At 70.3% G+C, this 452272-nt stretch carries 421 protein-coding genes, 11 tRNA genes, 1 other RNA gene and 9 pseudogenes (2 of these 442 cut by a window edge); 222 read left to right on the forward strand and 220 right to left on the reverse strand.

Annotated elements, in window-relative coordinates; all coding sequences use genetic code 11:
* Positions 1 to 701, reverse strand: partial view of an alpha-ketoacid dehydrogenase subunit beta gene (locus tag ACMTAK_RS25645; RefSeq protein ID WP_413808383.1) — the 5' portion only. Its footprint begins 349 nt before the window's first position; 701 of the gene's 1050 nt are visible here — the first part of the coding sequence; its start codon is at positions 699 to 701; its stop codon lies beyond the left edge, outside the window.
* On the reverse strand, positions 701 to 1843 hold the full coding sequence (pdhA, locus tag ACMTAK_RS25650; protein ID WP_413808384.1) for a pyruvate dehydrogenase (acetyl-transferring) E1 component subunit alpha: 1143 nt from the start codon (positions 1841 to 1843) through the stop codon (positions 701 to 703). Before pdhA ends, ACMTAK_RS25645 begins: the two co-directional genes overlap by 1 nt.
* 182 nt (positions 1844 to 2025) lie before the next feature.
* Between pdhA and ACMTAK_RS25655 the strand changes: the two genes are divergently transcribed.
* Entirely contained in the window at positions 2026 to 2514 is a 489-nt protein-coding gene (locus ACMTAK_RS25655; RefSeq protein ID WP_413808385.1) for an Lrp/AsnC family transcriptional regulator, read from the forward strand.
* Between the two features lie 90 nt (positions 2515 to 2604).
* Here the strand turns inward: ACMTAK_RS25655 and ACMTAK_RS25660 are convergent, their stop codons facing one another.
* Positions 2605 to 3198, reverse strand: coding sequence for a TetR/AcrR family transcriptional regulator (locus ACMTAK_RS25660; RefSeq protein ID WP_020869920.1), 594 nt, complete (start codon positions 3196 to 3198; stop codon positions 2605 to 2607).
* Between the two features lie 2 nt (positions 3199 to 3200).
* On the reverse strand, positions 3201 to 4718 hold the full coding sequence (locus tag ACMTAK_RS25665) for a 3-hydroxyacyl-CoA dehydrogenase (protein WP_413808386.1): 1518 nt from the start codon (positions 4716 to 4718) through the stop codon (positions 3201 to 3203).
* A gap of 129 nt (positions 4719 to 4847) precedes the next feature.
* Between ACMTAK_RS25665 and paaN the strand changes: the two genes are divergently transcribed.
* A complete protein-coding gene (gene paaN, locus ACMTAK_RS25670) occupies positions 4848 to 6572 on the forward strand; it encodes a phenylacetic acid degradation protein PaaN (protein WP_413808387.1) in 1725 nt (574 codons plus the stop codon).
* 5 nt (positions 6573 to 6577) lie between these two features.
* On the opposite strand, the gene ACMTAK_RS25675 is transcribed toward paaN, so the two are convergent.
* Genes ACMTAK_RS25675 through ACMTAK_RS25685 form a run of 3 tightly spaced genes read right to left on the reverse strand, consistent with a single transcriptional unit; the run spans position 6578 to position 9340 of the window.
* Positions 6578 to 7339: a TrmH family RNA methyltransferase gene (locus ACMTAK_RS25675; RefSeq protein WP_413808388.1), complete on the reverse strand. Its 762-nt coding sequence runs from the start codon at positions 7337 to 7339 to the stop codon at positions 6578 to 6580.
* A gap of 4 nt (positions 7340 to 7343) precedes the next feature.
* Positions 7344 to 8576: an HTTM domain-containing protein gene (locus tag ACMTAK_RS25680; protein ID WP_413808389.1), complete on the reverse strand. Its 1233-nt coding sequence runs from the start codon at positions 8574 to 8576 to the stop codon at positions 7344 to 7346.
* Positions 8573 to 9340 carry a DUF5819 family protein gene (locus ACMTAK_RS25685; protein WP_413808390.1) on the reverse strand — a complete coding sequence of 256 codons (768 nt, stop codon included), beginning with the start codon at positions 9338 to 9340 and terminating at the stop codon, positions 8573 to 8575. The genes ACMTAK_RS25680 and ACMTAK_RS25685 overlap by 4 nt, the downstream gene beginning before the upstream one ends.
* 224 nt (positions 9341 to 9564) lie before the next feature.
* On the opposite strand from ACMTAK_RS25685, the gene paaA reads away from it, so the two are divergent.
* The 6 genes from paaA (at position 9565) to ACMTAK_RS25715 (ending at position 14394) form a co-directional block, all read left to right on the forward strand.
* A complete protein-coding gene (gene paaA / locus ACMTAK_RS25690) occupies positions 9565 to 10515 on the forward strand; it encodes a 1,2-phenylacetyl-CoA epoxidase subunit PaaA (RefSeq protein ID WP_138914775.1) in 951 nt (316 codons plus the stop codon).
* Complete coding sequence (gene paaB, locus ACMTAK_RS25695) at positions 10512 to 10808, forward strand: 1,2-phenylacetyl-CoA epoxidase subunit PaaB (protein ID WP_413808391.1); 297 nt, start codon at positions 10512 to 10514, stop codon at positions 10806 to 10808. The genes paaA and paaB overlap by 4 nt, the downstream gene beginning before the upstream one ends.
* Positions 10805 to 11506, forward strand: coding sequence for a 1,2-phenylacetyl-CoA epoxidase subunit PaaC (gene paaC, locus ACMTAK_RS25700; protein WP_413808392.1), 702 nt, complete (start codon positions 10805 to 10807; stop codon positions 11504 to 11506). Before paaB ends, paaC begins: the two co-directional genes overlap by 4 nt.
* Positions 11500 to 12045, forward strand: coding sequence for a 1,2-phenylacetyl-CoA epoxidase subunit PaaD (gene paaD / locus ACMTAK_RS25705; RefSeq protein WP_413808393.1), 546 nt, complete (start codon positions 11500 to 11502; stop codon positions 12043 to 12045). Before paaC ends, paaD begins: the two co-directional genes overlap by 7 nt.
* Entirely contained in the window at positions 12045 to 13151 is a 1107-nt protein-coding gene (locus ACMTAK_RS25710) for a 2Fe-2S iron-sulfur cluster-binding protein (RefSeq protein WP_413808394.1), read from the forward strand. Before paaD ends, ACMTAK_RS25710 begins: the two co-directional genes overlap by 1 nt.
* Before the next feature lie 94 nt (positions 13152 to 13245).
* The gene (locus tag ACMTAK_RS25715; protein ID WP_413808395.1) at positions 13246 to 14394 is read left to right on the forward strand and encodes an acyl-CoA dehydrogenase family protein; all 1149 of its coding nucleotides are present in this window, start codon (positions 13246 to 13248) and stop codon (positions 14392 to 14394) included.
* 94 nt (positions 14395 to 14488) lie between these two features.
* On the opposite strand, the gene ACMTAK_RS25720 is transcribed toward ACMTAK_RS25715, so the two are convergent.
* The 4 genes from ACMTAK_RS25720 to ACMTAK_RS25735 all read right to left on the reverse strand — a co-directional run bounded on the left by ACMTAK_RS25720 (position 14489) and on the right by ACMTAK_RS25735 (position 17886).
* Entirely contained in the window at positions 14489 to 14842 is a 354-nt protein-coding gene (locus ACMTAK_RS25720) for a rhodanese-like domain-containing protein (protein WP_413808396.1), read from the reverse strand.
* Between the two features lie 43 nt (positions 14843 to 14885).
* Entirely contained in the window at positions 14886 to 15710 is an 825-nt protein-coding gene (locus tag ACMTAK_RS25725; protein ID WP_413812991.1) for a hypothetical protein, read from the reverse strand.
* A 96-nt stretch (positions 15711 to 15806) separates the two neighbouring features.
* Positions 15807 to 17297: a DUF2252 domain-containing protein gene (locus ACMTAK_RS25730; RefSeq protein WP_413808397.1), complete on the reverse strand. Its 1491-nt coding sequence runs from the start codon at positions 17295 to 17297 to the stop codon at positions 15807 to 15809.
* Positions 17298 to 17508: 211 nt separating this feature from the next.
* Positions 17509 to 17886 (reverse strand): winged helix-turn-helix transcriptional regulator, encoded by a 378-nt coding sequence (locus ACMTAK_RS25735; protein WP_413808398.1) that lies wholly within the window; start codon positions 17884 to 17886, stop codon positions 17509 to 17511.
* Between the two features lie 114 nt (positions 17887 to 18000).
* On the opposite strand from ACMTAK_RS25735, the gene ACMTAK_RS25740 reads away from it, so the two are divergent.
* Entirely contained in the window at positions 18001 to 18657 is a 657-nt protein-coding gene (locus ACMTAK_RS25740) for an FMN-dependent NADH-azoreductase (RefSeq protein ID WP_413808399.1), read from the forward strand.
* Positions 18658 to 18866: 209 nt separating this feature from the next.
* On the opposite strand, the gene ACMTAK_RS25745 is transcribed toward ACMTAK_RS25740, so the two are convergent.
* A tRNA-Leu gene (locus tag ACMTAK_RS25745) sits at positions 18867 to 18953 on the reverse strand.
* 326 nt (positions 18954 to 19279) lie between these two features.
* On the opposite strand from ACMTAK_RS25745, the gene ACMTAK_RS25750 reads away from it, so the two are divergent.
* The 6 genes from ACMTAK_RS25750 to pknB all read left to right on the forward strand — a co-directional run bounded on the left by ACMTAK_RS25750 (position 19280) and on the right by pknB (position 27419).
* Positions 19280 to 20125 (forward strand): FhaA domain-containing protein, encoded by an 846-nt coding sequence (locus tag ACMTAK_RS25750; protein WP_413808400.1) that lies wholly within the window; start codon positions 19280 to 19282, stop codon positions 20123 to 20125.
* Positions 20126 to 20135: 10 nt separating this feature from the next.
* Positions 20136 to 20660, forward strand: a complete 525-nt coding sequence (locus ACMTAK_RS25755; RefSeq protein ID WP_198278847.1) for an FHA domain-containing protein FhaB/FipA — start codon at positions 20136 to 20138, stop codon at positions 20658 to 20660.
* A gap of 75 nt (positions 20661 to 20735) precedes the next feature.
* A complete protein-coding gene (locus tag ACMTAK_RS25760) occupies positions 20736 to 22331 on the forward strand; it encodes a PP2C family protein-serine/threonine phosphatase (RefSeq protein WP_413812992.1) in 1596 nt (531 codons plus the stop codon).
* Positions 22332 to 22353: 22 nt separating this feature from the next.
* Positions 22354 to 23766 (forward strand): FtsW/RodA/SpoVE family cell cycle protein, encoded by a 1413-nt coding sequence (locus ACMTAK_RS25765; RefSeq protein WP_413808401.1) that lies wholly within the window; start codon positions 22354 to 22356, stop codon positions 23764 to 23766.
* Positions 23763 to 25235: a peptidoglycan D,D-transpeptidase FtsI family protein gene (locus tag ACMTAK_RS25770; protein ID WP_413808402.1), complete on the forward strand. Its 1473-nt coding sequence runs from the start codon at positions 23763 to 23765 to the stop codon at positions 25233 to 25235. Before ACMTAK_RS25765 ends, ACMTAK_RS25770 begins: the two co-directional genes overlap by 4 nt.
* Positions 25236 to 25400: 165 nt before the next feature.
* Positions 25401 to 27419: a Stk1 family PASTA domain-containing Ser/Thr kinase gene (gene pknB / locus ACMTAK_RS25775; protein ID WP_413808403.1), complete on the forward strand. Its 2019-nt coding sequence runs from the start codon at positions 25401 to 25403 to the stop codon at positions 27417 to 27419.
* Positions 27420 to 27506: 87 nt separating this feature from the next.
* Here pknB and ACMTAK_RS25780 read toward each other — a convergent pair whose 3' ends face one another.
* The 6 genes from ACMTAK_RS25780 to ACMTAK_RS25805 all read right to left on the reverse strand — a co-directional run bounded on the left by ACMTAK_RS25780 (position 27507) and on the right by ACMTAK_RS25805 (position 32345).
* Positions 27507 to 28247 (reverse strand): class E sortase, encoded by a 741-nt coding sequence (locus ACMTAK_RS25780; protein WP_413808404.1) that lies wholly within the window; start codon positions 28245 to 28247, stop codon positions 27507 to 27509.
* 41 nt (positions 28248 to 28288) lie between these two features.
* Positions 28289 to 29938, reverse strand: a complete 1650-nt coding sequence (locus ACMTAK_RS25785; RefSeq protein ID WP_413808405.1) for a class E sortase — start codon at positions 29936 to 29938, stop codon at positions 28289 to 28291.
* Entirely contained in the window at positions 29935 to 30585 is a 651-nt protein-coding gene (locus tag ACMTAK_RS25790; protein ID WP_413808406.1) for an aminodeoxychorismate/anthranilate synthase component II, read from the reverse strand. The genes ACMTAK_RS25785 and ACMTAK_RS25790 overlap by 4 nt, the downstream gene beginning before the upstream one ends.
* Positions 30582 to 30773 (reverse strand): hypothetical protein, encoded by a 192-nt coding sequence (locus ACMTAK_RS25795; protein WP_143678402.1) that lies wholly within the window; start codon positions 30771 to 30773, stop codon positions 30582 to 30584. Before ACMTAK_RS25795 ends, ACMTAK_RS25790 begins: the two co-directional genes overlap by 4 nt.
* Before the next feature lie 69 nt (positions 30774 to 30842).
* On the reverse strand, positions 30843 to 31520 hold the full coding sequence (locus tag ACMTAK_RS25800) for a class E sortase (protein WP_413808407.1): 678 nt from the start codon (positions 31518 to 31520) through the stop codon (positions 30843 to 30845).
* 54 nt (positions 31521 to 31574) lie between these two features.
* Positions 31575 to 32345, reverse strand: a complete 771-nt coding sequence (locus ACMTAK_RS25805) for a DUF881 domain-containing protein (RefSeq protein ID WP_413808408.1) — start codon at positions 32343 to 32345, stop codon at positions 31575 to 31577.
* A 145-nt stretch (positions 32346 to 32490) separates the two neighbouring features.
* On the opposite strand from ACMTAK_RS25805, the gene crgA reads away from it, so the two are divergent.
* Positions 32491 to 32748, forward strand: a complete 258-nt coding sequence (gene crgA, locus ACMTAK_RS25810; protein WP_020869949.1) for a cell division protein CrgA — start codon at positions 32491 to 32493, stop codon at positions 32746 to 32748.
* A gap of 317 nt (positions 32749 to 33065) precedes the next feature.
* On the opposite strand, the gene ACMTAK_RS25815 is transcribed toward crgA, so the two are convergent.
* Together ACMTAK_RS25815 and ACMTAK_RS25820 are read right to left on the reverse strand one after the other, a co-directional pair.
* Positions 33066 to 33950: a rhomboid family intramembrane serine protease gene (locus ACMTAK_RS25815; protein WP_413808409.1), complete on the reverse strand. Its 885-nt coding sequence runs from the start codon at positions 33948 to 33950 to the stop codon at positions 33066 to 33068.
* A gap of 129 nt (positions 33951 to 34079) precedes the next feature.
* A complete protein-coding gene (locus tag ACMTAK_RS25820; RefSeq protein WP_121825279.1) occupies positions 34080 to 34613 on the reverse strand; it encodes a peptidylprolyl isomerase in 534 nt (177 codons plus the stop codon).
* 296 nt (positions 34614 to 34909) lie between these two features.
* On the opposite strand from ACMTAK_RS25820, the gene ACMTAK_RS25825 reads away from it, so the two are divergent.
* Complete coding sequence (locus tag ACMTAK_RS25825) at positions 34910 to 35632, forward strand: DUF5324 family protein (protein ID WP_413808410.1); 723 nt, start codon at positions 34910 to 34912, stop codon at positions 35630 to 35632.
* A 113-nt stretch (positions 35633 to 35745) separates the two neighbouring features.
* Here the strand turns inward: ACMTAK_RS25825 and ACMTAK_RS25830 are convergent, their stop codons facing one another.
* Complete coding sequence (locus tag ACMTAK_RS25830) at positions 35746 to 36894, reverse strand: response regulator (RefSeq protein WP_413808411.1); 1149 nt, start codon at positions 36892 to 36894, stop codon at positions 35746 to 35748.
* A gap of 193 nt (positions 36895 to 37087) precedes the next feature.
* Positions 37088 to 37160, reverse strand: a tRNA-Ala gene (locus ACMTAK_RS25835).
* Between the two features lie 118 nt (positions 37161 to 37278).
* Here ACMTAK_RS25835 and ACMTAK_RS25840 point away from each other — a divergent pair.
* Both ACMTAK_RS25840 and ACMTAK_RS25845 read left to right on the forward strand, forming a co-directional pair.
* Positions 37279 to 37824, forward strand: a complete 546-nt coding sequence (locus ACMTAK_RS25840) for a helix-turn-helix domain-containing protein (protein ID WP_020869955.1) — start codon at positions 37279 to 37281, stop codon at positions 37822 to 37824.
* Positions 37825 to 37869: 45 nt separating this feature from the next.
* Complete coding sequence (locus ACMTAK_RS25845) at positions 37870 to 39498, forward strand: serine/threonine-protein kinase (protein ID WP_413808412.1); 1629 nt, start codon at positions 37870 to 37872, stop codon at positions 39496 to 39498.
* Between the two features lie 70 nt (positions 39499 to 39568).
* On the opposite strand, the gene ACMTAK_RS25850 is transcribed toward ACMTAK_RS25845, so the two are convergent.
* The 11 genes from ACMTAK_RS25850 to dnaA all read right to left on the reverse strand — a co-directional run bounded on the left by ACMTAK_RS25850 (position 39569) and on the right by dnaA (position 54033).
* The gene (locus ACMTAK_RS25850; RefSeq protein WP_413808413.1) at positions 39569 to 40924 is read right to left on the reverse strand and encodes a hypothetical protein; all 1356 of its coding nucleotides are present in this window, start codon (positions 40922 to 40924) and stop codon (positions 39569 to 39571) included.
* Between the two features lie 276 nt (positions 40925 to 41200).
* Positions 41201 to 41335, reverse strand: a complete 135-nt coding sequence (locus tag ACMTAK_RS25855; protein ID WP_003958712.1) for a DLW-39 family protein — start codon at positions 41333 to 41335, stop codon at positions 41201 to 41203.
* A 191-nt stretch (positions 41336 to 41526) separates the two neighbouring features.
* Positions 41527 to 41600: transfer RNA gene (locus ACMTAK_RS25860), tRNA-Ile, on the reverse strand.
* A 62-nt stretch (positions 41601 to 41662) separates the two neighbouring features.
* On the reverse strand, positions 41663 to 42433 hold the full coding sequence (locus ACMTAK_RS25865; RefSeq protein WP_413808414.1) for a DUF3566 domain-containing protein: 771 nt from the start codon (positions 42431 to 42433) through the stop codon (positions 41663 to 41665).
* A 3-nt stretch (positions 42434 to 42436) separates the two neighbouring features.
* Positions 42437 to 45061, reverse strand: a complete 2625-nt coding sequence (gene gyrA / locus ACMTAK_RS25870) for a DNA gyrase subunit A (RefSeq protein ID WP_413808415.1) — start codon at positions 45059 to 45061, stop codon at positions 42437 to 42439.
* Positions 45062 to 45103: 42 nt separating this feature from the next.
* Complete coding sequence (gene gyrB, locus ACMTAK_RS25875; RefSeq protein ID WP_413808416.1) at positions 45104 to 47134, reverse strand: DNA topoisomerase (ATP-hydrolyzing) subunit B; 2031 nt, start codon at positions 47132 to 47134, stop codon at positions 45104 to 45106.
* A gap of 307 nt (positions 47135 to 47441) precedes the next feature.
* Positions 47442 to 48002 carry a DciA family protein gene (locus ACMTAK_RS25880; RefSeq protein ID WP_413808417.1) on the reverse strand — a complete coding sequence of 187 codons (561 nt, stop codon included), beginning with the start codon at positions 48000 to 48002 and terminating at the stop codon, positions 47442 to 47444.
* The gene (gene recF, locus ACMTAK_RS25885) at positions 47999 to 49141 is read right to left on the reverse strand and encodes a DNA replication/repair protein RecF (RefSeq protein ID WP_413808418.1); all 1143 of its coding nucleotides are present in this window, start codon (positions 49139 to 49141) and stop codon (positions 47999 to 48001) included. Before recF ends, ACMTAK_RS25880 begins: the two co-directional genes overlap by 4 nt.
* A 57-nt stretch (positions 49142 to 49198) precedes the next feature.
* Positions 49199 to 50080, reverse strand: a complete 882-nt coding sequence (gene gnd / locus ACMTAK_RS25890; RefSeq protein ID WP_413808419.1) for a phosphogluconate dehydrogenase (NAD(+)-dependent, decarboxylating) — start codon at positions 50078 to 50080, stop codon at positions 49199 to 49201.
* 105 nt (positions 50081 to 50185) lie between these two features.
* Positions 50186 to 51316, reverse strand: a complete 1131-nt coding sequence (dnaN, locus tag ACMTAK_RS25895) for a DNA polymerase III subunit beta (protein WP_262702078.1) — start codon at positions 51314 to 51316, stop codon at positions 50186 to 50188.
* Positions 51317 to 52176: 860 nt separating this feature from the next.
* The gene (gene dnaA, locus ACMTAK_RS25900; protein ID WP_413808420.1) at positions 52177 to 54033 is read right to left on the reverse strand and encodes a chromosomal replication initiator protein DnaA; all 1857 of its coding nucleotides are present in this window, start codon (positions 54031 to 54033) and stop codon (positions 52177 to 52179) included.
* Between the two features lie 437 nt (positions 54034 to 54470).
* On the opposite strand from dnaA, the gene rpmH reads away from it, so the two are divergent.
* The 9 genes from rpmH to ACMTAK_RS25945 all read left to right on the forward strand — a co-directional run bounded on the left by rpmH (position 54471) and on the right by ACMTAK_RS25945 (position 61227).
* Complete coding sequence (rpmH, locus tag ACMTAK_RS25905) at positions 54471 to 54608, forward strand: 50S ribosomal protein L34 (protein WP_003956500.1); 138 nt, start codon at positions 54471 to 54473, stop codon at positions 54606 to 54608.
* Between the two features lie 24 nt (positions 54609 to 54632).
* Complete coding sequence (gene rnpA, locus ACMTAK_RS25910) at positions 54633 to 55016, forward strand: ribonuclease P protein component (RefSeq protein ID WP_037954594.1); 384 nt, start codon at positions 54633 to 54635, stop codon at positions 55014 to 55016.
* Complete coding sequence (gene yidD, locus ACMTAK_RS25915; RefSeq protein WP_020869966.1) at positions 55013 to 55330, forward strand: membrane protein insertion efficiency factor YidD; 318 nt, start codon at positions 55013 to 55015, stop codon at positions 55328 to 55330. Before rnpA ends, yidD begins: the two co-directional genes overlap by 4 nt.
* A gap of 3 nt (positions 55331 to 55333) precedes the next feature.
* On the forward strand, positions 55334 to 56476 hold the full coding sequence (gene yidC, locus ACMTAK_RS25920; protein ID WP_413808421.1) for a membrane protein insertase YidC: 1143 nt from the start codon (positions 55334 to 55336) through the stop codon (positions 56474 to 56476).
* Positions 56477 to 56491: 15 nt separating this feature from the next.
* Positions 56492 to 57001 (forward strand): Jag family protein, encoded by a 510-nt coding sequence (locus ACMTAK_RS25925; protein WP_020869968.1) that lies wholly within the window; start codon positions 56492 to 56494, stop codon positions 56999 to 57001.
* Positions 57002 to 57112: 111 nt separating this feature from the next.
* On the forward strand, positions 57113 to 57826 hold the full coding sequence (rsmG, locus tag ACMTAK_RS25930) for a 16S rRNA (guanine(527)-N(7))-methyltransferase RsmG (protein ID WP_413808422.1): 714 nt from the start codon (positions 57113 to 57115) through the stop codon (positions 57824 to 57826).
* 226 nt (positions 57827 to 58052) lie between these two features.
* The gene (locus ACMTAK_RS25935) at positions 58053 to 59141 is read left to right on the forward strand and encodes a ParA family protein (RefSeq protein WP_413812993.1); all 1089 of its coding nucleotides are present in this window, start codon (positions 58053 to 58055) and stop codon (positions 59139 to 59141) included.
* The gene (locus ACMTAK_RS25940; RefSeq protein WP_413808423.1) at positions 59138 to 60283 is read left to right on the forward strand and encodes a ParB/RepB/Spo0J family partition protein; all 1146 of its coding nucleotides are present in this window, start codon (positions 59138 to 59140) and stop codon (positions 60281 to 60283) included. The genes ACMTAK_RS25935 and ACMTAK_RS25940 overlap by 4 nt, the downstream gene beginning before the upstream one ends.
* Before the next feature lie 326 nt (positions 60284 to 60609).
* Entirely contained in the window at positions 60610 to 61227 is a 618-nt protein-coding gene (locus ACMTAK_RS25945; RefSeq protein ID WP_413808424.1) for a GNAT family N-acetyltransferase, read from the forward strand.
* 75 nt (positions 61228 to 61302) lie between these two features.
* Here ACMTAK_RS25945 and trxA (ACMTAK_RS25950) read toward each other — a convergent pair whose 3' ends face one another.
* The 7 genes from trxA (ACMTAK_RS25950) to ACMTAK_RS25980 form a co-directional block, all read right to left on the reverse strand.
* The gene (gene trxA / locus ACMTAK_RS25950) at positions 61303 to 61632 is read right to left on the reverse strand and encodes a thioredoxin (RefSeq protein WP_014061966.1); all 330 of its coding nucleotides are present in this window, start codon (positions 61630 to 61632) and stop codon (positions 61303 to 61305) included.
* 42 nt (positions 61633 to 61674) lie between these two features.
* Positions 61675 to 62625 (reverse strand): thioredoxin-disulfide reductase, encoded by a 951-nt coding sequence (trxB, locus tag ACMTAK_RS25955; protein WP_413808425.1) that lies wholly within the window; start codon positions 62623 to 62625, stop codon positions 61675 to 61677.
* A 151-nt stretch (positions 62626 to 62776) separates the two neighbouring features.
* Positions 62777 to 63757 carry an anti-sigma factor gene (locus ACMTAK_RS25960; RefSeq protein ID WP_413808426.1) on the reverse strand — a complete coding sequence of 327 codons (981 nt, stop codon included), beginning with the start codon at positions 63755 to 63757 and terminating at the stop codon, positions 62777 to 62779.
* Positions 63754 to 64443, reverse strand: a complete 690-nt coding sequence (sigM, locus tag ACMTAK_RS25965; protein ID WP_413808427.1) for an RNA polymerase sigma factor SigM — start codon at positions 64441 to 64443, stop codon at positions 63754 to 63756. The genes ACMTAK_RS25960 and sigM overlap by 4 nt, the downstream gene beginning before the upstream one ends.
* Before the next feature lie 36 nt (positions 64444 to 64479).
* Positions 64480 to 66195: a protein kinase family protein gene (locus ACMTAK_RS25970; RefSeq protein WP_413808428.1), complete on the reverse strand. Its 1716-nt coding sequence runs from the start codon at positions 66193 to 66195 to the stop codon at positions 64480 to 64482.
* A gap of 110 nt (positions 66196 to 66305) precedes the next feature.
* The gene (gene murJ / locus ACMTAK_RS25975; protein ID WP_413808429.1) at positions 66306 to 68690 is read right to left on the reverse strand and encodes a murein biosynthesis integral membrane protein MurJ; all 2385 of its coding nucleotides are present in this window, start codon (positions 68688 to 68690) and stop codon (positions 66306 to 66308) included.
* A gap of 48 nt (positions 68691 to 68738) precedes the next feature.
* Positions 68739 to 71096: a DUF6049 family protein gene (locus ACMTAK_RS25980; protein WP_413808430.1), complete on the reverse strand. Its 2358-nt coding sequence runs from the start codon at positions 71094 to 71096 to the stop codon at positions 68739 to 68741.
* Positions 71097 to 71275: 179 nt separating this feature from the next.
* On the opposite strand from ACMTAK_RS25980, the gene ACMTAK_RS25985 reads away from it, so the two are divergent.
* Complete coding sequence (locus tag ACMTAK_RS25985) at positions 71276 to 72766, forward strand: CCA tRNA nucleotidyltransferase (RefSeq protein WP_413808431.1); 1491 nt, start codon at positions 71276 to 71278, stop codon at positions 72764 to 72766.
* Between the two features lie 5 nt (positions 72767 to 72771).
* Here ACMTAK_RS25985 and ACMTAK_RS25990 read toward each other — a convergent pair whose 3' ends face one another.
* The 3 genes from ACMTAK_RS25990 to ACMTAK_RS26000 all read right to left on the reverse strand — a co-directional run bounded on the left by ACMTAK_RS25990 (position 72772) and on the right by ACMTAK_RS26000 (position 76040).
* On the reverse strand, positions 72772 to 74112 hold the full coding sequence (locus ACMTAK_RS25990) for an MFS transporter (RefSeq protein ID WP_413808432.1): 1341 nt from the start codon (positions 74110 to 74112) through the stop codon (positions 72772 to 72774).
* Positions 74113 to 74197: 85 nt separating this feature from the next.
* Positions 74198 to 75280 (reverse strand): inositol-3-phosphate synthase, encoded by a 1083-nt coding sequence (locus ACMTAK_RS25995; protein WP_413808433.1) that lies wholly within the window; start codon positions 75278 to 75280, stop codon positions 74198 to 74200.
* A 49-nt stretch (positions 75281 to 75329) separates the two neighbouring features.
* Positions 75330 to 76040, reverse strand: coding sequence for a PadR family transcriptional regulator (locus ACMTAK_RS26000; protein WP_413808434.1), 711 nt, complete (start codon positions 76038 to 76040; stop codon positions 75330 to 75332).
* Between the two features lie 357 nt (positions 76041 to 76397).
* Here ACMTAK_RS26000 and ACMTAK_RS26005 point away from each other — a divergent pair, with 357 nt between their 5' ends.
* Positions 76398 to 79070, forward strand: coding sequence for a transglycosylase domain-containing protein (locus ACMTAK_RS26005; RefSeq protein WP_413808435.1), 2673 nt, complete (start codon positions 76398 to 76400; stop codon positions 79068 to 79070).
* 214 nt (positions 79071 to 79284) lie between these two features.
* Positions 79285 to 80769 (forward strand): glycosyltransferase family 87 protein, encoded by a 1485-nt coding sequence (locus ACMTAK_RS26010; protein ID WP_413808436.1) that lies wholly within the window; start codon positions 79285 to 79287, stop codon positions 80767 to 80769.
* Positions 80770 to 80803: 34 nt separating this feature from the next.
* On the opposite strand, the gene ACMTAK_RS26015 is transcribed toward ACMTAK_RS26010, so the two are convergent.
* The 3 genes from ACMTAK_RS26015 to ACMTAK_RS26025 form a co-directional block, all read right to left on the reverse strand.
* Positions 80804 to 81835, reverse strand: a complete 1032-nt coding sequence (locus ACMTAK_RS26015) for an alanine racemase (protein WP_262702096.1) — start codon at positions 81833 to 81835, stop codon at positions 80804 to 80806.
* A 66-nt stretch (positions 81836 to 81901) separates the two neighbouring features.
* On the reverse strand, positions 81902 to 83020 hold the full coding sequence (locus ACMTAK_RS26020) for a lipid II:glycine glycyltransferase FemX (RefSeq protein WP_037954643.1): 1119 nt from the start codon (positions 83018 to 83020) through the stop codon (positions 81902 to 81904).
* A gap of 118 nt (positions 83021 to 83138) precedes the next feature.
* On the reverse strand, positions 83139 to 83456 hold the full coding sequence (locus ACMTAK_RS26025) for a hypothetical protein (RefSeq protein ID WP_044572649.1): 318 nt from the start codon (positions 83454 to 83456) through the stop codon (positions 83139 to 83141).
* A gap of 229 nt (positions 83457 to 83685) precedes the next feature.
* On the opposite strand from ACMTAK_RS26025, the gene rpsF reads away from it, so the two are divergent.
* From rpsF to rplI, 4 genes are all read left to right on the forward strand, one after another.
* Positions 83686 to 83976 carry a 30S ribosomal protein S6 gene (gene rpsF / locus ACMTAK_RS26030; protein WP_020869989.1) on the forward strand — a complete coding sequence of 97 codons (291 nt, stop codon included), beginning with the start codon at positions 83686 to 83688 and terminating at the stop codon, positions 83974 to 83976.
* A gap of 83 nt (positions 83977 to 84059) precedes the next feature.
* The gene (locus tag ACMTAK_RS26035; protein ID WP_037954647.1) at positions 84060 to 84647 is read left to right on the forward strand and encodes a single-stranded DNA-binding protein; all 588 of its coding nucleotides are present in this window, start codon (positions 84060 to 84062) and stop codon (positions 84645 to 84647) included.
* Positions 84648 to 84732: 85 nt separating this feature from the next.
* Complete coding sequence (gene rpsR, locus ACMTAK_RS26040; RefSeq protein WP_003978893.1) at positions 84733 to 84969, forward strand: 30S ribosomal protein S18; 237 nt, start codon at positions 84733 to 84735, stop codon at positions 84967 to 84969.
* Positions 84970 to 84987: 18 nt separating this feature from the next.
* Positions 84988 to 85434 (forward strand): 50S ribosomal protein L9, encoded by a 447-nt coding sequence (rplI, locus tag ACMTAK_RS26045; protein WP_198267438.1) that lies wholly within the window; start codon positions 84988 to 84990, stop codon positions 85432 to 85434.
* 181 nt (positions 85435 to 85615) lie between these two features.
* On the opposite strand, the gene ACMTAK_RS26050 is transcribed toward rplI, so the two are convergent.
* A complete protein-coding gene (locus ACMTAK_RS26050) occupies positions 85616 to 86956 on the reverse strand; it encodes an MATE family efflux transporter (RefSeq protein ID WP_413808437.1) in 1341 nt (446 codons plus the stop codon).
* A 460-nt stretch (positions 86957 to 87416) separates the two neighbouring features.
* Here ACMTAK_RS26050 and dnaB point away from each other — a divergent pair, with 460 nt between their 5' ends.
* The gene (gene dnaB / locus ACMTAK_RS26055; RefSeq protein ID WP_413808438.1) at positions 87417 to 88895 is read left to right on the forward strand and encodes a replicative DNA helicase; all 1479 of its coding nucleotides are present in this window, start codon (positions 87417 to 87419) and stop codon (positions 88893 to 88895) included.
* Positions 88896 to 88978: 83 nt separating this feature from the next.
* A complete protein-coding gene (locus ACMTAK_RS26060) occupies positions 88979 to 89581 on the forward strand; it encodes a class I SAM-dependent methyltransferase (protein WP_413808439.1) in 603 nt (200 codons plus the stop codon).
* A gap of 17 nt (positions 89582 to 89598) precedes the next feature.
* Here ACMTAK_RS26060 and def read toward each other — a convergent pair whose 3' ends face one another.
* From def to ACMTAK_RS26075, 3 genes are all read right to left on the reverse strand, one after another.
* Positions 89599 to 90237, reverse strand: coding sequence for a peptide deformylase (def, locus tag ACMTAK_RS26065; protein WP_020869998.1), 639 nt, complete (start codon positions 90235 to 90237; stop codon positions 89599 to 89601).
* Between the two features lie 152 nt (positions 90238 to 90389).
* Positions 90390 to 90728, reverse strand: coding sequence for a thioredoxin (gene trxA, locus ACMTAK_RS26070; protein WP_413808440.1), 339 nt, complete (start codon positions 90726 to 90728; stop codon positions 90390 to 90392).
* Positions 90729 to 90786: 58 nt separating this feature from the next.
* Positions 90787 to 91218, reverse strand: a complete 432-nt coding sequence (locus ACMTAK_RS26075; RefSeq protein ID WP_413808441.1) for a MerR family transcriptional regulator — start codon at positions 91216 to 91218, stop codon at positions 90787 to 90789.
* A 116-nt stretch (positions 91219 to 91334) separates the two neighbouring features.
* On the opposite strand from ACMTAK_RS26075, the gene ACMTAK_RS26080 reads away from it, so the two are divergent.
* Entirely contained in the window at positions 91335 to 92723 is a 1389-nt protein-coding gene (locus tag ACMTAK_RS26080) for a serine hydrolase domain-containing protein (RefSeq protein ID WP_413808442.1), read from the forward strand.
* A gap of 185 nt (positions 92724 to 92908) precedes the next feature.
* Entirely contained in the window at positions 92909 to 94204 is a 1296-nt protein-coding gene (locus ACMTAK_RS26085) for an SGNH/GDSL hydrolase family protein (RefSeq protein ID WP_413808443.1), read from the forward strand.
* 32 nt (positions 94205 to 94236) lie between these two features.
* On the opposite strand, the gene ACMTAK_RS26090 is transcribed toward ACMTAK_RS26085, so the two are convergent.
* The 3 genes from ACMTAK_RS26090 to ACMTAK_RS26100 form a co-directional block, all read right to left on the reverse strand.
* Entirely contained in the window at positions 94237 to 94692 is a 456-nt protein-coding gene (locus ACMTAK_RS26090) for a GNAT family N-acetyltransferase (protein ID WP_413808444.1), read from the reverse strand.
* A 98-nt stretch (positions 94693 to 94790) separates the two neighbouring features.
* Positions 94791 to 95270, reverse strand: coding sequence for a MarR family winged helix-turn-helix transcriptional regulator (locus tag ACMTAK_RS26095; RefSeq protein WP_020870004.1), 480 nt, complete (start codon positions 95268 to 95270; stop codon positions 94791 to 94793).
* Positions 95271 to 95337: 67 nt separating this feature from the next.
* Complete coding sequence (locus ACMTAK_RS26100) at positions 95338 to 95844, reverse strand: DUF2269 domain-containing protein (protein ID WP_413808445.1); 507 nt, start codon at positions 95842 to 95844, stop codon at positions 95338 to 95340.
* A gap of 203 nt (positions 95845 to 96047) precedes the next feature.
* Between ACMTAK_RS26100 and ACMTAK_RS26105 the strand changes: the two genes are divergently transcribed.
* The 3 genes and pseudogenes from ACMTAK_RS26105 to ACMTAK_RS26115 form a co-directional block, all read left to right on the forward strand.
* Positions 96048 to 96680 carry an HAD family hydrolase gene (locus ACMTAK_RS26105; protein WP_413808446.1) on the forward strand — a complete coding sequence of 211 codons (633 nt, stop codon included), beginning with the start codon at positions 96048 to 96050 and terminating at the stop codon, positions 96678 to 96680.
* A 351-nt stretch (positions 96681 to 97031) separates the two neighbouring features.
* On the forward strand, positions 97032 to 98597 hold the full coding sequence (locus ACMTAK_RS26110; protein WP_413808447.1) for a globin domain-containing protein: 1566 nt from the start codon (positions 97032 to 97034) through the stop codon (positions 98595 to 98597).
* A gap of 154 nt (positions 98598 to 98751) precedes the next feature.
* A pseudogene (locus ACMTAK_RS26115) lies at positions 98752 to 99387 on the forward strand (pyridoxamine 5'-phosphate oxidase family protein); the annotation flags it as partial.
* Between the two features lie 769 nt (positions 99388 to 100156).
* Here the strand turns inward: ACMTAK_RS26115 and ACMTAK_RS26120 are convergent.
* The 5 genes from ACMTAK_RS26120 to ACMTAK_RS26140 all read right to left on the reverse strand — a co-directional run bounded on the left by ACMTAK_RS26120 (position 100157) and on the right by ACMTAK_RS26140 (position 104007).
* Entirely contained in the window at positions 100157 to 100675 is a 519-nt protein-coding gene (locus ACMTAK_RS26120; RefSeq protein ID WP_413808448.1) for an NUDIX domain-containing protein, read from the reverse strand.
* A 42-nt stretch (positions 100676 to 100717) separates the two neighbouring features.
* Positions 100718 to 101614, reverse strand: a complete 897-nt coding sequence (locus ACMTAK_RS26125) for a LysR family transcriptional regulator (protein ID WP_413808449.1) — start codon at positions 101612 to 101614, stop codon at positions 100718 to 100720.
* Between the two features lie 192 nt (positions 101615 to 101806).
* Positions 101807 to 103021: a cystathionine gamma-lyase gene (locus tag ACMTAK_RS26130; RefSeq protein ID WP_413808450.1), complete on the reverse strand. Its 1215-nt coding sequence runs from the start codon at positions 103019 to 103021 to the stop codon at positions 101807 to 101809.
* On the reverse strand, positions 103018 to 103539 hold the full coding sequence (locus ACMTAK_RS26135) for a low molecular weight protein-tyrosine-phosphatase (RefSeq protein ID WP_413808451.1): 522 nt from the start codon (positions 103537 to 103539) through the stop codon (positions 103018 to 103020). Before ACMTAK_RS26135 ends, ACMTAK_RS26130 begins: the two co-directional genes overlap by 4 nt.
* 87 nt (positions 103540 to 103626) lie before the next feature.
* Positions 103627 to 104007 carry a phage holin family protein gene (locus tag ACMTAK_RS26140; RefSeq protein WP_020870012.1) on the reverse strand — a complete coding sequence of 127 codons (381 nt, stop codon included), beginning with the start codon at positions 104005 to 104007 and terminating at the stop codon, positions 103627 to 103629.
* A 77-nt stretch (positions 104008 to 104084) separates the two neighbouring features.
* Here ACMTAK_RS26140 and ACMTAK_RS26145 point away from each other — a divergent pair, with 77 nt between their 5' ends.
* The 3 genes from ACMTAK_RS26145 (at position 104085) to ACMTAK_RS26155 (ending at position 105607) form a co-directional block, all read left to right on the forward strand.
* Positions 104085 to 104402 (forward strand): cupin domain-containing protein, encoded by a 318-nt coding sequence (locus tag ACMTAK_RS26145; protein ID WP_044572695.1) that lies wholly within the window; start codon positions 104085 to 104087, stop codon positions 104400 to 104402.
* 150 nt (positions 104403 to 104552) lie between these two features.
* Positions 104553 to 104747: a DUF5326 family protein gene (locus ACMTAK_RS26150; protein ID WP_044572698.1), complete on the forward strand. Its 195-nt coding sequence runs from the start codon at positions 104553 to 104555 to the stop codon at positions 104745 to 104747.
* 422 nt (positions 104748 to 105169) lie between these two features.
* Entirely contained in the window at positions 105170 to 105607 is a 438-nt protein-coding gene (locus ACMTAK_RS26155) for an SsgA family sporulation/cell division regulator (protein ID WP_413808452.1), read from the forward strand.
* Between the two features lie 87 nt (positions 105608 to 105694).
* Here ACMTAK_RS26155 and ACMTAK_RS26160 read toward each other — a convergent pair whose 3' ends face one another.
* Complete coding sequence (locus ACMTAK_RS26160; protein WP_413808453.1) at positions 105695 to 107164, reverse strand: YibE/F family protein; 1470 nt, start codon at positions 107162 to 107164, stop codon at positions 105695 to 105697.
* Positions 107165 to 107345: 181 nt separating this feature from the next.
* On the opposite strand from ACMTAK_RS26160, the gene thiC reads away from it, so the two are divergent.
* Positions 107346 to 109109: a phosphomethylpyrimidine synthase ThiC gene (gene thiC / locus ACMTAK_RS26165; protein WP_413808454.1), complete on the forward strand. Its 1764-nt coding sequence runs from the start codon at positions 107346 to 107348 to the stop codon at positions 109107 to 109109.
* A 134-nt stretch (positions 109110 to 109243) separates the two neighbouring features.
* Here the strand turns inward: thiC and ACMTAK_RS26170 are convergent, their stop codons facing one another.
* The 5 genes from ACMTAK_RS26170 to ACMTAK_RS26190 form a co-directional block, all read right to left on the reverse strand.
* Positions 109244 to 109435 carry a hypothetical protein gene (locus ACMTAK_RS26170; protein WP_413808455.1) on the reverse strand — a complete coding sequence of 64 codons (192 nt, stop codon included), beginning with the start codon at positions 109433 to 109435 and terminating at the stop codon, positions 109244 to 109246.
* Positions 109436 to 109584: 149 nt separating this feature from the next.
* The gene (locus tag ACMTAK_RS26175; protein WP_413808456.1) at positions 109585 to 110739 is read right to left on the reverse strand and encodes a serine hydrolase domain-containing protein; all 1155 of its coding nucleotides are present in this window, start codon (positions 110737 to 110739) and stop codon (positions 109585 to 109587) included.
* A 133-nt stretch (positions 110740 to 110872) separates the two neighbouring features.
* Positions 110873 to 111721, reverse strand: a complete 849-nt coding sequence (locus tag ACMTAK_RS26180; protein WP_413808457.1) for a hypothetical protein — start codon at positions 111719 to 111721, stop codon at positions 110873 to 110875.
* A gap of 191 nt (positions 111722 to 111912) precedes the next feature.
* The gene (locus tag ACMTAK_RS26185) at positions 111913 to 113178 is read right to left on the reverse strand and encodes a metallophosphoesterase (protein WP_413808458.1); all 1266 of its coding nucleotides are present in this window, start codon (positions 113176 to 113178) and stop codon (positions 111913 to 111915) included.
* A 231-nt stretch (positions 113179 to 113409) separates the two neighbouring features.
* Entirely contained in the window at positions 113410 to 114510 is a 1101-nt protein-coding gene (locus tag ACMTAK_RS26190; protein ID WP_413808459.1) for a LacI family DNA-binding transcriptional regulator, read from the reverse strand.
* A 406-nt stretch (positions 114511 to 114916) separates the two neighbouring features.
* On the opposite strand from ACMTAK_RS26190, the gene hisC reads away from it, so the two are divergent.
* The 6 genes from hisC to ACMTAK_RS26220 all read left to right on the forward strand — a co-directional run bounded on the left by hisC (position 114917) and on the right by ACMTAK_RS26220 (position 126544).
* The gene (hisC, locus tag ACMTAK_RS26195) at positions 114917 to 115996 is read left to right on the forward strand and encodes a histidinol-phosphate transaminase (RefSeq protein ID WP_413808460.1); all 1080 of its coding nucleotides are present in this window, start codon (positions 114917 to 114919) and stop codon (positions 115994 to 115996) included.
* A 221-nt stretch (positions 115997 to 116217) separates the two neighbouring features.
* The gene (locus tag ACMTAK_RS26200; RefSeq protein WP_413808461.1) at positions 116218 to 117843 is read left to right on the forward strand and encodes a cytochrome ubiquinol oxidase subunit I; all 1626 of its coding nucleotides are present in this window, start codon (positions 116218 to 116220) and stop codon (positions 117841 to 117843) included.
* A gap of 28 nt (positions 117844 to 117871) precedes the next feature.
* Complete coding sequence (cydB, locus tag ACMTAK_RS26205; RefSeq protein ID WP_413808462.1) at positions 117872 to 118873, forward strand: cytochrome d ubiquinol oxidase subunit II; 1002 nt, start codon at positions 117872 to 117874, stop codon at positions 118871 to 118873.
* A 19-nt stretch (positions 118874 to 118892) separates the two neighbouring features.
* Entirely contained in the window at positions 118893 to 122876 is a 3984-nt protein-coding gene (gene cydD / locus ACMTAK_RS26210; protein ID WP_413808463.1) for a thiol reductant ABC exporter subunit CydD, read from the forward strand.
* Positions 122877 to 123321: 445 nt separating this feature from the next.
* Positions 123322 to 125046 (forward strand): sensor histidine kinase, encoded by a 1725-nt coding sequence (locus ACMTAK_RS26215; RefSeq protein WP_413808464.1) that lies wholly within the window; start codon positions 123322 to 123324, stop codon positions 125044 to 125046.
* A 664-nt stretch (positions 125047 to 125710) separates the two neighbouring features.
* Positions 125711 to 126544 carry a hypothetical protein gene (locus ACMTAK_RS26220; RefSeq protein WP_413808465.1) on the forward strand — a complete coding sequence of 278 codons (834 nt, stop codon included), beginning with the start codon at positions 125711 to 125713 and terminating at the stop codon, positions 126542 to 126544.
* 116 nt (positions 126545 to 126660) lie between these two features.
* Here ACMTAK_RS26220 and ACMTAK_RS26225 read toward each other — a convergent pair whose 3' ends face one another.
* Entirely contained in the window at positions 126661 to 127542 is an 882-nt protein-coding gene (locus ACMTAK_RS26225; protein ID WP_413808466.1) for a Cof-type HAD-IIB family hydrolase, read from the reverse strand.
* 220 nt (positions 127543 to 127762) lie between these two features.
* Between ACMTAK_RS26225 and ACMTAK_RS26230 the strand changes: the two genes are divergently transcribed.
* From ACMTAK_RS26230 to ACMTAK_RS26265, 8 genes are all read left to right on the forward strand, one after another.
* On the forward strand, positions 127763 to 128671 hold the full coding sequence (locus ACMTAK_RS26230; RefSeq protein WP_413808467.1) for an LLM class flavin-dependent oxidoreductase: 909 nt from the start codon (positions 127763 to 127765) through the stop codon (positions 128669 to 128671).
* A 200-nt stretch (positions 128672 to 128871) separates the two neighbouring features.
* Positions 128872 to 129780, forward strand: coding sequence for a zinc metalloprotease HtpX (htpX, locus tag ACMTAK_RS26235; protein WP_413808468.1), 909 nt, complete (start codon positions 128872 to 128874; stop codon positions 129778 to 129780).
* A 3-nt stretch (positions 129781 to 129783) separates the two neighbouring features.
* Positions 129784 to 130368, forward strand: a complete 585-nt coding sequence (gene pspAB, locus ACMTAK_RS26240; RefSeq protein WP_413808469.1) for a PspA-associated protein PspAB — start codon at positions 129784 to 129786, stop codon at positions 130366 to 130368.
* A 176-nt stretch (positions 130369 to 130544) separates the two neighbouring features.
* Positions 130545 to 131108 (forward strand): hypothetical protein, encoded by a 564-nt coding sequence (locus ACMTAK_RS26245; RefSeq protein ID WP_413808470.1) that lies wholly within the window; start codon positions 130545 to 130547, stop codon positions 131106 to 131108.
* Between the two features lie 115 nt (positions 131109 to 131223).
* On the forward strand, positions 131224 to 132327 hold the full coding sequence (locus ACMTAK_RS26250; protein WP_413808471.1) for an ABC transporter ATP-binding protein: 1104 nt from the start codon (positions 131224 to 131226) through the stop codon (positions 132325 to 132327).
* A complete protein-coding gene (locus tag ACMTAK_RS26255; protein ID WP_413808472.1) occupies positions 132317 to 133216 on the forward strand; it encodes an ABC transporter permease in 900 nt (299 codons plus the stop codon). Before ACMTAK_RS26250 ends, ACMTAK_RS26255 begins: the two co-directional genes overlap by 11 nt.
* Positions 133213 to 134139: an ABC transporter ATP-binding protein gene (locus tag ACMTAK_RS26260; RefSeq protein WP_138914843.1), complete on the forward strand. Its 927-nt coding sequence runs from the start codon at positions 133213 to 133215 to the stop codon at positions 134137 to 134139. Before ACMTAK_RS26255 ends, ACMTAK_RS26260 begins: the two co-directional genes overlap by 4 nt.
* 15 nt (positions 134140 to 134154) lie before the next feature.
* Complete coding sequence (locus tag ACMTAK_RS26265) at positions 134155 to 134883, forward strand: ABC transporter permease subunit (RefSeq protein ID WP_037957473.1); 729 nt, start codon at positions 134155 to 134157, stop codon at positions 134881 to 134883.
* 179 nt (positions 134884 to 135062) lie between these two features.
* Here ACMTAK_RS26265 and ACMTAK_RS26270 read toward each other — a convergent pair whose 3' ends face one another.
* From ACMTAK_RS26270 to ACMTAK_RS26280, 3 genes are all read right to left on the reverse strand, one after another.
* Positions 135063 to 135836 (reverse strand): MFS transporter, encoded by a 774-nt coding sequence (locus ACMTAK_RS26270; RefSeq protein WP_413808473.1) that lies wholly within the window; start codon positions 135834 to 135836, stop codon positions 135063 to 135065.
* A gap of 164 nt (positions 135837 to 136000) precedes the next feature.
* Positions 136001 to 136750, reverse strand: a complete 750-nt coding sequence (locus ACMTAK_RS26275; protein ID WP_413808474.1) for a hypothetical protein — start codon at positions 136748 to 136750, stop codon at positions 136001 to 136003.
* A 327-nt stretch (positions 136751 to 137077) separates the two neighbouring features.
* Positions 137078 to 138622, reverse strand: coding sequence for an MFS transporter (locus ACMTAK_RS26280; protein ID WP_413808475.1), 1545 nt, complete (start codon positions 138620 to 138622; stop codon positions 137078 to 137080).
* A gap of 153 nt (positions 138623 to 138775) precedes the next feature.
* On the opposite strand from ACMTAK_RS26280, the gene ACMTAK_RS26285 reads away from it, so the two are divergent.
* Together ACMTAK_RS26285 and ACMTAK_RS26290 are read left to right on the forward strand one after the other, a co-directional pair.
* On the forward strand, positions 138776 to 139780 hold the full coding sequence (locus ACMTAK_RS26285; RefSeq protein WP_413808476.1) for an Lrp/AsnC family transcriptional regulator: 1005 nt from the start codon (positions 138776 to 138778) through the stop codon (positions 139778 to 139780).
* A gap of 202 nt (positions 139781 to 139982) precedes the next feature.
* On the forward strand, positions 139983 to 140432 hold the full coding sequence (locus ACMTAK_RS26290) for a phospholipase (RefSeq protein ID WP_020870043.1): 450 nt from the start codon (positions 139983 to 139985) through the stop codon (positions 140430 to 140432).
* A gap of 88 nt (positions 140433 to 140520) precedes the next feature.
* Here ACMTAK_RS26290 and ACMTAK_RS26295 read toward each other — a convergent pair whose 3' ends face one another.
* The 9 genes from ACMTAK_RS26295 to ACMTAK_RS26335 all read right to left on the reverse strand — a co-directional run bounded on the left by ACMTAK_RS26295 (position 140521) and on the right by ACMTAK_RS26335 (position 150666).
* Entirely contained in the window at positions 140521 to 141348 is an 828-nt protein-coding gene (locus tag ACMTAK_RS26295) for an HAD family hydrolase (RefSeq protein ID WP_413808477.1), read from the reverse strand.
* The gene (serS, locus tag ACMTAK_RS26300) at positions 141345 to 142622 is read right to left on the reverse strand and encodes a serine--tRNA ligase (protein ID WP_413808478.1); all 1278 of its coding nucleotides are present in this window, start codon (positions 142620 to 142622) and stop codon (positions 141345 to 141347) included. Before serS ends, ACMTAK_RS26295 begins: the two co-directional genes overlap by 4 nt.
* Before the next feature lie 595 nt (positions 142623 to 143217).
* Positions 143218 to 144153: a prephenate dehydratase gene (gene pheA, locus ACMTAK_RS26305; RefSeq protein WP_413808479.1), complete on the reverse strand. Its 936-nt coding sequence runs from the start codon at positions 144151 to 144153 to the stop codon at positions 143218 to 143220.
* A 131-nt stretch (positions 144154 to 144284) separates the two neighbouring features.
* The gene (efeB, locus tag ACMTAK_RS26310) at positions 144285 to 145526 is read right to left on the reverse strand and encodes an iron uptake transporter deferrochelatase/peroxidase subunit (protein WP_413808480.1); all 1242 of its coding nucleotides are present in this window, start codon (positions 145524 to 145526) and stop codon (positions 144285 to 144287) included.
* The gene (locus ACMTAK_RS26315) at positions 145523 to 147694 is read right to left on the reverse strand and encodes a copper resistance CopC/CopD family protein (RefSeq protein ID WP_413808481.1); all 2172 of its coding nucleotides are present in this window, start codon (positions 147692 to 147694) and stop codon (positions 145523 to 145525) included. Before ACMTAK_RS26315 ends, efeB begins: the two co-directional genes overlap by 4 nt.
* 6 nt (positions 147695 to 147700) lie before the next feature.
* Positions 147701 to 148201, reverse strand: coding sequence for a copper chaperone PCu(A)C (locus ACMTAK_RS26320; protein WP_413808482.1), 501 nt, complete (start codon positions 148199 to 148201; stop codon positions 147701 to 147703).
* On the reverse strand, positions 148201 to 148860 hold the full coding sequence (locus tag ACMTAK_RS26325; protein WP_413808483.1) for an SCO family protein: 660 nt from the start codon (positions 148858 to 148860) through the stop codon (positions 148201 to 148203). The genes ACMTAK_RS26320 and ACMTAK_RS26325 overlap by 1 nt, the downstream gene beginning before the upstream one ends.
* Before the next feature lie 141 nt (positions 148861 to 149001).
* On the reverse strand, positions 149002 to 149751 hold the full coding sequence (locus ACMTAK_RS26330) for a YcnI family copper-binding membrane protein (protein WP_413808484.1): 750 nt from the start codon (positions 149749 to 149751) through the stop codon (positions 149002 to 149004).
* Positions 149752 to 149847: 96 nt separating this feature from the next.
* The gene (locus ACMTAK_RS26335) at positions 149848 to 150666 is read right to left on the reverse strand and encodes a hypothetical protein (protein ID WP_413808485.1); all 819 of its coding nucleotides are present in this window, start codon (positions 150664 to 150666) and stop codon (positions 149848 to 149850) included.
* Between the two features lie 201 nt (positions 150667 to 150867).
* On the opposite strand from ACMTAK_RS26335, the gene ACMTAK_RS26340 reads away from it, so the two are divergent.
* Positions 150868 to 151371, forward strand: a complete 504-nt coding sequence (locus tag ACMTAK_RS26340) for an ATP-binding protein (protein ID WP_121824507.1) — start codon at positions 150868 to 150870, stop codon at positions 151369 to 151371.
* 106 nt (positions 151372 to 151477) lie between these two features.
* Here ACMTAK_RS26340 and pdxR read toward each other — a convergent pair whose 3' ends face one another.
* Complete coding sequence (gene pdxR, locus ACMTAK_RS26345) at positions 151478 to 152953, reverse strand: MocR-like pyridoxine biosynthesis transcription factor PdxR (RefSeq protein ID WP_413808486.1); 1476 nt, start codon at positions 152951 to 152953, stop codon at positions 151478 to 151480.
* A 47-nt stretch (positions 152954 to 153000) separates the two neighbouring features.
* Between pdxR and ACMTAK_RS26350 the strand changes: the two genes are divergently transcribed.
* The gene (locus tag ACMTAK_RS26350) at positions 153001 to 153516 is read left to right on the forward strand and encodes a carboxymuconolactone decarboxylase family protein (RefSeq protein ID WP_413808487.1); all 516 of its coding nucleotides are present in this window, start codon (positions 153001 to 153003) and stop codon (positions 153514 to 153516) included.
* Between the two features lie 77 nt (positions 153517 to 153593).
* Here ACMTAK_RS26350 and ACMTAK_RS26355 read toward each other — a convergent pair whose 3' ends face one another.
* Together ACMTAK_RS26355 and ACMTAK_RS26360 are read right to left on the reverse strand one after the other, a co-directional pair.
* On the reverse strand, positions 153594 to 155090 hold the full coding sequence (locus ACMTAK_RS26355) for an aminopeptidase P family protein (RefSeq protein WP_413808488.1): 1497 nt from the start codon (positions 155088 to 155090) through the stop codon (positions 153594 to 153596).
* Between the two features lie 149 nt (positions 155091 to 155239).
* On the reverse strand, positions 155240 to 156880 hold the full coding sequence (locus ACMTAK_RS26360; protein ID WP_413808489.1) for a GAF domain-containing SpoIIE family protein phosphatase: 1641 nt from the start codon (positions 156878 to 156880) through the stop codon (positions 155240 to 155242).
* Positions 156881 to 157460: 580 nt separating this feature from the next.
* Between ACMTAK_RS26360 and ACMTAK_RS26365 the strand changes: the two genes are divergently transcribed.
* Positions 157461 to 158135: a bifunctional DNA primase/polymerase gene (locus ACMTAK_RS26365; protein WP_413808490.1), complete on the forward strand. Its 675-nt coding sequence runs from the start codon at positions 157461 to 157463 to the stop codon at positions 158133 to 158135.
* A 545-nt stretch (positions 158136 to 158680) separates the two neighbouring features.
* On the opposite strand, the gene ACMTAK_RS26370 is transcribed toward ACMTAK_RS26365, so the two are convergent.
* The 3 genes from ACMTAK_RS26370 to ACMTAK_RS26380 form a co-directional block, all read right to left on the reverse strand.
* Positions 158681 to 159649, reverse strand: a complete 969-nt coding sequence (locus ACMTAK_RS26370) for a DUF5926 family protein (protein ID WP_413808491.1) — start codon at positions 159647 to 159649, stop codon at positions 158681 to 158683.
* Positions 159650 to 159833: 184 nt separating this feature from the next.
* On the reverse strand, positions 159834 to 160550 hold the full coding sequence (locus tag ACMTAK_RS26375; RefSeq protein ID WP_413808492.1) for an ATP-binding protein: 717 nt from the start codon (positions 160548 to 160550) through the stop codon (positions 159834 to 159836).
* Between the two features lie 140 nt (positions 160551 to 160690).
* Entirely contained in the window at positions 160691 to 161524 is an 834-nt protein-coding gene (locus ACMTAK_RS26380; protein WP_413808493.1) for a glycerophosphodiester phosphodiesterase, read from the reverse strand.
* Between the two features lie 231 nt (positions 161525 to 161755).
* Between ACMTAK_RS26380 and ACMTAK_RS26385 the strand changes: the two genes are divergently transcribed.
* The 5 genes from ACMTAK_RS26385 to ACMTAK_RS26405 all read left to right on the forward strand — a co-directional run bounded on the left by ACMTAK_RS26385 (position 161756) and on the right by ACMTAK_RS26405 (position 166566).
* Positions 161756 to 163354: a S1C family serine protease gene (locus ACMTAK_RS26385; RefSeq protein WP_413808494.1), complete on the forward strand. Its 1599-nt coding sequence runs from the start codon at positions 161756 to 161758 to the stop codon at positions 163352 to 163354.
* 39 nt (positions 163355 to 163393) lie between these two features.
* A tRNA-Ser gene (locus tag ACMTAK_RS26390) sits at positions 163394 to 163480 on the forward strand.
* 1366 nt (positions 163481 to 164846) lie between these two features.
* Complete coding sequence (locus tag ACMTAK_RS26395; RefSeq protein ID WP_413812994.1) at positions 164847 to 165521, forward strand: dual OB domain-containing protein; 675 nt, start codon at positions 164847 to 164849, stop codon at positions 165519 to 165521.
* Positions 165518 to 166132 (forward strand): DUF488 domain-containing protein, encoded by a 615-nt coding sequence (locus tag ACMTAK_RS26400; protein ID WP_413808495.1) that lies wholly within the window; start codon positions 165518 to 165520, stop codon positions 166130 to 166132. The genes ACMTAK_RS26395 and ACMTAK_RS26400 overlap by 4 nt, the downstream gene beginning before the upstream one ends.
* Positions 166129 to 166566 carry a DUF488 domain-containing protein gene (locus tag ACMTAK_RS26405; protein WP_413808496.1) on the forward strand — a complete coding sequence of 146 codons (438 nt, stop codon included), beginning with the start codon at positions 166129 to 166131 and terminating at the stop codon, positions 166564 to 166566. The genes ACMTAK_RS26400 and ACMTAK_RS26405 overlap by 4 nt, the downstream gene beginning before the upstream one ends.
* 213 nt (positions 166567 to 166779) lie before the next feature.
* Here ACMTAK_RS26405 and ACMTAK_RS26410 read toward each other — a convergent pair whose 3' ends face one another.
* The 20 genes from ACMTAK_RS26410 to ACMTAK_RS26505 form a co-directional block, all read right to left on the reverse strand.
* Entirely contained in the window at positions 166780 to 168183 is a 1404-nt protein-coding gene (locus ACMTAK_RS26410) for a tyrosine-type recombinase/integrase (protein WP_413808497.1), read from the reverse strand.
* Between the two features lie 65 nt (positions 168184 to 168248).
* The gene (locus ACMTAK_RS26415; RefSeq protein ID WP_413808498.1) at positions 168249 to 168482 is read right to left on the reverse strand and encodes a helix-turn-helix transcriptional regulator; all 234 of its coding nucleotides are present in this window, start codon (positions 168480 to 168482) and stop codon (positions 168249 to 168251) included.
* Positions 168483 to 168989: 507 nt separating this feature from the next.
* Positions 168990 to 170465 (reverse strand): ATP-binding protein, encoded by a 1476-nt coding sequence (locus ACMTAK_RS26420; RefSeq protein ID WP_413808499.1) that lies wholly within the window; start codon positions 170463 to 170465, stop codon positions 168990 to 168992.
* Positions 170466 to 170467: 2 nt separating this feature from the next.
* Positions 170468 to 171343: a bifunctional DNA primase/polymerase gene (locus ACMTAK_RS26425; protein WP_413808500.1), complete on the reverse strand. Its 876-nt coding sequence runs from the start codon at positions 171341 to 171343 to the stop codon at positions 170468 to 170470.
* 86 nt (positions 171344 to 171429) lie between these two features.
* Complete coding sequence (locus ACMTAK_RS26430) at positions 171430 to 171912, reverse strand: AAA family ATPase (protein ID WP_413808501.1); 483 nt, start codon at positions 171910 to 171912, stop codon at positions 171430 to 171432.
* Between the two features lie 14 nt (positions 171913 to 171926).
* A complete protein-coding gene (locus ACMTAK_RS26435; RefSeq protein WP_413808502.1) occupies positions 171927 to 172250 on the reverse strand; it encodes a hypothetical protein in 324 nt (107 codons plus the stop codon).
* Positions 172251 to 172288: 38 nt separating this feature from the next.
* The gene (locus tag ACMTAK_RS26440; RefSeq protein ID WP_413808503.1) at positions 172289 to 172480 is read right to left on the reverse strand and encodes a hypothetical protein; all 192 of its coding nucleotides are present in this window, start codon (positions 172478 to 172480) and stop codon (positions 172289 to 172291) included.
* A gap of 238 nt (positions 172481 to 172718) precedes the next feature.
* A complete protein-coding gene (locus tag ACMTAK_RS26445) occupies positions 172719 to 175073 on the reverse strand; it encodes a P-loop NTPase family protein (RefSeq protein WP_413808504.1) in 2355 nt (784 codons plus the stop codon).
* Between the two features lie 78 nt (positions 175074 to 175151).
* Complete coding sequence (locus ACMTAK_RS26450; RefSeq protein WP_413808505.1) at positions 175152 to 176876, reverse strand: hypothetical protein; 1725 nt, start codon at positions 176874 to 176876, stop codon at positions 175152 to 175154.
* Between the two features lie 74 nt (positions 176877 to 176950).
* Positions 176951 to 177154 (reverse strand): hypothetical protein, encoded by a 204-nt coding sequence (locus ACMTAK_RS26455; RefSeq protein ID WP_191064343.1) that lies wholly within the window; start codon positions 177152 to 177154, stop codon positions 176951 to 176953.
* Positions 177155 to 177197: 43 nt separating this feature from the next.
* Positions 177198 to 177491 (reverse strand): hypothetical protein, encoded by a 294-nt coding sequence (locus ACMTAK_RS26460; protein ID WP_413808506.1) that lies wholly within the window; start codon positions 177489 to 177491, stop codon positions 177198 to 177200.
* Between the two features lie 50 nt (positions 177492 to 177541).
* Positions 177542 to 177877, reverse strand: coding sequence for an RRQRL motif-containing zinc-binding protein (locus ACMTAK_RS26465; protein ID WP_413808507.1), 336 nt, complete (start codon positions 177875 to 177877; stop codon positions 177542 to 177544).
* Positions 177874 to 179478 (reverse strand): DUF2637 domain-containing protein, encoded by a 1605-nt coding sequence (locus tag ACMTAK_RS26470; RefSeq protein ID WP_413808508.1) that lies wholly within the window; start codon positions 179476 to 179478, stop codon positions 177874 to 177876. Before ACMTAK_RS26470 ends, ACMTAK_RS26465 begins: the two co-directional genes overlap by 4 nt.
* On the reverse strand, positions 179475 to 179966 hold the full coding sequence (locus ACMTAK_RS26475) for a Pycsar system effector family protein (RefSeq protein ID WP_413808509.1): 492 nt from the start codon (positions 179964 to 179966) through the stop codon (positions 179475 to 179477). The genes ACMTAK_RS26470 and ACMTAK_RS26475 overlap by 4 nt, the downstream gene beginning before the upstream one ends.
* Positions 179963 to 180622: a GGDEF domain-containing protein gene (locus ACMTAK_RS26480; protein ID WP_413808510.1), complete on the reverse strand. Its 660-nt coding sequence runs from the start codon at positions 180620 to 180622 to the stop codon at positions 179963 to 179965. The genes ACMTAK_RS26475 and ACMTAK_RS26480 overlap by 4 nt, the downstream gene beginning before the upstream one ends.
* Positions 180619 to 180990, reverse strand: a complete 372-nt coding sequence (locus ACMTAK_RS26485; RefSeq protein ID WP_413808511.1) for a hypothetical protein — start codon at positions 180988 to 180990, stop codon at positions 180619 to 180621. Before ACMTAK_RS26485 ends, ACMTAK_RS26480 begins: the two co-directional genes overlap by 4 nt.
* Positions 180987 to 181307 (reverse strand): hypothetical protein, encoded by a 321-nt coding sequence (locus ACMTAK_RS26490; protein ID WP_413808512.1) that lies wholly within the window; start codon positions 181305 to 181307, stop codon positions 180987 to 180989. Before ACMTAK_RS26490 ends, ACMTAK_RS26485 begins: the two co-directional genes overlap by 4 nt.
* Positions 181308 to 181394: 87 nt before the next feature.
* Positions 181395 to 181757 (reverse strand): hypothetical protein, encoded by a 363-nt coding sequence (locus ACMTAK_RS26495; RefSeq protein WP_413808513.1) that lies wholly within the window; start codon positions 181755 to 181757, stop codon positions 181395 to 181397.
* 154 nt (positions 181758 to 181911) lie between these two features.
* Positions 181912 to 182034 carry a hypothetical protein gene (locus ACMTAK_RS26500; protein WP_360066177.1) on the reverse strand — a complete coding sequence of 41 codons (123 nt, stop codon included), beginning with the start codon at positions 182032 to 182034 and terminating at the stop codon, positions 181912 to 181914.
* Positions 182024 to 182161, reverse strand: coding sequence for a hypothetical protein (locus ACMTAK_RS26505; RefSeq protein WP_156107420.1), 138 nt, complete (start codon positions 182159 to 182161; stop codon positions 182024 to 182026). The genes ACMTAK_RS26500 and ACMTAK_RS26505 overlap by 11 nt, the downstream gene beginning before the upstream one ends.
* 661 nt (positions 182162 to 182822) lie before the next feature.
* On the opposite strand from ACMTAK_RS26505, the gene ACMTAK_RS26510 reads away from it, so the two are divergent.
* Positions 182823 to 183593, forward strand: coding sequence for a helix-turn-helix domain-containing protein (locus ACMTAK_RS26510; RefSeq protein ID WP_413808514.1), 771 nt, complete (start codon positions 182823 to 182825; stop codon positions 183591 to 183593).
* Positions 183590 to 184063 carry an NUDIX hydrolase gene (locus tag ACMTAK_RS26515; RefSeq protein ID WP_413808515.1) on the forward strand — a complete coding sequence of 158 codons (474 nt, stop codon included), beginning with the start codon at positions 183590 to 183592 and terminating at the stop codon, positions 184061 to 184063. Before ACMTAK_RS26510 ends, ACMTAK_RS26515 begins: the two co-directional genes overlap by 4 nt.
* Here ACMTAK_RS26515 and ACMTAK_RS26520 read toward each other — a convergent pair.
* The 5 genes from ACMTAK_RS26520 to ACMTAK_RS26540 form a co-directional block, all read right to left on the reverse strand.
* Positions 184051 to 184617 (reverse strand): HD domain-containing protein, encoded by a 567-nt coding sequence (locus ACMTAK_RS26520; RefSeq protein ID WP_413808516.1) that lies wholly within the window; start codon positions 184615 to 184617, stop codon positions 184051 to 184053. The two genes, ACMTAK_RS26515 and ACMTAK_RS26520, sit on opposite strands and share 13 nt — an antisense overlap.
* Positions 184618 to 184627: 10 nt before the next feature.
* A complete protein-coding gene (locus ACMTAK_RS26525) occupies positions 184628 to 185074 on the reverse strand; it encodes a GntR family transcriptional regulator (protein WP_413808517.1) in 447 nt (148 codons plus the stop codon).
* 130 nt (positions 185075 to 185204) lie between these two features.
* Positions 185205 to 186395 (reverse strand): helix-turn-helix domain-containing protein, encoded by a 1191-nt coding sequence (locus tag ACMTAK_RS26530; protein ID WP_413808518.1) that lies wholly within the window; start codon positions 186393 to 186395, stop codon positions 185205 to 185207.
* Complete coding sequence (locus ACMTAK_RS26535) at positions 186392 to 186994, reverse strand: hypothetical protein (RefSeq protein ID WP_413808519.1); 603 nt, start codon at positions 186992 to 186994, stop codon at positions 186392 to 186394. Before ACMTAK_RS26535 ends, ACMTAK_RS26530 begins: the two co-directional genes overlap by 4 nt.
* A 431-nt stretch (positions 186995 to 187425) precedes the next feature.
* On the reverse strand, positions 187426 to 188181 hold the full coding sequence (locus tag ACMTAK_RS26540; RefSeq protein ID WP_413808520.1) for a GntR family transcriptional regulator: 756 nt from the start codon (positions 188179 to 188181) through the stop codon (positions 187426 to 187428).
* A 79-nt stretch (positions 188182 to 188260) separates the two neighbouring features.
* Here ACMTAK_RS26540 and ACMTAK_RS26545 point away from each other — a divergent pair, with 79 nt between their 5' ends.
* The 5 genes from ACMTAK_RS26545 (at position 188261) to ACMTAK_RS26565 (ending at position 194362) form a co-directional block, all read left to right on the forward strand.
* A complete protein-coding gene (locus ACMTAK_RS26545) occupies positions 188261 to 188536 on the forward strand; it encodes a hypothetical protein (protein ID WP_413808521.1) in 276 nt (91 codons plus the stop codon).
* Positions 188537 to 189132: 596 nt separating this feature from the next.
* The gene (locus ACMTAK_RS26550) at positions 189133 to 189423 is read left to right on the forward strand and encodes a hypothetical protein (RefSeq protein WP_413808522.1); all 291 of its coding nucleotides are present in this window, start codon (positions 189133 to 189135) and stop codon (positions 189421 to 189423) included.
* A 431-nt stretch (positions 189424 to 189854) separates the two neighbouring features.
* The gene (locus ACMTAK_RS26555; RefSeq protein WP_413808523.1) at positions 189855 to 190673 is read left to right on the forward strand and encodes a serine/threonine-protein kinase; all 819 of its coding nucleotides are present in this window, start codon (positions 189855 to 189857) and stop codon (positions 190671 to 190673) included.
* Positions 190674 to 190675: 2 nt separating this feature from the next.
* Positions 190676 to 192058, forward strand: coding sequence for a hypothetical protein (locus ACMTAK_RS26560; protein ID WP_413808524.1), 1383 nt, complete (start codon positions 190676 to 190678; stop codon positions 192056 to 192058).
* Positions 192059 to 193567: 1509 nt separating this feature from the next.
* Entirely contained in the window at positions 193568 to 194362 is a 795-nt protein-coding gene (locus ACMTAK_RS26565) for an NUDIX domain-containing protein (RefSeq protein ID WP_413808525.1), read from the forward strand.
* Here ACMTAK_RS26565 and ACMTAK_RS26570 read toward each other — a convergent pair.
* Positions 194346 to 195389, reverse strand: coding sequence for a tetratricopeptide repeat protein (locus ACMTAK_RS26570; protein ID WP_413812995.1), 1044 nt, complete (start codon positions 195387 to 195389; stop codon positions 194346 to 194348). The two genes, ACMTAK_RS26565 and ACMTAK_RS26570, sit on opposite strands and share 17 nt — an antisense overlap.
* A 425-nt stretch (positions 195390 to 195814) precedes the next feature.
* On the opposite strand from ACMTAK_RS26570, the gene ACMTAK_RS26575 reads away from it, so the two are divergent.
* The 12 genes from ACMTAK_RS26575 (at position 195815) to ACMTAK_RS26630 (ending at position 203217) form a co-directional block, all read left to right on the forward strand.
* Positions 195815 to 196162, forward strand: coding sequence for an SCO3933 family regulatory protein (locus ACMTAK_RS26575; RefSeq protein ID WP_413808526.1), 348 nt, complete (start codon positions 195815 to 195817; stop codon positions 196160 to 196162).
* A 2-nt stretch (positions 196163 to 196164) separates the two neighbouring features.
* On the forward strand, positions 196165 to 197520 hold the full coding sequence (locus ACMTAK_RS26580) for an FtsK/SpoIIIE domain-containing protein (protein ID WP_413808527.1): 1356 nt from the start codon (positions 196165 to 196167) through the stop codon (positions 197518 to 197520).
* A gap of 85 nt (positions 197521 to 197605) precedes the next feature.
* A complete protein-coding gene (locus tag ACMTAK_RS26585) occupies positions 197606 to 198286 on the forward strand; it encodes a DUF2637 domain-containing protein (protein WP_413808528.1) in 681 nt (226 codons plus the stop codon).
* A 23-nt stretch (positions 198287 to 198309) separates the two neighbouring features.
* The gene (locus ACMTAK_RS26590; RefSeq protein ID WP_413808529.1) at positions 198310 to 198504 is read left to right on the forward strand and encodes a hypothetical protein; all 195 of its coding nucleotides are present in this window, start codon (positions 198310 to 198312) and stop codon (positions 198502 to 198504) included.
* Between the two features lies 1 nt (position 198505).
* Positions 198506 to 198697: a mobile element transfer protein gene (locus ACMTAK_RS26595; RefSeq protein WP_060953032.1), complete on the forward strand. Its 192-nt coding sequence runs from the start codon at positions 198506 to 198508 to the stop codon at positions 198695 to 198697.
* Between the two features lie 14 nt (positions 198698 to 198711).
* Positions 198712 to 198867, forward strand: coding sequence for a hypothetical protein (locus ACMTAK_RS26600; RefSeq protein ID WP_119989908.1), 156 nt, complete (start codon positions 198712 to 198714; stop codon positions 198865 to 198867).
* 20 nt (positions 198868 to 198887) lie between these two features.
* Positions 198888 to 199217, forward strand: coding sequence for a SpdD-like protein (locus ACMTAK_RS26605; protein ID WP_413808530.1), 330 nt, complete (start codon positions 198888 to 198890; stop codon positions 199215 to 199217).
* A 90-nt stretch (positions 199218 to 199307) separates the two neighbouring features.
* The gene (locus tag ACMTAK_RS26610; protein ID WP_413808531.1) at positions 199308 to 199493 is read left to right on the forward strand and encodes a hypothetical protein; all 186 of its coding nucleotides are present in this window, start codon (positions 199308 to 199310) and stop codon (positions 199491 to 199493) included.
* Positions 199486 to 200847: a replication initiator protein RepSA gene (gene repSA / locus ACMTAK_RS26615; RefSeq protein WP_413808532.1), complete on the forward strand. Its 1362-nt coding sequence runs from the start codon at positions 199486 to 199488 to the stop codon at positions 200845 to 200847. Before ACMTAK_RS26610 ends, repSA begins: the two co-directional genes overlap by 8 nt.
* 2 nt (positions 200848 to 200849) lie before the next feature.
* The gene (locus ACMTAK_RS26620) at positions 200850 to 201059 is read left to right on the forward strand and encodes a helix-turn-helix domain-containing protein (protein ID WP_046085260.1); all 210 of its coding nucleotides are present in this window, start codon (positions 200850 to 200852) and stop codon (positions 201057 to 201059) included.
* On the forward strand, positions 201059 to 202237 hold the full coding sequence (locus ACMTAK_RS26625) for a tyrosine-type recombinase/integrase (protein ID WP_413808533.1): 1179 nt from the start codon (positions 201059 to 201061) through the stop codon (positions 202235 to 202237). Before ACMTAK_RS26620 ends, ACMTAK_RS26625 begins: the two co-directional genes overlap by 1 nt.
* A gap of 380 nt (positions 202238 to 202617) precedes the next feature.
* On the forward strand, positions 202618 to 203217 hold the full coding sequence (locus tag ACMTAK_RS26630) for an ALF repeat-containing protein (protein ID WP_413808534.1): 600 nt from the start codon (positions 202618 to 202620) through the stop codon (positions 203215 to 203217).
* A 77-nt stretch (positions 203218 to 203294) separates the two neighbouring features.
* On the opposite strand, the gene ACMTAK_RS26635 is transcribed toward ACMTAK_RS26630, so the two are convergent.
* Entirely contained in the window at positions 203295 to 203570 is a 276-nt protein-coding gene (locus tag ACMTAK_RS26635; protein WP_413812996.1) for a VOC family protein, read from the reverse strand.
* A gap of 6 nt (positions 203571 to 203576) precedes the next feature.
* On the opposite strand from ACMTAK_RS26635, the gene ACMTAK_RS26640 reads away from it, so the two are divergent.
* A complete protein-coding gene (locus tag ACMTAK_RS26640) occupies positions 203577 to 204086 on the forward strand; it encodes an SRPBCC family protein (protein ID WP_413808535.1) in 510 nt (169 codons plus the stop codon).
* 90 nt (positions 204087 to 204176) lie between these two features.
* On the opposite strand, the gene ACMTAK_RS26645 is transcribed toward ACMTAK_RS26640, so the two are convergent.
* The 3 genes and pseudogenes from ACMTAK_RS26645 to ACMTAK_RS26655 form a co-directional block, all read right to left on the reverse strand.
* Entirely contained in the window at positions 204177 to 204467 is a 291-nt protein-coding gene (locus ACMTAK_RS26645) for a hypothetical protein (RefSeq protein ID WP_413808536.1), read from the reverse strand.
* A gap of 85 nt (positions 204468 to 204552) precedes the next feature.
* Entirely contained in the window at positions 204553 to 206055 is a 1503-nt protein-coding gene (locus tag ACMTAK_RS26650; protein ID WP_413808537.1) for an MFS transporter, read from the reverse strand.
* Positions 206056 to 206238: 183 nt separating this feature from the next.
* Positions 206239 to 206547: pseudogene (locus ACMTAK_RS26655) on the reverse strand (hypothetical protein); the annotation flags it as partial.
* Between the two features lie 344 nt (positions 206548 to 206891).
* On the opposite strand from ACMTAK_RS26655, the gene ACMTAK_RS26660 reads away from it, so the two are divergent.
* Positions 206892 to 207143 (forward strand): helix-turn-helix domain-containing protein, encoded by a 252-nt coding sequence (locus ACMTAK_RS26660; RefSeq protein ID WP_413812997.1) that lies wholly within the window; start codon positions 206892 to 206894, stop codon positions 207141 to 207143.
* Between the two features lie 145 nt (positions 207144 to 207288).
* Here ACMTAK_RS26660 and ACMTAK_RS26665 read toward each other — a convergent pair whose 3' ends face one another.
* Both ACMTAK_RS26665 and ACMTAK_RS26670 read right to left on the reverse strand, forming a co-directional pair.
* Positions 207289 to 208086: a hypothetical protein gene (locus tag ACMTAK_RS26665; protein ID WP_413808538.1), complete on the reverse strand. Its 798-nt coding sequence runs from the start codon at positions 208084 to 208086 to the stop codon at positions 207289 to 207291.
* A gap of 375 nt (positions 208087 to 208461) precedes the next feature.
* The gene (locus ACMTAK_RS26670; protein WP_413808539.1) at positions 208462 to 209628 is read right to left on the reverse strand and encodes a bifunctional DNA primase/polymerase; all 1167 of its coding nucleotides are present in this window, start codon (positions 209626 to 209628) and stop codon (positions 208462 to 208464) included.
* 733 nt (positions 209629 to 210361) lie between these two features.
* On the opposite strand from ACMTAK_RS26670, the gene ACMTAK_RS26675 reads away from it, so the two are divergent.
* The 6 genes from ACMTAK_RS26675 to ACMTAK_RS26700 all read left to right on the forward strand — a co-directional run bounded on the left by ACMTAK_RS26675 (position 210362) and on the right by ACMTAK_RS26700 (position 216405).
* The gene (locus tag ACMTAK_RS26675) at positions 210362 to 211342 is read left to right on the forward strand and encodes a bifunctional MaoC family dehydratase N-terminal/OB-fold nucleic acid binding domain-containing protein (RefSeq protein WP_413808540.1); all 981 of its coding nucleotides are present in this window, start codon (positions 210362 to 210364) and stop codon (positions 211340 to 211342) included.
* Between the two features lie 65 nt (positions 211343 to 211407).
* On the forward strand, positions 211408 to 211851 hold the full coding sequence (locus tag ACMTAK_RS26680; protein WP_413808541.1) for a MaoC family dehydratase: 444 nt from the start codon (positions 211408 to 211410) through the stop codon (positions 211849 to 211851).
* Complete coding sequence (locus ACMTAK_RS26685) at positions 211848 to 213014, forward strand: lipid-transfer protein (RefSeq protein ID WP_413808542.1); 1167 nt, start codon at positions 211848 to 211850, stop codon at positions 213012 to 213014. The genes ACMTAK_RS26680 and ACMTAK_RS26685 overlap by 4 nt, the downstream gene beginning before the upstream one ends.
* Positions 213015 to 213067: 53 nt before the next feature.
* Positions 213068 to 213919, forward strand: a complete 852-nt coding sequence (locus ACMTAK_RS26690; RefSeq protein WP_413808543.1) for a DUF1906 domain-containing protein — start codon at positions 213068 to 213070, stop codon at positions 213917 to 213919.
* Positions 213920 to 214098: 179 nt separating this feature from the next.
* Positions 214099 to 214629, forward strand: a complete 531-nt coding sequence (locus ACMTAK_RS26695) for a SigE family RNA polymerase sigma factor (RefSeq protein WP_413808544.1) — start codon at positions 214099 to 214101, stop codon at positions 214627 to 214629.
* A 120-nt stretch (positions 214630 to 214749) separates the two neighbouring features.
* A complete protein-coding gene (locus ACMTAK_RS26700; RefSeq protein ID WP_413808545.1) occupies positions 214750 to 216405 on the forward strand; it encodes a long-chain fatty acid--CoA ligase in 1656 nt (551 codons plus the stop codon).
* 109 nt (positions 216406 to 216514) lie between these two features.
* Here the strand turns inward: ACMTAK_RS26700 and ACMTAK_RS26705 are convergent, their stop codons facing one another.
* Entirely contained in the window at positions 216515 to 217522 is a 1008-nt protein-coding gene (locus ACMTAK_RS26705) for a winged helix-turn-helix domain-containing protein (protein ID WP_413808546.1), read from the reverse strand.
* A gap of 160 nt (positions 217523 to 217682) precedes the next feature.
* Here ACMTAK_RS26705 and ACMTAK_RS26710 point away from each other — a divergent pair, with 160 nt between their 5' ends.
* Positions 217683 to 218078 (forward strand): hypothetical protein, encoded by a 396-nt coding sequence (locus ACMTAK_RS26710; protein WP_413808547.1) that lies wholly within the window; start codon positions 217683 to 217685, stop codon positions 218076 to 218078.
* Positions 218079 to 218195: 117 nt separating this feature from the next.
* On the opposite strand, the gene ACMTAK_RS26715 is transcribed toward ACMTAK_RS26710, so the two are convergent.
* Both ACMTAK_RS26715 and ACMTAK_RS26720 read right to left on the reverse strand, forming a co-directional pair.
* The gene (locus tag ACMTAK_RS26715; RefSeq protein WP_413808548.1) at positions 218196 to 222746 is read right to left on the reverse strand and encodes a PAS domain-containing protein; all 4551 of its coding nucleotides are present in this window, start codon (positions 222744 to 222746) and stop codon (positions 218196 to 218198) included.
* Positions 222747 to 222959: 213 nt separating this feature from the next.
* Positions 222960 to 223409, reverse strand: a complete 450-nt coding sequence (locus tag ACMTAK_RS26720) for an SSI family serine proteinase inhibitor (RefSeq protein WP_413808549.1) — start codon at positions 223407 to 223409, stop codon at positions 222960 to 222962.
* Between the two features lie 280 nt (positions 223410 to 223689).
* On the opposite strand from ACMTAK_RS26720, the gene ACMTAK_RS26725 reads away from it, so the two are divergent.
* Both ACMTAK_RS26725 and ACMTAK_RS26730 read left to right on the forward strand, forming a co-directional pair.
* A tRNA-Ser gene (locus ACMTAK_RS26725) sits at positions 223690 to 223780 on the forward strand.
* Positions 223781 to 224107: 327 nt separating this feature from the next.
* Positions 224108 to 224180 (forward strand) — tRNA-Arg (locus ACMTAK_RS26730).
* A gap of 91 nt (positions 224181 to 224271) precedes the next feature.
* Here the strand turns inward: ACMTAK_RS26730 and ACMTAK_RS26735 are convergent.
* The 3 genes and pseudogenes from ACMTAK_RS26735 to ACMTAK_RS26745 form a co-directional block, all read right to left on the reverse strand.
* Complete coding sequence (locus ACMTAK_RS26735; protein WP_413813282.1) at positions 224272 to 224442, reverse strand: hypothetical protein; 171 nt, start codon at positions 224440 to 224442, stop codon at positions 224272 to 224274.
* A 3-nt stretch (positions 224443 to 224445) separates the two neighbouring features.
* Positions 224446 to 224640, reverse strand: a pseudogene (locus tag ACMTAK_RS26740) (tyrosine-type recombinase/integrase); the annotation flags it as partial.
* Between the two features lie 26 nt (positions 224641 to 224666).
* A pseudogene (locus tag ACMTAK_RS26745) lies at positions 224667 to 224948 on the reverse strand (DUF2637 domain-containing protein); the annotation flags it as partial.
* Positions 224949 to 224977: 29 nt separating this feature from the next.
* Here ACMTAK_RS26745 and ACMTAK_RS26750 point away from each other — a divergent pair.
* Positions 224978 to 225328, forward strand: a complete 351-nt coding sequence (locus ACMTAK_RS26750; protein WP_413812998.1) for a GntR family transcriptional regulator — start codon at positions 224978 to 224980, stop codon at positions 225326 to 225328.
* Positions 225329 to 225386: 58 nt separating this feature from the next.
* Entirely contained in the window at positions 225387 to 225857 is a 471-nt protein-coding gene (locus ACMTAK_RS26755; protein WP_413808550.1) for a MarR family winged helix-turn-helix transcriptional regulator, read from the forward strand.
* A 1242-nt stretch (positions 225858 to 227099) separates the two neighbouring features.
* Here the strand turns inward: ACMTAK_RS26755 and ACMTAK_RS26760 are convergent.
* Both ACMTAK_RS26760 and ACMTAK_RS26765 read right to left on the reverse strand, forming a co-directional pair.
* Entirely contained in the window at positions 227100 to 227234 is a 135-nt protein-coding gene (locus tag ACMTAK_RS26760) for a hypothetical protein (RefSeq protein WP_257631798.1), read from the reverse strand.
* A gap of 31 nt (positions 227235 to 227265) precedes the next feature.
* Positions 227266 to 227745: an ATP-binding protein gene (locus ACMTAK_RS26765; RefSeq protein ID WP_413808551.1), complete on the reverse strand. Its 480-nt coding sequence runs from the start codon at positions 227743 to 227745 to the stop codon at positions 227266 to 227268.
* A gap of 129 nt (positions 227746 to 227874) precedes the next feature.
* Here ACMTAK_RS26765 and ACMTAK_RS26770 point away from each other — a divergent pair, with 129 nt between their 5' ends.
* Positions 227875 to 229203: a hypothetical protein gene (locus ACMTAK_RS26770; RefSeq protein ID WP_413808552.1), complete on the forward strand. Its 1329-nt coding sequence runs from the start codon at positions 227875 to 227877 to the stop codon at positions 229201 to 229203.
* 3 nt (positions 229204 to 229206) lie between these two features.
* Here the strand turns inward: ACMTAK_RS26770 and ACMTAK_RS26775 are convergent, their stop codons facing one another.
* Positions 229207 to 229740, reverse strand: a complete 534-nt coding sequence (locus tag ACMTAK_RS26775; protein WP_413808553.1) for an NUDIX domain-containing protein — start codon at positions 229738 to 229740, stop codon at positions 229207 to 229209.
* An 819-nt stretch (positions 229741 to 230559) separates the two neighbouring features.
* Between ACMTAK_RS26775 and ACMTAK_RS26780 the strand changes: the two genes are divergently transcribed.
* Positions 230560 to 231111: a hypothetical protein gene (locus tag ACMTAK_RS26780; protein WP_413808554.1), complete on the forward strand. Its 552-nt coding sequence runs from the start codon at positions 230560 to 230562 to the stop codon at positions 231109 to 231111.
* 622 nt (positions 231112 to 231733) lie between these two features.
* Here the strand turns inward: ACMTAK_RS26780 and ACMTAK_RS26785 are convergent.
* Positions 231734 to 232849: a site-specific integrase gene (locus tag ACMTAK_RS26785; RefSeq protein WP_413808555.1), complete on the reverse strand. Its 1116-nt coding sequence runs from the start codon at positions 232847 to 232849 to the stop codon at positions 231734 to 231736.
* Here ACMTAK_RS26785 and ACMTAK_RS26790 point away from each other — a divergent pair.
* Both ACMTAK_RS26790 and ACMTAK_RS26795 read left to right on the forward strand, forming a co-directional pair.
* The gene (locus ACMTAK_RS26790) at positions 232815 to 233153 is read left to right on the forward strand and encodes a transposase (protein WP_413808556.1); all 339 of its coding nucleotides are present in this window, start codon (positions 232815 to 232817) and stop codon (positions 233151 to 233153) included. The genes ACMTAK_RS26785 and ACMTAK_RS26790 overlap by 35 nt on opposite strands.
* A 131-nt stretch (positions 233154 to 233284) precedes the next feature.
* Positions 233285 to 234115 (forward strand): hypothetical protein, encoded by an 831-nt coding sequence (locus ACMTAK_RS26795; RefSeq protein WP_413808557.1) that lies wholly within the window; start codon positions 233285 to 233287, stop codon positions 234113 to 234115.
* Here the strand turns inward: ACMTAK_RS26795 and ACMTAK_RS26800 are convergent.
* The 3 genes from ACMTAK_RS26800 to ACMTAK_RS26810 all read right to left on the reverse strand — a co-directional run bounded on the left by ACMTAK_RS26800 (position 234059) and on the right by ACMTAK_RS26810 (position 236785).
* Positions 234059 to 234565 carry a helix-turn-helix domain-containing protein gene (locus ACMTAK_RS26800; RefSeq protein ID WP_413808558.1) on the reverse strand — a complete coding sequence of 169 codons (507 nt, stop codon included), beginning with the start codon at positions 234563 to 234565 and terminating at the stop codon, positions 234059 to 234061. The genes ACMTAK_RS26795 and ACMTAK_RS26800 overlap by 57 nt on opposite strands.
* A gap of 156 nt (positions 234566 to 234721) precedes the next feature.
* Positions 234722 to 235120: a hypothetical protein gene (locus tag ACMTAK_RS26805; protein ID WP_413808559.1), complete on the reverse strand. Its 399-nt coding sequence runs from the start codon at positions 235118 to 235120 to the stop codon at positions 234722 to 234724.
* 213 nt (positions 235121 to 235333) lie between these two features.
* Positions 235334 to 236785: an amidase gene (locus tag ACMTAK_RS26810; RefSeq protein WP_413808560.1), complete on the reverse strand. Its 1452-nt coding sequence runs from the start codon at positions 236783 to 236785 to the stop codon at positions 235334 to 235336.
* A 385-nt stretch (positions 236786 to 237170) separates the two neighbouring features.
* Here ACMTAK_RS26810 and ACMTAK_RS26815 point away from each other — a divergent pair, with 385 nt between their 5' ends.
* From ACMTAK_RS26815 to ACMTAK_RS26830, 4 genes are all read left to right on the forward strand, one after another.
* Complete coding sequence (locus ACMTAK_RS26815) at positions 237171 to 237752, forward strand: hypothetical protein (protein WP_413808561.1); 582 nt, start codon at positions 237171 to 237173, stop codon at positions 237750 to 237752.
* A 267-nt stretch (positions 237753 to 238019) separates the two neighbouring features.
* On the forward strand, positions 238020 to 240326 hold the full coding sequence (locus tag ACMTAK_RS26820; RefSeq protein ID WP_413808562.1) for an MMPL family transporter: 2307 nt from the start codon (positions 238020 to 238022) through the stop codon (positions 240324 to 240326).
* A 237-nt stretch (positions 240327 to 240563) separates the two neighbouring features.
* Positions 240564 to 241907: a sensor histidine kinase gene (locus ACMTAK_RS26825; protein ID WP_413808563.1), complete on the forward strand. Its 1344-nt coding sequence runs from the start codon at positions 240564 to 240566 to the stop codon at positions 241905 to 241907.
* Positions 241904 to 242584: a response regulator transcription factor gene (locus ACMTAK_RS26830; protein ID WP_413808564.1), complete on the forward strand. Its 681-nt coding sequence runs from the start codon at positions 241904 to 241906 to the stop codon at positions 242582 to 242584. The genes ACMTAK_RS26825 and ACMTAK_RS26830 overlap by 4 nt, the downstream gene beginning before the upstream one ends.
* A 38-nt stretch (positions 242585 to 242622) precedes the next feature.
* Here ACMTAK_RS26830 and ACMTAK_RS26835 read toward each other — a convergent pair whose 3' ends face one another.
* The gene (locus tag ACMTAK_RS26835) at positions 242623 to 243102 is read right to left on the reverse strand and encodes a hypothetical protein (RefSeq protein ID WP_413808565.1); all 480 of its coding nucleotides are present in this window, start codon (positions 243100 to 243102) and stop codon (positions 242623 to 242625) included.
* A gap of 209 nt (positions 243103 to 243311) precedes the next feature.
* Between ACMTAK_RS26835 and ACMTAK_RS26840 the strand changes: the two genes are divergently transcribed.
* Entirely contained in the window at positions 243312 to 243845 is a 534-nt protein-coding gene (locus tag ACMTAK_RS26840; protein ID WP_413808566.1) for a hypothetical protein, read from the forward strand.
* 70 nt (positions 243846 to 243915) lie between these two features.
* A tRNA-Met gene (locus ACMTAK_RS26845) sits at positions 243916 to 243989 on the forward strand.
* A gap of 100 nt (positions 243990 to 244089) precedes the next feature.
* Here ACMTAK_RS26845 and ACMTAK_RS26850 read toward each other — a convergent pair.
* Entirely contained in the window at positions 244090 to 244797 is a 708-nt protein-coding gene (locus ACMTAK_RS26850) for a hypothetical protein (RefSeq protein WP_413808567.1), read from the reverse strand.
* Between the two features lie 158 nt (positions 244798 to 244955).
* Between ACMTAK_RS26850 and ACMTAK_RS26855 the strand changes: the two genes are divergently transcribed.
* Positions 244956 to 245822 carry an amidohydrolase family protein gene (locus tag ACMTAK_RS26855; protein ID WP_413808568.1) on the forward strand — a complete coding sequence of 289 codons (867 nt, stop codon included), beginning with the start codon at positions 244956 to 244958 and terminating at the stop codon, positions 245820 to 245822.
* 146 nt (positions 245823 to 245968) lie between these two features.
* Here ACMTAK_RS26855 and ACMTAK_RS26860 read toward each other — a convergent pair whose 3' ends face one another.
* Positions 245969 to 246841, reverse strand: coding sequence for an LLM class F420-dependent oxidoreductase (locus ACMTAK_RS26860; protein WP_413808569.1), 873 nt, complete (start codon positions 246839 to 246841; stop codon positions 245969 to 245971).
* Positions 246842 to 247016: 175 nt separating this feature from the next.
* On the opposite strand from ACMTAK_RS26860, the gene ACMTAK_RS26865 reads away from it, so the two are divergent.
* From ACMTAK_RS26865 to ACMTAK_RS26890, 6 genes are all read left to right on the forward strand, one after another.
* Entirely contained in the window at positions 247017 to 247754 is a 738-nt protein-coding gene (locus ACMTAK_RS26865) for a response regulator transcription factor (RefSeq protein ID WP_020870109.1), read from the forward strand.
* 5 nt (positions 247755 to 247759) lie between these two features.
* Positions 247760 to 249733, forward strand: coding sequence for a sensor histidine kinase (locus ACMTAK_RS26870; RefSeq protein ID WP_413808570.1), 1974 nt, complete (start codon positions 247760 to 247762; stop codon positions 249731 to 249733).
* Between the two features lie 26 nt (positions 249734 to 249759).
* A complete protein-coding gene (locus tag ACMTAK_RS26875; protein ID WP_413808571.1) occupies positions 249760 to 251058 on the forward strand; it encodes a bifunctional glycosyltransferase family 2/GtrA family protein in 1299 nt (432 codons plus the stop codon).
* Positions 251055 to 253379, forward strand: coding sequence for an ArnT family glycosyltransferase (locus ACMTAK_RS26880; RefSeq protein WP_413808572.1), 2325 nt, complete (start codon positions 251055 to 251057; stop codon positions 253377 to 253379). Before ACMTAK_RS26875 ends, ACMTAK_RS26880 begins: the two co-directional genes overlap by 4 nt.
* A gap of 169 nt (positions 253380 to 253548) precedes the next feature.
* The gene (locus tag ACMTAK_RS26885; protein ID WP_413808573.1) at positions 253549 to 255072 is read left to right on the forward strand and encodes an MFS transporter; all 1524 of its coding nucleotides are present in this window, start codon (positions 253549 to 253551) and stop codon (positions 255070 to 255072) included.
* Between the two features lie 81 nt (positions 255073 to 255153).
* Positions 255154 to 255954, forward strand: a complete 801-nt coding sequence (locus tag ACMTAK_RS26890) for a TetR/AcrR family transcriptional regulator (protein ID WP_413808574.1) — start codon at positions 255154 to 255156, stop codon at positions 255952 to 255954.
* A gap of 18 nt (positions 255955 to 255972) precedes the next feature.
* On the opposite strand, the gene ACMTAK_RS26895 is transcribed toward ACMTAK_RS26890, so the two are convergent.
* The 3 genes from ACMTAK_RS26895 to ACMTAK_RS26905 form a co-directional block, all read right to left on the reverse strand.
* Positions 255973 to 256824 (reverse strand): YceI family protein, encoded by an 852-nt coding sequence (locus ACMTAK_RS26895; RefSeq protein WP_413812999.1) that lies wholly within the window; start codon positions 256822 to 256824, stop codon positions 255973 to 255975.
* A 310-nt stretch (positions 256825 to 257134) separates the two neighbouring features.
* Entirely contained in the window at positions 257135 to 259654 is a 2520-nt protein-coding gene (locus ACMTAK_RS26900; protein WP_461773842.1) for an MFS transporter, read from the reverse strand.
* Positions 259655 to 259782: 128 nt separating this feature from the next.
* A complete protein-coding gene (locus ACMTAK_RS26905; protein ID WP_413808576.1) occupies positions 259783 to 260271 on the reverse strand; it encodes a MarR family winged helix-turn-helix transcriptional regulator in 489 nt (162 codons plus the stop codon).
* 211 nt (positions 260272 to 260482) lie between these two features.
* Between ACMTAK_RS26905 and ACMTAK_RS26910 the strand changes: the two genes are divergently transcribed.
* On the forward strand, positions 260483 to 260683 hold the full coding sequence (locus ACMTAK_RS26910; RefSeq protein WP_210948808.1) for a hypothetical protein: 201 nt from the start codon (positions 260483 to 260485) through the stop codon (positions 260681 to 260683).
* 86 nt (positions 260684 to 260769) lie between these two features.
* On the opposite strand, the gene ACMTAK_RS26915 is transcribed toward ACMTAK_RS26910, so the two are convergent.
* The 4 genes from ACMTAK_RS26915 to ACMTAK_RS26930 all read right to left on the reverse strand — a co-directional run bounded on the left by ACMTAK_RS26915 (position 260770) and on the right by ACMTAK_RS26930 (position 263841).
* Positions 260770 to 261597, reverse strand: coding sequence for a collagen-like domain-containing protein (locus tag ACMTAK_RS26915; RefSeq protein ID WP_413808577.1), 828 nt, complete (start codon positions 261595 to 261597; stop codon positions 260770 to 260772).
* A 66-nt stretch (positions 261598 to 261663) separates the two neighbouring features.
* Entirely contained in the window at positions 261664 to 262494 is an 831-nt protein-coding gene (locus ACMTAK_RS26920; RefSeq protein ID WP_020870119.1) for an RNA polymerase sigma factor SigF, read from the reverse strand.
* A 186-nt stretch (positions 262495 to 262680) separates the two neighbouring features.
* Positions 262681 to 263514: an RNA polymerase sigma factor SigF gene (locus ACMTAK_RS26925; RefSeq protein WP_268973105.1), complete on the reverse strand. Its 834-nt coding sequence runs from the start codon at positions 263512 to 263514 to the stop codon at positions 262681 to 262683.
* Positions 263515 to 263676: 162 nt separating this feature from the next.
* Positions 263677 to 263841, reverse strand: coding sequence for a hypothetical protein (locus ACMTAK_RS26930; RefSeq protein ID WP_165556256.1), 165 nt, complete (start codon positions 263839 to 263841; stop codon positions 263677 to 263679).
* A gap of 243 nt (positions 263842 to 264084) precedes the next feature.
* On the opposite strand from ACMTAK_RS26930, the gene ACMTAK_RS26935 reads away from it, so the two are divergent.
* On the forward strand, positions 264085 to 265110 hold the full coding sequence (locus tag ACMTAK_RS26935) for a 6-phosphofructokinase (protein WP_413808578.1): 1026 nt from the start codon (positions 264085 to 264087) through the stop codon (positions 265108 to 265110).
* 98 nt (positions 265111 to 265208) lie between these two features.
* On the opposite strand, the gene ACMTAK_RS26940 is transcribed toward ACMTAK_RS26935, so the two are convergent.
* Entirely contained in the window at positions 265209 to 266093 is an 885-nt protein-coding gene (locus tag ACMTAK_RS26940) for a universal stress protein (RefSeq protein ID WP_413808579.1), read from the reverse strand.
* A 330-nt stretch (positions 266094 to 266423) separates the two neighbouring features.
* On the opposite strand from ACMTAK_RS26940, the gene ACMTAK_RS26945 reads away from it, so the two are divergent.
* Positions 266424 to 267794, forward strand: a complete 1371-nt coding sequence (locus tag ACMTAK_RS26945) for a DUF6777 domain-containing protein (RefSeq protein ID WP_413808580.1) — start codon at positions 266424 to 266426, stop codon at positions 267792 to 267794.
* 128 nt (positions 267795 to 267922) lie between these two features.
* Here the strand turns inward: ACMTAK_RS26945 and ACMTAK_RS26950 are convergent, their stop codons facing one another.
* Together ACMTAK_RS26950 and ACMTAK_RS26955 are read right to left on the reverse strand one after the other, a co-directional pair.
* Positions 267923 to 269542 (reverse strand): alpha/beta hydrolase, encoded by a 1620-nt coding sequence (locus ACMTAK_RS26950; protein WP_413808581.1) that lies wholly within the window; start codon positions 269540 to 269542, stop codon positions 267923 to 267925.
* Between the two features lie 141 nt (positions 269543 to 269683).
* Positions 269684 to 269920, reverse strand: a complete 237-nt coding sequence (locus tag ACMTAK_RS26955) for a hypothetical protein (protein ID WP_413808582.1) — start codon at positions 269918 to 269920, stop codon at positions 269684 to 269686.
* Positions 269921 to 270158: 238 nt separating this feature from the next.
* Between ACMTAK_RS26955 and ACMTAK_RS26960 the strand changes: the two genes are divergently transcribed.
* Positions 270159 to 271340 carry a sensor histidine kinase gene (locus ACMTAK_RS26960; RefSeq protein ID WP_413808583.1) on the forward strand — a complete coding sequence of 394 codons (1182 nt, stop codon included), beginning with the start codon at positions 270159 to 270161 and terminating at the stop codon, positions 271338 to 271340.
* Positions 271341 to 272018 (forward strand): response regulator transcription factor, encoded by a 678-nt coding sequence (locus ACMTAK_RS26965; RefSeq protein ID WP_413808584.1) that lies wholly within the window; start codon positions 271341 to 271343, stop codon positions 272016 to 272018.
* Positions 272019 to 272166: 148 nt separating this feature from the next.
* Here ACMTAK_RS26965 and ACMTAK_RS26970 read toward each other — a convergent pair.
* The 4 genes from ACMTAK_RS26970 to ACMTAK_RS26985 all read right to left on the reverse strand — a co-directional run bounded on the left by ACMTAK_RS26970 (position 272167) and on the right by ACMTAK_RS26985 (position 273735).
* Positions 272167 to 272253: transfer RNA gene (locus tag ACMTAK_RS26970), tRNA-Ser, on the reverse strand.
* A 69-nt stretch (positions 272254 to 272322) separates the two neighbouring features.
* Positions 272323 to 272823 carry a tRNA adenosine(34) deaminase TadA gene (gene tadA / locus ACMTAK_RS26975; protein ID WP_210947810.1) on the reverse strand — a complete coding sequence of 167 codons (501 nt, stop codon included), beginning with the start codon at positions 272821 to 272823 and terminating at the stop codon, positions 272323 to 272325.
* Positions 272824 to 272841: 18 nt separating this feature from the next.
* Positions 272842 to 273357 (reverse strand): tRNA adenosine deaminase-associated protein, encoded by a 516-nt coding sequence (locus ACMTAK_RS26980; protein WP_020870136.1) that lies wholly within the window; start codon positions 273355 to 273357, stop codon positions 272842 to 272844.
* 210 nt (positions 273358 to 273567) lie between these two features.
* Positions 273568 to 273735, reverse strand: a complete 168-nt coding sequence (locus tag ACMTAK_RS26985; protein ID WP_413808585.1) for a hypothetical protein — start codon at positions 273733 to 273735, stop codon at positions 273568 to 273570.
* Positions 273736 to 273913: 178 nt separating this feature from the next.
* On the opposite strand from ACMTAK_RS26985, the gene upp reads away from it, so the two are divergent.
* Positions 273914 to 274549, forward strand: a complete 636-nt coding sequence (gene upp / locus ACMTAK_RS26990) for a uracil phosphoribosyltransferase (RefSeq protein WP_413808586.1) — start codon at positions 273914 to 273916, stop codon at positions 274547 to 274549.
* Between the two features lie 15 nt (positions 274550 to 274564).
* Here upp and ACMTAK_RS26995 read toward each other — a convergent pair whose 3' ends face one another.
* Together ACMTAK_RS26995 and ACMTAK_RS27000 are read right to left on the reverse strand one after the other, a co-directional pair.
* Complete coding sequence (locus tag ACMTAK_RS26995) at positions 274565 to 275257, reverse strand: LytR C-terminal domain-containing protein (protein ID WP_413808587.1); 693 nt, start codon at positions 275255 to 275257, stop codon at positions 274565 to 274567.
* A gap of 132 nt (positions 275258 to 275389) precedes the next feature.
* Positions 275390 to 275689: a type II toxin-antitoxin system VapB family antitoxin gene (locus ACMTAK_RS27000; protein WP_014061825.1), complete on the reverse strand. Its 300-nt coding sequence runs from the start codon at positions 275687 to 275689 to the stop codon at positions 275390 to 275392.
* A gap of 352 nt (positions 275690 to 276041) precedes the next feature.
* Between ACMTAK_RS27000 and ACMTAK_RS27005 the strand changes: the two genes are divergently transcribed.
* Positions 276042 to 277622, forward strand: coding sequence for an SDR family oxidoreductase (locus ACMTAK_RS27005; RefSeq protein ID WP_413808588.1), 1581 nt, complete (start codon positions 276042 to 276044; stop codon positions 277620 to 277622).
* Between the two features lie 81 nt (positions 277623 to 277703).
* Here the strand turns inward: ACMTAK_RS27005 and ACMTAK_RS27010 are convergent, their stop codons facing one another.
* Positions 277704 to 278987 (reverse strand): cytochrome P450, encoded by a 1284-nt coding sequence (locus ACMTAK_RS27010; protein ID WP_413808589.1) that lies wholly within the window; start codon positions 278985 to 278987, stop codon positions 277704 to 277706.
* Between the two features lie 166 nt (positions 278988 to 279153).
* On the opposite strand from ACMTAK_RS27010, the gene ACMTAK_RS27015 reads away from it, so the two are divergent.
* Together ACMTAK_RS27015 and ACMTAK_RS27020 are read left to right on the forward strand one after the other, a co-directional pair.
* Positions 279154 to 279564, forward strand: coding sequence for a BlaI/MecI/CopY family transcriptional regulator (locus ACMTAK_RS27015; RefSeq protein WP_413102056.1), 411 nt, complete (start codon positions 279154 to 279156; stop codon positions 279562 to 279564).
* Positions 279565 to 279567: 3 nt separating this feature from the next.
* The gene (locus ACMTAK_RS27020; RefSeq protein WP_413808590.1) at positions 279568 to 280515 is read left to right on the forward strand and encodes a M56 family metallopeptidase; all 948 of its coding nucleotides are present in this window, start codon (positions 279568 to 279570) and stop codon (positions 280513 to 280515) included.
* Between the two features lie 92 nt (positions 280516 to 280607).
* On the opposite strand, the gene ACMTAK_RS27025 is transcribed toward ACMTAK_RS27020, so the two are convergent.
* Positions 280608 to 281063, reverse strand: coding sequence for a tellurite resistance TerB family protein (locus ACMTAK_RS27025; RefSeq protein WP_413813000.1), 456 nt, complete (start codon positions 281061 to 281063; stop codon positions 280608 to 280610).
* Between the two features lie 315 nt (positions 281064 to 281378).
* On the opposite strand from ACMTAK_RS27025, the gene ACMTAK_RS27030 reads away from it, so the two are divergent.
* The 10 genes from ACMTAK_RS27030 (at position 281379) to ACMTAK_RS27075 (ending at position 294744) form a co-directional block, all read left to right on the forward strand.
* On the forward strand, positions 281379 to 282473 hold the full coding sequence (locus ACMTAK_RS27030; protein WP_413808591.1) for an acyltransferase family protein: 1095 nt from the start codon (positions 281379 to 281381) through the stop codon (positions 282471 to 282473).
* A gap of 219 nt (positions 282474 to 282692) precedes the next feature.
* Complete coding sequence (locus ACMTAK_RS27035; RefSeq protein WP_413808592.1) at positions 282693 to 285086, forward strand: terpene synthase family protein; 2394 nt, start codon at positions 282693 to 282695, stop codon at positions 285084 to 285086.
* A gap of 192 nt (positions 285087 to 285278) precedes the next feature.
* A complete protein-coding gene (locus ACMTAK_RS27040) occupies positions 285279 to 285575 on the forward strand; it encodes a hypothetical protein (protein ID WP_413808593.1) in 297 nt (98 codons plus the stop codon).
* Complete coding sequence (locus ACMTAK_RS27045; RefSeq protein WP_413808594.1) at positions 285572 to 287209, forward strand: sodium:solute symporter family protein; 1638 nt, start codon at positions 285572 to 285574, stop codon at positions 287207 to 287209. Before ACMTAK_RS27040 ends, ACMTAK_RS27045 begins: the two co-directional genes overlap by 4 nt.
* Entirely contained in the window at positions 287206 to 288630 is a 1425-nt protein-coding gene (locus tag ACMTAK_RS27050) for an amidase (RefSeq protein WP_413808595.1), read from the forward strand. The genes ACMTAK_RS27045 and ACMTAK_RS27050 overlap by 4 nt, the downstream gene beginning before the upstream one ends.
* Positions 288631 to 288709: 79 nt before the next feature.
* Positions 288710 to 290017, forward strand: a complete 1308-nt coding sequence (locus tag ACMTAK_RS27055) for a PucR family transcriptional regulator (protein WP_413808596.1) — start codon at positions 288710 to 288712, stop codon at positions 290015 to 290017.
* Between the two features lie 601 nt (positions 290018 to 290618).
* Entirely contained in the window at positions 290619 to 291887 is a 1269-nt protein-coding gene (locus tag ACMTAK_RS27060; protein ID WP_413808597.1) for an NAD(P)/FAD-dependent oxidoreductase, read from the forward strand.
* 148 nt (positions 291888 to 292035) lie between these two features.
* The gene (locus tag ACMTAK_RS27065) at positions 292036 to 292494 is read left to right on the forward strand and encodes an SRPBCC family protein (protein ID WP_037956816.1); all 459 of its coding nucleotides are present in this window, start codon (positions 292036 to 292038) and stop codon (positions 292492 to 292494) included.
* 205 nt (positions 292495 to 292699) lie between these two features.
* Positions 292700 to 293479, forward strand: a complete 780-nt coding sequence (locus ACMTAK_RS27070; RefSeq protein WP_413808598.1) for an IclR family transcriptional regulator — start codon at positions 292700 to 292702, stop codon at positions 293477 to 293479.
* 149 nt (positions 293480 to 293628) lie between these two features.
* On the forward strand, positions 293629 to 294744 hold the full coding sequence (locus tag ACMTAK_RS27075; protein WP_413808599.1) for a PP2C family protein-serine/threonine phosphatase: 1116 nt from the start codon (positions 293629 to 293631) through the stop codon (positions 294742 to 294744).
* Between the two features lie 65 nt (positions 294745 to 294809).
* On the opposite strand, the gene gdhA is transcribed toward ACMTAK_RS27075, so the two are convergent.
* Complete coding sequence (gene gdhA / locus ACMTAK_RS27080) at positions 294810 to 296156, reverse strand: NADP-specific glutamate dehydrogenase (RefSeq protein ID WP_413808600.1); 1347 nt, start codon at positions 296154 to 296156, stop codon at positions 294810 to 294812.
* Between the two features lie 281 nt (positions 296157 to 296437).
* Here gdhA and ACMTAK_RS27085 point away from each other — a divergent pair, with 281 nt between their 5' ends.
* The gene (locus tag ACMTAK_RS27085) at positions 296438 to 297214 is read left to right on the forward strand and encodes an ABC transporter ATP-binding protein (RefSeq protein ID WP_413808601.1); all 777 of its coding nucleotides are present in this window, start codon (positions 296438 to 296440) and stop codon (positions 297212 to 297214) included.
* Positions 297211 to 299757, forward strand: a complete 2547-nt coding sequence (locus tag ACMTAK_RS27090; protein ID WP_413808602.1) for an FtsX-like permease family protein — start codon at positions 297211 to 297213, stop codon at positions 299755 to 299757. Before ACMTAK_RS27085 ends, ACMTAK_RS27090 begins: the two co-directional genes overlap by 4 nt.
* Positions 299758 to 299975: 218 nt before the next feature.
* On the opposite strand, the gene ACMTAK_RS27095 is transcribed toward ACMTAK_RS27090, so the two are convergent.
* Positions 299976 to 300653, reverse strand: coding sequence for a response regulator transcription factor (locus tag ACMTAK_RS27095; RefSeq protein WP_191064323.1), 678 nt, complete (start codon positions 300651 to 300653; stop codon positions 299976 to 299978).
* Complete coding sequence (locus ACMTAK_RS27100) at positions 300641 to 301807, reverse strand: sensor histidine kinase (RefSeq protein ID WP_413808603.1); 1167 nt, start codon at positions 301805 to 301807, stop codon at positions 300641 to 300643. Before ACMTAK_RS27100 ends, ACMTAK_RS27095 begins: the two co-directional genes overlap by 13 nt.
* 228 nt (positions 301808 to 302035) lie before the next feature.
* Here ACMTAK_RS27100 and ACMTAK_RS27105 point away from each other — a divergent pair, with 228 nt between their 5' ends.
* Both ACMTAK_RS27105 and ACMTAK_RS27110 read left to right on the forward strand, forming a co-directional pair.
* Positions 302036 to 302203 (forward strand): hypothetical protein, encoded by a 168-nt coding sequence (locus tag ACMTAK_RS27105; RefSeq protein ID WP_413808604.1) that lies wholly within the window; start codon positions 302036 to 302038, stop codon positions 302201 to 302203.
* 672 nt (positions 302204 to 302875) lie between these two features.
* Positions 302876 to 303184 carry a hypothetical protein gene (locus ACMTAK_RS27110; protein ID WP_413808605.1) on the forward strand — a complete coding sequence of 103 codons (309 nt, stop codon included), beginning with the start codon at positions 302876 to 302878 and terminating at the stop codon, positions 303182 to 303184.
* On the opposite strand, the gene ACMTAK_RS27115 is transcribed toward ACMTAK_RS27110, so the two are convergent.
* Positions 303150 to 304622, reverse strand: coding sequence for an AAA family ATPase (locus ACMTAK_RS27115; RefSeq protein WP_413808606.1), 1473 nt, complete (start codon positions 304620 to 304622; stop codon positions 303150 to 303152). The genes ACMTAK_RS27110 and ACMTAK_RS27115 overlap by 35 nt on opposite strands.
* A gap of 78 nt (positions 304623 to 304700) precedes the next feature.
* Between ACMTAK_RS27115 and ACMTAK_RS27120 the strand changes: the two are divergent.
* A pseudogene (locus ACMTAK_RS27120) lies at positions 304701 to 305182 on the forward strand (hypothetical protein); the annotation flags it as partial.
* A 228-nt stretch (positions 305183 to 305410) separates the two neighbouring features.
* Here the strand turns inward: ACMTAK_RS27120 and ACMTAK_RS27125 are convergent.
* Positions 305411 to 306271 (reverse strand): DUF7019 family protein, encoded by an 861-nt coding sequence (locus tag ACMTAK_RS27125; protein WP_413808607.1) that lies wholly within the window; start codon positions 306269 to 306271, stop codon positions 305411 to 305413.
* A gap of 3 nt (positions 306272 to 306274) precedes the next feature.
* Positions 306275 to 306649: a hypothetical protein gene (locus ACMTAK_RS27130; protein ID WP_413808608.1), complete on the reverse strand. Its 375-nt coding sequence runs from the start codon at positions 306647 to 306649 to the stop codon at positions 306275 to 306277.
* A 642-nt stretch (positions 306650 to 307291) separates the two neighbouring features.
* Between ACMTAK_RS27130 and ACMTAK_RS27135 the strand changes: the two genes are divergently transcribed.
* From ACMTAK_RS27135 to ACMTAK_RS27145, 3 genes are read left to right on the forward strand one after another with little or no spacing between them, the layout of a single operon-like run.
* Entirely contained in the window at positions 307292 to 308245 is a 954-nt protein-coding gene (locus tag ACMTAK_RS27135) for an ABC-three component system protein (RefSeq protein ID WP_413808609.1), read from the forward strand.
* Complete coding sequence (locus ACMTAK_RS27140) at positions 308229 to 308498, forward strand: ABC-three component system middle component 6 (protein WP_413808610.1); 270 nt, start codon at positions 308229 to 308231, stop codon at positions 308496 to 308498. Before ACMTAK_RS27135 ends, ACMTAK_RS27140 begins: the two co-directional genes overlap by 17 nt.
* Positions 308473 to 310215, forward strand: coding sequence for an ABC-three component system protein (locus ACMTAK_RS27145; protein ID WP_413808611.1), 1743 nt, complete (start codon positions 308473 to 308475; stop codon positions 310213 to 310215). The genes ACMTAK_RS27140 and ACMTAK_RS27145 overlap by 26 nt, the downstream gene beginning before the upstream one ends.
* Positions 310216 to 310494: 279 nt before the next feature.
* On the opposite strand, the gene ACMTAK_RS27150 is transcribed toward ACMTAK_RS27145, so the two are convergent.
* From ACMTAK_RS27150 to ACMTAK_RS27165, 4 genes are all read right to left on the reverse strand, one after another.
* Positions 310495 to 310872, reverse strand: a complete 378-nt coding sequence (locus tag ACMTAK_RS27150; protein ID WP_413808612.1) for a hypothetical protein — start codon at positions 310870 to 310872, stop codon at positions 310495 to 310497.
* Between the two features lie 583 nt (positions 310873 to 311455).
* Positions 311456 to 311869, reverse strand: a complete 414-nt coding sequence (locus tag ACMTAK_RS27155; RefSeq protein ID WP_413808613.1) for a hypothetical protein — start codon at positions 311867 to 311869, stop codon at positions 311456 to 311458.
* Positions 311863 to 312291: an ATP-binding protein gene (locus ACMTAK_RS27160; RefSeq protein ID WP_413808614.1), complete on the reverse strand. Its 429-nt coding sequence runs from the start codon at positions 312289 to 312291 to the stop codon at positions 311863 to 311865. The genes ACMTAK_RS27155 and ACMTAK_RS27160 overlap by 7 nt, the downstream gene beginning before the upstream one ends.
* A gap of 45 nt (positions 312292 to 312336) precedes the next feature.
* On the reverse strand, positions 312337 to 312744 hold the full coding sequence (locus tag ACMTAK_RS27165) for an NUDIX hydrolase (protein WP_413813001.1): 408 nt from the start codon (positions 312742 to 312744) through the stop codon (positions 312337 to 312339).
* 111 nt (positions 312745 to 312855) lie between these two features.
* Between ACMTAK_RS27165 and ACMTAK_RS27170 the strand changes: the two genes are divergently transcribed.
* From ACMTAK_RS27170 to ACMTAK_RS27220, 11 genes are all read left to right on the forward strand, one after another.
* Entirely contained in the window at positions 312856 to 313641 is a 786-nt protein-coding gene (locus tag ACMTAK_RS27170) for a GntR family transcriptional regulator (RefSeq protein ID WP_413808615.1), read from the forward strand.
* A 184-nt stretch (positions 313642 to 313825) separates the two neighbouring features.
* Positions 313826 to 314176, forward strand: a complete 351-nt coding sequence (locus ACMTAK_RS27175; RefSeq protein ID WP_030836282.1) for an SCO3933 family regulatory protein — start codon at positions 313826 to 313828, stop codon at positions 314174 to 314176.
* Positions 314177 to 314181: 5 nt separating this feature from the next.
* Entirely contained in the window at positions 314182 to 315558 is a 1377-nt protein-coding gene (locus ACMTAK_RS27180; RefSeq protein ID WP_413808616.1) for an FtsK/SpoIIIE domain-containing protein, read from the forward strand.
* Positions 315559 to 315638: 80 nt separating this feature from the next.
* Positions 315639 to 315848, forward strand: coding sequence for a hypothetical protein (locus ACMTAK_RS27185; RefSeq protein ID WP_413808617.1), 210 nt, complete (start codon positions 315639 to 315641; stop codon positions 315846 to 315848).
* Between the two features lie 24 nt (positions 315849 to 315872).
* Positions 315873 to 316499 carry a DUF2637 domain-containing protein gene (locus ACMTAK_RS27190; RefSeq protein WP_413808618.1) on the forward strand — a complete coding sequence of 209 codons (627 nt, stop codon included), beginning with the start codon at positions 315873 to 315875 and terminating at the stop codon, positions 316497 to 316499.
* An 11-nt stretch (positions 316500 to 316510) separates the two neighbouring features.
* A complete protein-coding gene (locus ACMTAK_RS27195) occupies positions 316511 to 316696 on the forward strand; it encodes a mobile element transfer protein (protein WP_344316434.1) in 186 nt (61 codons plus the stop codon).
* 13 nt (positions 316697 to 316709) lie between these two features.
* Entirely contained in the window at positions 316710 to 316895 is a 186-nt protein-coding gene (locus tag ACMTAK_RS27200; RefSeq protein ID WP_413808619.1) for a hypothetical protein, read from the forward strand.
* A gap of 33 nt (positions 316896 to 316928) precedes the next feature.
* Positions 316929 to 317225, forward strand: a complete 297-nt coding sequence (locus ACMTAK_RS27205) for a hypothetical protein (protein WP_413808620.1) — start codon at positions 316929 to 316931, stop codon at positions 317223 to 317225.
* Between the two features lie 162 nt (positions 317226 to 317387).
* Complete coding sequence (locus tag ACMTAK_RS27210) at positions 317388 to 318683, forward strand: replication initiator (protein ID WP_413808621.1); 1296 nt, start codon at positions 317388 to 317390, stop codon at positions 318681 to 318683.
* Complete coding sequence (locus tag ACMTAK_RS27215; RefSeq protein ID WP_086710467.1) at positions 318676 to 318912, forward strand: excisionase family DNA-binding protein; 237 nt, start codon at positions 318676 to 318678, stop codon at positions 318910 to 318912. Before ACMTAK_RS27210 ends, ACMTAK_RS27215 begins: the two co-directional genes overlap by 8 nt.
* A 10-nt stretch (positions 318913 to 318922) precedes the next feature.
* Positions 318923 to 320161, forward strand: a complete 1239-nt coding sequence (locus ACMTAK_RS27220) for a tyrosine-type recombinase/integrase (RefSeq protein ID WP_413808622.1) — start codon at positions 318923 to 318925, stop codon at positions 320159 to 320161.
* 79 nt (positions 320162 to 320240) lie between these two features.
* Here ACMTAK_RS27220 and ACMTAK_RS27225 read toward each other — a convergent pair.
* Positions 320241 to 320328: transfer RNA gene (locus ACMTAK_RS27225), tRNA-Ser, on the reverse strand.
* Positions 320329 to 320401: 73 nt separating this feature from the next.
* Here ACMTAK_RS27225 and ffs point away from each other — a divergent pair.
* The 10 genes from ffs (at position 320402) to ACMTAK_RS27275 (ending at position 331311) form a co-directional block, all read left to right on the forward strand.
* An RNA gene (ffs, locus tag ACMTAK_RS27230) (signal recognition particle sRNA small type) lies at positions 320402 to 320498 on the forward strand.
* A 71-nt stretch (positions 320499 to 320569) separates the two neighbouring features.
* A complete protein-coding gene (locus ACMTAK_RS27235) occupies positions 320570 to 323260 on the forward strand; it encodes a DNA polymerase III subunit gamma and tau (RefSeq protein ID WP_413808623.1) in 2691 nt (896 codons plus the stop codon).
* Between the two features lie 129 nt (positions 323261 to 323389).
* Positions 323390 to 323725: a YbaB/EbfC family nucleoid-associated protein gene (locus ACMTAK_RS27240; protein ID WP_020870188.1), complete on the forward strand. Its 336-nt coding sequence runs from the start codon at positions 323390 to 323392 to the stop codon at positions 323723 to 323725.
* A 235-nt stretch (positions 323726 to 323960) separates the two neighbouring features.
* Positions 323961 to 324560 carry a recombination mediator RecR gene (gene recR / locus ACMTAK_RS27245; RefSeq protein ID WP_020870189.1) on the forward strand — a complete coding sequence of 200 codons (600 nt, stop codon included), beginning with the start codon at positions 323961 to 323963 and terminating at the stop codon, positions 324558 to 324560.
* Positions 324553 to 325218, forward strand: a complete 666-nt coding sequence (locus tag ACMTAK_RS27250) for a DUF5063 domain-containing protein (protein WP_413808624.1) — start codon at positions 324553 to 324555, stop codon at positions 325216 to 325218. The genes recR and ACMTAK_RS27250 overlap by 8 nt, the downstream gene beginning before the upstream one ends.
* A gap of 364 nt (positions 325219 to 325582) precedes the next feature.
* Complete coding sequence (locus ACMTAK_RS27255; protein ID WP_137978606.1) at positions 325583 to 326863, forward strand: aspartate kinase; 1281 nt, start codon at positions 325583 to 325585, stop codon at positions 326861 to 326863.
* On the forward strand, positions 326860 to 327951 hold the full coding sequence (locus tag ACMTAK_RS27260; protein WP_413808625.1) for an aspartate-semialdehyde dehydrogenase: 1092 nt from the start codon (positions 326860 to 326862) through the stop codon (positions 327949 to 327951). The genes ACMTAK_RS27255 and ACMTAK_RS27260 overlap by 4 nt, the downstream gene beginning before the upstream one ends.
* 423 nt (positions 327952 to 328374) lie before the next feature.
* A complete protein-coding gene (locus ACMTAK_RS27265) occupies positions 328375 to 328950 on the forward strand; it encodes a SigE family RNA polymerase sigma factor (RefSeq protein WP_030829843.1) in 576 nt (191 codons plus the stop codon).
* A gap of 101 nt (positions 328951 to 329051) precedes the next feature.
* On the forward strand, positions 329052 to 330206 hold the full coding sequence (locus ACMTAK_RS27270) for a DUF4232 domain-containing protein (protein WP_413808626.1): 1155 nt from the start codon (positions 329052 to 329054) through the stop codon (positions 330204 to 330206).
* Positions 330207 to 330402: 196 nt separating this feature from the next.
* A complete protein-coding gene (locus tag ACMTAK_RS27275) occupies positions 330403 to 331311 on the forward strand; it encodes an SURF1 family protein (RefSeq protein ID WP_413808627.1) in 909 nt (302 codons plus the stop codon).
* Here ACMTAK_RS27275 and ACMTAK_RS27280 read toward each other — a convergent pair.
* Complete coding sequence (locus tag ACMTAK_RS27280; protein WP_413808628.1) at positions 331217 to 333097, reverse strand: S9 family peptidase; 1881 nt, start codon at positions 333095 to 333097, stop codon at positions 331217 to 331219. The genes ACMTAK_RS27275 and ACMTAK_RS27280 overlap by 95 nt on opposite strands.
* A gap of 98 nt (positions 333098 to 333195) precedes the next feature.
* On the opposite strand from ACMTAK_RS27280, the gene ACMTAK_RS27285 reads away from it, so the two are divergent.
* A complete protein-coding gene (locus tag ACMTAK_RS27285) occupies positions 333196 to 333570 on the forward strand; it encodes a nuclear transport factor 2 family protein (RefSeq protein ID WP_256651988.1) in 375 nt (124 codons plus the stop codon).
* 145 nt (positions 333571 to 333715) lie between these two features.
* Here ACMTAK_RS27285 and ACMTAK_RS27290 read toward each other — a convergent pair whose 3' ends face one another.
* Complete coding sequence (locus tag ACMTAK_RS27290; protein WP_413808629.1) at positions 333716 to 334993, reverse strand: cytochrome P450; 1278 nt, start codon at positions 334991 to 334993, stop codon at positions 333716 to 333718.
* A gap of 373 nt (positions 334994 to 335366) precedes the next feature.
* Between ACMTAK_RS27290 and ACMTAK_RS27295 the strand changes: the two genes are divergently transcribed.
* Together ACMTAK_RS27295 and ACMTAK_RS27300 are read left to right on the forward strand one after the other, a co-directional pair.
* A complete protein-coding gene (locus ACMTAK_RS27295) occupies positions 335367 to 336143 on the forward strand; it encodes a VOC family protein (RefSeq protein ID WP_413808630.1) in 777 nt (258 codons plus the stop codon).
* A 188-nt stretch (positions 336144 to 336331) separates the two neighbouring features.
* Positions 336332 to 336718 (forward strand): VOC family protein, encoded by a 387-nt coding sequence (locus ACMTAK_RS27300; RefSeq protein ID WP_044573040.1) that lies wholly within the window; start codon positions 336332 to 336334, stop codon positions 336716 to 336718.
* A gap of 75 nt (positions 336719 to 336793) precedes the next feature.
* Here the strand turns inward: ACMTAK_RS27300 and ACMTAK_RS27305 are convergent, their stop codons facing one another.
* From ACMTAK_RS27305 to ACMTAK_RS27325, 5 genes are all read right to left on the reverse strand, one after another.
* Positions 336794 to 337213, reverse strand: a complete 420-nt coding sequence (locus tag ACMTAK_RS27305) for a DnaJ family domain-containing protein (protein WP_413808631.1) — start codon at positions 337211 to 337213, stop codon at positions 336794 to 336796.
* A 58-nt stretch (positions 337214 to 337271) separates the two neighbouring features.
* Positions 337272 to 337868 (reverse strand): TerD family protein, encoded by a 597-nt coding sequence (locus ACMTAK_RS27310; protein ID WP_413808632.1) that lies wholly within the window; start codon positions 337866 to 337868, stop codon positions 337272 to 337274.
* Positions 337865 to 338644 (reverse strand): hypothetical protein, encoded by a 780-nt coding sequence (locus ACMTAK_RS27315; protein ID WP_413808633.1) that lies wholly within the window; start codon positions 338642 to 338644, stop codon positions 337865 to 337867. Before ACMTAK_RS27315 ends, ACMTAK_RS27310 begins: the two co-directional genes overlap by 4 nt.
* A gap of 117 nt (positions 338645 to 338761) precedes the next feature.
* Positions 338762 to 339337, reverse strand: coding sequence for a TerD family protein (locus ACMTAK_RS27320; protein WP_413808634.1), 576 nt, complete (start codon positions 339335 to 339337; stop codon positions 338762 to 338764).
* A 280-nt stretch (positions 339338 to 339617) separates the two neighbouring features.
* Positions 339618 to 340040 carry a TOBE domain-containing protein gene (locus ACMTAK_RS27325; RefSeq protein ID WP_413808635.1) on the reverse strand — a complete coding sequence of 141 codons (423 nt, stop codon included), beginning with the start codon at positions 340038 to 340040 and terminating at the stop codon, positions 339618 to 339620.
* A 172-nt stretch (positions 340041 to 340212) separates the two neighbouring features.
* On the opposite strand from ACMTAK_RS27325, the gene ACMTAK_RS27330 reads away from it, so the two are divergent.
* Together ACMTAK_RS27330 and ACMTAK_RS27335 are read left to right on the forward strand one after the other, a co-directional pair.
* The gene (locus ACMTAK_RS27330) at positions 340213 to 340617 is read left to right on the forward strand and encodes a pyrophosphohydrolase domain-containing protein (RefSeq protein ID WP_413808636.1); all 405 of its coding nucleotides are present in this window, start codon (positions 340213 to 340215) and stop codon (positions 340615 to 340617) included.
* A gap of 109 nt (positions 340618 to 340726) precedes the next feature.
* Positions 340727 to 342217, forward strand: coding sequence for a membrane-associated oxidoreductase (locus ACMTAK_RS27335; RefSeq protein ID WP_413808637.1), 1491 nt, complete (start codon positions 340727 to 340729; stop codon positions 342215 to 342217).
* 121 nt (positions 342218 to 342338) lie between these two features.
* On the opposite strand, the gene ACMTAK_RS27340 is transcribed toward ACMTAK_RS27335, so the two are convergent.
* Both ACMTAK_RS27340 and ACMTAK_RS27345 read right to left on the reverse strand, forming a co-directional pair.
* Positions 342339 to 342412: transfer RNA gene (locus ACMTAK_RS27340), tRNA-Pro, on the reverse strand.
* 95 nt (positions 342413 to 342507) lie between these two features.
* On the reverse strand, positions 342508 to 343437 hold the full coding sequence (locus ACMTAK_RS27345; RefSeq protein ID WP_413808638.1) for a metallophosphoesterase: 930 nt from the start codon (positions 343435 to 343437) through the stop codon (positions 342508 to 342510).
* 77 nt (positions 343438 to 343514) lie between these two features.
* On the opposite strand from ACMTAK_RS27345, the gene ACMTAK_RS27350 reads away from it, so the two are divergent.
* Positions 343515 to 343985, forward strand: a complete 471-nt coding sequence (locus ACMTAK_RS27350) for a GatB/YqeY domain-containing protein (RefSeq protein ID WP_413808639.1) — start codon at positions 343515 to 343517, stop codon at positions 343983 to 343985.
* Positions 343986 to 344209: 224 nt separating this feature from the next.
* Here the strand turns inward: ACMTAK_RS27350 and ACMTAK_RS27355 are convergent, their stop codons facing one another.
* Complete coding sequence (locus ACMTAK_RS27355; RefSeq protein WP_413808640.1) at positions 344210 to 346465, reverse strand: transglycosylase domain-containing protein; 2256 nt, start codon at positions 346463 to 346465, stop codon at positions 344210 to 344212.
* 385 nt (positions 346466 to 346850) lie between these two features.
* On the opposite strand from ACMTAK_RS27355, the gene ACMTAK_RS27360 reads away from it, so the two are divergent.
* Positions 346851 to 347186: a WhiB family transcriptional regulator gene (locus ACMTAK_RS27360; RefSeq protein WP_020870211.1), complete on the forward strand. Its 336-nt coding sequence runs from the start codon at positions 346851 to 346853 to the stop codon at positions 347184 to 347186.
* Between the two features lie 624 nt (positions 347187 to 347810).
* Here the strand turns inward: ACMTAK_RS27360 and ACMTAK_RS27365 are convergent.
* Both ACMTAK_RS27365 and ACMTAK_RS27370 read right to left on the reverse strand, forming a co-directional pair.
* Positions 347811 to 349160, reverse strand: coding sequence for an ArsA family ATPase (locus ACMTAK_RS27365; protein WP_413813002.1), 1350 nt, complete (start codon positions 349158 to 349160; stop codon positions 347811 to 347813).
* 65 nt (positions 349161 to 349225) lie between these two features.
* On the reverse strand, positions 349226 to 350203 hold the full coding sequence (locus ACMTAK_RS27370) for an ArsA-related P-loop ATPase (protein ID WP_413808641.1): 978 nt from the start codon (positions 350201 to 350203) through the stop codon (positions 349226 to 349228).
* Positions 350204 to 350275: 72 nt separating this feature from the next.
* Here ACMTAK_RS27370 and ACMTAK_RS27375 point away from each other — a divergent pair, with 72 nt between their 5' ends.
* The 4 genes from ACMTAK_RS27375 to ACMTAK_RS27390 all read left to right on the forward strand — a co-directional run bounded on the left by ACMTAK_RS27375 (position 350276) and on the right by ACMTAK_RS27390 (position 352982).
* Positions 350276 to 350431 carry a DUF4177 domain-containing protein gene (locus ACMTAK_RS27375; RefSeq protein ID WP_020870215.1) on the forward strand — a complete coding sequence of 52 codons (156 nt, stop codon included), beginning with the start codon at positions 350276 to 350278 and terminating at the stop codon, positions 350429 to 350431.
* A complete protein-coding gene (locus ACMTAK_RS27380) occupies positions 350431 to 350901 on the forward strand; it encodes a RidA family protein (protein WP_413808642.1) in 471 nt (156 codons plus the stop codon). The genes ACMTAK_RS27375 and ACMTAK_RS27380 overlap by 1 nt, the downstream gene beginning before the upstream one ends.
* A gap of 168 nt (positions 350902 to 351069) precedes the next feature.
* A complete protein-coding gene (locus tag ACMTAK_RS27385) occupies positions 351070 to 352155 on the forward strand; it encodes an NUDIX hydrolase (RefSeq protein WP_413808643.1) in 1086 nt (361 codons plus the stop codon).
* A complete protein-coding gene (locus ACMTAK_RS27390) occupies positions 352152 to 352982 on the forward strand; it encodes an MBL fold metallo-hydrolase (RefSeq protein ID WP_413808644.1) in 831 nt (276 codons plus the stop codon). Before ACMTAK_RS27385 ends, ACMTAK_RS27390 begins: the two co-directional genes overlap by 4 nt.
* A gap of 110 nt (positions 352983 to 353092) precedes the next feature.
* Here the strand turns inward: ACMTAK_RS27390 and ACMTAK_RS27395 are convergent, their stop codons facing one another.
* On the reverse strand, positions 353093 to 353767 hold the full coding sequence (locus ACMTAK_RS27395) for a Crp/Fnr family transcriptional regulator (RefSeq protein ID WP_014061749.1): 675 nt from the start codon (positions 353765 to 353767) through the stop codon (positions 353093 to 353095).
* A gap of 248 nt (positions 353768 to 354015) precedes the next feature.
* On the opposite strand from ACMTAK_RS27395, the gene nth reads away from it, so the two are divergent.
* The 3 genes from nth to ACMTAK_RS27410 are packed head-to-tail and all read left to right on the forward strand — an operon-like array spanning position 354016 to position 356756.
* Positions 354016 to 354861, forward strand: a complete 846-nt coding sequence (gene nth, locus ACMTAK_RS27400; protein WP_413808645.1) for an endonuclease III — start codon at positions 354016 to 354018, stop codon at positions 354859 to 354861.
* The gene (locus tag ACMTAK_RS27405; protein ID WP_413808646.1) at positions 354858 to 355541 is read left to right on the forward strand and encodes an NUDIX hydrolase; all 684 of its coding nucleotides are present in this window, start codon (positions 354858 to 354860) and stop codon (positions 355539 to 355541) included. The genes nth and ACMTAK_RS27405 overlap by 4 nt, the downstream gene beginning before the upstream one ends.
* Before the next feature lie 12 nt (positions 355542 to 355553).
* Positions 355554 to 356756, forward strand: coding sequence for a MarP family serine protease (locus ACMTAK_RS27410; RefSeq protein WP_413808647.1), 1203 nt, complete (start codon positions 355554 to 355556; stop codon positions 356754 to 356756).
* A gap of 42 nt (positions 356757 to 356798) precedes the next feature.
* Here ACMTAK_RS27410 and ACMTAK_RS27415 read toward each other — a convergent pair whose 3' ends face one another.
* The 6 genes and pseudogenes from ACMTAK_RS27415 to ACMTAK_RS27440 all read right to left on the reverse strand — a co-directional run.
* Positions 356799 to 357002: a hypothetical protein gene (locus tag ACMTAK_RS27415; protein WP_078956796.1), complete on the reverse strand. Its 204-nt coding sequence runs from the start codon at positions 357000 to 357002 to the stop codon at positions 356799 to 356801.
* Positions 357003 to 357145: 143 nt separating this feature from the next.
* On the reverse strand, positions 357146 to 358072 hold the full coding sequence (locus tag ACMTAK_RS27420; protein ID WP_413808648.1) for an alpha/beta fold hydrolase: 927 nt from the start codon (positions 358070 to 358072) through the stop codon (positions 357146 to 357148).
* On the reverse strand, positions 358069 to 358530 hold the full coding sequence (locus ACMTAK_RS27425) for a phage holin family protein (protein WP_413808649.1): 462 nt from the start codon (positions 358528 to 358530) through the stop codon (positions 358069 to 358071). Before ACMTAK_RS27425 ends, ACMTAK_RS27420 begins: the two co-directional genes overlap by 4 nt.
* Positions 358531 to 358704: 174 nt before the next feature.
* Positions 358705 to 360096: a Na+/H+ antiporter NhaA gene (gene nhaA / locus ACMTAK_RS27430; RefSeq protein WP_413808650.1), complete on the reverse strand. Its 1392-nt coding sequence runs from the start codon at positions 360094 to 360096 to the stop codon at positions 358705 to 358707.
* Positions 360097 to 360421: 325 nt separating this feature from the next.
* Positions 360422 to 362383: an acetate--CoA ligase gene (gene acs / locus ACMTAK_RS27435; RefSeq protein WP_413808651.1), complete on the reverse strand. Its 1962-nt coding sequence runs from the start codon at positions 362381 to 362383 to the stop codon at positions 360422 to 360424.
* Positions 362384 to 362497: 114 nt separating this feature from the next.
* Positions 362498 to 363568: pseudogene (locus ACMTAK_RS27440) on the reverse strand (carbonic anhydrase); the annotation flags it as partial.
* Between the two features lie 624 nt (positions 363569 to 364192).
* On the opposite strand from ACMTAK_RS27440, the gene ACMTAK_RS27445 reads away from it, so the two are divergent.
* Positions 364193 to 364642 (forward strand): polysaccharide deacetylase family protein, encoded by a 450-nt coding sequence (locus tag ACMTAK_RS27445; protein WP_413808652.1) that lies wholly within the window; start codon positions 364193 to 364195, stop codon positions 364640 to 364642.
* A 130-nt stretch (positions 364643 to 364772) separates the two neighbouring features.
* Here the strand turns inward: ACMTAK_RS27445 and ACMTAK_RS27450 are convergent, their stop codons facing one another.
* Positions 364773 to 365777 carry an ATP-binding protein gene (locus tag ACMTAK_RS27450; protein ID WP_413808653.1) on the reverse strand — a complete coding sequence of 335 codons (1005 nt, stop codon included), beginning with the start codon at positions 365775 to 365777 and terminating at the stop codon, positions 364773 to 364775.
* A gap of 102 nt (positions 365778 to 365879) precedes the next feature.
* Between ACMTAK_RS27450 and ACMTAK_RS27455 the strand changes: the two genes are divergently transcribed.
* Positions 365880 to 366707 (forward strand): Fic family protein, encoded by an 828-nt coding sequence (locus ACMTAK_RS27455; protein ID WP_413808654.1) that lies wholly within the window; start codon positions 365880 to 365882, stop codon positions 366705 to 366707.
* 380 nt (positions 366708 to 367087) lie between these two features.
* On the opposite strand, the gene ACMTAK_RS27460 is transcribed toward ACMTAK_RS27455, so the two are convergent.
* A complete protein-coding gene (locus ACMTAK_RS27460; RefSeq protein ID WP_413808655.1) occupies positions 367088 to 367924 on the reverse strand; it encodes an HAD family hydrolase in 837 nt (278 codons plus the stop codon).
* 453 nt (positions 367925 to 368377) lie between these two features.
* Here ACMTAK_RS27460 and ssd point away from each other — a divergent pair, with 453 nt between their 5' ends.
* The 7 genes and pseudogenes from ssd to ACMTAK_RS27495 all read left to right on the forward strand — a co-directional run.
* Positions 368378 to 369487 carry a septum site-determining protein Ssd gene (gene ssd, locus ACMTAK_RS27465; protein ID WP_413808656.1) on the forward strand — a complete coding sequence of 370 codons (1110 nt, stop codon included), beginning with the start codon at positions 368378 to 368380 and terminating at the stop codon, positions 369485 to 369487.
* Positions 369484 to 370650, forward strand: coding sequence for a TadA family conjugal transfer-associated ATPase (locus tag ACMTAK_RS27470; RefSeq protein ID WP_413808657.1), 1167 nt, complete (start codon positions 369484 to 369486; stop codon positions 370648 to 370650). Before ssd ends, ACMTAK_RS27470 begins: the two co-directional genes overlap by 4 nt.
* Positions 370647 to 371609 carry a type II secretion system F family protein gene (locus ACMTAK_RS27475; protein WP_413808658.1) on the forward strand — a complete coding sequence of 321 codons (963 nt, stop codon included), beginning with the start codon at positions 370647 to 370649 and terminating at the stop codon, positions 371607 to 371609. Before ACMTAK_RS27470 ends, ACMTAK_RS27475 begins: the two co-directional genes overlap by 4 nt.
* Positions 371606 to 372424, forward strand: coding sequence for a type II secretion system F family protein (locus ACMTAK_RS27480; RefSeq protein WP_413808659.1), 819 nt, complete (start codon positions 371606 to 371608; stop codon positions 372422 to 372424). The genes ACMTAK_RS27475 and ACMTAK_RS27480 overlap by 4 nt, the downstream gene beginning before the upstream one ends.
* Positions 372425 to 372616: 192 nt before the next feature.
* Complete coding sequence (locus ACMTAK_RS27485) at positions 372617 to 372814, forward strand: DUF4244 domain-containing protein (RefSeq protein WP_210945418.1); 198 nt, start codon at positions 372617 to 372619, stop codon at positions 372812 to 372814.
* Positions 372815 to 372944: 130 nt separating this feature from the next.
* On the forward strand, positions 372945 to 373412 hold the full coding sequence (locus tag ACMTAK_RS27490; RefSeq protein WP_413808660.1) for a TadE family type IV pilus minor pilin: 468 nt from the start codon (positions 372945 to 372947) through the stop codon (positions 373410 to 373412).
* Between the two features lie 86 nt (positions 373413 to 373498).
* A pseudogene (locus ACMTAK_RS27495) lies at positions 373499 to 373696 on the forward strand (Rv3654c family TadE-like protein); the annotation flags it as partial.
* A 120-nt stretch (positions 373697 to 373816) separates the two neighbouring features.
* Here ACMTAK_RS27495 and ACMTAK_RS27500 read toward each other — a convergent pair.
* Positions 373817 to 376273 (reverse strand): DEAD/DEAH box helicase, encoded by a 2457-nt coding sequence (locus ACMTAK_RS27500; protein ID WP_413808661.1) that lies wholly within the window; start codon positions 376271 to 376273, stop codon positions 373817 to 373819.
* Positions 376274 to 376327: 54 nt separating this feature from the next.
* On the opposite strand from ACMTAK_RS27500, the gene bldG reads away from it, so the two are divergent.
* The 11 genes from bldG to ACMTAK_RS27555 all read left to right on the forward strand — a co-directional run bounded on the left by bldG (position 376328) and on the right by ACMTAK_RS27555 (position 393474).
* Positions 376328 to 376669, forward strand: a complete 342-nt coding sequence (gene bldG, locus ACMTAK_RS27505) for an anti-sigma factor antagonist BldG (protein WP_014061729.1) — start codon at positions 376328 to 376330, stop codon at positions 376667 to 376669.
* A gap of 92 nt (positions 376670 to 376761) precedes the next feature.
* Positions 376762 to 377190 carry an ATP-binding protein gene (locus ACMTAK_RS27510; protein ID WP_413808662.1) on the forward strand — a complete coding sequence of 143 codons (429 nt, stop codon included), beginning with the start codon at positions 376762 to 376764 and terminating at the stop codon, positions 377188 to 377190.
* Positions 377191 to 377879: 689 nt separating this feature from the next.
* Complete coding sequence (locus ACMTAK_RS27515; protein WP_413808663.1) at positions 377880 to 380318, forward strand: sodium-translocating pyrophosphatase; 2439 nt, start codon at positions 377880 to 377882, stop codon at positions 380316 to 380318.
* A 238-nt stretch (positions 380319 to 380556) separates the two neighbouring features.
* A complete protein-coding gene (locus tag ACMTAK_RS27520) occupies positions 380557 to 381129 on the forward strand; it encodes a small secreted protein (RefSeq protein WP_413808664.1) in 573 nt (190 codons plus the stop codon).
* Positions 381130 to 381336: 207 nt separating this feature from the next.
* The gene (locus ACMTAK_RS27525; protein WP_413808665.1) at positions 381337 to 382911 is read left to right on the forward strand and encodes a DUF7059 domain-containing protein; all 1575 of its coding nucleotides are present in this window, start codon (positions 381337 to 381339) and stop codon (positions 382909 to 382911) included.
* A 285-nt stretch (positions 382912 to 383196) separates the two neighbouring features.
* Entirely contained in the window at positions 383197 to 383394 is a 198-nt protein-coding gene (locus ACMTAK_RS27530; protein WP_210948624.1) for a hypothetical protein, read from the forward strand.
* A 209-nt stretch (positions 383395 to 383603) separates the two neighbouring features.
* On the forward strand, positions 383604 to 386483 hold the full coding sequence (topA, locus tag ACMTAK_RS27535) for a type I DNA topoisomerase (RefSeq protein ID WP_413808666.1): 2880 nt from the start codon (positions 383604 to 383606) through the stop codon (positions 386481 to 386483).
* 132 nt (positions 386484 to 386615) lie between these two features.
* On the forward strand, positions 386616 to 389939 hold the full coding sequence (gene tmk, locus ACMTAK_RS27540; RefSeq protein ID WP_413808667.1) for a dTMP kinase: 3324 nt from the start codon (positions 386616 to 386618) through the stop codon (positions 389937 to 389939).
* Between the two features lie 424 nt (positions 389940 to 390363).
* Entirely contained in the window at positions 390364 to 391590 is a 1227-nt protein-coding gene (locus ACMTAK_RS27545) for a DNA polymerase III subunit delta' (RefSeq protein ID WP_413808668.1), read from the forward strand.
* A 162-nt stretch (positions 391591 to 391752) separates the two neighbouring features.
* Positions 391753 to 393297, forward strand: coding sequence for an alpha/beta hydrolase (locus tag ACMTAK_RS27550; RefSeq protein WP_413808669.1), 1545 nt, complete (start codon positions 391753 to 391755; stop codon positions 393295 to 393297).
* A gap of 103 nt (positions 393298 to 393400) precedes the next feature.
* Positions 393401 to 393474 (forward strand) — tRNA-Thr (locus ACMTAK_RS27555).
* A gap of 502 nt (positions 393475 to 393976) precedes the next feature.
* Here ACMTAK_RS27555 and ACMTAK_RS27560 read toward each other — a convergent pair.
* The gene (locus ACMTAK_RS27560) at positions 393977 to 394456 is read right to left on the reverse strand and encodes a MarR family winged helix-turn-helix transcriptional regulator (RefSeq protein WP_413808670.1); all 480 of its coding nucleotides are present in this window, start codon (positions 394454 to 394456) and stop codon (positions 393977 to 393979) included.
* Positions 394457 to 394738: 282 nt separating this feature from the next.
* Between ACMTAK_RS27560 and ACMTAK_RS27565 the strand changes: the two genes are divergently transcribed.
* A complete protein-coding gene (locus ACMTAK_RS27565) occupies positions 394739 to 396622 on the forward strand; it encodes an AfsR/SARP family transcriptional regulator (protein ID WP_413813003.1) in 1884 nt (627 codons plus the stop codon).
* Here ACMTAK_RS27565 and ACMTAK_RS27570 read toward each other — a convergent pair.
* The gene (locus ACMTAK_RS27570) at positions 396523 to 398001 is read right to left on the reverse strand and encodes a cation:proton antiporter (RefSeq protein ID WP_413808671.1); all 1479 of its coding nucleotides are present in this window, start codon (positions 397999 to 398001) and stop codon (positions 396523 to 396525) included. The two genes, ACMTAK_RS27565 and ACMTAK_RS27570, sit on opposite strands and share 100 nt — an antisense overlap.
* Positions 398002 to 398013: 12 nt before the next feature.
* Positions 398014 to 399435: an NAD(P)/FAD-dependent oxidoreductase gene (locus tag ACMTAK_RS27575; protein ID WP_413808672.1), complete on the reverse strand. Its 1422-nt coding sequence runs from the start codon at positions 399433 to 399435 to the stop codon at positions 398014 to 398016.
* Between the two features lie 218 nt (positions 399436 to 399653).
* On the opposite strand from ACMTAK_RS27575, the gene ACMTAK_RS27580 reads away from it, so the two are divergent.
* Positions 399654 to 400700 (forward strand): methyltransferase, encoded by a 1047-nt coding sequence (locus tag ACMTAK_RS27580; protein WP_413808673.1) that lies wholly within the window; start codon positions 399654 to 399656, stop codon positions 400698 to 400700.
* A 110-nt stretch (positions 400701 to 400810) separates the two neighbouring features.
* Here the strand turns inward: ACMTAK_RS27580 and ACMTAK_RS27585 are convergent, their stop codons facing one another.
* The 10 genes and pseudogenes from ACMTAK_RS27585 to ACMTAK_RS27630 all read right to left on the reverse strand — a co-directional run bounded on the left by ACMTAK_RS27585 (position 400811) and on the right by ACMTAK_RS27630 (position 407020).
* On the reverse strand, positions 400811 to 401560 hold the full coding sequence (locus ACMTAK_RS27585) for an SDR family NAD(P)-dependent oxidoreductase (protein WP_413808674.1): 750 nt from the start codon (positions 401558 to 401560) through the stop codon (positions 400811 to 400813).
* Entirely contained in the window at positions 401557 to 401877 is a 321-nt protein-coding gene (locus ACMTAK_RS27590) for an antibiotic biosynthesis monooxygenase family protein (RefSeq protein WP_413808675.1), read from the reverse strand. Before ACMTAK_RS27590 ends, ACMTAK_RS27585 begins: the two co-directional genes overlap by 4 nt.
* An 8-nt stretch (positions 401878 to 401885) precedes the next feature.
* Positions 401886 to 402221, reverse strand: a complete 336-nt coding sequence (locus ACMTAK_RS27595) for an antibiotic biosynthesis monooxygenase family protein (protein WP_413808676.1) — start codon at positions 402219 to 402221, stop codon at positions 401886 to 401888.
* Between the two features lies 1 nt (position 402222).
* Entirely contained in the window at positions 402223 to 402981 is a 759-nt protein-coding gene (locus tag ACMTAK_RS27600) for an SDR family NAD(P)-dependent oxidoreductase (RefSeq protein ID WP_413813004.1), read from the reverse strand.
* Positions 402955 to 403407, reverse strand: a pseudogene (locus tag ACMTAK_RS27605) (SRPBCC family protein); the annotation flags it as partial. The pseudogene ACMTAK_RS27605 and the gene ACMTAK_RS27600, both read right to left, overlap by 27 nt.
* A 29-nt stretch (positions 403408 to 403436) precedes the next feature.
* Positions 403437 to 403688 carry an acyl carrier protein gene (locus ACMTAK_RS27610; protein WP_164427081.1) on the reverse strand — a complete coding sequence of 84 codons (252 nt, stop codon included), beginning with the start codon at positions 403686 to 403688 and terminating at the stop codon, positions 403437 to 403439.
* Positions 403689 to 403757: 69 nt separating this feature from the next.
* Positions 403758 to 404987, reverse strand: a complete 1230-nt coding sequence (locus ACMTAK_RS27615; protein WP_413808677.1) for a ketosynthase chain-length factor — start codon at positions 404985 to 404987, stop codon at positions 403758 to 403760.
* On the reverse strand, positions 404984 to 406261 hold the full coding sequence (locus ACMTAK_RS27620) for a beta-ketoacyl-[acyl-carrier-protein] synthase family protein (RefSeq protein WP_413808678.1): 1278 nt from the start codon (positions 406259 to 406261) through the stop codon (positions 404984 to 404986). Before ACMTAK_RS27620 ends, ACMTAK_RS27615 begins: the two co-directional genes overlap by 4 nt.
* On the reverse strand, positions 406258 to 406689 hold the full coding sequence (locus tag ACMTAK_RS27625; RefSeq protein WP_413808679.1) for a cupin domain-containing protein: 432 nt from the start codon (positions 406687 to 406689) through the stop codon (positions 406258 to 406260). The genes ACMTAK_RS27620 and ACMTAK_RS27625 overlap by 4 nt, the downstream gene beginning before the upstream one ends.
* Positions 406682 to 407020 carry a TcmI family type II polyketide cyclase gene (locus ACMTAK_RS27630; RefSeq protein WP_413808680.1) on the reverse strand — a complete coding sequence of 113 codons (339 nt, stop codon included), beginning with the start codon at positions 407018 to 407020 and terminating at the stop codon, positions 406682 to 406684. The genes ACMTAK_RS27625 and ACMTAK_RS27630 overlap by 8 nt, the downstream gene beginning before the upstream one ends.
* Positions 407021 to 407238: 218 nt before the next feature.
* Between ACMTAK_RS27630 and ACMTAK_RS27635 the strand changes: the two genes are divergently transcribed.
* Genes ACMTAK_RS27635 through ACMTAK_RS27645 form a run of 3 tightly spaced genes read left to right on the forward strand, consistent with a single transcriptional unit; the run spans position 407239 to position 410724 of the window.
* Positions 407239 to 408315, forward strand: coding sequence for a methyltransferase (locus ACMTAK_RS27635; protein ID WP_413808681.1), 1077 nt, complete (start codon positions 407239 to 407241; stop codon positions 408313 to 408315).
* 27 nt (positions 408316 to 408342) lie between these two features.
* Complete coding sequence (asnB, locus tag ACMTAK_RS27640) at positions 408343 to 410211, forward strand: asparagine synthase (glutamine-hydrolyzing) (protein WP_413808682.1); 1869 nt, start codon at positions 408343 to 408345, stop codon at positions 410209 to 410211.
* Between the two features lie 60 nt (positions 410212 to 410271).
* On the forward strand, positions 410272 to 410724 hold the full coding sequence (locus ACMTAK_RS27645; RefSeq protein ID WP_413808683.1) for an anthrone oxygenase family protein: 453 nt from the start codon (positions 410272 to 410274) through the stop codon (positions 410722 to 410724).
* Positions 410725 to 410795: 71 nt separating this feature from the next.
* Here ACMTAK_RS27645 and ACMTAK_RS27650 read toward each other — a convergent pair whose 3' ends face one another.
* The 3 genes from ACMTAK_RS27650 to ACMTAK_RS27660 form a co-directional block, all read right to left on the reverse strand.
* Positions 410796 to 412400 (reverse strand): FAD-dependent monooxygenase, encoded by a 1605-nt coding sequence (locus ACMTAK_RS27650; protein WP_413808684.1) that lies wholly within the window; start codon positions 412398 to 412400, stop codon positions 410796 to 410798.
* Between the two features lie 187 nt (positions 412401 to 412587).
* Complete coding sequence (locus tag ACMTAK_RS27655) at positions 412588 to 413247, reverse strand: PEP/pyruvate-binding domain-containing protein (protein ID WP_413808685.1); 660 nt, start codon at positions 413245 to 413247, stop codon at positions 412588 to 412590.
* A 182-nt stretch (positions 413248 to 413429) separates the two neighbouring features.
* Positions 413430 to 413654: a helix-turn-helix domain-containing protein gene (locus ACMTAK_RS27660; protein ID WP_262702116.1), complete on the reverse strand. Its 225-nt coding sequence runs from the start codon at positions 413652 to 413654 to the stop codon at positions 413430 to 413432.
* Positions 413655 to 413815: 161 nt separating this feature from the next.
* Here ACMTAK_RS27660 and ACMTAK_RS27665 point away from each other — a divergent pair, with 161 nt between their 5' ends.
* Complete coding sequence (locus ACMTAK_RS27665; protein WP_413808686.1) at positions 413816 to 415429, forward strand: MDR family MFS transporter; 1614 nt, start codon at positions 413816 to 413818, stop codon at positions 415427 to 415429.
* Between the two features lie 57 nt (positions 415430 to 415486).
* Here ACMTAK_RS27665 and ACMTAK_RS27670 read toward each other — a convergent pair whose 3' ends face one another.
* Complete coding sequence (locus ACMTAK_RS27670) at positions 415487 to 416527, reverse strand: methyltransferase (protein WP_413808687.1); 1041 nt, start codon at positions 416525 to 416527, stop codon at positions 415487 to 415489.
* A 144-nt stretch (positions 416528 to 416671) separates the two neighbouring features.
* Between ACMTAK_RS27670 and ACMTAK_RS27675 the strand changes: the two genes are divergently transcribed.
* Positions 416672 to 416956 carry a DUF6059 family protein gene (locus tag ACMTAK_RS27675; RefSeq protein WP_413808688.1) on the forward strand — a complete coding sequence of 95 codons (285 nt, stop codon included), beginning with the start codon at positions 416672 to 416674 and terminating at the stop codon, positions 416954 to 416956.
* Here the strand turns inward: ACMTAK_RS27675 and ACMTAK_RS27680 are convergent.
* Positions 416946 to 417626, reverse strand: coding sequence for a DUF4232 domain-containing protein (locus ACMTAK_RS27680; protein WP_413808689.1), 681 nt, complete (start codon positions 417624 to 417626; stop codon positions 416946 to 416948). The genes ACMTAK_RS27675 and ACMTAK_RS27680 overlap by 11 nt on opposite strands.
* Before the next feature lie 123 nt (positions 417627 to 417749).
* Positions 417750 to 418130 carry an ArsR/SmtB family transcription factor gene (locus ACMTAK_RS27685; protein WP_413808690.1) on the reverse strand — a complete coding sequence of 127 codons (381 nt, stop codon included), beginning with the start codon at positions 418128 to 418130 and terminating at the stop codon, positions 417750 to 417752.
* A 128-nt stretch (positions 418131 to 418258) separates the two neighbouring features.
* Here ACMTAK_RS27685 and ACMTAK_RS27690 point away from each other — a divergent pair, with 128 nt between their 5' ends.
* Together ACMTAK_RS27690 and ACMTAK_RS27695 are read left to right on the forward strand one after the other, a co-directional pair.
* Positions 418259 to 419545, forward strand: coding sequence for an MFS transporter (locus ACMTAK_RS27690; RefSeq protein ID WP_413813005.1), 1287 nt, complete (start codon positions 418259 to 418261; stop codon positions 419543 to 419545).
* Between the two features lie 92 nt (positions 419546 to 419637).
* Positions 419638 to 420537 (forward strand): RNA polymerase sigma factor SigF, encoded by a 900-nt coding sequence (locus ACMTAK_RS27695; protein ID WP_413813006.1) that lies wholly within the window; start codon positions 419638 to 419640, stop codon positions 420535 to 420537.
* A 193-nt stretch (positions 420538 to 420730) separates the two neighbouring features.
* On the opposite strand, the gene ACMTAK_RS27700 is transcribed toward ACMTAK_RS27695, so the two are convergent.
* Positions 420731 to 420898: a hypothetical protein gene (locus tag ACMTAK_RS27700; protein WP_020870302.1), complete on the reverse strand. Its 168-nt coding sequence runs from the start codon at positions 420896 to 420898 to the stop codon at positions 420731 to 420733.
* 165 nt (positions 420899 to 421063) lie between these two features.
* On the opposite strand from ACMTAK_RS27700, the gene ACMTAK_RS27705 reads away from it, so the two are divergent.
* Genes ACMTAK_RS27705 through ACMTAK_RS27715 form a run of 3 tightly spaced genes read left to right on the forward strand, consistent with a single transcriptional unit; the run spans position 421064 to position 422856 of the window.
* Positions 421064 to 421420, forward strand: coding sequence for a PRC-barrel domain-containing protein (locus ACMTAK_RS27705; RefSeq protein ID WP_413808691.1), 357 nt, complete (start codon positions 421064 to 421066; stop codon positions 421418 to 421420).
* Positions 421421 to 421459: 39 nt separating this feature from the next.
* Positions 421460 to 421630: a hypothetical protein gene (locus ACMTAK_RS27710; protein ID WP_413808692.1), complete on the forward strand. Its 171-nt coding sequence runs from the start codon at positions 421460 to 421462 to the stop codon at positions 421628 to 421630.
* Complete coding sequence (locus tag ACMTAK_RS27715; protein WP_413808693.1) at positions 421627 to 422856, forward strand: glycosyl hydrolase family 8; 1230 nt, start codon at positions 421627 to 421629, stop codon at positions 422854 to 422856. The genes ACMTAK_RS27710 and ACMTAK_RS27715 overlap by 4 nt, the downstream gene beginning before the upstream one ends.
* Here ACMTAK_RS27715 and ACMTAK_RS27720 read toward each other — a convergent pair.
* The 11 genes from ACMTAK_RS27720 to ACMTAK_RS27770 all read right to left on the reverse strand — a co-directional run bounded on the left by ACMTAK_RS27720 (position 422831) and on the right by ACMTAK_RS27770 (position 435997).
* The gene (locus tag ACMTAK_RS27720) at positions 422831 to 423823 is read right to left on the reverse strand and encodes a polyprenyl synthetase family protein (protein ID WP_413808694.1); all 993 of its coding nucleotides are present in this window, start codon (positions 423821 to 423823) and stop codon (positions 422831 to 422833) included. The genes ACMTAK_RS27715 and ACMTAK_RS27720 overlap by 26 nt on opposite strands.
* A 94-nt stretch (positions 423824 to 423917) precedes the next feature.
* Complete coding sequence (locus tag ACMTAK_RS27725; protein WP_413808695.1) at positions 423918 to 425675, reverse strand: sensor histidine kinase; 1758 nt, start codon at positions 425673 to 425675, stop codon at positions 423918 to 423920.
* Positions 425672 to 426361, reverse strand: coding sequence for a response regulator (locus tag ACMTAK_RS27730; protein WP_413808696.1), 690 nt, complete (start codon positions 426359 to 426361; stop codon positions 425672 to 425674). Before ACMTAK_RS27730 ends, ACMTAK_RS27725 begins: the two co-directional genes overlap by 4 nt.
* Before the next feature lie 5 nt (positions 426362 to 426366).
* Entirely contained in the window at positions 426367 to 427059 is a 693-nt protein-coding gene (locus ACMTAK_RS27735; protein WP_413808697.1) for a phosphatase PAP2 family protein, read from the reverse strand.
* Positions 427060 to 427341: 282 nt separating this feature from the next.
* Entirely contained in the window at positions 427342 to 428031 is a 690-nt protein-coding gene (locus tag ACMTAK_RS27740) for a response regulator (RefSeq protein ID WP_182467728.1), read from the reverse strand.
* Positions 428028 to 429935, reverse strand: coding sequence for a PAS domain S-box protein (locus ACMTAK_RS27745; protein ID WP_413808698.1), 1908 nt, complete (start codon positions 429933 to 429935; stop codon positions 428028 to 428030). Before ACMTAK_RS27745 ends, ACMTAK_RS27740 begins: the two co-directional genes overlap by 4 nt.
* Positions 429936 to 429937: 2 nt before the next feature.
* Positions 429938 to 430369 carry a hypothetical protein gene (locus tag ACMTAK_RS27750; protein ID WP_044573182.1) on the reverse strand — a complete coding sequence of 144 codons (432 nt, stop codon included), beginning with the start codon at positions 430367 to 430369 and terminating at the stop codon, positions 429938 to 429940.
* A 210-nt stretch (positions 430370 to 430579) separates the two neighbouring features.
* A complete protein-coding gene (locus tag ACMTAK_RS27755; RefSeq protein ID WP_413808699.1) occupies positions 430580 to 432205 on the reverse strand; it encodes a hypothetical protein in 1626 nt (541 codons plus the stop codon).
* A 24-nt stretch (positions 432206 to 432229) separates the two neighbouring features.
* A complete protein-coding gene (locus ACMTAK_RS27760; RefSeq protein ID WP_413808700.1) occupies positions 432230 to 434206 on the reverse strand; it encodes a glycosyltransferase family 39 protein in 1977 nt (658 codons plus the stop codon).
* Positions 434196 to 435491 carry a glycosyltransferase gene (locus tag ACMTAK_RS27765; RefSeq protein ID WP_413808701.1) on the reverse strand — a complete coding sequence of 432 codons (1296 nt, stop codon included), beginning with the start codon at positions 435489 to 435491 and terminating at the stop codon, positions 434196 to 434198. Before ACMTAK_RS27765 ends, ACMTAK_RS27760 begins: the two co-directional genes overlap by 11 nt.
* Positions 435488 to 435997 (reverse strand): GtrA family protein, encoded by a 510-nt coding sequence (locus ACMTAK_RS27770; RefSeq protein WP_413808702.1) that lies wholly within the window; start codon positions 435995 to 435997, stop codon positions 435488 to 435490. Before ACMTAK_RS27770 ends, ACMTAK_RS27765 begins: the two co-directional genes overlap by 4 nt.
* A gap of 294 nt (positions 435998 to 436291) precedes the next feature.
* Between ACMTAK_RS27770 and ACMTAK_RS27775 the strand changes: the two genes are divergently transcribed.
* From ACMTAK_RS27775 to ACMTAK_RS27795, 5 genes and pseudogenes are all read left to right on the forward strand, one after another.
* Entirely contained in the window at positions 436292 to 437506 is a 1215-nt protein-coding gene (locus ACMTAK_RS27775; RefSeq protein ID WP_413808703.1) for a S8 family serine peptidase, read from the forward strand.
* Between the two features lie 18 nt (positions 437507 to 437524).
* Positions 437525 to 438598 (forward strand): glycoside hydrolase family 6 protein, encoded by a 1074-nt coding sequence (locus ACMTAK_RS27780; RefSeq protein WP_413808704.1) that lies wholly within the window; start codon positions 437525 to 437527, stop codon positions 438596 to 438598.
* A gap of 982 nt (positions 438599 to 439580) precedes the next feature.
* Positions 439581 to 439928, forward strand: coding sequence for a response regulator (locus tag ACMTAK_RS27785; RefSeq protein WP_413808705.1), 348 nt, complete (start codon positions 439581 to 439583; stop codon positions 439926 to 439928).
* Between the two features lie 8 nt (positions 439929 to 439936).
* A complete protein-coding gene (locus ACMTAK_RS27790; RefSeq protein WP_413808706.1) occupies positions 439937 to 441202 on the forward strand; it encodes a glycoside hydrolase family 5 protein in 1266 nt (421 codons plus the stop codon).
* A 291-nt stretch (positions 441203 to 441493) separates the two neighbouring features.
* Positions 441494 to 441817: pseudogene (locus tag ACMTAK_RS27795) on the forward strand (signal peptidase II); the annotation flags it as partial.
* 151 nt (positions 441818 to 441968) lie between these two features.
* Here the strand turns inward: ACMTAK_RS27795 and ACMTAK_RS27800 are convergent.
* The 6 genes from ACMTAK_RS27800 to ACMTAK_RS27825 form a co-directional block, all read right to left on the reverse strand.
* The gene (locus ACMTAK_RS27800; RefSeq protein WP_413808707.1) at positions 441969 to 442481 is read right to left on the reverse strand and encodes an anti-sigma factor family protein; all 513 of its coding nucleotides are present in this window, start codon (positions 442479 to 442481) and stop codon (positions 441969 to 441971) included.
* Positions 442478 to 443023 (reverse strand): RNA polymerase sigma factor, encoded by a 546-nt coding sequence (locus ACMTAK_RS27805; protein ID WP_413808708.1) that lies wholly within the window; start codon positions 443021 to 443023, stop codon positions 442478 to 442480. The genes ACMTAK_RS27800 and ACMTAK_RS27805 overlap by 4 nt, the downstream gene beginning before the upstream one ends.
* Positions 443024 to 443156: 133 nt before the next feature.
* A complete protein-coding gene (locus ACMTAK_RS27810; protein ID WP_413808709.1) occupies positions 443157 to 443969 on the reverse strand; it encodes a zf-HC2 domain-containing protein in 813 nt (270 codons plus the stop codon).
* Positions 443966 to 444562 carry a sigma-70 family RNA polymerase sigma factor gene (locus ACMTAK_RS27815; protein ID WP_413808710.1) on the reverse strand — a complete coding sequence of 199 codons (597 nt, stop codon included), beginning with the start codon at positions 444560 to 444562 and terminating at the stop codon, positions 443966 to 443968. Before ACMTAK_RS27815 ends, ACMTAK_RS27810 begins: the two co-directional genes overlap by 4 nt.
* 201 nt (positions 444563 to 444763) lie before the next feature.
* Positions 444764 to 445807: a rod shape-determining protein gene (locus ACMTAK_RS27820; RefSeq protein WP_413808711.1), complete on the reverse strand. Its 1044-nt coding sequence runs from the start codon at positions 445805 to 445807 to the stop codon at positions 444764 to 444766.
* Between the two features lie 133 nt (positions 445808 to 445940).
* A complete protein-coding gene (locus ACMTAK_RS27825; RefSeq protein ID WP_413808712.1) occupies positions 445941 to 447629 on the reverse strand; it encodes a bifunctional 3'-5' exonuclease/DNA polymerase in 1689 nt (562 codons plus the stop codon).
* A gap of 304 nt (positions 447630 to 447933) precedes the next feature.
* On the opposite strand from ACMTAK_RS27825, the gene ACMTAK_RS27830 reads away from it, so the two are divergent.
* Together ACMTAK_RS27830 and ACMTAK_RS27835 are read left to right on the forward strand one after the other, a co-directional pair.
* Entirely contained in the window at positions 447934 to 448167 is a 234-nt protein-coding gene (locus ACMTAK_RS27830) for a DUF397 domain-containing protein (protein ID WP_262704809.1), read from the forward strand.
* A gap of 65 nt (positions 448168 to 448232) precedes the next feature.
* Positions 448233 to 449384: a site-2 protease family protein gene (locus tag ACMTAK_RS27835; RefSeq protein ID WP_413813007.1), complete on the forward strand. Its 1152-nt coding sequence runs from the start codon at positions 448233 to 448235 to the stop codon at positions 449382 to 449384.
* A 49-nt stretch (positions 449385 to 449433) separates the two neighbouring features.
* Here ACMTAK_RS27835 and ACMTAK_RS27840 read toward each other — a convergent pair whose 3' ends face one another.
* Positions 449434 to 449919, reverse strand: a complete 486-nt coding sequence (locus tag ACMTAK_RS27840; RefSeq protein ID WP_413808713.1) for an ATP-binding protein — start codon at positions 449917 to 449919, stop codon at positions 449434 to 449436.
* A gap of 305 nt (positions 449920 to 450224) precedes the next feature.
* Between ACMTAK_RS27840 and ACMTAK_RS27845 the strand changes: the two genes are divergently transcribed.
* Complete coding sequence (locus ACMTAK_RS27845) at positions 450225 to 451088, forward strand: helix-turn-helix domain-containing protein (protein WP_413808714.1); 864 nt, start codon at positions 450225 to 450227, stop codon at positions 451086 to 451088.
* A 90-nt stretch (positions 451089 to 451178) separates the two neighbouring features.
* Positions 451179 to 452272, forward strand: the 5' portion of a protein-coding gene (locus ACMTAK_RS27850; protein WP_413808715.1) for an aldehyde dehydrogenase family protein. Its footprint extends 364 nt past the window's final position; only the first 1094 of its 1458 coding nucleotides appear in the window; its start codon is at positions 451179 to 451181; its stop codon lies beyond the right edge, outside the window.

The raw sequence follows: 452272 nt of genomic DNA on the forward strand, positions 1-452272 counted from the left end.
TCGAGGCACACCGGCACGGAGGGGCCGTAGGAGATCAAGGTGGCGCTGCACCGGCCTCCGCTGCCGGACCCGCGCACCACCGCGCGCCCGATGGGCGGCACCTGCTCGGGGGCGTCGGCCGACCAGTCGGCCTTGGACCAGTACAGCCGCTTGGGCTCCAGGAAGATCACGGGGTCGTCGGAGGCGATGGCGGCGCGCAGCAGCCCGTAGGCGTCGGCGACGGTCGCGGGGGCGACGACCTGGAGGCCGGGGGTGGCCATGTAGTAGATCTCGGAGGAGTCGCTGTGGTGCTCGACGCCACCGATGCCGCCCCCGTAGGGCACCCGGACGGTGATGGGCATCGGCATCGCGCCCCGGGTGCGGTTCCGCATCCGCGAGACATGGCTGATGAGCTGCTCGAAGGACGGGTAGGCGAAGGCGTCGAACTGCATCTCGACCACCGGCCGCAGCCCGTACATCGCCATGCCCACGGCGGTGCCGAGGATGCCCGCCTCGGCGAGCGGCGTATCCGTGCAGCGGTCCTCGCCGAACTCCTCGGTGAGCCCGTCGGTGATCCGGAAGACGCCGCCGAGGGTGCCCACGTCCTCGCCGAGGACATGGACGGACGGGTCGGCGGCCATGGCGTCGCGCAGCGCGCGGCCGAGGGCCTGGGCCATGGTGGCGGGCTTACGGGCGGTGTCGGCCCTGATGGCGGTGGTCATCACTCCCCCTTCCCGGTGTCCGCGGCCTCGGCGTCGAGCTCGGCGCGCAGCTGGGCCGCCTGCTCGCGCAGCTGGCTGGTCCGGTCGGCGTAGACGTGCTCGAAGAGCGCCATGGGGTCCAGGACCGGGTCCTGGTGCATCCGCGTCCGCAGATCGGCGGCGAGCCGCTCCGCGGACTCCCGCGCCGCCCGGACCCCCTCGTCGTCCAGCAGATGGCGGTCCCGCATGGCCTCCTCCAGGAGCGCTATCGGGTCGTGGGCGCGCCATGCCTCGACCTCGGAGTCGGGGCGGTAGCGGGTGGCGTCGTCGGCGTTGGTGTGCGCCTCGATGCGGTAGGTGACCGCCTCCACCAGGGTGGGGCCGCCTCCGCCGCGGGCCCGGCGCACCGCCTCCGCCAGGACCTCGTGGACGGCGACCGCGTCATTGCCGTCGACGAGACGGCCGGGCATCCCGTATCCCACCGCCTTGTGGGCGAGGGAGGGCGCCGCGGTCTGCTTGGCGAGCGGGACGGAGATCGCGAAGCCGTTGTTCTGGACGAGGAAGACGACCGGGGCGTGCCAGACGGCCGCGAAGTTGAGGGCCTCGTGGAAGTCGCCCTCGCTGGTGCCGCCGTCGCCGACCAGGGCGAGGGCCACCACATCGTCGCCCTTGAGGCGGGCGGCGTGAGCGAGGCCGACGGCGTGCGGCAGCTGGGTGGCCAGCGGGGTGCACAGCGGGGCGACGCGGTGGGTGTGGGGGTCGTACCCGGAGTGCCAGTCGCCGCGCAGCAGGGTCAGGGCGTCGACGGGATCCAGCCCGCGGACGACGGCGGCCAGGGTGTCGCGGTAGCTGGGGAAGAGCCAGTCGCGGTCCTCCAGCACCAGCCCGGCCGCGACCTGGCAGGCTTCCTGCCCGGTGGAGGAGGGGTAGACGGCCAGCCGGCCCTGCCGGGTGAGGGCGGTGGCCTGTGTGTTGTACCGGCGGCCGCGCACCAGCTCGCGGTGGAGCCGGGTCAGCAGATCGGGGGAGACGTCGGCGGCAGCGGCGGTGCCCAGCAGGCGGTACGGCTCCGCGTCGGGCAGCAGCGGCGCGGCGTCGACGCGGGGCTGCCAGCCGGGCGGGGGAGTGGGCCGGTAGGCACCGGGCTGCTCAAGGACCGTCATGGTGCGACCTCCTGGGCGTGGCGTACGGCGGGAGGGCGGGGCGTGCCGGGCGGCATCGCCCTCCCCTACCGATTGTTCGGTCGTTGACGCATTTTGGCTACAGGCGACCCAAGCCTGTGGACAAACGGTTCTGCTGCGCCTGAGATGAAGACAGGACGTCCATGAAGGGGAGGCAGGGCGATATGCCGGGCGAACAGATGGCCAATCCGGACGGCAAACCCCGGGCGCGCCCGCTGGACGACATCGACCGCGACATCCTGCGTCTGCTCCAAATGGACGGCCGCGCCTCCATACGCTCCGTGGCCGAGCAGGTGCACGTCTCCCGCGCCAATGCCTACGCCCGGATCAACCGCCTGATCGACGATGGAGTGATCCGCGGCTTCAGCGCCCGGGTGGACCAGGAGCGGGCCGGGCAGGGCGCGTCCGCGTACATCACACTGAAGATCGTCCAGAACTCCTGGCGCACCGTGCGCGAAGAGCTCCGGCAGCTCCCCGGGGCCACCCACATCGCCCTGGTCAGCGGGGACTTCGATGTGCTGCTGCTGGTGCACACCGAGGACAACCGCTCACTGCGCGAGCTGGTCCTCACCCGGATCCAGGCCATACCGGAGGTGCTGAGCACCCGGACACTGCTGGTCTTCGAGGAGACGGACCTGGACTCCGAGCCGTAGCGGGGCCGGAGCCATAGCGGGGCCGGGGCCGGGCGCGGGTGTGGCGTGCCAGAACCGGGCGCGGGGGTACCGTCCCGCGGGTGTCGCGCGTCAGGTCTGGGTGCGCAGGCCCGCGAAGGCCGTACGGATCACGGCCTCGGCCACCTCATGGGAGGTAGCGGCCCCGCCGCGGCCCGGCCGGTACCACTCCACAATGGAGTTGATCATGCCGAAGAGCAGCCGGGTCGCCAGCCGGGCGTCCACGTCGGACCGCAGGTCTCCGTCGGCCGCCGCCCGCTTGAGCAGCTCGGCGACCTGGTGGTCGAACTCCCGGCGCCGCTCCATGGCCCACCGCTCGGTGTCCGTGTTGCCCCTGACGCGCAGCAGCAGCGTGACGTAGGGCAGCTCCTCCATCAGCACCTCGGCGGTGCGCCGGGCCACGTGCTCCAGCCGCCCGATCGCCCGTCCCTCGCGTGCGGCGGGCTCCTGGAGGATGCCGAACAGCCCGTCCAGGGCACGGCTTATGGCCAGCCTGAGCAGTTCCTCCTTGCCCTTCACATGGTGGTAGATGGAGGACTTGGAGATCCCGGCGGCCCGGGACAGGTGCTCCATGGAGGTGCCGTCGTAGCCGCGCTCGTTGAACACCTCCACGGCGACCGCGAGCAGCGATTCGGGCGTGTAGGTGTCGCGCTTGGCCATGGTCATGATTAGAGCAGCCTCTCATCGGCGGCCGCACGCCGGATCAGCGCCTGGGAAGGGGCGTAGCGGCCGGTCGGACAGGCGTGGTGGAGGTTGCGCAGGGTGTCGCGCACCCAGCGGGCGCCGAGCGCGCGCCCCCAGGCCAGCGGTCCGCGCGGGTAGTTGACGCCCGTCAGCATGGCGGTGTCGATGTCCTCGGGGCTCGCCACCCCGCGGGCGACGGCGTCCTCGGCGAAGTCCACGACCATCGCGACCGTGCGGGCCACGACCATGCCGGGGACGTCCTGGACCACGCTGACCTCCTTACCGAGCGCCTGGAACAGGCCGATCGCGGACCGCAGGGACTCCTCGGGCGCGGCTGTGGACGCCGCCAGGGCGACGCGGGTGGCGGTCCGGTAGTCCAGCGCCAGGTCGAAGCGGACCGACGCGGCGAAGGGGTCGTCGGTGGCCGTCGTGCCGTCGGCCAGGGACAGGCGGGTGCCGTCGGGCAGTGCGAGATGGGCCCCGACCGGCTCGCGGGTCACCGGGATGCCCGCCTCCTCGAGGAGGCCGACCAGCCCTTGCGCGGGCCCCAGGTCGCCGTGGAAGACGACCTTGCCGGGCGGCTCGCACGGCTCGGCGGTGTGCGGGGCGGGCCGTCCGACGCCCTCGGCGTGGTCGTACCAGCCGTGACCCGTCTTGCACCCGTGCCGCCCGGAGGCGACGAGCTGCCGCTGGGCGAGGGACGGGGTGAATTTCGGATCGTGGAACAGCGCTTCCCACACGGATCGGGTGACGGCCTCGTTCACGTCCTGGCCGATCAGGTCGGTGAGCTCGAAGGGGCCCATCCTGAAGCCGCCGGACTCGCGCAGCACGGCATCCAGGGTGGCGGGGTCGGCTACGCGCTCCTCGTACGCCCGGAACGCCTCGGCGTAGAAGGGGCGGGCGATCCGGTTGACGATGAACCCGGGGGTGTCGGCGCAGCGCACCGGGGTCTTCCCCCAGGCAGCGACGGTGGCGTGGGCACGGTCGGCGGCGGCCTCGTCCGTGGCGGCGCCGCGCACCACCTCCACCAGCGGCATCAGCGGGGCCGGATTGAAGAAGTGCAGACCGAGGAGACGGCCGGGGCGGCGCAGGACGCCCGCGACGGCGGTGACGGAGAGGGAGGAGGTGTTGGTGGCGAGCAGACAGCCGTCGGAGACCACCGACTCCAGCGCGGTGAACAGCTGCTGTTTGGCGTCGAGTTCCTCCAGGATCGCCTCGGCCACCAGCTCCGCCTCGGCCAGGTCCGCGAGGTCGGCGACGGGGGTGAGCCGGCCGAGGGCGGTGTCACGGTCGGCGGCGGTGAGGCGCTCCTTGACGACCAGTCGGCCGAGCCGGTCCGCGATGGCGTCGGCGGCCCGGGAGGCCCGGCCGGGCGCGGCGTCGTAGAGCCGCACGGGGTGGCCCGCGACCAGCGCCACCTGGGCGATCCCCTGGCCCATCGTGCCGGTGCCGACGACGGCGACGAGGCCGGCGCGGTCGATCCCACGGTCGATCCCAGTCATGCCGCAGATCCTTTTCGACGAAGTTGTCCACAGGTTCGCCAGGCCCTCTTGTCCCGACCGATCGTTCGGTTACTCTAACCCTGTCGCCCATTCCAGCCCAGCCCCAGCTCGACGAGGAGTTGGTCAGTCGTGACCGCCGCACTCACCACCGCGCAGTTGACGCAAGAGCACCGCCCCACCCTCGACCAGGCCCTGGAGGCGATCCGTACCCGCGCCTATTGGTCCCCGCACCCCGAGCACCCGAAGGCCTACGGCGGCGAGGGCCAGGGCGGGCGCCCGAGCCTGAGCGTCGCCGAGGGCCAAGCGGCGTTCGAGGCGCTGCGCGGCAAGCGCTTCGAGCTGGAGCAGCCGGGCACCGACGGCTGGACGGGCTCGGAGGTCTCTCCGTTCGGAGCGGAGATGGGCATGGAGTATCCGCATCCGGACATCGAGGTGCTCCTCCCGGCGATGCGGGCGGGGATGCCCGCCTGGCGGGATGCCGGTCCCGAGACGCGGGCCATGGTGTGCCTGGAGATCCTGGCCCGGATCGGCGCCCGGTCGCATGAGTTCGCCCAGGCCGTCATGCACACCAGCGGACAGGCGTACATGATGGCGTTCCAGGCCGGTGGCCCCCACGCCCAGGACCGCGGCCTGGAGGCGGTGGCGTACGCGTTCGCCGAGCAGACCCGCACTCCGGGCGCCGCGGACTGGTCCAAGCCGCAGGGCAAGCGCGACCCGCTGCGCCTGCGCAAGACGTTCACGGCCGTGCCGCGCGGTGTCGCGCTGCTGATCGGCTGCAACACCTTCCCGACGTGGAACGGCTATCCGGGGCTCTTCGCCTCGCTCGCCACCGGCAATCCGGTGCTGGTCAAGCCGCACCCCCAGGCCGTGCTGCCGCTGGCGCTGACCGTCCAGGTGGCGCGCGAGGTGCTGAAGGAGGCGGGGTTCAGCCCCGATCTGGTGGCGCTGGCCGCCGAGCGGCCGGACGAGGGAATCGCCAAGGTCCTCGCCGTCCGCCCCGAGATCCGCGTCATCGACTACACGGGGTCCACCGCCTTCGGCGACTGGCTGGAGACCCACGCCCGCCAGGCCCAGGTCTTCACGGAGAAGGCGGGGGTCAACACGGTGGTGATCGACTCCACCGACGACTACCAGGGCATGCTCGCCAATCTGGCGTTCTCCCTGTCCCTCTACAGCGGCCAGATGTGCACCACCCCGCAGAATCTGCTGATCCCCCGCGACGGCATCACCACCGACGCCGGTCCCAAGACCTATGACGAGGTGGTGACCGACCTGGCGGCGGCGGTGGACGGGCTGCTGGGCGACGACGCACGGGCGAGCGCGCTGCTCGGCGCGATCGTGGGCCCGCGGGTCCAGGAGCGGCTGGAGGCCGCCCCCGGCCTGGGCGCGGTCGCCCTCGCCTCCCGTACGGTGACCCACCCCGACTTCCCGGGCGCCACGGTCCGCACACCGCTGATGGTCAAGGCGGACGGCGCGCGGAAGTTCTGGGAGGGGGCGGACGCGGACGCGCCCTATCTGGCCGAGTGCTTCGGCCCGGTCTCCTTCGCCGTCGCCGTCGCCTCCACGGAGGACGCGGTCGCGCTGCTGCGCCGGACCACCCGGGACAAGGGCGCGATGACGGTCGGGGCGTACACCACCTCGCCGGAGGCGGAGCGGCTGATCGAGGAGGCGTGTCTGGAGGAGTGCGCCCAGCTGTCGCTCAATCTGACCTGCGGGGTGTATGTGAACCAGACCGCGGCCTTCTCGGACTTCCACGGCACGGGCGGCAACCCGTCGGCCAACGCCGCGCTGTGCGACGGGGCGTTCGTGGCCGGCCGCTTCCGGATGGTCGAGGTCCGCCGCCCGGCGGAGTAGCGGGCCTAGGCCGGGCGGTCGGGGCCGCCCCAGTGGAAGAGGGCCATGGCCACGCTGGTGGCCAGGTTGTAGCTGGACACCTGTGGCCGCATGGGAAGGGCCACCAGCCTCGTGGCCCGCTTCCGCAGCTCCGGCGAGATCCCGTGCCGCTCGGAGCCGAAGGCGAGCAGCGCGTCATCGGGGATCGTCAGGGACCGGATGTCCGCCCCCTCCGGATCCAGGGCGTACAGCGGCCCCTCCGGAAGCGCGTCGCCCGGCAGCCGCTCGACCGCGGTGGCGAAGTGAAGCCCGGCGCCCGAGCGCACGGCGTTCGGATGCCAGGGGTCGATATCGCCGGTGGTGACCACGCCCGTGGCCCCGAACCCGGCGGCGAGCCGGACCACGGCCCCGACGTTCCCCAGGTTGCGGGGGTTGTCCAGGACGACCACCGGGGCCTGCCGGGGCCGCCGGGACAGCTCGTCCAGATTCGCCTGGCGGCCGCGCCGCACCGCCAGGGCGGCGACCCGCGTGGGATGCACCCTGGGCACCAGATCGCGCAGGGTCCCGGCATCGACCTCCACCAGAAGGTCCGCGATCGCCTCGGTGAGGTCGTCGGCCAAGTCCTCGGCGAGTTCCACGGCGGCCGCCTTGTCGCTGGTGACCGCGGCACGCACCGCCGCGCCGAACCGCAGCGCGTGCTTCAGCGCGTGGAAGCCGTCCAGCAGCACGGTGTCGGGGGCCGTCGCGCGCCAGTGCCGTACGGCCCGCGCGGACTCGTCATCGATCATCCCCTCAGCGTACGAGGGTGCCGGCCGGGGTCTCCTCGTCGCTCTCCCGCGCTCGCTGCCCCGGCAGCCACGCGGCGCGCGCCGCCAGCCGGTCCCGGGCCCGGCCCAGCCGCGCCTCGGCCCAGCGCAGGACGTTCGTCGGCAGGAAGACCGAGTCCGCGGCGATCACGGCGAGCGAGAAGAAGGGCAGCCCCAGCATCACGGCGATGCCGAGGTGCTCCATCATCAGCAGGACGAGCATCGCGTTCTTGGCCCGCCGGTTGAGCAGGGTGAACGGGAAAGCCACCTGGACGATGACCGTGCCGTAGGTCAGCACCATCACCAGCGTGCCGCTGGACGCCATGATGTCGGCCAGCCAGGGCCAGGGCGAGAAGTAGTCCAGATGCAGCGGGTAGTAGAGGGCGGTGCCGTCCTGCCAGCGCGAACCCTGGATCTTGTACCAGCCGGCCGATGCGTACAGCAGACACACCTCGGCCATGATCACCAGCAGGGCGCCGTTGTGCGCCACATTGGCGAGCGCGTCCAGAACGGTGCGCGGCTCCCCCGGCGCGTAACGCCTGACGAACCACCATCCGGCCTGGACGAGCCACAGCCCCCACAGGACGGTGCCCCAGCCCAGCCCGGGCAGCGGGCCGTCGGCGGTCAGGGAGAGCCGGGCCTCGGTGAACAGCTGCGCCCAGAGCAGGGCGGTACCGGTGACGGCCCACAGCACGATTCCGGTGGTGTCGCGCGGCGGCCATTCGCGGTCCGCGCGCCCGGACGCCCGGCGCGCGTCCAGGGACCACACCTGACCGCACCGGGTCAGCACCAGATACATCGACATCAGATGGATGAGGTTGTCGCCGCCGTCCCCCACGAAGATGCTGCGGTTCTGCAGCGACAGCACCCCGATCATGAACAGCACGGACATGGTGCGGGTGCGCCAGCCCACCAGCAGCAGAGCGCTGGAGACGATGGCGAGGGCGTAGACGGTCTCGAACCACACCGTGCTGTCGGACCACATGAGCGCGGTGAAGGCGCGGTTGCCGTCGATCAGCCGCGCGGCCATCTCCCAGTTCCACGGGCCGTCCGGCCCGTACAGCTCCCGGCGGTGGGGCCATTCGCGCACCAGGAAGAGCAGCCAGGTGAAGGAGAAGCCGATGCGCACGACGGCGCTCTGCCGGGAGCCGAGCGCGGACGCGGTGACGCGCGTGTAGCCACGCGCCACGGCGGTCTGGAGGCGGGCGGAGGGGGTCACCGGCGCTTCGCCTCCGGGAGGTCATCGGAGGTCACGGTCCACCACGGCAGCGTGCGGTAGACGGTCTTGGTGTCGATCTTCTCGTCGCTCCAGGACGGCGGGGGCACCGGAGTGGTCGCGGAGCGCACCTGTATTCGCTCCACGCTGCCGCCGTCCTCCTCGCGGCCGAGGCGGAGCATCACGATCCGGCGGATGTACTGCTCGGAGAGGCTGCCGCGCGTCCCCTGCGGCCGCTCCCGCACATCATGCGAGCCCACGTAGAACTCCCAGCCGCGGCGCAGTTCGTTCTGCTGGGTGTGGCTGGGCAGCGGGTTGTGGTGGATGGCCGCGCCGTCCTGGGCGGAGAGGTCGCGCCAGCCGGTGGTCGCGGTGCCGCCGTCGGCGGTGCGGATCTCGGCGCGGGCCTGGACGGCGATGTTCTGCTGGAGCGGGTTGGGGGCGAAGAGCTTCCAGACCCGTTCGAACTCCGGATAGACGTAGTCGTCTATCGCCGCGCCGTGCCGCTTGGTGAGGGTGTTGGGCGGTGAGACGTTCAGGAAGGCCGCCGAGAGATGGATCGCGGCGGCGACGGCGGCGACCGCGATGGCCACCGCGATGATCAGCTGTGCGGGCAGGGAGAGCGCGGTGAGCGGTTCCGCCGCGTCGCCGTCCGGCGCCGATGCCGCCGGCTCCGGGTCCGCCGGCTCTGATTCCCCCCGCTCCGGGTCCGCCGGTTCCGGGTCCGTCGGCTCCCGTTCCGCCGGTTCCGGCTCCGTGTCCGCCATACCCCGCCCCGCTCCCGATGGTCCAGGTCTTCGCGCACGCCGGTCGACCGCGCGCCCCCGTGGCCCCCACGCCCCCGGCACCGTACCGATGCGGAACCACTCGGCACAGCGTCCTCAGCGTTATCCACAGGGTTGACACCCTACGTTCCTCAGCACACCATTGAACCGAACGATCGGTCGGTCGGCTGGCCGGTCGGCGGAGACGAACGGCGGAGGGGCTTCGCATGACGACGATGGCGGCGGACGCGGGAGCGTACGAGGCGGTGTTCGACGCCGCCCTGGCCGCGGACGAGCGCATCGAGCCGCGTGACTGGATGCCCGATGAGTACCGGGCCACGCTGGTGCGGCAGATGGCCCAGCACGCCCACTCCGAGATCATCGGCATGCAGCCGGAGGCGAACTGGATCACCCGCGCCCCCTCGCTGCGGCGCAAGGCGATCCTGATGGCCAAGGTCCAGGACGAGGCGGGCCACGGCCTGTATCTCTACAGCGCGGCGGAGACCCTGGGCACCAGCCGGGACGAGCTGCTGGACAAGCTCCACAGCGGCCGCCAGAAGTACTCCTCGATCTTCAACTACCCCACGCTGACCTGGGCCGACGTCGGCGCCATCGGCTGGCTGGTGGACGGCGCCGCGATCACCAACCAGGTCCCGCTGTGCCGCTGCTCCTACGGGCCCTACGCGCGGGCGATGGTCCGCATCTGCAAGGAGGAGTCCTTCCACCAGCGCCAGGGGTACGAGCTGCTGCTGGCCCTGAGCCGGGGCACCGAGGCCCAGCACGCCATGGCACAGGACGCGGTGGACCGCTGGTGGTGGCCGTCGCTGATGATGTTCGGTCCGCCGGATGACGCCTCGGCCCACTCCGCGCAGTCCATGGCCTGGAAGATCAAGCGCCACTCCAATGACGAGCTGCGCCAGCGCTTCGTCGACATCTGCGTCCCCCAGGCCGAATCCCTCGGCCTCACCCTCCCCGACCCCGAGCTGCGGTGGAGCGAGGAGCGGGGGCATTACGACTTCGGCCCGATCGACTGGGACGAGTTCCGCGAGGTGCTGCGGGGAAACGGGCCGTGCAACGCCCAGCGGATCACCCAGCGGCGCCGGGCCCATGAGGAAGGCGCCTGGGTGCGCGAGGCAGCCGCGGCGTACGCGGCAAAGCACGGGGAGGCACAGGCATGAGCGGCAGCCCGAGCGCCGAGTGGCCGCTGTGGGAGGTGTTCGTCCGCAGCAGGCGCGGACTGTCGCACACCCACGCCGGATCCCTCCACGCCCCGGACGCGGAAATGGCTCTGAGGAACGCACGGGATCTGTACACCCGCCGCTCCGAGGGCGTCTCGATCTGGGTGGTGCCGTCCGCCGAGATCACCGCCTCCTCCCCGGACGAGCGGGATCCGTTCTTCGAGCCGGCCGCCGACAAGCCCTACCGCCACCCCACCTTCTACGCGATCCCGGAAGGGGTGCGGCACCTATGACCGCGGCCCTCGCCCTGGGCGACGACGCGCTGGTGCTCTCCCACCGGCTGGGGGAGTGGGCCGGGCAGGCGCCCGTGCTGGAGGAGGAGGTCGCGCTCGCCAATATCGCCCTCGACCTGCTCGGCCAGGCCCGGGTGCTGCTCTCCCTCGCCGGCGACGAGGACGAGCTGGCGTATCTGCGCGAGGAGCGGGCGTTCCGCAACGTCCAGCTGGTCGAGCAGCCCAACGGGGACTTCGCCCGGACCATCGCCCGCCAGCTCTACTTCTCCACCTACCAGGAGCTGCTGTACGAGCGGCTGGCGCGTGGCTCCGGCCCCTTCGCCCCGCTCGCCGCCAAGGCGGTCAAGGAGGTGGCCTACCACCGCGACCACGCCGAGCGCTGGACCCTGCGGCTCGGCGACGGCACGGAGGAGAGCCATGAGCGGATGCGGCGCGGGCTGGACGTGCTCTGGCGCTTCACCGGTGAGCTCTTCGAGCCGGTCGAGGGGTGCGAGGTGGAGTGGCACACCCTGCACGACGCCTGGCTGACCCGGATCACCTCGGTCCTGGAGCGCGCCACCCTGACGGTGCCCGAGGGGCCGCGGCGCGACGGCTGGGCGGCCGGCGCGGGGCGCCAGGGCATCCACAGCGAGCCGTTCGGCCGGATGCTCGCCGAGATGCAGCATCTGCACCGCAGCCACCCGGGGGCGACATGGTGACGCCCACGCCCCCCGCTGCGCCCACTCCCCCCGCGTCCGGCCCCGGCCTCACCCCGCTGGAGGAGGAGCTGTTGCGGCTGGCCGGATCCGTGCCGGACCCGGAGCTGCCGATGGTGTCCCTGGCCGAGCTGGGGGTGATGCGCGGGCTGCGGCTGCTGGGGCCGGGCCGGGTCGAGGTCGAGTTGACCCCCACCTACACCGGCTGCCCGGCGCTGGAGTCGATGGCCACCGATATCGAGCGGGTGCTCCATGACCATGGCGTCCCCGAGGTCGCCGTGCGTACGGTCCTCTCCCCGCCCTGGACGACGGACGCGATCAGCGCCGAGGGCCGCCGCAAGCTGGCGGAGTCCGGCATAGCGCCGCCCGCGCCGCTCGACGCGACGGCGGGCGGCCCGGTTCCGGTGGCCCTGGCCGTGCGCTGTCCGCGCTGCGGCTCGACCGAGACCGAGCTGCTCAGCCGCTTCTCCTCCACCGCCTGCAAAGCGCTGCGCCGCTGCGCGGCCTGTGGCGAACCGTTCGACCACTTCAAGGAGTTGTGATGGCCGCGGAGGCGGTGAAGCGGGTCACGCCCCGCCACGGCGCGTTCCACCCGCTTCGGGTGGCGGCGGTCGACCGGCTCACCGATGACGCGGTGGCGGTCACCCTCCTGGTGCCGCCCGCGCTGCGGGAGACATTCCGGTTCGCGGCGGGGCAGCACATCGCGGTGCGCCGGTTCGCCGATGGCGCGGAGATCCGCCGGACGTACTCGATCTGCACCCCGGCCCCGGGCGCGGAGGGCCCGGAGTTCCTGCGGATCGGGGTGCGGCTGGTCGAGGGCGGTGAGTTCTCGACCTATGCACTCAAGGAGCTGGCGGTGGGCGAGGTCATGGAGGTGATGGCCCCGGCGGGCCGTTTCGTCCTGGAGCCCCGTCCCGGTCACTTCGCGGCGGTCGTCGGCGGCAGCGGTATCACCCCCGTGCTGTCCATCGCCGCCACACTGCTCAGCCGACAGCCCGAGGCGCGTTTCTGTCTGATCCGCAGCGACCGCACCGCGGCCTCGACGATGTTCCTGGAGGAGGTCGCCGACCTCAAGGACCGCTGGCCCGACCGGTTCCAGCTGGTATGCGCGCTCTCCCGGGAGGAGCAGCAGGCCGGGCTGGTGTCCGGGCGGCTCGGCGAGGAGCGGCTGACCGGGCTGCTGCCGGTGCTGCTGCCGGTCGCCTCGGTGGACGGCTGGTTCCTGTGCGGGCCCTACGGTCTGGTGCGCGCCGCCGAGCGGGCGCTGCGCGGCCTCGGGGTCTCCCGTGGCCGGGTCCACCAGGAGATCTTCCATGTGGACGCCGCCCCCGCCGAGGGCGTCCCCATACCGGGCGCGGCCCCGGCCGCCTCGCACAGCTCGGTCACGGCGACCCTGGACGGCCGCTCGGGCACCTGGCCGGTCCAGGAGGGTGAGCCGCTGCTGGAGACCGTGCTGCGCAATCGGTCCGACGCGCCATACGCGTGCAAGGGCGGGGTCTGCGGCACCTGCCGGGCCTTCCTGGTCTCCGGCGAGGTGCGGATGGACCGGAACTTCGCGTTGGAGCCGGACGAGGTGGAGGCGGGCTATGTGCTGGCCTGTCAGTCCCACCCGGTGGGCGAGCGGGTGGAGCTGGACTTCGACCGCTGACATGCCCCGGCGCGGCACCGGCGTTCCCTTCTTGTAGAACCTGTTCTATCTTGACGGGCCGTCAGATATAGCCGCGGCGCGGGAGGTACGGACAGTGGACTTCACCTTCACCGAGGAGCAGCAGGCGGCCGTCGAGGCGGCGAAGGCCGTCTTCTCCTCCGTCACGCCGGACAGTGTGCCCAGCCCCGCGCTGACCGCGGGCGCCGTCGCCGACGACCTCGACCGCGCGCTGTGGCGGAAGCTCGCCGAGGGCGATCTGCTGGGCCTGACCCTCGACCCCCGGCACGGCGGCTCGGGCCTGGACCCGCTTGCCCTCTGCCTGGTGCTGCGGGAATGCGGCCGGGTGCTGGCCCGGGTGCCGCTGCTGGAGTCCAGCGCCGCCGCGCTGGCCGTGCAGCGCTACGGCGGGGACGAGCTGTGTGCCGATGTGCTGCCCCGGGCCGCCCGCGGTGAGCTGGTCCTCACCGCGGCCTCCAGCGGCCGCACCGGCCACGGCCCGGCCGAACTCGCCGTCCAGGCACGGCGGAACGGCGAGGGCTGGGTGCTGGACGGCGTCCAGACCGCGGTCCCCTGGGCCCATGGCGCCGATCGCGTGCTGATCCCGGCCCACACCGGGGAGGGCGGTACGGTCCTCGCCCTGGTCCCCCGCGACCATGAGGGCGTCACGCTCGAGGAGCAGATCTCCACCAGCGGTGAGCGGCAGGCCGAGGTCCGGCTGGACGGGGTGCGGCTCGCCGACCGCGAGATGCTGACCGCGGACGGCGCCTGGGAATGGCTGCGCGATCTCCTCACCACCGGCACCTGCGCCCTCGCCCTGGGCCTCGGGTCGGCGGTGCTGGACCTCACCAGCTCGTATGTGAGCAATCGCGAGCAGTTCGGCTTCCCGCTCGCCACCTTCCAGGCGGTCGCCGTGCAGACCGCCGACCGCTATATCGATCTGCGGGCCATGGAGGCCACACTGTGGCAGGCGGCCTGGCGGCTGTCCCTGGACGAGGAGCGGCCCACGGTGAGCGGGGCGCTGCCCATCGGGGGAGACGTCGCCGTGGCCAAGATCTGGGCCGCCGAGGGCGTGCGCCGCGTCGTTCAGACCGCCCAGCATCTGCACGGCGGCTTCGGCGCGGTCACCGACTACCCCCTGCACCGCTATCACGCCTGGGGCAAGCAGCTTGAGCTTTCGCTGGGATCCGCCGCCGCCCATGAGGAGGCACTGGGCGAACTCCTCGCCGCCCACCCCCTCGGCTGATCGCCCGCCACTCGGCCGACGCCCACCCCTCGCCTGATCGGCGCGCCCCGCCGATCAGCGGGGAAGGTCAGGGGGAAGATCAGTAGGGGAACTTCTAGAGCACAAAGGCCCCTTCGGCGGTGCCGTCGGGGCCGCTCACCATCGGCCGGCCCGCCGCGTCCCAGGCGAGCATCCCGCCGTCCACGTTCACCGCGTCCAGCCCCTGCGCGACCAGATACTGCGTCACCTGCGCGGAGCGGCCGCCGACCCGGCACATCACATGCACCCGGTGTCCCTCGCCAACCGCCGCGGTCAGTTCGTCGAACCGCGCCACGACCTGGCCCATCGGGATGTGCAGCGCGCCCTCGACATGCCCGGCCGCCCACTCGTCGTCCTCCCGGACGTCCAGCAGAAGGCCATCGGCCGGTACCGCCGCCGCCTCCACCTGGGGAAGCTGGGCAAAATGCATCGAACACACCTCTCACACGACATCGGCAACTGCGGCAAACCTACTACCGCACCAGCTCCGCGAGCCGGGCCTCCTTCTCCGAGGCCTGGGCCAACAGCTGCTCGGCGATCTCGTCCAGCAGCCCATCGGGGTCCTCGGGCGCCATCTTGATCATCGCGCCGATCGCGCTCGACTCCAGCTCCGTGGCGACCGCGGCCAGCATCTCCTTGCGCTCGGCCAGCCACTCCAGCCGGGCGTACAGCTCCTCGCTGCGGCTCGCCCGCCGCTCCGGCGGCGGCGGACCGGCTTCCCACTCCTCGGCCAGCGCCCGCAGCGCCTCCTCGTCCCCGGCCGCGTATGCCGCGTTGACCCGCACGATGAAGGCACCGCGCCGCTCCCGCTCGGTCTCCTCCTCGGCCAGATCGGGATGGGCCTTACGGGCCAGATCCCGGTAGATCCGGCGGGCCTCCTCGCTCGGCCGCACCCGCGGCGGCGGCTGCACGGGCCGCTCGGTGAGCATCGCCGCCGCCTCCGGCGAGAGCCCCTCCGAATCGATCCAGCCGTGGAACAGCTCCTCCACACCCGGCATCGGCTGCACCAGCCCCCGCGCCTCACGGGCCTTGCGGAGGTCTTCCGGATCGCCGGTACGGGCCGCGAGCGCCTCGGCGATCAGCGCGTCCAGCTCGTCGAGGCGCGAGTACATCGGCCCGAGCCGCTGGTGGTGCAGCCGGGAGAAGTTCTCCACCTCCACCCGGAAGGTCTCCACCGCGATCTCGAACTCGATCAGCGCCTGCTCGGCCGCGCGCACCGCCCGCTCCAGCCGCTCGGTGGCCTGAGTCTCCTCCTGCGACCGGTCGTGCGACTCCGCCTGGGGCTCCGCGTCCGACATCGACTGCCGTGCCTGCTGCTGCGCTTCCGGATTCGTCACCCGCTCAGACTACGTCCGGCGGTGATCGGCGACGGAGGTCACACCCCCGCCCGCGCCTCACACCCCCATCTCGGCCGCTATCCGTCCATTGCGCACCGCCCTGACCAGCGCGGAGTGATCCGCTTCCGTGCGATCGGTGTACGCCACCGCGAAGGCGGCCACCGCCTCGTCCAGCTCCTCCCCCTTACCGCAGTAACCGGCCAGCATCCGGGGGTCCGCGCTGTGGGAGTGCGCCCGGGCCAGCAGGGCCCCGGTCATCCGCCCGTAGTCGTCCATCTGGTCCGCGGCCAGGGCCGCCGGGTCCACGCTTCCCTTGCGGTTGCGGAACTGCCGCACCTGGTAATGCCGCCCCCGCACCGTGGTCCACCCCAGCAGGATGTCGCTGACCACCTGCATCCGCTTCTGGCCGAGCACCACCCGCCGTCCCTCGTGTGTGACATCCGGCACCTCGAAGCCGGCCTTCGCCAGATGCGGCAGCAGCGCGGAGGGGCGCGCCTCCTTCACCTGGAGCACCAGCGGCTCGCCCCGGTGGTCGAGCAGCAGCACCACATAGGAGCGGGTGCCCACACTGCCCGTGCCGACGACCCGGAACGCCACATCGTGCACCTCGTACCGCGAGAGCAGCGGCAGCCGGTCCTCCGGCAGCGTGCCCAGATACCCGGCGAGCGACGAGGCCACCGCCGCCGCCTCCTCGTCCGGCACCCTTCGCAGCACCGGCGGCGCGTCCACGAAGCGCCTGGCCTCCGGCCGGCCGGATGAGCCCTCCTCGCCCGGCACGGGCTCGGTGGACCGGGCGGCGTACCGCGCGCTGGTGTTCCGCCGGGCCTTCTCGGAGATCCGCTCCAGCGTGCCCACCAGATCCTTGGCGTCCGTGTGGGAGACCAGCTCCTCGTCCGCGATCGCGTTCCACGCCTCCGTCGCCGGGAGCTTGGCCAGCAGCCGCACCGTGCGCCGATAGGCGCCCACCGCGTCCTGGGCGGCCGCCCGGCAGGTGTCCTCGTCGGCGCCCGCCTCCCGTCCCGCCAGCACCAGCGAGACCGCGAGCCGCTTCACATCCCACTCCCACGGACCGTGGACGGTCTCGTCGAAGTCGTTGAGATCGATGACCAGGCCACCGCGCGCATCCCCGTAGATCCCGAAGTTGGCGGCATGGGCATCGCCACACAGCTGGGCCCCGATACCGGTCACCGGCGTGGTCGTGAGGTCGTGCGCCATCAGCCCGGCGGCCCCGCGCAGAAAGGAGAAGGGGTTGGCTGCCATCCGCCCGACCCGGATCGGGGTGAGCTCCGGCAGCCGACCGGCGTTGGACCGCTCGACCGCCGCCACCGGGTCCGGCCGCCCGGTGTCCCTCGGCGGCTCGGCATGCGCCGAGCGCGGCACGCTCTTGCGCAGCGTCTTGCCCTGCTGCCGGGGAGAGGGGCCCTCACCGTGCCACACGGCGAAGCCCGGAACCGGCGGCAGCCGCCGGGCCGCCCCGCCCGCTCCATCCCCGCCGCTCGGCGCCCGCTCGCCGCCTCCGTCGCCCTCAACGCTCCGGTCGTCCGTCATCGCGCCCCCGCCCTTCTCGCACACGACATCGACTGAATCGACTGAGCCGACCGTACCCCCTGTCGCCCCACCCCGTCAGAGCCTGTGGAAAACCTTGACGATCATGACGAAACCCCAGATCAGAGGCGGCTCCCGGACCGGAAGCCGGGCCCGAAGCCGGAAGGCGAACCCCGATCAGAAGCCGGGCCCCCGAATCAGAACGTGATCCGGCTCAGCCCCGGAACTGCTTCGGGCAGTCCTCGCCGCCCGAGGGCAGGTGGTTCTCCGCCCACCGCGACAGTTCCTTCAGCGCGGGCTCCAGCGCGTTCCCCGCGTCCGTCAGCCGGTAGGCCACCCGCAGCGGCGGTCCGGCGTCGACCTCCCGCACCACCAGGCCCGCCGTGGCGAGCTCGGTGAGCCGGTCCGACAGCATCCGCTCGCTGATCCCCGGAATGGCCCGCCGCAGGTCGGCGAAGTACGCCGCCCGCTCCGTCAGCACGGCCACGATCAGCCCCGTCCATCGCTTGCCGAACAGCTCGAAGAACCGCGTCATCTCGCCGTCGACCTGCTTGCAGGCCTGCTCGCTGTGGTCCCCACGATCCTTCGCCATGGAATACAGAGTACTGCGTTCTGGTTCGGGACTACGAAAAAGTAAGCTACTGTGCCTTCTGTAGGTACGTAGGTATTACTGGCTCCTTCCCGAGCCTTGTCATTGGAGGCATCCATGCCGACTCTTCTGCACATCGACACCTCCGTCTTCCCCGGCGAAGCCTCCGCTTCCCGCTCGGTCACGGCCACCTTCCGCAAGGAATGGGAAGCCCAGCACCCGAACGGCACGGTGATCTATCGCGACCTGGCCGCCGAGCCGCTGCCGCACCTGGACGGCCTCGCGGCCGCCGCCGGTTTCGCCGCCCCCGACCAGCGCTCCCCCGAGCAGCACGCCGCCTTCGCCCTGCGCGAGACCCTTGCCGGCGAGCTCGAGCAGGCCGACGTGGTCCTGATCGGCGCTCCGATGTACAACTTCACGATTCCCTCCACCCTCAAGGCGTGGCTGGACCACGTGATCATCATGGGCCGCACCGCGGGCGCCGAGGAGACCACCACCTCGGGCACCCCGACGATCGTCGTCGCCAGCCGCGGCGGCGGTTACGGTCCGGGCACCCCGCGGGAGAGCTTCGAGTTCGTGACGAACTACCTCGGGAAGGCGCTGGGCGACGGCCTCGGCCTCGATGTCACCTTCGTTGTGCCGGAACTCACGTTGGCCCGCAGCAATCCGGCCATGGCCGACCTGGTCGAGCTCTCGGACGCCTCCAAGGCGAAGGCCCATGAGGACGTCGCGGCCAAGGCCAAGGAGCTCGCCACGCGCTTCGCTGCCGCCTGATCCGACCGATCGGCCCGACCCGACTGATCCGGTCCCACCGGAGATCAGGTCACGCCGGACATCAGGCCGCAGGGGCCTCCTCTTCCCCGGGAGGCCCCTGCCGCTTTCTCAGGAAGCCTGTTTCCCAGGAAGCCTGGAAGACTCCTGCCACAAACGCGAAGCGGGCCCCTCCGAGCGACTTTCGTCACTCCGGAGAGACCCGCTCCGACTGGTGCGCGAGGGGGGAGTTGAACCCCCACGCCCTTTCGGGCACTGGAACCTGAATCCAGCGCGTCTGCCTATTCCGCCACCCGCGCATGGGTGCTGCCGTCCGGCCACTCTCCCCGCTCCCCGGCTCGATGTTCTTGATCCGTCCGGTTCGTGTGGAGCGCCTTCCGACATCCAGAACATTAGCACGCCCCTCGGGGTGCAATCACACCCGTTACCGAGGCCCCCGCCCCCACCCGTCCGTAGAGCGTCACGGTTGCGGGACACTGTCGTCAGGGCACCTCTACGATCCCTGTGAGAGGTGACACTGCTCCACAGGGCCAGGAAGGGGAACCACCCGATTTCCCGACGCGTGGATACGATCAGTAAGCAGTACCAGGACGACCCAGAGCACGACTGAGGAAGGAGGTGCCCGGTGGGAGTACTGAAACGCTTCGAGCAGCGTCTCGAGGGCCTCGTGAACGGCACCTTCGCCAAGGTGTTCAAGTCCGAGGTCCAGCCGGTCGAGATCGCCGGGGCGCTCCAGCGCGAGTGCGACAACAACGCCACGATCTGGAACCGCGACCGGACGGTCGTCCCCAACGACTTCATCGTCGAGCTGAGCGCGCCCGACTACGAGCGGCTCAGCCCGTATTCCGGACAGCTCGGCGACGAGCTGGCCGGTATGGTCCGCGACTACGCCAAGCAGCAGCGATACACCTTCATGGGCGCCATCAAGGTGCATCTGCAGAAGGCCGAGGACCTCGACACCGGCCTGTACCGGGTGCGCAGCCGGACCCTGGCCTCCAGCGAGTCCCAGAGCCCGGAGCAGGCGCCGGGCCGCGCCGGCGCCGGAGCGGCCCCGCAGCAGCGCCCCGGCGGTTACGGCTACCCCGCCCAGCCCGCCGGTGCCCCGCCGATGCCGTCCGCGCCCCCCGGCGCCCGTCCGGCGCCTCGCGGCGGCGGAGCGGCGGCCGGCGTCGGAGCCCAGCCGCAGGGTCAGACCCGCCGCTGGATCGAGATCAACGGCACCCGCCACCAGATCTCCCGGCCCACGCTCGTCCTGGGCCGCTCCACCGACGCTGACGTGCGGATCGACGACCCCGGTGTCTCCCGCAGACACTGCGAGATCCGGGTCGGAACCCCACCGACCATCCAGGATCTCGGGTCGACGAACGGCATCGTGGTGGACGGACAGCACACCACGCGCGCTACGCTCCGCGACGGCTCGCGGATCGTCGTGGGCAGCACCACCATCGTTTACCGGCAAGCCGAAGGGTGAAGCGGGGGCAATGTCAGAGCTGACCCTCACGGTCATGCGGTTGGGTTTCCTCGCCGTACTGTGGCTGTTCGTCATCGTGGCCGTCCAGGTCATCCGCAGCGACCTGTTCGGGACCCGCGTGACCCAGCGCGGTTCGGCGCGGCGCGGCGCCCCCGACCGGCCGCAGGCCCAGCAACAGCAGCGGCAGCAGAGCGCGCCACCGCCGCAGCGCCAGCAGTCCGGGGGCCGCCGCGGCCGCGGTGCCCCCACCAAGCTGGTGGTCTCCGAGGGCACGCTCACCGGCACCACGGTCGCCCTGCAGGGGCAGACCATCACCCTCGGCCGTGCGCACGATTCAACAATCGTGCTGGACGACGACTACGCCTCCAGCCGGCATGCCAGGATCTACCCGGACCGTGACGGCCAGTGGATCGTCGAGGATCTCGGGTCCACCAACGGCACCTATCTCGACCGGACCCGACTCACCACACCGACACCGATTCCGCTGGGTGCGCCGATCCGTATCGGCAAGACCGTCATCGAGCTGCGGAAGTAGTAGGACCATGACGACCGGAGGGTGGGCAGCGTGGTTGGCAAGGGGCTGTACCCGGAGCCGACGGGCGAGGTGCGCATGAGTCTGTCACTGCGTTTCGCGGCCGGATCGCACAAGGGCATGATCCGGGAGGGCAACGAGGACTCCGGCTACGCCGGTCCCCGGCTGCTCGCGATCGCCGACGGCATGGGTGGCCAGGCCGCCGGCGAGGTCGCCAGCTCCGAGGTGATCTCCACCCTCGTCCAGCTCGACGACGACGTCCCGGGCTCGGACATTCTGACCTCCCTCGGCACCGCCGTGCAGCGGGCCAATGATCAGCTGCGCGTCATGGTCGAGGAGGACCCGCAGCTGGAGGGCATGGGCACCACGCTGACCGCCCTGCTGTGGACCGGCCAGCGGCTCGGTCTGGTGCATGTCGGCGACTCGCGCGCGTATCTGCTGCGCGACGGGGTGCTCACCCAGATCACCCAGGACCACACATGGGTGCAGCGCCTGGTCGACGAGGGCCGGATCACCGAGGAGGAGGCGGGCACCCACCCGCAGCGCTCCCTGCTGATGCGCGCGCTGGGCAGCGGCGACCACGTCGAGCCCGATCTGTCCATCCGCGAGGTCCGGGCCGGTGACCGCTATCTGATCTGCTCCGACGGCCTGTCCGGCGTCGTGAGCCACCAGACCCTCGAGGACACCCTCGCCAACTACCAGGGCCCGCACGAGACCGTGCAGGACCTGATCCAGCTCGCGCTGCGCGGCGGCGGCCCCGACAACATCACCTGCATCGTCGCCGACGTCCTGGACGTCGACGGCGCCGACACCCTCGCCGCCCAGCTCAACGACACTCCCGTGATCGTGGGCGCGGTCGCCGAGAACCAGATCCCGCTCGGGGACGGCGGTGCCGCGCACACCCCCGCGGGCCGGGCCGCCGAGCTCGGCCGGTCCGTACCGCCGCAGCAGGGCGACGCGCACGGCGGCTTCGGACCGCCCGGCAGCGGCGATCCGGCCATCGGCGGTGTGCCGCAGGGCAGTTACGGCGACTACGCCGACGGCGACTTCACCAAGAAGAGCGGCCGCAAGACATGGGCCAAGCGGTCGCTCTTCATCGTGCTCGGCCTCGCCGTGATCGGTGGCGGCCTCTACGGCGGCTATCGCTGGACCCAGACGCAGTACTACGTGGGCTCCAACGGCGACCATGTCGCGATCTACCAGGGCATCAGCCAGGATCTGGCCTGGATCAAGCTCAACAAGGTCCATGAGGACCACCGCGAGATCGAACTCAAGTACCTCCCGCCCGACCAGCGCGGCCGTGTGGAGGACACCATCACGGTCAGCGGACTGGGCCAGGCCCAGGACAAGACCAAGGACCTCGCCACCCTCGCCAGCGCCTGCAAGAAGGCCGATGCCCAGGAGAAAGCCGAGGAGAGCCAGAAGGACCTCACCGGCGGTGACAAGGGCAAGGGCGACAAGTCACCCAGTGGCGGCGCCTCCAACAGCGCCGACCCGTCCGGGAGCAGCAGTGGCAAGCCCGGGGACCAGAAGACCGAGAACCAGCTCGGGACGCGCGCCGCCAAGGCCACCACCAAGCCCACGCCGACGACGTCTCCCACTCCGAAGCCCGGCCCCACCCTCTCGGAGGAGGAGAAGAAGTTGGTCCCGCAGTGCAGCAGCGCCCAGCAGTGAAGCCGTAAGGGGCCGTCCACCCATGAGCAGTAGTACGACCAATACGACGACGATCAGTACGGCCGGGCCGCCGAGCAGGCGGAACACCGAGCTGGCCATGCTCGTCTTCGCGGTGATCATTCCGGTCTTCGCCTACGCCAACGCGGGCCTGGCGCTCAGCGACGAGATGCCCTCCGGCATGCTCAGCTACGGCCTCGGGCTCGGTCTGCTGGCCGGCGTCGGCCATCTGGTGGTCCGGAAGTTCGCGCCGTACGCGGACCCGCTGCTGCTGCCGATCGCCACGCTCCTCAACGGGCTGGGGCTGGTGCTCATCTGGCGGCTGGACCAGTCCAGGCGGCTGGCCCAGCGGGCGAAGGACGCCGGGCTGGCCTTCGCGCCCTCGGCCCCCAACCAGCTGATCTACTCGGCGCTGGGCGTCGCCCTCTTCGTCGGCGTGCTGATCCTGCTCAAGGACCACCGCCTCCTCCAGCGCTACACCTACATCTCCATGGTGGCGGCGCTGATCCTGCTGATCCTTCCGATGTTCTTCCCGGCGCGTTTCGGCGCCCGCATCTGGATCACCGTCGGCAGCTTCTCCATCCAGCCCGGTGAGTTCGCCAAGATCATCATCGCCGTGTTCTTCTCCGGCTATCTGATGGTCAAGCGGGACGCGCTCGCCCTGGCCAGCCGCCGCTTCATGGGGCTGTACCTGCCGCGCGGCCGCGACCTCGGCCCGATCCTGGTGGTCTGGGGGATGAGCATCCTCATCCTGGTCTTCGAGACCGACCTGGGCACCTCGCTGCTGTTCTTCGGCCTCTTCGTCGTGATGCTGTACGTCGCCACCGAGCGCACCAGCTGGATCGTCTTCGGTCTGCTGATGTCCGCGGCCGGAGCGGTCGGCGTCGCCACCTTCGAACCGCACGTCCAGTCGCGTGTGGACGCCTGGCTCCAGCCCTTCGAGGTGGCCAAGAACGGAGGCAGTGACCAGATCGCCCAGGCGCTGATGGCCTTCGGCTCCGGCGGCGTCTTCGGCACCGGCCTCGGCCAGGGCAACTCCGACCTCATCGGCTTCGCCGCCAACTCCGACTTCATCCTGGCCACGGTCGGCGAGGAGCTCGGGCTCGCGGGCACCATGGGGCTCCTGCTGCTCTACGGCCTGATCGTGGAGCGCGGTGTGCGCACCGCCCTCGCCGCCCGTGACCCGTTCGGCAAGCTGCTCGCCATCGGCCTGTCCGCGGCCTTCGCCATCCAGGTCTTCGTCGTCGCGGGCGGTGTGATGGGCCTCATCCCGCTGACCGGTATGACCATGCCGTTCATCGCGCAGGGTGGTTCGTCCGTCATCGCCAACTGGGCGCTCGTCGCCATTCTGATCAAGGTCAGCGACACCGCGCGCCGCCCGGCGCCGGCGCCCGCCCCCACCACTGACGCCGAGATGACCCAGGTGGTCCGACCGTGAACAAGCCCCTGCGCCGAATCGCGATCTTCTGCGGACTCCTCGTCCTCGCCCTGCTGGTGCGGGACAACTGGATCCAGTACGTCCAGGCCGACGAGCTGAAGAACCGCGACGGAAACCACCGGGTTCTGATCGCCCGTTACAGCCAGCCGCGCGGCAACATCATCGTCGACGGCCAGCCGATCACCGGATCCGCCGAGACCAACGGCATCGACTTCAAGTACAAGCGCACCTACAAGGACGGCCCCATGTGGGCGCCGGTCACGGGCTACGCCTCGCAGGCGTACGACGCCAACCAGATCGAGAAGATCGAGGACGGCATCCTTACGGGCAACGACGACCGCCTCTTCTTCAACCGGACGATCGACATGATCACCGGCAAGAAGCAGAAGGGCGGCGACGTCATCACCACCCTGAACCGCAAGGCCCAGGAGGCCGCGTTCAAGGGCCTCGGTGAGAAGAAGGGCGCCGTCGCCGCGCTCGACCCGCGCACCGGCAAGATCCTGGCCCTCGCCTCCACCCCGAGCTACGACCCGTCGAAGATCGCGGGCGCCACCTCCAAGGACAAGGAGGCGTGGATCGGGCTCCAGCCGAAGAAGTCCAAGGACGACCCGATGCTCAACCGGGCGCTCCGTCAGACCTACCCGCCCGGCTCGACCTTCAAGGTCGTCACCGCCGCGGCCGCGCTGGAGAACGGCAAGTACACCGACATCGACGCGCCGACCAACTCGCCGGACCCCTGGAAGCTCCCGCTGTCCACCCAGCCCCTGCCCAACGAGGGGAACATCCCCTGCAAGAACGCCTCGCTGCGGCAGGCACTCCGCTACTCCTGCAACACGGTCTTCGGCAAGCTCGGTGACGACCTCGGCAAGGAGGAGATGCGGAAGGAGGCGGAGAAGTTCGGCTTCAACGAGACGGTCGACACCCCCGTCCGCGCCTACTCCAGCGTCTACCCCGAGGACATGGACCGTCCTGGCAACGCGATGTCGGCCATCGGCCAGTTCGACAACCGGGCCACCCCGCTGCAGATGGCGATGGTCGCCGCCGCTGTCGCCAACGACGGCAAGCTGATGAAGCCGTACATGGTCGACTCGCTGCGCGCCCCCAACCTCAACACCATCGAGCAGACCGACCCGGAGCAGATGAGCCAGCCGCTCAGCTCGGAGAACGCCCAGAAGCTGCAGAGCATGATGGAGACCGTGGTCAAGGAGGGCACCGGCACCAGCGCCCAGATCCCGGGCGTCACGGTCGGTGGCAAGACCGGCACCGCCCAGCACGGCGTCGCCAACAGCAAGAACCCCTATGCGTGGTTCATCTCCTACGCCAAGGGGGACGACGGCTCGCCGGTCGCGGTCGCGGTCGTCATCGAAGGGTCCGACACCCTCCGCGGCGACATCGCCGGTGGCAAGCTGGCCGCGCCGATCGCCAAGAGCGTGATGCAGGCCGTACTGGAAACCGAGCGCGACAAGTGACCCCCGTCACGTCCGGATACCAATCCCGCACGTCGCCGTACCGGTCCGGTATCAGATAGCCACTGAGGCCGGGTCCCGTAAGACGTGCCGGGTACGGTATGCGCGAGCAGCACTTCGCCGGCCCGCAGGTGCGGCCGGGAACCACGGAAGAGGGCTGGAGTAGCTATGGAAGAGCCGCGTCGCCTCGGCGGCCGGTATGAGCTGGGCTCAGTGCTCGGCCGCGGTGGCATGGCGGAGGTCTACCTCGCGCACGACACCCGCCTCGGCCGTACTGTCGCTGTGAAGACGCTCCGGGCGGACCTCGCTCGCGATCCGTCCTTCCAGGCCCGGTTCCGCCGAGAGGCCCAGTCGGCCGCCTCGCTCAACCATCCCGCGATCGTCGCGGTCTACGACACCGGCGAGGACTACGTCGACGGCGTCTCGATCCCGTACATCGTGATGGAGTACGTCGACGGTTCCACGCTGCGTGAGCTCCTCCACTCGGGCAGAAAGCTGCTCCCCGAGCGCTCGCTGGAGATGACCACCGGCATCCTCCAGGCCCTCGAGTACTCGCATCGCAACAACATCGTCCACCGGGACATCAAGCCTGCCAACGTCATGCTCACGCGGGACGGCCAGGTCAAGGTGATGGACTTCGGCATCGCCCGGGCCATGGGCGATGCCGGTATGACCATGACGCAGACGGCCGCCGTCATCGGCACCGCCCAGTACCTCTCCCCCGAGCAGGCCAAGGGCGAGACCGTCGACGCGCGCAGCGACCTGTACTCCACCGGCTGTCTGCTCTACGAGCTGCTGACCGTAAGGCCGCCGTTCGTGGGCGACTCCCCGGTGGCCGTCGCCTATCAGCACGTGCGGGAGGAACCGCAGCCGCCGAGCACGTACGACCCCGAGATCACCCCGGAGATGGACGCCATCGTCCTGCGGGCGCTGGTCAAGGACCCCGACTACCGCTACCAGTCGGCCGACGAGATGCGCGCCGACATCGAGGCTGCCCTGGAGGGCCAGCCGGTGGCCGCCACCGCCGCCCTGGGCGCGGTCGGCTACGGCTCCGACGACCAGCCCACCGCGATGCTGCGGCCGCAGAACTCCGGCGCCGGGGCGCAGACCTCGATGCTTCCGCCGATGCGCGAGGACGACGGCGGCTTCGGCTACGACGAGCGGCCGGACCGCGGCCGGGGGCGCGGGGGCCCCGGCAAGAAGAGCAACCTCTCCACGATCCTGCTGATCATCGCCGGGATACTGGTGCTGGTCGGTGCGATCTTCATCGGGAAGTCACTGTTCGCCGGCGGTAAGAACGACGACATGGTCCCGGTCCCCAATCTCGTCGGCAAGACGCTCGAGGACGCCAAGAGCCAAGGGGAGAACGGCGACTTCAAGGTCAAGAACGTCGGCTCCAAGTTCTGCGAGAACGCGGACAAGAACACCGTCTGTGAGCAGACCCCCAAGGGCGGCAGCGAGGTCAAGCGGTACGGCACGGTCGAGCTGACCATGTCCAAGGGCCCCAAGCCCGCGGCCAGGGTCGAGGTTCCCGACGTCCTGAACGTGCAGTACGAATCGGCCAAGCAACAGCTCGAGGCCAAGGGCTTCAACGTCGAGCAGAAGACCGAGCAGTCGGACCAGACCGCCGGCAAGGTGATCGACCAGGACCCGAAGGGCGGCAAGAAGGTCGCGAAGGGCGCCACGATCACCCTGACCGTCGCCGAGGCCCAGCAGAAGGTCGTCGTCCCGGACGTGACCACGCAGAAGGTCGAGGACGCCACGAAGTCGCTCCAGGGCAAGGGTCTCAAGGTCCAAACCCAGGAGGTCGAAAACGGCGACGTCGAGGCCGGCACGGTCACCGACCAGACGCCCAAGGGCGGCCAGGAGGTCCTGCCCGGTTCGACGGTCACGCTGACCGTCGCCAAGGAGCCCGCGCAGGGCGAGAACGTGCCGGTGCCCAACCTGGGCGGCCAGAAGCTCAAGGACGCCAAGAAGGCACTCCAGGACCTGGGCCTCAACGTGGGCAACATCGCCGGTCCGCAGGACGACAACGCCTCCGTGGTGGCCAGCCAGCCCGGCGCGGGCACCCAGGTGCCCAAGGGCCAGTCCGTGAACCTCATTACCGTCGCCGGCCAGGGTGGCAACGGCGGGAACGGCGGTGGTGACAACGGCGGAGGCATCTTCGGCGGCCAGAACGGCTTCTAGCCGGCCTCCGGGCACCGTGACACGGGGAAGCCCCCGGCACCTTCTCAGGGTGCCGGGGGCTTCTCCGTGTGCGGGGCCTGCCGGGGGCTAGCGCAGTTCCTCGGGCGGCGTGCGGTCCGCGTCGACCTTCTCGGTGCGCTCCAGCTCGCCCCACACGATGTAGCGGTGGCGGGAGGTGTAGACGGGGGTGCAGGTCGAGAGCGTGATGTAGCGGCCCGGCCGCTTCCGGCCCGACTCCTTCGGGACCGCGTCCAGCACGTCCACGTTGTACTTCGAGGTCTCCGGAAGCGTCGCGTAGACCTTGTAGACGTACCAGGTGTCGCGGGTCTCGAAGACCACCGGGTCGCCCTCATGGACCTTGTCGATGTTGTGGAACTTCGCGCCGTGCCCGTCCCGGTGCGCGGCCAGGCTGAAGTTGCCCTTCTTGGCCCACGGCATCGCGGACTTGACCGGCTTGGTGTAGTAGCCGGCCACACCGTCGTTGAGGGTCTCGGTGGCGGTGCCCTTCTTGACCAGCACCTCGCCGTTGTGCATGGACGGCACGTGCAGGAAGCCGATGCCGCTCTTGGTGTCCAGCTTGCCCGGCCCCTGCTGCGCCCAGTGCTTGCGCACCTGGTCGCCCTGCTTCTTCGCCTCGCGGTCGGCCAGGACGTTGGTCCACCACAGGGAGTAGACGACGAACAGGGCGAGGATGATCCCCGCGGTGATCAGCAGCTCGCCGAAGACGGCGATGGCCGCGGCCACCCGTCCACGGCCGGGACGGCGGCTGGGCGTTGCGGGCGGGCCGGGGTGCCGGTCCCGCCGCTCGTCGTGGTCGGTCCGTGCCACCGCGTCGTACCCCTTTTTTCTGGTTACCCGGCTGTTCCCGCTCATTCGACCAGCGCGTCCGGCTTTCCCTTGCTACGCGGCCGTTCGTCGACCATCTTGCCCCAGACGATCATCCGGTAGGTGCTGGTGAACTCCGGGGTGCAGGTGGTCAGCGTGATGTACCGCCCCGGTTCGGTGAAGCCGGAGCCGGGCGGCACCGGCTTGATGACGCCCGTGTTGGACGGCGACGTCTGCGGCAGGATGCTGCTCATCGCATAGGTGTAGTACCGGCTCTGCGTCTCGACGACGATCTCGTCGCCGGGCTTGAGGCGGTTGATGTAGCGGAACGGCTCGCCGTGGGTGTTGCGGTGCCCGGCGAGCGCGAAGTTGCCCTTCTTGTCCCACGGCATGGCGGTCTTCAGCGGCCTCTTCCCGTAGTGGCCGACCATGCCGCGGTCGAGGACCTTGTGCTTGTCGATGCCCTCCGCGATCGGGGCCTTCACATCCAGCTTGGGGATGTAGATGATCGCGAACCCCTGTCCGGGGGAGAAGGTGCCCGGGTCCCGCTCGTCGCCGCTCTCGTCCCACTTCTTCTGGAGGTTGTTCGCGGCGCCGTTGGCCTGCTGATGGGCAAGGATGTTCGTCCACCACAGCTGATAGGTGACGAAGAGCAGCATCACCACGCCGAGCGTGATGAACAGCTCGCCGACCACCCGGCTCGCCACCACCCCGGGGCTGTCCTTGCGCGCCCGCGCGGCGCGCCTGGCCTCCATACGGGTGCGGGGCCGGGCGTCCCCGGCGCTCCCCGCGCCCTCCGCGGCCCGTGTGGCGTCCGCTTCCGCCGTGCCGCCCCGGGCGCGGGAGCCATGCCTTCCGGCGCGCTTCCCGGCCCCCTGGGCGGCCCTACGGCGGGCGGCCCGGCCGCCGGGCGCGGGCTCGGAATCGCCGTGCCGGTCCGCGTCGACCTTGCGCAGCAACATGGTCTGGTCGGCGGGCGGTGCCTCCACCGCGCGCAGGGCGACCGTCTCGTCGTCGCCCCGGGGCGGCACCTGGGGCAGGACGGCCGTCTCGGCGGCCTCCGGGGCGCGTGCGGATGCCTCACCGGACCGTGGAGACGTCTCGCCGGAGCGTGGAGACGTCTCGCCGGAGCGTGGGGAGGGCCCTGGGGCGCGGGTGGGCGGCTGAGCGGTGTGTGCGGCCCCTGAGGGCCCCGAGGGGGCCGTACGGGCGCGGCGGCGCCCGGTGGGCGGCCCGGCCGCCTCAGCGGCCTCCTCCGGCCCCGAAGGGGCCGTACGGGCGCGTCTGCGCCCCGTGGGCGGCCCGGCCGCCTCCTCGCCCGAGGGGACGGTGCGAGCACGGCGACGCCCCGTGGGTGACCCAGCCGCCTCAGCGGCCTCCTCCGACCCCGCGGCGGCCGGGCGGGCACGTCGCCTGCGGCCGGTGGGCGGCGGCACGGCGAGCGACGCGGTGCCCACGGCGTGCCCCGTGGGCCCGGCCGGGGCGGAGTCCGGCAGCGGGTCGGTCAGCGGGTCCCGCGGGCCCTCCGCAGCCGCCGTCTGGAACGCGTCCGGGTCCCCATGGGCGCCATGCGCGCCAGGGGCGGCGTGCGCGCCAGGGGCGGCGTGATGCTCATGAGCCCCGTACGGCGCGTACGGGGCGGGCTCCCGGGCGCCCTGGGCGGCGCCCTCGCGCTCGGGGCGCGGTCCGGTCACTCGCCGGCCTTACCGCCGACCGCCCCGACCACCGGGGCGAGCCCCGCGGACCGCCCCACGGCATCCGTGTCCCCGCACTCCACCAGCCAGTTGGCGAGCATCCGGTGGCCCCATTCGGTGAGGACCGACTCGGGGTGGAACTGGACGCCCTCGACCCGCAGTTCACGGTGGCGCAGACCCATGGCGATGCCGGTCTCCGTCCAGGCCGTGATCTCCAGCTCGGGGGGCACCGTCCCCCGTTCCACGGCCAGCGAGTGGTAGCGGGTGGCGGTGAAGGGGGTGGGCAGCCCGCTGAAGACGCCGGTTCCCTCATGGGTCACCAGCGAGGTCTTGCCGTGCAGCAGCTCCGGGGCCCGTCCGACGACTCCGCCGTACGCGACGGCCATGGACTGCATCCCCAGGCAGACGCCGAACACCGGTACGCCGGTGCCCGCGCAGTGCCGCACCATGTCCACGCAGACTCCGGCCTCTTCCGGGGTGCCGGGCCCGGGCGACAGCAGGACCCCGTCGAAGCCGTCCTGGGCGTGGCCGAGGGAGACCTCGTCGTTCCGCACCACCTCGCACTCGGCGCCGAGCTGGTAGAGGTACTGGACGAGGTTGAAGACGAAGCTGTCGTAGTTGTCGACGACCAGGATGCGCGCGCTCATCGCGGACCCGCCATTCCCTGGTCGACCGTCACGTCGTTGAACGGCAGCAGGGGCTCCGCCCAGGGGAAGACGTACTGGAAGAGCACGAAGACGATCGCCAGCACCAGCACGAGCGAAATCAGCGCCCGCACCCATGCGTTACCCGGCAGATGCCGCCAGATCCAGCCGTACATGCCATCCCTACTCACCGATGACGAAGTCGATTGCAGCACCGGAGTGCAGCACCAGAGTAAGGGGCGAGGGGTGGGGCCGGAGGGTCAGCTGTACAAAGCCTTGGGCTTGCCTTGGGCTACGGATTGTGTCGCGTCGAGGTGTGCCCAGGCGATCAGCCGGTGACTGTGGCCCCACTCCGGCTCGCAGGTCGTCAGCGTGAGATAGCGGCCGGGGCGCCGGAAGCCGGACGCGCGCGGCACCGGATCGATCACCCCGGTGTCGGTCGGCAGGGTGCGGTAGGGCCGCCGGTCGACGCGGTAGGTGAACCAGGTGGTGCCGTCGGTCAGCACCACCGCGTCACCGGGGCGGAGCTCGGGGAAGTCCTTGAAGGGGTCGCCGTAGGTGCGCCGGTGCCCGGCGACGGCGAAGTTGCCGAGGGCGCCGAGGCGGGCGGTGCGGGAGTAGTGGCCGAGCCCCTTCTTGAGGGTGCCGGTGGCGGTGCCCTCCAGGACGGGCTTGGCCCAGTCGGCGCCGAACCGCGGGATGTACATGATCGAGAAGGAGGCGCCTGGCTCGTAGCGGCGGGGCTTCGACGAGGGCTCGGCGCCCGCGCTGACCGTGCCGCTGGCCCAGCGGTCCTGGAGGTGGTCGATCTCGCCGTCCATGGCGCGGTCGGCCCGTACGGAGGTCCAGTACAGGACGTAGACCACCAAAAGGATGATCAGAGCTCCGACGGTGACGCAGATCTCACTGAGCGTCCTGACGATCAGCCGCGTTCTCATCGGCTCCCCACTGTCCGCCCGGCTGACCCGGCGCCGCACGCCGGTCCGCCGGTGCTATCCGATGGGCTGTGCCTGGTGCAGATCCACTGTGCCGGAGTAGCCGGGAAGAGTCACCGTGTCGTGCTGGTCGACTTTCCAGCCGAGGCCGTACGCGTCGACATAGCTGCGGTAGTTCTGGATCGCGGGTGAGGCGGCGAGGGCGGCGCCCAGCTTGTCCCTGTCACCCACGGCGGTGACCTTGTAGGGCGGCGAGTAGACCTGGCCCTGGAGGATCAGGGTGTTGCCGACGCAGCGCACCGCGCTGGTGGAGATCAGCCGCTGGTCCATGACCTTGATCCCCTCGGCGCCGCCCTGCCACAGCGCGTTGACCACGGCCTGGAGGTCCTGCTGGTGGATGACGAGATCGTTGGGCTGGGGATCCGGGACGCCGGGGATCTGCGGGGTGGCGTTCGGCGGGGCGTCGGTGAGGGTGACGGTGAGCCCGGGGCCGGTGAGTTTCTTGGTGCCGGCGGCCTCCTCCAGCTCGGCCAGCTTGCGGCGCTCGGCCTGGGTGCTGCCGTTGTCCCGCCGGGCGAGGGCGTCGACCTCGGAGCGTATTTTGGCGGTGCTGTCGTCCAGGGTGCCGTTCTTACGGCTGCGCTCCTGGATGAGGTCGGAGAGCCGCAGCATCGATTCATCACTGCGGAGATTGGTGCCCTGAGCCGTGTTGAAACTGGTCCAGAAGATCAACCCGGCCAGTGCGAAGACCGCTCCGGTCAGCAGCCGTACGGGGCGGAACCGGGGGCGGCGGGACGCCGGGGCGGGGGAGTCAGCGGAATTGCTCAACGTACCCTTACTCCTTACGACGCCGCGGAAGGACTACGCTAACGGACGTGTGGGGGAGGGACGTGGTCCCCGTCGCTGTCCCGCCCCGGCGCCGTCCGTACACATCCCCGCGCGGTCACGCAGCGCATCGACAGGAGAGTTCCTCGTGCCGAAGTCACGGATCCGCAAGAAGGACGACTTCACGCCGCCGCCGGCGAAGCAGGCAGCCAGCATCAGTCTGAACAGCGGCCGCCGGTGGGTGGCGCCGCTGATGCTGGCCATGTTCCTGATCGGCCTCGCGTGGATCGTCATCTTCTACGTGACCACGGGGGACATGCCGGTCGAATCGCTGGGCAACTGGAACATCGTGGTCGGCTTCGGCTTCATCGCCGCGGGGTTCGTCGTCTCCACCCAGTGGAAGTAATCCGGCGGTCCCCACGCCCGTCCCCAGGTTGTCCACAGAGTTATCCACAGCCGGGGAAAACTCAGAAGATCTGTGGATAACCCCTGCCGTGTTGACGCCGGTGTGACCGGTGACGGGCATCTGTTCGATCGTTCATACCCCCGCCTTCCTGCGAAAACGCAGGTCAGTCGGGGGGTGTACGCAAGTTCTCCACAGGTTGCGTAAGATCCGCCACGCGCTGTGGACAACTGACCAGGTCCAGCTCGTCCCAGGTGGCCTATGGCCGACCGCTCATCGGTCGGCCGCTCCGCTCGGTCGATGAGCTTCAGCCGACGGTTTCAGCCGGTGAGCTGCACCGTCCGGATCCACACCACCGCGACGATCGCGAGCAGCACCAGGACGCAGGTCCCCCGCTGCACCAGTGCCCGCTTCTCCCGGGGCGCGTGCACCATCCCGTACGCCACCACCGTGCCCGCGACCAGACCGCCGACATGGGCCTGCCAGGCGATGCCGGACCAGGTGAAGGTGAAGAGCAGATTCAGCGCCAGCAGCGCGATGACCGGCCGCATGTCGTAGTTCAGCCGACGCATCAGCACGGCGGTGGCGCCGAGCAGGCCGAAGATCGCGCCGGAGGCACCCAGCGACGGCTGGTTCTGGGCGGCCAGGAGATACGACAGCGCGCTGCCGCCCAGCCCCGACAGCATGTAGAGCACGATGAAGCGGACACGGCCGAGCGCGGCCTCCAGCGGGCCGCCGATCCACCACAGCGAGAGCATGTTGAAGGCGATGTGCATCAGCTGCTGGTGGAGGAAGACCGAGGTCACCAGCCGCCACCACTGGCCCTCGGCGACGCCGACGATCTGCACCGTGCCGGGATCGTAGGCCCGGCCGACCAGGTCGAGATCGTTCACCAGCCGGTCGCCCGCGGACAGCGCGGCGAGCCATACCGCGATGTTGATGGCCACCAGGATCTTGGTGATCAGCCGGGGGTCCGAGGCCATCGTGCCGCCGGCCAGGGTGCGCGGCTGGGCGGCGCGCGGCGAGGGGCCGGCGGCCGGGGCCCCGGATCCGGCGGACGCCCGTCCGCTCACGCACTCGGGGCACTGGAACCCCACAGACGCGCTGATCATGCACTCGGGGCAGATCGGGCGCTCACAGCGGGTGCAGCTGATGCCGGTCTCCCGCTGAGGGTGCCGGTAGCAACAGACCGCCTGGTCCTCCATGGTGTCCCCTCGCCCCTTGTCCACTTCTGATCGGGCGTTCCCCCGCCCCGCTTGTTCACACGGACACTTGTTCACACGGACAAGCGGGGCATGAAAGTTCCCCGTACGGGTTCAGCCCCCCGTTCGGGTTCAGCCCTCGCGCGTCTCCACCACGACCGACTCGATGACGACGTCCTGGAGCGGACGGTCGGTGCGCGGGTTGGTCGCGGTGCCCGCGATCGCGTCGACGACCTTCTTGCTGCCCTCGTCGACGACCTCGCCGAAGATGGTGTGCTTACCGGTCAGCCACGCGGTCGGGGAGACCGTGATGAAGAACTGCGAGCCGTTGGTGCCCGGGCCCGCGTTGGCCATCGCCAGCAGGTACGGCTTGTTGAAGGCCAGGTCCGGGTGGAACTCGTCACCGAACTCATAGCCGGGACCACCGGTCCCGTTGCCCAGCGGGTCACCGCCCTGGATCATGAAGCCACTGATCACCCTGTGGAAGACGGTGCCGTCGTAGAGCTTCTCCTTGGCCTTCTTGCCAGTGGCTGGGTGAGTCCACTCACGACTGCCTTCGGCCAGTTCGACAAAGTTCTTGACCGTCTTGGGCGCGTGATTCGGCAGCAGCCGGACCACGATGTCGCCGTTGTTCGTCTTCAGGGTGGCGTATAGCTGCTCGGCCACGATCAACCTTCCATCGTTTTCACTTACGTCTCCTGATCCTCGCACGGACGCAAGGTGGACGAGTAGCCGCTGAGGCGGCGCCGGGCGCGCCGATCCGCGTGGTTTCCACGAGAATCTTTCCTATGACCCAGATGCCCGATCACACATGCTGGTCATGGATCGAACGGGCATGATCTTCACAAACAGGCATGATCTTTCTTGGGATGGAAACACGAAACTCGGCAGATGGAGCGCGCAACAAGAACGCACGACTCTGAACCCCGGAGCTTGACCACGCCACCGAGGAGGAGGATCCCGTGACCCGCATTGACAGCGTGCGAGCCGCGACCGGCACAGCCAAGGGCAGCGTCCTGCACGCCGCGGAGGCGGTGGCGCCCTATGCCGGCACGGCCAAGGACACCGCGACGCGCTACGCGCACGAGGCCCGCGTCCGGCTGGCGCCGAAGGTCTCGACCGCGGCGCACCAGGCCCGGTGCACGGCCGGTGCTCAGTACCACGCCCATATCGCGCCACGGCTCGACCAGGCCCGCGGCACCCTGCCGCCGAAGGTGGACCAGGCCGCCACACGGGCCGCCAAGCGGACCCGTAAGGCGGCACGCCATGCCGCCGACTACACCGGACCGCGGGTGGAGCAGGCGATGGCCGGGGTGCGCGCCGCCGCGGGACCGGCGCGCGAGGAGGCGACCGTCCGCACGGCGGCGGCCATCGCGGCGCTGCGCACCCATGTGACAGCCGCGGAGATCGAGAAGCTCGCCCGGAAGCACCGCCGCCGGGCCCGGGCCGCCCGCTTCGCCAAGCGGGCGACCTTCATCGGGCTGGTCGGCGCGGGCGTCTACGCCGCGTGGAAGTGGTGGGACAAGCAGGCCAACCCCGACTGGCTGGTCGAGCCCCCGGCGGCGACCGAGGCGGGCGACCGCGAGCGGCTCTCGGCGGTGGACGGCAGCGACCAGGACGCCCTCGACCCCGAGGTGCGGGCCAAGCAGGCCGAGGCCGAGGCCCGCAGGGACGACGAACGCTGACGGCGCCGCTCACGGCGCCCGGCGCAAGCCCTCCGCGAGGGGCGGGAGATCGCCTGATCTCCCGCCCCTCGTCCTTTTCTCCGGGGCGGCTCCTTCTCCGGGGCCGCTCCGGCTCAGTCCGCCGGGTCCTCTCCCTGGGAGCGGCGCTGCCGCCGCTCCAGGAAGATCTCGGTGAAGACCGAGACCTTGGCCCGCAGCGCCCAGGGGTCGAACGGCTTGGCCATGTAGTCCACCGCACCGGCCGCATAGCCCCGCGAGGAGTGCTCGGGATCGGAGCCCATCGCGGTGAGGAAAATGATCGGGATGTCGCGGTTACGGGGGCGCCGCTTGATATGGGCCGCCGTCTCATAGCCGTCCATCTCGGGCATCTGCACATCCAGCAGGATCACCGCGAAGTCGTCGTGGTCGAGCAGCGCCTTGAGGGCCTCCTGCCCGGAGGTCGCGGTCACCAGCTCCTGGTCGAGCGTGGCCAGCACGGCCTCCATGGCCAGCAGATTGTTCTGCTGGTCGTCCACCACGAGGATCTTCGGCCGCGGCCCCATGGCCCGCTGGGGCGCGGGCCCCTCCCGTCCCATCGGCTCCTCCTCCTGCTGTGGCACCGCGGCCGGGCGCTGGGACTCCACCATGGCCAGCTGCCGCTCCAGGACCAGACAGCGCTCCTCCGCCAGCCGCCCCCGCAGCCGCACCTCGTCCAGCTCCTCGGTGAGCCGCCGCACCTCCTGCTGGAGCAGATCCCGCTCCTTGATCAGCTCGTCCCGGTCCGGGATGTCCCGCTCCAGCGCGTCCGCCCGGGCGCGCTCCGTCGCCCATGCCGCCTCGGCCTGGTTCAGCCGCACCTCGAGATCGGCGATGCGGTGCTTGAGGTCCAGCAGCGCCTCACCCAGCACATCCTGGTGCGCCATGGAGACCCGGGCGTCCCGGTCGGCGTCGGCCAGCTGGATCTGCAGGATCTCCATGGCATGCCCGGGGGAGCGGCTGGTGCGGACCGCGGCCCGGTGCAGCTCCCGCACCAGCTCGATGGCGGCCGGGGTGGGGGCGACGCCCCGCCGCTCGGCGAGATCGGTGAAGAGATCGAAGACAAACTCCCACGGCGGGATGCGGGTGCCGTTCAGGAATCGCGAGATGGTGCTCGGATCCCGGTGCCGCCGCACCGCGTATCTGCGCACCGAGACCCCGAGCCCCAGGAACAGCTTCCTCAGCTCCACAGCGAACGCCCGGCACTCCTCGGGCAGGTTCTCGCCCAGTGGATGCAGCACACTCATCGTGTCCCCCTGTACGGCGCACCGCGCCGATCAGACGACTCCCGGGCGATCTGCCCGAGTTATGGAAAACACCCTGGAGCATCCCGCGGGTGTTGCGCCGGGCAATGACAAGAGTGGCAACACCGATATCAGGGGCGAAAACGGATCAGCCAGGACACCGGTCCGGCGTCCTGGCTGGTGATGGAGATGGAGGTGGAGCCTAGGAGAGTCGAACTCCTGACATCCGCCATGCAAAGACGGCGCTCTACCAACTGAGCTAAGGCCCCTTCGCCGATCAGGATACCTGGTACCGACCACCATTCCCGACCGGGTATCGCTCGCGCGTAGCGCTCTCCGTAGGATGCCACGCAAGATTCGCGGCAGCGAAGCGAAGGGGAGAGCGAGATGGACGCAACACAGCAGGATGCCACCGCGCGCGCACGGGAGCTTCAGCGCAGCTGGTACGGGGAGCCGCTGGGGGCGCTCTTTCGCCGTCTGATCGACGATCTCGGTCTGAACCAAGCCCGTCTCGCCGCCGTCCTCGGTCTGTCCGCTCCCATGCTCTCGCAGCTCATGAGCGGCCAGCGCGCGAAAATCGGCAACCCCGCCGTGGTCCAGCGGGTGCAGGCGCTGCAGGAGCTGTCCAGCCAGGCGGCCGACGGCAGGGTCAGCGCCGCCGAGGCCGCCGAGCGCATGGAGGAGATCAAGAAGTCCGCGGGCGGCTCGGTCCTCAACTCCACCCAGACCACGGCGAGCACGGGCGCCCCGACCGTACGGCGAGTGGTGCGCGAGATCCAGTCGCTGCTGCGGTCCGTGGCGGCCGCGGGGGACATCATCGATGCCGCCGACTCCCTCGCCCCCGCCCACCCCGAGCTGGCAGAGTTTCTCCGTGTGTACGGCGCCGGGCGGACCGCCGAGGCGGTCGCCCACTACGAGGCGCACCAGAGCTGACGGGCTGAACTGCTGACGAGTCGATGACGGGGCGGGCACGGCGCGATGGGTGAGATCTTCGCGGGCCGGTACGAGCTGGTGGACCCGATCGGGCGCGGGGGCGTGGGCGCGGTATGGCGCGTCTGGGACCACCGCCGCCGACGGTACGTGGCAGCGAAGGTGCTCCAGCAACGTGACGCCCATACGCTGCTGCGCTTCGTCCGGGAACAGGCCCTGCGGATCGATCACCCCCATGTGCTGGCACCGGCCAGCTGGGCGGCCGACGACGACAAGGTGCTGTTCACCATGGACCTGGTGGGCGGCGGCTCGTTCGCCCATCTGATCGGGGACTACGGCCCACTGCCGCCCCGCTATGTGTGCACCCTGATCGACCAGTTGCTCTCCGGACTGGCCGCGGTGCACGCCGAGGGCGTGGTGCACCGGGACATCAAACCCGCGAACATCCTGCTGGAATCCACCGGGACCGGGCGGCCGCACGTCCGGCTGTCCGACTTCGGCATCGCGCTGACCAAGGGCGAGCCGCGCCTCACCGAGGCCAACTACGTGATGGGCACGCCCGGCTACTTCGCGCCCGAGCAGATGATGGGCGACGACCCCGACTTCCCGGCCGACCTCTTCGCCGTCGGGCTGGTGGCGCTCTATCTGATCACCGGGCACAAACCGGACGGGGAGGCGCTCGTCAAGCTCTTCGAGCAGGGGGTGCCGAACGCGCCCACCGGGGTGCCCGAACCGCTGTGGCAGGTGATCGCCGGGCTGCTGCAGCCGGACCCCGAGAACCGCTTCCGCACCGCCACGGGCGCACGGAAGGCGCTGGCGACCGCGGTCGACCTGCTGCCCGAGGCCGACCTGGACGACGATGCCATCGAGGTCTTCGACCAACTCGGGCCGCTGCCCACCGGATTCGGCCCCGATGGCCCCACCCGGCCGCGCCGCCGCCACGCGAAGGCCGACCCGGCCGCTCCCCAGCAGCCAGCCGCGCCGCGGCCGTCCATGTCCGACACCGGCAGCTTCACCCTCCCGCCGCCGCTCCCCCGGAACGAACAGCCGCGCGCCCCGCACACCGAGACCCCCGGAACTGCTGGGGCTCCGTCCTCCGGTGCCCCGCCCGCCGAAGTCCGGCACCCCGAAGTCCAGCACCCCGAACCCCCGCCCGCCCAGTCGCCCCTGAACCGGACCCCACCGCACCAGACCCCACCGACGCCGACGCCCCCGCCGCCGACCGCCCAGCCCGCGACTCCGCCCCCGCCGGTCCAGCGGCCGTCGATACCCCACCCGCTGACCCCGCCGACCCCTTCGACGGCGGCCCCGATCCCACCGGCCCCACAGCCGCCCGTGCGCCACCCGCACCACGCACAACAGCAGCCACCACACCCCGTACAGCCGGTGCAGCATCCGCACCCGCATACGCCCACCCCCGCTCCCGCTCCGAACGCGGCTCACACGCCGACACCGACGCCAACGCCAACGCCCACACCGGCGCCGACGCCGACGCCGACACCAACGCCGCCCCCGCGTGACTTTCCTTCTACTCGTCCATACACCGCGGAGCGGCCGCGGGTTCCCTCAGCGGCTGGGCGGCGCCCCGGACCGTCCCGGAAGGCGACGCTCTCGATCCTGATCGTGGCGGCGCTGTGCTTCGCCATCGGCGCATGGGCCCTGGTGGCAGCGGGCTGACCCGCCCCCCCCAGGCCGACAACCACGAAGCAGGCCCCGGACCCGCCCCCAAGCGGGCCCCAGGCGCCAACTACCAAGCAGGCGGCGGCCCGTACCGCTGCCGCGCCGAGGCCCGCCGCCGGGCGGTGAGCGTCCACGCCCCGAGCCCGAGCACCAGCGCCGTCCCGGTGCCGATCCCCGCGTACCCCACCACCCGCAGCGCGTCCTTCGAGTCGGCGGCGCCGGAGCCGGAATTCGCCATCGGGTCGCCGTCCGCCGCGAGCGGATGGCGCTTGGCCGCCCGCCGGTCGGCCGCCGTGAGGCCGAACCCCGCCTCGACCGGGTCCTTGTCGTAGGTGGGCCCGCCGCGCGCGTCGCCCGCCACCCGTACCCGCAGCACGACCGGCACCGAGCTGTTCAGATGCGGTGCCACCTGCGGCGGGTTGAGGGTGACCGCCAGGAAGTACCCACCGCTGAAGCTCATCGCGCGGACCGTGGAGCCGGTGTTCGCATACCGGTTTCCGTAGTCCACCGGCGCGGTGGCCACCTGGGTGCGGGGCGGCTCGCCGTCCTGCGCGGCGGGGGTGCCGCGCTTCGCGAGCCCGCGCGCCGGGTTGTAGGCGTGCAGCGCCAGGGCGCGGTCGAGCAGACGGGTGCTCTGGTCCTTGCCGTCGGCGGACAGTTCGGCGACGGCGGAGAGGCGCTGCCCCCAGTCCACGGGCACCCGGTAGAAGTGCGTCTCCCCCGGCGTGATCTCGTCCCTCCACACCCCGGTCCCCAGGGTCGGCGCGTCGGTGAAGCCGCGCCCGCCGCGCCTCGGCAACGGAGTGCCGTCCAGCGGCTCGGGCGACGGCGAGCTCGAACTCCCCTCCGGCGCCGCCCCCGTGGCCCCGCCCTTCACCGGTGGCTCCACCATCAACCGGAGCTCCACGGGCCAGCGCTCCGGGTCCGGCGATCCGTCCTGGCGCTCCACGGTCACCACATAGCGCCCCGCCTGGTGGCAGGAGGCCGGGCCGGAGTCGATCTGGCGGGAGGCGTAGTCGGCCAGGGGATAGGCCACGCCGCTCGTCTCGATCTTCGGGGAGGCGGTGCCGCAGATGCCCCCGCCCGGGCTCTCCAGGGTCACCTTCACGCCATCGCGGTACGAGGTCACCTCCGCGCCCGGCCGGGGTGCCGCGACCGCCGAGACATAGGCGGCTGACTTCGAGTCGAGCGTCACGCCGTAGTACCGCTTCTCGCCCGGTCCGACGCTGTCGACATAGGTGCGGCCGGCCGCCAGGGAAGGGGCCCCCGCCTCACCGTCGGAGCCGGATATCCGGGTGCCGCGGGTCTCGTACGCCCGGGCCCCGGCGGCGCCGTCGGCGAGGGACGTGCCCGGTGCCGCGGCCACCGCGCACAGCGCCGCCGCCGCGGCGAGACCGGCCCTGACCTTGCGGCGGTCCTTCATCGCGCGTCACTCCTCGTCGTACCGGCCGGTCGGCCCGCTCAACCCCGGTCTGGTCGGCTCGTTCGCCCCGGCCCGGCCGGCCCGCTCAACTTTGCCTGTGCAAGCTATTCGTTTGCGAGAGTGAAACACGAAGGCCCCCGTCATCCCATCCCCCCGACACCCCCGTCATGCCATCCCCCGAAGGCCCCGCCGCTTCCCCGCCACGGCGCCAGTAAAGCCGACGGGGCCCCGACCGCTCCAGCGGTCGGGGCCCCGTAACGGGACTGTTGTAGGAGCTCACACACCCGAACCTGCGGGTACGGAGTCGGTCGCCTCCGTCCACAGATCCTGCTCGGCGCGATCCGCCTGGATCTGGCGGTACACGAGGAGCCCGCCGATGGCGGCCAGTGCGACCAGGAGCAGCTTCTTCACCGCGCTACCTCGTCTCTTTCTTGACGTAGGGGACCTCTGGCGCCTGATGATACACACCGACCGATACCGATCGGTGACCTATGACCGGCATTGGCCGACGAGAAACCGGGAAGGAAGCGGGGATCAACTCCCTGCCCCCATACGACATCAGCCTGGACGAAGAAGATCTCCATCCAGGCTGATCGCGACGGTGGGGCTAACAGGACTTGAACCTGTGGCCTCTTCCTTATCAGGGAAGCGCTCTAACCGTCTGAGCTATAGCCCCGCGCTGCACCGAAAGATTAGCGCACCACCTGCCCTGTCCCAAAATCGGTAACGGGCGGCCCGCTACTCGTCCTCGGCCAGGGTCAGCTCGACGCCGCCCACGAAGCCGGCCGACAGGTTGTAGATGAAGGCCCCGAGCGTGGCCAGCGCGGTCGCCAGCACGACATTGATCACGGCGATGATCCCGGTGAACCCCAGGACACGCGGAAGCGACAGGAAGGACTGCAGGTCGAACCCGCTGCCCTCCTGCGATTCCGTGGCATCGCTTATGGTGCCGCCCACCGCGCTGAAGACGCCCATGGCGTCCATGACCATCCACAGCACCGCCACCGCGATCACGGTGCAGATCCCCAGCGCGATCGCCAGCAGGAAGCTGACCTTCATGACCGACCACGGATCGACCCTGGCGACCCGCAGCCGCGCCTTGCGGGTCCGCGGCGCCGGACGGGCCCCCGCGGACGTACGGGGGCGGCGGACGGCCGTGGCGGCCTGCTGGTGCCCCGTCTGGGCGGCCTGGGCCGACTGCCCGGGCACCGCGGAGCCGCCCCGTCCGGCCCCGTCGCCGGGCGGCGGGGCGTATGCCTGCGGCGGGTGGTACGGCTGCGCGGGCTGGGCGGGGGCGGGACGCTCGTTGGGGAGCGGGCTGGAGTACTGGGGCTTGGGGTGCGGATCGCGCTGCGGCCGCAGCTTCCGGGTCTCCGTCACCGCCGCGGCGGAATCCCCGGCCGGGCCACGGGCGCCGTCCCCAGCGGTGTGACCACCCGTCGGGGCTCCTGATCCCGGACGCCCTCCGGCGTCCGCACCGCCGCCCGCGGCACCCGTGGCTCCACTCACGACTTACTCCTCGGTCTCGTCGGCCGGGGGCGCTGTGCCCTCGGCCGCCTCGGACTCGGCCTCCTCGGCTGGCGCGTTCACGGTCGCGGTTTCTTCCTCGACCTCTTCAGCCTCACGACCGGCCTCGGCGTTCCGGGCGATGCCGACGACGGCATCGCGCTTGCCCAGGTTGATCAGTTGGACGCCCATGGTGTCACGGCCCGTCTCCCTGACCTCATTGACCCGGGTGCGGATCACGCCACCGCTGAGCGTGATGGCGAGGATCTCATCGGTCTCCTCGACCACCAGCGCCCCGACCAGGGAACCGCGGTCCTCGACGATCTTCGCCGCCTTGATCCCGAGACCACCGCGCCCCTGGACGCGGTACTCATCGACATTGGTCCGCTTCGCGTACCCGCCGTCGGTGGCGGTGAACACGAACGTACCGGGCCGGACGACATTCATCGAGAGGAGTTCGTCACCCTCGCGGAAGCTCATGCCCTTCACGCCGGAGGTCGCGCGCCCCATCGGCCGCAGCGAGTCGTCGGTCGCCGTGAACCGGATCGACTGGGCCTTCCTGCTGATCAGCAGCAGATCGTCCGCGGAGGAGACCAGCTCGGCGCCGATCAGCTCGTCCTCGCGGCCGTCCTCCATCTCCCGGAGGTTGATCGCGATCACACCGCCCGAGCGGGGCGAGTCGTAGTCCTTCAGCGGGGTCTTCTTCACCAGGCCGGACTTGGTGGCCAGCACCAGATACGGCACCGCCTCGTAATCCCGGATGGCGAGAATTCGCGCGATCTTCTCATCGGGCTGGAAGGCCAGCAGATTCGCCACATGCTGGCCGCGCGCGTCACGTCCCGCGTCCGGCAGCTCGTACGCCTTCGCCCGGTAGACCCGGCCCTTGTTGGTGAAGAACAGCAGCCAGTGGTGGGTGGTCGAGACGAAGAAGTGGGAAACGATGTCGTCCTGCTTCAGCTTCGTCCCGCGCACGCCCTTGCCGCCGCGCTTCTGCGAGCGGTAGTCCTCGGTCTTGGTGCGCTTCACATAGCCGCCACGCGTGATCGTGACGACGATGTCCTCCTCGGCGATCAGGTCCTCGATGGACATGTCGCCGTCGAAGGGCACCAGCTTGGTGCGCCGGTCGTCGCCGAACTTCTCGACGATCGCGGTCAGCTCCTCGCTGATGATCTGCCGCTGCCGCTCGGGCGAGGCCAGGATCGCGTTGTACTCGTTGATCTTGGCCTGCAGCTCGTCATGCTCCTGGACGATCTTCTGACGCTCCAGGGCGGCCAGCCGCCGCAGCTGCATCTCGAGGATCGCGTTCGCCTGGATCTCGTCGATCTCCAGCAGGCCCATCAGGCCCTCGCGCGCGATCTCCACCGTGTCGCTGCGCCGGATCAGCGCGATGACCTCGTCGATCGCGTCCAGGGCCTTGAGCAGACCGCGCAGGATGTGCGCCCGCTCCTCGGCCTTGCGCAGCCGGAAGCGGGTCCGGCGGACGATGACCTCGACCTGGTGGGTGACCCAGTTGCGGATGAACGCGTCCAGCGAGAGGGTGCGCGGCACACCGTCGACCAGGGCCAGCATGTTGGCGCCGAAGTTGGTCTGCAGATCGGTGTGCTTGTAGAGGTTGTTGATGACGACCTTGGCGACCGCGTCCCGCTTGAGCACGATGACCAGGCGCTGGCCGGTGCGCGAGGAGGTCTCGTCCCGGACGTCGGCGATGCCGCCGACCCTGCCGTCCTTCACCAGGTCGGCGATCTTCTGCGCGAGGTTGTCCGGGTTCACCTGGTACGGCAGCTCGGTGACCACCAGGCACTGCCGGCCCTGGATCTCCTCGACCTCCACCACCGCGCGCATGGTGATCGAACCGCGCCCGGTGCGGTACGCCTCCTCGATGCCCTTACGGCCGACGACCAGCGCCCCGGTCGGGAAGTCCGGGCCCTTGATCCGGTCGATCAGGGCGTCGAGCAGCTCTTCCTGAGTGGCCTCGGGGTTGGCCAGGGCCCACTGGGCGCCCTCGGCCACCTCGCGCAGATTGTGCGGCGGGATGTTGGTGGCCATGCCGACCGCGATCCCCGCCGAGCCATTGATCAGCAGGTTGGGGAAGCGGGCCGGCAGGACCGTCGGCTCCTGGTTACGGCCGTCGTAGTTGTCCTGGAAGTCGACGGTCTCCTCGTCGATGTCCCGGAGCATCTCCATCGACAGCGGCGCCATCTTGCACTCGGTGTACCGCATGGCCGCCGCGGGGTCGTTGCCCGGGGAGCCGAAGTTGCCGTTGGAGTCGACCAGCGGCATCCGCATGGACCACGACTGGGCCAGCCGCACCAGCGCGTCGTAGATCGACGAGTCGCCGTGCGGGTGGTAGGTGCCCATGACGTCGCCGACGACGCGGGCGCACTTGTAGAAGCCCTTCTCGGGGCGGTACCCGCCGTCGTACATCGCGTACAGCACCCGGCGGTGCACCGGCTTGAGGCCGTCCCGGACGTCGGGCAGCGCACGGCTGACGATCACGCTCATCGCGTAATCGAGGTACGAGCGCTGCATCTCCGTCTCGAGGCCCACCGGCTCGACGCGGAGGGCGGCGCCTTCGGCGAGTTCGTCGGGGGTCAGGTCGTCGGGCGTGTTCGGGGTGTTCTCGTCGGCCATTGCTGGTCAAAGTCCTTCTGTCGTCTGCGGCTGGGGGCCGACTCAGATGTCGAGGAAGCGGACATCCTTGGCGTTGCGCTGGATGAACGAGCGCCGTGCCTCGACGTCCTCACCCATGAGGACCGAGAACAGGTCGTCGGCCTGGGCCGCGTCGTCCAGCGTGACCTGGCCAAGAACGCGGTGGTCCTGGTCCATCGTGGTCACCCGCAGCTCTTCGGCGTTCATCTCGCCCAGACCCTTGAAGCGCTGGACGGAGTCGTCCCTGATGCGCTTGCCCTGCTCCCGGCCGGCCTGGATCAGCGCGTCCCGCTCCCGGTCCGAGTACGCGTACTCGACCTCGTCCCGGCCCCACTTGATCTTGTAGAGGGGCGGCCGGGACAGGAAGACATGCCCCGCCTCGACCAGCGGGCGCATAAAACGGAAGAGGAAGGTCAGCAGCAGGGTGTTGATGTGCTGACCGTCGACATCGGCGTCCGCCATCAGGATGATCTTGTGATAGCGGAGCTTGGCGATGTCGAAGTCCTCGTGCACCCCGGTGCCGAAGGCGGAGATCAGCGCCTGGACCTCGTTGTTCTGCAGGATCTTGTCGACCCGGGCCTTCTCGACATTGAGGATCTTGCCTCGGATCGGGAGGATCGCCTGGTACTGCGGATTACGGCCGGACTTGGCCGAGCCGCCGGCGGAGTCACCCTCGACGATGAAGATCTCGCACTTCGACGGGTCGTTGGACTGGCAGTCGCTCAGCTTGCCCGGCAGCGAAGCCGTCTCCAGCAGCCCCTTGCGGCGGGTCAGATCGCGCGCCTTACGGGCCGCGACCCGGGCCGTGGCCGCCTGGATCCCCTTGCGGACGATGTCCGCCGCCTCGTTGGGGTTGCGGTCCAGCCAGTCGGCGAGATGCTCGTTGACGATCTTCTGGACGAAGGTCTTGGCCTCCGTGTTGCCCAGCTTGGTCTTGGTCTGGCCCTCGAACTGGGGCTCGCCGAGCTTGACCGAGATGATCGCGGTCAGGCCCTCGCGGATGTCCTCACCGGTGAGGTTGTCATCGCGCTCCCGGAGCAGCTTCTTGTCGCGCGCGTACTTGTTGATCAGGTACGTCAGCGCGGCGCGGAAGCCCTCCTCGTGCGTGCCGCCCTCATGGGTGTGGATGGTGTTCGCGAAGCTGTAGACACCCTCGGTGTACTGCGCGTTCCACTGCATCGCGATCTCGAGGGAGAGCATCCGCTCCTTGTCCTCGGCCTCGAAGCCGATCACCGTGGGGTGGACCAGCTCGCCCTTGCGGGAGTTGAGGTAGGTGACGAAGTCGACGATGCCGCCCTCGTAGTGGTACTTCACGGAGAGCGGCTTGCCCTCCTCGTCCACATGGGCCGCACGCTCGTCCGTCAGCGAGATCGACAGGCCCTTGTTGAGGAACGCCATCTCCTGGAAGCGCCGGGCCAGCGTCTCGAAGGAGTACTCGGTGGTCTCGAAGACGTCCGGGTCCGCCCAGAAGGTGACCGTGGTGCCGGTCTCCTCCGTGGCCTCGTTCCGGGCCAGGGGCGCGGTCGGCACTCCCGTCTTGTAGTCCTGGGTCCAGCGGTAACCGTCCGTCCTGACCTCGACTGACACCTTCGACGAGAGGGCGTTGACGACGGAGACGCCGACGCCGTGCAGACCGCCGGAGACGGCGTAGCCGCCGCCGCCGAACTTGCCGCCCGCGTGCAGCACGGTCAGCACGACCTCCACGGCCGGCTTCCCCTCCGAGGGGACGATGCCCACCGGGATACCGCGGCCGTTGTCCACGACGCGGACGCCGCCGTCGGCGAGGATCGTGACCTCGATGGTGTCCGCGTGACCGGCCATGGCCTCGTCGACGGAGTTGTCGACGACCTCCTGGACGAGGTGGTGCAGGCCGCGCTCACCGGTGGAACCGATGTACATACCGGGTCGCTTGCGGACCGCCTCCAGCCCCTCCAGAACGGTGATCGCACTGGCGTCGTACGACGGCGGAGCCAGGGCCTCGCCGTCGGGCGTGGACGGGATGTTTTCGATGGGGTTGCCGGAATCGGCCACGAAGCGCCCTTTCTGGCACAGCACAAGCCGTCTCCGGGCAGGCGGGAGCGGCTGCGTCGTTCAACATGTGTCCGCAAGCGCTCGGTGCGCCAGCGGCGACGGTGTACGGCCCCAGTCTACCGGTAGCGCCGACAAGAATGGGGGCTTGCTGGCGCCTGAGTCCGCATGTGCCGCCCTGAACCGGCCGCCGCCGACTCCCCATATGCGGGGACGGGCTCCAAGAGGCTCACGCCGCCACTCAGCGCTTCGGGCTGTCAACCACCGGCTACCGTGACCGGGGTCTCAGCAGTCACCCTGTTACCCCCGGTCAGCACAGGGCTCGAACCCCCGGTCAACCGTAGGTGTCCCCCGTGCCCGTGGAGCCCGGGGAGCGCAGCGGGCCGTAGCGCCGGGGCGGGCCGCCGGGGCCCAGAACCTTGATCAGCTTCACCGTGCCCTGGCCCAGATCCGCGTTGAGCCGGGCCACGAGCTGGGGCGCGAGCAGCCGCAGCTGGGTCGCCCACGCCGTGGAGTCACAGCGCACCGTGAGCACCCGGGCGTCCTCGTCGTAGCGCTGAGGCTCGCAGTGCTGGGCCACCTCGGGGCCCACCATCTGGGGCCAGCGGCCCATCACCCCGCCGACCGCGGCCGGGGTCTCCCAGCCACGCTCGGTGATCAGCCGGTTGATCGCCGCACCGAGCGGAAGCGGATCGCGGCCATCGGCGCGCGCGCCGGAGCGCAAGCCCCCTCTGCGCGCCTGCTTCTTCTGCTGGGCCGCGGCCCCCCGGGCGCGCGCCTGCTCCTTGGCGGCGCGCAGCGCCACCCGCGCGAGATCGACGCCTGAGGGCTCCGGCACGGGCGAGGGCCCGGACGCCGACGAGGGCCGCGCGGGCTGGTCCATCCCGTCCGTCATACGCGCCGCACCTCGCCCTCGGACACCGCATAGCGGGTACCGGTCAGCACCTGCGGGACGTCGTCCTCCACCGCCGCGGTCACCAGCACCTGCTCTCCGGGGGCGACCAGCTCGGCCAGCCGCTCCCGGCGCCGCTCGTCCAGCTCCGCGAAGACGTCGTCGAGCACCAGCACCGGCTCGCCCGCCTCGGTGCGCAGCAGATCGTAGGAGGCCAGCCGCAGGGCGAGGGCGTACGACCAGGACTCGCCATGACTGGCGTAGCCCTTCGCCGGGAGCCTGCCCAGCTTGAGCACCAGGTCGTCGCGGTGCGGGCCGACCAGCGTGACCCCGCGCTCGATCTCCTGCTTACGGGCCTCGGTCAGGGCCGCCATCAGCAGCTCGTACAGCTCCTCGCGGCTGCCCGCGCCGGCCAGCCCCTCACCGGCCGAGCCGCGGTACTCCAGCAGCACCGGGCCCCCGCCCGGGGCGAGTTGCTCGTACGCCTTGTCGGCGAGCGGCTGGAGTACGGAGATCAGATCGAGCCGCTGGGCGAGCAGCTCGGCACCGGCCCGGGCCAGATGCTGGTCCCAGACGTCGAGAGTGGACAGGGTCGTGTCGCCGCCTCCGCCGCGGGACCCATGCCGCCGGGCCAGAGCGGCCGTCTTCAGCAGCGTGTTGCGCTGCTTCAGCACCCGGTCGTAGTCGGAGCGGACCCCCGCCATCCGGGGCGCCCGCGCGGTGATCAGCTCGTCCAGGAACCGGCGGCGCTCGCCCGGATCGCCCTTGACCAGGGCCAGATCCTCGGGCGCGAACAGCACCGACCGCAGTATCCCCAGCACATCGCGCGGTCTGACCTGCGACGATCGATTGATACGGGCGCGATTGGCCTTGCCCGGGTTGAGCTCGAGCTCAATCAGCTGCTGCCGGTCCCCCTGGACGACCGCGGCCCGGACCACGGCCCGCTCCGCGCCCATGCGCACCAGCGGGGTGTCGGAGGAGACCCGGTGGCTGCCGAGGGTGGCGAGATAGCCGACCGCCTCGACGAGATTGGTCTTGCCCTGGCCGTTGGGCCCGACGAAGGCCGTGACGCCCGGGTCGAGCGCCACCTCGGCCCGGGCGTACGAGCGGAAGTCGGCGAGCGAGAGATGCGTGACGTGCATAGTGGGCTGCGCCGACCTCCCCCGGCAGTACCGCTTGCTTCCGACCCCGAGGGGTGGTTACTTCTCGTTGCTCTCGACCGCGTGGCCACCGAACTGATTGCGCAGCGCGGCGACCATCTTCATCTGCGGTGAGTCCTCCTGGCGGGAGGCGAACCGGGCGAAGAGCGACGCGGTGATCGCGGGCAGCGGCACGGCGTTGTCGATCGCGGCCTCCACCGTCCAGCGGCCCTCACCGGAGTCCTCCGCATAGCCCCGCAGCCTGCCCAGGTGCTCGTCCTCGTCCAGGGCGCGGACGGCCAGGTCCAGCAGCCAGGAGCGAATGACGGTGCCCTCCTGCCAGGAGCGGAAGACCTCGCGGACGTCGGTGACCGAGTCCACCTTCTCCAGCAGCTCCCAGCCCTCGGCGTACGCCTGCATCATCGCGTACTCGATGCCGTTGTGGACCATCTTGGCGAAGTGGCCCGCGCCGACCTTGCCGGCGTGGACGGCGCCGACCTCGCCCTCGGGCTTGAGCGCGTCGAAGATCGGCTGGACCTGGGCCACATGGTCGGCGGCGCCGCCGTACATCAGCGCGTAGCCGTTCTCCAGACCCCAGACACCGCCGGAGACACCGCAGTCGACGAAGCCTATGCCCTTGGCGTTGAGCTGCTCGGCGTGCTTCTCGTCGTCGGTCCAGCGGGAGTTCCCGCCGTCCACGACGACATCGCCGGGCGACAGCAGCTCGGCCAGCTCGTCGATGGTGATCTGGGTGGGGACGCCCGCCGGGACCATGACCCACACCACTCGCGGGCCCTTGAGCTTGTTGACGAGCTCATCGATGCTGTGAACATCGGCGACGTCCGGGTTGCGGTCGTATCCGATGACGGTGTGGCCTGCGCGGCGGATGCGCTCGCGCATGTTGCCGCCCATCTTGCCGAGGCCGATGAGACCGAGCTCCATCAGTGATCCTTTGTGCCGTAGTCCGTTGCGTTTCGCGGTGAATCCGAGCCTACGCCCGCGGGTAGCCGCACAGATGTGGGCTACACCCGCTCATTCGCTCGGCTTTCAGCCACTCAGTCGGACCGGCATGATCAGGTACTTGTACGCCTCGTCCGCCTCGGCGTCCATGGCGGGCTTGCCACTCAGCAGGGCGGGCTTGGTCGAGGTGGTGAAGGACAGCTGGGCGACCGGCGAGTCGATCGCGCTGAGGCCGTCCAGCAGGAACGTCGGGTTGAAGGCGATCGAGATGTCGTCGCCGTCGAGCTGGGCGTCCACCCTTTCCACAGCCTGTGCGTCGTCGCTGGAACCGGCCTCCAGGATCAGCACGCCCTGCTCGAAGGTGAGCCGCACCGGGGTGTTGCGCTCGGCGACCAGGGCCACACGCTTGACGGCCTCGACGAACGGGGCGGTCTCGATCACCGCGACCGAGTTGAACTCGGTGGGGAAGAGCGTGCGGTACTTCGGCAGGTCGCCCTCGAGCAGCCGGGTGGTCGTACGGCGCCCGGCGCCCTCGAAACCGATCAGGCCCTCGCCCGCACCCGAGCCGGAGAGCGCGAGCGCGACGGTGTCACCGCTGGTCAGCGACTTGGCGGTGTCGAGGAGCGTCTTGGCGGGCACCAGCGCGACGGCGGAGATGTCGGGGGTCTCGGGCTTCCACAGGAACTCGCGGACCGCGAACCGGTAGCGGTCGGTGGAGGCCAGCGTGACGCTGTCGCCCTCGATCTCGATCCGCACGCCCGTGAGCACCGGCAGGGTGTCATCACGGCCGGCGGCGATGGCGACCTGGGCCGCGGCGGCGGCGAAGACCTCGCCGGGGACGGTGCCGGTCGCGGTCGGCATCTGCGGCAGCGCCGGGTACTCCTCCACAGGCAGGGTGTGGAGGGTGAATCGCGAGGAGCCGCAGACCACGGTCACCCGCACACCGTCGCTGGAGATCTCCACAGGGCGGTTGGGAAGGGCTCGGCAGATGTCGGCGAGAAGGCGGCCGGAGACGAGGACCGTGCCGTCGTCCTCGATGTCGGCCTCCACCGAGACACGGGCCGAGACCTCGTAGTCGAAGCCGGAAAGGCTCAGCGCGCCTTCCTCCGCCTTCATCAGGATCCCCGCGAGGACGGGCACCGGCGGTCGGGCCGGGAGGCTGCGGGCCGTCCAGGCCACCGCCTCCGCGAGTACATCGCGCTCCACCCGGATCTTCACCGTAAGCCGCCTCCTGCTGTTGCTGGCTCGCCCTGCTGGCCTTCGTCGTCGGCTGTGTCGCCGGAGACCAGTCTGACGCACGCCGCCGACAGTCGGTGCGGCTCGGGGTCAAGTCGGTGCGCGGGGTGTCGGGCTGCTCGGCCCGAGGTTGTGCACAGGCCCCACTTCGAAGCGATTTCCTCGCTATCTCTAAGTGGTCGTAGTAGTAGGCCCTGTGGAAACCGTGGAAAACTCGATCTGCCCTGGTCAGAGGCGATTTTTTGTCCACCGGGCCTGTGGGCGGAGGCGGTGGACAACCAGGGCTTTCTGTGGACGCCGAAGAGTTCTGCACATGCGATGCACAGACATCGCCCGGTTCTCCCCAACGTCGTCCCCAGTTTTACCCACCTTCCCCACAGCCCAACCCGCCTCTTCGGTGTGACGCCTTTCACTCGGTCCGGTGACCGTGGCTGTTTCGTTGCCGAACAGTGGACAGCGGTGTGGAGAAGCTGTGGGCAACGGGCCTTCGGCTGTGGGTTGCCGGTGGACAAGCTGATGCGAGGCCTGTGGGCACCTCGATCGTCCACAGTCTGTGGACTTCCGTTAGCCACAATTCCACAACCGGCTGACCTCGGGAGATCCCCTTTCCACCGGACAGCCTGTGGACGCGATCGGGACAACTCCCATGTCCCCAGGGTGTGGACGGTGGATGAGCTGTGGATCTGTGGAGAACCGGGCCGGCCGGGCAGGGAATCGAACAGCCTCGTAGCGATGAACGACGAGGGACGGCGACGTAACGACGGAGGACGACGAAGGGCGCCCCGGGAGATGTCCGTCCCGGAGCGCCCTTCAGCGGTTCGCGGTGGCCCCGCGAGCCTCTCTCAGCCGTTCTTGATGCGGTTGGTCAGTTCGGTCACCTGGTTGTAGATGGAGCGCCGCTCGGCCATCAGCGCCCTGATCTTGCGGTCGGCGTGCATCACCGTCGTATGGTCGCGGCCGCCGAACTGCGCGCCGATCTTGGGCAGCGAGAGATCGGTCAGCTCCCGGCAGAGGTACATCGCGATCTGCCGCGCGGTGACCAGCACCCTGCTGCGGGAGGCGCCGCACAGATCGTCGACCGTGTGCCCGAAGTAGTCGGCGGTCGCGGCCATGATCGCGGTGGCGGTGATCTCCGGGGCCGCGTCCTCGCCGCCGGGGATCAGATCCTTCAGCACGATCTCGGTGAGCCCGAGGTCCACCGGCTGCCGGTTCAGGCTCGCGAAGGCCGTCACTCTGATCAGCGCGCCCTCCAGCTCACGGATGTTGCGGGAGATCCGCGAGGCGATGAACTCCAGCACCTCCGGCGGCGCGTTCAGCTGCTCCTGTACCGCCTTCTTACGGAGGATCGCGATGCGCGTCTCCAGCTCCGGCGGCTGCACATCGGTGATCAGGCCCCACTCGAAGCGGTTGCGGAGCCGGTCCTCCAGGGTGACCAGTTGCTTGGGCGGCCGGTCGGAGGAGAGCACGATCTGTTTGTTGGCGTTGTGGAGCGTATTGAAGGTGTGGAAGAACTCCTCCTGCGTCGACTCCTTGCTCGCCAGGAACTGGATGTCGTCGACCAGCAGGATGTCCATGTCGCGGTAGCGCTTGCGGAACGCGTCCGCCTTGCCGTCGCGGATGGAGTTGATGAACTCGTTGGTGAACTCCTCCGAGCTCACATAGCGCACCCGGGTTCCGGGGTAGAGGCTGCGCGCGTAGTGCCCGATGGCATGCAGCAGATGGGTCTTGCCGAGCCCGGACTCGCCGTAGATGAACAGCGGGTTGTAGGCCTTGGCCGGCGCCTCGGCGACGGCGACCGCCGCGGCGTGCGCGAAGCGGTTGGACGCGCCGATGACGAAGGTGTCGAAGAGGTACTTGGGGTTCAGCCGCGCGGTCGGCTCACCGGGGCCGGACGCGGGCGCGGGCTGAGCGGCGAGCGGACCGGGGGCACCGGTCTGCGAGGGCAGCACGGGCGGTCCGCCGCGGGCGCGCTCGAGCGGGTCGGGCAGATCGTGGCGCTGCTCGTACGGCGGGCGCTCGGGGCTCGCCCCGGGGCGGGGGATGCCACCGGGACCGCCGCCGGGGCCGTGGCCCGGCCCGGGGCGCTCGGCGCCCGGACCGCGGTAGTCGCCGCGCGGCTGCTCGTAAGGCTGCTGGTCATAGCCGGACTGCTGGTCATAGCCGGACGACGCGCGCTGGGAGGCGTACGGATCACTCTCCGGGAAGCCGCCGAGCCGGGGCTGCTGCCAGCCGTAGTCGTCACGGCCCCGCGGCCAGGCGCCCGGTTCGGGGCGTGACTGCTGATACCCGGGGTACGCGGGGCGGGCCGACGGAAGATCGTCCGGCGCCTGGCGGCCATAGCCGTCCCGGCCGTCGTAGCTCTCGTAGGACTCGCGCTGCTCGCGCTGGGGCTGCGGGGGGACGATCGGTTCGCCGGCGGACTCGTCCACGGTGATCGCGATGCGGATCGGGCGGCCGCACTCCCGGCTCAGCGTTTCGCTGACGACGGGGGCCAGCCGGCCCTCCAGCACGCCCTTGGCGAATTCATTGGGGACAGCGAGCAGCGCGGTGTCGGCGACCAGCGCGAGGGGCTGGCACCGCTTGATCCAGTGTTCGTCCTTGGCCTCGACGCCTTGTCCGCCCTGCCCGGAGCCCTCTCCCAGCAGCCGCTCCAGCACACGTGGCCACACTGCGGCAAGATCGGCGGGTACGTCAGCCACAGGGCACGCTCTCTCACTCGCTGGGTGGGGGACGCCGACAGGTCCCACGAATGCGTGGTTCTCGGGACGGGCGTGAAGGAATCGGAGCCCAGCCACGGTAGTCAGGCCGGGGTACAGGGTTCAAGTCGTTGTCCACAGGGTGTGTACAAATGTGCCATGCGATGTCGCCGGGCGTTCCCTTGCCCCTAGGCTGTGGGGGGATAGCGCGCTGTCAGGGTGTCGGCCACCGGTTTGACCGGATGGCGTAACCGCGCGTACCGTAACCAGGTCGAGTTGTCGATGGCTGCTGCCGCCTGCCTCCGATGGGCAAGGATTCACGGGTTGATGATCCGTGGTCGTGAAGCGGTGCACTCGGGCGTATTGCGAGCTACTCGTGGGCGCACGGTGACAGCCAAGCGATAGACCGCCACCATCCGATTCATTTCTGGAGCCCCCGAGTGAGCAAGCGCACCTTCCAGCCGAACAACCGTCGTCGCGCGAAGACCCACGGCTTCCGGCTGCGGATGCGCACCCGTGCCGGCCGCGCGATCCTCGCGTCCCGCCGTAGCAAGGGTCGCGCCCGCCTGTCGGCCTGAGCAGCCTGACTCAAGGTCCATGACGTGCTGCCTACCGAACATCGGCTGAGGCGGCGCGAGGACTTCGCGGCCGCGGTACGCCGAGGACGCAGGGCCGGGCGCCCGCTCCTTGTCGTGCATCTTCGTACCGGCCTCACCAGCGGTGATACGGACCCGCACGCATCCGGGGAGAGTGCTCCTCCGGCGCGTGCGGGTTTCGTCGTAAGCAAGGCGATCGGCGGTGCCGTCGTCCGCAATCTGGTGAAGCGGAGACTGCGCCATCTGATGCGGGACCGCATCGACCGATTTCCCGCAGGTAGCCTTGTCGTCGTACGGGCGCTGCCCGGCGCGGGAGAGGCGGGTCACGACCAGCTGGCCCGCGATCTTGACACGGCAGTGCAGCGGCTACTGGGAGGGGTGCCGCGATGAAGTACCCGCTGCTGTGGTTGATCAAGCTGTACCAGTGGACCATCAGCCCGATGCTGGGACCGGTCTGCAAGTACTACCCGTCGTGCTCGCACTATGGCTATACGGCCATCAACCGGCACGGCGCGGTAAAAGGAACGGCGCTGACGGCCTGGCGCATCCTGCGCTGCAACCCATGGTCACTCGGTGGCGTCGACCATGTCCCGCCCCGGAAGCGTCCGGTGTGGCACCAGCGGCTGCGGAACCGCCTCGGCGGGCATCCGGCTGTGGAGCCTGCCGCACAGCCCGAGACCCAGCCCAAAGCCCAAGGAGCCTGATTCGTGGACACGATCCTCGGTCCTCTTTATGACGTAGTTTCCTGGATCATCGTCCAGTTCCACTCGTTCTACAGCTTGATCTTCGATCGGGACAGTGGCTGGGCGTGGGGTCTGTCCATCGTTTCGCTGGTGGTGCTGATCCGGATCTGCCTGATCCCGCTCTTCGTGAAGCAGATCAAGTCGACGCGGAACATGCAGGCGCTCCAGCCCAAGATGAAGGCGATCCAGGAGCGCTACAAGAGCGACAAGCAGCGCCAGTCCGAAGAGATGATGAAGCTCTACAAGGAGACGGGTACCAACCCGCTCTCGAGCTGTCTGCCGATCCTCGCGCAGTCGCCGTTCTTCATCTCGCTGTACCAGGTGCTCAACCACATCGCGAACAACAGGACGGTCGGTGTCATCGACCAGTCGCTGCTGGACAGCGCCCGTAACGCCCACATCTTCGGCGCTCCGCTATCGGTGAAGTTCATGGACTCGGCCTCGAAGGTCGAATCCCTCGGCGCCTCGCTGACCGACGTCCGCATCGTGACGATCACCATGATCGTCCTGATGTCGGCCTCACAGTTCTTCACCCAGCGCCAGCTGATGACCAAGAACGTCGACCTCACGGTGAAGACGCCGTTCATGCAGCAGCAGAAGATGCTGATGTACGTCTTCCCGATCATGTTCGCCGTCTTCGGCATCAACTTCCCCGTCGGTGTCCTCGTCTACTGGCTGACCACCAACGTCTGGACCATGGGCCAGCAGATGTTCGTCATCCGCCGGAACCCGACCCCGGGCAGCGTGGCCTTCAAGGCCCGCCAGGAGCGGCTGCGGGCCAGCGGCAAGCTGAAGGAGGAGCCGGCCGAGGTCGCCGCGAAGGAGGCGGCCGAGACGGCGCGCGCCAACCGTCAGCAGCCCAAGCGCCAGACCAAGGCAAAGCGCTCCACGACCGGTCACAGCAAGGCCAGCTCGCAGCCGGCTTCCTCGGCCTCCCCGGAGAAGTCCACCGAGGACAAGCCCGCCGCGAAGCCGGGACCGGGGCAGAAGAAGGGCGCGCAGGGCGGCAAGCCGGCCGGCGGCGGCTCGGCCTCCGGCTCCTCCCGTGGCTCGAAGTCCGGTCAGCGCAAGGGCCAGCAGCGCCCCAAGCACCCGTCCAAGAAGTAACGAAGGAGTCCATCCGTGACGGAAGGCACCACCCCGGCAGCCGAGGGTGTCGACACCCTGACCCGCCTTGAGCAGGAAGGGGAGATCGCGGCCGACTACCTCGAGGGGCTGCTGGACATCGCGGACCTCGACGGCGACATCGACATGGACGTCGAGGCCGATCGCGCAGCGGTGTCGATCATCAGCGATTCGACCAGCCGTGATCTGCAGAAGCTGGTCGGCCGCGATGGCGAGGTGCTGGAGGCCCTTCAGGAGCTGACCCGCCTCGCGGTGCACCGGGAGACCGGCGACCGCAGCCGGCTGATGCTTGACATCGCCGGTTACCGGGCCCGTAAGCGTGCCGAGCTGACCGAGCTGGGTACCAAGGCGGCCGAGGAGGCGAAGGGCACCGGGCAGCCGGTGAAGCTCAAGGCGATGACGCCCTTCGAGCGGAAGGTGGTGCACGACGCCGTGGCCGCCGCCGGGCTGCGCAGCGAGTCCGAGGGCGAGGAGCCTCAGCGCTGCGTGGTCGTGCTTCCGGTCTGAAGCGGTTCCGCCTCGTGATCCATACGGCCCCGTCTGCACGCAGACGGGGCCGAATCTTGTCAGCCTTACATCATCGTTCAGCAGAGTGTTCGGTACGGAAGGACGGTCCCCGTGACGGAAGCAGCGGAGCTCCCCCCGGCGCCCCCCGAGGCAAGGGACGTATTCGGTGACCGTTTTCCGGAGGCCGTCCGCTACGGCGAGCTGCTGGCTGATGTGGGAGTGACCCGCGGGCTGATCGGCCCACGTGAGGTGCCGCGGCTGTGGGAGCGGCATCTGCTGAACTGCGCCGTGCTCTCCGAAGTGGTGCCCGAGGGGGTCACCGTCTGCGATGTGGGCTCGGGGGCCGGGCTCCCCGGTATTCCGCTCGCACTGACCCGTCCCGATCTCCGGATCACGCTCCTGGAGCCCCTGCTGCGCCGGACGAACTTTCTGCGGGAAGTGGTGGAGCTGCTGGGGCTGGAGCATGTGACGGTGGTGCGCGGTCGCGCCGAGGAGGTCCTTGGGAAGCTGACCCCGATGCATGTGGTGACGGCTCGGGCGGTGGCCCCGCTGGACCGGCTGGCCGGCTGGGGGGTACCGCTGCTGCGCCCGTACGGCCAGATGCTGCTGCTGAAGGGCGACACCGCCGAGGAGGAGCTGAAGCAGGCCCGGGCCGCGCTGGGCAAGCTGGGCGTGGTGGGGACCTCGGTGCTGCATGTCGGTGAGGGAGTGGTGGACCCGCCGTCCACGGTGGTGCGGGTCGAGGTCGGGGAGAGTCCCGGGGGTGTGCGCTTTGCGGCGAAGCGGGCCAAGGCGGCTCGGCGGTCGCCGCGCCGTCGGCCCTGAATCAGGGGCATTGCTCCATACAAGCTGGCAAAACTACGCATACCGGAGTGTCGCGACCCATCGACGAGTCCTCCCGTGCATCGTGTTTCACGTGAAACGTCGCTCCCTGCTGCATGGAATCATCAGTCGCGGTCGCGCGGCGGCTTTGCCCCGCGACCGCCGACCCCGTAGGAACGTGGATTCATCCACAGGAGAACAGGCCTCGCTGGTTCACAACCCCAAAAGCATGGCAGGCTCTGCTTATTGCGAGCCTGATGTCGAGGAGAGTGAATCCTTGCGGTCCGACGCCAACATCGCGGGGCCGATGACCGATCCGGTCCCCGGCCCCCGTACCGAATCGCCGGGGGAGGATGTTTCACGTGAAACGCCGCCTCCGATGGACGACACCCCTATTGGCCGTGCCGCTCAGCTGGCCGTCGAAGCCCTGGGCCGCGCCGGTGAAGGGTTGCCCAGGCCGGAGCAGACCCGGGTGATGGTGGTCGCCAATCAGAAGGGCGGGGTCGGGAAGACCACGACCACGGTCAATCTGGCCGCCTCGCTCGCCCTGCACGGTGGTCGTGTGCTGGTGATCGATCTCGACCCACAGGGCAATGCCTCGACGGCGCTGGGGATCGACCACCATGCCGAGGTTCCATCGATCTATGACGTGCTGGTCGACAGCAAGCCGTTGTCCGATGTGGTGCAGCCGGTCCCGGACGTGGAGGGCCTCTTCTGCGCTCCGGCCACGATTGATCTCGCCGGTGCCGAGATCGAGCTGGTCTCCCTGGTGGCCAGGGAGAGCCGGCTTGAGCGGGCCATCGAGGCATACGAGCAGCCGCTGGACTACATCCTGATCGACTGTCCGCCCTCGCTGGGCCTGCTGACGGTCAATGCGCTGGTGGCCGGCGCGGAAGTGCTGATCCCGATCCAGTGCGAGTACTACGCACTGGAGGGGCTGGGGCAGCTGCTGCGGAATGTGGATCTGGTGCGGGGCCATCTCAACCCCAAGCTCCATGTCTCGACGATCCTTCTCACCATGTACGACGGTCGCACCCGGCTGGCCTCCCAGGTCGCCGACGAGGTGCGGAGCCACTTCGGCGGTGAGGTGCTCCGGACGAGCATTCCCCGATCGGTGCGCATCTCCGAGGCCCCCAGTTATGGGCAGACCGTCCTCACCTATGACCCGGGGTCGAGCGGGGCGCTCTCCTATCTGGAGGCGGCCCGCGAGATCGCCCTCAGAGGTGTTGGCGTGCACTACGAAGCCCCGCACGCCCATGCCTTGCCCGAGCTCAGCCAGCACGACCAGCACAGCAGCATGCAGGAGGGGATTCAGTGAGTGAGCGACGCAGAGGACTGGGCCGTGGGCTCGGTGCCCTGATCCCTCCCGCGCCGAAGGGGGCGGACAATGCCGCGTCCTCGGCGGGGGCGGGAACGGTCACGACGACCGGGGCCACCACCTCACCTACCGCGGTCCCGGTGCTCACCCAGGAGCGCGGAGTGGCGGCGGCCAAGGTGGCCGGACTGGCCACGCACACCGTTCCACAGGAAACCGAGCCCGCGCCACGGGAGCAGGAGCCCGAGGCCGTCGCCCCGGAGGCGATGCCGGAGGAGGTGGCCGGGGCTCACTTCGCCGAGCTGCCGCTGGACTTCATCACCCCCAACCCGCGGCAGCCCCGTGAGGTTTTCGACGAGGACGCGCTGGCCGAACTGGTCACCTCGATCCAGGAGGTCGGTCTCCTCCAGCCCGTCGTCGTACGACAGTTGGCGCCGGAGCGCTATGAGCTCATCATGGGCGAGCGCCGCTGGCGGGCCTGTCGTGAGGCCGGGCTGGAGAAGATCCCCGCGATCGTCCGGGCCACCGATGATGAGAAGCTCCTCCTGGACGCGCTGCTGGAGAACCTCCACCGGGCCCAGCTGAATCCGCTGGAAGAGGCGGCGGCGTACGACCAGCTGCTGAAGGACTTCAACTGCACGCATGACGAGCTGGCCGACCGTATCGGACGCTCGCGTCCGCAGGTCTCCAATACGCTGCGGCTGCTGAAGCTCTCCCCGTCCGTCCAGCGCAGGGTGGCCGCCGGGGTTCTCTCCGCGGGCCATGCCCGGGCACTGCTCTCCGTGGACGACCCGGAGGAGCAGGACCGGCTGGCCCATCGCATCGTCGCCGAGGGGCTCTCGGTGCGTGCGGTGGAGGAGATCGTCACCCTGATGGGGTCGCGCTCGGGGGGTACGACCAAGCCCAAGAGCCCGAGGGCGGGTGCGCGGGTGTCCCCCGCGCTCACGGATCTGGCCTCACGTCTCTCCGATCGGTTCGAGACGCGGGTGAAGGTCGACCTCGGTCAGAAGAAGGGAAAGATCGTCGTCGAGTTCGCCTCAATAGAGGATCTCGAGCGGATCCTCGGCACGCTGGCCCCTGGCGAGGGGCCGGTGCTGGAGCAGCCGCTCTCCTCCGAGGACGGAGCGGCGGACGAGGACGAGTGAGGCGCCGCCCGTGCGGTTCATGCCGTACGGAAGGGCAGCGCGGGGCGGGTCGCGTTCCGACATGGTCGGCACGCGACCCGCTGTTTGCCCAAGGGCGGTATCGGTGCAATCTCGGCACGGATACGATGCGGTCAGGTAGGACGGATCCATGTGGAGGCGCCGCATGTGGAGGGCAGGGCCATGCGATCGGTGAGCCGCACCGGACTGTTGGCCACAGGATTGGGCCTGGGAGCTGTCGGCGGTTTCGTCGGCAGTCTGCTCAGGGAGCGTAGTGCGCTGTCAGCCGCGCGTGGCGCGGCTGGCCACGGAAGTGAAGGACTGGCTTCATGGGGCGTCGGCTCGTACCGCTCACGCTGGACAACCTCCCGGACCTCCCCAAGCGCTGCCGCGCCTGTGTCTTCTGGGAGCTCGATCCGGTCAGCGGCGAAGCAGCCGTAAGGGCCGGCCGGCCGGAGCTGGAGAAAGAGGCATGGATCTCCGCCGTGCTGCTGGAGTGGGGATCCTGTGGCCGGGTGGTCTATGTCGATGAGGTCCCGGTGGGCTTTGTGCTGTACGCGCCTCCGGCGTATGTACCGCGCTCCACGGCCTTCCCGACGAGTCCGGTCGCGGCGGATGCCGTCCAGCTGATGACGGCATGGCTGATGCCCGGATACCAGGGGCAGGGGCTGGGCCGGGTGATGGTGCAGACCGTCGCCAAGGATCTGATCCGCCGGGGCTTCAAGGCGGTGGAGGCGTTCGGGGACGCCACGTGGAAGGAACCGGCGTGTGTGCTGCCCGCCGATCATCTGCTGGCCGTGGGCTTCAAGACCGTACGGCCGCATCCGCGCTACCCCCGGCTGAGGCTGGAGCTGAGGACGACGATCTCCTGGAAGGAGGATGTCGAGCTGGCGCTCGACCGGCTGCTCGGCGCCGTCCAGAAGGAGCCGGCGCTTCGGCCGCTGTAGCGGGTTCCACGTGAAACACGAAGGGGCTGCCCCGATGGGCAGCCCCTTCGTGTATGAGGGCGACGCGTGGTGCGCTCAGCCGATGAAGTCGGCTAGGTCGCGCTCGATGGCGGCCTTGGGCTTGGCGCCGACGATGGTCTTGGCGACCTCGCCGCCCTGGTAGACATTGAGCGTCGGGATGGACATCACGCCGTACTTGGCGGCGGTCGCCGGGTTCTCGTCGATGTTGAGCTTGGCGATAACGATCTTGTCGGGGTGCTCGGCCGCGATGGCCTCCAGGGAGGGGGCGATCTGGCGGCACGGACCGCACCAGGCGGCCCAGAAATCGACGAGTACCGGCTTGTCGCTCTTGAGGACCTTCTCCTCGAAGTCGGCGTCCGTCACGGTGACCGTGGCACCGGCCATGGCAATCTCCTTAGTGAGTTGGTGCAGAGGTGGGAAGCGGAGTCAGACGGTGGCGTCGCCCTCGCCCAGCGAGGCGAGGTACCGCTCGGCGTCCAGTGCCGCCGAGCAACCGGTGCCGGCCGCGGTGATCGCCTGACGGTAGGTGTGGTCCACGACATCGCCGGCGGCGAAGACGCCGGGCAGGTTGGTCCGGGTGGTGGGCGCGTCCACCTTCAGGTACCCGTCGTCGTCCAGGCCCAGCTGGCCCTTGAACAGCTCGGTGCGCGGGTCGTGGCCGATCGCGATGAACAGTCCGGTGACCGGCAGCTCGGAGGTCTCGTCCTTCTTGACGTCGCGGATCGTGAGACCGGAGAGCTTGCCGTCTCCGTGGATCTCCTCGACCACGCTGTCCCAGATGAACGAGATCTTCGGGTCGGCGAAGGCCCGCTCCTGCATCGCCTTGCTGGCGCGCAGGGTGTCCCGGCGGTGGACCACCGTGACCGACTTGGCGAACCGCGACAGGAAGGTCGCCTCCTCCAGGGCCGTGTCACCGCCGCCGATGACGGCGATGTCCTGGTCCTTGAAGAAGAACCCGTCACAGGTGGCACACCAGGAGACACCGCGGCCGGAGAGCTCGTCCTCGCGCGGCAGACCCAGCTTGCGGTGCTGAGAGCCGGTGGCCACGATGACGGTCTTGGCGCGGTGGACGGTACCGGCGGAGTCGGTGACGGTCTTGATCTGCTCACTGAGGTCGACCGCGGCCACGTCGTCCGGAACGAGCTCGGCGCCGAAGCGCTCGGCCTGGGCCCGCATGTTGTCCATCAGGTCGGGGCCCATGATCCCATCCCGGAAGCCCGGGAAGTTCTCCACATCGGTGGTGTTCATCAGGGCGCCACCCGCGGTCACGGAGCCTTCGAAGACCAGTGGCTTCAAGGAAGCGCGGGCGGTGTAGAGCGCGGCCGTATAGCCCGCGGGCCCGGAACCGATGATGATCACGTTGCGGACGTCGCTCACGGATGTCTTCCTTGTCTCTGCCGACTGCCGGACTGCTGACTGGGCGGGCGGCTCCGGGTCTCCCGGAATTCCGCTGCCATCCCACCCAACGGATCCTACGGGTCAGGCATTCCCGAGCGCTGTCAGGCAGGGCCCCGGTGTGCGGTGTGCCTCAGCGCCGCGGGTAGGTCCGGGTCACCAGGAGCTCCCCGGGAGTCGTCGGGGACGCCGAGACGCAGGACGCGTCGATCACAAAGGCATCGACGCGCGAGCTGTCGGAGGGGTGCGGGAGGACGACGATATAGGCGCTCTGGCCGTCGTAGGTGTCCTGCTGTGCCGCGAGAGCCGGCTCCTTGCGGCCGGTGCCGCTCTGTACGCAGGAGGGCACCTCAGGGTCGTCATCGGCGCGCAGCGGGACATCGGGTGAGTTGCCCTGCCCGGTGACGCCGTTCGACGCGGTGGACTTCCGGTCGGCGAGCAGCTCGTGCACGCGGTCCTTGAGTGTGCCCGAGGAGAGGGTGGACTGCCCTGTGGAGCTCTGGCTGGCGTGCGTCTGGGCGTCGCTGTCGCCGTGATCGCCGGAGGAGCCGCTCTGGAGGAAGAAGGATCCGATGCCGATCACCGCGGCGGCGCATGCGCCGCCGAGGACGGCCTTGCGCCAGCGGCGGGCGCGGCCGGGGCGGGTGCCGGGTCCGGCGGTTCCCCGCCCAGGACCGGTGGCCCCACGCGGGCGTCCGGCAGGCCGGTCCGCCGCGATGGACGGCTTGGCCGTGGGCTCCACGGTGTCGGAGTCGGAGTCGCTGGAGGCGCCATCGGCCGTTTCACGTGAAACAGGCGGGTGCGCGGCGTCCGGATCCGGGGTTTCACGTGAAACATCGGCCACGCGCTCGGGGGTGGTCGCGTCGAGAAGCGCTTCGGCGGCCAGCGCCGCGTCGATGCGGCCCGCGATATCGGCGGGCATCCGCACCGGCCCGGGGAGAGTCCCGAGCAGGGAGCGGATCTCGTCCAGAGACTCCCATACGTCCGCACACAGCACGCAGCTCGTGAGGTGAGTGCGCACATCGACGGCGCGGGACGGAGAGAGCAGACCCTCGGTGAGTGCGGAGATCTCCGCGACTTCAGGGTGCTCTTCCGTGTCCGTCGAGGATGTCACGCTCGCCCACCTCCGCCCTTCACGGCATCTGTGTCGTTCGGTCCTGCCGTCGGTGGGACGGACGTCCCCTGCGTCCGGTTCCTTCCCATGCTCGAGGGTGAGCTATCCCTCCCACTGGGGTGGAGATGTGAGAGGAGGGGCAGCAGTCGTGCGCGGCCCCGGGCGCAGCGGCTCTTCACGGTGCCGGTGGGAACGTCCAGTACCTTCGCTGCCTCCGCGACGGGGTAGCCCTGCATATCGACCAGCACCAGGGCCGCGCGCTGCTCGGGAGGGAGGGTGCGCAGCGCCTGGAGCAGTTCGCGGTGGAGGTCACCGCGCTCGGCGGGCGCGGCGGCCGACTCATGGGGTTCCAGAAGTTGCTCGAGCCGCTCGGTGTCGTCGACGGGGGAGGTGCGACGGGAGGCGGCCTTGCGGGCCCGGTCCAGACAGGCATTGACCGTGATGCGATGCAGCCAGGTGGTCACGGCGGACTGGCCCCGGAACGTGTGGGCGGCGCGATAGGCGGAGACGAGCGCGTCCTGGACCGCGTCGGCCGCTTCCTCGCGGTCGCCGAGGGTGCGCAGCGCCACCGCCCAGAGTCTGTCGCGGTGGCGCCGCACTATTTCGCTGAAGGCGTCCGGGTCGCCGTCGACGTGCCGGGTGAGGAGCTCCCCGTCGCTCGCTCCGCCGATGGTGGCGTCGTCCAACGTTGAGCCCCTCCCCTCTCGGCCGACCGTAGAGGGTCAGCCCTTGACCTTGATCTCCGAGATGCCGCCACGGTAGCGATCGGGGGTGCTGGCCGGAAGCTCCGTGATGTGGACCAGGACGTATCGCGTCCGTACCGGCTTGTCGAGAACGGTGGACAGCTTCTTCCCGACGCTCTTCAGATCGGTGAGGTGCTTGGAGAAGGCGCTGAGTGAGGTGGGGTCGGAGGCGGAGGGATCGGCGGCGAGGACTTCCACCTTCTGGCCGGCGCGGTAGAAGTCGATGTCGAGGCTCGAGACGCTTTTGGCGCTGCCGAGGTCGACGATAATGCCGCTGCCCTGCTTGCGCCCGGGCAGATTACCGAAGTTCGGGTAGTTGTAGAACAACTTGGTCACCCAGGCGGTGTCCGTATCGCCGTCGACGGCGCCATCGACCTTGTCCGGGGCGAAGGGCGCGTCCAGCGGCGAGAACTCCGTGGCGCTCTCGATGCTGAGCGGCTTGCCCACGGGCTTCAGGCCCTTGCCGTCGTCCTTCTCACCGGTGGACTTGCCCGGGCTGGACTTGTTCTCCTCCTTGAGGAGGGTGTCCGCGAGCTGCCAGCTGCCGAGGCCGAGAGCGGCGATCAGAAGGGCGGAGACGGTCCACTTGAGGGCCTTGCCCGTGCGGCTCTGCAACGGCGGCGGAGGCGGCACGGGAGCGGCCGGACGGGCCGGGTGCGCGGTGCCGCCGCGGTTCGGCTGCTGGCCGTACACACCCTGTTGGTACGTGGTGCGCTGGTACGCCTGGGAGGGGGTGAAGGCGGGCTCCGGCGGCCGGATGCGCGGCGTCGCCGCGACGGCCTTGGCCAGCTCCTCGGGGGTGGTGCAGGGCTGGTCCTGACGGGAGGCGGTGGCCCCGTCGTTGACCAGCGCGCGCATCGCGAGCTCGGACAGACCGCGGTGCACTCCGGCACGGACCTGGTCGGGGGCGATCAGGCCCACGCCCTTGGGCAGCCCGGAGAGGCCGTAGGCGTCGGCCTCGTACGGCCAGCGCTGAGTGAGCGCCGCGTACAACAGCGCGCCGATCGCCTCGGTGTCGGTGCGCTGGGGGTGGTCGACGCTGATACCACGCAGGGCGGCCATGACGGCCAGTCCGCGGATACGGTACTGACCGGACTCGGTGCGCAGTACGGAGCCGGGGTTCAGTCGCAGATGGGCCAGGCTCTCGCGGTGGGCGGCGGCCATGGCCTGGGAGACCTGGCTGACCAGTTGGTACGCGTCGTGTGGCTCGAGCGGCCCGGCGGCCAGCACGGCGGTGAGCTCGGTGGCGTCGGGAAGCCACTCATGGACGACATAGACGAGATCGTTCTCCTCGACGGCGTCGAGGACCTGGACGAAGCGGGGATCGCCCAGCAGGGCCGCCGAACGGGCGGCGGCGAGCACCGACCTGGCGCGCGGATGGTCCGCGGGCACGACATGCACCCCGACGGCACGCCGCAGTTTCTCGTCCACGGCACGCCAACTGCTGAATCCGTCCAGACGGGTGACGCACTCCTCCAGACGGTAGCGTCTGGCCAGCTTGTGACCGCTGTGCAGTTCGAGCGGGTTCGCTTCGGCCGCGGCGCCCGTATCGTCGGCGACCGCGGCCTCTGTCCCCTTGCCGACCTTCTGTTTCGTCCCCGCCCCGTCGGCCGTGGCCTTACCCGCCTCGGCGGTCAGCGGCTCCTCTCCACCGCTGTCGGCCACGTCGACGGCAGCCGTGCTCCGTTCCGCCACCGTCGTTCCTGCCTCCCCATCCGTTGCGCCTACTCCGAGCCAAGACAATTGTGCCCACAGTCCGCCGCTATGCACGACACACGGTGGCGGACGATGGTTGTGCTCAATGATCAGCGTCCGAGTCGTCCGCGCACCATACCGACCATGGCCGTCAGCTCATCAACGCGCATCCGTTTCGCAGCAATGTAGAAGACCGCGATAAGAACGAGACCGCCGCCCAGCAAAGCCGCTACGGAGCCGACGACGCCCATTCCGAGGGTCTGCATGATCGTGTAGGCCGACCCGCCGCCCAGGAGGGCGGCGGGGATGCTGGCGCCGACGAGGCGGGTGTAGGTGCGCACGACGCGGGGGCCGTCCAGATCGCCGCCCAGCCGGTTGCGCAGCCGCTTCCAGGCCACACCCACGCCGATGGCGTAGGCCAGGCCGTAGGCGGCCGCCATGCCGGCGACGGCCCAGCGGGCGGGGAGCAGGAGATAGGCGAGTCCGGATCCGGCGGCGTTGACGGCGGCGATGATCACCGTGTTGTAGAAGGGGGTGCGGGTGTCCTCGTATGCGTAGAAGCCGCGGAGGACGACGTACTGCACGGAGAAGGGGATCAGCCCCAGGCTGAACGCCATGAGGATGTAGCCCATGGAGACGGCCGCATCGGTGCCGGAGGCGCCGAACAGCAGCGTGCACATGGGGATGCCCAGGGCGATGAAGCCGAAGGCGAGCGGGACGATGGCGACCGCGGACGTGCGCAGGCCCTGCGAGATGTCGTCGCGGACCGCTCCGGAGTCCCCGTCGTGGGCCGCCCGGGAGATCCGGGGCAGCAGCGAGGCCATGACGGAGACGGTGATGATCGCCTGCGGCATGCCCCAGATGAGCTGGGCGCTGGAGTAGCCGACGAAGCTCATGCCGGGCGCGTTCTGGTTCTCGGCCTCGGCACCGGCCGCGGTGGACAGCTGGGTCACGACCAGCACGCCCGCCTGGTTGGCGAGCACGAACAGGACTGTCCACTTGGCCAGCTTGGCGGCCTTGCCGAGGCCGTGGCCGCGCCAGTCGAAGCGCGGCCGGAAGCGGAAGCCGGTGGCACGCAGGTAGGGGAACATCGCCAGGGACTGGACGACGAGCCCCAGCAGGGTGCCCATGCCCAGCAGCCGGATGCCTTCGGCGGTGATGGTCGTGGTGTCCATCTTGGAGCTGCCGGCGGTGCCGAACACCCAGATGAACAGGCCGAAGGTGAAGATTATGACGATGTTGTTCAGGACGGGGGTCCACATCATCGCCCCGAACCGGCCCCGGGCATTGAGGATTTGGCCGACCACCACGTGAATGCCCATGAAGAAGATGGTGGGCAGGCAGTAGCGGGCGAAGGTGACCGCGACCTCGTTGTCGGCGGGGTTGTCCGCGATGGTCGGCGACATCACGCGGATCAGCACCGGCGCGGCGAGCACGGTCACCGCGACCAGGAGGCCGAGTACCACCATCACCAGGGTGAGCAGCCGGTTGGCGAATGCCTCGCCGCCGTCGTCGTCCTCCTTCATCGCGCGCACGAGCTGCGGGACGAACACGGAGTTCAGACCGCCGCCGATGGTGAGGATGTAGACCATCGTCGGCAGCGTGTAGGCGAGGGCGTAGGTGGAGCCGAGGGTGGCCGCGCCCAGGCCCGCGAGGACCACCATCTGCCGGACGAAGCCGGTGAGCCGGGAGACCAGGGTGCCCGCGGCCATCAGCGCGCTGGACTGAAGCACGCTGGACGTGCGGCCCTTACTCGCTGAGGGCTTCTTCGCCTCGGGCTCGGTCGCGGGGGCGGTCACCACCGGGGCGGCCACCGTGGGGGCGGCGGCCGTCGCGCCGGTGGGCTCGGATCTGGGCGGTCCGGGGAACGGCGCCTGCCCCTGAGCGGGCGCCTGGCCCTGGGGGTAGCCCTCCGCGCCCTGTGGGTAGCCCTGGCCCTGGCCGGGCCGGGGGTCATAGGGCTGCTGATCCCGGTAGAGGTGCGCGAAGGCGTCCCGCTGCGGCTGCTCCCCCGCGCCGTAGCCGCCGTCGGCCCCCGGATAGCCCTGGCCCGCCTGATCGGCGGTGTACGGCTGCTGTACGGCGCCCTGGTGGCCGGCGGTGGCCTCGGGGGACCAGGCGCGCGGGTCGGGACCCTGCGGCGTGGGCGGCTGCTGGTAGTACTGCTGCTGCTGGTAGCCGTCCTGCTGCGGTGCGTGGGAGGAGCGCCGGTCGTACAGGGGGTCCGTCAGCGGATCGTGGGCGTACCGATCCTGCGTCGGATACGGGTAGGGCGTGAAGCTGCCCGTCGCGTACGAGTCGTCCAGGTACGGATCCGGTGCGTAGTACTGCTGCTGGCCGTACGACTGGCGCGGATCGGCCGGGGGCGCTTGGTGGGCGTCGCCCAGATACGGATCCCGTTGGTGCGGTTCCTGTCCGTAAGGGTCGTGGGGGCCGTGAGGGGACGGCTGTGGCGGCGGTGGCACTCGGCCATCACCGTCATACGGCGCGTTCATCGCTACCCCACCTCATCGTCCACTGCGGCCCACCGGCCCCGGCATTGCTCAATGGTCCACTTTCTCACCCGAGCCGGACGGGCCAGCGCTTTGCGATCCGGTGTCCGACGCCGGGTCACTCGGCTGCTCGGGCACGAGGGCGTGTGCGGGGTCACACCGGTCGGTCTCCGGGGCCTCGCTGCCGTCCTCATCCTGCCCGTGCGCCTCCTCGGCGTCTTCCCCGTCCCCGCCGTCCTCATCACTCCTGGCGGCCGCGCGCTTGCGCTGCACATAGATCCGGACACCGGCGAGGACCAGCAGCAGCACACCGCCGGCGATCACGAGAATCACGGTGGACGTGATTTCGGTGACATTCACCTCGAACCGCATCTCGTCGCCGTACGGCTGTCCGTCCGGGGTGTAGAGCTGGGCCGAGACCCACACCGGGCCGTTCGCGTTGGCCGTGGTCCCGAACTTCACGGACTGGCTGTGGCCGCCCTCCACATTGACCAGCTGGGGATCGCTGATCGCCAGCCGGTTGCCCTGCTGGGAGCGGAGGACGAGCCGCAGATCGACGCTTTGCACCAGGTTGTTCTGCACGGTCACCGGGACGGTAGCGCTGCGCCCGGAGAGGGTCATGTTCGTCTTCGGGACCAGGCGCACCTTCTTGGTGAGCCCGGAGAGATAGGTCTGCACATCGTGCCGGAAGCCGGTCGCGTTCTGCGCCTCGCTGCGCCACGAGGTCGACATCTCGCGCCTGATCGCGTTCCCGAAGGGGGTGACCACGCGGTATTCGGCGGTCAGGATCGGCTCGAAATTGTCCAGGGTCTTCTGGGTCTCCTGGATCCGGTCGAACGCCTCGGTGGGCAGCTCCCGCGCGCGCAGCGACCGGGGGTAGGAGCGGGTGCTCGGCACCCGCTGGGTGGCGCTCGGGTCGGGCTTGGCCTTCGCGGCCTGCCCCAGGCTCAGCGGCTGCGTCCACTGCCCGGAGAGGCCCTCCATGGCCGCCGCCATCGCCTGCGCCTGGCTGGTGGTGGGCGTCCGCTGGGGGGCGACCACGATGCTGCGCTGCCTGTCCGGCGCCTGGAGGTTGATCATCTGGCTCTGGGCCAGGAACCGCTGGATGGCGAGGGTGGAGTTCTCCGCCTTGGACATGTCGCCGGTGAAGGCCGTCGACAGCCGCGCGTCGGCGACCACCGCCGTATTGCCGCCGCCGATCTGGCGGGCCGCGGTCGGGGTGTAGGAGAGCCCGCCGGTCTCGCGCAGGCTGTCGCTGCGGGCGATCACGTTGTGGGCGCCCGCGGAGGTGGCGACGTCCACGATGGAGGAGTCGACCGCTCCCTCGACGGGCCAGGCGAAGTCCGTGCGCGGCCGCGCCCCGAGGATGGTCTCCACGGTCGTCGAGGCGAGCTCGGTGGAGCCCTGGAGGTGGCTGAGGGCGCCGGTGACGTTCTTACCGCGGTGGGCGAGCGAGGCGAGGTCGGGGTCGGCGAACGGCAGCGCGACCACCTGCTTGCCGTCCACGGCCTTCTGGAGGGCGTCCAGCCACTGCTTGGCGACGGTCTGGCCGCGGCCCGCCCTGGTCCCGTTGCCCGAAGGGTTCTGGACCTCGTACTTCTTGGTCATCGCGTCGACCGTGGCGAGCAGGTCGGGGTCGACCACCCAGGTGATGGGGAGGTTCTTCCCCAGGGCGACCATCTGCTGCAGCCGGCCGCCCGGGGCCAGCTCCTTGACCAGGCGGTCGTCCCGGAAGATCGGGGTGCGGTCCTCGTCGTTGTCCGTGCGGGCGGTCACATGGGTGGCGGAGATCAGCGGCCACAGATAGGTGAGCTGGGACTTCTTCTGGGACGGGCCCGACTGCCAGGGCAGGAAGGTCCGCTCGATGCCCAGCACCTGCGGCCAAGGCTGACGGGAGGTGCCACCGGTGAGCGAGACGCCGAGCTGATAGACGCCGTCCTCCCCCAGATGCAACTGATCCACCGGTATGGAGAGGGAGAAGTCACGGCTGATGCCGGCCGCCAGCTTGCCGATCTTCTTGGCGTATTTGCCGTCGATCTCGGTGCCGTCGAGCCCCTCCGTATAGCCGGTGCGGTGGGCCGTGGTGTCGATCGCGCTGCGGCCGTTCATGGTCGGGCCGACGCGGAGGCCCACCCGGGCGTCCGAGACCGTGCCCTTGGTGTCGTTGGTGACGGTGCCGCTGACGGTGAGGGTGTCGCTCTTCTTCGGCGCGGTGGGGGTCAGTGAGGTGATGGAGACGTCCACCGATCGCGAGCCCGTGGCCTTGCTCTCGGCGTGGGCGGCGGGTGCCGCCGGAATCTGTGCCAGGCCCGCGAGCATCGGCGCCGCGGCCAGCAGGGCCGCCGTGCGCCGCAACCATCGCCGGGCACGAGCGGAAGTTGTCCCCCGGAGGTCTGCCGCATCGGCCACGCGCTCGCCCGTCCCTTGTCGTCAGTAGGTCGTCAGTGGTCGTCGCAATGTGCGTCCACGAAATGGTAACGATGCCCGCTGTGACGAAGTGCTGTGGACGGCTCCACAAGATCGTTACGCAGTGGTGGCCCCGTCGGGGTGGAGTATCGGGGGCGCACGGCCACGTACCCTGTTCTGTTGTGCCGAACGCCAACAATGACAGCCGATCCCCGCAGTCGACCAACGAGCTCAGCCAGGTGCAGCGCCGCGCCGTGGGCGAGCTCCTGCGGGTCTCTCCCGTTGCCGACGATCTTGCCCGTCGTTTCCAGCAGGCGGGTTTCCGCCTGGCCCTGGTCGGCGGCTCGGTACGGGACGCGCTGCTCGGCCGGCTCGGTAACGATCTGGATTTCACGACGGACGCACGGCCGGACGAGGTACTGAAGATCGTACGGCCCTGGGCGGACGCGGTCTGGGACGTCGGCATCGCCTTCGGCACGGTCGGCTGCCGAAAGGGCATGTCGCCAGAAAGCGGGTCGGACCAGGGCTTCCAGATCGAAATCACGACTTATCGGTCAGAAGCCTATGACCGGACGTCTCGGAAGCCCGAGGTGTCCTACGGCGACTCCATCGAGGAGGATCTGGTCCGTCGGGACTTCACGGTCAACGCGATGGCGGTGGCGCTGCCGCAGAAGGAGTTCATCGACCCGCACCGCGGTCTGGAGGATCTCGCCGCCCGCGTGCTGCGCACTCCGGGGACGCCCGAGGAGTCCTTCTCCGACGATCCGCTGCGGATGATGCGTGCCGCGCGCTTCGCCGCGCAGCTGGACTTCGAGGTGGCCCCCGAGGTCGTCGCCGCGATGACGGCGATGGCCGAGCGCATCGACATCGTCTCGGCGGAGCGGGTGCGTGATGAGCTCAACAAGCTCGTCCTGGCCGATCACCCCCGCAAGGGGCTGCGCCTGCTGGTGGAGACCGGGCTCGCCGACCGCGTCCTGCCGGAGCTTCCGGCGCTGCGCCTGGAGCGCGATGAGCACCACCGCCACAAGGATGTCTACGAGCACTCGCTGACGGTGCTGGACCAGGCCATCGACCTGGAGGCCGAGGGCCCCGATCTCACGCTGCGGCTGGCCGCGCTGCTGCATGACATCGGCAAGCCCAAGACGCGCCGCTTCGAGAAGGACGGCCGGGTCTCCTTCCATCACCACGAGGTGGTGGGGGCCAAGATGACCAAGTACCGGATGACGAGGCTCAAGTACTCCAATGAGCTGATCAAGGACGTCTCCCGCCTGGTCGAGCTGCATCTGCGCTTCCACGGCTATGGCACGGGTGAATGGACCGACTCCGCGGTCCGCCGCTATGTCCGTGACGCCGGGCCGCTGCTGGACCGGCTGCACAAGCTGACCCGCTCGGACTGCACCACGCGCAATCGGCGGAAGGCAACGGCGCTCTCACGTGCGTACGACGGTCTCGAGGAGCGCATCGCCCGGCTGCAGGAGCAGGAAGAACTGGATGCGATCCGCCCGGACCTGGATGGAAACGAGATCATGAAGATCCTCGGCATCCCCCCGGGGCCGCAGGTCGGCAAGGCGTACAAGCATTTGCTGGAGCTGCGGCTGGAGCACGGCCCCATGGAACGGGACGCCGCGATCTCCGCGCTCCAGGAGTGGTGGGAAGCCCAGCCGGAGGGCTGAGCTCCTCACGTTTCACGTGAAACATCGACCCGCTCGGCGGTCTGACGGTCATGTTTCACGTGAAACCTCACCAGGAGCGCGGTGGCCGCGTAGAGCAGCGCCACACAGATCAGTAGCGCGGCCGATCTGCCATCCGGCGGCAGTATCACCGCGGCGACCGCCGCTGCTCCCACGAAGGCGACATTGAACAGCACGTCGTAGAGGGAGAAGATCCGTCCGCGGAAGTCATCGGCGATGGCGGACTGCACCACGGTGTCGGTGGCGATCTTCGCGCCCTGGGTGATCAGCCCGAGGACAAACGCGGCGATCAGCATGGGGGCGGGCTCGAAGGGCAGTCCGAGCCCCGGTTCCAGGAGGGCCGCGCTCCCGGCGCACACCATCACCCAGGAGAGCCGGCCGTCCGGCCGGGAGGAGGGTGTACGGGCAGCGAGCCGGGCCACCGCCCATGGTGTGATCACGGCCGCCGCGAAGAAGCCCCCGCCCGAAACGCCGACGGCCAGTCCCAGAAGCGCGAGCCCCTGGGACTCGGTTTCGGCCCATGCGTAGCGGCAGAGCATCAGCACCGTCACCGTGAGCGCGCCGTAGCAGAAGCGCATCAGCGTCATCGCGGTCAGTGCCACGGTGGGATCCCGCCGCTCCAGCAGATGGCGTACGCCCGCGACCAGGCCCCGCGCGGTGCTCATCAGGGCCGCGGAGAGGCGGGGCTGAAGGGCCGCGGGATCCGGCCCCAGCAGACCCGGTGCCATCAGCAGGGCCGTGAGCCCGGCGATGAGATAGAGCGCGGCGCCCACCAGGACAACCAGTGCGTCCGAGGAGGTGCCTCCCGGGCCCGACAGTCGGACGATGAAGGCGAGGCTGCCCCCGGCCGTGGCGGCGAGCGTTCCGGCCGTGGGTGAGAGGGAGTTGGCCATGACCAGGCGCTCCTGGCTGTCCACGACCCGGGGCAGGGCCGCCGAAAGACCGGCCAGCACAAAGCGGTTGACGGCCGTCACCGACAGGGCCGAGACATAGAAGAGCCACTCCGGCACCTGGCCCAGCACCAGCACGGCGGTTCCGACGGCCAGCCCCGAGCGCAGCAGATTGCCGTAGAGCAGCACCTGCCGCCGGCGCCAGCGGTCCAGCAGTACCCCGGCGAAGGGGCCGAGCAGGGAGTAGGGGAGCAGCAGGACGGCCATGGCGGAGGCGATGGCCGCGGCGGAGGTCTCCTTCTCCGGGGAGAAGACCACATAGGTGGCGAGCGCCACCTGGTAGACGCCGTCGGCCGATTGGGACAGCAGCCGGATGGCCAGGAGGTGGCGGAAGTCCCGCAGTTGCAGCAGTACGCGGAGATCACGCACAACAGGCATGGCGTCAGCCTCACACACCACACGGGCCTCCGGGTGTATTACCCGGAGGCCCGTGATCACGCGGCGGGAATCAGCGCATGGCGCTTCAGCGCTCGACCTCGCCCCTGATGAACTTCTCCACGTTCTCCCGCGCCTCGTTGTCGAAGTACTGCACCGGAGGCGACTTCATGAAGTACGAGGAGGCCGAGAGGATCGGGCCGCCGATGCCGCGGTCCTTGGCGATCTTCGCGGCGCGCAGCGCGTCGATGATGACACCCGCGGAGTTCGGGGAGTCCCACACCTCGAGCTTGTACTCCAGGTTCAGCGGGACATCGCCGAACGCGCGGCCCTCCAGGCGGACATAGGCCCACTTGCGGTCGTCCAGCCAGGCCACGAAGTCCGAGGGGCCGATGTGGACGTTGTCGGCGCCCAGGTCGCGGTCGGGGATCTGGGAGGTGACGGCCTGGGTCTTGGAGATCTTCTTGGACTCCAGGCGCTCCCGCTCGAGCATGTTCTTGAAGTCCATGTTGCCGCCGACGTTCAGCTGCATGGTGCGGTCCAGGATGACGCCCCGGTCCTCGAACAGCTTGGCCATCACGCGGTGCGTGATGGTCGCGCCGACCTGCGACTTGATGTCGTCACCGACGATCGGCACCCCGGCCTCGGTGAACTTGTCCGCCCACTCCTTGGTGCCGGCGATGAAGACCGGGAGCGCGTTGACGAAGGCGACCTTCGCGTCGATGGCGCACTGGGCGTAGTACTTGGCGGCGTCCTCGGAGCCGACCGGTAGGTAACAGACCAGAACGTCGACCTGCTTGTCCTTGAGGACCTGGACGACGTCGACCGGTGCCTCGTCGGACTCGTCGATGGTCTCGCGGTAGTACTTGCCGAGTCCGTCGAGCGTGTGGCCGCGCTGGACCGTGACACCGGCCGTCGGCACGTCGCAGATCTTGATGGTGTTGTTCTCGCTGGCGCCGATGGCGTCCGCGAGGTCCAGGCCGACCTTCTTCGCGTCCACGTCGAAGGCGGCGACGAACTCCACGTCCTTCACGTGGTAGTCGCCGAACTGCACGTGCATCAGACCCGGCACGCGGGTGTCCGGGTCGGCGTCCTTGTAGTACTCGACGCCCTGCACCAGCGAGGCGGCGCAGTTGCCCACACCGACGATGGCTACACGAACCGAACCCATTCCGGTTGCTCCCTGTGTGTACTGGACGAGACCCCGCGGATGCCGGGCCTCACTTGGCGGTGTCATCGGACGGATCCGGCCGGGAACCACCCCGGTGCCGGGGCGGGCCGTCCGCATCTTCTGACTGGTCCTGCTGTGGCGGCCGGTCCTCGTCCCGCTCGGTCGTCCGGACCTGCCCGGCGGTGTCCTCGCGCCGATCGCGCCCGGCCCGCTCGCTCTCGATCAGCTCGTTCAGCCAGCGCACCTCGCGCTCCACCGACTCCATCCCGTGTCGCTGCAGCTCGAGGGTGTAGTCGTCCAGACGCTCGCGGGTACGGGCCATGGCGGCGCGCATCTTGTCCAGGCGCTCCTCCAGGCGGCTGCGCCGCCCCTCCAGCACCCGCATCCGAACGTCTCGTGACGTCTGGCCGAAGAAGGCGAACCGGACGCCGAAGTGCTCGTCCTCCCAGGCGTCCGGCCCGGTGTGGGAGAGCAGCTCCTCGAACCGCTCCTTCCCCGCCGCCGTGAGCCGGTAGACGATCTTCGCCCGGCGGCCGGAGAGGGGCGCCGCGAGAGCGTCCGGGGAGGCGCTGCCGGATTCCTCGATCAACCAGCCGTTGCCGACCAGCGTCTTGAGGCAGGGATAGAGGCTGCCGTAGCTGAACGCGCGGAACACCCCGAGTGAGGTGTTGAGCCGCTTCCGCAGCTCGTATCCGTGCATCGGTGACTCGCGCAGCAGGCCGAGAACGGCGAACTCCAGGACGCCCGAGCGTCTGCTCATTCCCCGCCTCTCCTCTCCTCCGGGCCTGCTATGTCGAGCTGATGTATCGACTCGATACATCAAGACGATAGAACCGTGTGCGGGAAGGGACAAGAGGGACCACGGTGAACGCCGTCACATCACCAATTCGAGACACTCAATCTGACGGTTATGGAGTGAAGGTGGCGGCTGGGCGGGTTTTGACCGTGCGTACTCTGTTCGCCATGCAGACCTATGGGAACCAAGTGACGCCGCGATGCGTCCTCGTCCCGGATGCAGTGCGTCCGGTTGCCTTGTGCGACCGGATCGCACATTGGGGGGACCGGAAGCCATCTGCCGCTTTCAGGCGATAGCGCCTGCCCGAGGAGAAGTCGTTCCATGAGCGAGCACCGTCGCAAGCCGCCGCAACCCCAAGGCGGCGGACGAGCAGCGGCCCGGCGAGCCGGACAGCAGTCGTCCGGCCGCCGCGCAGCACCGACGCACAACGCCGCAGCCGGGTCGGGCGCCACCCCGCAGGGGGAAGAGCGCCCTTACGGTGGCCGCGCGGCGGCCCGCCGCGCCGCCCAGCGCAGCGGTGGCCGTAGACGAGGATCCGACGCGAGCGCGTCCGGCGCGGGCCCCGGCGGTCGCGGAGGCGGTCGGCGGGGGACCGGCGGCGGGCGCGGACGTGGCCCGGGGGGTGATGGGCCCCCCGGCAAGAAGCGCTTCATCGACTACCCGCGCGGCGGGCGGTCGGGGTTCCGGCGCTGGGTTCCGTCCTGGAGGCTGGTGACGGGAACCTTCATCTTCTTCTTCGCGGTGCTGCTCGGCGCCGTCGGCATAGGGCTGTGGCTGGTGGAGGTGCCGAGCGCCCAGGCCGCGTCCCAGACCCAGAAGAACGTGTACTACTGGGCGGACGGCAAGCAGATGGTGGTCTCCGGCGGTGGTGACCTCAACCGCCAGATCGTCCCCCTCAGCAAGATCCCCAAGTCCATGCAGAACGCGGTGATCTCCGCGGAGAACGCCAGCTTCTACGAGGACAGCGGCGTCGACCCGATGGGTATCGCCCGCGCGGTCGTCAACATGGCGAAGGGTGGGGCGACCCAGAGTGGTTCGACCATCACCCAGCAGTTCGTGAAGAACACCTACCTGGACCAGTCGCAGACCGTCACCCGTAAGGTCAAGGAACTGTTCATCTCCGTCAAGGTCGGAATCAAGATGGACAAGGACGACATCCTCGCGGATTATCTCAACACCGCGTACTACGGCCGCGGTGCCTACGGCTGCCAGGCGGCCGCCCGCGCCTACTTCGACCGGGACTGCTCGAAGCTGACGCCCAGCCAGAGCGCCTTCCTGGCCTCGACGCTCAACGGTCCCAACCTCTACGACCCCAACGGCGGCTATGGCGCCACCGCCACCAAGGAGGCCAACACCAAGCGCGCCAAGCAGCGCTGGGAGTGGACCCTGCGGCGTGAGGTCGCCGTGCACAGGATGCCCAGGGCCGAGGCCCAGAAGTGGATCGACAAGGGCTTCCCGATGCCGCAGAACCCGAAGGTGGCCACGAACAAGCAGGGCCAGATCGGCTACCTCACCGACCTTGCCGACAACTACATCATCGCCAACACCGGCATCAGCAAGTCACAGCTGGACAAGGGTGGCTACCAGATCCACACCACCTTCGACCGGAAGAAGATCAGTGAGCTGACCCGGGCGGTCGAGAAGGTCTCCAAGGAGAACCTCAGGCCGAAAGATCGCGTCGAGGACAAGCACGTCCAGTTCGGCGGCGCCTCGGTGGAGCCCAAGACGGGCAAGATCCTGGCCATCTACGGCGGCAAGAACGCGCTGGAGCACTACCGCAACAACGCCGACTACACCGGTGTCCAGGTGGGCTCGACCTTCAAGCCCTTCGTGATGGCCGCCGCGATGACCAATGGCGCCCGCGATCCGAAGGGCCCACGGGAGCAACCCGATTCCGAGCGCACCCTGGTCTCGCCGAGCAGTGTCTACAACGGCGACAACAAGGTGACCCTGCGGGACTACGACGGAACCGTCTGGCACGACAAGGACGGCAAGGAGTGGCACCAGCGGAACGACGGTGACGAGGACAAGGGCCCGATCAGCCTGCGCACCGCGATGCAGTACTCGGTGAACACCCCGTTCATCCAGCTGGGCATGGACGTCGGCACCGACAAGGTGCGGGAGGCGGCCCTGGCCGCGGGCCTCAACAAGGAGCAGCTGTCCTCGATCACCCCGACGTTCTCGCTCGGCACCTCCGCACCCAGCGCCATCCGGCTCGCCGGGGCGTACGCCACCTTCGCGGCCAGCGGTCAGCAGGCCGAGCCGTACTCGGTGGAGCGGGTCGAGGACAAGAACGGCACCGTCTACGACCACAAGCAGGACGCCGAGGTCAAGCGGGCGTTCGACTCGAACGTGGCGAACAACGTCACCGACGTCCTGGAGAACGTGGTCCAGCGCGGCACCGGCACCTCGGCCAAGATCGGCCGTCCGGTCGCGGGCAAGACCGGAACCACCGACGAGAACAAGTCGGCCTGGTTCTCCGGCTACACCCCGCAGCTGTCCACGGCGATCGGCATGTGGCGGGTGGACGACCAGGCCAAGAGCCAGAAGTTCCTGTCCATGCGCGGTGTGGGCGGTCAGAAGACGATCCACGGTGCGTCGTTCCCGGCGGAGATCTGGGCCGACTACATGCGCGGTGCCCTGAAGGGCGTGCCCGTCAAGGACTTCCCCGCGGCCACTCCGATCGGCCAGAAGGTCTTCGGCGAGGACGCCAGCCCGAGCCCGACCCAGACGACGGACAAGCCGTCCGAGTCCCCGTCGGAGTCGCCTTCGGAATCTCCGTCGGAGTCCCCCTCGGAGTCGCCGTCCGGCAGCCCGACCCCGACGGACACCTGTGACCCGCTGGACCTGGACTGCCAGGACAACGGCGGTAACGGCAACGGCGGCAACCAGAACGGCGGTCCGGGAGGTCCGTCCACGTCGCCGACCACGGAGGACCCGGGCGGCCCCGGTGGCATATTCGGCGGCCCGTCCGGGGCCCGCAGGGAGGAATAGCCCGCGGTCCCGTACGACCCGTTCACCTCTCGTCGGCCGCGCCGGAGCGAACCCGCTCCGGCGCGGCCGACGCCGTTCCAGGCCCTGGACGGCTCTCTGCGCCTCTGGTCCGCCTCTCCCCGACCGGAACCCCGCCCGGCGTCCGCGGCGCGCTCAGCGGCCGCTGGGGCGGTCCTGACTCCTCCGGAGGGACTCGTACGGCAGGATGGGGGCCATGAGCGTGCGCGAGGACCCACAGGCCCAGCCCGTCAGGCCGACCTCCGAGGACCCGGTGGCCGCGGCCGGCAGCGAGCTGATCGGTGGGCCGACCGGGCGCCGGGCCCTGCTGGGCACGAGCTGGTGGACCCCCGTGCGGATCGTGGCGATCGTCGCCATCGGCATGTTCGCTCTGGGCATGGTGCAGAAGCTGCCGTGCTACGACGGCGGCTGGTTCTACGGGGCCACCGCCCAGTACACCCACGCCTGCTACTCCGACATACCGCACCTCTACAACGGCCGCGGCTTCGCCCTCGACCTCGTCCCGTACTTCGACCGGATACCGGACAAGGTCTCGGGCGGGATGCAGTACCTGGAGTATCCGGTCCTCACCGGCCTCTTCATGGAGGTCGCTTCCTGGATGACCCCGCACGGCGGCTCCATCCAGGACCGGGAGCAGATCTACTGGCTGGTCAACGCGGGCATGCTGATGGTCTGCACCGCGGTCATCGCGGTCTGCGTGGCCCGTACGCACCGGCGCCGCCCCTGGGACGCGCTGCTGGTCGCCCTCGCCCCCGCCTTCGCGCTCACGGCCACCATCAACTGGGACCTGTTCGCCGTCGCCCTTACGGCCGCCGCCCTGCTGATGTGGTCCCGCAGCCGCCCGCTGGCCGCCGGTGTGCTGCTGGGGCTGGCGACGGCCGCCAAGCTCTACCCCGGGCTGCTGCTCGGTCCGCTGCTGGTGCTCTGCCTGCGGGCGGGGCGGCTGCGGGCCTTCTGGACGGCCGCGGGCGGGGCCCTTGCCGCCTGGCTCGTGGTGAACCTGCCCGTGATGGTCAGTACGCAGGGCGGACTGCACATCCGCGACGGCTGGAAGACCTTCTACACCTTCAGCCAGGAGCGGCCCGTGGACTTCGGCTCCGTGTGGCTGATCATCTCCCAGCGCACCGGGAACTCCCTGGAGGACGTCAACACCTACGGGACCGTGCTGATGGCCCTGGCCTGCCTCGGAGTGGCGGCGCTCGCCCTGTGCGCCCCGCGCCGTCCGCGCCTGGCCCAGCTGTCGTTCCTGATCGTCGCGGCGTTCGTGCTCACCAACAAGGTCTACTCACCGCAGTACGTGCTGTGGCTGATCCCGCTGGCCGCACTGGCCAGGCCGCGCTGGCGGGACTTCCTGGTCTGGCAGGCGTGCGAGGTCATGTACTTCCTGGGGATCTGGATGTACCTCGCGTACACGGGCAGCGGCGACCAGCACCGGGGCCTGCCCGCGGAGGGCTATCAGCTGGCGATCGCCGTACATCTGCTGGGGACGCTCTATCTGTGCGCCCTGATCGTCCGGGACGCGCTGGTGCCGGAGCGGGACCCGGTGCGCCGGGACGGGTCGGACGACCCCGGGGGAGGCGTGCTGGACCGGGCTCCGGACGCGTTCGTGCTGGGAGAGGCGCGGCGCGCTTCCCGCTATGAGGGCGCGGCGCTGGTGGACTGGGGCGTCCACCGGGAGTGAGCCCCGGACGGGAGCCCCTCCCAGTGGCGTGGGTTCAGCGGTCGAGCAGCCGGTCGAACTGCGTTGTGGTGTGCCGCAGATGCGCCACCAGCTCATCCCCCACCTGGGGCGCCTGGACATCGCTGGGCACGAACAGGATGGACACCTGCATGTGCGGCGGCTCGGCGAACCACCGCTGCTTGCCCGCCCACACGAACGGCGAGAGGTTGCGGTTGACGGTCGCCAGACCGGCGCGGGCGACCCCCTTGGCGCGGGGCATCACCCCGTGCAGCGCCTTGGGCGCCTCCAGGCCGACACCGTGGGAGGTGCCGCCCGCGACCACGACCAGATGGCCGTCGGATGCGGCCTTCTGCTGTCGGTAGCCGAAGCGGTCGCCCTTCGCGACCCGGGTGACGTCGAGCACCGAGCCCCGGTACTCCGTCGAATCGTGGTCGCCCAGCCACAGCCGGGTGCCGATGCGCGCCCGGAAGCGGGTCTGCGGGAACTGCTGCTGCAGCCGGGCCAGTTCCTCGGCCTTGAGGTGGCTGACGAACATGGTGTGCAGTGGCAGCCGCGCCGCCCGCAGCCGGTCCATCCAGGCGATGACCTCCTCGACCGCGTCCAGGCCGTCGGTGCGGTCGAGCGGGAGGTGGATGGCGAACCCCTCCAGCCGGACGTTCTCTATCGCGGCGTGCAGCTTGGGCAGGTCCTCCTCGGTGACGCCGTGCCGCTTCATGCTGCTCATGACCTCGATGACCACGCGCGCGTTCACCAGGCCGTAGACGCCGTCGACCGACGAGACCGAACGGATCACCCGGTCCGGCAGTGGCACCGGCTCCTCACCGCGGCGGAAGGGGGTGAGCACGAGCAGGTCACCGCTGAAGAAGTCCTTCATCCGGGCGGCCTCGTACGTGGTTCCGACCGCGAGGATGTCGCTGCCGAAGCGGGCGGCTTCCTCGGCCAGTCGCTCATGGCCGAAGCCGTAGCCGTTGCCTTTGCAGACCGGGACTATCCCCGGGAACTGCTGGATCACCGTTTGCTGATGCGCCCGCCAGCGAGCGGTGTCGACGTAGAGGGTGAGCGCCATTGACCGGTCCCGGAACCTTTCTCGTAGCCGCGGTGTATTGGAGGTATGGGAGACAGCGAATCGTGGTCAGCGGCGCGACATGTAGATGTCGAGCGCCTTGTGCAGGAGCTTGTTGAGCGGGAAGTCCCACTCGCCGAGGTATTCGGCAGCCTGCCCGCCGGTGCCCACCTTGAACTGGATCAGGCCGAAGAGATGATCCGTCTCATCGAGGGAGTCGCTGATGCCGCGCAGGTCATAGACGGTCGCGCCCAGTGCGTAGGCGTCGCGGAGCATCCGCCACTGCATCGCGTTCGAGGGCCGGACCTCGCGCTTGTGGTTGGCGGAGGCGCCGTAGGAGTACCAGACATGGCCGCCGACGATCAGCATCGTGGCGGCGGCCACGGCCTCGTTCTCGTGCATCGCGAAGTACAGCCGCATCCGGTTGGGGTCCTCGGTGTTGAGGGCCGTCCACATGCGCTGGAAGTAGCTGAGCGGGCGGGGCCGGAAGTGGTCGCGCTCCGCGGTGATCTCATAGAGCCGCTGCCACTCGGCCAGATGCTCGTAGCCGCCCTGGACGACCTCGACACCGGCCTTCTCGGCCTTCTTGATGTTGCGGCGCCACAGCTGGTTGAAGCCCTTGTGGACATCCTCGAGGGAGCGGTTCTCCAGCGGCACCTGGAAGACGTATCGCGGCTGGACGTCACCGAAGCCGGCCCCGCCGTCCTCGCCCTGCTGCCAGCCCATGCGCCGCAGCCGCTCGGCCACCTCGAAGGCGCGCGGCTCGATGAAGGTGGCCTCGACATCGCGCAGCCGCTTGACGTCGGGGTTCTGGATGCCGGACTTGATCGCGGCGGAATCCCAGCGGCGGATGATGACCGGCGGGCCCATCTTCACGGAGAAGGCGCCCTGCTGCTTCAGATGCGCGAGCATCGGACGCAGCCAGTCCTCCAGGTTGGGGGCGTACCAGTTGATGACCGGGCCCTCGGGAAGATAGGCGAGATAGCGCTTGATCTTGGGCAGCTGACGGTAGAGGACGAGACCGGCGCCGACGAGCTGACCCGTGGCGTCGAACCAGCCGAGGTTCTCCGAGCGCCACTCCGACTTGACGTCAGCCCATGCAGGCACCTGCATGTGGCTTGCCGCCGGCAGGCTCTGGATGTACGCCAGATGCTGCTCTCGGCTGATCGTCCTCAGGGTCAGGCTCATGTGGGGCGCTCCTCGGCAGGTTTGTCCCCAGGGTCGGGGCTCCGGCTCTCGCGCCGAAGCCTACTGCGACCGGGACACGCCCCGTTCGGGCCCGGGGAGAACCGGGCTCCGGGCCGGCTCAGCCCAGCACGCCGCCGAAGAGCCCGCCATGTGCCATGCCGAGATAGAAGCCGACCCCGGCGGCACCGAGCCCGATGATCAGCAGGAACCGCTCACCAGTGGTCACGGACCTCAGCTGGCCCCAGGCACCGCTGATCATCCCGATCAGTCCGACCCATGAGCTGACCAGGTGGAGATGGGGGAAATGAGCCGTGACAAAGGCGATCACGCCGATCACCACGGTCGCCACGGCGACCGTGTTCTCTACGGGATGCGACTTGCCGTCGGTGTCCAGGAAGGTGAACAAGCCGTGGTGGGATCGTGCTGCCTGTGCCATGGGGCACCTCCAGGTAGGCACATAGAGCAAGGCGGCGAACTGTTACGCCGCTCACACCCGATGTGTACAGATTGCGGGCCGAGACGCCCGGATTTCAAGCGGGCGGCCGGAGCCGGGTACTGTGTACCGTCCGCGGTGGTGTCTGCACTGACGCCGAAGCGGATACGCATCACGACCCTCCTGCCACGGAACGACCGTGGCCGCTGAGTCCAAAGGAGGTGGGTTCCACATGCGTCACTACGAGGTGATGGTCATCCTCGACCCCGATCTCGAGGAGCGCGCTGTCTCCCCGCTGATCGAGAACTTCCTTTCCGTCGTCCGTGAGGGCGATGGCAAGGTCGAGAAGGTCGACACCTGGGGCCGTCGTCGTCTCTCGTACGAGATCAAGAAGAAGCCCGAGGGCATCTACTCGGTCATCGACCTGCAGGCCGAGCCCGCGGTCGTCAAGGAGCTCGACCGCCAGCTGAACCTGAATGAGTCGGTCCTCCGGACCAAGGTCCTCCGTCCCGAGACCCACTGACCGCGTAAGCGTTCAGCGGTCATCGGGGCCGAATCGCAACGAGTAGCAAGCAGCCCAGCAGTACCCGCCGAGAGGTTCCCCCAATGGCAGGCGAGACCGTCATCACGGTCGTCGGCAATCTCGTCGACGACCCCGAGCTGCGTTTCACCCCGTCCGGTGCGGCGGTCGCGAAGTTCCGCGTCGCGTCCACTCCCCGTACCTTCGACCGGCAGACCAACGAGTGGAAGGACGGCGAGAGCCTCTTTCTCACGTGCTCGGTGTGGCGGCAGGCCGCGGAGAACGTGGCCGAGTCCCTTCAGCGCGGCATGCGCGTCATCGTGCAGGGCCGTCTGAAGCAGCGGTCCTATGAGGACCGCGAGGGGATCAAGCGCACGGTCTATGAGCTGGATGTCGACGAGGTCGGCGCCAGCCTGCGCAACGCCACAGCCAAGGTCACCAAGACCACCGGTCGCGGTGGTCAGGGTGGTTACGGCGGCGGTGGCGGTGGCGGCCAGGGCGGCGGTGGCTGGGGCGGTGGCCCCAGCGGCGGCGGCCAGCAGCAGGGCGGCGGCGCTCCGGCCGACGACCCGTGGGCGACCGGCGCTCCTGCCGGTGGCCAGGGCGGCGGTGGTGGTGGCTGGGGCGGTGGCTCCGGCAACTCCGGGGGCTACTCGGACGAGCCGCCCTTCTAGACCCGAGGCGTTGTTTCACGTGAAACAGCGCGTGGTCTGGTCAGGGCGACCAGCACACACTTCTTGATCACACTGGAGAGAGACAATGGCGAAGCCGCCTGCTCGCAAGCCTAAGAAGAAGGTTTGCGTGTTCTGCAAGGAGAAGATCTCCTACGTCGACTACAAGGACACGAACCTGCTGCGGAAGTTCATCTCCGACCGCGGCAAGATCCGTGCCCGCCGGGTCACCGGCAACTGCACCCAGCACCAGCGTGACGTCGCCACGGCCGTGAAGAACAGCCGTGAGATGGCGCTGCTGCCCTACACCTCCACCGCGCGATAAGGGAAGGGTGACTGACTCATGAAGATCATCCTCACCCACGAGGTCTCCGGCCTCGGCACCGCCGGTGACGTCGTGGACGTCAAGGACGGTTACGCCCGTAACTACCTGGTTCCGCGTGGTCTGGCGCTCCGCTGGACCAAGGGCGGCGAGAAGGACGTCGAGCAGATCCGCCGCGGTCGTCGCATCCGCGAGATCGCCACGATCGAGCAGGCCAATGAGGTCAAGGCTCAGCTCGAGGGCGTCAAGGTGCGGCTGAAGACCCGTGCCGGCGACGCCGGCCGGCTGTTCGGCTCCGTCACCCCGGCCGACATCGCTTCGGCGATCAAGGACGCGGGTGGCCCGGAGGTCGACAAGCGCCGCATCGAGGTGCAGGCCCCGATCAAGACCCTGGGCGCGCACCAGGTCTCGGTCCGCCTGCACGCCGAGGTTGCCGCCAAGGTCGGCGTCGAGGTCGTCGCCGCCTGACGACGGCCGTGACGGTCGCCGTCGGCACCGTGCACAGTGCACTAGAGGGCCGCACCCCTGTTGTGGGTGCGGCCCTCCGCCGTGTCGGCCCTCCGCCGTGTCGGCCTTCTACCGTGGTCCGCGTCAGCCCTCTTCCGTGTTGCCCTCCGCCGCGCCGGGTGCTGAGTGGCGGGGCGTGGGCTCAGCCTCGTACCGCGCCGGTGACGATCCAGCGGCCGGAGCGGGTGCGCAGCCACAGGGTCGCCATCCGGACCGCCATCATCAGCGCCATGGTGCACCACAGCGCCGTCAGGCCCCCACCGAGCGAGGGCACCAGCAGTGCCACCGGGGCGAAGACGGCCAGCGTGGCGATCATCGCCCACGCCAGATACGGCCCGTCCCCCGCGCCCATCAGCACGCCGTCGAGGACGAAGACCACACCCGAGACCGGCTGGATGAGGGCCGTGACCAGCAGGGCGGGCAGCAGGGCGTCCCGTACCGCGGAATCAGTGGTGAACAGGGGGATGAACAGCGGCCGGGAAGCCACCACCAGCAGGCCCAGCGCCACGCCCGAGGCGATACCCCACCGCACCATGCGACGGCAGGCGGCCCGTGCCCCCTCCTCATCGCCCGCCCCCAGATAGCGCCCGATGATCGCCTGGCCCGCGATGGCGATGGCGTCCAGGGCGAACGCCAGCAGGTTCCACAAGGTGAGCACGATCTGATGGGCGGCGATATCGGTGTCGCCGAGGCGAGCCGCAACGGCCGTCGCGATCAGCATCACGGCGCGCAGCGAGAGCGTACGGATCAGCAGCGGTGCCCCGGCGTGGGCACAGGCCCTGATGCCCGCGGCATCGGGCCGCAGCGACGTGCCATGGCGCCGTGCGCCCCGGATGACGACGGCGAGGTAGACGGCGGCCATGGCGTTCTGGGCGATCACCGTGCCCCAGGCCGAGCCGGCGATGCCCAGCCCGGCCCCGTAGACCAGGACGGCGTTCAGCGCGGCGTTGGCACCGAAGCCGCCGATGGCGACATACAGCGGGGTCCGGGTGTCCTGGAGACCGCGCAGCACACCGGTGGCGGCGAGCACCACCAGCATCGCGGGGATGCCGAGGGTGCTGATCCGCAGATAGGTGATGGCGTAGGGCGCGGCGGTGTCCGAGGCGCCGAAGAGGTCGACCAGGGCGGGGGCGGTGGGAAGGGCGACGGCGATGACGGCGGCGCCGAGCAGCAGGGCCAGCCAGATGCCGTCCATGCCCTGCCGTATCGCCCCGGCGAGGTCGCCCGCGCCGACCCGGCGGGCCACCGCCGCGGTGGTGGCGTAGGCGAGGAAGACGAAGACGTTGACGGCGGTGGCGAGCAGGGCCGCGGCGACGCCCAGACCGGCCAGCTGGGCGGTGCCCAGATGGCCGACGACGGCACTGTCGACCATGACGAAGAGGGGTTCCGCCACGAGTGCGCCGAAGGCGGGAAGCGCGAGTGCGATGATCTCGCGGTCGTGGTGGCGCGGGGTGCTCCGCGCGCTCGTGGGGGCCTGTGTCATGAGGGCAATGTAATCGTCCACAGGTAAGAGACACAAGCTGCCTCCGATCCTTACAAGGCGGCGCACGGGACGATCTTCTCTGCGCCCTTTGTCGTGATCTTGCGCTGGGGGCGGAAGTTTTTCTTCTGCACAGCCACTGGATAGAGAAACCGCAGGTCAGACCTGGAGCCTCGGGGTGATTGTGTGTTTGTCCACAGCACTGTCCCCCGGCCCGTGCACAGGTTCGCGCGACTTACCCACAGGATGGATCCCATCATCCACATGCCCTGTGGATAACCAAGTTGGCTGGCGGTCCCGACGGGCCTAACGTGGTCCGGCGCCCGCCACCCGATCCGGCCCTGGAAGCCCCAGCCTCCGATGCGCCGTGTCCGGAAAGCCGGCCGCTCAGTTGTGTCATAGCCGTGCCGTAAGAAGGACGGGCACGGCGAGGTTCGCTTCGCGGACGGGAGGAGGTGACGGGGTGAGCGTGCCCGAGCCCATGGACGACCCATGGGCGGACTCCGGCCCCTCCGACCGGTTCCCGTCCCCCCGCTTCCGCCGCGGTGAGGGCGGCGGCCGGGGCCGCGACGGCCAGGACCGCGACGGAAGCGGCGGCTCCCCCTGGGAGGGCTCCGGCTTCGAGCGCGTTCCGCCCCAGGATCTCGACGCCGAGCAGTCCGTCCTCGGCGGCATGCTGCTCTCCAAGGACGCCATCGCCGATGTGGTGGAGGTCCTCAAGGGCAATGACTTCTACCGGCCCGCTCATGAGACCGTCTACCAGGCCATCCTGGACCTCTACGCCAAGGGCGAGCCGGCCGACCCGATCACCGTCGCCGCGGAGCTGACCAAGCGCGGCGAGATCGCCCGGGTCGGCGGCGCCTCGTATCTCCACACCCTCGTCCAGTCGGTCCCCACCGCCGCCAACGCCGAGTACTACGCGGAAATCGTCCACGAGCGCGCCGTGCTGCGCCGCCTCGTCGAGGCAGGCACCCGCATCACCCAGATGGGGTACGCGGCGGACGGGGATGTCGACGAGATCGTCAACAACGCCCAGGCGGAGATCTACGCCGTCACCGAGCAGCGCACCAGCGAGGACTATCTGCCGCTCGGCGACATCATGGAGGGTGCGCTCGACGAGATCGAGGCGATCGGCTCGCGCAGCGGACAGATGTCCGGCGTGCCCACCGGCTTCACCGATCTGGACTCCCTGACGAACGGGCTGCACCCGGGCCAGATGATCGTCATCGCCGCCCGCCCCGCGATGGGTAAGTCCACCCTGGCCCTCGACTTCGCGCGCGCCTGCTCCATCAAGCACGCCATGCCGAGCGTCATCTTCTCCCTGGAGATGGGCCGCAACGAGATCGCGATGCGTCTGCTCTCCGCCGAGGCCCGGGTGGCGCTCCACCACATGCGCTCCGGCAGCATGACCGACGAGGACTGGACCCGGCTGGCCCGCCGGATGCCGGATGTCTCCCAGGCCCCGCTCTTCATCGACGACTCCCCGAACCTGTCGATGATGGAGATCCGCGCCAAGTGCCGCCGCCTCAAGCAGCGCAATGACCTCCAACTGGTCGTCATCGACTACCTCCAGCTGATGCAGTCCGGCGGTGCCAGGCGCCCCGAGAGCCGTCAGCAGGAGGTCTCTGACATGTCGCGAAACCTGAAGCTGCTGGCCAAGGAGCTGGAAGTACCGGTCATCGCGCTCTCCCAGCTGAACCGAGGCCCCGAGCAGCGCACGGACAAGAAGCCAATGGTCTCGGACCTCCGAGAGAGTGGATCCATCGAGCAGGACGCCGACATGGTCATCCTGCTCCACCGCGAGGACGCCTACGAGAAGGAGTCGCCGCGCGCGGGCGAGGCGGACCTGATCGTGGCCAAGCACCGTAACGGCCCGACGGCCACGATCACGGTCGCCTTCCAGGGCCACTACTCCCGCTTCGTGGACATGGCCCAGACCTGACAACCGCTGCCTGGTCTGCGGCGCTTTGCCGTTCCCGCAAAGAACTTTGTCAGACTTTCCTGGGCGGGGGCAGGTTGGTGGGCATGGACAAACAGTTCTGGGACGACAGGTATGGCAGTCGTGACCAGCTCTTCAGTGGGGCGCCCAACGGGGTGCTCGTCAGCGAGGTCGCCGAGCTGCCGCCGGGGCAGGCGCTTGATGTGGGGTGTGGGGAGGGTGGCGACGCGGTCTGGCTGGCTCGGCGGGGGTGGCGGGTGACCGCGGTGGACATCTCCCGGGTCGCCCTGGAGCGTGCCGCCGCGGCGGCCGCGGACATCGAGGGCCGGGTGGCGTGGAGGCGGGCCGATCTGACCAGTACGCCGCTCCCGGCCGCGGCGTTCGACCTGGTGTCGGTCCAGTACTTTCCGCTCAAGCGGCAGCCGGACCACGGCGCGCTGCGTGGCCTGCTGGCTGCCGTAGCGCCCGGGGGCACGCTGCTGTTCGCCACGCATGACCTCGCCGATCTGGCCCCGCACCCGGAGCAGGGCTTCGACCCCGGGGACTACTACCAGCCCGACGACGTCGCCGGGGTGCTCGACGACGACTGGGCGGTTGTGGTCAACGAGACCCGGCCACGCACCGCTCCCGCCCCCGCCGGCACCCACCACACCCATGACACCGTGCTACGCGCGCGACGGCTGCGGTAGGCGGTAGCCGGGGGCGGTCAGGGCTGGAGCTGGTGGCCCAGGGCCGTCGCCTTCTCCACGCGGCGGGCGAGAACCTCCTCATGACGGTCCGCCATCTGCCGCAGCGCGTCCTTGCGGTCGCGCTTGGAGAGCCGGTCGATGTAGAGGTGCCCGGAGAGGTGGTCGGCCTCGTGCTGCAGACACCGGGCGAAGTAGCCGGTGCCCTCGATCACCAGCGGGTTGCCGTCCTTGTCGACGCCGCGGACCACGGTGCGGTCGGTGCGCGGTACGTCCATCCGCGCGCCCGGTACGGACAGACAGCCCTCGGCCTCCTCGATGAGCAGCCGGTGGGCCGGGTCGGGCTGGTCCAGGACGGGGTTGATGATGTGGCCGATATGCCGTACGCCGTGGTCGTCCGGGCAGTCGTAGACGAACAGCCGCAGATCGACGTCGACCTGATTGGCTGCCAGCCCGGCGCCGTCGGCGATGTACATGGTGAGGAACATGTCGTCGATGAGGGCGCTCAGCTCGGGCGTGCCGAACTCGGTCACTTCGCGGCAGGAGCGGCGGAGCACCTCCTCGCCCACCTCGGTGATCCGGCGCGGGGAACCGCGTCCGGCCTCGGGAGGCAGCGCCGGATAGGAGTCGACGGGTTTCCCCTGCACCAGGACGCGCACCGCTGATCTCACCTTTTCCGCCCCCACTGCCGGCCGCCTGATGGCCGCTCACGGCCGCTGAGGCCGCCCCCGCTGATGGTCATGTCCGGCCAACGTAGCAGGGGCGGTTCGGCCGCGGCTCCGGCGCGCGTCAGATCGCGTCAGGTACGGGGTCAGAGCGCTTCGCCGAGCTCCTCCAGCAGCCGCCGCTTGCTGCGGGCCCCGACCAGCGACCGCACCGGCTCGCCCGCCCGGAACAGCATCAGGGTCGGCATCGAGAGCACCCCGTACGCGTTGGTGGTGGACGGGTTCTCGTCCACGTCCAGGGACACCACCTTCAGCCGGTGACCCTCCTCCTGCGCGATCTCCGCCAGCACCGGCGCGATCATTCGGCACGGCGGGCACCACGAGGCGGTGAACTTCACCAGCACCGGCAGCTCGGCCGCCAGCACCTCCTCCGCGAAGGTGGCGTCCGTGACCGTGGCCACTCCGCCCATGTGTGTCAGTGACATGTCATATCTCCCTTGGCGTCTTTGTCGTGCGGGTGGAGCTGTTGTGGTTACGGCGGGCTCAGGGGCCGGGCGGTGCCAGCTCGCAGCGCGGCTCCGGGGCACCTTCGGGCGCCGTCGCCGCGGCCTCCAGCTCCACGCGCGCCCGCTCCGCCTGGACGAGCTGTGTTCCCACCCGCTCCCGGATCGCGCTCAGCCGGGCGATGCACTCGTCCAGCTCGGCGAGCTTGCGCCGGTATACCTCCAGCGAGGCGGGGCAGGAGTCACCGGCCGGATGGCCGGAGCGCAGGCACTCGACGAACGGACGCGTCTCCTCCAGCTCGAAGCCGAAGTCCCGCAGCGTGCGGATCTGCTGGAGCAGCCGCAGATCCTCCTCGTCGTACGACCGGTAACCATTGCCGGTGCGGCGCGCGGGCAGCAGCCCGAGCGACTCGTAATAGCGCAGGGTGCGGGTGGTCGTACCCGCCCGTTCGGCCAGCTCTCCGATCCGCATGACTTGACGGTAGACCTTGACCCCGGCGTAAAGGCCAGAGCGCGGTGCGGGGCTGGGCGGTACCGGCGGCCGACCGATGACTGACCGTTGTCGGACCCTCGCCGTAGAGTGCCGATATGACCACACCCGACGTGGATGAGTTCGCCGAGCCGCTGCCCGCCACCCGCCGTGCCCTGCTGCGGCGCCTCGCCCGCGGTCAGGCGGAGGGCCGTGCCCCATCCCTGGTCGGGGCCGTGGTGCGGGAGGGGCGGCTGGTGTGGACGGGTTCGCGCAGCTCCGTGGACGGAACCGCACCGGACACCGACACCCAGTACCGCATCGGCTCCTTGACCAAGACCTTTGTGGCGGTGCTGGTGATGCGGCTGCGCGACGAGGGGCTGCTGGACCTCGGCGATCCGCTGGCCAAGCATCTGGACGTGCCGGAGGCCGAGGGCGCGACCGTGGCCCAGCTCCTCTCCCACACCTCGGGTCTCGCCGCCGAGACCCGCGGCCCGTGGTGGGAGCGCACGCCCGGGGCGCTGCGGCCCGAGACCGCCGATATCTTCGGCGAGCGCCCGCTGATCCACCCAGCGGGCCGCCGTCACCACTACTCCAACCCCGGTTTCGCGCTGCTCGGCGCGCTGGTCGAGCGGCTGCGCGGAGCGCCCTGGGGCGAGGTGCTCGCGCATGAGGTGCTGGAGCCGCTGGGGATGGGGCGTACGTCGCTCGAGCCGCGGGCGCCGCACGCCGGGGGATGGGCCGTGCATCCCTGGGCGGATGTGCTGCTGCCGGAACCGGCCGAGGACACCGGGCGGATGGGCCCGGCCGGGCAGCTCTGGTCGACCGCCGGGGATCTGGCCCGCTTCGCCGCCTTCCTGCTGGACGGGGACGACCGGGTGCTCGGCGCGGAGTCGCTCGCCGAGATGCGGGAGCCCGCCGTCGCCCCCGAGGAGGGGGACTGGGACGGAGGCTATGGCCTGGGGACACAGCTGGTCCGGCACGGCGGGCGGTTTCTCCACGGCCACACCGGCTCCATGCCCGGCTTCCTGGCCTCGCTGTGGGTGAGCGCCGAGGACCGGCTGGCCGGGATCGCGCTGGCCAACACCACCTCGGGGCCCGCGATCGGTGGCATCGCCGCCGACCTCATACGGATCGTGGCGGAGCGTGAGCCCCGTATCCCCGAGCCGTGGCGGCCGCTGACCGAGGTCGATCCGGCGCTGCTGGCGCTGACCGGCCCCTGGTACTGGGGCCCCCGCGCCTACCACCTGCGGCTGCGCGCGAACCGCGGACTGGAGCTGTCCCCGGCCACCGGGGGAGGCCGGGCCTCCCGCTTCAGGGCCGAGCCGGACGGCACCTGGACGGGGCTCGACGGCTATTACGCGGGGGAGACGCTGCGGGTGGTCGAGGGGGAGGGCGGCGCCCCGGCCCATCTGGACCTGGGCACCTTCGTGTTCACCCGGGAGCCCTACGCCCCGGGCGATGTGGTGCCCGGCGGGGTCGACCCGGAGGGCTGGCGCGCGCTCTGAGGGGGAGACGGCGGGGCGGGAGCGGGGTGCCGCGTTCCGGTGGGGTGTCGAGGATCCGGCGGCCGTAGCCTGACCCCGCCGGTGGTACGCACGGCTGGGGGCTGGGTCGGCGATGCGGTGGGCGGCAGGTTGGTCCAAGGGCCCGATCCGACCCACTCATCCTCCCCTCCCCCAGGAGCTCCGCCGTGCGCACGTCCACGCTTCGTCTCAGCACCTCCCTGCTCGCCCTCAGCACCGTCATGGCCGCATCCATGGCCGGCTCCGGGACGGCCACCGCCCGGCCCGGCAGTCCGGCGGTCGGCCGCGACCGGCCGGGGACCGCCTGGTCGGCCGGGTGGGCCGCCCCCGTCCAGCGCCCCAGCTCCGGCTTCGAGAAGAACTGGGCCGAGGACGGCTTCGCCGAGCGCGCCGCCCAGACCCTGCGTCAGGTCGTCAGGGTCACCGGCGGTGGCACGGCGGCCCGGATCAGGCTGTCGAACCGTTACGGCACCGCGCCGCTGCGGATCGCGGGCGCGACCATCGCCCGTACCGCGCACGGCGCCTCCGTCCACCGCGCGAGCCTGCGCGCGCTGACCTTCGGGCACCGGCGATCGGCGGAGATCCCGGCGGGCGGGGAGACGGTGAGCGACGCGGCCCCGCTGCGGGTGGCGGCCCGTCAGCCGGTCACGGTCACGCTGTACTTCGACCGCCCGACCGGCCCCGCCACCTTCCACGCCCAGGCGTACGCCCGCAGCTTCCGCGCGGACGGCGACCACCGCGCCGACCGCGCCGGGGCAGCCTTCGCCGAGGCCACCAACTCCTGGTACTACCTCTCCGATGTCGAGGTCATCGGCGGTCCCCGGCACCCGGGCACGGTGGTGGCCTTCGGCGATTCGATCACCGATGGCTTCGGCTCGACCTACGACGCCGACCACCGCTGGCCGGATCTGCTGGCCGAGCGCCTCGCGGCCGTGGGCACCCCGCGCCCCGTCCTCAACTCCGGGATCGGCGGCAATCTGCTGCTGCACGACTCGGCCTGGTACGGCGACCGGGCGGGTGCCCGCTTCCGGCGCGATGTCCTGGACAAGCCGGGCGTACGGTCGGTGATCCTGCTCGAGGGGCTCAACGACATCGGTTTCAGTGAGGTCGAGCTGCCCACCTACAAGCCCAATCCGCAGGTGTCGGCCGATGAGGTGATCGCCGGTTACCGGAAGCTGATCGCTCTTGCCCACGCCCGCGGGATCAAGGTCATCGGCGGGACGATCCTGCCGTTCAAGGGCGCCGAGTACCACACCCCGCGCTCGGAGGCGAAGCGCGCCGCGATCAACGACTGGATCCGCACCTCGGGCGCCTTCGACGCGGTCGTCGACTTCGCGGAGGTCATGGCCGCGCCGTCCGATCCGCTGCGGCTGAACCCGGCGTACGACTCGGGCGACTTCAAGCACCCGAACGACGCGGGCTACCGGCGGATGGCCGAGGCCGTCGACCTCGCGACGCTATGAGGCCGCCGGCGGGGAAGAGAGACCAGAGCAGTTCAGGCCAGCGGCAGTTTGAAGCCGATGTGGCTGGCCTCGAAGCCGAGCCGCTCGTAGAAGCGGTGGGCGTCGATACGAGTCGCGTCCGAGGTGAGCTGCACCAGTACACACCCCTCGCGGCGCGACTCCTCGACGGCCCATTCGATCAGCTGGGTGCCGAGCCCGCCGCCGCGCTCCTCGGAGTGGATCCGGACGCCTTCGATGATCGAGCGCGTGGCGCCGCGCCGCGACAGCCCGGGGATCACGGTCAGCTGGAGGGTGCCGACGGTGCGGCCCTCCCGGACCGCGACGACCAGCCGCTGCTGGGGATCCGAGTCCAGCCGCTCGAAGGCGGCGCGGTACGGGGCCAGGTCGTCCGGGGACTCCCGGCGGGCGCCGAGCGGGTCGTCCGCCAGCATGGCCACGATCGCCGGGATGTCATCGGCGGTCGCGCGCCGTATCTCGAAGTCGCTCATGCGGTGGAGCCTACGCCGGGGCCGACGAGCCCCGGACGGCGGCGAGGGACCCACGGCCATGGGGGATCAGACGTCCCGGAATCAGTACGTCCGGCCCATCAGCACGTGGTGCCGGTGAGACCCTCCACAGCGGCGACGAGGGGCGCCAGTTCCGGCCGCCGGGCGGCCTCGGCGAGGGCCTCGCGCAGCGCGGTGTCATGCGTCGGCCGCGCCTCCTCCAGGAGCTTCAGCCCCTCGTCGCTGACGTCGGTGTAGATGCCGCGGCGGTCGCCGGGGCAGATGTAGCGGGCGAGCAGACCGCGGTCCTCCAGCCGGGTGACCAGCCGGGTCGTGGCGCTCTGGCTGAGCACGACGGAGTCGGCGAGCTGCTTCATCTGCAGATGTCCGCCGTCGCCGTCGTGCTGCCCGCTGAGTACGTTGAGCACGGAGAATTCGCGGACGCTCAGATCGTGCCCGGCCTGCAGCGCACGCTCGATGTGCGTCTCTATCCGGCCGTGCAGGGAGGACAGGGCGCACCAGCCCTGGGCCAGTGCCTGTCCTGCGGGCGGGGCGACGGCGCCGTGCGGTTCGTCCGGCATGGAACCCCTCCTAGATGGGTGAGCGGAGTCCAGGATAGTCCAGGGATGAAATAGACCGCGTATGCAATTATCGGCGCTTTGTCGCCCGCAGCCGCCGTCCCCGGGCGGTCAGTCCCCAGGGCTTGATCACCGAGATCGCGGTGAGGAAGGTATAGACGCCCAGGCTGACCGAGGGCGCCAGGATCAGATCCGTGGTCGCCCCGACCGCCCGCCCGGCCACGACGTCGGCCATCGCCGAGTCGATCCGGGCGCGCAGGGCGAACGCCGTGGCGGCGGTGGTGATCATCGTCAGCCAGAACTTCACATACACCCACCGGTGGCGCGCCAGCCCCCAGGGCGTTCTCAGCGACAGCACGATCCCGCTGACCAGCGACAGCAGGCTGATCGGAATCAGCAGCCAGTCGCCCAGCACATTCATGGACCGGTACGCCGCCCCGGCCTCTTCGGCCGAACCGGCCATGGCCCCGGTGATCCCCAGGGCCAGCACCCCGAGGGTCAGCCCGAGCCATCCGACCGAGACGACGACATGAACGACGAGGAGGCCCCGGCGCACGGGGCGGGTGAGTTGCCGCATGCCCCCACCGTGGCGGCGCGGCGGCCCCCGGGGCGTCTGACGCCGGGAGTATCCGCGCGTACTCCCGGCGGCGCGGGCGGACCGGCGCGGATGGCGAGGGGCCGGGGCGACGGGGGCCGGGCCAGGCCGTTGGCGTCCGGCCGGGGCGACAGGGGCCGGGCCGGGGCGGTGGGGGTCGGTGGGTGCATCTACGCTCGGGTGGTATGACCAGACTGCATCTGTTCGATCTGGACGGGACGCTCATCCACGGCTCGGCCGCCGCGATCGAGATCTCCCGGCAGCTCGGTCTGGGGCGGGAGATCGCCGCGCTGGAGCGGGAGTTCGCGGGCGGTGAGCTGACGACGGCCCAGTTCGCGGAGCGGGCCTGTGCGCTGTGGGAGGCGCTGACGGAGGAGCATGTGGCGGCGGCGTTCGAGGGGGCGCCGTGGCTGGCCGGGATCCGTGAGGTGTGGGCGGACATCCGGGCGCGGGGCGAGCGCTGTGCGGTGATCTCGCTCTCGCCGGGCTTCTTCGTGTCGCGGCTGCTGGAGTGGGGCGCGGACGCCACGTACGGCTCGACGTGGCCCGCCGTGCCGTTCCGGGAGCCGGTGGATCCGGCGGGGATCCTGACCCCGGCCGCCAAGGTCCGGATCGCCGATGAACTCTGTGCGAAGTTCGGCTTGACCAGGGATCACTGCGTGGCCTACGGGGATTCCCTCTCGGACGCCGAACTGTTCGCGGTGGTGCCGGTCTCGGTCGCCGTGAACGCCGACCACCATGTGAGCGAAATCGCATCCCACGCCTATACCGGTCGTGATCTCCGAGAGGCTTACGAATTGATGGGTAACCACACGTAACTATCGGTAATTACGCGAGTTGGTGGGTGTAACAGATGTGGGGCACTTGGGGCTTGTGAATTCATCCGGGGCCGGTAGGGTCGGGTCCGGTTCCGTGCGGCGTGCTGTAACGGGGGCAGAACGGGCATCCCAGGCCAACCAGCATAACGGGAACGCAGCCCCCGTTTCCCGGACTTCGGGCTATGCGCCCGGGACGGGGAACGAGCATGGCATGCTGCCCGCAAGAGAGTTACGGAGAGGGTCGGCACGACCATTCTCGCTTGAACCAGTGCACCAGGACGGGGAATTGCGGGCACATTCCGGCAGCGGAAGTGCGAAGACCGACAGAAAGATGTTCGAGGCGAGGCAACCATGGACGCTCCGACCACCACATCGTCGGCCGGCAGCGACGGCTCCGGCGGAAACAGTGGCGACTGGGGCTGGTTCACCCCGAGCAGGAAACCGGCCGATGACCGCAGGGCCCCGGACCAGCAGAGCGATGAGCGCGCGCCCAGCCGCCCGGTGAACCCGATACGGCCGGTCGGCACCGAAGCCGACCGCCGTACGCCCGCGGAACCGGTCCCCGCGCCCGGCCCGGGAGCGGGCGACCGCCGCAGTGACGACCGTCGCCCGGACGACCGTCGCCCGGACGACCGCCGGGCCCCCGGCCCCGCGGGTCACGCCCCTGCCGCCCCCACCCCCGGCCCCGCGGCCCGCGGACGCGAGGAGCATCAGCGCCCCGACGAGGTGCCCCCGGCCCCCCAGGACTTCCGGCCCGGCCCCGACTCGCCGTTCGCCGTCCCCGAGACCGCCTCGCCCGACGCGATCCTGCTGCGCCGCACCATGGCCGAGGTCGAGCCCATCAGCGACAAGGTCACCTCGTACTTCTACGCGCTGCTCTTCGTCCAGCACCCCGAGCTGCGGCCGCTCTTCCCCGCCGCGATGGACGCCCAGCGCGACCGGCTGTTCAAGGCGATCCTCACTGCCGCCCGGCTCATCGACGACCTCGACATCCTCACCGAGTTCCTCTCCCGGCTCGGCCGCGGCCACCGCAAGTACGGCACCCAGCCCGAGCACTACCCCGCCGTCGGCGAATGCCTGATCGGCGCGCTCACCCGCTACGCCGTCACCACTTGGAGCGACGAGGCCGAGGCCGCCTGGGTGCGGGCCTACACCGCGATCTCCCAGATCATGATCGACTCGGCCGCCGAGGACGAGCTGATCGCCCCCGCGTGGTGGCAGGCCGAGGTGGTCGGGCATGAGCTGCGCACCCATGACATCGCCGTGATCACCGTCCGCCCGGACCAGCCGTACCCCTTTCTGGCGGGCCAGTACACCTCACTGGAAACGCCCTGGTGGCCGCGGGTCTGGCGGCACTATTCATTCGCCGCGGCGCCGCGCTCCGACGGGCTGCTCTCCTTCCATGTGAAGGCCGTACCGGCAGGATGGGTATCCTCCGCGCTGGTGCACCGGGCCCGTCCCGGCGATGTGATCCGTCTCGGGCCCCCCGCCGGTTCCATGACGGTCGACCACGCCAGCGACAACGGGCTGCTCTGCCTCGGCGGCGGCACCGGTATCGCGCCGATCAAGGCGCTGGTCGAGGACGTCGCCGACCACGGCCGCAACCGTCCGGTCGAGGTCTTCTACGGCGCCCGCAACGATCACGATCTGTACGACATCGACACCATGCTGCGGCTGGCCCGGCAGCATCCGTGGCTCGCGGTCCGTCCCGTCGTCTCCGACGGCCCGACCAACGGCCTCAGCGGTCGGCTGCCCGACGCCGTGCGGCAGTACGGCCCGTGGAACGCGTTCGACGCCTATCTCTCCGGGCCGCCCGGGATGATCCGCAGCGGCGTCGACGCCCTGATGGGCATCGGTATTCCGTCGCACCGCATCCGGCACGACTCCATCGAGGAGCTCGCCGCGGCCGCGGAATAGGACGCGGGCACGGACGGCATACGACAAAACACCAACACTGGGCAGGCATTCCGGCGATTCCGGACGGCGAATCAGGACGGGGACGAGAACCGTGGACAGTGCGGAGCACCTGGACGACCGCGCGTGGCGTCCCGGGAGCGACGGCGAACACCATATGCAGCGGCGACTGGGCACCGTCGACCGCGCCGACCGCTTCTACGACGACCAGGTGCTGGATCACCTGAATGTCCGGATGCGGGAGTTCATCGGGCGCCAGGAAATGTTCTTCCTGGCCACCTCCGACCGGCACGGGGAGTGCGACAGCACCTTCCGGGCCGGTCCGCCCGGCTTTCTGAGAGTGCTCGACACGCGCACGCTGGCCTATCCCGAATACCGGGGGAACGGCGTCCTGGCCAGCCTCGGCAATATCCAGGAGAACCCCCACCTGGGCATTCTCATGGTCGACTTCTTCCGGGACCGGATCGGGCTGCATGTGAACGGCCGGGCCCGGGTGGTGGAGGACGCCGAGATGCGCGAGGCGCACTCCGGGCTGCCGGTGGACCCGGTGCCGGGGCGGCGCGCGGTGGTGTGGGTCGAGGTGACCGTCGAGGAGGCGTACATCCACTGCGCCAAGCACATTCCGCACCTCCAGAAGGTCCCGGCGCAGCGGCGCACCGGCGGCGACGCCGCCCGGCGCCGGGGGCCCTCCGGTGACCAGGCCCTCGAACACGACCGGGAGCGGGACTGGGGGACGGACGACGTCAAGCGGAAGGGCGGCGACTTCTTCGGCGCCGCGGCCGAGGCCCGTGAGGGCCGCAGGGTCCCGCCTGCGCCGCCCGTTCCGCCTGCTCCATCTGCCACTCCTGCTCAGTCCGTTCCGCCCGCCCCTCCTGCCCAGCCCGTTCCTCCTGCTCCGCCCATCTCACGGCCCTCGTGGGCGGTGGACCTGCCGGGCCAGGTCGCCTGGCCCGTTCCGGCAGCTCAGGCCGAGCTGGGGGCCTCGGTCCCGCAGGCTCCGGCCGCCCCGGCCGCTCCGGCCGCCCCGGACCCCCAGCCCCTGACGGACTCGGACACTCAGGTTCTGGCCATCCCTCCGGCCCCGCCCACGTCACCGGTCTCGTGGCCGGTGGGCCTGCCTCCCCAGACCGCCCCGACGGTCCCGACGGCCCCGGCTGCTCAGGACATCCTGGGCCCTCAGGCTCCGGACGCCGGACCGTCGGCACAGCCCGGACCGCCGGCACAGCCCGAACCGGCGGCACGGCCCCAGCCGATCGCACAGCCCCAGCCGATGGCGCGGCCCGAACCGGCCGCGCGGCCCGAACCGGCCGACCTCGCTCGGCGGTCCGCTGAGCCCTCCGCGATGCGTGATCTCAGCCCGGCCCTCCGGCGGCCGGTCCGTCCCGACGGGGGGCCCGAGGACTGGCGGGAGGAGGCCGAGCGGGTGCTGGCCGAGGCGCGGCAGCGGGCGGCCCGGAAGACCCAGCAGCCGTTCAGCGGCTGGTTCCGTTAGGTCCTGCCCCGACAGAGCCCAGCCCGCTGGTCCTGTTCGCGAAGATCCGCCCGGCAGGGCTTCGCCTCGCTCAGCCGAGGTCGTCCGCGAGCAGGGCCAGCACGCCCTCGATGTTGGCGTCGAGATAGGCCCGCAGCGAGGGCGGCACCACCTCGACCGAGGCGATCCCCTCGCGCGTGAAAGGGACGCTCACCACGTCGTACTCCCCGCACGGCTCGTCCACCTCCGGGCCGTGCCGCCGGGTGAGGTCCATCGAGGCGAGTCTGCAGACGAAGAAGTGCTGCACCTTCACACCGGTCGCGCCCACACCCCCAGAGCCCGCTGCGCCCTCCGCGCTCTCATCGGGATGCGGGACGGTGTCGACGAAGGCGGGCACCACGTCCGTCACCTTCGCGCCCAGTTCCTCGTCCACCTCGCGGTACAAGGCCTCGACGACGGTCGCGTCCTCGGGCTCCATTCCGCCGCCCGGAGTGATCCAGTACGGCGCCTGGCCGGGCTTGGTGCGCTTGATCAGGATCATGCGGGGCGCGGTGTCGCCCTCGAGGAGAATGGCACGGGCGGTGCGCTTGACCACGGGTCGTTCGGTCATGCAGGACATCTGCCGCACCCTTGGTCCCGCGAAACCACTTACTCACCAATCGACAGCCGCGCGCAACAGCCACTCGTGCGCCCGCGCGATATGCGGCAGCGCGAGTGCCCCCGTCCGTACCACCAGGAAATAGGTGCGCAGCGGCGGCACCGGCGGGTTGAGCAGCGCCACCACCTCCCCGGCGTCCAGCGCGTCCATGCACAGATAGCGCGGCAGGACGCCGAGCCCGGCGCCCTGCGCGACGCAGGCGAGCACCGCGCGCAGATCGGGCGCGATGATCGTGCCGGCGGTGACCGGCCGGGTGTCGAAGACGGCCGACCAGTAGCGACTGATCAGCGGCAGACTCTCATGCACCTCGACGACGGGCAGCGCCTCCAGCGCCTGTACGCCCTTGACCTGGAGCACCGCTGGGCCGCCGAGCCGGGCGGCCCAGCGCGGGGCCGCGACCAGCACATGCTCCTCGTCGCACAGCGGCGTGGCGGCCAGCAGCCGCCCTCGCGGCCGGGCGGTGGTGATGGCCAGGTCGTGATGGCCGGCGCCCAGCCCCTCGAACAGCTCCTCGGCGCTGCCGAAGGCGCAGCGCACCGCCAGCCCCTGGGTGACCAGGGTGGTCAGTGCGGGCAGGGCGCGCAGCGCGGTGAACTCCGGAGGGCCCGCGAGATGCAGGGTGCGCAGCGCCGAGCGGTCGTCCAGCCCCGTCTCGGTGATCTCCACGAGGGCGTCGAGATGCGGCGCGGCCTTGTGAGCGAGTTCGTCCCCGACGGTGGTGGGGACGACGCCGCGCGCCGTACGGAGGAACAGCGGGCGGCCGAGCTGCCGCTCCAGGGTGCGTATCTGGCCGGTGACGGCGGGCTGGGAGAGCCCGAGCAGCCCGGCGGCGCGGGTGAAGGACCCGGCGCGGTGAACCGCGACAAAGGTGCGTAAGAGGGCCAGATCCATGCGGTTCCCCTCGCCTCGGCGCGCCCCGCACGCATGCCAACTATAAATATGCCGATAGGTTCATGTCGCTACTGTGATTGGACACTGACGCTGAGTCAACTAGCCTTGTTCGAGCGGTTCTCCACGAGAGAACCGGGGCGTCTCAAGCCACGAGGGGGGAGGCTTGAGACGCCCGCACAGGCATACCCGCTTTCAGCCACCCGTCCTGGTGCTTGCCGTGCCCGATGCCGCGTCCGTGTCGGGTGCCGCGTCCGTTCCCGATGCCGCCTCTGTGCCGGATGCCTTATCGAGCGCCCGCAGCACATCGGCGATCAGATCGTCCGCGTCCTCCGCGCCCACCGAGAACCGGATGAAACCCTCGGGCACCGCGTCGCCGCCCCACCGTCCGCGCCGCTCCGCCGTGGAGCGCACCCCGCCGAAGCTGGTGGCGTCGTCCACCAGCCGCAGCGCGGTCAGAAAGCGCTCCGCGTGCTCCTTGTCCGGCAGGGTGAAGGAGACCACACAGCCGAAGCGCCCGCCGCGCATCTGCCCGGCCGCCACCCGGTGGGAGGGATCGGTCGGCAGACCGGGGTGGCGCAGCCCGGTGATCTCGGGACGGTCGCGCAGCGCCTCGGCGAGGGCCAGGGCAGTCGCCGCCTGGCGGTCGACGCGCAGCTGGAGGGTGGCCAGGGAGCGGTGGGCGAGCCATGCCTCCATGGGGCCGGGGATCGCGCCCACCGTCTTGCGCCAGGCCCGCACCTCAGCGGCGAGCCGTGGATCGCGGCAGGTCACATAGCCGAGCAGGACATCGCCATGGCCGGTGAGCGCCTTGGTGCCGCTCGCCACGGCGAAGTCCGCGCCGAGCTCCAGCGGGCGCTGGCCGAGCGGAGTGGCCAGGGTGTTGTCGACGGCGACCAGCGCGCCCCGGGCGTGCGCCGCCTCGGCGAGCCGACGGATGTCACAGACGTCCAGTCCGGGATTGGACGGGGTTTCCAGCCACAGCAGCTTCGTCCGGTCGCCCAGCGCCTCCAGGGCGGCCAGCTGGGCGTCCTCGCCGGTCGGGGCGGTGCGCACGGTGACCCCGTAGCCCGCCAGCCGCTCGATCAGCGCCGGGAGCAGCTGATAGCCGTCGGACGGCAGGACGGCCGCGTCGCCCTGGCGCGGCTGCGAGAGCAGTACGGCCGAGATCGCGCCCATGCCGGAGGAGAAGACGACCGTCTCGGCGTCGGTGCCCGGCGACTCCAGCTCGCTGATCGCCCGCTCCAGCAGGGACCAGGTGGGGTTGGCGTCCCGGCCGTAGGTGTAGGGGCCGACGGCGTCGCCGGGGAGGTGGTAGTGGGCGGCGAAGACCGGGCCCGGCAGCGTCGGCTCGTACGCCTCGGCCTCGGGCAGTCCGGCCCGTACGGTGCGGGTGCCGTCGCCGGTCATGCGGATTCCTTCCCCGCGTCCGGGCCATCGGCGGCCGACGCGTGCTCGACAGTGAGGCTCTCCGCACTCTTCTCCGAGGCGTCGATGGCCTCGGCGACCGCGTCCAGCAGCCCGGTGCTCGCGGCCTCGACCATCTCCAGGCACTCCTCGAAGTCGTCCAGCCCGCCGAAGTACGGGTCCGGCACATCGAGGCCGCCCAGCGCGTCGTGGTCCGCGTCCGGGTCGTAAGCCCGCAGCAGCCGCACCTTCGCGGCGTCGTGCGGGGTGGGCGCGAGCGCGCGCAGCTCATGCAGATGGCCGCTGTCCAGGGCGATCACCAGATCGAGGCGATCGAACCACTCGGTCCGGAACTGGCGCGCGATGTGATCCTGCTCATAGCCATGGGCGGTCAGTACGTCGATGGCGCGGCGGTCGGCCCCGTCGCCCGCGTGCCAGGGCCCGGTGCCCGCGCTGTCCACCTCGAGGAGGCCGTCCAGCCCGGCCTCCGCGGCATGGGCGCGGAAGACGGATTCGGCCATCGGCGAGCGGCATATGTTGCCGGTGCAGACAAAGCAGACACGGTAGGGCGACGGGTCTCTCATGCCTTCCATCATCTCCGTCCGTGATCAGTCCTTGTCATCGGGCAGCACGACATGCAGGGCCCACGCGACTATGGAGACGATCAGCCCACCGAGCACCGCCGTGCCGAAGCCGTCGACGTCGAAGCTCAGGTCCAGCTTTCCGGCCAGCCAGGAGGTCAACAACAGCATCAAGGCGTTGATCACCAGCGTGATCAGCCCGAGGGTCAGGATGAACAGCGGGAAGGCCAGCAGCTTGACGATCGGCTTGACCACCACGTTCACCACGCCGAAGACCAGCGCCACGAGAATGAGGGTGAGCGCTTGGCGGCCGGTGTTGTCACCGGTCAGCGTGATGTCCTTGAGCAGCCAGATGGCGACGCCGAGGGCGCCGGCGTTCGCGATCGTCTTGACGAGAAAATTCTTCATGGTTGAGATCGTCGCAGACAGGCCCCGGCGCAGGCAGGGGCACCGCAGGCATGGGTCAGGCAGGGGTGGAGAGGCGAATGAAGGCGTTCCGGCTGGATGAGCTGGAGGCGGAGCGGGCCGCGAACGACGGCGCGTATCTGCAGTTCCTGCGGGAGCGGAACATGTCCGTGGGGCTGTACGCGCTGAACGCGGGCCAGGCCGACCCGCAGTCGCCGCACGGCCAGGACGAGGTGTACGTCGTGATGAGCGGCCGGGCGTCGGTCACGGTGGGGATGGAGACGACACAGGTGGGGCGGGGCAGTGTGGTGTACGTCCCGGCGGGCACGGCGCACAAGTTCCACCACATCACCGAGGATCTGCGGGTGCTGGTGGTGTTCTCGCCCCCGGAGAGCTGAGGCCGTCCGACCGGTCCCGTAGGGGTCCGGTCAGGGGAGGACGGGGGGCGCGGGCCGCCCGCGCGCCTCCGTCCCGTCCTAGCATCGACGGCAGGGAAGACCGGCCGTCGGCGTCCGGACCCACGGCTCGGAGAGAAAGCAGGGAGTCACGTGACCACGAAGGGGATATTCCGGGGCTTGCCGTGGTGGGTGACCTGGATCGCGATACCGGTCCTCGTCCTCGCCGTGTTCGGCGGCCTGATCATGAGCGTGATCGGGTTCGTGGTGAGCCTCGTCTTCAAGGCGCTGCTGCTGGTGGTGCTGATCGCCGGGCTGATCTACGTCGTACGGAAGTTCACTTCCTGACCCGCCGCGCGGCGCCCGCCGCGTCACCCAGGGCCTGACGCGTCCCCGCAGGCCCTGAGGGATCCTTCCGCGCGCGGATACGCCGCGCGAGGGATACCGCCGGGGCGGGAGCACCGCCCGGCGCCACCCCTGCCGTTACAGTGCGAGTCCTCGGCGCTCTTCTTTCGGCGTCTGCCTCGCAACAACACCCCGGGGGTGCCTGTTGACGACAGCGATCTTCGATACGGCCGGTGCGCCGGCCCCGATCTCCCGCCCACCGGGCCCGCGCCGTCCGCGCCGCCCGGCCCCGCGGGTCTCCTCACGGCAACACTGGCCATTTTCGTTCCCTCACACGAGGCAAACCGACTCCGCACCGCAATCGAGTCGCTACGCTCCAGAGTCGGCGAAGCGCAAACAACCCGGGGCGGCGAACGATGCGTGAGATGCGTGACACAGTTCAGGCGGAAGTGACGATGACCTTCCTGGTCTCGCAGGATCTCTCCTTCCGGATCCCGGTCGAGCTGTCCTACGACAGCGGCGACCCCTATGCCGTCGAGATCACCTTCCATTTGCCCGGTGACGCGCCGGTGAGCTGGGCCTTCGCACGGGAGCTGCTGCTGGACGGGTTGAGCAGACCCACCGGCGAGGGGGATGTGCGGATCGCCCCCGCCTCCCCCGAGGGGCTTTCGGACGTCTTCATCAGACTCCAAGTGGGTTGTGAACGGGCCCTGTTCCGGGCCGGTGCCGCTCCGCTGGTGGCCTTCCTCGATCGGACGGACCGGGTGGTGCCTTTCGGCCAGGAGCCGGCGGCCTGTGACCCGGTCGGCGATCTCGATGCCGAACTCCACCGCATCCTGGCCGAGGACCGGTACGCGGGCTGAGAGCAGGATGCGCGGCGGGCCGAGGGCCGGTGCTGTGCCATGGCCTGCGGTGCCATGGCCGAGCTGACGGGTAGCGTGCCCATCGCCTCAGCGCCCCTTCGCCCGGCGGCGCCGACCGCGTCCGCCCCGGCCGGTCCGGGCCGCCTGGGTCGCCTTGGTCGCCTGGGCCGTCTGTGGCGCCCGTGCGCCGCCCGCGTCGGCCACCCGCTCCGCGCCGCCGTCCGCCGCCGGGGCGCGGTCCGCGGAGACCACGAGCACCGCCAGCGCGGTCGTCACCGGCACCGAGGCGACGAGCCCGATGCTGCCCACCAGCGTCCGTACGATCTCCTCCGCGACGATCTCGCTCGTGGCGACCGTGCCCACCCCGCTGTCCGCGATGGAGAACAGCAGGAGCAGTGGAAGCGAAGCGCCCGCGTACGCCAGCACCAAAGTGTTCACGACGGAGGCGATGTGGTCCCGCCCGATCCGCATCGCCGCCCCGTAGAGCTTGCGCCGGGACGTGGTCGGGTCCGCGTCCCTCAGCTCCCATACCGCCGAGGTCTGGGTGACCGTCACATCGTCCAGCACGCCCAGCGAGCCGATGATCACACCCGCCAGCAGCAGCCCTCGTATCTCGATGTTCGGATAGAGGCCGTGCACCAGCCCGGTCTGGTCGTCCGTGTTGCCGGTCAGGCTCGCCCAGCCGATGAACAGCGAGCCCAGCACCCCGATCAGCAGCAGTGACACCAGTGTGCCGAGCACGGCGACCGATGTACGCGCAGTCAGCCCGTGGCACATGTACAGCGCGAGAAGCATGATCGCGCTGCCCCCGACGACCGCGACCACCAGCGGATTGGAACCCTGGAGTATCGCCGGGAGGATGAACAGCGTCAGCACCCCGAAGCTGATCGCCAGCGCCACCAGCGCGAACACCCCGCGCAGCCGCCCCACCACCACGACCGCGAGCGCGAACAGCCCCGCCAGCAGCGCCATCGGCATCGACCGGTCGACGTCGGACACGGAGTACTGCAGTTCCTTGGGCGCTTTGGGGGCGTACGCCAGCTTCAGCTCCTGCCCGGCGCTGAGGTGACGCGAGGCGTTGGGCTGGACGATTTCGGGGAACGTGCGGCCCTTGTCCTTGCCCGAGGTGACCTCGATCGTGGCCTTCTCGCAGACGCTCTTCTTCCCGCCCTGCCCTGGGCTCCCGCTCTGCCCTGGGGCGCCGTTCTGGGCGGCGCCGCCTTGGCCGGGCTCGGTGGGCGCCTGCGGCTGGGCGTTCACATCGGCGCAGTTCACCTCCTCGACCTTCACCACCCGTCCGGCCACGGTCGTCTGGTCGAAGCCGAGACCGCTGCGGCCATGCGCCTTGTGGTCGGGCGTGCCGCCCGGCCAGAGCACGATCAGACCGGCCACGACGGCGACGGTGAAGGGGATGAGCACCGCCGCGATGATCTTGCGGAGGCGTGCGGAGACGGGGGTGGCGGGGCCATGGCCATGGGAATGTCCGTGGCCGTGGCCATGCGCCTGATCGGAGGGGTGGGGCTGCTCGGGCGGGTGGTCCTGCTGGATGGCGGTCACGGACGCATCATCGCAAGGGACGTGGGCCCCCTGTTCAGCGCTGTGGATAAACCGTTAGCGTGGTGACGAACCTTTGCAATCGCGGGAGCTCGGAGCACCGGGCTGAGAGGGCGCTGACGCTGCCAGCTGCGCCGACCGCTGAACCTGTTACCGGGTAATGCCGGCGTAGGGAGTGGGTCTCATGACTCAGCAGGATGCACCATCGCGCGCCGAGACGGCCGAATTCGGCTGGCATAAGGGATATGTCACGGGTTCGCGCCCGGACCTCCGGGTCCCGGTCCGCCGCGTGCACCTCACCAACGGCCAGGATGTGACGCTGTACGACACCTCCGGCCCGTACACCGACCCCACCATCGAGACGGATGTCCGCCGCGGCCTGGCGCCGCTGCGGCAGAACTGGATCACCGGCCGCGGCGACACCGAGGAGTACGCGGGCCGTCCCGTCCGCCCCGAGGACGACGGGCTCAAGCACACCTCGCCCCGCGGGGGGCTGCGCAACCTCGACGCGGTCTTCCCCGGCCGTCCGCGCCAGCCGCGGCGCGGCCGCCCGGGCACCCCCGTGACCCAACTCGCCTATGCGCGGCGGGGTGAGATCACGGCGGAGATGGAGTACGTGGCGATCCGCGAGAACGTCTCCCCCGAGGTGGTCCGGGAGGAGATCGCGGCGGGCCGTGCCGTCCTCCCGGCCAATGTGAACCACCCGGAGATCGAGCCGATGATCATCGGCAAGCGATTCCTGGTGAAGGTCAACGCCAACATCGGCAACTCCGCCGTCACCTCCTCCATCGAGGAGGAGGTCGAGAAGATGACCTGGGCGACCCGCTGGGGCGCCGACACGGTCATGGACCTCTCGACCGGCCGCAACATCCACACCACCCGCGAATGGGTGCTGCGCAACTCCCCGGTCCCCATCGGCACCGTGCCGCTCTATCAGGCGCTGGAGAAAGTCGACGGCAGGGCCGAGGAGCTGACCTGGGAGATCTACAAGGACACGGTCATCGAACAGGCCGAGCAAGGCGTCGACTACATGACCGTCCATGCCGGCGTCCGGCTGCCGTACGTCCCCCTGACCGCCCGCCGCAAGACCGGCATCGTCTCCCGCGGCGGCTCCATCATGGCGGCCTGGTGCCTCGCCCACCACCAGGAGTCCTTCCTCTACACCCACTTCGAGGAGCTGTGCGAGATCCTCGCGGCGTACGACGTCACCTACTCGCTGGGCGACGGACTGCGCCCGGGATCGATCGCCGACGCCAACGACGAGGCCCAGTTCGCGGAGTTGCGCACCCTCGGCGAGCTCAACCGCATCGCCAAGGAGCACGGCGTCCAGACGATGATCGAGGGTCCGGGCCATGTCCCGATGCACAAGATCAAGGAGAACGTCGACCTCCAGCAGGAGGTGTGCGAGGAGGCCCCCTTCTACACCCTGGGCCCCCTCACCACCGACATCGCCCCCGCCTACGACCACATCACCTCGGGCATCGGCGCCGCGATGATCGCCTGGTGGGGCACGGCGATGCTCTGCTACGTCACCCCCAAGGAGCACCTGGGCCTGCCGGACCGCGATGACGTCAAGACCGGCGTGATCACCTACAAGATCGCCGCCCATGCGGCCGACCTGGCCAAGGGTCATCCGGACGCCCAGGCATGGGACGACGCGCTCTCCGACGCGCGCTTCGAATTCCGCTGGGAGGACCAGTTCAACCTGGCCCTCGACCCGGACACGGCCCGCTCCTTCCACGACGAGACCTTGCCGGCGGAGCCGGCCAAGACGGCGCACTTCTGCTCGATGTGCGGGCCGAAGTTCTGCTCGATGAAGATCTCCCAGGACATCCGCCGGGAACACGGCGGCGCGATGGACGCGGCGGAGGCGGAGGCCGGTATGGCCCAGAAGTCCAGGGAGTTCGCGGAGGCGGGCAACCGTGTGTATCTGCCGATCGCGGACTGAGGCGCGGACGGGTAGGCCGAGATCGCGGGTGGATCCCGGCAAAGCAACACCTGCGGATTGAACCAGGCGATACGCCGCGGGGCGGGTCCGAAACCGCAACTTCGATTTGCGACTTCGGACCCCTTCTCGTGAGGCTACGCGGGCGGAAGCCCAGCCATGTAGACCGGGTTGCCGTCGTCCGTCAGCCCGTTCTGACGGATGCAGCGGTGCTTCTGGAGAAAGCGCAGACAGTCGTGCACCGCGATCTCGGGAGACTCTCGCCGCTCCTCCGGCACATGGTCGAGCAGGGCTTTTCGCGTCGTGGTGTAGCCGAGCTCTCGGCACACATCGGCAGTAGGCGGAAGTTCGCTCGATCGGCTGGTAATCGGTCAATCTGGGAACGAACCGCCCACCAGTGCTAACCCGGCTGAGGCTTCAGCCATGTTTCACGTGAAACGTCCCATCGAGTGCGGCTTGCCCGCAGGGGCCGGGGGATTCATGCGGTGAGTGCGGCGACGACTCGGTTGGTCATCTCGTCCTGTGTGGTCAGCGGCGTCGGGGTGTACGACAGGACAAAGCGGAGGCTCAGGTCGCGGGTGGCGAATATGCGGGTGCGGTAGCCGGCGGTCTCGCCGGTCTTGCCCCAGAACGTCACGCCGTTCACGGTGGCCGTCTGGGAGCCCAGGCTGTAGCGGGCGGGGCTGCCGTCCAGCATGCGTACGGAGTCCGGGGGGAGGGTGAAGAGCTTGTCCAAGGCGTGGGGCGGCAGCAACGTGCCGGAGAACAGGGCTCGCTGGAAGCGGAACAGGTCGTCGACGGTCGAGACCAGCTCGCCTTCGCCCCAGGCGGAGGACTGGTTGTACACGGTGACATCGCGCAGCGAGCCGTCGGTCATCCGTAGATAGCCGTGCACATGCGGGCCGTGGAGGCGGGGGTCCTGGCCCGGCAGCAGGGTTCGGGTCAGGCCCAGCGGGTGCAGGACGCGGGTCTGGATCTCCTGGCCGTAGGGGCGGGCGGTCAGCTTTTCGATGAGCAGGGCGAGCAGTACGTAGTTGATGCCCCGGTACTCCTGTTTGGTGCCCGGGGCGAACTTGAGCGGATCGTGCGTCACCGTCTCGACCCACTCCCGCGGTGTCCACCGGTCCCATCGGTGTCGCAGGACCGCTTCCGGAGTGCTGTCGTCCGGAATTCCCCGGTGGTCGGGGAGCCCACTGGTGTGGTTGAGCAGTTGGGCCACGGTGATGCGGCGGGCGAAGGCGGAAGGAAGCAGGTCCGGGAGGTAGCGCCCGATGGGGGCGTCGAGCTCCACCCGGCGCTCGGTCCACAGTTGAAGCACCACGGTGGCCACGAACGCCTTGGTGACGCTGCCGGCGCGGAACCGGTCGTCCGGGCACACGGCCCGTCCGCTCGCGATGTCCGCCGCACCCGCCGTGCCGTACCAGTGATCTCCCTGGCGGTCGACGCGCAGTTGGGCCGAGGTGGCGGGCGGGTGGGCGAGATCGCTGATCGCGGCCTGGAGGGCGGCGTCGTCGGACGCGGTGGTCGATGCGGTGGTCCTCGTCGCCGCGCGGGCGCCGGTGCTCCCGGCCGCGGCCAGCAGCGTCCCGGCCGCGCAACCGCCCATGAAGGTACGTCGGGTCAAGGAAGTCATGGTCAGCCATGCTGCCGAGGCCGCCGTGCCCGAGCATCCGGGATGACCCGCACGCACACCCGGACCGCACCCGGAGTCGTACCCCCGCCCGGACCCACCCGGACCCCGCCCGGACCGCGCCCCGCGTCCGGGGCTAGTCCGGCTGGTGCTCCGGTCCGCCGTAGTCGGGGCTGGTGTAGTCCGGGCTGCTGTAGCGGGGGCGGGCCTTGGGGCCTTCGCCGTCGGTGCTGAAGCCGGGGCGGCTGTAGCCGAGGTGCGGGGTGCGGCCGACCGCCTCGGGGTTGATCGGGACGTACGCGGAGGGGGACGGGGCCGAGGGGTTGGCCAGGGCCTCGCGGAGGAACGGCAGGATGCCGCGCTCCAGCAAGGCATCCCGCCAGACCTCGCGCGCGCGGTCCACCTCCTCCAGCCGCTCGCTGCGCGCCTCGCCGCGGATCGCGCTGGAGCCGTTGCGCAGCGCGGTCAGGAGCAGTCCGACGGCGGCGATCAGGATGGCCGCGGCGGTCAGCGCGGCGAAGAACCAGCCCGCGGTGACCATCGGCTGGGCGATGGACGGGGCCGGGTCCAGGACGTTGAGGACATAGCCGACGATGAGGAAGATGATCGCGGCGGTGCCGGCGAGCACCGGGGCCAGTACCGCGAGCATGGCCACGAGCCCCGCTCCCGCGGCGTCCTGCATCGCGCCGGCGAGCCCCACCGTGCCGTCCGGCTGCTCGCGCCCGGCCACGTCCCCGGCGAGCGGGAAGAGTGGGGCGGGCTCGCGCAGCTTGGCGCGAGTCTCGCGGTAGATCTGGTACTCGTCGGCCGCGCATGCCGCTATCGCGGTCGATGCCCCGAGGGCCATCGTGCGCAGCTGCTCGGCAGTGAGCCGCTGCCCGATAGCGCTGAGATCCGGGCGACGGTCCGCGGTGCGCAGTGCCTCGTCGAGAACCCGCTCGAACTCCGGGCGGTCCTCGGTCAGCAGGTGCGGAGCGCTTTTCATGGTGCATCCCCCGATGCTCCGTAGGGCCGTGACGACCGGCTTTTGCCGGGCAGTCGGGCGGAAACGGAGGAGAGCCTGCGACGGATAAGCCGATGGTAGAGCCGATCCGGCGCGGGGTGACAGCAAGTTTCCCGAATTGCTCCCGCGCCGGTGAAACTCTCTATCTGCCCGGGACAGCGTCCGCTGAATCCTCAGTTCGCCAGGGGAAGTTGAACGACCAGCAGTTTTCCGGCCATCGTGATGCCGCCGTCCATGGCCACCGCGAGATTGTCCGCGTAGAGATGCGGGCCCTCGACCGCGGGCGCGCCGCCGTCCTCGCCGTCCTCGGAGCCCACTTCGCCGAGCAGATACGGGATGGGGCTGTGGCCGTGGACGATGCGCTCCCCGCCGTAGGTGACGAGCAATTCGCGAGCCGCCGTGGGCCCGGCGTCCTCGTCGCGGAAGGCGAACCGCTTGGTGAATTTGCGGAACAGGTCCCAGCACTCGTCGGCGTCGCTGCGCTGCAGCGTCTCGGTGACGGTGTCGTTGACGGCCTCGATCGAGTCGCCGTACTCCAGATAGGCGGTGGTGTCGGAGTGGACCAGCAGATGGCCGTCCTCCTCCGCCATCGCGTCAAGCCGGGACATCCACTGGAGGTGGTGGTCCTCGAGCCGCTCCATATCGCTGCGCTGACCGCCGTTGAGCAGCCAGGCCGCCTGGAAGGAGGCCGTTCCGGCACCGGAGTTGACCGGCGTGTCGCCGAACCGCTTGGCGCCGATCAGCAGCAGCTCATGATTGCCCATCAGCGCCTTGCAGTAGCCGCCCGCGGCGGCGGCCTCGGCGGAGAGCTGCATGACCAGGTCGATGACGCCGATGCCGTCCGGGCCGCGGTCGGTGAAGTCGCCGAGGAACCACAACCGGGCGTTTCCCGCGGACCAGTTGCCCTTGGCGTCGATCAGGCCCTCGGCGGCGAGCGCCTCGCGCAGCTCCTCGTGGTAGCCGTGGACATCGCCCACGACATACAGCGGGCCGGGGCCCTCGTCCTGGGCCAGCGGGCCGTCCTCGGGCTCGGGCACCGGGGTCAGCGCCACGGTGGGGCGGTCCTGCGGCGGGACGAGCTGGGTGTCCTTGATGGTGTGCCCCGGGCCCAGGACCGGGAGCCGCTCGGTCGGGGTGTAGTCGGCGGGCAGGGGCAGCGGCGTGGGCGTGTCCGGCGCGGGTGCCCCGGGCGCCGGCGCGCCGGGAGCGGGTGCGCCCGGAGCCGGTGCGCCGGGCGCGGGTGCGCCGGGCGCGGGTGCGCCGGGCGCGGGCGCGCTGTGCGGCACGGGCGCGGCGGTGCCCGGCGCGCCCGGCGCGGACCCGGGCGGCACGGCTCCGGGCGCGACCATGCCGGGCGGGGTGTGCGCCCCGTACGCGGGCACAGGAGGGATCGCAGCCGTGGTCCCTGCCGTGGCTTCCAGACCGGCCCCCTGAGTCATCGACCCCTCCACCATCACGCCGCCGTGCCACCTTGTGGACCTTGCCTGGTCGACGGCGGTCCGCGGTGTCGTCCGCCCATCATAGGAATGACCGTGAGGGCTTGTGACGCACCAGGGTGCCGTCAATCGCTGCTCGCTCCTGCTTCGTCGGACTTTTATCCCGGATTGGCCCAGTAGGGGAAGCCCATTGGCCTCAGGTCCTCCTCGGGTAATCCTTGAGTCGCCCTCAGGTCAGCCTCCAGCGCGGCTGCGCGGGGCGCTGACCGTCGTACGCGGCGGACGGCGCTGCGAGGACGTCCGCACCATCAATTCGGTGGGTATGACCTGCTCAACGGGGCGGTCGGTGTCAAGGCCCTCGATGGCGTCGATGAGCAACTGGACGACCGCCGTGCCGATCCGGCGGGGTTTGAGTGAGAGGGTCGTGATGGGCGGTTCGGTGGTGCGGTAGACGGTCGATTCGCTGCAGCACACCAGCAGCAGATCGTCGGGGACCCGCAGTCCGTAGCGGCGGGCGGCGGCGAGCAGATCGGTGCCGTTGGGGTCGAAGAGGCCGTAGACCGCGTCGGGGCGGTCCGGGCGGGCGAGCAGCCGGTCGGCGGCGATGGCACCGGCACAAGGGTCGTGGGCCGGGTACGCCTCATAGACCGGATCCTGTCCCACCCGTTCGCACCACTGCAGGTACGCCGTGGTGGACAGCCGGGTGTAGGTGTCGGTGGAGGTCCCGGTGAGCAGTCCGATCCGGCGGGCGCCGGCCTCGGCGAGATGGTCGAGCAGTCCCAGCACCGCCGCCTCGTGGTCGTTGTCGACCCAGGCGGTGACGGGGAGGGCGCCGGCGGGGCGGCCGTCGCTGACGACGGGGATGCCCTGGCGTAAGAGCTCGGTGACGACCGGATCGTGGTCGGAGGGGTCGATCACCACGGTGCCGTCGAGGGCGACGTTGGACCACACGTCGTGGCGGGAGGTGGCGGGGAGGATGACGAGGGCGTAGCCGCGGGCCAGCGCGGCGGAGGTGGCGGCCCGCGCCATCTCGGCGAAGTAGGCGAACTCGGTGAAGGTGAAAGGTTCATCCCCGTACGTGGTCACGGTCAGGCCGATGAGGCCGGACTTGCCGGTACGGAGCGTGCGGGCCGCTGCGGACGGGCGATAGCCCAGCCGCTCGGCGACCTCGCGGACATGGCGGCGGGTGGCCTCCGGGAGCCGGCCCTTGCCGTTGAGCGCGTCGGAGACGGTCGTGATGGAGACCCCGGCGGCGGCGGCCACGTCCCGGATGCCCGCCCGCCCTAACCGGCGGCCGGCCGACCGGCTCACCTGGTGCTTCCCTGCTGCTGTCATGGCCAGCCGATAGTAGGGCGCGGGTGGGAGGGTTGCGCGATTCCGCCATCGGTATTCGGAAGGCACGTTTCTGCATGAGCGCCTTCCTCAATTCCCTTGGAAGTGAAGCCAGTTGGGGGTCCAGCCGGGCCTCTGATCGCCCCTGGCATATCCACGCCTGGTGATTGATACATGTCTCGAAGAGGTCTCAACTCACCTGCACGGGGGATGCGCGCCACGGCGCTCGCCACCGGCGCGCGCGAAAACGCGGGGCGCTCCCCCCGGTGGGTACGCGGGGCGCCGGGGGCGGATACGCGGCGGCGCCCGGCGGGTACGCGATTCGGGGGAATCCTCATAAGGTGTGCAGTATTGCCGTGTGCGAACGCTGTGCACGGTCCGAGACAGGATGGGTCGAGGAGGACTGTCGGTGACCGAGAAGAGCCCCAAGCTGCGCGCCGCGCTGGACGGCATTCCGACGTACAAGCCCGGCAAGCCGGCCGCCGCGGGCGGGCCCCTGGCCTTCAAGCTCTCCTCCAACGAGAACCCCTATCCGCCGCTGGCCGGGGTGCTTGAGACCGCCGCGAACGCCGCCGCCTCCTTCAACCGCTACCCGGACCTCGCCTGCACCGCGCTGATCGCCGAGCTGGCGAGCCGCTTCGACGTACCGCTGGAGCATCTGGCCACCGGGACCGGCTCGGTCGGCGTGGCCCAGCAGCTGGTCCAGTCCACGGCGGGGCCGGGCGATGAGGTGATCTACGCCTGGCGGTCCTTCGAGGCATATCCGATCATCACTCAGATCGCCGGGGCGACGTCGGTGCGCGTCCCGCTGAACGACGCCGAGGAGCACGACCTGGAGGCGATGGCGGACGCCATCACCGACCGCACCCGGCTGATTTTCGTCTGTAACCCCAACAACCCGACCAGCACCGTGGTGCGCCGGGCCCAGCTGGAGCGGTTCCTGGAGCGGGTGCCGTCCGATGTGCTGGTGGTGCTGGACGAGGCGTACATCGAGTTCATCCGGGACGAGCGGGTCCCCAACGGGATCGATCTCTACCGGGACCGGCCGAATGTGTGTGTGCTGCGCACCTTCTCCAAGGCGTACGGCCTGGCCGGGCTGCGGGTCGGCTTCGCGATCGCCCATGAGCCGGTGGCGGCGGCGCTGCGCAAGACCGCGGTGCCGTTCGGCGTCAGCCAGCTCGCCCAGGACGCGGCGGTGGCCTCGCTGCGCAGCGAGGACGCGCTGCGGGAGCGGGTGGACGCGCTGGTCACCGAGCGGGGACGGGTGTGGGAGGCGCTGACCGCCCAGGGGTGGACGGTCCCGGACTCGCAGGCGAACTTCGTCTGGCTGCGGCTGGGGGAGCGCACGGCCGACTTCGGAGCGGTGTGCGAGGCGGCGGGTGTGGTGGTCCGTCCGTTCCCGGGTGAGGGGGTGCGGGTGACCATCGGTGAGCGCGAGGCGAACGAGATCTTCCTGCGGACGGCGGCGGAGTACCGCAAGGAGCTCTGAGCCGCACGGGTCGGCCACTGCGTGGCACGGCCGCCGGGTGAGTGCCTCGCAAGGGCCCAGCGGCCCTTTCGAGAGGTGCGCAGCATACCCATACGTGTCCCATTCGCCCCCTACCACCCCCGGTGGGAGGGGGCGAAGCCATGTGCGTATCATTGCTTGTGAATGTGAATACGTTCACAAGCTCGCTCCGCGGGCAGGCACGACCGTAAGGAGAGATTCAGGTGAATCTGGCTCTGGCGCCGGAGACGCTGGCCCGATGGCAGTTCGGCATCACGACCGTCTACCACTTCCTCTTCGTGCCGCTGACGATCTCTCTCGCCGCGATCACGGCGGGTCTGGAGACCGCCTGGGTCCGCACCGGCAAGGAGAAGTACTTCCACGCCACCAAGTTCTGGGGGAAGCTCTTCCTGATCAACATCGCGATGGGTGTGGTCACCGGCATCGTGCAGGAGTTCCAGTTCGGGATGAACTGGTCGGACTACTCCCGCTTCGTCGGTGATGTCTTCGGCGCCCCGCTCGCGATGGAGGCCCTGCTGGCCTTCTTCTTCGAGTCCACCTTCATAGGTCTGTGGATCTTCGGCTGGGACAAGCTGCCCAAGAAGATCCACTGCGCCTGCATCTGGATCGTCGCGGTCGGCACGATCCTCTCGTCGTACTTCATCCTGGCCGCCAACTCCTGGATGCAGCACCCGACCGGCTACACGATCGACAAGGCCACCGGAAAGGCCCAGCTCACCGACATCTGGGCGGTGCTGACCCAGAACACCACCCTGGTCGTGGTCTTCCACACGCTGACCGCGGCCTTCCTCACCGGCGCCGCCTTCATCATCGGGATCTCCTCCTTCCATCTGCTGCGCGCCAAGCGCCGCCGGGAGCGCGGCGAGGAGCTGGGCGAGCAGCGGAAGCAGCAGATCGGGGCCATGCGGGCCTCGCTGCGGGTGGGTCTGGTCGTCGCGGTCATCGCGGGGCTCGGCACGGCGATCAGCGGTGACCAGCTCGGCAAGGTGATGTTCGAGCAGCAGCCGATGAAGATGGCGGCGGCCGAGGCCCTCTGGGACACCCAGGCGCCCGCGCCCTTCTCGGTCTTCGCCGTCGGCGATGTCAGCAAGGGGCACAACAGCGTCGAGCTGGAGGTTCCCGGGGTGCTCTCCTTCCTGGCGCACAGCAACTTCACCGACTCCGTCCCCGGTATCAATGACATCGCCCAGCGGGAGGCCGACGCCTACGGCGGTCAGCCCGATGACTACATCCCCAGCATCTTCATGACCTTCTGGGGCTTCCGGCTGATGATCGGCTTCGGGATGACCTCGTTCGTCGCCGGGCTGATCGGGCTGTGGACGACCCGCCGCAAGCGGTGGCTGGCGCCCGCCTTCCGCACCGGCGAGGACGAGGTGCCCCGGCTCATGCTCACCAAGAAGCGCGAGATGGGCCCGCTGCTGTCCACCTGGTCCTGGCGGATCGGCATCCTCACCATGGGCTTTCCGCTGATCGCCAACTCCTTCGGCTGGATCTTCACCGAGATGGGCCGACAGCCCTGGGCGGTCTACGGCCTGATGAAGACCTCCGACGCGGTCTCCCCCGGCGTCAGCCAGACCGAGGTGCTGATCTCGCTCGGCGTCTTCACGCTGCTGTACGGGGTGCTCGCGGTGATCGAGGTGCGGCTGCTGACCAAGTACGCCAAGGCCGGACCGGACACCGACGAGAAGCCGCCCGTCAAGGACCCGAAGCTGCGGCTGCCCTCGAGCGGCCCGGGGGGCCGGGGCGGTCCGGGGGGCCGGGGCGGTCCGGACGGTGGGGCCTCCGCCGAGGACGAGGACGCCGACAAGCCGCTGACCTTCGCGTACTGACGGCCGTAGAGGATCACCGGAGAGGATCATGCACCTTCACGACTTCTGGTTTCTGCTGATCGCCTTCCTGTGGACGGGCTACTTCTTCCTGGAGGGCTTCGACTTCGGCATCGGCGTGCTGACCAAGCTGCTCGCCCGCGACCGCACCGAGCGCCGGGTCCTGATCAACACGATCGGGCCGGTGTGGGACGGCAACGAGGTCTGGCTGATCACGGCGGGCGGGGCGACCTTCGCGGCCTTCCCCGACTGGTATGCGACGCTCTTCAGCGGCTTCTATCTGCCGCTGCTGGCCATCCTGGTCTGCCTGATCCTGCGCGGCGTCGCCTTCGAGTACCGGCACAAGCGCCCCGAGGACCGCTGGCAGCGCAACTGGGAGCATGCGATCTTCTGGTGCTCGCTGCTGCCCGCGTTCCTCTGGGGAGCGATCTTCGCCAATCTGGTGCACGGGGTGCCGATCGGCCGGGACGGGAACTACGCGGGCGGACCGTCGGATCTGCTCACGCCGTACGCCCTGCTGGGCGGGGTGGTCACGCTGGTGCTGTTCACCTTCCACGGCGCCGTCTTCGCCGCGCTCAAGACGGATGGGGACATCCGGACCAGGGCGCGGCGGTACGCGGCCCGGCTCGGTCTGGCCACCGCTGCGGTCGCGGTGCCGTTCATGGTCTGGACGCAGGGTGAGAGCGGGAACGCCCGCAGCCTGGTGGCGGTCGTCATCGCCGTTCTGGCGCTGGCCGTGGCGCTGATCATGAACCAGCGGGGGCGTGAGGGATGGGCGTTCGGGCTGTCCGGGGCGGCCGTCGCGGCGGCCGTCGCGATGCTCTTCCTGGCGCTCTTCCCCGAGGTCATGCCCTCCTCGCTGGACCCGGCGTGGAGCCTGACAGCGGCGAACGCTGCCTCCAGCCCCTATACGCTCAAGATCATGACGTGGGTCGGCGCCATCATGATGCCGCTGATCATGGCCTACCAGGCGTGGACGTACTGGGTCTTCCGTAAGCGCATCGGCACCCGGCACATCCCCGCCGCCCACTGACGCGGGTGCGGTGTTTCACGTGAAACCAATCGACCCCAGACTGCTGCGGTACGCACGGGCCACCCGCTTCTTCCTCGCCGCCTCGGTGGCGTTGGGCCTGGCCGGGGCCGGACTGGTCATCGCGCAGGCGATGCTGATCGCCGAGATCGTGGTGGGTGCCTTCCAGCGGGGCGACGGCGTGACGGCGCTGACGCTTCCGCTGGGGCTGCTGGCGCTGGTCGCCGTCGGCCGGGCGGTCGTCTCCTGGCTGACCGAGCTGGCCGCCCACCGGGCCGGTGCGGCGGTCAAGTCGGAGCTGCGGCTGCGGCTGCTGGAGCGGGCCGTACGGCTCGGGCCGAGCTGGCTGGACTCCCAGCGGACCGGTGAACTCACCACCCTCGCCACCCGGGGCGTCGACGCGCTGGACGACTACTTCGCGCGCTATCTGCCCCAATTGGGGCTGGCCGTGGTGGTGCCGGTGGCCGTGCTCGCCCGGATCGTCACCGCGGACTGGATCTCCGCACTGATCATCGTCGCCACGCTGCCGCTGATTCCGCTGTTCATGATGCTCATCGGCTGGGCCACCCAGTCCCGGATGGACCGTCAGTGGCGGCTGCTGTCCCGGCTGTCCGGGCACTTCCTCGATGTCGTGGCCGGGCTGCCCACCCTGAAGGTCTTCGGGCGGGCCAAGGCCCAGGCCGCCTCGATCCGTGCGATCACGGGCGACTACCGGCGGGCCACACTCAAGACGCTGCGGCTGGCCTTTCTGTCCTCCCTGGCCCTGGAACTGCTCTCCACGGTGTCGGTCGCGCTGGTCGCGGTCGACATCGGAATGCGGCTGGTGCACGGCGAGATGGACCTCTTCACCGGGCTGGTGGTGCTGGTGCTCGCCCCCGAGGCGTATCTGCCGCTGCGGCAGGTGGGCGCGCAGTACCACGCGGCGGCAGAGGGGCTGACGGCGGCGGACGAGGTGTTCGCGGTGCTGGAGCGCGAGCCTTCTGGGGCGGGCGGCGCGCTTTCGGGGGCGGGCGGCGCGCTCTCTGGGGCGGGCGCCGCGCCCGCGCCCGACGCCCGGGGTGCCGCGCTGGCGCTGGACGGCCTGGTGGTCCGCCACCCCGGGCGCATCGAACCGTCCCTCGCCCGGACCTCCTTCGAGATCCGCCCGGGGGAGACGGTCGCCGTCGTGGGCCCCAGCGGCGCCGGGAAGTCGACCCTGCTGAACGCCGTGCTGGGCTTCGCCGCACCGCACGAGGGCCGGGTGCTGATCGGGGACCGGGACCTGGCCTCCCTGGACCCGGAGAGCTGGCGGCGCCAGATCGCCTGGGTGCCCCAGCGCCCGTACCTCTTTGCCGGGACGATCGCGGAGAACGTCCGGCTGGCCCGGCCGGACGCCGACGACGAGGCGGTACGCACCGCGCTCCGCGACGCGGACGCGCTGCGTTTCGTCTCCGCGCTGCCGGACGGGCTCGAGACCCGGCTGGGTGAGATGGGCGCCGGACTCTCCGCGGGCCAACGCCAACGGATCGCCCTCGCCCGCGCCTTCCTGGCCGACCGCCCGGTGCTGCTCCTGGACGAGCCGACGGCGAACCTGGACGGCGAGACGGAGGCGTCCGTCGTCGGGGCGGTGCGTCGGCTCGCCGAGGGCCGCACGGTCCTCCTGGTCGTCCACCGCCCGGCACTGCAGCCGCTGGCGGACCGGATGCTGCGATTGCCGGGGCCGGGCCGGGGCTCTGGGGCTGCTGCCCCTGGTGGGCCGGCCGCTCTGCCCGCGGTTGAGCGCGCGTCGGCGGCGGGCGGCGTACGCCCCGGGCCGACGGTCGCTCTCCGGCCCGACTCTCGCGGGGACGGCGCCTCTCGTGGGGACGGCGTCCGCCTGTCCGTCGCGTGTGCGGACGGGGATCCGGGTGCGGAGGCGGACGTATCCGCGCCGGACGCGGAGGCGCGGTCCGGCTCCGGGGCCGCCGGTTCTGGTGGGGCGCCCCCGCTGCCCGTGGATCTGCCCGCGTCGGTGGTGGATGTCGCGCGCGCGGCCGGGCGCCCGCGCGCACAGGCGCGTGCGTCCGCGCCGGAGGCGTCTGCGGGCGCGGACGAGCCGACGGCGGACACCGGACCGGATCGGCGGCTGAGCGAGATATGGCCCGGGCCGGACGGCACGGGCCTGAGCGCGTCGGGTGGCCCCGTAGCGCCGCACGGCGCGGCCGCGTCGCACGGCTCGGCCACCCGCGCCCGCCCCCGCCGGGGTGCCTTGGCGCGGGTGCGGGGTGCCGCGCGTGGGGGGCGGGGGCGGTTCGGGCTGGCGTTGTTGCTCGGGAGCCTCGCCCTGCTGAGTGCGGTCGGGCTGATGGCCGTGTCCGGATGGCTGATCTCGCGGGCCGCGCAGCAGCCGCCCGTGCTCTATCTGATGGTGGCGGTCACCGCGACCCGGGCGTTCGGGATCGGCCGGGCCGTCTTCCGCTACGCCGAGCGCCTGGTCTCGCACGACGCCGTGCTGCGGGTGCTGGCCGAGCTGCGGGTCGCCGTCTACCGGAGGCTGGAGCGGCTGGCGCCCGCCGGGCTCGGCCGGACGCGCCGCGGCGATCTGCTCTCCCGGCTGGTGGCCGATGTGGACACCGTGCAGGACTACTTTCTGCGCTGGCTGCTGCCCGTCGGCACCGCGCTGACCGTCGGCGCGGCCTCGGTGGGCTTCCTCACCTGGGTGCTGCCCGAGGCCGGGGCCGTGCTGGCGGCGGGGCTGCTGGTGGCGGGGGTCGTGGTGCCCGCCGTGTCCGGGGCGCTCGCGCGGCGCGCGGAGCGGCGGCTGGCACCCGCGCGCGGTGCCCTGTCGGCGCAGGTCGTGGACCTGCTCGCGGGGACCGCCGAGTTGACCGTCGCGGGCGCGCTGCCGCGCCGGCTGGACGCGGTCCGCCGGGCCGACGCGGTGCTCACCCGGATCGCCCGGAGGACGGCGGCCGCCGCCGGTACGGGCGCCGGGCTGTCCGCACTGGTCTGCGGTCTTACCGTGGCGGCCGCGGCGTGGGTCGGAGTCCCGGCCGTGGCGGACGGCCGCATCCACGGGGTATGGCTGGCGGTCGTGGTGCTGACCCCGCTCGCCGCCTTCGAGGCCGTCGCGGGGCTGCCGCTCGCGGTGCAGCACCGGCAGCGGGTGCGGCGGGCCGCGGAGCGGGTGTACGAGGTGCTGGACGAGCCGATTCCGGTGCGCGAGCCCGATGAGGCGGGACGTGAGGAGGTGGCGCGCGAGGAGGTGCCGAGTGCGCCGTATCCGCTGGTGCTGCGCGGGATCACCGCCCGCCACCCGGGGCAGTACGTCCCCGCCCTGGACGGGTTCGGGCTGGAGCTGCGCCCGGGCCGTCGGGTCGCGGTCGTCGGAACGTCGGGGGCGGGCAAGACCACCCTCGCCCAGGTGCTGCTCCGCTTCCTGGACACCGAGGGCGGCACATACACCCTGGCGGGTCGGAACGCCGCCGCCCTGGACGGGGACGCGGTGCGGCGGCTGGTCGGCCTCTGCGCCCAGGACGCCCATGTGTTCGACAGCTCGCTGCGCGAGAACCTGCGGCTGGCGCGCCCCGGCGCGAGCGATGACGAGCTGCGCGCGGCACTGGCCGCGGCCCGGCTGCTGGACTGGGTGGACGGACTGCCGGACGGCCTGGACACGCTCGTCGGTGAGCAGGGGGCACGGCTCTCCGGCGGCCAGCGGCAGCGGCTGGCGCTGGCCCGCGCGCTGCTGGCGGACTTCCCGGTGCTGGTCCTGGACGAGCCCGCCGAGCACCTGGACCTGCCCACGGCCGACGCCCTGACGGCCGACCTGCTGTCGGCGACCCAGGGGCGCACCACCGTCCTGATCACCCACCGCCTGGCGGGCCTGGACGCGGTGGACGAGGTGATCGTCCTCGACGGCGGTCGCACCGTCCAGCGCGGAACGTACGAGGAACTGGCCTCGGCCGACGGCCCATTCCGTCGGATGCTGGAACGCGAGGCGGTGGAGGGCGGAGTCCTGGTGGGTGCTGGGCAGCCGGGCGTGGGTTAGGGCTTGCCCGGCGGAGCTTTGCGGGGCCGGGATGTGTGGTTCGGCGCTCCGTGCGGAGTCCTGATGGGTGCTGGGCAGCCGGGCGTGGGCTTGGGGGCTGTCCGGCGCATCTTGACGCCTGCGGCGGGCTGCTCCCCTCCCCTTCCCACAACTGGGGCGCCGCCCCAGACCCCGGGGTCCAGGGGCCAAGCCCCTGCCACGCGGCGGCGCCGCATATCGATGCTTCATGCGCGCCCCCGCACCGGATGCCGCGGGCCCGCGCTGTCTGCCGCCGGTGCCACTGGCGTGCGGCCGGACGGGAGCATGAGCTGCCGCATGGCCGACCCTGGCCCGTGTGGGCCGCCCTACGGCACGGCCGCCGCGGCGTCGCCGCCCCGAAGCGGCGGAAACGGTGCCCAGCGCTCACAACAGGGCGTTTACCTGCGGCATTCATTAGGCTCGACGCATGGCGGCCGCTGCCCCCTCCCCCGAGCCCCTGGATGCGGCCGCGGAGGCGACCCGCGGTCTGCGGGGGCTGTCCACCGAGCTCACGGCGCGGCTGCCGCGGCTGCTGGAGGCGATGCGCTCGCTCGGCACGGGGCCGGACGCGCACACCGTCCTCGACCGGATCGTCCGTACCGCGGCCGAGCTGGTGGGCGCGCGCCGCGCCGCGATCGGGGTGCACCGCGCCGGGGGCGACGCCGCCGCTGGCCAGGGCCTGGCCGATGTGGTCACGTACGGCCTGACAGGGGCCGACCGGGAGCGGTGCGCGGAGCTGCTCGCCGACGCATGCCGCACCGGAGCGCCCTCGGCCGCCGAGCCGCCGGGCCCGTCCCGGCCGCCGGGCTGGTCCCGGCCGCCGGGCCGGTCCCAGCCGTCGAGCGCGTATCTCACCGTTCCGCTGCGCGTCGGGGAGGAGATCTTCGGCGTCCTCTGTCTCGCCGAGAAGCGGGACGGTGGTCCGTTCACCGACTCCGAACGGCATCTGGTCGAGGTGCTGGCGACCGAGGCGGGGATCGCCATTGGCCATACCCGCGTCCACGGGGCCACCCGGCAGCGTGAGCGCTGGATCGAGGGGTCGGTGGCCGTGACCCAGGCGGTGCTGTCCGGTGGCGCCGGGGAGGGACCGGCCGTGGTCGCCGAGAAGGCCCGGGAACTCGCGGACGCGGCGGTGGGCATCGTGCTGCTGCCGGAGGACGGCGGTGATGGGCTGAAGGCCGTGGCGGTGGCCGCCGATGAGCGGTCCGGGCTGCTCGGCGCGGTGCTTCCGGCCCGCTCCCCGGCCGTACCGAGACTGCTGGCCGGGCAGCCGGTCCTCATCGAGGACCCGGCCGCCGACCCGCTGCTCGGCACCGGCGTGCCCTGGCGTTACGGGCCGAGCATGATGGTGCCGCTGAGCAGCGGGGACCGGGTGCTCGGCGTGCTGGCCACCGCGCGGGAGCGCGACGCCGACCCGTTCACCGCGACCGAGCGCACCCTGGCCGCCCAGTTCGCGGCGCAGGCGGCGGTCGCGCTGGTGCTCGCCGAGGCGCAGCGCGACCGGGAGCGGCTCGCGGTCCTCGAGGAGCGTGACCGGATCGCCCGCGACCTCCACGACCTCGTCGTCCAACGTCTCTTCGCGACCGGGATGCTGCTGGAGAGCGCGGAGCGCCAGTCGGACGCGCCGGAGGTGCGGGAGCGGATCGAGCGGGCCGTCGAGGAACTGGGCGCCACCATCCAGGAGGTACGGATGGCGGTCTTCGCGTTGCAGCAGACCCCGCCTGAGACGCCGCCCGGACTGCGCGGCCGGGTGCTGCGGGAGGTCAGGGCCGCCGCCGTGCCGCTGGGCTTCCAGCCGTCGCTGACCTTCGTGGGTCCGGTGGACGACCTGGTCGTGTCCTTGACCGGCGCCCATCTCGTCGCGGCACTGCGCGAGTCGCTGTCCAACGCCTTCCGGCATGCCCGGGCCGAGCGGATCCAGGTGGTCGTGGACGCCACCGCCCGGCTCGCGGACGGACGGCCGGCGGTCCGGCTGACGGTCGCGGACGACGGGGTGGGCGTGCCCGCGGACGGGCGGCGCAGCGGTCTGGCCAACCTGGCACGGCGGGCCGAGGCGCTGGGCGGATCGAGCATCTTCGGCCCCGGCCTCGGAGAGGACGGCCGCGGCACGGCAGTGGTGTGGGAGGCACCCCTGCCGAGCGAGGACGCCTGAGGCGCTGCTGCCGGGTGAGGGCGCCCGAGGGCAACTGCCGAGCCGGGGGCGAGCCCCGGGTCGAGCCCGGGGCTTGAGGCGCCGTTGCCGGATGAGGGAGCCTCACGGGCCGCCGTCGGGCGGAGGGGCCTGACAGCCGTCGGCCGGGCCACCGGGCCTGGAGTGTCGTTGCCGGATGAAGCCGCCTGGCGGGCCGCTGTCGGGTGGGGCGCCGCTGCTGGGCAGGAAGCCCCGAGCGGCCACTGCCGGGGCCGGGGCTCTCACCGCCGCTGGCCGGGTGGGGACGTGAGGCGCTGCTGCCGAGCGAAGGTGGCCGTGGGGCTGTCGTCGAGCGAAGGTGCCTGAGGCGCTGTTGCCGAGTGAAGGCGGCTGTGGGGTCGCTGCCGAGCGAAGGTGCCTCTGGCGCCGCTGCCGAGCCGCGGGCTTGACCGGCCGGTGGCCGAGCCAAGGGTCGGCGGGTGCTGGGCCGGTGACAGCGCGCCGTGGGGCGGGGGTTGTCGCCCGGCCGGCCCAACGGCTCACCTACGCGGGCCAACTAGCGCCTCGTCAGAGTGCGGGTCGTAGTGGCCGACGGTGGGATGAGGCTCGCGGGCCGTTCGGTCCTTCGTATCCCATCGCACTCCGCGACAGATGTTGGCCCGACCGCGGGGAAGGAAGTCATGACGTGAACAGCCAGAGTCCCACTCCCAAGCGATCCCGGACGCGGCGCCGGGTTCTGTTCGCCTCCGTCGCGGCAGTCGCCGCCATCTCCAGCCAGATGCTGACCATGTCTCCCGCGGCGCAAGCGGATGACCCCACGGGGCTCGGCCGTCCCAAGCCTCCGAAGCCTCCGACCGTCCTCCACGGGGTGCAGGAGTTCACCGCGGACGGCACCTTCACGCCGCCCCCGGGGGTCACCTCGGTGCACATCCAGGCATGGGGTGCGGGCGGTGGCGGCGGTGGAGGTGGCGGTGGTAGCAGCACCAACGTGGGTGGGCCCGGCGGTGGTGGTGGGTCCGGCGGCTTCACCTGGTGCGTCATCCCGGTGGCGCCGTTCGCCACCTACACGGTGGACCTGGGTACCGGCGGGACCGTCGGTACCGGCGGTCCCGGTGGCACCACGACCGGCACCGCGGGTACGACCGGCGGTAACGGCACCTCGACGACCCTGGCCTCCACCAGCGGGACCCAGCTCACCGCCACGGGCGGTGGCGGTGGCGGTGGCGGTGGCGGCGCCACGACCGCCCCGGGCACTCCGGGCACGGCGGGCACCGGCGGCACCGGCAGTAGCTGCAACAGCATCTATGTGGTCAACCGGACCGGTGAGAACGGCGAGTCCGGCGTCCTCGGCGGCGAGGGCGGCGACGCGGTCGACGGCATCGTGGAACTGCCCCCGACGAACACCAGTGAGGGCGGCAACGGCGGCGCCGGCGGGGGCGCCGGCGGCGGCACCGCTCCGGGAGGCGCGGGCGGCAATGGCGCCGCGGGCGGCAACGGGTACGCCGTCATTTTCTGGTAAGCCGACTGGTGAGCCGACTCCGGTCGGACCCGAACCCCCCCGGCTCTCGGCCGGGGGCGTTCGCGGTGTCAGGTGTCAGGTGCCGGGGGCGGGGGCGGTTCCGTGTCGTCGTCCGGTTATCCGGCCAGGATTCGCTCTATGACGACGGCGACGCCGTCCTCGGTGTTGGCGCCCGTGCGGTGGGTGGTCGCGGCGAGCACCTCCGGGTGGGCGTTGGCCATCGCGTACGAGGTGCCCGCCCACATCAGCATCTCCAGGTCGTTGGGCATGTCCCCGAACGCCACGACCTCCGAGGCCGAGATCCCGCGCTCGGCACAGCACCGGGCCAGGGTGCTGGCCTTGCTGACCCCGAGACCGCTGACCTCCAGCAGGGCGGACGGGCTGGAGCGGGTGAAGTCGCCGTGGGCCCCGGCGACCGAGCGGGCCAGCTGGAGGAAGTCGTCGGGCGCCAGCTCGGGGTGGTGGGCGAGCAGTTTGAGGACCGGCATGTCGGCGTGCGCGAATCCGTCGTGGAGCAGTTTCTCGGCGGGGGCGACGATCGCGCCCGGGTCGAGGTGGAAGGGCGGGTACTGCGGTTCGTAGAAGATCCCGCCGCTGCGTTCGACCGCGAAGGACGTGCCCGGGGCCGCCTCGCGCAGCGCCTCCACGATGGCGAGGGCCCGGTCCGTGGCGAGCGGACGGACCTCGACCGGCAGCCCGCCCTGGTGCAGATCGACCACGGCGGCGCCGTTGGCGCAGATCGCCAGGCCGTGGCCGTGCACATGGGCGCTGACGACGTCCATCCAGCGGGCCGGGCGGCCGGTGACGAAGAACACCTCGATGCCCGCACGCTCGGCCGCCGCGAGCGCCGACACGGTGCGGTCGGAGACCGTCTTGTCGTCCCGCAGCAGGGTGCCGTCGAGGTCGGTGGCGATCAGCCGGGGCCGGGCCGGGACGGGGCGGAAACGCTCTGGGGCCGGGGTCTTCGGCCGGTCGGTCGCAGGAGTCACGGCAACCATCCTCCCGCATATGCCACTCATCGATGAGGGCACGGTGCTCGGGTGAGCCTGCTCGGGTGCGCTTGTTCCGGTGGGCTCGTCCGGGCGTCTCGTCGGTACGGGCCGGTACAGCCCGGTACAGACCGGTATAGCCGGGTACGGGTCAGTGCGTCTCGGACGGGCCGGTACGTCTCGGACGGCTCGGCACGGCGTTGTCGCACCCACCGCTTAGGCTCGCGGTATGCGAGTGAGCACCGTGATCCTGCCCATCCACCGCTGGTCCGAGGGCGGCCGGAAGACATGGCAGCGCGCCGAGGAGCTGGGTTTCCACGCCGCGTACACCTATGACCACCTGTCCTGGCGCAGCTTCCGCGACGGCCCCTGGTTCGGGGCGGTCCCCACGCTGACGGCGGCCGCCGCGGCGACCTCGCGGCTGCGCCTGGGCACCCTCGTCACCTCCCCGAACTTCCGGCATCCGGTGACGCTGGCCAAGGAGCTGATCACGCTGGACGACGTGTCCGGTGGGCGGATCACCCTCGGCATCGGCGCGGGCGGCTCCGGCTTCGACGCGACGACGCTGCTGCGCGGCGGCGAGGAGCCGTGGTCGCCCCGGGAGCGGGCGGACCGGTTCGGCGAGTTCGTCGAGCTGCTCGACCGGCTGCTGACGCAGGACGCGGTGACGTACCAGGGCACGCACTACAGCGCGTACGAGGCGCGCGACATCCCCGGCTGTGTGCAGCGGCCGCGGCTGCCGTTCGCGGTGGCCGCCACCGGTCCGCGCGGGCTGCGGCTCGCGGCGCGGTACGGCCAGGCGTGGGTGACCACGGGCGATCCGAAGGTCTCCGAGACGGGCACCCCGGCCGATTCGCTGGCCGCCATCGGCGGCCAGATCGACCGGCTGGGCAAGGCGTGCGCGGAGGCCGGGCGGGGCGCCGGCGACCTCGACAAGATCTTTCTCACCGGCTTCACCCCGGATGGCACAGGGCCGCTGAGCTCGGTGGACGCCTTTGTGGACTTCGCCGGACGCCATGCCGAGCTGGGCATCGGGGAGATCGTGCTGCACTGGCCGATCCCCGATTCGATCTTCGCGGCCGACCTCGGGGTCTTCGAGAAGATCGCCATGGAGGGCGCGGCCCAGATAGCGGGGTAAACGGCCCGGACCGCCGGACACAGCAGCTCGCCGGACCGCCGGACACAGCGGTCCGCCGGATAACCGGACACAGCGGTCCGCCCGGGAGCCGGACACAGCGGTCCGCCCGAGAAAGGGCGCCGGCGCGCGGCGCGGATCGCCCGATAAGCGGCAGAATCGGGTATAGAGCCTTTGGTGTCGCGTCACTCGGGAGGCATCGCATGCCGCATACCCGCTATGCCCCGGACCGTGGGCTGACCACGCGCATGGTCACGACGATGTTCTTCATCGGGCTGCTCTATGTGGTCTTCATCGGTGCGCTGCTCGCCCTGTTCAAGGGCGCCTGGCCGCTGATCGTGATCATCGCGGGAGGGCTGTTCGTGGCGCAGTTCTGGTTCAGTGACCGGATCGCGGCGTTCAGCATGGGCGCCCGGGAGGTCACCCCCCAGCAGGCCCCCGAGCTGCACGGCGCGGTGGACCGGCTGTGCGCGCTCGCGGACATGCCCAAGCCCCGGGTGGCCATCGCCGACACCGATGTGCCGAACGCCTTCGCCACCGGCCGCAACCAGCGCAACGCGCTGGTGTGCGCCACCACGGGCCTGCTGCGGCGGCTGGAGCCGGAGGAGCTGGAGGGCGTGCTCGCCCATGAGCTGTCGCATGTGGCCCACCGCGATGTGGCGGTCATGACCATCGCCTCCTTCCTGGGCGTGCTGGCGGGCATCATGACCCGCGCGGCGCTGTGGGGCGGGCTGAGCCGTGGCAGCCGTAACAACAACATGGGCATCGCGGTGCTGCTCATCCCGCTGATCAGCGCCGTGGTCTACGCGATCAGCTTCCTGCTGACCCGGCTGCTGTCCCGCTATCGCGAGCTGTCCGCCGACCGGGCCGGTGCGCTGCTGACCGGGCGGCCCTCGGCGCTCGCCGCCGCGCTCACCAAGGTGACGGGGCAGATGGCCCGGATCCCGACCCGGGACCTGCGCAAGGTCGAGCCGTACAACGCGTTCTTCTTCGCGCCCGCGCTCTCCGGCGAGAGCGTCAGCCGGCTGTTCTCCTCGCATCCGACGCTGGAGCGGCGGCTCGACCAGCTCGCCCGCGTCTCCACCCAGCTGGGCCAGGCGGGAAGGGGCTGAGGCATGAGGCTGCTGGACGCCATCCTGGGCCGCAGCAAACCGGTGCGCCCGGACCTCGACCGGCTCTTCGGGCTCCCGGGGGCCGCGGTCAGCCTGGAGGCGGGGGCCGGGTTCACCCCGACCGGCCGGGGCTCGGTCTGCTTCGCGAGCGTGGAGGGCGGCGCCTTCTCCCAGCTCCAGCGGGATGTGCGGGAGCTACTGGACGCGGACACGGACCGGGGCGGAGTGCCCGTGGAGTTCAGCCAGGACGCGTACGGCTACACCTGGCTGCTGGCCCGGCAGCGGCCGGACGACGTGCCCTCGCTCGTCAACGATCTGCACGCGGTCAATTCGCTGCTCCAGGACGGGGGCTTCGGCCCCCAGCTGCTGTGCTCGCTGATCGGCTTCCAGGACACGGCGGGGCGTTCGCTCGCGCTGGTGTACCTCTACAAGCGCGGCACCTTCTATCCCTTCGCGCCGCTGCCGGGCGCCGCGGAGAAGCGGGACAACGCGCTGGAGCTCCAGATGCGGGCGCTGCTCGGGGACGATCTGCGGATCGAGGAGGACCTGAGCCGCTGGTTCCCGGTCTGGGGCGCACCGGGTCTCTGACGTTCCCGTTCCCGGCCGGAAGGTCCGACTCCGGCCGGTCGTCCGCGTAACTCCCCCTCCCCGAAGGGGAATCCACGGGCCGGGCAGCGCATCAGGCATAGGACTGGGCTCGCAGGGCACGTTCTACGTTCGACATCCCACGACGAAATGTGACCTGACGCCCGGGGGAGAGTCACATGAGTTACTTGCGCGGATTCCTGCCCTGGATCGCCCTCGCGATCGTCTCCACGCTGGGCTGGCAGTGGGGCGCCCTGGCCGGGCTGGTGCTGGGCGCGGCGATGCTGATCCGGGCCCGTCGGGCGGGCCTGGCCGCCGACGCCCTCATCCTCGAGTGCAGCACGGTGGCCTTCTTCACCGCGCTGACGGTCTTCGCCTTCGCCCGCCCCGGCAGTGGACTCAAGGACTACGTCGGCGCGCTGGCGCTGGGCTGGCTGGCCGTCACCGCCTGGACGACGCTCGCCGCCGGGCGGCCCTTCACCACCGGTATCGCGCGGCGCCAGGCACCGCCCGAGGTGTGGGACACCTATGCGTTCCGGCACATCAATGTGGTGATCACCCGGGCCTGGTCCACCGCCTTCACCCTCTCCGCCGCGGCCATGGTCGTGGTCGTCTCCGCCGGTCTGGGCGTGGTGGCGGCGCTGGCGGCGCAGTTCGCCGGGTTCGTCCTTCCGGCCCTGTTCACCGCGTGGTACCCAGGATGGGCGCGGTCCCGGCCGACCCCCGCGGCACATCGGGCATAAGCCCCCGCACCGGCTGTGGATACCCTCGGTAATCCCCTCCGGTCGGGGCCTGTCCCCTACGGGCGTGTCAGACCCGAGGACGAGGTGAATCCCACCGTCTGGAGTGACGCCGCCTGTGTCTCACACCACTACCGTCGAACACGTGACTGTGATCGCCACCGAAAGTCTGAGCAAGCGGTTCCCCCGCGTCACCGCGCTCGACCGGTTGTCCGTCGACATCGCACCAGGGGTCACCGGCCTGGTGGGTGCCAACGGCGCCGGTAAGTCCACGCTGATCAAGATCCTGCTCGGGTTGTCCCCCGCCAGCGAGGGCCGCGCTTCCGTGCTCGGCCTCGATGTGGCGAAGGACGGCAGCGCCATCCGCGAAAGCGTCGGCTACATGCCCGAGCACGACTGTCTGCCGCCCGATGTCTCGGCCACCGAGTTCGTCGTCCACATGGCGCGCATGTCCGGGCTGCCGCCCTCCGCGGCCCGCGAGCGCACGGCCGACACCCTGCGCCACGTCGGGCTGTACGAGGAGCGCTACCGCCCCATGGGCGGCTACTCCACGGGCATGAAGCAGCGGGTCAAGCTGGCCCAGGCCCTGGTGCACGACCCGCGCCTGGTGCTGCTGGACGAGCCGACCAACGGACTGGACCCGGTCGGGCGCGACGAGATGCTCGGGCTGATCCGCCGCGTGCACACCGACTTCGGCATCTCGGTCCTGGTCACCTCGCATCTGCTCGGCGAACTGGAGCGCACCTGCGACCACGTCGTGGTCATCGACGGCGGCAAGCTGCTCCGCTCCAGCTCCACCAGCGACTTCACCCAGGCCACGGCCTCCCTCGCGGTCGAGGTGACCGATACCGCCGACCACCCGGACGGCACCACGGCGCTGCGCACCGCGCTCGACCGGGCCGGGCTCACCGTGCAGCCCGCAGGCCGCGGCGCCGACGGGTCGCCCGGCTCCGACCATGTGCTGCTGGTCGACGTCGCGGGCGAGGAGACGTACGACACGGTCCGCGACACCATCGCCGACCTCGGCCTCGGCCTGGTCCGCATGGAGCAGCGCCGCCACCGCATCGCGGAGATCTTCCGGTCCGACGACGAGGACGCGCACGCCGCGGAGGCCGTGGACGCCGCGAACGCCGCCGCGGCTGCCCAGAAGGGCACAACGCCGTCCGGCGGACCGGCCGCCGCAAGCGCACACGGGAACGGAGGTGCCGTCGATGCCGCCTGAGACCGTGATCCAGCAGCGCGCCGACGTCATTCACAACATCGGCTACCGCCACTACGAGGGCCCGCGCCTCGGTCGCGCCTACGCCCGCCGCTCGCTCTTCTCCCAGAGCCTGCGCGGCGCCTACGGCCTCGGCCGCTCGGCCAAGTCCAAGGTCGCGCCGATGCTGCTGTTCGCCGTGATGTGCATGCCCGCCGCGATCATCGTCGCGGTGGCCATCGCGACCAGCGCGGATGAGCTGCCCGTCAAGTACACCCGCTACGCGATCATGTTGCAGGCCGTCATCGGCCTCTACACCGCTTCCCAGGCACCGCAGTCCGTTTCCCGGGACCTCCGCTTCAAGACGGTCCCGCTCTACTTCTCACGGCCCATCGAAACGATGGACTACGTGGTGGCCAAGCTCGCCGCCATGGCCTCCGCGCTGTTCATCCTCACCGGCGCGCCCCTGCTGATCCTCTACGCCGGGGCACTGCTCGCCAAGCTGGACTTCGCCGATCAGACGAAGGGCTTCGCACAAGGACTGGTCTCCGTGGCTCTGCTCTCGCTCCTCTTCGCCGGCATCAGCCTGGTCGTCGCCGCGCTCACCCCGCGCCGCGGCTTCGGTGTCGCCGCCGTCATCGCCCTGCTGACCATCTCCTACGGCGCGGTGTCCGCCGTCCAGGCCATCGCCTGGGACCAGGGCAACACCGGTCCGGTGAGCTGGATCGGGCTGTTCTCGCCGATCACCATCATCGACGGGGTGCAGACGGCGTTCCTCGGTGCCACCTCCTCCTTCCCCGGCGGGGTCGGCCCCGGCACCGGTACCGGGCTCGTCTACGTCCTCGTTCTCCTCGGCCTGATCGCCGGCTCGTACGGGCTGCTGATGCGCCGCTACCGAAAGGTCGGCCTGTGACCACGATCGCCATCGACAACGTCTCCCGCTGGTTCGGGAACGTCGTGGCCGTCAACGACGTGACCATGGACATCGGTCCCGGTGTCACCGGGCTCCTCGGCCCCAACGGCGCCGGCAAGTCCACCCTCATCAACATGATGGGCGGCTTCCTGGCCCCCTCCACCGGGTCCGTGACCCTCGACGGCGCCCCGATCTGGCGCAATGAGCAGGCGTACCGCCACATCGGGATCGTCCCCGAGCGGGAGGCGATGTACGACTTCCTCACCGGCCGCGAGTTCGTGATCGCCAACGCCGAGCTGCACGGGCTGCCCGATCCGCGCGCCGCCGCCCGTAAGGCGCTCGACACCGTCGAGATGGACTACGCGGGCTCCCGGAAGATCGCCACGTACAGCAAGGGCATGCGCCAGCGCGTGAAGATGGCCTCCGCGCTGGTGCACGAGCCGTCGGTGCTCCTCCTGGACGAGCCGTTCAACGGCATGGACCCCCGGCAGCGGATGCAGCTGATGGATCTGCTGCGGCGGATGGGCGCCGAGGGCCGCACCGTGCTGTTCTCCTCGCACATCCTCGAGGAGGTCGAACAGCTGGCGGCGCATATCGAGGTGATCGTCGCGGGGCGGCACGCCGCCTCCGGCGACTTCCGCAAGATCCGCCGGCTGATGACGGACCGTCCGCACCGCTATCTCGTCCGGTCCAGCGACGACCGCGCGCTCGCGGCCGCCCTGATCGCCGACCCGTCGACCACCGGTATCGAGGTCGACGCGAGCACGGGCGTCGACGGCGGGCTGCACATCCAGGCGGTGGACTTCGCCCGCTTCACCGAACTGCTGCCCCGGGTCGCCCGTGACCAGGGCATCCGACTCCTCACGGTCTCGCCCTCCGACGAGTCCCTGGAGAGCGTCTTCTCCTACCTCGTCGCGGCCTGAAAGGAGCCCACAGCGATGTCCTCGCTCTACCACCCCACCGTCGCGCGGCTCACCTACCGGGCCCTGCTCGGCCGCCGCCGTGCGCTGATCCTTTTCACCCTCCCCGGTCTGCTGCTGATCATCTCGCTCGCCGTACGGCTGCTGACCGGCGCGGACGACGACACGGCCGATGCGATCCTCGGCGGCTTCGCGATGGCCACCATGGTCCCGCTGATCGGCGTGATCGCCGGTACGGGCGCGATCGGCCCGGAGATCGACGACGGCTCGGTCATCTATCTGCTGGCCAAGCCGGTGAAGCGGCCGACGATCATCATCACCAAGCTGATCGTGGCGATCGGCGTCACGGTCGCCTTCTCCGCGATCCCCACCCTCCTCGCGGGCTTCGTGCTGAACGGCAACGCGAATCAGCTGGCCGTCGGCTACGCCGTCGCCGCCGCCGTGGCCTCCGTCGCCTACAGCGCGGTCTTCCTGCTGCTGGGCACCGTGACCCGGCACGCGGTGATCGCGGGGCTGGTCTACGCCCTGGTCTGGGAGACCTTCTTCGGCAGCCTGGTGGCCGGGGCCCGCAAGCTCAGCGTGCAGCAGTGGGCGCTGGCGCTCGCGCAGAAGGTCGCCGACGGCGATGTGATCACGTCGGACGTCGGCCTGGCGACCGGCGTCATCCTGCTGCTGGCCGTGACCGTGGCCGCGACCTGGTACGCGGGCCGCAAGCTGCGCACACTGACCCTCGCCGGGGAGGAGTGAGCCCGGAGTGACCACCGGCGCGAGGTGATGCCCCCGAAGACCGCCCAGCGGTCCGTGCACGCCTTACGGTCGCCATCGCGCCCGAACGGCGGAGCGGCCGCAGATCGTCTCCGCGGTGGCGGCGGCCGTCGGAATGACGGCCGCCGCCACCGCGTGTGCGGGGCCGCGTCGGCCGCCGCTCAGGACCGGATCCTGCGGTCGCGGCCCGGGCCCAGCCCCAGCACCGCCAGCGCCCCGCACACCGCCAGCATCAGCGTGAGCGGCAGCGCCCAGCCGCCGGTGATCCGGTGCACCACGCCGAGCGCCAGCGGGCCCACCGCGGCGAGCAGATAGCCCCAGGCGACCACGAGGCGAGCGAACCCCGCCAGCCGCCGAGCGCGTTCTCCAGGGGCACGGCGGAGGCGGCGGAGACCGTCGCCCCGCCGATCATCGAGGTGGTGTAGAGCGCGGTCATCCCGGCGGCCCGGTGCGGGAAGCCCCGCTTGACCAGGCCCGGCATCAGCACATTGAGGAACGCGATCCCGCTGCCGACGAGGGCGCCCCCCGGCGAAGACCGCCATGACGGGCGGCGCCACCCGCAGCAGTATGCCGCCGAGCAGCAGCACCAGCGCGCTCAGCAGCACCGCCTCGGTGCCCCAGCGCCGGGCGAACCGGGGCGCGAAGGGCGAGGCAAGGCCCATGAAGATCAGCGGAATGGTGGTGACCAGGCTGCCCGTGGTCGCGGACGGCCCGAAGTGGCCGCTGATCTCGCCGAGGAGCGGGGAAACGTCGGCGAGCGCGGCCCGCATGTTGAGCGACGCCAGCACGATGCCGATCAGGACAAGCGCGGGGTGGGCCCGCAGGGTCCGCCGCGCGGCGGTCACCTCGAGGGTCGGCCGCAGATCCGTCTCGGCCTCCACGAGCAGGGGCTCGGCCTCGGGGCCGGGGGTGTGCGGGCGTGGCAAGAAGAACACATCCCGGATCCCGGCGCGCCGCACATCCCGCATGACCTCGGCAGGGCGAGACCACGAAGGTGCCCTCGCCCTGCCGGGACCGCAGCATCCCCGCGTGCTACAGCTCGGCTGCGAAAAGCCCGGTGGGCGGGTCGCCACCCCGACCACCGAGCTTCTCCGGTCCCCTACGCGCGCCGCCGCTTGGCTCGCCGCGCCCGTCGCTGAGCCGCCTCGGCCTTGAGCGTGGCGACGTCCCTGCGGACCTCGGTCATGTCCTCGCCGAGATCACAGAGCCGCTCGCTCATGGCGCAGATGACCCGCCCATGTGCGTCGAGCCGCCGGTCCATGCCGTCCAGCCGGGCAGAGACCCTGGCCATCCACGGCGCCAGCTCCCGCAGCGTGGAGCCGACATCCGCCAGACACGCCTCGACGGCCTCGAGACGTGTCCCGATCGGCCCGGCCAGCGTCCGCTCGGTGAGGATCTGTTCGAGCGGAAGCCGTTCCGCTCCGCCTGCCGGTCCGCTCCGGGTCGACTCCTCGACATCGAGGAGGTAGGTGCGTACCCGCCTGGCGATATCGCTGTCCCGCAGCAGCATCGCCATATTGAGCACCGCGCGGCGGGGGTACAGGGTCAGGTGGGCGCGGCCCTGTGGATAACTCGAATCTGAAAGGTCCAAGTTGGACCTTTCAAAGACTTGCAGCTCAGAGCCTCGGAGGATACGCATCCCGTTGCTCTGGAACTCCTCCCGATGCCGCTTGGCCAGACTCTTGACGGCTTCCTCCCCAACCTCGAAGTACTCCGCGACCATGCGCGTAGTGATATGCAGCCCATCGGGCAGCGTGATCAGGACCTTGACCTTGTCGAGGACATCCGTCCGTTCGATGACGCTGTCGCGCAGCGCGCGCGACTCCAGTAGTGCGATCTCGGGTGGCATAGGTGTGCCTTCCGGTGTGGATTCGAGTGGTGGTCACGCCCCACCAGCCAGGGGCCAGGCCGCCCGTATCCAGGGACCAGGAGCGGAGGCTGCCAACCTCTTTCGGACCCAATCGCCGTGACATCGCTGCCCGTCGATCCGTCGCCCGGCCGAGGCTCCAGCTCGCGTTGCCTCCGCGCATAACGCGTATATGGAACAACGATCCGATCGCGGGAGGGTTACTCGCACCGCGCTGCGTTGACGGATGTCGGCCTCAACGCCGCGAGGGGCGGGCGCCGTCGGGCGCCCGCCCCTCGTTGTAGCGAGTCGTATCGTGTCGGCCGCCGCTCAGACGTGGACCGGCTCCGGCGGGGATTTCTCGGGGGTCGGCTTCCGGGGCGTGCCGCCGGGGCCGCCACGGACGACGGCGAGGACCAACAGGCCCGCCGCCAGGGCGGCGATGCCCGCGATGACGCAGATGCGGTCGAGACCGGCCGCGAACGACTCGTGGACCAGGGCGCGCGCCGCGTCCGCCCGGGCCGGGGGTGCGGCGGCGATCACGGCGTCGGCGTGGCCGCCGCTGATGGCCTCCGCGGCCTGCCCGGCCGCGCGGGCCGGGACGGTGTCGCCGCCGTCCACCATGTCCCGCACCCGGGTCGCGAACACCGTGCCCAGGACGGCGATCCCCAGCGCATAGCCCATTTGCCGGAAGGTGTTCACCGCGCCGCTGGCCATGCCCGCCCGTTCCGGCGGGGCCGAGCCGAGGGCGGCCGAGACCAGCACCGGCATGGCCAGGCCGATCCCCAGGCCGGCCAGGGCCAGGCCGGGGACGAAGGCGGTCCAGTCCGAGTCCGGGGTCACCATCGACGCGTTGACCAGCGCCCCCGCGCCTACCAGCAGCAGTCCGCCGCCGAGTGCCCGCCCGGGGGCGACCCGGTCCAGCAGCCGTCCGCCCGCCGCGCCGACGACCAGCGAGATGCCCGCCATCGGCGTCACCGCGAGCCCCGCCCGCACCGGGCTCATCCCCAGCACCGACTGCAGCCACAGCCCGGCGTAGGTGAGGTACGGGAAGGCCGCCGCCTGGAGCAGCAGGGCCGCCGCCATGAGCACCGCGAACGTCGGTCGGCGCATCAGCCCCAGGTCCAGCAGCGGCTGCCGCTTCCCGCGCTCCAGCAGGACGAAGGCGACCAGCGCGACCGCGGCCGCCACCAGCGCGGTGACCGTGCCGGTGTCGGCCCAGCCCTCCTCGCCGCCCCGCATCAGCCCGTACGTCAGCGCCCCGGCGCACACCGTGAACGAGGCGGCGCCCGGCCAGTCGATGCGCACCCCGGCCGCCCCGCGCGACTCCTCGATGGAACGGACCGTGATCCACACCGCGATCGCCGTCAGCGGCAGATTGACCAGGAAGATCGCACGCCAGTCGACATACTCGGTCAGCACCCCGCCCAGCACCGGGCCGACCGCCGCGGCCGCCCCGCTCGTACCGCCCCACACGCCGAAGGCGATTCCGCGGTCGCGGCCGGAGTACGTCGCCATCAGCAGCGGGGTGTTGGTGGCGAACATGGCCGCGGCCCCCACCCCCTGCACGGCGCGGGCCGCGATCAGCATCCCGGCGTCCGGTGCCAGGCCGCAGACCAGGGAGGAGATCGCGAACACCGCGAGGCCGACCAGGTACAGCCGCCGCCGTCCGAAGAGGTCCGCCGCCGATCCGGCCACCATCAGCAGCGCGGCCAGCGCCAGCGCGTAGATGTCCATCACCCACTGGAGGGAGGTGAAGGACGCGTCCAGCCCCCGTGCCACCTGGGGCAGCGCGGTGTTCACGATCGTGACGTCTATCAACAGCATGAAATTGCCAAGGGTGATGGCGGCGAGCGGCCACCATGATCTGCGCATGACTGACTCCGGGATCCGGCACATTCCGACAATGGGAGGCGGGGCCGGCCCCGAGGGCGGTTCCCGCGGCTCTTACGGTCGCCCCGACCCGGTTGGTTCTCCCAGCCGGCCCCGACCCCGGCGGCGATATCCGACAGCCGCTAGCTTGGTGCGGTGGAATCCGACGCGTACGACGACCTGGACCGGGCGCTGGTGCACGCCCTCCAACTCGACGGCCGGGCCCCCTTCAGCCGGCTCGCCGAGGTGCTGGGCGTCTCCGACCAGACCGTGGCCCGCCGCTACACCCGGCTGCGGACGACCGGAGCGATCAGGGTGCTGGGGCTCACCGACCCGGCGGCGGTCGGCGACGTGGTCTGGCTGGTACGGGTGCGGTGCCTGCCGGACGCCGCCCTGCCGGTGGCCGAGGCGATGGCCCGGCGGCCCGACACCTCCTGGGTGCACGTGCTCTCCGACGGCACCGAGGTCGCCGCGTCGACACGGGCGGCGTCCGGCCAGGACAGCGACGCCCTGCTGCTGCGCAAACTCCCGCAGACCCCACGGGTGGTGGGGGTGAGCGCGCACTGTGTGCTGCATGAGTACTTCGGCGGGGAGCAGGGCCTGGTCAACAAGTCCGACACGCTGACGGCCGAGCAGATCGCGCGGCTGCGCACGCCCGCCCCGGACCGGTCGAAGGGCCCGCGCGGGCCGGTGAGCGCCGGGGACCGCAAGCTGCTGGACGTCCTCGCCGGGGACGGGCGGGCGCCGCTGGCCGAACTGGCCGCCGCCACCGGCTGGTCGCAGTCCACGGTGCGCCGCCGGCTGGCCGATCTGCGCGCCGACGGCACCCTGTACTTCGACGTCGACTACTCCCAGCGGCTGTTCAACCAGGGCATCACCACCGCGATATGGCTGTCGGTACGCCCGTCGGAGCTCGCCGTCACCGGGCAGACGCTCGCGAACCACCCCGAGGTGGCGTTCGCATGTGCGACCACCGGAACGAAGAATCTGCTGGCGACCGTGGTCTGCGCCGATGTCCCGGCCCTCTACGCCTATCTGACCACCCGTATCGCCGAGCTGACCTCCGTACGGGACATGGAGACCAGCCCGATCCTCCGCCGCGTCAAGGGGCCGGGGCCGCTGCTCACCCCTCCCTCCCGGGTGCCCTGGCGTCCCTCCTGAACGGCCCGTTCCGCAGCGGTAGTTGGAGGAAACTCCGAAACTCTGGTGGTCGAACTCTGTTCATCTCTACGTCGATGTAGATCTTGACGGTTGTCAGGGACCTGGCGAACTCTTGGCGTGCGCTGGATCACACCGCGCCGCCCCCTCCCTTGGCCACGAGCTTTTGAGGGGGCGTCAGCAGTGAAAACGGAGGGAATCCCGAATGCGCCGTCTCGTCACGAGTCTCGCCGCCACAGCCGTCACCGCGGCCGCCACCATCGCCCTGGCCGCACCCGCCCAGGCCGTCCCCGCGGACAAGCAGCAGGTCCTCGCCAGCTGGACCCAGACCAGCGCCAGCAGCTACAACACCTGGCTCGCGGCGCGGAACAACCAGGGTGCCTGGGCCTCCTACCAGTTCGACTGGTCCACCGACTACTGCAGCAGCTCCCCCGACAACCCGTTCGGCTTCCCCTTCCAGACCGCCTGCGCCCGGCATGACTTCGGCTACCGCAACCACAAGGCGATGGGCATCTTCGACGCCAACAAGGCGCGCATCGACAGCGCCTTCTACGAGGACCTGAAGCGGGTGTGCAGCGCCTACAGCGGTGCCACCAAGACGTCGTGCGACGGCACGGCCTGGACGTACTACCAGGCGGTCAAGGTCTTCGGCTGATCATCCGCGCCGCGGGCAGACCATCCCCGCGACGCCGAGCCCGGATGCCGGGCGGTCCGCCGAGGGGCCGCACCGGCGTCCGGCCGGTTCATCTGCTCGTCGCCGCCGGGAAGAGCCGCTCCAGCACCACCGCGATGCCGTCCTCCGTGTTGGACGCGGTGACCTCGTCGGCGACGGCCTTGAGGTCCTGGTGCGCGTTGGCCATCGCGACCGCGTGCCTGGCCCAGCCGAACATCGGGATGTCATTGGGCATGTCGCCGAAGGCGATCGCGTCCGCCGCGGTCATCCCCAGCCGTCGCGCGGCCATCGACAGGCCTGTGGCCTTCGTCAGCCCCAGCGGCAGCAGCTCCACCAGTCCGGTGCCGGCCATCGTCACCCCGACCAGGCCCCCGGCGGCCGTCCGGGCGGCGTCCGCGAGCGCGTCGTCGCCCAACTCGGCGTGCTGGATGTAGAGCTTGCTGATCGGCTCCGACCACAGCTCGGCCGGCTCGGTGAACGGCACCAGGGACATCCCCTCGTGGTCCATCCGGTACCCCTCGCCGAACAGCACCTCGCCGTCCAGCCCGTCGCGGGCCGCGGCCAGGAACAGCGGGCCGATCTCCGCCTCGATCTTCTCCAGCGCCAGCAGCGCCACCTGCCGGTCCAGCGTGACGGAGGTCAGCAGCCGGTGCTCGCCCGCGTGGTAGAGCTGGGCGCCCTGGCCGCACACCGCGAGCCCCTCGTAGTCGAGGTCGTCGAGTATGTGCCGGGCCACCGGGACGGTCCGCCCGGTGACCACGATGTGCGCGGCGCCCGCCGCGGTGGCCGCGGTGAGCGCGTCACGGGTCCGCGCCGAGACGGTGTGGTCGGGGCGCAGCAGCGTCCCGTCGAGATCGGTCGCGACCAGTCGGTACGGAAGATCGTCGCCGCCGCTCACCGTGCGACCGGTTCCAGGACCTCGCGTCCGCCGAGGAATGGCCGCAGCGCCTCGGGCACCCGCACCGACCCGTCGGCCCGCTGGTGGTTCTCGAGGATCGCGACGATGGTCCGGGTGATCGCGCACAGCGTGCCGTTGAGCGTGGCCAGCGGACGGACCCGCTTGCCCTCGCGCATCCGGATCGACAGCCGCCGCGACTGGAACTCGGTGGTGTTGGAGGTCGAGGTCAGCTCGCGGTACTTGCCCTGCGTCGGGATCCACGCCTCGCAGTCGAACTTCCGCGTCGCCGACGAGCCCAGGTCGCCCGAGGCCAGGTCGACCACCCGGAACGGCAGCTCCAGCGAGGTCAGCCACTGCTTCTCCCACTCCAGCAGCCGCTGGTGCTCGGCCTCGGCCTCCTCCGGCGTCGTGTAGACGAACATCTCGACCTTGTCGAACTGGTGCACCCGGAAGATCCCCCGGGTGTCCTTGCCGTACGACCCGGCCTCACGGCGGAAGCAGGAGGAGAACCCGGCGTAGCGCCGCGGCAGCTGGTCCGCCTCCAGGATCTCGTCCATGTGGTACGCGGCCAGCGGCACCTCGGAGGTGCCGACCAGGAAGAGGTCGTCCTTGTCGAGGTGGTAGACGTCCTCGGCGGCCTGGCCGAGGAAGCCGGTGCCCTCCATGGCCTTCGGCTTGACCAGCGCCGGGGTGAGCACCGGGGTGAAGCCCGCCTCGGTGGCCTGCGCCATCGCCGCGTTCACCAGGGCGAACTCCAGCAGGGCGCCGATGCCGGTCAGGTAGTAGAAGCGGGAGCCGGAGACCTTGGCGCCGCGCTCGGTGTCGATCGCGCCGAGCAGCTCGCCGAGCTCCAGGTGGTCCTTGGGCGCGAAGCCCTCGGCCTCGAAGTCGCGCGGGGTGCCGACGGTCTCCAGGACGGCGAAGTCGTCCTCGCCGCCGACCGGGACCGCGGGGTGGACCAGATTGCCCAGCTGGAGCAGGAGCCGCTGGGTCTCCTCGGCGGCCACGTCCTGCTCGGCGTCGGCCGCCTTGACGGCGGCGGAGAGCTCGCCCGCCTTCTTCAGCAGCTCGGCCTTCTCGTCACCGGAGGCCTTGGGGATGAGCTTGCCGAGCGCCTTCTGCTCGGCGCGCAGCTCGTCGAAGCGGACACTGGAGGACCTGCGCCGCTCATCGGCGGTCAGGAGCGCGTCGACGATGCCGACGTCCTCTCCACGAGCGCGCTGGGAGGCGCGCACACGATCGGGGTCCTCACGGAGCAGGCGAAGGTCAATCACCCCCCCAGGTTACCGGTGTGACCTCGGGTGCTCGACACGATATTCCTTTGCGTCCTGCTTTGCCCCCTTTTGGGGCTGTGGGTAAACCGGGGAATTCCTGTGACGGCCACCGTCAAGGAATGCTTCCGCATTCCCCGAAAAGGGGCAAAGAGGCGGCGCCGAGTCGACCTTCTGTCCTTGTGGGCAGGGTGAGTTGGGGGCTGGTTGTCCACAGGCATGGGGGGATCCCCGAAGTTATCCACAGGCTGTGTGTGAGATCTGTGGATGCCGCAGTGATCGTTAAGGCCGCCCAGATGCTCGGCGATGGATTCCCCTGTCAAACCGCGTTCACACGCTCCACAAGAGAGGAATCCCTCACTCCAAAGAGTTGGCCGAGCGAATTGAGCTGACAAGTGAGTGATGTCCGGCAATGACAGTCAACGCGAAGAATGTCGCGATACGCCCGCTGCGCCTGATTGATGATGTCGACTTATCCCCAGCGCGAGACATCAGCCTGTGGATAACTTTTCCGCAGCGATTGTGTTGACGGGCTCCGGCGCGGGGCCGGGGAGACCGCTCCGGGGCCGCTCAGGCGCGGGTCCGGCGCAGGCCCGGCTCAGGCCCGGCCGTCCTGGCAGCGGGCCAGCCACTCCGCCGCCTCCGTGAACGCCTCATCCGACGTCCCGGGCCGCAGCGGCGCCATGTCGTCGGCCGTCACACCCGCCCGGGGGTACGAGCCCAGGAATCGGACCTTCGGACAGATCCGCTTCAGCCCCATCAGGGCCGAGCCCACCCGCCGGTCGGTGATGTGCCCCTCACAGTCCACCGAGAAGCAGTAGCGGCCGATGCCCTCGCCGGTCGGGCGCGACTCGATTCGCATCATGTTGACCCCGCGCGCGGAGAACTCCTGGAGCAGCTCGAGCAGCGCGCCCGGGTGGTCGTCACCGAGCCAGATCACCACGGAGGTCTTGTCCGCGCCCGTCCGGGCGGCGGGCCGGGCGGGGCGTCCGGCCAGCACGAAGCGGGTCATCGCGTTCTGTGCGTCGTGGATGTCGGTGACCAGCGGCTCCAGACCGTATCTGGACGCCGCGAACTCGCCCGCGAACGCCGCGTCGTACCGCCCCTCCTGCACCAGCCGCGCGCCGTCCCCGTTCGAGGCGGCCGACTCCCACACGGCGTCCGGGAGGTTCGCCGCCAGCCAGTTGCGCACCTGGGGCTGGGCCACCGGATGCCCGGTCACCGTCTTGATGTCCGCGATCGCGGTGCCCGGCCGCACCAGAAGCGCGAAGCTGATCGACAGCAGTACCTCGCGGTAGATCATCAGCGGTTCGCCGGTGGCGAGCTCGTCGAGGGTCGCGGTGACCCCGCCCTCGACCGAGTTCTCGATGGGCACCAGGGCGGCCGCCGCGGCTCCGGAGCGCACCGCGTCGAGCGCCACCGGCACGGAGACCATCGGCACCAGCTCCCGGGTGGCGGCCTCCGGCATGGACCGCAGGGCGGCCTCGGTGAAGGTGCCCTCGGGGCCGAGGTAGGCGTAGCGGCTGGCCGACATCACGGTCGCTCCCTGTGATCAGACGAGACCGCCACGATACCCGCGTCGGCCGGGGCCTCCGACCCGCATGGTGGACACCCGTATGGACACCCCTTGGACGCGATGCCCTGGGGCGGCTCGTCCCCTTTTTCCTATCCCTCCAAGAGTGCCTGACCCACGTACTCTCCCGGGGCGCAGCCCGGAGGCACCGCGAACAGGGCGCTGGCCTCGTGCCGCAGGAACCGCGACAGATCGTCGCCCAGGTCCAGCTTCCGCTGCACCGGCACGAACCCCTTCATCGGATCCGCCTGCCAGGCGATGAAAAGCAGCCCCGCGTCCGGCGCCCCGTCGTCGCGGAAGCCGTCGTGGTACGAGAAGGGCCTGCGCAGCATCGCGGCGCCCTGGTTGGACGCGGGCGCCGCGACCCGTACGTGGGCGGCGCCCGCGATGGCCAGCGCACCGTTCTTGTCGACCTTGTCGAGCTGAACCGGGGTGGTCTCGGTGCCGCCGGACAGCGGGGCGCCGTCGGACTTGCGGCGGCCGACCACCTTCTCCTGCCGTTCCAGGGAGAGGTTGTCCCAGGAGTCCAGCAGCATCCGGACGCGCCGGACGACCGCGTAGGAACCGCCCGCCATCCACGCGGGCTCGCCCCTCTCCGGTACGAAGATCCGCCGCTCGAAGTCGTCGTCGGTCGGCTTGGGGTTGTTGGTGCCGTCGATCTGGCCCATGAGGTTGCGGGTGGTCATGGGGCGACCGGTGGCGCCGGGGGACCGGTTGAAGCCGTTCATCTGCCAGCGTAGGCGGGCCGTGTCCGCGGCCTCGCGCTGCAGGGCGCGCAGCGCGTGGAAGGCGACCAGCGCGTCATTGGCGGCTATCTGGATCCACAGATCGCCGTTGCTGCGCTTGGGGTCGAGCGCGTCCGAGACGAAGTCGGGGAGCGGGGCGAGCGCCTCCGGCAGCCGGTCCTCGACCCCCGCCTTGCCGAAGAACGTCCGGCCGAAGCCGAAGGTGACCGTAAGGGAGGAGGGACCGGCGTCGAGCGCGATCCCGGTGTCATCCGGTGGGGCCTCGCCCGCCATCAGCTCCTTGGCCGTCCGCGACCAGCGGCGCAGCAGTGCGGCGGCCGCCTTACGGTTCGCACCGGGCACCAGGTCGAAGGCGAGGAGATGCCCGTGGGCCTGGAGGGTGGTGGTGATGCCCGCCTGGCGCCTGCCGTGGAAGGGCACGGCGGTCGCGCCCAGCGAGCTGAGGGGCGCGGGGGCCTCCCGCGTCGCCTCGGACGCGTAGGCTCCGGCGGCTCCGCCGACGACCAGTCCGGCCGCTCCGGCGGCGCCCGCCGAACCCAGCAGACGCCGCCGGGAGATGCCGGACGAGGGTGGTTGCTCTGTGGTCATTGCGCGACTTTCACGTTCCTGGTCTCCGTCACCTGGTCGATGTCGGAGGTTCGTACGGTCAGGGAGAGCTGCCAGGTGCCCGCCATGGGGAGCTGGACGGTCTTGGCGCTCCAGTGCCCGGTCGAGAGGCGCTCGAGCGGGATGCGCAGCGGCCCGATCCCCTTGCCCTTGAGCGTCAGCGACAGCTTGACCTCGGGCACGTCCACGGGACGGTCGGCCAGGTCGGTGGTGAAGACATGCAGCGCGTTGTCACCCGGCAGAGCGGGTTCGATCATCACCACGGCCTTGCCGCGGCCGCTCTTGGGACCCGTGTTGTAGGGGATCAGCACGCTCACCGGGTCGACGTTCAGCTGGTCGCCGGGTGTCCTGGCCGGGGCGCTTGCCTGCTCGGTTTCGGCCCGGCCGGGCTGGGTGCCGCTGAGCACGGTGGCCACCGCGAGCAGCACGACGGCCACGATGGTCTCGGCGAGCACCGAGCGGCGCAGCCCGCTGCGCTCGCGGTCGGCGTCGCGCTCCCGCAGCGTGGCGGTCTTGTCCTTGGCGGCCCGCTGACGGGCGAGCTGGGCGGTGCGTACGGGATCGTCATCGGCGGCGCCGGTACCGGAGTCGTCGCCGGGCCCGTCACCGGACTCGGCGTCGTCGGCAGAGGCGTCGGCAGAGGCGTCGGCGAGGTTGCCGACCGCCGCGTCGGCCGCACCGGTACGTACCGGCCGCGCGGCCTTCACCGCGGCCTTGGCTCCGGCCTTGGTCTCGGCCTTGGCCTTGGTCTCGGCCTTGGCCTTGGTCTCGGCCTTGGCCGTGTCGGCCGTGGCTTCGACATCGGTCTCGGCGTCGCTCCCCGCCTTGGCCTCCGCGTCCGCCTCTGCCTCGGCCGCCTCCGTGCCATCCGTAAGGCGCCCGGTCCAGCGGCGCGAGACGGCGGCGATGCCCACCAGCACCGCCACCAGACCCACCTTGACCAGCAGCCATCGCCCGTACTCGGTGTCGGTCAGCGCGCCCCAGGAGCCCACCTGCCGCCACGACTGGTACAGCCCGGTGACCACCAGGGCGACGACCGAGCCGAAGGCCAGCCGCGAGAAGCGGCGCACGGCCGCCCGCCCGATCGGCTCGCCCGCCCGGAGCGTCACCGCGAGTGAGGCCAGACCGCCCAGCCAGACCCCGACCGCGATCAGATGGATCACGTCCACCGGCATGGCCAGCTGCCGCTGCAGGCCCACCGAGGCGTGCTCGGCCATCGCCCAGGTGGCGGCGAGGCCCACCGCCATCACGGTGCCGCCGAAGCCGAGCCCGAAGGCGAGGTCCTGGCGGCGCCGCGCGTCCGCCTCCCCCTCCCCGGTGCGCCGGGTGTACGAGCCGAAGAGGACGGCCAGGAAGACCGCCGCCGCGCCGAGCAGCAGCAGCCGGGACAGCAGCGCCGCGCCCGGCTTGGTGGACAGCACATCGCCCAGCCTGCCGAGGTCGAGGATCCCGCCGATCCCCTCGCCGTCGGTGTACGGACCGCGCAGCAGCAACAGCAGCAGGCTGGCCGTGAAGACCGTCACCCAGCCGCCCACGGCGATCTTCCGCACCGGGCGCGAGGACCGGCAGACCCCGGCGAACACACAGCCGCCCACGAGCGCCGCGAAACCGCCGTAGGCGGCGTACCGGCCGATCCCGTAGAGCGTGCTGACGGTGGAGTCGGACGCCTCGCCCGTGGGCACCTTCGCCTCGGTCTTGGACGGGGCGCCGATGGAGAAGGTGAACGCGCCGCTCACCGGGTGGCTGTCCTCCGAGACCGCCTTCCACGCCACCGTGTAGGTGCCGTCCGGCAGTCCGGAGTGCAGCCCGGCGGCGGCGGTCGACGACTTGCCGTCGACATGGGCGGTCTTCCCGGTGTCCACGCGCTTGCCCTTGGGGTCGAGCACGCGTACCGAGTCGCCGGAGAGCAGCACGCCCTCCGAGAAGTTCAGCGTGACCTCCCTGGGGGCGGTCTTCACCACCGAGCCGTCGGCGGGGTCGGTCGAGGTGAGCGCGGCATGCGCGGACGCGGAGCTCGCGCCCACGCTCAGCGCGCACAGCAGCGCGGCGAGCAGGGTGCCGCAGACCGCCATCAGCCGCCGGGCGGTCGCGGTGGTCCGGGTGCGAGTCGCGGTGGGCCCGGCGGGGGCCAGGGAGGTCAGCGAGGGCATCGGGCGTCAGTCCTTGGGGCGGTACGTCGTCGGCTCGACCGGGACTTTGATCTCGATGGGGTCGGAGGTGGCGAAGTGAAGGGTGAAGCTGACCCTCTCACCGACCTTCGGCCGGTGGGTGAGGTTTGTCAGCATCAGATGATCTCCGCCGCTGGTCAGCTCGAGCCGGCCGTCGGCGGGGACATCGAGCGAGCTCACCTGCTTCATCCGGTTGCCCTTGGTGGTGTGCAGGGTGACCTCGGAGGCGAGCGGGGTGGTGACGGAGGTGAGCTCGTCGGCGCCGCCACCGGCGTTCCGTACGGCCAGGTAGCCCGCCGCCATGTCGTCCATGGGCGGCTGCGAGACATAGGCCCCGCTCACGGACAGCTTCGGGGCGCCCTTGTGGCCCGCGTGCTCCCCGCTGTCCCCGCCGCCGCTGTCCTCGCTCCCGCAGGCGGCGAGCGCGGCGGACAGCCCGACGGTGAGGACCACGGCGGTCGCCTTACGGATGCCGGGGCCGGTCACCATCACGGGTTCCGCCCCTCGATGATCTTTGGCAGATCCTTGGCGTAACGATCCGCCGTGGCCTCCGTCGTGTAGATCCAGTGGCCCTTGTCGTCCTTGGGCGAGAAGCCGATCACCTCGGCGCCGTGGCTGACGGTGATGCTGCCGTCCTTCTCCTTCTTCGGCTTCTCGATGTAGATGCCCAGCGGTCGCGCGGCGGCCTCGATGGTGTTGAAGTCGCCGGTCAGGCCGACGAAGTCGGTGCCGCCCTGGGCGTCCAGCCAGGAGCGGATCCGCTTGGGGGTGTCGCGGGCGGGGTCGGTGCTGACGAAGACGACCCGCAGCTTCTCCCGCTCGGCCTTGGGGAGCTTCTTCACGGCGATGCCGACGTTGCTCATGGTCAGCGGGCAGACGTCCGGGCAGTGGGTGTAGCCGAAGAAGAGCAGGGTGGGCCGGCCCTTGGTCTCCTTCAGCAGGTCGTACTTCTTGCCGTCGGTGCCGGTCAGGACGAGGTCCGGCTTGGCCTTCGCCTGGTCGAGGACGATGGCCTGCCCCGACCTCTGGCCGCCCTTGACCTCGGCGGCGGCGTTGTCGCCCTTGCCCCCGTCGTCCGAGCCGCCACAGGCGCTGAGGGTGAGCGCGGCGGCGGCGACGAGCGCGGTGGCCAGGATTTTGGTGCGCATGGAGCTGTTCTCCCAAGAGGGGTGGATCGGTGGCGCGCGGGGGCGGCGGGCACGAGGGCCCGCCACCCCGCCGGGATCACGCGGTCGGTTCAGGACCCGTGGTCACCGGCGGTCACGCGTATGCGGTCGAGTGGTCGGTGGTCAGGCGGAGCGGCGGCGGCCGGCGATCACGCCGAAGACGACACCGGCGGCGCCGATGACGATGCCCGCGATGCCCAGCACCCGGGCGGTGGTGTCGCTGCCGTCCTCGTCGTCCGAGGCGTCCTTGGAGGCGGAATTCTCCGCTCCGGCCTTCTCGGAGTCCTTTTTCTGGCCGGACGCCGCGGCGGCGCCATCGCCGTCCGCGCCCTCGGCCGGGGCGACCAGCTTGAGCACCGGAGCCGGGTTCTCGGGCTCGGCGGCACCCTCCTTGGGCTCCTCGATCCAGCGCACGACCTCCTTGTCGTCGTACGTCTGGAGGGCCTTGAAGGCGAGCTGGTCGGCGTCGTCGGGCAGCTGGCCGACCGAGAGCGGGAACTGCTGGAACATCCCCGGCTCGATCTTGCCGCCAGTCCAGGTGACCTTGGTGACCGCCTCGGTGATCTTCTCGCCGTGCATCTCCATGGGCTTGGGGAGCTTGGACTTGGTGACCTTGACGTCCCAGCCGGGGACCGGCTGGGGCATCACCGAGGCGAGGGGGTGGTCGGCGGGGAGGGTCACCTCGAGCTTGACGGTGGAGGAGTCGTCGCGCTCGTTGGGCACCTTGAAGTTGATGGTGCTGTAACCGCCCTTCTCGGCCTGGCCGGGCTGCACGCTCACGTGCGCGAAGGCCGGGCCCGCGGTGAGCAGCACCAGCCCGCCCGCGGTGAGGGCTCCGAGGACCGGCAGACGGCGGAGACGCATGGCGTTCATGTCAACACTCCAGGAACAGGAATGATCAGATGAGGGGGCGCGCGTGCGGCGACGTCGCGGCCGCCCTCCGGTCCCGCTGGAGGAGCGTCGCGTCGGTCAGGCCGCGAGGTCACAGACCGGCGGTCCCCGCCTGATCACGCTGTGCTGGAGGACGAGGGCCGTCGTCCCGCCCTCGTCCCGCTCGGCCGTGCGCGGACGGCACGGCCCGCCGTAAAGCGCCTGCGAAGGGGCCAGGAGCACCCGTACGAGCCTCAGGGCGGCGCGCAGCGCCCGTACGAGCGCGGCCTCGGCGACCCCTCGGGCCCCGTCCACCGACAGCCGCACGGCCCGCCATACGGCCATCTCGCCCCGGCGCAGCAGCCAGCCGATGGCCAGCGCGGCGAGCAGATGGCCCAGGGCCATGGGCAGCGACGGCAGCAGGCTCTCCATCCCGGCCGCCTGCCCCGCCGGGGCGGTGGACGCCGGCATGGCGTGCGGGCCGCCGTGCGCGGCGGACGGGTCGATGCCCGCGTGGGCGACGATCCGATGGGCCGACGCGGCGTCGAGCCGTCCGGGACCCGAAGCGCACAGCAGCCTGGCGGCCAGGCCGATCACGCGGCCCTGGGCGGCGTCGGCCCGCTGGGCGGCCTCCTCGGCCGCCGCGGCCCGGTCCTGCCCGAGCGCGAAGAGCGCGTGCAGCGCCAGCTGCCCGACGGCCAGCACGGCCGCGATCCCGGGCAGCGACCGCTCCCGCCCGGCCAGCGACAGCGCCACCGTGAACATCGCCGCGCAGCCCACGCCCAGCGTCCACAGCGGCACGGTGGCGCAGGAGCCCAGTACATGCCCCGCCGCGGACAGCACGACGCAGACCGCGGTGAAGACCGCGGCCCGCAGCATTCGCAGATCGGCGCCGGCACGGGCGACAGGGGTGGCCATGGCCGCGCCATCATCCCACTGGGTGGACGCGTTCCCTACGGCGGGTGGGGCGTACCGGCGCACACCCGGACAGGCTCATACACCGGTTCGCGCATCGAGCGCGTCCGCTGAATGAGCGGAGTCACGTCAATAACACGCTTACGGACCATGGACCCAGGCAATACGTAACGGTATGTCGAGCCGCGGCCGGGAGGCTGGAGCATGAGCATCTGGTGGTCACTCCATTTGCCCCGCGAGGCGGCGAGCGTTCCGCTCGCACGACGGCTTCTCCTCGGCACCATGGAGACGGCCGGAGTGGATCCGGAGATCTCCTACGATCTGTCGGTCGCCCTCTCCGAGGCGTGTGCGAACGCGGTGGAGCACGGGGGTCGCGACGGCACGGGCGGGGATTATCGAGTCACGGCCTATATCGACGGCGATACCTGCCGTATCGAGGTCACCGACTCCGGCCCCGGCTTCGCCGGACGCGGCACCGTCCGCCGCGAGGCCCGCACCCGGAACGAGCGGCGTCCGGCGGGCGCGCCGAGACCACAGCAGCCGCGCAGTCCGGCCCCGCCACAGGCGGAGCACGGACGGGGGCTCTTTCTCATCGAGGCCCTCACCGACCATGTCCGCTACCGCGACCGTCCGGGCCGCGGCGGGGTGGTGGTGAGCTTCGACAAGATTCTCAAGTGGCGTGAGGGAGCGCTGCTCAGGGCGTCATGATCGCCTGAACGTCAGGGAGCCGCCTGAAACGCCAGGTGGCGGCCGCACCGTCAGGGAGCCGCCTGAACGCCGGTGGCGGCCGCAACGCCAGGGAGCCGCCGCGACCTCAGGTGGCCGTCCGTTCGGGCGGCAGAGCGCGGCACAGCGCGTCCAGCGCCCCCGCGAACGAGTGCTCGGGCGGGGTCGCGTAGCCCACCACGAGCCCGTCGCGATGGGGTGTGGTGGCGTCCGGGTGGCGGTAGCCGCCGAGGCCGTCGAGCGCCAGCCCCTGCCAGGCGGCGGCGCGCAGGGCCGACCGCTCGGTGCCGGGCGGCAGTTCCAGCACCGCGTGCAGACCGGCCGCGATCCCCGAGACGCGGATATGGGGCGCGCGTTCGGCGAGGGCGGCGACGAGTTGATCCCGCCGACGGCGGTACTGCTGGCGCATACGGCGCACATGGCGGTCGTAGCCGCCCGAGTCGATGAAGTCGGCGAGGGTCAGCTGGTCGAGGACGCCGGTCCAGCCCTCGCGTTCCCCCTTGGTGGCCAGCAGGCCGTCGACCAGATGGTCCGGCAGCACCATCCAGCCCAGCCGCAGCGCCGGGGAGAGGCTCTTGCTGACCGAGCCGAGGTAGAGCACCCGGTCGGGGTCGAGGCCCTGGACGGCGCCCACCGGACGGCGGTCGTAGCGGAACTCCCCGTCGTAGTCGTCCTCCAGCACCAGACCGCCGCTCTCCCGCGCCCAGGCGACGGCCGCGGCCCGCCGCTCGGGGTGCAGCGGACCGCCGGTGGGGAACTGGTGGGCGGGGGTGAGCAGGACCGCCCGTACACCGTCGAGGCCGGCCAGTCCCTCCGTAAGGGCGCCATCGGCGTCCAGCGGGAGCGGGACCATACGGATCCCGGCCGATCTCAGCAGCGAGCGGTGGAAGGCCAGGCCGTAGGACTCGACGGCCATTCGGGGCCGCAGCAGCCGGGTGTCGCTCAGCAGCCGCACCGCGTGCGCGAAGCCCGCGCAGACGACGATCCGCTCGGGGTCGGCGCGTACGCCGCGGACGCGGGCGAGGTAATCGGCCAGGGCGCGGCGCAGCTCCGGACGGCCGCGCGGATCGCCGGGGCCGAAGGCCTCGTGGGGCGCGGCGGCCAGGGCGCGGCGGGCCGAGGCGAGCCAGGCGGTGCGGGGGAAGGAGGCGGCGTCCGGCTGGCCCTGGAGCAGGTTGTGCGCCGGGCGCGGGGCGGGCCAAGGCCCGCGGCGGCCGCCGGTCGCCCCGGACGGCCGCCCGCCGCGCTCCCGGCCGGGCGCGCGCCGCCGGGGCGGGGGCGACGCGGGGCGGGGCGCCACCCGGGTCCCGGAGCCCTGGCGGGCGGTGAGCCAGCCCTCGGCGACCAGTTCGGCGTAGGCGTCGGCGACCGTGTTCCGGGCGATGCCCAGGTCGGTGGCGAGGGAACGGTACGGCGGCAGTCGGGTGTCCGGGGCGAGCCGCCCGTCGCGGATGGCCTCCCGCAGCGCGGCCATCACGGCGGTCCTGCGGCTGCCCGCGCGGGTCAGCTCCAGATGGAGGTCACTGCCGAGGATCTCCGCCGAATTGACCCATGAATCCGCCATGGAAATGCACCCTACAGAGGGTCGCTTAGCGGCCTAATTTCATTCCCATGACGACTTCGACACCGATACAGACGGCGACAGGGACGGCGGCCCGGACCGCGACGGCGGCGCGGCGGACGACCGGGCGGGTCAACTTCGCGAAGGCCGCCCCCAAGGCGTTCAAGGCGCTGATCAGCCTGGACGCGGCCGCCCGCGAGGGCCTGGACCCGGCCCTGGTGGAGCTGGTGCAGATCCGCTCCTCCCAGCTGAACCACTGCGCCTACTGCCTCCATATGCACACCACCGACGCCCATGAGGCGGGCGAGAGCAAGGAGCGCATCGCCCTGGTGGGGGTCTGGGAGGAGGCCGGGGAGGCCGGGTTCTACACCGAGAAGGAGCAGGCCGCCCTGGCGCTCACCGAGGCGGTCACGCTGCTGCCCGGCGGCGTCCCGGACGAGGTCTACGAGCGGGCCGCCCGGCACTTCGAGGAGCGGGAGCTGGCCCAGCTCATCGCCCTCATCTTCACGATCAACTCCTGGAACCGGATCGCGGTGACCACCCGCAAGGTGCCGGGGCAGAACTGAAGGCACCGTGGGGAGCGGCGCCGCCGCTCCCCACAGGGACCCACACGATCAGGCGATGAGCCGCCGCATGGCTCGCCTCAGCCGGTGAGGCGGGCCATCCACGCCTCGACGTCATCGGCGGTCCGCGGCAGCGCGGCCGACAGCACGCGGTTGCCGTCCTCCGTCACCAGGATGTCGTCCTCTATCCGGACGCCGATGCCCCGGTACTCCTCCGGCACGGTCAGGTCGTCGGGCTGGAAGTACAGCCCCGGCTCGACCGTCAGGCACATGCCGGGCTCCAGGGTGCCGTCCACATAGGTCTCGGTGCGGGCCGCGGCGCAGTCGTGGACGTCCATGCCGAGCATGTGGCCGGTGCCGTGCAGCGTCCAGCGGCGCTGCAACCCCAGCTCCAGCACCCGCTCCACCGGGCCCTCGACCAGACCCCACTCGACGAGCTTGGTGGCGAGGACGTGCTGCGCGGCGTCGTGGAAGTCGCGGTACTTCGCACCCGGCCGGACCGCGGCGATGCCCGCCTCCTGGGCCTCGTAGACCGCCTCGTAGACCTTGCGCTGCAGCGGGCTGTAGGTGCCGTTCACCGGCAGGGTGCGGGTCACATCGGCGGTGTAGAGGGTGGTGGTCTCCACGCCCGCGTCCAGCAGGAGCAGATCGCCGGAGCGGACCGGGCCGTCGTTGCGCACCCAGTGCAGGGTGGTGGCGTGCGGGCCCGCGGCGGCGATGGTGCCGTAGCCGACGTCGTTGCCCTCGACCCGGGCCCGAAGGAAGAACGTTCCTTCGATATAGCGCTCCGATGTCGCCCGCGCCTTGTCCAGAACCTTGACGACGTCCTCGAAGCCGCGGGCCGTCGAATCGACCGCCGCCTGCAGCTGTTCGATCTCGAACTCGTCCTTGACCAGGCGCTGCTCGCTGAGGAAGACCCGCAGCTCCTCGTCGCGCTCACCGGTGACCTTGTCGGTCAGGGCGGCCTCCAGTCCGGCGTCGTGACCGCGCACGATACGGACCGGGCCGGTGGCGTCCCGGAGCTCGTCGGCCAGCTTGCGGACGTCCCTGGCGGGCAGGCCCAGCCGCTTCTCGGCCTCCGTAAGGCTGAGCCGGCGGCCGACCCACAGCTCGCCCTGGCCGTCCAGCCAGAACTCGCCGTTCCCCCGGTCGGAGCGCGGCAGCAGATACAGCGTCGCGGTGTGGCCGCCGCCCGCCTCGGGCTCCAGCACCAGCACACCGTCCTCGGTCTGGTCGCCGGTGAGGTACGCGTACTCGGTCGAGGCGCGGAAGCTGTAGTCCGTGTCGTTGGAGCGCGTGCGGAGATTGCCCGCGGGGATGACCAGGCGATCGCCGGGGAAGCGCGCGGAGAGCGCGGCGCGGCGGCGGGCGGTGTGCGGAGCCTGTGCGAGGGGCTCCAGGTCGTGCTGCTCGGTGTCCGCCCAGCCGGACTTCATGCTCTCGGCGAGCTCATCGGAAACGCCTGGGTACAGGCCGTTCTTCCGCTGCTTGATGGGCTCCTCGCCTTCCGGGGTCTCCGGGGCTTCGGAAGTGGGCTCCTCGGTCACGTCTTCCTCCTCGAACTGGACCCCTCCCATCGTATGTGCGGGGCCTGATGGCCGGGAGGGCCCGAGGCGCCGGGTGACCACGGCTCCAGCGGGGGCCGTGGTCGCGCTCGAGTCGCGGCCGTGAGCACCCGTGAGTGTCCGTAAGGGGCCCCGCTGAGTGTCCGTAAGGGGGCCCCGCGTCAGTCGAAGTGCGCCACGAGCAGGACGAGATCCTCCGTGCCGTCCTCCGAGGGCCGCCCCACGGCGGCCGCCGGGCCGTCGGGGAGCACCGTACGGAGCACATGGTCGGCGAAGGCGTCCGGGTCGCCGCGGACGCCCTTGGGAGCGCTCGCCGCGGCCGTGTGCAGCCGGGCGAAGGCCCGGTCCATCGGCTCCCCGGTGCGGTGGAGCAGCCCGTCGCTGTAGAAGAGGAGGGTCTCTCCGGAGGACGGCGCGACCTCCACGCTGGGCGCCTCCCAGCACGAGAGCATCCCCAGCGGCGCGGACAGGGTGGTCTCCACGAACTCGGTACGCCGCTCCCCGGCGAGCAGCGGCGGGCAGTGCCCGGCCCCGGCCAGCACCACCTTGCGCGTGCCGGGCTCGCAGTAGGCGAAGAGGGCGGTCGCGGAGCGGGCGGGCTCGGTGAGCCGCAGCAGCAGCTCCAGGTCGGACAGCACGGCGACCGGGTCCTCGCCCTCCATCACCGCGTACGCCCGCAGCGAGGCCCGCAGCCGCCCCATCGCGACCACGGCGCTCGGCCCGGAGCCGGAGACCCCGCCCACCGAGAGCCCGAGCGCCCCGTCCGGCAGCGGCAGCGCGTCGTACCAGTACCCGCCGCCGCGCGGACCGGGGTGGTGGCGGACGGCCAGGCGCACCCCGGGGACGCGGGGCAGCCGGGTGGGCAGCAGCTCCTCCTGGACGGTCGCGACGGCGGCGCGGGCGCGGGAGAGCTCGATCAGCCGGGCGATGTGGGCGGCGGCGTACTGGCAGTACAGGCCCACGAGATGGCGCTGGCGCTCCGCGGGCTCGGCGGGCTCGTCGTAGAGCCAGGCGGCGCCGCCGAGCCGTCCGGAGGGGCCGCCGGCGCCCATGGCGGCCCCAAGGCCGGGTGAAGGCGCGGTGGCCGGTTCACCTACCTGGCCGATGCCGGGGACGCGCGGGGCGTCGGTGACGCTTGTCGTTCCGGGGGCGGGGACGCCGGGGGCCGGGTGGTCGCCCGCGCCCGCCGGGGAGCCGGTGCCGGGGCCGGACCCGTCCCCGCCGGGGGCGGGCGCGGGGATGGCGGAAAGGCCGGGCGTGGCGCGGGGGCCGGCGCCGAATGGGTCCAGCGGCACGGCGTAGCTCGCGGAGAAGCCGAGCCGCGCGGCCACCTCGCGGTGGCGCGGGTCGAGGTCGGCCTCACTGGCGATATCGGGATGGGTCACATCGGCGCGCCGCTCGCCGCCCGGCTCCGGCAGCCCGTCCAGGAGATGACCGGCGGAGGCGGAGCCGCGCGGGATGGTCTCGATCTGGCCGAGGTCGGCGTGGCCGAGACCGAGCCCCACGGTGATCACCGGGCCGAGCCCGTCGGCCGGTTCGAGCGCCACCAGTCCGCGCCGGGCGCCGACCAGGGACGCGCCCGCGCGCAGCAGTTCGCGCAGCGCCTCGTCGAGGGTGTCGGTCCGGACCAGCCGCTCGGTGAGCTCATGAAGGGTGGTGAGGTCCGAGACCCAGCCCGCCAGCCGGTCCTGGACACCGGAGTTGGGCGGGGCCAGGGGCGGTGTGACGGGGTCGGCAGTTTGCGTGGGCGAGGGGAGGGAAGGATCGATTCCAGCCACTTTCGGCGCGTGGGGCGAGTTCATGGCCCGCTGCCTTCACCCGCCGGGTCCGGCTCGCTCAATAGCATCGCAAACCCCCTGTCGTGCTGCGCCGCTACTGTGCCGCTACTGTCTCCAGATGTACACGGAGCGCAGATGCGATGTCCAGCATTGTCCCGGTGGTCTTGTTGGTGTCTGGGGGGAATTGAACTTGGCCGAAAAAAAGTCGTTAGGCTGTCCCTTCGAGGTCGACTGACGTCGTTCGACAGCGCGTCGTCTCCACCGCGGCGGGTACACATCGGAGAGGGGCAGGGGCAGTTCGGATCGCCCCGGAACCCCGCGGCCGGTCCAGGCGTCATAGACCACAACGGCCGCGCCCATCCCCGAGTGGCGAGGAAGGCACCAACCGGACGGCAAGCGCCATGCGCGCGCCACCCCTCGCCACGTTCCACGCTCGGCCTGCGGCGTGATGCGCTGGCTTGTACGCGCAGTGACGTGTGATCCACCTGCTGTGACGGGCCGAACGATGCCGGACAGCGCCACGTAAGTCCAAGTGAAGTGCCATCTGAAGTGCGATGTAGTGCGACGGACAGCCCTCGGCGTTAACGGAAAGGAACGAGCGCTCATGCGCGAGATCCTCGGAAGGCGACGCAAGTTCTCGCTGCGGCGCGGCGCGCGGTCGCCGCTGCTGCGCGCGGCGCTCACCTGCGCCACCGAGTGGCAGTGGCCCGTGGTCCCTGGCGTCGGACTCCGGTCCGGCGGCGGACGGCCGCGAGTGTGCGGCTGCCCCGACCCGGAATGTGCGGTTCCGGGTGGACATCCGTTCGACCCTGTTCTCCTCGCCGCCACCACGGACGAGCGCATGGTGCGCTGGTGGTGGGGCAACCGGCCCTCCGCGCCCCTCCTGCTGGCCACGGGCGGCCACGCGCCCTGCGCGGTGAGCCTGCCGGCGGTCGCCGGGGCGCGGGCGCTGGCGGTCTTCGACCGGGCGGGTGTGCGGCTCGGCCCGGTGGTCGCCACGCCCACCCGCTGGTCGCTGCTGGTGGAGCCGTACTCCCTCGAAGACCTCGGCGAGCTGCTGAACCAGCAGGAGTGGGTGCCCAGCTCGCTGCGGTTCCACGGCGAGGGCGGCTACGTGGTGCTGCCGCCGTCGCAGACCGGCTCCGGGCGGGTGCGCTGGGAGCGGCCGCCGCTGCGCCGTTCCGGGCGGCCCTGGCTGCCCCAGGTGGCCACGGTGGTGAACGCCTTGGTCGAGGCCAGCACCAGCGCGCCCGATGGAGGCAGCCGGCTCGCCTACTGAGGCGGGCCCCGGGCGCGGGGGTTCGGGGGCCGCTGAGCGCGGCGGACCGCTGAGCGCGACGCTCGCGGGTGTGTGAGGGCTCGGAGGCCGGGGAGGCGACTTCCTGGACTCCGGGCCTGTCCTGGCTCCGGCCTGTCCTGGCTCCGGCCTGTCCTGGCTCCGGGCCGGGCGTTTTTCGTGGGCGCAGGGCACTGAGAGCTTTCTGCGCGAGCCAGTGCCGCGCACCGTGGGTCCCGCTGTGCCTGTGGGCCCGGGGCAACTCCCTTACCAGGCCTACCGGGCCCCGGGAGCAACTCCCACGCTGCCGACGGCAGTTGGTACGTACCTCACCCGCCGTCCCACGCCGCCGTCCGGACGTGGACATGGAAGCGCCCGGTCGCTGGCGACGGGGGATGCACCAGCGACCGGGCTTTTAGAACCGTAACAAGAGATCGGCCGATAGCAAATTCGATCGCGGATTTCCGGACGTTGATTTGCAGGGCGTAACAGTGAGTTGTGAGCGGCGTCACGTACTCCCGCGGCGCCCTCCGGCCGTCCGGGGGACGTCAGCTCAGCGTCACCTGACGGTTGGTGAGACCGCCCCGGGCGCGCCGCTGCTCGGGCGTCAGCGGGGCGTCGGAGGCGAGCGCCTCCGCGAGCCGTTCGGCGAGGTCCACGGCCGGCTTCTCGGTGTCCTCGGCGCTCATTCCGCGTGGCAGATCCCACACCGGCACCGTGAGCCCATGGGCCCGGAAGGAGCCCACCAGCCGGGTGTTCTCGCCGAGCGAGGAGACACCCGCGGCGTGCAGCCGGGCGAGCGCGTCCAGCAGCTTCTCCTCGGGGTGGGACATCACCCAGCGCAGGTGGTTCTTCTCCGGCGTCTCGCACCAGTAGGCCGCCTCCACGCCGGTGAGCCGGGCGGTGGGGATCGCGGCCGCGTTGGCCCGTTCCAGGGACGCGGCGACCTCTCCGGTCGCGTTCGCGGCGTCCTCGAGCCAGAACTCGAACCCCTCGTGCAGGGTCGGCGAGAAAGTGCCCTTCGGGTCGAGCAGATCCTGGAGCCGCGGACCGTCGCCCGGAGCCCGCTCGGCGGCGACCGGGGTGCCCGGCTCGGCGGTCAGCGCGCGGCGCAGGGTGTCGGCCAGGTCGCGGCTGATGTCGCCGGAGGGCGTGTCGTTCTGGAGGCCGAGCAGCACGGTGCCGTTGTCGCGGCGCAGCGCGGGCCACGCCATGGGCAGCACGGTCGCCAGGGTGACCGACGGAACCCCCTCGGGCAGCCCCTCGGCGAGGGTCAGCTCGACGGTCGCGGCGGGCACCAGCTCGCGCAGGGCCACCCAGTCGCATTCGCCGGGGAGCCCCTCGAAGGGGCGCTGCACCAGCTCGGTGACGGCGTGTGCGGCTTCCCTGCCGTGACAGGCTTTGTAGCGACGGCCCGAGCCGCACGGGCAGGGCTCCCGCGCGCCCACCACGGGGATCTCGCCGTTGGCGACCCGTGGGCCTGCGGCCTTCGTCTGGGGGCGGCGCTTCTTGGCCATGGTGAGGCTGTCTCCCGATCGTGCGGCTCAGGGCCTGCTCGTACGCCTGTGGCGGTCTGCGTACGCACGCCCGTGACGGTCTGCGTACGGCCGTGGCGTTGCTCTCCTACGGCGCGTACGACTGGTTTACGGGCGCGAGCCTAGCCCTTCGGCCGAACCGCGTCGGCTCCCTGACCCGCGTCGGCTACGCGAGCTCGTCCAGATCGGCGAAGTCCAGCTCGCGATCGAAATCGGGGTCGATGTTCGCCTCGATGTTCGCCTCGATGTTCGAGCCGAGGCCGGGGCCCAGGTCGGCATCGAGGTCCGAGCGAAGGTTCGAGCCGAGATTCGCGTCGAGACCGGCGTCCAGACCGGCCTCGAGATGCGTGTTGTCGAGGCCCGGACGCGGCCCGGAAGCCAGTTCCGCGCCCAGGTGGGGATTCAGCTCGAGGGAGAGATCCGAGGGAATCGTGACGCGGCGGGCGAATTCGTCGTCGGGCGGGAGAAGGGCCCATACGGTGACTTCGCCGATGTCGTCCCGCACGCCCCATTCCTCGGCCAGCGACATGATGATGTTCAGTCCTCGGCCGCCGCGCGCGGTCACCGACGGTTTGGCCGGAAGCGGCCTTGTGGGTCCGCCGCCATCCGTCACCTCGACCATCAGCCGGTCGTCCTCGTCAACGGTCCACGCGGCCCGGACCATGCCGCCACCATGGTCGGAACGCCAAGGGCGGCCATGTCGCCATGCGTTGCTGAGCAGTTCTGAAAGGATCAATACAGCGTCGTCTATGACCGAATCCGATACCCCAGTCCTGCCCAAATCGATGCGCATCCGCTGTCTTGCCGCACGGACGCCCGCAGGACCATGGGGTACGGCCATGGTCGACGACGTCGGCACCTGCCGTGCCACCACCAAAGCCACCCCCGAGACCTCCTTAGCCCCACGCCACGGGATGAATGCCCCGCGGTGCTGGAGCGGAAACCGGCCAAGTGGCATCGCGTGACGCACTTGTCACGATCGAATACGTACCGAACGCGCCGGTGCACGCCTTGTAATGCCCATTATGAGCGTCCGAGTTGGGACAGTACCTGTTTGGGGCGATTGGTGATCAGCGCGTCAACGCCCAGGCGGACGCACAATTCGACGTCCTCCGGTTCATCGACGGTCCAGACGTGCACTCGGTGCCCCTCGCGCTGCAGCCGCGCCACATAGCCGGGGTGGTTCCGTACGATCCGGATGCTCGGCCCCGCGATCCGCACCCCGGGCGGCAACTGCCCGTCCCGGTGGCGCGGCAGTATGAACTGCATCAGGTAGACGGTGGGGATGGCGGGGGCCCCGCTGCGGATCCGGTGCAGGGAGCGCGCTGAGAAACTCATCACACGGATGGGTGAAGGTTCGCCGGGTGGCGGCGCGTCCAGGCCGAAGCGGCGCAGCAGCCCGAGCAGCCGGTCCTCCACCTGGCCCGCCCACCGGGTGGGATGCTTGGTTTCGATCGCCAGTTCGATCCGGCGTCCGGCGTCCGAGACGAGCCCCAGGAGCCGTTCCAGGGTGAGGACGGAGATGCTGTCCCGGCTGTCGCGGTCCGGCTCCTCCCTGTCGGTGGCCCGGCCCTTCCAGGAGCCGAAGTCCAGAGTCGCCAGGTCGGACAGCTCCAGCGCCGAGACCGCGCCCCGGCCGTTGGAGGTCCGGTCGATGCGGCGGTCGTGCACACAGACGAGATGGCCGTCGGCGGTCAGCCGGACATCGCACTCCAGGGCGTCGGCACCGTCCTCGATTGCCTTACGGTAGGCGGCCAGGGTGTGCTCCGGGGCGTCCTCGGAGGCCCCGCGGTGGGCGACGACGGAGACGATGTGCGGCCCGGGGTGGCCGTCCCGGGCAGGGCGCGCATAGGTCACCGCGTTATGGTGCCACCGCCCGGTGTGAGCCGGTGGACGCGGCCCCATCCGTTCGTTCGCACGGAATGGCGGTGGGGTGAATTGTCCGGGATAAAGGGTGGTAGTCCGCGGGGCTGTCGCTCCTTACGGCGGTCTGACGCGCTGTGGGAAAAGCTGACGACGGTAAGACGTAACGGAAAGACGTACACGCAGGCCGTCGAGGAAATCTGTCGTGCACCTGAGGAGAGAGCTGTGAGCACCGAGAACGAGGGCTCTGCCGTTCCGCCCGCGCCCGGGCCACATCCGGCCCCTCCGGCGCCGCACCCGAACCCGGCGGTGCCGCCCGCGCCGGACTACGAGCCCACCGCGGGCGCCGCACCGGACGGGCCCATAGGCACGCCCGACGCCGCAGGGTCGCCGGGAGCCCCCGGCCACGCGCCGTCGGCGCCCCCCGCCCAGCCCCCGTCGACGCCCCCGCCCGCGTCACCGGCCGCTCCCGCGGCCGTCTCGGCGTCGGCCGGCGCGGGCGACGGGTCAGGCGGCGGCGCGCCCGGTGCCCCGGGTCCCGGTTCCGGCCCCGGCCCGGACGCCGGGCAGTCCGGCGCGTGGTGGTCGGCCGAGGGCGGACAGCCGCACGGCGGCCAGGGCGACGGACAGGGCGGGCAAGGAGGCCCGGGCGGACCGTGGGGGACCGCTCCCGTGCCGCCGTCCTCCGGCCCCTTCGAGCGCAAGCCCCGCGGGCTGGTCGCCGCCGTGCTGGCCGCCGTCCTGGTTGCGGGCGGCATCGGAGGCGGCGTCGGCTTCTGGGCCGCCGACCGGGAGAGCGACGGCGGCGACACCACCACCGTCTCCGCCTACGGCAACCCCAAGACGGAGAGCCGCGCGCCCGGCTCGGTGTCGAGCATCGCCAACAAGACCCTGCCCAGCGTCGTCACCATCGAGGCCCAGGGCAACAACGGCGAGAGCGGCACCGGTACCGGCTTCGTCTACGACAAGCAGGGCCACATCCTCACCAACAACCACGTCGTCGCCTCGGCCGCCGACAACGGCAAGCTGACCGCCACCTTCTCCAACGGCAAGCGGTACACCGCCCAGGTCGTCGGCCGCGCCCAGGGCTACGACGTCGCCGTGGTCAAGCTCAAGAACGCCGCGGGCGCCAAGCTCGACCCGCTGCCCCTCGGCAACTCCGACCGGGTCGCCGTGGGCGACGCCACCGTCGCCATCGGCGCCCCCTTCGGCCTCTCCGGCACCGTCACCACCGGCATCGTGAGCGCCAAGAACCGCCCGGTCGCCTCCAGCGACGGAGGCGGCGGCAACGCCTCGTACATGAGTGCCCTCCAGACCGACGCCTCCATCAACCCGGGCAACTCCGGCGGCCCGCTGCTCAACGCGGACGGCGGCGTCATCGGCATCAACTCCGCCATCCAGTCCGCCGGCAACGGCAGCGGCCTCGGCGAGTCCCAGCAGTCCGGCAGCATCGGCCTCGGCTTCGCGATCCCGATCAACCAGGCCAAGAACGTCGCCGAACAACTGATCAAGACGGGCCAGCCCATCTACCCGGTGATCGAGGCCACGGTCAGCACGAAGGACTCCACCAACGGCGCCACCATCGCCTCCAACGGCACCGGCGGCAGCCCCGCCATCGTCCCCGGCGGCCCGGCCGACAAGGCGGGCCTCAAGTCCGGAGACGTGATCACCAAGCTCGACGACACGGTCATCGACAGCGGCCCCACCCTCATCAGCGAGATCTGGACCCACCAGCCGGGCGACAAGGTCACCCTCACCTACAAGCGCGGCGGCAAGGTGTCCAAGGCGGACGTCACCTTGGGGAAGCGCAAGGGTGACAGCTGACGCGCTAGGCTGATCCCCGCGCCATCACGAATGGCGCGGGGAGGCTTGCCCGAGCGGCCTAAGGGAACGGTCTTGAAAACCGTCGTGGCAGCGATGTCACCGAGGGTTCAAATCCCTCAGCCTCCGCGCAGGTAGGAAAAGCGCAGGTGGGAGGGGGCTCCGGGAAATCCAGAGCCCCCTCCCACCCGCTTTGTGTCTCAGCCTGTCCCACCTGAATCCCAGCGTTGACCAGCGCGTGCGGCCAACCTGCGGCCAAGCATCACGGTGGCTCAGCCTCGCCCTCGTGCTCGGCCAACCCCCGCTCGTCAGGGCGTTCACCTTGGCGTCCTCGCCGTCCAGCACCTTGGCGTTGTAGCGCTGGAGCACAGCGACGCTCTGCCTGGCGCGCCAGGCGTTTCGGCGTGGCTCACTCCGCACGGGAGCCAAAACGACATGCAGGCGTGGCGCAGGCCGTAGGGATGTGGGCGGGTGATACGGCGCCGTATTCCTGCGACCGGACCGGGCCACCACGGGGCCGGTGCCCCGTCCTCGGCCGCTTCCTGCTGCCCACGCGGCGAGCGTTCTAGATGTGGGAGGCGGAACGGGCGTGCATGCCCGGTGGCTTATCGAGGATGGCTACAAGGCCGAGCTGATCGACCCGTGGCTCGGCACATCGAACAAGCAGTGGCCATCTGCCCAGTCTCGCTGGGCGACGCCCGTGCGCTGAGCGCCACAGAAGCGAGCTACGACGTGGTACAGCTATTCGGCCCTCTCTACCATCTGCCCGCTCCGGAAGACCGGCGCCAGGCTCTTTCCGGAGGCGCGCCGCGTGGTGAAGCCCGGGGGATTGGCCGCCGCCGCGATCAATCGATACGCGTCCCTCTTCGCCAGCTATGCCCGTCTGCAGACGGAACGCATGTAAGCGTCTATCTCCAAGATCCTCAACACCGCTGCGCACGACGGCAAGGGCTTCACGCTGGCCTACTTCTACCGCGCCGAAGTCGCCGACGAACTGCGCGTGGCAAGGCTGAGTGAGGCGCGGGTGTTCGGCATCGAGGGTCCCGCGCGGTCGCTACTGAAGGCGAGTCGAACAGCAGCCCGGGAACCCACTCACGGACGACTTGTTCGCCTCCGTGCTGACGGCCGCGCGAGTGGCTGAGCCTTACCCGGAGCTCTTGGCTGCAAGCTCCCACTTCCTGGCGGTTGGCAGGGCGCTAGCGTGATGCGCGCCGAGCCGCCGCCCATCGCTTCAGCGGAGGCTTGGCCAATCTGTGGCCATACGAGGCGCGGTACCGGGCCATGACTACTCAATCCGCAGGTCAGAGGTCACCCCGCGTCTGAGCTGATACCTCATCCTTAGCCCTCGTTGCCCTGATCCATGCCCAGTGCGTAGCCAGACGTTTCTGTCACCTCTATACGGCCCGAACGAACCCTTACGAGAGTCGGTCGGACGCCACTATGATGTTGGAGGTGCCGAATTGGGGAGGGGCAAGTGACAACGGCAAAGCAGCTAGTGTGCTTAGCGAATTCTCGCAAACTCGGTGAGAGGTGCATCGCGGGGATCGAGAGTGGGGAGGGAAAGTGGATTCGTCCCATCAGTAGCCGTGACGGTGAAGCTGTTTCTGAAAGCGAGCGAAGGTATGCGAGTGGAGCGGAACCGCGCGTACTTGACCTCATCTCTATGCGGCTTATCGAGCATCGACCGGACGGCTTCCAGTGCGAGAACTGGCTCGTTGATCCCACTGTCCGTTGGAAAAATATTGGGCGGATCGGCTGGGATGACCTCTACTCTCTAGAGCAGCATCCCGCGAGCTTATGGCACAATGGCCATAGCTCGAGCGGAGGTATAAATGATCAAGTGCCAGCTACCCAGCAGAACGCAGTGTTGGACTCGCTCAAGCTAATTCGGGTAGATGCTGTAGAGATACGGGTGGATCCCGCGTACTCTCAGGCTGGAAATCAAAAATTCGATGTACGCGCTCACTTTCGGTACGCAGGTTCCTGGTATGTGCTGAAAGTAACCGACCCCATATATGAAGAAAAATGCAGAGAAAGGGGTTTAGGGCGTTATAAGTTGACTGAGTCCTTTCTGACAATAAGCCTAGGGAAGGAATTTAATGGTCATCTCTACAAATTAGTGGCGGCCATCATTGAACGCACCGAAGTGGAATCGAGTGGAAGGTTATGACTTCCAACATAGTGATGACGATCGGTCATTCTACCCATGCGTTTCCAGCATTGATGCAGCTGCTTTGGCAAAACAATGTCACGGCAGTCGCCGATGTTCGATCGATCCCCGCCAGTCGCTTCACGCCGCAGTACAATCAACGCTCGCTAAGGCGGGGACTGCGCGAGGCGGGCATCAAGTACGTCTTCCTGGGTGAGGAACTCGGGGCGCGTACAGAGGACGCCACTTGCTATGTCGACGGACGAGTACAGTACGGTCGCCTTGCTCAGACGCATGCATTCCTGCGTGGTATTGAACGCTTGGCAAAGGGAGCAGAGACCGAGCGCATCGCCATTATGTGTAGCGAAGGTGAGCCTTTGGACTGCCATCGGACGGTTCTCATTGCGCGGGTGCTCTCCAAACGTAGCATCACTATTGAACACATCCATGGCAGCGGGCGGGTAGAGAGCCATGCCTCGGCAATGAATCGCCTCATGGTCAAGTTCGGGTTGGCTGAGGCAGAGCTATTCCGCACGCCGGAGGAACGCCTGGAAGATGCCCTTAGACGTCAAGAAGATCAGATCGCTTATGTAAATGAGGCTTTTCAGGCCGGTAGAACGGCGGGCGTATGAAGATTCACACCATCGGATTTACGAAGAAAACTGCCCAAAGGTTCTTCGGTCTGTTGCGTATGTCGGGAGCGACGACCCTCGTTGATGTCCGACTCAACAACATCTCACAACTGTCAGGCTTCGCAAAACGGGATGATCTCAAGTATTTCTTGGGTGAACTTTGTGGAATGGCGTATGCTCATCGGTCTGACCTGGCACCGACGCAGCCCATGCTCGATGATTATAAGAAGCAGCGAACCGGCTGGGCGGCGTACGAAGACAGATTTTTGGAACTCATGAAGCAACGGGTCATCGAAGACGCCGTCCCACAGGAACTGCTCGACAATGCGGTATTGCTTTGCAGCGAGGAAAAACCGCATAACTGCCACCGCCGGTTGGTCGCGGAGTATCTCGCACGGTGCTGGGGTGGCGTCACAATCGAGCATCTAGTCTGATAGCCGTTTCACGCATACCGCGATGCCTAAGCGTGCTCGTCACGGCGTCTGTAGCCTACAGACGCCGTGAGTGTTCGCCGACGTCCAAGAGGCGGGGCTATGGAGCTACATCCTGAGGAGTGAAGGGAACGTAGGGCTTCTTCGGTATACCCCTCCCACGTTGACCAGCGCGTGCGGCCAAGCTGTGGCCAGACGGAGGGCTGCTGCGCTCCGTCATCCGGCCTCGTCAGACGTGCTGTTGAGTGCATCGTCGATCAGCTGGTTCGCCCGGTTCTGCTGCCCCCGCAGCAGCTTCGCGTAGAACTTCCAGAGCACGGCGATGCTGTGGCCGGCTCGCCGGGCGACCTCCACCGGGTCCACGCCCGCCTTGATCCACAGCGAGATGCCCGCATGCCGCGCTGAGTACGGCACCTCGGCGAGCAGCGAATTGAAATCGGTGTGGGGAAGAGCCTCGCGTCGAGCGTCCTGCCATACCTCCGTGTACTCCGTCGAGCGCACCCGACCGCCGCGCACGGCGCGGAAGAGCCGCCCGTCCGGGGCGGTCCCGTACTCGTCCAAGTGCCTTCGAAGCAGATGCACGAGCGCCGGCGGTATGGGCACCGGCCGAGTGGTATTCCGCGCCCGCCGCTTCAGCCCGCGCACCTCGTACGACTTGCCGTCGTCCGTCCACCCGGCTCCCACCTCCGGGCGGCTCGCCGCGAGGATCAGCTCGCCCCAGCCGGACTCTGGCAGCTTGCAGTCTCGCTCGGTCAGCGCTGCCGCCTCCGAGGGGCGCATCCCCGCGTAGTACAGGCAGCCGAAGAACGCGTGAAGGTGCTCCCCACGCGGCCCCTGGGCCCTCACGGCCTCCAGGAGCTCCCGCATCAACTGGGGGCCGGGAACGTAGCGGAAGTCCACCTCGTCGTCCGTCTCCGGCGGGTCCCAGTCGATCCGGCTCAGCGGGTTGACGGTGAGCAGGCCCCGCTCGATTGCGTAGCGCAGAGCGTTGCTCAGGACGGTCCGCTTGCGCCGGAACGTGTTGTCCGCCGATGACGTGCCGTCCAGCTTGGTGGAGAGGGCACGAAGGGCCCGGCGGATCCGGACCGAGTCGTCCATGTCCACGACCTTGACCGAGTGCTTCGCCACCCATGCCAGCGCGGCCGCGATCTCCTCCGGCGGATCCCCCACGTCCTTCCGGGCCGCGAACTCGCCCTCGTCGTCGCGGACGCACTGGAAGGCCCATACGCGCAGCGCCAGGCGCAGAACCTTGGGGTCCGGCGCACCCTTTTTCGGCCCGGAGAGCAGCACGGGCATCATGTTGGTCAGCGCCTCGGCGATGCCGGCGCGGTGCTTCGCCGCGACGTTGGGCCACTTCATGAGGGCGTAGTCGCAGGCGTGTTCGTACCAGGTTGGAGAGTTGAGCTCGCGCAGTTCGGATGCGGGCAGGCCCGTCTCCACGTCGAACTGCTCGCCCTTCCGTATGGCCGACATGAGTTCGGCCCGGCGCCCATCGGCGAGCGGCTGGCTCTGGAACGGCTGCTGATGCGTCTCACCGCCTACCAGCCACCGAAGCTGGTAGGGGGCGCTCTTGCTGTTGCGCTTCCGGATGCCCCAGATCCGTACGTCGTAGGTCAACACGCTGTGTCTCCTGAACAGACAGAAGGGGCGCGCCGTGGCGGCGCGCCCCTGGAACGGACTTGGGATCAGACGGACGCTTCCTCGTTCGCCTCCCACCAGGCGTCGAGGTCCGCACGGCGGACCCTTATCTGCCCGTTCGGGAGCTTGACGCACTTGGGCGCCTTGCCCTTGGCCCTCATCCGGTAGAAGGCCGACCGGGACATGTCGATCTCCGCCAGAACCTCGGGGAGCTTGAGCCTCTGGTTGCCGTTCTTGGTCGCGGCCGACGCCGCGGACGTGCTCCTGGTGCTCTTGCGCACAGGGGTCCTCCTGCTGGAGTGGTGTTGGGATGGGCGAGCAGGGCGGCGGGCTGTCCTTGGTCGGGGGCCGCTGCCCTGAGATCGAGGGGATGCCGTTGCTCGTATCTGTCCGAAGCGCGGGATTCTGCGTCACCGCGTCATCAGCGTCATTCGTGTTCCTGGCCTGGGGTTTTGGGTGACGCAGAGGTTTCGGGGTGCGTCATCGGGTGACGCAGGCGTGCGTCATCGGTGACGCGGGTGACGCGGGGTGACGCAGCCCCGGCCGTCCTGCGTCACCGTTGTAGTGGCAGGTCACGGGTCGTTTTCCACCCTCGGGTGTCGCAGGTGACGCAGCGTCTCTTCTCTTCGGACAAGAGAAGGGGGATGTCTGCTGTGGTGCTGGGCTTAAGGCGTGAAGAAGGAGCCGCTTCGCGGCGCGACATCGGGCGGCGCGTTGCGCCGAACAGCAAGAAGAGCACCCGGCGAGTGGTGCTCTTCTTGCTTGTTCGGGCGGTCGTGGGGTGCCGGTCAGAGGATCGGCTCTTGCTGATGTGGCGGCTGGTTCGGTCGTCGGGTCATCTCGATGTAGCGGCCCTCTTTGGTGCGGCCCCAGTCGATCAGGACGCCACGAGCGGCGAGGGTCGGTTGGAGTCGCTTGAGGCGGTCGGAGAGGACCTTGCCGGTGGTCGGCCAGCCCTTGGGGAGGGGGCGGAAGTCGTCCCCGCTGTACAGGCCGGTGAGGCAGTGCAGCCACTCGGAGGAGGTCATCCGGATTTCCACGCCCGGATCGATGCCGGCGGCGTGCTTCAGCACCGTCTGGGCCAGGAGGTCACCCTCGATAACGTCGTCGTTGAGGTCGTCCAGGCAGGTCCGGTAGGCGTTGAGCGCTCCGAAGCCGGTCGCCGCGTCGAGCTGCGCGCACAGGTGAGCGAAGTCGGCCATCCGCAGGTCGGTGGGGGTCTCGGCCTCGGCCGCCCGGACCTTGACGGTCAGATCCAGAAGGGACCCGAGGACGACGGGCAGGACCTCTTCGAACTCCTCCCACAGCTCGGCCTCGGTCCGCCGGAGGCGGGGGCGTTCCAGGCGGAGGGGGAGGAGGCGTTCGGCGAGGTCGGGGCGGATGACGCCCACGTCGATGCCGGTCAGCAGCATGGGGCGGCGGTAGCGGGCACGGACCACATCGCCGTCGGTGTAGAGGGCGCGCTTGATGGTCTCGGCGCCGGTGACGATGCAGCACATCAGGTCGGACAGGTCCGGCGCCAGGTGCGAGAGGTTGTCCAGCGCGGTTACCCAACCGGCTGCCACGGCCGCGATCAGGTTCTCCTCGTCTTTCGGAGCGCGGCGCAGGTCACAGCTCATGCCCTCGATGATCCTCACGAGCATTCGCCCGCCGGTGGACTTGCCCGCGCCCTGGGGGCCGGTGAGGAAGGGGGCGGGGACGGGAACGGACGGCCCGAGGCAGCCGATCAGCCAGGCGATGGCCAGGCACTCGGTCTCCGCGCTGGCGAAGTTGCACAGCCTGAGCAGGAGGTCGATGCCTTTGCCGTCGGTGTCCTTGGCGGGCAGGGGGAGTTCGCCGGTGAGCTGGGTCCGCCGCCAGCACACCTCGCGCGGGTCGGGGATGGCGATGTCCCAGCCGGTGGGGTGGATGCGGACGGACTGCCCGTCGCTGCGGCCCAGGTCAAGCCACGTCGCCCCGTCGAATCCGGGCGCCACGCGGATGTGGACGGTTTGTACGTCCTCGGTCATCGCGAGTGCTTCGATCAAGTCCAGTGCCTCCTTGAGGGCGGTTCCGTTGAAGACGCCGTGGCCGTCGTGGAAGAGGCCGACCATGAGTTCCTGGCGGTGGCTGCCCGAGGTGCCCTGGGAGCGGATCGGGCGGGCCACGGGGTGGCCGTTCTTCTGGGCGAACACGGTTCCGTCGGCGGTGCGGAAGTACCGGAAGTGCTGCTGCGCGTACTCGGCGATGACCTCGCGGGCCGGGGTCTTGTCGTCGTCGGACATGGTCACAGTCCCAACTTGGCGCGGGCGTTGGTCCAGGCGTCGGTGCAGTGTCGGGGGGATTCGCCCTTGGCCTGAGCGGCGGTGAACAGCCGCGCGACGTGGGTGTCGGTCAGGCAGCCGCACCGGCCATGGGTGGCCAGCACGGCGAGGAACGTCCGGTACACGGTGGTATGGACCGCGCTGCGGGCATCGGTGATGCGCTGCTCCGCCATGGTGATGCCACGCTCCAGATAGGAGGGTGTGCGGTGGCGACACTCTCCGCCTCCGGCCGGTGCGGGCGCAGTGACGGCGCGCGGTGCCGCCTGGACCATGGTGGGGCTCTTCGTGGCCAGCGCGCGTACGGCCGCTGGCAATGCCGTCGTGGAGCCGGTGCCGGGGCCGAGCCACCGGGCGTAGGCCCTCGTGGACTTGAGGTCTACCCCCTCGCGGACGCCGTTCACCGAGCGCATGGCGCCCTGGTAGATCCAGTGCTCTCCGCGGGTGGTGGGCACGGTCCGGGTGGGTGGGAGGGTCTGGCGGGCCCAGGCGATGGCTGCCGGGTTGTCGAGGTCCACGACGGTCAGCCCGGCGCCGCCGGGGTGGTAGGCGACGGCCACCGCCAGGCGCCAGGCGTGGGCCCAGGCCGGAGAAGTGATCACGGCAGGGTCGGTGGCGGCGGCTGCCCAGGCATGGCAGACGGAGGGGCATTGGCAGGTGCCGGGGGTCTTCATGTTGGGCCTGCCGCCGCACGCGTTCCCCGCGCAGGTGCGGCAGTTCCCGAACGGCACCTTGCCTTGGCGGAGCGGCAGCACCGGCAGACCAGCCTTGGCCAGTTCGAGCGCGGTTCGTAGGTGGTCGTGGGCGGGGTGCTCTCGCCGGATGGGGGTGGGTTGGGCCATGCTTGGGGTTCTCCTGTTCCGTTGTGGATGGGCAGGGGAAGCCGGGGCGGCGGGCTGTCCTTGGTCGGAGGCCGCCGCCCCGGGCGTCACGGTCGAGCGGGTTCGCAGAGGGCGACAGTGCGGATATCGGTGAATCCCTCGGCGGCCAACTGCTCGGCCGTCGGGGTCATCTGATGCAGCTCGCGCACCACGTCCTGCGGGACCTGGCGGGTGCGGGCGGTGTTGCGTGCCTGGCAGATGGCCAGCGGCAGCTCGAAGAGAACGGCTACGGCGGGGCGCTGGTAGTAGCGCGCGCGGGCAAGGAGTCCGGCGCGGACGTGGGGCAGCACGTTGGTGCTGTCCACGACGGTGGTCAGGCCGCGTGCGAGCCGGGCCTCCAGCAGGAGGTTTTGGATCTGGGCTGCTGTGGGTGTGGCGGACTGGTCGGAGGCATCGTCAGTCGCCATCTGGCGGAAGTCGTCCAGGCACAGACGGCCGGTGGGGAAGTGACGGCGGGCGTAGGTGGACTTGCCCGCTCCAGGCGGGCCGACCAGGACGATGAGACTTCCCGGGGTGTGCGGAGCTTCCACGTGGTTGGCGTTCCTCACTTCTTGGGCTGGAAGAGCTTGAGGGTGATGCCGCCGACGCCGAGGGGTCCGGCGACGGCTCCGGCGATGGCGGTTGCGGTGTGGGCGGCGACGTCCATCAGCCAGCACAGGGCGGCGGCCAGTCCCCAGCCCCCGGCGACGACCGCCCCGGCGATCGCGAACGGGATCAGGACGCGCCGCCACGGGAAGCCGGTCGGGTCGGTGCCGTTGACGACGATGACGACCGGCTGTCCGGTGGCCTGTGCGCGCTGGTAGACGTCGGCGGGTATGTGCGGGGCGAGGTTGCCCGGGATCGGGTGGTGTGGGTCGGGCTGCTGCACGGATGCCTCCTGGGCGGTTCGGTGCGGGTGGTGGCGTGTCAGCCGATGCGGCCCAGGGACTCCGCGAGGGACTGCAAGGCGTCGTTGATCGTGGGGGCGGCGCCGGTCGAGGCGAGGCAGAAACCGAAGAGCGCGGCGACGGTGGCACCGCCAGCGCCGAGGGCGCGGTTGCGGAGCATGAGGCCCAGGAGAGCTCCGAGGAGGAGGACGGTGGACATGGAGACGATCACGGCAGCTCCTTACTGAACGTGACAAGTGAGGTTGTGCGGGTGTGGGGGTCCCACGGTTGTTGTGGAAGGGAGTTGAAGCCGCGTGCAACCGCCTGAGGGACGGACTCGTGGGTGGCTGTGTGGGACTCCCACAGCCCCCACATGCAGGTCACAGGCCCCCACAGGGTGTGGGACCCCCACAGGCCCTGTGGGGGTCGTTGTGGGGGGTGTGGGAGTCTGCGTGTGGGAGGGGTGGCGGTTACCGTGCGTCGCGGTAGCGGCGGATGGCTTCGGCGAGGGTCTCGGCGAGGTAGCCGGTGCGCGGCTCGCTCTTGCCGACGCGGACCGTGCCTTTGCCAGGCCGCTCGACGCCCACCGCGCGCAGGATGCGGCCCAGCTCGGTGCCCAGTTCGGTGGCGCCGAGTCCGAGTTGCTCGGCGAGGTCGGCGGTGTGCATCCGCCCGCCTGTGGCCGTCACCGCGTCGTACGCGCGCTGAAGCAGCGGCGGCACCCGGTCGGGCCCGTCGCCATCCTCGGTGGTGTCGCTGTTCTCCTGGGGCTGGGTGCGGCTGTAGGAGAGGTTGAGGCCGCGGGGGCGCTGCCGGTCTGCGCGGCGGGTGCGGTCGGGTTCCTCGGTGGTGCCGTAGGTCTGATCGATCTCGGCGAGGAACCGGGCCGCGAGCTCATCCGGGTCCTCCCCCTGGCCTTGGCGCTGGTAGGACAGGTTCAGCGACCTGTGCCGACGCTCGCCGTTGTCGCCGGACGGAGGCTGTTCGGGCTTGTCCAGCACGGCGGTTGCCGTTCCGGCCGCGTCGGGCGCCTGGTCGTCGTCGGTCTCGCCGTTCCTGACGGCCTCGGCCGCCGTGGCCAGCCAGCCCGCCCGCGCCGGGCTCCACCGCTCGCGGTAGTCCGCCCCGGCCGCCTCCACCGAGACGGAGTCCAGGGTGGGGCGGCGGTCGTTGGTGGCGAGGACCACGCGGCGGACCATGGACGGGAGGGACTTCCAGCCCTTGAACTCGGTGGGGGCGAAGCCGTTGGCGCCGCTGTCGCCGATGATGCCGGCGCCCTTCTCGTTGAGCTGGTTGCTGTCGATGCGGACCTTGGGGAAGAGCTTGCCGACGTTGTGGCCGGAGTTCTCGCCGGAGGTCAGCGCGAGGGACAGTGGGGAGAACCGCTTGACCACGGTGTCGCCGATCGTGTTGAGGTTGCCGTCCACAGCGGTGAGCACCTTCCGGATGCCCATCGCGCGGGTGGTGCGCATGACTTCCTTGATGAGTTCGGCCAGTTCCCGCTTTTCCGGCTCGCGCCGGTTGTTGGCGTGCGCCAGGGCCTCGGCACCCTCATCGATGACGATCTCGATCTGCGGCAGCTCAGGCGAGATGGGCAGCAGGGTGGTGTCCTGCTGCCGCATCAGCTTCTGATACCGCAGCTGACGGGCCTTGTTGATGCGCAGCGCGGCCTGGAGCATCCGGATCGCTTCCTTCGGGGTGGCCGCGAGCCAGTCCACCCCCGGCCGGGTACCCGCCGGGGCGGGGTTGTCCGGGTCGTCGGGCTCGATGAGCCCCTGTGCCTCCAGCCACGGTGTCACCCAGGGGATGCCGATGGCGCCCTGCTTGAGGTCGATGACCCAGGTGAGGACGTCGGTGCAGCGGGCGAATCCGGCGAGGATGACGTCCATGAACGTGGACTTGCCCGATCCGGGCGGGCCGAGCAGCAGCGCGCACGCCTCCCGGAGGAAGACGCGGATTTCCTCCCCGTTGGGGCGCAGGCACCAGGGGATGCCGGTGAGGATCGACAGGGGGCTGTAGTCGTCGGGGTAGAGCTTCTCCTCCCGCATGATGTTCTTGGTCATCACGTCGAAGACGACCAGCCCTTGTGCGGCGCCTTCCTCGACGTGGACGGTGCAGCCCAGCGGGAGGCGGGCGTCGGCGGCCAGGGCGCGGGAGCGGGAGCTGATGCGGTCCCAGGTCACCCCGCCGCCGGGCAGCTCGGCCTCGACGGAGAATCCGGCCCCGGTCTCCCAGAACTCCACCGCCACGACCTTCACGTCCGCCATGCAGACCCGGCGGACGCGGTCCTGCCACTCGGCGGCGATCACGCGACGGCGGCCGTCCATCTCAGCGGCCGCGGCCCGCGCCTCGGCGGTGAACCGCTCCTCTTCGGCGACTTCTTCCCAGGCGGCGGTGTGGGACGCGGCCGCCCCGATGCCCACACCGAGCGCGGCCAGTGATCCGGCCGCCGCCCACGACAGCGGTCCATGGGCCATGGCCCACGTAGTCCAGCCCCCGGCCACCAGCCAGGACGCCGCGCGGGCGACGGCGGTGCGGAGGGTGAGTTTGCGGCGGACGCTGTGGCCGATGCCGTGCCCCACGGCTCCGGCGGCGCCGATCAGCAGCGGCCAGCCCTCAGGCATCCCGGTCGCGGTGCCCAGCAGCGCGGCCGCCGCCGCACCGGTCGTCGCGGACAGGGCCCCGGTGATGGGGCCGTGACTGCGAGCCCAGTCCAGCGGCGGAAGCGTGCTGCCGGCGCCCGGGGTCTTGGTCTTCTTGGTGCTGGAGAGGTTGAGTTTCTTCGAGCTGCGGGGTTCTCGGCTCATCGTTTCCTGCGTCGTCATGTCCGGCTCCAGACGGGGAAATAGGTCGGGCCCACACACCAGGTGGTGTGCGGGCCCGTGCGGAGTGGCGGCGAGGGGTTACTGGTTGTTGGTGGTGTCCCAGCCCTCTTCGGCGTTGTTGCGGGGCTCCTCGTGGCGCCGGATGTCCTGCTCGTGGACCACGCGGAAGGTCGTGAACGCCTCCTCGGCCTCATCGATAGCCAGTTGCAGCGCCTGGTAGATCGCGTCGAGCGAGGTGCCGACTTCCGGCTCCAGCGGGAATTCCTCGTCCGACTTCTGCGCGAGGATCGCGAAGGTGTTCGCCACGCTCGCAAGGGCCTCGGGGAAGCCCTTGATGGTGTCGTGGACGTGCATCATCCCGTCGGGGTCGTAGTTCTTCGCCGCGGCTTCCATCTCGGATGCCGACTCGTTGAACAGGAAGCCGGGCCCGGCGGTGGTGGACATGGTGGTGGAACCTCCTGTGCTGGTGCCTGCGTAGGCGTGGTGGCTGCGGGGAGCGCGCCGGACCCTGGAGCCGATCGGCTCCTCGTCCTCGTCAGCGGCGGCGTTGTCGAGCGTGGTCTTGTGCTCGGCGCGGATGGTGATGTCGCGGTCTTCCCGGGCCCGCCTCGCTGCCGCGGCCAGCCGGGCGTAGACGCGCTGGCCAGGCCACATCAGCCAGCGCCAGCGCAGCCGGACCCCGATCGGGTGGGTGATCATCCCGATGGCGAAGAACGGCACGCTGATCGCGGCAGCGAGCACCTTGCGGCCGTAGCAGCGCAGCGCGGAGGCGGTCAGCCGCCGCCACAACCGCCACCGCGCCCACGCCCGTTTCCGCAGCTCTCGCATCCCGGCCAGCCGCCGCGCGGTGCGCTCATCCTTGGCCGCGCGGACGCGTGAGCGCATTCGGCGCATGGCCTGCCGCATCCGCTCCCGAGCCGAACCCACCAGGCCCCTGATGCCCCCGCCCCTGGTACGCGGGCTGCGGCCACCGGCCGCCTTGGACCTCGGGGACTTGGACAAGCCCAACCCCTTGCCTCCCGGCCCCCGGCCGCTGGAGCCTTTGCGCCTGGTTGCCCGCTTCTCGGCCTTCCGGGCGGCCTTGGCCGCGCGCCGGGCGTCGCTGAGGTTCCGCCGGTCAGCGGTGTCCTGACGGCGCCGCTCAGCACGTGTGGGGGCGGCCGTCTGACGCTCCGCACGGGCCGCCTTGACCGCGCCGAACGCGCCCTTGACGCCCTTCGAGGAGCGGCCAGCCTCGGCCGCCCGGAGCTTGGCCGCCTGACCTGCCGCGCGCAGCGACCTGGCCCCACTGGGGTTCGCACTGCCCGGGGGCATATGGAGGCCGCTGCCTCGGCCCCGGGGCGTACCTCCGGCTCGGCCAGTACCGCCGTGGCTCGCGCTGGAGCCGCGCCGGGCGCGGGTGCCGCTCGATCCGAAGCCGGTACGACCGGTGCGGGGGCCGTTCTTGCCACCTCCGGTGTGCCTGCCACCCCCGGTGTGCCTGCCAGTCCGGTTGGCGTGCTGCTTGGCCGTGGCCCGGCGGTGCAGTGCTGCGGCACCGGCCGCGGTCGCGGCGATGCCGGCGGCCGCCAGGCCCGTGATGGGGGCTCCGGCGGTGAGGACGGAGGCGGATACGGCGGCGACGGTGCTGTTGGCGCCGATGACCGTCAGCGGAACAGCAGGAAGGCCGCCCGGCGTATGCGCCAGCCCACCACCCGGAGCCTCAGGCCCGGCCGCCGGTGCGTGGTCCGGTGCGGGTGGTGTGTCGGGGATCTGTTCGTCATCGGTCGCGGTCTCGTCGGCGGTCAGGATGGTGTCGGACACTGGTCACACTCCTTTCCAGGAGCAAGAGGGCGGCCCCGGCCGGGCCTGGACAGCGGGCCGGGGCCGCCCGTGCGTCACTTGGACTTGTTGAGGTAGGCCGCCAGGGCCAGGAGCGCGGTGGCAAGCTGCGTTTCGGTGGTCAGCGTGGCGGGGTCGTGGCTCTGGTGGGCGATCTGTGCGTTCTGGATGTGGTCGTACGCCTGGGCGGCCAGCTCGTCCGGTTGCAGACGCTTCAGCTCGCGGACGGAGGTACGGCCGGAGAACAGCCGAGCAATCACCGAGGGGTCCTTCCTGTCATCAGGGCTGGTGGGAAAGGCGGGGTCAGGTGTGGCTGGGGTGGGTGGCGGCGATCTCCTGCCACCGCCGGTTCTCGACCGCGTCAGCGCGGGTCAGCCGGACGGTGAACGCGCAGCCGGGGACCGTGCAGCGGTGCGTGACCGTGTGAGGCGCCTGGGCGAGCTGGTGCAGGGTGTCGCGGAAGGCGATGTACAGCGCCAGAGCGCACGCCACAACGAGGGCCAGCGGCACGTCGTAGGTGCTGAGGTGATACCCCAGGTAGCCAGCCATCGCTGCGGCGATGGCCTCGGCGAGCAGGGCGGAAAGACGCTGCTTCACGAATGCCTCCAAAAGGCATGAACAGGGTGTGGGGAATCGGGTGCTGCGGGTCAGGCAGCGAGACCGAGCGGATAGGCGCAGGTCAGGCACGTTCCGAGTGAGGGTGGGATGACGTATCCGGCGTCGCGTTGGCAGGTGGGGCAGGTGCGGCGGGCGGTGTTCGCCTTGGCCAGCGCTGCCCACTTCGCCGGGGTCATGGGCCGGACGGGCTTGGCGCGGTCGATGCGGTACAGGTACGCGACCAGCGGCCCGCGCCCCCGTCGGGGGCGCTGGAGTTCCGCGACGACGTCCTGGCCGCCGGGGCGCAGGTTCATCGCGCGGAGCTGGCGGCGCGTGGCCAGTCCGTCCGGCGCCAGGTGCCACCGGTAGACCGGCAGGGCGGTCATGAGCGGGCGGTGCCGTTGACACCGGTCAGGGCGCGCGGCTGGTGCGCGGTGAGCTGCGCGGCGCGCGCGGCACGGAAGTCACGCAGCCAGTTCCGCGCGTTCCCCGGATCCACCGAGCACCGCTCAGCCAACTCCGCAGCGCTCGGCTCGGCACCGTTCCCGGAGGTGACCTGAGACAGGTAGAGCTGCCATCCGGCCTGCTTGGCCTCGGACTTGAACACCGGATCCGGGTCGCCGCTGGCGTGCTCGGCCACATCCCCCAACAGCCGCTCCCGCAACGCGGTAGCTTCCTCGATCTGGTCCCTGACCTGCCCCAACGCGGTGCGCGCTTGGTCGTGGGCCCGCTGAAGGGCGTCGGTTTTGGCGGTCAGTCGCTCCAGCCGCTGCTGCTCGCCTTCGACGGTGGTGCGGATGCGGTCGGCTTCCTGCTGCGCGGCAGTGATCAGGCCATCCGCGCGCTTCCGCGCGGCCTGCTCGGCCTGCCGCGCGTCCTCCGCGCGCTGCCGCGCAGCCTCCACCTCACCATCCACGCCCTGCCTTTGCTGAAGCAGAACGGCGTGCTCTTCACGGGCCGATTCGAGGTCCCTCTGCGCGGCACGCAGGGCCTCTTCCGCGCGCTCCCGCGCGGCTTCGGCTTCCTGCCGCGCGGCATCCGCGCGCGAGGACTCCAACCGCTCCGCAGCCGGGGTGACCGCCAGGTCCTCGATCAGCGCCAGCACCGCCGGGGCGTCCGCATAGTTCAGACGGGCCACCTCATCCGCGCGGGTGAGCGCGGCCAGACGGCGCACCAGGGCCAGCGACTGGCCGGTGTCGGTGGCGACATCGGCACGGTCCAACGCCTTCTGCGCCCTGCGCCGCAACCCCCGCAACCGGCGCCGCGCCCACCGGGAGCTCCCCTTGACTGGCCCGGTTTCCAGGGCCAGACGGAGCCGGTAGACGCGGTGCGCGGCCCGCTGGGCCAGCGCGGCGCGGGCGACGGCGGAGGAGGAGGTGCGGGCGTCCAGGCCCAGCAGCGCGAAGAGGGCGGCCCATGCGTGCTGCCACAGCAGCACCACCAGCCGGACCGGGCCCGGCCGCCCACCCGTCTCATCCTCGTCGGGGCGCTCGTGGTGGAGCTTGCTGCGCAATTGCAGCTCGATCAGCCAGGCGGCCAGGCCGGGGATGGCGGCCAGGACCGGGCGGGCCCACCAGTTCGGGGCGTGGACACCGTTCATCGAGGCCGAGAAGGACACCAGCAGCCAGGCGGTGCGGTGCATCAGCCGCAGCTCCGGCGTCCACCCCACCTCCGGATCCGCCGCCCGGTACATCATGACCAGCAGCGTCATCTCAGCCGCGTCGAACACCGCGATGAACGCCACCGCCAGCAGCGCCGGCAGTCCCGCAGTGCCGGTGGCGAACCCCCACAGGCCGTGGACGGAGACGGCGACGCCGCCGAGGGCGACGACGGCCTGGGGGCCGATGCCGGACAGCCACGCCGACTTCCGCAGCCGCCCCACTGCCCACGCCGCGAGCGCGAGCACCAGGACGGCGGCGGCCAGCGGAGCGGCCCAGGACAGCCAGCCCGGCGCGGCCGGGAACAGCTCGAACAGCCAGGAGGTCATCGGACGCCTCCCACCAGGGCCAGCACAACCGCGACCAGCGCGGCGACGGTGAAGGCGGCACCGGCGGCGCGGGTGAGGTCCACCGCGCGCTGCAACCGGACGAACTTGCCCACCGCCAGCCGCGACAGACGGGCCACATGCTCGGCCAGGTCATCAGCGAGCAGGACCGCGCGCAGCTGCTCGGCGGGCAGCCTCGCCCATAGCGGGAAGCCCTTCGGACGGGCGCCACCGAGGTTGGGGCGCACCGCGGCCAGCAGTACGGCGACCGAGGCCACCAGCAGCACGACGCCCACGGCGCCGATGGCCAGTGCCGCCGGGGGGAGGTGCAGGCTGGTGGCGACGGTCCAGACCCCGGCCAGCAGGGCGCCGTTGAAGGCCAGCAGCAGCGACGCCTTGCTGTCCGTGCGGCCGATCTCTGTCTTCACCTCCGCGTGCGCGGCCGCCAGCACGGCATCGGCCCCCGGGGCTGTCATCGTCTCCGGGGTCACTGCGCACCTCCTTCGGTATCGAGGTCGGTGCCTCGGCGGCCGTCGCGGCGGCCGTTGACGGTCCGGTACGAGGGGTTGAGGGTGTGGGTGATGGACCAGCCGCCGCCGGTCTGCTTGACCCCGTACATGACCTCGTCCGCCACCCGCAGCGCCGCCGACAGATCGACAGCGGGGCGGTGGGTGTGGAGGTAGGCGCCGATGGAGGCGCCCAGGGACAGCGGCAGCCCGTCGTAGGTGACCGGAGAGCACAGCCACTGGTGTAGGTGGGTCAGCTCTCCGCGCACGGTCTCGGGGTCGGGGCAGCGGATGACGGCGGTGAACTCGTCCCCGCCCAGCCGGGCCACGGTGCCCAGGGGCTCGGCCCACTGGGCCAGGCGCCGGCCGGTCTCGCGGATCGCGGTGTCACCGGCCGCGTGCCCATGGACGTCATTGACCTGCTTGAAGCCATCCAGGTCAATCACCAGGGTCGCCACGACATCCCGCCGCGTCTTGCACAGGATCCGGGCGGCGCTCTTCTCGAACGCGGCCCGGCGCGGAAGCCCGGTCAGGTCATCCCGCTCGGCGCGGTCGATCAGGCGCTGCTGCCACAGCCCGTGAACGGTCCACCCGGCGGCCAGAGGGGCGGCGGCGGACAGGGCGATGAGCGTGTGGCTCATGACCGGCCCCCGCTCTCCCGCCAGGCGGCGGCCTCAGCCTCGGAGAGGACGCGGCAGTGCCAGACATGCACCTGGACGCCATCGATCACCGTGGTCACGTCGGTGTGCTGGAAGGGGCCGTATCCGGGGTCCTCAGTGTGCTCGGACGCCGCGGCGCCCAGACGGGCCGCCCACGCCCTCACGTCCTCAGCGGTGGAGGCGTGGAGAAGGATCTGGTTGCCGTACCTCAAACGCGCCTTCTGCAACGGCAGGTCGGCGTGCCGGGTCACCAGCTCCCGGGCCAGTTCGCAAGTACGCAGCAGCGTCCGCTTATCGGCGGCGATCATCTCCAGCGGCGACTGTGCGGCTGCGGTGTTGGTCGTGCTCACGCGGCCACCGCCTTTGACACGGTCGCGGTCCGGCCCGTGCTGCGAGCCGGGCGCGGTCGGGGACCGATGCTTCGGCGACCGATGCTGGGGAACAGCACCGGGGCGTGGGCCTCGATGGCCTCGGCGGCGATCCGGCTGACGCTGTCGATCAGCTCGGGGTCGTCGGCGAGGATGTCACGGGCCGCGTCCAGACGGGCCGCGCGCTCCTCTTCGCCCTCTCCCTCCTCGCCGAGCCACAGCTCGAGCGGGGTGCCGAGGGCGAGTTCAAGGTAGTCGGCGTCCGTGGCCACCTCATGGCGGCCGATAAAACTCTTCATGGGGAAGCTCCGAAGTCTCGGATGGGCAGGGGGGAAGCCGGGGCGGCGGGCTGTCCTTGGTCGGAGGCCGCCGCCCCGGGGGTGGTGCTATTCGGCGTAGCCGAGCGGGCTGAGCGCGGAGTGCGCCTGGTCGAGGCGTTCGGCCAGCAGCTCCGCGTCTCCGGCGGCCCATTTCAAACCCGCCTGGACCGCGTCGATCTCGTCCTCGATGGGGCGTCCCCGGTCGCTCGTGAGATGACCGTCGGTATGCAGGCCGGTGATGAATGCCTCGATTTGCTCCAGGGCCTGAGGGAGACGGTGCACGAGTGTCTTGAGGTTGGCGACGGTGCTGTACGCGTCGCCCGGGTGTTCCAGGCCGCCGCCCGGCTTGCCGACGACGTGGTTGAGCTGACGGATGGCTTCGGCCGCCGCATCGGAGAGTTCAACGGCGGTCATCATCCTGCGAGTCATGCCTGGCTCCTTAGGACCGTTGTGGATGAGCAGGGCGGAGCCGGGGCGGCGGGCTGTCGTTTGGCCGGAGGCCACCGCCCCGGAGCACCGCAACAGGGCGGCCGCACCCCAAGTCGCCGGGTGTGGCCGCCCTGCCGGCGGGGTGTGCGGTCGGTTACTTCTTGCCGCCCTTGAAGACCTGGAAGCCCTGCGGCTTCGGGGTCGGCGGGTTGGTCGCGCCGGGGTCGCGGCGCGGCAGCGGCGGGGGCGGCGTCTGGGGCGTGTCCTTACGAGCCACTGGACTGCCTCCGGATGGCTTCGGCGGCCCGCCGCGCCGCTTCGGCCGCCTCGGCGGCCTGGCGGGCAGACGCGATCCGCTGCTGGGCGAGCGCGTCAGCGGCCTGCTGCTCGGCAATCTCGCTCATCGCGAGCCTCCCGCCCGGACGCGCCGCAGGGCCTCGTCCATGTCCGGGTCGCTGTCGCCGGGGTTCGCGGCGAGGACGCCGCATGTCATGCTGGTGATCACAGGTTCCTCCAACCAGGTGCCTGTACGCGGTCCCCGGGTGCCACCGGGGACCGCATCTTTTTGACCTCTCTCACGAGTGGCCACAGCCACCCGGCAACCGGCGCTGGAGCGCTGTTGTCGGGGACTGTGAGCACTGGTGCTCAGCCCGGGATTCGTACGCCCGAGTAAAAGTTCTGCGATCTCAGATCACTCGATGCCGGCCACCGCTCCGAAGAGCAGAGCCGGGCAGGTCACCCGGCCCGACATGGGCGGTCGGGGTGGTGACCCGCACCCATCGACCACACGTGTGCATGTGGCTGGGTCGGCACTCTGTGGAGTTCTCAAAGCACGAGCGCTGCCTTCGAACCCGTGTCACGGGGTGCTCCGGACGCTGCTGCGATACATGTAACACATGTATCGCTCCACCCGTCAAGCGACTACCGAGCGGCAGTGCTCTTTGGTGTGACTCCAGATTGCTGGCGCAGCGTCAGACGTACGACTGCGCTGATGGACGGCTCCAGGACGACTCGCTAGGGTCGAAGTCGTCCCAAGACGTCCTTGCCCTGCGGGAGGACGACGAGATGGCCAACGAGCGGCTCCGAGGCGCGATCTTGGAGCGCGGATTCACCTACGAAGAAGTCGCGGAACGCCTGGGTGTCGCGTCCAAGACGGTGGAGCGCTGGGTCAGCGATCCAACTCGCAAGCCCTACCGCCGCTTTCAGTACGCAGTGGCGTCTCTGCTGAGATACGAGGTGTCCTACCTCTGGCCCGATGAGCGCACCATGGCGGAAGTCGCGGCCGCGGGTAATGCCGAGTTGGTCAAGCTCTACCCGCACCGATCCGCCGTACCGCACAGCCTTTGGCCTACTCTCTTCTCTCAGGCCCTCCGGCACTTCGACGTGCTGGTGTACTCCGGCTTCTGGCTCACGGAAGACTCGGCATTCCTGCGCGTCGTGAAGGAGAAAGCCAGCGCCGGTGTACCGGTTCGATTCATGCTCGGCGACCCGGACAGCGCGGCCGTCGCGACGCGAGGCGATGACGAGGGCATCGGCCCGTCGATGGCCAGCAAGATTCGCAACGCCCTGCTGAACTACAGCCCCCTCTTTGGCCTCCCTGGAGTGGAGTTCCGGCTGCACAGCACCACGCTCTACAACTCGATCTACCGGACAGATAACGAGCTGCTGGCCAATGGTCACGTATACGGCGTCGGTGCATACCTGGCGCCGGTTCTCCATCTTCAGCGCGTCCCTGGGGGCGAGCTATTCGACACCTACGCTGAAAGCGTCGAACGTGTCTGGGAGAGCGCACGCCCGATTTCGTCCCCTACCGATTGCGCAGGAATTCACGCATGAGTCGCATCGACTACTACCATGACCCCGACGCTCCCAAAGCGAACTCCGTCGTACCATCCGTCACCGCTGTGGTTCAGGACGAGGCTGGGCGCCTCCTGCTCATCCACAAGACGGATAACGACCTGTGGGCCCTCCCCGGAGGGGGCCACGACATCGGAGAATCTGTCTCCGAAACCGTCATCCGAGAGGTGGCAGAGGAGACCGGCATCACCGTCGAGGTGGACAACATCGTCGGGCTCTACACCGACCCCAACCACGTGATGGCGTACGACGACGGAGAGGTCCGGCAGCAGTTCTCGATCTGCTTCCGAGCTCACCCCACCGGCGGGGAGCTCCGGACGAGCAGCGAATCAAAAGAGGTCCGCTGGGTCTCCCCAACGGACCTCGATGACCTAGACATCCACCCGTCGATGCGGCTGCGCATCACGCACGGCTTGGATGCTTCCCGGAGCGAGCCCTACCTCGGCTGACCGGCTTCTGCTTCAGCCATTCGGCTCTCGACCCGCGCAGCAGCAGCATGGATCTCGGGGGCAGCGCGCTGAATGAATCGGGCGACGATCGTGTCCGGCCCGTAGCGCTGCACGATCTCATCGAGCCGCGCGGCCGGCGTCGTGTGGCCACCGTCTGGGGTCGTTGTCATGTCGCAGAAGATGAGCGCATCCACCAGCTCGGGCCGCTCCATCGGGAACTCCCCCTCCAGCTCCTCGCGCAGCCCCCGCTCCTCGGCCTCCAGGAGCGCGCAGGAGTGGTGCGCCACAAGCCGGACGACACGCTCGTCGGCGCCCTCCTGGTCCCGCAGAAACCGCGCACCGTCGAGAGGATGGAAGCCGGTGGTAGCGATCGAGGGCGAGTACCCGATGTCGTGGAGAATCGCGGCGGCCTCCAAGAGGTCGGCATCGCGGCCGAGGATCGGGCGCAGAGAAGCAGCGCGCTTCGCGACTCCCAGGGAATGCGCCCAGCGGCGCGGCAGCGGTTCGGCCAGCAGCGATTCGGAGAGCGCGTATGCCCGCTCGGTCAATGCCATGCTGGCCAGCCTACGAAGTCTGGGTGGAAGCCGGGAGAGCACGAACCGTGCGGCCCTTGCCCTGGGCGGTCGCGAGCAGCCCTTGGCCCTCCATCTGGGCCAACGCCCGACGTACCGCTGTCCGTGACACCCCGAAGTCCTCGCAGAGCCGTGCCTCGGAGGGGTACGCATCCCCTACAGCCAGCGGTGTCGCCGTGATCAGCTCCGTCATTCGCTCAACCAGCGGGCGCCGGTCAGACGTACCGCTTACCGTGCGGCCGGCCCCGGGCGCTGAGTGGATCAGGCCCTCATCCTGTAGCAGTGCCAGGGCTCGCCGGACCGTCGTCCGCGATACGCCGTGATCCCTCATGAGACGCGCCTCAGAAGGCAGAGCCGCGGTGATCCGCCCCTCCTTGATTTCCTTGCGCAGCGCATCGGCAATCACCAGATATGTACCTCGCGGGCTGGCCCCCGGCATCTGGTCTCCTCCGGTCCTCTTCAGATCCTCGCCCCTTCAGGTCTCCACGACCCAGCCCTAGCCTCGCATGATCACCTCCCTCCCGGATCGGGGCGAGCGACCGTTAGCGCCACCAGCGGGGCAACCAGCCTCACTGAGCAAGTAAGTCAGACCCGGTATCAGGCTCGCCTTGCTGTCGTTGAGGCGGACGTCGGAACTGGACGACCTCACCCTCGCTCGCTGAGGTGGTGCCCGTTCGCGGGCGGAGATCTTGAGGAAGAGGAGCAATCGAGCGAAGAACGGTCGGGTGAATCGCTAGATGCTCGGCGGCGTTGATATACGGCTTGGCCCCGAACTGGCGAGTTAGAAGGGTCCCGAGCAATAGAGGTGTCTCTTGTCCGACTGTCACAGGCTCGTTCTTACGCCAGCCTCTTTGGGTGAGTTGCACGTAAAGGGATCGTTTGCGGCTATCGCTTAGATTCCCGATCGCGTAACCTCGCATGATCAGTGCTTGAATGGACACCCCCCAGGTTGCTTTTAGGCGTGCGTAGCCAGTCAGGGATAGCCGATCTGTGATCTCCGCGACTGCTCTCTCGCGGGGCACAAGAAGTGCACCGGCGAATCTATTTGCTTCTGTCTCCGGATCCGTCGCATGCGGGCGGAAGGTGTGGAGAATCAAATGAGCGAGCTCGTGCGCGAGCGTAAATCGATCCCTATCGCCCTGGGCGCCAGGGAAATAAGTAATGAGTGCCGTTTCGCCTATTCCGCCCCAATATGAGAGGCCGAAATGGTTCTGCGTGGCGCTCCGTTCCTCGCTAACAGGGTCAGTGAGCACAATGGGCGCAACTGCAATACCCGTTCTCTCCATGGCCCGTGTCAGGTTGGGGATTGGCTTGTCAGGAGCAAGCCGAAGAACCTTGCGCGTAGCGTCCGCCAGCTCTTCGATGTCTTCAGGCTTCAGTTCATCCGCTGTGGCGTACGGGAGGGGAGGCACCGGGTAGCGAGCGTCCTGGAGGATGTCTTCACTTACCCGGTAGCTCTCCCCGTAGAAGGCTTGAACCCGCTTTGTGACGGTGCGACTTGCTGATGCAAGCTTGCGGAAATGGAGCGAGTCTCGCGGGATGGTGGAGGGGCGCGCGTAGAAGAAGGACATCGGTGTACCGGTTCCATCAGCTACTGCGCGCAGACCCTCCTCCGTGGCTTCTCGGGCCCCCGTCTCGACTTGAGAGATCCAACTCTTGCTCATGCCGCATATGTCCGACAGCGCGGCCCCTGTGAGGCCCAACAGTTCTCTCAGGGTGCGCAGGCGCTCACCAGGTGAAGCCCCTAGCACCGTGCTCATTTGCCGTCATCCTCCATAGGTATATCGATCTCGTCGAGGCCCTCTGCGGCAGGCTCGAAGTGCAAGTTCTTCAGGTCGACCGCAGTCTCAGGCAGGGGGAAGTCTAGATCGGTTTTCGCCTTGCCGCCGAAGTTCCACCTGCCGATGGGACGAACCACCCGAAAGGATGGCACTCCCGTTCCTGCATTGATGCGCCATAGCGCGAGCAGCTTGTCGTTCGGGGGTCCCTGGAGCTTTTCCTGTAGCGGCAGAGGAGGGTTGTGGTAATAAGCGGTACGTGCCCGGTTCGGCCCTGGCGGGGGCACGTCCTTGTCGTTGAGGGCATGCAAGACGCGTACCGAGTACTCGCTATCGGTTAGCGACAGCTCCCCGTTGCGCGCATGGTTGCCCGAGAGTGCCCAGACTCCGAGGTTTGTCTTGCGCAACCTGTAGTGCGCAAGTGCCCGAATCGTGTGCGTTCCATGCCATGTGTACACGTGGTGGGAGAGCTCTGGCAGCGCTTCGTCGCGGCGCTGCGCCGCCCATGCGAAGACGTCATGGAGCGGCTCACAGAGGTCCGCGAGGGCATCGCGTACGCGCTCAACCTCGTCCTTAATCATGGGCGTGAAATTATCACAGGGCAAATTAAGGGTGTAAGGGTGCGTGCCTGTCGTCTCGTCCCAGGGGCACCCGTCGGGGGCTGCCCGCGCGCTTCCGTCATGCGGGACGAAGTGCTCTTGGCCGTGAGGCAGGCGCGTGGCCAACCTGCGGCCAGACTGAGGCCGCTATCGGCGGGACGCGAAGTCGGCATGCAGGTCACAGGGGCTATAGGTTCTGTGGGGCGACCGGTCTTGAAAACCGTCGTGGCAGCGATGTCACCGAGGGTTCAAATCCCTCAGCCTCCGCAAGTGAACGGCCCCTGACCAGGCAAGACGGTCGGGGGCCGTCGCCATGCGTGCTACCCGCCGGGCACCGCCGTTTCCCGTGATTCCCCGACCGATCGGGCACGGAAGGGGCACGGTCGGACACCGGCTGAGCGGGCCCCCGCCGACTACCGATTGATCGGAATCTCGTACACGATCTCGCAGTGAGCGGCGGGTACGACGATGTCCGCCGTCTCCACGGGACGCCCCTGGTCGCTGTAGTACGTCCGCCGGATGTGCGTGACGAGCGCGGCCTTCTGGATGCCGAGAAGTGACGCCTCCTCGGCGGTCGCCTGCCTCGGCTCCGGCTGCTCCACGGCATGGCTGACGGTGATTCCGATTGCGGCCATGCGATTCACGACGCCCGCCCCGGCGTGCGGCCCTCCCTCAGGGAGGACGACGAGCGTGCCTGCGGTGAGGTCGTACGGCTCCCAACTCGTCGACAGCTGCACGGGCCTGCCGTCGGCCAGGAACTCGTACGACGTCCGGACGGACAACTCGCCCTCGGCGATACCGAGCCGCGCTGCGATGTCCGCTGGGGCCGGCACCTTGGCGTCGGTTCGGCTTTCCCAGTCGCCGTACTTGCCGACGGCCTTCATGTCCGCGCGGAACGGCGACCCTTCAGGCTGCTCGCGCGCCGATGACCGGACGACCCGCACCCGCTGCCGGGGCTCGGCGACGTAGGTACCCGATCCGGCTCGGCCCTCCAGCACACCCTGGGAGATCAGCAGCTCCTGCGCCCGGCGGACCACGTTCTCGCCCACCCCGCACTCCTGGCCGATCTGGGCACGGGACGGCAGGCGGTCTCCCGGCTCCCATACGTGCTCCGCGATCCGCCGCCGGAGTTCGTCGGCGACGCGGAGATAGGGCGGCTGCTCAGGCATATGGAAAATCTAGTCCACTAGCCCTAATCTAGTTAACTAGCTTCACTGAAAGTGATCGCCAGTTGACGGAGGCTGCCCTGTGTCCGTTCCGGGAGTTAGCGCGGCGGCCATCGCCGCCCGGCTGTCCGCCGTCGGGCTCCCCACGCGCGTGGAGGAGCACGCCCGATTCACATCGGTCGAGGCGGAGGTGCCGGAAGCGCTCTCCGCCGAGTCATGGAAGGAGGTCCTGGCGGCGGTGGCCGAGGCCGATCGGTTCGGGCTCCTCGTCACCTGCCGAAACGGCCGCACTCTCCGGGCGGTCGTATACAAACCGGTCCCCACGACGGGCGATGTCAGGGGACCGGGCCATCAGTGATAGGAGCTGATTCAGCGTGCTCAACCGTATCCGCCGCGCCGTCTCCCTCACCAGGGCGCGGCACTTCTCCAAGGGCAGGCACCGCCGCCCCTTAACGCCTTCCCGACCGCAAGCCGCAGCCTTCTCTGTGCCCGCTGACGAACCGACGCTCAGCCTGGGCCGGGCCTCCGACTGGGCGAGGCACCGCTACTCGCTCACAGCCGAGGAACCCGCGCTCGTCCGCCCGTACGTGCTGGCCTGGGAAAGGCGCGCACGACAGCACCCGACGATTGTCGTTGCTCCCCATCTGCCGACCGAGGCCCGATCGGCCCTTCTGGGGGCCTGCTGATGCCCTCTCGACGGCAGACCCACAGCCCGGCCGCCTCGACCGCCACCTACCGCTCGCCAGCCTGCCGGATCGGCACGCACGACACCTGCACGGAGTCCTCTCCGGCTTCGGCGCCGGTCGACGTGCCGTTGATCTACGAGGCCTGTGGCTGCCCGTGTCACTCGGCGTCCGGCCAGGCCCGGCCAGCAGGGGTGAAGCCATGAGCGACTGGACACCTGGCGGCGCGTCGCCATCGAGTATCGAAAGCCATCGAGAGGTAGACGCAGGGATGACGGCACAGAACGAACTGAGGCTTCTCCCATGGACGGGGCCTGAGGGCAAGCCGTGCTACCTGGACACCGACGATCGGGAGGGCTTCATGTCCCGCTTGGCGGACCACATCGAGGCAGAGCAACTCGGGATGGCCTCCGAACTGCTGGGGCAGGCGCTTCAGGCACTCGACGACGAGACCGCAGATCTGGAAAAACTGAGGCTCGTCGCCGCGCAGTTGGCAGGCGCACTGCGGGACGTGCTGCGCGTGGCGACCAGCCGTGGACACCGCCTGGCTACGCCTGAGTAGACCCTTCAGGGGAACGGCCGGTCGACTTGCCACCGCGGGTTCTGGCTAGCAGTCATGTGCAGTACAACAGGAAGCCTCGGATACGTTCCGAGATCCCCCAGCTTCACGCAGGCAATCGGCCGGACGGACCTAGCTGTGCTGTCTCGGCACGTTGGTGACGGGACAACACACCTAGGACAGCCGCGCCACCGACCCGGCGTTCGGACACCCGTAACTGCTCCTTGCAGTCAAGGGACCTGGGGTCCACCTCGTGCCCCGAGGCATCGTCGTGTATGCAGTCAGAGCGTGTCCTGATTTGACACAATCGGAAGACAACAGTCCGTAATTCAATGGCCAAAGCATGCTTTGGTGTCACAACGATATGTCTGTAGGGACTCGTCGTATAACCTGTATGGGCGTCATATGCCTGCCCATACACGGGAGATCGACTCATGGATCAGCAATTCTCCGCCGCCGACGTCGAGCGAGCGGTCGACGGATCGTCGGTCTCCTACCTCGGTACGGGCACTTTCGGTGAGACGTGGAGGGTTGTTGACGGTGAGCGGGATGCTGCGTACAAGATCATTTATCGTGACGATGCCGACCTGGAGCGACTGCGCCGGGAGATCGCTAGTTACCGGAGAGTAGTTTCTGAGAACGTTGTCCGCCTGGATGACGTCGTTCGACTCGAGGTTGCCGGGCGGCAGAGGGTGACTCTCGTCTTCGAGTACATCGAGGGGGGTGACCTGGCTGAAGCAGTTCCTCAGGTTCGTCCGACGGCTGATGAACTCGTCAATTTGGCGAGCGGCTTGTTGAGGGGTATATCAGCGATTCATGCAGCAAACCTGCTGCATCGGGATCTCAAGCCAGCCAATATTGCTCTTCGGGGCGGAGAGTATTCCCATCCAGTCATCTTGGATTTGGGGCTCGCCAAACTGATGGACGTAGAGTCCATTACTCGGTATCCGCAATTGATCGGAACGCCGATGTATATGGCGCCGGAGCAACTTCGTGGCGAGCGGGCCCTAAAGGCGAGTGACCTGTGGGCAATTGGCGTAGTTCTCTATGAGGCAGCGACCGGGCAGCATCCCTATGTAGCGCAAGGGGAGACGCTGTCGTGGGATGATTTCTTCGAACGTGTCGCGCACAAGCCCTCACTTCCTAGCCAGACCCCGCCTAGCGTTGCTGACTTGATTGATCGGTGCCTGTCTGAGCAGCCGCACAAGAGGGGCACCGTGGCCAAAGCTATCCGTCGTATCAAGGGGGAGTAGACATGAGTGGTGACGACGAACTGCATTTCGTTGTGGACTCGGCGACTGCTGATTTCTCCGACGCCGAGACGATCGATGACGATCTCTTTGGCTGGGAGGCCGAGGCAGAGGCCGAGGCAGAGGCCGAGGCTGAGGCCATAACTGACTCCTTTGATGAGGAACGCTTCGGTGCGGCGAGGGAATGTCTAGAGAGCGGTAAGCCGCTCTTCCTGATCCAGCGCAGTCATCAGCATTCATCGATTATTCCGGCCGCACTGAATCGCATCAATGCTCTGCATGGCGACTTCCTCAATCTTGGTGTGGTTGCTCCGATTCCTCGGATGCGCCCCACGGGGCAATCCGGAATCCCAACCTTTTTTACCAATACTGCCGTTGCGCCAATTCAGGTTGCTGACCCTGAGTGCTTCGCTAGGGCAGACTCGTTTGGCTCGATGCTTGCAGACCAGCGCGACGGTAAGCCTTACGCTGGGCCGTCGACGTCGGGAAGGTGGTCCTTCTTCAACCGTGACCTCCCCTCTGGCTGGACACCAGAGTGGGTTGCAGAGGTCATGCGGACTCAACGCGACCTAGGGGCGACTCTTCTCTTGACTCCGGGGCTCTGGATGGACCCGGCTGACAGGGCCCGAAGTCTACGCACCCTTCGAGAGCACGTGGACTGGGCGCGTGATGAGGTTCGCGATCACGAGAATCTCGCAGTCAACGTGACCATCTCGTCTACGTGGCTTACCACAGGGCGCCTGCGGGATGCGCTTCTCGCCGAACTGCTCGACATGGACGAGGATATCTATTACGTGCGAGTCCGCTGGCCTCTTCTTGCTCAGCCGTACGGGCAGCTTGCTTCGTCAGAGATCTTGGATGGGTATGCAGAGCTATCGAGTATCTGCGAGGAGAATGACAAGTTCTTGATCCTCCCCAATACTGCGCTGACGGGCTGGGTAGCGCTCGCATGGGGAGCAAGTGGCTTTTCTACAGGGATCGGAACCGGTGAGCGCTCGTTCTCCGATACCAAGGTTATTAAGATCAAGCGCACGACCCCTAGGCCGGCGCCGACGAACAGGACTTTCCAACGCAGTCTGCTACACGTGGTAGACGTAGATACGGATGCGCTGCTTTCGGCGCTCCCCGGCGAGCGTGCATGTGATTGCGAGTTCTGTCGAACCCAAACGCCAGGCTTGTGGGATAAGGCAAAATCTGGTGCGCACTACCTGCTGAAGGTGGCCGAGGTTGTGGCCGAAGCATCCGATCACTCTCGTGGGCGAAGGGCCGGTACGCGTTCCATTGCTCGGGAAGCCCGGGATTTCAGGGACACGGCGTCTTCTGTAGTTCCGCTGAACAATGCAAACGATCCCAAGCATTTGGATCTCTGGCTGGATCGGCTCAAGTAAGGAGTAACGTCGACTTTCGGGGGTCGTCTCCACTGCTGGTTGTGATTAGCTTGCCAAATACGTGACCCCAGAAACCTGAGTTCCCTCCAGAGCCCCGAACGGCTAGCACTCGCTCCGCCACTACGAAGCGCTCGCTATTCCTTGGCGACTTCCGCGGTGGGTTGTGAATTACCGTGAGGGGCTCTGTTAGTGGATCCGCGGAAATGGAAAGCAATCCCATCCCTGCATGATTCAAGGCGGCGAGCAAGGTGTGTTGCGACTTCGGTAGGCGCTCCGCATCCATGGCCAAGAACGTTTTGTTGGCGAACCTAGTGTGAGAACTTGCTTGCGCTAGCGCTCGTTGCCAGTCAGTTCGCTTTACTTCGATTGCGTAGAGGCTTGTAGTCGGGCACTGATAGGCGTGTTTAGATTGCCATTGTCCTCGACCTGCGCGTTCGACCCATCCGAACTCTCTTAGCATTGGCATGAGTTGCTGAGTGATATGAGATGGGGAGGTTAGGATGCTTGATGCGATCTCTGATGTCGTAACGATGGGTGATGGCCGACTTCCGGCTTCACATTGCTGTTGGGCGGCAGTAAGGGAAGAAGCGATATCAATCGCAGATTTTGATTGAATGGGGTGAAGCCCCCACTTTTTCCGATCCTCTATGACCTGCTTGTTGAAGACGGCGAAGATGAGGTCGGCTACACCTTTGGGTGTTTGAATTTCATAGAAGTACTCCCAAGGTGTCCTGGGTGATGTAAATTTGTGCCGACTCTCGGTTAGGGGTCGCAACATGTCGGCTTCCCTTTTGAACTTAGTCATGCGACCCCTCCGAGAGCTTGCTTCGCGAAGCCACCATCGTACGAGACGGGGCTGACAGTGAGTGCTGCGCTGGTCCGTTATTCAAGCTGAGACGTGAGCAACCAGGCAGCGCCACCTGGAACTCTCGTTCGTAAGGCCATTGCGGTCCAGTGCGCTGGGCGTGTAGCCATCGAAGTCCATTGGCCATAGGCGCGGCCGTGGGAAGTTGCTGTGCTCTCCTGTTCGACAGCATTCGGGGTCAGCAGGGTCATCGAGGTCGGCGGAGCGGCTTTGGGCTGGAGCTGCTTTGGGGCGAGAGATCATGGCCCCGTAAGCTTCCGGCGCGTCGGGCAGTCTGTGGACCTGCCCGCTAAAGCACGACGTTGGGGCCATGATCTTAGAGGCTCGCCCCAAAGTGGCTGCCTAAAGCCGTGGAGCCGACCGCCCCAGCCACGACGTACCCCTTCTCTGACGTCAGGCGGCTGGCTGCTGTGTGCGCGGCACGGGCGGCGGTCGGGCTGGAGCGGGGCGGAGACAGGAGTGCAGGCCCGGCCGGGGGCCGGGCCGCGCGCGGGGAGCGGAGCGAGCCGCCTTGATCGAGTAGGGAAAGTTCTACCGCGCGCTGGTTGATCGCCTTGGTCGGCCGTGCCTACTCACGTGAGTAGGTCATGGCTAGAGTTGTGTCGCGCGACACAACAGGACCGCAGGAGGAGCGTGCTCACGGGATGGGACCGAAGTCGGAGCGGGTCTACCGCACGATTCGCGAGTGGATCGCTACGGGCAAGTACTCGCCAGGTTCCAAGCTCCCGTCCGAGCGGACCCTGTCGGAGGACCTGGAGATCGGCCGTACGGCCCTGCGCCAGGTGCTGGCCAGGCTCGTTGCTGAGAGCGTCGTCGAGGTGCACGGACGTAGCTCCTACCGGGTGCCGGATCGGTCAGTGACCACCGAAGCGCCGGCGGACCTCGAGCCCTGGCAGATTCATGGTGAGCGGACGCTGTATGACAACCGCTGGGTGAAGCTGAGCCTCGTCGACGTGGAACCGCCCGGCGTGCAGCGCTTCGAGCACCATGTGGTCAAACTCCATCATGTGGCCATCGCCGCCGTGATCGATGACCAGGACCGGGTGCTCATGATGTGGCGGTATCGCTTCGTCCCTGATGCCTTCGGCTGGGAGTTGCCGGGCGGCATCGTCGATCCGGGGGAGGAGCCCCTCCAGACCGCCTTGCGTGAAGTCGAGGAAGAGACCGGCTGGCGGCCGGACGCCTTGCAGCATGTGGTCACGTACCAGCCCATGGTCGGCATGGTCGACTCGCCGCACGAGATCTTCGTCGGTCATGGGGCGAAGCTCGTCGGTGAGCCGACCGATCTGGAAGAGGCCGGGCACATCGCCTGGGTGCCTCTGTCCGACATCCCCGGGCTGATGGCTCGTGGTGAGCTGATGGGGTCCGGCACCTTGGTCGCCCTCCTCCATGTGCTCGCTTCGCGAGGTGCTGGCACGTCGCCTACAAGCGCTGCGTGAGCTGCTCGATCCGGCGCCTGTGACGTACTGACCTCGTCCGGCTTGCCACCAGCCGGGCTTGACGCAGGTGTTTCTGCGCCTGGTCGAGTTCGCCGCGGGCCAGGTGGGCCTGGGCCAAGTCGCAGTGAAGCCCCGCTGATGCCCTTATGAACGTGGGGTCGGTCGTCTCCAGCGCGGCGTACAGGCTGCCCACCGCTTCCGCGTCGCCGACCAGGGCGAGAGCGCTCCCGCGCCACCTGGTGAGGTGGCCTTCGTTCAGGAAGATGCTCAGCATGTCCGGGTCGCGGGCTTCTTGTCCTTCGGGCAGGTGTCGCATCGCGAGCTCAAGAGCCTGCTGGCACTCGGCCTGGAGCCCAGCTCGGGCGCAGATCTCCGCCTCGGCTGCGTACAGCCAAGCCCTGAGGCGTGGAGACATGCCCTTTCCGCCGAGACGTTGTGCATCTCGGACCAGATGCACCGCCATCTCAGGACGTCCCGCGTCACACAGCACGTATGCCTGCTCGGCGGTGGCGTGCGCGAGGTACATGGGCTCCTCGGCCTCCTGGGCGGCGCGCTTCCCCAGCTCGTAGTGACGCCAGGCTCGTTCCACGGCTCCGACGTCGAGGGCCTGCCAGGCCGCCAAGGTGGCCGCTCCGGCCAGAGCCAGAGCGACCGGACGTCGGGTCTCCGGCAGTACCGCGAAGGTGAGGGCATCTTCCAGCCGTGTCAGGTGGGCGGTCATCTGGTCGACCAGACTGGTGGCGCCCATCTGCCGGTCGACGGTCCGGAGCAGTTCGGTCTGCTCCATGAACGTCTTGACCATCGTCAGGCTGACGTTCCGGGCCTCGTCGATCCGGCCTATGAGCTCGTCGTACCCGTCGGCCGTGGCGAGTGCCAGCGGCGACTGTGATCCTCCCGCCAGTTCATCGTCGGTGATCCCGAGCAGCGCACGGAGGATCTTGGCGTAGTGGCTGGAGATCGTCCGTCGGCCGTTCTCCCACTCCGAGACGTACACGCGCAAACTCGCGGTTGAGGCGACGGTGAGCATGTGCTGGCGCGCATGGCGTTCGATCTCCCGCACAAGACGCTCTTGTGACCATGCCCGTGCCGTCCTCGCTGCTTTGAGTCCACTCATCGCGTACTGCCGCTCCGCGTCGGGGGTGTTGAGCCGTAACAGCAGCATGCCTCACATCGGCCCAGGTCGGCAGGGGTTAACGGGTCTGCTGTTAACCCCTGTTGTCTACCGGTGCGTTGCTCGGGGCGCTTCCCTAGAAGTGTCGCAGTCGGGCGAGTTGAGGTGCCGGACCAACGACGATGCTTGACATCTGGTGCGCACCAGATGCAACCTTCTGGTGCGCACCAGAAGGAAGCGCGAACACTCCGCAGGTTTGCTGCGGCATTCAATCAACGATCAGGAGCGGCGACCCACCGCCAAGCAAGTACGCCGCTCCCGCCCCTGAAGGGACCTCCATCATGCGTCAGATTCCCGTCGACACGTCTGCCGCGACCGTGATGGTCGCCAAGCCCGCCCAGCCGAAGGTGCGTGATCGCCGTACCGGTGAGATCGCCTTGGACGCGGACGGTGTGAAGCTGATGACCGTGGACGTGATGTTCGCGGCCAACGACGACGTTGAGATTCTGTCCATCGCCGTCCCGGAGACCGGTATCTCCGGTGACCTGGCCATGGGTACCCCGGTCGCGCTCACGGGCCTGATAGCCCGTCCGTGGGAGAACGAGTTCAACGGTCAGAGGCGGCACGGGATCGCCTTCCGCGCCGTCGCGGTCACCTCGCTCGCTGCCACGGGCGCGGAGGCGGCCTGATCATGACCTGGTTCATGGTCGCTGTGGTGGTGGTCGTCGCTGCTGCGGGTCTCCTGCGGTGGCGGCGCCCCGCCTGGTACTGGCTCTCCATCGGCGTCACCTTCGCCACTGTGCGGGTCCTGGTTCGCTATGCCTCGGTCATGGATGCCTGCGGGCTGACCGTTCCGCCCGCCCGCTGGCGCCTGGCTCTGGCCCGGATGACCGGCCGGGAGGCGCCGGGCCCCCGCTCGCCGCGCATCCTGCGTCTGCGCCCGACCCGCACCGGCCTGGTGCTGCGGCTCAAGCTCAGGCCCGGACAGGACGCCTTCGACATCGCCGCCGCCACTGACCGGCTCCGCCACTCCTTCGGCCTGTACGGGGTCACCTCCCGTGAGATCCGCTCGGGTGTGGTGGAGGTGCGGATGACCGGCTACGACGTGCTCAAACGGGTGCAGATGCCCGCCCAGCTCGATACCCGGCCGATGCGTATTCCGGTCGCCCTGCGCGAGGACGGCTCGGTGCACTACCGCGACTACCGCGCTGTCCCGCACGGGCTGACCCTCGGTGCCACGGAGTCCGGCAAGTCCGTCTACCAGCGCAACCTGGTCGCTGGGCTCGCCCCGCACCATGTCGCTCTGGTCGGCATCGACTGCAAGCAGGGCGTGGAGCTGTTCCCGCTGGCCCGCCGGTTCTCCGCGCTCGCCGACAACCCCGACGCCGCGCTGGAGTTGTTGGAGGCGCTGGTGACGCACATGGAGGAGGTGTACCAGCTCATCCGGGCCGAGCAGAGGATCAGCGTCGCTGTGCCGGATGCGGAGATCGCCGCCGATATCTGGGACCTGCCCGAGGTCATCCGGCCGGTACCGGTCGTGGTCCTGGTCGACGAGGTCGCCGAACTCGCCCTGTACGCCACCAAGGATGAGGAGAAGCGGCGGGACCGGATCATCACCGCCCTGGTCCGCGTTGCCCAGCTCGGCCGCGCGGCCGGCATCTACCTGGAGATCTGCGGGCAGCGCTTCGGCTCCGAACTCGGCAAGGGCATCACCATGCTCCGCGCCCAGCTCACCGGCCGCACCGCCCACCGTGTCAACGACGAAACGTCCGCCAACATGGCCTTCGGCGACATCGCCCCCGATGCCGTGCTGGCCGCGATCCAGATTCCGGCCGAGACCCGCGGTCTGGCCATTGCGGGCGATTCGACCGGCGGCTGGCACCGTATCCGCGCCCCGCATACCTCGCTGCGCGAGGCCGTGAACATCTGCAACAAGCACGCCCACCGCACCCCTGACCTGCCCGCCTTGGCGGCCTTCCGCCCCGCCACCGCAGCGGTGCCCTCGGCCCGGGTCCGGCTGTCCAAGACAGCCCCCGCTTCCGCCTGACCCTCACCCTCTCCTCCGGTCGGCGTGACCGTCTTCGCGCCAGGTCCCTACCCCTCCCATGCCTGACGACAGGAAGGAAGCTGTGATGGCCCGCCTGCGTGTCGACGCCGTTCTGGTCCAGGCGGTCATCGCCGGGGCGCTGTCCTTCGCCCACTTGCACGATCTGGCCGCCGCTGCCGGACAGGACGGCTGGAAAGCCTGGGCCTACCCGATCAGCGTCGACCTGCTCCTGGTCGCCGCCTGGCGTCGACTGCGCACCGGCGGACCCACCCGGCTGGCCTGGTGCTGGTTCCTCATTGCCTTGGCCGCCTCCCTTGGCGCCAACGTCGCCACCGCCGGACTCCTCGATATGCATCAGGTCCCTGCCTGGCTGCGCATTCTCGTTGCCGCCTGGCCCGCTCTCGCCTTCATGGGCGGGACTCTCCTTGCCCACACCACTACCCACCCGGAGCCGGAAGCGTCGGTGCACCCCGACTCGACACCTCAGCCCCCGGCCGTCGAGGACGAGCAGAAGCGCGAATCCGCACTCGCACCGGTGGCCGACGTCGAGGAACGCGCCGCGCCTCCCGCCCCCGAGCCTCAGCCCACCCCGGCCCCGCCCACTGCTCCCGCCGTCCCCGTTCCAGCCGCGCTGGTCGACCACGCCCGCAAGGTCGCCGACGACCACCACGCCCGCACCGGGACCCCGATCGACACCGACACCCTCCGCGCCCGTCTCGGTGTCCCGTCCCAGCTCGCCGACGCCATCGCCGCCCAGCTCGCCTGACACCGAAAGGAAGCGACGCCCCCATGACCCGTGATCCGGCTGGCCCGACCGCTGCTGACTACCTCGACGGCGCCCGCGAGATGGCCGCGGCCGACCGGCCCTTCCTCGCCCACCTGCTCGCCGAGGAAGCAGCCCAGCGCACCACCGACCCGGCCACCGCAGCCGGTATCCGCGCCAGCTTCCCCGACCCGACGACCACACGAACGGAGATCGACTGAGATGCCCGCCCGCGACCACTTCCACTCCGTGATGCGGATCGGTCCGGTGCAGATCGGCACTCACCGCGACCGGAACGGCCGCACCGTGCACGCCGCCGTGTGCACCGCCGACCGCTGCGGCTGGTCTGCCGACTACTCCAGCCAGTCCGCCGCCCAGCTCGCCGCCCGCACTCACCGCTGCCGCATCAACTGACCGGAGGTTCCGCCATGGACGTCCCGCTCTGGCTCGCCCTGATCGTCGTCGGCTGGCTCGGCGTCAAGCTCATCCGCCCGCCTTGGTGGCTCATCGCCGTACTTCTCCTCGGCGGCTACCTCCTCGCCGAGAGCGGCTTGGCCTCCGTCGCCGACACCACCGTCAAGTAACCCAGGAAGGAGAACCACCCATGTTCCGGCCCAAATACCCGACCATGCCCCAGCCCACCGGCCTGGTCACCCCGACCCCGCAGACGCCGACCGTGATTCAGCCGACCACCATCACCCCTGCCACTCCAGCCCCGCCGCCGATACCCAGCGCCCCGGCATCTATCCGGCCGGTCGTGCAGCTCACCCCCGGCACCGCGATCGCCCTCGTCGGCGGCGGCACGGCCGTGGTCCTGGTCGTCGGCGCCGTGCTGGTCTCCATGCTCCTGGCCGTTGCCATCACTGGCGTTTCGGTCGCCGTCTGCGCCGTCGTCCTGCGCTCCCTGCTCGCCTCCAACACCAAGCGCCGCTGAACCGGCCCCCGGGCGGCTCCGATACCGCCAAGCATCCGCCGCCCGGGCGCCGTCCCTGTCCGATCCGCTGAACCGGAAGGAAGTCCCAGCATGACGCAGCGCACCAGCGCGGCGCCCCGCAGTTGCCCGAACTGCGACGGGTTCGCCTCTGCCGCCATCACCACCGGCGGACGCGACCAGTGCGGCCACCTCCTCACCATCACCGCCGACTGCCCGGCCTGCCACGGCACCGGCACCCGCACCAGCCGCCGTGACCGGGAGGGTGTCCGTGCCTGACCTGCTCGACCCGACCACCCTCGGTGACCTGTTGAGGGTGGCTTCGGCCACCGACTACACCCGCTGGGAAGACCAGATACGCCGCACCGGCGGCTGTGCCGACCCCATCCACCTGCGCGGCTGGGTGATACGTAAGGACAGGACCACCGGCGCCACCCTGCACCACTACACCACCGCTGACGAGCCGGGCGGACGACTCCGCGTCGCATGCGGCAACCGCCGCGCCTCCCGCTGCCCGGCCTGCGCCTGGACCTACGCGGGCGACACCTATCACCTCATCCGCGCTGGCCTGGCCGGGGACGACCGCCGAGACATCCGCGCCACCGTCCGCGACCACCCCCGCGCCTTCGCCACCCTCACCGCGCCCTCCTTCGGCCCGGTCCACAACCGCCCCGACCGTGGCGCCTGCCGCTGCGGCACCCACCACGCTCCAGACGCACCGGAGCTGGGCACCGCCCTCGATCCGGCCACCTACGACTACGCGGGCGCCGTGCTGTTCAACAACCACGCCGGACAGCTCTGGCAACGCTTCACCAACCGCCTACGCCGCGAGATCGCCGCCCGTGCCGGCATCACCCAGAGAGAGCTAAAGGAGCGCGCCCGCCTCTCGTACGGCAAGGTCGCCGAGTTCCAGAAGCGCGGCGCCATCCACTTCCACGCCGTCATCCGCCTCGACGGCCCCGACGGACCCAACACCCCGCCACCGTCCTGGGCCACCGTGCAGCTCCTCACCGATGCCACCCACGCCGCCGTCTCGCATGCCTACACCTCCGTCTCTGTCCCGGCCGCCGAGGACCAGCCCGCTCGCACCTTCCGCTGGGGCAACCAGCTCGACGTACGGCCCGTGAAGGCGTTCGGAGACGGCTCGGACATCACCGAACAGGCCGTCGCCTCCTACGTCGCCAAGTACGCCACCAAAGCCGCCGAGACCACCGGCACCCTCGACCGCCGCATCGGTGAACTCTCCGAACTCGACCGCCACGACGTCCCCGACCACACCCGTCGCCTGATCGAAGCCTGCAAGCGGCTCGACCCGCTCTACCCCGACCGGCGCCTATGGGCCTGGGCACACATGCTCGGCTTCCGGGGCCACTTCTCCTCCAAGTCCCGCCGCTACTCCATCACCCTGGGCGCGCTGCGCCAGGCACGCGCCGACTACCGGGCCGCCCAGGAGACCGCTGCCCTGGGCCTGGAGGACGTTGAGCCGGACACCGTTCTCGTCCTGGCCGACTGGCAGTACGCCGGACACGGCCACACCCCGGGCGAATCCGCCCTCGCCACCACCATCCATCGCGACCTGCAACTCAACCGCGAGACAGCTCGTGAGGCGCTGGCGAACGAGGGGGAGTGGTGACCATGGACCGACTCCTCACTGTGTACGAGGTCGCGGAGCGGCTCGGTACGGGCGTCCGCTTCCCCCGCCGACTCATCGAGGAACGCCGCATCACCTTCGTCAAGGTTGGTCGGCACGTCCGCATACCCGAGAGCGCCGTAGAAGCGTTCGTGGGCGCCAACACCGTGGAGCCGATCGCCCTGCGGCCTACGGGACTCAGGAGGGCTGCCTGATGGCTGGCAAGCGCAAATCTCGCCGGGACTTCGGACGCGTGCGTAAGCTGCCCTCCGGCCGGTTCCAGGCCCGCTATCCGGGACCTGACGGTGTCCTGCGTCCGGCGGATCGAACCTTCGCGACCTCGACGGACGCTGATCGCTGGCTGATACGGAAGCGCATTGAGATCGAAGAGGGGCGCTGGCTCGATCCGGTCGAGGGGCAGACGACCGTACGCGACTGGGCTGCCCGCTGGCTCGCTGCCGTCTCGCCGCAGCTCAAGCACAAGACGCAAGCCTCGTACCGGTCGCTGATCAATTCGCTGATCAATCCGGCACTCGGTGACCGCGAACTGTCGACCCTCCGGCCGATCACGATCGCTGAGTGGGTCGGCGCGATGAAGACCAAGGGGCTCAGTGCGTCACGTATCCGGCAGGCGTACCGGGTCCTGTCGCAGATCATGAGGGCGGCCGTCGACAACGACATGATCCCGCAGACGCCGTGCCGGGGCGTGAAGCTGCCTCGGATGCCGCAGACCGAGCCGCACATCCTCACCCCGCTCGAAGCCTCCCGGATCGTACGGAGTGCCGACAAGCCGCATGACTTGTTGATCGCTCTCCTCGCGTACGCGGGACTGCGCGTCGGCGAGGCGTTCGCCCTCCGCCGCGTGGACATCGATGTGCCCGGCGGCTTCGTCTTGGTCGATGAGAATCTGGCGGAGGCCAACGGCGCCTTGGTCTTCGACACACCGAAGTCCCACCAGAAGCGGCTCCTACGAGTCGGCCCGTCGCTCGCGAAGCGGCTCAGGCGCCATCTGGAGACTCTGCCCGGTGGAGATGACGCGCTCCTGTTCACGACACCCGGCGGCAAGCCGCTGCGCTACAACCAGTGGCGCAAGGCGTACTTCGACCCTGCCGTGTCGGCGGCCGGGCTGACCGACGTGACCCCACACGATCTTCGCGCCTCACACGGAACCTGGGTCGCCGATCAGTACGGCGTGATGACCGCCGCTCACCGGCTCGGCCACTCGAACGCGAGCGTCACGACCCGGCACTACGCCCGACCGGTCGCCGGACGCGATGACCAGGTGGCCGAAGCAGCGGACTCCTGGCTCAGCGGGCACGACCACGCCCCTGGGGCACGTAGCGGGCACGACGACGATGACGACGGCTCCGCCGGGGGGCTCGTGTCCGTCTGACCTGCGGCAGAGCGAGCAGCCTGCATGATCGGCGAGAGATCTTGAAAACCGTCGTGGCAGCGATGTCACCGAGGGTTCAAATCCCTCAGCCTCCGCAGAGGTCAGCAACGTAGCTGGTCAGAAGGGGTGCCCCCGGTTCGGGGGCGCCCCTTCCGCATGTCCGCCGTCTCACCCTGTGTCGCTCGAATCCCACCGTTGCCCAGCGTGTGTGGGCCAGGCGTGGGCCACGTCGCTGTCGACCGTGATCGCCGGTCGCGCGTCCTGGCGACCGTGACAGCAACGACGGCGCGCTTTTCCGGACTAATCGATTCCTCATGCGATTTTGGCGCGCATGGGTGATCATCTGCATACCTGAAGTCCGAACACGGAGGCATACATTCATGAGACCGACGCGTGCCGTTCTGCTCGTCGTGGCCACCGCCCTGACCCCAGCCCTCCTCTTCACCGCCCCGGCGTTCGCCGACAGTTCGGCGGCCACGGTCACCACCACCGTGGCGACCGTGTCCGACACACCGGTGGACGAGATGTCGGAGGACGAACTGCGTGCAGCGATCGCCGCCATCCTGGCGGACGAGGGCAGCGGCCGGGGGGTCGTACGAGAGGCCAATGAGGCCCTCAACGGCACGGTGGATGACATGCGCACCTTCTTGAAGACCGGCTACCGACTGGCTCAGGCCGAGGACGACCGGGTCGCCATCGCCCGCATCCTCCACGTAGCGACGCAGAACAATGACAAGCGAGTCATAGAGGAGGCCAACAAGCTCCTCGACAACGACTCCCCGGAGGAGATGCGCGCCTGGCTGGAGACCGGCTACCGACTGGCCCAAGCCGAGGACGACGCCGTCTACATAGCTCGCCTGCTCGCGGCTCCGAACATCAGTGATGCGCTGCGCGCCGCGGCCAACGCTGCCCTCGACGACGGCTCCCCGGAAACCCTGCGCTACTTCCGCGAGGTGGGGCAGTACGAGGTGGCCGGTTAGGCAAAGCGGGGAATACGCGCTGCCCGAACCCACGGATCAAGAGGTCCAGGGCCCGGCTGACGGATGAGGTGACGGGTTTATGAGTGGATTGTTCCGTATCTGTCGGACGGGGTTTCGGAGGAGGCTGCGCCGGCGCAGAACTCGTTGCCCTCTGGGCCAGCCATCAGAATGTGGTGCCCGTCGAACTCATCCAGGACCTTCCCTCCCGCGTTCGTCAGCCGTTCGGCCCCTCCAGATCGACATCCGCGCCCACCGTTCGTCAGGCGGCCGTGTCCTGGTACGCGGATGTCGATCTGGAGGGGCCGCGATGAGTTTTCGTCGTCTGGTCGGTCCGCCCTCGTATGGATGAGGATTTCGGCGTGACTGGCGCCCGTGCAGAGGTCGAACTATCCGTCGACGCGCCGGTGGACCAGTTCTGGGAGGCGATCACGGACCTCTCACGGATCGGTGACTGGAGCCCGGAGTGCACCTACGCGGGTTGGCTGGACGGCTGGAGTGGACCAGCGGTCGGGGGGCGCTTCGAGGCCCGCAACCGGTTCCCCAATGGGCTTGTCACGCGGGTCGTATGCATGGTCGTCGCGGCGGACCGGCCGTACTCGTTCGGCTGGAGAGTGTTCGGGGGCTCCCCGGAAACCGAGGAGCATTTCGCCACCTGGACTTACGATCTACGGCCCGCCGCGCGGCAGGATCAGACGGTGGTCCGTCAGTCGTTCATCCATGGACCGGGTGACAGCGGAGCCCGCGCGGCGGTGCGGGCCGACCCTGAGAACGCCGCGGTGCTCCTGCAGGGACGGCTGGACCAACTACGCCGCAACATGACCGCGACGATCGAGGCGATGGCCCGCGACATCCGAAGCCGGAGCATATGAGCACCTGCTTCCGATCTCGCGTGGCGTAGCTGTCAGAAGGGGTGCCCATGGATCAAGGGGGCACCCCTTCTGCGTGTCGTGCTCCCGGTGTCAGGAAATGGAGACGCTGGTGCCGAACTCGAAGAGGCTGGACTCGTTCGGCCGGACCTGGCTGATCGCGTGGCCCTGGCAGTTCGGGAGGTCGAAGACGGTGGCGACCTGGTTGGTGTTGTTGGCCACGAACATGGGCCAGACGTTCGTCGTGTAACAGCCACTGGGGTTGGTGTGGGTGGCCAGGCCGACGGTCAGGGTGCCCTGGGCGGCCATGGCCGATCCCGCCGGCGACAGGGCGAGGGATACCGCACCCGTCGCCGACGCCGCCACAAGCCCGATACGACGCATCGTTGCCTCCTGCTCAGACACGGTCCGGAGGAGACGCCGACCGCCCCTCCTCACTCATTGCTAGGGGCCGTCGCTTGACGGGCGCTCACGGCTCGCGTGAGCCGTGAGCGTTCGTGCGGCGGGTCGTGGTCAGTGGCGCGGAGATGCACGCGGCGGCGAGGAGGATGCCGAAGGCGACGGTCAGCGCCGTGGTGTAGCCGTGGACGGATGCCGAGCTCGGCGTGGTGTGGCGTGCTGACGCGAGGGAGGACGCCGTCGCGGTGGCCGCGATGGTGTTGAGGAGTGCGGTGCCGAGGGCGGCTCCGAGTTGCTGGGAGGCGTTGTAGGCGGCCGATGCGGCCCCGATGTCGGCTCGGGGTGTGTCGGCGGTGGCCAGGGCGGCGGTCGGGGGGATGACGCAGCCGAGGCCCAGTCCGGTGAGTACCAGGGCGGGTGCCAGGTAGAGGGGCAGGACGTGTGTGCTCTGCGGTGTCAGGCGCGTGAGGATGAGCATCCCGGAGGCCGCGGTGATCAGGCCGGGCAGGATCAGCGCGGCGGGCGTGAGGCGTCCGTGGAGCTTCCCGGCGATGAGTGTGGAGCCGATCAGGGCGGCCAGGGCGTTGATCATCAGCGTCAGGCCCGCCTGGACCGGTGAGTAGCCGAGAACGGTCTGGGTGTAGTAGCTCATGAACAGGTAGAAGCCGAACATGGCGACGAACATCAGGCCGATCGAGATGAGTGCGCCGGCGCGGGCGCGGTGCCGAAGCATGCGCATCGGCAGCAGCGGGCGGGGGGCTCGCGCCTCGACGGCGGTGAACGCGGCCAGCAGCAGGACGCTGCCGGTCAGCAGGGTCAGTACCCTCGGTGAGCCCCAACCGAGGGGTTCGGCCTCGTTGAAGGCGTAGACCATGGTGGCGAAGCCCGCGGCGCTGAGCAGGGCGCCCGCGACGTCAAGCCGCCCGTCGCCGCGGACGGGGTGATCCGGTGGCACGCGTGTCGCGCCGAGCAAGGCGAGCAGTGCGACAGGGACATTGATGTACAGGCAGCCCCGCCAGCTGACGTACTCGGTCAGCAGTCCCCCGGCGACCAGGCCGAGGGCGGAACCGGAGGCACCGACCGCGGCGAACACACCGAACGCCCGGCCACGTTCGCGCGGCTCGGTGAACGTCGTACTGAGCAACGACAACCCGGCGGGCGCGAGTACGGCGGCGAAGACGCCTTGCAGGGCACGGGCCCCGAAGAGCGTCTCGGGGTTCACGGCGGCACCGCCCAGGGCGGAGGAAGCGGCGAAGCCGGCCAGGCCGAGGATGAACGTACGGCGATGGCCGAGTGCGCCGCTGACCCTGCCGCCGATCAGCAGCAGACCGCCGAAGGCCAGGGCGTACGCGGTGATCGCCCATTGCCTGCTCGCGTCGGACATGCCGAGCGCGCTCTGCGCGGAGGGCAGCGCGATGTTCACGATGGTGCCGTCCAGGACGACGAGGAGCTGGGCCGCGCTCACCGCCAGCAGCGTCGACCACTGCCGCCGCGCGGGGGCGGCTCCTCCTGTGCCGTGGCGGGTCTCGAGGGCAGGCTCCGCCCCGGGCTGATCGGTGTCTCGCGGATTCATGACTTCAAGTGTTTCGTTGAAGTGATCTCGGAGACTTTTCATCGACTGTGGCCGCCGGACCAGCGCCGATGAGCCGATATCCCTCAAGTCGCCGGTTGAAGGTCGGTGAGGTGAGGGCTTCCGGACAAGGGCTTCCGGACACGGGTTGCGGACAAGGGCTTCCGGGCAAGGGGTGCGGCGACTTCACATCTGGTCGGGCTCTTCGCCGGCCGCGCTTCTGCTCTCGTACGGCACGACGACGATCTGGTACGCGTCCTCGTAGACGATCCTCCCCGGATTCGACGACCGGATCGTCCGGCACTCGATGCCATGAGCGGCAAGGATCTCCAGGTAGCCGGCCACCCGCGTGATCAAGGCCTGGGACGTGGGCTTGAACCAGGCCGCCGCGCCGGGGTGGATCTCGTGGTCGTAGACCGTCGGATCCACGGTCGAGGGGTCTGGATAGGCCGCGTTGTACCAGTCATTGTTGGCCCGTCGGAAGCGTTCCTGCTCTTGCTTCGCCGATCTTCACGTGCGGATGTTGGAGACGGGGGACGGGGGGCCGTTGTCGGTTCGGTGGAGCTGGTCGGTGGGCAGATCTGGCCGAAAAGCTATGGGTGGGGTGTTGGTGCAGGTCAGGGCCGGGGGATCGGCTGTTTGAGGGGTGGATGGTGGGTGGGAAGGCGGGAAGTGGGCTTTTAGTTGTAGCTAAAGGTGGGAAGCTTTCACTGAGGGCGTTCGACGCCCGAGGTCGGCACCATGCGCTGGGAGGTTGATGAAGCGTGCCGTGGAAGAGCAAAGGTGCGAAGGCGGAGGCTGCCGACCACTCGGGGGCGCGGTTGGCGCGTCAGGCCACTGTGGAGGTCGCCGGGTTGCTGGGGAAGCGTGGCATGAGCCGCACTGATCTCGCCCGGCTCATGGACGTTAGCCCGGGGCGAGTGAGCCAAATCCTCTCCGGTGACGAGAATCTGACGCTGCGCAGCCTCGCTGCCGTGGCCGATGCGCTGGAGCTGGACATCAAGATCAGTTTTGTGGAGCCCAAGGAGGACGGGACTCGGCGGCCGTGTGGGCTGGGCGATGGGTCCGATGCCTTTGTCTACGCTCCTTGAAGGCATCGGAATGCGTGGGGTGCGTGGGGCGTGCGGGGTGCGTGTGTGTCCCTGACGGGGGTCGTTGTGGTGTGCGGTGGGCGGCGCCACGTCGAGGGTGTGAGTCACGTCAGGGGCCCGAGTCACGTCAAGGGTCCGAGCCACGTCAGGGGTGCGAGGCGCCCGTCGTGGCGAGGGGGCGTACCGCCAGCGCCTCGTCCCGTAGCCGCATGAGCTCACGGTCGCCGCTCCGCTTCCCGGTGCGGTAGCCGAACTCCAGCATGCGTACGCAGGCGTCCATGGCCATCGCCAGGGCCTGACGGCGGTCCTCCGCCTCCTCCCGGGTCGGGGCGTGCAGCTCCGGCGGGAACTCCTGGACCTCGCGCTGCCGGCACTTCGCCTCGATGTCGGCCTCGACCTTGGCCGCGTCGTCCAGGAGCTGGTCCACCTCTTCGTACAGGGTGTTGATCGTCGTCCTGTCCTTGGTCGCGGGGGTGCAGCCGCGCAGCTGGAGGCGCGCCTCGAAGGCGAACATGCGCAGCTGGGCCACGTTCTCGAAGTCCCTGACCAGGCGGTGGCAGTGGAGGTACATGTCGTGGACCAGCCGCCGCTCCAGCTCGCTCAGCAGCACCGCGATGCCCAGCGTGATCACGGCCACGAAGGGCGGCGTGGACTGCTGGTTCTGCTGCTGACGTACGCGAGGCGCCAGGGCCCCGCCCGCGGCGGCAGCGGCCACGGCGGGTGGCACATCGGCGGCGTGCGGCAGCAGCAGGGCGATGGTGAGCAGTGCCGCCGCGCAGGTGCAGGCGATGATTCCGCAGCACAGTGACGCGGACCTTACGGTCCCCAGCAGGCGGCCCTTGTCGGCGAAACGATGGACCAGCGAGATCCAGGTGACCAGCGCGCAGACGCCTATGGGTAACGCGATCTCCGCGAACCACCCCTGTGCGTAGAGCTCGTGCAATGCTCCCCCCTGATCGCGCCTTGGTGCCGAAGCGCCGGTCGCTGGGCACCGATCGCGGGGAGAGCGGGAATCCCTTCACTGTCCGCCCTCAGGGGCGGAAGCACCGGCGAGTGGGCGTGTGGTTCCTGCGCCGTTCGGTCCCCGCGCCGCCTGGTTCCTACGCGTTTCGGTCCCTGCGCCTTCCGGTTGCTGCGCCTTCCGGCTCCTGTACGGAGCGCCTCGTCGCATGGTCACGATAGTGCTCTTCGTTCCCGTAGCGCACGGGTCACCGTCCGTGTACCGCTGGATCGCGCCGCCTCCGGCGTCCTCCGATACGTCTGCCGCCTCTGTTCCGTTCATGCCGCCCAGGGGTCATCACGGGCATCAGGCCGGGCGTCAGGCACACGCGTCCGGGGGCTGGAGGTGGCGGGCGGCGCTGCGGGCCGCGGAGGCTACCGTGGCGCGGGCCTCGCGCGGGGGCAGGCCGGTGTCGAGCGCGGCCTCGATCAGAGCGGGGGCCAACTCCGGTCCCGCACCCGTCTCGTAGGCGCGGCAGGCCGCCCAGAACAGCCGGTCGTTGCGCTGACCCTCCCGTGAGGCGCGGACGAACCGTACGAGCCCCTCCAGGGCCGCGGGATGCGGCTCGGGGAACGGCGGGCCGGGGTGGTACGAGGGGCGGTACGAGCTGGGCGGGGCCGGGCGCGGTGGCGTGAGCAGGCGCAACAGAGCGGACGGGACGGGGGCCGGGGCCCAGGCGGGGGCGCCGGGCGCTAGGCGATAGCTGCCGTGCGAGGCGTAGGAGCCGGGGCCGACGAGATAGCCGCCCAGTCCACGGATGTCGATGCCAGGGGCCAGACGACCGGCGGAGTTGGGGACGGCGAGGCCGGGTGGGCCGCACAGCCACAGATGGCGGCCGCCGCTCGGGGTGAGCACGGTGACCGTACGGGGGATGGCGAAGGCGTGCTCGCGGGCCAGCCGGGCGAGGGCGGCCAGACCGTCCGTGCCGCCCTTACGGCTTGCATGGGGACTCCCGGCCGCCCCGGCCCCGGCTGGGCCAGCCGTCTCGGCCCCGGCTGCCCCGGCCGCCCCGGCCGCCCCGGCCCCCTCGGCCGTTCCGGCCCTGGTCCTCTCGGTCCTCTCGGTCCTCTCGGTTCTCTCCGCCGTCCCGGTCCCTTCGGTCCGGCCGTTCGTGTCGCCCGCGCCCCCGGATCCCTGTGGCCTGCCGGGCGCTCCCGGCTTATCGGGCCGCACACCCCTGACGTCGAGGTCGATGCCGATGAGGTGGTACGGGGCGCATCCGCAGGCGATGCCGTAGCCGGTGGCCCAGGGGGCGGCGGCGAACAGGGCGCGGATCGTGTCCGGGGCCGCCGAGGCGTCATGAACTCCGTGGCCCAGTCGGCCGCATTCGCCATGGCACGGCAGCGGCGCGGGGTCGTGGTGGTGAGGGGAGCGCACGGCGGGCAGCTTCGCGCGGGTCAGCGGGATTACCCGGAAACCGTGGGCCGCGGCGGTCAGGGCGTGGGCGAGAGCATGGGCGAGTAAGGGATTCGCCATGTCGCCCATTTTCGGACAAGTGTTCGGTAATGGGAAGAGGGCCCGGCAACTCGCCGAGGATGGCCGAAATTATGCGGAACGGAATCTCTCGTAAGGCTCGGTCTATGGCCGGGTGGGGGTGGCGCGCCGGGCGCATCGTCGTGACGCGGGGAGTGGGGGTGCGTGGGGTGTTTAAAACAGGTTCATCATGCTTGCGTGGTAATTCGAGTGGCCCGCGCGCATCGTCCGGGAATCGATGGGCAACTCTGCTTCCGTGACCCTTCCGAGCCTCGGGGAGGTCACGGGAGTCGGGGGATCGATCGGAGGAATCGAGATGGCGGACATCCGGACGGATCCCGGTCGCACCTTCACCGTGCCACCGTTCTCCGCGTCCAGGATGGGGCGCTGCTCCTGGGATGTGACCCGCTCGCACGGGGGCAGGTCGCCGCCATCGCGGGCACCCGCGACCGCCATGACCCCGAGCGCCGCGACCGCGACGACCGCCGCGAGCGCCTGTAAGGGAAAGGCGGGAATCGCGGGGAACGCGGAAGCGGCACGGTGTCCGAACGATCTGAGTGAGCTGTGGTGATTCATTGAGCGAAACGGGACGGGTGAGGTCGTACGGTCGCGCGGTGGCGTATCAACGCCACCGCGCGATCGTGCGTGTGCCGTGCTTCGGCGTTCGTCCTTGACAGCGTCGATTTATCTGACGGATAGTCAGATAGCTGTTGCTTTCTACGGCAGACATGCGGCAGGGGAAGCGATGACGCGTGATGACCTGGACGTTGACCCGGAAGAGCTGTACGGACGGCTGAAGGCGTACGAGGGGCGGACGGCCGCGAGCGGCGGCGCGGGCAGGGACCCCGTCAACGAGCCCATGATCAGACACTGGTGCGAGGCCATGGGCGACACCAACCCCGCCTATCCGGCTGTGGCCCCGCCCACGATGCTCCAGGCGTGGACGATGGGCGGGCTGGCCGGGCACCCCGGCGGTTCGGCCCGCTCCGAGGCGTACGACGAACTGCTGGCGCTGCTCGACGACGCGGGCTGCACCTCGGTGGTCGCCACCGACTGCGAGCAGGAGTACCTGCGGCCGCTGCGCCCCGGCGACCGGGTCACCTTCGACGCGGTGATCGAGTCGGTGTCGCCGAGCAAGACCACCAAGCTGGGCACCGGACACTTCGTCACCACCCGGATGAACGTCCGCACCCGGGACGGGGAGCTGGTCGGCACCCACCGCTTTCGCATCCTCAAATACGCACCCGCGCGGCCCAAGAATGCGACGAAGCCAGAGCCGACGCGAAAGCCGGAACCGACGCGAAAGCAGGAGCCGACGGCCGACCGTCCCCGCCGCCCTCGCCCCGTCATCAACCGCGACAACGCCGGTTTCTGGGAGGGCGTCGCCCGGCATCAGCTGCTCATCCAGCGCTGCCTGGACTGCGCCACCCCGCGCTTCCCGTGGCTGCCGGGATGCGGGGCGTGCGGCTCCCAGCGGTGGGAGACGTTCGAGGCGTCCGGCGCCGGCACGGTGTTCAGCTATGTGGTCATGCACCATCCGCCCTTCCCCGCCTTCGACCCGCCCTACGCGGTCGCCCTGATCGAGCTCGCGGAGGGCGTGCGGATGGTCAGCGACATCACCGGGGTGCCCTACGACAAGGTGCGCATCGGCATGCCCGTCGAGCTGGAGTTCCTGCGCGTGGACGAGGAGCTGGAGCTGCCGGTGTTCCGGGGCGCGGGGGCGTAACGGATGGACGAGCGAACCCCCCGTGGCCCTGGCGGCGCGGACCGTACGGACGAGGAGGCGGTCGTATGACGGTGCGTACGGGCGATGAGCTGCCCCCACTGCGCATTCCGATCACCCGGACGCTGATCGTCGCCGGTGCCCTCGCATCCCGGGACTACCAGGATGTGCACCACGACGCCGAGGCGGCCAAGGAGAAGGGCTCCCCGGACATCTTCATGAACATCCTCACCACCAATGGACTGGTCGGCCGGTACATCACCGATCACTTCGGGCCGCGGGCCCGGCTCCGTAAGGTCGCCATCCGGCTCGGGGCGCCCAACTACCCGGGCGACGAGATGGTGCTGACCGGCCAGGTCACCTCGGTCGCGGAGGGCACGGCGGAGGTCGCCGTCATCGGTAAGAACGGCATCGGCCACCATGTGACCGGCACGGTCACGGTGCAGTTCCCCAGCGACGCCCCAAAGACCACCACCGCCCTCACCCCCACCACCCCGGACACCCCCCGATGAGCGCCCGCAAGCCGGACACCCTGGGCGGTCGGGCCGCCATCGTCGGCATCGGCGCCACCGAGTTCTCCAAGGACTCGGGCCGCAGCGAGCTGAAGCTGGCCGTCGAGGCCGTCCAGGCGGCCCTGGACGACGCCGGGCTCACCCCGGCCGACGTGGACGGGCTGGTCACCTTCACGATGGATACCAGCCCCGAGATCACCGTCGCGCAGGCGTGCGGCATCGGCGATCTCACCTTCTTCTCGCGCGTGCACTACGGCGGCGGCGCGGCCTGCGCCACCGTTCAGCAGGCCGCGCTCGCCGTCGCGACCGGCGTCGCCGAGGTCGTCGTCTGCTACCGCGCGTTCAACGAGCGCTCCGGGCGCCGCTTCGGCTCTGGCGTACAGCACCGCGAGCCGTCCGCCGAGGGTGCCGCGCTCGGCTGGTCGCTGCCGTTCGGGCTGCTGACCCCGGCCTCGTGGGTCGCGATGGCCGCCCAGCGCTATCTCCACACCTATGGGCTGACTCCCGAGGTTTTCGGCCATGTGGCCGTCACCGACCGCCGCCACGCGGCCATCAACCCGGCCGCGTACTTCCACGGCAAGCCGATCACCCTCGCCGAGCACGCCGCCTCCCGCTGGATCGTCGAGCCGCTGCGGCTGCTCGACTGCTGTCAGGAGACGGACGGCGGACAGGCGATCGTGGTCACCAGCGTGGAGCGGGCGCGTGACCTGTCGCGTCCGCCCGCCGTGATCACGGCCGCGGCGCAGGGCGCGGGCCGCGGCCAGGAGCAGATGACGAGCTTCTACCGCGACGATCTGACCGGCCTCCCCGAGATGGGGGTGGTCGCCGGTCAGCTGTGGCGCGGCAGCGGCCTGACCCCGGCCGACATCGACGTGGCCATCCTCTACGACCACTTCACGCCGTTCGTGCTGATGCAGCTGGAGGAGTTCGGCTTCTGCGGGCGCGGCGAGGCGGCCGGATTCGTGGCCGAGGACGCGCTGCCGCTCAATACCCACGGCGGTCAGCTCGGGGAGGCGTATCTGCACGGGATGAACGGGATCGCCGAGGCCGTCCGCCAGATCCGCGGCAGCTCCGTCAGCCAGGTGCCGGGGGCCGCCCGCGCTCTGGTCACCGCGGGCACCGGGGTACCGACATCCGGGCTTCTCCTCGGCGCAGACGGCTGACTCGCGCGCGTGTCGGCGGTATCGGGCCGCCGAGGTCCACCTTCACTCGTCATATGACCCGAAGTAAGCAGAGCAGATGGCAGATTACGGGCTGGGCCATCGGTCTGGCCGCGGCCCTGGCCACCGCGGTCGCCGGTGCCACCCCCGCCGCCTCGGCGGAGGCCCTGCCCGACCCCCGCCCCCTGGGCGCCAAGGTCTTCAAGGGCTGGGCCTTCGACACCTGCCATGCGCCGTCCCTCGCCACCCTTCGCGCGTGGAACAGCTCCCGCTACCGCGCCGTCGGCGTCTACTACGCGGGCCGCGGCCGGGCCTGCGCCAGCCAGCCCAACCTCACCGTCTCCTGGATGCGTGGCGTCAAGAGCATGAAGTGGCAGGTGCTGCCCATCTTCGTCGGATCTCAGTCGCCTTGTGTCCGCAACACCAACAAGAAGCACGTGCCCATCGGCAGCAAACCGTTCTCCCAGGGGCAGACGGAGGGCAAGGACGCGGTGGCGCGCGCCAAGGCGCTCTCCCTGAAGAAGCGCAGCGCGCTCTACCTCGACATGGAGGCGTACGACCTGAAGCGGACGAGCTGCGCCGCCAAGACGCTCTCCTTCATCCGCGGCTGGAACCGCGAGGTCCGCTCGCGCGGCTTCTTCCCCGGGTTCTACAGCAGCGCCGAGTCCGGGGTGCGCCATGTGGAGCAGGCCCGCCGGGCCGGGGTCCATGACCTGCCCTCCGTGATGTGGTTCGCGCGCTGGAACGGGAAGCCGTCGCTGTACGGGGAGTCGACGCTGGCCAAGAGCGCGTGGAATCCGCACCGCCGGATCCACCAGTACCGGGGCAACGTCGATGTGACGCACGGCGGCCGGACGCTGCGCATCGACCGCAACAAGGTGGACGCACCGGTCGCGATCATCAAGTGAGCACCCGTGGGTCGCCTTCGGGGAAGAACGTGGGTCGCCCTCGGGAAGAACCCTGACCATCCGGCCGCCCCCTCCCCCCGCAGGAGGTGGTGCCGGCACCACCCGTACAACCTGAGGCTGATTGCCCTTCGGCACTTATGGCCGATCCGCTCCGACCTGCTCGCTCCTAGCGTTGAGCCATGACCACGACCGTGTGCACAGGCGTATCCGCCGCCGCGTTCCCGTCGTTCACCTCGTACGTACGGGCGCGGGGGCCCGTGCTGCTGCGCACCGCCCGCTCGCTGACCTCCAACGCGTCCGACGCGGAGGATCTGCTGCAGACCGCGCTGACCAAGACGTACCTGGCGTGGGAGCGCATCGAGGACCACAAAGCGCTGGACGGCTATGTGCGGCGCGCCCTGGTCAACACCCGGACCTCGCAGTGGCGCAAGCGCAAGATCGACGAATTCGCCTGCGAGGAGCTGCCCGAGCCCGAGACGGTGCCCGCCCCGGACCCCGCCGAACGGCAGGTGCTCCGCGACGCGCTGTGGCGGGCCGTACTGCGGCTGCCGGACCGTCAGCGGGCGATGGTCGTCCTCAGGTACTACGAGGACCTGAGCGAGGCGCAGACGGCGGAGGTGCTCGGGGTGTCCGTCGGCACCGTCAAGAGCGCGGTCTCGCGCGCCCTCGGCAAGCTCCGTGAGGACCCGGAACTCGGCCACGCGGCATGATCGCCTGACCAGGGGGACAGACGGGGGACCGACGGGGTCCCGGGGTAGTGACATACCAGGTGGTCGGTTGCAGAATCGGCGGAACCTCTACCCGCGTAACCGGAACCCCTGGAGGCCCCGGTGCTCAGCACGATGCAGGACGTACCGCTGACCGTGACCCGCATCCTCGTGCACGGGACCCTCGTGCACGGCCGTACGGCCCATGTGACCACCTGGACCGGAGAGGGCGAGCCCCAGCGGCGCAGCTTCCACGAGGTGGGGGTGCGGTCGACCCAGTTGGCGAACGCGCTGCGCGATGAGCTCGGGGTCGAGCCGGGGCAGGCCGTGGCCACCCTGATGTGGAACAACTGCGAGCATCTGGAGGCGTATCTCGCGGTCCCGTCCATGGGCGCGGTACTGCACACCCTCAACCTACGGCTGCCCGCCGATCAGCTCGGCTGGATCGTGAACCACGCCGCCGACCGCGTGATCATCGTCAACGGTTCCGTGCTGCCGCTGCTGGCCCCGCTCCTCCCCACTCTCACCACCGTGAAGCACATCGTGGTCGCGGGCCCCGGTGACCGTTCCGTCCTGGACGGCTGCGCCGCCCGGGTCCATGAGTACGAGGAGCTGATCGAGGGGCGGCCGCAGCGCTACGCCTGGCCGGAGATCGACGAGCGCCAGGCCGCGGCCCTCTGCTACACCTCGGGGACGACCGGACACCCCAAGGGCGTGGCCTACAGCCACCGCTCCATCTATCTGCACTCGATGCAGGTCAACACCGCCGAATCGTTCGGGATGTCCGGGGGCGACGTACTGCTGCCGGTGGTGCCCATGTTTCATGCCAATGCGTGGGGCACCCCGCACGCCGCCTTCATGGCGGGCGCCTCGATACTCATGCCCGACCGCTTCCTCCAGCCCGAACCGCTCGCCGAGATGATCGAGCGCGAGCGCCCCACGATCGCCGCCGCCGTCCCCACCGTCTGGCAGGGGCTGCTCGCCGAGCTCGACGCGAGGCCGCGGGAGGTGAGCTGTCTGCGCAACGTCTTCATCGGCGGCGCGGCCTGCCCGCCCTCCCTGATGAAGGCGTACGGGGAACGCCACGGCATCCACGTCGTCCATGCGTGGGGCATGACGGAGACCTCTCCGCTCGGCTCCGTGGCCCATCCGCCGGGCGGTCTCCCGGCGGAGGAGGCCTGGCCGTACCGGCTGACGCAGGGCCGCTTCCCGGCGTCCGTCGAGTGCCGGTTGATCTCGGCGGACGGCGAACTCGTGCCGTGGGACGGGAAGACGCCGGGTGAGCTGGAGGTACGCGGTCCGTGGATCGCGAGCGCGTACTACGGAGGGGCGGACGGCGAGCCGTTCCGCCCCGAGGACAAGTTCACCGAGGACGGCTGGCTGAAGACCGGCGACGTCGGCACCATCAGCCCCGACTGCTATCTGACGCTGACGGACCGGGCCAAGGACGTCATCAAGTCCGGCGGTGAGTGGATCTCCTCGGTCGAGCTGGAGAACCAGCTGATGGGCCATCCGGAGGTCGCCGAGGCGGCGGTGGTGGCCGTGCCGGACGAGAAGTGGGGCGAGCGGCCGCTGGCCACGGTGGTCCTGACGGACGGCGCCACGATCGGCTACGAGGGCCTGCGGGCCTTCCTCGCCGAACGGGTCGCGCGCTGGCAGCTGCCGGAGCACTGGGCGGTGATTCCGGCGGTGCCGAAGACGAGCGTGGGGAAGTTCGACAAGAAGGTCATCCGAAAGCAGTACGCGGACGGGGTGCTGGACGTGACCACGCTGAGCTGAGGAACGCCGGGTTCCGGGGGCGCGTCGGCAACGCGGCCACCGTAAGGGAGCCCCTATGGGCAACGCGGCCACCGTAAGGCTCCCGTTCGGGCCCACCGGCGTGGCCGCGTCAGCCGGCACAGGCGTGCAGCAGGGAGCGCCCGGCCGCCGTCACGGTGTGCAGCACCATGTTGTGGTGGCGCGCCGCGGTGGTCAGGCCCGCCGCGCGGAGTATGGTCGCGTGTTCGCTGGCGCTGGCGGTCGCGATGCCGACCCGCTGGGAGAGCTGCGTGGTGGTGCGTCGCGGGCGTTCGGCGATGGCGCACAGCACGGCGGCGCGGTTGCGCCCCAGCAGGGTGGACAAGGGCTGTGGCGGCCTACCGGAAGCGGTGAAGTCCGCGGTGGGGAGCGGCTGTTCGGCTCGGCGGAGGGAGAACGTCAGCCACCGCTGCGGCTCGCCGTCCTCGACGTCGAACGGGTCCGTGCCGAGAAAGGGATCGCCGCCGAGCAGGGTCGGGATGAGAATCAGCCCCCGGCCGCCGAGGTGGACGTCTTGGTCGCCCGGGGAGTCGATGTGCAGTACGGGCGGGCTCCAGTGGGCCCCGCAGTGTTCCAGCCGGGCCAGCACACTCTCGATCCCGGCTGAGGCCAGGCACGGCCCGTGCCGCGCCCACGCCGGGGCCGCCGACGTGCCGATCCGGTGCCATGACGGTTTGATGACCTGGTTGTGGACGCTGCGCAGCAGCTTTCCGTAATGGTCCAAGGCTCCGAAGCCGTCACCGAGGCGATGTGTCCACGCGGAGCCCGTCCGGTACCGCTCGCAGGCCCGTGCCACCTGCTTGCGGACCTGTGCCGGAGGTGTCGCCAGGACGGTTTCGAGAGCCTCCCGGGGGTCCTCGGCCGCCGTAGGAGTCCACAGGAAGTCGGAGCAGCGTGCCCGGGGATGCCGGGCCGTCAGCCTGCGCAGGGAAGGCTCCAGCCGTCTGGCGGCCTCCCACTGCCATGCGTCGGACCGCGCGGCGTGGGCCGGTTGCCGTAGGCGCCACAGCGCCAGCCCCACCTCCAGAAACGGCCGGGCCCTCTGCGCCAGGCGCGTATGGGCCAGGTCTTCGCCCGTGAAGTGAATCCGCAGTACCACACCCCCATTGTCAGGCACCGCCGTCTTTCGGCCCGAGCCGAATCAGGTCGCCTTCCCGTCGGCTCCCGGAACAGGATGTAAGCCGTACGGACGGAGCGGACCGGTGCACCGGAGAGATCACGCCCGCACACGACGCGACCACGAAGAAGGGACAACCCACATGCAGCGCACATTTGCCCTGGCCACGGGCGCCGCCCTCCTGAGCGTGGGTGCACTGGCCGCCGCGTCGGCACCGGCCACCGCGGCGTCGGCACCGGCCACCGCGGCGTCGGCACCGGCCACCGCCGCGGCGCGGCAGGTAACCGAGCGAACGGCCGGATCGCAGATCATGCAGCGCGTCGACCGGGTCAACGTGCCCGATTGCGTGAAGTTCAAGACGGACTTCTCCGGGGCCACGGATCACCTGTACATCACCAACAGGTGCGAGAAGGCCAAGCACGTGAAGGTGATTCTCGACTCGCAGGCCGACTTCGAGTGCCAGAAGATCAACGCGGACCGCACTGAGCACTACTGGTGGGGGTGGCCCGCCAAGGTCAACAAGGTGAAGGGCTGCTGATGAGCTGACACCTGGCGTGCTCATCGCCGACGAGCCCCGGGGCCGGAAGAGGTCTCGGGGCTCGTCCGACGTCAGTAAGGGGAGGGCCGTAGGCGTCAGTAAGGGCGGCCGCGGGCGTCAGTTTGTGCCGATCTTCGCCAGCAGGTCCACGATCCGCGACTGCACCTCCGCGCTCGTCGAGCGCTCCGCGAGGAACAGCACCGTCTCGCCCGAGGCCAGCCGGGACAGGTTGGCCGGATCGATGTCCGCGGAGGTGTAGACGACCAGCGGGGTGCGGTTGAGCAGTCCGTTGCCGCGCAGCCAGTCGACGATCCCGGCCCGGCGGCGGCGTACCTGCATCAGGTCCATCACCACCAGGTTCGGCCGCATCTGGGCCGCGAGCGAGACCGCGTCCGCGTCCGTCGCGGCACGGGCGACCTGCATGCCGCGCCGCTCGAGCGTCGCCGTCAGCGCCATCGCGATCGGCTCATGCTCCTCGATCAGCAGCACGCGCGACGGATGCTGCTCGCTGTCGCGCGGTGCGAGCGCCTTGAGCAGGATGGCCGGGTCGGCGCCGTACGCCGCCTCGCGCGTCGCCTGGCCGAGCCCCGCGGTCACCAGCACCGGCACCTCGGCGGCGACCGCCGCCGTACGCAGTGACTGCAGCGCGGTCCGGGTGATCGGCCCGGTCAGCGGGTCGACGAACAGCGCCGCCGGGTACGCGGCGATCTGCGCGTCCACTTCCTCACGGGAGTTCACGATCACCGGACGGTAGCCGCGGTCGCTCAGCGCTTGTTGGGTGGACATGTCCGGCGCGGGCCACACCAGGAGGCGGCGCGGGTTGTCCAGCGGCTCCGGCGGCAGCTCGTCGTCGGGCGGTGGGGTGCGGTCGTCGACGATCTCGACGGCGCCGTTGGGCCCGTCCAGCGGCTCCGGCCCCTCGGTTCCCTCGTCCGGCGCGCCGATGGCGAACGTACGGCCGGAGCCCTGCGACGGGCCCACCGCACGCTGCGGCTGCGCCCCCGGTCCGGGCTGGGGACGGGGCTGCGCGCCGGTCTGCGGACCGGGGTGCGGCTGCGGTCCGGTGTGGGGCTGCTGGCCGCCGTGCGTGGGCTGCCCGGTGTGGGGCTGCGGTCCGGTGTGCGGATGCGCCCGGTTGTCGGCCGGCTGCGGCTCTGCCGAGGCGCCCTGGTCCGTCATCTCGGGCCGGGCGGCAAGCTTGCGCCGCCTGCCGCCCCCCGTGCTGGTGCCTCCGGAGGGCGTCTGCGGCTGACCCTGCGGCGGGCGTCCCTGCGGCTGGCCCTGTGCGGGCCGGCCCTGGGGCTGCTCCCCCACCTGCTGGGCGAACGGCACCCCCTGGCCCAGGGTGCGCACGCTGATCGCGCGCCCCTGGGTGGTGTCGGCGTTCGGCGGGGCCTCGGCGGGGAGCGGCTTTGGACGCGGCTGCGCGGGCGCGTCCGGCCACTGCGCAGGGGACTGCGCCGACTGCTGGGCCGGTGGGCGCCCGCTGGTCTCCGCGGGCTGCGGACCAGCCTGGGCCTGCTCCGGCGCCTCGCCCAGTGCGCGGCGGGCGCGGCGCCGTCCGGTGGGCGGGACTTCCTGCGGTTGGCCGCCGTTCGTGTCCTGGCCCCAGTTGGGCTGCTGCTCCTCGGGGGTGCGGGCGGCGGGGAGCGCGGGCATGCCCGACGCGGCGGGCTGAGGGCCTTGGGCCTGCGGCTGTGGCTGAGGCCGACGCGGGTCCTGGCCCTGCCCCTGAGCGGGGTCGGACGGCCAGCCACCGGGCCGCGCCGCGCCGTTGGGCGGTACGGGCTCGCCTCGTACGGCCAGCCCCCCGCCCTGCTGCGGCTGGGGCGCGCCGCCCCGCGCCTCGCGGGGGCCGTGCTGCGCGGGGACGAGCCCGGCCGGGCCGAGCTCGGGCGGCAGCGCGCCGGGCTGCGCCCGGTCGGCGGCGGCCGGGGGCAACGCGAAGGGGGAGCGGGCGAGGCCGGGATCCCCCGCGGGCTGCGGCTGGGACTGGGACTGCTGAGGTTGCGGTTGCGGCTGGCCAGGGGCCTGCGCCTGGTCGGGCGTCGGTTGCTCCGGCGCCTCGCCCAGTGCGCGGCGGGCGCGGCGCCGTCCGGTGGGCGGGACTTCCTGCGGTTGGCCGCCGTTCGTGTCCTGGCCCCAGTTGGGCTGCTGCTCCTCGGGGGTGCGGGCGGCGGGGAGCGCGGGCATGCCCGACGCGGTCGGCTGGGCGGGCTGCTGGGGCGCGTCGGAGGAGGCCGCGGGCAGGGCGAGGGCAGGTCGGCCGCCCGCGCCCTGCGCGGGGGCGGGTGCACCGGCGGCCTGAGGCCCGCCCTGCTCCTGCGCCTGGGCGCCGCGCCGGGCGCGGCGCCCCTGGGGCTGCTGCTGGGCCGGAATGCCCTGAGGCGGCACAACGCCCATGGCGGCGGGGCCCGTCGGCTGCGGACCGGCCGCTTCCGGTGCGCCGCCACGAGCGTGGCGATGGCTGCCGGTGGCGGCTCCCTCGGCGTTCTGGCCGGGGTTCGCGGCCGCGGCAGCCGCCGGATCCTCGTCGGGGTGGGGGCGCGCCCTGCGCCGTCCGGTGGGCCGAGGCGGGTTCGCGGACTCGACCGCGTTCTGCTGCTGGGCCGCGGCGGCCTCACCGACGACGGCGGGCAGCGCGGCGGGCGCGGCCGTCCCCGGGGCCGTCCCCGGGGCGCCCTGCTGAGCGGCGGTGCGCGGGTCGGCCGCACGGGGACCGGCCGTACGGGGATCGGTCGTACGCGGGTCGTCCTTACGGAGGTTGGGCGGAGGCGTACCGCCCTGCGTGCCGCCGCCCTGCGCGCCGTTCCCCTGAGTACCGCCGCCGCTGGTGTCGCCCGGCGTGTCGCTGGGGGCCGCACCGTGCCGGGCGCGGCGTCCGGTCGGGGTGTGGCCGGAGGCGTTGCCGCCCGCCGTGCCCGCACCGGCAGCCGTACCCGCGCCAGTGCCCGTGCCCGAGGTGCCCTGCCCCTGCGTACCGCCGCCCTGTCCGGCGGCGTCGCCGTCCAGGCGCTCCTGCTCGGCGGCGGCCGCCGCCGAGATCGGCACCTCCAGGACGTACGCGTGCCCGCCCATGCCCGGCATCTCATGGGTCTGGAGCACACCCCCGTGCAGGCGCACGATCCCGCGCACGATCGGCTCGTGTACCGGGTCGCCACCCGCGTACGGTCCGCGGACCTCGATCCGTACGACATCGCCGCGCTGCGCCGCCGCGACCACGATCGTGGAGTCGCTCGCCGTGACGCCCGAGGCGGCGTTGCCGGTGGAGTCGACCCCGGCGACGTCCGCGATCAGATGGGCGAGCGCCTGGGCCAGCCGCTCCGCGTCCACCTCGGCGTCGAGCGGCGGGGCGTGCACGGCGAACTGCGCGCGCCCCGGCCCGATCAACTCGACCGCGCCCTCGACACCGGCCGATACGACCTCGTCCATCGAGACCGTACGGCGGGCCAACTCCTCGCCGCTCGAGTCGAGCCGCTGATAGCTCAGGACGTTGTCGACGAGCGTGGTCATCCGGGTGTAGCCGGCGGCGAGGTGGTGCAGGATCTGGTTGGCCTCGGGCCACAGCTGCCCGGCCGGATCGTCGGCGAGCACACCGAGCTCACTGCGCAGTTGCAGCAGCGGTCCGCGCAGGGACTGGTCCAGCACGGCGAGCAGCTGGCCGTTCCGGGCGGTGGCGGACTCCAGCTGTGCCGCGTACCGCGCGCGCTCCTCGGTGAGCTGGGTCCGCAGCTCCTCCAGGGCCTTCGTGTGCTGGGCGGTCAGCCCTTCCAGCTCCTCGGCGTGCTGGGTGGTGAGGCTCTCGACCTTCTCGGTGTGCCGGGTGGTGAGGCTCTCGACCTCCTCGGCGTGCTTGGCCGCCATGGCCTTCTCGGCCCGCCGGTCGGTGAAGGTCAGCACGGCGCCCACGAGTTGGTCGCCGTCGCGGACGGGCGCGGTGGTCAGATCGACCGGGACCTGGCTTCCGTCCTTCGCCCACAGCACCTGGCCGCGCACCCGGTGTTTGCGGCCGGAGCGCAGGGTGTCGGCGAGGGGCGATTCCTCGTACGGGAAGGGGGAACCGTCCGGGCGCGAGTGGTGTACAAGAGAGTGAAGCTCCTGACCGCCCATGTCGCTGGCCCGGTAGCCGAGGATCTGCGCGGCGGACGGGTTGACGAGGACCACCTTGCCCTCGGTGTCCACGCCGATCACGCCCTCCGCCGCCGCGCGCAGGATCATCTCGGTCTGGCGCTGCTGACGGGCGAGTTCGGCCTCGGTGTCGAGCGTCCCGGTCAGGTCGCGCACGATGAGCATCAGCAGCTCATCGCCGGTGTAGCTGTACTGATCGGCGTAAGGAGTCCGCCCGTCCTCCAGATTCGCGCTGGTCACCTCGACGGGGAACTGCGCCCCGTCGGTGCGCCGGGCCATCATCCGGGTCGGCTTGCTGCCGTCCCCCTGTGACTCGTCGGGGCGCCGCATCGACCCGGGAATGCGATTGGGATCGAAGGAGGGGAGCAGATCGAGCAGACCACGGCCGACCAGGGCGGTGCCCGGGGCCTCGAAAGACTCCAGCGCGTGGTGGTTGGCGTTGACGATCGTGCCGTTGCAGTTGACCAGCAACAGCGCGTCCGGGAGGGCGTCGAGTATCGCCGCGAGGCGAGCAGCGCCTCGGGATGGCCTGCTGCTCACGACGACGCTTCCTCCCTGACTACCGCACCTTGCTGACACCCGCGGTCATTCTGCCGTCCCATCTGCGGAGTGTCTCTAGGGGAGTCTACGGGCACCAGCGCCGGACGCGACGGCGGATGAGAGGGAGGTCGCAGCGCGACGTACGCGTCTCGACGCACGCCCGGACAAACTTCACCGAGCTCTTCTCCTCTCACTCCCGGCCCAATCCCCAGGTCAGCTCCCAGGCGTGCGCAAAACGACGGAGAACCGATTCCATCGGGCGATTTCACACCCGTTGGTGCGGTTGAACCGGGCGTTGACGGGACGCCCCGCCCAGTGGCCCGTCACCCGAGCCGTGGCCGGCCCGCCGTACTGCCCGGTGCACATCGCGTCCGGCGACACCGGCGCGAACGGATCCCGGCCCCACACGGTCTGCGAGTCCAGCTGCGCACACGCGGCCCGCGCCCGGGGGTGCGTACCGCCGGTCGGGTGGCAGCTCAGCACAAAGGTCGCGGCGTCGTCGGCCTCACCGGTCTCACTCACGGTGACCACAAGCCGGTCGGCGCTCTCCCCGTCGAACGGCAGGGGCAGCGGCAGCGGCGTGGCCGCGGCGGGGGCCAGCGCGCCCGCGGTGGCGGCGGTCGTCAGCACGGCGGTGACGGCGAGGCGGTGCAGCAGGGGCATGGGGGCACTCCTGGTGTGATCAGTCGGGGGCGCGCTGCCCCCGCCCCCTCTAACGCGCCGCCGCCGCGCGCGTTGCTCCGCCGTAAGGGGCTGTGCTTGCCGTAAGGGATCTCCTCGGCCGTAAGGAGTGCGCTCCGCCGTACGGGCCGCGCTCCCCCTATTAGGGCTTTGCGATGGGCCCCGCCCGCCGAGTACCGTAGTCCGCGATTGGTGACATCCCACTGGGCTGTGACATCATCTGCACACGCCACCTCGCGCTCGCGCGAGCGACCGGTGTGTTGGAGGCTTCGCCTAGTCTGGTCTATGGCGCCGCACTGCTAATGCGGTTTGGGCCTTAAAGCCCATCGAGGGTTCAAATCCCTCAGCCTCCGCTCTCCGACAGGGGGCCCGCGCCTTGGGCGCGGGCCCCCTGCGTCGTTCCCGGACCCGCCATGAGTGATCACGCAACCACACCGTTGTCGGGCGCGACGCAAGGTGACTTTCCCGTGGCTTTCCGTAGCGATCGACCTCGCTCCTCAAGCGACTCGCGACGCGAAGACGGACTCCCGGAGGTCTCGCGAGGGCAATCCCGCAGGCCCCCAAAAATGGAGTTTCCGCAGGTCAGTGAGGGTGGAGGAAACGGATTTCGCCTGGCGGCGCAGGTCATGTAATGTTGTCCCCGCAACGCCGACCGGCAAGAAAAACCGCCGGGAAGCCAAGCGCTCGTAGCTTAACGGATAGAGCACTTGACTACGGATCAAGAGGTTGCAGGTTCGAATCCTGCCGAGCGCGCAGCAGCTCAGAGGCCCCTTCCAGTAATGGAAGGGGCCTCTTGCGTTGACCGTTGACGGCGGTCGTTGACGGCAACCGCCGCGCGCCTCGATCAGACGGCGACCAGAGCACCACCCGCGCCGTCATCATCGTCCGGGCCGTTGCCGTCACGCAGGGCATCACCGACGCGATCGATGGCGGAGCGCTGTGAGTCCAGCCGGACGAAGGTGTAGATGTCCATGGTCACGCGGATCGAGCTGTGCCCGAGTACTTCCATGATCATTCGGGCGTCGGCCCCCTGCTCGTGGAGCAGGGACGCGCAGGTGTGCCGGAGGTCATGAAAGCGGACGCGCCGGACCCCTGCCTTGTCGCACAGGAGGGTGAAGGCGCGGTTGAGGTTGCGCGGCTCGATCGGAGTGCCGTTCTTCGTGGTGAAGACAAGATCGCTGCCGCCGCCCTTCCACTTGTCTCCCGCCGCCAGCCGATCCCCGCGCTGCTGGGCACGGCGAGACCGGCCCGGCCGTAGTGTCCGGCGACGATGGGTTCGGCGACGTTGAGGACCAGGGTCAGCAGCCCGGACAAGTGCATCAGCCGAGTGGCGCCTTTGATCTGTTCGACGGGTACGCCGTGCAGGGACAGGTAGCGCAGGGCGACCAGGAGGCCGACGACGGACAGGTCCACCATCGGGGCGATCAGCGGTGCGATGGGGCCGGGGACGCCGAGGCGCAGGGCCAGGGCCCAGACGTTGCCGAAGGAGAAGACGAAGGCCAGGCCCGCGATGATGCCCATGACCACGGTCACCGTGCGCGGCGGGCAAGATCAAGCCGGGCGAACAGCTCCCCTCGCACCGCGAGCTGCAAGAGCGGTTCGGCATCGCCAACATGACCGCCCGCAGCGCACTGCGCGTGCTCCGCGAAGAGGGCTTGATCTACACCGTGCCGGGGCGCGGCAGCTACGTCGCCGACGCCATCGGCCCCGAAGGCGAACGAATCGAGCCCAAGCGCGTTGAGAGCCCCCGGACGGCATCCAAGACGGAGACGGCCCCGGCCAGCGCGGAAGCCGCCGGGACCCTCGCCGAAGCGCTCCTGGAGATCCGGGAACAGCTCCGCACCCTGAACGCGGAAGTCCAGAACCTCAAGCAGGAAGTCGCCGAACTCAAGTCGCGGTAGGAGTCGTAGGCCGCCATCGTTGACCTCAACCTAGGTTCAACTTCTAGTGTTTCCAGTCATGGAAACGGAACCCGAACGCCTTGATGTCTCGGCCCTGGCTGCCCAGCCCATCGCCTACTGGACATGGGCCACCACCCGTGTGCTTCTCCAACATGTCCGCAGCTCATTAGCTCGGGTAGACGTCACCCAGCAGCAGTGGTGGACGCTCAACTATGTCGATGCCGCCGAGAACGGCCTTACACGCGCGCAGGTCCGCGGCCGACTGGATGCGTTCCTGGACGAGGTGAGCCCCGAAGACATGGGCCACGCCGTTGACAGCCTCCTCCACCGCGAATGGCTCACCGCCGACGACGCCGACCGCCTGACCCTCACAGACGTCGGACGAGATGCCAAGGTCCGGATCAAGGCCCTCGTTGCCGAACTGCGCTCGGAGATCCACGAAGGCATCACAGACGAGGAGTACGCGGCCGCACTCACCATTCTCCAGCGCGTGATCCGCAATGTCGGCGGCACGGCGACGCCGCGTTGACGCTGGCGGGAGGGTGCCCGGTGGGTTGTGGGTGACTCGCTGAACACCCACTGATTTCCGCCACCTCCGAGCGAACCTCCTCCAGCTCACCGCGCAGGCGTTCAGTCATGGCCGCGATCTCGGCCAGCAGTGCCCGCTCCCGCTCGGTCAGCACCAGTTCCCCCTTGTCTGTTGCGCGTTGGCTGCGCGCACCCCGCATTGCGATCCTTCCTGGCTTTCCTTGCCCGAGCTGTTCAGAGTTTCTTTACTGGATCAAGGCGGCCCGCTTGCGCGGGCCGCGCGCGCTGGCGGCCCGTGGCCGCCGCCCGCTCGTGTCTGCCGCCCCGCTCAGCGGCGCCCCCGGGCCACTCAGCGCGCCACCCCACATCAGCGGCCCACCAACCGCAGTCAGCACCTGGAACAGCTCTCACAGAGCGCCTGCCGACCGCAGCGGGGCGCGCCGACGCAGCAGCACGGCCAGGACCAGGCGCCCGACCTGCCCGCCGTCGAGGGGCGGCTACCCACAGCGGTTTACATGGCCAACCGTCCGCCGACTGCGGCCATCGTCGTTGTGCGCGTAGCAGCGGCCAGCGGGGAGGGGAGGGGTGCCCGGCCGGGGGTATGTCGGTCGTCGGACCCGGTTCGATGTGGCCGGCCGCCGTACTGCCGCCGTCACGGATGCGGGCGCGTGAGCAGACCGAACCGTCCGGTCCTGGCGGGCGGGGAGCAGCTGCTGCCGCGCGGTGGCTCAGGCCGTCGTGGTCGCTCCGCGTCGGTTTCCATATCGCGGTGGCTGGCCTGCGTGTCGTCAACGCTCTGACGGCCGTCGCCACCGAGCCCGTCACCTCGCGTCTGCCTCGCACTCGTCCCATCCCTTTCCTGCGTCTGAACTCCTGTGGGAACAGGCGGAGTCGAAGCGAGCACGACAACCGCCCCGGTACCATCGGCACCGGGGTCCTGATCATGGACTCTCCGCCGGACCACCCCGCGCCTGCCAGGGTTTGAGGGGTGGTCCGGTTTCGCGTTTGTGGTTGTTGTGCTGGGCGGTCCGGCTCCCTTTCGCGCGTTGATTTGGTTGGGCGCGAGTGTGGGAGCCGGACCGCTGACGGCGGACGGTGTGGCGTCCGCCGTCTTCTCCCGAGGCGCAGTGTGTGACGTCGGTGAGGCGGGGGAGGTGCTTGCCTCACGGACACTGCGCCGAGGGGAGTGGGAGGGCGAGGGCTACCGGGTCCATCCCGGGGAACGGCAGCCCCCGCCCGGTCTCTAGGGCAGCAATCCGCCGCGCCACCAGGGGAGCTTTTGTCGGCCCGAGCGCAGCGGTACGTCTCTGCGGTGAAGCAGGTCGTAGAGCATCGTGTTCGCTATGCCGAACCGCTGCTGAATCTCTGTGACCCGCATGCCGTCCCGGTACGCGGCGATGATCTCTGACTCATGTTCCGTCCATTTCGGCGTCTGCCTTGCCATGCCGCATCCCGCCCTTCATCGCTTGGTCTGCATCCGAGCCAGGAGCCGTCAACACGGCCCATACCGACTTTCCGACCACTGGGCACGGGGTGACGCCCCACCGGTCCGCGAGCGCTTCGACCAGGACCAGCCCCCGACCGTGCGCCACTTCACAGCTCGGGTTCCTCGGCTCGGGCCGCTCGTCGGAGGCGTCGTGAACCTCGATCCGTACGCTGTCGCCCTCACACCGGTATCGCGTCTCGATCTCCTGACCTGCTGACACTCGCGTGTGGCGTATGGCATTCGTCAGCAGCTCCGACAGCACGATCTGCGCCGTGCCCTCGACTGTGACCAGACCCCAACCGGCCAGCGCTTCGCGCAACTCGGCGCGTGCCCGGCCGACAGAGCGTGGGTCATGGGCCCAATGGCCCACCACTTCACGCCCGTTCGATCCCGTCTGCTGCATGACCAGCAGCCTCGCAGGGGTGCGGCGCCGAAAACGACACCAGCGTGATTACCCACAGTGGGTAACATCATTGGGACACCGCGAGATCCGGCCAAGCGTTGCCCGCCGTCCTTCCCCGGAGTGCCGCTGATGCTCAAGAACGAGGAGCCGTCCGGGCTCCCGGCCCGCTTGTTGAGCGACCCCGAGATGATCGACGCTTGCCGCAGGCGTGATTTCCCACGAGTCTTCAGCTTGGCCAAGAGGCGCGGCGGATTTCATGCCTCACTGATCGCACGGCGCTGCGATTTGACCCCGAGCCGGGTCGGGGAAGTCATCAAGGGCGAACGGCAGATCAGGGACATCGGCGTCATCGAGCGCGTGGCTGATGGCTTACGCATCCCTGGTCACATGCTCGGGCTTGCCCGACGCGAATGGGAGACTCCCAAAGCACTGAGAGCCGACACTGCTCACGTTGAGCAGCACGGCCCCGTAGTTGTGCCAGGCCAGCGTGCCACGGTTGCCAGCGTGCTTCCCAGCGTTGACCTGGACAGCATCCTTGCCGCTGCTTCCGGGCCACGGCTCAGCCCCTCCACGCTGCGCGCTCTCCACGCCTCCATCGAGGACTACTGGCGCCGCGACGACCAGCACGGAGGCGAAGTACTACGCCCAGCGGTCGTCGGCCAGCTTCGCTATGTCATAGAAACCATCAAGGAAACGCCCGACGGAAGATTCCGCCGTGACCTGTACGGCATCGCTGCCGAGCTGGCGAGGCTCACCGGCTGGACCCACTTCGACGCCCGCCAGTACAGCCAGGCCCGTACGTACTTCGCCGAATCGCTGCAACTCGCGAAGGCCATCGATGACCGGCAGTTCATGGCGAATGTGCTGGCCTGCATGAGCTTGCAGGCCACCTATGAAGACAGGCCAGCCGACGCCGTAGCCCTGTCGGCGGCAGCTCAGGACACCGCCCGAGGGCGCGACGGGACACCACGAGTCATGGCCATGCTCGCGATGCGTGAGGCGTTCGCCCATGCCTCGACGAACAACCCCAGCGCGGCCCATGCCGCCCTCGCCGAGGCGCACCGCCAGTTCGAGCGGGCGTCAGGCACCGACTTGGACCCGGCATGGGTGACGTACTTCGATGAGCCCAAGCTGATCGTGGACACCGGCATCGTTCACAGCCGACTCGGCGAGGCGGCCACCGCCGAGCCGCTGATCGCTGACGTGTTGCGGCGTGGGCACGGGGGCAATCAGCGAGGGCGGGCGTTCCACGCCTTTTGGTTGGCCACAACCCAGCTCCAGCGGGGCAATCTCGACCAGGCATGTCACACGGCCACGGTCGCCCTGGAGAGTGCCGCCGCCGTTGGTTCTGAGCGTGTCACCGGTCATCTGCGTGAGTTCCAGCAGCGGCTTGCCCCATTCGGCAAGGAGCCCGCAGCCGTGACGTTCGAGGCGCGGCTGCGGGCCATGCTGAGCTGATCGTCAGCGAATTGACTCGTCCATGAGGACGTACAGCAGGCCGACGAGCGAGCCGCTGCTCACGATCTCGCGACGGTCGATCATGCCCCGCACCCGGTCCAGCGGAACCCATTCGATGCGGTCCGACTCGTTCTTTTCCGTCGGGGGACCGATGTGGGTAGCGCCATCCGCTCTGAAGACGTAGTGCTGCGAGTCGGTGATCCCGTTTGCGGGCTCAGCATAGATCAGTGGCTTCATGGGGCCAGGCCGCCAACCTGTCTCTTCTTCGACCTCACGCGCTGCGGCTGCTTCGGGGGTTTCGCCGTCCTCGATCAACCCCATGGGCAGTTCCCAGGCCCACGCATCTGTGATGAAGCGATGCCGCCACATCATCAGGATTTCACGTTGATCGTTGACCACGGCCGCCACCGCGAGGTGCCGCAGCCGCACGACGTGATGTTCCCAGCGCCGTCCATCCGGCTGCTCGACATCGACAAGGCACAGGTTCACCCATGGGTTGGTGTAGATCTGCCGTTCGCCGTGCGTCTTCCACTCCATCGACGCTGCCCCTCTCGCTCGTGGTCTCCAGCATCCCAGACGGCCGGCCCGGCTTGAGAAGGCAGAAGTCCCCGGACCATCGCAAGTCCGGGGGACTCTGGCCGAACCCACGAATCAAGAGTCTGGCGGTGGCGCCGACGCCCGCCGATCCTGTGGACCCCTGGTGGACCACGAGGCCCGCAGGAGGCAGTGAGAGGAGTCATTCGCGTTGGTGAGGGCTGTAGCAGCCGTCTTGAAAACCGCTGCGCTGCCTGCGCAGTATAGGTTTCCCCACTTCACCAAGCCCCGGCTACGCGCCGCTTCGGCAGGCTGCGCCAACACGCGCCCACCATGAGAAGGCCAAGGCGTGAGGAAGTTCCCGCGCAGACGCCGACGGGCTGGTCGGCTCCGACCTCCGTTATCGCTATGCTGAAGCTCCGGCCGCAGGAGCGTCACCGACACAGAGCGTTCCTGGGTCCGTAGGCAGGGGAGTAGCCCCAGCTCAAGGTGCAGGGACGCATCGCATCCAACTCCATACGTCAAGAAGGCAGCGTGTCGGGCATCGCCTCGGTTGATCACCGTTCATCGGGTGGTCGGTCCGAGCGTGTAGTTGCCTCCCACCGGCCCCCGTGTTCAGAAGGGGTCGGATTCGTGGAGACGGTTGGTTGGGCCGCAGCCGCCATCGCACTGGTGGCTGGCGTAGTGCACGTATTGGGCTATGCACTGGATCAGACTGTTGTGTTGGCCGAGAAGGCCACCAGAGCCCTAAAAGCTATGAGGCGGCTGAGGTCTGCATGGCAGGCGCCCGATGGGGGTGAAGGCCAGAGGTAGAAGCCTCCCGTGCACATGGGCGGCCCGGCGCGCCCAAAGCCGCTCCACCGCCCGCGTGCGCGTGAGCCGGTCTCATGGTGGTTCTCAATCTCACGAGCAGGGACACAGGGACACAAGCAGGGACACAGGGGCGCAGGCGGTGACGCAAGGAAGGAATGGCGGAGGAGAGAGAAGGATAAGAAGGCCGAGAAGGCTAAGAAGGCTAAGAAGGCTAAGAAGGACAAGAAGGCCGAGAAGATGAAGATGAGCGAGAAGACTAAGAAGAAGAGGGAGAACGACAAGGCCGAGAACACCGAGAAGAAGAAGGAGGGAAAGAAGCAGGGAAGAGCGGAGGACAGGGGGAAGAGAGGATGCCTGGTCAGCTATCCAGGTAGATCGATCGGCGGCTCGATCGATCGACTCGGCAGCGCGATGGCTGAGCCCCTGTCCCGCTTTCTCTGCCCGCCGGATGCAAGCCTTAAGAGTCGTTTATCGCGGCCTGGCCTTGGCATTTGCAAAATCGAGATGTGCTGGTACAGAATTTCGCTGTGTGGCGCGCTGCCGCACCTCTATAACGGCTGAGGCCACCCGCAACGTTTTCCAGTCCGCGCGGGTGGCCTCGGGCCCTACTGGATAGTTAGGAGCCACCCCCCATTATGGGACAACGGACAGAGGATGGACAGTCGCTTACTCCGCCGTGGGTGACCGGGGTCGCCTACACAGCTGCGCTTGCAGCTGGCGTCGTACTGATCAGCAGCGGCCAGGCCACCCCAGCTGAAGCATCCGGGTACGTGGCGCCGTTCCTCGTCGTCTATGAACGGATGATCTCGCGCCGATAGCTGCTGTACAGCAGCGGAGTACAGCAACCGTCGCGACCGCAGCCGACCCTGACCAACCTCAGGCGCCCTGTTGGCCAGCCCAGCAGACCTCAGCGACCGCCCGGCCCGTAGTTCGCATCGAGATGGTTGACGGCAACGGTGACGGCAACGACGGCACATGACGCCCGGCATCGGCCCACCGCGAGCACCGGACCGAGGCGCAATCGGACCCCGTACCAGCACCCTGCCCGAACCTACGGATCAAGAGGTTGCAGGTTCGAATCCTGCCGAGCGCGCAGCAGCTCAGAGGCCCCTTCCGATGATCGGAAGGGGCCTCTTGCGTATGCGATGACAGCAACGGTGACAGCAACCGCCGTGCGGCTCTCTCAGACTGCTGCCGGGACTCCGCCGAAGCCCTCACCGTCGTCATCCTCGTTGCTGTCACGCAGGGCATCGCCGACGCGGTCGAAGGCGGAGCGCTGCGAGTCCAACCGGACGAAGGTGTAGATGTCCATCGTCACGCGGATCGAGCTGTGCCCGAGCACTTCCATGATCATCCGGGCGTCAGCCCCCTGCTCGTGGAGCAGAGACGCACAGGTATGCCGGAGATCATGGAACCGGACGCGCCGGACGCCCGCCTTGTCGCACAGCAGGGTGAAGGCGCGGTTCAGGTTGCGCGGCTCGATGGGGGTCCCGTGCTTAGTGGTGAACACAAGGTCGCTGCCGTTGTCCTTCCACTTGTCCCCGGCCGCAAGCCGGTCTCCCCGTTGTTGGGCCCGGCGAGCCCGGAGCGCCGTCACGCACTCGCCGGGCAGCGCCACCCGGCGGGCCGAGCGCTGAGTCTTCGGAGCAGCGACCAGCAGTTCCCCGCCAACGCGCTGGAGCGTCTGGCGGATGGTGACTGTGCCGTCCGTAAGATCCACGTCCTTCCACCGAAGGCCGAGGACTTCCCCGCGTCGCAGCCCGATCCGTACGGCCAGTTCGTACGCCGCCCACATCCGATTGCCACGCGCCGCCGCCAGGAGCCGACGCTCCTCCTCCACGGTCAGCGGCTCTATCTCGCGCTTCGTGCCCATGCCCAGCTCGACGTTCTTGGCCACGTTGCGCGGCAGCTCGTCCTCGCGCACCGCGTGCTCCAGAGCGGCCCGTAGCAGCACCAGCAGGAACCGCACCGTCCGATCGGACGGGTACGACTCGCAGCACTTGCCCAGTGCGCAGCAGCGGCGTTTCCGCTCCGGGCGCGCCTTGTCCTTCCCCTGGGCGCAGCATTGGCAGGTGCGAGCGGTGGCGGCGAGGAAGGTCCGGATGTCCCGGGCGGTGAGCCGGGCCAGCTTCTTCTTCCCGAGGCCCGGAGCGAGGTAGATCCGCACGAGCGTTTCGTAGGCCGCGTACGTGGCCGGACGCACCTTAAGCCGAGCGACGTTGGCCAGCCAGTACGTCAGGAACTCGCCCAGGCTCAGCTTGCTCGTGACGACGGGGCGGCTGCGTGACCTGCTCGCCACCACCCGCACCGGCGCTGACCGGCACCGCATCGGCCAGCTCCGCTTCAAGTTCCTCACCTGGTGCGCGGACTCCGACATCCCCGAAGTCCGTCAGCTCGCCGTCACCGTCGACCGCTGGTGGCCCGAGATAGAAGCGTTCATCGCCACCGGCCACAGCAACGCCAAGAGCGAGGGCATCAACCGCATGATCGAGCTCACCGCTCGTGCCGCCCACGGCTTTCGCAACCCCGCCAACCAGCGTCTGCGCACACGCTGTGTCACCACCCGCCGAGCCCGCGGACACCTCCGCACCGCTCAACCTTGAAGACCCAACTTCTATACCTCTGAAGTTCTCTTTGGGTTCATCTCCAAATAGCCGCAACTTAACCGGATTATCGATGTGTTTGTTGCATCCCAGGAAAAGTGGGCCGCAGGCATGATGGATAGGGGATAAGAATGCCGGAAGATTCCATGCAGTCGCACCCAGAAGAAGGCGGCGTCAGGCGCACCACGCGTCAGAACCTTGGGCGCCAGTTGCCTCCAAAGCGGATCAAGGACAGAGAACTGGACGACGGGAACTATCTACGGGCCAATCCCTTGCTGATACCGCTCGATGAGATCCCTCGCGAGTGGATTATCAATGGGAACAAAGGTGCAGTGTGGCATTACTCGGCCGTCCAACGGGAGGACCCGGACATACCGGGCGTCCTCCGCCGCTGGCGCGTCATGCTGGGTAGCGAACAGCTTCTTACGGTCCTCGGGCGGAAGGATTTCCTGAAGCTGTTGGGATCGTTGCGGAAGGGTGCACTCAAGCAGCAACAGGAAAACCCGGAGGAGAATATAAAATATCCGACGCAGCGGGATCTGGAGAAGGGTATAGATGGACTGGGGCACACGACAATTGCGGTAGATTTCCATAAGGATGGAAAGGCGAAAAGGGGAGCGGCTGCGATAAGTGGCGAATTTCGCTACGACCCCGAGCTGGAATTTGGGACAGCAAACGACAAGTCGGGCCGCTTTATGAGTAAAGGGGCAAGGCCTAATGAAAGGGACAGGGATCCCGAGCTGGTTGCGAAATGGGGGGAGGAGGTTGCGCAGGCATTCAGTAATCACCTGCGGAAGCCAGTCGTCTTCGACCAGATAAAGACGTTGTCAAACCCCACAGCGGGACACGCGTCGAGGCTTCAGCCGACCGCCGGCCAGCCCGCATCCTCCGCAGCTCGTCCAGCCCTACGCACTCAGGCGCGCTCTGCCAACCAGGAGACCCACAGGCAAGGGCTTCAGTGATTGAAGGGGCTGACCGGAACAGCGCTTCACGTCCTGGCGGAAGGCGTCCATCACGGTGGGCCCGGACAGATGCAGGTCACGACCCGCCTGAATGACCGTTGACCCGGCGTCGCACACACGCCGGCCCGCCGCGTTCCGCAGCCGGGTGGTGATCCGGGCCCTGGCCGGGACCTGGCTCAGCCAGGCGATCGTCTCGGGTCCGGCGTCCAGGCCCTGTTCGTTCAGGTCCTTGCGGATGCGGACGATCAGCTCGACCGTGCTCGGATCGATGGCGGTCGGTGAGGTCTTGGGGCGCCGGGATCGCGGCTCGAATGCCGTCTCGCCCTCGGCTCGGTAGCGGGCCACCAGACGGCTGACCCAGCCCTGCGACACCCCGTACGCCCGCGCGACCTCGCCCTGGGTACGGCCCTCTACAACCACAGCAGTGATCACCAGACGCCTCTTCGGCATCGTCAGACCTTGTCCCCAAGGTCATGCCGATGTCTTGAGACACCCCATTCCTATGTCCTGAGCGAGCACACTGCCGAGCGCGCAGCAGCTCAGAGGCCCCTTCCGATCATCGGAAGGGGCCTCTGGTGTATGCGGTGACAGCGGCTCTCGGAGCGATCACTTTGCTGGTGCGGTGGGGCGGAACAGTGCCAGGAAGCCGCCGAGCAGAGCGAACGCGAGAAGGAACAGTTCCGTTTCCATCCTGCTGATGCTGCCCTCGGTCATCTGGGTCCCGAGGATGATCCAGGTCGCTGATCCCATGCTCACCAGCAGCTGATTGTCTCGCTCCCGCAGCAATCGCATCCCTGCCCACAGCAGCAAGGGCGCCAGTGTCAACCAGGCGAGTGTGGCCAGCGCTCCTTCCATGAACCCCGCGCCGATACCCGCGTCCGGATTGGCCTGTCGCGCTTCCGACTCCCACCGCTCGGCGGATTCCCAGACCCAGTACGTCGCATGGGCCGCGGCCGCCGAGACGGCGATGCCCTTTGCCCAGCGGCCCAACCTGCTGTTCAACATGGCTTCACCATGCACAGCACAGACCTCGCATGCCTGAGTACCCATACTCAAAGCGGACCAGAAGGTGCACAGAAGGGGGGCCTGACGATCACCGTCGTTGGCTACTGCCTGATCTCTGCGGTTCGGAGCCCCTTCCGGCGATCGGGAGGGGCTCTCGTCGTGAGCCGCGTCTTGCTCTCGGCGGGCACTCGGGTAGTACCGCCTGCTCATGCCTTACTTCGGTGCCTGGAAGCCGCCGATCTTCTGCTCGAGGAGTTCGGCCAGCCGCAGTGGGGTGCGGTCCTCGTACATCGGGCCGATGAGCTGCACTCCCACCGGGAGGCCCTCGGGGGACCGGCCCGTTGGTATGGCGGTGGCGGGTAGGCCGGGCATGGTGGCCACGCCGGCCCAGACGAGCTGGTCGAGGTACGGGTACTCGACGCCGTCGATGTCGAGCCGGCGCTCCCTCAGATCGGGGTTGTGGTCGTGGGGGAACGCGGGAGTGGGCGTGATGGGGCACACCACGGCGTCGAACTCGGCGAAGAGCCGCCGCCAGCCGTGGCGGTGGAGTTCGCGGCGGCTGTCCGCCTCGATCCAGTCGCGGTGGCTGAACGCCATGCCGCGCAGCAGCGCCGCATCGAGACTCTGGTCGTCCGCGTTCAGTTCGGCGGCGTGGGTCCGCAGCTGCTCGTACGCTTCGAGGGGAAAACGGCCGCTGAAGCCCGAAAACAGCAACTGCGTGTAGAGCACCGCGGCTTCGGTCAGATCGGGCAGCAGCGGACTGTGTCGTTCGACGCGGGCGCCGCCGTCGGTGAGCGCGTCGGCCACCCGGTTCACGCCCGCCCGCACAGCGGACGCGGTCGGAATGAGGGGATGGTCGTCGAGGACCAGGACCCGGAAGTCGCGGAGCCGCTCATGGCGCGCGGGCGGCAGTGTCACGTCGTGCGCCACGCCGAGCGTCAGCGGGTCAGGTCCGGCCATGACGTCGAGCAGGAGTGTGAGGTCGCGGGCGGTGCGCGCCATCGGGCCGACGACGGCGAGGTCTGGTTCGGCCGGCAGCGCGGGCGCGGTCGGCGGGACCATGCCGCGGTTCGCCGCCAGCCCGAGTGTCGGCTTGTGTGCGTAGACACCGCAGAAATGTGCGGGGGTGCGCAATGAACCGGCGATGTCGGAGCCGATGGACAGCGCGCCGAATCCGGACGCCAGGGCCGCCGCCGATCCGCCGGAGGATCCTCCGGGCGTACGGCCGTGATCCCACGGGTTGTTGGTGGTGCCGTAGATCTCGTTGAAGCTCTGCACGTCTTGCAGTCCCATGGGCACGTTGGTCTTACCGAGCACCACCGCGCCCGCGGCCTTGAGGCGCGACACCTGCACCGCGTCCTCGGCCGGTATGTAGTTCCGGTGCGGCGGCATGCCCCAGGTCGTGGGCAGCCCGGCTATGTCGTAGGACTCTTTGACCGTCACCGGAATGCCGAGCAGCGGCCGGTCCTCACCGCGGGCGCGCGCCTGGTCGGCATCGCGCGCGGCGGCCCGCGCACGGTCGAAGTCCGGCACACAGATCGCGTTGATCGCCTTGTCGTCCCGCTCAATACGGGCGATCGCCTCGTCGGTCAGTTCCGCCGAGGTCACTTCACCGGCACTTAAGGCAGTTGCGAGCTTTTCTGCCGTCAGAAAATTCCACTCCATGAATCCGACCGTATCGGCCTCTGGGACAGGCCATAAAACGTCGTTTCGCGCAATGGGGTGAAGGGTTCAACGCTCATTGTGTTTCTCTCCGGCCACAGGTAGTTCGCCCTTACCCTTGGCCGCTCTCGGTCGGTCGGCGGCGAACCGGCTGGCCGCCGCCATGTCACCGGAGCAGCGGGACCGCTACGGAAGGCTGCTCCAGGAGACCAACGCGCAGGCCCCGGTTCGGCAGGACCTGGCCTTGGGGCGCGTTGCGCTGCCGCTGCACGGTATTAGTTGTCCGTTAGCGGAACGCCAACGCGGTCTTAGTGGAACGCCAACGCGACCCTCGAAGCTGATTGTCGTCCGGGAGCGAGACGACAGAACACAGCAACGCGAGGTCACGATGAACACCGCCGCCACCACCACCCGCTTCCGCGGCCGCGCCGGCCGCCGTATCGCCGCCGCCCTTGTCGCGGCCGCGGCGCTGAGTCTGGGGGCCACGGCCTGCGGCCCGGAAGACTCCGGGGCCGACTCCGCCGGCTCCTCGGCCTCGGCCCAGCCCACCAGCGGCTCCTCCTCGGACAACTCCGGCTCGCAGGGCCAGGGCGGCGGCAAGAACGACACGGCGCCACCCGCCGCCGGCAACGGTGGGGCCAAGGGCGGCGGCGCCGCCAACGCGGGGAACCACCGTGTGTACGTCGGCACACTGAAGTACCTCGCGCCCGGCAAGCTGACCGTCAAGCCCGAGAGCGGCGGTATCGAGCAGGCGTTCTTTATCTCCAATGCCACGAAGATCCTCGGCGCGGCCGCGATCTGCTCCGACGACGACGGCACCGCGTCCATCGGCGACGACGGTTACGGCACCTCCAACTGCACCGTGGAGCAGCTGGAGAAGGCCGCGAAGACCAACAGCGTGACCGTACGCGTCACCATGAACCCCAAGTCCGGCGCCGCCGAGACGGTCGAGGAGAAGTACCACCCGTAGGCCACGCGACTCCGCACTCCGCGCGCCCGGTGGGCCTCCGCCCGCCGGGCGCGCGTCTGTGCGACCGCGCACGCCATGCGGTGACAACAGTGGTCGGCGGCCATCGCCGCCACCCGGGCGGGTGTGTCGTACCAGCGGTGGATCCGACCGGCCGGTGTGTACTGCGTTCTCAGTAGCGCGAAATGTCGGCAGGCGCACGACGACAGGGCGGCCCGCTCCCGGAGAGCCTGGGCGGACAGTCGGCACCAGATGCGGAGACCTCCTGTCGTGGCTACATTCCTTTACCAAATGGGCCGTCTGGCCTTCCGGCGACGCTGGTACGTCGCCCTGGTCTGGGCGGCCGTCCTGGCCGCCGTCGGGCTGGGCGCGCTCAAGGCTTCGGGGGGTTCGGACGAGGAGTTCTCGATGCCGGGCATCGAGTCCCAGAAGGCGTTCGACCTGATGGAACAGCGCTTCCCCGGAGCTTCCGCCGACGGCGCGACCGCCCGGGTCGTCTTCGTCGCGCCGAGTGGTGAGAAGGTCACCGCCACCGAGAACAGGCAGGCCGTCGAGAAGGCCGTGGCCAACCTGGGCGACGGGGCTCAAGTCGCGAGCGCTGTCGACCCGTTCCAGGCGAAGGCCGTCAGCAAGGACGGCACGACGGCGTACGCGACGGTCACCTACAAGGTCGCCGCCAACGACCTCACCGACGCGAGCAAGAACCAGCTGGAGCGGGTCCTCCATACGGCGCAGGGCTCCGGGCTGACCGTCGAGGCCGGCGGAAGCGCGATGGGCGACGGTGGCGGGCCCGGCGGTGCGGCCGAGGTGATCGGTGTCGCGATAGCCGCCGTCGTGCTGCTGGTCACCTTCGGTTCGCTGGCCGCCGCCGGGCTGCCGCTGCTGACCGCCATCATCGGCGTCGGCGTGAGCATGGCCACCATCCTGACCCTGTCCGAGGCGCTGGGCCTGTCCACGACGACCGGCACCCTGGCGATGATGCTGGGTCTCGCGGTCGGCATCGACTACGCCCTGTTCGTCGTCTCCCGCTACCGCGAGGAGCGCGCCAAGGGCCGGGTGCCGCAGGAAGCGGTCGGTCTGGCGGTCGGCACGGCCGGTTCCGCGGTCGTGTTCGCCGGGCTCACCGTCGTGATCGCACTGGCCGGACTCGCGGTGGTCGGCATCCCGATGCTCACCAAGATGGGCCTGGCCGCGGCGGGTGCGGTCGTCGTCGCCGTACTGGTCGCGCTGACGCTGGTCCCGGCGTTCCTCGGCTTCTGGCCGAACGCCGTGCTCCGGCGGCGGGCCCGCAGGAGCGGACGGATCGAGGAGGAGGGCACCCGGGACAACGGCGGCAGCCGCTGGGCGCGGTTCGTGCTGCGGCGTCCGCTGCCCGTGCTGCTGCTCGGCGTGGTGGGCCTCGGGGCCCTCGCGGTGCCGATGACGGATCTGCAGCTCGGCATGCCCGGGGACGAGGCCAAGTCGACGTCCACCACCGAGCGTCGGGCCTACGACGCGCTCGCCGAGGGCTTCGGGCCGGGCTTCAACGGGCCGCTGACCGTCGTCGTGGACGCGAAGGGCGCGAAGGGGGACATCGATCCGAAGGGCGCCGCCGACACGGTCGCGAAGAAGATCGGCGGCACCGAGGGTGTCGTCTCCGTCTCCCCGGCCCGCTTCAACGAGGCCGGTGACACGGCCGTCTTCCAGGTCGTGCCGTCCACGGCGCCGACCGACGAAAGGACCAAGGACCTGGTCACGACCATCCGGGGGGAGCGGCCCGGAGTCGAGTCCGAGACCGGGGCGACCTTCGAGGTCACCGGTACCACCGCGCTGAACATCGACGTCTCCGACAAGGTGCAGTCCGCGCTGGTCCCCTACCTGGTGGTCGTGGTGGGTCTCGCGATCGTGCTCCTGCTGGTGGTGTTCCGGTCCCTGTTCGTCCCGCTGAAGGCGGCCCTCGGCTTCCTGCTGTCGGTGCTGGCTTCCCTCGGCGTGGTCGTCCTCGTCTTCCAGCAGGGCCACGGCGCCGGACTCCTGGGCGTGGAGCAGACCGGCCCGATCATGAGCCTGATGCCGATCTTCCTGGTGGGCATCATCTTCGGCCTGGCCATGGACTACGAGGTGTTTCTCGTCTCGCGGATGCGGGAGGCGTACGTCCACGGCGAGCGGCCCGGCCAGGCGATCACATCCGGGTTCCGGCACAGTGCGCGCGTGGTGGTGGCCGCCGCGCTGATCATGATCGCGGTGTTCGCCGGGTTCGTCGGCGAGAGCGACTCCATGGTCAAGATGATCGGGTTCGGGCTCGCCTCCGCCGTCCTGTTCGACGCCTTCGTCGTACGGATGGCGATCGTGCCCGCCGTGCTCGCGCTGCTCGGAGACAGGGCCTGGTGGCTGCCGAAGTGGCTGGACCGGCTGCTGCCCAAGGTCGATGTGGAGGGCGAGGCGCTCGGCCGCCGGGCAGAATCGGAATCGGGACCGGGGTCGGGATCGGGACCGGGATCGAGGTCGGGACCGGGACCGGATTCGGGATCGGGGGCGGAACCGGACCCGGAATCGGGATCGGCCGGGACGACCGGCCTGGAAGTGGCCCGCACCTGATCGACCGCCCGACCCGCCCCCACCGGGGCCGCCCGTGGCGAACGACATGGGCGCCCCCGGCGGCGGTCCGCGCGGGGGAACGGGCACGGTGGCCCACCGAGTACCGAAACGGTCATGGTGGCCCACGGACCAGCGAATCCGTCACAGTGGCCCACGGACCAGCGAATCCGTCACGGTGGCCCACAGAGCGTCGAATCGGTCACGATGGCCCACAGCCCCGAGTGGAGAGCCCAGCCGATGAGCACCAGCCTTGAGCGTTACACGGACCGTTTCGAGCAGTACGCCGACCGCTACCCCCACGTCATCGACGTGGTGCTGGTCCTGTCGCTGATGGGCTGTGCGGCCCTCGGCAGCAACCTCACCATGCCCGGCGCCGACCCACCCGACCAGGACAGGGCCGCCACCGCCCTCATGGGCGTGTCCTGCCTCGCCCTGCTGAAGTACCGCAGCCATCCGCGCACCGCGGTCGTCGTGACCGCCGTCTGCACGGTGATCGCGATCTCGCTGGGGTACCTGCTCACCCCCCTGCTGCTGGGACCGGTCATGGCGGCGCTCTACTGGCTGGCCACGCTCACCGACCGCAAGACCACACGCGTCTTCGGCGGCACCATCATGGCGGCGTTGATGGTCGCGTCGGCGGTCTCCGACTCCATGGACAGTCTGTCCCTGGTGCTCCGGACGATCGGCCCCTTCTTCTGGCTGCTGCTGCCGCTCGCCGCCGGCAACATGACCCGGCTGCGGCGCGCCTACCTGGCATCGGTGCAGGCCCGCGCCGAACACGCCGAGCGCACCCGGGAGGAGGAGGCACGGCTGCGCGTCACCGAGGAGCGCATGCGCATCGCCCGCGAGCTGCACGACGTCGTGGCCCACCACATGGCCCTGGCCAACGCGCAGGCCGGTACGGCCGCCCACCTCGCGCTCACCAGTCCGCAGCAGACGAAGAAGATCCTCAACGACCTGACCGGCACCACGTCCTCCGCGCTGCGCGAGCTGAAGGCCACGCTGGGACTGCTGCGCCAGAACGACGCCCCGTCCTCGGCGTCGCTGGAGCCGTCTCCCGGCCTGGCCCGACTGCCCGAGCTGGTCTCGGCGTGCGCGTCCGCGGGGCTCGCCGTCACGGTCAGCACGACGGGGGAGCCCCGCCCGCTCTCCCCCGGGGTGGACCTGACCGCGTTCCGGATCGTGCAGGAGGCGCTCACCAACGTCTCCAAGCACGCCGCCGTGGACTCCGCACAGGTACGTCTGGCCTACTCCGGTTCACGCCTGCTGATCACGGTCAGCAACGACGGCCCGGACGCCGATGACGCCACCGAGGCCACCGAGGCCACCGAGGCCACCGATGCAGGGCCGAGTCGGGGCTTCGGCGTCATGGGCATGCGTGAACGCGCCCGCACCATCGGCGGCGAGCTCTGCGCGGGACCCCGCCCGGAGGGCGGCTTCGAGGTCACCACCGCGCTGCCGCTCCAGCCCTCGGCACCTGAACCAGCGGAGGCACCAGAAGCACCAGAAGCACCAGAAGCTGAGGCACCCGAGGCGGCCGTAGGCGCCACAGACGCTCCTGCGGGAGGAGAAAAGTCATGACCATCAGGGTGCTGCTCGCCGACGACCAGACCTTGCTGCGGGCCACCTTCCGGATCCTGATCGACTCCTGTGAGGACATGACGGTGGTCGGCGAGGCATCGGACGGCGCGGAGGCGCTGGAGCTGACCCGCGCCCACCACCCCGACATCGTCCTCATGGACATCCGGATGCCGGGCACGGACGGTCTCGCCGCCAGCTCCGCGATCTGTGCCGCCCCGGAGCTGGCCGCCACCCGCGTCCTCATCCTGACGACGTTCGAGACCGAGGACTACGTCGCCCAGGCGCTGCGCGCCGGTGCCAGTGGCTTCCTCGGCAAGGACGTCACCGCCGACACCCTGCTGGCCGGGCTGCGCACCGTGGCCTCCGGCGAGGCGCTGCTGTCACCCGTCGCGACCCGCACCCTCATCACGAACTTCCTCATGTCCCCCGCCCCCGATGCCCACCTCGCGCCTCCGCAACGCCTGTCGGAGCTCACCGTCCGCGAGCGCGAGGTGATGGGCCTGGCCGCCGAGGGCAAGTCCAACACCGAGATCGCCGAGGTCCTCACGCTCAGCCCACTGACCGTGCGCACCCACGTTCACCGCGCGATGACGAAGCTGGGCGCCCGCGACCGCGCCCAACTGGTCGTCATCGCCTACCAGACGGGCCTGGTACGGGCGACTCCGCCCGCACCGTGACCGCGACCGTGGCCGCCGACCGGCGGCACGGCAGGAGCTCACTTCTCGATCGGCGGGCAGTAGCCGGTGTCGTTGCCGATGGAGTTGATCTCGGCGTTGGACCTGGGGTCGCCCGCGTAGTTGATCTGGTTGGTGCAGCGCATTCCGGGCTTCCTGGGGGTGCCCGAGGGGGTTCCGCCCTTCTCCGGCTCCGGGCAGTAGCCGGTGTCGTTGCCGATGGAGTTGATCTCGGCGTTGGACCTGGGGTCGCCCGCGTAGTTGATCTGGTTGGTGCAGCGCATCCCGGGCTTCCTGGGGGTGCCTGACGGGGTGCCCTTGGCGGAGTCCTTGGCCTGGTCCTGGTCCTTCGCCGTGGGTGCGGGGGACTGGGGGGCGCTCGCGGAGCTGGAGGGTGAGGACGAGGAGCCGGTCTCGCCGTCCTGGCATGCGGTGAGCCCGAGCGCGGCCACAGCGATGATCACGGCGGCGGCGGCCTTGCGGGCGTGGCGGTTGTGGCGGAGGGCGATGCGGTGCGACATGGTCTTCCCCGTTCTCGTGGCGTGGTGTCTTGCGACGTGTGGTTCGGGCTCGTGAGAACAAGGCTGTCGGTCGCGGCTGATGATCCACCGCCGTACGGCTAACGCTCCGCTAATGCCCGGACGGGCCGTCGGAGTGGAGCCGTTGTGGAGTGGTTTCCGAGCGCGGTTAGGTTAGGCAACCCTAAGTTTCTGCTCTATGCTGCGGTGTCATGAGCTGGTGGCAGCTGGTCGGGGTGAGCCTTTTCTGCGCTCTTGTGCTGGTGGTGCTGTTCGCCGCAGTGATCGTCGGTGGGCTGCTGGTGGCCAGGGACGCGCTGGTCGACGACTATCCGACCGCGATCCGGGAGCGCTATGGCGCGCAAAGTGCGCGGGGGAAGCGGGCTGCCGGGGTCATGGGGGCGTTGAACACGTTGGTGTTCATCGCCGTGCCGGTCGGCGGGATGGTCGATCTGCATGGTCGGGCCGACGGCGGGCTCGGCTTCTGGCGCGCGTTCGTCTTCGGTGCCCTCGTCTGGCTCGCGCTCGTCGTCTTCGACTTGGTGGTTCTGGACTGGTGGCTGTTCTGCACGGTCCAGCCCCGGTTCATGGTGCTGCCCGGGACGGAGGGCATGGCCGAGTACCGGGACTACGGCTTCCACTGGCGAGTGCTCGTTCCCCGGCCCGTTCCCTGGCCGCTGCTGACGGTCCTTGGGTACGGGGCGGTCGTCGGTGCTGTCTCGGCCCTGGTCGAGGCGCTTTTCTGAGTGGTCGGCCGCGAGGCGGCGGGATGGATTTCCCTTAGCGGGGAGAACGACGTAGAGTTACGTCTACCGACGCGGGGTGGAGCAGCTCGGTAGCTCGCTGGGCTCATAACCCAGAGGTCGCAGGTTCAAATCCTGTCCCCGCTACTCAGGTATCGAGGGCCCGGCACTTCTTCAGTGCCGGGCCCTCGGTCGTTCGGCCGCGCCGAGGGCCCCGCCGCCGTCAGCGCGTGGAGCCCCGCCGCCGTCAGCGCGTGACCCTCCAGCTCACCGGGCGCTTGGTGTCATCGCCTGTGCTGTACGTCACCACCGACGGCCGTGTGCCATTGGGCACCAGGAACACCTTGCACAGGGAGACCTTCGCCTCCACCGCGAAGTCGTCCGGGTCCTTCCCCGGGCAGGCCGTCACCTCGGTGTCGCCGGTGATGAGCGGCGGGTCCTCCACACCGCCTGTGTTCTCGAGGCCGGTGGGGGTGTTGAGGAAGGGGTAGTGGAGGGAGTTCTCGCCGGTGTTCTCGAAGGTCATGGTGACGTAGTACGGCTGGGTGGTCCGTATGTCGGACGGTTCCACATCCGCCGTCCTCAGCTCGGCATGGGTGCCCTTGCGCACGCTCACCGCCGTGACCCGCAGGGCGCCGCGCATATGGTCCGAGCCGCGCTTGTAGGTGACCGACGTGGGCTCGCCGAGCCGGAGGGTCTTGCCGCCGTCGCTGTCGGCCGCCATGTCGGCGCGGGCCGCGGGCTGCCGTCGGCCGGACGCGGCGGTGTCGTCCTCGCAGCCGGCGGTGGCGAGGGCGAGGAGGGTCACGCCGAGGGCGCAGACGAGTGCGGTCCCGGATCGGGCGGCGGCGCGAGGCGGGCGGTTGAGCATGGACGGTCCCCCGGTGGTCGGTGATGGTCGGTCGGTGACGACGTCGAGCGAGTGGTGACTGCCGTAGACGGATACGCCGGTCACGGAGCGTCAGTTCACCTTCTCAGTTCCCCTTGTGGTGATCTTGCTACGGCAGATCATCATGGGCGTGACAAAACCACTGGTCGAGGCTGTGATCAACTCAAGGCGAGGCCTTGAGACGAGGCTGTAGCAATACGCCCGGGGCAACTACCGTGATCCGTATGGACGATCCCGCCGTGGAGTCGGTGCAGCGGTTCTGGCAGGAGCTCGGGCTGCCCGGACTCATCGATGTGCACACCCACTTCATGCCCCAGCGCGTACTGGACAAGGTCTGGGCCTTCTTCGACGCCGTCGAGCCCCGCTGGCACATCACCTACCGCGAGGAGGAGGCCGAACGCCTCGCCACGCTACGGGCGTTCGGGGTGCGGGCCTTCACCTCGATGCTCTACCCCCACAAGCCCGACATGGCGCGGTGGCTGAACGACTGGGCGGCCGATTTCGCCGCCCGTACGCCCGACTGTCTGCACACCGCGACCTTCTTCCCCGAACCCGGGGTGGAGGGGTACGTGCGCACGGCGCTCGAGGGCGGGGCGCGGGTGTTCAAGGCCCATGTGCAGGTGGGGGCGTACGACCCGGGCGACGTGCTGCTCGACCCGGTGTGGGGCATGCTCGCCGGGAGCGGGACGCCCGTCGTCATCCACTGCGGCTCGGGACCCCACCCGGGCAAGTACACCGGACCGGAGCCGGTGGGGCGGGTGCTGGCCCGTCATCCTCGGCTGCGCCTGGTCATCGCGCATATGGGGCTGCCGGAGTACTCGGACTTCCTGGAGCTGGCGGAGCGGTACGAGGAGGTTCACCTGGACACCACGATGGCCTTCACCGACTTCACCGAGCGCCAGTGGCCGTTTCCGCGGTCGGAGCGGGAGCGGCTGGCCGCACTGGGGGACCGGGTGCTGTTCGGGAGCGACTTCCCCAACATCCCCTACGGATACCGGCATGCGCTGGACGCGCTGACGCGGGTCGGACAGGACGAGGAGTGGCTGCGCGGGGTCTGTTACGGGAACGCGGCCCGGCTGTTCGGGATATGACGGGTGGTGGCCGCTCCGGACGCGCCCGTTGCGGATGGAGTGCGGCTGTTCCGTACGCGCCCGTTGCGGACAGAGCGCAGCCGTTCCGGAGGTGAGGCTCGCCCGGTGCCCGCGTCGGCGCCGGGCGAGGAGGCCGCGGGGATCGGTCAGCTCTTGTCCAGCGGCAGTGCCTCGGCCAGCGTGCGCCACTGCTCGCGGGGGAGACCCTGATCCTCGCTCACCACCTGGATCGCGAGGTGGTCCGCGCCCGCGGCCAGGAACTCGTCCACGCGCGCCCGGATCGTCTCCGCGTCGCCGAGCGCGTACATGGCGGCCAGGAGACGGTCGCTGCCGCCGTCCGCGAAGTCCGCGTCCTCGAAGCCCAGCCGCTTGAAGTTGTTGGTGTAGTTGGGCAGCGCCAGGTAGCGGCCGAGGTAGTCGCGGGCGGTGGCGCGGGCGCGCTCCAGGTCCGTGTCGAGGACGACCTTCAGCTCCGGCGCGAGCACGGCCTCCTTGCCCAGGACGTCGCGGGCCTTGGCGGTGTGCTCCGGGGTGACGAGGTACGGATGCGCGCCGGCCGCGCGGTCGCGGGACAGCTCGAGCATCTTGGGGCCGAGCGCGGCCAGGACCCGCTGGGCCGCGGGGACCGGGGCCGGGGCGGAGTCCAGCGCGGTCAGGTACTCCTTCATCGCCGTGTACGGGCGCTTGTAGCGCTCACCGGCGAGCGCGCTGTGGCTCACGCCGAGGCCGAGGAGGAAGCGGCCGTCGTGGGCGGCGTTGAGCGAGGCGTGCCGCTCGGCGACATAGGCCGCCTCGTGGTCCCAGATGCTCAGGATCCCGGTCGCGACGGTGATCCGGGAGGTGGCGTCCAGCAGGACTCCGGCCTGATCCGGGCTGGGACTGCCACCGAGCCAGACGGCGCCGTACCCCAGCTCGTCCAGCTCGGCCACTGCCTCGCTGACCTGCTCTGATGGGGCGAAGTCGGTCTTCAGGGCCGCGGTCCAGATGCCGATCTTGCCAAGTGCGGGACGAGAAGTCATACAAGGGGAAGCCGGGGAATCCTTCCGGTTATTCCGCGGCCCGCACAGTCGTTCCGTGCCCACGGATCCGCTGTGTCGCCTCCCGGCCGGTCCCGTCCGCGCCCCCACAGGATTCTCAGGTGATTCACAGGCAGCCGAAAGGGACCTCTCAGGGCCCGCTCCGAGGGTGGAGGTCATGATGCCGACCTCGCCTCATGGGCGTACCGAGCTGCTGCGCCCCGACGGGAGCCCCGTCCGGGTGCTGGTTGTGGACGACGAGTCGGCGCTCGCCGACCTGCTGTCGATGGCCCTGCGCTACGAGGGGTGGGAGGTGCGCACCGCGGGTGACGGCGCGGAGGCGATCCGGATCACCCGTGAGCTGCGCCCAGACGCGGTGGTCCTGGACATCATGCTGCCCGATATGGACGGGCTCGCCGTGCTGGGGCGGCTGCGCCGCGAACTGCCCGATGTCCCGGTGCTGTTCCTGACCGCGCGGGACGCGGTGGAGGACCGGATCGCGGGGCTGACGGCGGGCGGCGACGACTACGTCACCAAGCCGTTCAGCCTGGAGGAGGTCGTCGCCCGGCTGCGCGGGCTGCTGCGCAGGTCGGGGGCGGCGGCCGCGCGCAGTGAGTCGGTGCTGGCCGTCGGCGATCTGATCCTGGACGAGGACAGCCACGAGGTGGCGCGCGGGGGGCAGGAGATCCATCTCACCGCGACCGAGTTCGAGCTGCTGCGCTATCTCATGCGCAATCCGCGCCGGGTGCTCAGCAAGGCGCAGATCCTCGACCGGGTCTGGAGCTATGACTTCGGCGGCCAGGCCAACGTCGTCGAGCTCTACATCTCATATCTGCGGCGCAAGATCGACGCGGGCCGCAGCCCGATGATCCACACCCGGCGGGGCGCGGGGTATCTGATCAAGCCCGGGGAGTAGACACCGTGGCGCACCCCCCGCCCCGGCCGCCCCGGGGCCCCGACATGTCCGGCACCGACGGGATGCCCGGCCACCCCCAGCCGCCCCAGGGCGTGGGAGCGGCGCAGGGGCGCGCGCACGCCCGGCGCGCTCAGCGGGCGGGACGCGCTCAGCGGGCGGGGAACTCGCAAGGAGCCGGGGCCGCTCAACGAGCCGGGCGGACTCAGCGGGTCGGGCGGACTCAGCGGGTCGGGCGCACTCAGCGGGTCGGGCGCACTCAGCGGGCCGGGCGCCGCCCCTGGTCCCTGCGCACCCGTCTGGTCGTCTCGGCCGTCGCCCTGATCGCGGTGGTCTGCGCGGTGATCGGCTCGGTCACGACCCTCGCCCTGCAGTCGTACCTCCAGGGTCAGGTGGACGACGATCTGCGCGCGTCCGTCGGGCGGTTCCTGAACAAGCCGGGACCGGAGCGTGAACTCCCCCGGGACGATGTGCTCTTCGTCGCCTCGCCCGGTCAGCCCATCGGCACGGTCGGGGCGCGGTTCGGCCAGGACGGCGAGATCTCCATGTCGGGCAAGAGCAATGACTCGCCCATGACGAACGAGGTCGACGTCGAGAGCCGGGTGGACCCCCTGACCAGCGGTCAGCAGAAGGCGATCGCCGCCGTCCCTCAGGACGGGGACGTGCACACCATCGATCTGCCCGGCCTCGGTGGCTATCGGGCGGTGGCCCAGCCGGGCCACCGGGACGGCGGCATCCTCCTCGCCTTCCCCCTCGACCAGACGCAGGAGACGGTCAACACCCTCATCCTCGTGGAGGTCTGTGTGGCCGCGGCCGGGCTGGTCGCGGCCGGGATCGCCGGGGCCGCGATGGTCGGCATCTCGCTGCGGCCGCTGCGCCGGGTGGCCGCGACCGCGACCCGGGTATCCGAACTCCCCCTGCACAGCGGCGAGGTGGCGCTGCGCGAGCGCGTCCCGGCCGCGGAGGCCGATCCGCGCACCGAGGTCGGCCAGGTGGGCGCGGCGCTCAACCGCATGCTCGGCCATGTGGAGTCGGCGCTCGCGGCCCGCCAGGAGAGCGAGACACGGGTGCGGCAGTTCGTCGCCGACGCCAGCCATGAGCTCCGTACGCCGCTCGCCTCGATCCGCGGCTACGCCGAGCTGACCCGGCGCGGCCGGGAGGAGATCGGGCCCGACACCCGGCATGCCCTCGGCCGGGTCGAGTCCGAGGCCGGGCGGATGACCGGGCTGGTCGAGGATCTGCTGCTGCTGGCCCGGCTGGACGCGGGACGGCCGCTGGAATGCGCGGAGGTCGATCTGTCCCCGCTGGTCGTGGACGCCGTCAGCGACGCGCGGGCGGTCGGCTCGGACCACGAGTGGCGGCTGGAGCTGCCCGATGAACCGGCGGTCGTCTTCGGCGACGACGCCCGGCTGCGCCAGGTGCTGGTGAACCTCCTCGCCAACGCGCGGACGCACACCCCGGCCGGTACCACGGTCACGGCGCGGGTGCTGTGGGGCGGGCCGCAGGCGTCGCCGTATCCCTCGCCGTATCTGGCGCCTTACGGGCTCTCCTACGGGGTGTCTTACGGCGCGTCCTCCCATGACCACCGTAGGGGGCGCAGCTCGCCGCACGCCCAGCCGTACGCCCCGCCCTACGGCTCCCCGCATGCGGCCGCCCGCGCCGCCGGGGCCTTCGGCCCGCCGCAGCCGTCCTCGTACGTCTCGCTGGAGATCGAGGACGACGGTCCTGGTATCCCGCCCGAGCTGCTGCCGCATGTTTTCGAGCGGTTCGCGCGCGGCGACGCCTCGCGCTCCCGCGCCGCGGGCAGTACGGGGCTCGGCCTGGCCATCGTGCACGCGGTCGTCGCCGCGCACGACGGGCAGGTGACGGTGGACAGCGTGCCCGGGCGCACCGTGTTCGGCGTCCACCTGCCCGTGCGCCGGGCCGTTCACCAGGGCGTAACGGACTCACAGGCAGGCCACAGGCTGACCACACAGCCGTGACAGCGCGGCTCGCGACCGTCGACCTCATGCGAACCGACACCCCTCTCGGGGCTCCGCCCGAGACACCCCTCCAAACCTTGCCCGTGCGCGGGCCGGTGACGGTCGTGCGCGGCCGTCCGGTGCTGGACGTCGTCATCCCCGTCTACAACGAGGAAGCGGACCTCGAGCGGTGCGTACGACGGCTGCACGACCATCTGGCCCGCACCTTCCCGTACGGCTTCCGGATCACCATCGCCGACAACGCCAGTACGGACCGCACGCCCGACCTCGCGGCCCACCTGGACGAGAGCATCGAGGAGGTGACGGCGGTCCGGCTGGAGCAGAAGGGGCGCGGGCGGGCGCTGCGCACCGTGTGGTCGCTGTCCGAGGCGCCCGTGCTCGCCTATATGGACGTCGATCTGTCCACGGACCTCAAGGCGCTGCTGCCGCTGGTGGCCCCGCTGATCTCCGGGCACTCCGACCTGGCGATCGGATCGCGGCTGTCCCGCAGCTCACGGGTGGTGCGCGGGCCCAAGCGGGAGTTCATCTCGCGGGCGTACAACCTGATTCTGCGCGGCAGCCTGGCCGCCCGCTTCTCCGACGCCCAGTGCGGATTCAAAGCCATCCGTAAGGACGTCGCGGAGCGGCTGCTGCCGCTGGTCGAGGACACCGGGTGGTTCTTCGACACCGAGATGCTGGTGCTGGCCGAGCGGGCCGGGCTGCGCATCCACGAGGTGCCGGTGGACTGGGTGGACGACCCCAACAGCACGGTCCACATCGTGAAGACGGCCACCGAGGATCTCAAGGGTGTGTGGCGGGTGGGGCGCGCGCTGGCCACCGGTGGGCTGCCGCTGGACCGGGTGCGCCGTCCGTTCGGCGACGATCCGCGCGACCGGGAGCTGAGCGGGGTGCCGAAGGGCCTGGCCCGTCAGCTGGTCGGGTTCTGTGTGGTCGGCGCGCTGAGCACACTGGTCTATCTGCTGCTGTACTCCCTCTTCCGGATGGGCACCGGCCCGCAGGTGGCCAACGCGCTGGCGCTGCTGCTGTCGGCGCTCGGCAACACCGCAGCCAACCGGAGGCTCACCTTCGGCGTACGCGGCCGGGACCGCGCGATGCGCCACCAGGCCCAGGGGCTGGTCGTCTTCGGCATCGGCCTCGTGCTGACCAGCGGCTCCCTCGCCGCCCTGGACGCCGTCCCCGGCACCGCCTCGCACGGCACCGAACTGGCCGTGCTGATCGCGGCGAACCTCGCCGCCACCGTTCTGCGCTTCCTGCTCTTCCGGGCCTGGGTCTTCCCGTCGGACAGCGGGGCCACGACCGACCACGACCCGAGGACCGATCGATGACCACCTACGACTACGGCACCCGCGAAGCCGGGCCGCCGCCGACCCCCGCCGCCGCTCCCCGGCCGGGGCCGCGGGCGCGCGGCGGCTCGCGCCTGGCGCGGGCCTGGAGAGGACGGCCGGAGGACCCGCGCTGGGCGCGGCCCGCCCTGTGGGCCCTGCTGGCCGCCACCACCGTGCTCTATCTGTGGAGCCTGGGCGCGTCCGGCTACGCCAACCAGTTCTACTCGGCCGCCGTGCAGGCGGGCGGCGAGAGCTGGAAGGCGTTCTTCTTCGGCTCCTCCGACGCCGCGAACTCCATCACCGTCGACAAGCCGCCGGCCGCGCTGTGGCCGATGGCCCTGTCGGTGCGGCTCTTCGGCCTCTCCTCCTGGGCGGTCCTCGCCCCCGAGGCGCTGATGGGCGTCGCGACGGTCGGGGTGCTGTACGCGGCCGTACGGCGCAGGTTCGGCGCGGCCGCCGGGCTTATCGCGGGCGCGGCGCTCGCGGTGACCCCGGTCGCGGCGCTGATGTTCCGCTTCAACAACCCCGACGCGCTGCTGTGCCTGCTGATGGTCTCGGCGATCTACTGCGTGCTGCGCGCCCTGGAGGACGCGCGCACCAAGTGGCTGGTGCCGGCCGGGGTCTGCTTCGGTCTCGGCTTCCTCACCAAGACGCTTCAGGCGTGGCTGATCCTGCCGCCGCTCGCGGTGGTGTACGCGGTGTGCGCCCCGGTGAAGTTCGGCCGGCGGATCGGGCAGCTGCTGCTCGCGGGGCTCGCGATGGTGGTCTCCGGCGGCTGGTGGGTCGCGATCGTCGAACTGTGGCCTGAGTCCTCGCGCCCGTACATCGGCGGTTCGCAGCACAACAGCTTCCTGGAGCTGACCTTCGGCTACAACGGTCTGGGCCGGATCAACGGCAATGAGACCGGCAGCGTCGGCGGGGGCGGCCCGGGCGGTGGCGGTGGCGGCCGGTGGGGCGATACCGGGATCGACCGGCTCTTCGGCTCCGACATGGGCGGTCAGATCGCGTGGCTGCTGCCCGCGGCGTTCATCCTGCTGGCGGCGGGCATCTGGCTGACCTGGCGGGCGAAGCGCACCGACACCCGGCGCGCGGCCTTCCTGGTGTGGGGCGGGGCGCTGCTGATGACGTTCGCCACCTTCAGCTTCATGTCCGGGATCTTCCACCAGTACTACAACATCGCCCTGGCGCCCTATACCGCGGCGCTCGTGGGCATGGGCGCGGCCCTGCTGTGGGAGCGGCGGAGCGAGGGCGGCCGGGCGGGAGCGGCGGCCTCGGCGGTGCTGGCCGTCACGGTCGCGGTCACCGCCTATCTGTCGTACGTCCTGCTGGGGCGGTCGCCGGACTGGCACCCCTGGCTGCGCTGGGCGGTGCTGATCGGCGGGCTCGCGGCGGCGGCCGGGCTGCTGCTGACGGCGCGCCTGGGCCGGAGGGCGGCGCTGGCCGCGGCGGGGCTCGGCCTCGCGGCGGGGCTGGCCGGGCCGGTGGCGTACACGCTCAACACGGTGGACACCCCGAAGCACGGCTCCATCGTGACGGCCGGTCCGTCGGTGGCGGGCGGTACGGGCGGCCCCGGTGGTGGCTTCCCGGGCGGCGGCCGGGGCGGTCCGCCGTGGATGCAGAACGGACGTCAGGGCGCGGGCCAGCAGGGGCAGGGCCAGGGCGGTCAGGGCAATCAGCAGGGCGGTCAGGGCCAGGGCGGTCCGCAGGGCATGCCAGGCGGCGGCACCGGCAATGGCACCGGCGGCGGTCAGCCGGGGGGTGGCCAGAACGGCTTCCCCGGCGGGGGCTTCCCAGGCGGCGGCCAGTCCCCGCGCAACGGCACGGGCAACGCGCAGGGCGGTCAGGGGCAGAACGGCCGACCAGGCATGCTGCCCGGCGGCATGGGCGAGGGCGGTCGCCGTGGCGGCGGCATGGGCGGACTGCTCGACGGTCAGCAGGTCGACGCCAAGGTGGAGGCGAAGCTGGAGAAGAACGCCGACGACTACACCTGGGCGGCCGCGGCGATCGGCTCCCAGAACGCCGCCGGCTACCAACTCGCCACCGAGAAGCCCGTGATGGCCATCGGCGGCTTCAACGGCAGCGACCCGTCCCCGACGCTCGCCCAGTTCAAGAAGTATGTGAAGCAGGGCAGGATCCACTACTTCATCTCCTCGGGCACCGGCATGGGCGGCGGGCCGGGCGGCGGCCAGGGGACCTCGTCCCAGATCACCTCCTGGATCGAGTCGACCTACAAGAAGGTCACCGTGGGCAGTGCCACGCTCTATGACCTGACCCAGAAGGCATCGACGAAGGCGTCGACGTCCTCGAAGTCCTCCGGCTGATTCCGGAGTCCCGTAGGTACGGGCCGGTGGTCGCGGGTTCACCCCCGCGACCACCGGCCCGTATGCGTATGCGACGCACGCACATAATTCGCTGTACACCGTACAGCCGCACTTGTACGGTGTAAGGCCAACTCGCCATACACCGTAGAAGACCCTGTCTGGAGTCCCCATGACGGTCTCGACCGCCGAAGCCGCCTCCGCGCCACCCGATCAGTCCCCGGGCGGCCATCCTCAGCGCTGGCTGATCCTCGCCGTGATCTGCCTCGCCCAGCTCACCGTGTTGCTGGACAACACGATCCTCAATGTGGCGGTCCCCTCCCTGGCCAGGGAGATGGATGCCCGCACGGCCGACATCCAGTGGATGATCAACGCCTATTCGCTGGTCCAGTCGGGGCTGCTGCTCACCGCCGGCAGCGCCGCCGACCGCTATGGGCGGAAGAAGCTGCTGGTCGCCGGGCTCGCCCTGTTCGGCGTCGGCTCCCTCGCGGCGTCGATGGCGCAGGACTCCGGCCAGCTGATCGCCGCCCGCGCGGGCATGGGCATCGGCGGGGCGCTGCTGATGACCACGACGCTCGCCGTCGTGGTGCAGGTCTTCGACGAGGGCGAACGGGCCAAGGCCATCGGGCTGTGGGGTGCGGTCGGCTCGCTCGGCTTCGCCGCGGGACCGCTGATCGGCGGCTCGCTGCTGGAGCACTTCTGGTGGGGCTCGATCTTCCTGATCAATATCCCGGTGGCGCTGCTCGGGCTGGTGGCCGTGGTCTGGATGGTGCCGGAGTCGAAGGCGCCGACCAGCGACCGCCCCGATCTGCTCGGCGCGCTGCTGTCCACGGTCGGGATGACCGGCATCGTCTTCGCGATCATCTCCGGGCCGGAACACGGCTGGACCTCCAGCCGGGTGCTGCTGTCGGCCTTCATCGGCATCACCGTGATGACCGGATTCGCGCTGTGGGAGCGTCATATCCCCTATCCGATGCTGGATATGCACTTCTTCCGCAACCGCCGGTTCGTGGGCGCGGTGGCGGGCGGCATCCTGGTGGCCTTCGGGATGGGCGGTTCGCTCTTCCTGCTCACCCAGCATCTGCAGTTCGTGCTCGGCTATGACGCGCTGGACGCGGGGCTGCGCACCGCGCCGCTCGCGCTGGTGATCGTCGCGCTCAACCTCACCGGTGTCGGCGCGCGGCTGCTGCCCAAGCTCGGGACCCCGGTGACCATCGTCGGCGGGATGGGGCTGCTCGCGGCCGGTCTCGCCGCCATCGCGACGCTCGGCGCGCACGGCTATGGCGGAATGCTCTTGGGGCTGGTGGTGATGGGGGCCGGTATCGCGCTGGCCATGCCCGCGATGGCGAACGCCATCATGTCGGCCATCCCGCCGGAGAAGGCGGGGGTGGGCGCGGGGGTCAACGGCACGCTCACCGAATGCGGAAACGGGCTCGGAGTCGCCGTCCTCGGCGCCGTGCTCAACTCCCGCTTCGGCTCCCTGCTGCCCGCGGTCGCCACCGGAGCGGGCTCGCTCCCGGCCGCCCTCGCCGCCGCCCGTACCCCCGAGGACCGCCAGGCCGTCGCGGACGCCTTCGCCTCGGGTGTGGAAACCAGTCAGCTGGTCGGCGCCGCGGCCGTGCTGGCGGGTGGAGTGCTGGCCGCACTGCTGCTCAGCAGGGCCGAACGATCTTCACAGGAGGCCCCGGCGGCATAGCATCTTCAGGTAGTGAGGTGCCGCGTGTCCGCTCCCGGGCCATATGTGGTGCCAGCTCATCGGAGAAAGGGAGGCGCCGCCATGGCAACCGGCAGCCGCACCGTCCCCCCGCGGTCCAGCGTCTGGCTCTCCGAGCGTAAGACCCCCAAGCGCAAGGGCGACCAGCAGCCCGTCGGGCTCGACCGACTGAAGATCGTCGCGGCGACGATGCGGCTGCTGGACGCCGAGGGACTTTCGGGCTTCTCGATGCGACGGCTCGCGGCGGAGCTGGGGGTGACCGCCATGTCGGTCTACTGGTACGTGGAGACCAAGGACCATCTGCTCGAACTCGCCCTCGACGCGGCCATGGGCGAGATAGCGCTGCCCATTGAGGCCGTCGGATCCGTGGAGGCCGTCGGACCCGTCGAAGGCCTCGAGCACGCCCCGGCCGAGCCGCGGGACTGGCATGAGCAGCTGCGCCAGGTCGCCTCCGAGTACCGGCGGGTGCTGGTGCGCCACCCCTGGCTGCCGGCGCTGCTGGGGGAGTACCTCAACATCGGGCCCAACGCGGTGGTCTTCAACAACGCCGCGCTGGCCGTGATGCGCAACAGCGGGCTGCCGGACGACAGGATGACCAGCGCGCTGGCCCTCGTCTACCAGTTCGTCTACGGCTTCGGCACGATCGAGGGCCGCTTCGCCGCCCGCTGCCGGGCGGCGGGAGTCCCCCAGGACGAGCTGTTCCACGAGATGATGGGCGCGGTCGAGGACCGTATGGAGTTCGACGAGGCGCGGAAGATCATGGAGGCTCGCGGGGGCACCACGGTCCAGGAGATGCAGGACCGCGACTTCGCCTTCGCCCTGGACCTGGCGATCGCCGGTATCGAGGCCCTGAGGGATCGATAGCGCGCGGTGGCGGGCAGGTCAGGCCGTGGGGAGCTGCTCGCCCTGCACCGCCTGTATGTCCAGCTCCACCCGCAGGGTGGTGCCGATCGCCGCGATGCCCGCCGCGACCACCTGGTTGTAGTTCATCGCGAAGTCCTCGCGGCGCAGCTCGGCGACGGCCCGGAAGGCCGCCCGCACCCCGCCCCAGGGGTCGGGGCCCGTACCCAGGTATGTCAGGTCCAGGTCCACGTCCCGGACCACGCCGTGCATCGACAGCTCGCCATGGACCGTCCAGCGGTCGGCCCCGGCCGCGCTCAGATGCGTGCTCCGGTACGTCAGCTCCGGGAACTCCTCCACATTGAGGAAGTCGGCCGACTTCAGATGGCCGTCCCGCATCGTGTTGCCGGTGTCGATGCTGGCGGCCCGCATGACCGCCTCGACCCGCGACTTCTCGATGTCCTCGGCGACCTCGATCCGCCCGCCGAACTCGGTGAACCGGCCGTGGACACTGGAGATCCCCAGGTGCTGGGCGACCGCGGCCACCGTCGAATGCGCCGGGTCGATCGTCCACGCCCCGGGCGGCGGAAGCTCCACCCCGCCCTGGCGCGCCAGCACCACCGTGCCCACGTCGGCCCGCCCGGAGGCCGTGACGATCGCCGTGGACGCGACCGGGGCGTAGCCGACCGCGGTGGCGATGATCGTGTAAGGCCCCGGCGGCAGCGGCTCGTCGGTCCGCACGGCGCCGTCCGTGTCGGCCTGTGCGCGCAGCACCTGGGCGCCCGTCATATCGGTGACGGTCAGCACCGCGTGCTGGACCGCCCAGCCGTCGCGGGTGTGGATCCGGGCCCGCAGCCCCGCTCCCCCGCCTGCTCCTGCTCCTGTGGTCGTCATGCCGCGTTTCGCTCCCGCTCGGGTGTCGCCGTGTTGCTTGTCCTGCTCGGCGTGTTGCTCGTGTCGCTCATGTCGCCCGGCGCGCTGGTCGTGCGCGCCGTGCTGGTCGTACTCGTCCTGCTGGTCGTACTCGTCGTGCTGGTGGTATTCGTCGTGTCTGTGCACCGGATCCGGGCGGCGGCGTCAGGCCGTCCCCTGCCTTCACTACACCGCCGCCGGGATCCGGGTTCCGGGTCCGGCCGAGAAATCCGCCGCCCGGCCGGGCCCGGGGCGCGACTCCGCTCTTGCGCGCCCCGGGCTCGGGGTTCCGTCACTCGCCCGGGTGGGCGAGCTCCACGTCGTGGCCGTCGACGCCCGGCCCGGAGACCGTCAGCGCCCCCGCGACCGGCGGGTAGCCGCTCGCGATGACCGTGTAGTCGCCCGCGTCCAGGTCGGTGAAGGCGTACGCGCCGTCCTCACCGGTGGTGGCGGTGGCGACCACGTTCCCGGCCGAGTCCACGAGGGTGACCCGCGCGTCGGGCAGCGGCCGCCGGTCGGCACCGGCCCGGACTATGCCCTGCACCCGGGCGCCGGCCTGGAGCGCTATCTCCACCCGGGTCAGCCCCTGGGCCCCCACCTCGACGGGCAGGGCCGCGGGCCGGTAGCCCGGCGCGTTCACCGCGACCGTGAAGGTCCCGGAGACCAGCTCCTCGAAGCCGAAGTCGCCCTGCTCACCGGTCTTCCCGGTGGCCAGCACCTCACCGCGGACATCGGTGACCACGACCATCGCCGCGTCCACCGGCCGGCCGTCGGCGGCACCGCGCACGGTGCCCACCAGACCACTGGTGGCCGAGAGGACGATGTCGAAGCCGAGCGGCTCGTCCCCGACCACGACCGTGGACGCCTGCGGCTGGTGGCCGTCGGCCGCCGCGATCAGGACGTACGAGCCGGAGCCCGGCGCGTCCAGGGCGTACGAGCCGTCGGGGTGCGCCACCGATCGGCCCAGCTGCCGTCCGGCGAGCGAGATCAGCGTCACCGCGGCGCGGGCGACGGGGCCGCCCTCCGCGTTCCGCACGAATCCGTGCACACCCTGCCGGGGCTGACGGTCCGCGCCGTCGCCCCCGGCGGAGGCGAAGGCCGTAAGGCGCTGCGGAGCGGTGGCCGTCCGCGGAGCGGTGGCCGCGAGGGCACCGTCGGCGCCCGGCTCGTAGATCTCGGCGGCCGGGGCGCCCACGAGCGCGGGCTCGAGGTCGGCGATCTGCCCGGTGGCCGCCGTGGTCGCCACCGCGTCGGCCGGGACCGCGTCGGCGGTGGGGGCGTCCGAGGTGGCCGCGGCGGCCTGCTGCGAGCCGGAGCTGGTCTTCAGGGCGACCTCCTTGATGAACAGGGTCAGCAGGAAGGCGAGGAACGCGGCCGGGGCGGCGAAGAGGAAGACGTCCGCGACACCATGCCCGTAGGCGCTCTCCATGATCGTGCGCATCGGCTCGGGCAGCGCCCGCACGTCGGGGATGCCACCGCCGCCGGTGCCGCCGTGACCCAGCGCGGCGCCCTTGGGGCCGAGTTCGGCCAGGCCGTCCTTGACGTAGTGGGTGACCCGGTTGGCGAGCACCGCGCCGAGCGCCGAGACGCCGACCGCACCGCCCAGGGACCGGAAGAAGGTGACGACGGAGCTGGCCGCGCCGAGGTCCTGCGGGGCCACCTGGTTCTGGGTGGCCAGCACCAGGTTCTGCATCATCATGCCGATGCCGAGGCCCATGAGTGCCATGTAGATCGCCATGTGCCAGTACGGGGTGTCGTACCGGATGGTGCCCAGCAGACCGAGGCCCGCCGTCACCAGCACACCGCCGCTGACCAGCCATGCCTTCCAGCGACCGGTCTTGGTGATGACCTGACCGGAGACGGTCGAGGAGATGAACAGGCCGCCGATCATCGGGATGGTCATGACGCCGGACATGGTGGGCGACTTACCGCGCGCCAGCTGGAAGTACTGGCTGAAGAAGACGGTTCCGGCGAACATCGCGATACCGACGAAGAGCGAGGCCAGCGACGCGAGGGTGATCGTCTTGTTGCGGAACAGCCGCAGCGGGATGATCGGTTCGCTCGCCTTGGACTCGATCAGCAGGAAGATCAGACCGAGCGCGATCGAACCGCCGACCATCGCGTAGGTCTGCCACGAGATCCAGTCGTACTTGTCGCCCGCGAAGGTCACCCAGATCAGCAGCAGCGAGACGGCGGCGCTGATGAAGAAGGCGCCGCCCCAGTCGACCTTGACGTCCCGCTTCACCACGGGAAGCTTCAGGGTCTTCTGAAGGACGATCAGCGCGATGACGGCGAACGGCACGCCGACGTAGAAGCACCAGCGCCAGCCCAGCCAGTCGGTGTCGGTGATCACGCCGCCCAGCAGCGGACCGCCGACGGTCGCGACGGCGAAGGTCGCGCCGAGGTAGCCGCTGTACCGGCCGCGCTCCCGGGGGGAGATCATCGCGGCCATGACGATCTGGGCGAGGGCGGACAGACCGCCGACGCCGATGCCCTGCACCACGCGGCAGGCGATCAGCATGCCGGGGCTCTGTGACAGACCGGCCACCACGGAGCCCGCGACATAGATCACCAGGGCTATCTGGACCAGCAGCTTCTTGCTGAAGAGGTCGGCGAGCTTGCCCCACAGCGGGGTGGTGGCAGTCATGGCCAGCAGGGTGGCGGTGACGACCCAGGTGTAGGAGGACTGGCTGCCGTTGAGGTCAGCGATGATCTTGGGCAGTGCGGCGGAGACGATCGTCGACGACAGGATCGCGACGAACATCCCCAGCAGCAGCCCGGAGAGCGCCTCCATGATCTGCCGGTGCGTCATCGGCGCCGAGGAGCCCGCGTCGTGGCCGTGCTGGCCTCTGTGGCCTCCTCCGCCGTGCTTGGCGTGGGCGGGGTGCCCCGCGGGTCCCCGCACACCGCCGTCCGGTGTGGTCGTTGCCATGAAGTTCCTTAACGTTGCGAAGGTGTACGGGTGATGCTGGTCTCCGCCTGATGCGGCAGAGCCCGGGAACGGGTGTCCCCGAAACTCGACCGCAATCGGGCGAGAAGTTCGTTGAGGCGGTCGACGTCCTCGTCCGACCAGTCACTCAGACAGCTGGCGAGCGCCTCTGTGTAGCGCTCGGAGACCTGACCGAGCAGTGCTCGACCGCTGGGGTTGATGCTCAGCAGCCGCGACCGCCGGTCGAGCGGGTCGGGCTTGCGGTCCACCCAGCCGCGGTCCGCGACATGCGCCACATGCCGACTGGTCACCGACATGTCGATGTCGAGCAGCTCGGCGAGCTTGCTCATGCGCATCTCGCCGTAGCGGTCGAGGAGCATCAGCACGATGGCGGAGCCCGACGGGCAGTCGGTCGGCAGGACGCGCCCGAGCATGCGCTTGACGGTGCCGATGGCGCTGAGCTGCCGGGCCAGCTCCTCATAGTGGCGCTGCGCGGCCACGGCACCCCCAGTGGGATTGGTCGGAATGGTCAGTTGCTTAAGGCAACCATAGAAGAAGTTAGTTGCTACAGGCAAATGAAAGGGTGGTCTGGGCGGTAAATTGCCGTTAAAGAGTCGTCCTGGAGTCGGTCAAGCGGGGCGGCTGAGGCGCGAGGGGCTGCTGAGACCCGGGGGTGTCCCGGAATCCGCTCGTTCGCTAGGGTCGGGGCCCATGGCGAACAACCCCCAGAGCCCCAACGGGAACCAGGACCCGGCCGGCTCCACCCAGATGTTCCGCGCCTTCGTCGACGAGGGCACTCGGCAGCCTCAGACGTCCACCGCATCGGGCGGCGGTTCGCGCGTCGGCCTGATCGTCGGTGTGATCGCGGCGGTCGTGATCGTCGCGGCGGTGGCCTGGCTGGCGCTGGGCTGAGCCACGAACCCCTGACGCTCACCGCGGGGTCTGAGCTCCTGCGGGAGCCCTGAGCTCCCGCGCCCCTTACGGCTGCCGGGCCGGCCTTACGGCTTCCAGCTGACCGAGATGTCCTGCGTCTCGATATGCATGCCCAGCGGCACCCGCCAGTCGTCCACGCACACCGTCCAGGTCTTCTCCTTCTTCTGGCCCGCGCCGATCGGCGCGGGCAGCTCTTCCTTGGACTCCAGCGTGGCCCAGTCGATGCCGAGCGCGTCGATCACATGCGTCCCGAAGGTGACGGTGCCCGAGGCGACCGGCGCTCCTCCGGTGTTACGGAACTCGACCTTCACCTTCTCGCACCAGCGCTGATCGGTCGCCGTGCGCTCCGGCTTGCCGACCTTGAGGGCGGCCGGTCCGGTGGGCGTGGGGGTGCCTGAGGGGTCCGAACCGGAGCCGGAGGGCGAGGGCTCGCCGGGTTCGTCGCCCTTGGGCCCGTCGTCGCCCTGGGGGCCGTCGTCGTTACGTCCCGGGGCCCCGGAGCCGCTCTTCCCGCCATCCGGGCCGCCTGAGCCGTCCGTGCGGTCGGGGGCCTTCGCGGATGCCGAGGGGGCCCGCGATGCGGGTCCGTCCGTTCCGCCGTCCGTGGTGGCCTCGGGTCCGGCCGCGCCCCGATCGCGCTTCCCGTCCGTGCCGCCCTTACCGTCGCGATCGTTGTCCGTGCCGCCCTCGTCCAGGGGCACCATGTCGACGTCGCCCTTGGGCGGCACGGCGTTCGCGGTCCGCTGGCCATCGGGCCCGGCCGCCCCGGCGGCCACATAGCCGTCGCCGCCACCGCCGCAGCCGCTGAGGAGTGCCCCCAGGCACAGCGCGGCCGCCGAGGAGGCGATTGCCGTGCCTCGGCGGCCCGTTGTCCGGCTCCATGCGTATCGCATCGGGCCAGTGTGGCTGACGACCCGTCAGGTGTACAGGGATCCGGCAGGGGACCGGCCAGTGGCGGCTCAGTCCGAGATCAGGCCCTCACGCAACTGGGCCAGGGTCCGGGTGAGCAGCCGGGAGACATGCATCTGGGAGATCCCGACCTCTTCGCCGATTTGCGACTGCGTCATATTGGCGAAGAAGCGCAGCATGATGATCTGGCGCTCGCGCGGCGGCAGTTTGGCCAGCAGGGGCTTGAGCGACTCGCGGTACTCCACGCCCTCCAGCGCGCTGTCCTCGTACCCCAGCCGGTCGGCGAGCGACCCCTCGCCGCCGTCGTCCTCGGGGGACGGGGAGTCCAGCGAGCTGGCCGTGTAGGCATTGCCCACCGCGAGCCCGTCGACCACGTCCTCCTCGGAGACACCGAGCGCCGTGGCGAGCTCGGTGACGGTCGGGGAGCGGTCGAGCTTCTGTGACAGCTCGTCACTGGCCTTGGTGAGGGCCAGGCGCAGCTCCTGCAGCCGCCGCGGAACCCGCACCGACCAGCTGGTGTCGCGGAAGAACCGCTTGATCTCGCCCACGACGGTCGGCATGGCGAACGTCGGGAACTCCACGCCGCGTTCGCAGTCGAAGCGGTCGATCGCCTTGATCAGGCCGATGGTGCCGACCTGGACGATGTCCTCCATCGGCTCGTTACGGCTGCGGAACCGGGCCGCCGCGTAACGGACGAGCGGGAGGTTCAGCTCGATGAGGGTGTCACGGACGTAGCCGGCTTCCGCACTGTCCTTGTCGAGTGTGGCGAGCCGCAGGAAGAGGGAGCGGGAGAGGGTGCGGGTGTCGATGGCGTCGCAGTCGTCAGGCATGAGCGGTGCGTCGTTGTTGAGCACCTTCGAGCTGCCCAGTTCTACGGACATGCCACCCCCTAGAGGTCGCGGACGGATCCCAGCTGCGCGGTAGCGTCCGACGCAGCCTCCCCCTGAATACCGGAGGTGGGGCCGCGGCAAACGCGGTTCCTGCAGAATGTCACATGTCGGCAACACGCTGTAGCGCCATGTCGACATTACAGCCTTGAGGTCCCGGGCGGAGGTCCCTCGCAAGGATCAGGACTCGATCCGGTTTGCGGATCTCAGCCGGGCGAAGCTCCGGGACAGCAGCCGGGACACATGCATCTGGGAGACGCCGAGCTCGGCGCTGATCTGAGATTGCGTCAAGTTGCTGTAGTAACGGAGCAAAAGGATACGCTGCTCGCGCTCGGGCAGTTGTACGAGCAGATGGCGCACCAGATCGCGGTGCTCGACTCCGGCGAGCGCGGGATCCTCGTAGCCGAGCCGGTCGACAAGACCGGGCAGTCCGTCGCCCTCCTGGGCGGCCTCCAGGGAGGTGGCGTGATACGAACGGCCCGCTTCGATGCAGGCCAGCACCTCCTCCTCGCTGAGCTTGAGCCGTTCGGCGATCTCGGCCGTCGTCGGGGAGCGGCCGTGCAGCACGGTCAGATCCTCGGTCGCGCCGTTGACCTGCACCCATAGCTCGTGCAACCGGCGCGGGACGTGGACGGTGCGGACGTTGTCGCGGAAGTAGCGCTTGATCTCGCCCACGACGGTCGGCATGGCGAAGGTCGGGAACTGCACCCCACGGTCCGGGTCGAACCGGTCGATCGCGTTGATCAGGCCGATGGTGCCGACCTGGATCACGTCCTCCATGGGCTCGTTGCGGCTGCGGAAGCGGGCCGCGGCGTAGCGGACCAGCGGCAGATTGGCCTCGATGAGCGCGGCGCGTACGCGGGCGTGCTCGGGGGTTCCCGGGGTGAGGTCCGAGAGCTCGGCGAAGAGCACCTGGGTGAGCGCTCTGGCGTCAGCCCCGCGGCTTCTGCCGCTTTCGCTGCCGCCATCGCCCTGGGGCGGGGTTCTGGGCGCGGTACGGGCCGACACGGTCACGCCACCCCTTCACGATGTACTCACCCGGCAAAAGCGGTCATAGCATCACAAGACATGTGCACTGTGTGCAAGCACCGCTTTACCACGTGTTGGTGGAGAAATCGCCCGATAAGGGACTGAGGGGAGCGCGGGTTCGAGGGCGGGAACAGGGGGAGCGCGAGGCTAGTTGGTCAGTTCCGTCATGAACTCGCCGACGCTCTTGGCGGCGTCCGATATGCCCTCAAAACCGACCTGGACGAGGTCGGCTGCCCGGGCCGGCGTCTTGATGATCGTGTACAGCACGAAGACGATCAGCATATAGAGCGCGATTTTCTTCGCCTGGGCCATCTGTGCTGCCTCTCCCCGCTGTGCCCTTGTGCAGTTGCGAGAGTCTATCCACACCTCTGGCGCATCAGTCGTATCAGTCGGATGAACAGATCGGTGTTGTGGGGACACCCCTACGCCGCTGTGGGCACCGCGCTACATATGGGTGGATTCTGGAGAAAGAGGGGGTGGCAAGAGTGGCGCCGGAGCGGCGCCCGGAAGGAGCGGCGACGGCAGCGGCTCGCGCCGTCGGCGGAGGGAGCGGAGATGCGTGTCGGTGTGCTGACCGGCGGCGGTGACTGCCCCGGGCTCAACGCCGCGATCCGCGGCATCGTCCGGAAGGGCGTGGAGGTCCACGGCTTCGAGTTCGTCGGAGTGCGGGACGGCTGGCGCGGCGCGCTCGAAGGAGCCATCGTGCCGCTGGACGTCCCGGCCGTGCGCGGCATCCTGCCGCGCGGCGGCACCATCCTCGGCTCCTCCCGGACCAACCCCCTGGCCGGCGAGGACGGGGTGGACCGGGTGCGGGAGACGCTCGCCGAGTACCAGGTGGACGCGCTCATCGCGATCGGCGGCGAGGACACGCTCGGGGTCGCCGCGGCGCTGGCGGGCGAGGGCATCCAGGTGGTCGGGGTGCCCAAGACGATCGACAACGATGTGGCGGGCACCGACTACACCTTCGGCTTCGACACCGCCGTCAACATCGCCACCGAGGCGATCGACCGGCTGCACACCACCGCCGAATCCCACACCCGCACCCTGGTCGTCGAGGTCATGGGGCGGCACTCCGGATGGATCGCCCTCCACTCGGGCGTCGCGGGCGGTGCCAACGTCATCCTGATCCCCGAGCAGCCCTTCGACATCGACCAGGTCTGCGCCTGGGTGGAGAACCGCTTCACGATCAGATACGCGCCGATCGTGGTGGTGGCGGAGGGGGCCGTGCCGAAGGAGGGCCAGATGGTGGTCAAGGACTCCAGCCTGGACGAGTTCGGCCATGTCCGCCTGTCCGGTATCGGCGAGTGGCTGTCCCATGAGATCGCCGATCACACCGGCAAGGAGGCCCGCACCACGGTCCTGGGCCATATCCAGCGCGGTGGGACGCCCAGCGCCTTCGACCGCTGGTTGGCCACCCGCTTCGGGCTGCGTGCGATCGACACGGTCAAGGACCGGGACTTCGGCACGATGGTGGCGCTGCGCGGCACGGACATCGTTCGGATACCGCTCGCGGAGGCCACGGTGGGCACCAAGGGCGTCGATCCAGCGCTGTACTCGGAATTCGGGGTGTTCTTCGGCTGAGCGCCTGAGCGCCTGAGCGCCTGAGCGCCTGCGGGGTGCGGGGCGCGGGCTCCGGGTGCGGCAGGCGGGCTCAGGGCTCCGGCGCGCGGGAGGTGGGCTCAGGGCCCGGGGTGCGGTACGACCGTCACCGGGCAGTGGGCGTGGTGCAGCACCGCATGGGCCACCGGCCCCAGCCGCAGCTGGGCGGGCCGGGTGGCCGTACGGCGCCCGATCACCAGCAGCCCGGCCCGCTCCGAGGCCCTGACCAGCGCCTCCGCCGGATTGAGCAGAACGACATCCGGTACCACGGTGACCTCGGGGCAGGCCTCCCGCCACGGCCGCAGGGCGTCGGAGACCACCTGGCTCTCCTGGTCCTCCCACATCGCGCGGTCCTCCTCCAGCACCGTGAGCATCCAGGCCGACGGGGAGGCCGGGGGCAGCGCCCAGGCGTGCACCACCCGCAGCGGGACGCCCCGCTCCTGGGCGGCGCGGAACGCGAAGGCGGCCGGTGCCTCCGCCGGGGCGTGTGCGTCGAAGCCGAGCTGCACCTCGTCCGCGTCCGTACCGTCCCACCCGGCACCCGTACGGCGCTCATCCGGCACCGTGACGACGGGGCAGTCCGCCATCGCCGCCACCCGCAGCGCCACCGAGCCCACCGCCAGCCCCTCGAAGCCGCCCCAGCCCCGGGCCCCGACCACCAGCAGCCCGGCGCTCGTGGCGGCCGTGAGCAGGGCCTCGGCCGGTTCGGCGGCGGTGTGCTCCCCGTCGATCCCGAGCTCCGGAAGGCGCGCCCGGAAGTCGGCCACGGTCTGCCCGAGCATCTGCTCGCCCACGTTCTGCCAGGCGTCCACCCCGGGCACCGGCGAGACCCTGCGCGGCAGCGGCGGGCAGGCGTGTACGAGGCGCAGCACGACCCCGCGCCGCGCCGCCTCCCGCGCGGCCCACTCGGCCGCCGTAAGGCTGCGCCGGGAGCCGTCGACCCCCGCCACGACAGGGCCGCTCATCCGGTCCTCCTCGGCTGCCGTCCGTCACTCCGTCCGGAAACTCCGGTCCGTATCTCCTGTCCGTTCCGCTGCCAACTGGAGCCCGTCCGTTTAGTCTAGATACGCGACGAAGATCCGACATGGTCGGAGGTCTCGCCGCGCACAGACCGCGAGGGGTAGTGACCGCCCCCGGTCCGGGTGCACCCCGGACCGGGGGCGGCTCTGCGAGCGCGGACGGGCAAACACGGCCCAAGTCCCCCGAAGGTGGGGTGAGATGTCAAGGCTTCGGGGGAAGCGGGGGTGTGCGGAGCGAGCGCAGGATGGGGGGCGAGGTAAGGGAAGGAGAGGGAAATGCGCTCGATCTCATGGCACCTCACCTCGCGTCGTTCAGCATTCGTCGTCGGTTTCGTCGTCGTGGTCGCCGTCGTGGTGGTCCTTGGGATGGTCTCCTCCTCCGAAAAGGCCTCCGGGAGAGCCACCACAAAGGCGCCGGGGGAAGCCCCCGGATACGCCTCGACGGTCGAATACCGGCGGGAACCCGTCGGAAAGACCTCGGTCCCCGCGTTCACCTCCTCCGTGGGCCGGGACCGCAAAAACGTGGTCTCGCCCTCCAACGGAGGCCGCGCCTTCCGCGGCAACACCCCCGGTCTCTACGCGGGCGTCCGGAACCGGCAGCCCTGTGACCGGCAGGGGCTGCTCCACGATCTCGACGCCGACAAGCGGAGGGGCGCCGCCTGGAGCAAGGTCCAGCACATCTCGCCCGACGGCATCCCCGGTTTCGTCAACGGGCTCACGAGCGTCACCCTGCGCTCCGACACCTACGCGAAGACCTACGGCTACCGCGGTGGGGTGAAGCCGGTGTCCGCCGTCCTCCAGGCCGGAACGGCGGTCTTCGTCAATAAGCGCGGTCTGCCCGTCGTGAAGTGCGACTCCGGAAATCCCGTAAGGGTCTCGGCCCCGCCGCGCAATGCCAAGCCGACCTTCACCGGGCCCGAGTGGAACGGTTTCTCACGGAGCACGGTGACCGTCATCCGGCCGGCCACGAAGAACGCCAAGCACCTCGTCCTGGTGGGTATCGGCAAGGCCGAGCTGCTGAAGCGCCCGCTCGGTGACGGCGACGGCAGCGGCGACCCGCGGGACACGGTGCTGGCCCGCGCCGACTATCCCTCGTTCCTGGCGATGCCGGGCGAGCAGCACGCCCCGCGGTTGCGGGAGGCGCCGAAGGTCACCATGAAGCCGTCGGACCGGTTCACCCCGCTGGAGACCGAGCGCCCGTCCGGGACGCCCTCGCAGCAGTCGCAGCCCTCCGACGAGCCGACGGACCCGAACCAGCAGCAGCCGCAGGACCAGCCCTCGGACCCCGGCCAGCAGCAACCCCAGGACCAGCCGCAGAACCAGCCGCAGGACCAGCCCTCGGACCCGGGTCAGCAGCAGCCCCAGGACCAGCCGCAGGACCCCGGCCAGCAGCAGCCCCAGGACCAGCCCTCGGACCCGGGCCAGCAGCAGCCGCAGCCGCCCCCGAACCAGCCCCCTCCGAACCAGCCGCCGCCCAATCAGCCGCCCCCGAACCAGCCCCCGCCGAATCCGCCTCCGCCGCCCCAGCCCCCGCCGAACCAGCCCCCGCCCAACCAACCGCCCCCGAACCAGCCCCCGCCCCAGCAGCCCCAGCCCGACCCCAACCAGCAACAGCCTCCGCAGCAGCCGCCCCCGTCCGGCCCCTGACGGGAACGGCCCCGGCGCAACCCGGCACCGGTACAACACCCGCACACACAGACGCAGGGCCCGGCTCGCGATGAGCCGGGCCGCTCTTTTCTGCCGGCGCGGACGTGGATGTGTCTCCCTTGGATCTCTCAACTCCTGCGGGAGGGCAGGTTGTCAGGCTCCGCCGCGCAGGCGAGATCCCGCACCGGGCGCTGCCCGGTGGTCAGGAATGCCGTCACCGCGTCGTTCGCGCAGGTGTTGGGGCCGAAGGGGTAGACGCCGTGTCCGCCCTGGTCGGCCGTCACCATCGTGGCCCGCTTCCCGAATGCCCGCCGCAGCTTCTCGGCGCCGGCCAGCGGTGTCCCCGGATCGCGCTCGTTCTGCACCATGAGTACGTTCGACGGGCCCCGGTCACCGATGCGCACCGGCGGCTCGACCCGCTCGTCCGGCCAGAACGCGCACGGTCCGATGCTTGCCGCGGACCCGCCCAGCATCGGGTACCTCAGCCGGTCGACCGCGACATCGCGCTGATACTCCCGGACCGTCTCCGGCCAGCGCGAATCACCACAGGTCACATAGAAACGGGCGGCCATGAAGTTCTCCATGTTCTCCATCGACGGCGGGGTGTCGGGCGGCAGTGGCCGGTCCTTGTCGAGCGCCTGCCACATCTCGGCCACCAAGGGCATGGACGCGTCGCTGTAGAGGCGGTCAAAGGTGAGCCCGCGGAACAACGTCCCGTCGATGCCCCGGACCGGCTTCGCCTCCAACCGCTTCGCGAGCTCGAAGAACTTCGCGGTCACCTGCTCCGGTGTGGCGCCCAGACCGTACTCGGGGTGCGCGGCCGCGAACGCCGCGAAGTCCGGGAACCGGTCCTCCATTCCACGGGCGAGCGACCGCATGGCCGTGACGTCGTAACCGCCGGGGCCCAGGTTGCTGTCGAGCACGATCCGGTCGCCGCGCCCCGGGAACAGCGTCGTGTACACCGCACCGAGGTAGGAGCCGTAGGACCCACCGAGGTAGGAGAGGGTCTGCTCGCCCAGCGCCGCCCGGATCCGATCCATGTCGCGCGCGGTGTTCGCGGTGGTGGTGTGCGGCAGCATCCACGCCGTCCGCGAGGTGGCGCACTGCCCGGCGATGGTCCGCGCGTTCCCCGCCGCCCGCGCGACATCGGCCGCGGTGTGCGCGTACGGCGGCAAGTTGCCACGGTTCCGCTGTTCCGGCGTCAGGTCGCAGGTCACCGGCGTGCTGCGGCCGACGCCGCGCGGGTCGAAACCGATCACGTCGTAGGAGTCCAGCACCTTCTGCGGCAGCTTTGAGGCGGCGAGAACGGCCGGGTAGCCGAGTCCCGTGATGCCGGGGCCGCCCGGATTGGTCAGGAGCACGCCGCGGCGTTGCGAGGGCTTCTCGCTCGCCAGCCGGGAGATCGCGATCTCGATCTGACGGCCGTCGGGATCGCGGTAGTCCAGCGGGACTTTCAGTGTCGAGCACTCGAGACGGGACGAGGCGCCCTTACGAGGTGAGTCGGCCTTACGAGGTGAGTCGGCCTCACGAGGTGAGTCGGCCTCACGAGGTGAGTCGGCCTTACGGGACGAGGCGTCCTTATGAGGTGAGTCGGCCTTCTCGGAGCACGGGCCCCACCGCACGGTCTCCGGCGTCGCCGCCGACGTGTCCGGCGTCGCCACCGACACTTGCGGAATCACGGTCAGCGCCACCGCGGTCGTCGCCACCGTGGTCGCGGCGAGGGCGAGGGACAAGGTTTTTCTACGCATCTCTGATGTCTTCCTGAGGGGCGCACGGGGGCGCCGAAAGTCGAGGGCGGCCAGGCCGAGCGCGGGGACGGCGGGTGCTCTCCCCGGGGCGCGTCGGCGCACATGCGTGCCGTAGTGCGGGTCCGTTGTCCCGGATGGGCGTCAGGTCGTTCCCCGGTCGCGGATTCCCCCGGAATTTCCGGCCCGCTCGGCGGTTGGTTCCTTGTGCGTGTGTGCCCAGCCGCCGGACACCATGGCGACGAGCGCGATGAGTCCGAGGAGGATCAGCCGGCCGGTGAGGCCGCCGGGGACCCCGTTGAGGATGCCCCACAGCGGTTCGGAGTCCGGGTTGAGCGAAGCGCGGATCATCGCTTGGGCGGCCAGGACTGTGATCACCATCCCGATCGCCTCAAGGCCCATAAAGGCCCATATAGGCACCCTTGCGCAGCGCGTTTCCTCGTCCGGTGTTCGGTCGTCTCGGCACGTGATCGAGTCTGTTCTGGCGGCCCGGCAAACACATCGGCCCGGCGGCTCGTATCGCCCTCGACCGAAGGCGGAGTGGTGGTGCGACTCCGGTCGAGGGCGCATCGTCCCGCGGTCCGACTCACCGGCCGCACCGTGTCGCGATACTGACCAGGTGAACACGGACGTCGCGCCACGGCTCGGGTGGTGGCAGCAGGCATGGCGGCTGGGTGCGGCCGCGGCAGTGGGCATACCGCTCTGGCTCTCCATCGGTGTGCTGGTGAAGGGGCGGACGGGTGAAACGGGCTCGTGGTACCTCATCGGCGATCCGCTGGTGGCTCTCGGCTGCCTGACGGCGCTTCTGTGGCGGCGGCGGTTCCCGCTCGCCGTCGCCATGACGGTGGCGATCGCCTCGACCGCGTCGTCACTCGCCACCGGCGCCGCGTGTCTGGCGCTGGTTTCGCTCTCCACGCGTCGGCGTCCGGTGGAGAGCGGGGTCGTCGGGCTGGCCTTGGTGACCGCGTCACAGTTCACCGGCGGGCTCTACCCGGTCCAGCGTTCGTCCGGCTCGTGGTGGCTCGAACTCATGCTCCCGGCACTGACCGCGGGAATCGCGGTGGCCATGGGAATGGCCATCGGGGCGCGGCGCGTCGAATTGCGGTCCTTGCGGGACCGGGCGGAGAGCGCGGAACGGGAACAGACCGCACGAGCGGCGCAGGCACGGGCGCTGGAACGAAACCGGATCGCCCGCGAGATGCACGACGTACTCGCACACCGGATATCCCTGGTCGCCATGCAGGCCGGAGTGCTGGACCACCGCGGCGACCTCACGGCCGAGGAAAACCGCGTGCTGGTCCGCGGCATCGCCGACGGCTCCCACCAGGCCCTGGAAGAACTACGGGGCGTCCTCGGGGTGCTCCGGGCCGACCCGGGCCGCCCGGAACCACCCCAACCCTCCCTCGACCGGATCCCCGACCTGGTGGCCGACGCCCGCACATCCGGACTGGACGTCACGCTCACCACCACCGTGGCGGGAACACCGTCCGATGTCGCCGGACGCACCTGCTACCGGATCGTCCAGGAAGGACTGACCAACGCCGCCAAACACGCCCCAGGCGCACACGTACACGTCACCCTCGAAGGAACGGCAGGCGACAGCCTCACCGTCAGCGTCCGCAACTCCCCAGCCACCAGGGCGACCGCACCACCACCGACCTCGGGATTCGGTCTGCCCGGCCTCACCGAACGCATCAACCTCGCCGGCGGAGAACTCGACCACCACCCCACACCCGACAACGGATACGTCCTCACCGCGCGACTACCCTGGCCGAACCCCACCCACGAAAAGAGAGCATGAGTGGATACCGAGCGGGAGCCGGTGCGCGTCGTCATCGTCGACGACGACCAACTGGTGCGCATGGCGCTGCGGCTCGTCATCGACGGTGAACCGGACCTGACCGTCGTCGCGGAGGCGGCCGACGGGGACGCCGCGATCACCGTGGTGGACGAGCGGCGGCCGGACGTCGTCCTGATGGACGTGCGGATGCCCGGCCGCGACGGTCTCAGCACGACCCGGGAACTCCTCACCCGACCGGCGCCGCCGCGGGTGCTCATGCTGACCACGTTCGACTCCGACGATCTGGTGCTCGGCGCGCTGCACGCCGGAGCGCTCGGGTTCGTCCTCAAGGACACCCCGCCCGCGCGGATTCTCGACGCGGTGCGGACCGTCGCGGACGGCAACCCCGTGCTCTCTCCGGCGGCCACGGCACGGGTGATCGCCGCAGCCACCAGTCCACAGTCCTCTCACGCTCGCGACTCGTCCCGCCAAGCCGCGCGGAAACAGCTGTCCATACTGACCGAACGAGAACTCGACACCGCTCGGGCCATCGCGGACGGACTGGGCAACCCGGAGATCGCCGAGCGGCTGCACATCAGCGTCGCGACCGTCAAGGCGCACATAGGCAACCTGTTCGCCAAGCTGGCGGTCGACAACCGGGTGCAGATCGCACTCCTGGTCCGCGACGCGGAGGAATGACCGGCCCGGCGCAGAGGGAGGCCGACGGCCGGCGAATACCGGACCCGCTTCCGCGACGGATTCGACTCGCACGAACTGCCATCGCTGTAACCAGACACGCCAAAAACACCCCCCGCCCTGCGTTTCCGCAGGGCGGGGGGTGTAAGAGCGGTAGCGGTGGGATTTGAACCCACGGAGGAGTTGCCCCCTCACGCGCTTTCGAGGCGCGCTCCTTCGGCCGCTCGGACACGCTACCGAGGGAGAGCCTAGCGGACGGGTGGCCGGGAACCGAAATCGGTTCCGGGGCCGGCCCGTGGGGCGGGGCTCAGGGCTTGCGGAAGAAGGCGGTCAGGGGGGCCGCGCACGCCTCCGCCAGGACGCCCGCGATGACCTCGGGGCGGTGGTTGAGGCGGCGGTCGCGGACGACGTCCCAGAGGGAGCCGACCGCGCCGGCCTTCTCGTCCACGGCGCCGTAGACCAGCCGGTCGAGGCGGGACAGGACGATCGCGCCGGCGCACATCGTGCACGGCTCCAGGGTGACCACCAGGGTGCAGCCGGTCAGCCGCCAGCCGCCGAGGTGGTGGGCGGCGGCTCGGAGGGCGAGGACCTCGGCGTGGGCGGTGGGGTCGCCGTGGGCCTCGCGCTCGTTGCGGCCGCGGCCGAGTACCGAGCCGTCCGGGCCCAGTACGACGGCGCCGACCGGCACATCTCCCGTCTCGGGTGCCCGCACCGCCTCCTCCAGCGCCAGGCGCATCGGTTCGCGCCAGGGGTCGCGCAGGGGGTCGGGGTCGGGGCCGGGCAGGAGGCCGGTCAGCGGATCGGTCATGACATCAGTGTGCGGCGGTCAGCGCACCGCCTCCAGCCCCTCCATGCTGCACCCGAGCATCTCGGCGATCGATTCGAGGGCGTCCCCGTCGAGGGCCTTCAGCTCCTTCTCGTCCATGCCGAGGTCGGCCAGGATGTCGGCGTCGCCGAGCGGGCCGATCGGGACCGGGGCGTCGTCCGCGTCCTCGTCGTCCCGGTCCGGCTCGCCGTCCTCGGTGCCGTCCAGGTCGACCAGGCTGTCCAGATCGTCGTCGGGGTCCCGGCCGAGCAGCTCGTCGGTGAGCATCGAGCCGTATGAGGTGCGGGCGGCCGCTGCCGCGTCCGATACGTAGATGTGCGGGTCGTCCTCGCCGTCCACGCGGACGACGCCGAACCACGCGTCTTCGTGCTCGATGAAGGCCAATACCGTGTCGTCGTCCTTGGAGGCCAGACGGGCCAGTTCGATCAAGTCCGTCAGGGTTTCCACGTCATCGAGCTCTGTGTCGCTCGCTTCCCACCCTTCTGCGGTGCGCGCGAGCAATGCGGCGAAGTACACCGTGACTCTCCCACTGGTCATAGGCGTGCCGGGGGCGGGCGGGACAGTGTCCCGCCCCAATCGGAATCGTGGCAGAAACCGTCGCTTCGCGAGAGGTCTTCCACGCTGCGTCGTGCACCAGTCCAAAGAGATGTGGCTCACGCGGACGGAATCGAAACGCGCGGAAACCGTCTCCGGCGGTTCGGCGGAAGCTCACCAGAGCTCACCAGCTCACCAGGAGAACGTCCGCATGTGTATCGCCCGGCGCATCCGGGCCGCGCGGGCCTGCCGGGGGCGCACCTGGTTCCGTACCGCCCGGGCCTCGTTCAGCGCGCGCAGGAAGCGGTCGCGACGGCGGCGGCGGTCCGCGGCGGTCTCCCTCGCGGTCACGTCGGCCATGGTCACTCACTCCTCGGGGCCGAGGTATCGCCCGGCGGGGGCCCGAGCGCTGTTGCCCACTTTCCCCCGAATCGGAGGTTTGATGCCAGTACGACGGCAGACAGTCGAGCGCGGGGAGGCGCACCGAGGGCGTCACCGGCGGGAGCCGGGCTCCGGGGGCTCGGTTAGTGTCGTTGCCATGCGGATCCACGTCGTCGACCACCCGCTGGTGGCGCACAAACTCACCACGCTGCGCGACAAGCGCACCGACTCCCCCACCTTCCGGCGGCTCGCCGACGAGCTGGTGACCCTGCTCGCGTACGAGGCCACGCGCGATGTGCGCACCGAACAGGTCGACATCGAGACCCCGGTGACGGCCACGACCGGGGTACGGCTGTCCCATCCGCGCCCCATGGTGGTGCCGATCCTGCGGGCCGGTCTCGGGATGCTCGACGGCATGGTGCGGCTGCTGCCCACCGCCGAGGTGGGCTTCCTGGGCATGATCCGCGACGAGGAGACGCTTCAGGCGTCCACCTACGCCACCCGGATGCCCGAGGATCTCTCCGGCCGTCAGGTCTACGTCCTGGACCCGATGCTCGCCACCGGCGGGACGCTGGTCGCGGCGATCAGGGAGCTGATATCGCGGGGCGCCGGCGATGTGACCGCGCTGTGTCTGCTGGCGGCGCCCCAGGGCGTCGAGCTCATGGAGCGCGAGCTCGCCGGGGCGCCGGTGACGGTGGTCACCTCGTCCGTCGACGAGCGGCTCAACGAGCAGGGGTACATCGTGCCGGGGCTCGGCGACGCGGGCGACCGGATGTACGGGGCCGCGGGCTGAGCCCCACCCGACTCCTCAGCGGCAGGGCGATCCGGAGGGTGCGGGCGAGGGCTTGGCCAGGGAGGCCAGCGCCTTGTCCGCGTCCTTCTGCCCGACCAGGTCCTTGAAACCGTTGCCGATGATCAGGTCGATGTCCTTGCCGTCACGCGCGTCGTTCTTGGTCTGGGCGTCGGCGAGCTGCGTGCCGAGCACATTGAAGGCCCCGTCGCCGGCGCCGGGGGCGCCGAGCAGTATCCCGGTGGCCTTGACCTTCTTGTCGTACCGGGTCGGGGCGTTGCCCACCTTCCCGATCTTGAAGCCGCGCTTCTCCAGCTCCTTGGCGGTGTCCTTGGCGAGGCCGGAGCGCGTGGTCGCGTTGTAGACGTTGACGGTGATCTGGGAGGGCTTCGGCAGCTTCCCGCCCGTACGGCCGCCCTGACCGCTCTGGCCGCTGTCGGACCGGCCGGACTTGGCGTTCTCGTCGGGGTGCTTGTCGCCGCGCGCGCAGTCCCCGGTGCCGTGCGCCGCGCGGACCTTCTGGCCGCCGCTGTCGCCGGAGAAGACATCGATGAGCTGAAGTGTTCCCCACCCGACCAGGCCGAGCGCCAGAACCGAGCCGAAGGCGGTGAACATCAGCCGCCGGCGGCTCCGGGGCCGGCTCATCCGCGGGTAGCGATCGCCCGTAATGCGGTACTTTCCGCCCATGCCGGGAGGGGTCAGCATGCTCATGTGCGCAGCGTAGTGCGGCCAGGTGGCGATGCCTACTAAATGATCAATGGTTGGTGCTCAGACCAACCCGAAAGGGTCAACAGAGAACGGAAGTCGATCAACGGCGATCGGTCGCCGGGGGCGGGGACGCGGTCAGCCCTCGAGCTCCAGTACGCGCGCGTGCAGCACCTGGCGCTGCTGGAGCGCGGCGCGCACCGCTCGGTGCAGCCCGTCCTCCAGATAGAGGTCGCCCTGCCATTTCACGACATGGGCGAAGAGGTCCCCGTAGAACGTGGAGTCCTCGGCGAGCAGCGTCTCCAGGTCGAGCTGCTGCTTCGTCGTGACCAACTGGTCAAGACGTACCGGGCGTGGGGCGACATCCGCCCACTGGCGGGTGCTTTCCCGGCCGTGGTCGGGATAGGGCCGACCGTTTCCGATGCGCTTGAAGATCACACGGAAAGCCTACCGGGCAAGCCCCTCCCGGCGCAGCCAAGGCGCCCGAGTGCCGGGCCGGAGCCGGGTCCCGCCGCACTCGGAAAATTGGAAAAAATACGCGAAAGGGGCTAGGCGCTCATGGGTGCCCGGAGTAACGTAAATAACAGCCTGCGGGGCGAGCGAGGGAGCTCGACCGGAGAGGCGCTTATAGAAGGGGACGTAAGTCCCCGGGAGAGCGTCTCCTAGAGGGTCGGGCTGAGAGGCTCGAAGGTCGGGGAGACCTGAGAGCGACCTCCAACACCTGATGCGGACAATGCCGCCGAAGGGAGCCCACCTCGCAGGTTTTGTGCTGCCCGCGCACCATGGCCTCATGGCTGTTCCCCAGCGCCCGCCGGGCCCACACGGTGTGCCGGAGCCGAGACGCTGTCTGGTCACCGGGGCCACCGGCTATATCGGCGGCAGGCTGGTGCCCGAGCTGCTGGCCGCGGGGCATCAGGTGCGGTGTGTGGCCCGCTCACCGGAGAAGCTGCGCGACCAGCCCTGGGCGGGGCGGGTGGAGACCGTACGCGGCGATGTGACCGACGAGGAGTCCGTGCGCGCCGCGATGGAGGGCGTGGACGTCGCGTACTACCTGGTCCACGCGCTGGGCACCGGATCCGGCTTCGAGGAGACCGACCGCCGCGCCGCCCGGATCTTCGGCGAACGGGCCCGGGGCGCGGGGGTGCGCCGGATCGTCTACCTCGGCGGGCTGACCCCGGAGGGCGTCCCCGAGCGCGCGCTCTCGCCCCATCTGCGGTCCCGGGCCGAGGTGGGCCGGGTGCTGCTGGACTCCGGGGTGCCGACGGCCGTGCTGCGGGCCGGGGTGATCATCGGCTCGGGCTCGGCCTCGTTCGAGATGCTGCGCTATCTCACCGAGCGGCTGCCGGCGATGGTGACGCCCCGCTGGGTGCGCACCCGCACCCAGCCGATCGCCGTCCGCGATGTGCTGCGGCTGCTGGTGGGCTGCGCCACACTGCCGGACGAGGTGCACCGGGCCTTCGACATCGGCGGTCCCGACGTCCTCACCTACCGCGCCATGATGCGGCGGTACGCGCAAGCGACCGGGTTGCGGCGGCGGCTGATCGTGCCGGTGCCGGTGCTCACCCCCAAGCTGTCCAGTCTGTGGGTCGGCCTGGTCACCCCCGTACCCGGCGCCATCGCCCGCCCGCTGGTGGAGTCGCTGCGCCATGAAGTGGTGTGCGCCGAACGGGACATCACCCGCCATGTGCCGGACCCGCCGGGCGGGCCGCTCGGCGTGGACCGGGCGCTGGAGCTGGCCCTGCGGCGGATCCGCGACGCGGAGGTGGCCACCCGCTGGTCCTCCGCCGCCACCCCCGGCGCCCCCAGCGATCCGCTGCCCACCGACCCCGAGTGGTCGGGCGGCAGCCTCTACCAGGACCGCCGCGAGCGCGCGGTGGACGCCTCGCCGGGGGACGTCTGGCGGGTGGTGGAGGGGATCGGCGGGGAGAACGGGTGGTACTCGCTGCCGCTCGCCTGGGCGCTGCGCGGCTGGATCGACACCGTGGTGGGCGGCGTCGGGCTGCGCCGGGGCCGCCGGGACGCGGGGCGGCTCAGAGTGGGGGACAGCCTCGACTTCTGGCGGGTGGAGGAAGTCCTGCCGCCCCGGCTGCTGCGGCTGCGCGCCGAGATGCGGCTGCCGGGCCTGGCCTGGCTGGAGATGGTGGTCGACCGGGACGCGCGGGGCGGGACGGTGTACCGGCAGCGGGCGCTGTTCCATCCGCGCGGTCTCGCCGGGCATCTGTACTGGTGGTCGGTCGCGCCGTGCCACGCGCTCGTCTTCGGCGGTATGGCCCGGAACATCGCCGCCCGGGCCGAGAGGGGCGAGGCCGGGACGGGCAGGGGCGGGAAGGACGCGGCCGGGTCGAGAGCGTCCGCGTTCCGGGCCCGGTGAGCCCTCCTGCCGGCCCCGCTGCCCCAGGAAGCCTGGACCCCGCGCTCGGCCCCACCGGTCCGGGGCCGCTGAACCCCGCCGTCACCGGGACCCGTTCGGGGAGCGGTTCCGGGATCCGTTCGGAGACCCGCTCGGCCGCAGCCCCTCGAAGGCGAGCGGCAGATGCCGTGGCCCGCGCAGCACCGCGTCGCGCCGGTAGGTCGGCGGGTCCTCCAGCAGCCGGGGCTCGTCCAGCCGGCGGGCCAGCTCGGTCAGCGCGATCTGCGCCTCCAGCCGGGCCAGTGGGGCGCCGAAACAGCTGTGAACGCCGCCGCCGAAGCCGAGGTGCTGGTTGTCCCTGCGCTGCGGATCGAACCGGTCGGGGTCGGGGAAGCGCTGCGGATCGCGGTTGCCCGAGGCCAGCAGCAGCCATACGGACGCCCCCCGGGGGATGGTCACGCCCGCGATGTCGATCTCCGAGAGCGGGGTGCGCCGGGGCAGCATCTGCACCGGCGGATCGAACCGCAGCAGCTCCTCCACGAGCGGGACGACCAGATGGGGATCCTTGCGCAGCCGGGCGAGCACATCGGGGTTGCGCAGCAGGGTCAGCATTCCGTTGGTGATCAGGTTGACGGTGGTCTGGTGCCCCGCCACCAGCAGCAGCGCCGCGGTGCTCAGCAGCTCCACCCGGCTCATCCGCCCCTCCGGGCCCGCCCCGCTGACCAGGGCCGAGAGCATGTCGTCACCGGGTGCGCGGCGACGCTCCTCGATCAGCTCGGACAGATACCTCGCCAGTTCCGTACGGGCCTGCCGGACCCGCCGCCGCTCGGCGGCGTCCGCCTCCGGGCCGGGGTCCGGACTGGCGGCGAGGGCGTCGGCCCAGGCGTGGAAGCGCGGCTCGTCCTCCCGTGGCACCCCGAGCAGCCGGCAGATCACGGTCACCGGGAAGGGGTGGGAGAAGTGGTCGACGAGATCGATCCGGTCCCGCCCCGCGAAGCCGTCGATCAGCTCGCCGACGATACGGATGAGTTCACCGCGCATCTCGTGGAGCCGGCGCGGGGTGTGCGGCGGGCCGAAGGGCGCCGTCGCGAGCCGGCGCAGCCGGTCGTGCTCGGGCGGGTCCAGCCTCAGGAAGCTGGGCGGCAGCCCCGGGTCGTCCTCCTCCGTCAGCTCCGGGGCGGCCTGGCGGTCCAGGTTGCGCGCGTCGGAGCTGAGCCGGGGGTCGTGCAGCAGACCGTGGATCTCCCAGTAGGTGGAGACGATGTACGGGCCCTCCTCGTCGTGCGCCACGGGGGTCTTGCGCAGCTCGGCGTAGATCGGGTACGGGTCGGCTCGATGGGCGTAGTCGGTGATCTGCCGTACGAGCGAGCCTTGCGTCTGCGTCATGGCTGAGTGCGTTCCTTCGTCGGGGTCGTCCCCCTGCACAGCATCGGTGAGGCGGCCCGGACCCGCGCGTACAGCCAGGCCAAAGGGGCGAACGCGCCACCGTGGCCCGCTCGCTACGATGGAGCGCCCCGCGCCGGGCGCGTGCGGTGGGGAAGGAGACGGTGTGATGGACCACGACCGGACCGGTGGGCCCGGCTGGCCCCGCCGCCCCCGTCGGCGTGGCCAGGGCGAGCTGGAGGCGCAGGTGCTCGCGGCGCTGAGCCGGGCGCCGGGGCCGGTGACCGCCGCATGGGTACAGGAGCGGATCGAGGGCGAGCTCGCCTACACCACGGTCATGACCATCCTGTCCCGGCTGCACGCCAAACAGGCCGTGACCCGTGAACGCGCGGGCCGCTCCTTCGTCTGGCGGGCGGCGTCGGACGAGGCGGGGCTCGCGGCGCTGCGGATGCGCCGGGTGCTGGACGGCCAGGACGACCGCGAGGCGGTCCTGGCCAGCTTTGTGACCGGGCTGACCCAGGACGACGAGCGGCTGCTGCGCGACCTGCTGAGCGACGTGGCGGAGGAGCCGGAGGACTGACCGATGGGCGTCTTCGTCTTCCTCCCGCTGGTTCTGCCCCTGACGGCGCTGCCGATCGCGCGGCTCGCCGAGCAACATCTCCATCCGCGCACCGCCACCCGGCTGCTCACGCTCGTCGGCACCGTCCTCGCGGTGTGCTCCACGCTGTGCCTGGGGCTGCTGATGGTCGTCGGCACGGCGCAGCTGCCCGGCAACCCGCTGCCGGACAGCTGGTCGGACCCCGAGGTACGGGCGGCGGTGCCCTTTGACGTGGTGGCCGGGAAGGCGGCGATCGGCGCGCTGGCGGCGGTGGCCGTCTCCTGCACGGCCACCTGTCTGCGTCATGGCCGGGTGCGGCGGGACGCCCGGCTCGCGCTCGCCGGGCTGCCGGAGTCGCCGGTCGCGGTGCTGCCGGACGACAGGGCGTACGCGTACGCCCTGCCAGGAACCTCAGGGCGAACCGGGAAGCCGGGCCGGATCGTCGTCTCCACCGGGATGCTGGACAGCCTCAGCTTCCGCGAGCGGCGGGCCCTGATCGCGCATGAGCGCGCCCATCTGACCGCGCACCACCACCGCTATCTGCTGGCCGCGCAGCTCGCGGCGCGGGCCAACCCGCTGCTGCGGCCGCTGCGGGCCGCGGTGGACTACTGCGCCGAGCGCTGGGCGGACGAGGAAGCGGCCCAGGAGGTAGGCGACCGCCGGGTCACGGCGCGGGCGGTCGGCAAGGCCGCCCTGGTCTCCCGGGGCACGCCGGGGCCGGCGCTCGCCGGGTTCGCCGCGCCGGGGCCGGTGCCGCGAAGGGTCGCGGCGCTGCTGGAGCCGGTGCCGCCGTCCCGGCGCTGGCCGCCGACGTGGACGGCGGCGGGGCTGGCCCTGTGGATCGCGGCGGTGGGCACCGCAGCGTCCGCGCTGTCCTCGGCGAACGCGGCGGTCGCCCTGGTCCTCGTCCTGCACGCCGCGACCCCGCTGTAGCTCCAGGCCGCGCCCTTACGGCTGGCGGGGCGGCCGTAAGGCCGCGGCTCATGGCTTGCGGGGCGGCCTTACGGTTTTCGCCTCGGTTCGCCTTACAGGTCGAACTCGGCCGGCGGCAGCTCCAGCGCGTAGCACGCCTCGCGGACCATGGCCTGCTCGGTCTTGTCGAAGTCGCCGTCCGCGCCACCGATGACGATGCCGATCTGGATCACGGCGCGCGCCTCGGCGGGCTTCTTCTTGGCCTTGGCGACCTCCTGCATCACGCTCACCTTGCCGAAGTCGAAGTCCGTGGTGAGCTTGTTGACGTAGTCGTTGAAGCGGCGCTGCAGATCGTCGGCCGGGAAGTTCTGCAGCACCTCGTTGGAGGCGATCAGCTGGGCGACGCGCTGCCGCTCGGACGGGTCGACCGAGCCGTCCGCCGCCGCCACCAGGGCACACATCGCCATGCTCGCGTCGCGGAAGGCGCCGCTCTTCAAGTCGTTCTTCTTCGCTTCGAGCTGAGTCTGCATCGTCTGGGCGGACTCCTTGATGCGGTCCCACAGGGCCATGGCCACTCACACTCCATACGGTCGTTAGGATCTACAGTTGTGTAGAAACTAGCAGGCGGGGTCAGTCAAGGCCGGGCGGATCGGCCCCTCTTCATCACTCTGTGAACTGATCGGAGAGGTAAAGAAGTTCCCAAGTTGAGAAGGTGACGGATGCGCTGGGCTGGGCGTAAACCCTTGTACGCGAGAGCTGAGCCTTTTGGGGCGCGAACTCGCGAGCCCCACTATGGTGCGTGGAATGTTCCACTCCACAACCCTCCGCCGAAACGTGGAAAGAGGCTGGATTTCCCCCGCAGGTTGCCCGGGAGGGCGTATGTGATGAACGTCTCGCACTTACTGCCGACACTGCCCGCGCGGCGCGCACCGGCGGCCCCGCCCCCCGAGGTGGCACCGGCTCCGTCCGCCGCGCCGAAACAACGTGACGCGTTCTTCGACAACGCCAAATATCTGGCGATCGTGCTGGTCGCGATGGGGCATGCGTGGGAGCCCCTGCGAGGCGGCAGCAGAGCGGCATCCGCGCTCTATATGACCGTCTACACGTTCCATATGCCGGCGTTCATTCTCATCTCCGGGTACTTCTCGCGGAATTTCGATCTCCGGCCGGACCGGCTCAAGCGGCTGATCACGGGTGTCGCCGTTCCATACGTCCTCTTCGAGGTCGCGTACACCTTCTTCAAACGGTGGGCGGACGACGATCCCTCCTATCCGGTCAGTCTGCTCGACCCCTGGTATCTGACCTGGTTTCTCATCGCGCTCTTCGTCTGGCGGCTGACCACGCCGCTGTGGCGGATCGCGCGGTGGCCGGTGGCGCTGGCCCTCACCGTCGCCGCGCTCGCCGCCTGTTCACCGAATATCGGTGACGACCTCGATCTGCAGCGGGTGCTGCAGTTCCTGCCCTTCTTCGTGCTGGGGCTGCACATGCGGCCGGAGCACTTCCGGATGATGCGGCGGCGCGAGGTCAGATGGCTGTCGGTACCGGTGGTCGCGGCCGCCGCGGTCTTCGCCTACTGGGCCGTGCCACGGATGAACCCGGCGTGGTTCTACCGCCGGGACAGCGCGCAGGAACTCGGTGCGCCGTGGTGGGTCGGGACGGTCATGACGTTCGCCCTCTTCGGCTGCTCCATGGTGCTCACCGTGTGCTTCCTCGCCTGGGTGCCCCGGCGCCGGATGTGGTTCACGGTGCTCGGCGCCGGGACGCTGTACGGCTATCTGCTGCACGGCTTCCTCGCCAAGGGCTCCCGCTTCTGGGACTGGTACGACCATCCTTGGCTGCACCGGCCGCTGGGGGAGATCGCGGTGACGGCGGTGGCGGTGGCCGTGGTGACGGCCTTGTGCGCGCCGCCCGTCCAGCGGGCGTTCCGGTTCGCGATGGAGCCGCGGATGGAGTGGGCCTTCCGGAGACGCGACGGATGATCGGCGGACTCGACCGGTGCCCCTTGTCAGGGGGCGGTACGCGGCAAGGGGTGTCGGTCACGGTACGCGGCAACGGGCCCGGTCATGCGAGCGCACTTGTGTGACTAATTGGGCTTTCGGATAGGCCAGTTGCGGTATGGGTAACCCGTAGCCGACCCCCGGTCCGTAGCCGGACGACGACTACGGGCCACCGTCGCACGGAGAGGTGCCGGCCCAGCAGTGACACAGCCCTTTCAACTCCCCGACTTCTACATGCCGTATCCGGCGCGGCTGAACCCCCATGTCCAGGCGGCACGGGAGCACTCCACCCGGTGGGCCCGCGAGATGGGCATGCTCGAGGGCTCGGGAATCTGGGAGCAGGAGGATCTCGACGCCCACGACTACGCCCTGCTGTGCGCGTACACCCACCCCGACTGCTCCGACGCGGAGCTGTCGCTGGTCACGGACTGGTATGTGTGGGTGTTCTTCTTCGACGACCACTTCCTGGAGACGTTCAAGCGCTCCCAGGACCGTGCGGCCGGTAAGGCGTATCTCGACCGGCTGCCCGCTTTCATGCCGATGGACCCGGCCGCCGGGACCCCCGAGCCCACCAACCCGGTCGAGGCGGGGCTCGCGGATCTGTGGGCGCGGACGGTGCCCTCGATGTCGGCGGACTGGCGGGCCCGGTTCCGGGAGAGCACCGAGAACCTGCTCAACGAATCGCTCTGGGAGCTCTCGAACATCAACATCCACCGGGTCCCCAATCCGGTCGAGTACATCGAGATGCGCCGTAAGGTCGGCGGCGCGCCCTGGTCGGCCGGGCTGGTGGAGCATGCCGTGGGGGCCGAGGTGCCGGCGGTGATCGCCGGTTCGCGGCCGATGCGGGTGCTGCGGGACGCCTTCGCGGACGCGGTGCACCTGCGCAACGACCTGTTCTCGTACCAGCGGGAGATCGAGGACGAGGGCGAGCTCAGCAATGGCGTCCTGGTCCTGGAGACGTTCCTGTGCTGCACCACTCAGGAGGCGGCCGATTCCGTCAACGAGCTGCTCACCTCACGGCTGCAGCAGTTCGAGGACACCGCCCTCACCGAGCTCGGCCCGCTCTTCGCCGAGCACGGCCTGGACCCGGCGGCCTGCGCGGGGGTCCTCGCCTACGTCAAGGGGCTCCAGGACTGGCAGTCCGGCGGCCATGAGTGGCATATGCGCTCCAGCCGGTACATGAACGGCGCGCACGGTGCGGTCGGCCCGGAGGGAGCGGACGGCACGCGGGGGGCGAACGGCCCGGAGGGTGCGAACAGCCCGGTCGGCCTGGACGGTGTGAACGGCGCGGACAAGCCCCCGGCGTGGTCGCCCTTCGCGCTCAGCGGCCTCGGCACCTCCGCGGCGAGCCTGCCGCTGACCACGGGCCGGGCGGAGGCGGCCCGGACCCGCAGGTTCAGCCATGTCCCGTTCCAGAGGACCGGGCCCTCCCTGCTGCCGGACTTCTTCATGCCGTTCACCCTCCGGCTCAATCAGCATCTGCCCACCGCCCGCGACCACCTGGCCGACTGGGCACATCGGATGGGCATCCTCGGACCGCAGCCCGGCATCCCCGGGTCGCACGTCTGGGACGAGCGGCGGATGCTCGCCGCCGACCTGCCGCTGTGCGCGGCCGGCATCCACCCGGACGGCTCCCCGGACGAGCTCGATCTGGCGTCGGGCTGGCTGGCCTGGGGCACCTACGCGGACGACTACTACCCGGCGGTCTTCGGCCGGACCCACGACCTGGCCGGGGCCCGGGCCTGCAACGCCCGGCTCGGCGCGTTCATGCCGCTCGACGCGGGCCCCACCCCGCCCCCGGCGAACGCGCTGGAGCGATCGCTGGCCGATCTGTGGAGCCGTACGGCGGGCCCGATGGAGGACCCGGCGCGCCGTGAACTCCGTAAGGCCATCGAGAACATGACCGCCAGCTGGCTGTGGGAGCTGGCCAACCACACGAAGAACCGGATCCCCGACCCGGTCGACTACATCGAGATGCGCAGGGACACCTTCGGCTCCGACCTCACCATGAGCCTGTGCCGACTGGCGCGCGGGCGGCGGGTGCCGTCCGAGATCTACCGCAGCGGCCCGGTCCGGTCGCTGGAGAACGCCGCCATGGACTACGCGACGCTGCTGAACGACGTCTTCTCGTACCAGAAGGAGATCGAGTTCGAGGGCGAGGTCCACAACGGCGTCCTCGTCGTCCAGAACTTCTTCGACTGCGACTACCCGACCGGCGTCGCCGTCGTGAACGATCTGATGACGTCCCGGATGCGGCAGTTCCAGCATGTCGCGGAGCATGAGTTCCCGGTGCTGTACGACGACTTCGGCCTGGAGCCGGAGGCCCGGAAGGCGATGGACGGCTATGTGGAGGAGCTGCGGGACTGGATGTCCGGGATCCTGAACTGGCACCGGGAGGTCCCGCGCTACCGGGAAGAGGAGCTGATCCGCGCTCATCGGCGGCCGGTGCGGGAAGGGGCCGGGACCGTGTCGGTGACGGGCGCCGGGACCGGAGCCGGGGCGCGGCCGGTGGCCCCTTGGCACGGGCCCACCGGGCTCGGCACCTCGGCCGCGCGGGTTCCGGTGCCCGCCGGAGCCGCCGGATCACATCCGTAAGGACGTCCGTAAGGACACCGGGAAGGACCGTAAGGGCCGTAAGGACCTCGGGTACGAGACCTCGGGCCGGCCGCCCCGCCTTTGTCCGCCGGGACAAGGCGGGGCGGCCGCTTGTTGGCCGTCCGGCACGATGCCCGGAGCAGGGGGTGGCCTGTTGAATGCCGCGCAGTCCCCTCGCGCCCTGGAGGTACCGTGTCGGCCGCAGCTGAAGATCCCGGCGGTCCGGGCCCCGGCCCGGACCCCGGCGTCGCCCCCGCCCCCACCAGGAGAACGTGGCGCGACTCGCTCCTCCTGCTGCCCGCCATCCCCGCCCTGGCCCTCCTCGCCTCCGTATGGCTGCCGTTCGTCAACGCCGAGCGGCTCTGGTTCGGGATGCCGTCGCTGTACGTCTGGATCTGCGCCTGGGTGCTCGCGCTCACCCCCGCGCTCGCCGCCGTCGAATGGGGCCTGTGGCGCCCCCGCGAGCGGGCGGGCGGTGAGCGCCGGTGAGCGTCGTCCTCGCGGTCTCCCTGCTGGGCATGTGCGCCCTCGCCCTGTGCGGTTTCCTCGGCCGGACCGGCCGCACCACCGATCTCGCCGAATGGGCCGTGGGGCGGCGGAACTTCGGCACCCTCGCGATGTGGTTCCTGCAAGCGGGCGAGGTGTTCACCACCTTCAGCTTCCTCGGCGTCGCCGGGGTCGCGTACGCGGGCGGCAACGCGGCCACGTACGCGATGGTCTATCTGGCCCTCGCCTTCCTCCTGCTCTACTTCATCCAGCCCAGGCTGTGGCGGCTTGGCGCGCGGCACGGCTATCTGACCCAGGCCGACTACTTCACCCAGCGGTACGGCAGCCCGCTGTACGGCAAGGTCATCGCCGTCATCGGCCTGGTCTTCCTGATTCCGTACCTCCAGCTCCAGATCACCGGGCTCGGCATGGTCGTCGGGCTGGTCACCGGCAGTACGGCCTCCGGGCGGCTGAGTATGGTGCTGGCCTCCGTGCTGACGGCGGCGTTCGTGCTGTGGTCGGGCATCCGGGGGCTCAAGAACAGCGCGTACTTCAAGGACGTGCTGACCCTCGGCGTCATGCTCGTCCTGGCCATCGCCGTCCCGCTGCACTACACCGGCGGTCTGGGCGAGGTGTTCCGGCAGGTGCACGAGGTCCAGCCGCAGATGCTGACCGTGCACTCCGGGGAGCGCGACCGGATGTGGTGGACGACCAGCGTGCTGACCTCGGCGCTCGCGGGCGGGCTGATGGCCACCCCGCACCACTGGCCGCCGCTGATGGCGGCGGGCGGGCCGAGGGCCATCCGCACCAACAACGTCTTCATGCCGCTCTACCAGATCGCGCTGATGGTCCCGATCACCATCGGGTTCACCGGGATGCTGGTGGCCCGCCCGGGCGGGGACGGGGCCGGGGACCCGGATGGGATTCTGCTGACGCTCGCCCAGGGCGCCCTGCCGGGCTGGGCCACCGGGCTGGTCGTGGTCGCCGCGGCGGCGTCCGCGATGGTTCCGGCCGGGGCGATGTGCGTCGGCATCTCGACCCTGGTGGCGCGGAATCTGCTGCCCGCCCGCCGGGAGGCGGCCCGGATGGCGGTCAACCACAGTGTGGTCGTCCTGGCCATCGGACTCGCGCTCACCCTCGGCATCCTGCGGCCGGGGCTGCTGGCCGACCTCCAGCTGCTCACGGTGAGCGGCTTCATCCAGATCGTGCCGGGGCTGCTGGCGGCGATCGGCCGCCGGCGGCTGCTGACCGCCCCGGGGGCGCTGGCGGGCCTGGTGACCGGTGAGGCGGTGGTGACCTGGCTGACCCTGGCCGAGGTGGAGACCCACCATGTGAACGCGGGCCTGGTCGCGCTGGCGGTCAATCTGCTGGTGGCGGCCGCCGTGACGGCGCTCTTCCGCCGCCCGGCCGTTTCCCCAACCATGGATTCCGCCCCTGGGGCCCATGAGGGCCGTGGAGCCCATGAGGGCGATGGGGCCCAGGAGGACCGTGGAGCCCATGAGGGTCATGGAACCCATGAGGACTGTGGAGCCCATGAGGGCCATGGGCTGCGTAAGGACAGCGGGCCCCGCGAGGACCCTGGTCCGAAGGCCCGGACCCGCGCAGCGACGACCATCGAGGAAGGCGAGCGACCGTGACGACGACGGATGACGATCTCTGCTTCAGGACCGCACTGGACCTCAGCGCGCTGCTGCGCTCCCGTGAGCTTTCCGCGCGCGAGCTGCTCGAGGCCCATCTGGCCCGTATCGAACGGGTCAACCCCGCCGTCAACGCGATCGTCACCCTCGTCGCGGACCGTGCCCGCGAGGCTGCCCGGCAGGCCGATGAGCGGATCGCGGCGGGGGAGGAGCCCGGGCCGCTGCACGGGCTGCCCATCGCCCACAAGGACCTCCACAACACCGCGGGCATCCGCACCAGCCATGGCTCGCCGCTCGCCGACGGCGTGCCCGACCAGGACGATCTGCTGATCGAGCGGATACGGGCCGCCGGGGCGATCACCCTCGGCAAGACCAACGTGCCCGAGTTCGGGGCCGGTTCGCACACCTTCAACCCCATATTCGGCGCCACCCACAACCCGCACGACCTGGGCCGCAGCGCGGGCGGCAGCAGCGGGGGCGCGGCGGCCGCGCTGGCCTCCGGCATGATCCCGATCGCGGACGGCAGCGACACCGGCGGCTCGCTGCGCAACCCGGCCTCGTTCTGCAATGTCGTCGGGCTGCGCCCGTCGCCCGGGCGCGTCCCCAACTGGCCCGCCCTGACCGCCTGGGGCACCCTCGGCGTCAAGGGGCCGATGGCCCGTACCGTGGCCGACACCGCCCTGCTGCTGTCCGCCATCGCCGGGCCCGACGCGCGGTCGCCGATCGCCCTGGAGGAGCCCGGCGCCCGCTTCGCCCGGCCCCTCGACCGCGATCTGACGGGGCTGCGGGTGGCCTGGTCGCCGGATCTCGGGGGGCTGGTGCCGGTCGAGCCCGAGGTGGCCGCGGTGGTCGAGTCGGCGGCGGAGGTCTTCACCGGCCTCGGCTGCGTCGTGGAGCGGGCCTGCCCGGACCTGACCGAGGCCGAGGAGGTCTTCCGTACGCTGCGCGCCTCGGTCTTCGAGGTGGCCTTCGGCGCGCTCATGGACCGCCACCCCGACGGGCTGAAGCGGGCGATCCGGGAGAACGCCGAGGAGGGGCGCAAGCTCACCGGGCCGGACATCGGCCGCGCGGAGGTGCTGCACACCCTGCTCTACCACCGCGTCCGGGAGTTCTTCGGCCGCTATGACGTGCTGCTGCTGCCGGTGAGCCAGGTGGTGCCGTTCGACGTCGGCATCGAGTACCCGACCGAGATCGCCGGGGTGGCCATGGACGACTATCTGGACTGGATGCGCTCGGCGTATCTGATCAGCTCGACCGGCAGTCCCGCGCTGTCCGTACCGGCCGGGTTCACGCCCGGCGGGCTTCCCGTCGGGGTGCAGATCGTCGGTCCGCACCGGGCGGACTTCGCGGTCCTCCAGGTCGGCCACGCCTTCGAGCGGGCCACCGGGCACTGGCGGCGGCGCCCGGCGGGGATCGAGTAGCGCACACTCCTGGATAATCCGTGCCTTCGGGCATCAGAGTGAACGGGTCCGGGTAGTGCCCCGGGGACCATTGGCGCTGATGAGCGGAGGAGCCATGTACGACGACTCCTCGTACGAGGACGCCTCGGACGCTCTGCTTTCGCTGGCCACCAGGGCCGCCGGGCTGGCCGGCGGCCCGGTCACCATCGAGGACGACGCGTCCGAGCTGATCACCTACTCCCCCGGTCAGGAGAACTCGGACGACGCGCGCATCGCCACGATCCTCAGCCGCCGGGTGCCCGACCGGTACCGCACCCTGTTGCGCACCGAGCATCTGGACGAGCGGCTGGCGGGCTCCTCCGGACCGTTCTACGCGGATCTGCGCGGGGCGGGGATCCTGCCGCGCGCGATCATGCCGATCCGGGCCGGTGACACGGCCATCGGCTCCATCTGGGCGATCGTGCCCTCCTCGCCGTCCCCCGAGCAGCGGGCCGCCCTGGAGGAGTCGGCCGCCTTGCTCGCGCCCCTGCTCGCCCGGCAGGCCGAACGGCGGTTGGCCGCGGACGCGCGGCGGACCGCCGCCGTACGGGCGCTGCTCCGCGGCGGGGACGAGGCCGTCGAGACGGCCCGTGAGCTCCCGCTGGGGCCGGGACCGCTGGCCGTGGTCGCCGTACGCCCGCTGCCGTCGGCGCCCGCGCCCGGCACCGGTTCGTACGAAGGCCCGTACGACGGCCGGTATGACGTTGCGTATGGCATCCCGTACGACGGCCCGTACTACGGCCCGTGCGCGGGTCAGGGCGGTCCGCCCGGCGATCCGCTGCGCCGGGCCCTCGCCGACCTCGACCGCAGACTCTCCGCGTTCCAGCCCGGTGGGCTCAGCGCGGAGATCGACCGTGTGGGCTATGCCGTGGTGCCGGTCGGCGACGAACAGCGGCTGCTGCGGGCCGTGGGGGAGCTGCCGGGAGCGGCGGCCGGTGTCGGCCGCACCGTCCCGGGGCCCGGTCGGCTCGGCCGCTCACGCGCCGACGCCGAGCTGGTGGTCCGACTGCTCTCCCGGCTCGGCACGACGCGGGAACGCACCGCCCACATCCGCGACGTCCAGCTGGACGCCCTGCTCATGCGGACCGTGGACCTGGCCGTCGAGGCGGGCCACGATCCGCTGGGCGCGCTCGCGGAGCTGGAGGCGTACGACCGCAGGCGCGGCACGGCGCTGCTGGACAGCGTGGACCGCTATCTGGCCGCCGGAGAGGACGCCCGGCTGGCGGCCCGTCAGCTGCATGTCCACCCCAACACCCTGCGCTACCGGCTGCGGCGGGCGCAGGAGATCACCGGGCTCGATCTGAGCGACCCCGGCGCCGCGTTCGATATCCGGCTGAGGCTGCGGATGCGGGCGCTGCGTCTGCCGTAGTTCCGGTCCGGTGGAGCTCAGGGAGTGTCCGACGGGTCGTGGACGCCTGCGGCGGGCTGTTCCCCTCCCCGCCCCTTCCCGAAACTGGGGCTTCGCCCCAGACCCCGGGGTCTGGGGCGAAGCCCCTGCCACGCGGCGGAGCCGCATATCGATGCCGCGGGAAGGTACGGTGCGGCTCCGCCGCGTGGTCCGCCGGACACCCCCCGTATCGGGCCCGCGATGCCTGACACGGCGTCCCGGCTACCGCAGGGAGACGTCCCCCGCACCAGACATCACGGGCCCCGCGGTGCCATCCGCTGATGTCACAGGCGCGAGGATCCACCGGCCAGGGCCCAGACCATGGCCGGTCGAGCCATTCCCCGGCGGGCCGTCAGCCCCCCGCGCCCGGCGGGCTGTGAGTCCTCGGCGCCCCGGCAGGCCGTTTGCCTCCGGCGCTCGGCAGGCCGTTTGTCCCCGGCGACAAGACTCCGTTGCCCTGGCGACAAGACTCCGTTTGTCCCCGGCGACAAGGCCGGACCGTGCGCTCTCGGCCTCCGGGCCAGTGCGGTGCCCGGCTCCCTCCCCCGATGATGGCGTTCCACCCATGGGAAGGAGCGCATCCGTGCCCACCGCCACCGGTCCGTCCCGCCCACCCCGCAGCGCCGTCGTCATCGGCGCGGGCATGGTCGGCCTCGCCACCGCCTGGTCGCTGCTGAACCACGGCGTCGAGGTCACCGTCGTGGAACGGCGCCACCCCGCGGCCGGGGCGTCCTGGGGGAACGCCGGCTGGCTGTCCCCGGCGCTGACGCTGCCGCTGCCCGAACCGGCGGCGCTCCGCTACGGGCTGCGCAGCCTGGTCTCCCCCGAGTCGCCCGTCTATATCCCGCCCCGGCCCGACCCCCGGCTCGCCCGCTTCCTGCTCGCCTTCACCCGGAACTGCACCCCGCGCCGCTGGCGGGTCCTGGCCGCCACCTTCGCCACGCTGAACCGCCATGCGCTGGACGCGTACGACGCGCTCGCTGCCGACGGCGTCGCCGAGCCGACCCGGCCCGCCGAACCCTGTCTGATCGCCTTCCGCACCGCGGCCGAGCGCGCCGCGATGGTCGAGGAGCTGGAGCACGCCCGCGCGGCCGGTTTCACGATCGCGTACGAGCGGGTCGACGGGGACCGGGCCCGTGCGCTGGAGCCTGCGCTGGGCGACGGCATCGGCGCGGCCGTGGAACTCCACGGCCAGCGCTACCTGAACCCCGGGAACTTCGTCCGCGCCCTCGCCGACGCGGTGCGCAAACGCGGCGGCGAGATCATGGAGCGGACGGAGGTGTCCGATATCCGGGACCTCGGGCGAGCGGGCGTGGCCGTCACCACCTCGGGAGGCGAACTCCGCGCGGACGTCGCCGTCGTGGCCACCGGCGCCTGGCTGGACCCGCTGGTCCGTCCGTTCGGGGTCCGGGTGCCGGTCCAGGCCGGACGCGGCTACAGCTTCAGCGTCCCGGCCGAGGGCGCCCCCACCCGCCCCACCTATCTGGCCGCCCAGAAGGTCGTCTGCACCCCGCTGGGTGAGGGCCGGGTGCGGGTCGCCGGAATGATGGAGCTGGCCCCCGCGGACCGGCCGGTGGACCCGCGCCGCATACAGGCGATCATCGCGGCGGCCCGTCCGCTGCTGCGGGGCATCGACTGGGAGGCCCGTACGGACACCTGGGTCGGCGCCCGCCCCTGCACCCCCGACGGGCTGCCGCTGATCGGCCCGACCGGCTCGCCGCGCGTCTACGTCAACGGCGGGCACGGCATGTGGGGCGTGGCCCTCGGCCCGCTCAGCGGACGGCTGCTGGCTGACGCCATCGCGACCGGCACCTCCCCGGCCGAACTGGCCCCGCTGCACCCGCTGCGCTGAGTGGAACCGCCGCGCTGAGCGGACCCGCCGCGCTGAGCGGACCCGCCGCGCTGAGCGGACCCGCTCTCCCCGCCCGCTCGTGTTTCGGCTCGGCGGTCGCGGTAACCCGCCGTCGTGCGCGACGCGACAACGTCGAAAGGAGGCACCGATGAGCACCGTGCGGGAGTCCGTCGAGGTTGGGGTTCCGCTCCACACCGCGTACAACCAGTGGACCCAGTTCACCGAGTTCCCGAGGTTCATGGAAGGCGTGGACCAGGTCACCCAGGTGGACGATCGCCATAACCACTGGGCGACCTCCATCGCCGGTGTGCACCGGGAGTTCGACACCGAGATCGTGGATCAGCTACCCGACGAGCGCATCGCCTGGCGCACCACCTCCGGTGATGTCCAGCAGCAGGGTCTGGTCACCTTCGAGTCCTTGGACGAGCGCCACACCCGGGTCAATCTGGCCCTGGTCTTCGAGCCGAGCGGGATGGCGGAGAAGGCCGCGGACATGACCGGGACGCTCGACCGGCGCGTGAAGGGGGACCTGCGGAGGTTCAAGGACTTCATCGAGCACCGCGGTGAGGCGGAAGGTGCCTGGCGCGGCCGGATCTCCCCCGGCTGACCGCCGCGCACCGCCGCACACCGCACCGAACCGATCCATAAGCCCGCGAGGGCACGTCTGCGAGGGCACGTCCGCGAGGACGAGCCCGCAAGCGCGCGAGGGCGCCGACCGCACCGGTCGGCGCCCTCGCGCGCGTCTCCGTGGAGATCGGATCCAGCGAGATCAGATCTTGCCCATCCGGTCAGATCAGGAGCAAGCTGGACATATGGGTGATGGAACGGCGCCTACGCTGATCTCATCCGTACAGCGAGCTTTCCGGCTGATGGAGGCAGTGGGCGCGCACGAGGGCGGTGCGCCGGCCAAGCGGCTCGCCCGGGAGACCGGGCTGCCGCTCGCGACCACGTACCACCTGCTGCGGACGATGGCCCACGAGGGCTATGTGTCCCGGCTGGACGATGGCGGCTTCGTGATCGGTGACAAGCTGCGCGCCCTCGAGTCCGGCAGCCGTGAGCAGGCGATGCTCGCCCGGGTCCGGCCAACCCTGGCCGCGCTGCGCGATGAGCTCTCCGCCGCCGCGTATCTCACCTTCTACGACGAGGGCGAGATCCGGGTCGCGGAGATCGTCGATGGTCCGCAGGCGCCCCGGGTCGATCTGTGGGTGGGGTGCGAGGACGCCGGGCACGCCACGGCGCTGGGAAAGTGCGTGCTGCGTGAGCTGGACGACGAGGCCCGACGCGAATATCTCTCCCGTCATCCGCTCGTCGATCTCACCCCGCGCACCGTCACCCGCTCGGCCGACCTGCTGCGCCGCCTGGACTCTCCGACCGGAAGCCCCCTGGTCGCGGACCTGGAGGAGTACGCCCTGGGCACGGTGTGCTTCGCGGTGCCGATCTACTACGGGGACCGGCTCGGCTCGCTCGGGATCTCGCTGCGGGCGGACCGGCTGGCCCGGTTGGCGGAGCTGGATCCGCACCGTGAGCTGTTCCGGACCCGCCTGGTGCCGACGGCGAGCCGGGTGAGCAGGAACCTCTCGCTCACTATCTGAAAACGCGGGCCTTGCCGAATCTATCGAATCGCTGTTTCTCTGGATGAAACGGACACCCCCGGTGTCCCCCCGGCATCACCCCTGGCATCACCCCCGGTATCACCCCCGGTATCACTTGCCCCCGTGGAGAGAGAGCAGCGCAGCAGGTCATGTTCCTGGCCCGACTTCGCCCGTACGACCCGGACCAACCGGACAGCACTGGGCTCATAGCCCCCGCGGTCCCCGTCATCGTCATCCTTGGTGTGGCCCTGCTCGCCCTCGTGACCTCGGAGGGGCTGGCCTGGCTACCACTGCTCGCCGTCGGACCGGCGCTCGCCGCCGCCCACTACGGACCGTACGGAGTGATCCGGATCGGGGTCCTCGCCGTGGCGGCGGGCGCGCTGCTGGGCACCCAGGGGGACGAATCGGTGCGCACCCGGGCGATCATGCTGGCCACGCCCGCCGCCGTGGCCCTGGCGAGCTGTGGGGCCAGCGCCCTGCGCAGACGCCGTGAGCAGGTCCTCGCCGCCGTGCGCTCGGTCGCCGAGGCCGCCCAGAACGCCCTGCTCACACCGGTGCCGGCCCGGGTCGGTCAGTTCCAGGTGGCGGTCCGCTACAGCGCGGCCGCCGCGGAGGCACGGGTGGGGGGCGATCTCTATGCCCTGCTGCCGACCCCGCACGGGGTGCGGCTGATCGTCGGCGACGTACGCGGCAAGGGGCTGCCCGCGGTGAGCACCGCCGCCCTGGTGCTCGGCGTCTTCCGCGAGGCCGCCTACGACGAGCCGAACCTGCTCGACGTCGTCGCCAGGATCGAACGCAGCCTGTCCCGCAACCTGGCGCCCGACGACTTCGTCACCGCCGTGGTCGCCGGATACCCCGGTGAGGGCCGTATGGAGCTCGTCAACTGCGGACACGCCCCGCCGCTGCTGGTCGGCGAGACCGGGATCATCGTCGTCGAGCCCACCCGCCCGGCCCCGCCGCTCGGCCTGGCCTCCCTGGGCGGCGAACTGCCGAGCCTTCAGGTGGTGCCGTTCGCCGAGGGCGACCAAATGCTGCTCTACACCGACGGGGTCATCGAGGCGCGGGACCGCGGCCGGGAGTACTTCCCGCTGCTGGAACGGGTGCCGCGGCACATCTGCGACGAGCCGTCCCGCACCCTCGCCTCGCTCCACGACGAACTGCTGTCCCATGTGGGCGGCCGACTCCACGACGACGCGGCGCTGCTGCTGCTCCGCAAGCCGGTGCTGGGCGCGGTGCGCAGGGCGGTGGACGCGCCGTCGGCGTGAGCGGATGCGCCGTCGGCGTTGACCCGCGGTCCGTATGACCCGCTCAGCGCCTCCGGCGGATCGGCTCAGACGACGCCCTGGGCGGCCATCGCGTCCGCCACCCGCAGGAATCCGGCGGCGTTCGCGCCCAGGGCGTAGTCGTCGGGGGAGCAGCCGTAGCGGTCGGCGGTGGCCCGGCACAGGGTGTGGACCTCGGTCATGACGGCGGCGAGGCGGGCCTCGGTCTGGGCGAAGGTCCAGCGCTCGCGGGAGGCGTTCTGCTGCATCTCCAGCGCGGAGGTGGCCACACCGCCCGCGTTGGCGGCCTTACCGGGGCCGAAGAGCACATCGGCCTCCCGGAAGATCTCGACAGCCGCTGGGGTGCAGGGCATGTTGGCGCCCTCAGCCACGGCCATCACACCGTTCTTGACCAGGGCGATCGCGCTCTGCTCGGTCAGTTCGTTCTGGGTCGCGCAGGGCAGGGCGACCTCGCAGGGCAGCTCGAAGACCGAGCCGCGGCCGGAGAAGACGGCGCCCGGCTTGGCGTCGGCATAGGCGGAGATCCGCTGCCGCCGGACCTCCTTGATCTCCTTGAGCAGGGCGAGGTCGATACCGTCCGGGTCGACCACATGGCCGGAGGAGTCGGAGCAGGCCACCACCCGGCCGCCGAGGGCGTGGACCTTCTCGATGGCGTAGAGGGCCACATTGCCGGACCCGGAGACGACGACCGTAAGGCCGTCGAAATCCCTCTCGCGGGTGCGCAGCATCTCCTGGACGAAGTGGACGGTGCCGTACCCCGTGGCCTCGGTACGCGCGGGTGAACCGCCCCAGGCGACCGGCTTACCGGTCAGCACACCGGCCTCGAAGCGATTGGTCAGCCGCTTGTACTGGCCGAAGAGATAGCCGATCTCGCGGGCCCCCACCCCGATGTCCCCGGCCGGCACATCGGTGTGCTCGCCCAGGTGGCGGTGGAGTTCGGTCATGAAGGACTGGCAGAACCGCATGACCTCGCCGTCCGAGCGCCCCTTGGGGTCGAAGTCCGCACCGCCCTTGCCGCCACCGATGGCGAGGCCCGTCAGCGCGTTCTTGAAGACCTGCTCGAAGCCGAGGAACTTCACGATGCCCAGATCGACGCTGGCGTGGAAGCGCAGACCGCCCTTGTAGGGGCCCAGCGCGCTGTTGAACTCCACCCGGAAGCCCCGGTTGACCTGGACCTCGCCGTCGTCGTCCACCCATGGCACCCGGAAGACGAGCTGCCGCTCCGGCTCGCACAGCCGCTCCACGATCCGGGCCTCCAGATATTCCGGATGCGCGCCGAGCACGGGGGCGAGAGCCGGGAGCACCTCGCGCGCCGCCTGGTGGAACTCGGACTCCCCGGGGTTGCGGTGCACGATCTGCGCGTAGACGGCCTCGATACGGGCGCTGACGTCCATGGATGCGTGATGCCTCTCTGTGGGCTTCTGTCTCATATGTCGGTGCTGCGGGGTCCAGGATCTTGTCCCCGGCGGGGTTCACCATGGCGGCGCGCCCGGGGAGGCCGGGGAAGACCTGCGGGGATCGGGAGGGGGTGGAGCCAGCTCCACCCCCGGGCCGGAGTCCCGTACCCCTCCCGGTACGGGACCGCGCTCTCTCCCGCCCGCCCGCGTCCGTTTCTAGCGTTCTTCGTGACCGGCGGACCCGTTTGATCCGCCCGGCGTGACGGAGGGGCGGAGAGATGAACCGGCACTGGCGCGGCCGTGCGACGGCCACCGCGGAGCGGACGGGAACCTGGCACCACGCGCTGACCCTGGACGGGGTCACCCGGGAGTACCGGCCGGGGGCCGTGGCGCTGCACCCCATCCATCTGACGGTGCCGCGCGGGCGGTTCCTCGCGGTAATGGGCCCCTCGGGATGCGGGAAGTCGACCTTGCTGCAGTGCGCCGCCGGGCTGGACCGGCCGACGGCGGGCACGGTGCGCATCGGCGGCACGGAGCTGTCCTCGCTGAACGAGGCGGCCCTGAGCCGGCTGCGGCGGGAGCGGATCGGCTTCGTCTTCCAGGCGCACCACCTGGTGCCGTCGCTGAGCGTGGCGGAGAACGTCTCCCTGCCGCTGATGCTCGGCGGCCACAGCGTCGACGGCCGGGACCTGCGGGCCCTCGCGGCGGTCGGGCTGGGGGACCGGGGCGGCGCCATGCCGTACGAACTGTCCGGTGGACAGAGCCAGCGGGTGGCGATCGCCCGCGCGCTGGTCACCTCGCCCGACATCGTCTTCGCCGACGAGCCGACCGGGGCGCTCGACCCCGCCGCCGCGGAGGAGGTGCTGACACTGCTGCGGCAGGCCGTCGACCGTGACGGCCATACGGTCGTCATGGTCACCCACGACCCGTTCGCCGCCGCCTGGGCCGACGAGGCGCTGTTCCTGATGCGGGGAAAGCTGGTCTGGCGGCAGGATCGGCCGGAGGCGGCCGACATCCGGCGCGTCCTCAAGGATCTGGGAGGGCGGACGGCATGAAGGTGACCGCCCTACTGGCCGCGCGCGCCACTCGTGCCCACCGTAAGGCGTGGACGGCGGTCTTCGCCGCGCTCGCCCTCACCTCCCTGCTGCTCGGCGCCTTCGGGCTGACCCTCGTCTCGGCCTGGAGCGCGCATCCACGGGTGGAGCGGTACGCCGGGGCCGATCTCGTCGTGGCCGGCGACCAGACCACCCGCTTCAGCGCGACGTCCCTGGGCGAGCGCGAGACCGCGAGCGCCGGGCTCACCGAGCGGGTCAGGATCCCCCGGACGGCGCTGAGCGTGGTGTGCGGGGTGCCCGGGGTGCGGACGGCCGTCGCCGACGTGGAATTCCCGGTGGGCCTCGCGGACCGTGCCGCCACCGGCCACCCCTGGGAGACCGCTCGCCTGGCGCCGTACGCACTACGGACGGGCCGTGCCCCGCAGCGGGCGGACGAGGTGGTGGTGGGCGGCGGAGCGGGCCGCCTCGGCGGGCGGCTGACGCTGCGCATGGGCGGCCGGGACGCGTCGTACACCGTCGTGGGCGTCGCCGACGGCCCCCGTACGGCCGTCTGGTTCACCGGCGCCGAGGCCCGGCGCCTGTCCGGCCACCCGGAAACCCTGGACGCCATCGGGATCGTCGCCGGACCCGGCACGGACCAGGCGGAGCTGGCCGGGCGGGTACGGAAGGCCCTCGACACGGCCGGTGTCACCGACGTCGGGCACCGCGCGGACGGCGACCCGGCCACCGTGCGCGTCCTGACCGGAAGCGAGCGTGGCGAGGCCGAGTTCCTGGGCGCCGCGCCCGCCCGTGGCGAGCTGCTGGCGGCGCTCGGCTCCGTGGCCGGAGCCGTCGTCCTCGTGGCACTGCTCGTCGTGTCGTCGACCATCGTCCAGGCGCTGCGGCAACGCTCCCATGAACTGGGCCTGTTGCGGGCGGTCGGCGCCACACCCGGGCAGCTGCGCGGTGCGGTGGGCCGGGAGGTCGGGCGGGTCGCGGCCTGGGCGGCGCTGGTGGGCGCGGCCGGGGCGGCCCCCGCGTACCTGGGGCTGCGCTCGCTGCTGGACGCCCGGGGCGCGCTGCCCACCGGGCTGGAGCTGACGCTGCCCCCGCTGCTGTGGCCCGCGCCCCTGGTCACCGCCGCCGTCACCGTCCTGGTGGCCCGGATCGCGGCGCTCATCGGCTGCTCCAGGACCGCCACGGCGCGCCCGGCGGAGGCGCTGCGCGAGCGGGCACCCGGCAGGGCACGGGGCATCACCGGACTGGTGCTGCTGGGCGTGGGCGCGAGTTCGGCCGGAACGGCCGCCCTCCAGCAGGGCGCGACCGCGGCGGCCGCGGCCGGTGCGGCGGCGGTGACGATGGTGATCGCCTGCGCGGTGCTGGGACCGTGGATCGCCGAGGGAGCGATGCGGCTGCTCGGCGCCCCGCTGCGGCTGTTCGGCCCCGGCGGCCGCCTCGCCGCCGCCAACTGCGCCGCGTCCGCCCACCGGCTGGGCGCAGCGATCACCCCGATCGTGCTGGTCACCGCGTTCGCCGGGGTCCAGCTCTCCGGGGGCGCGACGATGACCCACGCGGGGGACGCCCAGGCCCGCCAGGTGCTGCGCGCCGACTTGGCGGTGCGCGCGGACGGCGGCCTTACGGCCGGTGCGGTGGAGCGGATCCGCGAGCTCCCCGGGGTGCGGGCGGCGACGGAGGCCGTCCCCGGCACGGTACTGCTGGCGCGGAGCCAACTCGGCTCGCCCGAACTCGAGCGGCTGCCCGTCTTCGGCGTCACCCCGGAGCGGCTGACGCAAACCCTCGACCCGGGCGTGCGGAACGGGGACCTCGCCCGGCTGCGCCCCGGCACGGTCGCCGTCGGCGCCGACCGTGCGGACTCCCTCGGCGCCCGGCCCGGCTCCACGGTGACCCTGCGGTTCGGAGACGGCCAGGAGGCGAGGCTGCGGGTCGTGGCGACGTACGAACGCTCCATCGCGCTCGGGGACTTCCTCCTCTCCCGCGATGAGCTCCTGCGCCATACATCGATGCCCGGCGCGGGGCGGATCCTGGTCGCGGCCGCGCCCGATGCCGACCGTAAGGCGCTCACGAAGGCGCTGGCGCGGGCGGTTCCCGGGGCCCGGGTGGAGCGGGACCCGGCGCCCGTAAGGGGCGAGGCGGCGGGCCAGGCGCTGGCCGAGGTGGTGTCGGTGGCGGTGGTCGCGGCCATCGGGGCCTTCACGGTGATCGCCGTCCTCAGCACCCTCGCCCTCATCGCCACCGGACGCCGCCCCGAACTGCGCCTGCTGCGGCTCGCGGGCGCGGGCCGACGCCAACTGCGCCGGATGCTGCGGCTGGAGGCGGCGGCCACGGTGGTGACCGGCCTGGTGGTGGGCGCCGTCGTGGCATCCGTACCGCTCCTGGCCTTCAGCGCGGCCACGGCGGGCACGCTGCCGTACCTGCCGCCGGTCCAGGCCGCGGCGATCGTCACGGTGGTCGTGGCGACGGCGGCGGCGGGCTCACTGCCACCGGCGTGGCCGACACTGCGGGGACGGTATCCGCGGAAGGTCTCCAGCCCTTCCGGCGATTGAAGGGATCTTCCCAGCCCCTCCGGCGATTGAGGAGCGGGGGGCCGGGGCGGAGCCCCGGCGGGGGTGAGGGGGCGGAGCCCCCTCTTTCGGGAAGGGGCGGGGCGGGGGAAGCCACGGCTCACGCGGCCGCGAACGCCGCCGGGGCCGAGACCCGCACCGGGACCAAGACCCGCACCGGGGCCGAGACCCACACCCCGCACCCCGCACCGGGCTCGGCCTTACCGCCTGTCCGCCGATTCCCCCGTGCTCGTCGCGCCCTTGTTGAGATACGCGAGGACCGCCAGCACCCGCCGGTGCCCGCTGTCGCTCGGCGGCAGGCCCAGCTTGGCGAAGACATTGCCGATGTGCTTGCTGACCGCGCGCTCCGAGACCACCAGTGTCCGGGCGATCGTCGCGTTGTCCCGGCCCTCCGCCATCAGGTGCAGTACCTCGCGCTCGCGCGGCGTCAAGGAGTCCACCGGATCGTCCCGGCGCCGGGTCATCAGCTCCTTGACCACCTCCGGGTCCAGCGCCGTACCGCCCGCGACCACCCGTTCCAGCGCGTCCAGGAACTCCTCGACCCGCCCCACCCGGTCCTTCAGCAGATAGCCGAGCCCGCTCGCCCCGTCGGCCAGCAGCTCGGCCGCGTAGGTCTCCTCGACGTACTGCGAGAGCACCAGCACCGGCAGGCCGGGCATCTCCCGCCGCGCCGCGAGCGCCGCGCGCAGCCCCTCGTCGCGGAAGCCCGGCGGCATGCGGACGTCGAGCACGGCCGCGTCCGGGCGGTGTTCGAGGAGGGCGGGCAGCACCTCGGGGCCGCTGGAGGCGACGGCCACCACCTCGTGCCCGGCGGAGTTCAGCAGCAGGACCATGCCCTCCCGCAGCAGAGCGTTGTCCTCGGCGATCACCACACGCACGGCAGCTCCACTTCGATCAGCGTCGGCCCCCCGACGGGGCTGGTCATCTCCACGGTCCCGTCGAGCGCCGCGACCCGGCGCCGCATGCCGAGCAGCCCGCTGCCGCCCGAGGGATCGGCCCCGCCCCGCCCCTCGTCCCGTACCGCGACCCTCAACCTATCGGGCCTGCGGACGAGGCCGACCGACGCCTGCCGCGCTCCGCTGTGCTTGGCCGCGTTGGTCAGCGCCTCCGCGATCACGAAGTACGCGGCGGCCTCGACCGCCGCCGGGGCGCGGGGTCCGTCCTCCACCCCGTCGTCCCGTACGGACACCTCGAGCCCGCTGCCCGCAGCGAGCGCCCGTACGGCGCCCACGAGTCCGCGGTCGGTGAGGATCGGCGGATGGATGCCGCGCACGACATGGCGCAGCTCGGTAAGGGCCTCCTCGGCCTGGTCCTGCGCGTCCGCCAGCAGCTTGTGCGCCGCGTCGGGGTCCTTCTCGTACGCGCGCCGGGCCAGCCCCACCCGCATCGAGAGCGCCACCAGGCGCGCCTGCGCACCGTCGTGCAGGTCCCGCTCGATGCGCCGCAGTTCCGCCCCGTGCGCGGCGACGGCGCCCGCCCGGGTCTCGGACAGCTCCTCCACCCGCTCGGCGAGCCGGGTGCTGCGCAGCGCCTCCGGCGACGGCAGCAGCAGCGCCCGCGACCACGTCGCGTCGAGGTCGACGAGCCGCTCGATCAGCGGCAGCACCACGGCCCGTTGCTTCAGCAGCCCGCACCACACCCCGTCGACGAGCAGCCCGATCACCCACACCGGCATCGCACCGCAGGCCAGCAGCCAGCCGTAACCCGCGTGGGCCACCATCCAGCGCAGATCGCGGTACGTGGCCGGATCCCCGACCGCCGCCCGCGCCCGCGCGAACGCCTCCCCGGTCAGCGGCCGGTACGCCTCGGGCACCGGCTTCCCCGTCCAGGCGCCCACCAGCCGCCGCTTGTACCCGGCCGTCCTGCGCAGCAACAGCACCGACTCGGGCAGCACCCCGGCCCCCACGACGGTGGCCATCGCCACGGCGGCGAAGATCACCACCCCGATGGACAAGTACGAGGCCAGGGCCAGCCCGGCCGCTCGCAGCAACTCGACCGAGGCCCACCCCGCCCGCCGCACCGTCTCCCGCATGGCCGCCAGGCTAAGCGACGGGCTGGGCCCGCGGGAGCGGAGTGCGCCGGCCGGTAGGTGAATCGGTGGGGGGGTAGCCCGCTACACCCCGGATCCGGGGGCGCGGCCCATCGAGCCGGAGAAGCGAATCCGCAATCGTAGAACTCAGCAAACGAACCCCCGGACCCCGAACCCCGAACCCCCGACCACTCACCGGCCCACCAAGGGCCCCGCCGAAAGGAACCCCTCATGAAGTCCCTGCTCTGGCTGGTCCTGGCCCTCGCCGCCATCGTCAACGTCGCCTCGAGCTTCGCCTTCGGCGGCGTCGAGCAGATCCTGGTCAGCAGCGTCACCGGCCTCACCGCCATCGCCGCCGCCACGGCCCTCTACCTGACCCGCGACCGCCGTACCGCCTGAACGGGTGCACCGGCGGCTACCTCACCTCGGACATCCCCCGCCACCACCGACTGTCCGGAGCGTCCACGCGAACGATCCTGGCCCTCGCCGAGATCTTGGTGTCGAGGGCCCAGACGAGAGCCCGCAGCTCGCGCGCGCTCTTCTTGGGCAGGGCGTGGAGTGCGGTCTCGAGAGTGTCGCGGAAGTACCCGGGATCGCACCCACACTCGTAAATCCCGCACCGAGGCCCCCAGGAAGCGTCGGTCACACCTCTGAGAGGACCGTGGGCCAGGGCCCTCCAGTGCCAGAAGGCTTCCTCGACTGCCTCGGGCCAGAAGCGGGTGCGCTCGAGCCGACGCAGATCGGCGGCGCAGGCCCCCGAGAGACGGTCGATCGGCGGATACCGCCGACGCCACAGGACACGGACCGGAACGTCGCCCCGCAGGGCTGATGGGCGCCTACGCGGCATGGCCCTTTCGGTAGCTGGTCATGCCGGCCAACGTACCGCCCCCGAACGGCGGCCGCCCAAGCGTTTTTCGGAAGCACGCTCCCGGGTCGCTCAGGCCCCGGCCCCCGCGTCGGCGCCGGTCCCGGGAGGATTGTCGGGTACGAGCACGAAGCTGATGATGTGGCGGGTGCGGCCGTCACCCGGAGTGGTGGCTGGCCGCCGCCCTCACGGTGGAGGGTCTCGCCGTGCTGCGCTACGACCGGCGTGGCGCCGGCGCCACCCCCGGCGCCTGGCGGGCCACCGGCTTCACCGACAACTACAAGGACGCGGCCGCCGCCCCGCACGCCCTGGCCGAGCACCCCGCCGTACGCCCCGACGCCGTCGGCCACAGTGAAGGCGCCCTGCACGCCATCTGTTCGTACGCCCGTCCGGTGGAGGTCAATCCTTCGGATAAGCGTCCCAGGGGGAAGCGTCCGACTCGGGCTGTGCCCCTGCCGGGAACGGGTGCGTGGGCGTACGTCAGACCCGGCCGTAGAGGGTCGCCAGGTCGATGAGTCGGATATTCCGGTCGGTCGCCGCTGCGGCGTGCGCTGTGTCGTTGAATCCGGCTCCGCTGAAGCAGATGAGCCGGGTGTTGGTTGTGTCATAGCGCCCGGCCTGGCAGATGAGGTCGCGGACGTGCTGGAGGCGTTCGATGTGAGCGATGCCCATGGTGTCGTTCCACTTGGCCTCCCCGATGGCCAGGAGTGGCGGCTTGGCGCCGTCGGCGATTCCGATGGCCGCGACGTCGATTTCGTGGCCGGTGCGTGCCTTGGGGTCGTGAACGACACCGTGTCCGACGCGGGCGGGCAGACCGCCCAGAAGCTCGGGGTCCGCGTGATGCAGCGCCCAGTCGCGGCAGACTTGTTCGAAATGGGGCCCGAGGACATTGCTGACGAAGCGGCGACGGCTGGCCTGCCAGACCCGTGGCGCGCTGCCCGGGCGTTCGAGTTGGTCCCAGACCGGGCGCATGATGGCGTGGTAGAAGCCGATCAAGGGTTCGGCGATGCGGTAGGTGGGCCGGTTGTCGCGGAAGGTGTCGGCGTCTCGGTGCAGCAGCCCGGCGTCTTCGAGCACGTTGATGGGGTGCGCGATGTCGGTGGCCTTGCGTTCCAGATAGCCGGCCATGCCTCCGCGTGTGGCGTTGCCGTCGGCGACGGCGGCCAGGACGGACAGGTACAGAGCCGTGTCGCGAAGATCGGGCTCTTCCGCGAGGAGATAGCGGGCCTCGCGGAAGAGGGGGGTTTCGGGGTTGAGGACGGTGCGGATGACCCAGTCGTCGAAGTCGTCCGGCCCCTTGGGTGTGTCGCCGCGCGCGAACTCGCGCCGGTAGGCGGGGGTGCCGCCGACGATCGCGTTCACCTTCATGGCCAGGTGGGGGTCGGTGATGCCCCAGAACTCGGCGGCGAGGCGGTGGTCGAGGGGACGGACGACCAGTTCGAGCCCCGCCCGTCCGCGCAGTGGGGCGTTGCCCGACAGCAGTCGGCCCATGAAGGACAGCGCGGAGCCACAGAGCAGCAGCCGGGTACGTGAGCCGACGCGCTGGTCACGCAGAGGTCGCAGCGCCTCTTGGATGATCGAGGGCAGCTCGGGGTTGGCTTTGGCGAGGTATGGGAACTCGTCGATCACCACCGGGAGGGGCCGCTCGGCGCCGAGCGCGAGTAGCGCATCGACGGCCTCTGACCAGTTGGCGAAGTGGAACGGGCTGGCAGGGCGGACGTGGTCGGTCAGTGCGGTGCTGATCCGCCGCAGTGACTCGGCGTCGGCGGCCTCGGTCGCGCCGAAGTAGAACCCTCCTGTGGCACGGCAGACGGCGTCCAGCAGGAACGTCTTCCCCTGGCGACGACGTCCGGAGACCACCCCGAGGGTCGCACCGGGCTGCGGATCGCTGATGAACCGGCGAACCGCGGACCACTCGTGATCCCGGTCGAACATCTCGGCAGGCTTGTCCACGGCTCTCCCTGGATATAGAAGTACGCCTACATAAAACATACTCCTAGTTTTCGACCGGTACCTACGGCGAGCCGCCCACTGGGGCTGATGCTGCCGCGTGGCGTCACGGCGGCGAGCACCGCCGGAGACCGCGCGGCCGCACAGGACTTCCTCAACGAGGCGAAGGACGTTGCCCGCTACGTGGCCCTTGACCGCCCCGACGCTTGGGCCAACTTCAGTCCCACCAACGTCGAGCTGCACGCCGTCAGCGCCTCCGTCGCCCTCAGCGACTCGGGCGTGGCCTTGGAGGCGGCCGGCCGCTGATGCGTCGGTCGATCCCGGTCCCCGAACGGCGCGCAGCTCTGTGGGTCGACGCCACCCGTGCGTACAGTCAGCAAGGCAGGCTCGCCGACGGAAACCGGACCCTGCGCATCGCAGAAGGCCATGCGGCCCAGGACATCCGGCGGCCGGCCGTGCGTGAGCTGGTGGCTGACACGGCCGCCCGTGCGGTGATCGCGGAAACGAGGCACCAGACCTGTGCTGTGCCGCCGCACAAGATCACGAAGGGGCCCGGACCGTGATCGGTCCGGGCCCCTTCGGTTGCCCTCGCGGGCGGCTGCGGAGGATACGAGATTCGAACTCGTGAGGGGTTGCCCCCAACACGCTTTCCAACTGTGTTGGTGGGCTGCCTGCTCTCGTGCGGGGCCGTCCACCTGCGTTCATGGACGGCCCGTTGTGAGAGCGGCTACCGGCTTCGGTCCCGCCTGAACGGCCATGAACGGCGCGGAATGAGACGGAAACTGAGACGGTCAGCTGGTGCCGCGACGGCGGCTTCCGCGCAGAGACAGCAGTCTGCGGGGTCGTCTGCCCGCCGCGCGTCGTAGCTCCGCGTATCGGGTCACTGAGTCTGGGCTCGCCGTCCGCACCCACACAGGGGCGCCGATCAAAATGCGGTCTGCACCCCGTCTGTTGTCGTGGAAGTCCCAACGGCTCGGAGTCAACTCGACATCGGTGTAGATCTGAGCGAACCACTCACAGTCGTGAGCGTGCGCAAGTGTGAGCCCACGGGTCCAAGGTTCTTCGTGATCGGTGCCAGGGTGCTCACTCCCTTGGTTCAGGGCGATGTGTAGCGCCTCAACGGAAAGCGATTCAGGATCGTCCCACTGTGACGTGTTCCGAGTACCACGGCTCTCCAGCAGCTCGGCAATGGCGTACCAAGCAGAAGAGAACCAGCCGGCCGCCGGGGCGTCTGATGGTCGAAAGGGTTGGCCAGGGAAGCTGTCCAGGCTACCGAAGAGGACTAGATCGATTTGTCGCCCTTCGACACTATTTGTTTTGGTATGGAGTACTGCGCCCTTATCTTGCTCTGGCCCACCGATGAACCGCGCGATGTGAACCTGACCGACGCCTTTGGCGAAGCGAGCGGGAGGCGGTGCGCTGAAAGCGGAAACGGCCTGATCCCCGATCACCTTTTCGATTTTGCGAGCCTTTTCGCGGCGGGTGAGACCCGCCCGCTCTCGGTTTCCGACCTCTGCCCCGACGCCTTGCGGGGCAGCCTTGAGGGTCCAGCTCAGCTGGCTATCCCACGTGACGCCGTTGTCGGATGCGATCTCGTCGACGCGGCGCTCTGACCAGTACAGGTAACTACCGGCGTCGGCTTCCCTCACCACTACTTACACTTCTCCGATCAAATGGTTACCGTGGATCTTGGCGGCTCCCTTCCAGCCACACGCCGAGCATCGCTCCAAGTAGGCGTACGGAGATGCGTCCATGGCGTCGATCTCCGGCATGACCTTGAAGTTCTGTCGGTTATGCACTCGTCCGCAGGGCGCATCAGCTGAGTGATACACCGTCAGTTCGGGCCCAGGCGTGATGCGCACGAGACAGGGGAGCCTCGCGCTGGCGTCTCCCAGCTGACTGATCTCTCGATCGATGTCCGAGAGCTCAGAGTTGAGGGCACGCTGCAGTTTTTGAATCCTCTTGTTGTGGTCGTCCAGGATCTTGAGCTTGCGCAGCCGAAGTGCCTGCACTCGGTCAGCGAACGACATGCCTCCCCCTAAGAGGTGCTAAGCAAGATGAACACTTCTTAGTGGCTAGATGCCGGTCGCGTCCTCCGGTCGACTTCCTTTGAGGGAACTTTGGTGGTTTCACGGCATCGCTAGGGCGACATATGCTAATTGCAAGTGTCGGCGGAACGACGTTGCACGGGCTCTCCACCTGGGACGCTGTGATCCCTAGCAGCTGGTTGGACCACTGACCTCGTCGAACGTCTAGCATGCGCCTCGCCAGAGTCGCCTGCTCTGCCCGTGCTTCCCCGCTGCTCCCCGCCGATCTAGCGCGCATGTGGTGCGCGTCGCGCGGCATCAGAGATCGTGCTCGTGGGGCGCAATCATCAGCGCTCACGGCTAGGGGCGCAGGACGCGCGGCTGGTTCCCACTCTGTAGAGCAGTTGCATACCTGGCTTTGTCTGGGGCCGGCCTGGGTACGACCTGGACCTGACCAACAGCCAGGCTTCGTCCATGGCGGAGGACCTGCCAGTGCCAGCCGCGCATCCAGCGCTTCATCAGGCCGAGGCGGCCCATCTGTCGGCCTGTTGCCAGGCTGTGGTCACTCACAACCTGGCGGAACGAGCTCTGCTACCGGGATGATGGACTCAGAGGGGCACACGGAGGGGGAGAACATCTATGCGGATGAGCTACGAGGAGCGACTGTACGCCAGGCTTGTTTTCGCTGAAAAATTCTCCAATCTGTACGGTAATTCTTTCGAGGACTTCTTTCATGCGCTCATGCAGTTGCGCTATCCCGACTTCGTTCCGGTTCGAACTGCCGGACAGCTTGGGGATCGAGGTGCGGACGGCCTATCCCTGATCGAGGAGAAGCTTTATGCTTGCTACGCGCCGGAGACCTACGATGCAACGAAGGTCGAAAGTAAATTTAACAGCGACCTTGAGAAAGCTCGCACTAAGAGAGACGGCGAGTTCGAAGCCTTCGTTTTCACGCATAACGAAGTGCGTGGCATTCACCCTCAAGTGAGCTCGTTGATAGTCGATGCATCAAAGGTCAACAAATTCAGGGTTGAGCAATTCGGTAAGCCACATTTCTGGCGAATCATATCTCGCCTTGAGAAGGAGGACGCTGAAGACCTCCTCTCCTGCAGTATTCCCATTCAGGAAAAAGTCTATGGTATCGGCCTGGATGACCTTATTCCGTTGCTTGAGCACCTACAGCGCGAGAGGTCGACGGCCGCTGACCCAGGCGTATCTCTGCCTGTAGTACCGCCCGAAAAAATGGAATACAACTCCTTGACCGGTGAGACGCGAGAGCGACTGATTCGCGGAATGGAGTACACCCATCTTGTCGAAGCCTACTATGCGGGAACATTCGATATCACGAGCCGTGACGAGGCGGCAGAGGGTTTCTCCCAGTATTATGCACACCTGAAAGAGGAAGAGAGTGACCCAGAGGAAATTTACTACGAACTACTGAAGTATGTTTTGGGGAACGAGCTTCCGAAGCCATCTAAGGCATGGGCCGCGGAGGTAATCCTTTCCTACTTTTTTCAGTACTGTGATATATTCGAGCGTCCGCCAGTCGGATGGACAAGTGGCGGAATTCAAGGGAGTGGAAATGTTGCTACCCACTAAGGGTATTTCTGCTGAGCGGGCTCTCTTGACTGTGGCAGCTCAGACACTGAAGCAAATCGATGGACCTGTTACGGTCAGTCAGGCATGGGCTCGATTCCGCGAGTGGAGAGAGCATGAGGGATTCTCCTCTCCCATTCCCTTCTGGTGGTTCGCTTACGCACTGGACGTACTTTTCGCCATCGGACGCATCGAAGTGCGTGATGGCGTGATTGTTAGAAAGGAGGGTAATGCTTCGCCGACTGTCCTCGTCTGATGCGCGCTTCAAGGCGCTTGAGTTCCACTCGGGGCTCAACATCCTTTTGGCTGAGGCAAGGGACCAATCTTCCTTCACGGACAGTAGGAATGGCGCTGGCAAGACGAGCGTTATCGAGCTGCTGCATTTCCTCCTAGGCGGTAAAGCCGATAAGAGCATCGCCTTGCGTCCTGAACTGCGTGAAGCATCCTTCTCGCTGAAGCTCGACTGGCCTGCTGTCGCTGACGGCATGACAGTCACTCGAAGCGGCGCCCGAGCCACCACGATTAACCTAGGCCCCAGCCCGCGAGAGTCCTCGCATCTGGAGCTGATCAGCGTAGATGCAAATGTTGGCCTCGCTGAGTGGCAAAGGATAATCGAGGAGGACTTGTTCAGGCTGCCGGAGGAGCACTCTGGGGTTAGCGGTCGAGCCCTCCTCTCTTATTTCATGCGGCGATCGTCTGCTCATGCCTTCAATGAGGCAATCCGCATTTTTCCGAGGCAGTCTGAGGCTGAGGCCACGACGAATATTGCTTACCTCCTTGATCTTGACTGGAGACTTGCCAACCAGTATCGAACCATCAGTAAGAAAGAGGCTTCAAGAAAACAGCTGATCAAAGCCGCAGAGGACCCCATGCTCGGGCGGATAGTAGGTAAATCCGCCGAGCTTCGCGGACAGATCACTATCACGGAGGCCCGAGTCAGCGAACTTCGTGCACAGATCGGCGAGTTCCGAGTAGTCCCTGAATATGAAAACTTGAAGAAGGAAGCGAATGCAATCGCCTCCAAGATGCGTTCACTTAATTCCCAGGACAGCCTCGACAGGAGCAATCTAAGCCAGCTTGAGGAGGCTGTAGCTGACGCTAGCGATCCACAGGACTCTTATCTAGAGAATCTCTATGAAGAGCTCGGCGTGATTATCCAGGATGCCGCAATTCGGCGATTTGATGAAGTTCGCCAATTTCATGCATCGGTGATTCAGAACCGCCGTCGTTACCTTCTTGAAGAGATTGACTCCCTGAAGGAGAGGATGGAAAGGCGATCCGCTCTGTTGACGGAGTTGGGAGCGCGTCACTCCACAATTCTCCAGCACTTGAATGCAGGCGGTGCTCTTGATGGGCTAATTGCGCTGCAACAATCTCTCGCTCGCGAGGAAGCCACACTGGAATCCCTCCGTCAGCGATACGAGGCTGCTACGGCACTGGAGAGCAGTCGCCGCGAGATCACCGCCATGAAGGTGAAGCTGGAGCAAGACATGGATCTCGATTTGCAGGAACGTAGATCAGTCGTTGAGCAAGCTGTTCTGTTGTTCAGTGAGTATGCGCAGCGACTTTATGGCGACGGCAGGCCGGCCTACCTAGCGATCGAGGCGGGCTCTAGCAGTCTGAAGATCACCCCGCATATCGAGAGCGACGATAGTCGAGGAATTAGTAACATGTCGATCTTCTGCTTCGACATGATGCTAGCAACGACCGTCCGAAGGCGTGGACTGCCAATGGATTTCCTTATTCACGATAGTCATCTCTTCGACGGTGTTGACGGAAGGCAGTTGGCTAGCGCTTTGGAGCTCGGCGCTGCAATTGCTGAACGTGAGGGCTTCCAATACATCGTTACCATGAACTCCGATGAGCTAGAAAAAGCCCAAAAGAATGGTTTTGACGCCGAAAGGGCGCTACTAGAGCCGACATTGACGGACGCACTCGATGACGGTGGTGTTTTCGGATTCCGCTTTGCCTGAGTGCGTCTGACACGTAGGTCGGCGGAGTGGCTTTGGGCTGGAGTTTCAATGGGTAAGTCAAGCGTGGCCGCGATCAGTAGCCGAAGAAGTGACGGGCCGGATCTCTGACCTGCCGCCGGGCAGTCGATCAATGCTGCGACCTGGGACTTAGATGTCGCTGGTTTTCAGCGTTGATCGTTGTTGGGCGTCCTCCGATGGCCCACAGACGGCCCCGTCTATGACGGTTCACCTGCACCATGGATGGACCCTGAGGTATTCCGGTGCACCCCTGACATGTGGCTAGAAGGGCTTCTTCTTCACCTTCCCGGAGACCGCCTGCCTGGTATTGATTACGGCTGGCGGAATGGCCAGAAGGACGAGGATCAATCCAATCACCCACAATAGTGAGTGCGCCAACCGGGGATCCTTGTCCGGATTGTTTTCTACGCCCAACCATGCGAGGCAGCGAACTTCGTAGTAAATAATATTTGCGATCATCCCAAGCCAGCCTACTGTCGCCAAGAGAAAACCGTTCCGTGCTAGGGTGGCATGTTCAGGGTTCTCGTCGATATAGTCTGCAACGCCTTTCCTGATCAGTCGAAGTTCGGCGACAGCGAGGGCACCCAAGGCCGGAATGATTTTTGCGCTATTGTCGGCTAGCGATTTTGTCATCTCCATAAGCCCGAGTCTCGGCCCCCCTGACTCTCAATCACGGTATTGCTGCTGCATGTCACGGGAGCTCCTTGTATATTCACTCGAAAGACGCGACGGAGAGTTGAACGTGAAATGCAGGTGATACCGCCGTCAGCCTTGCAGATTTCTCAGCCCACCCCTTTCCCCAGCGTCCATCCCGTCCGCCGTCGACCCACACACCGTGGAGCGGGCGTGGTTCATGGCGTCCAGGTGGAGCGCGCTACTGTACGAACGACCTGGACGCCATGGGCCGCGTCTGCTCGGCTCTGCCTGGGTCGACGGCGGACGGGATGGGCGCTCCCCGCGCACGCCACTACGTGCCCGCGGCCGGCGACGGCGCTCCTCCATCCCGGTGCCGGCCGATCCCCCGCCGGAGGCATTGCCTTGACCGAGGCCGGGCTATGCGGTGTTCGACTCATGGCCACCGGCACTATCCATCAGTGGGCGCGCGTCGGCGCAGCGCGGGCGGAGCGGGCCGGAGGCAGGAGCGGCGTCCGCAGCGGAGCCGGGAGCGCGCCCGGCGGAGCGGAGCGCAGCCGGGGCTTGAACCTGTAGAGAAGGTTGTAACTCAGTGGCCGTTGGCCTGGTGTCGGGCGATCTTGTGTGTGGTGGGGCAGGTGAACTGTTCGGCGCATGCCGGAAGGCGTCGAGACTCACGGTGGGCGAGAGGCAGGAAGATGACCGGCCGGAGGATCCATTCGATGTGGGTGTCTTGCTGAGTGAGTGCGAACGTGGCTGCTTTCCCGTTCGTGAGGGTGTCTTCGGCTTCCTTGTAGCCGTAGGTGACCCAGTCCCATGCCTCATGGGCTGTTTCCCGGTCGAGTGCTGAGGCGATGGTCCGTACGGTGATGCGGACCCAGTTGGTGGCCTGGCTCGGGTTGTTGGTTTCGATGGAGGCGAGCAGGACTGAGCGGGGTCCTATGGCTGGTGAGCTTGTCCAGCATTCGCACCAGTAGCCGGGGCGGAGCAGGGGCCTCAGCATGTGGTGGCTCCTGCCTCGGGTGCTGCTACGAGCTGGGCGGTGACGGTGCGGCCGTGTTGGCTGCCGGTGATGTCCAGGCGGCGGGCGAGTGCCATGACGATGGTTAATCCGCGGCCGTGGGTGTCGTCCGGGTTGGCCTCCGTGTGGCGGGGTTCTTCTGGGTGGCCTCCCTCGTCGGTCACGGAGATCGCGACGGTGCGCGGGGAGAGCGACAGCGTGAGCTGGAACGTGCCGTAGGCGGTGCCGCTCGCGGTGTGGGTGAGGGCGTTGCTGCCCAGTTCGCTGACGATCAGCTCGGCGTCATCCGCGCAGGGGTGGTTGCTGAGGATGTCGCGGGTCCAGCGGCGGGCGCGGGTGACTTCTTCTCGGGATCCTGGGCACATCAGGCCCCAAACTCGCGGAGCACTCATATACTCGTCCATACAAGTTCCTTCGTGCTGGTAGGGGCTATGGGTCGTGGGTGCGTGCTAGATGAGTCGTACGCCGTCGTGGGCGCGGATGGCCGGCGGGCTGGTGTTGTCGAGCGCGTCCAGGACGCGGATCGCGTATGCCTCGTCGGCGAGCTCGGTGATCTCGTCGCGGGTGGCCCAGCGCAGTGCGCGGGTTTCCGCTCCGGTGGTCGGTGTGCCGTCGATCGCCTCGCAGCGGAAGACCATGGAGACGATCAGGCCGGTCATGTTCTTGTAGACGCCGGTGAGGGTCGCGGGATGCGCGATCTTGATACCGGTCTCTTCGAGGACTTCCCGTTGCAGGGCGTCGGGGATGGTTTCCTCGCGTTCGAGCACGCCGCCGGGCGGTTCCCACTTACCGTTGTCGCGTCGCTTGATCAGCAGCGCACGGCCCGCGTCGTCGACGATGACTCCGGCGACGCTCACGGAGTGCGGGCGCTCAGTGCTCACGTTCCTCGGCCCTCTCGGCTGGCTAGGCTCTCCACCGTAGCAATTCGGGTCAGCCGCTCGTCTAGATACCTAAAGGAGTATGTGCACATGCCTTCTCTGACTTCCGTTCTGGGTGTATTGGACCCGACGAGCGACCGGGCGGTGTTCCGGCAGATCGCCGATGCGCTGCGGGAAGCGATCGACAAGGGCCGCTTCCGCGAGGGGGACAAGCTGCCGTCGGAGACTGAGCTGGTCGAGCACTTCGGTGTCTCGCGGATGACCGTGCGGAACGCTCTGTCGCTGCTCCAGCAAGAGGGGCTGGCTGTGTCTGAGCATGGCAAGGGGGTCTTCGTGCGGCCCCGGCCGCCTGTGCGGCGGCTGGCCTCGGACCGGTTCGCGCGGCGGCATCGGGATCAGGGGAAGGCTGCCTTCACCGTGGAGGCGGAAGCGGCGGGAAGCCGTCCGGAAGTCGACAGCCTGGAGGTGAAGGAAGAGCGGCCGTCGCCGGACATCTCCGCCCGGCTCGGCTCGCCTCGTAAGGTGCTGGCCCGGCGGCGGCGGTACCTGCTGGACGGGCGGCCGGTGGAGTTCGCCACCTCCTATCTGCCGCTCGACCTCGCGCGCAACACTCCGATCGCCCAGCCCAACCCCGGCCCCGGTGGTATCTACGCCCGGCTGGAGGAGATGGGGCACCGCCTGGATCACTTCGATGAGGAGATCCGGGCCCGTATGCCCTCCCCGGCCGAGGTGCGTACGCTCCAGCTCGCCTCCGGGGTGCCGGTGATCCATCTCGTCCGGACCGCCTACGACAGTGAGGGGCGGGCGGTGGAGGTGTGTGACACCGTGATGGCCGCCGACGCGTACGTCCTCGCCTACCAGCTCCCCGCCAACTGACGCATGACGGGGGCGTGGTGGCCCCGGGCTGCTTCTTCTGACTCGTACACACGAAGATGCATACTCGTATAGACGAGTGGGCAATCTGTGTGGCATGGTGGTCCCCGTTCCCGCTCGTTCGGGTTCGAAGGGCGCAACTCATCTACACAAGTAGGTGGGTTGGATGCGAGATGAGGAGAAGTAGTTGCGTTCCATCCGAGTTGAGACCTCTGGCGCCACGGTTCTGCTGACCGAGGCGCCGGAGCCGAAGGTGAAGGACCGGCAGACCGGCGAGATCGCCAAGGACGCGCAGAGCGGCGAGACGCTGATGCGGCTCGGCGTCGTGTACATCGACGGCGGGGAATCCTCGCTGCTTCAGGTCACCGTGCCGGAGAGCGGCGTTACGGAGGGGCTGGCCCTCGGTTCCCCGGTCACGCTGATCGGCCTGATCGCCCGGCCCTGGGACACCGTCTTCAACGGGCAGCAGCGGCACGGCATCGCCTTCCGGGCCGAGGCCATCGCCCCGGCCGCCATATCCGTCGGTGCGGGGGCCTGAACCTGATGACTGACGTCATGACGCTGATGGAGGTGGGTGGCCCGGTCGCCGCGACGGTCGGCGGGGCCGCCTACCTCCGGGCCCGGCACCCGGCCGCCTACTGGTCCACGATCGGGATGCCCATCTCGACTGCCCGGCTGCTGGGGTCATACGGGTCCGTGATGGACGCGTGCGGGCTGACTGTCCCGCCGTCGCGACTGCGGGCCTGGGCGATCCAGGCGTTCACGCACCGAGAAGTGCGGCCGGTGCCTCCGCGCCGGGGACTGATTCGGCCTACCTCGACCGGCCTACGGGTCCGGTTGCGGCTGGCGCCGGGGCAGGAACCTGCGGACGTGGCGGCCTCGTGCGAGCGGCTGCGGCATGCCTGGGGCGTTCACGGCGTGTACGTCGAGGAGATCAAGCCGGGCGTGGTCGAGCTGCGGCTCATCGGCTTCGACGTGCTGCGGAGGGTTCGGATGCCTCGGAAGGCTGCGGGTGGCTTCCTGAAGGTGCCGGTGGCGCTGCGGGAGGACGCGACGCCGTTCATCCGGGACTACCGGACCATCCCGCACCAACTGACGCTGGGCGCCACGCTGTCGGGCAAGTCGATGTTCCTGCGGCATCTGATCGCCGGGCTCGCACCACAGCCGGTCGCGCTGGTCGGGATCGACTGCAAACGGGGTGTGGAACTGGCGCCGTTCGCTCCACGGCTCTCGGCGTTGGCGACTGACCCTGTGCAGGCGGCGGAGCTGCTGCCGGTACTCGTCGGGCTGATGGAGGACCGGTACGACCTGATCAAGGCCCGGCAGGGCATCGCCCCCAGCACCCCGGACGAGGAGATCACCTCTGACATCTGGGGGCTGCCGGAGGATGAGCGGCCGGTGCCGGTGGTGCTGCTCGTGGACGAGGTGGCCGAGCTGTTCCTGGTCGCCACTCGGAAGGATGAGGAACGGCGGGATGAGATGGTCACCCAGCTCATCCGGCTCGCCCAACTCGGCCGCGCGGCAGGCATCTACCTGGAGGTCTGCGGGCAGCGCTTCGGCGCCGAGCTGGGCAAGGGCGCGACCATGCTGCGGGCTCAGCTGACCGGCCGGGTCTGCCACCGCGTGAACGACGAAGCCTCCGCCAAGATGGCGTTGGGCGACATCGCCCCTGAGGCAGTCGGTGCGGCCTGCGCCATCGCTCCCGAACGGCCCGGCCTCGCGGTCGCCGGGGACACCTCCGGCGGCTGGTCCCGCATCCGCACGCCGTACCTGTCGCTGAGTGACGCGGCCGAAGTGTGCCGCGAGACCGCTCACCTCGCTCCGCACCTGCCCGCGCTGGAGCCGTTCCGGCCGGACGTGCCGGCCGTACCGGTGAGCGCTCCGGCGTCCCTGCTCAAGCCGCTTCCGGCTGCCGAGTAATCCACCCCGTCTGACGGCTGGCGCGACCGCATCGCGCCGTGTCCCTACCCCCGCCTGCCTGAAACCGAAAGGGAGTCCCTGTGTCCCGTCCCACCATCTCCGAGGTCTCCGCGCTCCTGGCCGACCTGGCCGACTTCCGCACACGCGGGACCGGGAGCCGCGCCGAGCTGATGAACCGCAAAGCCGACCTGTTGGAGCGCATCGCCGCCGCCCAGCCCGATGACGTCGAAGCCGCTGAGGTCGCCGCTACCGCTCGCGCACGCGCTGACGAACTCACGGCGGGCGGCTGACCGAACCGGAAGGAGTACCTACCCATGCGCGCTCATCTGGCGCGGGTTGACGCGGTGTTGGTGCAAGCGGTCATCGCCGCCGCGCTGTCCTTCGCCCACCTGCATGACCTGGCCTCGGCGGCCGGACAGCACGGGTGGAAGGCGTGGGCCTATCCGGTCTCCGTCGACCTGCTGCTTGTAGCGGCCTGGAAGCGGCTCCGGTCGGGGGCGTCCAAGGCGGCGGGCTGGTGCTGGTTCGTCGTCGCCCTGGCCGCGTCCCTCGGGGCGAACATCGCCACCGCCGGACTGCTCGACCTGGGCAACGTACCGGCCTGGCTGCGCATCCTCGTCGCCGGATGGCCAGCCGTGGCCTTCCTCGGCGGCACGCTCCTCGCCCACACCACACCAGCACCCGAAACCGCGTCGGCCCTGGCCGAACGTGCTGAAGCCGTATCGGTCCCGGCCGCACCGGAAACCGCTGGACCACCCGCTGACGCGGAGCCTGAGCCGAAGCAGCCCGCGCTGCATGTTCCGGCCGCGCTGGTGAATCACGCGCGCAAGCTCGCCGAAGACCACCACGCCCGTACCGGCTCGCCCATCGACCCCGACACCCTGCGCGCCCGCCTCGGCGTCCCGGCGCCGCTGGCCGACGCCATCGCATCCCGCCTCTGAAGGAGTCCACCGTGCTCCGCCGCTTCCGCAACATCCTGCGCGTTGGCCCGGTCCGTGTTGGCACCGCCAACGACCAACGCGGGCGCGTGAAGCACACCGCCGTGTGCACCGCTCCCCGTTGCGACTTCTCCGCCGACTACGACACCCGCGCTGCCGCCGAGCTGGCCGCCCGTACGCACCGCTGCCCCATCCGCTGAAAGGAGATCGCCCGTGACCGTCAGCCTGCCCCTGGTCCTCGTCCTCGGCGCCGTCGCCTGGATCGCGATCAAGTTCATGGGCGTCCGCCTGTGGGTCGCCGTCGTGATCGCACTGTTCGGCTTCTGGCTCGCACACACCGGCATCGCGCCGTCCGTGGAGTCCGGTACGCGCTCCGGCGTCGACTCCGTCAACCGCTAACACGACTAGACGAGTAGCTGAGAAGAGGTCGCCGTGTTCCGTCCGAAGTACCCCGAGGCCCCCACGCCGTCGATCGTCCACGTGCCCACCGCCGTTCCGACGGCCCAGCACAGTCACCCTCCGGCCTGCTCCTGCCAGCACGCCCACGCGCCCGCTCCAGCTCGACCGGCCGGGGTCTTGAGCGGGCTCAACGCCGGAACGGTCGGCGCCGTGGTCACGGTCGGCATCGTCCTGACCGCCCTACTCGCCGCTGTTGCTGTCACGGCCGTTTCCGTCGCCGTGGCCGCCGTCGTCATGCGCTCGCTGCTGGCCAGCCAGCGCCGCAGCTGATCCACATCACACGACTGCCGGGGCGGCCTCATACCGCCAAGCATCCGCCGCCCCGGCAGCCCACCCCTCCCCGACCCAAGAGCCGAAAGAGGAGACCCCATCATCACCCGCACCACCCCGCCACCGCTGCCCCAACTCCGCGCCCTGGCAGCACTCGGCACCATGCCCGCACTACTCCGCCAACTCTCCGGCCTCGGCGGCTGCACCAACCCCATCCGCCTCGACGGCCACCGCACCGAACACCACCTCAACCGCGACACCGGAGAGATCGGCCGCATCCTCCACCACCTGAACTCCACCGAACTGCCCGCCGGGCAGCTCCTGGTCCGCTGCAACAACCGCCGCGTGACCCGCTGTCCGGCCTGCGCCGAGACCTACCGGCGCGACACCTTCCACCTGATCACCGCCGGACTACGCGGCGGCAAAGGCACCCCCGAGGAGGTCGCCACGCACCCCCGCGTCTTCGCCACCTTCACCGCACCCAGCTTCGGGCCCGTCCACAACCGGCCCACTGGCCCGGCCGGTGTCCGCCGTCTGTGCCGGTGCCGTGTCCACCACGAGCAGGAGGACGATGCGCTTGGTACTCCGCTCGATCCGGACCGGTACGACTATGAATCCGCGGTGCTCTGGAACGCTCATGCGGGTCTGCTGTGGCGGCGGTTCTCGATCTACTTGCGGCGGGAGGTCGCCAAGCGCGCCGGACTCACGCAGCGGGCCTTCCGTAACCACGCCCGGCTGTCCTTCGCCAAGGTCGCCGAGTACCAGAAACGCGGCGCCGTCCACTTCCACGCCGTCATCCGGCTCGACGGCCCGGAAGGGGGCGACACCCCGCCGCCAGCCTGGGCCACCACCGATCTGCTGACCGACGCGATCCGCGCTGCCGCAGCCAAAGCGGAGGTGAAAGGGCCGGTGATCGACGGCCGGACCCACCGCTTCGCCTTCGGTCGTCAGCTTGATGTACGGCCCATTCGTGGGCCCGAGTTGGACGGCGGAACGGCACTGACCGACCGGGCGGTCGCCGCGTACATCGCCAAGTACGCCACCAAGGGCGCCGAAACCGCGACCGGAGCCCTCGACCGGCCCATACGCCTCATCGCCGAACTCGCCCAACTCGACGTCCCCGAACACACCCGCCGCCTCATCCGCACCGCCTGGGCCCTCGGCGCCCGCAAAGACCTCGAACACCTCCGGCTCCGCGCCTGGGCCCACATGCTCGGCTTCCGGGGCCACTTCTCCACCAAATCACGCCGCTACTCCACCACCCTCGGCGCACTCCGCGACGCCCGCGCCGCCTGGCGACGCGCCCAAGCCGCAGCGGCTCAGCCAGAGCAGGAAGAAACCACGCTCGTCCTCGCCCACTGGGTCTACGCCGGTACCGGCCTCACCCCCGCCGAGGAATGGCTGACCGCCACTATCACCCCCGCTCCTGGAACGGAAGGAGAACCGACCCGTGGCTGAGTCCCGGTCCAATGTCGTCGTGTTGGAGACCGATGCTGACCCGTCCTTGGCGCTCTTGACCGTCGAGGAGGCGGCTCGGCGGCTTCGTATCGGGCGTACGACGTGCTTCCGGCTCGTCCTCGCCGGAGAGATCGAATCGGTGACGGTCGGGCGGCTGCGCCGGGTGCCTGCCGACGCCGTACCGGCCTACGTGGCCAAGCTGCGTAACCGATCCGCCGAAGCGGCATAAGGGGGAGGGTATGGCAGAGGGGAAGCGCACCCGGCAGCCCAATGGCGCCTCGTCCATCTACCTCGGCAAGGATGGGAAATGGCACGGCCGGGTGACGGTCGGCGTTCGTGATGACGGTAGGCCCGACCGCCGTCATATCGAGCGCAAGACCAAGGCCGAGGTGACCAAGGCCGTTCGCGAGATGGAGCGGGCGCGCGATGAGAAGAAGCTCAGGAAGCCGGGCCAGAGCTGGACCGTCCAAGCCTGGCTGGAGCACTGGGTCGAGAACATCGCCAAGCCGTACGTCTCCGAGAATTCTTACGACGGGTATGAGGTCGATGTGCGGGTGCACCTGGTGCCGGGCCTCGGCGCCCACAAGCTCGATCGACTGGAGCCCGAGCACCTGGAGCGCTTCTACCGGAAGATGCAGGAATCCGGGAGCGCGGCCGGCACTGCTCACCACGTCCATCGGACGATCCGGGTCGCCCTCGGTGAGGCGGTGCGGCGCGGGCACATCCCCACCAACGTGGCCGAGATCGCCAAGGCGCCGCGCCTCGAAGAAGAGGACATCGAGCCGTACTCGATCGAAGAGGTCCAGAGTCTGCTGGTGGAGGCGGCCAAGCTCCGTAACAGCGCTCGCTGGGTCGTCGCCCTGGCGCTCGGCCTCCGGCAAGGGGAAGCGCTGGGGCTGCACTGGGAAGACGTGGACCTGGACGCGGGATACGTCCGCATCCGTAAGAACCGGTTGCGGCCCAGGTACGCGCACGGCTGCGGTGATGATCCGTGCGGGCGAAAGGCGGGCTACTGCCCTCAACGCCAGCAGACCCGCCGGGAGCACAAGAGCACCAAATCACGCGCCGGACGGCGTACGGTCGGCCTGCCAGACCCGCTGATCAAACTCCTCCGCCAGCACCAGGAGGAGCAAGAGAGGGAACGGGCCGAGGCCGGTGCTGACTGGGAGGGAAAGGGGTATGTCTTCGCTTCGCCGACCGGCGGGCCCCTCAGCCCGAACACCGACTATCACGTCTGGAAGCGGCTGCTTCGGGACGCGGGGGTACGGGACGGCCGTCTCCATGACGCTCGTCACACCGCCGCGACCGTCCTCCTGCTGCTCGGCGTCCCGGATGTCGTGGTCGACGCGATCATGGGATGGGAGCCCGGGGGAGCGGCGCGGATGCGGGCCCGGTACATGCACGTGACGGGGCCGATGCTGCGGAAGGTCGCGCAGCAAGTCGGAGGCGCGCTCTGGGAACTCCCCGAAGCCGACTGAGACGGAAACTGAGACGGAGAACGCCGAAGGGCCCCGCCGCGAACGGTGGGGCCCTTCGACATCGTGCCCGGTGAGGCACTGGCGGAGGATACGAGATTCGAACTCGTGAGGGGTTGCCCCCAACACGCTTTCCAAGCGTGCGCCCTAGGCCTCTAGGCGAATCCTCCGCTGGAGACTCTACAAGACGATCGGGAGTGCTTGCGAACTCGTTCCCACCCCGGTCTATCCGCTAGGGTGGGGGCCAGCCCCTCACGTGGCGCTATCTCACCGAACTCCCCCAGGGCCGGAAGGCAGCAAGGGTAAGTGAGCTCTGGCGGGTGCGTGAGGGGCCCCTTGCGTCTGTGGGGGGAGGGCTGTGGGGATACGGGTGGGGGCCCGTTGTCCGTGGTCCCCGATATCGTCGTAAGCGTGTCGTCCCTCGCGCTGTACCGCCGCTACCGCCCCGAGACCTTCGCGGAGGTCATCGGGCAGGAGCATGTCACCGGCCCGCTGCAGCAGGCGCTGCGCAACAACCGGGTCAATCACGCGTATCTCTTCAGCGGTCCCCGCGGGTGTGGCAAGACGACCAGTGCGCGCATCCTGGCCCGCTGTCTGAACTGTGTGAAGGGCCCCACCCCGGCGCCGTGCGGCGAGTGCCAGTCGTGCCAGGACCTCGCGCGGAACGGGCCGGGGTCGATCGATGTGATCGAGATCGACGCCGCGTCGCACGGTGGTGTGGACGACGCCCGTGAGCTGAGGGAGAAGGCGTTCTTCGGACCCGCGTCCAGTCGGTACAAGATCTACATCATCGATGAGGCCCATATGGTCACCTCGGCGGGGTTCAACGCCCTGCTGAAGGTGGTCGAGGAGCCCCCGGAGCACCTCAAGTTCATCTTCGCGACCACCGAGCCGGAGAAGGTCATCGGCACGATCCGGTCGCGTACGCACCACTATCCGTTCCGGCTCGTGCCGCCCGGGACGCTCCGCGACTATCTGGGCGAGGTCTGCGGGCACGAGGCGATTCCGGTCGAGGACGGGGTGCTGCCGCTGGTGGTGCGGGCCGGGGCCGGGTCCGTGCGGGATTCGATGTCGGTGATGGACCAGCTGCTCGCGGGCGCGGCCGACGACGGCGTGACGTACGCCATGGCGACCTCGCTGCTCGGTTATACGGACGGCTCGCTGCTGGACTCGATCGTGGACGCCTTCGCGGCGAGCGACGGGGCGGCGGCGTTCGAGGTCGTCAACCGTGTGATCGAGGGGGGCAACGACCCCCGGCGCTTCGTCGCCGATCTGCTGGAGCGGCTGCGCGATCTGGTGATCCTCGCCGCCGTGCCGGACGCGGCGGAGAAGGGGCTCATCGACGCCCCGGCCGATGTGGTGGAGCGGATGCAGGCGCAGGCGTCGGTCTTCGGCGGCGCCGAGCTGAGCCGTGCGGCGGACCTGGTCAATGAGGGGCTTACGGAGATGCGCGGTGCCACCTCGCCGCGGCTCCAGCTGGAGCTGATCTGCGCCCGAGTGCTGCTGCCCGCCGCCTTCGACGATGAGCGGTCCGTCCAGTCGCGGCTGGAGCGGCTGGAGCGCGGGGCCCTCGCGGGCGGCCTGGGCGGCGGAGCCGGTGCCGGCGGTGTCGGTGGCGGCGGCGGTGGCGTTGGGGGGCCCGGGCCTGCCATGGGGTATGTACCGGGGCCTGACGCTCACGCTCCCGTCGGTCCCCCCGCCGGTGGGCCGTCCGGTCCGGCCGCCGCGCGTGCGGCTATGGCCGGGGGCGGGCCCGGTCAGGGGCAGCCACCGGAGAGTGCGGGGAGTGGCGAGGCGCCCGGTGGGTGGCCTGCCGGGGCGCGGCCCGCCGCGGACAGTGGCCAGGGCGGCGCCGTGGACAGTGGACGGCAGGGCGGCGCACCGGCCGCGGCCGCGCCCGCGGAGGACGGTGGCGGGCAGCGGCCCGGAGCGTGGCCGTCAGGTGCCCAGGCCCCGGCCGCCGAGGGCGGGGGATCGCGGCCCGGGGCCTGGCCTGCCGCCTCCACGCCCGGATCCGGGGCTTCCGGTGCGGGCGGACCGTCCGGTGCCGGTGCCGGTGCCGGTGCCGGTGTCGGTGGCGCGTCCGGTGCGGGCGGTGCCGGCGGTGGTGCCCCTGGTGGTGGCGGTGGACAGGGTGCCGGGGCGCCCGCCCGGCAGCCCGGCGGCTGGCCCACGGCCACCGCGCCGGGGCAGGGCGGCGGCCCCTCCGCGCAGACCCCCGCGACGCCCTCCGCGCCGACCACCCCGAGTGCCCCGACCACGCCTTCTGCCCCCACCGCAGGCCCCGCGCCCGGTGCACCCGCGCCCTCGGCACCGGCGCCGGGCGCGCCGAGCATGGCGCAAGGTGCCGTCCAGGTGCGGCAGATGTGGCCGGACATCCTGGAGGCGGTCAAGAACCGCCGCCGCTTCACCTGGATCCTGCTGAGCCAGAACGCGACGGTGTCCGGTTTCGACGGCACCACCCTCCAGCTCGGCTTCTCCAACGCGGGCGCGCGCGACAGCTTTGTGGGCGGCGGCAGCGAGGACGTCCTGCGGCAGGCGCTCCAGGACGCCATAGGGGTGCAGTGGCGGATCGAGGCGATCGTCGACCCCTCGGGCGGCACCGGACAGCAGGGCGGCGGCCCAGGTGGCCCAGGCGGCCCAGGCGGTCCGGGCGGCTTCGGCAGTGCTGGTGGTCCTGGTGGCGCCGGTGGCCAGGGCGGTCCCGGCGGCTACGGCGGAGGCGGCAGCTACGGCGGAGGCGGAGCCGGTGCCGGTACCGGTGGCGGAGGTGCCGCCGGCGGTGGCGGCTTCGGCGGTGGAAGCGGCCCCGGCTTCGGCGGCGGTGGTCAGTCCGCCCCGCCCCGCCAGTCCGCGCCCCGGCCCGCTCCCGCCTCCCCGCCCCCGGCCGCCCCCTCCACGTCCTCCGCGCCATCCGGCTCCGCGGACGCGGGCCCGCCCCCCGAGGCGGCGTACCGCGAGCCCGAGCCGCCGCGGGTCTCGATCGAGGACGACATGCCGGCCGAGGACGACCCGGATCTGGACGACACCGCGCTGAGCGGGCACGATCTGATCGTCCGCGAGCTGGGTGCCACGGTGATCGAGGAGATCGTCAACGAGTAGGAGGCGTGGGCCCCGCACCCGTGTCTCACGTCGCCGCGTCTCCTCCGTACGGCGTAGAGCAAGGCGCTCTGGGAGCACGTAGGCTCGGGCTATCGAAGAGAACGACTGTCGAGCGCCAGGAGCGAAGCCGTGATCCCCGGTGGTGGCCAGCCGAACATGCAGCAGTTGCTGCAGCAGGCTCAGAAGATGCAGCAGGACCTCGCCGCGGCCCAGGAGGAGCTGGCCCGCACTCACGTCGAGGGTTCCTCGGGCGGTGGCCTGGTGAAGGCGACCGTGACCGGTTCCGGTGAGTTGCAGGGCCTGGTCATCGACCCCAAGGCCGTGGATCCTGAGGACACGGAGACCCTCGCGGATCTGGTCGTCGCGGCCGTCCGTGACGCCAACCACGCCGCGCAGGAGCTCCAGCAGCAGAAGCTCGGCCCGCTCGCCCAGGGGCTGGGCGGTATGCCCGGGCTCCCGTTCTGACCTCCGGGTTCTCCGGAGTCTTCGGGTTCCCCCAGGGTCTCGGATTCCCCCGGGGTCTCGGATTCCCCGGCTTCTCGAACTACCCGGGTCCGACCGCAGGAGTCGCGGCGACCGCGTAGGAGTCGCGGCGGCCCGGCCGCAAGAGCGTGACGCCCCCTGGCCGTGAGGGCACGGCGCAACCGAATATTCATGTGAAGTACGGCCACCGCGTGTCGGCGCGAGATTGGATGAAGGCGTGTACGAGGGCGTGGTCCAGGACCTCATCGACGAGTTGGGCAGGCTGCCCGGCGTCGGTCCCAAGAGCGCGCAGCGGATCGCCTTCCACATCCTGCAGGCCGAGCCCACCGATGTCCGGCGTCTCGCGCAAGCGCTGACGCAGGTCAAGGAGAAGGTGCGGTTCTGTGCTGTCTGCGGGAACGTCGCCGAGGCCGAGCAGTGCCGCGTCTGCCAGGACCCCCGTCGTGACCCCGCGATCATCTGCGTGGTCGAGGAGCCGAAGGACGTTGTCGCGATCGAGCGGACGCGTGAGTTCCGGGGCCGCTATCACGTGCTCGGCGGGGCGATCAGCCCCATCGAGGGCGTGGGCCCGGACGATCTGCGGATCAGGGAGCTGCTGGCGCGGCTCGCGGACGGTACGGTCACCGAGCTCATCCTGGCCACCGATCCGAATCTGGAGGGCGAAGCCACCGCCACGTACCTCGCGCGCATGATCAAGCCCATGGGTTTGAAGGTCACCCGCCTGGCCAGCGGCCTCCCTGTCGGTGGAGACCTGGAGTACGCCGACGAGGTCACGCTGGGTCGTGCCTTCGAAGGGAGAAGACTTCTCGATGTCTGACGCAACGCTGCACGACGCCCACCCGGACCCGGACGACTTCGCGGTCCAGATCTCCGACCAGATCGAGAGCTTCATCGTCGCGGTCACCGAAGTCGCCAAGGGGGACGAGCCGGACAGCGCTGTGCCGTTCCTGCTGCTCGAGCTGTCGCAGCTGCTTCTCGCGGGCGGCCGGCTCGGCGCGCACGAGGACTTCGTCCCGGACGAGCGGTATGAACCGGACGTCGGCCCGGAGCCGGACGTCGACGAGCTGCGTGAGCGCTTCGCCCAGCTGCTGGAGCCGGTGGACATCTACTCGGAGGTCTTCGACCCGTACGTGCCGCGCAGCCAGCCCGTGGCCTGCCGGATCTCCGACGACCTGGCCGGGATCGTCACCGATCTGCGGCACGGAATGGCGCACTACCGCGAGGGCCGGATCAGCGAGGCGCTGTGGTGGTGGCAGTTCTCGTACCTCTCCAACTGGGGGACGACCGCCTCGGCGGCCCTGCGCGCGCTGCAGTCGCTGGTCGCGCACGTACGGCTGGACAGCCCGCTGGACGAGCTGGACGGCTTGGACACGGACAGCAACGCGGGCGGTGACGAGGAGCTCGCGGAGGAGGCCGGCCGGGTCATGGCGGCGGAGATCGCGGGACCGCTCGGGCTGCGCTCGGGGCCGCGCTGAGGAGCGCTCGGGACCGCGCTGAGAAGTGCTCGGGGCCACGCTGAGGAGCACTCGAGACGGCCTGTCGGGCAGCCTGTGGGCCGATCAGCCGGACGGTTCGCCGGAGGGCCCGCCAGGCCGCTGGATCCTGTGAGCTGGGTTACGTTCCCGTGTGCTTCCGCGGTAAGCGGGCAGGGTTCGTCGCTGAGCGGGTGGGAGGGATGCGGGAATCTCGCGGATGCGTGGACGTGCGCCGTGTGACGCCCGTCGTCGTCCCCTGATCACTTTGCGGGGCATTCGTCTCGCTATGTGATATTGGGAGGGCGTATTCCGGCCGCTCGTTAGACTGAGCCGACCGCATTATTGAGAGCTGCGAGGAGCGCACGTGGGCCTTGTCGTGCAGAAGTACGGAGGCTCCTCCGTTGCCGATGCCGAAGGCATCAAGCGGGTCGCCAAGCGAATCGTGGAAGCCAAGAAGAACGGCCACCAGGTGGTCGTCGTGGTCTCCGCGATGGGCGACACGACGGACGAGCTGATCGATCTCGCCGAGCAGGTATCCCCGATTCCTACTGGGCGCGAGTTCGACATGCTGCTGACCGCGGGAGAGCGGATCTCCATGGCCTTGCTGGCGATGGCGATCAAAAACCTCGGTCACGAGGCGCTGTCGTTCACCGGCAGCCAGGCGGGAGTCATCACCGACGCGGTTCACAACAAAGCGCGGATCATCGACGTCACACCGGGCCGCATCCGTGACGCGCTCGAACTCGGCGCGGTCGCGATCGTCGCGGGCTTCCAGGGCGTGTCCCAGGAGAGCAAGGACATCACCACCCTCGGCCGGGGCGGTTCCGACACCACCGCGGTCGCGCTGGCCGCGGCCCTGGACGCCGAGGTGTGCGAGATCTACACCGACGTGGACGGCGTGTTCACCGCCGATCCGCGCGTGGTGAAGAAGGCTCGCAAGATCAACGAGATTCCGTACGAGGACATGCTGGAGCTCGCCGCGAGCGGCTCCAAGGTGCTGCACCTGCGCTGCGTGGAGTACGCGCGCCGGTACACCATCCCCATTCACGTACGGTCGTCTTTCTCCGGTCACCAGGGCACCTGGGTGCGCAATCGGCCGGAAGCGGGAGAAGGAGAAGAAGGCATGGAGCAGGCGATCATCTCCGGAGTCGCGCACGACACGTCCGAGGCCAAGGTCACGGTCGTCGGGGTGCCGGACAAGCCGGGTGAGGCCGCGGCCATCTTCCGCACCATCTCCGACGCCGAGATCAACATCGACATGGTGGTGCAGAACGTCTCCGCCGCGTCGACCGGGCTGACCGACATCTCCTTCACACTGCCGAAGACGGACGGCCACCGGGCGATGGAGGCGCTGACCAAGGCGAAGTCGCTGATCGGCTTCGACTCGCTGCGCTACGACGACCAGATCGCCAAGATCTCCCTGATCGGTGCCGGTATGCGCACCAACCCGGGGGTCACCGCGACCTTCTTCGAGGCGCTGTCGAACGCCGGGGTCAACATCGAGCTGATCTCGACCTCCGAGATCCGCATCTCGGTCGTCACCCGCGCCGACGATGTGAAGGACGCGGTCGTGGCCGTGCACAGCGCCTTCGGCCTGGACAGCGAGACCGACGAAGCGGTGGTCTACGGAGGGACCGGACGATGACCGGCCATGGCGGTGCCGGCGGTGGCGACAAGCCCACCCTCGCGGTCGTCGGGGCCACCGGCGCGGTCGGCACCGTCATGCTCTCGATCCTCTCCGAGCGCGCCGACATCTGGGGCGAGATCCGGCTGATCGCCTCGCCCCGCTCGGCCGGCCGGAAGCTGACCGTCCGGGGTGAGCAGGTCGAGGTCGTCGCGCTGAGCGAGGAGGCGTTCGAGGGCGTCGACGTCGCGATGTTCGACGTCCCCGACGAGGTCTCGGCGCAGTGGGCGCCCATCGCGGCGAGCAAGGGCGCGGTGGCCGTCGACAACTCCGGCGCCTTCCGGATGGACCCCGATGTCCCCTTGGTGGTGCCGGAGGTGAACGCGCACGCGGCCCGGGTCCGCCCGCGCGGCATCATCGCCAACCCCAACTGCACCACCCTGTCGATGATCGTCGCGATGGGCGCGCTGCACGCCGAGTTCGGGCTGAGCGAGCTGATCGTCTCCTCGTACCAGGCGGTCTCCGGCGCGGGCAAAGAAGGCATCGACGCCCTGCGCGAGCAGATCGCGCTGGTCGCCGGTACGGAGCTGGGCACCCACCCGGGCGACGTACGGCGGGCGGTGGGCGACACCGGGCCGTTCCCGGCGCCGATGGCGCTCAATGTGGTGCCGTTCGCCGGTTCGCTCAAGGAGGACGGCTGGTCCTCCGAGGAGCTCAAGGTGCGGAACGAGTCCCGCAAGATCCTGGGGCTGCCGGAGCTGAGGGTCACCGCGACCTGTGTACGGGTGCCCGTGATCACCACGCATTCGCTGGCCGTGCACGCGCGGTTCGAGAACGAGGTGACGGTCGAGGCGGCGCACGAGATCCTGGCGGGCGCCCCGGGGGTGGTGCTGTGCGACAACCCGGCGGAGGGCGAGTTCCCGACGCCCGCCGACGCCGTGGGCACCGACCCCACCTGGGTCGGCCGGGTGCGGCGGTCGCTGGACGATCCGAAGGCGCTGGAGCTGTTCGTCTGCGGCGACAACCTGCGCAAGGGTGCGGCGCTGAACACCGCGCAGATCGCGGAGGTCGTCGCGGCCGAGCTGGCGGGCGGGACCGCCGTGCGGTGACCCAGGGCCTGCCACGGGGTTAAGAGGGGGCCGGGGCGCCGTAACGTGAGCGATCGTCTTAAAGTGACGTTTCACCGGTGCGTCGTCCGGCAGATTGTGAATATCCTGTGCGCGTGTCACTGGCCTGGACCAGCTGAGCTGGGCCGTTGATGTGATCGACGTATTCGCTCCCCGCTCGCTGCAACCGGCAGTGGGCGGGGAGCGTCTTTCCAGCCGCCCCGCAGTGGGTGCTGGGATAACTGGGGCATTGGGGGAAGAGTTGGTGCGCATGGGGGCATTCAACGCATCGTCAAAAGCGGTGCCTCACGCGTACAACCCTGACAGGGGGCGGCGTGTCCAACAGGCGTGGCAGAGGTATTCGGCATCGCAACGGTTCCAGGGCATGGCGGCGCGGCAGTACGCCCCCCGCGTGCCCCAGGTGGCATGCCGGTGATCGCGCCATGGCCGACGGCCCGCCCCGCGCACATCACAACAGGGCGCGAGGACACTGACGACGCGATGGCAGCGGGCACCACAGTCGATCACCTCACCGAGACCTATCGCGCCCATTACCGGTCGCTGCTCGGTCTCGCCGCGCTCCTGCTCGACGACACCGCGTCCTGCGAGGACGTCGTGCAGGAAGCGTTCATCCGTGTGCACTCGGCGCGCAAGAGAGTCCGGGATCCCGAGAAGACCCTCGCCTATCTGCGGCAGACGGTCGTCAATCTCTCCCGCTCCGCGCTGCGTCGGCGCATCCTCGGGCTGAAGCTGCTCTCCAAGCCGATGCCCGATATGGCCAGTGCCGAGGAGGGGGCGTACGAACAGCTGGAACGCGATCAACTGATCAAGGCGATGAGGGGACTTCAGCGCCGTCAGCGCGAAGTTCTCGTGCTGCGCTACTTCGCCGATATGACCGAGGCCCAGGTGGCCGAGACGCTGGGCATTTCGCTCGGCTCGGTCAAGGCGTACGGCTCGCGCGGCATCGCGGCGCTCCGCGTCGCCATGGAGGCTCCGGCATGAACCACAACACATCTGCGCCGGACCCGGGGGATTCCGGTCGGCGACACGGCCACGAGCCGGAATCCAGAGAGCCGGCGGAGTCCAGGGAGACCACGGGGCCCATGGAGCCGGTTGAGGCGACGGAGTCCGCGGAGACCGCGGAGTCCACGGAGTCCACGGCGGACGTGGAGTCCACGGCGGACGGGGAGTCCGCCGGGGCCGAGCCGGGGCGGGCGACGCCCCTCCGTATTCAGCTGGACGACGACGAGCCCGGCGGTGAGGACGAGGAGGCGCTGCGGCGGCTGCTGCACCGCGCCGTCGACGAACTCGAGCCGTCCCCCGAGTCCCTCGACCATCTGCGGCGCGCCGTGCCCGCCCGCCGTGCGCGGCGGCGCCAGGCCCTGGTCGGGGCCACTGCGGCGCTGGTGCTCGGCTGCGCGGCCGTACCGGCGCTCGTGCACGTCGCGACCACCAGCGACAACTCGAACGACCGCCCGGCCAACGCCGCCAGCAGCCACCGCACCCCTGAGACCAGCGGCGGCCGGCACGGCGAGGGCAGCGGCGGCAAGGACGCCGACGGGCCGTCCGACACGGTCGAGGAGCACAAGGGCGACAAGGGCAAGGACGAGGGGCAGGACAAGCCGCCTAAGGGCGAGGACGGCGGCTCCGGCGGTACAGCGCCCGACCCCACCAACACGCTGAACGCCACCTCCCCCACCTGCGGCCGCGCCCAGCTCACCAGCGGTGGCGCCGGATCGGTCGGAGCGGCCGACGCCGAGGGGCGGGTCTACGGCTCGTTCCGCGTCGTGAACGTCTCGGACCGGGCCTGCACGGTCGAGGGCAGCGGCTCGGTGGGCGCGAGTGCCCAGGGCGGCGCGGACGCCTCGCGGATCCTGGTCGTGGACCATACGGCGGGGGACGCGGCGGCGGGGCTGCCCGACCCCTCCATCCAGCCGGGCACGCTCATCCTCAAGCCCGGCCAGGCGTACGAGGTGAAGTTCGCCTGGATCCCGGCGTCGGGCGGCGGCACCAGCGGCTGCTCCACCACCGGCACCCCGACTCCCAACCCGTCCACGGACTCGGCCCAGGACGGACCGCAGGACGACCCCAGCACTGATGATCCGGGCGGCACCCCGGGCGGCGGTGGCGGTGAGCCGCAGGACGGGAGCGTCCTGGTCAGTCACACACCGGAGGCGGGCGACCCGGCCGCGGCGAGCGTGACGATCGGCGGCGCCTGCGCCGGAACGATCTACCGCACCGGTCTGCTGGCTTCCTAGAGCCCACCGCCCTCCCGCCAAGGCCCGCCGACGTCTCTCCGGAGCCGCGGAGCAGCGGCCTCCCGGGGCCTTGAGCCCAGGAGGCCCCGCGGCGGCGGTCCGGGCGCGCCCTGCGGGCGTCCTGGGGCCGTGGCACGGGGCTCTGTGGGGCGGCCCCGCCGCCGGGGCCGGGACGCGAAGCCCGTACCGTGGGGGTGTGTATCGGTTTCTGCTGACCCCACGCTGGTGGGTGATCAACGTGTTCACCCTGTTGGCGATCCCGGTCTGCCTCTTCATGGGCAGCTGGCAGCTCAGCCGCTTCGAGACGCGTGTCAACACGCACAACCAGCAGCAGGACGAGGCGTCCGCCGAGCGGAAGGCCGCGGCCCGGCCGCTGGGCGATCTGCTGCCGGTCACCGCGAAGACCTCCGGGGAGCGGGCCACCGCCACCGGCCGATACGACACCGCACATCAACTCCTCGTGCCCGACCGGCGGCTGGACGGCCGCGACGGCTTCTATGTGCTGACTCTGCTGCGCGTGGATGAGGGCAAGGACGGAGCCAGAGGCGAGGGCGAGGACGCGGCCGAGGACGGCGCCAAGGCGCTGCCCGTCGTCCGCGGCTGGCTCCCCGGCGACGCCGACGATCCGGCGGCCACCGCCAAGGTGCCCGCGCCCCCCTCCGGCGAGGTGACCGTCACCGGTGCGCTGCAGGCGTCCGAGCACCAGGGCGGCGACGGGGTGAGCGCGAGCGGCGGCCTCCCCCGCGGTCAGCTGGGCATGATCAGCGCCGCCTCCCTGGTCAACCTGGTGCCGTACCAGGTGTACGACGCCTGGGTCACCTCCGCCGAGGCTCCCGGGGCCCTGAAGCCGGTGCCCCCCACGGCGGCGGAGGGCACCGGGCTCGACATCAAGGCGTTCCAGAACCTGGGCTACACCGGTGAGTGGTTCGTCTTCGCGGGCTTCGTGGTCTTCATGTGGTTCCGGCTGTTCCGCCGCGAGGCCGAGACGGCCCGCGATCTGGCCCTCGGCATCACGCCGCCCGAGCCGACGGCTCCGACGGCGCCGGGTGCGGACCCGAGCCCAGATGACGCCGAGCGAACTCGATCTCCAAGCGCAACTGCTTGATCCGCTCCTCGACGACCAGCGAGCCGTGCCCCGCGTCATAGCGGTAGACCTCATGCGGGGTGCCGCGCCGCTCGAGCCGCTCCACATAGTTGTCGATCTGCCGTATGGGGCAGCGCGGGTCGTTCACCCCCGCCGAGATGTAGACCGGCGCCCGCACCTGATCCACATAGGTCAGCGGGGACGACGCCTCGAACCGCTCCGGCACCTCCTCCGGCGTGCCGCCCAGCAGGGTGCGGTCCATCGCCTTCAGGGCCTCCATCTCGTCGTGGTAGGCCGTCACATAGTCCGCGACCGGGACCGCGGCCAGCCCCAGCGCCCAGGAAGCCGGCTGGGTCCCGAGCCCCAGCAGCGTGAGATAGCCGCCCCAGGAGCCGCCGGCCAGCACCAGCCGCTCGGGGTCGGCGAGCCCGGAGGCCACCGCCCACTCCCGCACGGCCGCGATGTCCTCCAGCTCGATCAGCCCGACCCGGTGCTTGAGCGCGTCCGTCCACGCCCGCCCATAGCCGGTGGAGCCGCGGTAGTTGACCCGCACGACGGCGAAGCCGTGGTCCACCCAGGCCGCGGGGCCCGCCGCGAAGGCGTCGCTGTCGTGCCAGGTCGGCCCGCCGTGGATGTCGAAGACCGTGGGGAAGGGGCCCTCGCCCGCGGGCTTCTGCACCAGCGCGTGCACCCGCCCACCGGGGCCGTCCACCCAGACGTCGGTGACCGGCACCGACTCCGGGGCGGTGAAACCGGGCGGGTCCAGCACCGTCCGCCCGCTCGTCGACCGCACCTGGGGCGGCTTCTCGGCCGACGACCACAGGAACTCCACCGTGCCGTCCGGCCGCGCCGTGGCGCCCGAGATCGTGCCCGCCGGGGTCTCCAGACGGCTCAGCTCGCTGGAGGCGAGGTCGTACCGCCACAGCTCGCTGCGGGCCTGATGGCTGTGCTCGACCAGCAGCGCCGATCCGTCCGGGAACCAGTCCGCCCCGACGTCACCGGGCAGGTCGATCGCCAGCGCGGTCTCCACACCGGTCGTCGGATCCCACACCATGGGCTCCCACCGGCCGCGCCGCTGATGCCCGACCAGCAGCCGGGTGTCGCCCTCGACGGGCGCGAAGCCCATCACGGACAGCCCCAGCTCCTCCGTGCCGCCCTTGGTGTCGTCCAGCTCCGCGACGGCCGTCCCGTCCGGCCGCAGGACCCGGATCGCCGAGTGCATCGCGTCGCCGTGCTCGGTGTGCTCGATCGCGATCAGCGTCCCGTCATGTGAGAGATCGCCCACTCCGGCGGACTCGCGGTGCCGGTAGATCTCCTCGGACTCGCCGCCCGGCCGCACCACATGGATGGTCGAGCCGTCCTCGTCGGTGGACCGCCCGACGACCGCCGTGCCGTCGCGGCCCAGCGCGAGCCCCGCGGGGTAGGAGGGCTCCAGGCCCGGGGTCGCGGGCTCGTCGGCCGGGCGCTCGTCACCCTCGTCACCCTCGTCACCCGCGCCGGCGCCGCCGCTGAACGGCTGGCGCAGCCACACCCCGAACTCATCGCCGTCGGTGTCCGAGAACCACCAGATCCACCGGCCGTCCGGCGACAGCACCCCGTCGGTCGTCCCGTTCGGCCGGTCCGTGACCTGCCGCTGGGCACCGGTGGCCCGGTCCCATGCGTACAGCTCGTACGTACCCGTGGCGTTCGAGACGAACAGCGAGTGGTCCGGGGCGTCTTCCGCCCAGTCGGGCAGCCCCACTCGCGGCGCCCGGAAGCGCTTTTCCCAGTCCGGCATGGACTCCGTGCTCTCAGTCATGCCCACCATTCTGCGCCGCACCCCGACATGCGCGCTGGCGTCGTCCCGCGCCTGTGGATAACGTTCCCGGCGGGATGGACGCCAGGCCGCACACCGAGGGGGAGCTGATGGCCGACATAGGCGCGACGGTGGAGACGTACTGGGCAACGGCCCAGGCCAGGGACTGGCGGGCATTCGGCGCCACCCTCGCCGACGACGTCCGCTACGAGCTGCCGCAGACCCGCGAGCGGGTGCTCGGCCGGGACGGCGTGGTCCGCTTCAACGCGGAGCACGTGGGCGAGTGGAGCCTGGAGGTCGAGCGCGTCATCACCGACGGCGATCAGGCGGTCTCCTGGGTGAGTTTCAGCGTGGACGAGGAGGAGACGCAGGCGATCAGCTTCTTCACCGCCTCGGCGGACGGCCGGATCCAGACCATCACCGACTTCTGGCCGACGTCGTACGAGCCCCCGCGTGAGCGCGAGCACTTGGTCGAGCGCTTCTGAATACCCTCCCGACATCCGATGCCGGATACCCGATATCCGATACCGGACGCCCGATACCGGTCCCCTCCCGCCCCCTGCCCCTCCCGCCCCCTGCCCCTCCCGCCCCCTGCCCCTCCCGTTCGCCCCGCCCCCTCCCCGGGCTCGACTACTTCAGCAACACCGGCAGTTCCTCCACGCCGTAGACGATGGAGAGCTTCCGGAACGAGAGCTTCTCCGCCGGTACCGCGAGCCGCATCGCCGGGAACCGCCGTATGAGCGCGGGGTAGGCGGCCCGGAGTTCCATCTTGGCCAGCTCGGCGCCGATGCAGCGGTGGATGCCGTAGCCGAAGGCCAGATGAGAGGGGGCCTGCCGGTGCGGATCGACCCGCTCCATGTCCGGGCCCAGCTTCTCGTCCCGGTTGGCCCCGCTCAGTGAGCACAGCACCAGGTCACCGGCGGATATCCGGGTGCCCGCGATCTCCATGTCCTCGCGGGCGAACCGCGGGAAGGCCACCTGCACCACGGTGAGATAGCGCAGCAGCTCCTCCACGAACGGGTCCACGACCTCGTCCTGGTCACGTATCGCGGCGAACTGCTCGGGGGCCTGGAGCAGCACCAGCGTGCCGAGCGCCAGCATGCTCGCGGTGGTCTCCAGACCGCCGGTCAGCACCCCGTCGGCGAGCCCGGCCAGTTCATGGTCGTCGAGCTCGTCGCCGTGCTCCTTCACTAGCATGCCGAGCAGCCCGTCGCCGGGCGTCTCACGCTGCTTCCGCACGATCCCGTGCAGATAGGAGAGGGAGTCCGACATCGCGCCGAAGGAGGCGTTCGCCCCGTCGAAGAGGTCGAACCGCGCCGTGCTGTGGCGCTGGAAGTCGTCGCGGTCCTCGTACGGCACACCGAGCAGTTCGCAGATGACCAGCGCGGGAATGGGAAGCGCGAACGACTGCACGAGATCCACCGGACCCTCGGCCGCGGCCATCTCGTCGAGCCGCTCCTCCACGATGGAGTGGATGCGCGGGGTGAGCCTGCTGAGCCGCCGCATGGTGAATTCGGGCGTCAGCAGGCGTCGCAGTCTCGTATGCGTCGGTGGATCGCTGAAGCCGAGACCTCCCGGATTCTGCTGCGGGGCGACGCCGATGTTCCGTTCCGCGAGGTTGGTGAAATCGGAGCTGAACCCCTTCGCCTTTCCGAGCACCGCCTTGGTCTCGTCATATCCGGTGACAAGCCAGGCATTGATCCCGAAAGGGAGCCATATCTTACTGATGGGTTCCTTTGCCCTGGTTCGGGACAGATCGGCAATGGGGTCGAGGCCGTCGCGCCTCAGTGGTGCCAGTGTGGCGTCCGGGAGGAACGACATCTTGGACAAGTCGAAGCCGTTCTTCTGAATTCTCGTAAAGTACTTGCGGCCCAGCCAGGCGACGATGTTTGAGCGGAGATTCGACATGGCGCAATACTGCCCTGCCGCGCCCGGGTGGCCGTGCTCCGATGCCGGACGCGCCCCGGTGTGATGCGCCACAACAGCGTGTGCGCCCCCTCGTGCGGGCACTCGGGAGCACGTCGATGGGCACACGGGTGGGCACGCCGATGGGCACACAGGTGGGCACGCCGGAGGGCGCACGGGTGGCATCAACGCGCCGGTGCGTACCAAGGTGGCGCTGGCCGTGAAATCGGAGGAAAGTGTAGATATCGGGCGTGAGGTCCGATCGATGACGGCTGCCTGCGGGACGTCTGTGGCGCCCCCAGGGATATGAGTGAGGTGAGCGGCCTTGCGGGAGAGGTTCCGTGCTGTCCAGGGCGCGCCCTGCTGGGTGAGTCTGATGGCAGCGGATCTGGACCGCGCGCACCACTTCTACGGAGAGCTCTTCGGCTGGGGCTTCCGCCCTACCCGGCAGGGTCACGGCCGTTACACCATCGCGTACACCGAGGGCGGCGTACCGACTGTCGGCATCGGCGCCTCGTCGCCCTCGGCGGGGGTGACCCTGCCGGTCATCTGGACCACGTACTTCGCGGCGGACAGCGCGGACGAGGTGGCCTCGCGCGTCCAGGAGCGCGGCGGCACGGTCGCGGTCGGGCCGCTGGAGTTCGGCAGCGGCCGGGTGGCCTGGGCGGCCGACCCGGACGGGGCCAACTTCGGCATCTGGGAGGGCGATCTGACCTCCGCCTGGTGGGGCGAGCGCAGGCCGGGCGCGCCCGTATGGCTGGAGCTGCGCACCCGTGACGCCTTCGAGGCGGCGCTCTTCTACGGTCAGGTCTTCGGCTGGGACACCCAGGGGCGGGAGCGCTGCGACGTCCGCTTCGAACACGACCGAGTGGTCCTCCATATCGACGGTAAGGCCGTCGCGGGGCTGCGCGGCGGCGCCATCGAAGCCGCCCCGGACCCGAACGTCCGGCCCCGCTGGCGGGTCTACTTCTGCGTGAAGGACGTCGACGAGGTCGCCGAACGCGCCGCGGAGCTCGGCGGCGGCGTCATCTCCCTGCCGGCCGACACTCCCTATGGGCGCGTCGCGGCGCTGCGCGACCCTGAGGGCGGGATCTTCAGCGTGGCGGCCGTGCGTAAAGGACCCGCGGACGGGGATCCTGGCGGTTGTGGCTGAGGGGGAGGGGGCTGGAGCCCTCGACGGGGCTGAGGCCCTCGACGGGGCTGGGGCCCTCGACTGGGGCTGAGGCCCTCGACGGCCGTAGGCGTCGGCGCCTACGATCGGAAGTACGGCATCGCGTGTCGGTCACCGGCTGGGTGAGGCATGGAGGTGCCCGTGAGATTGCCTTACGGAGGCATTCCACAGTGTCTGTCGAGTTGAATCACACGATCGTCCATTCTCTGGACAACCATGAATCCGCGGAATTCCTGGCGAATATTCTTGGCCTTGAGGTGGGAGAGGAATGGGGCCCGTTCGTTCCGGTGGAGACCAGTAATGGTGTCACCCTGGACTTCGCCACCATTCCCGGCGAGTCGATCGTCATGCAGCATTACGCGTTCCTCATCTCGGACGAGGAGTTCGACGCGGCCTTTGGGCGGATCCGGGAGCAGGGGGTCACGTACTACGCCGATCCCCATCTGAAGCAGCCGGGCGAGATCAACCACCATCATGGCGGGCGCGGGCTGTACTTCATGGACCCGGCCGGTCATGGCATGGAGATCATCACTCGCCCGTACGGCAACGAAGAGTAGTCCGAGTGGTCCGGGGAGGCCCTGAGGCTCCGGACCAAGGGTGGGCCGGGGCGCCGTACGCCCCGGCCCACCCGCTCAGTCCTCCTCCGCCTGCTCACGGTCCCGGCGCTTCCGCCACGCCCGTACGGCCTCGTCGATGTCGAACGGCGCGAGATTGAGCGGCGGGCCGGGCGGGGGCCGCCGGATCGCCTCACGGATCTTGTCATTGACCTCCGAGAGGATCTCCCGCACCATCCGCTCCGACGGCGCCTTCTCCACGGCGGCGAGCGCGTCCTCCGCCTCTTTGCGCAGTACGAGTGTCGGTGGCAGAAACGACAGATTCTCGCGGGCCATCTTCTTCTTGACCCACCACAGATCGTCATAGGGCTTGTCGAGATCGGGGAGGGGTTTCCCCTTTCCCTGGAGGTTGGCGAACGCGCCGCGTTCCTCCGCCTCGCGGATCTGTCGGTCGGCCCACGTTTCGAAACTGATGCCCGGTGGCTTTCGCTCGGTCACCCTCAGATTCTCCCTCAGGCGGCGCGAAACGCGCCACCGGCCGTATGGGAATGGGAGGTCAGAGGTGGGAGGCGAGGACGGGCAGCAGATCCTGGAACGTCCGCCCGGTGGCGGGCGCACCGATCGCCGACATCTGCCAGGACCCGCCCGCTCCGCCCCCACCCGCGCGGTGGACCTTGGCCATGATCTGAGCCGTGTACGGGCCGCCGCCGCTCAGGGTGTATCGGGCCAGCTCCTGGCCGTTGGTCTCATCGACCAGACGGCAGAAGGCGTTCTGCACCTCGGCGAAGGTCTGTCCGGAGAAGGAGTTCACCGTGAACAGGATCTGATCGACATGGACCGGAACACGCTGCAGATCGATCAGGATCGATTCGTCGTCACCGCCTTGGCCGACGCCGCCGACGAGGTTGTCGCCGGTGTGCCGTACGGATCCGTCGTCGCTCGTCAGATGCTGGAAGAACACGACGTCCACGGCTTCCCGCCCGGCGAAGAGTACGGCCGAGGCATCCAGGTCGATCTCCTTGGCGGTCAGCCGGGCGAGGAACCCCTTCCGCGGCGCGGCCTGCCAGCCCAGGCCCATGCGCACCGCGGTGAGCTCACCCCCATCGGACTTGCTCAGGCTGATCCGCTGGCCCTTGGCCAGGTTTACCGTCATGTGGTTCCTCTCTCGCTCTTCTGACTCGTCCGGGACGGGCTGTGCGACCTCTCCAGCCGGTCCCGCGGGAACGGCAGGATGCCGCGGTGAAGAAGGGCCCTCAGCCAGGCGTCGCGCGCCGTGGCCACGGCCGCGTCATCCCGGCGCCCGAGGTGGGGCGGGTGGGTGGGTGGATGCCGGTGCGGACGTAGGTGCCCATGAGGACGCGGGCGCGGGCGCTGGTCGGGGGCCGAGGTTCGGTGGCGTACGGCGGTGACGAGCAGGCAGGCCACCCCCACCACCAGAGTGAACGCCGCGATCGTCGCGCTGGTCAGCCCGGCGGTCAACAGCGCGTCGGCCGACTCGCGTTGGGAGTCGAGAAGCCCCAGCAGCGCGCCGAGGAGCAAAAAGGCCGCGGTCGAGGCGCCCGCCAGGGCCGGTGCGAGGACGGCGAGCACCGGCAGCAGTCCACGGACGCCTGCCGAGGGGGTGGGTGAGCCGGATAGGGCAGATGCGGTGGACACGGTGGACGCGGTCGCCGTCGCGGCGGCGCGTTGCCGGAGGTACGTGGCGTATTCGGGCGCGGCGGCCATCGCGATCAGCTCGCTCGCCACGAGCGCCTGGGCGCACAGCCGTTGGATGTCCGCGTCCCCGGTGGCCCCGTCCCTGGTGGCCCCGTCCCCGGTGGCTCCGTTGCGCCGCAGGGCCTCACGGATCTCCGCCGTACGGAGCGCCTGGTGCAGCGCCCGCTCGAAGTCGGGCCTGTCCTCGGCCTGTAAGCCGGGTGGGGCGGTCATGTCCGCGCTTCCTCGATGAGCTCGGTGAGCTCGATGAGTAGGAATGAACCGGCCGTCGGGCCTACCTCAGGGGAAAGGCCGGGCCCGACGGCCGCAGGAGGGCGTCAATCGGAGATTTCAGAGATTGACGCCGAAGTCGGAGGCGATGCCCGCGAGCCCCGAGGCGTAACCCTGGCCGACCGCGCGGAACTTCCACTCCGTGCCGTTGCGGTAGAGCTCGCCGAAGACCATCGCCGTCTCGGTCGCGGCGTCCTCGCTCAGGTCGTAGCGGGCGAGTTCGACGTTGTCGGCCTGGTTGACCACTCGGATGAAGGCGTTCCGGATCTGGCCGAAGTTCTGGCTGCGGCTCTCCGCGTCGTGGATGGAGACCGGGAAGACGATCCTGGCGATCTCGGCGGGCACGGCGGTCAGATTGACCTTGATGGCCTCGTCGTCGCCCTCGCCCTCACCGGTGAGGTTGTCGCCGGTGTGCTCCACGGAGCCGTCGGGGCTGGTGAGGTTGTTGTAGAAGACGAAGTGCCGGTCGGACGCGACCTTACCGGCCTCGTCGCACAGCAGCGCGCTCGCGTCGAGATCGTAGTCGGCGCCCGTCGTCGTCCGCACGTCCCAGCCCAGGCCGACGAGAACGGCGCTCAGGCCCGGCGCCTCCTTGCTCAGCGAGACATTGCCGCCTTTGGACAGGGAAACTCCCACAATCTCCTCCTCGTGCTCGGTGGACCGGAGTCAAAATCTACAGCACTGTAGAATTTGGCGGGGCGGGGATGGCGAGGTTGGCGAGATCTGGGCGGGTGAGGGGGAGGCGGGGTGAGGACCAGGCAGGACGAGGTGAGGCGGGGCGAAGGCGAGGTAGGACGAGAAGGCGGGGGCGAAAGCGGGCCGGGGCGAGGGCGAGGCGAGACCGGGCGAAGTCGGTGACCCATCTGGCCCACCGACTCGCCGCACCGCCGCCCCGCCCCCCCCATCGCCCATGGCCCTACGCGGTGGCGAGCGACACCTCGGTCGACTTGATCAGAGCGGTCACGCGGCTGCCCTCGGCGAGCCCCAGCTCCGCCGCCGCGTCCTGGGTGATGGCGGCCGTGAGCTCCTGGCCGGAGCCGATGTCGATGACGACGGTGGCCATAGCGGCCCCGAGGGTGAGTCGGCTGACGGTGCCCGGGAAGCGATTGCGGATGCTCAGCCCCGAGACCTCCCCGGTGGCCAGCGCCACCTCGGTGGCCTTGGCAAGCGCCGTCACCTCGGAGCCCTCCCCAATACCGAGCTCCGTCACGGCGCTCATGGTCACGGCCGCCGTCACCATCTGCCCCCCGGACAGCCGCCCCTGGACCGTGGCCATGGCCTCGCCAGGCGTCACGGACACGACGCTGGCGGGGAGCTGATTGCGGATGCTGAGACTCATGGGTGCACCACCCCGGAGGCGGAGGTCGAGGGCCTGATACCGCTCACCCTAGGCATCCACCCAAGGATCCGCGCGCCGAGCACACCGGCCCCATACGCCGCACAGGGCTGGGCGGGCCCCGCCCCCACTCAGCCGCACCCAGCCACCCCACCCCCCACGTACGATCGGACGAATGCGCCGCTCTCCCGCCCACCTCGTCCGCGAATTCCACCTGGCCTTCGGCCTCGACGCCCGTAAGACCCCCACCGAGGTCTCACCGGAACTCGCCGCCCACCGCCAGGGCCTCCTGGCCGAGGAGTGCGCCGAAGTGGCCGAGGCGAGCGCCCACGGCACCCTCGACCACCTCGCCCACGAGCTCGCCGACGTCGTCTACGTCGCCTACGGCACCGCCCTGGTCCACGGCATCGACCTCGACGAGGTGATCGCCGAGATCCACCGGGCCAATATGACCAAACTCGGCCCCGACGGCCGCCCCACCCTCCGCGCCGACGGCAAGGTCCTCAAGGGCCCCCACTACCGGGCCCCCGACATCCTGGCCGTCCTCCGCCGCCAGGGCTGGACCGACGCGGCCGAATAGGTGTCCCGTCCGGCCGGGGCGACTGGCATGCTGGGCGGCTGACCGCGTGCTTGACCAGCCAGTTTGGTGAGAAGTCCCGGCCACTGCCCGATCCCCGACGCAGCGACCGATGGTGATCGCTAACGTGCTCGAAATGGTGACCTACGACGAGCTCACGCCACCGGAACGCCAAGTGTGGGATGCCTTTCCAGCCGGCGTCGCTGTCGACTTCCGGGCCGCGCCTGAGGAGGGCCCCGCGGAGGGCGTGAATTGGGGGCCGACGCGAACGGTGCGGGGCGAGGTGTTGCGCGCTCTTCTGCTCAGCCATCCCACCACCGCGGGGGAGGTGGCGAAGGTCGACGTCCGGGGAGCGCGGATCTCCGGGCAACTGGACCTGCGGCATGGGGACATCACCAGCCCTGTGCATCTGACCCAGTGTTACTTCGACGCCGAACCTGATCTGTACGCCGCGCGCCTCGGCGAGCTGCACCTGTGGCGGTCCGTCCTGCCGGGACTGACCGCGGTCGGAACCCAGTTCGACAGCTTTGTCGCGCTGAGCGAGTGCCGTGCGACCGGAATGGTCAGCTTCAGCTTGGCCCGGATCGCCCGCACTCTCTATCTGGACCAGCTGCGGGCCGAATCGGCTCATGCCGAAGAGCAGGGAGTCGCCGTCGCGCTGAACCATACGGTGATCGGCGACGCGATCGTGGCTACCGGGATGTCCGCCCGTGGCGAGGTCCGCTTGGACGGAGCCACGGTGACCGCTCAGGTTTCGCTGTCTTCGGCCCGGTTGCACAATCCCGGTGGCATGGCGCTGAACGCCGAAGGGCTCACCGTGGGATCCGACCTGACCGTGCGCGGAGTGTACGCCCAGGGTCGCATCACGTTGCGCGGCGCTCGTATACCCGGGCAACTGGACCTGACGGAGACCCGTCTGCCCAACCCTGACGGTCTGGCACTGCGCGTCAGCAGCGCCGTCATCGGGGAGATGTGGCTGCGCGACGCCGCCCCGATCGAGGGCACCGTGAATCTGCGTCGCACCCAGCTCCAGCTGCTGTACGCAGAGCCCGTGGTGTGGCCGGAGCAAGTCCGGCTCGCCGAGCTCACTTACACCACTCTCCTGCCACATTTGCCCGCGGCCGATCGGCTGCCGCTGCTGGAGCGCGATGAGTACCTGCCACATGCCTACCAGCAGTTGACCGCCGCCTATCAGCGCGTCGGCGACGACACAGCCACGCGGCTCGTGCAGCTCGCCAAGCACCGACGCCACCGCACGACTCTCCCCGCGTACGCCCGCGCGTGGAGCTGGGCCCAGGACATCACCGTTGGCTACGGTTTCCGCCCCCTCCGCGCGGCCGCCTGGCTCGGCGCACTCCTGCTGATCGGCACCCTCGTCTACGGCCTGCACCACCCGGCTCCGCTCAAGCCAGGAGAGGCCCCCGACTTGAACCCGCTGTTCTACACCTTCGACCTGCTCCTGCCGATCATCGACTTCGGCCAAGAGCGCGCCTACGCCCCGCACGGTTGGTATCAGTGGCTGAGCTACGCGCTGATCATCAGCGGCTGGCTCCTCGTGACCACGATCGTCGCCGGCATCACCCGAGCCCTCAGCCGGTCTTAAGGCATGCTGATGAATCCGGCGCCTCATGGCCAACAGCGGCGGTTGCCACTCCACTACCCGGAAACGAGTCAGGGGCCCGATCCGCTTTCGCGGATCAGGCCCCTGACCTGTGTTCCTTCAGTCGGGGTGGCGGGATTTGAACCCACGACCTCTTCGTCCCGAACGAAGCGCGCTGCCAAGCTGCGCTACACCCCGAAGCAACGAGCTCTACTTTAGCGGACCTGTGGCCAGAGACGAAATCCGGTTTTCGAGGTCTCGCAGGTCGGGGCGGTCCCGGTGGGTGGGGTGGGTCAGGGGGTCTGGGGGGTGAGGGTGAGCAGGGTGGCTTCCGGGGGGCAGGCGAAGCGGACCGGGGTGTAGCGGTTGGTGCCGCAGCCCGCGGAGACGTGGAGGTAGGAGGTGTGGCCACCGGCCTGGTGCTGGGAGAGGCCCTTGACCCGGCGGGCGTCGAGGTCGCAGTTGGTGACCAGGGCGCCGTAGAAGGGGATGCACAGCTGGCCGCCGTGGGTGTGGCCCGCGAGGATCAGGGGGTAGCGGTCCGCGGTGAAGGCGTCGAGGACGCGCAGATACGGGGCGTGGACCACGGCCAGGGAGAGGTCGGCGCCCGACTCGGGGCCGCCGGCCACCTCGGCGTAGCGGTCGCGCTTGATGTGGGGGTCGTCGAGGCCGGTGAGGGCGATCTCGATGCCCTCCAGCTTCAGTCGGCCGCGGGTGTTGGACAGCCCGACCCAGCCGGCCGCGTCGAAGGAGTCGCGGAGCTCCGTCCACGGGTTGTGGATGGCACCGACGACCGGGGGGTTGCCGTTCAGGCCGTGCTTTCCGCTGGCCTTCTCCAGCAGATAGCGGGCGGGGTTGCGCGGCTTGGGGCCGTAGTAGTCGTTCGAGCCGAAGACATACGCACCGGGGAACTCCATCAGCGGGCCCAGCGCGTCCAGGACCTCCGGCACGCCCTCCGGGTCCGAGAGGTTGTCCCCGGTGTTCACCACGAAGTCGGGGCGCAGGCCGGCCAGGGACTGGAGCCAGCGCTGCTTCTTGCGCTGGCCGCTCACCATGTGGATGTCGGAGACCTGTAGGACGCGCAGGGGGCGCATCCCTCGTGGGAGCACCGGAACGGTGATCCGCCGGAGCCTGAAGGACCGGACTTCGAAGCAGGCGGCGTAGGCGAGGCCGGCCGCGCCGACCGCCGTGATTCCCAGGGGTACTCCGTATCGCGCGCGCATGCCGTCCATGGTCGCAGAACGCCACCGGGGGAGAAATCTTCGGGTGATTCCCGGCCAGTGCTGGCACACTCGACGCCATGACCACCACGCTCAAGTCCAGGCTGCAGGACGATCTCACCGCGGCGATCAAGGCGCGCGACGAGCTGCGCTCCTCGACTCTCCGGCTCACCATCACCGCGATCACCAAGGAAGAGGTCGCGGGCGAGAGCGCACGTGAGCTGTCCGACGCCGAGGTGGAGAAGATCGTCGCGCGGGAGGCCAAGAAGCGCCGTGAGGCCGCCGAGGCGTTCGAGAAGGGTGGACGCGCCGCGCAGGCCGAGCGGGAGAAGGCGGAGGGCGAGGTGCTCGCCGAGTATCTGCCGAAGCCCCTTACGGACGACGAACTGGACGCCCTGGTGGCCGAGGCCGTGCGCGAGGCCGCTGCGGGTGGCGCGGAGGGGCCGCGGGCCATGGGCGCCGTGATGAAGATCGTGAACCCGAAGATCGCCGGGCGGGCGGAGGGCGGCCGGGTCGCCGCCGCGGTGAAGCGGCAGCTCGCGGGCGGGTAGTCCCCGCTCGGAGTTCGTCTTGTCGCTTTGTGTTACTGGTCGTCTGCTCTGTGTGTTCGGTCATCGGGTGCACACACAAGGAGTGGGCACACACAAGGAGTGGGCACACACAAGGAGCGGGCGCACACAAGGAGTGGGCGCACACACAAGGAGTCTGTGCGGAGACGAGAAGGGGGCCGGACATCTCTGTCCGGCCCCCTTCAGCGCTCGATCACGAGCCACCGCTACCGCGGGAAGTTCCAGCCACCGTTCCCGTTGCCGTTCCCGCCGTTCCCATTGCCGCCGCCGATCAGGTCCGGCGGGAGGGAGATGTCCGGCCACGGGTTGTCCTGGCCGCCGTTGTCGCCGTTGTCGTTGCCCCTGTCGCGGCCCGGCTTGCGGTCGCCCGGCTTCTTGCCGTCGTGGGGCTTGCGCTGGTTCGGGTCCTTGATCTGGACGTTCACGAAGTTCGGCGCCGGCTTGCCGTCGAGCGCGCCGCTCATCGCATCCTTCCAGATGGGGCCGGGGGTGTCAGCGCCGTAGACCTTGTCGTGGGGTACGCCGCCGATGGTGATGTTCTCCATCTTGACGCCCTTGGAGCCCGGGCCGCCGACCCACACCGCACCGGCCATGTTCGGTGTGTAGCCGACGAACCACGCGGCCCTGCGCTCGTCCGTCGTACCCGTCTTACCGGCGCTCGGGCGGCTCTGGAGCCCGGCCTGCTTGCCGGTGCCGTCCTCGACCACTCCGCGCAGCAGCGTGTTGATGGTGTCCGCGGTCTTCTCCGACATCGCGCGCGAGCACTTCGACTGCGGGACCTTCAGCTTCTTGCCGCCGGGGCCGGTGATCGACTCGATGAAGACCGGGGAGCAGTAGACACCGCGGTTGGCGAAGGTCGCGTAGGCGTTGGCCATCGTCAGCGGCGAGAAGCCCTCGGAGCCGAGGGTGAGCGAGGGCACCTGGTTGTGCTCCTGGCCGTCGGCGCGCTTCGCCCCCATCTTGTCGGCCATCTGCGTCACCGGGCAGACCCCGATGTCGCTGATCAGCTGGACGAAGTAGGTGTTGACCGACTTGGCGGTCGCCTCCTTCATCCCGTACGGGCCGACCTCCTTCTCGTTCTCGTTCTCGACCGTCGCGCCCTCGTCGTTGCTCCAGGTGCCCTTGCAGGTGGTGACCGGGCTCGGATACTTCATCTTGTACGGCGAGGAGTAGCGCTGGTACGGCTTCTTGCCCTGCTCGATGGCGGCCGCCGCAGTGATCGGCTTGAACGTGGAGCCGACCTGGAAGCCGTAGTTCGAGCCGCCCATGGACTTGTCCGCGGACAGGTTGATCTGGGTCTCGTTCTCGCCGAAGCCGTACGGCCTGGACTGGCCCATCCCCAGCACCTTGCCGGTGCCCGGCTCGACCAGCGTCACCGCGGTGGCCACCGGGTCGGACTGGTAGACATGCTTCTTGATCGACTTCTGGACCGACTCCTGGGCCTGTGGGTCGAGCGTCGTGCGGATCGTCAGACCGCCCTGGGTCCAGCGCTTGGCGCGCGCCTCCGCGGTCTTGCCGAAGGTCGGGTCGTTGAGCAGGGTCTCGCGGACGTAGTCACAGAAGAACCCGGCGCCCTTGACGGCCGTGATGCAGCCGCTCCTGGGCATGCTGACCTTGAGGCCGAGCGGCTTCTTCTGGGCGGCGGCGGCCTGCGCCGGAGTGATGTCCTTCACCTCGGCCATACGCCGCAGAACGGTGTCGCGGCGCGCCTTGGCCGACTTCGGGGCGTTGATCGGGTCGTAGCGGCTGGGCGACTGGACGAGCCCGGCCAGCAGCGCCGCCTGCTCCAGCTTCAGATCCTTGGCGGACTTGCTGAAGTAGCGCTGGGAGGCCGCCTCGATGCCGTACGCCTGCTGTCCGAAGAAGGTGATGTTCAGGTAGTTCTCGAGGATCCGCTTCTTGCCCAGTTCCTTCTCGACCTTGATCGCGTACTTCAGTTCCTTGATCTTGCGGCCGATGGACTGCCGGGTGGCCTGGGCGACCTTCTCCTTGTCGTCGCCCGCCTCCTCGACGAATACGTTCTTCACATACTGCTGGGTCAAGGTGGAGGCGCCCTGGGAGACCCCGCCGTCCTGCGCGTTGCTGTTGACCGCGCGCAGGACGCCCTTGAGGTCGACCGCCCCGTGCTCGTAGAAGCGGGCGTCCTCGATCGCGACGATCGCCCGCCGCATGTACGGGGAGACGTCGTTCAGCTTCACGATCGTCCGGTCGCGGGAATAGACCTTCGCGATCTCCCCGCCCTTGGCGTCCAGGATCGTGGTCCGCTGGCTGAGCGGCGGCGTCTTGAGATTGGCCGGAATTCCGTCGAACTCCTCGACCGTTCCCTTGGCCGCGAGGCCGAGCGCCCCGACGGCGGGAAGCGCGAGCCCGGCCATCACGGCACCGGCCAGCGCGCTGACGCCGAGGAACTTGGCGGCCTGTTGAGCGGCGGACAGCCCTCCGCTCGAGCGCGTGTTTCCCATAGGACGCAGCCTACGTCTCGAATCGCCGGACAGGGGACCGGGTGTTCGCATAAGCTGTTTCACGCCAGTCACAGCTGTGTGGCTGAGCCACACTTCCACTCTCACTCAAGTGAGTGATGAGACCTGCCCGGATTGCGGCCCCTGTCCTGAGCTGCCCGCTGTTCGGCGCGCGAACTGCCCGGATTTGCACTAGTAATCGCAAATGTCGCCAGCTCACTCCGTTGGGTGATCTGCCGCGTACCCATAGTCCGTTCGGACCATTCAAGATTGGGCCTGCAGGGGGTGTTGCGCTGTGTCTCGCTTCCGTAACGTCCTCAACTGGCGACGGTGAATATGCCGTTTGTCGCCGTGGGGGAGCTCCGATTCGGGAGAGGACGGCGCCAGCATGGGCTGGGTAACCGACTGGAGTGCGCAGGCCGCCTGCCGCACTACTGATCCAGATGAACTGTTCGTCCAGGGCGCGGCACAGAACAGGGCCAAAGCGGTCTGCACCGGATGCCCGGTGCGCACCGAGTGCCTTGCGGATGCCTTGGACAACCGCGTGGAGTTCGGTGTGTGGGGAGGGATGACCGAGCGCGAGCGGCGAGCACTGCTGCGCCGCCGACCGACGGTGACCTCCTGGCGCAGGCTCCTGGAGACCGCGCGCATCGAGTACGAGCGCAGCGCGGGGATTCTGCCCTTCGACGACGAGGACTACGAGCGCTTCGCCGCGGTCGGATAGCTCGCCATCACCTCACCCACCTCTCGTCTCGGCACGAGTGGGGGTGCGAGTACGGGCGCGCCTCGTCAGGGGCGGGTACGGGTACGCGCACGCCTCCGAGCACGACCGCGGCCCTGGCCGCGGTCGGCCGTGGGGCTGTGGGCGCGTGTGGCACGGCCTCGGGTGACATGGCTACTTGTGGCATGGCCTCGTGTGACGTGGCCTCGGGTGACACGTCTTCCTGTGGCATGGCCTGGTGAGACATGGCTAACAGGTCTTCGCGGACCGGGGGTTGGTCCGCGGCCCAGGCCACTGGTGCTGCTTTCGGCTACCGGTGACGCCCTCGGCCGACGGTGACTGTGGCCTGCCTGTCTGTCTGCCCGCGTGTGGGGCGTGGGTCTGCCTGCGTGCGGGGCGTGGGTCTGGCTGTGCGTGCGTGCGCCGTAGGCCGCCAGCCCGGTAGCCGCGTCCGCCGGAGTCTGAGGCCCCGAAGCCCGCGAGGCCCGAGACCCAGCTGTGAGGCCCGCGCGCCATGCGGTCCATCACCGCTGTCGCTGTTCGCCTATGCGTGCTGTCTGTTGTCCTGTCGTGCTGTCGTGCGTCTCCATCCATGCGCGGGCGGCCGACCGCCCGGCGGGCACCGACTCAGCCCGCCACGCGATTGGTCCGCTCCGGCGGGACCGCCAGGCGTTCGCCGATCGCCCGCAGCCCCGCCAAGTCGTGTACGTCGCCAGGGAGTGCGGCCACTTGGGCCACCGGAACCTCGGGGTGGAGCGCCGTGAAGCGGTCGTGTGTGCGCTGCTCGCGTCCGAGCACCTGCATACGCTCCGCGTGCAGCCGAAGCAGTCCCGCGGCGAGCCGCTCCGCCGAGGAGTCCGCCGACGTGGGGGAGACGTCGGGGTCCGCTGCCGAGGGGTTCCGCGCTTGAGCATTCCCTGAGGGGGGATCGACAAATCCGCCGTTGGCAAGATTTTCTGCCCCGGCGCCGTTCTTGGCCGGATCGCTTCCCTCCGCGGCCTTCGCGAGCGCATCGTCCGGATCCACGGGATCGCCCGCCAGGGTCAGGATCTCCGCGGCGGCCAACGCTCGTTCCGCCGACAGCTGTTCGGCACCGCTGCCGTGGACCCGGTTCAGCACCAGCCCGGCCAGCGGCATCTGGTCCGCGGCCAGCCGTTCCACGAAGTACGCGGCCTCCCGCAGGGCGTCCCGCTCGGGCGCGGCCACCACGAGGAAGGCCGTACCCGGAGCCTGTAGGAGCCGGTAGGTGGCCTCCGCGCGAGTACGGAATCCGCCGAACATGGTGTCCATCGCGGCAGCAAACGTCTGAACGTCGCGCATCAGCTGCCCGCCGAGCACCTTGCTGACCGTGCCCGTCATCATCGAGACGCCTACGTTCAGGAACTTCATCCCGGCCTTGCCGCCCACCTTGGCCGGGGCCATCAGGACCTTGATGAACTTCCCGTCCAGGAAGGAGCCGAGACGTTTCGGCGCGTCCAGGAAGTCCAGCGCCGACCGGCTGGGCGGGGTGTCGACGATGATCAGGTCCCATTCGTCGCGGGCCCGGAGCTGGCCGAGTTTCTCCATGGCCATGTACTCCTGCGTGCCCGCGAAACCGGCCGAGAGCGACTGGTAGAAGGGGTTCGCGAGGATCGCCCGGGCGCGCTCGGGGTCGGCGTGCGCCTCCACGAACTCATCGAACGTCCGCTTCATGTCGAGCATCATGGCGTGCAGTTCGCCGCCGTTCCCGCCGCCCACGCCCTCCACCCGGCGCGGGATGTTGTCCAGCGCGTCGATGCCCATGGACTGCGCGAGCCGGCGGGCCGGGTCGATGGTGAGGACGACGGCCTTACGGCCGCGCTCGGCGGCCCGTACACCCAGGGCGGCGGCGGTGGTGGTCTTACCGACGCCACCGGAGCCGCAGCACACCACGATGCGGGTCTGCGGATCGTCCAGCAGGACGTCGATGTCCAGCCGGGGTGCCACGTCCATGCTCATGCCGCCTCCTGCGTACGACTCGTTGTCCGTGGTGTCCGCCGTGGCGCCCTTACGGCGGGCGCCGCTCACGCCGGCCACTGCTTGCGCAGATCCGCCGCGAGCCGGTACAGCCCGGCCAGGTCGATGCCGTCCGTGAGCAGCTCCAACTCGTGCAGCGGCAGCCCCAGGCCGGTCAGCTCGGCGCGCTGCGCCCGCTCCAGCGCCACCCGCTCGGCGTGCTCGCGCGCCTGCTCCAGCAGCGGGTCGACCAGCCGCTCGGCCATGCCGCCGCGGCGCGCACCGCCCAGGCCCGCCTGGGAGAGCGCCTTGGCGACGGCCGCGCGCTGCCCGTTGGCGGCCACCTCGACGGCCTCGTGGTCGAGGATCGCCGGGCGGACCATGTTGATGATGACCCCGCCCGTCGGAAGGCCGTCGGCGCGCAGCTCGTCGATGCCGTCCGCGGTCTCCTGGACCGGCATCTCCTCCAGCAGGGTCACCATGTGGACCGCCGTCTGGGGGGACTTCAGGACGCGCATCACGGCCTGGGCCTGATTGTGTATCGGGCCGGTCCTGGCCAGCCCGGCCACCTCGTGGTTGACGTTCAGGAAGCGGGTGATGCGGCCGGTGGGCGGTGCGTCCATGACCACGAAGTCGTAGACGAAGCGGCCGTCCTTGCCCTTACGGCGCACCGCCTCGCACGCCTTGCCGGTCAGCAGGACGTCCCGCAGCCCCGGGGCGATGGTGGTCGCGAAGTCGATCGCGCCGAGCTTCTTGAGGGCACGTCCGGCCGAGCCCAGCTTGTAGAACATATGGAGGTAGTCCAGAAGTGCGAACTCCGGATCGATCGCCAGAGCGTGCACCTCCCCGCCGCCCGGTGCGGTGGCGATCTTCCGCTCCTCATAGGGCAGCGGCTCCGTCTCGAAGAGCTGTGCGATGCCCTGGCGGCCCTCGACCTCCACCAGCAGGGTTTGCCTGCCATCGGCCGCGAGGGCCAGCGCGAGTGCGGCGGCGACCGTGGTCTTGCCGGTTCCGCCCTTGCCACTGATGACATGGAGCCTGCTCACAGTGGGGAGCCTAACCAGTCCCCCCTCGCCCTACGCACCAGGGCCCGGCGGAGAGGCATTACAGTCGGCCCCATGACCAAGTGGGAATACGCGACCGTACCGCTGCTCGTGCACGCCACGAAGCAGATTCTGGACACCTGGGGCGAGGACGGCTGGGAGCTGGTCCAGGTGGTCCCCGGCCCGAACCCGGAGCAGCTGGTGGCCTATCTGAAGCGGGAGAAGGGCTGATGGCGGGCGGCACGGTCGAGGGCAGGCTCGCCGGGCTCGGCCTGAAGCTGCCCGCGGTCGCGGCACCCCTGGCCTCCTATGTGCCCGCGCTCCGCACCGGCCCGTACGTCTACACCTCGGGCCAGCTGCCGCTGGTCGAGGGGAAGCTGGGCGTGACCGGCAAGGTCGGCGCGGAGGTCACCCCCGAGGAGGCCAAGGACCTGGCGCGCGTCTGTGCGCTGAACGCGCTGGCCGCCGTGAAGTCGGTCGTCGGCGACCTCGACCGGATCGTGCGGGTCGTGAAGGTCGTCGGCTTCGTCGCCTCCGCCCCGGACTTCACCGGCCAGCCGGGCGTCATCAACGGCGCGAGCGAGCTGCTGGGCGAGGCCCTGGGCGACGCGGGCGTGCACGCGCGCAGCGCGGTGGGCGTGGCGGTGCTGCCCCTGGACGCGCCGGTCGAGGTCGAGATCCAGGTCGAGGTCGCGGACTAGCGGACGCCGGGTCGCGGACCGCCGAGCGGTCCCGACGGCGAGCCGGCGGGCGCACGCGCAGTCGGTACGTGGACGCGGACCGGTGTGACGGCCGGTGCGCGGACCGGCCCCGGCGTGGCGCCGCGGGGGCCACTCGAACATCAGCCCGTAAGCGCATAGCATCCGGCCATGTCCACTACGAATGGCCAGTGGTACCCACCCGAGTGGCCAGAGCGGATCCGGCTCCTGTCGGCCGGTGAGCTCACACCGGTGGCACCGCGCCGGGCCGCCACGGTCCTGCTGCTGCGGGACGGACCGCACGGAACGGCCGGGCAGGACGCACCACAGGACGCGCAGGACGCACCGGGCGGGGACGGGGAGCACACACCCGACGAGCCCGACGCGGCGGAGCGGCCCGGCACCGCGCGGGAGTCCGCGGGGGCGCCGGAGCCCGCGGAGTCCGCGGAAGGCTCCGAAACGACCCCAGAGGGCCTGCCGGACGCGGCGGGAGGGGCCACCGGTCCCGCCGTCTACATGCTGCGCAGACGCGCCTCCATGGCCTTCGCCGGAGGCGCGTACGCCTATCCGGGCGGGGCCGTGGACCCGCGCGACGAGCGGATGGTCACCTGGGCCGGTCCCTCTCGGGCGCAGTGGGCGCGGCGGCTCGGCCTGGATCCGAGCGAGGGGACGCAGGCCCAGGCCATCGTGTGCGCGGCGGTTCGCGAGACCTTCGAGGAGGCGGGGGTGCTGCTCGCGGGCCCGACGCCGCACACCGTGGTCGCGGACACGACGGGGGACGACTGGGAGGCGGACCGCGCGGCGCTGGTCGCCCGGGATCTGTCCTTCGCGGAGTTCCTGGACCGCCGGGGGCTCGTACTCCGCTCGGACCTGCTGAGCTGCTGGGCGCGCTGGATCACCCCGGAGTTCGAACCGCGCCGCTACGACACCTGGTTCTTCGTGGCTGCGCTGCCGCGGGGGCAGCGCACCCGTAATGCCTCCACGGAGGCGGACCGGACCGTCTGGATCCGTCCGGGTGACGCGGCCGACGGCTACGACCGGGGCGAGCTGCTGATGATGCCGCCCACGATCGCGACGCTGCGCCAGCTCGCGGACTACGGCTCGGTCGCCGACGCGCTGGCCGCCGCGGCGGACCGGGACCTGACGCCGGTCCTGGCCCGGGCCCGGGTGGAGAACGGGGAGCTGGTGCTGAGCTGGCCGGGCCATGATGAGTTCACCAAGCACATCCCGGGAGCCACGGGGGGACCCTCCGCATGACGTACGCATCCGCTCTGCCCGGCCAGCCGCGCGGGGGCACCATCGGTGGCTCGGCCACCGACCGGGCCGTCTGCGTCCTGGCGCCGAACGCCTCGCCCATGACCCTGGACGGCACCAACACCTGGATCGTCGCCGAGCCCGACTCCGACCTTGCCGTCGTCATCGATCCCGGGCCGCTGGACGACGCCCACCTCAAGGAGGTCATCGCGACCGCCGAGCGGGCGGGCAGGCGGGTCGCGCTGACGCTGCTCACCCATGGCCACCCGGACCACGCGGAGGGCGCGGCGCGCTTCGCGGAGCTGACGCGGACGTCCGTAAGGGCGCTGGATCCGGCGCTGCGGCTGGGGGACGAGGGGCTGGAGCTGGGGGACGTCATAACCACCGGCGGTCTGGAGCTGCGGGTGGTGCCCACGCCCGGCCACACCGCCGACTCGCTGTCCTTCCACCTTCCGGCCGATGGCGCGGTCCTTACGGGCGACACGGTGCTCGGGCGCGGCACGACCGTCGTCGCGCATCCGGACGGGCGGCTCGGCGACTACCTGGACTCGCTGCGGCGGCTGCGCTCGCTGACGGTGGACGACGGGGTGGACACCGTCCTGCCGGGCCATGGGCCGGTGCTGAACGACGCCCGGGGCGCCGTGGAGTACTACCTCGCGCATCGTGCCAACCGGCTGGCGCAGGTGGAGACGGCGGTCGAGGACGGCTACCGGACGCCCTCGGAGGTCGTGGCCCATGTGTACGCGGACGTGGACCGGTCCCTGTGGCCGGCGGCGGAGCTGTCGGTCCGGGCCCAGCTGGACTATCTGCGCGAGCACGGGCTGATCTGACCGCGCGAGCACGGGCTGAGCGCCTGGGGCCGGCCGTTCATGAGCGCCGTAAGGGGCCCACCGGATTCCGGCGGGCCCCTTACGGTCGGTCTTTCGTGCTCCGTCCGGCGTCAGCGGGAGCGCTTGGCCAGCCGCTCGACGTCCAGCAGGATCACCGCGCGCGCCTCCAGCCGCAGCCAGCCGCGGCCCGCGAAGTCGGCGAGCGCCTTGTTGACGGTCTCGCGGGAGGCGCCGACCAGCTGGGCCAGTTCCTCCTGGGTCAGGTCGTGGACGACATGGATGCCTTCCTCCGACTGCACGCCGAAGCGGCGCGACAGGTCCAGCAGGGCCCTGGCGACCCGGCCGGGGACGTCGGAGAAGACCAGGTCGGACATCTGGTCGTTGGTCTTGCGCAGGCGCCGGGCGACCGCGCGCAGCAGCGCGGAGGCGACCTCGGGCCGGGCGTTCAGCCACGGCTGGAGATCGCCGTGGCCGAGACCGAGCAGCTTGACTTCGGTCAGCGCGGTGGCGGTGGCGGTGCGCGGGCCCGGGTCGAAGAGCGACAGTTCGCCGATCAGCTCGCCGGGGCCGAGCACGGCCAGCATGTTCTCGCGGCCGTCGGGAGAGGTGCGGTGGAGCTTCACCTTGCCCTCGGTGACCACGTACAGGCGATCGCCGGGGTCCCCTTCGTGGAAGAGCGCGTCACCCCGCGCGAGGGTGACCTCTCCCATGGAGGCGCGCAGCTCAGCGGCCTGCTCGTCATCGAGCGCCGCGAAGAGCGGGGCGCGCCGCAGAACGTCGTCCACGAGTCTCTCCTTGTCGACATGCACAGGGGACCGACGTCCCCATGATGCCGGACGGTAAAACAGTGCGATCAATCACAAGTTTGACGCACTGGCCTGCCGAGCTGTGCGGCAGGGGTCCGATTGGGGGCCTCTTCACGGCGGCCGGGCCGGATGTCAGTGGGTGGGCTTAGGCTGGCCGGGTGTCCAATACGCCGGTGAGAGCACAGGGCAAGGGGGCCGGACGGGTGACCGCACCTCGTAATTCCGCTGTGGGCGAACAAGATTCCGCCGACTCGACAGAAGGCTCGAAACCGCATAAATCGGTCAAGGGCTCGAAGGGCGCCCGTCCCGAGTCCCGGCTCGCCCTCGTCCGCCGCGCCCGGCGCATCAACCGCGAGCTCGCCGAGGTGTATCCGTACGCCCATCCCGAGCTGGACTTCGAGAACTCGTTCCAGCTGCTGGTGGCCACGGTCCTGTCGGCCCAGACCACCGATCTGCGGGTCAACCAGACCACCCCCGCGCTCTTCGCCGCGTATCCGACGCCCGAGGACATGGCCGCCGCCGACCCGGAGGCCCTGGAGCAGCTGATCAGGCCCACCGGCTTCTTCCGCGCCAAGGCCAAATCGCTGCTCGGCCTCTCCGCCGCCCTCCGCGACCGGTTCGGCGGCGAGGTCCCGGGCCGGCTCGAGGACCTGGTCACCCTGCCCGGTGTCGGCCGTAAGACAGCCAATGTGGTGCTCGGCAATGCCTTCGGGGTGCCGGGCCTGACCGTGGACACCCACTTCGGGCGGCTGGTGCGGCGCTGGAAGTGGACCGCCCAGGAGGACCCCGAGAAGGTCGAGGCCGAGATCGCCGCGCTCTTCCCCAAGAGCGAGTGGACGATGCTCTCGCACCGCATCATCTTCCACGGCCGCCGCGTCTGCCACGCCCGCAAGCCCGCGTGCGGCGCCTGCCCGATCGCCCCGCTCTGCCCGGCGTTCGGGGAGGGCGAGACCGACCCGGACAAGGCGAAGAAGCTGCTGAAGTACGAGATGGGCGGCCAGCCTGGCCAGCGCCTGCGCCCGCCGTCCGACTACCCCGGCCGCCCAGCCGCCCCCCTGGGGGCCGCCGAATGACGAGCACCTACGGGGATGTGGAGGTCAGCGCCCAGGGGCTGCCGGAGTGGCTGCTCCCGGTGGCCCGGCTGGCCGAGACGATCGAGCCGCGCCAGCTGAGCCGGTTTCTGCCGCCCGCGCAGGGCGGAGGCCGTCCCTCCGCCGTGCTGGTGCTCTTCGGCGAGGGCCCCGGGGGCCCGGAGCTGCTGCTCATGGAGCGCTCCGGCTCGCTGCGCTCGCACGCCGGCCAGCCCTCCTTCCCCGGCGGCGCCCTCGACCCGGAGGACGGCGATCCGGAGGAGGAGGGTCCGCTGCGCGCGGCGCTGCGCGAGGCCGAGGAGGAGACCGGGCTCGACCCCTCGGGGGTCCAGGTCTTCGCGGTGCTGCCGCGGCTCTACATCCCGGTGAGCGGCTTCGTCGTCACCCCGGTGCTGGGCTGGTGGCGTCGGCCCACCCCGGTCGGGCCGGTGGACCCGGCCGAGACGGCCCGGGTCTTCACGGTCCCCGTGGCGGATCTCACGGACCCGGAGAACCGGGCCACCACCGTCCACCCCAGCGGCCACCGGGGGCCCGCCTTCCTGGTGGGATCCGCTCTGGTCTGGGGTTTCACCGCCGGAGTGATCGATCGCATCCTGCATTACGCGGGGTGGGAGCGACCGTGGGACCGAGCCAAGCGCGTCCCACTCGACTGGCGCGCGTGAGACGGTGTTCCGGTGAATGTGCTGGACATCCTGCTGCTGCTCGCCGCCGTGTGGTTCGCGATCGTCGGCTACCGCCAGGGGTTCGTCGTCGGCGTGCTGTCGGTGACGGGGTTCATCGGTGGTGGGTTGATCGCGATCTATCTGCTGCCGCTCATATGGGACGGCACCACCGACGACAAGACATCCCCCGGCACCGTCGGTGCCGTGGTGGCGATCGTCCTGGTGATCGTGTGCGCCTCGGTCGGCCAGGCGGCCACCACCCACCTGGGGAACAAGCTCCGGCGGTACATCACCTGGTCACCGGCGCGCGCCCTGGACGCGACCGGCGGCGCGCTGGTGAACGTCCTGGCGATGCTGCTGGTGGCCTGGCTGATCGGCTCCCTGGTGGCCCAGACCTCGCTCCCCACCCTGGGCAGGGAGGTCCGCGACTCCAAGGTGCTGCTCGGGGTGTCCCGCGTCGTTCCGGACGAGGCGAACACCTGGTTCACCGACTTCTCCTCGGTGCTCGCGCAGAACGGCTTCCCGCAGGTCTTCTCGCCCTTCGCCAACGAGCCGATCACCACGGTGCCGCAGCCCGACCCCGCGCTCGCCCAGTCCCCGGTGGCCACACGGGCGCAGGAGAGCATCGTCAAGGTCGTCGGCACCGCCCCCAGCTGCGGCAAGGTCCTCGAGGGCAGCGGCTTCGTCTTCGCCCCGAACCGGGTCATGACCAACGCCCATGTCGTCGGCGGCGTCAGCGACCCGACCGTGCAGATAGGCGGCGAGGGCCGGCTCTATGACGCCAAGGTCGTGCTGTACGACTGGAAGCGCGATATCGCGGTCCTCGATGTGCCCTCATTGCAGGCCCCGGCGCTGCAGTTCGCGCAGGACGACGCGCGCACCGGTGATGGCGCGATCGTCGCCGGCTTCCCGGAGAACGGCGCCTTCGATGTGCGCGCCGCCCGCGTCCGCGGCCGTATCGAGGCCAATGGCCCCGACATCTACCGCCGCTCCACCGTGCGCCGCGATGTGTACTCGCTGTACGCGACGGTGCGGCAGGGCAACTCCGGCGGTCCGCTGCTCACCCCGCAGGGGCGGGTGTACGGCGTGGTGTTCGCCAAGTCCCTCGACGACGCCAACACCGGATACGCGCTGACGTCGGACGAAGTGAGCGAGGACATCCAGAAGGGGCGCACGGCCGATCAGCCGGTGGACAGCCAGGGGTGTGCCCTCTAGTTTCCGGTGTCGCTGTGGCCCCGGGCCGCGCCCGAGACGCTGCTAGCGGCCGCGTGGATGGCGCAGTCGCGCCGAGACCCACCGGGCCCGGCGGCGGATGATGCGGGGAATCCCGATGTTCGGGTCATGGCCTTGGGTAGGCCCGGAGCCGCCCCGCTCGGAAACACTCAGCGCGGCATTGGCAGTAGCGGCGGCCTCGGGGCCGCGGCTGTTTGGTGCGTCACGGTAGTCGTGCGTCCAGCCCATACCTCGGTGTGTGCCCCTGACCCAAGGTCCGTAATCGCCGCTGGCTGCGGCAATTGGCCTATGCTCCAGGCAATTGGCTGTTCGAAAAACAGATGTTCGCCCGCGCGGGGGAACGTGGTCGGAATGCGTACGTCCGATGACGCTCAGCGGTCGGGTTCGGGGTCCTTCAGCCAGTTGATCAGCTCGGTGGTGAAGGCCTGGGGGTCCTCCTCGTGCGGGAAGTGGCCGAGCCCGTCGAAGAGCCGCCAGCGGTAGGGCGCCTCGACATACTCCCCGGAGCCCGCCGCGCTACGGGTGCGCGTCACCGGGTCGAGTGACCCGTGCAGATGCAGGGTCGGCACCCGCACCGGCCGCTTCATCCGCCGGTTGAACTGGAAACCGTCCGGCCGCGCCAGCGACCGCACCATCCAGCGGTACGGCTCGATCGAGCAGTGCGCGGTCGAGGGGATGCACATCGCCCGCCGATAGACCTCCACCGCCTCGTCCTCGGGCAGCCGCGGTCCGGACCAGTCCCGGATCAACCGCCCCACGGCCGCGGCGTCGTCCGCGACCAACTGCCGCTCGGGCAGCCAGGGCCGCTGGAAACCCCAGATATGGGAGCTGGCCGCGCTCTGCTTGACGTCCGCGACCATCGCCGAGCGCCAGCGGCGGGGATGCGGCATCGAGGCCACCGCGAGCCGCCGCACCAGCTTCGGCCGCATCACGGCGGCCGTCCACGCCAGATATCCGCCCAGGTCATGGCCTACGAGTGCGGCGTCCGGCTCGCCCAGCGAGCGGATCACACCGGTGATGTCGAGGGCGAGGTTGGCCGGGTCGTAACCCCGCGGCGTACGGTCGCTGCCGCCCACCCCGCGCAGATCCATCGCGACCGCGCGGTAGCCGGCGTCGGCGAGCGCGGGCAGTTGGTGCCGCCAGGTCCACCAGAACTGCGGAAAGCCGTGCAACAGCAGTACCAGCGGGCCGTCACCCTGCTCGGCGATGTGGAAGCGCGCGCCGTTGGCCGCGACATCCCGGTGGGTCCAGGGGCCGTCGAGCCGTACGACCGACGCGGAGGTATCAGGGACGGTCATGCCGACGAGCGTGTCACATCCCGCGCCGGGCGTCCGCCATTGCTCCCGGCACGCGGATGCGGCTTGACGCTCCCCAGTACGGCGGCCGTCTCCTTGGACGAGGAAATCGACCGCTTCGGCGCCTTGACCTTCTTGAACTTCAGCAGCGCCAGCAGACCCAGGATCCCGGCGAACAGCCAGTAGATACCGCCCACGATCAGGAAGCACCAGGCGAGGCCGAGACCGGTCCACGAGCGCATGCCGTAGGCGAGGGCGAAACTCAGCACCGGCAGCGAGAACAGCAGCAGCACCCCGGCCGCCATCCCCGCGCCGCTGCCGACCACGGCCTTCTTGGCCCCCACCCGGAGCTCGGCCTTGGCCAGCGCGATCTCGTCGTGCACCAGCGCCGACAGCTCGGTGGTCGCCGTCGCCACCAGCTGGCCGAGGCTGCGGTTGCCGCCGTCGTCGGCTGCGCTCATCGCCATCTCCCTCTGCTCTTGTGCGTCTTACCGCTCGTGTCTTGTGCGTCTTGCGCTCGTGCCGCGTCGTTCGTGCTTGGCACGTCGTCAGCGCTTGGCACGCCGTCAGTGCTTGGTACCTCGTGGTGCTTGCTACGTCTTCTGCGCATTTCTACGGGTGTCAAGCCTCTCAGATCATGCCGGACCATCGTCGCCGGAGTCGTTCGCGGCAGCCACTTCGGCAAGCCGCCGGTGCTCGGCGGCCTTTGCCTCGTGAATGGCGGCCATCCGGAGGTGGTACGCGGGGCTGTCGAGCTCATAGATATCCGGGATGCCGTCCATGTCCTCGTCCCGCTCCTCCTCCTGACACAGCCGCTGGTACTTGGTGTTGCGCAGTTTGAGGAGGACCCCGGCGAAGAGGGCGGCGGTCAGCGAGCCGATGAGGACCGCCGCCTTGATCTCCTCGGCGAGCGTGGGGTCGTCGGGGAAGGCGAGTTCGTCGATGAGGAGGGAGACGGTGAAGCCGATTCCGGCGAGGGTGGCCACGGCGAAGACATCGGCCCAGGCCAGGTCTTCGTTCAGCTCGGCCCTGGTGAAGCGGGCGGCGCACCAGGAGCCGCCGAAGACGCCGACGGCCTTGCCCACGACGAGACCGAGGACGACGCCGAGGGTCTCCGGGCGGGTGAAGACATCCGCCACGGCACCGCCGGAGAGCGGCACCCCGGCCGCGAACAGCGCGAACAGCGGTACCGCCACCCCCGCCGACACCGGGCGCACCCGGTGCTCGACACGCTCGGCGGGGGAGCGCTCCTCACCGTCCCGTACGGTGCAGCGCAGCATCAGGCCCATCGCGACGCCGGCGATGGTGGCATGCACACCGCTGGCATGCATCAGCGCCCAGATCACCACGGCGAGCGGGACATATATCCAGGCCGTCCGGACGCCCTTGCGGTGCAGCAGCCAGAAGAGGGCGAGCGCGGCGACCGACAGGATCAGGGCGACGAAGTTGATGTGCTGGGTGAAGAAGATCGCGATGATGACGATCGCGCCGAGATCGTCGACGACCGCGAGAGTGAGCAGGAAGGCGCGCAGCGCGGCGGGCAGCGCGGTGCCGATCACGGCGAGGACGGCGAGTGCGAAGGCGATATCGGTGGCGGTCGGCACGGCCCAGCCCTTGAGACTGCCGCCGCCGCTCGCGCTGACGATGACATAGACGAGCGCGGGCACGACCATGCCGCAGACGGCGGCGATCACGGGCAGCGCGGCGGCCTTGGGGTCGCGCAGCTCGCCCGCCACCAGCTCGCGCTTGAGCTCGATACCGGCGACGAAGAAGAAGATCGTCAGCAGCCCGTCGGTGGCCCAGGAGGCGACCGAGAGACGCAGATGCAGCGCCTGGGGGCCGAAGGAGAAGTCCCTGATGTCGCCGTAGACGCCGCTGAGGGGGGTGTTGGCGAGGATCAGCGCCACGATGGCGGCCACTAGGAGGATCACACCACCGACGGTCTCGGTGCGCAGCGCGTCGATGACGAACGTCCGCTCGGACAGCGACAGGCGTCCGAGAAACTTGCGGCTGGTGGGCGCGGCCACGGGCGGGCCTCCTGGGTGGGTCGAGGTGCGGATACACGTATGGCGTATGCCGACCAGACTTCCCGGCGCTCCTCCATCATCTTGTCGCAATTTTTGTGCGACGGCCACCTGCGACAGCCACCTGCGACGGCCACCTGCGACGGCCACCTGCGACAGCCACCTGTGGCGGCCGCGCGTGCAAGCCACCTGCGGCGGCCGCGGGTGACGGCTGCCCGTGACGGCCGCCCGTAACGGCCGCCCGTGACGGTTCACCGGTGGCAGCCACAGCGAAGGGGCGCCCCGCCAGGCGGGAGCGCCCCTCGTCTGTTCGGCGCGGGTGCCGCGATCAGTCCTCGCTGGGGGCGGAGGGCAGCTTGCTCTGGATCAGCTCCATGACGGAGGAGTCGGTGAGCGTGGTGACATCGCCCAGGGCCCGGTTCTCGGCGACATCGCGCAGCAGACGCCGCATGATCTTGCCGGAGCGGGTCTTGGGCAGCTCGGCCACCGGCAGGATCCGCTTGGGCTTGGCGATCGGGCCGAGCTGCTTGGCCACATGCGCCCGCAACTCCTCGACCAGGCCCTCGTCCTCGGCCGCGGTGCCGCGCAAGATGACGAACGCGCAGATGGCCTGGGTGGTCTGTGGGTCGGTGGCACCGACGACCGCCGCCTCGGCGACCTTGGGGTGCGAGACGAGGGCCGACTCGACCTCGGTCGTGGAGATGTTGTGGCCGGAGACCAGCATCACATCGTCGACCCGGCCGAGCAGCCAGATGTCGCCGTCGTCGTCCTTCTTGGCGCCGTCGCCCGCGAAGTAGCGCTTGTCGAAGCGGGACCAGTAGGTGTCCAGGTAGCGCTGGTCGTCGCCCCAGATGGTGCGGAGCATGGACGGCCACGGCTCGGTGAGCACCAGATAGCCGCCATGGCCGTTCGGCACCTCATTGGCCTCGTCGTCCACGACGGTGGCGGCGATGCCCGGCAGCGCGACCTGGGCCGAACCGGGCTTGGCGGCGGTGACGCCCGGCAGCGGGCTGATCATGATGCCGCCGGTCTCGGTCTGCCACCAGGTGTCGACGACGGGAGTGGTGTCAGCGCCGATGTGCTTGCGGTACCAGACCCATGCCTCGGGGTTGATGGGCTCGCCGACGGAGCCGAGGATCCGCAGCGAGGAGAGGTCGAACTTGGCCGGGATGTCGTCGCCCCACTTCATGCAGGCGCGGATCGCGGTCGGGGCGGTGTACAGGATGGTGACCCCGTACTTCTGGACGACCTCCCACCAGCGGCCCTGGTGCGGGGTGTCCGGGGTGCCCTCGTAGAGCACCTCGGTGGCGCCGTTGGAGAGCGGGCCGTAGACGATGTACGAGTGGCCGGTGACCCAGCCGACGTCCGCCGTGCACCAGAAGACATCGGTCTCCGGCTTGAGGTCGAAGACGGCGTGGTGGGTGTAGGAGACCTGGGTGAGGTAGCCGCCGGAGGTGTGCAGGATGCCCTTCGGCTTACCGGTCGTGCCCGAGGTGTAGAGGATGAACAGCGGGTGCTCGGCGTCGAACGCCTCGGGGGTGTGCTGCTCCGGCTGGCGCTCCACGATCTCGTGCCACCAGACGTCGCGGCCCTCGCTCCAGTCCACCTCCTGGCCGGTGCGGCGGACGACCAGCACATTGCGCACGTTCTCGGTGCCGGGCCGGGTGAGCGCCTCGTCGACGGCGGGCTTGAGCGCGGACGGCTTGCCGCGGCGGTAGCCGCCGTCGGCGGTGATGATGACCCGGGCGTCGGCGTCCTGGATACGGGTGGCGAGAGCGTCGGCCGAGAAGCCGCCGAAGACCACCGAATGCGGGGCGCCGATGCGGGCGCAGGCCAGCATCGCGATCACGGTCTCCGGGATCATCGGCATGTAGATCGCGACCCGGTCGCCCGACCGGACACCCAACTCGGTCAGTGCGTGGGCCGCTTGGGAGACCTCTCGCTGCAGCTCGGCGTAGGTGAGGGAGCGGGTGTCGCCGGGCTCGCCCTCGAAGTGCAGCGCCACCCGGTCGCCCAGGCCGTTCTCGACATGCCGGTCGACGCAGTTGTACGCCACATTGAGCTTGCCGTCGGCGAACCACTTCGCGAAGGGCGGGTTCGACCAGTCGAGTGTCTCGGTCGGCGCGGTCGCCCAGGACAGCCGACGGGCCTGCTCGGCCCAGAAGCCCAGGCGGTCCGCCTTCGCCCGCTCATACGCCTCGGCCGTGACATTGGCGTTCGCGGTCAGCTCGGCGGGCGGCGCGAAGCGACGCTCCTCCCGAAGAAGGTTGGCCAGGCTCTCGTTACTCACGACATCTCCCATTCCCAGGGTGTCCGTTGTGTCCCAGGCCATAGCTCATCAGCCAACGGCACACCCTGACAAGGGCTGTCGCCGAGAATTGGTTTAGACCTTTAGTCGTGTACGTCACCGTCCCAGCTCCAGAGCGCCCTGAACGGGGTCGTCGCCTCGCTCCGCCGCGCCGGAACGACCGCTACCGAGCCGGGTGGGGGCCGCCGTGGCGGCGAGGCAGACGGGCATCGACGCGCCATGGTCCGGCACGCCATGGTCCGGGCGGACGGGCAGAAACCTCCCCGTACCCGTGTCCAGGACATACGCCTGGGCCTCCGCCACCTGGAAATACATGCCATGCACTGCCAGCCCGCCCTCCGCCACCCGCCGTGCCACACAGGCGTGCTCCATCAGATGGTCGAGCTGCTGTCTCACATTGACCAGCGCCAGCCGCTCCGCGTCATCGGCGACCGCCCGGTTCGACAGGCCGACCTCGCCGCGCCCCAGCCGACCGATCCGCTCCATCCGTGCCAGCGCCGGTCTACCGTGGCGCAGCCAGCGCTCCAGCGGCGTCCCGTCCCCGTCGGAGGATGCCCCGGGCCCGCCAGCGGATGCCTCGGGTCTGTCGGAGGGCGCCCCAGGCCCGGCGTATACCTCGGTGCCGACGGTGGGCGCCCCGGGATGGGGCGGTGTGCGGACCGGCGCCGATGGGTCGAGCAGCGCCTGCATCGCACCGCATCCGGAGTGGCCGCACACCGTGATGCTGCTGATCTTCAGCACCTCCACCGCGTACTCGATCGCCGCGCCCACCGAGTCGCAGGAGTCATCGGCGCCCGGTGGTGGCACCAGATTGCCGACATTGCGCACGGTGAACAGATCTCCGGGGCCGCTGGAGGTGATCATGCTGGTCACCAGGCGGGAGTCGGCGCAGGTGAGGAACAGCTGGCTGGGTCGCTGCCCCTCCCGCGCCAGCCGGGCCAGCTCATCGCGGACCAGCGGTGCCGTATGGCGCTGGAACGTGCTCACCCCGCCGAGCAGCTGACCGCCCGCGTCCCCACCGGCGGCGACGCTCGCTCCGACGCCCGAAGCCGCCGGGGCCGGACGGGTGCAGTGGTGATCGCGCCAAGGCGTCCACGGCCGGCAGGCCCGGACGCCGTCCGCCTCCGCGACTCGCCGCGCCGCCCGTCCATCGGCCGCTGACCGCCCGGGGCCCGAAGGTCGCCGGGAGCCTGAGGGTCGCCCGGGGCCCGTCGCCCGCCCGGGGCCCGTCGCCCGCCCGGAGCCCGAAGGCCGCCCGGAGCCCGAAGGCCGCCCGGAGCCTGAGGGCAGCCGGGAGCCCGAGAGTCGGAGGAGCGCCGTGAGGAGGGTGATCGCGAGGGCCGCGGCGGCGGCCAAGAGTCCGGCCCGGAGCGAGGCACCGCAGGCCGACGCGATGCCCAGCGAGACGGAGGCGATACCCAGTGAGAGAGGAACGGTGAATCGGAAGAGGGCGGCCGAGGCGGAGAGATCTCCGTGTCTGAGGCGGTAGACCCGGTGGATCCTGTCCAAGAGCTTCAACATTCCCGTCTCCTCCGGGGCTTCGGTCGCGGATGGGCGCGCGGCCGTGGGTCACGGCGTACTGCGGTACTGACTTCCAAGCGTTGGTAAATGAATCGTAATGCCGAGTAAAGTCGCTGGGAAGTCTTTTGAGGGAGAGTGGGTCGGTATTCCCCCTACGGGGTGAATAGTCATTTAAAACACTTTGTCATCCTCTGTTCTTTTCTCCGCCTGTGCGAGGTTTTCGCCTATACGGCCGGATCTCCCAGGGCAGAGCGCGACACGAGGATCGAGGTGGCGGTATGGGGGCCAGCGGAGGCAGAAGGGCCAGAAGGAAGGTCACTGCACTGCTGGTCGCGGCGGTGGCGCTCTCCGCGCCGGTACCTCTACGACCCGCCCAGGCACCGGCGCGGCGCCTCGTCGATCGACTTCAACGACGTCGAGGGCATCAAGGCCACGGTGGAGCAGCTCCGCGGTGCCTGGCTGGACGGCAATGAGATCGGCACCCGCGAGATCCACGGCATCTGGGACTTCCCGCTACAGCGGATCCCGGTACCGGGCCGCGCGTTCGAGACGCTCTCCCTGAAGTACAACTTCCTCGCCAACAAGCCGCGCAAGAAGAACGGCAAGCGGCCCAAGTGCTCCACCTGGGGCCGTCCGATGCGCGACGGCATGCCCGCCGCCTTCGACCGGGCGTACGAGGGCAACCGGGCACCGCTGTTCATCGGCAATCACTTCGAGTGAAGCTGCGGGTGCTGGACGTCGGGATGCGGCCACCGGGTGGCTGGAAGAGTTATCTGGCCGCCGAGCCTGGGGCGGACGTCCGATCGCGAAACGGCTCATGAGCGGACGTCCGGGCACCACACGCGGACGGCTAAGCGGGAGCGGGAGTAGCCGCCGAGCTCTCCTCCGGCACGAACTCCCGCAGTCCGAAGGCGGGGTCGACCTGGGCGGCAAGGTCGGCACCCGTCTTCGCATTCCCCCAGCTCTGCGCGTTCTTCAGATGGAAGTGCACCATCTGTCGGGTGTACCGCTGCCAGTCGCGCCGCTCGTACGAGGCGTCGACCGCGCCTTGCAGTGTCCGCAGTGCCTCGCGGTTCGTCTCCTCCAGCTCCTCGAACCGGGGCGCACGGCCCTTCTCCATCGCCCGGACCCAGTCGGAGTGGCCGAACGCGACCAGCAGGTCATCGCCCACCTCCGCCCGGAGGAAGTCCAGGTCGTCCGGGCCCTGCACCTTGTTGCCGACCACTCTGAGCGCCACATCGAAGTCGCGGGCGTACTCCTTGTACTGGCGGTAGACGGAGACGCCCTTACGCGTGGGCTCGGCCACCAGGAACGTCATGTCGAAGCGGGTGAAGAGGCCGGAGGCGAAGGAATCGCTGCCCGCCGTCATGTCGACGACGATGAACTCGCCGCGCCCGTCGACCAGATGGTTCAGGCAGAGCTCGATCGCGCCGACCTTGGAGTGGTAGCAGGCGACGCCGAGGTCGGATTCGGTGAAGGGGCCTGTCGCCATCAGCCGCACCGACCCGTTGTCGAGCGGCAGGGTGCGGGCGCAGGCCTGGTAGACGGGGTTGTCCTCACCGATCCGCAGCAGCCGCGAGCCTTCACCAGGCGGGGTGGTCTTGATCATGGTCTCGGCGGAGGCGATCCGGGGGTTCGTACCGCGCAAGTAGTCCTTGATCAGCGGGAGATGGGCGCCCATCGCGGGCAGTGCGGCGGCCTCCGCCTCGTCGAGTCCGAGTGCCACACCCAGATGCTGATTGATGTCGGCGTCGACGGCGACGACGGGGGCGTGGGTGGTGGCGAGATGGCGGATGAACAGCGACGACAGCGTGGTCTTGCCGCTTCCACCCTTGCCTACGAAAGCGATCTTCATGTTCACCTAGCGTAGGTGAGTGATCCCGGACCATGAGGGATTTACGTGAAGAACACCACTCCAACGAGGGGCGCCCAGCGCGAGGTGCGTAGTGTCGTACTCATGAGTACGTCAGCTGATCCGCTCGCCACCCTGGCCGCGCTGCCCGGCGTGACCGAGTCCGTGAACGCCGTACGGACCGCCGTGGACCGGGTCTATGGGCACCGGGTGATGCGCCGCCGCAGCAATGAGGTCACCTCCGAGGCGGCGTTGCGCGGAGCGCGGGGTTCCGCCGCGCTGGCCGGTGCGGACTGGGCGCTGGAAGAGGTGCGCCGGCGCACCGACTTCGGGGTCGAGGGCGAGCCGCGCACGGTGGGGGCGGCGCTACGGCTGACCGCCGAGGCGGGGCAGCTGCTGAGCATCTGGCGGCAGTCGCCGCTGCGGGTGCTGGCCCGGCTGCATCTGGTCGCGGCGGGAGGAGCGGAGGGCGACGAGGGAATCGGCCGCCCACGGCAGTCGGGTGAGCCGGTGGACGAGCCGCTGATCGGATCCGATCTGCCGCTGCCGGACGCGGACGAGGTCGCGGGACGGCTCGATGGGCTGGCCCGGCTGCTGCTCGCGGGCAGTGAGGCTCCGGCGCTGGTGACGGCGGCGGTGGTGCATGGCGAACTGCTCGCCCTGCGGCCCTTTGTCTCCCGCAATGGTCTGGTGGCGCGTGCGGCCGAACGGATCGTGCTGGTCGGCAGCGGTCTCGATCCGAAGTCCATCTGCCCGGCCGAGGTGGGATACGCGGAGCTGGGCGCCGCGCCGTACATGGCCGCGCTGGAGGGCTATGCCTCGGGGACGCCGGAGGGGATGGCGGTGTGGATCGCGCACTGCGGACGGGCGGTTGAGCTCGGCGTGCGGGAGTCCACGGCGGTCTGCGAGGCCCTGCAGCGCGGGGCGGCCTGACGCGGATGGGTGTGGCCTGACGTCGGAGAGGCGCGGGCTGACGCGGGAGAGTGCGGTCTGACGTCGGACCAAGCCGGACCGGCCCCGGACAAGAGTTGCGGCGGTACCACGTGGGCACCGCCGCTGGCACAGCTGCCGGGTTACCATGCGTGCAATCTCAATCGCCCATCAGGTCGGGAACTTCTGCCCGTCCCTGGTGCGGCTGGCCCGTAATCGACGGGTCGACGTCGCGTGGGTGCTCAGCATCTGTGCTCGGTCCGTGGGGCCTTGGCGTCTGGGGGTTTCCTCCCGGATACCCCTGGTCTCGCGGGCCGTCGATTCCTTTGTACTCCTGCGAGAGGTCAATCGGAACCCCTCGCCGCAGATCTTTGCCGTTACCCCTAAACGCGGGCATAAAGGGCGCGGCGCCGATTGGTGTACCACAGCAGTCCGGCGGTGGCGGCGGCCGCGCCGACGGCCGCCGCGACGGCGAGAACCGGGCGCGGTGGCATGGAGAGAGAGGGTCTGCGCTGCTTCAACCGCACCGGACGGTTGAACGAGAGCACCGGCCAGCCGCGCGCCGCCGCCTCGCGCCGCAGCGCCCGGTCCGGGTTGACCGTATGGGGGTGGCCGACCGCCTCCAGCATCGGGACATCGGTCACCGAATCGCTGTAGGCGTAACAGCGCGACAAGTCGTAGCCCTCCGACTCCGCCAACTCGGCGATCGCCTCCGCCTTGGTCGGGCCATAGGCGTAGTACTCCACCTCTCCGGTGAACACCCCATCCTCGACGACCATGCGAGTGGCCACCACGCGGTCCGCGCCCAGAAGCTCGCCGATCGGCTCGACCACCTCCGCGCCGGAGGTGCTGACGATCACCACATCGCGGCCGGCGGTGTGATGCTCGTCGATGAGCGAGGCGGCCTCGTCGTAGATGATGGGGTCGATGAGGTCGTGCAGGGTCTCCGCGACGATCTCCTTGACCTGCTGGACATTCCATCCTCGGCAGAGCGCGGAGAGGTACTTGCGCATCCGCTCCATCTGCTCGTGATCGGTGCGGCCGGCGAGGAAGACAAACTGTGCATAGGCAGTACGCAGTGCGGCCCGGCGGTTGATCAGCCCACCCCGGTAGAAGGACTTGCTGAAGGTGAGAGTGCTTGACTTCGCAATGACCGTCTTGTCCAGGTCAAAGAAGGCAGCTGTCCGAGGCAAGGAGTGGTTTTCCACGACGCCGAGCATAGGGCCCACCATTCGGCGTAAGCTGAGGCGCGTGGGTTTGCCTGAGAAGGCTCTCGGGTACACCATGGAAGTCACGGATCGTTCGCGACCGTGCTAACCCGGCCCGACTCCTCCCCCCCCGAGTCGGCCGTGGGGACGACCCCCGCTCTCCCCCCCGGCGGGGGTCGTCGCATGTCCGGACGCATTTTCGGCGTTCTCACGAGATCTTGCTCCCCTCCCTCGGGCCCGTGCGGCCCCGCCTCTCCACAGCCTGAGTGGTAACCGTACGTAATCGCTAGGCTGCTCTCCGGAAGTCACTGGTTTAGGTGACTGGGATATTCACAACTGATGAGTTGTCCACGGTTTTGGACCAAGATCCCCAAGATTTTCTGGATCGCAGCACGGTGATTCTCAGCGATGCTCGCACTCGCTGTTCGCGGGAGTGAGAGCGCGTAACGGATATGGGAGGGGATCGTGACTGCATCCATCACACCGGAACGCCCTTCGGCGACCGAAGGACAGCGAAGCAGACCGCTCATCGTCACCGAGGACGAGGCGCTTCTCGATGATCTGCTGCGGCTGTGCGCGGCGGCCGGAGCGGAACCGGAAGTGGCGCATGGCGCGCTCACCCGCCGGGGCAGCTGGGAGGCCGCACCGCTGATTCTGGTCGGCGACGACTCGGCCGCCCGGCTGACCGACCGAGCCCGCAGACAAGGGGTGCTGCTCATCGGGCGCGATCTGGACGACCACGGCATCTGGCGGCGGGCGGTGGCGCTCGGCGCGGACAATGTGGCGTTCCTGCCCGATGCCGAGACCTGGCTGGTGGACCGGATCGCCGATGTCGCCGAAGGCGTGGGCCGACAGGCCCTGACCGTCGGGGTCATCGGCGGCCGCGGCGGCGCGGGTGCCTCCACCCTCGCCTGCGCCCTGGCGGTCACCGCGGCCCGCTCCGGGCGGCGCACCATGCTGATCGATGCCGATCCGCTGGGTGGCGGGCTCGATGTGCTGCTCGGTGGCGAGGGCGCGCAGGGGCTGAGATGGCCCGCCTTCGCCGAGTCGCGGGGGCGGGTCGCCGGAAGCGCCCTCGAGGAGTCGCTGCCCGAGCTGCACGCGCTGCGGGTGCTCAGCTGGGACCGCGGCGATTCGGTCGTCATCCCGGCGTCCGCGATGCGGGCGGTGCTGGCCGCGGCCCGACGGCGCGGCGGGGTCGTGGTGGTGGATCTGCCGCGCCGCGTCGACGACGCGGCGGCCGAGGCGCTGTCCCAGATCGACCTCGGGCTGCTGGTCGTCCCGGCGGAGCTGCGAGCGGTCGCGGCCGCGCACCGGGTGGCGTCCACGGTGGGCATGGTGCTGCGGGATTTGCGCGCGGTGGTGCGTGGCCCGTGCGGGCCGGAGCTCGGCGACGAGGAGATCGCGGAACTGCTCGGGCTGCCGCTGGCCGGTCAGCTGCCACCGGAGCCCGGTCTGGCGGACGCGTTCGAGGGCGGGGAACCCCCGGGCAGCAGCCCCCGTGGACCGCTCGGCCGGTTCTGCGCCGAGTTCTGGGCGCGCGCCCTCGCCGACGAGGGAGGTGTCACCGCATGAGCGCCGTATCGCCGGATCTGCTGGACGCGGTGCGGCTGCGGCTGGCCGGGAGCGGCGCGGAGCCCACGCCCGCGCGGGTGGCGTCGGCCCTGCGTGAGGAGGGTCGGCTGCTCGGCGACACCGAGGTGCTCGGGGTCGTGGAGGCGCTGCGCTCGGAGCTGGTCGGCTCCGGCCCCCTGGAGCCGCTGCTGGCCGCCCGCGATGTCACGGACGTCCTGGTCACCGCCCCCGACGAGGTGTGGGTGGACCGGGGTTCGGGGCTGGAGCGCACGGGGGTCACGTTCGTGGACGCGGCCGCCGTGCGCAGGCTCGCGCAGCGGCTCGCCGCGGTGGCCGGGCGGCGGCTGGACGACGCCCGGCCATGGGTGGACGCCCGGCTGCCGGACGGGACCCGGCTGCATGCGGTGCTCCCTCCGGTCGCGGTCGGCTCGACCTGTCTGTCGCTGCGGGTGGTGCGCCCCCGGGCGTTCTCACTCGCGGAGCTGGAGGCGGCTGGGACGGTGCCGCCGGACGGCGCGCGGCTGCTGCGAGCCATGCTGGACGCCAGGCTTTCCTACCTGATCAGCGGCGGTACGGGCTCGGGCAAGACAACACTGCTGAGCACCCTGCTGGGGCTGGTCGGCCCACGGGAGCGGATCGTCCTCGCCGAGGACTCGGCCGAGCTGCGGCCCGACCATCCGCATGTGGTCCGGCTGGAGACCCGCCCCGCCAATCAGGAGGGCCGGGGCCAGGTCACCCTGCGGGATCTGGTGCGGCAGGCGCTGCGCATGCGCCCCGACCGGCTGGTGGTCGGCGAGGTGAGGGGCGCCGAGGTCACCGACCTCCTGGGCGCCCTGAACACCGGCCATGAGGGTGGCTGCGGCACTGTCCACGCCAATACGGCGGCCGATGTGCCCGCGCGGCTGGAGGCGCTCGGCTCGACCGCCGGTCTGGACCGGGGCGCGCTCCACAGCCAGTTGGCGGCGGCGCTGTCGGTCGTGGTCCATCTGGTGCGCGACCGCGCCGGGCGGCGCAGGATCGCCGAGCTGCATGTGCTGGACCGGGACCGGGCGGGCTACGTCACGACCGTCCCCGCGGCCGTCTGGAGCCCCGAGGGCTTTGAGCGGGCGGCCGGGTGGCAGCGGCTCCAGCGGCTGTGCGCACGGGGCGGAGACGCGGCATGACGGGCGCGGGAGCGGACCCAGGGGCGCTGACTCTCTGTGCCGTGACGCTGTGCGTGGGGGCGGCCTTATGGCTGCTCACCGGGCGGGACCGGGAGCTGCGCCGGGCCAGGCTGCTGCTGGCCGGCGGCGGACCCGTCGAGTCAGAGGGAACCGACCCGGTGCGGCGGCTGTCCGAGACCGCCGCCTGGCTGAGGGAGCGCTGGCGGGTCAAGTACGGCGGGCGGATGGGGCGTGAGCTGCTGTGTCTGCCGGTCGGATGTGTGATCGCGCTGCTGGGCGCGTCGGTTCTGCCGCTGGTCGGGGCGGTGCTGGCCACTCCGGTCGTCGGCCGGTGGCTGCGGTCCCGGCGGGGCGAGCGGGACCGTGTGCGGCGCGCCGCCGGGGTGATCCAGCTCTGTGCCACCGTGGCGGGCGAGCTACGGGCCGGGCGGCATCCCGGCGAGGCGCTGCTGGCGGTGGACCCGGGGCACCTGAGGGAGCGTTGGGGGCTGGTGACGGCTGCGGCGCGGTTTGGCGGGGATGTGCCGGACGCGCTGCGGAGGGTGGCCCGGCTGCCGGGCGCCGAGGGGCTGATCGGGGTCGCCGCCTGCTGGCAGGTGGCGGTCGACGAAGGGGCGGGCCTGGCGGCGGGTCTCGACCGGGTGGCGGCGGCGCTGCGCGCCGAGCGAGACCAGCGGGAGAGCCTGGACGCCAAGCTGGCGGGCGCCAAGGCCACCGCCCTCGGGCTGGCCGTGCTGCCCGTCGTCGGGCTGGTGCTGGGCGGTCTGATGGGCTCCGATCCGCTGCATGTGCTGCTGCACACCCCGGCCGGGCTGAGCTGTCTGCTGCTCGGCGGCCTGCTGGAGTGGGCGGGCCTGGTCTGGACCGGCCGGATGGTACGAGCCGCGCGTGAGCCGGGGTGGCGGCGAGGGGATCCGCACCTGAACCGAGGCCCAGCGGATCGCCGGGGTGCCCGATGAGCGCCGAGGTTGTCCACAGCCTGGGGATTTCGCTGTCCTTCCTGGCGGCGGCCCTGTGCACGGCGATGGCGATGGTCGAGGCCCGTCGGGAGCGATGCGCCCGACGACGGCTGATGGCGCTGCTTCCGGCTGCGGAGCACGGGCGGCCGCGGCGGGCCCGGCCGTGGCGGCGGTGGCGCGCCGGGTCCGGTGCGGGTGCTCTGCCCGCCTGGGCCGCGCCGGGCGGCGCGCTGACGATCGCCGTCGTCCTCGTCGGGGGGCCGTCGGGGTGGGCGCTGGGTCTCGCCGCGGCCTGCGGCCTCCGGCGGTGGCAGCGGCACCGCCGGGCCACGGCTGGGCGGTCCGGCCGTAACCGGCACCTCGAGGCCATCGCCGCGCGTCAGATCCCGCTGGCCGCCGATCTGCTGACGGCATGCCTGGCGGCCGGAGCGGGCCCGCGGAGGGCGGCGGAAGCGGTGGGAGGTTCGCTCGGCGGCCCGGTGGGTGAGCGGCTCGCCCAGACCGCGGCGGAGCTGCGGCTGGGCGGCGAACCGGCCCACGCCTGGGGGCGCATCGGAGCCCTGCCCGGAGCGCAGGGGCTGGCGCGCGCTCTGGAACGCGCCGGGACAACGGGCGCTCCGGCGGTGGAGCCGGTGTCCCGGCTGGCGGCCGAATACCGGGCCGAGCAGGGGCGGGAGGCGATGAGACGGGCCGACCGCACCGGTGTGCTGGTCAACGCGCCGCTCGCGGGCTGCTTCCTCCCCGCGTTCCTGCTGGTCGGTCTGGTCCCGGTGATGATCGGGCTGGCCCGCGGCCTGATGGGCGAGGGCCCCTGAACACGGGCGGGACCAGGACGACAACGCAGCGAACGACAGCGGCTCCGACGACAGCGGCACCAACGAGACCCGCGCGAGCGGCAACTGCACGACAACCGCACGACGAACGACAACGGCACGACGAACGACAACAGCACGACGAACGACGACACCGCGGTCGGTGGCACCGCGGACAGGACAAGGGGGGCCGACATGGTGAAGCAGTGGTGGGTACGGCGGTACGCGGCGGCGCGGGCGAAGGCCGAGGCGGGCATGACCACCGCCGAGTACGCGATGGGAACGATCGCGGCATGCGGTTTCGCCGCGGTGCTCTACAAGGTGGTGACCAGCGGGGCCGTCAGCGGTGCGCTGCAGTCGGTCATCGGACGGGCGCTCGATGCGCAGTTCTGAGCCGCCGGGAACGGGGAAGCGGACGGGCTCGCACGCCAGGAGCGGCGCGCGGGGCGTCCCGAGGGCCAGCAGCGTCCGGAGGGCCGGTGGCGTCCGGAGGGCCCGCGGCGGCGTCCAGATGGCCCCGTGGGTGCCCAGGAGGGGCGTCCGGGGGGCCTGGGGCCCTGGGACGGACAGCGGCTACGTAACGGCGGAGGCGGCCCTCGCGCTCCCGGTGCTGGCGCTGTTCGCCCTGATGCTGATCTGGGGGCTGATGGCCGCGTCCGCGCAGCTTCAGTGCGTGGACGCGGCCAGGGCCGGGGCGAGGGCGGCGGCGCGTTCGGAGCCGGAGGCGGACGCGATGGCCGCCGCCCGCTCGGCCGCGCCCGATGGAGCGCGGGTCGAGCTGTGGCGGGAGGGGGACCTGGTGCGGGTGCGCGTGCGTACCCATGCCGCCGGACCCGGACCGCTGGCGGTGGATCTGCGCGGAGAGGCCGCCGCGCTCGCCGAGGACTCGGTGGGCGCGGGCGACGCGATGGGCAGGGTCGGCGCGTGCGGTGCGGGCGGTGCGTGTGGTGCGGGCGGCGCGGGCGGTGTGGCCCGGGAGGCGGTCCCGTGAGCCCGCGAGGCGGCCCGGTGAGGCGGGCGGACGACCGGGGGTCGGCCACCGTCTGGACCGCGCTGGCCGCGACGGCCCTGTGCGTGGTGTTCGCGGCCGTGCTGGCGGCCGGGCAGGCCATGCTGGCGCGCCACCGGGCGGGCGGCGCCGCCGATCTGGCGGCGCTCGCGGCGGCGGACCACGGCTTGGAGGGGGCTCGTACGGCGTGTGATCTCGCCCGGCGGGTGGCCTCCGCGCAGGGGGCGCGTGTGGTGCGCTGTGCCCTGAGCGATGAGATCGCGGATCTCACGGCGGAGGTGCGCACCGGCCCGTTCGCCCTCCGCGTCCGGGCGCGGGCGGGGCCCGCGGGCACTCCCGTCACCGGGGTCACCGGACCGCTGTCCCCACCGGGCCGCGGGGAGCGGTCACTCGGCGGTCGGCGGCTGCTCCGGGGCGCCGGCGAGCAGGGTGGTCAGCAGGCGGATGGCGGCCTTCTTGTCCAGCGGGTCGTTGCCGTTGCCGCACTTGGGCGACTGGATGCAGGACGGGCATCCCGCCTCGCACTCGCAGACGGCGATCGCCTCGCGGGTGGCCGCCAGCCAGCGGGCGGCCGTGTGGAAGGCGCGCTCGGCGAAGCCCGCACCACCCGGGTGCCCGTCGTAGACGAAGACGGTGGGCAGCAGCGTGTCGGGGTGCAGCGGGATGGACACCCCGCCGATGTCCCAGCGGTCACAGGTGGCGAAGAGCGGCAGGATGCCGATCGAGGCGTGCTCGGCGGCGTGCAGGGCGCCGCCGAGGGCCTGGGGGTGCACCCGAGCCTCCTCGAGCTGGTCGTCGGTCACCGTCCACCACACCGCCCGGGTGCGCAGGGTGCGCGGCGGAAGGTCCAGCTTGGACTCGCCGAGGACCTCACCGGTGATCAGCTTGCGGCGCAGAAAGGAGACCACCTGGTTGGTGACCTCGACGGAGCCGAAGCACAGCCTCGCGTCGCCCCAGGGGATCTCGGTGGTGGTCTCCAGGATGGAGATCGCCGTGGTGTCGCGGGCCGTGGTCGAGTAGGGCGGAGTGGCCTCCTCCACCAGGGCGACCGAGTCGTCGAGGTCGAGCTGTTTGACGAGATAGCTCCGGCCCTGGTGGAGGTGGACGGCGCCCTCGTGGACGGTGGTGTGGGCCGCCGCGGCGTCCACGGTGCCCAGCAGCCGTCCGGTCGCCGCCTCCACGACCTGGACCGGGCTGCCGCCCGTCCCGCGGATGTCGGTGAGGTCGGCGGCGCGCTCGCGGCGGGTCCAGTGCCAGGCCTTCGCCCGGCGGCGCAGCAGTTTGCGCTGCTCCAGCTGCGGCATCAGCTCCTCGGTGGCGGGGCCGAAGAGCTCCAGGTCGGGTTCGGTGAGCGGAAGCTCGGCCGCGGCCGCGCACAGGTGCGGCGCCAGGACGTAGGGGTTGTCCGGGTCCAGGACGGTGGACTCCACCGGTTGCCGGAAGAGGGCGTCCGGGTGGTGGACGAGGTAGGTGTCCAGCGGGTCGTCCCGGGCCACCAGGATCGCGAGGGCCCCTTCGCCGGTGCGCCCGGCCCGCCCCGCTTGCTGCCACAGGGACGCGCGGGTGCCGGGATAGCCCGCCACGACCACGGCGTCCAGCCCTGCGATGTCCATCCCCAGCTCAAGTGCGGTGGTCGCGGCGAGCCCCAGCAGCTCACCGGAGTGCAGGGCCTTCTCCAGGGCGCGGCGCTCCTCGGGGAGATAGCCGCCGCGATAGGCGGCGATCCGGTCCGGCAGCGAGCGGTCCACCTCCGCGAGCCGCTCCTGGGCGATAAGCGCGATGAGCTCCGCGCCCCGCCGGGAGCGCACGAAGGTGACCGTACGGACGCCCTGGACGGCCAGGTCGGTGAGCAGGTCCGCGGACTCGGCCGTGGCCGTGCGGCGCACGGGGGCGCCCTGCTCGCCGTGGAGTTCGGTCAGCGGCGGCTCCCAGAGGGCGAAGACGACCTCGCCGCGGGGCGAGCCGTCCTCGGTGATCTCCGCCACCGGCACGCCGGTCAGCCGGCACGCGGCGACCGCCGGATCGGAGGCGGTGGCCGAGGCGAGCAGGAACACCGGCGAGGAGCCGTAGCGGGCGCAGACGCGGCGCAGCCTGCGCAGCACCTGGGCCACATGGGAGCCGAAGACCCCCCGGTAGGTGTGGCACTCGTCGATCACCACATAGCGCAGTGCGCGCAGAAAGGAGGACCATCTGGGGTGGCCGGGCAGGATGCCCCGGTGGAGCATGTCAGGGTTGGTGAGCACGTAGTTCGCGTACTGCCGGACCCACTCGCGCTCCTCGACGGGAGTGTCGCCGTCGTAGACCGCCGCCCGGATGCCGGAGCCCAGCGGGGCGGTGAGGTCGGCTACCGCGCGCCGCTGATCGGCGGCCAGCGCCTTGGTGGGGGAGAGGTACAGGGCGGTCGCCCCCCGGCCGCTGGGCTCCTCCGAGCCGTCCAGCAGGGCGCTGAGGACGGGGGCCAGATAGGCGAGGGACTTGCCGGAGGCGGTTCCGGTGGCCACGACCGCGGATTCGCCGCGCAGCGCGTGTTCGGCCGTGCGCGCCTGGTGGGCCCAGGGGCGCTCGATGCCGACCGCGCGAATGGCGTTGATCACCTCTGGCCGGATCGCCGAGGGCCAGTCGGCATGGGTTCCCGGGCGTGGGGGCAAGTGCTCCGTATGAGTGATGCGCGTGCTCCGGCTCGCCCCGGTGCTCAGCCGACCGAGGACGGCCCGGGGTGAGGGGCGTATGCCCGCCTGCCGCGGGATTTGGTTGTCGGCCATCGACACCGAGTGTGTCACTGGTCTGACGGACAATGGTCTCAAGGCGTCGTGCACGCCTGCTGGTAAGTGATTGAATGCCATCGCGGCTGCCGATCCATGGGGGGCGACCGCTCGATGCAAGGTGCTGGAGGATCCGTGGACCTGTCCCTGTCGACCCGGACCGTCGATGACCGCACGGTCGTCGAGGTCGGTGGCGAGATTGATGTATACACCGCGCCCAAGCTGCGCGAGCAGCTGGTCGAGCTTGTCAACGACGGCAACTACCACTTGGTCGTCGACATGGAGGGCGTCGACTTTCTCGACTCCACCGGACTCGGCGTGCTCGTCGGCGGGCTCAAGCGAGTGCGGGCCCACGAGGGCTCGCTGCGCCTGGTCTGCAACCAGGAGCGCATTCTGAAGATCTTCCGCATCACCGGCCTGACCAAGGTGTTCCCGATTCACACCTCGGTCGAGGACGCTGTCGCGGCGACCGACTGACAAGATCGCCGAAGGAAGACACAGAAGGGGGTTCCGGGCGGCGCTCGCCCGGCCCTCCCCATACGCACGCCCATACGCCCGAGGGGGATGGCATGGCCACCGTCGAACTCCGCTTCAGCGCGCTGCCCGAGCACGTCAGGACCGCTCGTCTTGTCGCGGCGGCCGTGGCGCGCCGGGCGGGGGTGGATGAGGCCGTGCTCGACGAGGTGCGGCTCGCGGTCGGCGAGGCCTGCACACGTGCGGTCGGGCTCCACCTGAGCAATGGGGTGGAGGCACCGGTGCGGGTGATCCTGACCGATGAGGAGAAGAAGTTCTCCATCGAGGTCGGTGACGAATCCCCGACCTCGGCCGCCCTGGCACCCGGCTCCCATCCGGAGGCGGACGACGAGGCCGAGGGCGAGGACGAGATGGGTCTCGCCGTCATCAGCGGGCTCGTCGACGATGTCGAGGTGACGACCAGCGAGACCGGTGGAGTGATCCGGATGAGCTGGCCGACATCGCCCCAGCCTCTGGTGTCCTAGCCCGAGCCAAGGCCTTTGGTGGCCTGGCCCGAGCCAAAGGCGTTTGGTGGCCTGGTCCGTCCGTTGGAGGTTCGGCCCGTACCGGGTCGGGGCATGTCGTCGCCGGTTCGGGCCTTGCCCGCAGTGGGCCGGGCCTCTTGCCCCGCCCCGGGGCCCGGCGCGGGGCTGACTCGCCCTGGCCGCCGAATCGAGCCCATCGAGGGGCATCTGCCCGTCATCCATCGCCCGGTTTTCCGGACCGCCGGACCGGCCGTTTCAAGATCGCCGGTCCGGCTGTCGGCGTGCCCGCGCCCGCTCGGCGGCATCGTCCTGGCGCACCCCGGCGCACCCCACAGCGCATCTCTCGGCGCGCGCTTTTTCGGTCTCGGGCCTACGCTCTGAACAGCGCTTTTCTCAGTGCCGCGCGATTGTCGCAAGATCGCTATTAAGATCGTCCATATAGATCATTTATGGCGATCACTTTACATCCGTCACCGAATTGTCGACCTTCCTTCTTCCGAAGGAATTCGTACCGCCAAACCTATTGATCTTCGCTGGTGCGGGGGAATTCCCATTCCGGCGCCCTGTTTTGATCGTGTGACGCTCCCTACAATCCGTCCACATCTCGAGCTCAGGACGCCTGAGCGCGGCGGCTCTTCTGCGGTCGCAGAACTGCTGCGCGCCCATGTGCCAAACGTCAAGGAGGACGAATGGCGGGGCCTCTCACCCCTCATCAGCTGGACCTCACCCCAACCCTGGCCGCCGCAGAGCTGACCGACGACAACCGTGTGATCGTGCTGGTGATCGCCGCCGTCGCGATCGCGGCGCTCGCGGTCGCGGTGGTGCTGGTACGACAAGTCCTCGCGGCCGGCGAGGGCACGGACAGTATGAAGAAGATCGCCGAAGCCGTTCAGGAAGGCGCCAATGCCTATCTGGCCCGGCAGCTGCGCACCCTCGGTGGATTCGCCGTGGTGGTGTTCTTCCTGCTCATGCTGTTGCCGGCGGACGACTGGCCGCAGCGCATCGGGCGTTCGGTGTTCTTTCTGATCGGTGCGGCGTTCTCGGCCGCGACCGGCTATATCGGGATGTGGCTCGCGGTGCGCAGCAATGTGCGCGTCGCCGCCGCCGCCCGTGAGGCCACCCCCGAGCCCCCCACCACACCCGTCAATGGCGATTCGGCCGCTTCCTCGCCCGGTAAGGCGAGCGCGGATCTCACGGCCGTCTCGCACAAGGCAATGAAGATCGCATTCCGTACCGGCGGTGTGGTGGGCATGTTCACCGTGGGCCTCGGACTGCTGGGCGCCTCCTGCGTGGTGCTGGTCTACGCGGCCGACGCGCCCAAGGTGCTGGAGGGCTTCGGGCTCGGCGCCGCGCTGATCGCGATGTTCATGAGGGTCGGCGGTGGCATCTTCACCAAGGCCGCCGACGTCGGCGCCGACCTCGTCGGCAAGGTCGAGAAGGGCATCCCCGAGGACGATCCGCGCAACGCCGCGACCATCGCGGACAACGTTGGCGACAACGTCGGGGACTGCGCCGGTATGGCCGCCGACCTCTTCGAGTCGTACGCCGTCACCCTGGTGGCCGCGCTGATCCTCGGTAAGACGGCCTTCGGCGACTCCGGGCTGGCCTTCCCGCTGCTCGTCCCGGCCATCGGCGTGGTCACCGCCATGATCGGGATCTTCGCCGTGGCCCCGCGCCGCTCCGACCGCAGCGGGATGAGCGCGATCAACCGGGGTTTCTTCATCTCCGCCCTGATCTCTATGGCGCTGGTGGCGATCGCGGTCTTCATCTATCTGCCGTCCAGCTACGCGGACCTCGACGGCGTCACCAACCGCGAGATCCTCGGCCACAGCGGTGACCCGCGGGTGCTCGCGCTCGTCGCGGTCGCCATCGGCATCGTGCTGGCCGCGCTCATCCAGCAGCTCACGGGCTACTTCACCGAGACCACCCGGCGTCCGGTGCGGGACGTCGGCAAGACCTCGCTGACCGGCCCGGCCACGGTGGTGCTCTCCGGTATCTCGCTGGGTCTGGAGTCCGCCGTCTACTCGGCGGTGCTGATCGGGCTGGGTGTCTACGGCGCCTTCCTGCTCGGCGGCAGTTCGATCATGCTGGCGCTGTTCGCCGTGGCGCTCGCCGGTACCGGTCTGCTCACCACGGTCGGCGTGATCGTCGCCATGGACACCTTCGGCCCGGTCTCGGACAACGCGCAGGGCATCGCGGAGATGTCCGGCGATGTCGAGGGCGCGGGCGCGCAGGTGCTCACCGACCTGGACGCGGTCGGCAACACCACCAAGGCGATCACCAAGGGCATCGCCATCGCCACGGCGGTGCTCGCGGCGGCCGCGCTCTTCGGCTCGTACCGCGACGCCATCGCCGAGGCGGTGAGCGACGTGCACACCTCCGTGGCCGGGGAGATGAATCTGAACCTGGACATCTCGCAGCCCAACAACCTCGTGGGCCTCGTCCTCGGCGCCGCCGTCGTCTTCCTCTTCACCGGGCTGGCGATCAGCGCGGTGTCGCGGTCGGCCGGTGCGGTGGTCTTCGAGGTGCGGCGGCAGTTCCGCGAGAAGCCCGGGATCATGAACTACAGCGAGAAGCCGGAGTACGGCCGGGTCGTCGACATCTGCACCAAGGACGCGCTGCGCGAGCTGGCCACACCGGGTCTGCTCGCCGTCATGGCGCCGATCGCCGTCGGCTTCACCTTCGGGGTCGGCGCGCTCGGCTCGTTCCTGGCGGGCGCGATCGGCACCGGCACGCTGATGGCCGTCTTCCTCGCCAACTCCGGCGGCGCCTGGGACAACGCCAAGAAGCTGGTCGAGGACGGGCACCACGGTGGCAAGGGGAGCGAGGCCCATGCCGCGACGGTGATCGGCGACACCGTCGGGGATCCCTTCAAGGACACCGCCGGTCCCGCGATCAACCCGCTGCTGAAGGTGATGAACCTGGTGGCGCTGCTGATCGCCCCCGCGGTGGTCAAGTTCTCCTATGGGGACAACGCCAGCCCGGGGCTGCGCGCGGTCGTCGCGGCGATCGCCGTCGTGATCATCGTGACCGCCGTCTACATCTCCAAGCGGCGCGGAATCGCCGTAGGTGACGAAGACAACTCCGAGCGCGTGGCGAAGTCAGCCGACGCGGCGGTGGTGTCCTAGCCCCGGAAGGGGCCAGGGCGCCGGGAAAGCCCCCGCGACATGCGGGCGGGCGGTGTGCGACGGCACATCGTCCGCCCGCTTCCCTGTCCGCGGTGCCCCACCCGCTCGATGAGGCCATGTCCACAATGAGCGTGGTGCAAATGCTCCTAAAGATATTTATACGGGACGCTCTCCCGGTGGGCTTCGCCGGATGGACGTGTATGTTCCGGGGCCGAGAGCCATGGAAGGGACCAATCCGGTGAACAAGAAGCTTGTGGCTGCACTGTCCGGCGGTGCGGCACTCGTACTGGCGCTGACCGGCTGCGGGGGCGGCGACGACGACAAGAAGGTCAACGACTGGGCCAAGTCGGTCTGTGACGAGGTGCAGCCTCAGCTGAAGAAGATCCAGGGCGCGAACACCGCGATCCAGGGTGCCGCCGACGAGCAGGACTCCAAAAAGCTGCAGCAGACGGACTCCAAGGCGTTCCAGGAGATCTCCGAGTCCTACGGGGCACTCGCCAAGGCCGTGAACAAGGCGGGCCCGCCGCCCGTGGACAGCGGCGACAAGACCCAGAAGGAGGCGGTCAAGGAGCTCAACGCCACCTCGGGGTCGTACACGAAGCTGAAGTCGGCCATCGACAAGCTCGACACCTCGGACAAGTCCAAGTTCGCCCAGGGGCTCGCGGGCGTCGCCGATGAGCTCGACAAGCTCAGCAAGTCGGGTGACCAGGCCCTGCGGAAGCTCCAGGAGGGCAAGGTCGGCTCGGCGATGGCCAAGCAGCCCGGCTGCCAGAAGCCGAAGACGGCCGGCGGCGCCACGACGCAGTCCTAGCCGACCTCGCGGGTCTCCGTGGCCCTCGTAGTCCTTCCGGGCGGTCCCCGTAGTCCTTACGTGACCGCCCCGGAGTTCTGCCGCCTGGGGCCAATGCCGCCCTCTGGCGCGTCCTTTGTCGGCCCGTCACCCCGGTCGGCGCGGGCGATGTCGCCCTGATGCCGACTGCCGTCGCCCGCTGTCGGTGGTTGCCCCGACAATGGGGGCGTGAGTACGCACCAGCCCTCGTTCCGCCTCCCCACCGCCGACCCCGAGCGCACCGCCCGCCTTCGCGAGGCGCTGTCGGCCGCCTCCTTCACCGCCGACGGTCTGCTGGACCTGTTCGGCCCGTCCGCCTACACGGCACTGGCGCGCGGGGAGACCGTCCCGGCGCTGCGCGCCACCCGGGGCGGGAGCGGCCCGCTGGAGACCCTGGTGCGGCTCTTTCTGCTGCAGCGACCCGTGGCGTACGGGCGGGCGGCCGCGGCCCTCCCCGCCGAGGACTGCCTCTCCGACGGCTGGCTGGTGCGCGACGGCGACGAGGTGCGCGCGAGTGTGGACGTACGGCCTTACGGCGGGCCCGAGGGCCAGGACTGGTGGATCGTCTCCGACCTGGGCTGCGCGGTCGGCGGCGCGGCGGGGATCGGCGGCCCGGGCGGGGCGCGCGGCCGTGAGGACCGCTCCCGGCTCGTCCTCGGGGTCGGCGGCGCGTCCACCACGCTCGCCGGTCTCACCGTCCCCGCGCCCGTGGACCGGGTCCTCGACCTCGGCACCGGTTCCGGCATCCAGGCGCTGCACGCGGGCCGCCACGCCTCCCGCGTGACCGCCACGGACCGCAATCCGCGCGCCCTGGCCATCGCCCGGCTGACCCTCGCCCTGTCCGGTGCGCCGGAGCCGGATCTGCGGGAGGGGTCGCTGTTCGAGCCGGTCCTGGACGAGACGTACGACCTGATCGTCTCCAACCCGCCCTTTGTGATCTCCCCGCGCTCGCCGGAGGGCAGCGAGCTGGTCTACCGGGAGGGCGGGATGTCCGGGGACGATCTGTGCCGCACCCTCGTCCAGCGGTCCGCCGGGCATCTCGCCGACGGCGGCTGGTGTCAGCTGCTCGCGAACTGGCAGCACGTCGAGGGTGAGGACTGGCGCGAGCGGCTGGCCTCCTGGGTCCCGCCCGGCTGTGACGCGTGGATCGTGCAGCGCGAGGTGCAGGACGTCACCCAGTACGCCGAGCTGTGGCTGCGCGACGCCGGTGAGCACCTGGCCGGTCCCGAGGCGTACGCGGCGCGCTACGACGCGTGGCTGGACGAGTTCGAGGCGCGGAAGACCACGGCCGTCGGCTTCGGCTGGATCACCCTGCGCAAGTCCGGCGCCGACCGGCCCTCGGTGACCGTGGAGGAGTGGCCCCATCCGGTCGAGCAGCCGCTGGGGGCCGAGGTCATGGCCCACTTCGACCGGCAGGACTTCCTGCGCGCGCATGACGACGCCGCGTTGCTGACCGCCCGCTTCCGGCTGGCCGACGAGGTCGTCCAGGAGCAGGTGGGCCCGCCCGGGGCCGAGGACCCCGAGCATGTGGTGCTCAGGCAGCACCGGGGGATGCGGCGCGCGACGAAGGTGGACACGGTCGGGGCGGGCTTCGCGGGTGTGTGCGACGGCACACTCAGCGCGGGCCGGATCCTGGACGCCATCGCCCAGCTGCTCGGGGAGGACCCGGTGGTGCTGCGTGACCGCACCCCGGAGTCGATCCGGCTCCTGGTCGAGCAGGGCTTTCTGCGAGCGGTGGGCGACGACGGCATAGAGGTGTCATGACGGCATACGGCATTGAGAGATGTACGGCATACGGCATGGAGATGTCATGAAGGCATAGGGACGCCACGACGGCCATAGGGGCCGGATGGGAACGCGCCGCGCGCGTACTGGGGGCGTGCGCCGGTGGTACAGCGTCCCCTCTCGCGCCCCCGTATGGCAGGAAGCTGTCGCCGGGGGCGCCGGAGGGGCCGTCCCGGGACGGGTGCGGACGGGGCCCGGCGGGGCGACGCGCGCTGTTCACCCGGGGTTCGCGCTCATGCCTCCCGCGCGTGCCACGCTCCCGCCATGGAGAGCGGACCTGCGATCTTCGCCGGAACGGCATTCGTGTTGTTCGGCGCCGCGCTGCTGCTGTGGACCGCGGCGCGCCTGAGGCTGCGTGTGCCCGTCGCACATGGTGTGAGTCCTGTCGCTTCCGCGGTGCTCTCCCTTCTCTTCGGCATCGCCGCTCTGGGCGGCGGAATCTGGTGCCTGGGTTACGCCTGACAGGGCCTTCAACGCTGCCTCGTGCCGGTCCGGGCGGCAGACAGGACGGTTGTCGGGTTACCGTTCGAGTGGCGTTGCGGGCTTTTTCCGTTTGACACGGGGGCGGGATGTACCGTCACACTCCGCAGCGTCACCGTAGAGGCAGGCCGTGAGCGTTACCTACGCGGCACTGCCCGTTCACCGAGAGTCGACCGGAGAGAAGAGCGAAGTTGTCCCCGACCACCAGCGAGACCGCACAGGGCGGCCGCCGACTCGTCATCGTCGAGTCGCCTGCCAAGGCGAAGACGATCAAGGGCTACCTCGGCCCGGGCTACGTGGTCGAGGCCAGCGTCGGGCACATCCGGGACCTGCCGAACGGTGCGGCCGAGGTCCCCGACAAGTACACCGGCGAGGTCCGTCGCCTCGGCGTGGACGTCGAGCACGACTTCCAGCCCGTCTATGTGGTCAACTCGGACAAGAAGAGCCAGGTCAAGAAGCTCAAGGAGCTGCTCGCCGACTCCGACGAGCTCTTCCTGGCCACCGATGAGGACCGCGAGGGCGAGGCCATCGCCTGGCACCTCCAGGAGGTCCTCAAGCCCAAGGTCCCGGTGCGCCGGATGGTCTTCCACGAGATCACCAAGGACGCCATCCGGGCCGCCGTGGCCAACCCGCGCGAGCTGAACCAGCGCTTGGTCGACGCCCAGGAGACCCGCCGCATCCTCGACCGCCTCTACGGCTACGAGGTCTCGCCGGTCCTGTGGAAGAAGGTCATGCGCGGCCTGTCCGCGGGCCGGGTCCAGTCGGTCGCCACCCGTCTCGTCGTCGAGCGCGAGCGCGATCGCATCGCCTTCCGCTCCGCCGAGTACTGGGACCTCACCGGCACCTTTGCCACCGGCCGGGCCGGTGACGTCAGCGACCCCGGCACCTTCGGTGCCCGCCTTACGGCCGTCAACGGCCTCCGGGTCGCCCAAGGGCGCGATTTCACCTCGCTCGGGCAGCTCAAGGAGGGCCTCAACGTCCTCCACCTGGACGAGGCGGGCGCCCGCTCGCTGGCCACGGCCCTCGCCGACACCCCCTTCACGGTGCGCTCGGTCGAGTCCAAGCCGTACCGCCGCTCGCCGTACGCGCCGTTCCGCACCACGACCCTGCAGCAGGAGGCCAGCCGCAAGCTGGGCTTCGGCGCCAAGGCCACCATGCAGGTCGCGCAGAAGCTGTACGAAAACGGCTACATCACCTATATGCGTACGGACTCCACCGTTCTGTCGGACACCGCGGTGGCCGCGGCCCGGGCGCAGGTCACCCAGCTGTACGGGGCCGACTACCTGCCCGACAAGCCGCGCACCTACGCGGGCAAGGTCAAGAACGCCCAGGAGGCGCACGAGGCCATCCGCCCCTCGGGAGACCGTTTCCGCACCCCGGCGGAGACCGGCCTCACCGGCGACCAGTTCCGGCTCTATGAGCTGATCTGGAAGCGGACCGTCGCCTCCCAGATGAAGGACGCGATCGGCAACTCGGTCACCGTCAAGATCGGTGGGCAGGCGAGCGACAGCCGGGACGCCGAGTTCTCCGCCTCCGGTAAGACGATCACCTTCCACGGCTTCATGAAGGCCTATGTGGAGGGCGCCGACGACCCGAACGCCGAGCTCGACGACCGTGAGCGCCGGCTGCCGCAGGTCACCGAGGGCGACCGGCTCACCGCCGAGGAGATCACCGCCGACGGCCACGCGACCAAGCCCCCGGCCCGCTACACCGAGGCGTCGCTGGTCAAGGAGCTCGAAGAGCGCGAGATCGGCCGCCCGTCGACCTACGCCACGATCCTGGGCACCATCCTCGACCGCGGCTACGTCTTCAAGAAGGGCACCGCGCTCGTGCCCTCCTTCCTGAGCTTCGCCGTGGTCAACCTGCTGGAGAAGCACTTCGGCCGGCTGGTCGACTACGACTTCACCGCCAGGATGGAGGACGACCTCGACCGCATCGCACGCGGCGAGGCCGAGGCCGTGCCGTGGCTGAAGCGCTTCTACTTCGGCGAGGGCGCCCAGGCCGGCGCCGCCCAGGCCGGCGCCGCCGAGGCCGGGAACGGCGACGGCGACCACCTCGGCGGCCTCAAGGAGCTCGTCACCGACCTGGGCGCGATCGACGCCCGGGAGATCTCGTCCTTCCCCGTGGGCGACGGCATCGTGCTGCGCGTCGGCCGCTACGGGCCGTACGTCGAGCGCCCGACGGAGGTCGAGGGCGGCACCGGTCAGCGCGCCGACGTCCCCGACGACCTGCCGCCGGACGAGCTGACCGTGGAGCTCGCGGAGGAGCTGCTCGCCAAGCCGAGCGGCGAGTTCGAGCTGGGTCCCGACCCCGAGACCGGTCGCATGATCGTCGCCAAGGACGGCCGCTACGGCCCGTACGTCACCGAGGTGCTCCCCGAGGACACCCCCAAGAGCGGTAAGAACGCCATCAAGCCGCGCACGGCCTCCCTGCTGAAGTCGATGTCCCTGGACACGGTGACCCTGGAGGACGCGCTCAAGCTGATGTCGCTGCCGCGTGTGGTCGGCACCGACCCCGAGGGCGTGGAGATCACCGCGCAGAACGGCCGCTACGGCCCGTACCTGAAGAAGGGCACGGACTCGCGGTCGCTGGAGACCGAGGACCAGATCTTCGCCATCACGCTCGAGGAGGCGCTGGCGATCTACGCCCAGCCCAAGCAGCGTGGCCGGGCCGCGGCCAAGCCGCCGCTGAAGGAGCTGGGCACCGACCCGGTCAGCGAGCGGCCCGTGGTGGTCAAGGACGGCCGCTTCGGTCCGTACGTCACGGACGGCGAGACCAACGCGACGCTGCGCCGCGACGACGACGTGGAGACCATCACGCCCGAGCGCGGCTTCGAGCTGCTCGCCGAGAAGCGCGCCAAGGGTCCGGCCAAGAAGACCGCCAAGAAGACGGCGGCCAAGAAGACCGCGGCGACGAAGACGACTGCGAAGAAGACGGCGGCTAAGAAGACGGCCGCCAAGAAGACCGCGGCGACGAAGACGACCGCGAAGAAGACGGCCGCCAAGAAGACGACCGCCAAGACCGCCGCCAAGAAGACGGCGGCCGAGAGGTCGTCGGCCAACGCCGAGTAGCCGGCCCGGCGGCGGGCGGGAAAACGGAGGAAGGCGGAGGAAGGCGGAGCAATCCGCACGCCACCCACGGCTCACCGCCCGTTTGTTCGGCCTGGGGGCCGTGGATTCATGTGATCCGGATAGGCTGGCGGGATGACGCGAGAGCAGCCAACGGACGTGACCGCCACTTCCGGTGCCCTTGCCGCGGACTCCCGCGAGCGGGCCGTACGAGCCCTGCTGCGCTATCAGCCGATGCGACGGCTGTGGAGCGCTCAACTCGTCGGTGGCGCCGGGGACGTGCTCGCCGTGCTGGTGCTGGTGCTGCTGACGCTCCAGGCGTCGGTGGCGGCCGACTCCTTCGGCGGCGGGTATCGCGGCGCGGCCTTCGCGGTGGCGGTGGTGCTCGGCGTACGGCTCTTCGCGACCGTGCTGTTCGGCGCGGTGCTCCTCGGGCCGCTCGCCGCGCTGATCGGCCCCTCCGGGCCGCTGGACCGCCGCTGGACCATGGTCGGCGCGGACGGTCTGCGGCTGGTGCTGCTCCTCATCGCGCCGCTGTGGATCGACTGGGCCCCGGCCGACGCCGTCGCCTGGCTGCTCATCACCACCTTCGTCGTCGGCGTCGTGGAGCGCTTCTGGACCGTTGCCAAGGACGGCGCGGCCCCCTCGCTGCTCCCGGCGCCGCCCGCCGAGGGCGCCGCCGTGCGGCCGCTGCCCGACCACCTGGACGCGCTGCGCCGGCTCTCGCTCCGTACGAACTTCGTGACGCTGCCGATCGCGGCCGCCGCGCTGCTCGTCGTCACGCTGATCGGCAGGCTGCTGGGCACCGGCGTGGAGTGGTTCCACACCCACCAGGCCGCCCTCGGCTCGTACGTCGGCGCCGGGCTCTTCGCCGCGTCGATCTCGATCCTCACCTTCGTCGAACTGCCCGGCGCGCAGACCAGCCGCACCCGCTCGCCCCTGGAGGGGCTGCGCCGTCCCCGTGCCGCCTCCGGGAGCGGTGCCGACAAGGGCCGCACCGGAGCCGTTCCGCTGCTGGTGCTCGCCTGCGCCGGGGTGGCGGGCGCGATCGCCGCGGCCGTGGGCGTCGCCCCGTTGCAGGCCATGGACCTCGGCGGCGGGCCGGTCGGCTTCGCCCTGCTCGTCCTCGTACTGACCGGTGGTCCGGCGATGGGCATCCGCTGGGCTCCGAGGGTCCTTCCGGGTCTGTCGCGGCGCCGACTGCTGGCGCTGTCGGTCGCGCTGACCGGGCTCGCGCTGCTCACGGTGGGCCTGGTGCACGACACCACCACCGTCGTGCTGATCGCCCTGATCGCGGGCGTGTCGGCGGGTGTCGCCGCCCACACCGGCCACTCCCTGCTGGATCAGGAGTCCGAGGAGACCCGCCGGCCCCGGATGACCGAGCATGTGCAGGCCGTCGTCCGCGTCGGCGTCGGACTCGGCGCGGTCGCCGCGCCGCTGCTCGCGGCCGTCATCGGACCGCACCGGCTCGGCAGCGGTGACTTCGTCTTCGCCCACGGCGGCGCGGCCTTCACCCTGATGCTGGTGGGCGCGCTGCTGCTGCCCGTCGCCGCGCTGGTCCTCGGCCGGACCGACGACCGGCAGGGCGTGCCGCTGCGGCGCGATCTGCGGGAGGCGCTGCTCGGCGGGGGCGGCGCGGGCGAGGGCCCGGCCGCCACCGGCTTCTTCATCGCCGTCGAGGGCGGCGATGGCTCGGGCAAGTCCACACAGGTGGAGGCGCTGGCCGAGTGGATCAGGGCCAAGGGGCACGAGGTCGTGGTGACCCGTGAGCCGGGCGCCACCGCGATCGGCAAGCGGCTGCGCTCGATCCTGCTCGATGTCTCGTCCGCCGGGATCTCGCACCGCGCCGAGGCGCTGCTGTACGCGGCGGACCGCGCCGAGCACGTCGACACCGTGGTCCGCCCGGCGCTGGAGCGCGGCGCGGTCGTCATCTCCGACCGCTACATCGACTCGTCCGTCGCCTACCAGGGCGCGGGACGAGACCTCGCCGCGACCGAGATCGCCCGCATCTCGCGCTGGGCGACGAACGGCCTGGTGCCGCATCTGACGGTGCTGCTCGACGTCTCGCCGGAGACCGCGCGCGAGCGCTTCACCGAGGCCCCGGACCGGCTCGAGTCCGAGCCCGCCGAGTTCCACCAGCGCGTACGGGCCGGATTCCTGGCCCTCGCCGCCGCCGACCCGGCCCGCTACATCGTCGTCGACGCCGGGCAGCTGCCGGAGGCGGTCACCTCCGTGGTGCGCCACCGCTTGGACCAGATGCTGCCGCTGTCCGAGGCGGAGGTGAAGGCCCAGGAGGAGGCCCGTAAGGCCGCCGAGGAGGAGGCCCGCCGGCGCGCCGAGGAAGAGGCCGCCCGTAAGGCCGAGGAGGAGCGACTGGAGCGCGAGCGGCAGGAAGCGCTCGCCAAGGCCCGCGCCGAGGAGGAGGAGCGCAAGCGGCGCGAGCTGGAGGAGGCCCGCCAGCGCGAGGCCGAGCGGCAGGCGGAGGCGGCCCGTCAGCGGGCCGAGGACGCGCGCCGCAGGGCCGAGGAGGACCGCAAGCGCATCGAGGCCGAGGACCGCGCCCGCGCCGCCGAGGAGGAGCGGCGCCGCCTCCAGGAGGAGGCGGACGCGCTGCGCCGGGCCGAGGCCGAGGCGCGCCGCCAGGAGGAGCAGCGCAAGGCCGAGGAGGCGCTGCTGCGGGCGGAGCAGGCACGGCTGGCGGCGGACACGGCGTCCTCCGGGGCGGACGCGCCGACCATTGAGACCGAGGTCCCGGCCCCGCCGCCCGAGGACGAGGACGGCCCCCGGGGCACCGGCGGCGCCCGGGGCGCGGCGGGCTCCGGCGCGGACGACCCGCACCCGGACTCGACGGAGACGGTCCAGACGCCGAGGTTCGACCCGCGGTCGGGGTACGGCGGCGAGTCCGGCCGTCCCGGTACCGGATCGGCGGCGGCCGATGAGACCACGGTGCTGCCACCCGTGCCCCCCGCGCCGCCCGTACCGCCCCAGAACGGCCCGGACGCCGACGAGACCGCTGTGCTGCCGCCCGTACGGCCCCAGGACGGCCCGGAGCACCGGGGCGGCCCGGACGCCGAGGAGACGACCGTCCTGCCCCAGCCGCCCGCCGAGCCGCCCACGAACGCGGCCGACGAGACGGCCGTCCTGCCGCCCGTACGGGACGAGCGCTCCGCCGACCCGGCGGACCGGGTCCCGCCGTGGCTGTTCCGCCCGGACGAGGGCCAGGGCCGGCGTCAGGAGCACGGCCAGGAGCACGGTCAGGAGAACGAGCGCACGCGCGAGATGCCGCAGTACGGCCAGGATCAGGGCCAGGATCAGGGCCAGGGCCGGGCGCGGGGCGAAGCGGAACCGCCGCGTCGGCGCCGCCGCCCCGAGTGGGCCGAGGAGACCCCCCTGGACGACCTCCCGTCCCTTGCCGACGAACTGCTCGGCCCCCGTGACGACGAGGACGGCCGCCGCTGACGGAGGTCCGTTGATGGTCCGTTTCGGGCGCTGCCGCCGATGGCCGCGCCCGGCTGACGGCAGGGCGCCGAAGGGGACGTCGGGGCTGGGGCGCTCACTTTTCCGGCTTCCGGCTTCCGGCTTTCCGGCCTTCCGGCGTCCAGGGAGTCCTGGGGTGCGGTCGTGCCCTTCGGCGTATGAGCGGCCCCGGGCGGAGCTGCACCCTCCAGCCCCTCCGGTGTTTGAGGAGCGGGCTCCAGGGGCGGAGCCCGGCGGGGGTTCGGGGCTGAGCCCCCGGAACGGGATCTGAGGCGGAGCCCCCGGAACGGGGTCTGGGGCGGAGCTCCAGCGGGGCCGGGGCTGCATCCCGCGGTGGGTGACGCGTTCGGGTGTCGGTGCGGTGGACCACAATGGGGTGCCGTAGGGACGAGCGGCGGAGGCAGCCATGGCGGTGTGGGACGACCTGGTCGGGCAGGACCGAGTGGCGGCCCAGTTGTCGGCTGCCGCGCGGGATGCGGACGCCCTGGTCACGGCGGCCAGTGAGGCGGGCGGCGACCCCGTCGGGGAGCCCATGGCGTCGTCCAAGATGACCCACGCCTGGCTGTTCACCGGCCCGCCCGGCTCGGGCCGGGCCACCGCCGCCCGCGCCTTCGCCGCCGCGCTGCAGTGCGTCAGCCCGGACCGGGCGCTCGGCGGCGCCCCCGGCTGCGGCTTCTGCGACGGCTGTCACACCGCCCTGGTCGGCACCCACGCCGATGTGGAGGTGGTCCGTACGGACATGCTCAGCATCGGCGTCAAGGAGACCCGTGAGCTCGTCCGTCGCGCCCAGCTCTCGCCCGCCGGCGGCCGGTGGCAGGTGATCGTCATGGAGGACGCCGACCGCCTTACCGAGGGTGCGGGCAATGTGCTCCTCAAGGCCGTCGAGGAACCCGCGCCGCGCACCGTATGGCTGCTGTGCGCGCCCTCGCTGGAGGATGTGCTGCCCACGATCCGCTCCCGCTGCCGCCTCCTCACCCTCCGTACGCCCCCGGTGGACGCCGTGGCGGACATCCTCGTCCGGCGCGACGGCATCGACCCCGAGCTCGCCGCCTCCGCCGCCCGTGCCACCCAGGGGCACATCGGCCGCGCCCGCCGCCTGGCGACCGACGAGCGGGCCCGCGCCCGCCGCGCCGCCGTCCTGAAGCTCCCGCTGCGCGTCGACGACGTGGGCGGCTGCCTCAAGGCGGCCCAGGAGCTGATCGACGCGGCGGCCGAGGACGCCAAGCAGGTGGCGGAGGAGGTCGACACCAAGGAGACCGAGGAACTGCGCGCCGCCCTGGGCGCCGCCGCCGGTACGGGCGGGCGGCTGCCGCGCGGCACGGCGGGGGCGATGAAGGATCTCCAGGATCGCCAGAAGCGCCGCGCCACCCGTACCCAGCGCGACACCCTCGACCTCGCGCTCACCGATCTGACCGCCTTCTACCGGGATGTGCTGGTCCTCCAGCTCGGCTCCCAGGTGGCGCTCGCCAACACCGACGTACGGGACGCGCTGGAGCGGATCGCGTCGGCTTCGAAGCCCGAGCGGACGCTGCGCCGGATAGAGGCGATCACGGCCTGCCGTCAGGCACTGGACAGCAATGTGGCGCCGCTGCTGGCGGTCGAGGCGATGACCATGGCGCTGCGGGCGGGCTGAATCACTCGTACGGGTTCGGCGCAGGACGCATGGAGCGTGTCCGAATGGATACTCTCCGTAACGGGGCGAACCGGTCCTATCCGATAGGAACCAGTACAAGGTGGTCCATGCGATCCGGCCGGCGCGATCCCGCGACTCGACCGCGAACCGAGGGATCAGTCCATGCGCACCCGACACAGCAGCCGCCCGCTCCGGACCCTCGGCGCCGCCCTTACGGCCGCCGCCCTGCTGTCCTCCGGCTGCTCGGCCGACGCCTCCGCGCCGCGCGCCGCGTCGCTGTCGAAGAAGGCCGTCCCCGCCGCCCTCAAGCCGTACTACGAACAGGCGCTGAGCTGGCGCCCGTGCGGCGGCGCGGGCTTCGAATGCGCCACCCTCAAGGCCCCGCTCGACTACGCGAGACCCGGCACCGGCCGGGACCTGAGGCTCGCGGTCTCCCGTAAGAAGGCCACCGGCACCGGCCGCCGCCTCGGTTCGCTCCTGGTGAACCCCGGCGGCCCCGGCGGCTCCGCGGTCGGCTATCTGCAGAGCTTCGCGGCCGTCGGCTACCCGGCCCGGGTGCGCGCCCGCTACGACATGGTGGCGATGGACCCGCGCGGCGTGGCCGAGAGCGAGCCCGTCACCTGTCTCAGCGACAAGCAGATGGACACCTTCACCCAGACCGATCAGACGCCCGACGGCCGCGGTGAGACCGACCGTCTCGTCGCCGCCTACAAGAAGTTCGCCCACGGCTGCGCGACCCGCTCCGGCCGGATCCTCGGCCATGTCTCGACGGTCGAGGCGGCCCGCGACATGGATGTGCTGCGCGCCGCGCTCGGCGACCGGAAGCTGACCTACGTCGGCGCCTCCTACGGCACCTTCCTCGGCGCGACCTACGCCGACCTCTACCCCCACCGCGTCGGCCGCCTCGTCCTCGACGGCGCGCTCGACCCGACGCTGTCCTCCCGGCGCATCAACCGCGACCAGACCGCCGGTTTCGAAACCGCCTTCACCGCCTTCGCCAAGGACTGCGTGCGCCGCACCGGCTGCCCCCTCGGCACCGGCTCCGTGGCCACCGCACGCGACCGGCTCGGCGCCTTCTTCGCCCGCCTCGACTCCCACCCGGCCCGCACCGGCGAGTCCCGCGCCCTGGGCGAGCCGCTCGCCACGATCGGCGTGATCTCCGCCATGTACGACGAGACCGCCTGGTCCCAGCTGCGCACCGCCCTCCGCTCCGCGATGGGCGGCCACGGCGGCGGTCTGCTCAACCTGGCCGACCTCTACTACGAGCGCGACACCGACGGCTCGTACGCCAACCTCATGTACGCCAACCCCGCCGTCAACTGCCTCGACCTCCCACCGGCCTTCCGCACCCCCGCCGAGGTCAAGAAGTCCATCCCCGACTTCCGACAGGCATCCCCCGTCTTCGGTAGGGCCCTCGCCTGGGCGGCCCTGAACTGCGCCTACTGGCCCGTCCGCCCAACCGGCACAGCCCACGCCCTGCACGCCAGGGGCGCCGCCCCCATCGTCGTCGTCGGCACCACCCGCGACCCCGCCACCCCCTACCCCTGGGCCCGCGCCCTCGCCACCCAGCTCTCCTCCGCCACCCTCCTCACCTACGACGGCGACGGCCATACGGCCTACGGCCGCGGCAGCAGCTGCATCGACAACGCGATCAACACCTACCTCCTCACCGGCCGCCCACCCGCCCCCCACACCCGCTGCCACTGACCGGCCCCACCCCAGCCCAGGCCCCACCCGGCCCCGTACGGAGCACCCCTCGAAACTGTGTAGACTTGGCGACGCCGCTGCTGCCAATCTGGCTCCACGGCATGCCGCCTTAGCTCAGTCGGCCAGAGCGACGCACTCGTAATGCGTAGGTCAAGGGTTCGATTCCCTTAGGCGGCTCGGATGAAGCCCAGATCACACCTCGTGTGATCTGGGCTCCTTTGTGTTCAGGCGGCCCTGCCGGGCGCTGGTGAGCGAGGGGTGAGTCATCTGTCACCGCCCCTCGCGAGCCTGGGATGCATGGCGACAAACGAGCTGGCATGGATCCCGCTCCCCGTGCGTCCGGCTCCGGCGCCGGCGCTGCCCGGAGAACGTGCGGAGCGTGGGGAGCCGCTTATGAATCAGAGCTACCGGGACCTGGTGGGCAGCATCCTGCGGCTGGCCGTAGCTCACCGGCGCGCGGAAGCGCACGAACGGACCGGGGGGTGACGGCGCGTGCTGGTGATCCTTTCGGTCCTGGCCTTTACTCTCACCCGGTGGCTTCGCCGCCGGAAGAAGGCCGACGGGGAGGGAGGACCAACCACCTCTCCGGAACGGTTTGGAACTCCGGAGTGAACCGGCCGCGTGCCGGTGCCGACCGAGTGGACACAGGGGCGACAGGGGCATCCGAGGCATCCGTCAGTCAGCCGGTCCCGCGGTCCTGGCGATCCGCCCGGATGCGGGCCATCTCATCGACGTAACGGGTGAACAGCCGGGCGAACTCGTCGCGTTGCCGCGCGGGCCAATCCTTGGTGACGGTCTCGAACACCGCGCGCGGCTGGCGCCGGAAGCGGTGCAGCAGCACATAGCCGGAGTGGGTGATGCGCAGCACGCTGCGCCGCCCGTCAACCTCAGAGGTGCCGCGCGCGAGGTGGCCGTCGCGGATGGCGCTGGAGACCATGCGGCTCGCCACGGACGGATCGACGTCGAGCCCCTCGGCCAGTGCCCCGACGGTCACCTCGCCCTCTGAAGTGCCCACCCCCTCGTCGACGATCTGGAGTACCCAGCCCCGGCTGATCTCGTTCTGGGACATCAGACTGCCCAGCGAACCGACGTCACGCGCTTGGAGTTTCCCCCACATCCGGTGCAGCCGGAGGAAGGCGAGAGCAGCGTCATCGTGCAACCGCTCCGTTTCACTCCATACTTGACGGCCCATAGCGTCAACCCACTCTCCGCGCCCGCACTCATCCCTATGCGACTTGACCCAAGCATGGTCAATCCTTGGGTTTTCAACAAGGTGGGAGAGTGTCGAGTTTGCATGTCGAACCTTGCTCTGTGTATTTGCTCGTTCTAGACTCGCCAAAGTATGCATGCCATCATGCAGATGATCAATTCCGTCTGACCAAGCGGAACTTGTGACTCGCACTTCTTCACGCAAAGAGCGGGGGCCCGTGTGAAGTACGGAGTGTTAGGACCGTTCGACGTCACACCGGGAACGCGCAACATCACGCCAACTGCTCCCAGGCTGCGTCAAATACTCGCGCTGCTGGTGGTTCAGAGCAGCCGGACAGTAACGCTTGCGGAACTCATTGACGAGATGTGGGGCGACACACCGCCCGTCAGCGCGCAATCCACCTTGCAAACCTACATCTACAAACTGCGGAAATCCCTGGAGGGCAGCGGCCTCGACTCCTCCGAGGTGCTGCGGACCCGCCCCAACGGCTATGTCCTTGAGGTGCCGGACGACTGCATCGACCTGCGCCTCTTCGACCGCGCCGTCGCTCAGGGGCGCAAGGCCCTGCCGGAAGCGCCGGACAAGGCACTCGAGCATCTGAGGGACGCGCTCGCGCTGTGGCGCGGCCCGGCCCTGACGGATGTGTCCGCGGGAGAGGTGCTGGCCGCGCACGCCACCCGCCTCCAGGCCGATCACCTCAGTGCCCTGGAACTGAAGATCGAGGCTGAGCTGAAGCTCCGTAACCACCACGCCGTCATCCCCGAGCTGACCAGCCTGTCGGCCGCTCACCCGCTCCACGAGGGCTTCCACTCCCTCCTGATGCACGCTCTGCACTGCTCGGGCCGCAGGTCGGAGGCGCTCCAGGTGTACAACAGGCTGCGCCACGCCCTCGTGGAGGAGCTGGGCCTGGAACCCTCCGACCCGCTCCGGCGCGCGCAGCAGGCCATCCTCTCCGGCGACCCCGCTCCGCCCACCGGGCCACCGGCTCCGCTCCAGGCCCCGGCGCCTCAGCCGCGCGCCGTGGTCACCTCGGCGCCCATCACCTCGGCCCTCGCGCCCACCGTCGTCCGGCCCGCGCAGCTTCCGCCGGACCCCGGGCCACTGATCGGCCAGGGCGCCCTGGTGGATTCCGCGATCCACACGACGGGAGCCGCGGAATCCGCGGAGGAAGGTGTGGGAGTTCTCCTGCTCAAAGGAATGCCCGGAGTCGGGAAGAGCGCGCTGGCGGCGCGGATCGCACACGCCGTGCGGGACCAATTCAGTGGCGGACAACTGTATGCCGACCTGCGCGGGTCACGCCCCCGTCCGACCAGCCCCGACGACGCGCTGACGGCCTTTCTGCGCGCCGTCGGAATTCCCGAACCGTATCCGCGGAGCCTCGACGAGAAAAGCAGTCTCTTTCGTTCGTGGGGAGTCGAACGGGATATCCTGCTCGTTCTCGACGACGCGTTGACACACTCGCAGGTCACCCCCTTGTTGCTGGACGGGATGACATCCCGCACCATCATTACGAGCCGAGTCAACCTCTATAATCTCCCGAACTCGCGGACATTTGAGGTCACTCCGCTCGGACGGGCGGAGAGTTTCCAGCTCCTGGCAAAGGTCATGGGCTGGAAAAGGGCCGAGAAGGAGCGCGCGGCGGTGGAACTCATCGCCGAGATGTGCGGCCGTCTGCCTCTGGCCCTGCGATGCGCGGGTGCTCGGCTCGCGGCGCTCCCCGACGTGTCCATCAGGCAGTTCGCCGAGCAGTTGTACCGCGACAACCGGAGGCTGGACCAGTTGCAGGGTGCCGATGTGAGCATCCGGGACCGGTACCTGGTCGCGTACGACCGACTCGGTAGCCGGGAGCGGGCCGTACTCCGGCTGCTGGCCCTGCTGCGCCAGAGGGAGTTCACCACGGCCACGCTTGTCGGACTGCTCGGCTGTACCGAGGCGGTGGCGGAGACTGCGCTGGCGAACCTGGTGGAGCACCACTTCCTGCACACGGTCCCGACGGCCCCGGACGGCGAGACCACCTACTCCTTCCACGAGCTGAGCCGGGTCTTCGCCCGCGAGCGGATGGAGTCGGAACTGGCCGAGTCACACGGCCGGATGCCACTCGCCAACGCCTCGTAGTCGACGGGGCCCGGCAGGGGGCCGTCGGCCCGGCCGTCCGGCGGCATACTGCCCGACCGGTTCAGCAGTGGCGCCGCGAGCATCGTGGTTGCCAGGGTCATCACCACCAGCATGGCGAACAGCCGCGGCGGGATCAGCCCGAGCTGGAGGCCGGTGTCGAGGATCACGAGTTCGGTCAGTCCGCGGCAGCTCATCATCACGCCCAGCCGCGCAGCCGAGCGTGGCTGGACGCCCAGGAGCCGCGCCGGCAGCGTCGTGCCCGCCAGCTTGGCCGCGACCGCCAGGGCGACGAAGAGGCCGCACAGCAGCCAGTCGGCCGCGCCGCCGATCAGCCCGATCCCCGTGCGCAGCCCCACCGAGGCGAAGAACATGGGCAGCAACAGCCACGACGCCATGGTGTCCGTACGCTCCGCGATCTCCTTGATCCGTGGCAGTCGCGGCGTGGCCAAGCCCGCCAGGAAACCGCCGAAGACCGCGTGCACCCCGATCGCGTCGGTGAGGGCGGCAGAGCACAGCAGCGGCAGATGGACGAGCATCACTGACCCCGCTGTACGGCGCTCCCAGAGACGCCGCAGCCCCGCCCGCCCCACGGTGAGCACCACCGCCGCGAACAGGGCGGTCAGCGCCGCGGTGCGCAGCGCGCCCAGCGGGGTGCCGCCCTGGGCGACCGCGACGCCGCACGCCAGCAGCGACCAGGCGAGCACATCCGCGACGCCCGCCGTGGCCATGGCCAGTGAGCCCAGGCCGGAGGTCAGCATGCCGTTCTCCCGCAGGATTCCGGCCAGCACGGGGAACGCCGTGACGCAGAATGCGACCCCGACGAAGACCGCGAAGGGCCCGCTGCCCACCCCGTCCGGCCGGTATCCGGCGGGCAGTGTCAGCGCGAGGCCCACCCCGGCCAGGAGGGGGGTGAACACCCCTGCGCAGCCCAGCACCAGCGAGGCGGTGCCATGCCGGATGAGCTGCGTGGGTGTCAGCTCGTATCCGATCCGGAACGAGAAGAAGATCACCCCGAGTTGGGCCATGGCCTCCACGGGCACGGTCGCGGACGGCGGCAGCAGCCAGTGCTGGGCCCCCGGGGCCAAAGCGCTGAGGGCCGAGGGGCCCAGCAGGATTCCGGCGGCCATCTGCCCGACGACCGTTGGCTGGCCCACGCGCCGGGCGAGCGCGCCCAGCGCGTGGGCGGTGAGCAGGACCGCGGTGACCGCGACCAGCAGACGGTAGGTCTCCGGCGGGGCCGCTGCCGGGCCCGCCCCCCGCCCGTGGCCGCCGGCCTCCGCGGACGCCCAGCCGTGCCCCCAGGCCGCGAGGACGGCGACGGTACCGGCCGCGGGTACGGCCACGAAGAGCACCAGCGCGGCGACGGTTCGTCTGTTCATGGGGGCGCGCGGCTACTTCCGGTCGAGCTGGTCTGCGGCCGCTTCCGAGGTGCGCCGCAGACCCAGCGTCGGCCCGAACGACAGATACAGGCCGTCGATGGCGTCGTCGGCGGAGAGCGGCTCCTGCCGGAGCTTGCCGAGGTTCTCGAACGGGTTCCTGCCGGGCTCCGAGCCGCCCCCGCTCAGCTCCTCCAGCACCCGGTCGTACGCCGCATCCTTGGCGTCCTCCATGTCCTCGATGCCGGAGATGATGCGCAGGAAGGCGAGGTGCAGGTTGAGCTGGTCGACCTCCCGGGAGGAGAGCCGCTGCGCGTGGTAGAAGTGGTAGTCGCGCCCGCGGTAGCTTTGGTAGAAGACCGAGACCAGCAGCAGCATCCGCTCGTAGGCCCGGCGGTAGACCTGCTGGTAGAAGCCGAACGCCTCGTTCTCGGCGACCTCTTCGCGCAGCACGCTCCCGATGGACGCCGCCGCGACCATCCCGCTGTAGGTGGCCAGGTGCACCCCGGTGGACAGCAGCGGGTCGAGGAAGCAGGCCGCGTCGCCGCTGAGGACGTACCCGGGCCCGGTGAACGCGTCGCTCGTGTACGAGTAGTCCTGTTCGACCCGGACCTCCTTCACCTGCTGGGCGTCGGCGAGCAGTTCGTCCAGCGACGGGCAGGCGGCGATGGCCTCCTCGTACGCGGCGGCCGGTCCGCCCAGTTCCTGGCGGCGGGTGTCGAAGGCGCTCTTCGCGCACACGAAGCCCACACTGGTGGTGCCGTCATGCAGCGGGATGACCCAGAACCAGCCGTTGGGCACCGAGATCACGGCCGTGGAGCCCTCCGGACTCTTCTCGACCGGGCCCACGTTCCGCCAGTACGTCCAGGCGGCGACGTTCTTGAACGCGTCATGGTGACGGCGGTTCTTCAGGTAGTGGGTCGCCATCAGTCCGCGGCGCCCCGAGGCGTCGATCAAGTAGTCGAAGGCGATCCGCCCGCTCTCGTCGCCGCTGTTTTTGCCGGCGCTCCAGCGCGCCGCCACCGGGCGGCCGTCAGAGAACTCGATGTCCCGCACTGTCACGCCTTGGTGGACGGTGGCGCCCAGCTCTGCCGCGTGGTCGAGCAAAAGCTCGTCGAACTCCGAGCGGATGACCTGCCAGGCGTAAGGCGTCGTGTCACCCAGCTCGTTGAAGCTCAGCTGCCACTCGTCGGGGCCCCACTCGAAGTATGTGCCCCGCTTTACCTGGAAGCCGTGGGCCTCGACCTTCTCACGCGCCCCGAGCAGCCCGAGGATGGGCAGGCAGGAGGGCAGGATGGACTCACCGATGTGGTAGCGCGGAAAGACGTCCCGTTCGATCACGGTGACGTCGATTCCCTGCCGGGCCAGCAGACCCGCCGCGGTCGACCCGGCGGGGCCGCCTCCGATGACCAGGACCTGCGTTGATGTTGCGATCACTGCTGTTCTCCACTTCTCGTGGCGGACCGGGACGTCGGCTGGAGCGTCGCAGTGGGCGATGGCCTCTCGGTCCAGATCCGCTGGCGGGGCCGCCCGACCCGACGGGCCCCGGCTGCCCGGGGCCGGGGCCACAGCGAGCGCGCTGCCATCGGATCGCCAGCGGTGGCCAGCAGGCTCGGGGCGTTCCCGTCCCTACCGAGAGGTGAGTGGTGTCCGTGATGGCACAGGACGATCAGCCCGCGGCGATGGAACTCGCTGGAAGGCTCGAACACTTGGCGGTGGGCGCCGGGGTCGCCGCCGCGCTACAGGCCGCCGTGCGGCTCGGAGTGCCCGAGGCCGTGGGCGACGACCCGACGGAGGTCTCCGAGGTCGCGGCCAGGACCGGCGCCGTGCCCGGCGCCCTCGGCCGTCTGCTGCGGGCCCTGGAACGGCAGGGCGTCTTTGAGGAGGCGTCGCCCGGGCGGTACCGGCACAACGCGCTCTCCCGGCTGCTCCGGGACGACGCGCCGTATGGGCTCAAGCACCTGGTGCTGTGGCTGGGCGCCCCCTGGACGTGGCAGGCCTGGCCGCTGCTCGACGAGGCCGTACGGGACGGCAAGGCCGTGGTGCCGGAGATCTTCGGAAAGGACTTCTACAGCTATCTGACCCAAGACGCGCCCGAGTCGGCGCGGCTCTTCGACAAGGCGATGACTGCGGTGAGCAGCCTGTCCTCACGTCAGGTCGCCGGCGCCATCGACCTGACGGGCGCGGACTCCGTCGTCGACATAGCCGGCGGACAGGGCCATCTGCTGCGTACTCTGCTCGCGCGGCACCCGCATGTGCGGGGCACCCTGTTCGACCTGGCGGACACCGTCGCGGACGCGGTGCCGGAGCTGCGCCCGGACGGTGCCTATGGCGACCGCTGCCGGCTGATGCCCGGCGACTGTCTCGAGGAGGTCCCGGTCAGGGCCGATCTCTACATCCTCAAGAACATCCTGGACTGGCCCGACGAGAACTCCTTGCGGGTGCTGAAGAACATCGGCGCCACCGCGGACCCGGGTGCCCGCATCCTGGTGATCGACAGCGTGATGGACGCCGATCCCGAGGAGATGCGGGTCACCAGCGTGATCGACCTGTTCATGCTCCTCAACGTCGGCGGACAGCGGCATACCCGGCACGAGTTCGAAGCTCTCTTCGAGAAGGCGGGTCTGGAGCTGACCGGCACGGAGGCCGTGTCCGGCACGTTCCCCACGCTGCACCTGGTCCAGGCGACCATCCCCGGCTGAGCGGCGCTCGCTCGTACGGTGGGTACGCACAGCGGACCGAGGCGCCCCGCGGACCTTCCGTCCGCGGGGCGCCTCGGTGTGGTCGTCGCCGTTCGCCCGGCCGTTCCTGCTCAAATGCCCCCGTCCACGCGGAGCGTGACCCCGTTGACGAAGCTCGCGGTGTCACTCGCGAGGAACACGACGGTGCGAGCCACCTCCCTCGCCGTGCCGAAGCGCCGCAGCGGAATGGCGGACAGCAGCCCGTCGCGCACGGGGGCGGGTAGGTCGAGGCCGCGCTCCGTTTCCACCACGCCGGGCGCGACCGTATTGACGCGGATACCGCGCGGTCCCAGCTCTTTGCCGAGGGAGCGCACGAACCCGGCCAGGCCCGCCTTCGCCGCGGTGAAGTGGACGTGCCCGGGCCGCCCGCGCTCCGCCATCCCCGCGCCCACGTTCACCACCGAGGCGCCGTCGGCGAGCAGTGGCAGAAGCTCTCGGGTGAGCTGGATGTGGGCCGTCAGGTTCTCGTCCACGCACCGTGCCACGTCCTCGTCCGACAACTCGGCGAATGGCCGCGGGGCGTATGTGCCCATGTTGTTGATCAGGACGTCGACGCCGCCGAGCAGCTCCCGGCAGGCGCCCGCCGCCGCGGCCCGGCCTGCCGGGGCCGACAGGTCCGCGCGCAGTGTGCGATGGGCCTTCGCGTCCCAGCCGGGCTCGTCCTCCAGCCGCTTGGCGGCCTCCTCGTCGTCTCGGTAGCAGGCCACCACCCGCGCACCCGCGCCGGCGAGCAGCAGCGAGGTGGCGCGGCCGACGCCGCGCGTACCGCCGGTGACCAGGGCACGCTTCCCGGCCAGGCCGAGGCTGTCCGGATCCGTCACCGCGGCTCCTCCCCTCCGTACGCGTCCTGCACCTCGTAGACGCCGAACACCCGGCGCTGCTCGTGGTCCTGGAACGGGCGCAGCGGGGCGGTGGTGTCGCGGTGCCCGGCGCCCTCCTCCCACCGGCGGAAGGCCGCCAGGTCACGCCACTCGCTCAGCACCACATACCGGTCCGGCTCGTGGGCCGAGCGCAGCAGCTCGTTGCCGAGCAGCCCCGGCACCCCGGCCAGGTCCTGGCTGGTGCGGTGGTAGGCCCGCCGCACGGCCTCCTCGCCGGAGGGGCCCTCGGCGGAGGCGGCGTAGACGAGCACGCGCACTCTTCCCCTCACCTCGCGGCCCCCTCACCGGCGCCGACCATGTGCAGGACTGTGTGCATCGTGACCATCGATCCGCCGTCCCGGTAGGGATGCAGCCTGGTGCGGTGCGTGACGTGTTCCTCGCTGCGCTCGAACTTCCGGAACGACGGCTCGTCCACCCAGTCGCTGACGATGTAGTAGACGCCCGGCTCCTCGGCGCTCCGCGACAGCCACTGGCCGAGGTTCGCCGGCTGCCGGGTGATCACCTCGCCCACCCTTCCCCAGGTCTCTTCGAACTCCTGCTCCATGCCTCGCTTGATGTGCATGCGCAGCAGCACCCGGAACGCGCCCGGTCCGTCCGCCATCTCAGATCCCCCCGTCGACATCGAGGGTCTGGCCGTTGACGAAGGACGACTGGTCGCCGGCGAGGAAGAGGACGACCCGGGCCACTTCGTCGGCCTGGCCGAGGCGGCCGAGCGGGATCATCTTGCGGTAGCGGGCGAGCACCTCCTCGGGGACCTCCGCCTCGGTCGCGGTGGGCCCGGGGGCGACGATGTTGAACCGGATGCCCTGCGGCCCGAACTCCTTGACGAGAGAGCGGGTGAGCCCGATCAACCCGGCCTTGGAGGCGGTGTAGTGGGCCCGCAACGGGACGCCCACGGTGGCTACTTTGGAGCCGACAAAGATCACGGAGGAGCCCTCGGACAGCAGCGGGAGCACCTTTTGAGTGAGCAGGAACGGAGCGGTGAGGTTGGTGTCCAGGACGCGTCGCCACTCCTCCAGCGACAGTTCGGCGAAGGGCACGTGGCTGATGGCGCCGGCGTTGTGGACCAGGGCGTCGAGGGTGCCGAAACGCTCCCGGCACTCTCGGGCGAGCCGGATGATCTCATCGGCCTCGCCGAGGTCGGCTTGGACTATGTGATGAGTCCCGTCGGTTGCCTTGAGGTCCCGGCCCAGCCGCTCGGCGTTCTCGCCCGGCTGCCGGTGGCAGACGATCAGGTCGGCACCGCAGTGGGCGAGCGCCAGCCCGATCTCTCGTCCGATACCCCGGGTCCCGCCGGTGAGCAGGACCTTCTTGCCCCGCAGCCCCAGGCTCAGCCCCGCGTGCGCCCGTTCCTCGATCAGCCGCTTGATGCGCCTCATCTGCACCGGGGTGTTGGTGTTGAGACGGCGCTCCATCGCTTCGTCGTCGACCGGGGCGGCGGGCTTCATGTGGAAGTCCTGGGTCCAGCGCATGCGCACGCCGTTCGGGGTCTGTTCGTAACTCCAGAAGATGTTCATGAACTCGAAGGGGCCGGTCTCCAGCCGCTTCGCGTGGACGGTGCGGCTCCCGGGGTCCGGCGTGCGTTCCGAGACCCAGCTCCAGACGTCGCCGTTCTCGTCGGGGTGCATGGTGAGCCGGAAGACGACGGTGTCGCCGCGCTGCTCCAGGACCTCCGCGGCGGCGTATTCGCTGAAGAGCCGGGGCCAGGAGGGGACATCGTTGGTCATCGACCAGACCAGATCCATGGGCGCGTCGATGGTGATCTCGTTGTCGGTGTGACCGGTCATGGTGCTGAACCTCTCGATCAGTGGTTCGTTCAGTCGGCGTGGACGACGGAGTTGATCTGTTCGATGGCCTCACGGGGCGTCCGGGTGGGGACGGCGATGTCCTCCGGTAGGGAGATGCCGTACTGGTTCTCGATCCGTGTGGTGACCTCCAGCAGGGCGAGCGAGTCGTAGCCGAGGTCGCCGAAGGGCATGTCGAGAATGTCGCCCTCCAGCTCCTCCCGGTCCGCGCCGCCGCCCGCGCGCATGATCAGTACGAGGTCGTCCAGGGTGAAGGTGGTCATGTGCTTCTCCCGTTCGATGTGCGGTTTCCCGGCCCGGCCGGATCCGCCGTGACCGGCCGGGGTCAGTCGTCAGTGGGTGCCGGAGACCACGAGGGCGGCGTTGAAGCCACCGTGGCCCCGGGCGAGAACCAGAGCGTTGCGCAGCGGAGCGGGGCGCGGCTCGTCGCGCACGAGGTCCAGCTCGCAGCCGGGCGCGAGCGTGGGCACGTTGATGGTCGGCGGGATGACCCCGTCGCGCAGTGCCAGCAGCGCGGTGGCCATGTCGAGTGCCGCGCCGCCGCCGTAGAGGCGGCCCGTCATGGTCTTGGGTGCGGTGACGGGCACCCCCCGGGGGCCGAACAGCCGGGTCAGCGCGGCCGCTTCCAACCGGTCCCGCTCCGGGTCGCCGCTGGCGTCGGCGAACACGACATCGATCTGGCCGGGCTCCAATCCGGCGTCTGTCAGCGCCTGTCCGGCGGCCTGGCGCAGCCGCGAGCCGCCGTCGGGGTCCGGGCGGCCCGGCCGGGGGTCGAAGGTCGTGGCGTATCCACTGATCCGGCCGTACACCTGCGTGGCGCCCCTGGCCTCGGCCGCGTCGGCGGCCTCGGCCACCAGGATCGCGCCGCCCTCGCCGGGCAGATAGCCGTCGGCCGTCGCGGCGAACGGCTGGTAGCCGCGGTCCGGGTCGTCGCTGCCGCTCAGCCGCCCGTTCGCGGCCTGGGCGGCTACCCCGTACGGGCACAGCGACGCGTCGGTGCCGCCCGTCAGGACCAGACTCGCGCCGCCGTCCACGAGGAGCCGCCGGGTTCGCCCGGCCGCGTCGAGACCGCCCGCCTGCTCCGTGCACACCACGCCGCAGGGGCCGCGCATGCCGTGCCGGATGGAGAGCTGTCCCGTGGTCGCCGCGTAGAACCAGGCGATCGACTGGTAGGCGGTGACGTAGCGCGGGCCCTGCGACCACAGCCGCTCGATCTCGTACTGTCCGAACTCCGTGCCGCCCGACGAACTGGCCGTCAGCACCGCCATGTCGTACTCGGGCAGCCCGGCCGGGTCCGCGCCGGCATCCGTCAACGCCATGTCTGCGGCGTGGAAGGCCAGTTGCGTCCACCGGTCGGTCTGCACGCGCAGCCGCGACGGGACGTGCTCGGCGGGGTCGAAGCCGGTGACCTCGCCCGCGACCCGTACCGGATAGGCGTCGGCGTCGAACCTGCTGAGGGGCGCCAGGCCGCTGCGCCCGGCGAGCACGGAGCGCCAGTAGCACTCCGTGCCGACGCCGTTGGGCGCCACGATCCCGATGCCCGTCACCACCGCCGCGGTCACAGCGCCTCCGCCCGCCGCAGGAACATGGCGGACTGGAAGCCGCCGAATCCGCTGCCGACGCTGAGCACCGCGCCCATCGGGTGCTCCCGTGCCGTGACCGGGACGTAGTCCAGGTCGCACTCGGGGTCGGGGGTCCTGAGGTTGGCCGTGGGCGGCACCACCTGATGGCGCAGGGCCAGGGCGCTGGCCGCGATCTCGATGGAGCCGATGGCGCCGAGCGAGTGCCCGATCATCGACTTGATCGAGCTGACCGGGACCTGACGGGCCCGTTTCCCGAGGCTGCGCTTGAACGCGGCTGTCTCATGGCGGTCGTTCTGCCGGGTGCCGGAGCCGTGCGCGTTGATGTAGTCGACCTCTTGCGCCGGGGCCCGCGCCTCGTCGAGCGCGGCGGTGATCGCCTCGGCCATCTCCCGGCCGTCAGGCTTGAGTCCGGTCATGTGGAAGGCGTTGCTGCGGCGTGCGAACCCGGAGATCCGCGCGTACTGCCGGGCGCCGCGCCGCCGCGCCGCCTCCCGCTCCTCCAGGACCAGCACTGCCGCGCCCTCACCCAGCACAAAACCGTCCCGGTGCAGGTCGAAGGGGCGGGAGGCGGTCTCCGGCGTCTCGTTGCTGGGGGAGGTGGCGCGGATCGCGTCGAAGCACGCCACGGTTATCGGGGACAGCGGCGCGTCCGAGGCACCGGCGAGCACCAGGTCGGCCGCGCCCTCGCGGATCAGCTGGGCGCCCTGCCCCACCGAGTCGATCCCGGCCGTGCAGCCCGTGGAGGTGAGCGAGACGGGCCCCTCGGCGCCGCACGCCCAGGCGACCTCCACGGCGATGCTGCTGGGAACCATATAGTCGTAGAGGTGCGGCACCGCGTAGTCCGGGTCGAGCAGCCAGCGCCGCCCGCCGTCGCTCAGGACGACGTATTCCTCCTCCAGACCGGTCGTGCAGCCCACCGCGCTGCCGATACTCACTCCGGTACGGCCGGGGTCCACGCCGTCGAACGCGAGCCCGCTGTCTGCCATCGCCTCGCGCGCCGCCACGACCGCGAACTGTGCGGCCCGGTCCATGCGGCGTATCTCCTGGGGCGTGAGGCCCTCAGCCGCCGGGTCGAAGTCGCACTCCGCCGCGATCCGAGAGCGGAAGCCGGTGGCGTCGAACAGTGAGATGGCACGCGTCGCCGTGCGCCCGTCGGTCAGCAGGTCCCAGAACTGCTTGGTCCCCACCCCGCCAGGCGCCACCACGCCGATCCCGGTGATCACCGGCTCCCGTGCGTGCTCCTCGGTGCTCACCGGGCCTCCCCGACTTGTACCCCGGCCTCGTCGGCGTGCGGCGGGCGTTCGGTGTCCACATGCCCGAGGTCCGGGCGCGGGGCGAGCGGCGCGAGCTGGAAGACGGCCCGCGTGGGCTCGGTCCCGGAGTGGGTGACCCGGTGCCGGACGCCGATCGGCACCACCAGGCCCTCGCCCGCGGTCAGCTCGATCTCCCGGGTGCCTTCCAGCCGTACGGTCAGGGCGCCGTCGATGACGAAGAGGTACTCCTCGGAGTACGGGTGATAGTGCTCGGAGACGAACTCGCCGGCACCCAGGGTCAGTTCGCCGAAGAATCCCGTGCCACACCCCACCGTCCTGGGGCTCAGCAGGATCCGCATCTCCCCGCCGCGCCGCCGGTTCACCGCCACGTCGCGGAGGGCCACCTTCTGGATCGGGGCGTCAGCCACGGGTCACTCCCTCCTGCGGCGTCCAGGTGTAGAACGGCACGGCCATGGCGTCCTTGGGCTCCTTCCAGTTGGGGTCGTAGGGCCTGATGTGCTCGGCCAGCTCGGTGCTCATGTCCTGGTAGAGATCCGTTTCGCGGGCCTCGTAGAGCCGTTCGGTGATCTGCTGGTCCGCCTCGACCAGGTGGAAGTAGAGGTCGTGGAAGCGGAAGAGGGTACGCCGCGTGACTCCGACCATGTGGGGCAGTTCGGTGGCGTCCGACTTACTGAAGATGTCCGCCACCGCGTCCATCTCGCTGGGGGCCATACGCGCCACGATCAGCGTCCGGTGCATCGTGCTCTCCCATCGGTTATCGGGACACCCACGGTGTCGCTGGGGCCATACCGTGCAGGGCACGGTTCGCAATCGACTCACCAACCGCTGACGCCGCCCACCGGCGCCGTCCCGGCCGCGCTCGGACGGCGGCCGTGCGCCGTCAGCCGATTCCCACCCGACGGCCACTGGGGCGCTCCAGGCTGCGGCATACCGACGCCTGACGATGAGGAGTTCCCATGGCAGCATCCGCACGGACGACCGCGGCGGACTCCGCGACGGCCCCCGGCCCAGCGGCGACCGGCGTGGTGCCGAGCCCGGCCCCGGTCATCCGCCTGAACCTGGCCTTCGCCGCCTCCCGGATGCTGATGAGCGCGGTGGAACTCGATCTCTTCACCGCTGTGGAGGAGGCCCCGGCGACCGAGGCCGAGCTGCGGCGGCGGCTCAATCTCCACCCTCGCTTCGCCAGGACCTTCCTGGACGCCCTCGTGGCCCACGGGCTGCTGAGCGTTGAGGACGGCCGCTACGCCGGCACCGCGCTCGCTTCGGAGTTCCTGGTGCCGGGCAAGCCCCGGTACATCGGCGGCTTCGTCGAGGTCGCGACGCGCGTGCAGTGGCAGGCGTGGAGCCGTTTCACCCGGGCGCTGCGCACCGGCGAGCACCAGGACGACTCGCCCGTCGACGACGGCAACGAGTTGTTCCGCACCCGCCCCGACGAGGACCCCGACCGCGTCCGGAGGTTCATGGCCGCGATGGATACCCATACCGGCCGGGCCGGCGCCGAGCTCGCCGAGCGGCTCGACTGGAGCGGGTACGGCTCGGTGGCGGACCTGGGCGGTGCGCGCGGCAATCTGCTCGCGCACCTCGTCCGCCGCCGGCCCCATCTGCGCGGCGTCAACGTCGACCGGGCACCGGCCCGGCCGTTCTTCGACGAGCACATCACCGCCCTGGGCCTGGCCGACCGCGTCTCCTTTCTGGAGGCCGACTTCTTCCACGACCCCCTTCCCGCTGCGGACGTGCTGGTCTACGGCCATGTGCTGCACGAGTGGAGCCAGGACACCCGGGCGATGCTCGTGCGCAGGGCATACGACGCGCTGCCCGCGGGCGGCACGCTGGTGATCTACGACCGGATGCTGGACGACGCGTCTCCGGACCGGGACGCGCTGCTGCTCAGCCTCACCTTCATGCTCACCTCACCCGGCGGCGGTGAGTACCGCGTGAGCGAGTGCGCGGAGTGGCTTCGCGAGGCCGGATTCCAGGACGTCACCTTCAGCCCCGTACTCGACAACCACACGCTGGCGATCGCCCGCAAGTGACCGCCTCTCCCCGGAAGGACAGCGCCCATGTGCGGGATCGCCGGATGGCTCGACTACGCGCGCGACATGACCGCGGAACACAGCACGGTCGCGGCGATGACCAGGACACTCTTCAGCCGCGGCCCGGACGCCTCCGGGCTGTGGCTCGACGCCGACGTCGCCCTCGGCCACCAGCGCCTGTCGATCATCGACCTGTACCACGGCGGCCAGCCGATGCGGACTGACGACCGGGACCCGGCCGCGCCCGTGATCGTCTTCAACGGCGAGATTTACAACTACCGCGAGCTGCGCGACCAACTGGTGCTGGCGGGACACCGGTTCACCACCCGGAGCGACACCGAGGTGCTGCTGCGCTCGTACCTGGAGTGGGGGCCGGAATGCGCGGAGCACCTCAACGGCATCTTTGCGTACGCCGTCTGGGACCCGGGCCCGCGCAGGCTCGTGCTCGCCCGGGACCCGCTCGGGGTCAAGCCGCTCTTCTACCACCGCACCGGGCACGGCCTGGTCTTCGGCTCCGAGCCGAAGGCGGTGCTCCGCCATCCATGGGTGGACCCGGTGGTCGACGCCGACGGGCTGCGCGAACTGCTCTCGCACGCCCGGAACCCGGGGAAGGCGGTCTTCCGCGACATCCCCGAGGTCCCGCCCGGCCACACACTCACCGTCACCCCGGACGGGCACCGGCTCACCGCGTACTGGGCGCCGTCGGCCAACCCGCACACCGGGGGCCTCGATGCGACCGTGGCGGACGTCCGGGAACTGCTGGAGGACATCGTGGCCCGACAGCTCGTCGCCGACGTGCCCACCAGTCTGCTGCTCTCCGGTGGCATCGACTCCAGCGCCCTGGCCGCGCTCGCAGCCGACACCGTGACGCGGCAGGGCGCGGGGCCCGTACACACGTACTCCATGACGTTCCGTGGGTACACGGAGAACTTCCGGCCGCAGAAGCTGCGCGGCACCCCCGACCCGCCCTTCGCCGCGCAGGTCGCCGAGCACCTCGGCACCATCCACACCGACATGGTGGCGACGCCCGGTCAGCTCGCCGATCCGCTGACCAGGTCGCGCACCATGCGGGCCCAGGACATCCCGACCCACCACGGCGACATGGACAGCTCGCTCTATCTCGCCTTCCGCCATCTGCGCGAGGAGAGCCGGGTGGTGACGCTCTCCGGCGAGGGCGCCGATGAGGTCTTCGGCGGCTACTTCTGGGCCCACGACCCGGAGCTGACCAGCGCGGGCACCTTTCCCTGGGTCGCCTTCGAGCGGCGCAAGGCCGCTTCGGGCGGCCTGGGGCTGCGCCTCTTCGATCCCACGCTGCGCAAGGATCTGGACCTCTACGGGTACGCCGACCAGCACTATCGGGAGGCGGTCGCCGAGGCGCCGGTCCTGGAGGGCGAGAGCGCCGCGGAACGGCACGTCCGCCAGGTGGGCTATCTCGTCCTCACCCGCTGGCTGCCCACGCTCCTCGACCGCGAGGACCGGCTCAGCATGGCCAACGGCGTGGAGCTGCGGGTGCCGTTCTGCGACCACCGGCTCGCCCAGTACCTGCTGGATGTCCCGGCCCGCCTGCATCGCCGCGACGGCCAGGAGAAGAGCCTGCTGCGCGCCGCCGTGGCCGACCTGCTGCCGCCCGCCGTCGTCAACCGGCCCAAGAGCGCCTACCCGGCAACCCAGGATCCGGTCTACGGACGGGCCGTGCGCGAGAAGTTCCTCCGGCTGGCGCGCGACCCCGAGGCGCCCGTGGCGCCGCTGCTCGATCCGCGGGCGACCCGGGCCGTGCTGGACGGGGAAGGCGGTGGCGACGAGGAGGCGGGCGCCTGGGTGGACCGGGCGGGCTTCGAGATGGTCCTCCAGTTCGACGCCTGGATGCGGGAGTACGACATCCGGCTCGACCTCTAGCGGCCGGCCCCCACTGTCTCCCCTACAGCCTTACCAGGAAGGTGCGAGGTGCCTCTCCCGTTGGAATTGGTCCAGGCCCTGGTCATCGTCGCGGCCGGCATTGTGACGGGGACCTTCTTCGCCGTGGCGGTCAGCGTCTTCCCCGTCCTGATGACCATGCCGCCCCGGCAGTACGTGGCGACCCAGCGCAGGCTGGGCGAGGGCTACCACCCCGTGATGCCGATCATTGTCTCGTCCGTGCTCGTGGGGGACGTCCTGCTGGCCGTCTTCGCGAACGGCGGAGGGCTCCGCGCCGTGTACACGGTGGCGGCGGCGCTCTTCCTCGCCGTCCCGCTGATCTCGCAGTACGGCAACTTACCGCTCAACAAGGCCATTCAGGCGGCCGACCGGGACGGCGTCCCGGACGACTGGACGGATCCCCGCCCCGGCTGGCGCCGGTGGCACCTGATCCGCTCGGTGTTCGCCGTCGTCGCGCTGGTGCTCAATGTGCTGGCGGTCGCGGTCCTGGCGTAGACCGCGACCGCCGGGCCCCGTTTCCGGCGGGGTCGCCGGTCGGCCGTGCCGGTTCGGGCGTTCCGGCCGGGTCATCCCGGATCGGACACCGGCTCCCGGCCCCGGCCGCACGCCGCGTCCAGCGCCGCGCCGAGCCGATCGGCCGCGGTGCTGCCGCACCGTCGGCCCCGCCACACGACGTAGCCGTCGGGGCGCACCAGTACGGCCCCCTCGGCGGGCACGCCGTAGGTCGCGCGCCAGCGCTCCGCACGGGCCGCGCCCCCCGCCGAGGCGTCACCGGCACCGACCGCGTGCACCGCGAGCGGAATCCCGCGAACGTCGGCGGCCTGCTTCGCCGCGGTCCGCCACTCGGCGTCGCCATCCCCGGTGAGTAGGACGAACTCCCGGCCGAAGAGGTCGAGGGTGGAACGGGCCCCGTGCGGGTACCCGGGCGCCAGCGGGAGGTGTGCCGCCCGCGTGCCCGGGCGCCCCGAGGGCGCTGTCGGGTCCTCCAGCTTCTCGTTCCCGCCCGGCCCGTCCGCGCCCTCTTCGGCGGCGAAGGCCGGTGAGTGGTAGCGGTAGCCGAGCGAGACGGTGTTGTACTCCTGCGTCCACGGTTCGCCGCGCATCCGCCCGAGCGCGTACTCCATGTTCAGGAAGGCGATGGGCCGCCGCTCCGCCTCGTAGGTGTCCAGGAGTCGTTCACCGGCGTGGCCCGCTAGCACGGCGGCCAGCTTCCAGGCGAGGTTGTGCGCGTCCTGGATGCCGCCGTTGCCGCCCAGCCCGCCGCGCGGCGAGGAGACATGGGCGCTGTCGCCCGCCAGGAAGATCCTTCCCTCCCGGAACCGGTCGGCGACCAGGGCGGCGATCTCCCACGACAGCACGCTGTCGATCTCCGCGTCCAGGTCGGCGAGCCCGGTGCCGGTACGGACCACCTCGCGGCAGCGCTCCTCGGTGAAGTCGTCCGCGCTCTCGCCAAGTTCGGGCTTGAACGGTACGCCCATCTGCCAGACGTCCGCGTCTCGCCGTACCAGCACCCCGGACATGGTCTCCAGGAAGCACGCGAACACCTCCCGGCCGCGCAGCGCCCGGTCCAGGTCCGCCCGGAAGAGGATGCTGACCTGGTGCTGCAGGGTGCCGGGCCCGGACCTGGAGATGCCGAGCCGCTCCCGGACCGTGCTGCGCCCGCCGTCGGCCGCGACGAGGTACCGCGCGCGCACGGTGCGCCGTTCGCCCGAGACGCGGTCCCGCAGCACCGCGGACACCTCATCGCGGGACTGCGTGAAGTCCACCAGCTCCGTGCCGAAGCGGACATCGGCGCCCAGCTCGCGGGCGCGGGCGAGCAGCAGCGGTTCGAGCCGGTCCTGGTCGCAGGCGTACAGCGTGGTCGGACTGACCTCGTCCGGTGTCCTGGTCTGCGGCATCACGACCGTGTGGTGGTCGCCGTCCGCCAGCGCGCGGGCGCGGACGAACACGCCGATGTCGTCCTGGCCGTGCGCCCGTACCGCGTCTTCCAGACCGACCTGACGGAACAGTTCCATCGAGCGGGCCGTGATGCCGCGTGCCCTCGGATGGATCGAGGTGCCGACGTGCCGCTCGGCCACCACGCACGGGACTCCCTGGTGGGCCAGGAACACGGCGGCGGACAGCCCGACCAGGCTCCCGCCCACCACCAGTACCGCGGTTCGCTCTTCCATGGGGATCTCGCTCTCACATCGAGGACAGAGCCGTGCCCTGGCCTCCGTCCCGACGGTGGCCAGGGCCTCGCCCGTCACCCTGCGCGCCCCCACTCGCAACCGAGTCCACACCCGGTGGTCGTCCTCCCTGGCCTCACCCGGCGTTCGGGGCCTGATGTCCCGGGTCCGGCGTGCCCGGGCGTCGGCCCTACTCGGCGGCCTCGCACCACAGCACGTAGACCATGCCGTTCTTCCAGGCCAGCTCCATGCGGACGGGCCGGCCCATCACGGCCTCGGCGACCAGACCGATCCTGACCATGTCCCGGATGCGCTGCTCGGGCAGGCAGGGGCGATCGCGCAGGACGTCGGGCAGCGGCCGCTCGACGAGTCCCGTCGGGGTGGGGACCATCTGCCGGTACTTGTCGGTGAACCACTCGACCAGGATGTTCAGATCGGTGCGGCGCACGAGGTAGGTGTCCGCCGCCCCCGCGGGATCCGCTCCTCCGACGGCTACCCCGTGGGCGGCCCTGACCAGGGCGACCGCCTCCTCGAAACGCCCCCGCGCCCGGGAGAGCACCTGCGCGCTGGCGTCCGCCGCGATGAACTCCTCGGCGACGACCGCTGTACGCCGTGTGGACCGGCACCTCAGGGAACGGGCGAGATGCTCGCGGACGGCGGCGAGAGCGTCCTCGGGACCGACGACGTGCCGCGAGACCCAGGAGCCGTCCGTCCGTCCGACGGGCCTGGGGGCCGGCCCGAGGGGCACGGCCCGTACATCGATCGCGGCGTCCCGCGCGCCGCCGCGCCGCGTCAGCTCCCTGACCCCGTCGAGGAAGCGCTCACCGCACGTAGCCGGGGCTGGGGCCACCCCGCAGACCGAGCGGGGGATCGACCACCACCGCCCCAACCGGCTCAGGGCTGCCGCTTCCGGCCCCACCACTCCCGCCGGGGGGTGGACGCCGCGATGCAGCCGGTACACCCCGGTGCCGTCCGGCCGGTCTGTTCCGCCCGGCCCGGCACCGTCATCCGCGGGGCCCGGAGGGGCCCCGCTCACTTCGCCCGCCGCCGCGCGTGCTTCTTGTGCGCGGACTGCCGTGAGATGCCCAGCGGCTCCGCGATGTCGCCCCAGGCCCACCCGAGGTCACGGGCGCGACGCACCTGGAGCGTCTCGATGTCCTCGACGAGCCTGCGCAGCGCACGCACGGCGGCGAGTCCCTTGAGGATGTCGTCGGACGTCGCCTCGGCTACCAGCTTGTTCACTTCTTCTTTGTCCACACTGTCAACCTTAGCTGACACTATGACCTAGTCAAGGGCTTCCACTTGTCAGAAGAGGTTGACACGGCTCTCTTGTAAGCCTAAGTTGACACGAGAAAAGCGTACCCCCACGCGCGGAGCTCATGTGCAGAGCTCATTGGAAAAGCAAAGGAGGGAATCTCATGTCGCACGCGCAGACAGCGCCCGCCGTGGATCCCGGTGACGCCATCATGCCTCGTAAGCAGGCGGTACTGGTCTTCATCGGCCTTATGCTCGCGATGCTCCTCGGCACGCTGGACACCCAGATCGTGGCCACCGCGATGCCGACCATCAGCGGTGATCTCGGTGGCGTCAGCCAGTTCGCCTGGGTCAGTACGGCTTATCTGCTGACCTTCAGTGTGACGACGCCGCTTTACGGCAAACTCGGTGATCTCCTTGGGAGAAAACGTGTCTTTGTCTTTGCCATTGTCGTCTTCTTGATCGGGTCCGTGCTGTGCGGCGCGGCCGGATCCATGACGCAGCTCATCGTCTACCGCGCCGTTCAGGGCGTCGGAGCCGGCGGCCTTACGGTCTCCATCTTCGCCATCCTCGGCGATCTGTTCTCGCCCCGCGAGGGTGCCCGGTACCAGAGCTACGCCACCGGGACCTTCGCTGTCTCCAGCGTCAGCGGTCCCCTTCTCGGCGGCCTGATCACCGATCATCTGGGCTGGCGCTGGGCGTTCTACATCAACATGCCCGTCGGCGCGCTCGCCCTGTTCATGGTCGTCTCCTTCCTGTCCCTCCCGGTCCGCCGGGGCACACCGCGCATCGACTACGCCGGCATCGTCGCCCTCGGCGGTGCGGTGAGCTGCCTGGTCCTGCTGACCAACTGGGCCGGGAGCGAGTACGCATGGGGCTCCTCGATCATCGTGAGCCTCGCGGTCGCCACCCTCGTCCTCGGCGTGCTCTGGTTCGGCGCGGAGCGGCGGGCGGCCGAGCCGGTGGTGCCGTTGCGCATGTTCGGCAGCTCGACCTTCAACATCTCGAACGTGGTGGCGTTCGTCGGCGGCTTCATCTCCATCGGCGCCCTCAACTACCTGGCGCTCTACCTCCAGATGGTTACCGGAACCAGTTCGCAGAACGCGGGGCTGCTGATGCTGCCGATGACGGCGGGCATGCTCCTCGCCACCATGGGGACCGGCCACTTTATGACCAAGACCGGCCAGTACAAGTGGTACCCGGCCGCGAGCATGGCCGTCTCCTCGCTCGCGCTCTATCTCCTGTCGACCATGACGAGCAGCACGAGCTTCGCCGTCGCCTCCGCCTTCATGGCCGTTCTCGGCCTCGGCGCCGGGCTGTCCCAGCAGGTCACCGTGGTGGTCTCGCAGAGCGCGGTGGAGCTTCGGGACATCGGTGCCGCGACGTCGACCGTGACCTTCACCAGGATGCTCGGCACGTCGCTCGGCGCCTCGATGTTCGGCGTCATCCTCAACAACGGCCTCGCGGAACACAGTTCCAAGCTCACCAAGGGTGCCTCGATCAGCCCGGAGGCGGTGCAGCGGCTGCCGGAAGCCGCACGGGACGCGTACACCTCCGCGTATGCCGACTCCCTGTCCTCGGTGTTCCTGACCGCCCTGCCGCTCACCCTTTCGGGCCTCGTCGTCGCGCTGTTCCTGAAGAAGCTCCCGCTGCGCTCCGGGGGCGGCCCGGGCCGCGGACCGGCCGGCCCCGGGAAGGCGGAAGGCAACGTCCCGCGCCCCGCAAACAGCCCGGACACCTCGGCACGCGGCGAGAACCCGGAGAAGGGGACCGCATGAGAACGAGCGGTGGCGGGCTCCGCCCACCACCGCCGGAACTCGGGCTTCAGCTCCCTCCTACTCCTCCCTCGACTTCAGGCCCACCACCACCGTGTGCGTATTCAGCAGCGGCTCCGACCTGACTTCCGGGAAGCCCGCCTCACGCAGCCAGTGCTCGCAGTCCACTGCCCGGTACTCCGAGCCCATGGGGCTGACCAGACGCATGTAGAGGCTGTAGAGCAGCCGCTGCTGGTCTCGGCGCTCTTCGTCGATCATGCGGTCGTAGACCAGCAGCATGCCGCCGGGCCGCAGTGCCTCGTGAGCCCGCCGCACCAGCGTCCGGCGCTCCTCGTCCTCCCAGCCATGCAGCACCTGCCCGTAGACGAGGACATCGGCCTCGGGGATCGGATCGGTGAACAGGTCGCCGCCGACGAAGCCCACCCGGCCCGCCATGCCCAGCTCGGCCATGTGCTCCTTCAGGTAGCGCTCGGCCGAGGGAGGTTCGAAACAGTAGCCGCTCAGATGCGGATGTGCCTCAAGGAGCGCTGCCGCCAGATGCCCCCGGGCTCCACCCAGGTCCCCGACGTCCTTGTAGCCGCTCCAGTCGAAGCGCTCGGCAAAGTCCCGTGCCACACGAGTGCTGAGGTGGTCCATCACCCCCGCATACACCTTGAAACGCGCCTGGTCTTCATGGGACTTGGCGACGAAGCCGCCCCGGGGCTGGGTCTCCGTCTTCCCGGTGCGCAGCCCCTTCGACAGCTGCCCCCACGCCTGCTGGAAGGACGCGGTAACCATCCGCGGATAGTCCTCCAGATACACGCCCTGGCCGGGCACCAGATAGTGCCCGGCCACCGGGGCGTTCCGGTACCTGTCCCCCGCCCTGACCAGCAGCCCGAGCCCGGCCAGCGCGTCCAGGAAGTCCTTCGAGAACCGTTTGTGCAGCCCCAGCCGTTCCCGCAGCTCGGGCTCGGTCAGCGAGCCCTCGGCCAAGGAGCCGAACACGCCCAGCTCCAGGGCCGCATGCATCACCTCGGTCTGACAGACAAGCGTCGCGAGCCGCAGAATCGGCTCCGGGCCGATCGGGGGCAGGTCGACGATGCCCTCTGGTGCGCTCTCCATGTGCTACTCCCTGCGTCAACGGGTTGCTGGCAGGCACATCGTGAGCACTCGGGCTTGCAGCCCGATGGCAGGCCGCTGGCAGCCCCCGTCCCTCCACGAGGCCGTGACGACCGAACTGCCAGTCGCCTGTGCCACGGTCCCGTCATGAATTTCCCCAGGACCTGGCGCACGCTGCCGCAGACCCTGCTCCATTCGCTCTGGAACGGCCTGGTGGCCTTCGGCGCGCTCCACATGCCCCCGGCCGAACCCCAGTCCGAACCCCAGTCCCACCCGGAACGCCTTCGCCCCGACATCCCTCTCACACCCCAGGAACGCGCCCTTCTGGCATCCCTGCGAGGCCCCGATCTCACCCCGCACACTGAACAAGAACCCCAGTCCGGACCAGGTCCGAGCTGGGGTTCTTCGGGTTTTCGGGGGTTCAGCCGTTGATGGGGGGCTTGGCGGACCAGGCGGTCAGGGAGAGGGTGCCGTTGTCGAGGTCCTGGTTGAAGGCGACCGTGCTGTGGGAGTTGCTGCCCGTCGGGGAGATCTGCAGGTACTTCGCGTGGGCGGTCCCGGCGCCGGTGGTGGTCCACACCAGGTCGGCCCAGGCGCTCTTGCCCGGGGCGAGGGTGATCGGGTGGGTGCCGGGGTCGGTGGCGAAGTAGGTGCTGCCGTGGCGGGCGGTGGTCTTGATGGCGGTGTGGCCGGCACCTTCGAGGGCGACCCCGGCGTAGCCGCTGATCACGCAGGTCTCGTCGCCGGTGTTCGTCACCTTCAGGAAGGTGCCCCGGTGGTTCATCCCCGCCTGGGAGGTGCCGGCGGAGTCCAGCGTCCCCCGCAGCGTGCCCGGCTGGCATTCGGAGGTCGCCTGGGCCTTGTTGGCGCCCGAGCCCAGGGCCGTTGCCTGCTTGCCGGTCTTGTCGCCCGCCTGGCTGTGGATCGAGGCGTCCGACTGGGACGACTTCGCGGAGGACGACGCGTGGGAGGAGGAGTTCCCCTTGGCGTCGGACGAGGAGTCGTTGCTCCCGCAGGCGGTGAGGGCGACGGCCGAGGCAGCGGCGATCAGCGCGGCCGCACCGGCCTTACGGATACGGCGGTTGAGAATGTGGTGCGACATGACGACCCCCATGGGCTTCTGGTTTGTGCGGTTCCTGCTCACGCACCATCCATGGTGTCGGCCGCCGCTGGCGTTCTCTTAACGGTCGCTGCCGATCCGCTAACGCCCGGCTAACGCTCGCCGTCACCGCGGGGTCCAGTCGGCCACGAGGTCCAGGAGCCCGGGGAAGCGGGCGTTGAGGTCGGCGATGCGGACATGGCTGCGGCGCTCCAGGCCGTATTGGCGCTGGCGGGTGATGCCTGCCTCGCGGAGGGCCTTGAAGTGGTGGGTGAGGGAGGACTTGGGGCGGTCGAGGCCGAACCAACCGCAGGTGTGATCGAACTTCTCCGATTCGAGAAGGAGTTTGCGCACGATACGGAGGCGCAGCGGATCGCTCAGCGCCGCCAGGACCGTCTCCAGGCGGATGTCCTCCACGGCCGGCTCCGGGAGCGGGGGCGGGAGGTCCGGGGGTTCGGGGAGTGCCTTGATGGCGGGGCGTCCGTTGTCGGTTGTCCGGGGGGTCATGGATGGGTCCTGTGGGTCCTCGGTGCGCGGCTCTCTGTTCTCTGTACGAGTTCAATCGTACTGCATGCTAAGTTCGACTCAAGTCGTACTAAGGATGTTCGGGAGGAGCTGTCGTGGTGCGGAGTCGGGTGGGGGCGGTCTCGGGTGTGCGGGACGCCGACGGAGGGGCAGGCGGCGTCGCCACCCGGTGGGTGTGGACCGCCGCGTGGCCGGTGACCGCGGTGTTCGTTCTGTCGAACGCGGCCACGCCGCTGTATGTGCGGTGGCAGCGTGAGATCGGGTTCTCCAAGGGCACCCTGACGGTGATCTTCGCCTGCTACATCGTCGGGCTGCTCGGTTCGCTGCTGGTCTCGGGCGTGGTCTCGGACCGGGTGGGGCGGAAGCCCGTGCTGCTGCCCGCGCTCGGGCTCGCGCTGGCGGCGTGCGCGATCTTCGCGAGTGCGTCGAGCGTGGCTGCGCTGCTCGTGGCGCGGCTGTTCAGCGGGATCGCGGTCGGCGCCGTCGTCTCCGCCGGAATGGCGGCGGTGACCGATGTGGCCGGGCCGGAGCGGCGGCGGCTGGCGGCGCTGCTGGCCTCGTGCGCGATGGTGTTCGGGGCCGGTCTTGGGCCGTTGCTCGCGGGGGTGTTGGGTGAGGGGGTGTTCGTCCTGGAGGCGGTGCTGCTGGTGGTGGCGGTCCTGGTCGTGGTGCGGATGCCGTTGCGTGGTGCTTCCGCCGCGTCTGCGCCGTCCGCGTCTGCGCCGTCTGTGTCCGCGCCGTCCGTGCCTGCGCCGTCCGTGCCCGCGAGGTCCGCGCACGCGAGCGGCGCCTGGGTGCGGATTCCCGGGGTGCCTCGGGGGAGTGGCGGGGAACTCCTCATGGGGATCGCCGTCTTCGCGCCCGGCATCACCGCCACCTCCTTCGTGCTCTCCCTCGGGCCGTCGCTGCTCTCGGGGTTGCTGGACACCACCAGCCCGGTGGTCGCGGGGGCCATGGCCTTCGTGATGTTCCTCACCGCGACCGGAGCGCAGTTCGCGGTCCAGCGGCTGGACCGGCGGACGATCCTCCTGGCCGGTGCCGTCAGTACGACGATCGGCATGGGCGCGCTCATCGCCGCCGTCCTCGCGTCCTCCGTGCCGCTGCTCGTCGCCGCCGCGCTGCTGGCCGGGGCGGGGCAGGGGATGGGGCAGCTCGGTGGGTTGTCGCTGCTCAACTCCAGCGTTCCGCCGAGCCGTCTGGCGGAGGCCAACGCGGCGCTCAACGTCGGCGGCTATGTGCCCGCGGGCGTACTGCCGGTAACGGCGGGTTACCTCAGCGACGCTGCGGGGCTGACGGCGGGGGCGACCGTGTTCGGGGCCGTGCTCATGGCATTGGCCCTCGTCGGGGGCCTGGTGGTCGTCGCCGGACCGCCGTCCGCCCGTAGGAAAGAGGCATGAGGGCATGGAGGGTGGGTAGGCGGGACCCCAATCAGCCTATGCATGCAGCCGATACAGGGAGTGCGACGGTGAACGACACGGCACCCGCGACGATGTCGATGCTGACAGCAGCGGAAGCTGAGCAGGCACATGATGTCCGCATAAGTGACATTGCGGTGGATGGAGTTGAGACCGCAGACGCCGTGGATCTGCCCACGGTGGACGATCCGGCGAAGGTGGCGCCCAAGGACGCACGGGCGCTGACCAAGACGTTCCTGGATCGGCTGACCGAGCTGGAGGAGGGGACGCACGAGCACCAGTACGTGCGGAACACCCTCATCGAGCTCAATCTGTCGCTGGTCCGGTACGCCGCCCGGCGGTTCCACAACCGCTCGGTGGAGATGGAGGACATCGTCCAGGTCGGCACCATAGGGCTGATCAAGGCGATCGACCGGTTCGACCTGAGCCGTGAGGTGGAGTTCACGACCTTCGCCGTTCCGTACATCGTCGGCGAGATCAAGCGGTTCTTCCGCGACACCAGCTGGGCCGTGCATGTCCCCCGCCGGCTCCAGGAGTTGCGGATCGACCTCGCCAAGGCGAACGAGGAGCTGTTCCAGCGGCTGGACCGGTCGCCCACCACGGCCGAGCTCGCGGAGCATCTGCGGCTGAGCGAGGACGAGGTCGTCGACGGACTGGTGGCCAGCAACGGCTATCTCACCACCTCGCTGGACGCGCCCGCGGACCAGGAGGGCGGCGCCACGCGCGTGACCACGTACGCGGACCGGTTCGGCGACGTCGACCCGGCCATGGAGGCCGTGGAGAACCTGCACGCGCTCAAGCCGCTGGTGGAGCAGCTCGGTGAGCGGGACCGCCGCATTCTGCAGATGCGGTTCGGCGAGGAGATGACGCAGTCGGAGATCGGCACCGAGCTCGGCGTCTCCCAGATGCATGTCTCCCGGCTGCTCAGCCGTGCGCTCGGCCGGCTGCGGCGCGGAATGCTCACCGAGGGGTAGTACGCCCGACGCCCGAGGGATGGGCCCGCGTACGAAAGGGCACTGCCGCCGCGCTGCTGATCACAACGCTGCTGATCACAACAGAAAGCCGCTGATCACAACAGAACATGACCGAAATGAAGGGGCCTGGCCGGAGATTTCTCCGGCCAGGCCCCTTCGGCCCGTGCTGTGGTTTATCTGTACCGTCTTCGGGTTACCAGCGGTACCACCGTCCTCGCCGCCCGCCGACTGTCGGCCGGGCGATGAAGCCGATCAGCCAGACGGCGAGCACGATGACCGCGATCCACCACAGAGCCTTCAGGGCGAATCCGGCGCCGAAGAGCAGCAGAGCGAGAAGAAGAACGACAAGCAGGGGGACCATGATTACCAACCTCCTCGCCGCGCCGGGTACCCCACCGGGAATCCGGCACACCTGATCAATTCATGCTTTTTCGAACACTCGGTTACTCCTGGTGGGCCGGATGGCGTGGCGTCCCACGGTGAGCGGAGGCAGGCTGGAAGGGCAGAGGTCAGAGGGTGATACGTCATGATCCAGCCAGCCGATATCCGTGAGTGGCGCGACCAGGATGTCGTCGATGAGCAGGGCCGCAAGATCGGAGTGCTTGAGGCGATCTACGTGGCCACGTCCAACGACGAACCCGCCATGGCCACCGTCCGCACCGGACTGCCCACCCGTCACCGTCTGGTGTTCGTCCCCGTGGACGACGCGGTGGTCGGGCCGGGCTATGTGAAGGTCTCCTACACGCGGTCGCTGGTGAAGAAGGCACCCTCGCTCGGCGTGGACGACGTGCTGCCCGCGGAGCAGGAGGGGGCGATCTTCCAGCACTACGGGAAGACGTACCAGTCGGGTCCGGGCGGCGGGCGGCAGCTCGCGCGCCGCTGATGGCCGAGGACGTTTGACGATCGAGGAGAGGTGTCGGCGGTGGCGCTCTTCCTGTTCCTGGTGATCGTGGCCATCGTGCTCGGCCTCATCGGCTGGGTGGTGCACGGTCTTGGCTACCTGCTGGTCATCGGCGTGGTGATACTGGTGGTCGACATCGTCCTCGGGCTGGTGCGGCTGGCACGGCGGGGCGGGCGGCGTCGGCTCCGATGACGGTACGCGCCGAGGCCCGCGTCCCCTTCGGGGCGCATGCCATCCCGTACGCCCCCGGCACGCTCTGGCCCTCCTGCGCCGGCGACCCGACGGCGGCCGACCGGCGGGTCCTGGACCACTACGAGCTGTGGAAGGCGTACTTCCTGCGGTCGGGCGAGGAGGCGGGCGGCCGGGACCGGTGCGCGGTGTTCACCCCCGACGCGGCGCACCCGTTCGTGGCCGAGGCCCAGGGCTACGGACTGGTGATCACCGCGCTGATGGCGGGCGCCGACCCCGACGCCCGCGCCCTCTTCGACTCCATCCTCCGGCATGTCCTGGCCCACCCCTCCGTGAACCACCCCGATCTGCACGCCGCCCAGCAGGACGCCGAGGGCCGGGACGTCGGCGGTCGGGACTCGGCGACCGACGGCGACCTCGACATCGCGTACGGACTGCTGCTCGCGGCCCGGCAGTGGGGCGGTGGCCACGGCGGCCACGGCGGCCACAACGGCCACAGCGACTACGACTACGAGGCGCTCGCGGTGCGGCGGATCGACGCCGTCATGGAGTGCGAGGTGCACCCCACCACCCGGCTGACCAAGCTCGGCGACTGGTCCTCTGGCCGCTATGACGAGGTCTCCCGTACGTCGGACTGGATGCCGGACCACTTCCGGGCGTTCCGCGCGGCCACGGGCGATCGGCGGTGGGACGAGGTGCTGGACGCGCATCTGTCGCTGGCCGGGGAGCTGCGCGCCCGCCATGCCCCGGCCACCGGGCTGCTCCCCGACTTCGTCGTGGACACCACGTCCGGCGAGCCGAGGCCCGCGCCGGGTCAGGTCCTGGAGAGCCCGCACGACGGCGACTACCACTGGAACGCCTGCCGCGCCCCCTGGCGGCTCGGCGCCGACGCGGTGACCAGCGGCGACGTACGCACCCGGGCGGTCGCGCGCGGGCTCAGCCGCTGGGCGAGGGCGGCGACGGGCGGTGATCCCGGGCGGATCCGGAGCGGATACCGGCTCGACGGCACGGCCTATGGGGGCCCGGGATCGCCCGCCTTCTTCGCGCCCTTCGCGGTCGCCGCGCTGACGGAGGGCGGGGACGACTCAGGCGCCGAAGGGGCGCAGGGCTGGCTGGACGCGCTGTGGGCGCGGATGTGCGCCTTCCCGCCCGATCCGGCCCGCGCCTACGAGGCCGGGGTGCGGCTCCAGTCGATGCTGGTGGTCAGCCACAACTACTGGGTGCCGTAGGCGCGGCCACCGTCTCGCACAGCGACTCCAGGGCGTCCCGCGCCGGGCAGTCGGGCAGCGCGGACAGGGCCGCGCGGGCGGCCTCGGCCTGACGGGTGGTCTCCTCGCGGGCGCGGTCCAGGACCGGATGGGTGCGCAGTCGCGCCACCGCTTCGGAGCGCCCCGCCCGCTCGGCGGGCCCGGTGAGCAGCTCGTAAAGCTCCCGGTCCGCGAGGTCCGCGGGATCGGCGAGGTCCGCGGGATCGGTGGGATCCGCGAGGCCCGCGACCCGTGCCAGCAGCAGGGTGGGCAGGGTGAGGCGGCGGGCGGTGGGGGTCGCCACCTCGTCGGCGAGATGGCTCGCCACGCCCAGCCGTTCGCCGTACCGCGCGAGGGCGTCCGCGACGCTCGGGTCCGCGCCCGAGGCCAGCGCGCCGAGCCGTCCGGAGACGGCGGTCAGCGAGCCGGTCCGGCTCGCCAGCACGTCCAGATGGTGCTCGACGGGGTCGCGGCCGTCGTGCGGTCCGGTCGTCTCCAGGATCTGGCCGGTGACCTGCCGCCGGAACGCCTGGGCCTGGATCCGTACGGCCTCCGGCCCCAGGTCGGCCAGGATGTGCGAGGCGCGGGCGAAGAGGAAGTCGCCGGTGAGCACCGCCACCGTGTTGTCCCAGTTGGCGTCCGGGCGCGGGGCGTCACGCCGTATGGCCGCCTCGTCCCGGACGTCGTCGTGGTAGTGCGTGGCCAGATGGGTCAGTTCGACGACCACGGCGGCGGGCACCACACCCGGGGCGCCGGGGTCGCCGAACCGCGCCGCCAGCAGCACCAGCAGCGGCCGGAGCCGCCGCCCGGCCGTGCGCGTCAGCTGCCGCGCGGCCTCGGTGATGAACGGCACATCGCTCTTGGTGGCCCGCAACAGGCCCTCTTCCACCGCCGCTTGGCCGGCCCGGAGGCCGTCCGCCAGCGCGTGGTCCCGCACGGTCGGCTGCATGGACAGAAATGTCTCATATGTCGTCGGTAGTGGGCTTGAGGGCGTGTCATCGGCGGCTGGTTTCAGGACGTCGAAGTGGTCCAAGGGTGACGGGTCAGAGGTCCGGCGCGGCCGGGATCCTGGCCCGGATGCGACTTCCCTGCCCGGGGCGGCTGTCCACGTTGAGCGTGCCGCCCACCTCGCGGGCCCGCTCCCGCATGGAGAGCAGCCCGAGATGGCCGGGGAAGGAGCCCTTGCAGTCGAAGCCCACGCCGTCGTCGGCGACCGTCAAGGTGACGGCGCCCGGTTCGTTGAGCAGATGGAGCCGTACGTTCCGGGCCTGCGAATGCTTGGCGACGTTGTGCAGCGACTCCTGGGCGATCCGGTACAGGGCGTGCTTGGCCTCCGGTGTGGTCTCCGGTTCGGCGTCCAGCTTCGCCTCGGTGGCGATCCCGTACCGGGCCCGGAGCGTCTCGACATGCTGGGTGAGCGCGGCGACCAGGCCCCCGGTCTCCAGCGATTCGGGCCGCAGCCGGCACAGCAGGATCCGGGTCTCGGCGATCGCGGCGTCCGCGAGCCGCCGTATGTACTCGATGGGCTCGGCGAGTTCGGTCAGCTCGGCGAGGTCCACGACCTCCCCGGCGGTCTCGTGCCCCGCCTCCGGATCGATCCGGCCCGGCGCTTCCGCGTGACTCGCCGGCCCGGCCCGGCCCGCCGCCGGCTCCGCGCTGTCGATGTCGCGCTCCAGCATCTCGCGGGCGGTACGGGCGCCCAGCGCGATGCCGTAGAGCGCCTGTGAGACCGAGTCGTGGAGCTCGCGCGAGATGCGATGCCGCTCCTCATGGACGGCCTTGTCCTGGGCGGCCGCCCGCTGCCGGTCGTTCTCCACCGCGCAGGACGCGTGCCCCGCGATCACCTCCAGGAGGGTGATGTCCGCCTCGCCGGGGTCGCGGCCGGGCGGGAAGTGGCAGCACATCGCGCCGATCGCGGTGGATTCGCGCAGCAGCGGCCAGGCGGCCACCGCGCCTCGCGCCGGGCCCTCGCCGTCCGCGCCCGTACGGCCACCGCCGTGGATGACGGGCGCGGCCCCGCCGATCGCCTCCAGCGCCGGTTTGCGCGACGGCGGGGTGTGGCCGTGGCCGCCGCCGACCAGGCGCAGATTCGCCGACGGACCGGGCTCCAGTAGATAGACCGTGCAGCTCGCGGCGCCGGTACGGGCCACCGCGCCCGCGGCCAGGGAGTCCAGGGTCCGCCGTACGCAGGGGCCGGAGGAACGGGGGAACACCGAGGGGCCGGACGAGCTCCCGGAACCGTTGCTGCCCGGTCCGGCCGCCGCCGACGCCAGCCGCCGCAGATGCTCCCGGTGCCGGATCTGGGCGACCGCGTGGCCCGCGGCCGCCGCGAAGCGCCCCACGGTGCTCACATCGGCATGGGTGAGCCGGCGCCCGCCGCCGCGGTTCGCCACCTCGATCACCCCCACCGGGTGGCCGCGCACCAGCAGCGGCGCGTCCAGCACCGAGGCCGGGACCGCGTGCCGGGGGGCCCGGCCGCGTCGGCGCGGCCGCCGTTCGTCGCCGGAGACCGTGGGCCGTCCGGCGCGGATCGCCTGGCGGGCGGGGGAGGAGCCGCCGGGTGTCAGCGGTCCGCTCGGCGCGGTCCACGGGGCGCCGTCGGTGGCCCGTATCGTCAGGACGTCGCCCGGCTCCAGCACCATCACCCGGGCCATGTCGGCGCCCAGGAGCTCCCGCACCCGGCGGGCGATCAGCCGGAGCGTGGCGTCGGCGGTCTCGCCCGCCAGGATGCGTCGGGTCACCTCGGCGAGCGCGGTGGCGCTCCGTCTCCGCCGGGTCGGGATCCACCGTGTACTGATCACGCCGACCACCACTGCTCCCTCGTCGTCGACTCCACTGTTTCCGGAGGGGTGAGCTCACCAGCGGGCACCAGGCCGGACTGCACCGCGTAGACCGCCGCCTGGGTCCGGCTGTGCACCCCGAGCTTGGTCAGGATGTGGCTCACATACGTCTTCACCGTCTGCTGGCCGATCCGCAGATCGTGGGCGATCTCCTTGTTGGCCTTGCCGCGCGCGAGCATGGTCAGCACCTCGGTCTCCCGCTCGGTGAGCTGCTCCGGGCCGCTTGGCTCCCTGACCTGGCCCATCAGCCGGGAGATCGCGGCGGGGGAGACATGGATCTGGCCCGCGCCCGCGGCCTTCACCGCGTTGCGGAGGTCGTCGGCCTCGGCGTTCTTCAGCAGGAAGCCGATGGCGCCCGCCCGGACCGCGCCCATGACCATGGCGTCGTCGAGGGAGCTGGTCAGCGCCACCACCTCGACCTCGGGGAGGTCCTGGCGGATCTCCGCCGTGGCCGATACGCCGTCCATCACCGGCATCAGCAGATCCATCAGGACGACGTCGGGGCACAGCTCCCGGGCCAGCCGTACGGCCTCCCGGCCGTTGGTCGTCTCGCCGACCACCTTGATGTCGTTGTCGAGGCCAAGGATCATGCGTAGGCCCTGCCGGACCACCGCATGGTCGTCTGCGATCAGCACGCGAAGCGCCACTTGGTTCACCTGCCCATGGAGTACCCCGCCGCACGGGCGGAGACGTGCGCGGAAAGGGTCGCGATCAGCGGTTCGAAGAGGGGGAGGGCCAGCAGGACGAGGACGCCCGCCGCCCACCCGCCCAGGACGTCACTCACCCAGTGGGTGCCCAGATAGACGGTGGTCAGACCGACGCCGACGGCCATCACGCAGGCGATCAGAGCACCCGTCCGCCGGTGGTGACCGGCGAGATAGGCGAGGGCGCCCCAGACGACGACGGCGTTGGCGACGTGACCGGAGGGGAAGACCATGCCGCCGTGGAAGAGCTCGGCGGACCCGGGGGTCCGGGCGTCGTACGGGCCCAGCCGCCCGGTGAGGATCTTGACGGCGCCGACGCTCGCGTTGAGCAGCAGCAGCGCCACGCCCAGGACCAGCGGCGGACGCAGGCTCCGGGTTCGGCCGCCGCGCCAGACGGCCCAGGCCAGGGCGGCCAGGGCGGTGGGGCCGCGCTGACCCGCGATGACGAAGGTGTCCAGCACCGGCCGGACCCGCGGCCACTGTTCGTACGGCTTGAACAGCGCCACCTGCCAGTCGAACCGGACGAGGTGTGAGCCGGTGAGGAGGGCCGTGAGGACCACCGCGTAACAGGCGGCGGCCACCAGGAAGGCGATCGTGTGCCGGCGGCTCAGCGGGCATCGGATCCGTCCAGGGACTCGCATGAGGAGGGAACCCGTCTCGGTAGCTCCACGATTCCATCCGAAGGGGGATTTTCTGCCCCATTTGGCCCCGGCCGCCCCGCCCCCGGCCACCCGCTCCGGATGGTCCCGCCCCAGGTCGCCCCGCCCCAGTTGGTCCCGCCCCATCCGTACGGCCCCATCCGTACACCCCCGTCCGTACGGGCCCGGTCGGGCGAACCCGTACGGCGGAACGCAAACGGCCCCCGCATCAGCGGGGAGCCACCGCCGTACCGAAGGTGGACACGGGTCAGATCAGCCCGTCTATCACTCCTCCGGCCCCTCCGGCTGCGCGGGCTTGAAGCCGAACTCGGCGGCCTTCGCGACCGCCTCCAGCTGCGAGCGCGCCTCCAGCTTCTCCAGGATCCTGCGCACATGCGTGCGCACGGTGGCGTAGCTGATGCTCAGCCGCTCCGCGACGGCCCGGTTGTCCAGGCCGTGGCTCATCAGCGTGAGGATCTCCTGCTCGCGCGGGGTCAGACTCTCCAGACGCTCGGTCTGCTCGGCGGTGGACCGCGCGTCCTCGCGGTGCCGTGCCAGCACCTCCACCAGCGTGCTGGCCGGGATGAGGGTCTCGCCCTCGGCGGCCGAGCGGATGGCGGACGCGATCTCGTCGCCGCTCGCCGACTTCAGCAGATAGCCGCAGGCGCCCGCCTCCACGGCGGCCAGCAGTGCCGAGTCGCTGGCGTCGGCGCTGAGGATCACGATGGCGACGGACGGGTCATGGGCCCGGATACCACCGGCCGCGTCGGCCCCGGTGCCGTCGGGCAGCCGGAAGTCGACCAGCGCCACATCGGGCTTCATCTCCTTGGCCATCGGCACGGTCTCGGCGACCGAGTCGGCCCAGCCGACCACCGTAAGATCCGAGTACTCGGCCAGCAGGGCCCACAGCCCCTCGGCCACCACCCGGTGGTCCTCGACGATCAGCACCTTCGTCAGTTCGGGAGGTGCGGTCACGGCTGCGGGTCCCCTTCGGGGGAGTCGGCGGTGGCGAGCGGCGCGCCCGGGGGAGCGCCGAGCGGCACCCAGAACTCCACGGTGGTGCCGGAGCCGGGTTCGCTCTCGATCCGGCACCAGCCGCCCGCGATCTGGGCCCGCTCCTGGATCAGGGAGAGCCCGAGGTGGCCGGGGCGGGACTCCACCTCGAGCGGGTTGTAGCCCTCGCCGTCGTCGACGATGCGCACCAGGCAGCCGTCGTCGAGCCCGAGCAGCTGCACATGGACCGTCTTGGCGTGGGCGTGCTTGCGCACGTTCACCAGCGCCTCCTGGGCGGTCCGGTAGATCAGCGCCATCGTCTCGGCCGGGGGGTGGGCGGTGAGCCGGTCCTCCAGCCGGTAGGTGATGCCGGTCTCGGTGCGTATCTGCTCCAGCAGGCCGCGCAGCGCCCCGGCCAGGCAGCCGTGCTCCAGGCTGGACGGCCGCAGGTCGAAGATCAGCTGGCGCAGCCGGCTGAGCGAGAGCTTCAGGGTCTCGTCCAGCTTGTCCATCACCCGCTGCTCGTCCGGGTCCCGCAGCCGCCGGCGCAGCTGCTGGAGGCGGAGGCTGGCGGCGGTGATCACCTGGATGGTGTCGTCGTGGATGTCGGCGGCGATCCGGCCGCGCTCGGCCTCCTGGGCGTGGACCAGATGGCTGAGCAGCGCCTGGCGGTCGCGGTCGGTGACCTCCAGCAGCTCCAGGCTGCGCTCCAGGACGAACTGGGCGCGCTGCACCTCGGTGATGTCGCGGATGGTCAGGACGGTGAGCAGGCCCTCCTCCGTACGCAGCGGGCTGATGCTGACGTCGGCGGGGAACTGCTTGGCGTCGCTGCGCCGCCCGACCAGCTCCATGCTGTGGCCGACCGGCTCCTCGATGCTGTCGTCCCATTCGCGCAGCGAGACGGTGAGCGGCTGGTCGGGCAGCAGCGCCTCCACGGCCCGGCCGATCAGATGGTCGCGGTCGTAGCCGAAGAGCGCCTCGGTGCGGTGGTTGGCCGCCTGGATCCGGCCGCTGGTGTCCACGATCAGCATCGCGTCCGGGGAGGACTCTATGAGCTGGCGGAACCGGCTCTCGGCCGCCCGCAGCTGGCTGAGGTCGGCGACGAAGACCACCCCGCGGGGCTGCCGGCCCTGTAGCTGGCCGCCGCTGAACTGGGCGGGGAACTCGCCGCCGTCGCGGCGGCGGCCGCTCATCGCGGACGGCGTGGTGGAGACCCGGCCGATCAGCTGCTCGGAGGCGGCGCGGTAGCGCTCGGGGACGAGGTCCCGCAGCCGCTTGTCGCGCAGCTCCGCCGAGCCGTAGCCGAACATGTGCCGGATGTGGGCGTTGGCGTACTCGATCCGGCCGCGCGGGCCGACCACCAGCACTCCGCAGGGGGCGTGGCCCAGCAGCTCCAGATACGAGTCCTCCAGGCGGTTGCCGACCAGGTCCTCGAACCGCCAGGAGGCTCGTTCGGCGCGGCGCAGCGGCTCGGTGCAGTCGGCGAGCAGCTCCGCGGACATGCTGAACTGATCGCGGGCGGCCCGGATGATCGCCTCGAGGATCTCCTCGGCGGGGGTGCCCTTGACCAGATAGCCGCTGGCCCCGACGGCGAGCATGTTCAGCACGGTCTCGCGTTCGCCGTGGGCGGACAGCGCCACCACCCGGGCCTCGGGAACCTGGTCGCGGATGGCCCGGACGCTGCTGGGGGCGTCGCCCCGGGGCATGTGCACGTCCATGATCACGACCCGTGGGCGGTGGTCCACCGCCGCGCGCACGGCCTGCTCATGGTTGATGGCCAGGCCCACCAGCTCCAGGTCCGGGTGGGAGTCGATGAGGTCGGCGAGCGCCTCACGGACGGCCGGGTCGTCATCGGCCACCACAACGGCGATCCGGTTGTCGCCCATCGCTACCCACCTCCCTTGAGGACGGCGCCCTGCAGCTCGCGGGGCTCGAGTTCATCGCGCCGGCAGTGCGCCAGCGACGGCATGACCGCGGCCAGCGGCGCGACCAGCACGTTGTAGTGGCTTCCGATGCGGTCGCAGACGGCCACCGCGGTCGCGGCGTCCCAGACCGCGGCCCAGAAGGCCCAGTCGTGTTTCTTGTGGTTCCGCGCGGCGTCCAGGGCGGCCCGGCGCGCCACCGAGGCGGCGACCAGGATCCGGTACCGCTCCTCGGGCGTGGTGGTGCGGTGGACCACTGCCCAGCCCTCGGCGCGGGTCTGGCTGGACGTCTGCTTCCACAGATCGGCCACCCGGTCGATCTCCTCCGGGGAGAGGTCCTCGATATGGGTCAGGAATTGTAGGACTCTTCGTGAGTTAGGGCCGAAAACTACGCTCATAGGACACTCCAGGACGCATGGTACATCTACCGAACTGGTGAGCCGCCCGGGTGAGCCGCCCCACGGCCGTCGGCGGCCGGTCGCTCCCTGGAACGTGGGCCTGATTTCCCGCCGCTTCCGCCGCTTCTCGCCGCTGTCCGCCGCTGTCCGCCGCTTCCCGGCGGACAGCACGGCCCGGCCCACGTTCTCCCTCGGCGCCACTCGCGGTCCCTAATCCCCGCGGCCCTGGGACATGTTGATGCTCGCCCTGGCGACGCCACCGCTCTTCTGGCCGATGAGCTGGAAGGACACACCGCTCTCATCCGCCGGAGTGATCTTGTACGAGCCCACGGCCGCCGCCTTGCCCCGGCTGTCCACCTGGAACGTCCCGATCTTGCGCTGGGCCTTCGAGCCCGAACCGGCGTAGGCGGTCACGGTCTCGCCCGGGGCGAAACCCGCGACATAGAAGCTGAGCGTGGTGCCCGCCCTGCCGCCGAAGGCGCTGGGCTCGGCGGACGGGCTGTACGGCAGCACGGTGAAGCCCGAGCGGACCACGGCCCGGCTCTGGTCGCCGATCGCCATCAGCGTCTGCCGCCCCTTGAGGCCGAACGGCACGTTGAACGCCACGTCGCGGATCTGCCCCATGCCGTTCGCCTGGGCGGTGAAGGCCGGCAGGCCGCCGGTGGAGTTGATGTAGACCAGCACCCGCTCGCCGGGCGCGAACTTGTTGGCGGACAGCGTGATCCGCTGGCCGGCCTTCAGCGCGTACGGCTTGGACTTCATCGAGGGGTACATGGCCAGCATCTGGAAGGGCGCGGTGGCCGTGGTCTTGCTGCGCTTGCCCACCAGGACCAGGGTGCTGGAGCCGGTCGGGGCCACGCCCACCTTGATCGCCGCGTGGGCGACGCCGCCGCTGCCGTCGGTGCGCAGCGTGGTGACGGGGATACCGGTGGTCCTTCCCCAGAAGACGTCGATCGGCTCACCCGGGCGGAAGCCGCGGGCGGAGACCGTCACCACGTCACCGGGCCGGCCCACCATCTTGTTGATCTTGGCGGTGCCGACGGCGCCACCGGTGATCACCTTGGCCTCCGCCGTCTTGCTGCTGCCGCGCTGCTGGGCGACCAGCGTCGCGGGCCGGTTGCCCGCGGTATCGGGCATGGTGAACCGGGCGTAGATCGACCCGAACCGGTCCGAGCGCACACTGCCGATGGCGCGGCCCTTGGTGTCCGACTTCCGGGCCTTGATCAGGATGTCCACGGTGGCCTTCTTGTCGAAGCCACCGCCCTCGACCGCGGCACTGCCGCCGGGGGTGACCAGGCCCGGGTTGATCACGATGATCGGGCCGGAGGCCTGGGGGACCCGCTGATTGCCCAGCTTGATGGTCTTGGGCTGCTTGGGCGGGCGTATCTCGTGTTGCTGCCGGGAGTGCTCCTTCTTCGGGGCGCCCCCGCCTCCGCCGCCGGTGGTGTCCAGGGCGCCTCCGAAGCCGCCGCGCGCGACCACCTGGACGAGCGATCCGACGATCGCGAAGACCACGAGTGCGAGCAGGACGGTCTTCCAGGTGAGCTTTTTCTTCTTCTCACCGTCGGGGGTGTTCTCCTCGTCGAGGGTGTTCTTCTGGTGGGGGAGGTTCTCCTCGGCGAGGGGGCTTTCCTCCTCGGGGATTTCCTCTTCCTCGAGGATGTCGTCCTCATCGGAGACGTCCTCTTCCTCGGGGATCTCCTCTTCCTCGAGGATATCGTCTTCCTCGGAGATACCGTCTTCCTCGGAGACGTCGTCCTCGTCGGGGATTTCCTCCTCGTTCTCGGGATCATCCCTGTCCTCCCGAACATCCCAGTCGTCGTCGTACTCAGGCATGGCCTTCACCTCCTCTTCCCATGGCTATTGCACACGGTAGATTTCCAGCTTGATATTGCCCCGAGTCTCCGACCAGACGCGGGTGGAATTTTGCAGCGCCTTGAGAATCCAGTTCTCTCGGCCGTCGCCATTGTTGAGCATCATGGATCTGCGCATCTTGTTCGACATGATGATGTAGTCCACGTACTGCCATTTCTTCTTGAACAGTTTGTCGCGGACGTCCGGGTCGGACGAGGCGTTCCAGTGGGAGTGCGCGTACGGGTAGAACGGGCGGATATCGTGCAGCTGACTCCACAGGTCGTCGTCCATGACGATGCGCGAATTCGGCGGAACGTGCTTGCGTACCCAGGCGATCTGAGCATGCTGCATTCCGGTGAGGTTGATCTTGGACTGGTACTGGTCGGCAATCTGCGTACGGCCCTCAGTATTGGTGTGGACGAGATATCCGGAGGCCGGTGACGCCAGGAGCAGAATGGCGACGAACGACGGCACGGCGACCCGGGTCATGGAATGGGCACCACGCATGAACCGACTGGCGAACGAGCCCTTGAGCAACCGGTCCGTGACCATGCCGACATTGAGCGCGAACATCGGGATCAGCGGCGTGACGTAGAAGTCCAGCACCACGCTGCCGCGCACCAGATAGAAGGCGTATCCGAAGGCCAGCGTTCCGGCGACCAGAAAGCCCAGGTTGCGCCTGCGGTTCCGCACGCCGATCCACAGGCAGATCACCATCGCGCACACCCCGGCGATCAGCAGGACCTTGTCCCGCACCAGCCAGCTGGTCTGAAGCAGTCCGGTGTGGCTGAAGAGGGTGCCCTGGTTACGGTTGAGCTGCCACCACAGGGTGTAGAGCAGCGAGACGTGGTCAGCGGGCGGATTGTTCAGATCGAAGTCGAATCCGCTCGGCAGCAGCTCGTTCTTGAGCAGTGCGTAGGTCACATATGCGCCGATCGGGCTGAGCGCGGCGAATGGCCAAAGGGTCCTGGTGAACCGACGGCTGGGCGATCCCTTGATTCTTCGGTAGAGCAGATACATGAAGGTCGGCACGAAGAAGATCGCGTTCTCCTTGGTGATCAGGGCCATCCCCAGCGCCGCCCCGCCGCCGAACACCGCTCTGATCGTGACTTCCCGGCGGAGCAGCATGAACAGGCTCAGCAGCAGCCAGAAGATCATCAGGTTGTCCAGCAGGACCTGCCGCTGGAAGTAGACCGCGATCGGCGAGACGTTGAAGAGGAATGCGGTGACGGTGGCGGCCAGCACACTGCCGGACAGCCGCCGGGCGATCTCGAACAACAGATAGACGCTGGCGATATGCACCAGCAGCATCAGAAATCGTCCGGTGTTGATTGCGCTCCCGAAGGTCTCGAACTGCTTCGGCAGCGGAAAGGCCCAGCCGGCCAGGGTGATCCAGCCCAGCGGGGCGTGGTCGTAGTCGTAGGTGTACGGGGACAGGCTGGTCTCCCGCAGCACCGACCACGCCCGCTGCATATAGATGCCCTCGTCGGTGAGGTAGAGGGGGTAGCGGAACAGGTGGTAGCCGTGGGTGAGCACGCCGGTCAGCAGGGAGACGACCAGGGCGATCTTGCCCTTGTTCCCCAGCGGGGGGAACCAGCCGCGCGCCACGGAGAACCGCGGGCCGCGACGCGGACGCCGCGCGGGGGCCTTGGCGTTCTTGGCCGCCACGGTCTTGTTGCCTGGTGCGGTGCTCTTGGCCGCCACGGTCTTCTTGCCTGGCGTGGCGCTCTTGTTCGGTGCGGTCTTGTTGCCTGGTGCGGTGCTCTTGGCCGCCACGGTCTTCTTGCCTGGCGTGGCGTTCTTGGCCGGTGCGGTCTTCTTGCCCGGTACGGTGCTCTTGTCTGGTGCGGTCTTCTCGTCCGGTGCGGTGCTCTTGTCCGGCGGCGTGGTGCTCCTGTGGGGCGCGGTCTCCTTGTCCGCCGCGGTCTTCCGGCCTTCCGAGTCGACGGGCGCCGACCGCGAGGGCGTGGTGTTATCCGACACGCGACTCCGCCTCCTCGGTGGTGGCCCGGTGGGCGCCTACGTGCTGTGTCTTCTCCCAGTCGTGGCGGCCGAGCATCTCGCGCCGCATGGCCCGCAGCGCGGCGTACGCGAGGATCATCTGAAAGGGGAACCAGGCGATGGCCATGCGCATGAGGGCTTTGGGCGAGGCTTCGAGGCCATGGGCGCCGGTGAACTCGTACAGACCGACCGCCTGGACCAGAAAGTGCGCGGCCAGCAGCAGTACGGGCAGATACGAGCAGAGCGCGATCAGCACCGGCACCTTGAGGATGAGGATCATGCCGAGCGAGATCGGCAGATAGAGGCCGAGCAGCGCCTGTCCGCGCGGGAACACCAGGACGTAGAAGGCGAGCCAGCGCTGTTTGCGCGTCGGCATCTTCTTCCACGTGCCCTTCTTCAGGGTCTGTATAAAGCCCTGGCTCCAGCGGGTGCGCTGCCGGATGAAGTGGCCGAGGGTCGGCGGGGTCTCCTCCTTGGTCACATACCGGTCGTCATAGACGACGCGCACCCGCTCGCCCATGGCGGATATCCGCAGGCCCATGTCGGCGTCCTCGGTGAGGTTGCGGTCGTCCCAGCCGCCGAGCCGCAGCAGCAGTTCACGGGCGAAGAAGACGGTGTTCCCGCCGAGCGGTATCGAGCCGTGGTGGGCGTGGTAGTGCAGCCGGCTCTTGAACCAGAAGAAGTACTCCAGGACGTTGAGCGTCGAGTACCAGTTGGACTCGTAGTTCATCAACTGCACACCGGCCTGGACCACTCTGACCTTCTCCTGCACCATCACGGTGTTCACCAGGCTGAAGATCTCCGGGTGGATATCGTCCTCCGCGTCGAAGATCGTCACCACTTGGTTGGCGGTGTGCGGAAGCGCCGTGTTGAGGCCGTGCGGTTTGTTGATCGGCTGGTCGTCGAACACCACGACCCGCACGTTGCGCAGCCCTTCCCGCTTCAACTCGTCGATCTTCTCCTCGGCTTTTTTGATCGTGCCGTCGTCGTCCTGTGAGCAGATCACGAAGACCTCCAGCAGTTCGGCCGGATAGTTGGCCCGCACCACGCGCTCGATGGTGTTCTGGATGACGTCTTCCTCATGCCGGGCGGGCAGTAGGACACTGAAGGAGATCTGGGGCGGCAGGAATTCATCCGGCGCCCGGGCCCTCCGTTCGGCGTCCGCCCGGTCCCAGGTGTAGAGCATGAGATAGAGGACATGGGCCGACTGCACGGTGAGCAGGATCGAGACCACGATCAGCACCAGGTAGATGATGGCGACAATCATCGGCTCCGCCTCCCCCAGACCCAGCCGGTACTCGACGCGAAGTTGACCGCGAAAGCCGCCGCGATACCGAGGCCGTTCGCCAGCAGCAGATGCGTTCCGGTGCGCGCCAGCGACCAGACGATGAGCACATTGACCCCGAGGCCGCCCAGGACCGAGATATTGAACTTGATGAATCGTCCGAGGGATGGCGTGGCCACCGCGAAGGTCCACCGGTCGTTCAGCAGGTAGTTGTGAACGACGGCGATTTCCACCGCTATCGACGACGCCGCCAGCAGCGGCAGTCCGGCCCAGTGATAGAGGACGAAGAGGACCACCGTGTTCACGACCACACCGCCCCCGCCGACCACCGCGAAACGCAGGGCCAGACCGGGCATGCCCGCCATCGGGTTCCGGACCTGGCGGACTCGGAACAGCATTCCGGCCCGCCTGCGGGCATTACGGTCGGTGCTGTCCGCCTCTTCGCCCGGCTCTCCGGTGCGCTCGCTGAACGTTCGGAAACGCTGCATCGCGACTCCCTCGACAGGAGGCTCTTATCGCCGTTGACCCAAGAGTGCGTCACCCGAAAAGGAGGTAGTACCCGCGCTCGGGGGAGCGGGTGGTACACCTTCGGCGGACCCCTCCTATCCCCCGTATTGGGGAGAGCCGGGTCCGGGGTATCCGGACCGGTCCCCCAAAGAAGGGACGGGGCGCTCACCCTCTCGCGGGTGCCAGTACCTGCGGGGGATGCCCAAAGATGAAATGGGCCGGACGGCCTTGCGTCCCGTGCGAGGAGAGTAGGTGACGTAATGTCAGGTCACGTGATGTCACGCCATCCATTCGCCGGCCGGGCCGGAGCGGTCATCGCCGTGATGACACTCGCACTGGCCACGCCGGCTGCGGCAAGTGATTCCGATTCCAGCGGGCTACACGAATCCGGTGGGCTGCGCGATTCCAGCGGGCTGCGCGATTCCGGTGGGCTGCACGATTCCGAATGGGCGCTGACCGCGCTCAAGGCGGAGCGCGCCTGGAAAATCAGCAAAGGCGCCGGAGTGACCGTGGCGGTCATCGGCACCGGAGTCGACGCCTCCCATCCGGATCTGCGCGGCCGCGTGGTCCGCGGAAAGGATTTCGCGGGCGGCACCGGCGGCTTCGGCACCCGGGACGGCGGCAAGGCGGCCGAGCAGTCCACCCATGCCGCCGGAATCATCGCCGGCACCGGCCGCAATTACCGCGGCGACGGGGTGTACGGGCTCGCGCCCAAGGCCAAGGTGATGCCGCTCGGCGTCTACCGCGACGGAAAGCCCCTCGCCGACCCCACCGCGAAGGCCATCCGGCACGCGGTGGACCATGGCGTGCGCGTCATCGACCTGGCCGTCAACTTCAAGCGGCCGACCCCCGCACTGCGGTCCGCGGTGAAGTACGCCGTCGGCAAGGACGCCGTGATCGTGGCCGGCGCGGGCGACAACGGCAAGATCGGCAACCGGCCCACCTACCCGGCCGCCTTCCCCGGAGTGGTCGCCGTGGTGGCCACCGACAAGAAGGGCGCCGTCTGGACCTCCTCCCACCACGGCGGGAAGACCCTCCTGGCCGCCCCCGGCGTCGCCATCCTCACCACCTCCGGCGACAACGACTACTGGACCGGCGACGGCACCGGCTTCGCGGCGCCCTGGGTCGCGGCGGGCGCCGCGCTGCTGCGCTCGGAGCACCCCCGCTGGAACGCCAACCAGGTGGTCCAGAAGCTGATCGACACCGCCGACCGCAAGGGCTCCTCGGGCCATGACCCGCGCTACGGGTACGGGGTGATCGCCCCGGCCAAGGCGCTGGCGGACCGGGCCGCGCCCCCCGCCTCGGCCGAGCTCTCCGCGCCCCGCGGCCATCCGTCCGCCACCCCGGACGCCGCCGCCCCCAAAACCGAGGGGGATGAATCCGCGCTGGTCACGATAGGTGTGGTGGCCGGGGTCCTGGTGGTGCTCGCGATCCTGGCGGTGGTGCTCATCAGCCGCCGCAGGCCACCCGACAACTCCCACCACGGCTGAGGCCGGGCAGGACTCGCCATGATCACGAAACTGTGCGGCCGCGACCGCCGCCCCCGCCCGCCGGCGCGCGCCCGCACCTCCCGGTGGGCGGGGCGGGGCGTCGCCCAGCTGATCGTGATGGTGCTGGTGGTCGAGGTGGTGATGGCGGCGACCACCGTGCAGGCCCTGTTCGTGGGCCCGGTGCGGCCGCCCGCCACCAAACCGTCGCTCCCCGTGGCCAAACCGTTCTTCCCGGCCACGACGCGCTTCTACGTCGACCCCCACAACCCGGCCGCGACCTGGGTACGGGACCATCCGCACGACCGGCGGGCGGCGGCCATCGCCCGGCGGATCGCCGCCGAGCCCCAGGCCGCCTGGCTCACCGAGACCAATGAGTCCCTGGTCGAGGAGCGGGCCCGCAACCTCGTCCGCACCGCCGCCGCCCGGCGACGGCTGCCGGTGCTGGTCCCCTACACCATTCCCCAGCGCGACTGCCAGCAGCTGAGCTCCGGCGGCGCCGGGGACACGGCCGCCTACCGGCGCTGGAGCGACGCCCTCACCCGGGGCATAGGCGACGGGCGCGCCATCGTCATCCTCGAACCGGACGCGCTGGCCCATATGAGCTGTCTCAAGCGGCGGCAGCAGGCTGATCGGTTCGCGGCGCTGGCGTACGCGGCGCGGGCGCTCCAGCGGGGCGCGCCGCGGGCCCGGGTCTACTACGACGCCGGGAACTCCGGATGGCAGCCCGCGCGGACCATGGCCGAGCGGCTGCGGCGCGCCGGTATAGAGCGGTACGGAGACGGGATAGCGGTCAACGTCTCCAACTTCAACGCCACCGCCGACGAGGTGCGCTACGGGCTGTCCGTGATCCGGGAGCTGCGCCGGCCCCGGCTGGGGGTCGTGGTGGACACCAGCCGTAACGGGGCGGGGCCCACGCGTAACCACAGCTTCTGCGATCCGCCGGGCCGCAAGCTGGGCAGGCCCCCCACCGCCGCCACGGGCATCCCCGGGGTCGATGCCTTCCTGTGGGTCAAGCAGCCGGGCCAGGCGGACGGCTGCGCCGCCGGTGCGGGGATGTTCGTCCCGCGCTACGCGTACCGACTGACGCGCTGAGGCTGCGCCCTCCTCGGCCCCGTCCTGGGCCGTGCCCGGCCGAACTCGGCGCCTGCGGCGCGCTCGCCCCCTCCCCGCCCCTCCCCGAACCTGCGGCTCCGCCCCAGCCCCGAATCTGGGGCTGCGCCCGTGGCCCCCGGGCGGGGTCTGTGCGCCTGGTCCCGGCGGGGGCTGCGCCCCTGGTCCCGGGCGGGGGCTGCGCCCCTGGTCCCGGGCCGGGGTTGCGCGCCTGGCCCCGGAACCGGGGTTGCGCCCCAGGCCCCGTCGGGGCTTTGCCCGGGCCCCCGACCGGGGCTGCACCCCCCGGCCTCGGACGGGGGGCCTATGCCCTTGGTCCCGGGCGGGGGCTGCGCCCCTGGCCTCGACCGGGGGCTGGGCCCCATGCCCCCGGACGGGGCTGTGCGCCTGGCCTCGGGCGGGGGCTGCGCCCCTGGCTCCGACGGGGGCCTGTGCGCCCGGCCTCGAAACCGGGGCGGCCCTGGCCCCGACGGGGGCTGCGCGCCTGGCCTCGGGCGGGGGCTGGGCCCCAGGCCCCCGACGGGGGCTTCGCCGCAGGCCCCGGGCGGGGGCTGCGCCCCAGGCCGCGGGGTCCAGGGGCGAAGCCCCTGGTTACGGGAAGGGGCGGGGAGGGGGCAGATCCGCCGGTCACCCCGTAGCCCGTAGGCGCCGGTCACTCCGTGACCGGCGCCTTTTGCATGCCCTGAGGGCTCCCTGAGCATGTCCCGGAGCGGCCTCTGCGCGCTGCCCGAGCCCTCCAGATCAGCCCCTGGGCCCTCAAGCAACCCCCCAAAACGGACATAAACCACACCAAACGGCCGAATTCCTCTACCTCAACTGAGGTAGGCGGAATTCGGCCGTTTGGTGTGCACGGAATTCCCGCAATTGAGGTACGCAGATTTCAGCCAGGCGTACGGCGATTCCGACCGCGGTCTCTCCCTAATGTCGTGAAGCGAAAGGACAAGCCCCGAAGGAGCTCCAATCGATGCACAGAGTTCTCGTCGTGGAGCACCACCCATTGGTGTTGAGTGCTCTCGCCGATCTCGTTGTCGAGGAGCCCGGACTGGAGCTATCCGGAATTGCAGGGTCGGCCCGAGAAGCAATTTCTCTGGCCAACCACATGCAGCCGGATGTGGTGCTGATCGACGTGGATGAGCCCAGCTGGCAAACGCAACGGTTGGTCCGCCTGATCGGCGAACTCCTACCGTCCGCGCGGATTGTCCGGCTGACCGCAGTCTCCGACCCGCAGATGGAATGTCTGGAATCTCCGACGAACAACCCCAGCGTCCTGAAAACCGCAGTACCCGATTTGCTCAGGAGCATCTCCGAATGAATTCCCCCATGGACCAGAACAACGCCCCGACCACCGAGACCAAGCGTGCGCCGCGCTCGCAGCGTCTCCGCTTCGGTATCGCCGCGGCCGTCGTCGCTGCTGCTGCCGTGGGTGGCACGGTCACCGCTTTCGCGGTGAACAACTCCGATGGCCAGTCGGCCACCACCACCACTACCACCACCGCCGCCAAGGCTTCCGGCGCGGGCGCCGAGGGTCCCCTGTCCACCAAGAAGGGCGACATCGTCGACTCCGACGGTAAGAAGGTCGTCCTGACCGGTGTGAACTGGTTCGGTTTCGAGACCGGCACCTACGCGCCGCACGGCCTGTGGACCCGTAACTGGGAGTCGATGCTGGACCAGATGGCCAAGCAGGGCTTCAACACCATGCGCCTGCCGTACGCGAACGACATGTTCAAGTCGTCCGCCAAGCCCGACGGCATCGACTACCACAAGAACCCCGATCTGAAGGGCCTCACCCCCCAGCAGATCATGGACAAGATCGTCAAGGGTGCCACCGACCGTGGTATCCGGGTGATCCTGGACCAGCACCGTCCGGACCAGTACGGCCAGAGCGAGCTGTGGTACTCCCAGAGCCTCTCCGAGAAGCAGTGGATGGACGACTGGGTCAAGCTGGCCAAGCGCTACAAGAACAACGACCGGGTGATCGGCGCCGACCTGCACAATGAGCCGCGTGGCCAGGCCACGTGGGGCGACGGCAACCCGAAGACCGACTGGCAGCTGGCGGCCACCAAGGCCGGTAACGCCATCCACAAGGTCAACAAGAACTGGCTGATCTTCGTCGAGGGTACGGACCGCCACAAGAACGAGCAGTTCTGGTGGGGCGGTGACCTCCAGGGTGTGAAGAAGCACCCGGTGAAGCTCAATGAGTCGAACAAGGTCGTCTACTCGGCCCACGACTACGGTCCGGGCGTCTACAACCAGAACTGGTTCATGGCGAAGGACTTCCCGAAGAACATGCCGGCCATCTGGGAGAAGCACTGGGCGTACATCAAGAAGCAGAACATCGCCCCGCTGCTGCTCGGTGAGTTCGGTGGTAAGAAGACCGCCGGTAAGAGCTCCGAGGCCGTCTGGCAGAACGCCCTGATGGACTACCTCAAGAAGCACCAGATCAGCTACACCTACTGGACCTGGAACCCGGACTCGGGTGACACCGGCGGTGTGCTGAAGAACGACTGGAAGACGATCGACAAGAACAAGATGAAGATGCTGGCCAAGTACCAGACGCCGCTCCTGGAGGCGAAGAAGGGGAAGTAAGTCGGAGTACTCCCTTCGGTACACCGCCGATGACCACATAGCTGATCACGGCGTTGGCAAGCAGCGAGGGCCCGCAGGCAGTGCCGCCTGCGGGCCCTCGTCTTGGGTTTTTCCCGGAAGGGAAGCGGGGCGGCCGCCCGGCGGGTTTCCTTCCCGGGCCGCGGACCGCGCCCGCGGACCGGCCCTCCACCCCCAGGGAGGCCGATGATGAAGCACCATCCGGCGACCGGCCGGCTGCTCTTCCCCCTGGTCGCGCTCGCCGTGATCGTGGCCGATCAGCTGAGCAAGGCGATGGCGCTGGCCGCCTGGAGCGGCACCGCGGGGCCGCAGGCCCGGTTCGGGCCGTTCTGCGCGCTGCTGGTGCGCAACACCGGAGTGGCCTTCGGGCTGGGCCAGAGCCGGCCCGCGCTGATCGTGGTGATCACGCTCGCGGGCGCGGTGGCCACGCTGGGCGCGGCCGGTGCCGGGCTGCGGGTCCGCGGCCGGGGCGCGGCACTGGGCCTGGGGCTGATCGCCGGGGGAGCGATGGGCAACGGGGCCGACCGGATGATCCGGTCCCCGGGGCCGCTGCGCGGCGCCGTCATCGACTGGATCACGCTGGAGGCCCGCGGGCCGGTCTTCAACCTCGCCGATGTGGCCCTGATCACCGGGACCCTGCTCACCGCGACCCTGCTGCTGCGCAGACCCTCGCGGGCCCGCGGGCGGGCCGCCGCGCTGCCCGGCCCCGGCGCGAGCGGCCCGGGTACGGGGCTTGATCCGGTGGCCGTCAGCCTCCCGCCTTGTGCACCGCGCCCTGATCGGCGTCCCGATCCGCCCCCGGCGCCGTCCCGGGGACCGTCTCCGTCGGCATCGTCTCGGCCGGGATCACCTCGGACGGCATCGTCTCGGCCGGCATCGTCTCGTTCGGCATCGCCTCCGGAGGCACCGTCTCCGTCCCCGGGATCGGCTCCTGCGGCGCCCCCTCCGTCCCCGGCTCCCGGCTCTCCCGCTCCGCGAGGGTCTCCGCGAAGTCCCTGAGCCGGTCAAGCGCCGCTTCGTCGATCGTCGCGCGGGCGGCCAGTGCCTCGCTGATCCGCTGATAGACGGCGAGCTCCCGGGCGCAGCGGTGGCACTCGGCCACATGGGTGCGCACCCGGGCCGCGGCCGGGGCGTCCAGCTCCCCGTCCAGATACGACTGGAGCATCGGCGCGCCCAGGGGACATCGTGTGGTCCGGAGCCGTCCGGTGGTCTGCGTGGTCCCCGTGGTGCGTGTGGTCCGCCACCATGTCCATCTGCTCATGCGCCACCTCGCTCCGATTCCGCTCCCGCGGCCAGCAACTGGTTCCGGATCCGCTTGCGCGCCCGGTGCAGCCTGCTCATCACCGTCCCCTTGGGGACGTCCAGCACCTGTGCGGCCTCCGCGTACGACAGCCCGTCCACATGCACCAGCCGCACCACCTGCTGGTCCCGCAGCGGAAGCGCCGTGAACGCGGCGTCCACGGCCTCGTCGAACGTCGTGTCCACCACCAGCTCCTCCGGCGTCGCGCCCCGGGCCGGGACCAGCCGCTCCAGCTCCGTGTCCGGGTCGTCGAGCAGCCGGGGCCGGCGCTGGCGGCGCCGGCTGACCTCCGCATGCCGCATGATCGTCAGCAGCCAGGCCCGTGGATGTCTCCCGTCAAAACGGCCGACTGCCCGGTACGCCCGTAGTAACGTGTCCTGCACGAGATCCTCGGCGTCGGCTCGCTGGGTGGTCAGTGACATGGCCACGCGCAGCAGCACCTCGACCTCGGGCAGCACATACTGAGCGAACATGCGCTGCTGATGGGCGTCCGGGTCAGCCACGGAGTGCCTCCTCGGATCCGGACCCCCCGGGGACGCGAAGCACGACATATCACACTCTGTGTAACATCTCGCTCACCGCGCCGCATGGGATGATCGGCGATCCGAGTGGCAGGTCGGACGTTCAGGTGGCAGGTCAGACGTTCAGGGAGACCAGGCGCTTTCCGTCGGCCGTACGGACCTCGAAGCGTTCGATGTCGGAGCGCTTCATGCCCGCGCCGCCGTGCGCCCACAGCGGACCTCTCGCCTCCGCCTTGGGGCTGTCCTCGATCCCATAGCCCCACTCGGGCACGGACCAGGTCATCATCGTCTGCTCATGACCGTCCTTGGAGACCGCGATCAGGCTGCAGTCCAGGGGGCCCTTGACGTTCTTCAGCCGGAGGAGGGTGTCGGTGCCCCACATCTTGTCCTCCATCGCGACCGCCGCGTTCACCTTGGTGTCCGGGTCGGTGCCTTCCACCTTGGTCGGCATCCCCTTGAAGAGCTGGCTCTCCGTGGGGCTGGCCGTGACGGAGCTGTCCGAGCCGCCGGAGGTGACCGCGATCGTGCCGACCGGGCCGCCGACGATCAGCACGGCCGCCGCCGCGACCAGGTAAAGACCGCGCCGCCGCCGCTTGGCGCGGAATGCCGCGACCTCGCTGACCATGCGGTTGAACAGGGCCGGACCGGGGCGCGCGGTGAGGGTCTCGATGGCGTTGGGAGTGGCGCTGAAGGCATGCGGAGTGTGGCCCGTGAGCTGGGTCCGCCCGGGGCTGCCGTGGATCCCGGGGATGTCGGCGGCCAGATCGGCCAGCAGTGGTTCCAGTCCGGTCAGCTCGTCCAGCTGCCGTCCGCACTGGTCGCAGCCGGCCAGATGCTCCTCGAAATAGGTGGCGTCCGCCTCGTCGAGCACGCCGAGCACATACGCGCCAACGGCGTCATGTCCCGGGTGGTGCGTCTGCGCTGTCATGCCGTTACTCCTCTCTCCTCGAGCGCGAGCTTCATCGAGCGCAGCGCGTAGAAAACCCGGGACCGTACCGTCCCGCTGGGTATGCCGAGGGTCTGGGCCGCCTCGTTGACGGTCCGCCCCTTGAAGTAGGTCTCGACCAGCACCTCGCGATGGGCCTCGCTGAGGTCCTGCATCGCGTCGGTCAGGGTCATGAGCCGCAGTGCACGGTCGATCTCGTCCTCCGCGGGCATGAGTTCCAACGGGGAGGGGTCGACCTCCTGCGGCCGGGCCTGCCGGCTGCGGTGTCCGTCGATCACGATCCGCCGGGCGACGGTGACCAGCCAGGGCCGGATGGAGCCGGTGGCCCGGGACAGCTGGTCGGCGTTCCGCCAGGCGCGCACCAGGGTCTCCTGGACGACGTCCTCCGCGCGGTGCCGGTCGCCCGCGACCAGACGCAGGACGAACGCGAGCAACGGCCCGGCGTGCTCCTCGTAGAGCGCGCGCATGAGTCGTTCGTCCGGCGTACCACGCCTGGATCTTGACGGACGCTCATCGGCCACGGCGGCGTCGTCGTGCACCTGAACCTCCAGGACCTGACCTGAGTTGGACAACATCAACGGACGACTCCCGGTCTGAGCCCCGGGGGGGATCGGCGGCCATGTCGGCCTCTTCCCCCTTCACTACGCACGGGGGGAGGCAGCCGCTCAACGCGTCGCGAAGAAATTCCGATCAGGCGTCAGGGCGCGGGTGTCAGGGGTCAGGAGTGGGATGCGGGCGCGGAAGGGGTCAGGAGTGGGATACGGGCGCGGAAGGGGTCAGGAGACCATCGCGCCCAGCAGCAGGGGCTGCACCTTGCCGTCGAGCATCGCGCCGAGCCCCTCGACCGCGCAGACGTCGGGGTGGTCGGCGATGTTCAGCGGCATGCCGGTGGCCTCGCGCAGCATCGTGTCGAACCCGGGCAGCACCGCGCTGCCGCCCGCCAGCATGATGCCGCGGTCGGCGAGGTCGGCCACCAGATCGGGCGGACAGCGGCGCAGCACCGTGCCGATGGCGTCCAGCACCCCGGTCAGCGGGGTGCGGATGGCGGTCCTTACGCCCTCGACATCGATCCGTACGGTCCGGGCGAGCCCCGTGGCCACGTCCCGGCCGTGCACCTCGGTGCTCTGTACGGCCGGGGCGCCGTCCGGGCTGCGGCTGTCCTTGACGATCAGATGCAGCGGGCGGACGGCCTGGCTGGGCAGCATCAGCGCGTGCTCGTTGCGCAGATGCTGGATGACGGCGTGGTCCACGGTCTCGCCGCCCACCGGTACCCGCTCGGCGGCCACGATCGAGCCCAGCGACAGGACCGCGACCTGGGTGGTGGCCGCGCCGCACACCACGATCATCGTCGCCTCGGGCCGTTCCACCGGAAGACCGCAGCCCACGGCGGCGGCGATCAGGGTGTCGACCAGCTCGACCCGCTTGGCGCCGATCCCGGTGAGCGTCTCCATGGCGGCGCGCTGGGCGAGCGGATCGGCGTCGTGCTGGACGCAGACGGCCGCGCTCACCAGCGGGCGGCGCCGCCAGGCGCGGCGCAGCTTGTCGCCCAGCAGCAGCCGCAGCATCCGCTGGGCCATCTCGATGTCCACGACGGTGCCGTTGGAGACCGGCCGGACCACCCGGATATGCGCGGGCGTCCGCCCGGTCATCCGCTGCGCCGGCGTGCCGACCGCGATCAGCCCGCCGGTGTGGGTGTTCACGGCGGCCACGGTCGGCTCGTCGACGATGAGCCCGGTGCGCCTGAGGTAGACGCGCGTCCTGGCCGCGCCGAGGTCGACGGCGATGGAGCAGCGGCGCAGTGCCTCGAGGCTGATGGTCATGGCAGGTCTCCCCTGTGGGCGGCGTGGTGGGCCGCCGCCCGGCGGCCCTCCGCTCTCATCGTGTGGGGACGATCAGGCCCGCTGCCCGTGGGGCTGCGCCGGTCGGGGGAGGCGGCCACCACTTCCGGGCCGGCTACTTCGCGTCCGCGTAGCACTCCACCGCCGCCATGGTGAAGGGGAACCGCACCGGGGTCGGTCCGAAGGCGATCCGGCCGGCCGTCTCGCCCGCCTCGGCGATCGCCTCCCGGACCGCGTCGGCCTCCGCCTCGGGGCAGTGCACGATCACCTCGTCGTGCTGGAAGAAGACGATCTCCGCGCACAGCCCCGCCCCGGTCAGCGACCGCCGCAGCGCGGCGAGCATCAGCAGGGCCCAGTCGGCGGCGCTGCCCTGCACCACGAAGTTCCGGGTGAAGCGGCCCCGGGCGCGGGCGCTCGCCGTGCTGCCGTACGACGGCTCCTCCTGGTCCCGCGGCAGCCCCGCCTCGTCGGCCGTCTCCTCGGCGGCGCCGCCCACGGGCGGGCAGGTGCGGCCCAGCCAGGTGCGCACCAGCCGGCCCTCCTCACCCGCGCGGGCCGCCTCGTCCACATACGCCACCGCCGCCGGGAAGCGCCGCCGCAGGGCCGCGAGGTGCTTCAGCCCGTCGCCGGAGGTCTGGCCGTAGACCGCGCCCAGCAGCGCCAGCTTGGCCTGGTCGCGCCGTCCGGAGAAGGCGCGGTCGGACAGCGTCGCGTACAGGTCCCGGCCGCTGCCCGCGACCTCCATCAGCCCGGGGTCGCGGGAGATCGCGGCGAGCACCCGGGGCTCCATCTGGTCGGCGTCGGCCACCACCAGCCGCCACCCCGGATCGGCCACCACCGCGCGCCGCACCACCTTGGGGATCTGGAGCGCCCCGCCGCCGTTGGTGGTCCAGCGGCCGGAGACGGTGCCGCCGGGCAGGTACTCGGGGCGGAAGCGGCCCTCGCGCACCCAGGACTGGAGCCAGGCCCAGCCGTGGGCGGTGTGCAGCCGGTAGAGCTTCTTGTAGCGCAGCAGCGGCTCCACGGCGGGGTGGTCGATCCGCTCCAGCTCCCAGGCGCGGGTGGAGCCCAGCGCGATGCCCGCGCGGGCGAACGCCTTGACGACCTCGGCGGGCAGATCGGGCCGCACCCGGGTGCCGAAGGCGCGCGACACCTCGTCTGCCAGCTCGGCCAGGCGCCGCGGCTCCAGACCGCCCGGATAGCGCTCGCCGAGCAGCTCGTCCAGCAGCTCCCGGTGGCGGTCGGCGCGCCAGGGCACCCCGGCGCGCCGCATCTCGGCGGCGATCAGCATCCCGGCCGACTCGGCGGTGGTCAGCAGCCGCATCCGGTCCGGATGCTCGGCCGCGTCCGTACGGACCAGCTGGCCCGCGTACACCTCGAGCAGCGCGTCCAGCGGATCGGTGCCCGGCGGCAGCGGCGGCGGACCGGGCTCGAACAGCGACGGCTGGCCCCCGGCCGCCCGGGGCGGCGGGTCCTCGGGGACGGGCAGCCCGTGCAGCCGCGCCCGGGCGGCGGCAAGCGAACGCGGTGCGCCCGAGCGACCCTCGTGCCCGAGGAGCAGCGCCTCGGCCGCCTCGATGTCATAGGCCCGCTCGACCCGGACCCCGGCGGCCAGCAGCCGTGGATAGACCTCGGCGGTGGACCGCCACACCCACCGGTCGGCCTCGGGGCGGGACCGCACGGCCTCGGCGATCCCGCCCTGCTCCGCCGTGATCTCGACGACCGGTCCGGCGGCCTTCCCCCCGGGGTCGAGCGGGCAGAGACGAACACCCCCGTGGTCCGTCTCCGCCGCCGCCCATCTCATGCCCGGGATTCTGGCAGGGGGGTCTGACAACGCTCCGATGTCCGAGGCCCGCTCAACCCGGAGGGGGACCCGGACGTCATTCATGACGACTGCTCTTCTTCACTCCGGGCAGAAGATCCCGGGTGTCGGGTGATCATGCCGATACGCATGGTGCACGTGCATCTGCTTGTGCATCTACCTGTGTATATGCAGATGCATTTGCCCATGCATTCGCAAAGGAACGCGGCTATGATCCCGGACAGTTGACAGCTGCACGCATGCACGAACGTGGAGAAGCCCTGTGCGCGACCACCCCTACAACGGCATGGCGGCCGCGGACCTCCGGGGAGTCGTCTGGCAGAAGAGCAGACACAGCAACTCCCAGGGGTCGTGTGTCGAGTTCGCCAAGCTGCCCGGTGGGGACGTGGCCGTCCGCAACTCCCGGTTCCCCGACGGACCGGCGCTGATCTACACCCCGGCCGAGGTCGAGGCGATGCTGCTCGGGGCCAAGGACGGCGAGTTCGACCATCTGGCGCACGATCCGGCAGGTCTGGGCTGATCGCCGCGGGCGCGCGACACTGGTAGTGGCGATCGGGGGGACCCGACCCATGTGAGACGGCGATGTTGAACGGCTCGGTCCGCGTCGGACGTGTACTCGGGGTACCACTGCGGATGCACTGGAGCGTCCCGGTGCTGATCGTGCTGCTCGCTTACGGGCTCGGCCGCGAGACGCTGCCCGCGTGGACCCCCGGCCGGACCGGTGCCGTCTACGCCGTCGCCAGTGTCGTCGGCGCCGTGCTGCTGATGGGCAGCCTGCTGCTGCACGAGACCGCGCACGCGGTCGCCGCCCGCAGAAGGGGCGTCTCGGTGGAGGACGTGACGCTCTGGGCGCTTGGCGGCATGACCAAGATGGGACGGCCCCGCACCGCCGGGGTCGCGTTGTGGGTGGCCGTCATCGGGCCGCTCACCAGCCTGGTCATCGGCGGTGTCGCGGTCGGCGCGGGGATCGGGGTGCACGCGCTCACCGGATGGGGCGTGCCCACGGCCGTGCTGATCTGGCTGGGCTGGGCCAATCTGCTGCTGGGCGTCTTCAACCTGCTGCCCGCCGCGCCGCTGGACGGCGGACGGGTGGTGCAGGCCGTGATCTGGTGGCGCACCGGGGACCGGGAGCGCGCCGAGCGGGCGGCGGGGCGCAGCGGCCAGATCCTCGGTGTGGTGCTCATCGCCGCGGGCTGGATCTCCTTCCTGCGCGGGAACAACGGCGGGCTGTGGCTCTCGCTCATCGGCCTCTTCATGGTGATCATCGCCAACGCGGAGCGGCAGCGGGCCGGGGTCAACACGGCGCTGCGCGGGGTGCGGGTGGCGGACGCGATGTCGGCGCCGGTGGCCGCCGGGGCCGACTGGCTGACCGTGGGGCGGTTCATCGACGACGTGGCGGCCCACGCCCGGCATTCGGTGATGCCGCTGCTGGACTTCGAGGGGCGGCCCAGCGGGGTCGTCCAGCTGCGCGCGCTCGCGGCGGTGCCGGCCGAGACCCGGGGGGAACGGCGGGTGCGCGATGTGGCGATACCGCTGGCGCGGTGCACCGTGGCCGAGCCCAAAGAGCTGCTGAGCGAGGTGCTGGAGCGGGCGCGTCCGGGGGGCGGCGCGCTGCCGGTGCTGGTGGTGGACCACGGGCAGTTGGAGGGGATCGTCACGATGCACGATGTGAACCGGCTCTTCCAGCTGCACGGCTTGGGCATCACCACGGCCCCGCCGGAGTCCACCAGCCCGTGACGGGGCGGCGGCTTGTCCGTACGCGTGCCTGCGCGTACGGACGCGCTCCCTACGCGGGGAGCCGGAAGACGGCCCAGACGATCTTGCCGCGCGGGGCGCCCGCCAGCGGCTGCCAGCCCCAGCCGTCCGTGAAGGACTCCACCAGCTGGAGCCCGCGCCCGGACTCCTCGCCGCAGCCCGCCTCGCCGGAAACCGGCCCCACCTCGCTGGGGTCGCGTACGGCGCACACCAGCCGTGAGGGGCCGCGCATCAGATGGAGCCGCACCGGCCGCTCCGGCGCACCGGCCGCCGCGGTGCCGGACAGGGCGTGCCGGAGGGCGTTGGTGACCAGTTCGGAGACGACGAGGGCCACTTCGTCGAGGAGTTCGGGGATGTTCCACTGCCGCAGGGTCGAGCCGGTGAACTGCCGGGCCCCCTTGACCGCTTCATAGCGGGCGGGCAGTGCGCAGGAGACGGATCCGGAGACGGCGGAGGGATCGATGGCGGCAAACCCTTGCCACAAGGGTTCCAGCAGGGTCGAACCTTCGCTCCCCATGCGAGCACTCCCGCATCCGTGGCCGTGACGGACTCTGGCCAGATTTCGTACCAGCTAGCACGTGCGCACACCCTATGGTTCCGAATGCGCACGTCAGATGCAAGGGCAAATGCACGTGCACGCGCGCCGGTTGGTCCGGTCCGCTCGGTTTTGCAGGGATTTCTGACTCCGTACACTGACGTGCATCATCGAGTTGAGTAACGACGCGCCTACGGCCTGAAGCCCGAACAGTGGCAGACTTCGCCCTCAGGGGCTGCGGGGGCGCCGTTCGCAAGGATGCTTTCCGTACAGGGAGGATCGCGGAAATGGCCGCAGGCGAGTCGAGTGGATCGGTGGTGCGCCGCATCCTCCTGGGCTCTCAACTCAGGCGGTTGCGCGAGGACCGCGGCATCACCCGCGAGGCGGCGGGCTATTCGATCCGGGCTTCCGAATCCAAGATCAGCCGCATGGAGCTGGGCCGGGTGAGCTTCAAGGCGCGGGACATCGAGGATCTGCTGACGCTGTACGGAGTCACCGACGACGCGGAGCGCGCGGCCCTGCTCGGGCTCGCCCGCGAGGCCAATGTCGCCGGGTGGTGGCACAGCTACGGGGATGTGCTGCCCGGCTGGTTCCAGACCTATGTCGGCCTGGAGGGCGCCGCCTCCGATATCGCCTGCTACGAGGTCCAGTTCATCCACGGTCTGCTCCAGACCGAGGGCTACGCCCACGCCGTGGTCACCCGCGGTCAGCCGCAGGCGTGCTCCGACGAGGTGGACCGGCGGGTGGCGCTGCGGCTGGAGCGGCAGAAGCTGCTGGTCTCCGAGCGCGCCCCGGCGTTCCATGTGGTCCTGGACGAGGCCGCGCTGCACCGCCCGTACGGCGGGCGCGGTGTGATGTCCGCCCAACTGCGCCATCTGATCACGGTCTCCGAACAGCGGAACGTGAGGCTCCAGGTGATGCCGTTCTCCTTCGGCGGGCACGCGGGGGAGAGCGGGGCGTTCACCCGGCTGCGCTTCCCGGAGTCCGACCTCCCCGACATCGTCTATCTGGAGCAGCTCACCAGCGCGCTCTATCTGGACAAGCGCGATGAAGTCTCGCAGTACGAGCGGGTGTTGGAGCGGCTCAGTGCGGACAGCCTCTCTCCTGAGGAGAGCCGGGATTTGCTCCGGGAGCTCCTTCGCGACGCCTGACCCGTCAGTAGGATGACGTCCTGTCAGGAATACCCCCCACACGTGCGCGGCTGTCGGGGACCGGCACCGCGTCCTGCAGATAGGGATGGCATGTCCTACTTCTCCGAGTTGGCCCTTCAGTTCATCGACGGCGAGTGGCGCGGCGGAAGCGGTTCCTGGGACATCGTCGACTTCAACCCCTACAACGGGGAGAAGCTGGCCTCCATCACCGTGGCGACCGTCGAGGAGGTGGACCTGGCCTACCGGGCGGCCGAGCGGGCGCAGCCGGAGTGGGGCGCCACCAACCCCTACGCCCGGCGGGCGGTGTTCGAGCGGGCGCTGCGGATCATCGAGGACCGCGAGAAGGAGCTCTCCGAGACGATCATCGCGGAGTGCGGCGGCACCCATGTGAAGGCGGGCTTCGAGCTGCACCTCGCCAAGGAGTTCCTGCGCGAGGCGATCCACTTGGCGCTGCGGCCCGAGGGCCGCATCCTGCCGTCGCCGGTGGACGGCAAGGAGAACCGCCTCTACCGGCTGCCGGTGGGCGTGGTCGGCGTCATCAGCCCGTTCAACTTCCCCTTCCTGCTGTCGCTGAAGTCGGTGGCCCCCGCACTGGCCCTCGGCAACGCCGTCGTTCTCAAGCCGCACCAGAACACCCCGGTATGCGGCGGCGGTCTGGTCGCCAGGATCTTCGAGGAGGCCGGGCTGCCCGCCGGACTGCTCAATGTCGTGGTCACCGACATCGCGGAGATCGGCGACGCCCTGATCGAGCACCCCATACCGAAGGTGATCTCCTTCACCGGCTCGGACAAGGTCGGCCGGCATGTCGCCACCGTGGCCGCCTCCCACTTCAAGCGCACGGTCCTGGAGCTGGGCGGCAACAGCGCGCTGGTCGTGCTGGACGACGCCGACCTGGACTACGCGGTGGACGCGGCCGTCTTCAGCCGCTTCGTCCACCAGGGGCAGGTCTGCATGGCGGCCAACCGGGTGCTGGTGGACCGGGCGGTCGAGCGGGAGTTCACGAGGAAGTTCGTGGCCAAGGTGGAGGCCCTGAAGGTGGGCGATCCGGTCGACCCCACCACGCACATCGGCCCGCTGATCAACGAGGGCCAGGCCGAGGCGATCACCCAGCTCGTGGACCAGACGATCGCCGAGGGCGCCACCGCGCTGGTGCGCGGGCGGACCGAGGGCACCCTGATGGGGCC

The sequence above is a fragment of the Streptomyces lacaronensis genome, assembly GCF_047337785.1.
GTDB classification, from domain to species: domain Bacteria; phylum Actinomycetota; class Actinomycetes; order Streptomycetales; family Streptomycetaceae; genus Streptomyces; species Streptomyces lycopersici.

Bases quoted from the DNA above. Each gene is read 5' to 3' on its own strand.
- pdhA (WP_413808384.1), bottom strand. From the start codon at position 1,843: ATGACGGTCCTTGAGCAGCCCGGTGCCTACCGGCCCACTCCCCCGCCC.
- ACMTAK_RS25655 (WP_413808385.1), top strand. From the start codon at position 2,026: ATGCCGGGCGAACAGATGGCCAATCCGGACGGCAAACCCCGGGCGCGC.
- ACMTAK_RS25660 (WP_020869920.1), bottom strand. From the start codon at position 3,198: ATGACCATGGCCAAGCGCGACACCTACACGCCCGAATCGCTGCTCGCG.
- ACMTAK_RS25665 (WP_413808386.1), bottom strand. From the start codon at position 4,718: ATGACTGGGATCGACCGTGGGATCGACCGCGCCGGCCTCGTCGCCGTC.
- ACMTAK_RS25675 (WP_413808388.1), bottom strand. From the start codon at position 7,339: ATGATCGATGACGAGTCCGCGCGGGCCGTACGGCACTGGCGCGCGACG.
- ACMTAK_RS25685 (WP_413808390.1), bottom strand. From the start codon at position 9,340: ATGGCGGACACGGAGCCGGAACCGGCGGAACGGGAGCCGACGGACCCG.
- paaA (WP_138914775.1), top strand. From the start codon at position 9,565: ATGACGACGATGGCGGCGGACGCGGGAGCGTACGAGGCGGTGTTCGAC.
- paaB (WP_413808391.1), top strand. From the start codon at position 10,512: ATGAGCGGCAGCCCGAGCGCCGAGTGGCCGCTGTGGGAGGTGTTCGTC.
- paaC (WP_413808392.1), top strand. From the start codon at position 10,805: ATGACCGCGGCCCTCGCCCTGGGCGACGACGCGCTGGTGCTCTCCCAC.
- paaD (WP_413808393.1), top strand. From the start codon at position 11,500: ATGGTGACGCCCACGCCCCCCGCTGCGCCCACTCCCCCCGCGTCCGGC.
- ACMTAK_RS25710 (WP_413808394.1), top strand. From the start codon at position 12,045: ATGGCCGCGGAGGCGGTGAAGCGGGTCACGCCCCGCCACGGCGCGTTC.
- ACMTAK_RS25720 (WP_413808396.1), bottom strand. From the start codon at position 14,842: ATGCATTTTGCCCAGCTTCCCCAGGTGGAGGCGGCGGCGGTACCGGCC.
- ACMTAK_RS25725 (WP_413812991.1), bottom strand. From the start codon at position 15,710: ATGTCGGACGCGGAGCCCCAGGCGGAGTCGCACGACCGGTCGCAGGAG.
- ACMTAK_RS25730 (WP_413808397.1), bottom strand. From the start codon at position 17,297: ATGACGGACGACCGGAGCGTTGAGGGCGACGGAGGCGGCGAGCGGGCG.
- ACMTAK_RS25735 (WP_413808398.1), bottom strand. From the start codon at position 17,886: ATGGCGAAGGATCGTGGGGACCACAGCGAGCAGGCCTGCAAGCAGGTC.
- ACMTAK_RS25740 (WP_413808399.1), top strand. From the start codon at position 18,001: ATGCCGACTCTTCTGCACATCGACACCTCCGTCTTCCCCGGCGAAGCC.
- ACMTAK_RS25755 (WP_198278847.1), top strand. From the start codon at position 20,136: ATGTCAGAGCTGACCCTCACGGTCATGCGGTTGGGTTTCCTCGCCGTA.
- ACMTAK_RS25760 (WP_413812992.1), top strand. From the start codon at position 20,736: ATGAGTCTGTCACTGCGTTTCGCGGCCGGATCGCACAAGGGCATGATC.
- ACMTAK_RS25765 (WP_413808401.1), top strand. From the start codon at position 22,354: ATGAGCAGTAGTACGACCAATACGACGACGATCAGTACGGCCGGGCCG.
- pknB (WP_413808403.1), top strand. From the start codon at position 25,401: ATGGAAGAGCCGCGTCGCCTCGGCGGCCGGTATGAGCTGGGCTCAGTG.
- ACMTAK_RS25790 (WP_413808406.1), bottom strand. From the start codon at position 30,585: ATGAGCGCGCGCATCCTGGTCGTCGACAACTACGACAGCTTCGTCTTC.
- ACMTAK_RS25800 (WP_413808407.1), bottom strand. From the start codon at position 31,520: ATGAGAACGCGGCTGATCGTCAGGACGCTCAGTGAGATCTGCGTCACC.
- ACMTAK_RS25815 (WP_413808409.1), bottom strand. From the start codon at position 33,950: ATGGAGGACCAGGCGGTCTGTTGCTACCGGCACCCTCAGCGGGAGACC.
- ACMTAK_RS25830 (WP_413808411.1), bottom strand. From the start codon at position 36,894: ATGAGTGTGCTGCATCCACTGGGCGAGAACCTGCCCGAGGAGTGCCGG.
- ACMTAK_RS25840 (WP_020869955.1), top strand. From the start codon at position 37,279: ATGGACGCAACACAGCAGGATGCCACCGCGCGCGCACGGGAGCTTCAG.
- ACMTAK_RS25845 (WP_413808412.1), top strand. From the start codon at position 37,870: ATGGGTGAGATCTTCGCGGGCCGGTACGAGCTGGTGGACCCGATCGGG.
- ACMTAK_RS25850 (WP_413808413.1), bottom strand. From the start codon at position 40,924: ATGAAGGACCGCCGCAAGGTCAGGGCCGGTCTCGCCGCGGCGGCGGCG.
- gyrA (WP_413808415.1), bottom strand. From the start codon at position 45,061: ATGGCCGACGAGAACACCCCGAACACGCCCGACGACCTGACCCCCGAC.
- ACMTAK_RS25880 (WP_413808417.1), bottom strand. From the start codon at position 48,002: ATGACGGACGGGATGGACCAGCCCGCGCGGCCCTCGTCGGCGTCCGGG.
- recF (WP_413808418.1), bottom strand. From the start codon at position 49,141: ATGCACGTCACGCATCTCTCGCTCGCCGACTTCCGCTCGTACGCCCGG.
- gnd (WP_413808419.1), bottom strand. From the start codon at position 50,080: ATGGAGCTCGGTCTCATCGGCCTCGGCAAGATGGGCGGCAACATGCGC.
- yidD (WP_020869966.1), top strand. From the start codon at position 55,013: ATGAAGTACCCGCTGCTGTGGTTGATCAAGCTGTACCAGTGGACCATC.
- ACMTAK_RS25935 (WP_413812993.1), top strand. From the start codon at position 58,053: ATGGCAGGCTCTGCTTATTGCGAGCCTGATGTCGAGGAGAGTGAATCC.
- ACMTAK_RS25945 (WP_413808424.1), top strand. From the start codon at position 60,610: ATGGGGCGTCGGCTCGTACCGCTCACGCTGGACAACCTCCCGGACCTC.
- trxA (WP_014061966.1), bottom strand. From the start codon at position 61,632: ATGGCCGGTGCCACGGTCACCGTGACGGACGCCGACTTCGAGGAGAAG.
- murJ (WP_413808429.1), bottom strand. From the start codon at position 68,690: ATGAACGCGCCGTATGACGGTGATGGCCGAGTGCCACCGCCGCCACAG.
- ACMTAK_RS25990 (WP_413808432.1), bottom strand. From the start codon at position 74,112: ATGCCTGTTGTGCGTGATCTCCGCGTACTGCTGCAACTGCGGGACTTC.
- ACMTAK_RS25995 (WP_413808433.1), bottom strand. From the start codon at position 75,280: ATGGGTTCGGTTCGTGTAGCCATCGTCGGTGTGGGCAACTGCGCCGCC.
- ACMTAK_RS26000 (WP_413808434.1), bottom strand. From the start codon at position 76,040: ATGAGCAGACGCTCGGGCGTCCTGGAGTTCGCCGTTCTCGGCCTGCTG.
- ACMTAK_RS26005 (WP_413808435.1), top strand. From the start codon at position 76,398: ATGAGCGAGCACCGTCGCAAGCCGCCGCAACCCCAAGGCGGCGGACGA.
- ACMTAK_RS26010 (WP_413808436.1), top strand. From the start codon at position 79,285: ATGAGCGTGCGCGAGGACCCACAGGCCCAGCCCGTCAGGCCGACCTCC.
- ACMTAK_RS26015 (WP_262702096.1), bottom strand. From the start codon at position 81,835: ATGGCGCTCACCCTCTACGTCGACACCGCTCGCTGGCGGGCGCATCAG.
- ACMTAK_RS26020 (WP_037954643.1), bottom strand. From the start codon at position 83,020: ATGAGCCTGACCCTGAGGACGATCAGCCGAGAGCAGCATCTGGCGTAC.
- ACMTAK_RS26025 (WP_044572649.1), bottom strand. From the start codon at position 83,456: ATGGCACAGGCAGCACGATCCCACCACGGCTTGTTCACCTTCCTGGAC.
- rpsF (WP_020869989.1), top strand. From the start codon at position 83,686: ATGCGTCACTACGAGGTGATGGTCATCCTCGACCCCGATCTCGAGGAG.
- ACMTAK_RS26035 (WP_037954647.1), top strand. From the start codon at position 84,060: ATGGCAGGCGAGACCGTCATCACGGTCGTCGGCAATCTCGTCGACGAC.
- rpsR (WP_003978893.1), top strand. From the start codon at position 84,733: ATGGCGAAGCCGCCTGCTCGCAAGCCTAAGAAGAAGGTTTGCGTGTTC.
- rplI (WP_198267438.1), top strand. From the start codon at position 84,988: ATGAAGATCATCCTCACCCACGAGGTCTCCGGCCTCGGCACCGCCGGT.
- ACMTAK_RS26050 (WP_413808437.1), bottom strand. From the start codon at position 86,956: ATGACACAGGCCCCCACGAGCGCGCGGAGCACCCCGCGCCACCACGAC.
- ACMTAK_RS26060 (WP_413808439.1), top strand. From the start codon at position 88,979: ATGGACAAACAGTTCTGGGACGACAGGTATGGCAGTCGTGACCAGCTC.
- trxA (WP_413808440.1), bottom strand. From the start codon at position 90,728: ATGTCACTGACACACATGGGCGGAGTGGCCACGGTCACGGACGCCACC.
- ACMTAK_RS26075 (WP_413808441.1), bottom strand. From the start codon at position 91,218: ATGCGGATCGGAGAGCTGGCCGAACGGGCGGGTACGACCACCCGCACC.
- ACMTAK_RS26080 (WP_413808442.1), top strand. From the start codon at position 91,335: ATGACCACACCCGACGTGGATGAGTTCGCCGAGCCGCTGCCCGCCACC.
- ACMTAK_RS26090 (WP_413808444.1), bottom strand. From the start codon at position 94,692: ATGAGCGACTTCGAGATACGGCGCGCGACCGCCGATGACATCCCGGCG.
- ACMTAK_RS26095 (WP_020870004.1), bottom strand. From the start codon at position 95,270: ATGCCGGACGAACCGCACGGCGCCGTCGCCCCGCCCGCAGGACAGGCA.
- ACMTAK_RS26100 (WP_413808445.1), bottom strand. From the start codon at position 95,844: ATGCGGCAACTCACCCGCCCCGTGCGCCGGGGCCTCCTCGTCGTTCAT.
- ACMTAK_RS26105 (WP_413808446.1), top strand. From the start codon at position 96,048: ATGACCAGACTGCATCTGTTCGATCTGGACGGGACGCTCATCCACGGC.
- ACMTAK_RS26110 (WP_413808447.1), top strand. From the start codon at position 97,032: ATGGACGCTCCGACCACCACATCGTCGGCCGGCAGCGACGGCTCCGGC.
- ACMTAK_RS26120 (WP_413808448.1), bottom strand. From the start codon at position 100,675: ATGACCGAACGACCCGTGGTCAAGCGCACCGCCCGTGCCATTCTCCTC.
- ACMTAK_RS26125 (WP_413808449.1), bottom strand. From the start codon at position 101,614: ATGGATCTGGCCCTCTTACGCACCTTTGTCGCGGTTCACCGCGCCGGG.
- ACMTAK_RS26130 (WP_413808450.1), bottom strand. From the start codon at position 103,021: ATGACCGGCGACGGCACCCGCACCGTACGGGCCGGACTGCCCGAGGCC.
- ACMTAK_RS26135 (WP_413808451.1), bottom strand. From the start codon at position 103,539: ATGGCCGAATCCGTCTTCCGCGCCCATGCCGCGGAGGCCGGGCTGGAC.
- ACMTAK_RS26140 (WP_020870012.1), bottom strand. From the start codon at position 104,007: ATGAAGAATTTTCTCGTCAAGACGATCGCGAACGCCGGCGCCCTCGGC.
- ACMTAK_RS26145 (WP_044572695.1), top strand. From the start codon at position 104,085: ATGAAGGCGTTCCGGCTGGATGAGCTGGAGGCGGAGCGGGCCGCGAAC.
- ACMTAK_RS26155 (WP_413808452.1), top strand. From the start codon at position 105,170: ATGCGTGACACAGTTCAGGCGGAAGTGACGATGACCTTCCTGGTCTCG.
- thiC (WP_413808454.1), top strand. From the start codon at position 107,346: ATGACTCAGCAGGATGCACCATCGCGCGCCGAGACGGCCGAATTCGGC.
- ACMTAK_RS26175 (WP_413808456.1), bottom strand. From the start codon at position 110,739: ATGACTTCCTTGACCCGACGTACCTTCATGGGCGGTTGCGCGGCCGGG.
- ACMTAK_RS26180 (WP_413808457.1), bottom strand. From the start codon at position 111,721: ATGAAAAGCGCTCCGCACCTGCTGACCGAGGACCGCCCGGAGTTCGAG.
- ACMTAK_RS26185 (WP_413808458.1), bottom strand. From the start codon at position 113,178: ATGACTCAGGGGGCCGGTCTGGAAGCCACGGCAGGGACCACGGCTGCG.
- ACMTAK_RS26190 (WP_413808459.1), bottom strand. From the start codon at position 114,510: ATGACAGCAGCAGGGAAGCACCAGGTGAGCCGGTCGGCCGGCCGCCGG.
- cydB (WP_413808462.1), top strand. From the start codon at position 117,872: ATGCACCTTCACGACTTCTGGTTTCTGCTGATCGCCTTCCTGTGGACG.
- ACMTAK_RS26215 (WP_413808464.1), top strand. From the start codon at position 123,322: ATGGCGGCCGCTGCCCCCTCCCCCGAGCCCCTGGATGCGGCCGCGGAG.
- ACMTAK_RS26225 (WP_413808466.1), bottom strand. From the start codon at position 127,542: ATGGTTGCCGTGACTCCTGCGACCGACCGGCCGAAGACCCCGGCCCCA.
- ACMTAK_RS26230 (WP_413808467.1), top strand. From the start codon at position 127,763: ATGCGAGTGAGCACCGTGATCCTGCCCATCCACCGCTGGTCCGAGGGC.
- htpX (WP_413808468.1), top strand. From the start codon at position 128,872: ATGCCGCATACCCGCTATGCCCCGGACCGTGGGCTGACCACGCGCATG.
- pspAB (WP_413808469.1), top strand. From the start codon at position 129,784: ATGAGGCTGCTGGACGCCATCCTGGGCCGCAGCAAACCGGTGCGCCCG.
- ACMTAK_RS26245 (WP_413808470.1), top strand. From the start codon at position 130,545: ATGAGTTACTTGCGCGGATTCCTGCCCTGGATCGCCCTCGCGATCGTC.
- ACMTAK_RS26255 (WP_413808472.1), top strand. From the start codon at position 132,317: ATGCCGCCTGAGACCGTGATCCAGCAGCGCGCCGACGTCATTCACAAC.
- ACMTAK_RS26265 (WP_037957473.1), top strand. From the start codon at position 134,155: ATGTCCTCGCTCTACCACCCCACCGTCGCGCGGCTCACCTACCGGGCC.
- ACMTAK_RS26275 (WP_413808474.1), bottom strand. From the start codon at position 136,750: ATGCCACCCGAGATCGCACTACTGGAGTCGCGCGCGCTGCGCGACAGC.
- ACMTAK_RS26280 (WP_413808475.1), bottom strand. From the start codon at position 138,622: ATGCGCAGATCATGGTGGCCGCTCGCCGCCATCACCCTTGGCAATTTC.
- ACMTAK_RS26290 (WP_020870043.1), top strand. From the start codon at position 139,983: ATGCGCCGTCTCGTCACGAGTCTCGCCGCCACAGCCGTCACCGCGGCC.
- pheA (WP_413808479.1), bottom strand. From the start codon at position 144,153: ATGTCGGCCAGCCGCTACGCCTACCTCGGCCCCGAGGGCACCTTCACC.
- efeB (WP_413808480.1), bottom strand. From the start codon at position 145,526: ATGACCACAGAGCAACCACCCTCGTCCGGCATCTCCCGGCGGCGTCTG.
- ACMTAK_RS26315 (WP_413808481.1), bottom strand. From the start codon at position 147,694: ATGCCCTCGCTGACCTCCCTGGCCCCCGCCGGGCCCACCGCGACTCGC.
- ACMTAK_RS26320 (WP_413808482.1), bottom strand. From the start codon at position 148,201: ATGGTGACCGGCCCCGGCATCCGTAAGGCGACCGCCGTGGTCCTCACC.
- ACMTAK_RS26325 (WP_413808483.1), bottom strand. From the start codon at position 148,860: ATGCGCACCAAAATCCTGGCCACCGCGCTCGTCGCCGCCGCCGCGCTC.
- ACMTAK_RS26330 (WP_413808484.1), bottom strand. From the start codon at position 149,751: ATGAACGCCATGCGTCTCCGCCGTCTGCCGGTCCTCGGAGCCCTCACC.
- ACMTAK_RS26335 (WP_413808485.1), bottom strand. From the start codon at position 150,666: ATGGCCACCCCTGTCGCCCGTGCCGGCGCCGATCTGCGAATGCTGCGG.
- ACMTAK_RS26340 (WP_121824507.1), top strand. From the start codon at position 150,868: ATGAGCATCTGGTGGTCACTCCATTTGCCCCGCGAGGCGGCGAGCGTT.
- pdxR (WP_413808486.1), bottom strand. From the start codon at position 152,953: ATGGCGGATTCATGGGTCAATTCGGCGGAGATCCTCGGCAGTGACCTC.
- ACMTAK_RS26350 (WP_413808487.1), top strand. From the start codon at position 153,001: ATGACGACTTCGACACCGATACAGACGGCGACAGGGACGGCGGCCCGG.
- ACMTAK_RS26355 (WP_413808488.1), bottom strand. From the start codon at position 155,090: ATGGGAGGGGTCCAGTTCGAGGAGGAAGACGTGACCGAGGAGCCCACT.
- ACMTAK_RS26360 (WP_413808489.1), bottom strand. From the start codon at position 156,880: ATGAACTCGCCCCACGCGCCGAAAGTGGCTGGAATCGATCCTTCCCTC.
- ACMTAK_RS26365 (WP_413808490.1), top strand. From the start codon at position 157,461: ATGCGCGAGATCCTCGGAAGGCGACGCAAGTTCTCGCTGCGGCGCGGC.
- ACMTAK_RS26370 (WP_413808491.1), bottom strand. From the start codon at position 159,649: ATGGCCAAGAAGCGCCGCCCCCAGACGAAGGCCGCAGGCCCACGGGTC.
- ACMTAK_RS26400 (WP_413808495.1), top strand. From the start codon at position 165,518: ATGACTTCCAACATAGTGATGACGATCGGTCATTCTACCCATGCGTTT.
- ACMTAK_RS26405 (WP_413808496.1), top strand. From the start codon at position 166,129: ATGAAGATTCACACCATCGGATTTACGAAGAAAACTGCCCAAAGGTTC.
- ACMTAK_RS26420 (WP_413808499.1), bottom strand. From the start codon at position 170,465: ATGTCCGACGACGACAAGACCCCGGCCCGCGAGGTCATCGCCGAGTAC.
- ACMTAK_RS26425 (WP_413808500.1), bottom strand. From the start codon at position 171,343: ATGGCCCAACCCACCCCCATCCGGCGAGAGCACCCCGCCCACGACCAC.
- ACMTAK_RS26445 (WP_413808504.1), bottom strand. From the start codon at position 175,073: ATGACGACGCAGGAAACGATGAGCCGAGAACCCCGCAGCTCGAAGAAA.
- ACMTAK_RS26465 (WP_413808507.1), bottom strand. From the start codon at position 177,877: ATGACCGCCCTGCCGGTCTACCGGTGGCACCTGGCGCCGGACGGACTG.
- ACMTAK_RS26470 (WP_413808508.1), bottom strand. From the start codon at position 179,478: ATGACCTCCTGGCTGTTCGAGCTGTTCCCGGCCGCGCCGGGCTGGCTG.
- ACMTAK_RS26480 (WP_413808510.1), bottom strand. From the start codon at position 180,622: ATGAGCCACACGCTCATCGCCCTGTCCGCCGCCGCCCCTCTGGCCGCC.
- ACMTAK_RS26490 (WP_413808512.1), bottom strand. From the start codon at position 181,307: ATGAAGAGTTTTATCGGCCGCCATGAGGTGGCCACGGACGCCGACTAC.
- ACMTAK_RS26495 (WP_413808513.1), bottom strand. From the start codon at position 181,757: ATGACTCGCAGGATGATGACCGCCGTTGAACTCTCCGATGCGGCGGCC.
- ACMTAK_RS26505 (WP_156107420.1), bottom strand. From the start codon at position 182,161: ATGAGCGAGATTGCCGAGCAGCAGGCCGCTGACGCGCTCGCCCAGCAG.
- ACMTAK_RS26510 (WP_413808514.1), top strand. From the start codon at position 182,823: ATGGCCAACGAGCGGCTCCGAGGCGCGATCTTGGAGCGCGGATTCACC.
- ACMTAK_RS26515 (WP_413808515.1), top strand. From the start codon at position 183,590: ATGAGTCGCATCGACTACTACCATGACCCCGACGCTCCCAAAGCGAAC.
- ACMTAK_RS26520 (WP_413808516.1), bottom strand. From the start codon at position 184,617: ATGGCATTGACCGAGCGGGCATACGCGCTCTCCGAATCGCTGCTGGCC.
- ACMTAK_RS26525 (WP_413808517.1), bottom strand. From the start codon at position 185,074: ATGCCGGGGGCCAGCCCGCGAGGTACATATCTGGTGATTGCCGATGCG.
- ACMTAK_RS26530 (WP_413808518.1), bottom strand. From the start codon at position 186,395: ATGAGCACGGTGCTAGGGGCTTCACCTGGTGAGCGCCTGCGCACCCTG.
- ACMTAK_RS26535 (WP_413808519.1), bottom strand. From the start codon at position 186,994: ATGATTAAGGACGAGGTTGAGCGCGTACGCGATGCCCTCGCGGACCTC.
- ACMTAK_RS26540 (WP_413808520.1), bottom strand. From the start codon at position 188,181: ATGCCTGAGCAGCCGCCCTATCTCCGCGTCGCCGACGAACTCCGGCGG.
- ACMTAK_RS26550 (WP_413808522.1), top strand. From the start codon at position 189,133: ATGACGGCACAGAACGAACTGAGGCTTCTCCCATGGACGGGGCCTGAG.
- ACMTAK_RS26555 (WP_413808523.1), top strand. From the start codon at position 189,855: ATGGATCAGCAATTCTCCGCCGCCGACGTCGAGCGAGCGGTCGACGGA.
- ACMTAK_RS26560 (WP_413808524.1), top strand. From the start codon at position 190,676: ATGAGTGGTGACGACGAACTGCATTTCGTTGTGGACTCGGCGACTGCT.
- ACMTAK_RS26565 (WP_413808525.1), top strand. From the start codon at position 193,568: ATGGGACCGAAGTCGGAGCGGGTCTACCGCACGATTCGCGAGTGGATC.
- ACMTAK_RS26570 (WP_413812995.1), bottom strand. From the start codon at position 195,389: ATGCTCACCGTCGCCTCAACCGCGAGTTTGCGCGTGTACGTCTCGGAG.
- ACMTAK_RS26575 (WP_413808526.1), top strand. From the start codon at position 195,815: ATGCGTCAGATTCCCGTCGACACGTCTGCCGCGACCGTGATGGTCGCC.
- ACMTAK_RS26580 (WP_413808527.1), top strand. From the start codon at position 196,165: ATGACCTGGTTCATGGTCGCTGTGGTGGTGGTCGTCGCTGCTGCGGGT.
- ACMTAK_RS26585 (WP_413808528.1), top strand. From the start codon at position 197,606: ATGGCCCGCCTGCGTGTCGACGCCGTTCTGGTCCAGGCGGTCATCGCC.
- ACMTAK_RS26590 (WP_413808529.1), top strand. From the start codon at position 198,310: ATGACCCGTGATCCGGCTGGCCCGACCGCTGCTGACTACCTCGACGGC.
- ACMTAK_RS26595 (WP_060953032.1), top strand. From the start codon at position 198,506: ATGCCCGCCCGCGACCACTTCCACTCCGTGATGCGGATCGGTCCGGTG.
- ACMTAK_RS26600 (WP_119989908.1), top strand. From the start codon at position 198,712: ATGGACGTCCCGCTCTGGCTCGCCCTGATCGTCGTCGGCTGGCTCGGC.
- ACMTAK_RS26605 (WP_413808530.1), top strand. From the start codon at position 198,888: ATGTTCCGGCCCAAATACCCGACCATGCCCCAGCCCACCGGCCTGGTC.
- ACMTAK_RS26610 (WP_413808531.1), top strand. From the start codon at position 199,308: ATGACGCAGCGCACCAGCGCGGCGCCCCGCAGTTGCCCGAACTGCGAC.
- ACMTAK_RS26620 (WP_046085260.1), top strand. From the start codon at position 200,850: ATGGACCGACTCCTCACTGTGTACGAGGTCGCGGAGCGGCTCGGTACG.
- ACMTAK_RS26625 (WP_413808533.1), top strand. From the start codon at position 201,059: ATGGCTGGCAAGCGCAAATCTCGCCGGGACTTCGGACGCGTGCGTAAG.
- ACMTAK_RS26630 (WP_413808534.1), top strand. From the start codon at position 202,618: ATGAGACCGACGCGTGCCGTTCTGCTCGTCGTGGCCACCGCCCTGACC.
- ACMTAK_RS26645 (WP_413808536.1), bottom strand. From the start codon at position 204,467: ATGCGTCGTATCGGGCTTGTGGCGGCGTCGGCGACGGGTGCGGTATCC.
- ACMTAK_RS26650 (WP_413808537.1), bottom strand. From the start codon at position 206,055: ATGAATCCGCGAGACACCGATCAGCCCGGGGCGGAGCCTGCCCTCGAG.
- ACMTAK_RS26670 (WP_413808539.1), bottom strand. From the start codon at position 209,628: ATGGGCGACATGGCGAATCCCTTACTCGCCCATGCTCTCGCCCACGCC.
- ACMTAK_RS26675 (WP_413808540.1), top strand. From the start codon at position 210,362: ATGACGCGTGATGACCTGGACGTTGACCCGGAAGAGCTGTACGGACGG.
- ACMTAK_RS26680 (WP_413808541.1), top strand. From the start codon at position 211,408: ATGACGGTGCGTACGGGCGATGAGCTGCCCCCACTGCGCATTCCGATC.
- ACMTAK_RS26685 (WP_413808542.1), top strand. From the start codon at position 211,848: ATGAGCGCCCGCAAGCCGGACACCCTGGGCGGTCGGGCCGCCATCGTC.
- ACMTAK_RS26690 (WP_413808543.1), top strand. From the start codon at position 213,068: ATGACCCGAAGTAAGCAGAGCAGATGGCAGATTACGGGCTGGGCCATC.
- ACMTAK_RS26695 (WP_413808544.1), top strand. From the start codon at position 214,099: ATGACCACGACCGTGTGCACAGGCGTATCCGCCGCCGCGTTCCCGTCG.
- ACMTAK_RS26710 (WP_413808547.1), top strand. From the start codon at position 217,683: ATGCAGCGCACATTTGCCCTGGCCACGGGCGCCGCCCTCCTGAGCGTG.
- ACMTAK_RS26720 (WP_413808549.1), bottom strand. From the start codon at position 223,409: ATGCCCCTGCTGCACCGCCTCGCCGTCACCGCCGTGCTGACGACCGCC.
- ACMTAK_RS26735 (WP_413813282.1), bottom strand. From the start codon at position 224,442: ATGATCATGGAAGTACTCGGGCACAGCTCGATCCGCGTGACCATGGAC.
- ACMTAK_RS26755 (WP_413808550.1), top strand. From the start codon at position 225,387: ATGGAAACGGAACCCGAACGCCTTGATGTCTCGGCCCTGGCTGCCCAG.
- ACMTAK_RS26760 (WP_257631798.1), bottom strand. From the start codon at position 227,234: ATGCGGGTCACAGAGATTCAGCAGCGGTTCGGCATAGCGAACACGATG.
- ACMTAK_RS26765 (WP_413808551.1), bottom strand. From the start codon at position 227,745: ATGCAGCAGACGGGATCGAACGGGCGTGAAGTGGTGGGCCATTGGGCC.
- ACMTAK_RS26770 (WP_413808552.1), top strand. From the start codon at position 227,875: ATGCTCAAGAACGAGGAGCCGTCCGGGCTCCCGGCCCGCTTGTTGAGC.
- ACMTAK_RS26775 (WP_413808553.1), bottom strand. From the start codon at position 229,740: ATGGAGTGGAAGACGCACGGCGAACGGCAGATCTACACCAACCCATGG.
- ACMTAK_RS26795 (WP_413808557.1), top strand. From the start codon at position 233,285: ATGCCGGAAGATTCCATGCAGTCGCACCCAGAAGAAGGCGGCGTCAGG.
- ACMTAK_RS26800 (WP_413808558.1), bottom strand. From the start codon at position 234,565: ATGCCGAAGAGGCGTCTGGTGATCACTGCTGTGGTTGTAGAGGGCCGT.
- ACMTAK_RS26805 (WP_413808559.1), bottom strand. From the start codon at position 235,120: ATGTTGAACAGCAGGTTGGGCCGCTGGGCAAAGGGCATCGCCGTCTCG.
- ACMTAK_RS26810 (WP_413808560.1), bottom strand. From the start codon at position 236,785: ATGGAGTGGAATTTTCTGACGGCAGAAAAGCTCGCAACTGCCTTAAGT.
- ACMTAK_RS26815 (WP_413808561.1), top strand. From the start codon at position 237,171: ATGAACACCGCCGCCACCACCACCCGCTTCCGCGGCCGCGCCGGCCGC.
- ACMTAK_RS26825 (WP_413808563.1), top strand. From the start codon at position 240,564: ATGAGCACCAGCCTTGAGCGTTACACGGACCGTTTCGAGCAGTACGCC.
- ACMTAK_RS26830 (WP_413808564.1), top strand. From the start codon at position 241,904: ATGACCATCAGGGTGCTGCTCGCCGACGACCAGACCTTGCTGCGGGCC.
- ACMTAK_RS26835 (WP_413808565.1), bottom strand. From the start codon at position 243,102: ATGTCGCACCGCATCGCCCTCCGCCACAACCGCCACGCCCGCAAGGCC.
- ACMTAK_RS26840 (WP_413808566.1), top strand. From the start codon at position 243,312: ATGAGCTGGTGGCAGCTGGTCGGGGTGAGCCTTTTCTGCGCTCTTGTG.
- ACMTAK_RS26855 (WP_413808568.1), top strand. From the start codon at position 244,956: ATGGACGATCCCGCCGTGGAGTCGGTGCAGCGGTTCTGGCAGGAGCTC.
- ACMTAK_RS26860 (WP_413808569.1), bottom strand. From the start codon at position 246,841: ATGACTTCTCGTCCCGCACTTGGCAAGATCGGCATCTGGACCGCGGCC.
- ACMTAK_RS26865 (WP_020870109.1), top strand. From the start codon at position 247,017: ATGATGCCGACCTCGCCTCATGGGCGTACCGAGCTGCTGCGCCCCGAC.
- ACMTAK_RS26875 (WP_413808571.1), top strand. From the start codon at position 249,760: ATGCGAACCGACACCCCTCTCGGGGCTCCGCCCGAGACACCCCTCCAA.
- ACMTAK_RS26880 (WP_413808572.1), top strand. From the start codon at position 251,055: ATGACCACCTACGACTACGGCACCCGCGAAGCCGGGCCGCCGCCGACC.
- ACMTAK_RS26885 (WP_413808573.1), top strand. From the start codon at position 253,549: ATGACGGTCTCGACCGCCGAAGCCGCCTCCGCGCCACCCGATCAGTCC.
- ACMTAK_RS26890 (WP_413808574.1), top strand. From the start codon at position 255,154: ATGGCAACCGGCAGCCGCACCGTCCCCCCGCGGTCCAGCGTCTGGCTC.
- ACMTAK_RS26895 (WP_413812999.1), bottom strand. From the start codon at position 256,824: ATGACGACCACAGGAGCAGGAGCAGGCGGGGGAGCGGGGCTGCGGGCC.
- ACMTAK_RS26900 (WP_461773842.1), bottom strand. From the start codon at position 259,654: ATGACGCACCGGCAGATCATGGAGGCGCTCTCCGGGCTGCTGCTGGGG.
- ACMTAK_RS26910 (WP_210948808.1), top strand. From the start codon at position 260,483: ATGGCGAACAACCCCCAGAGCCCCAACGGGAACCAGGACCCGGCCGGC.
- ACMTAK_RS26915 (WP_413808577.1), bottom strand. From the start codon at position 261,597: ATGCGATACGCATGGAGCCGGACAACGGGCCGCCGAGGCACGGCAATC.
- ACMTAK_RS26920 (WP_020870119.1), bottom strand. From the start codon at position 262,494: ATGTCCGTAGAACTGGGCAGCTCGAAGGTGCTCAACAACGACGCACCG.
- ACMTAK_RS26930 (WP_165556256.1), bottom strand. From the start codon at position 263,841: ATGGCCCAGGCGAAGAAAATCGCGCTCTATATGCTGATCGTCTTCGTG.
- ACMTAK_RS26935 (WP_413808578.1), top strand. From the start codon at position 264,085: ATGCGTGTCGGTGTGCTGACCGGCGGCGGTGACTGCCCCGGGCTCAAC.
- ACMTAK_RS26940 (WP_413808579.1), bottom strand. From the start codon at position 266,093: ATGAGCGGCCCTGTCGTGGCGGGGGTCGACGGCTCCCGGCGCAGCCTT.
- ACMTAK_RS26945 (WP_413808580.1), top strand. From the start codon at position 266,424: ATGCGCTCGATCTCATGGCACCTCACCTCGCGTCGTTCAGCATTCGTC.
- ACMTAK_RS26950 (WP_413808581.1), bottom strand. From the start codon at position 269,542: ATGCGTAGAAAAACCTTGTCCCTCGCCCTCGCCGCGACCACGGTGGCG.
- ACMTAK_RS26955 (WP_413808582.1), bottom strand. From the start codon at position 269,920: ATGGTGATCACAGTCCTGGCCGCCCAAGCGATGATCCGCGCTTCGCTC.
- tadA (WP_210947810.1), bottom strand. From the start codon at position 272,823: ATGACCGATCCGCTGACCGGCCTCCTGCCCGGCCCCGACCCCGACCCC.
- ACMTAK_RS26985 (WP_413808585.1), bottom strand. From the start codon at position 273,735: ATGGCCGACGTGACCGCGAGGGAGACCGCCGCGGACCGCCGCCGCCGT.
- upp (WP_413808586.1), top strand. From the start codon at position 273,914: ATGCGGATCCACGTCGTCGACCACCCGCTGGTGGCGCACAAACTCACC.
- ACMTAK_RS26995 (WP_413808587.1), bottom strand. From the start codon at position 275,257: ATGAGCATGCTGACCCCTCCCGGCATGGGCGGAAAGTACCGCATTACG.
- ACMTAK_RS27005 (WP_413808588.1), top strand. From the start codon at position 276,042: ATGGCTGTTCCCCAGCGCCCGCCGGGCCCACACGGTGTGCCGGAGCCG.
- ACMTAK_RS27010 (WP_413808589.1), bottom strand. From the start codon at position 278,987: ATGACGCAGACGCAAGGCTCGCTCGTACGGCAGATCACCGACTACGCC.
- ACMTAK_RS27015 (WP_413102056.1), top strand. From the start codon at position 279,154: ATGGACCACGACCGGACCGGTGGGCCCGGCTGGCCCCGCCGCCCCCGT.
- ACMTAK_RS27020 (WP_413808590.1), top strand. From the start codon at position 279,568: ATGGGCGTCTTCGTCTTCCTCCCGCTGGTTCTGCCCCTGACGGCGCTG.
- ACMTAK_RS27025 (WP_413813000.1), bottom strand. From the start codon at position 281,063: ATGGCCCTGTGGGACCGCATCAAGGAGTCCGCCCAGACGATGCAGACT.
- ACMTAK_RS27030 (WP_413808591.1), top strand. From the start codon at position 281,379: ATGAACGTCTCGCACTTACTGCCGACACTGCCCGCGCGGCGCGCACCG.
- ACMTAK_RS27055 (WP_413808596.1), top strand. From the start codon at position 288,710: ATGAGCGGAGGAGCCATGTACGACGACTCCTCGTACGAGGACGCCTCG.
- ACMTAK_RS27065 (WP_037956816.1), top strand. From the start codon at position 292,036: ATGAGCACCGTGCGGGAGTCCGTCGAGGTTGGGGTTCCGCTCCACACC.
- ACMTAK_RS27070 (WP_413808598.1), top strand. From the start codon at position 292,700: ATGGGTGATGGAACGGCGCCTACGCTGATCTCATCCGTACAGCGAGCT.
- ACMTAK_RS27075 (WP_413808599.1), top strand. From the start codon at position 293,629: ATGTTCCTGGCCCGACTTCGCCCGTACGACCCGGACCAACCGGACAGC.
- gdhA (WP_413808600.1), bottom strand. From the start codon at position 296,156: ATGGACGTCAGCGCCCGTATCGAGGCCGTCTACGCGCAGATCGTGCAC.
- ACMTAK_RS27085 (WP_413808601.1), top strand. From the start codon at position 296,438: ATGAACCGGCACTGGCGCGGCCGTGCGACGGCCACCGCGGAGCGGACG.
- ACMTAK_RS27090 (WP_413808602.1), top strand. From the start codon at position 297,211: ATGAAGGTGACCGCCCTACTGGCCGCGCGCGCCACTCGTGCCCACCGT.
- ACMTAK_RS27100 (WP_413808603.1), bottom strand. From the start codon at position 301,807: ATGCGGGAGACGGTGCGGCGGGCGGGGTGGGCCTCGGTCGAGTTGCTG.
- ACMTAK_RS27105 (WP_413808604.1), top strand. From the start codon at position 302,036: ATGAAGTCCCTGCTCTGGCTGGTCCTGGCCCTCGCCGCCATCGTCAAC.
- ACMTAK_RS27130 (WP_413808608.1), bottom strand. From the start codon at position 306,649: ATGTCGTTCGCTGACCGAGTGCAGGCACTTCGGCTGCGCAAGCTCAAG.
- ACMTAK_RS27135 (WP_413808609.1), top strand. From the start codon at position 307,292: ATGAGCTACGAGGAGCGACTGTACGCCAGGCTTGTTTTCGCTGAAAAA.
- ACMTAK_RS27140 (WP_413808610.1), top strand. From the start codon at position 308,229: ATGTTGCTACCCACTAAGGGTATTTCTGCTGAGCGGGCTCTCTTGACT.
- ACMTAK_RS27145 (WP_413808611.1), top strand. From the start codon at position 308,473: ATGCTTCGCCGACTGTCCTCGTCTGATGCGCGCTTCAAGGCGCTTGAG.
- ACMTAK_RS27150 (WP_413808612.1), bottom strand. From the start codon at position 310,872: ATGGAGATGACAAAATCGCTAGCCGACAATAGCGCAAAAATCATTCCG.
- ACMTAK_RS27155 (WP_413808613.1), bottom strand. From the start codon at position 311,869: ATGCTGAGGCCCCTGCTCCGCCCCGGCTACTGGTGCGAATGCTGGACA.
- ACMTAK_RS27160 (WP_413808614.1), bottom strand. From the start codon at position 312,291: ATGGACGAGTATATGAGTGCTCCGCGAGTTTGGGGCCTGATGTGCCCA.
- ACMTAK_RS27170 (WP_413808615.1), top strand. From the start codon at position 312,856: ATGCCTTCTCTGACTTCCGTTCTGGGTGTATTGGACCCGACGAGCGAC.
- ACMTAK_RS27180 (WP_413808616.1), top strand. From the start codon at position 314,182: ATGACTGACGTCATGACGCTGATGGAGGTGGGTGGCCCGGTCGCCGCG.
- ACMTAK_RS27190 (WP_413808618.1), top strand. From the start codon at position 315,873: ATGCGCGCTCATCTGGCGCGGGTTGACGCGGTGTTGGTGCAAGCGGTC.
- ACMTAK_RS27210 (WP_413808621.1), top strand. From the start codon at position 317,388: ATGCCCGCACTACTCCGCCAACTCTCCGGCCTCGGCGGCTGCACCAAC.
- ACMTAK_RS27220 (WP_413808622.1), top strand. From the start codon at position 318,923: ATGGCAGAGGGGAAGCGCACCCGGCAGCCCAATGGCGCCTCGTCCATC.
- ACMTAK_RS27250 (WP_413808624.1), top strand. From the start codon at position 324,553: ATGTCTGACGCAACGCTGCACGACGCCCACCCGGACCCGGACGACTTC.
- ACMTAK_RS27260 (WP_413808625.1), top strand. From the start codon at position 326,860: ATGACCGGCCATGGCGGTGCCGGCGGTGGCGACAAGCCCACCCTCGCG.
- ACMTAK_RS27265 (WP_030829843.1), top strand. From the start codon at position 328,375: ATGCCGGTGATCGCGCCATGGCCGACGGCCCGCCCCGCGCACATCACA.
- ACMTAK_RS27270 (WP_413808626.1), top strand. From the start codon at position 329,052: ATGGAGCCGGTTGAGGCGACGGAGTCCGCGGAGACCGCGGAGTCCACG.
- ACMTAK_RS27280 (WP_413808628.1), bottom strand. From the start codon at position 333,097: ATGGTGGGCATGACTGAGAGCACGGAGTCCATGCCGGACTGGGAAAAG.
- ACMTAK_RS27285 (WP_256651988.1), top strand. From the start codon at position 333,196: ATGGCCGACATAGGCGCGACGGTGGAGACGTACTGGGCAACGGCCCAG.
- ACMTAK_RS27290 (WP_413808629.1), bottom strand. From the start codon at position 334,993: ATGTCGAATCTCCGCTCAAACATCGTCGCCTGGCTGGGCCGCAAGTAC.
- ACMTAK_RS27295 (WP_413808630.1), top strand. From the start codon at position 335,367: ATGGCAGCGGATCTGGACCGCGCGCACCACTTCTACGGAGAGCTCTTC.
- ACMTAK_RS27310 (WP_413808632.1), bottom strand. From the start codon at position 337,868: ATGACGGTAAACCTGGCCAAGGGCCAGCGGATCAGCCTGAGCAAGTCC.
- ACMTAK_RS27315 (WP_413808633.1), bottom strand. From the start codon at position 338,644: ATGACCGCCCCACCCGGCTTACAGGCCGAGGACAGGCCCGACTTCGAG.
- ACMTAK_RS27325 (WP_413808635.1), bottom strand. From the start codon at position 340,040: ATGAGTCTCAGCATCCGCAATCAGCTCCCCGCCAGCGTCGTGTCCGTG.
- ACMTAK_RS27330 (WP_413808636.1), top strand. From the start codon at position 340,213: ATGCGCCGCTCTCCCGCCCACCTCGTCCGCGAATTCCACCTGGCCTTC.
- ACMTAK_RS27335 (WP_413808637.1), top strand. From the start codon at position 340,727: ATGGTGATCGCTAACGTGCTCGAAATGGTGACCTACGACGAGCTCACG.
- ACMTAK_RS27345 (WP_413808638.1), bottom strand. From the start codon at position 343,437: ATGCGCGCGCGATACGGAGTACCCCTGGGAATCACGGCGGTCGGCGCG.
- ACMTAK_RS27350 (WP_413808639.1), top strand. From the start codon at position 343,515: ATGACCACCACGCTCAAGTCCAGGCTGCAGGACGATCTCACCGCGGCG.
- ACMTAK_RS27355 (WP_413808640.1), bottom strand. From the start codon at position 346,465: ATGGGAAACACGCGCTCGAGCGGAGGGCTGTCCGCCGCTCAACAGGCC.
- ACMTAK_RS27360 (WP_020870211.1), top strand. From the start codon at position 346,851: ATGGGCTGGGTAACCGACTGGAGTGCGCAGGCCGCCTGCCGCACTACT.
- ACMTAK_RS27365 (WP_413813002.1), bottom strand. From the start codon at position 349,160: ATGAGCATGGACGTGGCACCCCGGCTGGACATCGACGTCCTGCTGGAC.
- ACMTAK_RS27375 (WP_020870215.1), top strand. From the start codon at position 350,276: ATGACCAAGTGGGAATACGCGACCGTACCGCTGCTCGTGCACGCCACG.
- ACMTAK_RS27380 (WP_413808642.1), top strand. From the start codon at position 350,431: ATGGCGGGCGGCACGGTCGAGGGCAGGCTCGCCGGGCTCGGCCTGAAG.
- ACMTAK_RS27385 (WP_413808643.1), top strand. From the start codon at position 351,070: ATGTCCACTACGAATGGCCAGTGGTACCCACCCGAGTGGCCAGAGCGG.
- ACMTAK_RS27390 (WP_413808644.1), top strand. From the start codon at position 352,152: ATGACGTACGCATCCGCTCTGCCCGGCCAGCCGCGCGGGGGCACCATC.
- ACMTAK_RS27405 (WP_413808646.1), top strand. From the start codon at position 354,858: ATGACGAGCACCTACGGGGATGTGGAGGTCAGCGCCCAGGGGCTGCCG.
- ACMTAK_RS27415 (WP_078956796.1), bottom strand. From the start codon at position 357,002: ATGGGCTGGACGCACGACTACCGTGACGCACCAAACAGCCGCGGCCCC.
- ACMTAK_RS27420 (WP_413808648.1), bottom strand. From the start codon at position 358,072: ATGACCGTCCCTGATACCTCCGCGTCGGTCGTACGGCTCGACGGCCCC.
- ACMTAK_RS27425 (WP_413808649.1), bottom strand. From the start codon at position 358,530: ATGAGCGCAGCCGACGACGGCGGCAACCGCAGCCTCGGCCAGCTGGTG.
- ACMTAK_RS27450 (WP_413808653.1), bottom strand. From the start codon at position 365,777: ATGAAGATCGCTTTCGTAGGCAAGGGTGGAAGCGGCAAGACCACGCTG.
- ACMTAK_RS27455 (WP_413808654.1), top strand. From the start codon at position 365,880: ATGAGTACGTCAGCTGATCCGCTCGCCACCCTGGCCGCGCTGCCCGGC.
- ACMTAK_RS27460 (WP_413808655.1), bottom strand. From the start codon at position 367,924: ATGCTCGGCGTCGTGGAAAACCACTCCTTGCCTCGGACAGCTGCCTTC.
- ACMTAK_RS27470 (WP_413808657.1), top strand. From the start codon at position 369,484: ATGAGCGCCGTATCGCCGGATCTGCTGGACGCGGTGCGGCTGCGGCTG.
- ACMTAK_RS27475 (WP_413808658.1), top strand. From the start codon at position 370,647: ATGACGGGCGCGGGAGCGGACCCAGGGGCGCTGACTCTCTGTGCCGTG.
- ACMTAK_RS27480 (WP_413808659.1), top strand. From the start codon at position 371,606: ATGAGCGCCGAGGTTGTCCACAGCCTGGGGATTTCGCTGTCCTTCCTG.
- ACMTAK_RS27485 (WP_210945418.1), top strand. From the start codon at position 372,617: ATGGTGAAGCAGTGGTGGGTACGGCGGTACGCGGCGGCGCGGGCGAAG.
- ACMTAK_RS27500 (WP_413808661.1), bottom strand. From the start codon at position 376,273: ATGGCATTCAATCACTTACCAGCAGGCGTGCACGACGCCTTGAGACCA.
- ACMTAK_RS27510 (WP_413808662.1), top strand. From the start codon at position 376,762: ATGGCCACCGTCGAACTCCGCTTCAGCGCGCTGCCCGAGCACGTCAGG.
- ACMTAK_RS27515 (WP_413808663.1), top strand. From the start codon at position 377,880: ATGGCGGGGCCTCTCACCCCTCATCAGCTGGACCTCACCCCAACCCTG.
- ACMTAK_RS27530 (WP_210948624.1), top strand. From the start codon at position 383,197: ATGGAGAGCGGACCTGCGATCTTCGCCGGAACGGCATTCGTGTTGTTC.
- tmk (WP_413808667.1), top strand. From the start codon at position 386,616: ATGACGCGAGAGCAGCCAACGGACGTGACCGCCACTTCCGGTGCCCTT.
- ACMTAK_RS27545 (WP_413808668.1), top strand. From the start codon at position 390,364: ATGGCGGTGTGGGACGACCTGGTCGGGCAGGACCGAGTGGCGGCCCAG.
- ACMTAK_RS27550 (WP_413808669.1), top strand. From the start codon at position 391,753: ATGCGCACCCGACACAGCAGCCGCCCGCTCCGGACCCTCGGCGCCGCC.
- ACMTAK_RS27570 (WP_413808671.1), bottom strand. From the start codon at position 398,001: ATGAACAGACGAACCGTCGCCGCGCTGGTGCTCTTCGTGGCCGTACCC.
- ACMTAK_RS27580 (WP_413808673.1), top strand. From the start codon at position 399,654: ATGGCACAGGACGATCAGCCCGCGGCGATGGAACTCGCTGGAAGGCTC.
- ACMTAK_RS27595 (WP_413808676.1), bottom strand. From the start codon at position 402,221: ATGGCGGACGGACCGGGCGCGTTCCGGGTGCTGCTGCGCATGCACATC.
- ACMTAK_RS27610 (WP_164427081.1), bottom strand. From the start codon at position 403,688: ATGACCACCTTCACCCTGGACGACCTCGTACTGATCATGCGCGCGGGC.
- ACMTAK_RS27630 (WP_413808680.1), bottom strand. From the start codon at position 407,020: ATGCACCGGACGCTGATCGTGGCGCGTATGGCCCCCAGCGAGATGGAC.
- ACMTAK_RS27635 (WP_413808681.1), top strand. From the start codon at position 407,239: ATGGCAGCATCCGCACGGACGACCGCGGCGGACTCCGCGACGGCCCCC.
- asnB (WP_413808682.1), top strand. From the start codon at position 408,343: ATGTGCGGGATCGCCGGATGGCTCGACTACGCGCGCGACATGACCGCG.
- ACMTAK_RS27650 (WP_413808684.1), bottom strand. From the start codon at position 412,400: ATGGAAGAGCGAACCGCGGTACTGGTGGTGGGCGGGAGCCTGGTCGGG.
- ACMTAK_RS27665 (WP_413808686.1), top strand. From the start codon at position 413,816: ATGTCGCACGCGCAGACAGCGCCCGCCGTGGATCCCGGTGACGCCATC.
- ACMTAK_RS27670 (WP_413808687.1), bottom strand. From the start codon at position 416,527: ATGGAGAGCGCACCAGAGGGCATCGTCGACCTGCCCCCGATCGGCCCG.
- ACMTAK_RS27675 (WP_413808688.1), top strand. From the start codon at position 416,672: ATGAATTTCCCCAGGACCTGGCGCACGCTGCCGCAGACCCTGCTCCAT.
- ACMTAK_RS27680 (WP_413808689.1), bottom strand. From the start codon at position 417,626: ATGTCGCACCACATTCTCAACCGCCGTATCCGTAAGGCCGGTGCGGCC.
- ACMTAK_RS27685 (WP_413808690.1), bottom strand. From the start codon at position 418,130: ATGACCCCCCGGACAACCGACAACGGACGCCCCGCCATCAAGGCACTC.
- ACMTAK_RS27695 (WP_413813006.1), top strand. From the start codon at position 419,638: ATGTCGATGCTGACAGCAGCGGAAGCTGAGCAGGCACATGATGTCCGC.
- ACMTAK_RS27700 (WP_020870302.1), bottom strand. From the start codon at position 420,898: ATGGTCCCCCTGCTTGTCGTTCTTCTTCTCGCTCTGCTGCTCTTCGGC.
- ACMTAK_RS27705 (WP_413808691.1), top strand. From the start codon at position 421,064: ATGATCCAGCCAGCCGATATCCGTGAGTGGCGCGACCAGGATGTCGTC.
- ACMTAK_RS27715 (WP_413808693.1), top strand. From the start codon at position 421,627: ATGACGGTACGCGCCGAGGCCCGCGTCCCCTTCGGGGCGCATGCCATC.
- ACMTAK_RS27720 (WP_413808694.1), bottom strand. From the start codon at position 423,823: ATGCAGCCGACCGTGCGGGACCACGCGCTGGCGGACGGCCTCCGGGCC.
- ACMTAK_RS27735 (WP_413808697.1), bottom strand. From the start codon at position 427,059: ATGCGAGTCCCTGGACGGATCCGATGCCCGCTGAGCCGCCGGCACACG.
- ACMTAK_RS27745 (WP_413808698.1), bottom strand. From the start codon at position 429,935: ATGGGCGACAACCGGATCGCCGTTGTGGTGGCCGATGACGACCCGGCC.
- ACMTAK_RS27750 (WP_044573182.1), bottom strand. From the start codon at position 430,369: ATGAGCGTAGTTTTCGGCCCTAACTCACGAAGAGTCCTACAATTCCTG.
- ACMTAK_RS27755 (WP_413808699.1), bottom strand. From the start codon at position 432,205: ATGCCTGAGTACGACGACGACTGGGATGTTCGGGAGGACAGGGATGAT.
- ACMTAK_RS27765 (WP_413808701.1), bottom strand. From the start codon at position 435,491: ATGATTGTCGCCATCATCTACCTGGTGCTGATCGTGGTCTCGATCCTG.
- ACMTAK_RS27770 (WP_413808702.1), bottom strand. From the start codon at position 435,997: ATGCAGCGTTTCCGAACGTTCAGCGAGCGCACCGGAGAGCCGGGCGAA.
- ACMTAK_RS27775 (WP_413808703.1), top strand. From the start codon at position 436,292: ATGTCACGCCATCCATTCGCCGGCCGGGCCGGAGCGGTCATCGCCGTG.
- ACMTAK_RS27780 (WP_413808704.1), top strand. From the start codon at position 437,525: ATGATCACGAAACTGTGCGGCCGCGACCGCCGCCCCCGCCCGCCGGCG.
- ACMTAK_RS27785 (WP_413808705.1), top strand. From the start codon at position 439,581: ATGCACAGAGTTCTCGTCGTGGAGCACCACCCATTGGTGTTGAGTGCT.
- ACMTAK_RS27790 (WP_413808706.1), top strand. From the start codon at position 439,937: ATGGACCAGAACAACGCCCCGACCACCGAGACCAAGCGTGCGCCGCGC.
- ACMTAK_RS27800 (WP_413808707.1), bottom strand. From the start codon at position 442,481: ATGAGCAGATGGACATGGTGGCGGACCACACGCACCACGGGGACCACG.
- ACMTAK_RS27810 (WP_413808709.1), bottom strand. From the start codon at position 443,969: ATGACAGCGCAGACGCACCACCCGGGACATGACGCCGTTGGCGCGTAT.
- ACMTAK_RS27815 (WP_413808710.1), bottom strand. From the start codon at position 444,562: ATGTTGTCCAACTCAGGTCAGGTCCTGGAGGTTCAGGTGCACGACGAC.
- ACMTAK_RS27820 (WP_413808711.1), bottom strand. From the start codon at position 445,807: ATGACCATCAGCCTCGAGGCACTGCGCCGCTGCTCCATCGCCGTCGAC.
- ACMTAK_RS27825 (WP_413808712.1), bottom strand. From the start codon at position 447,629: ATGAGATGGGCGGCGGCGGAGACGGACCACGGGGGTGTTCGTCTCTGC.
- ACMTAK_RS27830 (WP_262704809.1), top strand. From the start codon at position 447,934: ATGGCGGCCGCGGACCTCCGGGGAGTCGTCTGGCAGAAGAGCAGACAC.
- ACMTAK_RS27840 (WP_413808713.1), bottom strand. From the start codon at position 449,919: ATGGGGAGCGAAGGTTCGACCCTGCTGGAACCCTTGTGGCAAGGGTTT.
- ACMTAK_RS27845 (WP_413808714.1), top strand. From the start codon at position 450,225: ATGGCCGCAGGCGAGTCGAGTGGATCGGTGGTGCGCCGCATCCTCCTG.